Below are 461,373 nucleotides of genomic sequence, written 5' to 3' on the forward strand. Positions count from 1 at the left end.
ACTCGTGTACACAGCGTATTCGTCATCGGTGGTGCAGCAGTCTTCGCTGTGATTTTAGGATTTGTGGGCAAATTAAGCGCTTTGATCTTAAGTATCCCCGGACCCGTAATTTCCGGAATCAGCTTTATCTTGTTCGGAGTGATCGCAGCGAGTGGAATGAAGATTTTGATCGAAAATAAAATCGATTTTGATAAAAAGAAAAATCTGTTGATTGCTTCAGTGATCTTAGTGGTCGGAATCGGAGGCTTGGTTTTTGAAGTAGGCACCTTCACGTTATCAGCAATGGCTTTAGCAACTGTACTTGGTATCATTCTGAATCTTATCTTACCCGAAACTTCACGTAGCGAAGAAAACTAAGGAGGAACTATCATGATCATCAAATCAGAACGCATTAGTTTAAAACATTTATTGACAGTGGAAGCTTTAACGGATCAAGAAGTCATGGGCTTGATCCGTCGAGGTCAAGAGTTTAAACAAGGAGCAAACTGGACACCACAAAAACCGCAATACTTTGCGACGAATCTGTTTTTTGAAAATAGTACTCGTACGCATAAGAGCTTTGATGTAGCCGAAAAGAAACTAGGCTTAGAAGTGATTGAATTTGAAGCGAGTACGAGTTCTGTACAAAAAGGGGAAACCCTTTATGATACGGTCTTGACGATGTCTGCGCTCGGTGTGGATGTTGCAGTAATCCGCCATGGAGATGAAAATTACTATGATGAATTGATCCAAAGTAAAACGATCCAATGCTCGATTATCAATGGTGGTGACGGAAGTGGCCAACATCCAACACAATGCTTACTTGATTTGATGACGATCTACGAAGAATTTGGTTACTTTGAGGGATTGAAAGTAGCGATCGTCGGGGATATCACACACTCACGAGTAGCAAAATCAAACATGCAAATGCTGAAACGATTAGGAGCACAAGTCTTCTTTTCAGGTCCACGTGAATGGTACGATGAAGAATTTGAAGTCTATGGGCACTATCTGCCATTAGATGAATTATTAGAACAAGTGGATGTCATGATGATGCTTCGCGTACAACATGAACGTCATGATGGGAAAGAAAGTTTTTCAAAAGAAGCCTATCACCAAGAGTATGGATTAACAGTCGAACGTGCGAAGAAATTACAAAAGCATGCGATCATCATGCACCCAGCGCCAGTCAATCGTGATGTCGAATTAGCTGACTCCCTTGTGGAAGGACTACAATCACGAATCGTACAGCAAATGAGCAATGGCGTCTTTGTTAGAATGGCGATCTTAGAAGCAGTACTAAACGGAAAAGCGTAAAGCTAGGAGGAAGAAAAGATGAAAACACTCATTAAAAACGGTCAAATCAATACACGAAAGAATGAAACAACACCTGCAGAAATTTGGATCGAAAACGGAAAAATCAAAGCAATCGGCGAAGGATTTTCCGAGGCTGAATTTGATGAAGTGTTTGATGCCAAAGGACAACTGATCACACCTGGTTTAGTGGACGTCCATGTCCATTTAAGAGAGCCAGGATTTACATACAAGGAGACGATTGCAGCTGGTACTAAAGCAGCGGCAAGAGGCGGCTTTACAACTGTTTGTGCCATGCCTAATCTGAACCCTGTACCTGATACCCCGGAAAAATTAGAACAGGTCTATTACTTGATCAAACGAGATGCAGTGGTCAAAGTCTTGCAATATGCACCGATCACTGAAAATCTTCGAAGTGAAGTCTTAGTGGATCAAGAAGCGATGATTAAAGCAGGAGCATTTGCATTTACGAATGATGGCGTGGGTGTTCAGACCGCAGGAACGATGTATCAAGCCATGAAAGAAGCAGCAAAAAATAACAAAGCACTGGTAGCACATACGGAAGATGAATCATTACTATTCGGTGGAGTGATGCATGCTGGTGATAAAGCAAAAGAACTAGGTTTGCCAGGTATTTTAAGTGTAACTGAATCCTCACAAATCGCACGGGATCTCCTTTTAGCTGAAGCAACAGGTGTGCACTATCACGTCTGTCACGTTTCTACCAAGGAAAGCGTGCGGGTCATTCGTGATGCCAAAAAAGCGGGTATCCACGTTACAGCAGAGGTTTCTCCCCATCATTTGATCTTGATTGATGAAGATATCCCCGAAGACTTCGGCTTTTGGAAAATGAACCCACCATTAAGAGGCAAAGAAGATCGAGAAGCATTAATCGAAGGACTTCTTGATGGAACGATTGATTGTATTGCGACTGACCATGCGCCGCACGGATTAGAAGAAAAAAGCAAAAGTTTCTTAGAAGCGCCATTTGGGATCGTAGGAAGTGAGACAGCTTTCCAACTGATTTATACGCACTTTGTTGAAACCAATCGTTTCACACTCGAACAAGTGATCAACTGGATGGCTACCAAGCCAGCGGAAATCTTCCAGTTAGAGGCTGGGACATTGACAGTTGGGGCACCTGCTGACGTAGCTGTTTTCGATATTGAACACTCAAGTACAATCGATAAGAAAGATTTCTTATCAAAAGGCGAAAACACACCTTTTGTTGGATGGAACGTCAAGGGCGAAACATTAGGAACATTCGTTGATGGAAAATTGGCGTGGCACAAAGGGGAGTGAAGCAAATGGAACGATTATTGATTTTAGAAGATGGGACAGTTTTTAAAGGAAAAGCATTTGGAGCGAATAATAATGTGTTTGGCGAGATCGTGTTTACTACCAGCATGACAGGCTATCAAGAAACGATCACAGACCAAAGTTTCAATGGGCAAATCATTACCTTTACGTATCCGATGGTGGGAAATTACGGTGTCAACCGTGATGATTATGAATCCATCGCACCAACTTGCAAGGGCGTAGTCGTCAAAGAACATGCGAGAGTGGCTTCTAATTGGCGGAGTCAAATGACATTGGACGAGTTTTTGAAACGAAAAGGCATCCCTGGCATTTCAGGGATCGATACTCGTGCCTTGACACGAAAAATCCGTCAAGTTGGAACGATGAAAGCGAGTATCGTGGATGCTGGTGATTCCTTTGAACATGCTTATGACCAATTGAAAGCGACCGTTTTAGCTACAAACCAAGTGCAACAAGTCTCAACAAGTAAACCATATCCAAGTCCTGGAACTGGAAAAAATGTGGCTGTCATTGATTTTGGTTTGAAACATAGTATTTTGCGTGAACTAAGTAAAAGAAACTGCAATTTAACCGTATTACCCTATAATACGGATGCAAAAACAATTCTCTCCTTAGCACCGGATGGCGTCATGCTGACGAATGGACCAGGAGATCCAAAAGACGTACCAGAAGCTATTGAAATGATTCGAGAAATCCAAGGGAAAATACCAATTTTCGGGATCTGTTTAGGGCATCAATTGTTTGCCTTAGCTAATGGTGCGGATACCTATAAAATGAAATTTGGTCATCGTGGCTTGAATCATCCTGTCCGAGAAATCGCGACTGGAAGGATCGATTTTACTTCTCAAAATCACGGCTATGCTGTGGATGAAAAAACAGTGGATCCAGATCAGTTGCTGATCACCCATGTAGAAGTAAATGATGGGACTGTGGAAGGAATTAGACATCGCCATTATCCAGCGTTTAGCGTCCAATTCCATCCTGATGCAGCTCCCGGTCCACATGATGCGCTTCATTTATTTGATGAATTTATGGAAATGATGGATGCAGGAGAGGAGAAATAAACATGCCAAAACGTACAGATATCAAAAAAATTATGGTGATTGGATCAGGTCCGATCATCATTGGTCAAGCGGCGGAATTTGACTATGCCGGAACCCAAGCTTGCCTTGCTTTGAAAGAAGAAGGATATGAGGTCGTTTTAGTAAATTCCAATCCCGCAACGATCATGACTGATCAAGAAATTGCCGATCAAGTGTATATCGAACCGATCACACTAGAATTTGTTTCAAGGATCTTGCGAAAAGAACGTCCTGATGCTTTGTTACCGACATTAGGCGGACAAACAGGCTTGAACATGGCAATGGAACTAGCAGAATCTGGTATTTTAGATGAACTAGGCATTGAGCTGTTAGGGACAAAATTATCTGCTATCGATCAAGCAGAGGATCGTGATTTATTTAAAAAGTTGATGGAAGAACTGAATCAACCAATCCCCGAATCTGAAATCGTCACAACTGTTGAAGAAGCAGTCGAATTTGCTAATAAAATTGGCTATCCAATCATCGTTCGTCCCGCTTTCACATTAGGTGGAACGGGTGGTGGAATGTGTAAAAATGAAGAAGAACTTCGAGTGATCGCAGAAAATGGTCTGAGCCTTTCTCCAGTGACCCAATGTTTGATCGAACGCAGTATTGCAGGATTCAAAGAAATTGAATACGAAGTTATGCGTGACTCGGCTGATAATGCCATTGTTGTTTGTAACATGGAAAATTTTGACCCAGTGGGTATCCACACAGGCGATTCGATCGTCTTCGCCCCAAGTCAGACCCTTTCAGATCATGAATACCAGCTGTTGCGTGATGCATCATTAGCGATTATTCGTGCATTGAAAATCGAAGGCGGCTGCAATGTCCAACTTGCACTTGATCCAAATAGCTTCAATTATTATGTGATCGAAGTTAACCCACGTGTTTCACGCTCTTCTGCTTTAGCAAGTAAAGCAACTGGTTACCCGATTGCAAAATTGGCGGCTAAGATTGCTTTAGGTTTAACACTAGATGAAATGAAGAATCCGGTAACTGGAACGACTTATGCAGAATTTGAACCAGCTTTGGACTACGTCGTTGCTAAGATTCCTCGTTGGCCATTCGATAAATTTGAGAATGGGGAACGAGTTTTAGGAACTCAAATGAAAGCAACTGGCGAAGTAATGGCGATTGGTCGTAACATTGAAGAATCCCTATTAAAAGCTGTCCGCTCTTTAGAGATCGGGACACACCATTTGGAACTACCAGAACTCAACATGATCGATGATAGTGAATTGATCGAAAAAGTCGTCCGTGCCCAAGATGATCGCTTATTCTATGTCGCAGAGGCGATTCGCCGCGGCTATCCAATTGAAGAATTGGCGGAGTTGACAAAGATCGATTTGTTCTTTTTAGACAAGTTGCTCCATATCGTTGAACTAGAAACTGAACTGTTGGAACACCCGCAGGATGAAAACGTCCTACGTACTGTGAAACAAAACGGGTTTACGGATCAAAAGATTGCTGAACTGTGGAAAACTGAAGCAAAGCAGATCAGAGAGCTCCGTGAAAAATCCGACATCAAACCCGTATACAAAATGGTCGATACGTGTGCGGCTGAATTTGCTTCACAGACGCCTTATTTTTACAGCTCATACGAAGTTGAAAATGAAAGTGAACGATCCGAAAAAGATTCTGTTCTTGTCTTAGGATCTGGACCCATTCGAATCGGTCAAGGGGTCGAGTTTGACTATGCAACGGTCCATTCAGTTAAAGCGATCCAACAAGCAGGTTATGAAGCCATTATCATGAATAGCAATCCAGAAACAGTTTCAACCGATTTCTCGATCTCTGATAAACTGTACTTTGAACCATTGACTTTTGAAGATGTGATGAATGTCATTGAACTTGAACAACCGATTGGGGTAATCGTCCAGTTTGGTGGTCAGACAGCTATCAATTTAGCGGAGCCGTTAGTTCAAGCGGGCGTCAAAATTTTAGGTACTACAATTGAAGATCTAGATCGTGCTGAAAACCGGGATTTATTTGAACAAGCGTTAAGAAGCCTGGAAGTACCTCAGCCACTAGGTGATACTGCAACTAGTAAAGAAGAAGCAGTAGGGATCGCTTCAAAAATCGGTTATCCTGTTCTTGTCAGACCAAGTTATGTCTTGGGCGGTCGAGCAATGGAAATCGTTGAAAATCAACAAGATTTGGAAGATTATATGGAACATGCAGTGAAAGCTTCCCCAGAACATCCTGTTTTGATTGACCGTTATTTGCTTGGAAGTGAATGTGAAGTAGATGCCATTTGTGATGGGGAAACAGTTCTAATCCCTGGAATCATGGAACACATTGAACGTGCAGGGGTCCATTCGGGGGATTCCATGGCTGTTTATCCGCCACAAGCACTCTCAGCAGAGATCAAACAAACCATTGAAGACTATACGATTCGCTTAGCTCGTGGATTAAACTGCATCGGTATGATGAATATCCAATTCGTGATCCACGACAATCAAGTTTACGTGATCGAAGTCAATCCTCGTGCAAGTCGAACGGTTCCGTTTTTAAGTAAAGTTACAGGAATACCGATGGCTCAAATCGCCACAAAAGCGATCTTAGGTGAAAAGTTAAGTGACTTAGGCTTTACGAATGGCTTATATCCAGAATCAAACGCTGTCCATGTGAAAGCTCCTGTATTCTCGTTTACTAAATTGCAACAAGTGGATACCTACTTAGGTCCTGAAATGAAATCTACTGGAGAAGTCATGGGCTCTGATCAAAACTTAGATAAAGCATTATACAAAGCGTTTGAAGCATCAGGTCTACGCCTGCCAGATTATGGTGCCGTCTTGTTCACGATCGCTGATGAAACTAAAGAAGAAGCGTTAGCGCTAGCTAAACGTTTTTCAGAAATTGGTTACAGCCTATTAGCTACCAAGCATACGGCAGCTTATTTTGAAAAAAATGGGCTGATCGTCACGCCTGTTGCTAAAATCTCTGAAAAAGCAACGGAGAAAAATGTTGTTGAGTTGATTCGAGAAGGAAAAGCACAGGTTGTTGTTAATACCATCGATAAAGATCGAGGAAATGCCTCGAAAGACGGATTTATCATTCGCCGAGAAGCAGTTGAACATGGTATTCCTTTATTTACTTCATTAGATACAGCGGATGCGATCATTCGGGTAATGGAGTCTCGAGCTTTTTCGACACAAGCGATTTGATCAGCATGTTCTAAAGTGACAGTTCCTATAATGATTAAGTAATAGTTAAAATAGCTTGTAGGCACCTAAACAGAGATAAAAGTGATCATTTTCGTTCGCCTTGTTACTGACATTGGCTGAAAGGATCACTTTTGTCGAGATGTTTGGCAATGAAAAAATCCCAAAGAGGAGAGCAGATATGAAGCAAGAAGTCATGACAATCATTCAACAAACACAACTAGCACCACGTATTTATGAATTGACTTTAAAAGGAGAATTGGTCAAAGAAATGTCAATACCTGGGCAGTTTTTGCATATTCGAGTACCTAGAGCAGATTTGCTTTTACGCCGCCCCATCAGTATCCATTCGATTGATCAACAAAACTACACTTGCCAGATCATCTATCGAATCGAAGGTGAAGGAACGAAAGAATTTTCTACGTTGAAAGCTGGCGATTCTTTAGACGTTTTAGGGCCATTAGGCAATGGCTTTGATCTATCTGGGTTGTCCGCAGGAGATGAAGTGTTCATCGTAGGGGGAGGAATTGGTATCCCACCTTTATATGAATTAGCCAAACAACTGAATATGCGGGACGTAAAAGTCACCAATTTTTTAGGATTTGCATCAAAAGAAGTCATGTACCATGAAGCAAAGTTTCATGAATTAGGTGAAACCAGAGTAGCGACGGATGATGGTACCTATGGGATCCATGGAAACGTCGGAAATCTGCTAATGAGTACTCACAAGCAACCAAAAGCTGTCTTTGCTTGTGGTGCGAATGGTCTCTTAAAAACAGTCGAACAACTTTTTGCGGATCATCCAAATGTCCAATTATCATTAGAATCACGAATGGCTTGTGGTATCGGTGCTTGTTATGCGTGCGTTTGTCATCGACCGGATGATGAAACTGGAACAAAAAGTGTCAAGGTTTGTGACGAGGGGCCAATTTTTAAAGTAGGAGAGGTTGTCTTATGAGTAATCCCTTAGCAGTTAAGCTCCCGGGTTTGGAATTGAAAAATCCGATCATGCCAGCCAGTGGATGCTTTGGATTTGGAAAAGAATATGGGAAATATTACGATTTGAATCAATTGGGGTCGATCATGGTCAAGGCGACAACGCCGCATGCAAGGTTTGGTAATCCCACCCCACGTGTGGCGGAAACACCCTCCGGTATGTTGAATGCGATCGGATTGCAAAATCCCGGTCTGGAAGTTGTCATGAATGAACTGTTACCAGAATTAGCTGTCTATCCAGATTTACCTATCATTGCGAATGTCGCTGGTGCCTGTGAAGAAGACTATGTCGAGGTTTGTCGTAAAATTGGTGAAGCGCCGAATGTCAAAGCGATCGAGTTGAATATTTCTTGCCCGAATGTCAAACATGGCGGCATTGCCTTTGGGACAGACCCAGACGTTGCCTTTCAATTGACACAAGCTGTCAAAAAGGTTGCAAGTGTACCAGTTTATGTGAAACTTTCCCCTAATGTGACGGATATCGTACCTATCGCACAAGCAATCGAAAGCGGTGGGGCAGATGGCTTTACGATGATCAATACACTACTTGGTATGCGGATTGATCTGAAAACACGTCAACCTATTTTAGCTAATCAGACAGGTGGTCTTTCTGGTCCTGCGATCAAACCAGTGGCGATTCGTTTGATCCATCAAGTCGCCGCTGTTTCCGAGTTGCCGATCATTGGTATGGGTGGTGTCCAAACCGTTGACGATGTCTTAGAGATGTTCATGGCAGGAGCCAGTGCCGTGGCAGTAGGAACAGCTAATTTTACGGATCCGTACATTTGTCCGAAACTGATTGAAGAACTACCTGTACGAATGGCAGAATTAGGGATCGAATCCCTTCAACAACTAATCAAAGAAGTAAGAGAGGAACGAATGAAATGAACCAACGACCAATTATTGCTTTAGACTTTTCGACGTGGCAAGAAGTGGAACAATTTATGCAACTATTCCCTGAAGAGGAAAAATTATTTGTAAAAATCGGAATGGAATTATTTTATCAGGAAGGACCGATTATTGTTCGTTGGTTGAAAGATGCCGGACATGAAGTATTTTTAGACTTGAAACTTCATGATATCCCTAACACGGTGGAAAAAGCCATGCGTGGGTTAGCAAAACTAGGCGTGGATATCACTTGTGTCCATGCAGCTGGCGGAATCAAAATGATGCAAGCGGCACTACGTGGGCTAGAAGAAGGAACTCCTGCTGGCAAAAAACGCCCATTGTTGTTAGCGATCACTCAGCTTACTTCAACGAGTGAAGCGGATATGCATCATGATCAATTGATCCAAGTTCCCTTAGAAGAAAGTGTGATCCATTATGCGAAATGTGCCGAAGCTGCCGGACTAGATGGCGTTGTTTCTTCTGCCTTAGAAGTGAGTGGCATCAAAGCAGCTACCCGCCAAGATTTCATTTGCCTTTCTCCGGGTATCAGACCAGAAGGAAGCGTCGCAGGTGATCAAACGAGGATCGTCACGCCTGCCCAAGCTCGAGGAATTGGTTCAACGTTTATCGTGGTTGGACGACCAATCACTCAAGCGAAAGATCCCTACCAAGCCTATCAAACAATCAAAGAAGAATGGAGTCGATCAATTTGAATACGATTGAAAAGAACATTGCCAAAGATTTGTTAGCTATTGAAGCGGTTTTCTTAAGCCCAAATGAACCATTCACGTGGGCAAGTGGACTAAAAAGCCCGATTTATTGTGACAACCGCATCACGATGAGCTATCCAAAAGTCAGAAAAGCAATTGCTCAAGGGTTAGCAGAAAAAATCAAGCAAGCATTCCCTGACGTGGAAGTCATTGCTGGTACAGCAACAGCAGGAATCCCCCATGCGGCATGGGTGGCAGAAATCTTGGACTTGCCTATGGTTTATATCCGTAGTAAAGCGAAAGATCACGGTAAAGGCAATCAAATCGAAGGACGGATTTTTGAAGGTCAAAAAATGGTTGTGATCGAAGACTTGATTTCGACAGGCCAAAGCGTTTTAGAAGCAACGGAAGCAGCCAAAAGAGAAGGCGCTAATGTATTAGGTGTAGCAGCGATCTTTACGTATGAACTACCAGCAGGTGAAGAAAATTTTGCCAAAGCAGAGTTACCACTATTTACTCTCACGAATTATTCTGTCTTGATCGAAACAGCGTTAGCCGAAAAATATATTGATGAAGCGGAATTAGCCTTGTTAAAAGAATGGAAAAAGAATCCAGCGGACTGGTTAAAACAGTAACGAAGGATACGAAGATGGAACAAAAACAAAAGACTCAAAAAAGGGCTTTCGTTGAACAAAATCCATGGTATACTAGAATCAAACAAAACAACTGAATGAAACAAAGGAAGCATCCAAGGCGAAAGTTTTGCTATGGACGAGTAGCGCGATTACGAAATTTCGTAAGAAAAAAATTTCTGCGAGGTTTTAGAGCTATGTTGTTTTGAATGCTTCCAAAACTTTTAAAATCACTTACTATGATGCGTGGGAGTTTTAGAGCTATGTTGTTTTGAATGCTTCCAAAACATTCAGTCGAATATCTGCCTGTCTCATCAAGTTTTAGAGCTATGTTGTTTTGAATGTTTCTGAACTAATAGTTGCTGTGCTTCGCTTGTCGTTTTTAAGGCGAGGAGCTTGCACAGAGTTGGTTTTGAATTTTATGATTATTTTGATGGAAACTAGAGTTGTTTTTCTGGTTTCTATTTTTTTATAGCAAGAATGGCATGATTCTCATCAAAAAAATTAATTTTTCGTTGATTTACAAACGGGATATTTGCGAAAGATAGTTATTTAATGATAAAATCATCGGAAAAGTAAAAGGGAGGCTATTTTATGGGATTGAATGAATTTATTTTAGGTTTGAATAATTTGGAAAAAATTACACGTGCTCCAGGGTTCTTTAAATTTACTGAACATACGGTAGCCGCTCATTCTTATCGAGTGGCTTCGATTGCTCAAGTCTTAGGTGACATTGAAGAGGTTCATGGTCAAGCGATCGATTGGAAATTACTTTATGAAAAAGCGTTAAATCACGATTACACAGAACGTTTTATCGGGGATATCAAAACACCGGTCAAGTATGCAAATAAAGAGTTACGAGGAATGTTACAAACAGTTGAAGAAAAGATGACGGATGAGTTCATCAACCAAGAGATTCCGGAAGAGTTTCAAGAAGTTTACCGCCGGCGATTGTTTGAAGGAAAAGATGACACAGTGGAAGGTGAGTTATTAGCAATCTCTGATAAAGTCGATCTATTGTATGAATCATTTGAAGAGATCATCAAGAACAATCCAGAAAAAGTATATAAAGAGATGTTTATTGAAGCGGTAACTACGATCAAAGGGTTTGAGCATCGTCCTTCTGTCAAGTATTTCTTCAACGAGATTTTCCCTGAATTACTGAATCAAGAATTTTATGGGAAAGAAGACTTTTTAGCGACTGTTTCCACGATCGTTAAAAACAGTCAACAATAGAAAATTTTGCAAAGATGCAGGAGGAATAAAAGTGAAAAAGAATATGGATGTTGAATGGGGATATACGGGAGAAAGAGGACCAGAACATTGGGCTGAATTATGCGACTGGTTTGCTAAAGGTGCGGCGTTTGAATTGCAGTCGCCCATTCCATTGACCACTTGTGAACCAGCGAAGGATCAATCAGATACCATTGCTTTTCATTATCAGAAGCAACGGTTTACAGATAAAGAATTTAAAAATACGATCCACTTGGTTCCTTATGATCAGCTTAGTTATGTCGAATTTAAAGGTCAGAAATATTATCTCACAGATATCCATTTTCATATGCCTTCTGAACATCTGATCAATGGGAATCAAGAAGATATCGAGTTCCACTTTGTTCATATGAATGCCAAAAAAGAAAACTTAGTTGTTGGTGTGATGTTTCAGCTAACGACGGATGAAGGTTGGTTGTATGATCGAGACAATGGCGATAGTTGGGATGTAGAAAAACATGAACATTGGACCAATCCATTGGTTCTTTTTCCTGAACAAAAAAGCCATTACCATTATGTCGGCTCTTTAACTACGCCACCAACGAGTGGACCAATCCAATGGTTTGTCATGGATCAAGTGCAAAAACTAAATAAAGATTTCTTGATTCCTTTTAAAGGACAGTATGCACAACCAAACAACCGTCCGCTCCAACCGTTGAAAAATCGTCCAATCAGTTATTTTGTGAGGGATCATCAGTGAACTTCCAACAATTAAAATATGTAATTGCTGTAGCGAACAATGGGAGTTTCAGAGAAGCAGCTAAAAAACTCTATGTCGCACAACCAAGTCTTTCCGCAGGAATCAAAGAATTAGAAACCGAGTTAGGGATCACGCTGTTCACTCGAACGAATCGAGGGGCGTATCTGACCGAGGAAGGACAAGAGTTTTTAAAAAGAGCGGAACGGATTCTCTTACAGTTAGAGTCTTTAGAAAATTATTATTTGACGAATGAGAAGCGTGAAAGCTTTTCAATTGCTTCGCAACATTATGATTTCTTAGGTCCTTTAACAGCAAAGTTGATCTCTTCTTTCAAAAGTGAGATCAAACAGTTTCGAATCATTGAAACAACGACTGCTAATGTGATTGAAGAAGTGAAGGATCAGCATAGTGAGATTGGGATTCTTTATATGAATGAACACAATCAAGCAGGGATCAAGCGCTACTTAGAGCAAGGGGAGCTAGTTGCCCATTCATTAGGGGAATTTCAAACGCACATTTTTTTACGTCAAGGACATCCGCTTAGTGAAAAGAAAGAAATCTTTAAAGAAGAATTACTTCCTTATCCGCAAGTGAGATTTACACAAGATGGCAATAATTTTCCTTATTTTTATGAAGACTTGATTGAAAGTCCTGATCAAGAAACGGTTATCTATACGAGTGATCGGGGAACATTGATGAATATCGTGTTAGAAACAGATGCTTATGCTTCAGGTTCTGGGCTGGTCATTGGTGAGATCAAAGAGTATTTACGTTTGATTCCATTGGCAAATAGTCCCCAAAATGAATTGTATGTGATTTATTCTGCTAAGCGCCAATTAAGCGAAATTGCACAAAAATTCATGGAAAGTCTAACCGTTTTACTAAGTCAGATCAAAACAAATTGAAAAAGCTCTTTGTCAATAAGGGCTGATGAGTGGTGTAAAATCAAATCTGGGTCAGAATGAACCTCATTCTGTCTCAGATATTTTTTGTGTTTTGAAAGACAATGAGACAAAATAAATACCAAGTAATATTTTTTTCTTCACATTATTTAAGTCTCCTTAAAAGGTGTTAGATAGCACTTTCAACAAAAAAACGCTTTCTTATTCTGATATATTATATACTTTAAGTTATGTAAAAAAAATTCATAAAATATGTGTTTTACGTCATAATCGCTAATATTTACTCCTCCGTAATTGTTTAACTAAACCAATTTTTCATGGTATTTTTTTAGATATCTATCACTAAATTATCTCTCGCTACTCCTTATAGTAATTTATCTAGTTGATTGATTTGTAAAATACGATCAACCTGTACAAATGAACAATGAATAAATTTATAAATTACCTTTATAAAATATAATAACAATTGTAAATTATTTGTATGCAAAAAATTTCGAGTTTTTATATCAAAACCTTAATCTATATTCTAAAATGAATTGAATTTCGTTGTTCTTATTGACTGTGGATGTGGAAATAATTTTTTATAAATAAAGGACAATACAGAAAAAATGAACGATTATGACATGAAAACTATTTTTTATGACTTTTATATATATAATTTGATTTCTCTGTTATGATTTATTCAGAAAGCGCTTTCTGTTTTTTTGGATTTCGAGGTAATAGAAAATGAAAAATAAGTTTATCTTATCTTTAGATATTTTAACTATTGGAATTAGCGTATCTGAAAGCACAATCTCTGGATATGCTTCTACAATAAATGAACCATCTACTGTGGCAGATAGTAGCCAAGAATTAACTCTTTTAGATAAAAATGTAGTAGCTAAGGTAAATATCTATTAAAAGTGAAGCGTCTCTATGTGCACTCTATCGTTGGGTACAAAAATAGGAACGTGAAGGACTAGTTGGTTTGATTAGAAAGACTCGAACTGACTTTGGGCAAATTAAAGTTTCAGACGTTAGATTTTTGGTCTAACTTTTGATGATCGGTGCATTATGGCTTTTGAAACAGAATTTTTTCTGTATAAGTTTTTATTTTCCGTAGGATAAGTGAAAATCATTAAATGAAAAGGAGATTGATGGCATATGAGATTAGACAAAATGATAGTTACTTTTATTAATGCTTTAAGCATAGCAAGTGGAATAGGCGGAGCAAGGGCACTGCCTAGTTTAGACAATCAAAATCAAGGGAGGGGATTAGGAAAAGTACTAGATTTAGAAAACAGGAATGAAACCACCCGTTTATCTGATAAAACTTATCCACACAAAAAACTACACTCAAAACACAGAAATAAGGGGGACTTAAAACATTTAGATAAAATACAAGATGATGTTTCAAGACAGCCATATTCTGCTAAAAAATTTTTACATAAAAAAATAAAGAATCTTATTAAGCAAGAAGAGACAGATTTTAAAAAATTAAAAGAGGGAATTTCTACTGAAAGTTCTATAGAAGTTAATCAATTACAAACGAATCTCCAGCGGGTTCAAAATTTTTGCTCGAAATTCCGTAAACTAAGAAATGATATAGTAATTGAATATGGTAAAATGACACAGCAAAAGGTAAATTTAAGAAAGCATAAAATAAAGAACAAAAAAATGCTTAAAGAATGCTATAAAGAAATAAAAGTTTTAAGTACAAATAAAAAGCATATCGACTATCTTATATCCAATTGTAAAGACATGGTAAATCAATTACAAGAGTCTATAGAATCAAAGAAAACCCATTCTGTGAGCACAAGTAAATCAACTATGACAACATCACACACAGAGCAACCTACGACAACATCACACACAGAGCAACCTACGACCACATCACGCACAGAGCAACCTACTATTTCTCTACAAGAAACAGAACGTATTCTAATAAGAAGTAAAAAACTTATATCCCAGTTCAACGAGAAAACTCAAGAAATCAATGCTTTCCGTAGGCAAGAAAAAGAGTTACTTTTACTATTACAGGATCAGTATAGGACTCAATTTGAAAATCCTCGTAATATTAGTGACGTAAAAGCAGACCTTAATGAGATAAATCGTAACATAATTCCAAAATTAGAGTCGGAAAAATTTCATATTCAAGCTGAAATAATTAAGGAGGTAAATCATATAAATTCGCTTGAAGGCCAAGGGAAAATAAGTCCTTTTGAAGCAAAAAAGTTTCTTAATGAGTATAATAAACTCAATATTAACTTTGCTAAAGAAAGAAACAAAAGAGACATATCATTGAAACAGAACCTTTCAAAAAAACTAGAAAGTATAGTTTTAAATAATTCAGAGAAACCTATTGCACAAAATACAACTATATCTATGACAAGATAGTCTACAAAAAGTGTGTAAACCTTGGCTCTTTGTCAATAAGGACTGATGAGTGGTGTAAAATCAAATCTGGGTCAGAATGAACCTCATTCTGTCTCAGATTTTTTTGTTATTTCATGTTGATTAATTGATTAATCAAAAAAATCCTAAGTTATCACAAAGAAAACAAAAAGAAATACAAGGAGAATCCATTTAACGTGGAAAACTGGCACTACCTTGAAGAACAAGATGAATACATTTGCCCAGCGAATCGTCCGATACCGTTCAAAAATGATAGTCGAAAGATAAAGGTGGCTTTATTCAAGATTTCAAAATCTATGAATGTGAGGATTGTCGGAACTGTCCAGTCCGTCGTTAATGTACGCGTGCGAAAAGTGAACAAAAGCGAAAAATTCAAGTAAATAATAATGGGCGCTATTTCAAAGCAGAATGCAGAAAAAAGCTTTTAGAGGAGAAAATCGAGGTCGAACCAGTGTTCGGGCATCTAAAGACTCACTTGGCGTTCCATCGTTTCCATTTACGTGGGAAACAAGGAGCAACGATTGATATTGGTTTGGCACTGATGGCATTAAATTTAAGAAAATTAGGAAAATATATGGAGAGGAAAGTGTACATAATAGAAAAAATAAGTTCGATTTTGACACTAGCCATCAAAGTCGAACTTATTTTCTTTTTGAGAAAGAACTATTGTCCCGCTCTCAAATTATAGAGCCATTGAAAAAGTGGTTGAATGATCGGCAACAGCGATCGTTTGACCGCTTTTTCTTTTCCTCCTATTTTTCGTTTTTATGAAAAAGAAACTGAATTTGTTGAAAAAAGAAATAACAACGTTGTTAGCTTATGGTGATTAATGGCAATAGATAGAATACATGCTTGTTACAGTGAGGGTTCTTAAAAGATACAGATAAATCGGTTTATAAAACACCATTATTAATACAGTTAAAAAACAGATAGAAGATGAGTAAAAAAGTTGCTTTTTTACGAATACTCCGCCATTATAGAAACAGTTAGTATTTAGGAAGCGTTTTTTATTTAAATAGAAAACCAATAAGCTGATTTATCTATTTTTATCAAACAGTTTGATAAGGTGTACTATTTTTCATTGGAGGAACAGATGATTGAATTGATCAATGTAACTAAAAGCTATGAAGGCACGCAAGCGGTAAAGAATATTCATTTGACAATCGAACCAGGTGAGATCATCGGAATCGTTGGGAAAAGCGGTTCTGGTAAATCCACGTTACTTCGTTTGTTGAACTTAATGGAAGAACCTAGTAGTGGGGAAATCCTAATCGATAGTGTGGCCGTTCAAAAGTTGAACAAAAAAGAAAAAAGGCAGCAAAAACAAAAAATGGGGATGATTTTCCAAAACCATAATCTATTAGATAACTTAAAGGTTTATGAAAATGTAGAATTACCATTGAAGCTGCAAAAGAAAAAGAACCGTGAAAAAATCGATTATTTATTAAATTTTGTTGGGATGGCTCATAAAGCTGCTGTATATCCAGTAAAACTATCTGGCGGTGAAAAGCAACGAGTGTCGATTGCTCGGGCGTTGACACGTGATCCAGAAATTTTATTGTGTGACGAAGCCACCAGCTCACTAGATGAAGAAAATACGGAAAGTGTGATTCGTTTATTGCATAAAGTCCATGAAGAATTCCAGCCGACAATTTTCTTTGTTAGTCACGAATTAGAAACAGTGAAAAGCTTATGCCAACGAATTTTGGTCATGGAAAATGGCGAGTTGATTGGCGAGTTAAGAAATCACCCACAACGATTTACGGAAGAAAACTTGACGTATTTTGAAAAAATAAAAAGGAGCTTAGCGCAATGATTCATTCACAAAGCATGATGGAGTATTGGCCAGCCCTACTGACCAGTCTCGAAGAAACGGGCATCATGATGGCTATTTCGATGGGCGTGTGTGTGGTTGGCGGATTGCCACTAGGTTTAGGGTTGTTTTTGACGAATCCTAAAGTTCGAGGTCATTATCCTTGGATTTATTGGACTTTGAATTTTTTAGTCACAGTGATCCGCTCTTTTCCATATCTATTATTTGTGATTGCGTTGATCCCAGTAACTCGCGCGGTATTAGGCAAAGCCTTTGGTCCTATACCAGCTTCTGTACCACTTAGTATCATTGCGATCACCATCTTTGCCCGGCTAGTTGAACAGGTTTTGCTGGATGTTTCTGACGAAACTTATGCATTGGCCAATTCATTAGGGACGACTCGCTTTCAATATATCTGGCATTTTTTACTAGTAGAAGCGAGAAGTGGTTTAGTCTTGGCGTATACGACGACGACTGTCAGTATGGTTTCCTATTCGACTGTCATGGGAGTCATTGGCGGTGGCGGAATCGGTGATTTTGCTGTTCGTGTCGGTTATCAACGCTATGAATATGGGGTCATGTATGTCGCCATTGTGATCATGATCTTTTTAGTCTTTATTTTACAAATGCTGGGAAACTTTGTTGCTCAGACACTGGATAAACGAAAATAGGAGGAAGAAGAATGAAGAAGTTTTATTTGATTGGTTTCGCAATGATTGCGATCTTAACTTTAGCAGCTTGTGGAGGTCATTCAGCGGATAAAGACAAAAAGGAAATCAAAGTGGCTGTTCAGTTAGAGTCATCAAAAGATATTTTGGAGATTGCCAAAAAAGAAGCGGAGAAACAGGGTTACACCATTGATATTATGGAAGTAAGTGACAATGTGGCTTATAATGATGCCGTTCAACATGATGAAGCAGATGCCAATTTTGCACAGCATGAACCGTTTATGGCAATGTTCAATCAAGAAAAAAAAGCAGATTTAGTCGCCGTTCAACCCATTTATTATTTTGCGGGAGGCTTTTATTCCAAAAATTATAAGAATGCTGATCAATTGCCCAAAAATGCTAAAGTCGGTATTCCAAGCGATCCAACAAATGAAGGTCGAGCATTAGCGATCTTAAATAAAAATGGTGTTATCACATTAAAGGATAACATGGGGTTCAACGGTACAGTGGCGGATATCGTTGACAATCCTAAAAATCTTCAATTTGAACGAATCGATTTATTGAATCTAGTAAAAGCCTATGATGAAAAGGACATTGCGATGGTCTTTTGTTACCCTGCTTACTTAGAACCAGCGGGCTTATCGACCAAAGATGCGATTTTACTGGAAGATGAAGCTGCCAGCAAACATTACGCTTTGCAATTGGTAACGAGAGAAGGGGAAAAAGACAGCGAGAAAATCAATGTATTGAAAAAAGCAATGACGACGAAAGAAGTCGCTGAGTATATTAAGAAAAATTCGAAAGGCGCAAATATTCCAGCTTTTTAAAAGAACAAAGAAAGTGAGAAGAAATCAACAAAACGCCTGTTTTTATCGAACGAGTAGGGGTGCATTCGGCATCCTACTCGTTTTTTTGCTGTCATGAAAGACAAGAGTGAAGTTTCTTGGATGAACTCGTTCAAAGATCGCAATAGAAACAAGTGCCTGCTCCAGAAAAATCATCCGACATTTTCTGGAACGGGCACTTGTCATGTTAGCGAATTGCTTACTCATCGATGATGGTTAGATATGACAATGTTGACTAGATTAAATTGCATTACATCAGTTAGTCATCTGTTTCATCTTGTTGATCTTTTCTTCTTCCGGAGTAACAATGATCGTTTTTTGATTTTCATAGATCACATAGCCTGGTTTTGCGCCATTCGGTTTGCGCAAATGCTTGACTTGAACCAAGTCCACGGGTACTTGGGCGGAATGACGGTATTTTGAGAAATAAGCAGCTAATTCAGCGGCTTCAGTTATCGTTTCATCAGATGGCTGGTCACTTTTGATAATGACATGAGAGCCAGGAATATTTTTGGCGTGGAGCCAATAGTCTGTTTTCTTCGCCGTTTTTAAGGAAAGTTGATCATTTTGAAGATTGTTTTTCCCTACCAAGATCAACGTACCATCAGTAGAAAGATATTGATCTGGCTGTGAAGGTTTCTTGCGTTTTTGTTTTTTCGAAGATTTCTTTTTTAAATAACCTTCTGCTGTCAATTCTTCTTTGATCACTTCGATATCCATAGGACCAGCAATCTCTAACTGAGACAAGACAGATTCTAAATAATCGATCTCATTTTTGGCTTCTTCGATCTGTTTACCAATCAATTTGACAGCATTTTTTAGTTTTTGGTAGCGATGGAAATATTTTTGGGCATTTTGATTGGGCGTCAATGCTGGATCGAGCTTGATTGTGATCGGCCGATCTTCTTCATAATAATTCGGCAATGTCACTTCATTTGCGCCTCGAGGAACTTGAGCCATAAAAGTAGTCAATAGTTCGCCGTCTCGACGATAATCCTCGGCATTTTCCGAATCTTTTAAGGTCTGCTCCCGTTTTTTCAGTTTATTTTTGTTGCGTTTAAGTTCATTTTCGATCTTGCGGATGAGTTCGCCACCTTGTTGTTTGGCACGGTCTTTTTCTGCTTTTTCTTGATAAAACGCATCTAATAACGCACTGAGAGTCGGGTACATCTTTTTTTGTTGCGTATTTGAATCAAAGAAACGATAGTTGATCGGCGTAAAATATTCTTTCTCCGCTACTTCATAAAGGCTAGGGGAGCGTTGGGTGTCGATTGCTGTGAAGAATTCTTGCCATACCAACATTTTTTCATTGGGGCGTTCTGTTAAGCGAGCCACCAATTCTTGCGCAGTATCAAAACCGATTCCTTGAAATTGTTGTTGGATTCCTTTTGGTGTCAAGTCCATTTGAGAAAGCCGATGGAAGACTTTTTCTTTTTCCTGACTAAAGGGATTCAGCTGGTTTTGTTCAGGTGGAGCAATATAGTCTACACCAGGCAGAAGGGAACGATAAGTATTTTGTGAACTACCAATATGCTTGATCGCATCTAAGATTTTTCCTGATTCTTTATTCACTAAGATGATCGTGCTATGACGTCCCATGAGTTCCACAATCAAAATGATATTTTGGAGATCTCCTAGTTCGTCTCGTTTCGTGAAATGAAAGTGGATCACTCGGTCGTTTTCGATTTGTTCGATCGACTCCAAAATTGCCCCATCAAGATGCTTGCGTAACATCATCACAAAGTTCGGTGGTGTGTCTGGATTTTGATAGTCGATTTGAGTGATCTGGATTCGAGCATAACTAGGATGTGCAGATAAGAGCAAACGCTGATTTTTACCACGTGAGCGAATTACTAATACGACTTCATTTTCGTAAGGTTGGTGGATTTTAGAAATCCGACCAGATAATAGAGACTCACGCAATTCATTGATCATTGCATGAGTAAAGACACCATCAAAGGACATGGTTCATTCCTCATTTCTTTTCATAAGTAGTTTCATTATAACGAAAAAAACGTAGAAAGACCAATTTACTAGGTAGTTATCAACTGATTTGATCATAAAAAGATACTGGATTGAAAAATAATCGATATTCTTTAAATGTATTTTTTTCTATCTACCTCAAACTTAGGTATAATAAAAGAAAACGAAAAAGAAGGTGATCGCTATGTGGAAAGAGATAAGTGAGACCATCAAAGTCAAATACCATCATTTTTTGGCTGATTTCGATACGCATCCACAACGCTATTTTATGCGTTTATTGTTCGTATTCCTTGTTTCACTGGTCATTACGATCACGATGTTTGTCTTTCCTAAAAATATTAGAGAAGCACAGGTGGAGAGCTTAGTCTATGCAGAAATCAATTCTCCTAAGCTTAAACCTTTGAATATCAATGAAGCCTCGCAAACAATTGAAGAAAGTAAAGCTATTTCAGTTTTGTTCAGTGTGCCAAGTGGAGAAATGTATCAAGCATTAATGGACATTTTTCATGATCCAAAAAAAATGGCGGAATTGAATCGCCCTATTTATTTTTACCCATTGGTTTATCAGGTCAATGAATTAGAACAACGCTACGATTTAAAGCAAGAGCATTTGACGGTAATCTTTTTCCAAAATGGCAAAGAAACCAATCGCTTAGTTTATAACGCAAATCAGTTAAGTGATTTCCCTACGCAGCTGATTCCCGAATTAAATCGTTTGCCATTAGCGAATATCAAGAAATTAGAAGAAGAACTTGGGAAAGAAACGCAAACGACTTCGACTAATGCTCAACTGGGAACAGATCTTAATGCTGGAAATAAGACGGAATAAAAAAACAGTTGACGAACATGCTAAATTCGATTAGACTTAGATTAATTATTAAGGAAAGGGTGATCCACAATGAACTTATCAAACCAATTTTTAGCAGGAACAACTCAAGCTTGGCGTAACTGGCGTAGATAAGTTGTATTGATGGCGAACTTTGACCGTAGATACAACTTTTTAGAGTACAAATCTAAAATTTGTATCTATGCTGGACAAGAAATTTGACTACCGCATAGATTCGATCTATGCGGTTTTTTGTATGTAAGAAGACAATTACCGTTGGGGTGATTGTCTTTTTTTGTCAGTTCGTGTCAGAAACCAGACTTGAATAATGATGATTAAAGGAATGAGGGGGAAGAAAAATGAAAAATAAACGTTTGATCACAGTTGTTGCACTTATTATGCTTTACTTAGTAGGAACCTTTATTTATGAAAAAATAACGCCTGCTTCTACTGAATCGAAACCAAAAGAAACGGATCAAACTGTTTCCGTTGGGGTTTTGCAATATGTGAGCCATCCGGCATTAGATGAAATTTACCGTGGGATCAAAGACGGTCTCGAACAATCAGGGCTTGAGGAAGGAAAAAATTTAACGATCTCCTTTCAAAACGGGCAAGCAGATCAAAGTAAATTAGCCACTATGAGTCAACAATTAGTACAAGCTGACCCAGATGTCCTAGTAGGGATCGCTACTCCGGCTGCTCAGTCTTTAGCTAATGTAACGAATACGATCCCACTAGTCTTAGGTGCGGTCACAGATCCAGTTGGTGCCGGCTTAGTGAAGTCTTTAAAAGAACCAGGTGGAAACATCACAGGCGTATCTGATCAGCCTCCTGTTGAAGCGCAAATCAAGTTAGGCGCTGAATTGTTGCCGAATGCGAAGAAAGTCGGGATTTTATACGCTTCTTCAGAAGATAATTCAAAATACCAAGTAAGCCAAGCAGAAAAAGCGATTCAAAAAGCAGGTTTGACTTCAGTAAAATATGCTGTACCTTCTACGAATGAAATCGCCCAAACTGTCCAAGTGATGAGTCAACAAGTGGATTTCATCTATGTTCCTTTAGACAATACAATTGCTAATGCTATGCAGACAGTGGTAAAAGAAGCTGATAAAGCGAAGATCCCAGTGATCCCTTCAGTTGATTCAATGGTCGAACAAGGTGGCTTGGCAACGATCGGAATCAACCAATATGATTTAGGTGTCCAAAGTGGGAAAATGGCTGCGATGCTTGCACTAGGAAAAGAAAAACCAGCAACGACACCTGTTTACGTCTTTGATAAAGGCGATGTTATTATCAATGAAAAACAGGCGGAAAAATTAGGGATCACGATTCCTGATTCAATAAAGCAAGAAGCTAAAAATGTTTCAGAAGAACCGAAAGACGAGGGGGATGAACAATGATCGTATCAGCAATTTCGCAAGGGATGTTATGGGCAATCTTAGGATTAGGAATCTTTATGACTTATCGGATTTTGGATTTTCCTGATATGACGACTGAAGGATCATTTCCATTAGGTGGAGCAGTTTGTGTGACAGCTATCACTCATGGGATCTCACCAGTTTTAGCAACGCTGCTTGGCGTGGGTGCAGGCATGCTTGCCGGACTAGTTACGGGGCTGTTGTATACCAAAGGAAAGATCCCAGTGATTCTTGCCGGAATCTTAGTCATGTCTGGATTAAACTCGGTGATTTTATTCGTGATGCGCACACCAAATCTTTCTTTATTGAATCATTCGATTTTACAAGATACGTTCAATGGTCTTCATTTACCTGACTATTTTGATACCGTGTTACTTGGCTTGCTTGCATTAAGTCTCTTGATTGGTGTCTTATTGTTCTTTTTCAATACCGATTTAGGTCAAGGGTATATCGCGACAGGAGACAACGAAACGATGGCTCGTTCCTTAGGGATCAAAACAGACCGAATGAAAATCTTAGGACTGACTCTTTCAAATGGTGTCATTGCTTTATCAGGTGCATTGATTGCACAAAATGATGGGTATGCCGATGTCAATAAAGGAATTGGTGTCATCGTGATCGGGCTAGCTTCTATCATTATTGGAGAAGTGATTTTCCACGAATTAACGTTAGCAGAACGCTTGATTGCCATTGTCGTGGGAAGCATCATCTATCAATTATTGATCCTGATCGTCATTAAACTTGGGTTTGACACAACATATCTCAAACTCTTCTCCGCTATTATTTTAGCCATTTGTTTGATGATTCCTCAGTTAAAACAAGCATTGAAACTTAAAACCGGTTTTGAAAAGGAGGTTTGACCATGACAGCGATCATCACAATTAAAAATGGAAAAAAAGTCGTTAGCAATGGCATGAATGAAGAAAAAGTATTATTAGATGGAATTGATTTGACAATCAATAAAGGCGATTTTATTACGGTCCTTGGTGGAAATGGTGCGGGAAAAAGTACGCTGTTCAACACGATCGCAGGAACATTGCAATTAAGTCAAGGGTCGATCGCTTTTAAAGAGCGGAATATCACGAAAGAAACAGAAGAAAAACGGGCTTCTTTTCTTTCTCGGGTGTTCCAAGATCCTAAGATGGGCACAGCTCCAAGGATGACAGTAGCAGAGAACTTGCTTTTGGCTCAAAAAAGAGGAAAGAAAAGACCCCTTCGTCTCCGTAACCTAAAGAACCAAAGAGAAACATTTTATCAATTGTGTCAAGAAGTTGGAAATGGGTTGGAGCAGCATCTAGATACGCCAGCTGGGGAATTATCAGGAGGGCAACGCCAAGCATTGAGTTTGTTGATGGCGACCATTGAAGCGCCTGAGTTGCTGCTATTAGATGAACATACAGCAGCGCTCGATCCTAAAACTGCCAAATCATTGATGCAATTAACCAATCGCAGGATTACTGAACAACACTTGACGTGCTTGATGATCACCCACCGGATGGAAGATGCCTTGAATTATGGGAATCGTCTGATCGTTTTACAAAAAGGACGGATCGTGAAAGATTTGTCTAAAGAAGAAAAAGAGCAATTGTCACTAGCGGATCTATTACAATTTTTTGAAGAAGTGTTAGATTAGTTTTTGATTACTGACTGCTTTTCCTTCTACTTTGTGCCTAGTATGCCTATAGTACATTGATTTGTTTTAAATGAATGAGAAAGAGGCCCCGCTTGTTTGACAATCATGTTGACAAGTTTCTCATACCTCCTTTAAACTTAGAAAGACTCGTCAATCATAGACATAAGAAAAAGCACAAGAAACAGAACTAAACAATCGACCATCTGATGTCTCGTGTCATGTTTACGAGGATTGGATGGTTGTTTTATTTTTTAAGGAGGAAAAAGATGATCTCTGGTAAAACAAAACTCACAGGCTTTTTTGCAAAGCCTGCTTCTCATAGTCTTTCACCGCTCATGCACAATCTGGCATTTTCACATTGGGGTATTGATGCCGTTTATCTGGCTTTTGAGGTAGATCAAACGAACCTAAGACAAGCCGTTAAGAGTATCCGCACATTAGATATGTTGGGTGTAAATGTTTCAATGCCGAATAAAACGGCTGTCTTGGCATACCTTGATCAGTTAAGCCCTGAAGCGGAATTGATCGGAGCGGTCAACACGATCGTTCACCAGGAGCAACGTTTGATTGGCTACAATACAGATGGTATGGGATTTGTACGTTCCGTCAACGAAACGGGGCATCCAATCAAAAATCAAAAAATCGTTGTTCTGGGAGCAGGTGGTGCAGCAAAAGCAATTGTCGTACAAATGGCACTAGAAGGCGCACAAGAAATCACGATCTACAAACGTTTGAATGCCACTTTTTTACCACTAAAAGAGTATTTTGCGAAAGTCTCTGAGAAAACAGGTTGTCCCATCCGATTACATGATTATGCGGACGAAAGTCAACTGGCATTAGATTTAAGTCAGGCGAATCTATTGATCAACGCAACTGATATCGGAATGGGAAGCAAGAAAGACCAATTACCGATTGCTGATGTAAAGTTGTTGCATTCGCAATTAGCCGTTTTTGACTTGATCTACTCCCCTAGTGAGACACGATTAATCCAAGAAGCCAAAAAAATGGGAATCAAAGCCTATAATGGTTTAGGTATGTTGATTCATCAAGGAGCAATTGCTTTTGAACTGTGGACACATCGAGAAATGCCAGTCCAGAACATACGAGAACGATTAGAACAAGAAGTGTGACGAGCTTTACGTGTAATGGCTTGTCTCATTTCGTTATTTTTTATTAAATTGTGGTTCAAATAGCTGTTTTTATCACGAAGATAGCGTATCCTTTATTTACTTGTACAGATAGCAGGGAGGAAACAAAATGAGTCGGATGGATCGTTATAAGAACATCCATAAAAAAGCAAAACCACTAAAAAAAGAATCAACCGGTTTTTTTAGACGTGAACGTCAAAAGGACAAAGCGTTGAATGATTCAAGAGATGAAGCTACTCGGATCTATCAACCTGATCAGGATTCTTCTTATTCTTCCAAAGAAGGACAAGCTAATGACTATCAAACCCCTTATTCCTATGCAAAAGCAGGAAACAAAAAAGGATTTAATCAAACGAAGAAAAGCTTTTTTAAGAGGAAGAAAGAGCCAAAAGAAGTTCGTCCAAAAAAGAAACGTTCGTGGGGGAAAATCATCCTAGGCATTATCCTATGTTTATTCTTATTTTCAGTCATTTCCTTTTTTGTCGGGAAATCCATGGCAGAACATGATACCAGTTTGCCGAGTGTTACAACGGAATCATTTGATGGTGTACAGTCTTCGAGTGGCGCACATAATATTTTGATATTAGGTAGTGACACGAGAGGTGAGGATGCTGGTCGTGCAGATACGATCATGGTGTTACAGTTAGATGGACCTGCTCATAAACCAAAATTGATCTCATTCATGCGTGATAGTTTTGTAGCAATTCCAGGAGTTGGTCAAAACAAGATCAATGCAGCTTATGCTTATGGCGGTGCTGATCTGGTCCGTCAAACCATCAAAGAAAATTTTGGACTTGATTGCCAGTATTACGCAAAAGTCGATTTTAAATCGTTTGAAAAAGTGGTCGATGCATTGTTTATGAATGGTATCAAGATCGATGCAGAGAAAGATTTGAATCTGGATGGTGTCGATATCAAAAAAGGTGTCCAAAAAATGGATGGTCATACACTTTTACAGTATGCACGTTTTAGAAAAGACGAAGAAGGCGATTTTGGTCGAGTAAGACGGCAACAACAAGTCATGAATACGATTTTTAGTCAGCTAAAAAATCCCCTAAACTTGATTCGTGCCCCTTACGCTGCCGGAAAAGCCATTGGTTATACCTCAACGGATGTTTCATCATTGTTTATTATCAAAAATCTTTTGTCGATTGCTCGAGGTGTCGGTGGTGTGGATCGTTTAAGCGTGCCTGTTGAAGGTTCATGGAACTTCGGAAACAGCAGTTATGCCGGAAGTATTTTGGTGATCGACAACAACGCGAATCGCGCAGCAATCAGTGATTTTTTAAGTAAATAAATGGAAGAAAAGAAATAGGAAGTTACTCTCTGTAATCATCTATTTCACTTCGTTTAGGTAAAAGTCCTCCATTTTTAATAGGTGGACGATTCAACACTTTGGATTTTCACCAATTGTAAAAGCTAAGTTCATAAAACGACTGTTAGACAAGGGTCTTCAGTCGTTTTTTCTTTTGAAAAAATAGTTTTTGGGTTGTCATATGCGAATGTTTGTTCCATAATAAAGAAGTCTGTTCTAAGACTGAGAATCATGGAGGGGATAAAATGAAAACTGTTATACTGGCTGAAAAACCTTCCCAAGCAAAAGCTTATGCTGAAACATTTAAGAAACGAATACGTCACGAAGGGTATTATGAGATCGTTGATCCGTTGTTTAGTGGGGAAGTAACGATTACTTATGGATTCGGTCACTTAGTGGACATGGTCCCTCCTGGTGCATATGAAGAACGCTGGAGCAAATGGTCCTTAGCTAACTTACCAATTTTCCCAGAAACCTTCCGCTATGAAGTGCCGAAAGAAAAACAAGCACAATTTTCAATCGTCAAAAAGGAATTACAATCAGCAGATACGATCATTATTGCGACAGATGGAGACCGTGAAGGAGAAGCCATTGCTTGGTCGATTATCATTCAAGCACAAGCCTTCACCAAAAGCAAAAAGTATCAACGTTTGTGGATCAATTCGCTGGAAAAAGAGGCGATTTATGAAGGCTTTAAAAACCTTCGTCCAGGCGAGAGCTATTTTCCTAAATATAAAGAAGCGAAAGCTAGACAGAATGCGGATTGGTTGATCGGGATGAACGGGAGCCCCTTATACAGTCTCTTACTGCAACAAAAAGGGATCGATGGCAGCTTTTCTTTAGGACGTGTCCAAACGCCAACCCTATATATGATCTATCAGTTACAAGAAACGATTAAAAACTTCAAAAAAGAGCCATACTATGAAGTAGAAGCGACGATCAGTTGCGATGATGGACGGTTTACAGGGAAAATCGATCCCAAGCAGAATTTTAAAACCCTCGAAGCGCTACATCAAGTAATTGAAAAATCAGGCGCGCATTTAGGGAAGCAATCAGGACAGATCTTATCGGTCATTAAAAAAGAAAAACAACTAAGTAGTCCACGTTTATTTTCTTTATCTAGTCTCCAGACAAAAATGAACCAATTGATGAAGGCGAGTGCCAAAGCGACATTAGATGCTGCCCAAGGGCTCTACGAAAAGAAATTTTTAAGCTATCCTCGGACAGATTCTACTTACATTACTGAAAATGAACATCACTACTTGGTGAAAAACTTAGTACGTTATAAAGATTTTTTAGGGATCAGCAGCGTAGAGACTCCTGAAACATGGTCGAAAAAAAGATATGTTGATGCGACAAAAGTCCAAGAACACCATGCAATTATTCCAACAAAAACGATTCCTTCCAAGGAACGTTTTGCGCAATTATCACGTCTGCAACAAGCCATCTATTTACAAGTAGCGAAAACGACTATGGCAATGTTTGCCGAAAATTATGTATATGAAGAAACAATAATTTATACTGGTGTCCAAGAACTTCGCTTAAAAAGTACAGGGAAAATCCCAATCAAAAAAGGGTGGCAAATGATCTTAGCAACCAAAAGCAAGCAGAAAGAAGTCCAAGTATTACCAGATGTGGTAAAAGGTCAGGTGGTCGGCGTTGATCTGAAAAGTATTCAAAAAGAAACCCAACCACCAAAACCATACAACGAGGGAACACTAATCACTGCGATGAAAACGGCAGGGAAAACATTGGATGATGAAGAAGCACAGGAAATCTTAAAAGAAGTTGAGGGAATCGGAACAGAAGCGACTCGAGCCAATATTATTGAAAATCTAAAGCAACGTCACTATATCGAGGTCACTAAAAATGAAATCACTGTTACGGCTAAAGGAATCACTCTTTGTAAAGCGGTCGCTCAAGAACCTTTGTTGACTAGTGCGGAAATGACTGCTCAGTGGGAAGGATACCTCAAAAAGATCGGTAACAATGAGGGCACACCCGAAGTCTTTTTAGCAAATATCAAAAAATTCATCCTTCATTTACTCGAATCCGTGCCAAAACAGCTTACTTCAGTCGATTTATCTGAAGAAATCACTGGAACGCGCCAAATCAAAGCGCTGGAGAAGAAAAATGATCAACTAGGCAGATGTCCAAAGTGTAAACAAGGGATCGTCATGTTGTATCCAAAAGTAGCAACTTGTACCAATGCTTCCTGTGATTTTAAACTTTGGCCAACGATTGCAAAGAAGAAGCTGACGAAAACGATGATGCGGGAATTATTGTCTAAAGGTAAGACTAGTAAAGTAGTTAAAGGGTTGACTGGCAAAAAAGGGAAGTTTGATGCGGTACTAGAACTAAAAGCAGATTATTCGATCGGTTTTTCTTTTCCGTGGATGGAAAAATCAGGAGAAAAAAATAAAGAAGAAAAATAATTATTCCGAAAAGTGTTGGTTTATTTATCCAAAAATAACATACGATTTATAAATAAGGAGTTTAAGCGTTTGAAAAAAGTTCATTCATTGTTAAATTATTTGATGGGAACGATCACGATCGTTGCTGTTTATCAAGCATTATTAAAATATCCAGAATATGGTACGAAATTATTGTCTATCACGAAAGACCCTACGGCTTACTCACCTACACTGCTACTATCAACACTAACAGCTGGAGCGAAAAGTGCCACATACTTTTTACACAAAACAAGTAGTCTGTTGAAACGAAAGAAACAACGTAAGCAATTACTGATGGTCATCGCAGCACTAGTAATCATTTACTTTCTACCCGTATTGACACAATTATGGCATCAGTATTTTGGTTGATTACCGGAAATAAACCACATTCACAGCTATAATAGAGCTTGATGATTCACTTTGAAATTTCTTTATCATAAAAGTATCATGATAAATTAGTAAAATATATAACTAAAGATCTTAGAACACATTTGTGTTTTAAGATCTTTTTCTATTGGAAATGCTAGGTTAAGTCCGTTTATTATCAAAGAATTAAGCTCACTTACTTATAACATCAATGAATATGTCTGTTCTTGATTTGTTAGTGATTATAAGATTTGAACATTAGATGTTTAAGAATGAAAATTGTCGTTTTAGGCAAGTTAACAGCTAAAGCTCGCAGAAGTGGGTACGACAATTCATAAAAAATTAGAGAATAACAAGTTATTTCTTGTGGTGCTTTTTATTTCTATTTATGGAAATTAATGGATTATTTCTCACTAATAATAATTATAAAATAAAAGGGCATTAAAAAATCTTTTGTTTCAACAAAATCTTATATGCCAGATATTTAATAAGGTTAAGAACTAAACAAATGATCATTTTTTATGCAAAAAATAACATAAATAGGAAGGTGCAATCATTATGCCGGAAACAAATAATCAAATCGAGGGTTCAACGTTAACGAATGATCAGGAGCTGTATAAACATCTTAATTTTTCTGAAGAAGAAATCGAAACAGATCAACAACAAAAAATAGGTGAACGTATTGATGTGAATGATCATATATTGTTGGATGGTATGATTTCAAACCATCAAAATGAGTTCTCTAAATTGCCCGATGATATAAAAATACCAAGCGAAAAAATACGTAATATTCATGATGATAATCCAATGAATAAACTACTATGCTTACACAAAGGCAAACTCTATTATATTGAAAATTTGGACCCACAAAAAGGAGAAAAAAAAGCTTATGTAATTGCTGAAGAAGTATGGTATGGAGATAAACGATTGTTCCAAGCGAGCATTCAGCATAACATCAACCAAACCTTAATTAATTTTACTAAGATGACAAAAAATAAGAAAAATGGTACTCGCACGTTACTTGCTAGTCCAAGTTTAGTGTACAATATTATCAAGAATAATGAAATTTTCGAAAATGCAAAAGAAACTCAGGGGATAGCTCGTACAGTAGCACAACCAGATCCAACATATATTGGTGAGCGTCTTAAGATAGGGACCCCTGAATATGGCACTAGGGATCCGGAAATGAAAGTTCAATTAATGTTGCATGAAGATAAGCTCTATCAAATTGACCGCCAAAATAAACAGTCAAAAGTACTCGCAGATAAAGTAGAATATCGAGATGGAATAATCTTTAAGAGAAATGACCAAGGGCTAAGAATGGTGCTATTCAGCCGTAATAATCTTAAAGAGTCTCACAATATAGGTTTGATAAAATCATTTTTTACTAAAGAAAAAAGAGAAAAAACTCAAACGACGTATGTAAGCGCCGATACCCTAGAGAACATCAATCAGCGATTACAATATTTTAAAAATATGGAAAAGAAGGATCAGATAGAAAGTAAACCTTGGCCTGAGGTGGATGTCGATAGCATATCATCGTTAAAGAAGTTAACAATAGTAAAAGATCCAAACCTTCACAACGATAAAGACCCAATCTATTACGATTACGACAAACGTGCTCTTTATAAGTTAGAGATTAACGATCGCGGGAAAGTCCAAAAAGCTTATTTGCTTACTAATAAACACCTTGATAAACAACTTCATAAAAGCCATCTTGCATTAAACGATATCAATAAAAATATAAAATTGAATTTATTTCCTGTACCAAAGTTGTTTTCCGGATTGGCGTGGACACAAAAAGGGGAAGTAGAAAAGAAAGTGGCGTATTTTATTGAATTACAAAAAACGATTACTCATGAAAATAGAAACAAAGATGTATATACACTTTTGTTGAAAGATACCAATTTGTATTTAGTTGATCATAGATCAAAAGTGGCTATAAAGGTTGCCGCTAATGTCAATTTTGAAGATGGTAAGATCAAATCAGATAATAAAATACTCTTATCCAACTTATCGCCTAATGAAAATATGAAATGGCCTATATCTTCATACAAAGCTTCTAAAATTTATGAAATAGCAAAAATAAACCAATCGAGGAACATTCCTCAACTAAGTAATAATGTAGTAGAGTTGCAAAAACGCTCAAAAGAAAAAAGCCAAACTCAAAGAGAACTCCTGAATCAGAATCAGAAGATGGACACTCGTTCATGCGTTTCAATCGGAGAAAGACCTGGAACATCTAGGTAATTATTGAAATTTATTGAAGGATTATTTCTTGCAGATATTAAACAAATGATCCTTTTAGAAAAACAATAAATAGAAAGGTGTGATCTCTATGATAGAAAATAGCATGAGCAAAGAGGAACTATATAATCATCTGAATTTTTCTAAGGACCAAATCGCAGAAGACCAAAACAAAGAGCCATATGAAAATATTGTGGTGAACGAGCATGTATTTTTGGTTGATATAATTTCAACCTATAGAAATAAATTTTCCCAATTGCCCAATAAGGTAAAATTACCAAGCAAAACAATAGATAATATTCACCAAGGTGATCCAATGGATAAACTATTATGTTTATACCAAGGGAAACTTTATTTCATAGAAAATTTGGACCCACAAAAAGGAGAAAAAAAAGCTTATGTAATTGCTGAAGATGTAGAGTATATAAATGGTGAATTGACGCAAGGAAGTAAAGAAAAGAATAGCTACCAAAATTTAATTGGACCTGTAGAAATGGAGAATAATCCCTCAAAGGACGCTCAATCGTTATTTGTTCATTCACGCGTAGTATACGATATTATCAAAAAGGATAACGAATACAAAAAAGCAAAAATAGCCGAGAGAGCAGCACGTACAATAACAGAACCAGATGCAACTTACATTGGTGAAAATCTCAAGATAGGAATCCCGCAGCGTACGTCATCCGATCTTAGTGTAAATGTTCAATTAATGGTACATAAAGGCAAACTTTATCAATTGGACACTGAGAGCAGCAAGTCGAAACTCCTCGCAGATAACATAGAAGAGAAAGAAGGGGTATATTACAAAAGAAATAGTCAAGGTTTGAGAGTTGATCTGTTCTCGCCTTCCAATGTGACAACGGTTGATACAAATAATTTCATTCAAAGACGTTGGACTCGGGAGGGTAAAAATAGAGATAGAACGGCAACGATGTACGTCGATTCACTTACTTTAAAAGAGATTAATCAGCGACTAAATGGGTTTAAAATGATGGAAGATAGACAACAGATAAAGAGTAAACCATGGATTAAGGTGGATGTTAGAGCATTTTCATCATTATCAATACCAAAAAATCAAAGTCACAATAAACAGAAAGATCTATTTTATTATAAAGTAGGGACCATGTGGGATAAACTATATAAATTAGAGACTGAATCTCAAGATGGTAAGAATGTGAAAATCATAAACGCTTATTTGCTTGCTGATAAGGATCTCTATAATTCACCAAATGCAAAACATATTGCAGTCCAAGACTGGGAAACAAATGTAAAAATAAATTTATTCCTTAAATCAAAGATGTCAAACGGATTTATATGGATAGATAAAGGAGAAGTTGAAAAGAACATCAATTATTTGAATGAGGCCAAGAAACATTTTCCTAGAAATCGTTCTCCTAGAGATTTACATAAACCCCGAGAGCATGAAAACAGAAATGTAAATTCGTGTACACTTTTGTTGAATAAGACCAATTTATATTTAGTTAGTCATAAAGGAAAAAAGGCTATCCTGATTACTGATAATGCACATTTTCAAGACGGCAAGCTCAAATTAGGGGATAAAGTAATTGCAGACAAATTACCAAAGACGTCTAATAAAGATGCCATGATATGGAGTCTCTCTGCTGAGAATGCCACGAAATTCTTAGACATAGCGAATATAAACAACTTCGTTCAAGGTAGAAATTTGATTGATTTGACAACACCCGCAAAAGCATCACACGAACTTGGCACTAGTCACATCATTCAAGGTAGTAAGTCGTTAGAAGATTTGACAGGGTACACACAACCATTACCCGAACCAAGTACTAGTAACATCGCTCAAGGTAGAAATTCGTTAAGTAATTTGATTGATTTGACAACACACGCAAAAGCATCACCCGAACCTGGCACTAGTCACATCATTCAAGATAGTAAGTCGTTAGAAGATTTGACAAAGTACAAACAACTATTACCCGAACCAAGTACTAGTAACATTGCTCAAGATAGAAATTCATTAAGCAATTTGATTGATTTGACAACATCGGCAAAAGCATCACCCAAACTTAATAGAAATACTCAAAGCAACACTCTTGGACACACTCAAAAGCGTCCTGCACCGCAACCTCCTCAAAAAGGTAGTAATGAAGACCCATCTAGATAAAATGATCATAGCATTCGGATTTATTGAATAAGAAGAACGAGTGATTTTTATTTGCTTTACTAGTTATGTGGTAGCCTTAAAGTGGGGAACATTAGTACAAAAAATTTTATTTCCATTATTATTTAATTTTTGCTATTTTTATGCTGAGCTATTTACTAGAAAATAGAATATTCTAACCGTGTTTAAGGACATCAAAGGCAGTAGTAGCTACTATCTTTGATGTTTTTTTATTAGTTTTTTTATAGAATGATTCAACGAATGATCGTTCAAAAATATGTGATTACGTCTTGTATGTAGGTAAATAGACTATCTTCAGATAACAAAATTAGAATCACCGACCTTTTTGTTTTGTCATTTTGAAATAAAAGTTTTATTTAAGCTGAAGTGTAGATATAGAATGGAAAGCGGATAAAAGCTGTTTGTTTCAGTAATTACTTGAAAAACGCAAAGAAAACTAGTACGACTGTAAATAAATGAACTTTTATACAAGGCCATAAAAGGAGAGGAAATATGACGATGAAGAAAAGCGACAAACTATCACCAGAGGAACGATATTTATCTCTGGCATTTTCTGCTGATCAAATCCAAGAACATAAACATTTAACACAGGAGAACGGGTTAAGATTTCATCAACAATTTGAGCAGAGAGACGAGAACGACTTTCATGAACAACTACACATGAAACTGCCCAAAAAATCGAAAAATACTGAGAAAAATCAGTTATTATATTATGATCATAATGAGGAGAAGCTTTATAAGATCATTTCAAGCCAGGAAATTGTTAATAAAAAAAAGTCCTACTTAAATTGTCATGGAAAATTGATTACGAGTAACGTTAAATTTAGTGACGGTTCAAGAAAACTAGTCATAGACAATAAACAACAGAATCAAGAAACAACCTTAATTAAATTTGGACTGGACGAACTGTTTAATAGAAAAAAATCACGGTTTATATGGGTGACAACAGAAAAAGAAAACGAACTAATAAATATAGTTGGTTCTTTAAACAATAAAGACCAGGAACATCACCAAAATGATGGAGAGGTACAATATACTGATCACTCAAAACGTAAACTTCAGGAATGGCTGAGTAAAAATGAACCGGTAGTATATTATCCATTAGATGCTAAAAACAAGAGCGGTTATGACAAAGACGAGCCATTACTATATTTTGGGAACAATAACCTATATAAGGTTGATCATGAAAAGGGGCGGGCGACCCTAATTGCTGAAGGAGTGCAGGAAATTAATCGAAGTTTTGTATGGAACGATGTGGCACTTCTAAAAAATTTACCGAAAGAATGTGGGGAAAATCAAGCCGTAAGAGTCGATGAAAAATGTTTAGAATCGATTCGAAAAGTAGTTGATATAGTTAAAAGAAAACAAGTTTTGGAAAATAAACCAGAAAACAATCTTACACAAGGCTCTTTAGCTGCTAAAGCTACTAAGGCAAGAAATGCACAAACATCTCCTAGTTTGACTTTGACATCAGAAAATTATACTAATATAGACAGATAAAAAACTAATGTTCCTTGATTATAGTATTTCTTTAAAGATTAAGTTGAATTGTTGCGTAATAATGATGTAATTGGATTCTTAAAACAACGTGAATTATTATCATAAATCAAAGGCATATTTAACAGTCTATAACCCCATATAATCGTTCTTACATTTTTAAGGTATATTAAATCAACTGATAAAACACTACTTTCTAGGATACATCTATCAATCATTGCTCTAACAAAATATGGATAGATAAATTCACATCAAAATTTATGTTTGGTGTGAATGATTTCTAGATAGCTTTAATTCTAAATGGTTTATGCATGCGTATATATATATAACTGATTAGTTGAACAAGAAAAGAATCGTTTTTATACTATCTGGTAAAAAGAAATAGAATAAATAGCAAGAAGAGAGGGTTTGCGGATTTTTAAAGGAAGGAGATAAAAATTTTATATTTTAGTTTACATAATATATATTATACAAAGTAGATTCAAAGTGAATTAAACCCCTATCAAACCGAAATCAAACTAAAAAGATAAAAAAATGACTCATTTGAACCGCTGCAAAATTTTAAAATTATTTTGTATTATAAAATATCAATTAAATCGTGTTTGACAAGATTTAAACACGATTTAATTTTTTATCTGTCTATAAAGTCCATATCCATAATTTACAAAATTAGAAACAAAAACTCCACAATATTCACATGTGGCATTCTCTACAATAAAACAATCATAATCTGGACAACACTTTTTTGATCTTTCCACAAAGAGATACATTTTTCCATACTACAATCACAATCTTTACATTTCAATTTCATACAAGTCACTCCTTACTAACGATCAGATCAACAGCACTCTTATAATTCTCGATCATTTGTTTGTGTTGTTTTGTCATGCGTTTACGTCCGTTAGCAATCAAACCAGCGACATAACAACCTGAATCATTACAACACTCGTCTAAGACCGCTAATGACACCGATACTTGTTTTTCTACCCAGTTTTTAGTTCTATAAAGCGTCATTAGGAATTTCAATGAGAGATTTCTTTGATTTTGAACTGTACAATGAAGAATTATTAAACAAAATCCATCTGACAACTTTAATTTAGAGAATAAATCTAATTTGACAGTTTTACCGAAGAAATAATAAAAAGAGTAAAAGAAAAAATAAAGAAAGAGCAACTAGACATACAGATTAGTCGCTCTTTCTTTATTTTTTATTGTTTATGTATGAATTCTATCTTTCTACGAAAGAACCTTCTGATTTTTCTTTGGAAGGGTTTTTATTGATTACTTTATCCTGTTTGTTTTCGGAAAGTTTCTCGACTTTCCTCATAGCTCTGATTTCGTCAAACTTTTTTGATTGATTTCGCATTTTTTCAATGTTATCGTCATGATCAGGTTGTATTGGACCAGGTCCATTTATCCAAACACGTTGCGTTTCATTGAATAGAGAAAAAAGTTTTACCCACGCTTTATTTTCTTTAGACAATTCTTTTTTTGAGTTTGAGTTATCTTGGTAAGACAGTCCTGCTAGTGCTATTTTAAGAGCGTCTTTATATTGAATTTTTTTTTGAGAAGATAATATTTCTGAAACATCTGATCCTGCTTCTTTAATAAAGTTTTCGTAATTTTCTTTTCGATCTCTAAGAAACAGGCCTTTAAAGTTATCTTTATTTAAATTTTTGTGCATTTCGTTCATTTCCTGAAGCAACATTTTTAAACGTTTACTATGTTGGTCGTCTCCAAGCGTTTCTATCTTGTTTAAGACATCTAAGTTTGTTTTTTTATTTCTAGAAAAAATATTGCTTGATACTATTGGACGATTCCCACCATTTTGTTGCAAAAATTGATTTATACGATCTTCGATATCTTGTTCGTTAACAGGATTTGCAGTTTGAGATTCTTGTTCGCTAACAGGATTTGTAGGTTGTAATTCTTTCATTTTTTTCTTCCTTTATTTTTATTTGTAATTTTAAATAAGAAAAACCAATAATGGGGTTTCTTGTTTTCCCCTGAATTAGAAAAATTAACATAAAATTAAATCCCTGCCGATCTAAATGAAACAAAAAATGTATCGTATTTCTGATATAGCATTTCTCTATTATACACTGTAGGGATCAGTGCACCACTATTATACAAGTAGCGAGTCACTAAAAATTGATTACATTGTATACATTATGCCAAGTAGATCCTTAACATAATAAAAATTCACTCTGTTGTTCGTCCACATTCTGCCTTTTTTTAGAATCATTTTCATCTATAATTTTTTCATATTCGTTTTTTCCAGAAACATATCCACCGTCTGCTCTATGTAATATCCCCTCATATAAAATCAAAGATACATGATCAACGTGATACAGAATCCGGCCCACGCCCTTCAAGTGCGTTTGGTTGATTCATACGGCGCTGATGACGTTTAAATTTAAATCATCTTCTTAAATTTTTACATTATTTTTTCAATTGTTTATCTCATCAACCGACCATGCAGGTTATCTATTGATATTAGATCCAGTAGTTTTATCAATATTGTGTCTTGTCTCGGGCGTGACATTTGTAATAATGCCTGCTCGTCCATTCAAATGATACAGAGATTTATTTATCATAACGGACTGAGAATTCCCGCTGCTCAAGATATTGTCAGTCTCTAAAACATTTGCTAAATTTTGTACACTCTTTCTTTCCGCTGACTTGCGGATAAGTTCATTTAAAAAAGATTTGTAATGGCTGTTAGTTTGGGGATTAGGTTGTGTTTTTTCAGAGTATCTTTCTGTGGTGCCCCATCCAGTATTTTCATCCATGTCTAACTTATTCTTTTTAAGGGACTCCCCTATATTATTTACCGGTTTCTGTTTAACTTTTCCTTCAGGCAAGCCTGCTAGCTCTGCATCTATCATCTTCGATTGATCTTTGGCTAAAGTATTTTTCTGCCCATCAGATATGCTTCTTAACTCCTGAGTATTCTGCTTTTCCATATACTATCTCCTTTCATTCATTTATTTATTTAGTAATTTTACCAGTCATCTTTTATTCTTTTAAAGCTGATTCTGCTCTAAATCAATCACCTCCTTCATTTTTTTCTTGTTGTTTCAAAGCATTTCCCAAAAAATTTACCTAATATGCTACCATTTTATTACAATTCACTTTCTACTAAAGAACTATTTTTTCTAAAAAAAAATTAAAAAGGAAAACGAGCAAAACGCTCATTCTCCTTTTTATTTTCATTCAATTATCTCACGGTGTTTAATACGTTTCTTAATTCATTGACAGATTTTTTAAACATTTGTACTTCTTCTGGTGTAATTGATAATTCGATAACTTCTCTTACACCCTTCTCTTCTATATATTATGCTAAGTAGTTTCTTTTTTTCTTATTTATGTATGAAGTCTATCTTCCAGCTCTAGGTGGTCTATCCATATTAGGGGTAGAACGCGGCAATGGAGCAGGTGGTTTTGGGACTCCCATAGCGCTATCTTTTATTTGTTCAAACGCCCGAGGTGGTAAAGTTGGAGCTGGCTTCATATTTCGAAGTAAACTACTTCGAAATGGCGAAGGTGGAACTGGCTCCATATCCTGATGTAGTTAAGCAGGTACTCCTTGTTTGGACTGTGCATTTTTCTTTTTTATTGTTGGATCTTCTGTATAGATATTTTCTCTTGGCATTAAATTTCTTCCTTTCCTTTTATGTCTTGAATTATAATCGAAAAAAAACGATAAGGAGATGTTAGTTCTTTTGTACAATTCTCTGCTATAAACCTGAGTAGTTATTTTTTGATTATGCAGTAAATCTATCTTACATGGGACCTATTACTATTATTCAAATCATTTGAAGAAGAAATAGTATTTTGATTTATATTACTCGTTTTATCTTTTAGATCTTTAAAAGTACACTGTGCAGGAGTATTTTTTTTACTTTTCTGTACATTTTTAATAGTACGTGGTAACGGAATAGGCTTTTCGCTTTGAGGAATTTTAGTGCCTAAAAAAGTGCCCCATCCAGTATTTTCATTCACCCCAAGCAGCCTTCCTGCGGAGTTCTCAACAATAATTAGTTTACTATAACGTGGTGCTGGAATAGGATGTCCAGATAAATGTGACGACTAAATTTTGTTCACTCTTTTTTTCCGCTGCCTTGCGGATAAGTTCATTAAAAAAAGATTTGTAATTGCTGTTAGTTTGAGGATTAGGTTGTGTTTTTTCAAATTGTATCTCTAATGAATCATTGTCATTTTTTGTTGACTTACTAATTCGTTCATGTTGGCGATCATTTTGTGAATCGTCAGAACTTAAAGTGGTGCCCCATCCAGTATCTTCATCAATGTCAAAATTATTCTTTTTAAGGGACTCTCCTTTATTATTTAGAGGCTGAGACTGATCTTCTTGTTTCTCCGAAGAGCTTAATTGAGACTGAATGATAGTTGAATAAATAGTTGTTTCCGGTTTCTGTTTGAATTTTCCTTCAGGCAAGCCTACCAGCTCTGCATATATCATCTCCGATTGATCTTTGTCAAAAGTATTTTGTTGTCTATCAGATACGGTTTGCTCTGTATGTATAGAGTGAATATCTTGTTGAACTGCAGATTCTTCTAATCCGCTTCTTGACTCCTGAGTATTCTGCTTTTCCATATACTATCTCCTTTCATTTATTTAGTAATTTTACCAGTCATCTTTTATTCTTTTTAAGCTGATTATGCTCTAAATCAATTACCTCTTTCATTTTTTTATTGTTGTTTCAAATGCATTTCCCAAAAACGTTACCTAATATGCTACCATTTTATTACAATTCACTTTCTCCTAGAGAATTATTTTTTCTAAAACAAAAATAAAAAGGACAACGAGCAAAACGCTCATTCTCCTTTTTATTTTCATTCAATTATCTCACGGTGTTTAATACGTTTCTTAATTCATTGACAGATTGTTTAAACATTTGTTCTTCTTCTGGTGTAATTGATAATTCAATAACTTCTCTTACACCCTTTTCATCAACGATGGATGGAACACCTGTAAAGATATCTTTCACTCCATATTGACCAGATAAATAAGCAGAAACTGGTAATACAGCTTGTTCATTGTTTAATACAGCCTTGACAATTCGTGCTGTACTCATACCAATTCCATAATAAGTCGCTTTTTTTCGATCGATGATTTCATAGGCAGCATTTTTAACTTTATCAGCAATGATATCTAAGTCTTTTTCGTCGATTCGATGATCTTTTTCGACAAATTCCATGATTGGTTTTCCGCCAACTGTTGTATGGGACCAAGCTGCTACTTCAGAATCGCCGTGTTCACCTAAAATATAGCCGTGAACGCTACGAGGATCGACAGAAAGTTTCAAGGCAATTTCTTTTCTAAAACGAGTTGTATCTAATGTTGTTCCTGTTCCGATTACTCGAGAAGAAGGTAACCCTGATTCTTTCCACGCAATGCAAGTCAAAATATCTACTGGATTAGAAGCAACAACTAATATTCCGTTGAATCCTGCTCCCATGATTTGTCGAACAATATCCTTCATAATTCCAGCATTTGTTTTCACTAAATCTAAACGAGTTTGTCCTGGTTTTTGGTTGATACCTGCTGTGATTACTACTAGATCGGCATCGCTGCATTCGCTATAATCACCTGACCAAACAGCAACATTCTCTTCGCCCCATGCCATACCATCTAAAAGGTCTAAAGCTTCCCCTTCCGCTTTTTCTTGGTTGACATCGATCAAGACTAATTCATTCGCAATTCCTTGATTGATCATGGCATAAGCAATACTTGTTCCCACAAAGCCTGTTCCAACGATCACTACTTTTCTACTGGTTTTTCTCATGTTGATACACGCTCCTTTTCATCTCATATGTTATTTTCATGAAAATTATAGTTCTGATAGAAACATTTTTCAATATAATGATATTTATAGTTACTATAATATTTTTTTATAGTTATAACAAAAAAACAGATTATTAGTAAACTAACAATCTGTTCAAAGTAAAATAAGATCTATTTCATTCGTTTATATTGGCTTTGCTTAGAAGCACCTTTTGAAGATCCGCTTTTATTTGCAGGCTTATCGGACATTTTTTTACTTAATAACAACATCAAAATAACAAATAGAACGGCTCCACCTAAGAACAAATACATATAATCTGATAAATAAGTCGTGAATAGACTTATGAAATCGGTTTGTCCAAGCACACTCGAATTGATTAACTGTAACCCAAAATTTTCCATATATTACCTCCTAATGTTTAGCTGAGAAAAAATTATTCTCATAAATAAAGCATAATACAAAGAAGGTAAGCGCAGACACCATTTTTTTCTAAAATCGGAAAAATAGTTTTTGGATAAAAAAAGACAGCGTAAAAGCTGTCTTTTTTTATCCAAAAACTATTTTTTAGTATCTTTTTTAGATGTCAATTCTTCAAATTTTTCTTTTACTTCTTCCGCTAATTTTTCCACTTCTTTTTCAAAAGCATTCGGTTTCTTTGGTTCTTCCTCTTCAACCGAATTAGAACCAGATAAAGCGACATCTTTGGCTTCGCCAGAGTTTGTGCCAGATAACGATTCTTGTTTGTTTTCTGTTTCACCAGAATTTGTTCCTGCTAATGCTACTTCATCATCGGTTTTAGGCGCCATCGAACCTCTTAAACGTTTGCCTTTTTCGCCGTTATAATTTGTCATGAGAATTCCTCCTTACAGTTATTTATTTTATAGTACATAAGAACAAAATAACTGTCAAAATATGAGGTGTCCTCCCCATCATATTTTAATGGTTTTGTTTTTTTGTTTTTCATCAATCTTTGCTTAATCCTTCAGAATGATCATAAACAGCGAATGGTTTATTTGTTTGCTTGCGCTTCTTTTTCCTGGATCTCTTTGATCCCTGTTTCTAAAATGTTCATTTGTAGAAGTGTTTCTTCGTCTTTCACTACTTTTTCGGCTCCGTTTATGAGCGTTTCATAGACGCCCTCATAGACCCGACTATAGTCCCCTACTTCAGAAATCACTTTTTCCTCATGGTAGTTTCCATTTTGGTCCATATAGGTAAGTGTGCCGTAGTGTTCTGGTAAATCAATACCAAAATCTTGATGGTCCGGGAAATAAAATAGTTTAAGATGCTCTTCTTGTCGATCTTTTGTCTGTTTTACAAACATCCCTTTCTTCCCATAAACCACAAAGCTTGGGCGTTCCTTGATACGAAAATAGCTTGATTTGACAGAGATTTTCATTGTTCCATAATAAAAATCTAAATCGAAATAATCATTCATTCGTCCCGTTCCTAATAATTGGCGCACATCATAGTGGATGTCATCTGGTTCGCCAAAGTAAGAAATTACTTGATCTACTGTGTGACAAGCATGACCATAGAGATAACTATTGACTGTTGAAAATTCCGTTGCCGATTCAGGAACTTCAGGTCTGAAATAATCATAATGCATCTCAATTTCTAAAATATCGCCTAATTTTCCACTTTCCAACACTTTTTGTACGGTCAAGAAATCAGAATCAAAACGACGATTTTGATAACACTGGATAAATAAATCTTTTTGCTTCGCTAGCTCAAATAACTCTTTCGCTTCTGCAGAAGTTTCAGCAAACGGTTTTTCAACCAGGACATTTTTTCCATGCTCTAAGGCTAATTTAGCATATTCATAATGAAATTGGCTCGGAGTCGTAATGACAACCAGTTGGATTTCTGGATCGTTCCATAGATCTTCCAATTGATTGGTGTAATGGATATCCTCAAATGTTTCCCAAGTGGGTTCTGAACGTGAAAAGATCGTTTTGATTTTGATCTTATCTTTTAGTTTTCGTGAAAAAGGTAAATGATAGCGGTTGGTACTTTTTCCATTTCCTAGATAGGCAATTGTTAACATACGTTTTCCTCCAATTTTTGTTTTTAACTACTATCAGTATAAATGACCGGTCCCTTTAAAAGTTAATTTGAGCGCAGTTAGAAAAAAATGTTCAAGAAAGTGATCTTTTTAAGTGAATAATCGACAGGTATGTTTAGCCTACACAAAAAATAGTAGTCAAAAAGAGGGATATTCAGTAAGATGGATGAGGAAGGTGAGCATATGTTAATCGAAGACCAATTGATACGACAAGAAGCATTTACAACAACAGAAAAAAGAATTGCTGATTATCTCAAAGCAAACAGAGAAACAGCTGTTTATATGACGATCGAGGAATTGGCAAAAGCGACGTATACTTCGCATTCAGCCATTATTCGCTTATGTAAAAAATTGAGTTTTTCTGGTTTTAGAGAATTTCGTTTTGAATTTGGTCGTGAAGTCCATCAGATGAAAGCCCAGTTCAATCAAATCATTGATCCAAACTTTCCTTTTACTGATAAAGATGATAGTCAATCAATCGCTAAAAAAATGGCCGATTTGTCGATCCAATCTATCAAAAAAGCACAGCTTCAATTGGAGAAACAGTCAATTGATGCGATTGCCACAGCATTGAATCAAGCGAATCGCATGTTTATTTTTGCCAAAGGGGATTCTCAAATCACAGCACGCAAATTTCAAAATAAACTAATCAAGATCAATAAATTTTTGATATTAGCTGAAGAGTATAGTGATTCTTCTTGGAATGCAGCTAATTTAACGGAAAAGGATTGTGCCATCTTTCTAACTTATAGTGGAAGGATTCACCATTATGAAAAAATTATGATGCATTTAAACCATGTGGGTGCTAAAACTGTATTGATCACTGGAAATGAACATTCAGAAATGGCAAAACAAGCAACGATGAAACTCATCGTTACGCAAGATGAATTAGATTTTGCTAAAGTGGCAACATTTTCCTCACAAATTGCCTTCGACTATGTTTTAAACACTCTTTATTCCGTGATGTATGCACAAAACTATCAAGAAAACATCCAGAATCTCAAACAAAAACAAGACTTGATCCAAAAAGGTTTGTTGAAGGAATATCGCCATTAGAAAACAGTTGTTTATTACCGTATGTCAAAGCCAATAGAGCGCGCTTCATTCTTTTTGTCATGATAAAACTTGAAACTAAAAATCTACAGACCGAGTACTGCAAAGATTGAGGTACTCGGTCTGTAGATTATTTTTGTTCTTTTTGCTGGATACATTGTGCAATCAAAGCACCTAGCAAGTGATAGCCTAACTTCGAAGGATGCAACCCATCGTCTTGCAAGTAAAGTGTTGGGTCCTCAAAAGATTTTTCATAATGATAAAAATCAATAAAACTTACTTTGTTCTTATCTGCTACTTCTTTTGCGATCTGAGTATACTCTACTAAGATCTCAGGAATTGTTTGGGTTTTGATCTTTTCATCAACGTAACTAGGCCCTATCAAAATCACTTGGCTATGTTTAAAAAAGTTGATCAATTGTTCCAAGTTTTTTCGATAGGTTTCTTGGTTATCTCTTTGATTGATTGCATCATTAACGCCAACATTAAGAACGACGTAGTCAGCTGTACGTTCATCTTGGGGAAGTTGAGACAATCGTTCAAGGCTGCTTGTCGTTGAATCGCCTCTTTTTCCTAAGTTAATGATCTTAAAATCAGCTTGTCCTAAAGCATTTAAGGTCGTTGATAACGCATGGTCCAATGCATGGACGACCTCCCCCTGGTACAATCCAGCAGCAATGCTATCACCAAATAGTATAATTTTCTTCATCTGTGTCATCCCTTTTCTTTTCTTACAATAAAAATTCTATCACGGAGAATCAAAAAGGAAAAATCGTTGCTCTCAACTATAAGAACTTTCTATCGAAGGTCTTTATTTGGTTATCGATGATGACACAAAGAAGTATCGAAGTGTTTTTCTGAATACGGACACTACTTACCAGTTAAAAAGAAACGGCTAACAAATGAATCGAGTGGATTCAAGATTCACTTCGTTCGGTGTTCAAACCTCTTTGCAGCCATTTTACCTTGTAACGATAATCTTGCAACAACTCATCAGTAGTCCAGTCATTCGCAATGTAATCCGTCAATGAATTGATCACAAGATCCATGACGAAATATAAAAAGCTAATTGCTTCTTCTTCCGAAGTAATGTGAAAACCATTTGCCTTCAGTAACTTAAACCATTCCTTTAATCTTCCTGATTCAGCAGAAGGCTTGGTTCTTTGGTGATTGGTAAAATCATCACTTCTCGTTAAAAAGCGGATGGCCTGCCAATAACTACTTTTTTGTTCCAGTTCACTACACCACGCAAGGTAATTTTCAATTCCTTGAAAAAAGTCTTGCTTGTTTTGACTGATATATTTCAGAATATCTCGATGGATTTGAATCGAATAATACTGGATCGTGTAGGTATAGGCATCTTCCAAGTCTTCGAAGTACTTATAAAAAGCCCCTCTTGACATAGCCATATCTTCGACAATATCTGCAACTTTTACTTGGCTAATATGTCGAGCTGAAAAATTTTCAAGTAAAATTTCAATAAGCCGTTGTTTCTTCTCATTCGGCAGATTAAGAAATGTCGATTTAGGCATCCCATCCCTCCGTTTCTTCGATCAAATCACCATCTTTCATTCGGTAGACACGATCGCTCCATTTGATCATCCGAGCATCATGTGTAACCATGACTGTTGCTTTTTGTTTTTCATGTGCTTCTTTGACAAGTAACTTGACTACTTCAAAGGCATGATCTGTATCTAAGCTAGCGGTAGGCTCATCTGCTAAGATCAAACTAGGGTCATTGAACAACGCACGAGCAATCGCTACACGTTGTCTTTCCCCACCAGATAAATCTCGAGGATAGCTTTCTTTTAGATCATAAATATCTAATGATTTCAATAAGTCATCAATCACTGTTTCGTTTTGTTTCTGATGGCTTACTCGATCAACTAAATAAAATTGTTCTTTGACCTTTAAAAATGGAATCAAATTAGAACTTTGTAAAATAAACCCAATTTCTTTAAAACGTAAATCGGCTCTTTTTTTCTCAGATAAATCGGAAAAAGACTGACCATTAATGGCGATTTCTCCAGAAGTAGGTGTTTGTAGCCCACCGGAAATGGTTAAGAAAGTACTCTTTCCTGAACCAGAGGGACCGATGATGCTGACAAATTCTCCCTGTTTGACATTAAAATTAATTCCTTTTAACGCAGTCACTTCGGTATGTCCACTACCAAAAGTCTTGACGATATTTTTCATCGTTAAAATATTCTTCATTTTTTACCCTCCTATTGCGGTGATTGGGTCCACTTTTGTGATCGTGCGTATTGAGAAGACGCCGCCTACAACTGCTACAACGAGTAAGACCCCACTATATAGCAACCATTGTGTCCAGAAAATAGCGAATGGCATCGCACTTGGTAAAAACAAGCTAGTTAGATAAGCAGCTAGAACTGCTAAGGCGACACCAATGACTCCAATAACAAATGACTGTGCAATCAACGATTTAGCAATAAATGAATTGCGAATCCCTTGAGCTTTCATTACGCCAAAGATCGCCGTTTTTTGTAAAGTGATGACATACATAAAAATGCCAACTACTGCTGCTACGACAAGAAACAAGAAGTAAACCATTGCATTTAGTGTCATATTTTGTGCAGAATAACCTGGAAGACTTTCAATAAAATCAGGAATCGTCAGTTTTTGTAAATCTTTTGATGCGCCATCTTTATCAATTGCAGCTGATTGTTTGGTCACGATCGCATTGATCGGCTTTTTGTCATCTGAAGCAAACGGTTGGGCTCCATATTTTAATTGTGTCCAAGTTTCTAGATCTGTATAGATGACTGGTGAGACCGTATAATAAGTGGCAGGAAAAATTCCAACGATCGTAAATGCTTGGTCATCGCTACCGATTTTGATTTGATCTCCCAACTTATATTGATCTTGTGCCAGATTTTGGGAGATAATTATTTCATTTTTCTTATCAAACATCCGACCATCTGTGATTTTAGGTAATAAAAAGGCATCGTTAGTCGTACCAAAGACTGTCACATTTTCTTTGTTTTTGCCCTTGATTGCTCCACTGAATAAGCCAATCGGGGCTTTTTCTTTCGCATTTACTTGATCAAGGTCGCCTCTTGTCAATTGAGATGCTGCAAACACTTGATTAGCATCTTCGGACAAAACGATTTCTTGAGCACCCCAATCATCAATTGCTTTTTTAAATTCTTCAGCTAATCCACTTGCCAGACCTGATAGCATGAAAACGACATAAGCAATCAAGAACATGATACCGATAATGAGTCCGTATCGTAGTTTTGCGTATTTCATTTCTTTCATTGCTAAAAACATTACTTTCCCTCCTACATTTTCCTTTTTCGATAGTGACATTTTGTCACTATCGAAAAGTATAGCGCAACAGTGACAAAATGTCACTCAACAAAACTCATGAAACAATTCGTTCATACTACAAGATCATTGTCTTTCTGTTTATTGGTTACAGTTTTTCTTATAGTTGGCGATGTTACTATATATATGAATCATGAGCAAATAAACGTTGGTATAAATAGATATCAGTAAAAGGAAATAGAAGAAAAACGAAAAATAAGCTACAATAATAAAATAGAACACCAGTTTGAACAAAAAGGAGGTTCTTTTATGGATCAAAAAACACGAAAACACATTCAAGAAAAGTTAAAACAACGCATCGCACAGCTTCCTCCTATTTTCCAAGAATTTTTAAAAGAAAATCAAAAAAAGCTTTCATTAAGCAGTCGTTATGAATATGCAAAAGATTTTCATTTATTCACGGATTATCTTCACGAAGCTTTAGATCAAGAGATCACGGATGAAGTTATTCTTCGTCTTGAAAAACAAGACTATTTAAATTTTTTAGATAAAGTCTATCAGCATACTCGTTCGTTTCAGACCACAGCTGATCAACAAACAAACCAGTTATTTAAAAATAGCTATTATGGTCTTTCGCGAAAACAATATTCGTTAAATCATTTTCTACGGTTTTTGTATCAAAAAGGGTTATTGACTGAAGAAATATCTCTATTAGGAAAAACGCTTCCTGAAACTACTGCTGCAGCGCCTCGATTCATAGACGCCTCTTTGTTTCAAGACTTTGAACATCTGTTTATTCCTATGAAAGGCTTTAACTCTTCACGAGAAGCACGCTTTGAAAAAAGGAACCGACCAAGAAATTTAGCGATCGCAGCTATTCTTTTATATTGCGGGTTAAAAATCCATGAAGTCGTTGAGTTAAAAAGAAAAGATATTGACTTAAATAAACAAATCATTCATCTTAGCCGTAAAAAAAATCGTCTTAATCAGTCGCCAATTCCCAATGAAGCACTGCCATTCATTAAAAACTATTTAGCAATAACTGATACTGGGACAGGACCTGATTCTTTTGCTTTTCGTTCATCTCATGACCAGCAAATCTCTCCACGGACGATTCGCCAAATACTAAGTAAAATCACTGTATATAAAAATATTTCGCCAGAATTATGTCGTAAAACTTACGGGTACTACGTTTCCCTTTATTTTGATGATCTGGATATCGTCAATTTCCTTTATGGTAATCGTTATATCAATGAACATTCATTTGAAGAAGTCCATCAAAAGATGTTAGAGTTCTCTTACAAGGAAATAACAAGTAACAAAAAATGAAACAACGAAATATAATTCATTTTTTCACAAAGAAAGCTGTTTTTTATTTAGGGTTTGTGCTAAGATTATAGCTGAATTTGCAAAGTAAATGATTTAATTCACAAGTTTTTCTTACTTTGCTTACCAACTTGTTTATTAAATGAAATCGGAGTGTGACTTATGGAAACAATCGCTTATTCCCCATTAAATCTTTTTTCTAATTTTCAAGAAGCAGCGAATGCTACACCAGATGTACCAATCATCTTTGACCAACCCTTAGCAGCTTTTCCGGAACTTGGTTTTAAAAGCACTTACAAAGATACCTGTCAACTCGTTTTGACTCGTGCCTATCAATTAGCTCATTTGGGTGTCGGACTTGGTGATAAGGTCATGATCTACAAAAGTTCAGCTTTTGATACTTATTTATTAGCTGTAGCAACAGCTTATCTTGGGGCGGTACCAGCAATGATCTCTTATCACTTCCCTACCCCCACTTTAGAAGTCTTTGTCGACCGTTTAGAAGATCCATTTATCCTTTTTGATGATGAAACGGCTGAACGAGTGGCTGGCATTTCAAATGGATCAAAAGAAAAACAAATTGCTGTTTCTAAACTATTGACTCAACCAGCAGAACCAGTGGCACAAAATCAATTGGGGAACGATGAAATTTCTTATATGACCCATACTTCAGGAACCACAGGTATCCCTAAATTGATTTGTCATTCTGCTCATTCAATGGGCTGGCGCACCAAATGGCAAAAAACTGTCTTTACTAAGATCGCAGAGAAAAAACTTGTGGCTTTCCATATCTCTCCTGTTCATTCTCGCTTCAATATTGGTATTTCTTCGTTAATGGCGATGGGCTTTCCAATGATGCCGTTAGCGGATGCTCAAGGGGAAAATGTTGTGGCCATGTTAAAAGAAAATCCACCGATTGCACTTGAAACACATCCAAACAACTTTGTTCAGTGGAGCTTTACAGCGAAAGAATATCCAGAAGCTTTTGCTGGTATTCGTTATTACCATTCCACTTTTGATGCGATCAACAACTCTACTATGGAAACATTCTTACGGACTTCTCCTAATCAAGAAGCTGTTTTCTTACAAGTTTATGGCCAAAGCGAATGCGGACCGATGATTTTAAAAGCTCATACATTAGAGAGTTTAAAAACGAGTAATGCGAGAGACATGGGTGTGGGACTTGGCGACTTAACCAAAGCGCGGATCGCAGATGAAAATGGGAACGTCTTACCTGCTAATACAGATGGACACATCCATTTATTATCAAAAGGTCGTGCATTAACTTATTATAAAGAAGATGCTCGTTTCCAAGAAAATGTTTATGATGCTTGGTGGGACAGCGGTGATTACGGCAGCATGGATGAACAGGGACATTTGTTCTTAAAGGATCGTCAAGTGGATTTGATCGATACAATCAATAGCAATTTAGCGATCGAAGATTTCTTGTTAGACTCATTAGAATTTCTATCGGAAGTGGTCATCGTTCGTGATAAAAACAATGCACCACAACCATTGATCGCTCTTGCTCCTAATCACGAAATGGACTGGGATCGTTGGTGGAAACAAGTGCATGAGTTACCTCGATTGAATACGCCGATTATCAGAGATTATGAAGATATCCCACGGACTGCGACAATGAAAGTCCGTCGACTACAAATTGAAAAAGAACTAAAAGCATAATAAACAGAACACTGACGTTATCCTCTTACCTAGCAGGTATAACGTCAGTGTTCTCTTTTGTTTAACCATTTTTCAGTTGTTAAAATTGTAGGAATGACAAAAAAAGATTCAATTTATTGATAATAATATCTAATAAAGTTGTTCATTTGAGTATGCATAGCTTATGTTTTCTTCTAGCTGTTAAGTTGCCAACAATACAGTGTACTTGTTTCATTCAGATGATAGATAAATTTTGGTGATCTAAAGAATACGCAAAATTGGATGACATAAAAATATGCCAATTGGCTGTTTTCTTTTCTAACAACTTTCGTTATACTCTTTTCGTGGAGGGAAAACAATGAGAAAAATACTTACAATTGGTGGTTCTGACCCTTTTGCCGGTGGAGGAATTCAATCCGATTTGAAAACTTTTGAGAATTTTCAACTTTTTGGAATGAGCGCGCTCACCTGTGTAGGCATGTTAGACGAAAACAACGCATTCCTCTTAGAAAATCTACCTGCTAAGTGGTTGGAACAGCAACTTGCTTCGATCCAGAAGATGACAGACTTAGCGGGTATCAAAATTGGCTTATTGCATTCTCTTGAAGCAATCATGATCGTCCGAGATTTTTTAAAAAAGCACCCTCAAATCCCAATCGTTCTTGATCCGGTTTTAGCTTTTAAAGAAACTACTTCATTAGCGAATCAACAGTATATTGAGTGCTTAGTGAAAGAACTCTTCCCCCTTGTTGATCTTGTCACGCCCAATCTTAAAGAAGCGGCTCTCCTTTCTGGAAAGAAAAAAATTTCAAGCATCAATGAAGTGATAGAGACAACCAAATTTATTCATACTTTAGGAAGCAAAGCGGTCGTTGTTAAAGGTGGCTCTGGGATCCATGGCGATGAAGCAATCGATGTTTTGTATAGTCATGACGGACTAACCACTTTTACAATGGAAAAATTAACACGATCAACAGTGAATGGCGCAGGATGTACCTTTTCTTCTGCTATTACAGCGAATCTCGTCCATGGCTATACGCTCCCACAAGCCATTCAACGAAGTAAAACTTACGTTTATCAATGTATTTTAAACGGTGTTGAAATGAACGATCAAACGGGCAGTGTCTGGTCTGGCGGTAACATCAAAGGAGGGATTTAATCGTTGAATACGAAACGAATAACAATATATGCCATGCTGATCGCTTTAACAGTAGCATTATCTTTAACAATTTTAGTTCCAATACCAGCAACTAACGGCTTTGTCACGCTCTGCGAAGCTGGCATCTACACCACTGCTTTATTATTTGGTCCATTTGGTGGGTTCGTTGTCGGTGCCTCAAGTGGTTTATTCATCGATTTACTGTCAGGTTATCCGCAATGGGCCCTTTTTTCATTATTGATCCATGGTTTGCAAGGATTGGTCAGTGGCTATTTTGCCGAAAAAACAAGCAAAGGTCGATTTGTCGGTCTTTTTATCGGTAGTTGTCTGATGATTAGTGGCTATTTTTTAGCAGGTTGGTTTTTATATGATTGGCCTGCGGGGGTAGCTTCTATTCCTGGAAATATTTTTCAAAATATTGTAGGGGTTGGATTGGCTTTACCACTCACTCAAGCTCTAAAACGAACGAGAGTACAAAAAGAAAGTAAGTAATGAAAGGAAGAATAAAATGAGCATCACAGAAGAATCTTTAAAACAAGAATTAACCAAAATGGTCAACGAGGTATTAGCAGAAGCAAATTTAAAATCTGGCGATTTATTTGTATTAGGATGTAGTACCAGTGAAGTGGTTGGTGGACAAATTGGTAAAAACTCAAGTGCTCCAGTTGGACAGTGGATTATCCAAACCATGAGAGAAATTTTGCAACCCTTAGGAGTCGCTTTAGCTGTTCAAGGATGTGAACACATTAATCGAGCCCTTGTCGTCGAACGCTCCGTAGCAGAGCAAAAACAATTTGAAATTGTTTCTGTTGTACCAGCCTTACACGCTGGTGGCGCTTGTTCAGTAGCAGCGTTTGACCAATTCGATGATCCAGTAGAAGTGGAACACGTGGTAGCGCAAGCTGGGATCGATATCGGTGATACTTCCATCGGTATGCATGTCAAACACGTTCAAGTACCTGTTCGACCAAGCAGTCAAACATTAGGAGCCGCACATGTTACAGCTCTGCGTTCACGTCCAAAATACATTGGTGGTCCGCGAGCTGAGTATGAAGTGATTTAAAAGAATCAATTAACTGATAACCTACCTAATATTTATGTAAATGTTATTCTTTATTATAAAATATTCACTTATTATCTAATTTCTATAAAGGTACAGTCACCCAACTTCATACAGTATGTCAAAAAAGTTTGCCTTGGACTTCATTAGAAAGCTCAAGACAAACTTTTTTTAGTTTCTTTTTTTACTGTTTACAAATAATTTCGCTTCATAAGGATCAAGCTTACCCACTCGTTCAAATACACGTTCTTCTTGATTCGTGAGAAGTAATTCCCAAGGAACATCAACTTCATTCGGTAATGAATATTCTGCTACTTCACTCGTAAGATTGACCATAATCAGATAGTTTTTATCGGTAAATGATCGTTCATAAACATAGAGTTGGTCGTGTTCAGCGAGATATTCTTTGAATGAACCATAGATCAATCCTTGATTTTCACGACGGATGCGGATCATTTGTTTGTAGAAAGATAAGATCGACGAAGGATCGTTTTCTTGTTCTTCTACGTTAAGTGTATGATAGTTGGGATTTACCATCAGCCAAGGTTCGTTTGTTGAGAATCCGGCATATTTTTCTGATCCCCACTGCATAGGTGTTCGGCTATTGTCTCTTGTTGTATCAGCAACGATATCTATAGCTTCCTCAGGAGATTTTCCTTCTTCTAGCAATTGGTTATAAAGACGTCTTGAATCGACGGCATCTATTTGTTCGATGGCAGTAAACGGCATATTCGTCATACCGATTTCTTGTCCTTGATAAATAAATGGCGTGCCTTGCAGGAAAAAGTACATCATTGCGACTGCTTTTGCTGATTTTTGCCAATAATGTTCAGGATCACCAAAAACAGAAACTGAACGAGGTGTATCATGATTTTCCATATAAAGTGCATTCCAACCCTTACCGTCTAAAGCGGTTTGCCAGGCACTTAACGCTCTTTTTAAATTGATAACATCAAGTTTCCCTTCTTTTTCGTGCTTCCAAATCGAGATATGGTCAAATTCAAAGATCATGTCAAAATACCCATCAGCGCCGACCCATTCTGGACCTTCTTCAGCCGACACCCCGCTAGCTTCGCCAACAGTCATAATGTCATAGTCATCAAAAACATCTTTTAATTCATTTAAGTGTTCATCGATCCCGGAAACATTTTGAAAAGGAGAAAAGGGGTTTTCAGTTGCTTTAACAGAATATTCATCTTTTTTCACATGGGAAATCGCATCTAAACGAAACCCATCGATCCCTTTATCTAACCACCAGCGAATCATAGAAAAAAGTTCATTTTTTAATTTCTCGCTTTCCCAATTCAAATCAGGCTGCTCTTTAGCAAAGACATGCAGATAATATTGTTTCGTCTGTTCGTCATATGCCCAAGCTGAGCCACCAAAAATCGATTGCCAGTCATTCGGAGCGTTTTCAGGTGTTCCATCTACCCAGATATAGTAATCTCGGTAAGGATTATCCAGTGACTTCTTTGATTCAATAAACCACTCGTGTTGATCAGATGTATGATTGATGACTAGATCCATAATGATTTTGATTCCTTGTAGATGTGCTTCTGCCAGTAATTGATCAAATTCGGCCATTGTTCCAAATTTTTCTAAAATATTTTGGTAGTCACTAATATCGTAACCGTTATCAATAAAAGGTGAAGAATAAACTGGATTGATCCAAATAAAATCAATCCCTAATTTTTTTAAATAAGGAAGCTTTTCACGAATCCCATTGAGATCCCCAATGCCGTCCCCATTACTATCCATAAAACTGGCAGGATAAATCTGATATCCGACCGCTTCTTTCCACCAAGCTTTTGTTTGAGTCATTGTTTTCTTCCCTTCTCTTTTTCTCTATTATAAAACAATGCCACTATTTTTTGTTGATGTTACCGATAACATCGTTTTCTCTTTAACAGTTTCCTTTTTTGTTTCGTTATCTGGTTTGCAGAATGTGAGGATTTAACAGTCGATTAACGATCAAAAAGAGTCTGATAGATAAACTAAATGGTGTTTAACCATACGCTACAATGCGTTCATACCCTCTTCCCGTTGTTCCAGCAGTCGCTCTAACAAAAAAACAAGCCGAAAATCCAAAAATAGGAACTATTTTCGAATTCTTCGGCTTGTTCTCAGAGCTAGGAACTTCTGTCACAATCTCTCTTAGTCGATGAATGGACTTATACGTGACTCCAGCTATTTTCAGCTATTTACAAATAGCGAGCAATCAATTGGATCAATTGCTGTGGTAACTCGTTGATGTCTGTCATATCAATGAAACGATTTTCCCCATATATCTCTTTGATTTCTTTTTGATCCTGTCCAATCGCAGCAGCCACAAAGATGACGCCTTGACGGTCATATTCAGACAGAACGCTTTGGATATCTTCCCTTGCCTTCTTCCCAGTATAGTCTGGCAAAGCTTTAGGCTGGCCATCACTAATCGAGATCAACAATTTAGTCGTGGCAGCTTCTTGGCTTAGTTTGTTAGCAATTAGTCTCAAACTGGCACCATCACGATTGTTTTGTCGTGGTTTCATCGTCACTAACTTCTCATCTAACCATTGGAAATCATCACTAAATTCTTTATAAGAAAAAATTGAGGTCTTTTCTCTCGTTGAGACATCTGCTGTATCTCCATAAATCATTAAAGGAATATTTACACGTTTAGCAAATTCTGCGATGGCGATCGCTGCTTTTTTTGCTGCTTCGATTCGTTCATCTCGAATCATTGAACCAGATTCATCAATCCTTAAAGCCACTGCCAATGAAGGTTGTTCGTGGGGTGGATTTTTCTTATCGAAATAACCTAGGTCATTATAGGCCACACGACTCGCATTGAACCGTTGACCTTCATATTTTCCTTTTTGATAAGTCGTTGATTCATCATTTTCCAACAAATCTAAAATTTGACGGCTTAATGTTTCAACGATCGGTAAAACTTGTTGTCTGATTTGTTCTGCTTCTTGTGCTTTGAGTTCAAATTTTGGTCGATGAACGATCAGTCCTTCTTTTTCGTGCATCGTCCCCTTCATTATTTGTCGTGCTTCTTTCGTTAACTCACGTTTGATTTCTTTGTCGTAAGCCTCCATATCAGAGGCAGACATTTTTTCTGAATTATCTTCTGCTTGTTGCTCCTGTTGCCCCTGACCTGAAACTTCTTGACTTCGTTCTTGTTCAAATGAGAAAGACTCTGCCTTTTTTTCCTCTTCAATCTCAGCATTCTCCACTGATGGAGTTTCTTCTTCGATCTCAGGCGACTCATTTTCCATTAAAGACAACGTTTCTTCTGCTAGTTGATCGATATTACGTTCATCAGCTTCTTCATCGTTAAGGATTCTGCCTCGATTTCTTGAAGCTTCTTCTGAAAGACGTCCCCACTTTATTTGCCGTAATAATTCACGAAGTTCTTCAAGAAGCCCACTTTGTTCTAATGCTTGGGTTAATATCTCCAATTCTTCTGGAACAGTGGTCAATTTATAGAGAACTTTAGGATAAATCGATTGGAAAAGATCTTGCCCTTGTTTCCAAGTATTTGCCCAATAAAAGTAAGAACGCATACCAGCCACTCCCTTGATGGCATTCGCTTTGGCAGTATCATCTAATAAACGAATGATCTCCGCTAATTTCAAGAGCAGTTCAGGTTGTTGAATCTTTGTCTTACCTAAGGCTCGCTCAGCCATCACTTCAAGTGAAGGTAAATCCATCTTCTCAGCATGTTGCATCCGATCTCTCAAAGATTCATTCAACGGACGATTACCTTGGTAGTTCCGATTTGTTGTGATGATGATGACGCAATCTGGATGACGGACGACGACACCCGTGGGTAAATTCAATAATCCATTTGGCTCAAGAGCGGAATTTAAAGCAACTAATACGGAAGCATCACGGATCACCGTTGGCTCCTGGATTTCTAACAAATACCCCTTTTCGATCGCACGAACAATTTCAGAGGGATAATATTTATAGCGAACGTTACTATTTTCATTTTGTTCCATGCGCTTGATGAAATCAGCCAGTTTGGATTTAGCCATTTCTGTACTAAGATTATAATGATGTTTGATTAACCGTAAGACAGCCTCTAATGTCTCTGTTTGGTTGATTGCATCAATCAATTCTTGATCTTCATCTACGTCAGACTCAACAATAGGCAATAGCGCACCAAAGACATCTGATTTATCCATATCCGCAAAACAAGTTATTTTCGTATAAGGAAGTTGTAAATCAGCCGAAAGAGCTTTAGCCAGTTGCGTTTTTCCTGACCCAGCATCCCCTTCAAGCAAGATGTTACTGATCTTCATTTCAGGATCATTCCAGTTTTCAAAGATTTCAGCTGCGATTCTTTGTTCTTCTTGACTGGTTCGATGACTCGTTGGCTTTTGCCAAATCATTTGTTTTTCAACACTTGAAAATTGACGGTCTTTTGTCAGTGAGAAATCTTCCAATGTACCTCACTCCTTTTTTCCTTAATACCCTAAATCATCTAATAGACGTTTCAAAATTCGGAAACGTTCACCGATCAATTCGCCATCTTTTTGTAACGTGTCATAATAGAGCATAATATCTTCATCGATCTTAGGATTTTTGGTATCCACTTCAACCGTCATTCGATTCCCTTGAAGTCCGATAATATCGACAACTGGATTTTCAGGATCATAAAATTTTTCATAGCGATACGCATCTTGAAAATACAAACTCCCTTGCGCAGCTAAAATTGCTAGATCTAAGATCCGAGTGATTGGTAGTTCTTCCGATTGGCGTGACCATTTTTCACCCGTATGGCGCCATACCTTGCCTGAAATATCAACTTTTCCACGATCATTCCATTGTGCTAACCCTAAAGATAGTCCTTTAGCATCCGTATGCAAAGCATTTCTACCATCAACTTGATCATAGTCTTCAACGACAATAACAGGTTTGTGTTTTAAATTTGTTGGGATTTCCATCTAAATCCATCCTTTCTCTTTTAGTAAATTACTAACCTAGTGATTTACTCATTTACTAAACTTTTAAGGATTATACGCCTTATATAGAAAAAATGCAAAAAAAGCATCGTATCCCAATGAATGAGAGACGATGCTTGCATTGAATTGAATAATCTAAATTATTGCGCAGAGATGGCAAGCCCGATTGCTTTTTCTCCTAAGTGACTACCAATCACTGGACCAAAATGACCAATCTCAATGTCAGCATGCGGGTATTGCTTTTGTAATTTTTCTTTTTCTTGTATGGCAACTTCCAAATTATTTGCATGAATCACATAAAGCTTAACAGGTGGTGCAATTTCCTCATTTCGCATGCCGATGACTTTTTCGGCACGAGCGAAAGCTTTTTTACTTGAACGGATTTTTTCAAATAAAACGATTTTTCCTTCTGAAAAAGTCAAAATCGGTTTGATTTTAAGCAATCCACCTATCAATGCAGCCCCATTGGTCAAGCGTCCACCGCGTACTAAGTTGTTCAAGTCATCCACGATGAGATAAGCATACGTATTATCTCGGATACGATCGATATGTGCGATAATTTCTTCAAGAGATTGACCTTTTTGATTTAAATCTAGAGCAGCTTCTACCATGTGACCCATTGGCATACTCGTGATCTTAGAATCATAAGGAACGATTTTTACACCGTCAATGTCGTTTTTCATAGCATGTAATGTGTTGACAAAGCCGGAGATCCCAGAGGATAAATGGATACTTAAGATGGTATCGTATCCTTTTCTTTTCAGTTCTTCGTAAAGCGCCAGTACTTCTCCAACTGCAGGTTGTGAAGTGGTCGGGAAGTCTTTGCTTTTATTTAGAAGCCCATAGTATTCGTCAGCTTCTATGTCTATTCCTTCATTGTAGATTTTCCCATCCAAAATGACAGGGATCGGAATAACGAACAAATCAGGATGATTTTGGATTCGTTCAGGCAAATAAGCCGTACTGTCAGTAACTACTGCAAGTTTCATTTATTTAATTTCCTCATTTCAAAGAATTTTACCAGTCTATTTAACTATATCATAAGAAAGATGACATTTGAACCTCTCACTCAAAAAGTGAGAGAAACAATCACGTCCCTCTCACTTTCTGTAGCTTTAAAAAATTATCATGAACTGGATGTTGTTCCTAATTTTTGGTTGAGTGATGTCGATGCTGGAAGTTTTTAAGTAATTGGAGTCCATTTCTGCCAAATTGAGCAAAGAGAAATGTCAGCCCACCTATTCCACCAAGGCCAACACAATAAACAACAGCATGGGCTTTCGACGTCATCGTCAATTGGAGGTTCAATAGGATAAATACAATCGAACAAAGAACCAGCATCAACAAGGTTGAGCGGAATGTTTTAAGAAAGAAAAATCTGATTTTAGCTAGAGGTGCGATTCGATACTCTTTACACATATAGAAATAACCTCTGATAAACACGATCGCAAAAGCCATTGTGTTTGAAAAACTCATACCATAACCGCCAAATAGTGCTAATCCAATCACTTGAAAGACAATTTTCAAAATAATCGCTTCAACGGTCAGCCGAATCGCAATCATATGATGGCTAAGTGATTGTAACATCGTCGAAAGAATCGTGAACAATGAAAAGAATAATGAAGCGAGTAAGGCAAATTGGAAATAGCCGACACTATCAGGATCATATCCAAAAAATAAGGTATACAATGGACCCGCCAATAATGACATCCCCGCAAGAGAAGGAAGTAAAATCAAGACAGCAATTGAAAAACTATCTCCTACTGTCTTTTCAATTTGCAAACGATCTTTTTTTCTCAAAGTACTTAAAATCGGCAAACTGCTGATTGCGACTGTACCAACCATAGAAATCAAGATCAATGTCAACTTGTTGGGATTAACTGATGCTCGACTAAATAAAAATTCCAATTGTTGATTCGTGATTTCAGGTCTGAAAAAATGCAACAACGGCTTCATCGTCACTTGGTCAATCATTTGCACGATGGTAATAACAGATCCCACAAAGATGAAAGGTAAAGTTTCACGAATGATCGATACCGACTCTGCCCGATTCTCATGCTTGAAATAGCGACTAGAGATCAAGAAATCTTTTAATTTGAAATAATCATTTTTTATTCCAACGAAATACATATGGATAATTGCTGCTAACCCACCAAAGAAGGATGCCACTGTACTGATCAGAACAGCTTCTAAAATCGTTCCATCGGTCAAGACGCGTAAGTAAAACGTTCCTGCTAAAATGACCAGGACACGAACCGCTTGTTCAATGATTAGTGAGGTCCCATAAGGTCTCAGATTGTTTTTCCCTTGAAAATAACCTCTCATTGCACTAAGAACTGGAATGGCGATCAATGACGGACACAAACTACGAATTGCTAAGATCCCATTATTTACATTTGCAATTGGGCTGATTCCTGCAAGCATCGGGGCAAAAAGATACATCAGCACAGCAGAAATGATTCCAATGACAAACATGATATTGATGGTACTGCGAAAAATCGTTCGACAGCCCTGTTCATCATTTTCTTTCGTTGCTACAGCGACTTTTTTAGCAATCGCATTAGGAAACCCAACTGTTCCCAGCATCAGGAACAAGCCATAAGGTAAATAACCTACATTGTATAAAGTGGTCGCTAACATTCCTTCTTGATTGTTCCCCATCATACTTAGCCATGGGATCAAGTAAACAACACCTAATACCTTACAAAGCAAATTAGCAAAGGTTAACCAAAATGTTCCTTGCATCAATTTTTTATTCATTAAATTTTCCTCAACTATCTATATTTAAATCAATACCTTTCCCATTATAGCAAAAATTCAAAGAAGGACAAATCATCCTTAAAATTTTAATAAAAAAGGCAAAAAAAAAAGCCATTCTCTAAAACTAAGAGAAGGCAAAATTTTGGAACTGTTTAAAACATCGACAGCAAAAATACCGAAGCAAGTCCAGTTACTACTGATAATGCCATAGAATGAGTTTTATACGCCACGCCAACTACGAGAACCATAGCTAAGATTTTGATATTCCAAGCAATGGCTAAATGTTCATGGGTAATAAAGACATCCTTGAATGCTAAAGCTGCGAATAGCGCAACAGGCACATATTTCATCCATTCACTAAACCATGAAGGGACTTTCCGATGGGTAAAATAGAGCATCGGGAATAGTCGTGGCACATAAGCCACCACGAATAAACTAAGTACTAAAAGAATAAGATACGTCTTAGTCATGATGTTGACTCTCCTGTTCTGGGAAGTTGAATAGTGGTTCATTGACATGTTTGCCACGATTTTTTAATCGTTTTAATTTTTTTGCCTTCTCTTTTTTGAAAGCTTTCTCTAAAGCAAACCCTGCAAAAGAGGCAATCACCGTCGCAGCAATTAAACCTAATGTATTTTGGAACATGACCATGAAAGTAACGCCTAATACACCAGAAAACAATCCTGTAAAAATGAGCAGCTTATTTTTCATTTGCATGACAAACATGAAGATAAACATCGCAGTCAGTGCAAAGTGAACGAGATCAGCATCTACATGAATAACAGAACCAAACATGTTTCCAATCATGTTACTACCTGTCCAAGAAGCCATCGAAAACCAATTTACATATAAAGCTTTACGCTTATTCCATGTAGGATCAGTTGAATATTTAAGATAATTAACCGCATAATTTTCATCATTTAACGATTGTGAAAATACCGCCAAGAATAGTCTCTTTTCTTTCTTCATAAAACCTGAAAGACTCGACCCTAACAATGTGTAACGTAATTCCAAGAAAAATACCATCAAAAGTGTCGTTGCAAAAGATGCTTGAGTTGTTAGCATCGAAGCAACTAAAAATTGCGCTCCACCCGAAAATACTAATATGGACAACAGACCGGTTAAGATTGGATCAAAACCCACTTTTTGCAATAAGACACCACAAGCTAACCCAACTGGTATATAACTTAAGCAAAGTGGCATTACTGCGTGAAAAGCCTGAAGCCATGGCGCACTTTTCTTTTTATTCATCAAAATGTCTCCTTCAATTACAACAAATAAACAGCGGACTCATTGTAACATAAAAAAACGAAATTGTAGCCGTTTTATCTAAAAACAATATTATATTTTTCTCATTTTAAGCTTGAATATTGAAATTTCAAATCATAAACAAGTTATTTTTATGCAACATAAAAGCATTGTTTTGCTGAAGAATCAGCATGATCATCTTCGATAATTAGGGTCATATTTATCAGTTTCAATATAAATATAAACTTTTTTATCATTTAAAGACTGCCGAATCGTTTCTTCAATGTTATTGATGATTGCATACGATTCATTCTCTGGGTGATCAAAGATATCAATTTTAGCAGCTACCAATACCTCAGTTGGGCTCAGATGAACGGTCTTTACATCGATCAAACGAGAGACTTCCGGACGCTCAAAGGCTTGCTTGATTTTAATCAAGTCACTTGTTGTCACACTTTCACCAACAATCAAACTATAAAATTCTTTTGCTAAGAAAATGGCAGCTCCCATCAACAATAATCCGATCAATAGGCCGCTAATCGCATCAAACGCCGCAATTCCTGTTACCATCGTCAAGACTGTTCCTACTAAAGCAAGAATGAGTCCGATCACAGCACAAAAATCTTCAGTAAAGATGATCAAAATTTCACTGTGACGACTTTCTCTCAAAAATTTCATCAAAGATAACTTTTCGGTATTCAACTCATGGATTTCTTTCATAGCGATACGTAATGACGTTCCTTCAATGGCTAATCCAAAAATTAAAATAATGATAACGATCAATGAGTTATCAACTTCATGCGCTGGATGGGTCAATTTTTCAAAAGCTTCCATGACTCCCAAAGCTCCCCCACCAAAAAAGAGCATGGTTGCCACAATTGTGCTAAAAAAATATTTTGCTCTTCCTTCGCCAAATTGGTGTAATTCGCTTTGCCCTCTATTCGCTCGTTTATCCCCAAAAAGCAAAAGGATTTGATTGCTGCAATCGACGATACTATGAATACTTTCATTCAGCATTGCCGCACTTCCACTAATGGCATAACCGACAAATTTACTGATTGCAACTAAAATATTCGCACCTAATGCGGCAATCACAGAGAACATCCCGCTCTTTTTAAAATTTTCCATCTTATTTCCTTCTTTCTTTTCTTCTCAACAGTTTCTCAGTTAACTATCTCTCGGAAGAACCGTGTGATCTATTGCCTGCAGACGGAACAAAAAACATGCGACAATCTCTCTAAGGATTGCCACACGTTTATATCCTGTCTAAGCCTTTCGAACCATCAAAGGAACCAAAAATTCGTAATTGATAAAGAAATCAATCACTGATCGATGGTACTCCCCAGAAGAAACTTCAAGCATTGTTTGGTTTTTCTGATTTTTGGAAATGATCATGGATTGTCCTTTATCTAATAGAACTTGGTATTTTTCTTCTCCAATTTTTTCAAAATCATATTGAGGATTTTTCATCGCTACGATAAAGATGTCATCTAGTACCTGGTCAGTCAATTCAAATTGACTTTGAAGATTCAGATGTAACGGTTGGGTGTTATCTAGTAAGGTTTGCTTGACTAAGAAACCTAAGTGACGTGCATGAGCTAATATTTGGTTGAACTTATGATTGAAAATAGTCAGTTGACCAGCAGAGAATACCCGTTCAACAGACCAATAACGAATCAAAGATAACACACGGTCATCCTGAACCGTGATTTCCATCGTTTCTGGTGAAACTTCCAATAAGTTGAGTGATTCCACTTGGTATCGTTGATCAATCGTCGGAAGAACAAAAGAAAATACTAATTGATTGGACTCATTCAAACGATAGTTGATCGAAAAATGTCGTGTTTCCCAAGTATCATAAGTGGTATTAGAGAATTTCAAACCAATATCATTTAAAGGTTTTAGCAACTCATAAGTAAAGTATTCGATCAAACTTGTCTTACCAATCGGGGAAATAGGTTCTGCTTTTAAGATATAGCGTTCAAAAGCATCTAATAATTGTGAAAAGTCCGATTCAAGTAGATATTTCCGTAATCGTAAATCCGCTAATTCTGCCTCTGCTGTTTCAATCAAAAGAACAATGTCTTGATGGTCTTTTTCTTTTGTTTCTAAATAGACTTGATTTTCCCTCGCTTCATGTGGATGACTGGATTCAATTGCCTCTAATTGTTCAGAAGTGACCTGTTCATTTTCATCAAGCAAATCATCTTCAGAAGCAGAGTGATTGCTGGAGTTTTCAGGATCTGTTTCTATTGCTTCTTCCGTCACAGTCGTTTCTGCTAACGATTGTGCTTCCAGCTCTTCATTTTTTTCTAACTCTTCATGCTCATTCATTACTCTACCCCTCCCTCTTGCATCGATACTTCTGGGTTTTCATGTGGGTCAACATTTCCTAAGTAATTCATTAGGAAATGATGGATGGTTTGACTGAACCCTTCTATCCCACCGAAGTAGCGATTGATTTGTCGTTGTTCTTTTTCAACGATCGCTGCACGTAATTGATTCGCTTTTGCTTCGTTAAGTAAAGCAGCTTTTTGATTTTGGATTTTTTCAGGTGCTTCAAGATAAGGCATCCAGCCTAATTTTTCATTCGATAATGCTTTTTTTTGTTTTTTTAGTTCTTGGATTTCTTCATCAATTTTTTTCCGATTTAAGAATCCTTTAGTGTCATCCAGATCAGAGATTTGGCGATCCACTTCTTTTAATTCTTCATCCAGACGATCGATCTCGGCTTTTGCAGTGATGACTTTAGCATCAAGTTCGTTAATTTGTTGACTGTAGTCATCCGGTTCCTGGTTTGCATAGGTGCCCCACTCTTCGTCAATTTGGGGCAAAACGAAAATTTCCGGTAGACTAGCATCGATGCCAATTGTTGGCCTTTCGTGATAATACGTACCGATCTTGTAATAACTCATCGTAGGAGAAATCTTTTCGACTAGCTCCATAAATGGAAATTCTTGAATAAAGCGATCATGGATTTTTCGCATTAATAGCTGATCGATTTCATGGTTTTCATTCGAACTTTTTTTCAATTCCTCATTTAAATGACCATTATACAGTTGATAGATTTCTGGAATGTTTTCTTCACGAACAGCTCTTTCAAATGCTTGTAAATCCTCTAACAGTTGAGATAGATTCGTGCTAGCTTTTTCTTTGATATCAAAAAAAGTAGTGTCATCTTCTTGCTGAATGATGATTTCTTCGTTATTTTCTTGTGGTGTTTCTTTCATTTTGATTACCTCCTCACAGTTATCCACTTTCTTGGACAGAAGCACAATAGGTTGAGTTTACTTACTATTGAATTGATAATTTAATAGTACCATTTTATAGAAAAAAATGTTACAAAGGGCTTCCTCCTCTATGTATCTTTTAATCAATATTCATTGATTATCCACCGTTTTGATAAGGTCTGATTATTGTACTTTCACTATTGAATAATCTTACGTATCGAGAGTAAAACAAAAGAGTGGAAAGAGGATTGAAGCGACCTCCAAAAGTTAGATTCTAACTTTTGGGGGTTACTACAGATCCCCCCACTCTTTTTCACTCAGTAATTTTTTTATTTTTGAGGCAGATCTCTGGTTGTGAAGTGAATGCGCTGATTTTCATCACGAGATAATAGTGTTTCTTCATTCAAATAAGTAAACTTCATCTCTTCTAAATCAGTATTTTCGAGCATTTTTTCATAACCGGTAAAAATCGAACGGATATATTGTTTATATGCGTTTTTCTTTTTCTGTCTTTTTTTCATGTGACACCTTCCTTATCAAAACTATCATACCAATGAATTTAAGATGAAACAAGCCAGATTTGAGATTTTATCTGTTGTTTTAATCCGGTGTTAGTTACTAGTTGACGAAAATCAAAAAAAATGAAAAAATGCTTTAGTACTTAAGGAGGGAATCTCGTGAAAAAAATCGGTTTTGATTCAGAGAAATATATCGAAGAACAATCAGCATATATCCTTGAACGAGTGAATCACTATGACAAATTATATTTAGAATTTGGAGGCAAATTGGTCGATGATAAGCATGCCAAACGTGTTTTGCCTGGCTTTGAAGAAGATGCAAAAATCAAATTGTTACAAAAATTAAAAGACCAAGCAGAAATCTTGATTTGCGTCTACGCTGGAGACATTGAACGTAATAAAATTCGTGGGGATTATGGTATCACTTATGACATGGATATTTTACGCTTGATCGACGAAATGCGTGGCTACGGATTATCTATCAATAGTGTCGTCATTACTCGTTACAATGGTCAGCCAGCTACGAATGTCTTCGTCAATAAATTAGAAAGACGTAATATCAAAGTCTACAAACATTCAGAAATTGAAGATTATCCAATCAATGTTGAAAAAATCGTTTCTGAAAACGGCTTTGGCAAAAATGAATATATTGAGACCAGTAAGCCAATCGTTGTTGTTACTGCTCCTGGACCTGGTAGTGGCAAACTAGCAACATGTTTGAATCAGCTTTATCATGAAAGCCAAAAAGGACAATCAGCAGGTTATTCAAAATTTGAGACCTTCCCTGTTTGGAATGTCCCATTGAAACATCCACTAAACATTGCCTATGAAGCTGCCACTGTGGATTTAAAAGATGTCAATATGATCGATTCCTTCCATTATGATGCCTATGGCAAGGTTGCTGTAAACTATAATCGAGATGTTGAAACCTTTCCAGTAATCAAACGGATCATTGAAAAAATCACTGGTAAAGAATCAATCTATCAATCCCCTACCGATATGGGTGTGAATCGTGTGGGATTCGGAATCGTTGATGATGAAGTTGTGCAAGAAGCTTCTCGACAAGAAATCATCCGCCGCTATTTCCAAACAGAGTGTGATTTCAAAAAAGGATTGATCGATGAGGAAGCAGTAAATCGAATTAAATTGATCATGGAAGAAGTAGGTCTTCAACCTGAAGACCGTCAAGTGGTATTGCCTGCTCATGAGTATGCAAAAACTGTTCAAAATGACAGCAACGATCCTTCTGCGGTGATCGCGATCCAATTACCCGATGAAGTGATCATTACAGGACGCACCAGTTCTTTAATGAATGCTTCTGCTGCCGTCATTTTAAATGCGATCAAACATTTGGCACATATCTCAGATAATATTCCATTGTTGTCGCCACTTGTTCTAGAACGGATTCAAGGGATGAAGTCTTCCGCACTGCATTCTTCCGTTGATACATTGAGCCTAAATGAAGTACTGATTGCTCTTTCGATCAGTGCGGTAACCAACCCTATCGCTCAAGTAGCTTATGACAAACTTGCTGAATTAGATGGTGCTCAAGCTCACTCGACAGTCATCGTCAATAAAAATGATGAACAAACGTTGAAACAATTAGGTATTGATATCACAAGTGCTCCCTTCTATCCATCGGAAAATTTATTTTATCAATAAGCATTGTTTCTTTATGAACAAATAGCTGAATAAACTCTTAAAAGATTTTATTTAAATTGCACCTGAAAAAGTGCAACTGATAATCTTTTAAGAGTTTTATTTTGTTGTATCCGTTTCAATTGAAATGTATGCGTTTCAGTCTAAAAAAGCGATGATAATCTTAGCAAAAAATTAGTATTTTAACGATAAAACGTGTAAAATTAAACGGAATTTTGATTAGGAGTGATAGTTTGAGTCAGATTTTAGGAATTATTGGATTACTTTTTATTTTTAGCCTTGCTTTTTTGATTAGTACCAACAAGAAAGCCATCAAAGTAAAACCTTTACTATTGATGATCGTGTTGCAATTTATTTTTGGTTTTATTTTGTTACGAACGACTTTTGGTACAGCAGTCGTTTCCATGTTAGCGAAAGTATTCGATCATTTACTGGCGTTTGCAGGTGAAGGAGTCAATTTCGTTTTTGCTGGGGTAGCCAATAAAGGCAGTGCGCCGTTTTTCTTAAATGTTTTGATGCCGATTGTTTTTATTTCTGCAATCATCGGGATTTTGCGTTATATCAAGATCTTGCCATTATTCATGAAGGCAGTTGGATTGGGTTTAAGTAAAATCAATGGTATGGGGAAATTAGAATCTTACAACGGTGTTGCTTCAGCAATACTAGGTCAATCTGAAGTTTTTATTTCAATAAAAAAAGAATTGCCTTTCTTATCTGAAAAACGTTTATTTACCATGAGCGTTTCTGCCATGTCGACTGTTTCGATGTCGATCGTGGGTTCTTATATGGCGTTGATCGATTCTAAGTATGTAATTACTGCGCTGGTATTGAACTTATTCGGTGGGTATATCTTGGCCTCCATCGTTAATCCCTATGAATTAGAAGAAAAAGAAGATGAGTTGATCATTGAAGAAAACAAAGAACAAACTTTCTTCCAAATGCTTGGAGAATATATTCTTGACGGCTTTCATGTAGCGATTACAGTCGCTGCTATGTTGATTGGATTCGTTGCTCTTATTGCTATGATCAATGCCATTTTTAGTGGAATCTTTGGGATCTCTTTCCAAGAAATTCTTGGTTACATCTTTGCTCCACTTGCATTTATCAGCGGGATTCCTTGGAAAGAAGCTGTGGATGCGGGTAGTATCATGGCGACGAAACTTGTGACAAATGAATTTGTTGCGATGACAGAACTAGCCACTGGGAACCTGCATTTTACTGAACGTACAACAGCTATTTTATCTGTCTTTTTAGTATCTTTTGCTAACTTCTCTTCCATTGGAATCATTTCGGGTGCTATGAAAGGTCTAAATGAAGAAAAAGGAAACTTAGTGGCGAAACATGGATTAAAAATCTTGTTGACTGCCACATTAGTCAGCTTTTTAAGTGCGATCGTCACTGGTTTACTAGTCTAAATGATTAAATTTAATTGAACTGTATATTTAAAACACTCTCTTTGCTCTTTAGACGATTTTCTAAAGACTCAAGAGAGTGTTTTTTATAAGACAAAATTTATTGTCGTACAACTGGAATATCTATGCGAAAAGAACAATTGCTAAAAGAAACTTTCTCGTGTATCGTTTAATAAAGGAAATAAAGATTTGAAGGAGATTCATGATGAACAAATGTTATGTATTTATTGGTCCTTCTGGTTCAGGAAAAACCTCCATTGCTAATGCTCTTTTTGAACCAAAAGAAAAAATTGTCACTTCGACGACTCGTCCTCCTCGAAAAGGTGAAACCGATCAAAAAGATTACTATTTTCTCTCTGAAGACAAATTTGAACAGTTGATCACTGAACAGGCATTTGTGGAATGGGATGAATATGCGGGACATAAATATGGTTCAACTAAGAGGGAGATTGCTCAAAAGTTGAAAAATGGTGATTGTTATACGATTTTAACAGCTGCTGGTTTTTGGGCACTCTTCCATGCATTTGGGAAACAGATCCAACCAGTATTTGTGACTATCGCTAAAAACAAATTGAAGCAGCGTTTAGAACAACGTGGAGATGCTCCGGATCAAATCAAAAAAAGGCTCGCTCTTTTTGAGCAAGACACGAAGGAATTAGATGAGTTAAAAAAACGACCAAACCTCATTGTTTTAGCAAATAATGAAGGGTTAGAAGCCACCAAAAACCAATTTAAGCGACAAATAAAAATGCTCAAAGAATGATCTTATTTTGATAAACAGGATTGATTAGCAAAAAAATCTCTCACTAGCTTCAAAACATAAACTAGTGAGGGGGATCAAACCAATTTATGTCGTTCTGTATGTCCAATATCACAAATCAGCGAATGTAATTCTTCTACTTTAGAATACATGCGTAACCAATTAGTCGGCTGGTCTAATAATAAACTGAGCAGTTCTAAATGATGGACCAATGTCCATTTTTTCAATACACCTAAACCAGGAAATTTTTTTTGTTGTTTCAAAGAAAGCAGGGCTAATATACCCGTTGTAATCAACAGTTGATCTTGGTTCCTCAATACCCACTGTTGCATTTTTTCAACAGCTTCAAAAAACTTTAGTGCTTGATCCTTAGCTGAATCGTTCGTATCAGAAATAAAATGTTTTACTCTGAGATTACCATATGCATCAACATAGGTAAGATGAAGTGCCAATGCCCGACTAGGAAAACCTTTATCAAAATAGCGCCTTCCTTCAATCGTAAAATCTGAAAAGCCATGATTCCCCTCTTCTTTAAAAAACAAATAGTCGTCGCTAAAAAAATCATCTATTTTTTCGCTATAATCTTCTACGTGTTTTCTTGGTTTAAAGGCTTCTTTTATGATGATTTTGTTTTCTGGTAACCAGATATGGAACCGACTATGGTCTGGTAACAAAAAATGAGTATCCATTTTTGAAAATTCTTTCCATATTTTTGGATCACGAGGCTGATGTTGTCCATCAAAAATGATCAATTTAGGTGGTTGCTCCATGATCTGTTGGTAATTATCGGACGTGATGATCATTGCATGTTGAATGGAACTATTTTCTTTTTCTTCCCATAAATGTAAATGTTCATCAAAAAGTTTGAACTGACCCACTTGGGGATTATCGATGATGATCAGCGGGTGATTTGCTTTTTGGAATAGTTCGACAATGTTTTTAAAGGTAGCTGAATCACGAACTGGTTCGATGATAGGAACAACCTTTTTGGATAGTAGATTCTGTTGAATCATTTCTTTTAATGCTAAAAGATCAAACTGTTTCCCTCTCAAATAAGGATAGTACATGCTTATTCACTCCAATGGCTCTGTTGGCAAGCGTCTAACTTGCTGCTTTTGTCGCAGATTCTCATAGTCTTGCTGTAAAGCGCTGATTTCTGCTTGTAAATCTTGGATCGCTTGATTTTCTGTTTCTTCAATAAAGCGTTCATAGTAACGCTCTTTGGCAAATGGATCTTGAGAATCTGAACGTTTTTTTAATTCTTTATACAACTGATCAGTTGGAAAATATTTGACGCCTCGTTCCATCTGTTTGGCTTTTCTTACTTCTCTAAATAATGAAGCCATAAAACGGTTGAGCAGCGCCTCTTCTGCCACTGCTAACGATTGCTTCATTGCTTTTTTAGCAATAATGAATGTACCAGAAGCTGGCATCTCTTCTGCTATCCCGTAAGGTCGATAAACTAAAACACCGATACCAGTGGGGATTTCAGCTTTGACTTCATCAAAAAGTGTTTGAGGTAATACAAAATAATTGTAATTCCCGACAAACGATAATTTTGCAGTGGAACGAAAGTCCGCTTTTGATACTTTCAACTCATAGCAACGCCACTCTCTTGTACCATCAAACTTTGTAAGACAACTTAATGTATCTACGATACCATGGTCGTCAGGCATGGTCACCTCTTCTACGACAATGCCCCCTTGTTCGATACAGTATTGATAAAGAGAAGTTTCCATCTCGATCGTTAAAGGAGTTTTCAATCCCTCCACCTCCGAACATATTTTCGCCTACCCATTCTACCTTAGATCCAATAAAAAATCTATCGTTAATTATTATTTGAATCGTTTCCTTAAAAATATTTAGAATTAGTTTTTGTTCAATTTGATCCTGCGAAATGAATGGGACAAAACATCGTCACGAGGTAGCTGACAGCCAGAAAAAAACAGTCGAGTCTAAATTTTTCTTAGTCCCAACTGCTTTTCTTCAACTGACTATTATTGATAACTTGGCGGTAAATAGAATTTTTGATGATTTTCAAAGATTTCGCCAATTTGAAAGAGCAAGTCTTCTCGTCCTCTGGCAGCCATGAATTGGATACCCAAAGGCAGACCTTCCTCACTAATATGTGTGGGCAAACTGATTGCTGGTTGTCCCGTCAAATTTGCCAGTTGGGTGTAAGGCGTGATCTTTAAACTTTCCTCAAACATTTCAGAAATAACTGCTAAACTTTCTTGTTCGTTGCATTCGTTGATTCCAGCCATTTTTGCCCGAATTTCATCGCTTTGAAGATCAGTGGAAATTTCTGGAGCAGTAAATGCTGTTGTCGGCGAAAGAAAAAGATCAACAGTTTGAAATAGTTCTTCCATTGTGATTGCTGCATGATCCCAAACATGAAGCGACTGGATATAGTTCGCTGCAGAAACCTTCTTGCCGTATTCTAGTAGTACCCAAGAAATCGGTTCAAGTTCATTTTGAGCAACCGACCGTCCTAACCCAGATTCAATCGAGTGAATCATACTAGCTGTTTCTGCTCCATTCATTTGATAATAAGACTGAATCAAGGCTCTTCCATCAAGAGGGTAATTGATTTCAATGATTTCATGGCCTTCTTGTGCTAAAAATGTCACCGCATTGGTCACTGCTTGTCGTGCTTCATCGCTGATTTTTGTGTGGATCGGTGATTCTGTGCAAACAGCGATTTTCAACCGTTTTTTTGGTGGATGCTCTTGCCATTCCGCTGGCGAAACTTGATAAGGCGCTCCTGAATGGATACTTCGCAGTCCTGCAAATAAAGCTTTGGTGTCTCTCATAGAAATGGTCAAACCAAAATCAATCGCTGCTCCTTGCCAACCTCGCCAAGCATGAGGACCAACTGGCATCGTTCCTCGTGAAGGTTTTAAGCCAATCAGACCACAAAAGGAAGCAGGTATGCGAATTGATCCTCCACCGTCACTAGCACCAGCGATCGGTAAAATGCCAGAAGCAACAACGGCTGCTGCCCCACCACTTGAACCACCTGGCGAATGCGCAAGATTCCAAGGATTTTTAGCTGGACCATAAAGTTGTGGGTCGGTGATATTCTTAAAACCAAACTCTGGTGCATTCGTCTGCCCCAGTGGGATAAGACCAATTTTTTCAACTTGCGAAACAAAATTTGAATTTCTAGATGAGCGATGAGTTTGAAAAAGCTTTGAGCCTGATGTAGCTAACCAGCCTTGCTTTTCCTGTCCTAACATTTTCAACGGGAACGGTAAGCCGCTTAAAGGCTGTTCATCCTTTAGAATTGATGCCTCATCTTTAATTGGTTGATCTGTTTCAAAAGTAACGAACGCGTTTAATTCTGGATTTAATTTTGCTACTTTTTGGCTAACCTCTTTGACTAATTCCTTGTAACTGAACTGCTTCTTTTTTAGACCCTTCACGATCTCCATGCCATCTTTCAAGTAAATCCCTCCTTTTATTTGTCATACCTTTGTGCCATTTTCTCATATTTCTATTCAACAAACAAAAAGAATGATTACGCTTCATGTTAGAAACGGTGGTGCTATTATCAGTAATTATATACACCTATTGAATCCTAATAGCTAAGGTACTATTCATGGCAAACCAACGAATAGACTAAAAGCTAATCACCAGTTATTATTCTAAAACCACCGGATCGCATACAAATAAGCCAAAGATTTCCAAAATAAGAGAAACTATGTTTGGATTCTTTGGCTTATTTTTTATTGTTGTCTTTTATTTCATCACTTAGAGAATCGTTAACGATTAGATCGTTTTTAGTTTTCCTCTAAATTCATCGATGGTTCGATACCCTTTTTCTGTCATGATCTGTTCGAGTTCTTTCGTGATGCGATCAAAAATTTTTGGTCCTTCTTTGTGAAGTTCGGTACCGATTTGTAGCATAGTTGCTCCACATAATAAATGTTCAAAAGCATCCTGTCCATTCCGAATGCCTCCAGTACCAATAATTTTGATCTCTGGTTTCAAGCGAGTATAAAAAGCACGGACGTTCGCTAAAGCGGTTGGTTTCACATATTCTCCACCAAGTCCACCGAAACCCTCTTTAGGTTTGATCACGACCGCTTCTTTTTGAGGATCGATATACAAACCATTGCCGATACTATTAATAGAATTTACATAAGTTAAAGGAAATTGATTCAAAATTTCAGCCATTTGATCAAAATGCGCCAAATCAAAATATGGGGGCAATTTGATTCCTAATGGTTTGGTGAAACGGGCAAAAACTTGTTGCAACAAATCTTCCGTCGCCTCAAAATCATAGGCTAACTGTGGTTTGCCAGGAACATTCGGACAAGAAAGATTCAATTCGGTGATTCCTTGAAAGTCACTCTTTTCAATCATTGTCAACATTTCCAAATTTTCTGCTGCACTCATGCCTGCAATAGAGAAAAATAGCGGTTGTGTCTGCTGTTTTTCATAGTTCAATGCATAATCTAAGTAATAATCAAATCCACGATTAGGTAATCCCATGGAATTAATACTTCCAAGAGGTACATCGAAATAACGAGGTTCTGGATTTCCAGCACGTTCATTCAGTGTACAACTCTTTGTGATAAAAGCGCCAGCATTGGATTGTTCCAATTCAACTAGTTCTGTCGTTGTCATGCAATGAACACCGGAGGCATTCATAAAAGGGTTAGCAAAAGTATGATTAAAAAAAGTCGTTTCTAAGGTCAAGTCATTCTCTCCTTTGATGAATCATTTTTTCTAGTTTATCATCAAGTCAAGCAAAAGCAAATAGGATCAAGACAATTAATCATCATTTTCAGTTGCTAAAACTTCTCCCGTTTGACTATTGAGTTTTACTTGAGTACTCTTATTCCCGTTTTTCACTTTCACTTCCCAGTAAGTGGTACCAAGTTCCTTACTAAGATCCCAGTCAGTGGCTGTTCCCCCACCCGCTTGTTTTTCAGCGATTTTCGCTGCTTCTTCAATACTTAGAAGTTTACTTGTGTCCAAAGCATCTTCTTGTTTCTTCTGTCCATTTTGTTCATCTTGATCTAAACGCTCAGGATTTTGTTTTTGGATTTCTTCGTTTGCTGCATTGATCTTCATTTCGTATTCATTTTGATCATCAACACCATCAATTTTATAGAAGAAACTTCCCCAACTACTATCTAATTCTAAACTGGTAATCGCTGCATTTGGATATTCTTTTTGAAACAACTCAATCGCTTTTTGTGCAGATACTTTGATCTCTTTTGTTGCATTCGTCCCAGAATTCATTGTTTGATTTGATGCTTCGGTTGAAGAAGTTGTTTGTTGACCAGTACTTGTTGACGTAGTCGCTGGAGCTGGCGTTGATTCTGGCGTGGACTGATTCGATTGACAACCTGCTAATAATAGTAATGAGAATAGACCACAAAAAATAACATTAGTTTTCATAAAATTTATTTCCTTTCTTGAATAAAAATCACTTTAATTTAAGTATACACAAGTAAAGTTGTTCTGTCATTTTTGAACAAATCAATCATTAAATAGCAAAAAAAGACAAGACTAAAAAAGTAATCAGTCTTGTCTAAAAAATCAAAATAAGAAAAAAATTGTCTCCGCTTCTACGAACAAGCAAAACGTGTTTTAAGTAAAAACGCAGTGCTTCCTTTCAATTGCTAATATGTAATACCTTTATTGGCTGCTATTCTCAGTTTCAGAAATGTCAGGTATGATCCAGTAATTATCTTTATTATGACTATTGATATATGTACGAAATTTTTCTGATTGGTAGGCTTTCTTAATTGCTTTTGCCCAATCCGTTTTTTCATTTTCTTTTGTCACAGCAGCTACGATTTGTAATTCAGGCACCATTTTTTCTAGCTCGATCAAATGAAGTTGTTGTCGAATTCCTGCATCTTCAACTGTGCTTCCAGGTATGACTTCAAAATCAAGGTCATCCAACACGTGTGGTAAAGTGTTCGTGTCCATCTCTTTGATATTTAACTGATAGGGGTTATTTGTGATTGCTTTTGCAGTCAAGTCGGTACTTTTCACTTGTTTATCCACTTGAATAAAACCAGCTTTAGCAAGAACCGCATAGGCTCGTGCTGCATTACTCGGATCTTGGGGAATCCCAATCATCATTCCTTTTTTCACCTCTTCTTTACTTGTATATTTGGAAGAGTACAAATTACACGGAACAGAGGGTGTAGCAACTAAAGGAACTAAATCAGTCCCATTCTCCTTATTGAAAACATTCATATAAGCGGAGTGTTGAGCAACATTTACATCAATCTTTCCTTCACCTAAGGCAGTATTTGATTGGATAAATTGAGAAAATTCAATTCGTTTAATCGTATATCCTTCCGATTCTAATATAGGTGCAATCGCATCATCAAATAAATCGTTATACGGTCCTCCAGTTACCCCCATGACAATTTCATGTTTTTTCTGAGCGTGTGATGATTGATCTTTTGAATGACAACCACCCCCAATGAGAACCAATACGAACAGACAGACTATAGTTACTATTTTTTTCATGAAGTTTACTCCTTAATATTTAATTTTATGATAAAGATAATTTCCCAGAAATTGGATACTGTTTATTAAAACAATTAAGATAACTACCGTTACAACAATCATCCCACTATTAAATCGTTGATAGCCTTGGGAAATAGCTAAATCCCCGATTCCTCCTCCACCAACAGTTCCCGCCATAGAAGAGGCATTAATTAGTCCAATCATTGAATTAGTAATAGCTAATATAATCGCCGGTCGAGCTTCAGGTAGAATAAAGTAAAGAATGATTTCCAATCGGTTTGCCCCTAAAGTTTTGGCACATTCGATAATTGTAGGAGGGATTTCTAGAATGGCTTGCTCGATTAAACGGCCCATAAAAGGAACAATATATAACGTTAACGGGACAATAGCAGCAGTTGTTCCAATGGAAGTTCCAACAACTAAGCGAGTAAAAGGCAAAATAGCCACCAATAAAATGATAAATGGCACTGAACGCAAGATGTTGATAAGCGTCTGTAACACCGTGTACATAAGAGAATTAGCTAAAACACCTTGTTTTCTGGTCTCTGCTAATAGTATGCCTAAAGGAACTCCTAAGCCGATAGCGAACACCAAGGAAATACTGACCATATAAATCGATTCATAAGTTGCTTTGAGAATGATCTCTGATGAAAGTATTTCAAACATCAACGGTCACCTTCTCATAACTAATTAGTTGGTCAATAAATTCATTATCAGGAATTTTATTCGTTAGAAAATACATCGCAAAAAAACGTTCTCCGCTAATATGTATGGTTTTGATATCATAGACCGTCCCCTCCATTTTACTTTCTTGAAAACGAGCATAATTTGTGGCATTCATCAGGAAGTAAAGGACATAATTAAAGGAAATCGATTCTTTTTTTGGATACTTAGGATAAATCATATCGGCTAAAAATTCACGAACTAAATTGCTTTGAGGGCTTAAAAACATTTTTTTGATTGTTGCCTGTTCAATAACTTTTCCTGAATCAATGACAGCCACTTCATCACAAATTTCTTTTATCGCCTCCATTTCATGGGTGACCAAAATGATGGTGGTTCCTAGTTCCTCATTCACTTTTTTTAACAAATTTAGAATACTTTTTTTAGCGGTTGGATCAAGAGCGCTAGTAATTTCGTCGCATAATAAAAGCGAAGGCTCCGTTACTAACGCTCTAGCAATCCCCACTCGTTGTTTCTGCCCACCAGATAAATGGGAGGGATATGTATTTTTTTTCTCTATCATTGATACATAACGTAAAACGTTTTCAATTCTTTTGTCGTATTCCTGCTTATTGACTTTGATAAACCTCAGAGCAAGTCGAATGTTATCAGCGACAGTTTTTGACTGCAATAAGGCATAATGTTGAAATATTGTGCTGCTTTTCACATCTTGTGATAGAGATACCTTACCTGTTGTTGGTTGATCTAATCCGTTTATTAAACGAATCATTGTACTTTTTCCTGCACCACTTCGTCCAATGATACCAAAGATTTTTCCTTTTGGTATAAATAAATTGAGATCATTTAGGATCATGGTACCTCCAAAAGACTTTGAAACGTGTTCAAATTAAATCAAGCTCTCATTCCTTTCCGGCGCATTCATATAAAAACTTTAACTATGTGGGAATTAATAGAAAGACGATAAAAATCCTTAATAATTAAGTCTTTTTATGTAGTAGATGCGCACATCTATATTTTAATTTCTTCTTTTCGAATTAAATATAGCATGGAAAAATAGCCATGTCGAGACTAATATGTGATTTTAATCACATGAGCATTGATAAAAAGCGAGAAGCAGAATGTTCCTTTCTTGCGCTTGATGAAAACAGTGATCAAGCAATGAACTACCTTGAAAATAATCAAATGCAGTGGAGACAAAAAAATAAAGCTAAAAACATCAACAAAACGGCTCTGTATCAATGTTTTTAGCTTTGTATGTATTCAATTGGCGGGAATGTGTAGGAATCGAACCTACCCAAGAAGCTCTTAACTCCTCATACTGGTTTTGAAGACCAGAGGGAACACCAGAACCCATCCACTCCCCTAATAAAAACATTCTAACATTTTTCGTTTGTTCAATCAATATCAAATGCTAGAATGTTTGCAGTTATAAAAGACTGGACTAGCTTTAATTTCTGTTAGTCGTTCTTTTTTTATTTTACTAGGATACGTTGCGGTAAACGTTTCATAAACCAAGCCACGAGTAAACAAGAAAGCATCTTATCCACAATATTTCCTGCAACAGTTGCCCAATAAGTTGCAGTGATCATTTCTTTACCGGAAGCCTTGAAAGCAAAAATGAGGATGTCCGTTCCTGAACCGGTAAAACCACCAAATAAAGCTAAACGGATCGGCGCACCGATCATTGGACAAACAACGGCTAATAGTCCCCCTGCTATTAGCGCTTTTTTGTAAGAAAATCCATTCTTCGCTAGTAAAGAACAGATAATTGCTACAACAATATTTACGAATACAAAAGGAACAGCCAACGGCCCACTGATGATCCCCATTAATAAATTAGTGGCAATCCCAGTCATTACCCCATAACTCATACCAAAATTGGTTGAAATATAAATCGTTCCCATCGTATCTAAAAATAATAAGGGGATTTTCATTAGTGAAACAGCCTCACCTAAAACAACATTTAAAACAACGGCCATTGCACATAAAGTCAATATTTTCATTTTATTATTCATCGTTTACTTTTCCTTCTAAAAATAGTTTTAATTTCTGATATAAATCGCCTTGTGATTCTTCTGTATACCAAGTTGGAACTTCAAAATAAGGATTAACAATCCCATGATTCTTACATAATTCAAAATACTCTTCCATTAGTACGCCTCGCTGTGCTGAGATGGAACAATTAGGACTTTCATTGATCCCGATGATCCCCAAATAGCGATAATCATTCGCTTGATACTCTTTGATTTGTTGAATGACTGGTTGCAACATACTTTGACATTTTTGACGATAGCCTGGTATAGCAACATATTCTTGATAAGTCATTGGTGGTCTCTCTTTTCCTAAGGTCAAAAATTCAGGACAAGGCAATTGTAGCAACGCAACGCCTTGATTTAATAAAGAAATGGCCAAAGGAAAAGCACCACGAGCCCGTTCCCATCCAGGTATCACCGCATGTTGATTCAAGATGCAGTGTGAAACAACCACAAATTCTCTCTTTAATTTCATGTTATTTCCTCACAAAAAATCTTTTCTAAACTGACGAACACCTGATGAAGTTCTTCTTCAAAAATCGTGCGCATATCTAAATAGTTTCGCTCATTTTTTACCCGACTAATCACTGGAACAATTCCTTTTCTTAGTCTTCGTTGCAGCTCTTCCGCATGCCATTGCTTACTTTTTACTGTTACTGCATAGGTAGGTAATAAGCTTTCTGGATACGTTCCACCACCAACCGTACTATAATCTTTTTCGATAGCGACTTCGAGTTGCTCGATTTTTTTTAACTTTTCAGCTAATATTTGTGCGCGATTCAAACAATTTTCGATCTTATCCGATAGCATTTGCAAAGTAGGCAAGGCTCGAATGGCTTCTTCTTCATCAAGATAAAGTTCTAAAGTTGCTTCTAGTGCACTTAGAGTCATTTTATCGACTCTTAATGCACGCAGTAGCTGATTTTCTTTCATCCTCTGAATATACGTTTTTTTACCTACGATAATTCCGGCTTGTGGTCCGCCTAATAATTTATCTCCACTAAAGGAGACCACATCACACCCTTGCTCGATTACTTCTCGAACAGTCGGTTCATACGGTAAGCCAAAGCGTCGCATGTCAATGAGTAGACCGCTACCCAGATCATTGATTAACGGGACTTGATGTTTTTGTGCTAAGAGAGTTAACTCTGATAAGTGAGGAGTTTCTGTAAATCCAATGATTCGATAATTACTGGTATGGACTTTTAAAATCGCTCCAGTTTCAGAAGTCAAAGCCTGTTGGTAATCTCTAATATGCGTTTTATTGGTTGTCCCTACTTCTCTAATTTTCCCACCTGTTGCGGTAATTACCTCTGGGATACGAAAGGACCCTCCTATTTCAACAAGTTCCCCTCGAGAAACCAATACTTCTTTATCAGTAGCCAAAGTATCAAGAATTAACATAACAGCTGCTGCGTTATTATTCACCACTAAGACGTCTTCTGCTCCAGTAAGTTTTTTTAGAATATGCGTTAAATGATTGTATCGGGTACCTCTCTTGCCACTAGTTAAATCCATTTCTAAATTTGAATAGGAAAAACTTATTGTCTTTAATTGTTCCTCAATTTTCTTACTAAGTAAGGAACGTCCTAGATTTGTATGCAGAATCGTACCGGTCCCATTAATTACTTTTTGTAACGAATATGTTCGTTGTTTCACTTTTTCAATCACTCGAATACAGAGTTCTTCAATCGCTGGAGGTAACACTTCTTCTTTTAAAACAGTTTTTCTAGTTTGTTCTAAAACACTTTGTACCTGTTGTTTGACTACTCCGTAAGAATACTTCTTTTCTAATATTTGCAATTCAGGAGTTTTTAATAAACGATCCACTGAAGGCAAATCTGCTAATCGTCGTTGTATTTCTCTAGCCATCGTTTACCTGCTTTCTATCGTTTTGCAATTATTCTCAACGCCTTTATGGTTTTTTCTATTTCTTCTTCTGTTGTAAAACGGGATAAGGATACTCGAACAGTTCCAGTATTTTTAGTTCCTAAATCTTGATGTATTAGCGGTGAACAATGGTAGCCTGAACGTGTGGCAATGCCAAACTCTTCCCACAGAATGTCACTGATTAAAGCTGATTCTGCAGATCTGATATTCAACGAAAAAACGTCTATATGCTCTTTCGTGAAATCTCCATAAAACGTTAATTCTGAAATCTTCGTCGCTTCTTGGTAGAAGTAGTTTCCCAATGATGGTGTCTCTTGGGACATTAGCCAACCTACACTGGCTGCTAATCCAGCAATTCCTGGCACATTTGCTGTCCCAGCTTCCAACATTGCTGGCATTTCATCCGGCTGCTCCTTAGAGAAGGACTTCATACCATCACCACCAGTTATTATCGGTGTAAGTTTCAGTTTTTTGTGAATACAGATGCCACCAATTCCTTGTGGTCCATGTAACGCTTTGTGTCCAGTGAAACAAGCCGCTGCGACCTTCCCATCACTTAAGTCAATTGGTAGATGTCCAGCTGTTTGAGAAATATCTAAGATTAAATAAAGCTGATGTTTGTGGCAAAAACGTTTTATCCATTCAATATCTAAAAGATTCCCTGTCACATTACTCGCATGATTGCAGACCACTACTTTGGTTTTTGCGTTTAATTTTTCAGTAAATTCTTCATAATTCAACTGTCCAGTGATCGGATGACTACTGATAATGTCGTAGGAAACGCCTAGTTTTTCTAATTGATAGAGTGGTCGCAGCACGGAATTGTGTTCCCAACTTGTGGTCAATACATGATCACCAGCTTGAATGAACCCTTTTAATACTGTATTAAGAGCAATAGTCACGCTTCCAGAAAAAATAATTTCATATAAATCCCCGGTATGAAAAAAACTTTTTAGTGTATCTCTTGCCATTTCTATTAATTGATAAGCACGAATGGAATAGCTATGAGCGCCACGAGCTGGGTTGCCATACCTCTCACTTTCAAGCACATCCAGCATTGTTTGTTTCATACAAACCGGCTTTTGGACTGTCGTAGCTGCATTATCTAAATAAATAGTCATACTAGTCTCCTTCTTGTTTCCCTAAAATTCGATAATTTTCTACTCGTTTCGTGATGCCAAGTTTATAGATTGATTCTAGAATAAGCATGGAAGCTTTTCGGCTCGAGTTTGTCATATCACGAAAATCAGCCAGTGTCATTTTCTTGTTTTTCTTGATATAAGTCCGGATTTGTTGAATAGCTTGCTGGTAAATCTTTCCTGACAGAACATATTCGTGGGTTAAAAAAACAGCGCTGGTGGCATCTAAAGCTTCCAATACTTCTTCAGCATTTTTGTCTAAAAGGGCTAACTCTTCTTTTTTTATCGGCATATAACCACTGTTTTTTAGGTAACGTTCAATTTTTTGTTTGGCGACTTGTTGATAGCTATTAAATTGTACTTGAAAATCATAAACAGATAATCGTTTCTGTTGTTCTTTGATTACATTGAATTTTATTAATAATTGAATCAAGACGAAAACTTCTTTTTCGGTCAAGCCATTTCGTATTTTAGATCGAAATTCTTCTAAAGGCATACCATCCCGTAGACGATATTTTTTGTGATACTCTTCTAAGATCTTTTGTGCTTTTCCTGCTAATTGTTGGTATCTTTCATAAAGTAAAAATCCACAAGAGGTAAAGAAGATTTGACTTTTATCCTGTAGTTCTTCTAATGAATGGCTTAGTTGATCAAGGGTGACACCCAGATAGGTCAACAATTCTTTTTCTACTGTAAATGGCTGTTTCTTATTTAACATAAAATCAATTATCATACTGTTTAGATTGCCATTTTCTTTCGCTTTTAAGCTTTCTAAAATCGCCTGCTTGAATCGTCGATGTTTTTTTGGAACGGCGTTTAAGACTTCGCCTCCAGCAATCGTATGCATGGGTGAATAAGAGCGTAGAATAAAACGATCTTTTTCTTTTACAGAAACTTTTTCTTCTAATCTTAACTGCAAAAAGCCTTCTTCGTTTGGTCCAATCCAATCTAATCCTAATGGAACAGTACGAGCCATTACTTCTTTTGTTCCGATCAACACTCTTACCCGATCCCATAGACTAATTCCCCCATCCGTCCCTGCCAAACAAGATACCTTAACATCCAGCATCCAGCTTTCCTCTAAAGAATCCGCGGTTGATAAAACATCCCCTCGCATGACTTCTTCACGGGTAATGTTTGCTAAATTGATAGCAGTTCGTTGTCCAGCATATGCTTTTTGAACGTTATTTTCATGTACCTGCAGATTTCTTATCCGAACTTTTCGCTTATTTGGGTAGAGATAGCAGTTTTCTCCAACGGTTAGTTCCCCTTCCAGCAAAGTGCCTGTAACTACTGTACCGAAGCCTTTTACACTGAAAACCCGATCGATATTTAACCTTGGTGTTCCACTACTTACTTGTTCTGATGTTTGCTCCGTGTAGGCTTCGATTTTTTTTAGTAATTGTTTGATCCCTTTTCCGCTAATGGCATCGGTTTCAATTATTTCCGCTTTTTCTAAAGGCGTGTGAAGTAATTGATCACGTATATCTTCGATGACTAGTTCTTTCAATTCAGCATCAATCGTATCAATTTTTGTTAATACAATTAAAAAATGGTGGATTCCTAATAAATTCAAAATATCAATATGCTCTTTTGTTTGAGGCATGATTCCTTCACTAGCATCAATGACTAATAAAATAAGATTAAGACCAGGTAGTCCAGCAACCATATTTTTAATAAATTTTTCATGGCCAGGAACATCTACGAAACCCACACGTTGTTGATTTGGTAAATTTAAGTAAGCAAATCCTAGATTAATCGACATGCCCCTTTTTTTTTCTTCTTTTGTTGTGTCAGTATCTATTCCAGTCAGCGCTTTGATCAATGTTGTTTTTCCATGATCAATATGCCCAGCTGTTCCAATTACAATATTTGCCATTTCTTTTACCCCTTATAATAAGTAATACGTTACATCCAATCCAACTTGAAGCGCTTTATAAAAACCTTCTGATGACACATTATTTTTAGCTAAAATATGACGTATCTGATTTTCAGCTTCTAGCGGAAATTTTAAAGAAAAACCACAGCTAAGATATATTTTTTCGGGTGTAGGAATGATTCTTACAGATAGTTTAGCTGATTGGCACATCAGCTCAGCTCTCATTGCTTCACGTGTCGAATGAAATAATACCACTCCATATGACTTCATTGTTTACTCCTTAAGGTTTGATGATTTTTTTAGATTGTCGCATCATTTCAACAATATGATACATATTGGTCACTTCACCGACTTTACATTTTTCACTGAGATTATAATAGTTAAGACAGGCTCCACAAGCATAAATTTCTATCCCATTTTCCGCAAGAATCTGTAAATCCTCCAAGGAATCCGAGTTGTCGCTTACTAAATGGACCCCACCATTGTAGAAAATGATTTTTTCGGGCAAATCAGGTTGTTCGGTTAAAGAATAAATAAACATTTTTAATAATTGTTTCCCTAATTCTTTCGACCCTTGCCCCATCGTATTCGTGTCGACAACAACTATATAATTGTCTTCAATATCATTTTCTCTTGTAAGTTCTTGTTCATAAATAGAAGCTACCTCTCCTTTTTTCTTGGAGATACGTACAGTAAACGATTGTGCATCATTTTGCTCTACTTGATAATCATAACCTAGTTGTCCCGCCATTTTTTTTAGGTTTTGTGCAGCAATCTCATTATCGACAGTTGTTTCTACTGTATCGTTTTCTTCCAAAGCCTTCTTTGTTTCAATCACTGGAAGGGGACATACTTTTCCCAATGCGTTAATTTTAACCATTTTGATTCTCCTTTCCATGTGTAGTTAATCATGGGATCAGTTTGTTAGACTAATCGAACAATTTTTTTCTTAATAAACCATGATTTCTGCTGTCTTTTTTTTCGTAACAACGCCAAAATCTTTGGCTAAGATATTGGCTGATTTCAGCTCTTCTTCTAATTTTTTTGCTTCTTTAGCCGGGATACTTACCAATAATCCTCCAGATGTCTGTGGATCATATAGCAACTCTTCGATCCCTAAGTCATCGACATAAAAGGCCATCTTTTTTTCCATAAAATTTCGGTTTCGTTGTCCTCCAGCAGTAAAAAGAAAGGCTTTTGCTCCTTCATAAGCTTCTTCAAAATATGGCAGTTTTTCTGAATAGATTTCAGCTGAAAAATTGTCATGTAACATTTCATGAAGATGTCCTGCTAACCCAAATCCTGTTACGTCGGTACAACTAGTGATTGGATATTTTCTGATGATAGCCATCGCATATTTATTTAAGGTTTCCATACTTTTTGTTGCTTTGGCAAACCCTTCTTTGGTTATTGCCCCGGCGCTATAACCAATGGTAATAATGCTTACACCTAGAGGTTTTGTTAAGATTAAGTGATCTCCTTCTTGACAAGTATTATTTTTGTAAATATTGTTTGGATGAATTGTGCCAGTTACAGAAAGTCCATATTTGACTGAACGGTCATGGATTGAGTGCCCACCTGCTAAGATTCCACCTGCTTCTTGAACTTTTTCAGCCCCACCTCTTAAAATCTCTTTTAAAACCTGTAGTTCTTTTTCTTCAGGAAAAGCAACAATATTTAAGGCAGATAATACATCCCCTCCCATCGCATAAACATCACTCATCGCATTGGCAGCAGCAATTTTGCCAAATAAATAAGGATCTGTCACCATAGTAGGAAAAAAGTCTAACGTTTGAATAACTGCTAATTCATCGGTCAATTTAATAACGGCTGCGTCATCTGTTGCATCAAAGCCCACTAACAATTTTTCATCTTGGGATTTAGGGAGGTCTGCTAAAATATTCCCTAGATTTCCAGGACCAATCTTAGCGTTACATCCACCACAAATAATTAATTGTTCGATTTCTTTTTTCATTGGCATCCACTTCCTTTTCATATAGTGTAATAATTGATGACTTTTCCTCTGCCGCTTACTGCTTCATTTTCTATAGTTACACCAACAATCAGAAAATAGCGGGCAAATCATTAAAATAACTATGCTAGTTTGGTGTACTAAAAATGAAGAAGTGGCTGTACAGTTCTTTCCACTCCTTCACATTTTGCTACTAGATTAAGCTTTTCTATTTTTTAGAAAACATTCCTTTTCGCATATATGTAATTCCTGAGTAAATAATTACAGCAATGATTACCCAAGTCAGCATATTCAAATCTAAGCTTGTGACGAATTTAACAGCAATAATTACCCCAATCACTCCACCAATCGTAATTGCCAAACTAACTTTACGCGCATAATCACCAGATTTAATAAAGTTACCTGAAGCAACGGGCATCAATCCTGCACAAGAAGCCATCATAATAGGAAAAGCAACAAGCGGACTTAACCCCAACATGTATACTAATGCCATGCATGGTGCATATAAACCTACGCCAATCGTCATTAATGCACCTAAGAGGAAATTACCGATGACGCCGATGATTAGCTTAAGACCTGTTAAAGCGGTCGCTTCATTTCCAGAGCCTAAGAGATCCAGCATTCCAGCTTGTTTTAGCCCCATTAAAATTGCTGTCACAATCAAAGCAAGTCCCATAAAAAACTGCACCTTTTTTTCAGGTAGCTTACTGACTGTTTTCGAACCCACAAACGAACCCACAATTGCTGCTGCAACTAATGAAAACAGAGTAATGGGTGATACTTTAACAACCGTAATGAAAATAAAAGCTTCAATGATTACCGGAATAGAGTGTGCCACATTGAGCGTTCCTGGTAATTGTCGATCGTTATCTAATTGCTTGGTAAATTCTAGTAACATGGTTGTTGGCGCAAAACTACCAATCCCTAATGTATCTAAAAAATCGGTAATTAACCCAATCGTTCCAGAAATAAGATAATTTCCTCCACCCCAATTTCCTTTATTTGCAAGTAAGTCGAGAACAAAAAAGAATAAGAAATAGAGTAATAAAACGCTTAATAAACCCAACAGTAGTTGTACCATGATACCTCCTTAATAGTAAGCAGAGTTTTACTAACCCATCATTTTTTGTGTAACCATCTGTAAATGGCTAGGACTAGATAAATTAATTCGCATTTTGGATGGTTATACCTTGTATTTTAATCAAGTAAAAATCCATTTTTTAATGAGTCTTTAGGATCGACAAGGAATTGATTAAATCCTGTAATATAAGCAGATCCCGTCACTTTGGGAATAATCGCTTGATAATTTCCTACACGTGTTTCCTTTGTAATTTCTCCCTTAAACATCGTTCCTAAAATACTTTCATAGACAAAACTTTCACCAATTTTCAACTCATTTTTTGCATACAAAGTTGCTAATTTAGCACTCGTTCCCGTTCCGCAAGGTGAACGATCAACTTGTCCATCCCCGAATACCACGACGTTTTGATAAGTAGCTTCAGGACTTTTAGCAGGACCATAAAATTCGACTAAGTCAACGGTTTTAATATGTTTTAATCGGGGATGTTGGATCTCGATATTTTGATTAATCGCTTCGCGGATTTTTAGACCTGCTTCAGTAAATCTTGACGCATTCTTCGCCTCAATTGTTAAACCAACTTCTTCGGCTTTTAATATGGCAAAAAAACTTCCGCCAAAAGAAATATCCACATGAACTGTCCCAATATCGGGCACACTCACTGCCACATTTTCTTTATATAGAAAGGATTCCACGTTTTCAAAAGAGACTGATTCCGCAGAGTAATCTTCATCCAGACGAACCTCTCCGCAAACAATCCCCGCAGGTGTATCTTGCGTTACTTTAACCACACGGGTGCCTTCTCCTACATCTACCCAGCCCAATTCTACAGCTGCTGTCATTGCCGCAATGGTGTTGTGACCGCACATATTTAAATAGCCACCAGAATCCATGAAAATAATCCCGTAGTCTGCCTCATCATGAACCGGTTCACAAATAAAAGCCCCGAACATATTTTTATGCCCTCGTGGTTCATGCATCAGCATTTTACGTAAATCATCTGCTTGTGTTTCCAGGTATATTTTTTTATCCGCCATCGTTTTTCCATGAAATTTAGGAATGCCTCCTACAATTAACCGAGCGGCTTCACCAGCTGTATGGGTATCTACTACTGATATCATTTTTGATACTTTCATACTAACCTCCACGTTACTTCAATTTTTGATTATCTTTACGCATCTTTAGTTTTATAAAAGCGAGCGCTTTAACTGCATCATAGAAAGTGATCGTATTTTCTCCAACCACTTCCGTTTCAATCCCTGCTTGTGATTTATTAAAATCCAGCACATATTTTGTATAATCATTTTCTACGACAAACTTGGCTTGTTTCCCAATAAATTTGAGCCCAATAACACTGATGCCACGACAACCTATTTCTTCTAGGGTATTGGCAAAATCGATGTCTGAATTTCCCCAACCATCTGTTGATAAAACAACGCCATCTGTAGCCATCGCTTCTAGCCAAGTAGCTGTTCGTTGTCCGACTAGATGCTTCATTTCATTGCTTTGAGGCGTGCCAATAATAATAACACCTTGGAAATCAATGTCAGGATCTTTGCTTAAAACATCCAGTAAAGGATCTTTAAAAAGGTGCATCGAAGTTTCTTTAGTTGATGGTCCTATTCCCATAAAAATCCCCTTTTCTAACAATTAGACCATTGAACGAATGGCACCATCACGATACTCATTGGCAGATAAAAAGATGGGCATATTATTCATATCGATAATCGAATGACCACCCTTAAACCCACTAGGTTCATCTGGAAATAATAACATATCGTACATCGCACCTTGGCCAGCTACCTGCTTGACCAACGTCACTTTTGGCTTTCCCGGATTTCTTTTTTCTTCATAGATATGTGTTTCCGTTGCTTCCTTACCATCTAGCAACTTTAATTGTTCTCGGATTTCCTGCAGATAATTGTCAACTATCCGAAACAATTTTAAACATAACTCACGATCGAAAGGTGTTCCTTTCTTGACAAGTAAGTCAATCAAAATAATGTAATCCTCTGCGTTAGGTGTGCCCGGTCGATTTAAAAATAAATGGTCACGCAACACCCCATCAGAAGAACCAAATTCATGGAGCTGTTCACCCTCATCGATTGTGCCGGTCATTATGACCGACACTCCCGTTAATGTATGGGTGATACCCGTCCCCAAAACACCTAATACTTTAGCAGAAATTGGTAAAATATCCATGATAGTATTTGTGTTGAGGTCTAACTGATGGGGTTCTAACAATCGGATTGTCAAGGATTTGACATCCTCACACAGACAATCAAATTCAGTTTTTATCTGTAGTTGATTGTGATCAAGCTTAAATTGATTTCCTATGGAAACTTTTTCCATATGGAAAACTTTCATTTTTAATGTTTCTCCTTGCATGCTGATCCCTCTTTACACATGAGCGATATATTCATAAGGTAATGGCATAATTTTCCCTGGTGTTTCAATTGAAACTAGGCTTTCTAAAGTATCTTTTAAAATACCCGTTTGCATGTCAATATTATGTGGTTCTCCGGCATTAGCGCCCATCGGTACACGTGGTGCTACAGCTCTAGGTGAACCATTTTGCCGTACTACTGGTGGTAATGCGGCGATTAAAATAGTAGGAATCCCTGCTTCCTCAATTGCTCTCTGCACGATCACGGCAGTTCTATGACAGGTCCCTCAACCAGCAGTCAAAACAACTGCGTCAACTTCTTCTTCCACGAGTTTTTGTGCGATTTCTGGTCCCGTCTGTTCATTAAAGGCATCTTGGTCACCGCCGCCTCCCATAAAGCCATAATGTACAGGGGCAGCTTCTTTAATAAAGCCGTCTTTTACTAATTCATGCAGTCGATCAATCGGAAACATTGCATTGACATCCCGATTAACGTCTGCGTTGTCATATCCACCATGTGAGACCATTAAATCTTCACTTGGTACTCCATCTGGAATCTCACGATACGTTGTGTCTCCTGCCAAATTAAAGCGTGTATCACTTTTTAAGTGGACACCAGCTGCCGTTGCCAAAGCAATCCGCATTTCTTTCAGCTCTTTTTTAACGGGCGTAAAGACGGATTTGGGTGTGATTGGTACAAAAATTTCTGACTGTAATCCTTCGAATACTGTTAAACTCATCTACTCATTTTCCTCTCTCATTTTTATTTTCTTCTGTTGATTTTTTAAACGTCGACGTTCATGTTCTGTGATTGCTTCAACGTAATGAGTATTGGCTGCTTCTTCCAAAACCTCTGGATAACTCATCAAAAATCCAACTTCTTGTCCTATTTTTAAATCGTACTCTGAAATAATCATGCGCCGCGGAATTTTTAATTGACCTAGTCGTCCTTTGATATCAATAGTTACGCTCGCATCTCGAACTTCAACAAGTATCCCTTCAAACATTTGTTCAGTAGAGACATACTTTAATTTTTCGATTCTATCCATTTTGCACCTTATTTTATTCTTTTTCATAAATTTCTTGACGTTTTTTACTTTTCGGCAAAGATTGCTCATTTTCTTCCAGGTCTATTTTTCTTCCTGTTGTTTTTTCGATAATCTCAATGTTGTTTTGTTTGACATTCGGATTCCATTTACGTTCAGCTGGTTTAATTGTTCCTCCACCCATTAACGTTTTTAACATAGCTAAATCACGAATGGCGTCTTCTCTACACAAGGTATTATTTGATAAAATTTCATTTTCAATCCCTTGTTTTGATTTATTATTATCAACCATTGCGCCCATTTCAGAATTACCAACAACTAAGGCTCCTTGAACAGCACTATAAGAGTCGCCAACCACTTTGATTCCACGTTTTCCAATTTCTTCCATGTGAGAAGCGAAATCAATATGATTATTTCCGAAACCTTCAGTGGTTACAATGGCACCATCAATGTCCATGGCTTCGACAGTCATTCCTAAACGTTTTGAAACATAATATTTTTCAGTATTCGCTTGTGGAGAGCCGACGAACATAACACCGACTAAATCAATTTCTTCATCTGCCATTGCTTCTTTAACAAGCGGTTCCCGCCAATAATGGCGTGAAGTTTCTTTCGAAGCCGGTCCAATACAAGTTAACGCATGGATTCCTCCATCTAATACTTCTGTTGGTGCCAATAGGATTGGCAAATTGCCAAGGTCAACATTTGGTTTTGCGCCAAATGTTCCAACTGGCTCGATGGGCATAATCAAATTATCATGCATCGCACCTTGCCCCATTATTTCTTTGATGATCAAAACTTTCTTATTGCCAATTCGACGTTTCTGTATAATTTCTTCTGAATGTATCACCAATGATTCATCCGCTTTTTTGAGGGCTTCACGAATTTCTTGAGTGATGTAATCAGAAGCTTTGTGAGCGGCTAGCGGACCCGGACGTTCCATATTCGCGTGTTCTTTGATTGTCACTTGGGTTTTAATAAAGATTTCTCCTTTATCTGGTGCTCCAGGTCGTCCCCACATAATGTTACGATCTAATTCTCCTTCAGAAGAACCAAATTCACCGATTTGAACTCCCTTAGCATCCGTCCCTGTAACAACCATGACGACACCATCCAGTACTCGGGTAATTCCATGCCCAAGATCACCTTCAACTTTTGCGGCAATTGGCTGAACGTCCATAATCGTTTCACTATATTCAGTGTATTTATCTGGTGTAATGATTTCTAAAGTCATATCTTCAACGAGCTGTTCCAGTTCAACTGCTTCAGCACAAATTTCTGTCATTTTTCGTAAAATTAAAGTTGTTCCTTCGATTTTTGTTTCTTCCCCAAAAATCACCTGATCAATTTTTAGATGATCATGTCGTACAGAACGAATCACTTTTTCTTTCACCTGATTTGAGTTTTCCAAAACCGGTGCTGGTATTACTGGCGTTACTTGCTCAGGAATTATTGATTCCGGTGCAGGATTTACCGTTTCGGTTAACTGAGCAGCCATCATTAAAGGAAGCTCTAAATCAATTCCTTTTCCTTCAGCAATATGAATTTTAATAGTCTGACCACTCGTTACAGAAGATGAAGCAGTTTGAATTGGCGTCGCAATTGTTTCAGAAGTCTCAACTTCTTTTTTTTCATTTAAATGAACTTCTTTCATTCCTTCAGATACACCTTCCAGTAATTCTTTTGTCAATGGAATCAACGCATCCGTTGTTTCTTTTAATGTTGTACCAAGTACTTGTTCAATTGTTAACACATCTTCAGAAAATTCAAGTAACCCTGATTCTTCCAGATCAAGAAAAATTGCGGGGTCCTCTAGATTTTCTGGCGTAATCACTGTGCCTGCTTCCGCACGACAACAGAGTACAGCTAGATCTTTTGCATGTTCTTGGGCAGTTTCAGCCGTAATAGACATTCGTTAAATCCTCCTAAAATTTAAATTTATTTCGTTGTAGGTAATTTACGATATAGTCTGTGCCCATCTGCCCGAAGTACATGATCTGTATGATGATAAACCGGAACTCCTAACCTAGGAGCTACACCAATAACGGTGTTCGTTCAATCAGAACAAGTTCCAGTCATCACAACTTCAGCACCTGCTTTTTTCAAAGCAAAGACTGTTTGTGCTTGTCCTGGACATATACCTGGCAAGGTACATCTATATCTTCCATTCACTTTTACCATTCGCTTACAGCGTTGTGTAGCAACAACTTCAGCACCCATGTTTTCAGCTATTTCAGTCATTCTTTCTTCTGAACCGCCGCATTCACAAAGTAATAGTCCTATTTTTCGATGTTCTTGAGGAAATGGCATAGCAACCAATACCCCTCCGCTGGTTTTCGTAATGGGGGTTTCTTCCGTGCCGCTATGACCAGTCATTGGTCCACCGATCACAATTTCTCCATGGGGCTCAATAAAACCTCCAACTTGATCAATTAATTGCTTGACAGGTGTTCCAATTGGGACATCTTTAAAGACTGTTTTCTTTTGTTTTACACGACCAGATACCGTAAGATCTTTATCAATAAATGGTTTTCGCTGTTCAATCGCTTCGACAATGCGTTTAATTGTTTCAACATTATCCACTACTGCTCCGATTTCGATTGGCAGTTGACCAGGGTCTAAAGTGATGTTCAACACTTCACGAATCACTACACGTTCATCGCCTGCAGGATAGATGTCAGGTAATTGGTAAACATCTATTGTCGGTTCATTGTTGGTAAACTTTAACAATTGTATGACTAACTCTCGATGTTTTCCTTTAACGGCAATGATTCCTTTGGGTGCTTTCGTAATGCTCATGCAATACTTTATTCCACGAATCAATTGTTTGATTTGACTTTTCATTTGCTTTACATTGTGAAGTAATAAAGCTTCACATTCTGCACCATTTGCGATAAAGATGCCTTCTGGTATTTCACAAGATAATTTTATATCTGTCGGAAACCCAGCTCCACCAGCTCCGACAATTCCGGCTTCTTTGATTGCTTGAATATAAGAGGATGTTTCTGGAATAGGAAGATAACTTGAAAAATTTTGCTTTTCATCAATCTTTAGCACAATCTGATCGTTGGTTACTTCTGATACAACGCCTGAAAAGCTAGAATGAATGTTTGCTCCTAATCCATCTGGTTTAGCAATTTTTTGTCCACGTTGCACATATTCGCCTATTTTTACCATACTCTTTGATGAAGCGCCTACATGTTGTTTTAATGGTATAAGAATTTTTTCCACTCTTTTCACCTCCCTTGTTTTACTTGAACTTGAGTAAACTAGCCACCCACAGCTCATGTTTATAATATCACAATATGGAGGTTTGATGAACGATTTATTTATAAACAATTGTTATTTATAGTTCTATAAATGCTTTTATAACAACGAAAATATATGTATTGTTTTTTATTTAAATATAGATAAAAAATAACAACATGTACTTAATGATTATATACATAGAGTGAGAACTGATGGAAAATCTTTTTTCACTTTATTGAACGACACATATAGTCTATGCAATTTTGATTATCATAATTTTTTCATTTTCATTCATCAAAAAATACAGTTTAGCACGGTTGCTCTTTCAATATCTGTTCTATTCTATTGGCAAAATCAGCTCGATAATCATCTCATTTTTTAGCTAATAAAAAATCAAAAAAATATGTTAGAGAGCAATAGACATTTTCACAATAAAAAAGGGACTGGGACAAAAGTTGTCTCAGTCTCTTCTAGTATCTCTAAAAACGAATAAACGGTGTTCAAACATCAGCTACTTGAAATAAGCCTGAATTTTTCAAAACATGAGAAGCTGTTTCAAAAAATTCAGGCTTATTGTCATCAGAGCTACCCGATGTTTTTACGACCTCTGATTCACGGCGTTCAAGAAGCAACTCCTCAATAATAAGGGAGGAGCTAAACGCTTCTTTCAAAGCCTCTTTTCATGCGAATCTTAATTAATATTTTTTATTAGGTTTCTCCCCTTATGCACGATGCATTGGAAGATCATTATTACTTGGTTGAACAAGTAAGTATTGGATAACATCAATGTTACTTGATTCAAAAGATGCTGCACAAGCTTGAAGGTAAAGATCCCACATTCGATAAAAGGAATCGCCCATAGTTTCTGTTACCTTGTCTTGTACTTTATGGAAATTATTTGTCCAATGTTCTAAAGTAAGCTGATAGTCCCGACGCAAACTTTCTAAATCAATTAACTGTAAATCATTATCCGTAATATCTGTTACGATTTCTGCTAATCCTGGAATGTATCCACCCGGGAAAATATATTTGTTGATCCAAGCATTAACTGCCCCACCTTGCTGACGAGTAATACCGTGAATCAACGCTGTTCCTTTAGGAGCTAGTAATTTTTGGATGACACCAAAATACTCTTTTAAGTTGTCTGCTCCCACATGTTCAAACATCCCGACACTTGTAATATGATCAAACGTTTCATCTTTTAGATCACGATAATCCATTAATAAGACCCGACATTTATCTTCCAGATGTTCTTCCTTGATCCGATTAGTAATATGGTTATATTGTTCTTCACTTAAGGTAATACCAGTTGCTTTTACATTGTATTCTTTGATAGCTGTAAACATCAAGGTTCCCCAACCACAACCGATATCTAATAACGTATCATTATCCTTGATAAAAAGTTTATCTAAGATGTGGTGGACTTTATTGATTTGGGCTTGTTCCAATGTATCTTCAGGTGTCTCAAAATAAGCACAAGAATAGGTTAATGTTGGATCTAGCCACATTTCATAAAATTCATTTCCTAGATCATAATGTGCATGAATATCTGCTTGATTTTGTTTTTTTGTGTGTTTTTGCTTTTTAGGAAGCCATTTTAAATAGTCGCTCCCTCTTAAAAAGCTGTTTGCTTGTTGGTAAGCATCGTTGATCAACGCTTGAATACTTCCCTCAATCTCAATACGATGATCCATGTAAGCTTCACCTAGAGCTAGAGAGGCGTTATTTGTGATTTCTTTCATTGGTATTTCTTCATGGATCTTAATTTTGATTTGGGGAGGATTGTCAGTATCTCCATAGCGTTTTGTCGTACCATCCCAGTAGGTAACTTCGACTGGAAGGGAGAAAGAACGTGAAAATAATTGATTATATACTGTTTTTTCTAACATGATTTTCCTCCTTAGAATTGCTACTATTTAACGTTAATACTAAAAATTAAAAGAATCAACTCAGAAGGGTATTTTTCAGAAAAAAATCTTTGTTACCTATCAAATTTTCATTATTTTCACATTTAATTTCTCATAATTAGTTGATGATCTTAGGCCTTGACTTCATCTTTAAAGCCAGTTTTAGCAAAAATCCATAGCAATAAAAGAACTGAAACAGTTGATTGAATACCTAACATCAAAACAAAATCAAAATAAAAGAATCCAACAATCGTGGCAATAATGGAGCCAACTCCAATCACATTCAACATTAAATTGGCACTTTCTTTGAATGTTTGGATGGAAGAAAAACGACTCTTTCTAGTTAGCCATAAAAAGAAAGAAGCACCAAATAAAATGAAGCTAGTCATTATTAATAAGATGATTCCTAAACTCATACTATAAGATAAAATAATCATTGGACGATTACTGGCGTAAAATTCCTGTTCTAAAAATGCTTGAAACTCTTGTGGCGTTCGGACTGATTCGGGATTGAAAGACGCTTGGTAATTCATTTGATAGGTTCTTATACGCCCCTGTTCTTTTTGCTGGATTGTCCAATGATTTTTTGCGAAATCAATAAAGGCGTTTTTTTCGTTTTTTTGTTCTTTCGTCAATCCTGACCCAATCAGTATTTCGTTATTCTGATAAATCGTTATTGGTGAGTGATTTATTTGCCCATTCTCCATGGGTAATTCTGAAAATTTATTTACTCCATCTTGATCAATTAGTTGGTGAACTGTCAAAAATTGCTCCATAGGGATTGCTTTTACCTGATTGGTATAATACATGGTAATCGGCATAACCATCAACGCGACCAAGAAAAGAAAGATCAGACTCAATTTAGGCCATGACAACTGTCTTCTACCAGCAAATAGACGTCTAGGACTATTTAAATGAGAAAAGTAATTCAAAGGAAATGTTTGCATCAAAACCTGCTCCTAACCTTTTGTGCCACCAGAAGTCAAACCAGTGACAAAGTTTTTTTGTAAAAAGAAGAACAATAAACAAATCGGTAATGCAATGAGGATCGCTCCTGCGGCAAATAATGAAACCCGTTGATTTGTCACATCAGAAATGAATGTTTGCAAACCAACTGCCACTGTTTGATTTTCTGGTGTGCGTAGTAAAAATTTAGCGAGCATGAAGTCCCCAAACGGTCCCATAAAGGCCCATAATGCTTGAACGGCAATCATTGGTTTAACTAACGGTAAAACGATTTGTAGAAAAATCCGGAAATGACCAGCTCCATCTAATTTAGCAGATTCATCTAAATCAAGTGGAACAGTATCAAAATAACCTTTCATTAGCCAAGTATTCATCGGAATTCCCCCACCAATATAGATCATTGTTAAGAACCAGTATCGATCTAAGGCGTTAAGTAGAAAAGCCATGACGTAAAAAGCGGTCAATGCAGCCATCGTTGGAACCATTTGAATCACCAGGAAAAACATCAAGCTTGATTTGCGCCCAATGAAACGGTAACGACTATAAGTGTAACCAGCCAATGTTACAACAGTCACTTGGATAACCATTGTTAAAATGGAAATAATCAAGGTATTTTTATACCAAGTACCATATAACGTTTCTGAGAATAGCCGTCTAAAATTTTCTAGTGTCCAGTCACTGGATAAATCCAGACTAAAAGCAGCGATATTACCTGATTTAAATGCTGTACTGGCTGTAATCAACAATGGATAGATAATGATGATCGACAAAAGAATCAAAAAAACATAGGTCAAGAATTGTGACAATCTTCGTTGGAATTTAGCACTTGAATTAAATTGTTTCATCGCTTAGTCCTCCATATTAAATGCATTAGTCTTTTTAAACACAAGTAAAGAAACACAAATGACAATTGCAGAAATAATTAGTGTAATGGCTGAAGCCATGGAGTATTGTGGCGAGGTTCCCGTCGTTAGTTTATAGATCCAAGAAATCAAGATATCTGTTGAACCTGCGCCCCCTCCTACACTTCCAGGACCACCGTTGTTAAATAAATAAATCATCGAGAAATTGTTGAAATTACCAGTATACTGAGTAATAAACGTTGGCGCTGCTACTAGAAAAATAGCCGGTAACGTGATATTAGAGAAACGTTTCCAAGCATTTGCACCATCGATTTTTGCTGCTTCATATAAATCTTCAGAAATGGATTGTAAAATACCTGTTACCATGACATAGATATAAGGGAATCCTAACCACCCTTGAACCATAATGATCGCAACTTTCGTCCAAAATGGATCTGTTTTCCATGAAATCGCGCTAATGTCTACGAATGGCAGATGATTGATAAAAGGAATCACTTGGGTGTTGATCGCCCCCACACTATCATTGAAGATATTAGAGAAACTCATAATTGTTATAAATGCTGGTACCGCCCATGGTAAAAGGAAAATAATACCAAAAAAACGTCTAAATTTAATAAATTTTTGGTGAGCAATAACGGCTGTAAAAATACCTAATGTGATTTGAAGTGTCGTTGCACATAGTGTCCAAATAACAGTCCAAGAAAACACAGAGAAAAAGGTATTACGGTAAGAACTTAAGAAGAAGATACTAAAAAAGTTTTTTACTCCGATCCAATCAATCAAACTAGCAGGTGGGATATGTTTGAAATCATAGTTGGTAAATGCTGTAAATAATGTGACTAGAACTGGAAAAATAATCGTAAAAATCATCAAAAGATAGGCTGGAAGTGTAAGCAAATAAGGAAAACCCTCATCACCAATATTATGTATGACTTCCTTCATCGTTCGGTTGATTTTCTTACCTTCTTTGCGTAAAACTGCGACACGTTTGGCATCTAACAGATTCAGTCCATAGAAAATAAAAAAAATAACCGTAATGATTAGTTGCAGCGTTCCTTGAATCAAAATAAATAAGGAGTGATCCTCCATCGGAACCGTTCCCAGTGTGACTAAGCCAATCAAAGAGTTGAAGCCACCAACTATCAGTTGTAGAATAAATGCTACGAAAATACCTAGAAATACGATTCCTTTGAACGCTTGACCATTAGCAAATTGCCCTAAGCCAGGTATGAGAGACATAAGTGTAATTTTTCTTACATTGATATTATTTTGTTCGTCTTGCATAACGATACCCCCAGTACTACTATTTTATTCTTTGCGCAAGGAAATGAATCAGTCGGCTATCCATAATAGCCATCTATAAATAACTATTCATAGCAGTTATCCATAGTAACTATAAATAGTAGCTATCCATGACAGTCATCAATAATTGCTATCAAAAACCATTTTCCATTCATTTGTAGTCCTCACTCAGTTGCTATAAAAAAACTCTGCTCGTGGATGTTATTCACACGAATCAATGTGAAACAGTTAAAGAAAATACACCGTTCAACTGTTTCACCTATTGATCCATGACTTGTTTTATGATTTGGTTGACCAAATGAGATTTAGTGGTCTACTATTACCACATCTAGTAAAAATATCCATTTGATCGTGAATAGAGATCACTTTGTTACTTTTAATACTTTTGCTCAATCGCTTCTTTTATGGTTTTCACTGCTTGGTTAGCAGATTCTTTTGGCGATTTAGAACCTGAAGCTGCATCAAACATTAAGTTTTCAGCACCAGTCCAAACTTCAGCCATTTCTGGAATATTTGGCATTGCTTGCGCAGTTTCATACTGATCAATCACCGCAGTTGTCAATTCATCATTTTTTGATTTAGCTGTTTCACGTGCTGCTTGATTGGCTGGAATCTCATTGACCATTTCAAAGAATTTTTCTTGATTTTTTGTGTTTGTCACATAGTCTAACCATTTTTGTGATAATTCTTTGTTTTTAGAATAGTTACTTGCTACCCAACCTTTTCCTCCACCAAACGGTTGATAAGATTCGCCGTTGTTCAATGTTGGAATTTTTGCTACCCCATAATTGATTTTGTTGTCTTTATAAGTTTGTGCTTGCCAAGGACCATCAATGATTGCTGCTGCTTTGTTAGACATGAATTGTTGGCTAACGAAATCGCCTGCACTCTTGATATCTTGCATCCCTTTTGGCCAAACATTTTGGAACCAGTTTGTAGCATAAGTGATTCCTTCGATTGATCCTGCATTATTTAGACCAATATCTGATGGATTAGTTCCGTTGTCACCAAAAACATACCCGCCATAGCCTGCTAGTAAACCATAAGAATAATAAAAATCAGTCCATTTTGCTAAGAATCCAGTATTTTTTCCTGCTTCTGATTCAAAGGCAAAGCGTTTGTCTTTGGCTAGATTTTCTAATTCTTTGAAAGTGGTTGGTGCTGCATCTACTAGATCCTTGTTGTAGTACAAGACTAATGTTTCGATCACCGCTGGTTCGCCGTAAATTTTTCCGTCATAGGTCACTTGTGCTTTATCTGTTTCATCATAGTCGGCTTCATTCCCTAATTTGACTTCCGCTAAATGGCCTTGTTGTCCTAACGCACCAATTCGATCATAGGCTGCCATCATCACATCTGGTCCTTTACCGGCAGGTCCATCCAAAGAAAGCGCTTCTAATTGATCGAACATATCTTTTTCAACTAGCTTGATTTTGACATCATTCTCTTTTTCAAAATCACCCTTGATCTCATTGATGTAATCTTTATAACCAGAATCTACCGATACAGTTAACGTTTTTTCATCATTTCCACCGCTAGCTGTATCAGCTTTTCCATTACCACAAGCTGCTAATCCACCTAAAATACCAAGTGACAATAAACCCAACCCTAATTTTTTAACATAGTTTTTCTTCACTTTTTGTTCCTCCACTTCCATAAATGTTGTTTGTATAAAGAGTATACTGTTATAAAACGACAACTTGCAAACGCTTTCTGCTTGTTACCGGTAACAAGTTATTCACACATCAAAATGAATCCGAATTGTTGAATTTCAGCTTTCCCATCATTTAATAATTCACTATTTTGGCTTAAGATAATTTCATTTTTCTGATCAACCAAATAACTTGTAGAAGATTGATTAAAAATAGCATGGATCTTTTGGCCGTTCAATTCACGAGAAAAATGAATCACGTCTTGACCATCATCAATTAGCTCCCAGCAAATCGTACCTGTGATTAAAATTTCAGATAATCGTTTCCGAAGATAAATCAATTCTTTAATAAAACCGTATAATTCCGTATCTTGTTGCTCTTTCTCCCAGATCATACATTTACGACAATCAGGATCATCTTCTCCAGTCAATCCGATTTCCGTTCCATAATAAATACAAGGTGCGCCTTTTTGTAAAAACATGAAAGTAAGTACAGCTTTCATCAACTCTTTATTTCCATTACACAAGGTTAGGATTCTCGCAGTATCGTGGGAATCTAATAAATTAAATGTTCCTTCGTTTACTTGATCTTGGTACAGCATCTGCTGATGGTTCATGCCACTTGCCATTTGTGAAGCAGTGATTTTTCGTTTAACAAAATAGTCTTTGATTGAGTCTGTAAATGCATAGTTCATTACAGCATGGAACTCATCTCCTTGTAACCAAGCTTGGGATGAATGCCAGATTTCGCCTAAAATATAAATATCTGGTTTGATTGCAGTGACTTTTTCATGGAACAATTTCCAGAAATGATGATCGACTTCATTAGCGACATCTAAACGCCACCCATCAATATCAAATTCTTTCACCCAATAAGCAGCAATATCTAGTAAGTACGATTGAACCTCAGGATTTGCTGTGTTGAGTTTAGGCATGAAAGGTGTAAAAGCAAACGTATCATAAGATAAATTTGCTGCCGTTTCGGGTAAATTCGTCATTTGATAGGCATCCACAGGAAAAGAATGAATATGGAACCAATCTTTATAAATTGATTTTTCGCCATTTTTGATCACATCTTGCCATTGGGGCGAGTCACTACCAATATGATTGAAAACAGCATCTAACATAATGCGGATACCCTTTTTATGCGCTTTTTCGATTAATTCTTTTAACAGACGTTCGTCACCAAAGGCTGGATCAACCTTCAAATAGTCGATCGTATCGTATTTATGATTAGACATAGCTTGGAAAATCGGGCAAAAATAAATACCATTGATTCCCAAATCGACTAAGTAATCGAGGTGATCAATCACACCCTGTAAATCACCACCAAAGAAATCATCTCGGTCAGGTGCTTTACTTCCCCATGGTAGCGTATGAGCTGGATCGTTAGTTGAGTCGCCATTCGCAAATCGTTCAGGAAATATTTGGTACCAAATCGTTTCTTTTGCCCATTGCGGCACTTTGAAACGATCAATTTCATGAAAATAGGGTATCCGGAAATAGTAATTTGCTTCTGCTAAGTTCGCTGGTTCATACGCAAAAATCCCTTGATCCCCGTAAAAACATTCTGTGCCATCAATTCCTACGATATGAAACCCATATTGTAACCTTCTAGTCGAGCTTGTTTGTTCCACTTCCCAGTAATCATGAACTAAAGTACTCAGACTTTTTTTCATTGGTATTTCTTCCAGATACCATTTTTGTGAATCAATCGTATAAGGATCGCCACTAATAAGATAAACTTTTTTTACATCGTCTTTACAGGTACGTAAACGAATTCTGAAAGTATCAGCTGTATATAAAAAAGCATATTCACTTTCCGGTCGATGATAAATTGCTGCGGTGTTCATGTATTTCCTCCTTCATATTTAAGATTACGTGTTCACTATAAAAGAGTGAACAACAAAAGACAACGCTTTCATTTATGTTATCGGTAACAGAATTCTGTTTCCCATGATTATCTCATCAAAAGGAGAAGTTAGGTCAATGGCGACATTAGCTGAATTATCGGTATTGTAGAAAGTGTAATTTTATACTAGCTACTTGCTGATTCATATAAAAAAAGTTCAACAATAAAGAAAGAATCCAAAAGAGAAAGAGCTGCTTTTGGATTCTTTCTGATTACTTGGTGTATCTCTACAACGACCACAGTGATCATATTATTTGTCAAACGTTTATTATTGAGAAAAAAGGAGTTCCTTTTTGTAGCAATAACGTTCGATTTTTTCTTGATCAAGGACTGCCCCATTGCCTTTTCCTAAGGGAACTGCAAGTTTCCCATCAGTGAGGCAAGCTTTATTTTTGATGATATCATCGTAGTAATAGCGATCTGATGCCGATATATCGCCAGGGAAAGTAAAGTCATTTTGGCTGGCAAATTGTATATTTAAGCAACGTCCTACTCCTGATTCAAACATTCCACCTAGCCACACCGTCAAGTTATGTTCACGACAAAATGTTACGATGGATAATGCCTCAGCGATCCCACCCACTCTGGGGATTTTTAGATTAATCCCACGACAACTGCCCAAGGTATGAGCGGTTTTAACATCATTTAGTGTACGAATATTCTCATCTAAACAAATTGGTGTTTTTAATTGTTTCTGTAAATACGCATGCTCGATAAAATCCCGTTGATTAAAAGGCTGTTCAATCATCGCTAGGTTTAATCGATCCAATTCTAACAATACCGGTAGATCCTTTAATGTATAAGCAGAATTGGCATCTGCCATCAAAAGCAAGTGAGGAAATTCCTTTCGTAATAAGGTTAATGGTTCGATATCGTAACCTGGTTTGATCTTTAACTTCAACCGCGTATAGCCTTGAGAAACATACATTCGAGCTTGTTTTAACAATTTTGCAGAATCTGTGTGGATACCTAAACTAATCCCAACTGCTAATTCTATTTTCGTACTTTTGAAAATTTCTCGGAAACTGACATTCTTTCGTCTGGCATATAAATCCCAAATAGCTGTTTCCAAGGCTGCTTTTGCCATAAAATTCCCTTGCACTTTCGTCAATCGTCGCTGAACTTCGAAAGGCTCTTTGATTGGAGACATAGTAAGTAAAGGAATCAATTCATTTTTGATGATCAAGCGACTCATGTCGATCGTTTCTTCAATATAGTCCGCTTGTTGGAAAGAAACCAACTCTCCTACTCCTTGATTGCCTAATTCATCCTCGATTATCAATAAATCAAACGCTTTTTCAGTTAGAATTCCATAACTCGTTTCAAAAGGGGTAGTCAAAGGTAATTTAAGTTGTAATTGCTCGATTTTTCTAATTTGTATCACTTTTTTCTTTCTCCATTATCCATTGATTTACTAGGGAAACAAATTTCGTTGGCTGTTCTAGATGAATACAGTGTCCACTTTTGGGAACCAACGCCATGGAAAACAGACTATTTTCTTCAACCAATTTTTTTCCGATTTTTTGAAACTTAGTATCATATTCTCCTGCTAAATAAAGGATCGGTCTTTGGATATTTCTAAGCGATGGCCAGTAATTCGTCTGTTGCCCAGTTCCCATGTACATCAAACTAAGCGCCAAACCAATTGGTTGTTGCATAAGTCTTCCTTGGCGAATCTTTCTTCTTGTCGAATCAGGTAGTTCTTTTTGACTTTCAAATAATGGAATCGATTCCCAATAATCCACAAAACCAGACAATGGTTCAGTCATGATCTTTTGCGCTAATAGAAGATCTTTTTTTTGACGTATGAGTCTTTCGCTAAGCGAACTGATGCCTGGTGTACCACTTTCCATAATGATGCCTAAAATTCCTTTTGGTTGTTCAATCAGCCAAGTTAACGCGGTACGGGCCCCCATGGAATACCCCAACAAATAAAAGGCATCGATCTTTAATTGCAGAACCAATTGTGCTAAATCTTGAACAAGTAATGGAAGCTTATAGCGATAAGGATGAACATAAACATCCGTCTTACCATGCCCGATCAAATCGATTGCTAAAACATTTAAATCTTGAAAAGGCAAAGAAAAGCTCATGGAAGTTCCGGTAAATCCGTGTAAACAAATGATAGTAGGTCTCATTGGAGATGTTCGCTGTAACCAACGATAAGCATAATTAACACCATTGATTTTTATTTTTCCCTCACTCATTTCGATTACCGTATCCCTCAATCATGTGTTGCCAAAGCTCTGCTGGTGCTTTTTGTTCGCCAACGACTTCAATCAACGTCCAAGTTGAATTTTTTTTCTCTTCTTTGTTGTCTTTACTGTCTATTCTTTCTCGACTTTCACAAACTATTTGTTCAAATTCAGTCAGCGATTTGGGCTTTTTATAAGCGCCGCAGTACAGATCTGCCACTTTCTCCAAGTCTAGATGTAAGGGTGTTGAAAACAAAGGATCAAAAAAGGAGTTATCTAGTTCCCTTTGAGGAAGGAAAGAAAAGATACCTCCCCCGTTATTATTCAAAACGATCACAGTCACCGGCAGCTCAAGTTCTTTGATTATTTGTAACCCATTCATATCATGAAACAAAGCTAAGTCACCAATCAACAAAAACATCTGCTGTTTCTTAGCCGCACAAATACCTGCAGCTGTTGAAACAATCCCGTCAATACCATTTACTCCCCGATTCCCATAGACTGAAAATCGTTGTTTTGAAAAACCAGCGTAGCGATCAATAAAACGAATAGCATTACTATTGGACAAGAAGAGCGTTTCGTCAGACTCTAGCAACTGAAAAAGACGCTTACTGGCATTGCTTTCGTTATAGGCATCTAAGGGTAAGGTTGTTTCTATCGTTTGTCGGGCAAGCTTTGCTCTTTCTTGCCAATAGGATAACCAGTTTCTATCTGCATGAGTATGAAATGCTTCATCGCTCATGTTCTTAACCATGCTACAAAACGTCAGTGGATCAATTGGTAAAACATAATTACTTTGATGTAACCAGTCTTTCCAAGATTCGCTTTCATCAATGATGACATAAGTCAGGTCTTTTGACTGCTTTAAATAAAGCATGAGGTTTTTGGCCAATGGCAAGTTACCAAACTGCCAAACGATTTCGGGTGTTTCTAAGCGTTGATCGGCAAAGATCAAATCAACATGAGAAATATAATTGTCGCTTTCTTTCTCGCAATTTCCTAAATTTGTAAGTGGATCACCAAGAATAGGCCATCCTACGATTTCAGCTAGTTCAATCATTTTCGTTGCCTGTCGTGTGGTCAATTCTCTTCCAACAATAATCAACCCTTTTTTGGTCAACCAAGAACCAAGTTCTGGTAACGAAAAGGAAGTTACTTTATTGATCGTTTCCCCTTTTCTTGAATAATGACGTGTAAATGATTGTGATAAATCCGGCAGTAAAGGTTCTCGAAAAGGTAGATTCACATGTACAGGTCCTTTAGGAATTTTTATTGCAGCAGCCGCACTCTCCCAACCCTGAAAAAACGCATATCTTTCAAAAGATTCTCCTTCTTCTGGCAAAGCCATTCCGATATACTTTTTGACATGGCTTCCATACAAATGTTGCTGATCCATCGTTTGTGGTGCTCCTACGCCTTGCGCCTCTGGTGGACGGTCAGCGGTCAACACAACGAGTGGAACATTTGACGCCTCAGCTTCACAAATGGCTGGATAATAATTTGCTGCAGCAGTTCCTGATGTGCAAATCAGACCCACAGGTTCCTTTTGTGCTTTTGCTAAACCAAGCGCAAAAAAAGCAGCCGAACGCTCGTCCACATTGATATAGCAATTGATTTCCGGGTCACGATAAGCCAATAAGGCCAGTGGTGTCGAGCGTGATCCTGGGCTAATGACCATTTCTTTTAATCCACTTTCTTTCAATCCATGGATAAATGCTAATAAATAAGCAGTCAGCTCTTTTGTGTTCGTCATTCTTTTACACCTCGAATCATCGGTTGAAATTTTAGAGCAGTTTCTAAGTATTCCGCTTCAGGCGTTGAATTTGGGACGATTCCACAGCCAGCATACAACTGGACCTCAGTATCACTCACTACTCCAGAACGAATACCAACTGCAAATTCACCAACATCCTCAGTTAAACTACACCAGCCAATTGGACCACCGTATAACCCTCGCCCAATAGGTTCTTTTTCCGCTATCCAATCAATGGCTGCCTGTTTAGGCACACCGCCTAAAGCTGGTGAAGGATGTAGTTGTCGTATGACTTCTAAAAATGAGAAACCGTCCTGACGGCTCCCTTTCAACGTCAAACAAAGATGTTGAATGTCTCGGTTTTTTAAAAGACTTTTTTCTGATACTGTTAGTTTCCCCTTAATAAATGAGTGCATCTGTTCTGTTAAACGTTCGACGACTAATTGGTGTTCTCCAATATTTTTAGAGTCTTTTAAAAGTTTTTCTCCCAATGTAACGTCTTCTCTTTCGTTTGAACTTCTAGCGATAGAGCCAGCAATGCTAGCGGTCAAGAAATGGGTATCAGTCGCCTGAAGCAAACGTTCAGGTGTTGCGCCAATAAACGCTTGACCTTTTGCTTCTAAAACAAAGTGATAGGTGTTTGGTTGTTGACTAATCAGATGAAGTAAGATTTTTTCAACAGAAAATTCTTTGCCAACTAATTGCATCTGTCTTGCTAAAACCACTTTTTTAAGTGCTGATTTTTTATTTGCTGTGACTTCGATCGTCTCTTCAACAGCTTTTAAGAAATGAGGAACAGCTACTTCAGTTTCTTTTAATATTTGACTTGGCGAAAAATCTGGGACACATCGCTCTTTCATTTCATTAATGAGTCTCATTTTTTCTTTAATAAACTCATCGAGTTTTTTTAAAGTTTTAAAATGATTCCTTGCGGTTATTACAACGGTTAGTTGCTGATGATTTTGCTTGATTAATAGTTCGGGTAGAATAAAACAGCCCTCTGCCAATTCTCCCCAAATAGGCGCTTGTTTTTTGTTTTCAGCATCAAAAGGTAATCCTCCAAAAAGAATCGGAGTCTCTTTTTCAGGAACCAGAAACGAAAGTTTTTTAAAAAACTCTTGTTTAGCATTTATCAGGTCTTCGGTGGACCAGTTTCCACGCTTCTTTAAAAGATTATGCCCAAACCCCAAGAAACCGACATTTTTGTCTGGCGTTTGCCAAAAGAAACGTGTGCCTTTAAAGTCACTCGCTTTTGCAAAGAGATTTGCTAACGGTTCATAAGGAATATTAAAGCTATAACATACATAGTCAGCTTCAGGTACTTCCTGTAGATTTAGATTAAATAAGTTGGTAGTCAATATAGTTCACTCTTTCTTCTGTTAAAAAAAGTCGTTTTAATGGTTTTCCTGAGGCTGTTTTTGGTAGATCATGAATGACAAAAATTTCGTCAGGGTGTTTGTAGGAAGCAAGTGGCTCCATGAGATTGCAAATTTCATTAACGCTGACCTTATCTATTAATTTCAAATAAGCTACTGGGCGTTGCCCCCAGTTAGGGTCGGCTCTACCAATAACAATAGCCTCTGTAATTTTCTGACTTTTTAAAAAAATTGCTTCAATCTCAGCAGGGTAAATATTTTCTCCGCCAGAGATGATTCGCTCACTCATTCGACTAAGAATTTTTAGTTCACCAGTATCTGTTAAATAGCCCCAATCACCAGTACAAAACCAGCCCTCTTTCGTCCACGAATGTCGATCTCGTCCGTTGAGATATCCTTTAACGATCGACGGACCTTTCAAAAGAATTTCTCCAGATTCGTTCGCTTGATCTGTCCCATCGATTTTAATTTGCACACCCATTAGCGGACGACCAACCGTGTCTTTAAACTTTGAATGCAAATTGATTTTACCTGCGACAACTTGGGAACATGTTTCTGTCATGCCATAAGACAACATAACGGGTAGCTTCAACTGGCAACAGTCTTCAAGTAAGGTAGATTCAATCGGACCGCCACCTAATAAAACTTGCTTCAAAGAAGAAGGATAACCGTCTTCTGGTACAAACGGCAACAGATCTTTTAACATTTTCGTGACTAACGACAAATAAGCGGTTTTTTCGCTTAAAATCAGTTGGTTGACTTCTGATGGGTGAAATTTTTCACATAAATGAACGCTAATTCCTAAAACAAGGGAACGTAAAAGAATCGATAAACCACTGATATGGTACAACGGGACGCAACAAAGCCAATTCTCGCCAGACTCGATAGCCATACTTTTTTGTGTAGCTAGGCTACTTGCTTGATGGTTTGAAAAAGTTTGAGGTACTCCTTTTGGCTTTCCAGTAGTCCCAGATGTATACATGATCGAGGCTATTTGCTCCAATTGATAGCCGAAATCAATTGGTGGTTCATTAATTCTCCCGATTAGTTCCTTTTTTTTCGGGAAAGAAATGATGGTTACATTTTCAAAGGAAAAATGTTCAGGATGTTCAGTGATCAATAGTCGTGTATTGGCATCTTTTAACTGATAAGCTAGTTCTTCACTGGTTAACCTTGTATTTAGAAATTGGATCTCCATTCCTAATTCCCATAGAGCTAAGATCGACTGATACATCATTGTCTGATTGTCGCTCAAAATGGCTACTCTTTTAATAGTTTTTTGTTGATTGCTTATAAAACGTTTGAAATAATAAGCAAGTTGCTGTACATAGTGATTCAATTCACTAAACGTTAGACAAACATCTTTCGTATAAAAGGCTGACTGATCTGGCTGTTTTAATGCTTGTCGTTGCAACCAACTATTTGGTTTTTGTTTAGGGAAATTTAGGAAATTGGTCAAAGTCAGGCTCTCTCTTTTCTTTGAATGCATCGCGTCCTTCTTGAGCTTCAGCCATCGTGTAGTAAAGTAAAGTGGCATCCCCTGCTAATTGTTGGATCCCCGCTAGTCCGTCTGTATCTGCGTTCATTGCAGCCTTGATCATTCTTAATGCTAAAGGACTTTTCTTCAACATTTCTTCTGCCCACTCTATCGTTACGTCTTCAATTTCGGCTAAAGGTACCACTGTGTTGATCCAATTCATTGCTAAAGCTTCTGTTGCGGAATACTGTTTCGTCATAAACCAGACTTCTTTTGCTTTTTTATGACCGATCACTCGAGCTAGATAGCCTGATCCATAACCGCCGTCAAAACTTCCTACATTCGGACCTGTTTGTCCAAATTTCGCATTTTCAGCGGCAATTGTAATGTCACAAACAAGTTGTAAGACATTGCCTCCACCGATCGACCAACCTTTGACCATTGCAATCACAGGCTTTGGAATGACCCGAATCAAGCGTTGGAGATCTAGCACATTCAAGCGAGGGATTTGATCATCACCTACATACCCGCCATTTCCTCGAACTTTTTGATCTCCACCAGAACAAAATGCTTGATCTCCTGCTCCGGTTAAAATAATCACACCAATATCTTGCCGCTCTCGACAAATAGTAAAAGCTTCAATCATTTCAAACACTGTCTTTGGAGTGAATGCATTGTGTACTTGAGGTCGATTAATTGTTATTTTTGCTATTTTATCATGTTTTTCAAAAAGTATTTCTTCATAGTCTTTAATTGTTTGCCATTTTCTCATTTTATTCCTCCTCTAAGTTGAACATTCTTATTATACACAAAAGCCAAAGAAAACGTTTGTAATTTTATATTTTTTAAGAATTTCTGTTATACTATTCAAAAAACAATAAAAGGAATGAAACCTAAAAATGAATTTAATCGAATATTTACAGATTGAGACAATGTCTATCTCAAAAGAACAGGTTGAATTGTTACTACCGATTTCTGACATCCATCTCCAACCTTTTGGCTTCCTTCATGGCGGAATCAACGGTATCTTGATTGAAACCGCTTGTAGTATTGGTGCTAACCAACATTTAAGCTCGCCACAATATGCGGTAGGTGTAGATTTACACGTCAACCACCTTAACAGCGCTCAAAATGGACAATTACGAGTGATCGCACGTCCGACTAAAATTGGACGCTCTATCCAATTTTGGGCAGCTGAAATTTATTTAGAAAAAGAAAACGAACCAACCCCTGCTCATCTTATTGCCAATGGTTCTTGCACACTAACTGTTCGTAACGAATCGACATGACGTTGCATTTATGTCCAACCTTTCATTCATTAAATTTCCATCTTTATTTGCTCTTTATCGAAATAAGTAAAAGTAAAAGACATCTTTCATTTTTATTTCAATCGATAAAAAATATTAATATTCACTATCTATAGCAACATAGTGAACTCATAGCACCTCTATTTCTCGACTTGAAATGTTAGACTAACCTAACATTTTTTTAAAATAGTAGTTAACTTTAGGTGGATATTACGTTATAATGAAAAAAGCACTAAAAAATTAAAATACAATAATGAATGGATGTGAATGGATGAAGCAAATGAAAACGATGATTTGGACATACATAAAAATAATGTTTGCCTTAACCATTTTAGGCGTAGGTATCAATATGTTTTTAGGCCCCCACCATATCGCAGCAGGCGGTGTAAGTGGTTTAGGTATTCTCTTAGAATCGGCTTTAGGTTTTGATCGTGCAATGGTCATTTTAGTATTAAATATCATCATGTTGGTATTAGCTCTTGTATTTCTTGGAAAAAAACCTTTTTTCAAAGTGCTTTTTGGAAGTCTTGTCTTTCCGCTGATTATTGCGGTCGTCCCTGAAATGATGGTAACGTCGGATCGTTTACTTTCAGTGATCTTTGGTAGTGCGATCTTTGCTCTGGGTGTCGCTATTTTATACAAAAATAATTCTTCAAGTGGCGGAACAACTATTCCACCACTGATCTTCAAAAAGTACTTTCATTTGAATACTTCGATTGGTTTATTGGTAACAGATGCGTTTGTTGTATCACTTAATTTATTTATTTTTGGGTTTGAAGAATTTTTATATGCCATTCTTTCGATCGTCATTACCTCGATTGTCATGTCTTATATTGAAACAGGAATGAATCGTAAAAAATCGATAATGGTGATGAGCGAAACCTCTATCGAAGAAATCCGCCAACGTTTAAGTGCGGAAATTGGTCGTGGCTTAACTTTATTAGAAGCAAAAGGTGGCTACAACCGCAAATCTAAAGAAGTTTTATTGATCGTCGTAACAGACCAGGAGTTTTCAAGAGTCAAACCATTGATCGAAGAAATCGACCCTACTGCTTTTGTGATTGTCAGCAGTGTAGCTGAAGTAACTGGTAGTGGCTTCACTTACCATCCAATTGAGTAATAAGAGGCTTATTCATAAATACTTCCTCTTCTATTTTTGTATTTCTTCTAAAAATTGATTCTGCTTAAATAATTTATCTAAAACGAGTGATGCCATAACGTGTAGTCGCTCGTTTTTTTTTTATGCCCATGCTGAAACGAATTAGTTGCCTTTCTCAATTAAGTTGTATACAATTTAATTGTACAAAATCAAATTTAAAGGAGTGTTTTTTATGAAAAAAATGTATTCTACAAAAATGATCAATACTGGTGGTCGTTCAGGTGAAGTTCATAGTCCAGATCATTCATTTGAACTTGCAATTGCGGCTCCTGGACGTCGTGTAGCCGATGCAACGAATCCTGAGCAATTATTTGCAGCAGGTTTCAGTGCTTGTTTCAATAGTGCGTTAGAATTGATCAAAAATCAAAAAAATATCTCTGGTGCTTCTACCATCAGTGCTCAAGTATCTTTGTATGCTGAAAATGAAATGAGTTTTGTTTTAGGCGTTGAAATTGAAGGTCATGTTGAAGGTCTTTCTTTAGAAGAAACACAAGAATTATTAGAAGCAGCTCATAAAGTTTGCCCATATTCTAAAGCAACTGCAGGTAATATTGAAGTGACATTGACTGCTGTTAACAGCTAGACATTTATTATAAAATCAGCTATGCTAACAAGGAACTACGAGAATCGAGGTGGAGAAAATGGAAGATTTATATTTAGAAAACCAGTTGTGCTTTCCTTTATATGCCACCTCTAAAGAAATCATTCGCTCGTACAACCCTTTGCTGAAGCCTTTAGATTTAACTTACACGCAATACCTGGTAATGCTTGTTTTATGGGAAAACCAACAAGTCACAATGAAAGAACTTGGTAGCTTACTTTGTTTAGATTCTGGAACCTTGACGCCCGTCATAAAAAAAATGGCTGACAAAGGCCTACTTCAAAGAAGAAGAGCAGATAAAGACGAGCGTATTACGATTCTATCACTGACTTCTAATGGAAAAGCTTTAGAAGAAAAAGCAAAAGATATTCCTGCTAAAATATTAGCGAGTCTTCCACTTGAACCGGATGAGCTTGTTCTTTTGCAAAAGCTCAGCAAGAAAATGCTAACTAATTTTCGGGAAAAAAACTAGGAACTAAACAGTCAAACTGCAGACATTGCTCATCAATGTCTGCAGTTTTTATTTTTTTCTTCCTAATTCCCTATTTCCGCTTTATAATCAAATATGTACGCTATGACTTAAATTACTTGGAGGTTGTTGATTTGTCTGTTTACCAACGCTTTTTGGCGAATGAAAAAATTCGTCGTATGACTGTTCTATTAATCATTATTGTAGTCCTTTTTCTTGTAAGAAGCATGATTACAACAATTTTACTAACTTTTATTTTTACGTATTTAATGATTCACTTAGTGCAAATTATCCAACGATTCATTAAGGTTCCAACCGGGGTATTAACCATTATTGTTTATGCTCTTGTGGTTTACCTAATCTATTTAGCATTTACAATTTATATCCCCGTCTTGGTACACCAAACATTTGACATGGTCAAATCAGTCATCAATTTCTATGAACATCAACCCAAAGACGCTGATCCGGTTTTACTTTATATCCATAATTACATTGAAAGAAATGATTTCTTTGAACAATTACAAAATGGTGCATCAATTGCTTTAGGCTATTTGCAAGACTTTGGTAAGATGGCTGTCGCCTTTACTATGTCTTTTATCTTAAGTTTCTTTTTTATGATCGAAAAGAAAAAAACAATCCTATTTTCCCGCTTATTCTTAAAAGGCGAATTTTCTTGGTTCTTCCAAGACATTTATTACTTTGCTGATAAATTTGTCAATACCTTTGGATTAGTATTAGAGGCACAGTTCATTATTGCTTTATTAAACACGATCCTCACAACGATTGCTTTAGCTGCTTTTGGTTTCCATCAGTTGCTTAGTTTAGCAATTATGATCTTTATTTTAAGTTTGATCCCAGTTGCTGGTGTCATTATCTCTTGTGTGCCCTTATCCTTTATTGCGTATTCTCAAGGTGGCATAAAAGATGTGGTTTACATCTTATTAACGATTTTAATCGTCCATTTACTTGAATCTTATGTATTGAATCCAAAATTGATGTCTAGTAAAACAGAATTACCGATTTTCTATACCTTTATTGTATTATTGATCAGCGAACGCTTTTTAGGAGTATGGGGTTTGATTGTTGGTATTCCAATTTTTACATTCTTATTAGATATATTAAAAGTGAAAGAAATTCCCAACCATCCCCTCAAAGAGTGACTTTCTTTGAATCAGAACCTGTAAGATTTACTTCAGTTTAATTGTCATAAAAATTTTGTGACGTCTCTAGCTCTGAGAAATAAGTCGAAGAATCCCTTCTAGTTAGGGCATTCTTCGGCTTATTTTCCGCTAAAATTTTCTAGAACACCGCACACTTGTCTTGTTAATCCTTACAAAGTAAATCCATCTTAGAAAAGATCTTTTTTTATAATAGGAGTTTTTTTAATCAAAAATCAGTTTTTCTGGTAAAAAATTAAAATTGGTATTATCATTAATTTATATTAATAAAAGGAGGAGATGTATCATGTGTACATCCATTGTTTATGCAACTAAAGATCATTATTTTGGACGAAACTTAGATTTAGAGCTTTCTTATGGACAAGTAGTGACAATTACGCCTAGAAACTATCCTTTTAAATTTCGTCGAACGGATCCTCTACCCTCTCACTATGCGTTAATTGGTATGGCTGCAGTTGTTGATAATTATCCGTTATATTTTGAAGCAACAAATGAAAAAGGACTTAGCATGGCAGGTTTGAATTTCCCTGAAAATGCTCATTACTTTGAAGAAGACTCTGGTAAAACCAATATCTCACCATTCGAATTTATCCCTTGGTTATTAGGAAAATGCGCAACAATCGATGAGGCAAAAAAATTACTTGCTGAGATCAACTTAGTAAATATCAATTTTAGTGAAGAACTTCCACTTTCTCCTCTTCACTGGATGCTTGCTGACCAAAATGAAGCTCTCGTGATCGAATCAACCATTGATGGTTTGAAAATTTACAATAATCCAGTCGGTGTATTAACAAATAATCCACCTTTTGATTATCAATTGTTTAATTTAAATAACTACCGTCATGTTTCTCCTACTGTATCTTCCAATCATTTTGCGAAAAATCTAGAGTTGGATGTGTATAGTCGTGGAATGGGTGGATTAGGCTTACCAGGCGATTTATCATCTGCTTCTCGTTTCGTAAAAGCTGCCTTTACAAAATGGCAATCAGTCTCAGGAGATTCAGAGATGGAGAGCGTGAACCAATTTTTCCATATATTAACATCCGTGGAACAACAAAAAGGATTGTGTGATGTAGGAAATGGGAAGTTTGAATATACGATCTATTCGTCTTGTTGTAACATGGACAAAGGGATCTATTACTATACTACTTACAACAATCACCAAATCACCGCAGTTGAAATGCATAAAGAAAATCTCGAAGGCACTGAATTGATTACTTATCCAGTGGTTGATCAAGAACAAATACATTATTTAAACAAATAAAAAATAAGTGATTCAATACTTATGGTTCATCACTTATTTTTCTAGTAATTTTCTAATTTATAAAGAAGAGAATGAGGATGTGCTCCTCATTCTCTTCTTTTAATAATAATATTATTTGTTTGCTTTAACTTTGTTTTTCACTATTTCGTAACTTTCTCACTCCGAAAATAGAGAAAATGATAAGTGTAAACCCAAGATACATAAAACTTGGTGTTGCTTTATCTGCTGTTTTTGGTAATTGATCACTTATACCATTACCAAGAGATTTTTCATTATCTAAGAAATTATCATTGTTTATTTCATAATTGTTTTCATTTTTAGGCGTTAAACTACCTGATAAAGACATCTGATGCGATTTTTCTTTGATCATATCTGGCAAAATTACTTGATTTTTCGTATTAACGTCAATTAAAGATTCCCCCACAGTTGGAAATTCTTCTTTCTTAGGTATCTCGATTTCCACTTGAGTTTTTTTCATTTCATCTGGCGTTGGATCAGTCGGTTCAACTGGATCTGGTTTTTCTTCCGGTGTTGGATCAGTCGGTTCAACTGGATCTGATTTTTCCTCCGGTGTTGGATCAGTCGGTTCAACTGGATCTGGTTTTTCTTCTGGCGTTGGATCAGTCGGTTCAACTGGATCTGGTTTTTCCTCCGGTGTTGGATCAGTCGGTTCGACTGGATCTGGTTTTTCCTCCGGTGTTGGATCAGTCGGTTCGACTGGATCTGGCTTTTCTTCTGGCGTTGGATCAGTCGGTTCGACTGGATCTGGTTTTTCTTCTGGCGTTGGATCAGTCGGTTCGACTGGATCTGGCTTTTCTTCTGGCGTTGGATCAGTCGGTTCAACTGGATCTGGTTTTTCCTCCGGTGTTGGATCAGTTGGTTCAATTTCTGGTAATTCGGTAAAATTATCCTCATCAACATTAAGCATTTCTTCAACTGTCTGACGTTGACTATAAGGCGTAAGATGCTGATTATCTGTCGGACTGCCATCAGCTACTTTGATCGTAAATAATGCTGGCTTTGTTAAATGTTGATTTAATGTTACAGTAAAGGTAAAACTAGCCTTATGTCCATTAATCTGAAGCGTAGTTGGATCGTACCCAATCGTCAATGCTGGATCAACATTCTCAAATACTACATTGGATTGTGAGATTGGTTGTCTATCGCCTGAATAGCTGACACTGGCTTTGACTGGTACCGTTTTTCCCACCGGAAATTTCATGATTCCTGAATTTGTTGTGGAAAATTCATCCTGTAGTGTGATACAATTCACGTTTGCCCACCCAGGCTCTTTCGTTTTAGTAACGATTGGGTGGTGCTCTTCAATCTTTACTTGTTGCGTTGCTTCGGCAGTTACCGATAGGCCTGTCAAAGCAACAGTAGCCATTATAAGTTTTAAGTGATTCATTTTTACATCTCCCCCGTTTCAAACACTTTTGGCTTGCAATACATAAGATAATACAAACGGCTAAAATATTATTACTGTTTTTTTGTTCAAAATAGCTAATTTTTTAGTAAAATGCTGGATGGAAAATCAAATGGAGGAATAACATGCAAACACAAGAAGCAATCAAAAAGTATCTTTTAAATAAAAAAAGTGTTACCAAGCTCAATATTTTTCTTTTTCTTGCAGAACACCCATTCTTCATTACCACTCACTACCTCGCTGATTATTTTGAGATGTCTGATTCTAATTTTTTGCTTTATCTTCAAGAATTAGAACAGGATTTTATGACACTTGATTTAGAAGATGTTTCTTTGATCAGGCAAAAGAAATTTGTCCAGTTAGATTTAAAGAATACAGATAGTGCAAAATGTTATTATGAATTATTTGGTAAATACTGTTTAGAATCAACAAATTTTAAAATTTTAACAGCCCTGTTAGAACCAACTGGTCATTCCATTGTTAGCATTAGTCAAACAACAAATTACAGCTCCTCTTATCTTTATTCCAAAATGAAAGCTGTCAATCAGTTCCTTAAATTGTATGGGATTGCATTTAAATTTACAGCTAAAGGAAAAAAAATCGTAGCAGGAACGGAAGTACAGATCCAGTATTGTTTTTTAGATGTTTATTGGAATATTTTTTCAAATACTTCTGTCCCCTATGGCATGGAAACCCCACAATCTATTACGTATGAACTAACAACTTATTTTAAACAAGAATTACTTGATGCCCTAAGTGGAGGGATGAAAGAGAAATTATTTTTACTATTAAAAATCTGTGTAGAGAACTTTCCAGTTACATCGTTGAAGAATGTCCAAAGAGAGTTTAAAGAATATGACTATATTGAATACTTGGTTACTCCAGAATTTGATTTGCTTAACGATCATTTATCTATTTGTCATGAACAGCGGGTTTTAATCAACCTGTTAGCAAGATTAGCGATCTCAAAACTAGAAAGTGACGAGCTTAGCTTTCAACATTACCAAATGTTACTAGAAGCTAATGTTCCTTACATCGTTTACTCTAAAAAGCTAGTGGAGTCTTTTAGCCGACACTTTCATTTAAAAGTACCAGTCAACCAACAAAAACTTTATGCCTTGAACTTTGCTCGAAATAAACTTTTCAGTACTTTTTTGAATCCTGATCAACCCAATACTCCTTTACCTACCTATACTTTATATGAAGGAAAAGAAAATTTTGAAAACTTACAAAATGAGATCAAACAATTCTACGTCACTTTTAGACAAAAAATCAGTAAAGAGCTGCCAGATCTATTGATCAAAGAAAATATGCAATGGATCGTTGAAGACTTACTTCATTTGTATGATCGCTTTAAACCTCAACACTCGATCGTCATAGGTATCAATTACACCAAGGATTTTTATGTGAGTAAAGATTTGATGGTCAAAATCGAGCAGATCTTTTCTTCCGAGTCGATCATCATCCAAAAAAATTATATGGAAGAATGTGATATCATCGTCAGTGACTGTCCCTTAGAGCATCTGCCGTCACATATCAAAAAAATCTATTTATTGGACAATTATGTGACACCGCAAGAATGGAAAAAAGTAATTACTCAAATTGCTGGATATATCTTTGAATTAAAACAAGAAAATGATTATACATCTTGCACACCATTTTCTAATAAATAATCCAATGCAGCCGTTCATGAAAAAATAGTCGACGAATCCTACTAAACAAAGGAAGCAGCCACTATTCCCATGTACGGCTTTTTCTATTGCACCTATAAATAACCTCCTATTTTTACGAGACATTCTTAAAATAACCAAAAAACCTTTGACTTTGCAACCGTTATTAAATTATATTAATTATAAATAAAGTAAAATAAATTGGAGGTTTTCATATGTCATTGATTGGAAAAAAAGTTGGAGAATTTACCGCACAAGCTTATAAAAACGGAGAATTTATCGATATCAGCGATGCTAATCTTACTGGTAATTGGAGTATTATTTGCTTTTATCCAGCAGATTTCACTTTCGTATGTCCGACAGAATTAGAGGATTTACAGGAACAATACGATGAATTAAAATCACTAGGCGTCCAAGTCTTTTCTTGTTCAACGGATACCCACTTTACACATAAAGCATGGCATGACTCATCTGAAGCTATCGGAAAAATAGAATATGCCATGATTGGCGACCCTTCTCACCACATTTCTCGTCTATTTGATGTATTGAATGAAGAAAGTGGACTTGCACAAAGAGGAACTTTTATCATAGATCCAGATGGTATCGTACAAGCAATGGAAATCAATGCTGATGGTATTGGACGTGACGCAAGTGCCTTGATTGACAAAATCAAAGCCGCACAATACGTACGTACGCATCCTGGTGAAGTTTGTCCAGCGAAATGGAAAGAAAGTGGTGAAACACTAAAACCTAGTTTCGATCTTGTTGGAAAGATTTAGAGGATGAGCCGATGTTAGATAAGGAAACGAAACAAAATTTAGCTCAATATCTTGATTTAATGGAAGCACCAGTTGTTTTTTCGGTTAGTACAGATGACACAGCCAATTCCCAACAACTATTCGAGTTTGTGAACGAAGTGGCAGATATGACTGATAAAATTACGGTTGAACAAAAGACGTTGCCACGTACCCCTAGCTTTGAAATCAATTCTTTACAAAAGACTAGCGGGATCACTTTCGCAGGTATTCCTTTAGGCCACGAGTTTGCATCTTTCCTCCTTGCTTTATTACAAGTAAGTGGACGACCACCTAAAATAGCTGATACTTTGATTCAATCCATTTTAGAAATTAATCAACCTCTACATTTTGAGAGCTATGTCAGTTTAACTTGTCACAACTGCCCTGATGTTGTTCAAGCGTTAAACATTTTAGCGGTTTTAAATCCGTTGATCACCCATACGATGATCGAAGGTGGGATGTATCAGCATGAAATCACTGAAAAACAAATCATGGCCGTGCCAACCGTCTTTTTAAACGAAAAAGAATTTGCTAGTGGACGAATGACGATTGAACAAATTTTAGGAAAAATAGCTGGCCCGAATCTAATGGAACAAAAGGAAATCAATACAAAAGAATTATTTGACGTTCTAGTTATCGGTGGTGGTCCAGCAGCAAGCAGCGCAGCGATTTACGCAGCTAGAAAAGGACTCCGCACTGGACTCGTAACTGATACACTTGGCGGACAAGTCGTAGAAACGTTAGGCATTGAAAATCTAATCGGTACACCTTACACAGAAGGTCCACGATTGATGAAACAAGTCGAAGAACATTTACGGTCTTATCCTGTTGATGTTATGACAAATCAACAAGTTGTGTCACTAAACAAAGGAGCAGATCTCTTTGAAATCAATTTAAAAAGCGGCAATCAGCTGAAATCAAAAACAACGATTGTTGCAACAGGAGCTCATTGGCGTTCAATCAATGTTCCTGGTGAAAAAGAATTTAAAAACAAAGGAATTGCCTATTGTCCTCATTGCGATGGTCCCCTCTTTGGCGGAAAAGAAATCGCAGTGATTGGTGGCGGAAATTCAGGGATTGAAGCTGCCATTGATTTAGCTGGGTTGGCGAAACATGTATATATTTTAGAGTTTCTTCCGACACTTAAAGCAGACCAAGTATTACAAGATAAACTAGCTACTTTAACAAATGTCACTGTCATTCTAAATGCCCAGACGAAAGAAATCAGTGGTCAGACAAAGGTTGATTCGTTGAGTTATATCGACCGTTCCACCCAGGAAGAACACACAATAGCTGTTTCAGGTGTGTTTATTCTGATTGGTTTGGTTCCTAATACGGATTGGTTAGTTGGAACACTTGAGTTAAATGATCGAGGAGAAATCATCACTGATGCCCATGGTGCTACCAGTGAAGCAGGACTTTACGCTGCTGGTGATTGCACAGATAGTGCTTATAAACAGATCATTATTGCTATGGGTTCGGGTGCTACAGCAGCCCTTGGTGCATTCGACTATTTGATGAGAAAAGAATAACTTTGCTACAAATCTCAAAAGGTTAAGACAAGTTTATTCATCAACTTGCCTTAGCCTTTTGTTTATTCTTTTTTTACAATTGCGATAAGTACACATTTATTGAACAAACGAATATAATAAAAGAAAACTTATCGTAGGAGGTGCTATCATGAATCAACGAATTTTCACCATGAGTTTCTCAAGTGTCTACCCTCTCTATGTAAAAAAAGCTGAGAAAAAAGGATACTCTCGGTCAGAAGTGGATGAAATCATCCGCTGGTTGACTGGTTATACCGAAGAAGAATTACAAAAACAACTGAAAAATGAAGTAACGTTCCAAGTCTTCTTTGAACAAGCACCCAAACTGAATCCAAACAGACAGTTGATAACTGGGGTGATTTGTGGTGTGCGAGTGGAAACGATCAAAGACCCACTGATGCAGGAAATACGTTATTTAGATAAGCTAATTGATGAACTTGCAAAAGGCAAGAAAATGGATAAAATATTAAGAAGCTAAATCAAAAACAGGTTTTTGTTTGGTAGAATAACCGTTTACCGTTACAATAGAATAAAAGGAGGTTATGTTATGTTTGAAATGATACGTACTAATTTTCAGCGTTACGCATTGCTAAGGTCAGCCATTTACATCATTGCCGGACTTGCAATTGTGATCAATCCGACAGCTGTATTCCATTTTATTGGCTACCTCATTACAGCGTATTTTGTTTTATTGGGGATTTTGAATCTTTTAGAAGCAAATAAAAACCGAAAACAAACGGGTGCATGGGGATTTGGTTTAATTAGCGGGATTGGCTTTTTTATTCTCGCACTAATCGTGTGGGTCTTTGCAGCAGCAATCGTCTCGCTCTTACCAGTTATCTTAGGTTTAGTTATTATCCTAAAAAGTCTCTTTCAATTATTCGTCGGACTTAACACCCGTTCGAAAGGTTGGAGTGCTTATAGTATTCTCTTATTGATTGGTGGTTTGATTTTATTATTCAATCCATTCAAAAGCGTCATGATACTCTTCCAATTATTTGGTGGGCTATTAATTTTCATGGGTATCTCAGAAATCATTACCTATTTCAAAGTGAACAAGAGATATTCGTAAGTAAATAAGAGGTTGCATGACTATTAGTTTACCTAGAAGATGGAAGAAGTTGCTTTTTCCAAATGACTTTCGTTTCTAGGGGTAAACTTTCTGATTGCTCCCTCTTTTTATTTGCTTTAAAATTTTTCATTCTCCGAGTCTCTGATTGCTGATTTCTTATGCAATCTCTTTTTACCACAAATAAAATAATTAATGTTATTATATATTTGAGACTATTGAATAAAGAAAGGTTTGACTATCTTATGGAGTTTATTGGTATCTTGTGTCTAATCCTTGTTGCAACTACAATTGGTTCGCATATTTCAAGAAGATTTGGGATTCCGGCTGTTATTGGGCAATTGTTAGTTGGTGTATTACTAGGACAAGCAGGACTTGGCTGGGTTCATCCAAATATTTTAGTTCATGATTTTTCTGAAATTGGTGTCATTTTGCTGATGTTCTTAGCAGGTTTGGAAAGTGATTTATCCTTATTGAAAAAATATTTTAAACCAGGCATGTTTGTAGCACTTTTAGGAATCCTCTTCCCTGTCTTTTTCGGTTGGCTTACTGGCGAGGCGTTTCAAGTAGCAAATAATGAAGCAATCTTTTTTGGGATTATTTTAGCTGCGACTTCTGTTAGTATCTCTGTCGAAGTACTAAAAGAACTGAATGTTGTGAATACGAAGGAAGGATCAACGATTCTAGGTGCCTCTGTCGTTGATGATATTCTGGTTGTTCTAGTGCTAAGCTTCAGTTTATCTTTTTTAACAGGTAAGTCTACGAGCAACCTACCCCTTCCTTTACTCTTGTTGGAACAACTATTCTATTTCTTATTTATCTTTTTATTAGTGAAATGGATCGCTCCATTTTTAATGTCTCTAGCAGAAAAAATCTATGCGAATTCAGCCATTATCATTATGTCATTAGTCATTTGCCTAGGAATGTCTTATTTAGCAGACCTGATTGGGTTAAGTTCAGTAATTGGGGCATTTTTTGCTGGGATTGCAGTGAGTCAAACAAAAGTAAAACATGAAGTTTACAATAATGTTGAAGCTTTAGGATATGCAGTATTCATCCCCGTCTTTTTTGTGAGTGTTGGTTTAGAAGTAGATTTTTCTAACTTTAGTGAACAGATACTATTTATTTTGATTTTGACACTCGTAGCGATTCTGACTAAACTTATTGGCGGATATATTGGAGCAAAATTCTCTGGTTTTTCTTCCAACAGTGCACTCATGGTAGGAGCTGGTATGATTTCTCGTGGTGAAATGGCACTGATTATTTTACAGATCGGACAACAAAGCAACTTGATTGAAAATCACTACTACTCTCCTTTAGTGATCGTTGTTTTGTTAAGTACTCTGATCTCACCTCTGATTCTTAAATATTTCACTAAAAAAGTATACGCCAATTAACTTACTATCTATCAATGAATGTTGTGATGATAATGTCCATTCGTTATACTAGAGAAAAAGGACGGTGAAAAATGGACTCAAGACTTAAATTGATTAGTGAGATGGTCGATCTGACTAACGAGATCACTTGGCGTAATAAACCAAAATTAGAACAAGTACTCGAAGGCTATTCTTTAAATGAGATCGACTTAATCGAAAAAGTAGCATCAATTCCAAATCCAAATGTAACCAAATTAGCAAATGCTAGTTACATGACTCGTGGAGCGATTAGTAAGCTAACTAAAAAAATGATCACTAACGGCTTACTTGAAAGCTATCAGAAACCTGAAAATAAAAAAGAGCGTTACTTTCGCCTGACAGCTGAAGGTCAGCGTATTAACAAAATGCATCAAAAGCTCCATGAAGAATTTCTTAAAGAAAATGAGGTCGTTTTTCAACAAATGACTAAGGAAGAGTTTGATACTGTTTTTCGTTTTATCGGTCGCTTTAGAGAAAATTTAAAAAGAACAAAACTAGAAAAATAAAGTGCATGTGTAATCAACCGTGATCTTAAGATCACGGTTTTTTTTGCTATCTGCTTCGTTAGATTTCATTCTTCTATCGTAGTATCTCTCTGTTTATTGTTGACAAGGAAACAATAAACAGATACTATATAAAATGTTTCCTGGGAAACATTTTATAGCTAAGGAGTTTTGATATGAATACAACAATCAACAAACATGCACTCGTTTTTGGTTTCACTTCGGTCTTTTTGATTGGATTAGGGTTAACAATCGTTAATCCGGTCATCCCATTTATGGTAGAGCAATACACAAAAAACACACAGCAACAAGCAACCACGGTGACACTACTCAGTGCGATCTATGCTTTTTCCATGTTTTTAGCCGCCCCTATGTTAGGCGCACTCAGTGATCGGTTTGGTCGGAAAATTATTTTGATCAGTAGTTTGTTTGGCTCTGCGATTGGGTACTATTTATTTGGCTTTGGTGGAGCTTTATGGATACTTTTTCTTGGTAGAATAATTGAGGGGTTAACCGGCGGCGAAATCTCAGCTATTCTTGCCTATTTTGCTGATTTGACGCCAATTGAAAGTCGAACAAAATATTTTGGATGGATTAGCGCGACGGTTGGGATTGGAACTGCAGCAGGTCCTTTGATTGGCGGGTTCTTGGCACAGTACGGACCAGCAACTCCCTTATACGTTGCCTCCTTTTTGTCTTTGAGTAATGCGGTTTACGGTTATTTTTTCATGCCTGAAAGTTTAACTAAACGTGAACGTACAAGAAATCTTTCTCTTCAGCAACTCAATCCCTTCAAGCAACTCCAATTGATTTTCACTTTTCGATCAGTCAAATGGTTATTGATCACAGGTTTTTTGATTTGGCTACCCAACGGTTCATTCCAAGCGATTTTTGCTCAATTTTCAATTGATACTTTCCATCTATCGCCAATTATCATCGGTTTTACTTTCTCGTTAATTGGCATTATGGACATTTTTGCTCAACTGTTGATTATGCCGATTTTATTACAATTTTGGCGAGAAAACCAGATCATTACTATGGGTATTACCAGTGAAATGATTGGTTATTCTGTCATCATCCTTTCCGCTTTTTATAGATCGATCCCCTGCTTTATCATCGGCATGGTCTTTTTCGGGCTAGGTGATGCGATTTTTAGTCCTTCCTATAATGGTTTGATTTCAACGTATGCTAGCAAAGAGGACCAAGGGAAAATCCAAGGGGCTTCACAAAGCATCCAAGCATTAGCTCGAGTGATCGGTCCGATGATTGGTGGTCAACTATATGCTACTTTCCATCATACGATGCCATTCATTATTGGATTCATTTTATTAGGTTTAGCTACTTTTATCGTTAAACCAAAAGTAAAAAGATCATTCTAAAGCATCCCTATATAAAAAAACTAATCGAGTGACTGTAGTATTCTAAATAATTTAGGTTTCCTAGCCCAAATGTAAGTAGTGACTACAGTCATTGATTAGTTTTATTCATTCGTCTATTGATAGTTTTGATTCAAGTATTGGAGCAACTCAGGTGCACGTTTCGTTGCAGAATCACCTTCTGCTTTATCTTCTAACATGCTGATCATGAGATAACCATTTGTATCAGGATTCATAGCAAATAGGAAGCTATTTTCTTGTCCTTTTTCATCTTGTTTTTCTTTGATTTCCGCTGTACCAGTTTTTGCTGCTATTGGTATGCCTAAAGCAGCTAAAGAATGAGCGGTACCATTCGTATCTTGAACAACATCTTTCAAATCTGGCAGAATCGTCTGTACAGCTGTTGAAGCAATGACATTTTGTTTAACTTTCGTTTCTTTATCCATCTCTAATTTTGGATAAACGAGATTTCCATTATTAGCAAAAACAGAATACATCGTTGCTTGTTGGATCGGATTGATCAATAGTTCTCCCTGCCCATAACCAGTATCTGCTAATAAGATTTCTGACTTGAAACTATCCTTATTTGAGATTTGTGCGGGATTCATGCTGATCGGCAAATCTAAGTCTTCCCCAAAAATGAATTTATTTAATCCTTCGCGGAATTTCTTCTCACCCATTTTCAAGGTTTCTTGAGCCATATAGATATTATCTGAATAAATCATTGCATTTCTCAGATTGACTTGAGGCACATCGCTGACACGAGTAACTTGATACGATCCCCATGATTGGTCTTTTTGCCATTTCAATCCATTGATCGTCAATACTTCGTCTGGATTCAGCGTTTGATTATCTAATCCGATTGCGGCAGTAATCATTTTAAATGTAGATCCGGGAGCGTAACCGGTAGCAAAACGACTAATAAATGGTTGGTCTTTATTTTCAGTATAGGCTTGATAATCTTCTTGGGAGATTCCATTTGTCATTTTGTTTGGATCATAACTTGGAGAGCTCGCTAATACTAACAACTCACCCGTTTTTGGCGAAGTCGCTACTGTTGAACCCGCTTTTCCACCTAAACTATCAAATGCGATTTTTTGAGCATCGGCATCAAGAGTTAATTTGATATCCTGACCATTTTTCACTTCTTGATCAATCAATACTTCTTTTTCTGTCCCATCAGCATCCGTAATACTCAATTTCCCCCCATTGGTGCCACGTAGTTCTTTGTCATAAGTCATTTCCAGACCAGAACGACCAATTTTACCATTACTACTTAACTCAGCATTCTTTTTGATATCTTCTGCTGAGATATCACCAACATAACCAATCAATTGCGCTGCTGCTTCGCCTAACGGATAGGTGCGACCATCAACTTCTTGGATCGCTGCTCCGCTTGGTAATTCGGGGGTTTGTCCATCAATGATTTTTAGAGGAACAAAGTAGTCTGGTTGTACCCAACTTTGAGAGATAGCTTGATTGATTTCATCTTCTGAAAGATCGAAAGCTGCAGCAATTGCTTTAATGTTTGCTGTTTTCTCTTCTTTTTCTCCCAGCTTTCTAGGAACGATCCCTAACTGTTTCAATTTGCCCGTCGTTGCTAATTTCTTTCCATTTCGATCAAGGATATCACCTCTTTTAGCTTCCTCACTAGTCAGACTTACTTTGTCTGTATCTTCCATTTGAGGAAAAATCAAGTTCGGCTGCCAGTTGATTTTGATCTGATCATTTTTATTTGTCAAAGTTCCTTTATATGATAGGTCTTTTAATTCGCCTAAGCTTGTATTCATTTTAGCTTTATAAGAAAAAGAATAGGTTTCACTATCTTTTTTCGTCACTTTTAAATTAGAGATTTCCAAGCCTTTTATGGCCACAGCTCCGTAAATGTTTTGGTATTTTTCAAGAGCTTCTTTTTCAGAAATTGTCTTCTTAGTCTGTGAATCAATTTGCGTGTATGACATCGCCTTTTTATAATCGCCAGTACTTAAACGTTCCGCAAACTGTTGGATCGTTTTTTCTCCTGCTGAAACCACTTGCTCTTCTTGCGTTTTTTGATAGTAAAAATACCCGCCACCAGCCGCAAGAACCAAAACAAGGGCACTTGTTAGATAAACACCAGTCTTGTTCCTACGATGATTGTCACTTCGTTTCATTTTGTCCCTCCGCTCACATTTTCTTATCTTAACTTCTATCCATTTTACCATAAGAAAAGAAGCTAGAACACAACGACAATCGCTTGTTTCTAACTTCTTACACTTTAAATAAAATGTAAATCTATTGGTCTAAAAACTGATTGATTGCTAATTGATTTTTTTCTAAATCAAGTTCTAGTACACTACCAGAAGGTGTGTAATCATTAAAATTCCAACTACCTTCAACTGGTACAGATAACGTATCAATTGGTTTGTCATCTTTTAAGAAATCAATGCCACAATCAATTAATACACTTTCAGGTAAATTCGTTTTAATACTTCCCAAGAGTTGACCTATTGCTTTTGGTAATTTAAGGATGGAAGTCACATCTTTTAATTGCTTAGAAATTGCTTTGATCACTTGTTGTTGTCTTCTGATCCGTCCAAAATCTCCTTCAGCATCTTCTCTAAAACGCGCATATTGCAATAAGGTATTCCCATCCATCGTTTGTTCACCTTTTTTGATGTATACACCATCCAAGTCTAAATCTTTCTCAGCATTGATATCTACACCGTTAGGGAATAGCTCATTGACACAATCAATGAAATCTTGGAAGGTGATACTCGCATAGTAAGGTGTTTCAAATTTGAAATTTTCTTTCAATGTTTGGTTCAAAAGATCAATCCCGCCATATGAATAAGCAGCGTTGATCTTATCTTGACCATGCCCAGGTATATCTACATAAGAATCACGCATAATCGAAACCAATTTTGCTTTTTTAGTTTTTTGATTATACTGAGCAATCATCAAAGAATCTGAACGTCCATTTTCTTCTTTCGACCGGGCATCAGAGCCAATCAACGCCACATTGATAATCTTAGGAACACTTTTGGCTTCTACTTTTGGTACATCGTCTGTTCGACTCGTTGAAGAATAACCATGAACAAACTCAAAAGAAAAATAGCCGATGACAATGACGACTGCCGTCAATAGACCTAAAATCACTTTTTGAAATGTTTTCATTTTCGATTCCTCTTTCTAACCGAACCTCTTACTTGAAATATAGCCATTTTTTTATTATGATAGTCCAATTGAGAGATTCTTAATTGTTCTTGTTTAACAGTTCAGGTTTCTTGAGTTGTAACCTCTCAACCTGCTTATTTTTCTCTTTCACTTGTCGAGACGAGATATTCAAAGCTAATCCAATAGCAAAAGACAAGATTAAATAGCTTGTTCCTCCGTAGCTGACAAATGGCAATGGTACACCTGTCATTGGAATTAAACCAAGGATACTTCCAATATTGATACTTGTCTGAACGAGTATCCATGTCCCTACACCAATTAAGATCAAAGTTGCCTGTTGGTTCTTTTGTTTCGTACTCTTTTGGAAGATTCGCATACATAATAAGAAAAGCAAAAACAAAACAAGTAATGCGCCTATCAACCCAAACTCCTCAGCAATGACTGAGAAAATAAAATCTGTTTCGGATTCAGGGAGATAACCTTTTTTAGTTATACTATTCCCCATTCCTCGACCAAATAGGCCACCGTTGTATAGTGCATAGTAAGAGTTACTCATCTGGTATCCTGCACCATGTTCATCTAAAAAAGGATTATGAACCATTGCGATTCGGTCATAAGCGTGTTCAAAAAATGAAGGTAACAAATGATGCTTTTCAAGTAGTAAAACTAAGCCAGCTACTAAGATCAAGCTAGCAATCGCTGCTCCGATAATTATCAGCCCTTTTTTAATGGGAATAGCTGCAGCCCAAAAGATAGCTCCAGCAATAGCTAAAATCATCAGTGCTCCCGCAATTTTAGGTTGAAACAAAACAAGCACGGCGATTCCGCCCACGATCAACACTGGTATATGAAGTTTCTCAGGAACACTGCGGTCATTTCTAAAAAAACGACTTAAATATAAAATCAAAAAAATGGTTGCGATTTCTGACGGTTGAAACTGGATTCCAGCGATTGAAACCCACCGCTGGGCACCATTAACTGTTACAGCAAAAATCCCGAGTTTCATCATCGCTAATAATAAGCCCGATACAATCAATCCAGCTTTTATTATTCTTGGTTTCAGTAGAACTTGTAATCTGATGGAATAGGTCAATACAATTACTCCCCAACTAAGAATAATAAACAAAAATTGCCGAATAAATAAGCTTTTAGGATCACTTCCTGCTACCAATAAACGATAGGAACTAGCACTATATATCTCTAAAAGACCGACAATTGACAAAGCCAAATAAGGGCCTAAAATCAACCAGTCGATCTTTCTGTTTTTCCACATCGCATATCCCCCTCCTCTTACACAAGTTAGGCGAACACGAGCAGTTAAATATAGAATCAGTTATAGAATATAAGGAAAGGTCAGAAACCTTTTCGAACAAGAATTCTGACCTAGCATCATCTCATCGTCCGAGTTTTAGCACTATACAACGTAAAGAAACACTCTTAGCTATTTGAAAAAGCCTTAATCCGACAATTCCTGTTTGACTCATTGGCGTCTTTCGACGTTTCTGAGCAATAGCATATGTTTGTATAGGAGCCTCACCTAACAAGGTTATTACTATTTTTATTTTTTACAGAGTTAATAGTAAGCTTCTTTAACTATTTTAGCAATCATTTATTTGATAAAAAAACAAAATTAATCAATCTTTAATATATTTCCCCTTTTTAGGAAGTCGTTTAGTATGAAAATACCTTGCTGACTTGATTGATTTTTCTGTTTTAATTTTCTTTTTTTCACTTTTCGGAATAAATTTTCAAGTTATCTTAACATTTACATACCAGTTTATTCATGCATTAAAAAGTCTCATATTTGCCTTTTTACTTGCCTATTTTAAATAAAACTTTGAATCATTCGGTTTACCTAAAAAAACTTTATTGTTTTTTATAACTAAAAAATGTTTTAGCTAAATTTTATTTCTTACTCCATTCATGAAAGAAATGAACTTACGCCAATATTATAATAATATTTTTAGGATTATACATCCTCTAAAAATAACATATTTATCGTCATGTGGTTCACTTTGGCCTAGGGATGGTAAAGATTTCCCCTAAGGTTGCATAATCATTCCCTGCTAATCGACTAACTGGTTGTAGTTTCTTGGGATTGATCTTCCCAGATACTGGATCATATACCTCTTCATTTAATTGATACGTATGGATTTTTAATAAGAAAAGATCGGCAGTAACTTCTTGCTCATTCTTAATTTCGAGATGGTCATATAAATCTGTTTCAAAAACAATTTTTGACTCATTGATTGGTGGAATTGAACCATTCCTATTTATTTTCGTAGTCAAGTTAGTCAAGGTTAGCTCACTTTCTTCTTGCGGAAGAGTTGCTGCTGTTTTATTGACCTCCACCACATTTTGCTCATCTAAAACTTGGATAATTGCTTCTTTCCTTATTAAGATATTTTTAGCAGTATCTTTCATCTGCTCATTTTTTCTTTGGACAGCCAACGAAACGATGGGTGGATTTGAACTAACGATATTAAAATAGCTGAATGGCGCAATGTTTAAGTTCCCTTTCTCAGTTAATGTTGAAACAACAGCTACTGGTCTGGGAATAATTGAACCAATCAGTAATTTATAATTTTCTCTTTCTGTTAATTGAGATGACAAACGTGTAAACATCTACTCCCCTACTTTCATTTGACAGAATCAAAAGCTGTTCTCCTGTCTAGATTTAGTCAGACACTATTTTTTACTATCTATCATTGTTCTTTTTTTGTCAAGAATCCGTCTTGGAAGCGTTGCTTATTACGTTTTTGCCTCTATATAAAGAGCTGTGCATTGTTTAGCAAGTATTTATTTTGCTGTTTATGGCTATTTCAACTAAAATAATATGGAGGAGGCGTTTTCATGAAATCGTATTCAATCCTATGGTTATTTCCTACGTTATTGGTATTTGCAGGATGTGCCGATCATTCCTCTCAATCAAATGGTACTAATACTAGCACGAATTCGATTGTTTTGGATTCTACAACTTCTGCGCCTTTACCAACTAATCCCAACCATCCATCAAAGGAGGAAACACCAATGTCAATTGCTCCAGGTCGCTTGTTACAAGCTGTTAGTGCCGAGGATTTAAATCTAGTTCAAACGTTGTTAGACCAGTCAACTGCGATGATTGATGAACAAAATGAAAAAGGAGAATCCCCATTATTGATTGCTGTCCACCATAATATGATCGATATTGCAAAAATCCTCGTTGATCACGGTGCGAACATCAACTTACAAGATCATATTCAAGATAGCCCTTACTTATATGCTGGCGCACAAGGAAAAACTGAGATTCTTGCTTATATGCTTGAAAATAGTGAACCTGATCAGTCGATCGTTAACCGTTTTGGTGGTAATGCATTGATACCAGCTGCCGAAAAAGGACATTTAGCCAACGTCAAACTTTTGCTAACCGATGGTCGTGTTGATATTGACCATCAAAATCATTATGGCTATACTGCCTTGATTGAAGCTGTGGCTTTGCGAGATGGCTCAAAGATCTACCAAGACATCGTCCGAGAATTATTGGCTCATGGTGCAAATAAAGAATTGCGTGATAATCAAGGAAAAACTGCCGAAGATTATGCCAGAGAATTAGGATATGATCAACTACTATCTCAATTAACTTGATTACAGGGTAAACAATAATTTCCAAATAAAAAAGCTGATGATCGATGTTTTATAACAAAATGACACTTTTGTTTATAGCTTAGACATTTGCTTTTTTGTTTTACTTTCACGATCGTCTCATCGTTTTCGTCTGAACCATGTTCGATTTACTTTCTGATCAGCTAAGCTTTTTGGTATGGAACGTCACATCTGCGACTTTACTCATACGCAGTTTTTCTATCACGAAACCTTCGTTAAACAAAAGATTTCACTTAAGATGAACCTGTTTCATTATGGTTACAGGTCACTCGACTGTTGGTAATACATACGTTTTTATTTCTAATACTTGAATGATCTTATCTAAATCTGCCACTTTGACTACCATGGTTTGATCAGGTCTACCAGGTGCAAATACTAATTTTTCCTGAGCGAATATTTCTTCATCAATAATGACAGGAACAGATGATTCATAACCAAATGGTGAAACAGCACCTGGCTTTTGTCCCGTTTCCGCTTCCATTTCTTCAGCCGAAACAACTGACACTCTTTTACCAATCAGTTTGCTTAATTTTTTAAAGTCGCTTCTTTTAGTCGTGAAGGTTAAAAAAATATAGCGATTGTTTTGTTTATCTTTTAAATATAAGCTCTTCGTCTCAGTACCGCTAAATCCTTGTTCCTCTTTTACAACTAACGCATCCTCATTGGTATAAATCGGACGATGGCGATAAAGTTCAAACTCAATCTGGTTTTGTGTAAATATTTCTTGCAAATCAATCAAAAAAATACCTCCTAAAAAATAGATTATTTCTTTACTTTTCTATTTTATGGGATTTTTATCGATAAAAGCAATGTTTATTTCATTACTCGTTCGGTTTATCCCTAACTGTGTTTACATAATATAAATATAGTTTGTTTAAGTCGGATTTCTTAAAAAAACAGAGTAAATTCGTTTGATATCACGAATTTACTCTGTTTTTTTCTATTGATTTAAACTGCTAAGACTATCTGCTACGATTTGTTTTGGTGTCAAATGATAACGTTCATACAATGTTTGAACAGGTACACTATCAGTAAACTCTTTTTGAGAACCAAAGTTTAGAACTTGGATTGCTGAATCTCCATAATAACGACTGATTTTTTCACCAAATCCGCCCGAAAGACTACCATCTTCTAAAGTGATAATCAATTGGTGATTTTCTTTTAATTCTTCTAAAGTTTCATGATCAAGTTCGGTGATCGTTCCAGGGTTAATCAAAGTGCCTGAAATCCCCTGATTCACAAATTCTTCTAAAGCTTGTTTACCTAATTCAAGGAAGCCACCTAGTGCTAAGATTGCAACTTTATCTCCAGCAACCAAGCGTTGGTAACTTGGAATAGCGTAGTCTTTTGCGATTGCTTCACCAGATGTCACACCATGAGCAGGGATTCTAATAGCAACCGGTGAATCGGTTTGTGATAAACTCCAATCCAACATCGAAAGTAAGTCTTCCTTCGTAGCTGGCGCTAGATATTTAATATTAGGAATACTTGAAAGATAAGGAATATCAAAAGTCCCTTGGTGGGTACGATCACTTCCTGAGATGCTTGCTCCTCCAATTAGAATGACTACTGGATTTTCGTTGATCGCTAAATCATGAGATAATTGATCATATGCTCGTTGTAAAAACACACTTGAATGGAATACCACAGGTCGAATCCCTTGAGATGCTAAAGCAGAAGCAAATGTGATCGAATGTTGTTCTGCAATCCCCACATCAAAGTAGTGTTCTGGATGTTTTTTTTGAAATTCCTTTAAGCCAAACATTCCTGGAATCGCAGCATTCACAGCCACGATAGGTGTTGCACTTGTTTTCGTTTTTTCATCAAGATAGTTCATAATTATTTGATTAAAACTTTCACTAGTAGGAGCATTTTTCGCTTCGCCTGTTTCTAAATCAAACGGTACATGCCAATGATATTTCATTTTGTTTTCGACGGCTGGCTCATAGCCATGACCTTTTTCGGTGTGAACATGTAAAACGATTGGATGGTCAATGTCTTTAATTTCTCTGAAAACCTCAATTACTGTTTCTAAATCATTACCATCCGCAATGTAGCGATAATCATACCCCATCGCTTTAAATAAATTATCATTACTTGTCCCATTGCTTTCACGAAGCTCTGCTAAATGACGATATAAACTTCCCTGATTCTCATCAATGGACATTTCATTGTCATTCACTAAAACGATCAAATTAGAATTGATTGTTCCACCATTATTCAAACCTTCAAAAGCTAAGCCTCCACTTAAGGAACCATCCCCGATAAAAGCAATGATATTTCCTTTCTCCTGTTTCAAATCACGGGCTTTTGCAAGACCGACCGCTAAACTGATCGAAGTTGAAGTATGCCCCACAGTAAAATAATCATGTTCACTTTCATGTTGATTGGAATAGCCGCTAATTTCGTGGTAGCTTCCCTCCTCAAATCCATTTTTACGACCAGTTAATAACTTATGTCCATAAGATTGATGGGAAACGTCCCAAACAATTTTATCCTTGGGCGAGTCAAACACATGGTGGAAAGCAATTGTTAATTCCACGACACCCAAATTTGGGCCGACATGTCCTCCGATCGCACTATTTTTTTGTAAAATCTTTTCTCTCATTTCTGTAGCTAATTCAGACATTTCGTCTATCGTTAGTTTTTTTACCTCTGTTGGACCATTGATTTGGTCTAAGATGTTTGTCTTTATACTCACTATTCTCTCTCCTTTTGCAATAACATGTCCGAAAAGAATAACTCATTTCGGCCTTAGTAATTGTTACCACAAAAGATATTGTACTACTTGGAGTCAACTCTAAGTCAAGAGGATTTTGAGTAAAACTTCACAATAACAATGATATTTTTATTCTAAACAGCTTACACGAATAAACTTTACTAACTAGACCGAATTTTTTTAAAGTAGATAAAAAAAGCTGAGACAATTATTGTCTCAGCTTCTGATTTTATTTATGATCGAACAAATGATCCGATCAAAATTCTTACAGTTTACGAGCAAAGAATGATACGACCAATACAAGAATGATTGCACCAATCAATGATGGAACGATTGCCATGCCCCCGATACTTGGTCCCCAAGTGCCAAGTAAAGCTTGTCCGATCGCTGATCCAACTAGACCTGCGACTACGTTAGCAATGATTCCCATTGAAGAACCTTTATTTGTAATAGCCCCTGCAATTGCTCCGATAATACCACCGACGATTAATGACCAAATAAATCCCATTTTAATTTCCTCCTAATTTCTTTTACTAACAATCAATTACTGAACACGTGGTTCAGTGTTTTCTTTCACTTTTTGTGTTCCTTTATTCATAGCTGCTTTTGCTTTATCTGTTTGTTTTGAAGCAAATTGACCAGTTGATTTAGCAGCATCTGTCACTTTGTCTTGGACAGTTTCTTGATCTTTTGCATATTCTTCTTGTGTTTTGATATCAACTACATTCACATTCACTTCGATTACATCTAAATGTGTCATATCATTCACTTCACGGCTGATCAAGTCTTTAATTTGATCATAGATATTTTCAATATCTTTTCCGTATTCTACAACTACATCTAAGTCAACAGCTACTTGTTTTTTACCAACTTCTGCATTGATTCCTGCTGTGACATTATCCGTGTTCACTAATTTTTCAGCAATGTTTGAGAAGAAACCGCCATCTAATGTTAATAAACCGTCAACATCTTTCAAAGCATAACCGATGATTTTTTGGATTACTTTATCTTCGTAAGTTAATTCTCCACGTGAAATATGGTTATTCTCAGATGTCATTGTATTTGTGTTTTTGATTTCTTTGTTTTCCATGTCCAGTTCCTCCTAAGATTTAAAAAATTGATCAAATATTTTTGTTTCTTTCAAATAAAAACCAATGCCTGCACCTATAGCAGTCATGATTAATATTAGAAGTGTTTTAAAAAATCCAACTGTTATCCATAAAACAGCTAACAGTAAGCCAAGTCCCCCGAAGATAATAGGGAGCTTGTACGCTGAAAATATCTCTTTCATGATGGGCCCCTCCTATTCTACTCGAGCGTGCTTGTGTGCATTACTGTCGTAATCTTCAAATCCACTATAAGTAACAGCTACAGCGATGTTTTGTTCAGTACCAAGTACTCGTGCCACTTGTTGTTCAATGTCACGCATCAATTCTCCTGTTTTACCAATTAAAGAGGATGTTCGTTTTAAATCCCCTTTTACATGGACATTGATTTTATTTTTTGTTGAGCGTACTCGAACTTTTGGTGAACCAACAAATTCTTCTTCATGTAATTGTGATCGCACAAGCCCTTCGATTGCTTTCTTGTCTAAAGTCAGTTTTCCATCTTTTTGTTTTAAAACAAACGTTCCTTTGGATTTTGGATAGAAAAGAACAACTAATAACAAAATAAGCACAAGTATAGCAAAAACGACAGCTGTCCAAAATAGATATTGTTGCACGTAGTAGTTCGTTATGACAAAAAATCGAAAACGTTCCAACTGTTCTGGCATCATATACGGTGCGTTGATCAACGCAATCCCTAAAAGCACCGTCAGCAAGAATAAACTTGCAAGAATACCGACGATCTTCCACCCTTTATTCATTCTCCACCTCCTACTTCTAATTGACCGTGATCACACATGTTATTTACAAGATTTTATAGAAAGCGCTACCATGCCATGCTAATACTAATAGCCTTTTTTCACTTTCTATGACAATCATTCATAAATAACGTTTCCCTCCAATAGACTGTGTTGCCTTTTTTCTATTGGGTATATTTAAAGGATAGTAGTCTACATTAAAAAATGCAAAGATAATGCTCAGTTATTATTACAAAAAACTATCAGTTGCTATGAAAATTTTCTAATATTTATCGTTTCCTACTCTCTTTCTTCTTTCTTATCTGTAAAAAACAGATAAAATTTCTTTCCAAATATCTTTTAAATGAATTATACTTAAGTAAAGATCATTTGAAGAAATGGAACGCTTTAGCCATGTTTTTGAAAAAAGGGGTGTTGTGAGATTATGGTAAAGAAAATAATTTATGCTCTAATAACTACCTTAATTTATTTAATCGTTTCTAATGCAGGGAATTTATTTTTTGGAATTTCAAAAGAATTTAGTTGGACAACGACATTATGGGAATCTTTTTTCTTTTTTATATTTGTTTTGCTCTTACAAAATTATCGAAAAAAATAAGTCTTAGGGTCAAAATAGCAACTACTATTTTTGATCCTAAGACTTATTTCGTATGATGAATTCTTTTTATTCCACTAGTATTTCGATTTACAAGTTTATTTTTCGATTTGTTTCAATGCTTCAGGTACTTTTGGTTCATAAATAATTCCTGTACACATTGTTCCTTTACCTATAGCTTCTGTAGCAACAGCAATAGCAACAGTTGCTAAAATTCGCATATATTTTAATTTTCTTGAGCTAATTTTTTTTAACATTTTCTTCATCCTTTCTTTTTTGAACAAACATTAAAAGGGTTGAGATCATCATGCCTAACAACAGTAAGGTACGAATACGGTTATTTGATTGAATCCCACCAAAAATAGTAAGGAACAAACTGACCACTATCATCTGGCTCTTTCCATTTAGCAAAGAACTTTTCGCCGGTTTTTGTGCGATCACTATCCCTTTGAACCACAAGATCAAGCAAATCATGAGACTGCAGATCACAAAGCTGGCTCTTGTGACATCTACAGCAAAAGTAGTAACTAGATATGGTAATAAGACAAAGAAAAATAGACTTAAGACCGTACATACATTACTATCTCTTGCATGAAAACTTTTTGTTGTTCTTCTCATTAGTGTAAATGCCAAATGAGTAGTCAAAACCGGCAGAATAATATGAAGACACCCAGCTAAACAGTAGATAAAAAATATCTTTGAACTAATTACCAGAAGAACAGCTAATCCATATTCCATTTTTGCCAAGTCAATTTCTGACAATTGTAATTGTCTTCCTATCCGCTTACTAATTGTTTTTGAAACTTTTTCTTCTAAAGATATAGATTCTTCCGACATTTGATCCGCTCCTTTTCATCTATATTATATTTGTTTTTTTATAAGATAGTTGGTTTTATCAAAAGTGAACGTTATTTGATCAAAAGTGCGGAATACCTGGAGATGTAATCAACAACTGGTTAATTTCTTGAACTGATTTACTACTTTTTTTAAATGACGAGTAGAAACTAAACATTTTGCTCCATTGGTCATAGTGATCACTCGTTCTTTTTTATTGATTTCTTTCACATTCATCAGATTAACTACATAAGATTGATGGCAACGACAAAATACCTCATACATACTTTCTACTTCTTTGATCTTCCCTATATACTCAATTCTGCGGTTATCTAAATAGACGATCAATTTATGGGGTGTTGGACTAGATTCAAAATAAAATATTTCATCGACATATAACTTTACATCAACTGGACCATTCTTAATCCAAATTTGGGGTCTAGTTTCCAGATTTGTATTCAAATAGCGTTCAATTGCGACGTCAATACATTCCGTCACTCTCTTTTGAAAGGTATCCATATTATCTTTAACGATGTAATCTAATGCTTCTACTTTGTATAAAAAAGTTAAATAGACTAAATCTGTATAAGTTGTCACAAAAATGATTTTTGCTGTTGGGTCGTAATCTCTGATTTTTTTTGCTAACTCGATCCCATTTAAATCCGTTTTTAGATCAATATCCAAAAAATAGATTCCTTCTGTTTTATGTTTTGAAATAAACGACAAGATCATCATTGGATCATCCGTAGCAAATTGGAATTGAACATCATAGTCTTTCATCAATAAATAATTTGTAATCATTCGAGTAAGCTTATTACGATGAGCAATTTCATCATCACAAACAAATATTTTTAACATTACTAGCCCCTCATTCCACTAATCGTTATGATTTGTATAAAGCGATTGTTTTCAATTTTTGTTTCTAAAAAAACATTCTCATTCAAATGAACAAGCTCGTCCAGATTCGTTAGTCCTAGTCCTTGATTTCCTTTTTTAGTAGTAAAATTTACTTTTTTCAATTCATGTAATTTAGGAATACTCGAACGACATTGATTCTTTAAGACAAAAAAACAATTTTTGTCTTCCTCCATAATAGTCAATTCAATTTTTCCCTTTTCTAAAAAGGCTGATTCTTCAATTGCATTATCCAGTATAATCCCTAGCATACGAACAAGTGTGACTGTTGAGATAGCGATATCCGTAATGGGTGTTGGAATCATTACGTTTACTTCGACACCCTTTTGGCTAGCCACGTATAATTTACTCAAAATAATGCTTTTTATCTCTCTAATTTTAAGATTTGAAATCGAAGCAATTGGGAGATTGTTTTCTTCAAAAATCGTTTCTGTTGCTTTGATACTTTGATAAAAATACTTTTGCAGCCCTTCAATATCCTTTGTTTGAATATAATCCTCTATTGAAAACAAAATATTCTTATAATCGTGTTTAAATTTTCGTAATGCAAGATAATTATTTTCGATCTGTTCGCTGTATTCAATCAGGTGACGCATTTCTTTTTGCTGTTCTCGTGTTTCGAATTCTTTTTTCTTGATAAAAAGTAGTACACAATAAATTATGGTAGACATTACACCATAAAGAACCGTAAATAATTCATTACTGATAACTAGGAATCTTGCTAAAACAGAAAAACGATCACTACAAATGTTAATAAAATAAACAATAATCGTAAAAAAAACAACGATGGCCGCTATTTTTAGAGTCGTTTTATCCCTAATAATCTTTGGTATGACCATTTTTTTTAGAAAAACAGTAACGATCCACAAACAACCTGTTCCTAAAACAGCTGTAAAAAAATCGCTGATATCCCAACCTAAAATTTTATATAGATATTTGGCTGTTCCATCAATGAATATGTAGAAAAATAAAATAATCGAAGGATAAAATATCGCTATATCAATGTTTCGATCAATGATATAGATACTTAGACATAACCCAGCCCATAAGATAACTGTCGCTATGATATTGATCCATTGATATAAAGCAATATAAGCGATTACACTAACAAACGAAAACAACTGAAACTTTTTATTTGATAAAAGATTCCTTAGATAACCAAGAGCCATAAAAACAGTGTAAAGCTGACCAATCAAAATTAGGATAAATAAACTTTCTTCATTTAATTTCATTTAAACTTCCCCTAACAACTTAATAATTTTATCTGAAATTTTTATCCATACTTATATAACAATTTATACTAGCGTATTTTGTTTCTCCACTCCCCACAACCAAACAAAATAAAACAATTAGTTATTTGTACACCTAATTTTAATAACGAAAAATAGAAATAAATTTTCCCAACCAATCATGATCTTCGTTGTTATTTGTGATTTTAGCATATTTACTTTAGATTTGGGAGGGTATAAACATGATAATGATACGTTTTTCTACTTAAAAGTTCTGTTATTTAAAACTATCGCAAATGTAATCTAAATTAAATATCTTTTTTGCAAAAGATATGTTATAATTAATCTATTGCGATAAATATTTTATGCGAGATTTTGATTTGTTTTGATGAAATTTAATCCCACTGGCGTAACTTCAGGGTTACAAGGATGTATTAGTGGTTAGGGAATACATTGTTTAAATGAGAAATAGTCCATTTTTAGTAATAGTTTTACAGCTTTAAAATATAATATGATTCGTTAGAACGCCTTTTCTTTATTGAAAAAGGCGTTTGTCCATCCTTCTATTTATCGTTTATCGATAAATAATTATTGATAATGAACAAAACTCATGCTATACTAATAAAAATTTAGGAGGCATTTTATGAAATCCAAACTGTTCTTTATCCAATTAATCGTTTCTGTTTTTTGTTTTGTTCCCCTTCTCTTGGGAACGCTATTAACTATTCAATTGAGTACAAATCCTACAAATCCATTTAGCAACTGGCAAACTACACTATTTATTCTAGTTCTTTACCTGATCCTTCTAGTGACTTTGTTGCTCAATTTCTTCCTGCTCCGCTTAGTCAAAACCTTCCCTTCAAAGGAAACTTTTACTAAAAAGAGTCTCAAACTTAGCAGTAAAATCCGATCTTGCCTTTTATGTATCACGATCCTTGCATTTGGTATTTTGCCAAAATTTTACCAAATAGCTGATATGAGCGATAGTCCAGGAATCCTACTCATCGCTTTCGTCTTACTCTTTATCCCTTTTTTTATCTACATCCTTTCAAGCATTTTGATTGATTTACTCAAACAAGCCATTTATTTAAAAAATGACTATGATTTAACAGTGTGAGGTGTCGAATGTCTATTATTATCAATTTAGATGTCATGTTAGCCAAGCGAAAAATGAGCGTGACCGAACTGAGTGAAAAAGTAGGTCTTACGATGGCTAATATCTCTATTTTAAAAAATGGTAAAGCAAAAGCGATTCGGTTTTCTACGCTCGATAAGATTTGCGAAGTTTTAAACTGCCAACCAGGTGATATCCTCGAATATCAAGATACAAGCCAAATGAGAGAGTAGCTCATTTCTTTAGTTGAGTGACACCAATGAAAGCTAACTACTTTCTAATCAATCTGAAGACCGACAAAAAAGTCCACGTCAGCTGTAGTCTAGCTAACGTGGGCTTTTTAATAACTGATTATCTTATTTTTTAGAATTTTTATTTGCTTTTCTTTTTCTCCAAAACAGGATGATTCCCGCTAAACTAACAATCAAGACACCTGATACAGTAAAAACCGTATTTTTTGTTTCATTGGTTTTTGGTAAATTACCATTTTTTGCGCCACTTGTATTGTCTCCATTTGAGTTCTTTTTTTCTGAATCTGTTCCTGTGATCTCTTTATCTTCAGTCATGCTATCTTCTGTACCATCTTCTAAAGCACCATCCGTCCCTTTTTCCACCACTTCATAAGCCGCTTCAGTTTCAGTAGAAAAACCACCATAGGAACGGTCAGCTTTCACGACTAGTTTAGCAACACGATACCCCAAAGAGGAAGTATCGATTTCTGTTTCAGGATCTAATGCAACCGTATAAGCAGTTTTCGGCAGCTCTTTGCCATTGACTTTAACTTCTTTCAAAAGATTTTTAAGGTCCACACGTTTCGTATCGATAACTATTTGCGCTTCTGCTGGTGTCACGGTAAAATCTCCTGTTGGTTCAAACCCATATTCAGTCACATTGTAATACGCATAATTGGAACCATAAGTGTAATTTCGCTCTTCTTCTTCTGCCATCAAGACATTCCCACTTGGATCGGCATGATACACTTTAATTTGATCTCCCACCGAAACTTTTAATGGTTCCCCACTATTGAATCGATTAATCGATTGTTCAATTGTTTGCGTACCGCGAACTTCGTATTTATATTTACTGCTGTTATTTGTAAAAACTTCAATCCCATAGTAAATTTCCATGTCATCATATTCTGTGATACGGTTCGATAAGTCACTTCCGTCTTCTCCCTGTAATGATTGGATTTTGATTTGTTTGTTTTCTTTTATCAAACTGTAGGCACCTACAGTATCGCCATCTTGATTTTTTAATTGGATCGTACTTCCCCACTTCACTTCGTAAGGCACTTCCACTTCTGTAGAAGTCACCTCATCTGCGGTAGACAATTTCACTTTTAACATTTTCTGTCCAGCGGTATTTGTATCAAAGTCAGAAACTTGTTCGACATCATATAATGTCGTCTCTAATTTTTGACCATTGAAAGTGACATTTTTAATCAAATCCATTCCATCAATGTCACTGGTATCTTCGCCCAAGGTAAATTCATGCGAAACTGTTTCAGCCTCCATCTCAGTAATGGGAACAAATTCTTGACTGGCCACTTGATAATAGGCGTAGTTGGAACCCGCTGTATAATTTTTCGACAAGTCATCTCGCATCAATAAATTATTCTTCGCCTCTGCATGATAAACTTTAACGATGTCCCCTTCCTCAATCGATAATGGTTGGCCATTATTAAACCCATTGATCGCCTGCCACACTGTCATATTGCCCGTCACATCATACTGGTATTTTATTTGTTCCGATAATCGAGTAGTCAGATCTAAGCCCATAATATTTTCGACAGTGACACCTGTTTTTTCTTCGGGCTGATTTTCTGGATTTCCTACTATTTCGATTCGATAGTAAGTATCGCGACCAAAGGCACTATTCACATGATCCGATAAAACGGTGGAATCATCCCCTTTGCCAGCTTGTATCGTCCACTCTCCGCCTTGTTCCACAATACTATAAGCGCCCACATTCTGGTCATCTAACCCTTTAAGTAAGAAAGTACTTCCCCAAGCCACTTCATAAGGAACATCCAGTTCGATATCTGCTGAGCCATCTTCTGGCTTAAGATTTAATTTGACTTCTCTTTTACCAACAGTAGAGGTGTCCATTTTAGAAAGTTGCGTAATCTTATAATTTTTGCTTTCCACACGTTCACCATTGATTGTTATATTCGCTAATAGCTGACTCAAGTCTATATTTTGAGTGTTTTCCATTAAAGAAAAAACTTTATTTGGTCCTACAGTTTCAATTACCGGCATGGGCTCAAAACCATAAGAAGTTATGCGGTAATTAGCATATGGAGAACCATAGGTATAGTCCTTTTCTGTTTCATTTACCAGTAAGACAGAACTACCGTCTGAACGTTGGGGATGATATAGTTTTATGATATCACCTGCTTGGACATTCAATTTTTGTTTCGAGCCAAAATTAGCCATTACCTCTTCTAAAGTCGCATAACCCGGTATCTCTTGCGAGTAAACAGATCGCCCTTCACGCACTATTTCAATGGAATAGTAAAGTGAAGAATCGGTACTAATTGGTGCATTAAGATCGGTTTTTAGTCCTTGGTTAAAGACTAATACCCGATTCGTACTGGAAGTTCCCGCATATAATGAAAAGGCCCCGGCTGATTGTCCATTCTGAGCTTTTATCAAAATAGTTTTCCCCCATTTCACTTCATAGGGAACGTCAAGCTCTTTTGACACCAGCCCATCTTTCGTATCAATACGTACCTTGATCGTTTGTGAACCAGCTACCGAAGTATCGAAATCACTCATTTGTTTGACTGTATATAGATTACTAGCCACTATCGTTCCATTGACCGTAATACTATTGATTAACTTCGATCCATCAACGTTACTGCTGTCTTCACCCAAGGTAAATTCTTGAGGCATCGAATCAGCCGCTACCGCTAAAATTGGTTCCAAGCCATATTCAGTGACTTCATAATACGCATAATCGGAACCTATCGTGTAATCCTTGACTAATTCGTCTTTCATTAATAGATTTTTCCCAACAGAATCGGCATGGTACACTTTGATCACGTCACCTTCATTGACATCCAGCGGTTTTCCCTCGTTGAAACCGTAGATGGATTCACGAATCGACTGATTGCCTATCACTTCATAACGGAACTTGTTAGTTGTCCCCTGTAAAATTTCAATGGAGTAAAAGGTATCTCTACCAAAGTAGTTATTGACTGGCTCGTCTAATTCTGTACCTTCTACGCCCTGGCTAGCTTTAATCTGCCATTGATCATTACTTTTTAGTAAACTGAATGCACCAACAGTCGATTCTTTCAACCCCTTTAGAACGAAAGTATCACCCCATTTCACTTGATAAGTGACTTCAACTTCTTCAGAGACTAAACCATCTTTTGTGGTAATATTGACTCTCATCGTTTGCTTACCAACTGTTCGAGTATCCCCCCCATCGATAAGGTTGATTTTATACTGTTCATTCGAAGTTAATTGATCATTAAGACGTATATTTTTGATGAACTCTTGTGGATTCAATTGGTTGATATCTTCGCCTAAAAAAAATACTCTTGCGCTTTCAGCTGTTATTACGGGTGCTGGGTCTAAACCATACGCTGTTACACGATAACGAGCATTCTCTGTTCCGTATGTAAAATCTTTTTCTTCTTCATCAATCATCACGACCGAGCTATTAGCTGTTTTCCCTGGGTGTGTGATTTGGATGATATCATCTATTTTAACGTCTATTTTATTCTCTTTATCTCCGAAAGCATTCATAATTTCTTGTAAAGTTGCCCGATTTGTTACTTCTTGCGTATAGATCGTTCTCTCATTACGTAAAATATCCAACCGATAATACAGTTTAAATGGATCTTGTAATTTTCCTACCGCCACGTTTAACGGTGATTCTAATCCTTGGCGAATCGAAAGAGCAGCGGAGTCATTATTTGAGTTACTGACATCAAGAGTGAAAGCACCTGCAGAATGGCCATCAATTGAACGCATTAAGATGGTATTGCCCCATAATACGTTGACTGTAGTGGTTCCTGTTCCTTTAATCCAGACACTCGCCTCAGAAGTTTTTTTCTTAACTGTAATGTTTACTTCTTTTTGACCAATAGTCTGAAAATTTGTATCGGTTGTTTCGTCCACGACCAATTCTAACTCATTAACGTCTACTTTCTCACCTAACAGTGTCACTTCTTCTATATAATTTTTAAAATTTGAACTTAAAGAAGGGTAGGATACTCCTAATATTCGTTCTTCTAATGGTTTTAATTTAACTTCTAAACCTGGATTGGAGATAACTTCAATTTGTACTGCACTATCTGCAGTACGCCCATCTGAGGAGGTCGCTTTCGCCAGACAAGTTTGAATACCCTCTTGATTCATATCAGGGGCTTTGACCCATTCAACTTTGTATGTAGACTCTTCATAATGATTCACCACATTAAAATAATCGGCTGCTTTTGGAACAGCACCATATTGTATGACTTTATGTTCTCCTGCTTTTGGTAACATCTCTAGTGGCAAAGGCATAATCGTAATCGGCACAGTGACTTCAAGCGTTCGTCCAGAGTCATCACTGACTACTATTCTCGCTTCTTGCACTCCTGGCTGACTCGTATCAGGAGATGTTTTCCATTCATATTTTACATTTCCTCGAGTATTCTCTACTGACTCAATATATTCTACAGCTTTAGGTACCTCATCACCTTGTTTAAGCGTATGTACGCCATCTTTTATTGAAGCTTTCAATTTCCCAATACTTGATTCTGCATCAGGAAAATCTACTGAAAAATCAATTGCATCATATTCTTTAACTATCCCATAAAAGTAAGTAGGGTAATAAAAGATTTCCATAGGGAAAATCTCGGGTTGGTTTGGCGCAATTTTCAGACGAGTGAATGTAACATGATAACCCCAATCATCTGCTTTAACCAATTTCATTCGCCAATTTCCGCTTTTTGAATCTACACTAAAATGTTTACCTTCTGAAACAGTTCCATTATGTGGTGCCCCTTGAGGTAATAAATATATTGTGTCCCTCTTTATCAGAACGCCATCACGAGGGAGATCAGGGTCATAAGCTGGTTCTGTAAGACCTATCTGTTTGCTATAATCAAAGTCTGGAACAAGTTTATATTTTAAAATTACTTGTTCATCTACTTTATAATTTAAGTTTCTCTCGTTTATTGCATCTCTTATTATACTATTCAAATATCCCCCTACATACGCAGAAGCTGTCTTCCTAAGTTCTCCACGTTGATAACTGGTTAGCACAGAGTCTCTAGAAGAAATTGTTGTATTTTTTTGATCATCTTCTGGATCTACTAGGTTATTATTATCTGCTTTTTCACTTGTTTTTTTTTCTTTTCCCTGATTTGTTTTTTCAGTTCTTTTTGATTTTTGACTTATAGCTCTGCTTTCATTTGTAGGCAACATCGAACCTGCTCCCACGATAGTCCCACTATTCGTTTGACCGAGTATCAATGCAAAAATCAACGCACTTTTCAATAATCGTTTTTTATCTTTCAACATAATCCTCCCTTGATTACTCTATTAAGAAAAAAATTTTTCTTTCATCAAGAAGCATATAAGGAATTATTTTATCGTACAATGTCATATTTTACCAACAAACCAGGAAAAATAGACTTACTTCAAATCGTTATTTTTTAAATTGTACTATAAATGTAAAAGGAAATGAAAAAAACTGATATTTATGGGATTGATGAATCATCATTGATTTTTCCGTTTCATTTCAGATAGTAAAAATGCTGAGAAAAACTGATATTACAATAAAATTCACTTTAGATAGAATTCACCCTCCCTCTAGATGTGGTTAATGAATAAATTTCAACAGGATGATTATCGTAGTAACTTGAAACCGATATGTACGTTTAGTTAAGCAGATATCATTTTTAATTTTGTTATAATAACAATAATTTTAGTTATACATATAATAAAATAGTTGAAAAGCTATTTTCCAAAGCTTACTAAAGAATTCTATTCGGATATTGATAGACGATAGCTGTTACCCTCAGACTTGTATAGAGCTTTATTTGTGCAAATGGTAAGCCCAGTGCCAAAAAAGCACTCATCAGAAGTTTTACGACAACTAATGAGTGCTTTATTTATTTCAATGGGATTATACTACTTTTTTGGTTCTTCTTTTGTTTTTTTCTTTTTCCAAAGCAGAAACATTCCTACCAAACTAATTAGCGCGGTACCTAAAAGTGGGAACATTGCATTTTTGGTTTCATTGGTTTTTGGTAAATTACCACCATTTGCTTCTTCTGTTCCTTCACCTTCCCCGTTGGTTTCTGCTTCTGTATTTCCTTCGCCTGAACTTTCTCCTAACGCTCCTGGTGTTCCTTCTTTCACCACCTCATAAGTCGCTTCAGTTTCAGTAGAAAATCCACCGTAAGAGCGGTCAACTTTGACCACTAATTTAGCGACACGATTTCCTAAACTTGAAGTATCGATTTCGGTTTCAGGATCTAATTTCACTGTATAGGCGTTTTTCGGTACTTCTTTCCCGTTGACTTTCACTTCTTTCAAGAGATCTTTAAGATCCACTTGTTTGGTATTGATGATTATTTTTGCTTCTGCCGGTGTCACGGTAAAGTCCCCAGTCGGTTCAAAGCCGTATTCGGTCACATTATAATACGCATAATTGGAACCATAGGTATAATTTTGCTCCGTTTCTTCTGCCATCAAGACATTCCCGCTTGGATCCGTATGATACACTTTGATTTGATCCCCTGCAGAAACTTTTAATGGCTCCCCACTATTGAATCGTTCGATTGCTTGGGCAATCGTTTGTGTGCCTCGCACTTCGTATTTATATTTACTAGTGTTATTTGTAAAGACTTCGATCCCATAATACACATCTGCATCGTTGACTTCAGTGACTCGACTAGCTAAGTTCGTTCCTTCTTTTCCTTGTAACGCCTGGAGTTTCAATTGTTTTTTGTCTTTTGTTAAGCCGAAAGTACCAACGGTTTCACCTTTTTTATTTTTGAGCTGGATCGTACTTCCCCATTTGACTTCGTAAGGTACTTCCACATCCGTAGAAGTGACACCATCTGAGGTAGACAATTTCACTGTTAACATCTTCGCTCCAGCGGTATTCGTATCAAAGTCAGAAACTTGTTCGACATCATATAATGTCGTATCTAATTTTTGACCATTAAAAGTGACATTTTTGATCAAATCCATTCCATCAATATCACTGGCATCTTCGCCTAATGTCAATTCTTGCGAAACTGTTTCAGCTTTCATCTCAGTGATCGGTTCAAATTCTTGATTGGCTACTTGATAATAGGCATAATTTGAACCCGCTGTATAATTTTTCGTCAAGTCATCTCGCATCAATAAATTATTCTTCGCCTCTGCATGATAAACTTTTACGATGTCCCCTTCTTCAATTGACAACGGCTGTCCATTATTAAACCCGTTAATGGCCTGACCCACAGTCATGTTTCCAGTCACATCATACTGGTATTTTATTTGTTCCGATAATCGAGTCGTCGGATCTAAGCCCATAATATTTTCAACGGTTACACCAGATCCTTCCTTCGGTTGATTTTCTGAACTTGCTACTACTTCGATCCGATAGTAAGTATCGCGACCAAAAACGTTATTCACGTGATTGGTTAAGACGGTGGAATCCTCTCCTTTGCCAGCTTGGATCGTCCACTCTCCATCTTGTTCCACAATACTATAAGCGCCCACATTCTGGTCATCTAATCCTTTAAGCAAGAAGGTACTTCCCCAAACCACTTCGTAAGGAACATCCAGTTCGATATCTGCGGTCTCATCGGCTGTCGTCAGTTTTAATCTGACCTCCTTTTTGCCCACAGTTGCGGTATCTAATTCAGAAAGTTTCTCCACTGTATAGTCTTCATTCGTAACGATTTCGCCATTGATCGATACTTGTGCTAACAATTGACTCAAGTCCGTCGTTTTCGTATTCTCCTTTAATGAGAATGCTTTGTTGGAGCCAACAGCTTCAATCACTGACATCGGCTCAAAACCATAGGATGTTACTCGATAGTAGGCATATTGCGACCCGTAGGTATAATCTTCTTCCATTTCATCTACCATTAACACCGAACTACCTTCTGAACGTTGTGGATGATATATTTTAACGACATCACCAGCTTGGACATTTAACGTTTGTTTCGTCCCAAAATTGTCCATTACCTGTTGGAGAGAAGCACGTCCAGGTACCTCTTGTAGATAAACAGAACGACCATCTCGCAATACTTCAATGGAATAATAAAGTGAAGAATCGGCACTAATGGGTGCATTGAGATCGGTTTTTAATCCTTGGTTAAAGACTAATACACGATTCGTACTGGAAGTCCCAGAATGTAATGAAAAGGCTCCGGCTGATTGACCATTTTGAGCTTTCATCAAAATCGTATCGTTCCATTTAACTTCATAAGGAACCTCGATTTCTTTTGAAACGAGTCCATCTTTCGTATCGATACGCACGTTGATCGTTTGTGATCCTGCCACCGAAGTATCGAAATCACTCATTTGTTTGACTGTATATTGATTACTTCCCACTGCCGTTCCATTAATCGTAATGCTATTGATCAACTTCGCACCATCAACGTTACTACTATCTTCACCTAAGATAAATTCTTGAGCCATCGAATCAGCCGCAACCGCTAAAATTGGTTCCAAGCCATGGTCAGTGACTTCATAATAGGCATAATTGGAACCAATCGTATAGTCCTTGACTAATTCATCTTTCATTAAAAGATTTTTCCCAAGAGGATCGGCATGATACACTTTGATCACGTCGCCATTACTGACCGTCAACGGTTGCCCATTATTGAATCCCTGGATGGATTCACGAATCGACTGATTACCTGCCACTTCATAACGGAACTTGCTTGTAGCTCCTTGTAAAACTTCGATAGAATAATACGTATCACGCCCAAAATAATTATCCACCGGATCATTTAAGTTTGTGCCGTCCATTCCTTGAGAAGCTTGGATTTGCCATTGATTTTGATTCTTCAATAAACTAAACGCACCAACTGTCGCCTCTTTCAATCCTTTAATAACAAAAGTGTCTCCCCACTTCACTTGGTAAGAAATCTCAATGATTTCAGAAGCCAGTTTATCTTTTGTTGTGACTTTGACCCGCATATTTCGTTTACCGATCGTGCTGGTATCAAACTCATCAAGAGGTTCTACTGTATAAAATTCATTGTCCGCTACCCCACCGTTGATCCGCACATTTTTTACTAGTTCATTCAAATTCGTTTGCTTCACGTCTTCGCCTAAAACGAACGCTTTTTCCGCACTTTCTGCCGTCATGACAGGTGCTGGATCAAACCCATAAGGAGTCACGCGGTAACGGGCGATCTCCGTACCATACGTAAAATCATTTTCTTTTTCCTTAATCATCACAACCGAAGCATTAGGTGTCTTGCTTGGATATGTGATTTGGATAATATCATTCATTTGTACCGTAGTGTTGTTATTAGCATCACCATAATCATTCATAATTTCTTGTAACGTGGCACGTTTCGGCACCTCTTGTTTGTAAATTTCATTGCCATTACGCAAGATTTCCAAACGATAATAAAGACCAAATGGATCGGTCATATCGCCAACTCCTTCATTTAAAGGAGACGCAATGCCCTGACGAATCGATAGCGTAGCTGGGGCATTATTAGAATTACTACCATCTAACGCAAAAGCTCCGGCGGAATAGCCATCAACCGAACGTATTAAGATGGTATTACCCCATAGTACGTTCACGGTAGTAGTTCCAGATCCTTTGATCATAACATTAGAATTAGGATGCTTCGCTTGCACAGTGATGCGTACTTCATGGGTACCAACCGATTGAAATTCAGTCTTGGACGATTCGTTCGCAACAAACTCAAGATCATCAATCGCTACAGGTTCCCCTAACAGTGCTGCCTCTTCAATATAGTTTTTAAACGTATTGGCTAACGTATCAGACGACTCCACCAAGGTTACGGTACGATCCTCAATCGGTTTTAATTTTAGTTGTAACTCAGGATGTGGCAGCACTCTCATGGTTATTGATTTCGTTATTTCTCGGTTATCAGAGGTTCTTACTGTAGCTTCCCACTTATGTATTCCTGCTGTCATTGTGTTTGGGTTATTAGACCATTGAAGCGTATAGGATCCTTCCGTGGTTACCTCAAAATAATCATTGACATCTGGCAAAAGAGAATATTGATAGATTTCACCTGCTTCCTTTTTTACTGTGAGCAGAGATTTAACTGTCATCGTAAATGTTAGTTCTTTTGACCGACCTGTTTCATCTTCCACTAATACCTTAACGTTTTGATTTCCTAGTTTATTTGTATCTGGTTTTGTTATCCATGTATAAGTCACTTTTCCAAGGCTATCTTTCACCTCTACATAATCTTCTGGTTTAGGAGAGCTCTTTTCTTCGACCACATGAGGACCATCTTTTACCTCTGCCTTAAGCGTTCCTTTACTTTTAGGAAAATCAACGTTAAACGTCATCGGAACATAACGAGTAGTATAAGCTACCCCATAATCATGATTGATATTACTATAAGGGAACTTACTTACTTTGAATACTTCTTTTTGAGGAATAGCTACTTTTAGTCGCGTAAAGGTAACATATAAATTATTATCTGAAGGTGCTACATAATAAAGTCCATTAGCTTGATCAGACGTTGTAATTTTCATTTGCCAATTTCCACTTTCTGATTCACTAGTAACATAAAACAAGGCATATGTACCTCTTAAAATATTTAGAAGAGTGACTCTATAATTACTAGAGTTTTCCCAGTTCTCCCAGAAATCACTGAACTCACTAGAAATGATTTCAGCTCCATTCGTATTCCCACCTAGAAAGACGCCAGGAATTTTATAAGTAATTGTATCGCCTACTTTAAAATCATCTGTCGAATTATCTATCATAAGATTCAACTTTTTAGAAAGAAATTCATTTACAGCTTTTCCAATTTCTTTTTCTGAGTCAGTAGATGCCGCTATAATGTCAGCTCCAACAGGTATTGGTAATTCAAATGTCGGATTAGCAAAACTTTCAATTGAACTTTTTATTTTATTACTTTCTGTTGAATCAGCAACTTTTTTGTCTTTCTCGGTGTTTTTTTCCTTCGTGCGTTTCTCGTCTTTTTTTACTTCTTTCTTGGTCGTAGTTTTCTTTTCATTCATTTTTGAAATTTTCTTGACACCAATACTTTCAACTGAGCTTAACATCGAAACAGCTTCAACAACTGTCCCGCTGGTTTGTCCAAGCGCTAGCGCTAATATTAATGTACTATGTAATAACTTTTTTCTGGTTTTCAATGTACTCCTCCTTTTAAGGCTATATCTTTAAATGGCAATAGAAAAGTAATGTCTGTTTTCTCATAAGAAAGACTCCTTTTTATGCCATACTTATGTTTGATTTCTTCCTTTGTTTCTGCCAATGTAGTAAAGTTAAAACGTTATGTTTCTTAAGTTTTTTTCTTTTCTCCCAATTCGCCCCTTTTACGTTTATTTTTATGGAAAAACTTCAATAAAACCCTACTTCTTAAGTTTAATGTGAATCACAAGAATATGTAATGTCACTTTTTCACAATGGACAAACACTAAAAGACAGAAGCTGTTTTTGTTATGTAAAACATTTTACTTACCATTAAAAAAGGAGCCTTAGCCAAAAATAGAAGAGACCGAGACAAAAACTTGTCTCGATCTCTTCTATTGACTCTATAAATAAACTAATTTTTAGTTGCTTCGCTTTCAACTACTTAGCGACTGAACGAACAGCTAATTCGTGCTTGAATCAGTTGATTATTGGTTATTTTCTTTTTGTTGCTCAATTGCTGATTTGGCTTTTTCCGTTTGTTCAGATGCAAATTCTCCTGTGGCTTTTGCCGCATTTGTCAATTTATCTTGAACTGTTTCACTGTTTGCTTCATATTCTTCTTTTGTCTTAATGTCGACCACATCGACATTGACTTCAATGACATCTAGATGTGTCATTTCATGAACTTCTTTGGCAATGATTTTTTTGATTTGTTGGTAAATTTCTTCGATGTCTTTGCCGTATTCAACAACGATCTTAAGATCAACAGCGACTTGTTTTTTCCCAACTTCCGTGTCAATACCGGCTGTTACATTATCAGTGTTGACTAATTTTTCTGCCACGTTAGAGAAGAAGCCACCATCAGCTGTTAATAATCCATCCACTTTTTCTAAGGAGATGCCTATGATTTTTTGAATGACCTTATCTTCATATGTCACATCACCATTCATAGATTCACCGTTTTCCGTTGTGTTTTTTGGATCTTTTGCTGGGGCTTCTGGCTTAGGTGGTGTATGCCCTGGCATTGGAGGTTTTGGCTGATCTCCATGATGTTCTTGTGGTTTACTAGAATTTTCATGTTTCCCTTGTTGTCCTGATTGTCCTTCGTTTTCTTTTTTATCATGAGCCACTTTGTTTTCAACGTTGGGTACAACCGGATCTGGATGTGCTGAAACGGGTGCTGTTTTATCTTTAGCATCATGAACACCATTGGCATTGTTCGGTGTCGTTGGATCTGGATGTGCAGATACTGGTTTGTTTTGGTTATTTGTTTTGTTGTTATCCATAATAGAATTTCCTCCTAAGATTTATGATCAAAAATTTTCGTTTGTTTTAAATACATTCCGACCGCCACGCCAATGATCGCCATAAGGATCAGCAACAAGGTTTTAAAGAATCCCACTGTAATCAATAGTACGGCGAGAATCAACCCAATTGCCCCGCAAATGATCGGAAGCTTATAAGCAGCAAAAAGTTCATTCATTTGTGCCCCTCCTTATTCCACACGAGCGTGTTCGTTTGTTTGATATTTATTGGTAGGTGCTTGGTAACCTGTATACTTCACCGACACTTTTACTTGCTCATCTGTGCCGAGTAACTGTTTCACTTCTTTTTCGATTTCATCCATCAATATTCTTGTTTTCCCGATCAATGAAGAAGTCCGTTTTAATTCACCTTTAACTGTAACTGCGATCTTATTTTTTGTGGCTTTGATATTGACCTTAGGTGAGTGAATGAATTCATCTTCATGTAAATGTGAACGAACCATACCTTCAATCGCTTTTTTATCTAACGTTAATTCGCCGTCCCCTTTTTTCAATAAGAAGGTTCCAATCGTTTTCGGATAAAAAATGACGATCAATAATGCAATAATTAGTAGAATCGCTAAGCCGACTGCTACCCAAAAAATATATTGCTGCATATAGTAATTCGTTATTGTAAAGAAACGGAATCGTTCAAGCATCAATGGTAAAGGATAGACCGCACTGATCAAGACGACAAATAGTAGAATAGACAAAAGTAGCAGAGAAAAAATGACACCAATTGTTTTAGTCCCTTTATTCATCCTGGCACCTCCCATTTTTTATAAGTTGATAGCTTCCCCACCAGTTACACCATAAATTTGTGCAGTAACGTAGCTCGCTTTATTTGAAGCTAAGAAAACGTAAACTGGAGCTAATTCTACTGGTTGGCCGGCACGTTCAAGCAAGCTTTGTTGGCCAAATTCAGGAATAGAATCTTCCGGTTGTCCTTCGTCTAACTGTAGTGGTGTCCAAATAGGACCAGGAGCTACTCCATTAACACGAATGCCTTTTGGTGCTAATTGTTTTGCTAAGCCAATCGTAAAGTTTGCAATAGCTGCTTTCGTGGAAGCGTAATCTAAAAGATGTTCACTTGGATTGAACGCTTGAACAGAAGTAGTGTTGATAATTGCCCCTCCTGCTGGAATATGCGGAACCGCCTCTTTAACAATCGCAAACATCGCTAAGATATTCACCATGAAGGTATCTTTCACTTGTTCTAATGGAATTTCTTCAATAGCCGGGCAAGAGATTTGTTGTCCCGCATTTAATACTAATGTATCTAAGCCACCTAATTCACTGACAACTTTTTCAACGATTTCTTTAGGCGCTGTTTCGTCTCTAAGATCATATGGTAGTAAAACAACTTTTCGTCCTGCTTTTTCAATATAGGAAGCTACTTGTTTGGCATCTTCTTCTTCTCCTGGGAAAAAGTGCAAGCCGATATCTGCCCCTTCTCTTGCAAAAGCAATAGCTGCCGCGCGCCCGATCCCTGAGTCTCCGCCAGTAATCAGAACACGGCGATTTTCTAGTTGATTTGATCCTTCATAAGATTCTTCTCCACAGTCAGGAACTGGTTGCATTTCTTTTTGTAATGCTGGTGTATCCTGGTCTTGTTTAGGAAATTCCTCAGTATGGTAAAGTTTACGTGGATCAATTAATTTTGGTTCTGTCATGTGTATCCTCCTCATAGTTTGGTAATTTTTTATTTTGTATAATCTTTTCGGTAAAGATGGTAGCCTACAGCTCCTGCAACAACGATCGAGCCAAAGATAACTAATAAAAAGGCTAAGCCAGAGCTTTTACCAGGTAATCCGCCAGTATTCATCCCCCAAATCCCTGCAATCAATGCTGGAACAGAGATCACTAATGCCGCCGAATCAAGATATTTCATTAAATGATTCAAATGATTGTCCATCATTCCATTAAAAAGATCCCCAATACTTTCTAACAAGTCACGATAGATCAAAATCATTTTTTCTGTTTGTCTTTGTCTCAATTGGATGTCATAAAGTAGACGAGCATCAGCTAATTTCTCAACAAAATCTTCTGATTGCCATAAGGTATCTAAAGTCTCTTTTTGATCTCTCAACGTATGGTCAATATAAACAATGTCCCGTTCTAAATCCGCTTGCTTATATAGTTCTTCGTTTTCCGTCGTTTTACGCGCTTCTTGATCGAGGGAATCAATCCTCTTTTTCATTTCTGTTAGTTCTTTCACGTAATGGGTATAGATGTTCAAGACAGAATATGCAATAAGTGTTTCAAAAGAATTGATCTTATTCCCATGTTTTGCTAATACTCGATCAAAAAAGTCCGTTTTTTTATCGATACAACTAATCAATAACTCATCCGAATAAATAAACGAAATAGGCATTAATCGATTCTCGATTTTCTGCTCCTGGTTGGACAAATTCAGTAGCACTAAGGAAATCGGATGGTTCAAATTCGTCCCCACAAGCTCTTCGATTCTTGAAACTTCTTCTGGTAGAGAAGTTCCAACAAAGATATCTTTTGGTAAACGATACTTTTCAATCACCTGTTCGATTTCCTTAGTGTCACTACTGTCGATCACGAGCCAATTATAGTTGTTTTTGTCTGTCGTTATTACTTTCTCTTTTCCAATAAAGTAATAGTCCAGCATGATCAATCTCCCTTTCTACAAAGGATGTTAGCTAAAGAAACAGTTGCTTAATTTAATGTTACGATCCAAGACAACAATCTCATTTTCTAAAGAGAAACTGTTTAATTGGTGGTCATATGCAAGATTCAAATGTCTACCTAAATAAGATTGCTCTAATTTAGATGTGTAGATTTCCAGAGTGGGATGTTCGATTTTATTGACGTATTTCCCAAATTCTACAAAGAAAGGAATAATCTGGAAAAAACTGCCTTTTGCACAAGCCCCTTTATCTCTTAAAAATGGATCTGAAGAATCAATCAATGCCAAAGCAATTTTTGAATCTTTTCCTACTTTTTTTGTCAATGCCTCCATCGCATGTTTTGTCATCGTGATTTCCATCATCATCATCTCCTTCAGATTATATATAAGTTACGACATTTTTCCTCAGCGGCTCACTTCTGTGTTACGATTGATTCTGGCATAAAGTGGATATTTAGGAAATTTTGCGACACAACGGAAAGCTGTCATGTTTGCATATTTATCGTAGTATTTTTTAGTTGGCCCTTCAAAATCTTTACTCCATGGTTTAACATGACCAGAGAAGTGGATGATCGATGGATCTTTACGTGTTTCTTCGTATTCCTTTTCTCCTTGTGGTGTTGGATGTTTTTTCGCTTTTGCCATGATATATCCTTGAGCATTCCATTTTGGATGTAATGGAATCCAACGATCATGTAAGATTGCATTTAACGCATCTTGATCGTGGAAACGTAATTTTTCAGGATTTTCTTCAATGAATGTTAGAACTTTTTTAGTAATGTCTTGTTCTAACCATTTTTCAACATTGATGAGCATCAATCCAGAATTAAAGTAGCGTGTTGATTTTGCTGGAATCTCCATTTTTTCTAATCGTTGGTGGAAACCAGCATCTTCTACGGCGGCCAAGATCGCACCGTTAAATTCAAGATCCCATAATGGTGTAACATCTTTTACGGTAATCATGTCACAGTCCATATATAAAAGACGTTCGACATTTTTTCCTCTAAATAACTCAGGAATAGCAATACGATAGTAAGCAGTTTCCGGAATACGATCACTTGTTACCACATTTTCAAAGAATTTTTTGTTGATCTTCAAGAATTCAACCTCTGTATTCATACGAGAATTCTTAACAGAGAAACGTAATAATTGTTTGCTTTCATTATCAATGTTGTCATCAATGACATAAAATCGTACAAAAACTTTTGGATCACTATTTTCTAATACTGAAACGAACAGCGCCGCTAGATGAGGCACAAATTTGGTATTACAACTTGATACGATTGCGATTTCTTTTCTTCTATTCATTTACCTCTCCCACTTTCTTTAAAACGCTATGCGCTAATTTTTTTAAATAGACATTTGTATATGGATGATCTTTTAACGTATTCCATGGTTTGTCATGCCCTGTGAAATGAACGATCGACGGCGATTCATTTCCTGCTTTGTATAATTTTTCATACGCAGCATCTGGAGCAGGATGACGTTCAAAGATCAAAGAAGTCTGCATATTCCATTTTGGTTCTAATTGCTCCCAGTCTTCATACAGAACTGCATTTAACGCGTCTTGATCATGGTAAATAATTCGATCACCATTTTCTTTTAAATAATTGATTGTTTTTTCAGTGATCATTTTTTCATTCCAACGATCAATGTCGATAACCATCACGCCTGAATTAAAATAATAAGCATCTGATTCAATCCCTAACCGTTTCAAAGCTTTCGTTTGACCTGGATCGATGACAGCTCCAATCGTTTTACCATTTAATGGTTGATCATATAAATGAACGATGTCATCCAGTACTAAAATATCTGAATCTAAATAAAGCACTTTTTTATAGTCGTATTTAGCTAAGATCTTAGGTAAAGATATTCTTAAGTATGCTGTAGTAGTAATATGGTCACTTACTAGGAAATCTTCGTAGACATCTTTATCAACTGTTAAAAATTGAATCGTTGCATTGTCTGAATGTTTTTTAACCGTTTGTCTAAGTCCTTCTTTGCTATATTCAGAAATACCATCGTCAATGACATAAAAATAAATGTGTCTTGTTTTAGTGGAGTTTTCCAGTACAGTGGCAATCATCACGCTTAAGTAAGGAGCGTAATTTTCATCTGAAGCAGTTACTACCGGAACGATACCTTGTTTCATCTCCATTAAAATCACTCCTTTTTCTAATCTTTTTCTAACCTTTTCTATATCCAGAATATGCCTCAATAAACTTTAAAGCAAAAGATATGCTTCATTTTCATTGAATAATTCATAAAAATAAACCTTTTTTATCGAATTGAAAACGTTAACTTAATCGTTTTTCTGCCTATTTATTCAATTATAGGATTTGAAATACTACCTATATATGTCTAATGAAAACTAAGAATACTTTTTGAAAAAATTCAAAAACACAAGGCATTTTATTTTTATTTTAGGAAATTCTCATTTAACCTTAGAGTAAGCAATAGATAAAGGGAGCGAATAATATGAAATTAGCAGCAATTGATTTAGATGGTACTTTACTCGATCGGAATGGAAAGATACCAAAAGAAAACATCGAGGCACTTCAAAACTTTGATCGACATGGTGGGATCGTCACGATTGCGACTGGTAGAAATAGCATCTCTGCTAAAGATGTATTTGAAGAACTTGGAATCGGCGGCTATTTGATTTCATCTAATGGTTCTTTCGTGGCAAAGATGATGAAAGGCGAGATCCTTCACGTATTGAAACGTTCTAAAATTGAGCTTGCTACCCTTAAACGGGCCTTCTTCTTAGCACAAGAGGCAAAAATATCAATTATTGCTAGTCGAGAAACTCAAGATGATCAATTAACCTTTGATGAGTCAAATTTGGTGAAAGATGATCCCTACTACCAACATTTCAATTTACAAAATCAGACATTTGCTGAAATCACCAAGTTATTAGAAGATCCATCTGTCAGCTATTTAAAATTGGCATTAACAGATAAAGATGAATCAAAATTGCAAAAACTGCAAAAAGATTTAAAAAGTGAAGGGATTGATTCCGTCTTTTCAGACCCCCATTTTTTGGAAATCACACCTAAAAATGTAACAAAGGCTCACTCATTAATCTTTTTAGCTGAGACCTTGGAAATCGATCCTCATGAGATCGTTGCCTTTGGTGATCAGGAAAATGATATTGCGATGCTAAAAGTCAGTGGAACAAGTATTGCGATGGGAAATGCACAGAAACAGGTAAAAAATATTGCGGATGAAGTAACCAAAACAAATGAAGAAGCTGGTGTAGCGTATATTATCAACAATTATTATTAAGGTTTAAGGAGGGAGACAAAATTGTTAGTAATCGTCGATATGCAAAATCATATTCTAGATCCTGAGAGTAAATATTATGTTCAGCACGCAGATAAGTTAATCAAACAAATCCACTCACGTTTAGAAGCTGCACGTAAAAAAAACGAATATATTCTTTTTACCAGAGATATACCAGTCGAGCGAAAAGAGCAGGATGAAGAAGGCGAAGATTTGCAAATCATTCCTACACTTGCTCCTAAAGAAAATGAAAAAGTCGTCAAGAAATACTACTTCACGATGCCACCGGAAAGCTTACTTGAGATTAAACAAGAAGCTTTTGACCAAGATGAAAAAGAAAAGCACATTGAAGTCGTTGGTACAGAAACGAATCTCTGTGTCTTATCGAATACCATTGCTTTACAAAGCGTATTTCCAGAAGCTGATTTTTTAGTGGATACAGCTTTTGTTTCTGAAAACAAGCATGGCGATCAAGCGCTAAAACTACTCAAAGATTTTAATGTTGAGTTGAAGTAACCGAAAATAAAACGCCCACAAAATTTAACTTTGTGGGCGTTTTATTTCGTTATTTACTAAAAGCTTTTCTTTGTTCGTACTATCTATTTCCTAAAATTTGTATTGATCGTTCCCTCACTTTATGGAAAGTAACGGTTAGGATTTTTTTACTACTAAACTTCCTATAGCGTTTATCAAAAATATCAAATGAGGTTCCCCATCTCCAATAAACAATAGTTGAAACGTCAGTTATTAGTCATTTCTACAAGCATGCAACTTTTCAAAATAAAAAAACAATGATTATCTAATCATTGTTTAAAGAAACGAGCGCTTCAATATGTACCCTGTAGGACTCGAACCTACGACCGGACGGTTATGAGCCGTCAGCTCTAACCAACTGAGCTAAGGGTACAGTAAAAATTTTAAGATATAAAAATAACTTATATCTACTATAGCATGAATAAAAATCTGAAACAAGCTTAATTAATAAAATTCCAAAAGCATTCCATTAAATAACAAATATTTCATTTGGATCAGACGATTTCCAGCTCTTCCCCTCCCTCTTCACCACAAATGCTCTATCACTTGGTATATGAATTGTTTGAATCATTTGTTTTTTCAAACACGTAGCATATTATTTGTTCTGTTACTCGGAACGTGCTATCTTGTATTTGGGTTGTTTTTTTATTCTTATGATTATTTAAGTCGTAATCACTTTTCGAAGTGTTTTCCACCTCTTAGTATAAGTGGTTGTTCGTTGTTAACCTACGACTGAAAATCAATGATTATTTAAATACGAAATCTATAGGAGTTAGTACTATGATAACATTGAGTCGACTTATTTTTTTATTCCTACCTTAATTCTTATCCCTATTATTTGTTACTTAATCAACTGGAACAAGGAACGCCTAATTTTAGCGTTTTTTACGTTACCAGCAATCTTTTTTTCATATAAAATCTTAAATTATCAGTATTTTGAACCAGATCAATTATTCGTAGCAGAACTGATTGGTTTGATTCTAGCTTTGTTATTACCAATTGCTTATTTGGTTTATTTAAATAGAAAGCATTGATCGATGAATTTATTTGAATGACAAAAGGAGCGAATTTATGAGTATTGAAGAAGCGATTTTATTAGATACACTACGCTGTCGGCTGGATTATCTCCGAAAAAAAAAGAATTTAACCGTTAAGGAAGTGGCTGAACAAACCTCACTCCCGTTGGAAACTTATCTACAATTAGAGCAGGGAAAACGTTGTCCGAGCGCTATCGATCTAATTTTTATTGCGGATTTTTATAATGTATCTGTTGACTATTTGATCGGACGATCAGAAAAACCAGACCGCGTAAATTAAACCATCTAATCTAAATGAAAGAGAGTGAGTAAATGCGCTTATGGCATGAAGAATTAATCCCTTTGCTTCCTAGAAAACAATTATTAGGTCAACATAGAGAATGTTGTGCATTAAGAGGTAATGGTTGGGGAAGAAAGCATGCAACAGTTGATTATGTCTTCCAACATTCCCCTTACAAGCTTTATCAGTATCACCATCTTATTCTTACTGAAATGAAAAAGCGCCATTATCTTCCTTCTCCAGAATGGTCTGTCCCGGAGTACCGTGGGAAAGCCTGTGATCCTTATACTTATCTTTCTCCTCAAAAACAAACTTCACCTATTTATCCTGAGCATGACGAGGACTACCTGATGATCTGTTTAACAAACCTTAAACAAAAAGGAATTGATTTAATCCATATAAAAGCTGCGGATTCTTAAAAGTTCATCAGATTTCCCTCATTTATTGATCCAAATAAACGTAATGAATATGAGAGTATGAACCTTTTCTCACTCTCATATTCATTATATTAGCATTCATTTAAACTGTCTGACTGACACATTCATTCGTCGATCACGATTCTTCGCTATTGAATAGGGAGAGGTCCGTATCCCTTCCTCAATAGTCTTCACTTGAGCGGCAGAGCAGCATTTTTCTTTACTAAGAAAAAACAAAAAAACTACTCTAATGGAAGAGTAGTTTTTATTATGACAGTATTAACCTTTTACGATGTTTACTGCTTGAGGGCCACGTTGACCGTCTTCAATATCAAAAGTCACTGCTTGACCTTCGTCTAATGTTTTGAAACCGTCACCTTGGATAGCTGAGAAATGTGCAAAAACATCATTTCCATCTTCAGCAGTGATAAATCCAAAACCTTTGTCTGCGTTAAACCATTTTACTGTACCGTTATTCATATATATTTCCTCCTAATACGTATCAACGTACGATTTTATTGCAATAAATTATTGATAGGCAAAAGGAGTCATAAACTAAAATAGTTAGCTCAAATTACGTTTCAAAATAGATTACTTACTTAATATAGCATAGATAAATGAGAAACACAAGAATAAACCTCTACTTTTTTTATAGTTTTTTAATTAAAGCGAATGGGCTATTTCTATCCTGTTTATCTTATCTTCTATATAAAGTTAAACAATCCTTAATTAGCAAAGTTTTCTTCTTTATGCTATAATAATAAATGGAATTTCGTTATCAACGTTTCGTTGCCTTTCGCAAGAATTTAAGAAAGGAGAATGATTATGACATTCTATAACAAAGACTTACAATATCGTGTAACTCTAAATACTGATTTGAATCTATTTGTGGTATTTGATAAAACAAATGAAAATCGAGTAGCCACTGGAGTGACGATTGAACAAGCAGTGCAAGAATTGAAAAAATCCGCATAGGAGTGAAAACCCCAAATGAACGATTACAGTTCTAGTTCACTTTAAAAGCACCTATTCATTCAATGGTAGGTGCTTTTTTGTCGTCTATTTACCTCACTTTATTCAGTTCTCTCCTTAACTTATTCCGCCATTAATGAGTATACAATTAAAAATTGGACAAGGTAATACAAAACTCTTTGTCGGTTATATACTACGTGCTATTATCTAAATTATGCAAAGGCTGTATAAGGATGGGTCATATGATTACGATGAGTAAATTACTGTTTTGGATCCCTTTTATTGGTATTATTCTTTTTTTGTCTCTTTATACAAAATGGAACAAATATGACATACTAATGCTTCTCTCCTCTTTTCCGTCTATCTATTTTATGATCCAAATTTTAGAATATTCCTATAGTCAACCTGTTCAATTATTCGATTTCTATCTTAAAGGACTCGCTTTTTCCACCATCTTCTATTCCATTCTTGTTTTCATTATTATCAAAAAGAAGAAATAGCTCACTTGTTTTAATGACAAGAATATTATTTTTCACTTTTTAAAATCTGTAACTACTGGCATTCTAACAGAGAAAACTATGCAAGGTGTCCATCGATATTCAATCGATGTAATAAAAATAATCTTACAGCCTAAAAAACTAACCTAAACAAAATTAGTAAAAAAATTTTTGGAACACCTGCTGCAAAATAACAAATAAACGGTGCTCCAGCATCAGTTCTTCAGACAGGATAAATGTTGAACGTCTACCAACGTTTCATTTTTTTATCCTGTCTGAAGAACTGATTGATGCTTTTGCTACCGTTTTCGTTTGACTTACGTCACGTTTGAGCTTTGGCACTATGCAACGTAAAGTTTGCACTTAGCTACCTTAAGAAAAGCCTTGCTATCGACAATCCCTGTTCTACCCATTGGCGTCTCTCGACATTTTTGGGCAGTAGCTTATGTTTACATAGAAGCCTCACCTAACTATTTGAAGATATTTAAATGAAAATCATCAACGACACTAAAAGTCCAAAAAAGCCGACTACCGGAATCATTCCCCAAGTTACAAAGGTTTTATCCTTAGCAAGCTTAGAGTACCTCTGGTCATTATCCATTTCATTCACCTCATCTTTCTATTCTTAATAAACCATATTAATGTTTTTTTGTCAAAATTTCATTCGTGAATCCTAGAATGCGTATTTGGACAATCCCCTGCTAATCTATTTCTCCATCTAATTGAGTCAATGCTCCATCACATGGAATAACCGATCAACAAAAAAATCTAACCAGTACATGCTCCGGCTAGATTTAATAGTTGATTTTGAAACAGACTTTTTATCGTCTCTTTCATTTTTTTGAAAACTAATTTAATTCGTCTACTTTATTTTTGATTTCTTTAGGAATCTTTTCTTCTGCAATTACTCTAGGAGAACTTGTTCTTTTGTCACTGATGTCAGCTTGCACGTAACTACCTGGTTTCAATGGTTGTGGTGCTTCTCCACTCACACTAAATGTTCGTTTAGTTGCTTTGCCATCAGCTTTTACAAAAGTCACGTCATAATGGTAACTATATTCACCCGCAATGATTTTCCCATCGCTGTTCTTTGATTTCGTTTTTTCTGGCACTTCTGCTGGAATCTTAGTGTATGCAGTAGTTGTTTTATACGTTTCACTGTAATATTTGTAACCAAAAAATCCTCCAACTCCTAATAAAATTAATACAATAACCCCGAATATTCCCTTTTTCATAAACTCACCTCATCAATAAATTTAACTTATTTTATCTTTTTTGAGCTTTTTTTTCCATTTATTTATCTTTCAAATTTGTCACATAAATGACATTAACCACTTATCAATAGATACTTATCATCTCCTATATCTTTATTGATAATCCTACTTCTCTATTACTTTCTCGATACCTAACATGATCTTTCAAATAATAAAAAATAACAAATTTTATAATTACATATTTCCAAATCAAACACATCATGTTACTATATGTAAGTAAAAAATGAATATTCTTATTTGATGCGAACTGTTAGGTGTTTTTTTGAAGCTTTTCATTTGTGAAAAACTGAATATTTGGTAGTAAAGATGTCTTAATAAATGAAACACAAGATATCTATATTTTGGCGACTATCACTACCTGCCATTAAGTGGGAGTAAATTAGATAATTATTATGGAGGAAACAATGGTTAAAAAAAGTGTTGTAGGGGAAGATGGCAAACGTTACGTAGTAAAGGAGAAAAAGCCATTTTATAAAAAAGTTTGGTTTTGGGTACTAGCAATCATTCTTGTAGCAATAATTGGATCTGCACTGGGTGGCTCAGATGACAATAAAGCAAGCGATAACGGCGGAGAAAAAGTGACAAAAACAAGTTCTACTAAAGAAGCTACATCAAGCTCTTCTTCAAAAGAAGCGCAAGAAAGTTTTTACCAAGTTGGGGATACTGTAAAAGTTGGCGATGCTGAGTACACATTAAACAGTGTGGAACTTACTGACGAAAGAAATCAATTTGCAGATGAACAACCTGCTCAAGTAGTCAAGATTACTTACACAATTAAAAACAATGGTCAAAATGACCTTCCTGTAGGAATGGATGTAGAAGTTTATGGCTCTGACGATAAAAAAGCTTCTTCTTATCCAAATGACAATACAATGGGATCAGTTGCTCCTGATAAAGTAATGGATTGTACTGCTCATTTTGGTCTGAATCAAACTGGAGACATCGAAATTCAGTTTAGCCCATTAGTTTCTATCGAAAAAGCGGCTAAATTTAAAGCAACAGTCTAGTTTATAGATTCATATCAGGCCATTTTAGAAAAAAAGTTAAACGACGGTTAGCTATTGATATGGTTAACCGTCGTTTTTTGGTGAAAAACAAGTTCAGAAATAGCGAGTATCTACTGTCCTTCTTTTAAATAGTCACTATCTGTTATCGCTTTGAACAGTTTGTGTATTTTGCGTTCATTTAGTTTTGTTTAGTTTTTTTCATCTCATCCTTCCTAATACTAACTTCTATATATTACATAAGTGAACTAATTTTTCGATCGTATTTCATAGTTCCCGCATATCATTTTATAAACCTCGGTTGTATTCTTCTAGTTGGAGTAATCGAATGACAAAGTCTTTGATAAGTCTCTTGATAACCAAAGCTTAGGACACGAATCAACTATTTTCTGACTCGTGTCCTTTGCGTTTATCCTTTTTCTTATTAGAAACTATATAAAAAAGAATCGTTTGGTCAAAGCCTTCTTATCCTGGCGCATCTTCTAGTGTCCAAATTAGGCTTCCTTGATACGCCCCAGTTTTGTAAAAAGGATGTAAATTTAACTGGATCTTATAATGATCAGTGAAGCTTGCACTACCCTCTCCTTGCCAAACCAATTGGTCTTCTGCATTAATCGTTTGATCCACTCCACTCCTCTGCAGATGAAGAGCATTATGCAACTGGTCATTCTCTTGGTTAGTTAAAGGTCGTTCTTCTTTTAACTTAACGTGCCAATGACTCTTCTCCAACACACTTTCATCGATAAGCTGAATTTCTTTTTGATTCGTTGCTTGTACCGATTGATCTTGACCCGGAATCTGTTGTTCCCCAAACGTCAACTGTTCCGGTAATCTAAGCTTAACCCCGTGATCAATTAAAACCTGACGGCTCTCTTCCTTTGATTTTTGTCCTTTTTCGTTTTCCATATAAAAAGCAACTTCCTTGTTCAACCAATTTTCAGGAAGCTGAACATTCACTTTATCTTGGATCTCGTTTTCGGAACTTGGATAGTCCTTTAACCTTAAGACTTCATCTCCACATTTCGCCATAAATGATAAATTCTGTTTCTCTTCATAAGAAATATGAATCGTCACCTCTCTTGTTTTTGAGAAACGAGAAAACAGTAAAGGATTTTCTTTAGGCATCAAAGTAAATTCAATTGGCGAACCTTTCTTATAATGATGAACGAATTGCTGTTCTTCTGGAGTAAAGATTCCTTGATCCCTTTCCACTATTTCCTTGACTGGATAATATCCGTTCAATTCTGGATATTCTTGTGATAGATCAAAAGAATCTGTTATGATTCCTGAAATGATTTTAGGATCAGAAAGTTGTTGGTTATTTTCATCCAAGTAATTCAGTATGACCTTCCCCACGTAGTATACAGAAGAATAGGCAGAACTCGTTCCTTTCTGTTTGTGATTAATCTGTGTGGTAACAGTGAAAGGAATGTTTAAATAGTCTTCTTTCAAATTCGTTTTATCTACCGGATTTTGCTTACTCCCAATCCACTCAAGATTAAGTTGATAATTCAAAACTGTATCATAAAGATTTTCATTGTTAGGGTCTTTTAACGTTAGTTGATAGGAGTGATCCTCTTTTTGATTCCCCACAAAAAGATCACTAATGTCCGTCCCATCAAACTTCACTACGTTAAAATCTTTAATCTTATATTGTGAGTGAGCTGTCACATCATCCAATGAAAAAGCCACAGATAAATCTTTCATTTTATTCCCATGTCCCACATTCGGTATGGTTTGCATCGCATTTAAAGTAACCTTTTGTTGTTCCTTATCAAAACGCTTATCCACTGCTTCAGCAGCAGGAAACTCTGGACTAGCCAAAAAATCTGTTTCATACATGAGAGAGGATGGCGTATTATCTAAGTTTTTAACAACCGTTTCTATTTTAGTTACTGGTTTAGTGATAATCTGGAACTCTTGTGTAGGATGCCCCCATGGTTTCGAAAAATTATTTTCAAAATACGTCCAGAAAGAATGATCATCACTCCACGTATGGTAACTGATATCTGTTGGATTATTCGCAACAAGATATTTTGCCACCTTACCGATATGATTATAGCCGATATACTTGTTTCGATTGATCCCAAAATAATTAAAAGAAGTTTCAATTGGAAAAGCATTCCCCGCTTGATCGAAAAATTCATAAGTAATAAAAACTTCGCCAGAGATATCGATATCTAAAAAACTCTTTGGATTGCCAATACCGATCTCTCCTCCTGCTTGTCCATCCTTTTTTTTCATTATTATTTTAACATCTACTGGTTTCCCATTGAAAAAGCCAACATTTTTGATCAACGCACTACTTTCTGGATTCTCCTGATTGACAACCAGCCAATTCCCAGAATACTGACCTTTAACTTGTTCCACAGTTGTAAAATTACCATAATGCATCATAAATGTGTTATTGGCGGGAGTTTCTATCGTATTTGCATATCTGAAATACGGAAGATTTGTAATACTTCCAGCTGCTCGAACTTCTTTTGGAAATATGCCAATCAACCCTAACAAAAAAGGAAGTAACCAAATTTTATTAAACTTACGAACAAATTTCTTCCTCTTTTTACACCAATACAGGATGATTAAAGTCAATAGAGCTGCACCAATAAAGAGATATAAATGATGGTTAGATTGGTTTGTTTTGGGATACATTTTTATTTTTCCAGCTTCTTCAGACTTCGCTTGTCCATCAGTAACTGGTCTATTTCTCTCATTTGGATTAAGAACTTTTTCCATTGGGACAATTTGGTGCGCACTCGTTGGTTGGTAAAAACGAATCCCTACCTGACTATTGACCTGGCTATCAGCTAAACCAATTCGTGGGAAAACAACTAAGAAAGCCAGTAAGAGTATATTGAGCCAGCGTTTTTTCATCAATGTGCCACTTCCTTTAATTTCCTTTATTCCTTCGCAATTTTGTAATATGCCACAGTAACAAGCCAATAATGAGTAAGCAAACAATTAGCCCCCCATATAAGTATTGGTAGTTATTGTTCTTCGATTTTTTAAGCTTTACCGTTTTGTTGTTAAGACTTTCATCTTTTCCTTTTACCGTAAAGTCTTTTTTCAACGTCCAAACTTTCCCCGACTTTTCTTTCAAAACGGTAGTTAACGTATACTCTCCTTTTTTTAAATGTTCATTTTCCCAACTAATCGGTAATTTGAAGGTACTTCGTGGTGCTAAAGAAACCAGCTTACTAACATCGTGCAGTACTTCTTTCTGTTTCTTTTTTGTGATGAAAGCATGAAGATCCAATTGACTCATAATCATTGGTTGTGGATTTGCCAATTTTGCATAGACTGTTAAATAACCATTATCTAATCCTGGCTTTGCCTCCAAGAGTTTTAGTTCAGGAGCAATTTTTTTGTCTGAACATTGGAGTTGGATACCAATTGTATACGCAAATTTATTTGCTAAGCTAAATCCAGTTGGTTGGTCCTCTGCCTTATTCTTTTCTTCATAGCAATAAAAACCACCCAGAACCGTCCCCTCAAATCCAGTTGACGGAATCTTTAATTGGAACACGACATCTTTTTCTTCATTCGGATTCAGTTCAACCGTTTGAGGACCTGAAATCAGTTCTTCTAAAGAAGGACCACCTAATAATTTTTGATCATGTTGTGAATAATCTAGCACCCCATTTTTATTGGTAGTCGCATTATTGGCTGCTACTTTGACTTTTATCTTTTCAGAGCTGGTATTTTTAAGCTTTATCGTCAACTCTTGGGACTGGTTAGGCTCAACTTTAAGATCATAATAGCTTACTTCTGAACGTTGATTCTCTGGCAAGACAGCCTTAGCTTCAAAGTTCACTTCTGTTTTTTCAGCAAAAACTGAGGCAGGGTGGCAAGCAAACAGTAAACTTGTCATAAAAAGGATGGAGACTATCCAGCCCCATCCCGGCCTAAATTTATACTGGAGCATCGCTTAACGTCCAAGTAATCTCAGCTGTATAATTTTTTGCTTCCACACCTGCCCGGGGAACATGTAATTTCACATTTTCGTTCTTGCCATCTGTTCCTTCGAATACTGCAGCAAAAGCCCCTGCACCTTCGCCTGGTTGAGCCAACATAACGGTTTGATTGACTTCGTTTAGTACAAATGTATGATCTTTTGACTCTACCAAATGAGGTGCTTTGGATGAGTTGTTTTTCGTTACTACTTGACCATTGCTTAAAGATAGCTGTGCGCCTGTCAACTCCGAGTGATCTTTATCTGTTGAAGTAAATGGTGAGATAGATACACCTAATGTCCAGCCTTTCGCTCCCCCACGAGTATCATTCACTTGGACAAATGGCTTTTTATTCAATGCAAAATAATCCGCATCTCCTTGTTGGATTTCTTGTTCACCAAAAGTAATGTTTGATGCGAAAGGAATAGACAATGAGCCTTTCGCTCCTGTGCTTGGATCGTCATCATGGGTATCATCTGGTACAACCGGCTGGACATCATTACCCGAACCTTCCTTCAAAGTTACATTTGTTTTATTTGTGACTTGACTTGTTAGTCCTTCATTTTCAGCTGCACAACCCACGGAACTAGATGTCCCTAATGCCAATAAGGCAAGTCCAGCTATACTAACAACTTGTTTCTTCATAATTCTCTTCCTCCTAATAAAAATTAGTCTGCAATTGCGACTACAACTATTCTTCCATTTCTTGATGAGGAAAAAAACAGTAAAAAAATTCCGGAATCTGGAAAAAAATTAGAAGTACTTTTTTGAAAAACGTTTCGTCTCTCATTTGATTTCCTATTGATACTGCAATAATTGATTGAAAACAGGTGCCAATTCGACTTATTCTCAGCTAAGCCATTTACGATCAAATCCAAAAGTGCTGATTGACTCAATCTATTTTTTAATTAAAAAGAGGTCGTGATATGTCCAGATTTGAGAAAAAGCCGGAGAATCCAAGACAGTTTTCCTATTTTTGGAATTCTTCGGCTTATTTCAAGGAGCTGATGCTTAAACATCGTTTAGAGTAAAGTGTGAGTTTTATGTCTCAGACTCTGACAAATAAACCCTTGAAAATTTTGATTGTTGATAAGTTTAAAAAAAATAGTTATTTGTTTGTAGCTCTTTCTCTATGCAACTCATATAAGATTTTTTCAAGATTTCGCCAGTTACGTTCTGTCGGAATGTTTTTCATTAACAGTAACGGTGTATTTTTCGTATCCAAGAAATAATTTGAGATTACTAAATCAACCTCTTCAAATTTGGTTTCAGAATCAAAAAAAGAAAGAGCATAAACATTACTAAACAATGTTTTGATTTTATTCATTAACCATAATCGATGAGGACGATGCAGATCATCCGTGAGCAAAATTTTTATTGGTTGAATACTTTTGAGTAACAATCCATAATAATCCAGCAAATAGTAATAATTTAAAAACAGCTGGTGCGTGTTCTTTAAATGGGGTAATAACTCTGCGGGAGCTATCTGTATCATAGAGTCATGAAACTTCTGAACCATTCGGCAAATTTGAGGATCAAGCTTTTCTACTTCAGATATATATGATTTATTGAAAAAAACATCGGGATTCCCCCAGAAAAAACAGCTTCTTTCATAAAACGCAATCAAGCTAAACAAATGGTTCTGGTTCCTTCGATCAAAGTCGTAATCAAAGACTTCTTTTAGCGAACAACTGAGCAATTCAACTAAACGATAGGCTAAACTTTGACTTCTTGTATGAGCACGCACCGCTTGTTGCTCATAGCACTCCTTTCCCTCAACAATACCGAAAGCATAGATTACCCGATATAGAAAATATCGTTCATTGTCTGGCAATAGCAACTGGCTTTCTTTCAACCACATCGAGACCAATTCAAAGTTTGGATCACTCTCGATTGTTGATTTCACCTCTTCATCTAGTGAAATAATCTGCTTCTTAGTTCTTTCAAGTATAATCGCTAACCAAAAACTCAGCGTTTTCGTTTGTAAAGCATCTAATCTAAATCCATAGGTTTTTTCAAAACATCGAACAGACTTCATGATCCTGTCACAATCAATCAAAAAGGGCCAGTGACCATCTCGTGTTGATTCCCAATAAAAATAGTAATAAAAACTTCTGATATTGATCTCTTCAGCTTCTATTTCCAGTTTAAACGAGTGAAAACCGATCTTGTATCTTTTAAAGTAAGGAACTAATAATTTAGCATATCTAAAAACGGTAGATGTACTCGTATATTGTTTTTCTGCAAAGTCTTCGATTCTTTTTTCGGGATATTTGAACATAAAATCAATTAATTGGTAATTATATGATTCTTTATAATAGGGAAGATAAATACTATATATGGGAAAGTCTTCTTCCTTTTGGATACAAAAGCGCTGATTATTCTCATTTTGTAAAACAATTTTCCCATTAAACTGTTCAAACAGCTCTGATAATTCCTTCATATAAAGAGAAATTGATTTAACAGATCCTCCTATATATTGCTGTATCTCATCCATCGTATACCCATTGTCCGCTTCAAGTAAAAAGTGAATTAGTTTCACTTTTTTTTGGGAGGCTTTCGTCAAAAAAGTTTGCATTCAATCACCACCAATTTAAATATTTTTAACTTTCTTAACATTCAAAAGACATTGTTCGTTAACGTTTTGGATTATAGCATACACTGGTTTACGATCAATTCATATGAAATTAACGAGTCATTTTTCAAGTCACAAAGCTAAATCCATTCTCCCATGACAATCAGAAAAATCTACCATTCGGGTAACATTATTTATAATATTTTGTCCAAAATAAAAAGCCCTAGATAAGAGACATTTTTGTGTTTTTTTCTATAAAACTACGATCAATTACTAAAATATAAAACCTTGAATCGCCAATAAACGTTCACGCATGCTTTTAGATCTACTTCTGTTTACAGGAATACTGGTTATGATTCTATAAACCCTTTCCTTATTTTTTACACTTTCAAGTAGCTAGTTGTATAAATAACTTGTTTTTCGGGCTTGTTTATCTTTTTATTAAAGGAAAATATTGAATTCCGATACTATTGATAGTGTGATATAAATAGAGTTAAGGAGGTGAAAAAAAGCTGGAAAAATGAATTGCTTCTCTAGTCAATATCGTAACTACTCCTCAGCTCTGACACAGCAAGACGAAAACAAAATACGAAAGTCAACTAAAGAAGTAGCAAGGGGGTCCCCTCTTCGGTTTCAATCTAGCATAATTTTATGAACCATATAGTGAATTTGCTCTTATTTATTTCAATAATAGCGGTAGTTATCAGTGGATTAAGATATCTAGTTTATAAATTTAAGTAGGTGATAATATGAATTGGTTTGATCAATACAAAAAAGACTTTGGTTTCAAAAGCAACTATCAAGTCAGTAAAAAAACAGGTATCACAGCGAGTAGTCTAACCCGTTTAAACAATTCCGATGATTGGAAAAATGTCAAAATCGGTACGATGCTTTTATTGGCAGAAGCGGTGGAAAAGAATCTTGATGGTCTAGTTGGATATCTTAATGAACAAAAAAAGCACTCAACCAACTAAAGGATGAGTGCTTTTTTATAATTTTTTTGCTAGTCTACGTCACTATATCTGCAAGAGGACTGATCACACCCTCCTAAACATCTCTGTAAGGCTTTGACTGTATCCTGCCCGAGCAAACCATCTTGTTTGACTTCAAAAAATCCTTGTAATGCTTTGATCACATTTGATTTGGTCAATGTATTATTGAATTGTGTTGCATATGCCTTCTGATAGTATACTTGCTTATACCGATGGCTGATTATACCGTCTTTGCCAGCTATATCAAAGTATCCCAGTAATCGTCTTGTTTATAGCATTACCGAATCGTCCATCGATCGTTAGTTTGATCATTTCCGGTTTGCTAACAGGTAATAATTCCATGTCACTGGGACGAATCAATAAATCTTTTTTAACTAGTGACGGTTGCAAAGATGATTTTTATCAACTCCGTCAATTAATGATTGACTCTATCAATCAATCTATTTATGATACTCTTGCTTTATCTTCTAACATAACCTAGCAGTCTTCTTAGTATAGCTCTGCAAGAAAAGGGGACTTATCCATCTGATTTTTTTGCATTTACAAAATAACGATATCAACTACCCCAGCTTGAGAAAAATGATCATTGCTCTATTTATTCTTTCACTAGTGGGATCAATCATAGTGAAAAGAATAACTTTTCATATATTGACTTTTTTACAGAATCTAACTAGCTAGTTACATTTTTAGGGAATCTATTCATTTTTTGAATAACACAAAAAATTGGTGGATGACTATCCAAAAATACAATTTTACTTCTGAAATACTACCTCCTATAATTAAAACAGTTTAATTGATTCATACTATTTAATTGGAGGTAATAAAAATGACTGCAAAAATTACTGAAGAAATGTGCTTTAGCCCATCATTCGAATACATTGATAATGGGATTGAACACGGTGTCCTTAGTCCTTTTGAGACAAAAGAAATAACTTTAGAGAAAGGACAACTGATCGCAGAAGGATTCAAGCCATTATCTTGTGATATCAAAATGTTGAAGGATGTCCCTGTCAAACTACGTGATGGGGTGACAATATATACCGATATTTATTTACCGATTACTGATGAAAAAGTACCTGTTCTGATTGCTTGGAGCCCTTATGGAAAAAGTGCCGGAACCGCACCTCGTTATAAAAACCTATTCAACATGTTAGGTATGGGCAATCATTGGAATTCTGGCTTAACGAAGTTTGAAGCACCTGATCCAGCCTATTGGTGTACGCACGGATACGCTGTTTGTAATCCTGATATGCGTGGTATCGCTCATAGTGAAGGCGATACTACGATGATTGGCTCTCAAGAAGCAGAAGATGGCTATGATTTGATTGAATGGCTGGCTTCTCAATCTTGGAGTAATGGAAAAACAGCCCTGACAGGAACGTCCTATCTAGCTTTTTCGCAATGGTATATTGCTGCCGAACAGCCTCCACACTTAACTTGTATCAATCCTACTGAAGGGCTTGCTGACGGATATCGTGATTTGGCTTTTATTGGCGGAATTCCTGATAAAAATTTTATTGAACGATTACAAGTCAATCATGTTAGCGCAACAGGTGCGAAACGCGAAGATTTAACAAAAGAAATGACTGCTTATCCATTAGCAAATGCTGCACTTTGGCAAGACAAAGTAGCTGATCCAAGTAAAATCATCGTGCCAGCTTTTGTTATTGCAAGTTATTCAAATACTTTGCATACAATAGGAACCTTCCGCTCATGGCGTTCTTTAGGATCGAAAGAAAAGTGGCTTCGTATCCATGATCGTCAAGAATGGCCATACTATTATGATGAAAGCAATACTGAAGAGTTGCGCCGATTCTTTGATTATTATTTACTGGGAAAAGAAAATGGCTGGCCAGACACTCCAACTGTGCGCTATTCTCTTCTAGATCTTCAAGGTGGAAACCAAACAGATATTCCAGCAGAATCTTTCCCACCGGCAACTAGCGAAAATAAACGCTATTACATGAATGGACAATTTCGTTCTTTACAAGAAACACCTGAACCTACAGACCTTCCTGTCAAATATCTAGCAGATAATCTACCTGGTCGTACTTCTTTCCAGATGACCTTTGATAAAGAAACCCACTTTGTTGGCTATCCGAAAGTGAAACTCTTCATTGAGGTCGATGGTTATGATGATATGGATGTTTTTGTATGGGTTCAAAAATTGGATACATTCGGAAATGTTTTAAGTGAATTTGTAGTTCCTAATCATGGTGCTGCCCTTCAAGATTTTACGCAAGAAGGTGCTTCTGCGTTGAGATATAAAGGTGCTTGGGGTCGACTACGTGCATCCATGCGCCATCTTGATAGTCAAGCGACTGATGAAATCCCTGCTTACAGCTTTGACCGAGTTGAAAAACTGTCTCCAAAAGAAATTGTTGATTTGGATATCAGTTTAAGTCCAATTGGCCTTTCTTACCAAGCTGGCGAGACTTTACGAATCGTTATAAGCACCAAAGATGAGCTCGGATCAGTAATGCCTGGAACACCTGGCTGTATACCGGATAATAAAGGAGCACATATTCTCCATACCGGCGGTGAGTATGCTTCTTATCTACAATTACCTGTTATGCAAACTTCAAACAATTCTTAGAAAAACTTGTGAAACTGACGTGTTAACTTTATACTAAGACTACCATAGTATCTTTACCAGAATGGAGTCATTATGAAGTTATCAACCTTAAGATTCTTTGTTGAAGTTGCTGCTGAAGGTAGTTTTACAAGAGCTGCACAAAAATTGTATGTGTCTCAACCTACTTTAAGCAGGCGAATACAAGAGTTAGAAGCTGAATTAGGTATTGCATTGTTCATTCGGCACACACATACCCTTACATTATCAAGTGCCGGTGAACAGTTCTTACGTGAAGCAACCGATGTTTTAAGACGAGTAGATTATCTGACACACATGTTTGATCAGCAAATAGAAACACGTAAATCTGCTCAATTATTAAAAATCGGTTATCCCTCAAGCTTTAATATGGGTAAAATGTATGAACTGTTTGAACAGTTCAAAATAAGTCATCCAACCATTAAATTTTTGATAAAGCAAGATACACCGATGAATTTGACAGAGGGGCTCTTAAATGATCAATATGATTTAGTGTTTAATTTATCACCTTATTTTAAACACACAAATAATATCGATACATTCGTATTTATTCAGAATCATTTACAGCTTGCTTTGCCTATTCGTCATCCACTAAGCGCTAAAAACAAATTATACTTTGAAGAATTGAGTCAAGAAACCTTTGTTTTACTGGAAAGAAAACACTCCCCTATGATTGTTGATTATGTCGTTAATCAGTTTGTTAAACATGGATTCAATGTAAAAGCAAATGCCTACGTGAAATCCCTTGACGAAGGACTATCAAAGGTATCAACGGGAGAAGGATTGGCTTTCTTATATTCCGGAATGAATGACGGAACTTTAGAAGATAAGTACCATATCAAAATCATGGATTTAGAAAATGATAATGACGAACAAAATATTGTAGTTGCTAGAAATGAAAAAATCCAAAATGATCTACTCAAAGAATTATTTTTATTTGTGAAAAATAATAGCTAGAAGCTGTTGAAGCCTGTATAGTAGGCTTCAACAGCTTCTGGTTTTATAATCCATTCTTTGAAAATTCGACACTAGTTTCATTAAATACTCACAAACATAAGAATGAGAGCAAGAATAAAAGTACATCCTAATAAATCTCTTATAATATCAAACGAACTTTTGATTTTTTTCAGGTCTTTAACACCCCGATTATTTCCATAGGAACAATCGTTCTTCCTCTGTAAACATTAACTAAATGAACGTCTTCTACATGAGTAGATATGATTTTTACCATTTCAGAATAGGCATCTATTTTTTTACTTCACCAACAAATGAGAAAATCCAAGGGAAATCTTTTCTTGGAATACAGCGACGCTTATCACCAACTTTTACTTTCTTGTGTTGTTTAGAATTTTTAGTTTGAAGATCTGCTACCAATCCCCCAATTCTGTATGCACTTTTATAAAATCCGTCTTTCAATTTTGATTCTTATTCCCCTATTTCTATCGATTATTTAATTACATTACTCACTGAGCATTGACTATAAATTTAATAAGAGATACACTTTTTTTAAAGTGATAGGTAGGAAAAAACATGACACTTCTCAGCAAACTTAACACTAATATATTGGTATACACCGGAATGATTCTTGTTATACTTAATGCTATTTTTTTGGATTTCAACCTTTTCATAAATATTTTGGGATTTGCTCTTATCTTATTTTCTAGCAGTATCATCGAATTAATTGGTAACTTTCTAAAAGATAATCACTAATTGATTATCTTTTTTTCTGAATAAATGCCTGTTGTGTCTCCTCCCATTATTGCTGTTTTCAATTTTCAAAAGCATACACATCGTTAATGTATCAGAAGAATAGATATGCTTATTCAGGTTTTCTTATCCTGCTCATAAATCCATTCGATCTTCTCAATCGTCTCATCGTCTAGAAGAAGATCTTGGACGTTTCCTCTAAAGTGCGACATCCACTTTATTCAGCTGTCTCACCTACTTTTCTCTTCCTTGGTTAGGTACATACAATCATACCTTGCACAGAATTGTTGCCTGCCTTACTACGTCTAATTAATGCTTTGGTGGTTCATCCTCCTCTCGAAAAGATCGCTCTCCTTATTCTTTCCTCCTATATATCCTATTCTATTTTTGTGATTTTATTGAAAAACATTGATTCATTTGATATTTTTGAAAAAATGCTACAGGATAATGCCTTTGATCCTTCCCTTTCACATGTGGGAAAACCGTGGGAAAAACAGATAAAAAAGAGGTTGAGACAAAAGTGTTTAGCATCAAGAAATAAGAAGGAATTTCCGAAAATTGCTTCTCAAATTTTTGGTAAATTTCGGCTTATTTCCGAAGATGCTGCTTTTGTCTCACCGTTTATTCGTTTTAGAGATACTAAAAGAGCCTGAGACAAGTTTTGTCCCAGGCTCCTTTGCTATTTCTTCGGTTCATCCTCATCCATTTTCAGAACAGCCATGAAGGCTTCCTATAAGATTGTGTTATTCACAAAGTTTTTCTAATATCTATACATCATTATAAATCCTATTATACCAACTTTCATATTAAGCAAGAGCCTATTATTTAATACTTGCTGATACTCATATAATAATAATTGATGTTTTATAAATGGGCGAAAAAATGGCGAAATTATTTCTTTAATAGAATATTTTTTACCTTGTAAGACTCGATGATACGACCGGATGCTTATGAGCCATTATATAAAAAAACCATCTCGATTGAGATGGTTAAAGTTCAACATTATTTTACGATATTTACTGCTTGAGGACCACGTTGTCCTTCTTCAATATCATATGAAACAGCTTGACCTTCGTCTAATGTTTTGAATCCATCGCCTTGGATAGCTGAGAAGTGTGCAAATACGTCATTTCCATCTTCACCAGTGATAAATCCAAAACCTTTATCTGAGTTAAACCATTTTACTGTACCGTTATTCATATATATTTCCTCCTAATACGTATATAATACGTGTTTTGTTGCAATTAATATTACTTGGTAAAAGGAGTTTTTATAGTGTGAATATATCGCTCAGATTACGTTTCAAATTAGATTACTTAATTACTATAACACGGATGCAATGGTAACACAAGGATAACTGCTTGATACACTTTTTAATACAAAATTTGGAGTAAATATTTAGAATGATTAATTAAAGGATGAAAAATTTGAAAATAAACGACTAACGCCACTAATTACAATATTACATCATTTACTTAAAACTTTAATAAATTTTACTTTTCTACTATATTGACTATTGCTTTTCCACAAATTAATTCTTGTTCTAAAACTGATTTTATTTGCAATGCACATTCTTTTGAAAATGGTTCAGCCTCTTTCCATGATCCTAATAGTGGATAATTATTGATTACACTTTTGACATATTGTTTGTTTTTTACTCCTCGTGTTTGTACTTCTACATAATACATAGTGATACCTTCTTTATTAGTTTTTTATGTAAAGACTACTCTTATGAGTAGTCTCATAGATAATAAATCGCAGTAAAATACAGGAGATCTTTGTGAGGTTGATCGTAGTTACTACGAAATTTATTTTGTGCTACATAGTTTAACCTGAATAATGTGAATACAACATGTAATATCTTGTAGCACATTATAATTATAATCTATTAAACTAAGTTTTTTTATTTGTTTTTGTTATATCTAATATAAAAAATATTACCTAATAATAAAAAACATTATATTTAACCAAAAATGGCAGAATAGAAATGCAATCTATTTTTTATAAAATAGATTAATCAAAAGCAACTAAAAAAGCTACTCTTTCAAGTAGCTCTGAATAGATGTCATCAATCTTAAAAAGAAAAGAGATCATTCACTATTTGAGGACTGTTTATCCAGAGAAGTCAGCCGGCTACCTGAAACTTATGCGACAACTTTGCGAACATTTAAAAAGTTTCTGCCGCAGATCCAAAACGCCCTCCGCTACAGTTATTCAAACGGACCACTCGAATGTTTAAACAACCATATTAAAGTATTAAAAGCAATGCTTATGGGTTTCGAAATTTTTATCATTTCAAACGACGGATCATGATTCGACACGGTAAAACTATTTTAACCAAATAAAAAGAACAGAAAGAAGTTTTTCTTCTTTCTGCCCAAATTATTCTAAGATTTCTCTTTACCAACATCATTTGACAAAGAGCCTGGGAAAACCGTGGGAAAAACAGATAAAAAAGGTCTAGCTCAATGGCTAGACCCTTTGCTATTTCTTCGGTTCATCCTCATCCATTTTCAGAACAGCCATGAAGGCTTCTTGTGGGACTTCGACGCTACCGATTTGTTTCATTCGTTTCTTTCCTTCTTTTTGTTTTTCAAGAAGTTTACGTTTACGTGAGACATCTCCACCATAACATTTTGCTAAGACGTTTTTACGTAATGCTTTGATATCTGAACGAGCAACGATTTTTTGTCCGATAGCTGCTTGAATCGGCACTTCAAATTGTTGACGTGGAATTAGTTTTTTCAGTTTTTCAACGATTGCTTTTCCTCGTTCGTAAGCAAAGTCTCGGTGAACGATGAAACTTAACGCATCGACTTTTTCTCCATTTAATAAAATATCCATTTTTACTAACTTGCTCTTTTGATAACCGGACATTTCATAATCCAAGGAAGCATAACCTTTCGTACTGGATTTTAGTTTATCGAAAAAGTCAAAAACGATTTCAGAAAGCGGAATATTATAAACGACATTCACTCGATAATCATCTAAATAATCCATTGTGATGAATTCTCCACGTTTTCTTTGGGATAATTCCATCACTGCACCAACGAAATCATTTGGAACCATGATTTGTGCCTTCACAAAAGGTTCTTCAACATCTTGGATCGTTACTGGTTCTGGAAAATCTGCTGGATTATCGACGACTGTCATAGACCCATCTGTTTTATTCACATGATAGATTACAGAAGGTGCGGTTGTGATCAACTCTAAGTTGAACTCACGTTCCAAACGTTCTTGGACTACATCCATGTGTAATAAACCTAAGAATCCACAACGGAAGCCAAAGCCAAGGGCTTGTGAGGTTTCAGGTTCAAACTGTAGTGCTGCGTCGTTTAGTTGTAATTTTTCAAGTGCTTCGCGCAGATCATTGTAGCGGGAAGTATCAATTGGATATAAACCACAGTAAACCATTGGATTCATTTTACGGTATCCAGGTAGCGCTTCTTCTGCTGGATTATCTGCCAACGTAACTGTGTCCCCTACTCGTGTGTCTTGGACCGTTTTGATGCTTGCCGTGATATACCCTACATCACCGACCATCAAGAAATCTCTAGCAACAGCTTTTGGTGAAAAGACTCCTACTTCTGTCACATCAAATGTTTTGCCGTTACTCATCAGTTTGATTTTATCGCCTGGTTTGACCATACCGTCTGTGATTCGAACATTCAGAACGACTCCCCGATAACTATCGTACACGGAATCAAAGATCAATGCTTTCAAAGGGGCATCCAGATCGCCTGATGGGGCTGGTACATATTCAACGATTTGTTCAAGTATTTCTTCAATCCCAATTCCTGCTTTAGCACTAGCCAGGACTGCCTCACTGGCATCGATTCCGATAACATCTTCGATTTCTTGTCGTACACGTTCTGGATCAGCAGCTGGAAGATCGATTTTATTGATGACTGGCAAAATTTCCAGATCATTATCCAAAGCTAAGTAAACATTTGCTAATGTTTGAGCCTCGATTCCCTGTGCCGCATCAACTACTAATACCGCACCTTCACAGGCTGCTAAACTCCTTGATACTTCATAAGTGAAATCGACGTGCCCAGGGGTGTCGATTAGATGGAAGATATAGGTTTCGCCATTTTTGGCTGTATAATTCAATTCGACAGCATTTAATTTAATCGTGATTCCACGTTCACGCTCTAGATCCATTGAGTCTAATAGCTGATCCTGCATTTCACGAGACGTCACAGTGTTCGTCTTTTCCAGAATACGATCGGCCAGCGTTGATTTTCCATGGTCGATATGAGCAATGATCGAAAAATTTCGAATTTGCTCTTGTCGTTGTTTCATTTTTTTTATATCCATAGCGTCTCCTCTTTTCGTTTAATCAGCACCTCTCATTATATCAATGAAAAGCATGAATTTAAAGACTTTTTACCTAGTCAGCTTTAGAAGTTTTTTTTATGAAAATTTGCTATACTAATAACAAGTAAATAATTGGAGATGAAAGAATGGATGAAAAAGATTTCAGAGAAAATCTTGAATTAAAACCTGTTACTGAAAAAGATGTTGATCAATTCAATGAGTTATTGTCTTATGTCTTTCAAGTAACAGAAGCAGACATCGAAGAAAGTGGTTTTGAAAGCAAAGGGGCATTTATTCGTTCCAAGCGCCCAATCTTGGAACTATCGGAAGTATTTGGCTGGTTCCACCATAACAAATTGATTTCTCAAATTGCGATCTATCCATGTGAAGTCAACATCCACGGTAAACCCTACAAAATGGGTGGCGTTACCGGTGTCGGAACGTATCCTGAATATGCAAATCATGGATTGATGCAAGATTTGATCTTGGTTGCGTTAGATAATATGCGTAAAAACAAACAATGGATCTCTTATCTTTATCCCTATAGCGTGCCTTATTATCGACGCAAGGGTTGGGAAATCATGTCTGATAAGTTGACATTTAAAATTCGTGATACCCAATTACCGAAGAATGTTCCTGTGGATGGAATGGTTGAACGATTACCAGTAGATCATCCAGATGTTTACCGAGTGTATCAGAAATTTGCGGCTCAAAATCACGGTGCTTTATTTCGTAGCCAATTTCATTGGGAAGAATATTGGCGATTTGAAAATAAAGAGGAACGGACAGCTGCGATCTACTATACGAAAGAGCATGAACCAATTGGTGTTTTATTTTATTGGGTCGCTGAAGAAATTTTCCATGTTAAAGAGATGTTTTACTTGAATCAAGAAGCTCGGAATGGTTTATGGAATTTTATTTCAGCACACTTTTCAATGGTTTACTGGGTTCACGGTGACATCTACAAAAATGAGCCACTGGCTTTCTTGATTGAAGATAGTCAAATAAAAGAACAGATCGAGCCTTATTACATGGCGAGAATCGTAGATGTCAAAGAGTTTCTGAAGCAATTCCCCTTCGTTTCTACTGCGAAACCTTTCCACTTTGTTGTCGAGGACCCTATCGCCTCATGGAACAATGGTGTTTTTGGGTTGGTCTGGAACGAAGACGGACAATTGGATGTCGTGGACGAACCTGTCGGACAATCGGTTCAGTTGTCCATTCAAACATTAAGTTGTTTGATGATGAATTATCGTCGCCCTTCTTATCTTGCAAGGATCGAACGAATCAAAACAGATGATGAAACACTTAAAACACTTGAATTGATTCTTCCAAATATGGAAGCTTATTTCAGTGACTATTTCTAAGAAAAGGACGATGAAAATGAATATTTATTTTGCTGCCCCACTTTTTGCGAAAAGTGACTTATTATATAATGCGAAACTTGTAGAAGAAATCAGGAGTCTTTCCAATGAATTAACCATTTATCTTCCGCAAGAAAACGAAGCGATCAATGATAAAACAGCCTATGCTGATAGTCAGATGATTGCTTTAGCCGATACAGAAAAGGTGTTGGAAAGTGATTTGATGATTGCACTATTAGATGGTTTGACGATCGATCCTGGTGTTGCATCCGAAATTGGTGTTGCCTATGCTAAAGGGATTCCTGTCATTGGATTGTATACAGATAGTCGGCAACAAGGCGGTACCCACCCGCAAAAAATTGCTGCTTTACAAGAAGTAGCTGAAAACCAATTCCATTATTTAAATCTTTATACAATTGGGTTAATCAAGCTAAATGGCGCTCTCGTAACTAGTGAAGAAGCGTTACTCAATCAAGTAAAGACTTACTTAGATGGAGGTTTGAGCCATGAATAAGACAATGAAAAAAATCCAACTTGCACTTGTTGCTTTTGGTGTGTTTGTAGTTTGTTATAACCTTTATGAATTTATCACTAAAAAATATTCAACTACTCAGGGAGTTACTTTCATCATCGAATCTTTAGCTGGGATTCTATTGATTTTTCTCCCTCAGATCGTTAGAAAAATCGCAAAATTATACGTTCCAGATGCCATTGTTTTATTTTATTGGTTTTTCTTGTTTATTTCCGTGTTCTTAGGTACCGGTATGCATTTGATTAGTATCATTTCATTCTGGGATAAAATTTTACACGCCGTTAGTCCTATGGTGTTGACTGCCCTAGGTTACGGATTGATCGGCTTATTATTGAAAGATGCACCAATTGCGAAGACTAGTCCATGGTTGTTTTTACTGTTTGGTTTTGCCTTTGCTGGCCTCTGTGGCGTGTTCTGGGAATTTTGGGAATTTCTCTGTGATCAATTCTTAGGAATGAATCTCCAACGGTTTGCCGCTTCAGATGGCACCTTATTTGTCGGACGTGCTGCTTTGATGGACACGATGGGTGATTTATTCACAAATACGATTGGTGCATTGGTCATGGGAATCTTTGCTTGGATCCAAGGAAGAAACAATCGTGATTATTTTGAAAATTATCGGTTGAAAATTTTGAAATAGAGCAAAAAAAATATCACATTAAAGAATTGTGACAAAAGTGAGATGCTTCCTAAAAATTGTGCGTGAAAACGTCAATGGTTAGGTAGCATCTCATTTTGTCTCACCCACTTATTTCTTATCATCAACCCTTACGGTGATTTTGTTACCATTCTCAATGAAAATTGTACTTAGTGACAAGGGTTGAAATGATGGGAACCAAAGAAGATATTTACCTGCCCACTCCTATTTATATGGGGAATAAAAATATTACCTTAGTAGATGAACTTGAAGATAACGATTGAAATCAACTTATTTTATGAATGATTTTTTAAGACTTATGACCAAATTACAAAAAAACAATAAAGCTAGGTGGTTGACCTAACTTTATTGTTTTTTATTAAAAGCTGAGATGGTGTGTGACTCAACTTGAAATTTGATCAATTCTACTTCTCGTCAACACACATTTCCTTGCGAAAGTTCACCGTTTCTTTACTCTTCCGTATCTTCAAGTTCTTCCGTTTCGAAATGAAGTTTCTCTGCTAGCAAGGTAATCGTTACTTTAGATTTTGGTAAGATGTGTCCTGCTACGATTTCTTTGGCTAATGGTGTTTCTACTTCTTTCGTAATAAAGCGTTTCAATGGTCGAGCCCCGTATGCTGGTTCGTAGGCATTTTCTGCGATCCATGTTTTGGCTTCGTCGCTGATTGTTAGATGAATTTCTTGATAATCCAATCGTTTTGCCAATTGCGCCACCATTTTATCAACGATTCCTTTCACATTTTCAAGACTTAATGGTGTGAATAAAATCGTATCATCGATTCGATTTAAGAATTCTGGTTTGAAATGACCTCGAAGGATCGTTCTTACTTGTTCTTCCACTTCTTCAGGGATAGTGCCATCTGCTGACACTCCTTCTAATAACAGTTGAGAACCAATGTTGCTGGTCATGATAAGAACGGTATTTTTGAAGTCAACCACACGTCCTTTAGAATCAGTTAACCGCCCATCATCTAATACTTGTAACAAGATATTGAAGACATCTGGATGGGCTTTTTCGATTTCATCGAGTAAAACGATCGTATAAGGATTTCTGCGAACGGCTTCCGTCAATTGTCCGCCTTCTTCATAGCCAACATAGCCTGGAGGAGCCCCAACCAAACGAGATACGGCATGTTTCTCCATATACTCACTCATATCGATCCGCACCATGTGTTCTTCAGAATCAAATAAGTTTTCTGCTAAAGCTTTCGCTAATTCTGTTTTCCCAACTCCGGTTGGTCCTAAGAATAAGAAAGAACCTAGTGGGCGGTTTGGATCTTGCAATCCTGCTCGAGAGCGAATGACCGCATCACTGACTGCATCTACTGCTTCATCTTGTCCAATCACACGTTTATGCAATGTTTCGTTGAGCTTGATTAGTTTTTCTCGTTCCCCTTCCACTAATTTTGTGACTGGGATACCAGTTAAACGTCCAACCACTTGCGCAATTTCGTTTTCAGTGACTGATTCTTGAACCATTTTGATTTCACTGTCTTTAGCTTTTGCTTCCAATTCCTTTAATTCTTTTTCTAATTGAGGAATCGTTCCATGTCTTAGGACGGCAGCCCGTTCTAAATCATAGTTGTTTTCTGCGTCTTCTAATTCATGTTTGGCTTTATCGATTTCCGCACGTTTAGAAGAAACACTATTGACTTCTTGTTTTTCTGTTTCCCATTGCATTTTCATCGAGTTTGCTTCTTCACGAAGATCAGCTAACTCTTCTTGTAGATTTTTCAAACGTTTTTTACTTGCATCGTCTGATTCTTTTTTCAATGCTGCTTCTTCGATCTCTAATTGCATCAAGCGACGAGTCACTTGGTCTAGCTCAGTCGGCATAGAGTTCATTTCTACTCGGATCGTTGCACTTGCTTCATCGATCAAATCAATTGCTTTATCTGGTAAAAAGCGGTCTGTGATATAACGGTCAGATAAAGTTGCAGCAGCGACTAATGCATTATCATGAATGTTGACTCCATGATGAATCTCAAAACGTTCTTTCAATCCTCGTAAGATACTGATTGTATCTTCTACTGTCGGTTCTTTGACTAAGACTTTTTGGAAACGTCGTTCTAATGCTTTATCTTTTTCCATATATTGACGATATTCATCTAATGTAGTAGCACCGATTAAATGCAATTCACCTCGAGCAAGCATTGGTTTCAATAAATTTCCAGCATCCATGCTGCCTTCAGTTTTCCCTGCACCAACGATATTATGGATTTCATCAATAAATAAGATGATTCGTCCATCACTTTTCTTGACTTCTTTCAGCACAGCTTTTAATCGTTCTTCAAATTCACCACGGAATTTAGCACCAGCAATCAATGCTCCCATGTCTAATGAAAAGATCGTTTTATCTTTCAAATTTTCTGGCACGTCTTTTCGTACGATACGTTGTGCTAACCCTTCTACAATTGCTGTTTTACCGACACCAGGTTCACCAATCAATACTGGATTATTCTTGGTTTTACGAGATAAGATACGGATAACATCCCGAATTTCTTCATCACGTCCAATGATTGGATCCATTTTCCCGCTTCTGACTTGTTGAACAAGATCAACGCCGTATTTTTCTAATGCTTTGTATTGTTCTTCTTGATTTTTAGATGTCACCTTTTCTCCTCCTCTCATGTCTTCGATATTTTTACGTAACTCTTTTTCTGATAAACCATTTTTGGTCAAATAAACCGTCAATGGATAATTTTTCAATTTCATCAAGGCTAAAATTACAATCTCTGTTGAAAGAAATTCATCGCCAAAACTTTCTCTTAACTGGTCTGCTTCATTTAATAAACGGAATAGATTTTGGCTTAGATTCTGACCATATTGGACGTTTCCCCCTGAAACTGTGGGATATTCATCTAATACACGATCTACTTCCTTTTCAAACGTATCAACATCCATTCCCGCATCAGTGTATAGATTGCGCCCAAAATGGTTTGGTTGTAAAAAAATCTTCCACAAATGCGCAATATCAATTTCTTGATGTTTTCTTGTGACAGCGATTTGTTGCGCTTCAGCAATCGCTTCTTGAAGCGTGGTTGTCATTTTTTCAATGTTCATTTTACTTACCTCCTGAATATAAAATTTCAATATTCAATATGATACATCTCGTTCCAATAAACATTATACCTCTTTGGTCAGTCTTGGTCAAAAGATAACCTCGCTTATTTTATCGGAAATAAGTGATCAAAAAAAACACAACAGAGCCAACTTGGATGGACTTACTGTTGTGTTTTAGATCTAATAAAATGACTCTATGCAATCGCTGTAGTAATCAATTTGATTCTTTTTTGTTGTTTTTTACATCTTGGATCTCTTGTTTTATTACCCTTCGACGATCAGCAATCACGTAACATAACCCATAAATAAAAGGTAAGATAAATGAGCTAAACCGATACAGTAATAAAGAAGAAACAGCATCTACGGTTCCCACAAGTGGTCTGAATAACAACAGATAGACAAATTCAAATGAACCGATTCCAGCTGGGGTAGGGATGACACCAGATAAAACTACCGCAAAACTGATAAATGAAAAGGTCAAGAGAAAGTCGATCGTGGGATGGTTTTCAACCAAAAAGAGATAGGGCATGATATACCAAAAAATAAGTTTGACCATATTCCAAAAATAGATGCGTAATAGAGCTGTTCGATCTTTGACAATTGTCTGGACAGTTTCTCTCAACGAATAGATTTGTGTATTACATGTATCTACCCAACTTCTGATGCGTTCACTTCGAAACAGTTTGTTTGAGATACTCACAAAGAAAATTTGTAGATTCAGACTCATTGAGACCATCAATAAAAAGGCAATGATCAGCCCAGTTAAAATAATGCCAGCAATAATGAACCAAATCATGTTTGGTCCTTTGGAATAAAATAAAGAGAACTGGATGATCAAACCAATGATCGCATAGGTAATCACGGCTAATTTATACATAATCATATGCAACGCAGTGACACCTGCACCTTGTGAGTATTTCATTCCTTTTTTATTATAAAAATAAATTTCTGAAATCAAAGTGCCTGTTCCAAATGAAACGATTCGATAAAATGCAATATAGCAAGATGTCCAAAAACCATCCCAAGTGGAAAATGTTGGTTCGAACGGCTGGGCAATCTCTTTGATTGAACGCCCTTCTGCCACCTGATAGATCGTTCCTAACAAGAATGCCGCTACCAGAACGATAAAGCTTGTAGACAGCAATTCAGCGAAAATATCTGCAAAAGATTGGTTGATCAAATAATAAATAATGGCAAAAATTCCAATCAATAAGAATAGATTTAACGCTATTTTCGTTTTTGCACCTTTTGTCGCCATCAACTACTCCTTAATGAAAAAAATAAATCAACAGTAAATCCACCAATACACCTAGTACAAATCCTACTGTAAATTTCTTTTTTCTCGTTTTATGATGGAATACTTTACGAGAAATTAATCCCCCAATTCCACCGCCTAATAAACTAACAAAAATCAAATTATTTTCTGGAACGCGCCAACCGCCTTTTTTTGCTTGATACTTATCATACCCCATCAAACAAAATAAATATAAATTGACAATCACTAAATAAAACCACAAAGGATTGTGTAGTAAAGCTTCCATACGTGTTTTCCTCCACCTCTAGCACATCATTTTTGCTCTTCTTTAGGAGCAAAGACCGACAACCCTTTTTTGACTACGACTAATTCGATAGGCAGATTATCTGTCGTATCACCATCTGTACGAGTGCCAACTGATTTTTCCCGTGCTTGGATATTGATCTGACTAGCAGTCAAATAATTGATACCTGGGACAGAGTAAATTTTTCCTTTGATTAAACGAGGCAAATAAAAAACAAATCGAAAAATATCTAAAGATGGGATGATTGTGACATGAAACATACCATCATCGGGTGAAGCTGAATCATCAAAATTCGTATAACCACCTACTGAGTTAGACATTGTGACTGTCAATAATTGTGTTTTTCCTCGCCAATGTTCTTTTTCTGTTTTGATATCTAAATGATACTTTCTCTTTTTTAATAATAACTTGATGAACCGTTTGATAAAAATCCAAGAACCATATTTTTGCTTTTCTTTTTGACTGATCCAAACAGCTGTATCTGCCAGTATACCGATCGTTAAAGTTGAGATAATGACTTCATCATTGACTTTTCCATAATCGATTTGACGGATTTGTCCCTCTAAGATAATGTCTGCAGCTTTTTCCTTTTCTAATGGAATACCGAGAACACGGGCTAAATTATTGACTGTTCCTCCTGGTAGTAGTCCTACTTGATAATGCTCAAGTTTATCTTGAAAAGCCTGTACAATATGATGGATCGTACCATCGCCTCCGATTACGATTAAGGTATCTGCGTGCGTTTCTTCAGCTTTTTTGACTAATGTCTCATGCTTGATCGAAGGACCTGTTTCCGTTAGATTGATGATTAGTTCTGGTCGTTTCTTTAAGGCATATTCTTTAAACCAGCTTGCTAATTTTTCACCTTCATCTTGTCCTGAGCTTTGATTATAAAAAACTAGCAATTTTTCCATTTCTTTCTTCCTCCCATTTTTACACAAAAACCAAGGGGTCAGACGTTCCATTGTTGGAATACGCCCACCCCCAGCTAAAAGGATAGATCCACTTCGTTCACTTAATTGATCCATCCACGTTCCTATTTGATTTTATACGTTTGTATTCAATTCTGCAATTTTTACAATCACATCTGTTGCTTTTTCCATCACTTGCAGAGAAACAAACTCAAATCGGCCGTGCATATTTTCGCCACCTGCGAACAAATTAGGCGTTGGAATGCCTAGATAAGAAATTTTCGATCCATCTGTTCCACCTCGTACTGGTTCAATCACAGGCTCGATTTCTAAATCGATCATCGCTTGTTTTGCTAATTCAACAATGCTCATATCTTTTTCAATAATTTCTCGCATATTATAGTACTGATCATACATATCAACTTTCACACGTGTCTGATCGAAGCGACTATTTAGTTTTTCTTGGATTTCAGTAATTTTCGCTTTCCGTGCTTCAAATTTTTCTCGATCGTGGTCACGGATAATATAACTCATAGTTGCTTCTTCGACATTTCCATTTAATCCCATCAAATGGAAGAACCCTTCATAACCTGTCGTTTTTTCTGGGACTTCATCTGCTGGTAGTTGATTATGGAAGTCTATCGCTAATTGTAATGCATTGATCATCGTATCTTTGGCTGTACCAGGATGGACATTTTTTCCTTGAATTGAAATATTAGCCTGAGCTGCGCTGAATGTTTCATATTGTAATTCGCCTAAAGGTCCACCATCAACGGTATAGGCAAAATCAACATCAAACTGCTGGACATCAAATTTATCTGCTCCTACCCCAATCTCTTCATCTGGTCCAAAAGCTACTTTGATCTCACCATGAGGGATAGTTGGGTTTTTCAGCAGAATTTCCATCGCGGTCATAATTTCAGCAATCCCAGCTTTATCGTCCGCACCTAACAACGTACTGCCATCAGTTGTGATCAATGTGTGTCCTTCGTAGTTTTTCAAATTAGGGAAGTCTTTGGTATTTAATGTATAATGTTCTTCACTATCTAGAACAATCGTTGATTCCCCATCGTAGTTCTCAATGATTTGTGGATTAACATTTACTGCATTGAAATCTGCGGTATCCATGTGGGCAATGAAACCGATCGAGCGAACTTTCTTTTCAATATTACTTGGCAATGTTCCTATAACAAATCCATTTTCTTCATTGTAAAATACATTGGTTAGTCCTAAATCTTCTAATTCCTTTTTCAAGACTTGCGCAAAAGCGACTTGTGTTTGTGTCGAAGGAGTCGTTTGACTACTTTCATCAGATCTGGTTTCAGTCTTAACATAGCGTAAAAAACGTGGTAAAAGATTTTCGTACATACAACAGCTCTCCTTTAGTTAAATTGAAATGGGTTCGTATCCGTTTCTGAAACAAAGAAATCAACGGTCCAATTTTCTTCTTGTTTCCATTTCTCAAATTTTTCGACAAACTTTTCTTTACATAAAGATTCAATATAATGACCTGGATCAATCGCAATCAAGCCTGCACTTTGCATATCTTGAGCTGTGTGGTAATAGATATCTCCAGTAATATAAACATCCGCTTTTTGAGCTACTGCATAAGGATAGAACTTTTCGCCACTACCACCACAAATGGCGATTCTTTTAACAGTGCTCTTTGTATGAGTTGGACGAACAACTCGTAACCCTTCTAATTGGAAGGCTTCTTTTACTTTAGATACAAAGGTATCTAAATCAAGCGCTTCTGGTAATTCTCCGATTCGACCGATCCCCCAGGTTTGAGTCGGTTCGTCAATTGAAAACAAATCAAATGCTACTTCTTCATAAGGATGGACACGATACATAGCTGATAACACTTTTTCCTCACGGTCTTCAGGAAAAATCACTTCCACTTTAGCTTCTTCTACCTTTTCTAGTTGGCCATTTTTACCAATTGCGGGATGTGCCTGTTCATTCGGTCGAAAACGACCTTCGCCAATACTGGTAAAACTTGTATGATCGTAATGACCTTGTTCACCCGCACCAGCCTCAGCTAAAGCCTTACGTAATTTGTCAGCGTCTTCGATCGGTACATAAACAGCTAGTTTTTTGTAATGCCTTGTATGTGTCTTTAACAAATAATTTTCGACATTGATTCCTAATGCTTCACAAAACCAATCATTCAGTCCATCCTCGATAATATCCATATTGGTATGTGCTGCATAGACAGCAATATCATGTTTTAATAAATCAGCATACATTTTTTCTTGTGGATGATCCGTTGTTAATCGTTTAATTGGTCGAAAAATGGGAGGATGTTTAGCAATTAACAAATCAATCTTTTTTTCGATGGCTTCTTGCACAACTTCTGGACGAACATCTAACGTCATCATTATGCGTTGAATCGGTTTATTTAATGTTCCGAGGTGTAGCCCCACAGGATCTCCTTCTTCAGCCAACCATTGAGGACAATATTCTTCAAATTTGCGAATAAATTCATTACCGTTGATCGCCATTAAGCTAAAACCTCCTCGATCATCTGGATTTCTTTTTTTATCGCTTCAACACGTTCTTCTTGGTTCTGTGCTTGTGCCAATTGTTTTAAAATCGCTTGTCTTTGTTTTAATTCTCTTTGCCATTTCTTTTGGAAGACCACTGTTTTTCCTTGCAATAAAAATGGACCAAACAGAATCTCTTCCTCATTATAGATATGCTTCGTCGGTGTTTTTTCAGCTACAATGATTTCATAGATTTTTTTGTTTTCCTCTAAAATCTCTTCTGCAATGATTTGATAGTGATTATCTTGCAACCATTTTCTCACTGCTTGCTCGCCAATATTTGGTTGGAGAATCAAACGCTCCTTCCCTGTTAAACGATGCTGTTTGGCGCCTGCTTCTAAAATATCTCGAATCAAAGCCCCACCCATACCAGCAATCGTGATCGCATTGATCTGATCTGTTGGCTCAATCGCATCTAATCCGTTAGCTAAACGAACAACGATCCGCTTTTCTAAACCATTTTTCTGTACTTGTTTTTTTGCTGACTCATAAGGGCCTTTCACCACTTCGCCAGCTACAGCAAATTCAATTTTATCCTTTAACATTAATGCAACTGGCAAGTAAGCGTGGTCAGAGCCAATATCTGCTAAAAACGCTCCTGTTGGGACATGTTCTCCCACTAATGCTAAGCGTTTCGATAAATCTAAGTGGTTCATACCTTCACTCCTTCCCCCTCATTATAACATTTTCCCTATAAATGAAGGAGATTTGAAAAAGAAAAATTTCAAATCTCCTGATGAGCTATTTGCTTTTACGAAACGTTTAACACTGACTATTCAATAACTCTTACCTCAACGATCGAATTACCAGGAATTTGCGGAGGGATTGACATTGTCATAATTGGTTTTTCTTTTAAAGTAAACTTGATCTCGTCACCTTTTTGAAAAGATTCCTTACCTCCGACTAATTGATCATTCGAAACATTTAGTGTTACACCATCATTATCAAAAGAGGTTCCAATATTCTCGGGGTCTTCGATTTCATCTACATTGACCACTTTGATTTGAATGGTATCATCGACTGAGTCATCAATACTTTCAATTTCACCCTTAAAAATACTTTGTCCTTCGTTAGAAGAATCCTTCGCTTTAGTCGTTGTTTCCGCACTAATCGAATCGATCGATGCCTCATTTTTATCTCCATTACCACAACCTGTTAGCGAAAAAAGTAACCCTGTCGCCAACAAACAAGAAAAAATCACTTTCATATCTTTATCCTCCGGCTAATTATTTACATTACTTCAATTGATGATCGTTCTTTGACTTTTTATTTAGTTGACGATAATCAATACATTCTGTTTTTAGTCGTTCAATTTTGTTTTTGATACTTGTTCATCAGAAATTTATGGTTGTCTTTTTTCGTTACCATGATGACTATTGATCAGGCATAAGCTTCTGTAATCATCACTCTATCCAGTATGACACCACTTTTGTAGCTTGTTACGATCAATAAAAGTGGCGTTAAGTATGAATTCAGATACACTTTCATCTCAAATTATGAGTTTCTTGAATAACTAAGTGAACATCGAGAGTCATTGAAAAGAGAATTATTTGCAGACTTCTCTCAATTAATTGTTTGCATTGCTTATTTTCCTACCCATCAAAGCAATAGGCAGGAAATAGGGCAATAACTAATTCAGCAAAAGGCTTTCTCGATCACATCTTCTAAGCCTACTAAGGCTACAATTATGACTTCTATGCTTTCTCTTTTCGCTAGCCATTTCTCCGATTGCGTCCAGTCATTTCAATTTCTTTTGTCAAATAGCGAATCCGTTCCATGATTCGTTTGGCTTTCAATGGTTCTTCATCTCCACGCTGTGTCACAGCAAGATGTTGTTCCAATTCATTCATTGTAAAATTGGAAGAGAAAAAGGTTGGCAGTTGCTCTTGCATTCGATATTGCAAAATCACACCAAAGACTTCATCTCTGATCCAACTACTCATTGCATCGGCGCCAATGTCATCCATCATTAAAATGGGTGAACGTTTGACCGCATCTAGTTTTTCTGCGACTTGATCTTTTCCAATCGCTTGTTTCATTTCAACAGCAAAAGTCGGAAAATGGACAAGTGTAGTTGTAAAGCCTTTAATGGCTAGTTCTCTGGCAGTCGCCCCTAAAAGATAGGTTTTTCCTATTCCAAAGCTGCCAACTAAATAAAGTCCTTTGTGATATTCTTTGGGACTTGCACTATAATTTTCCACAAAGTCTAGTGCTTCAAAACTTGCATAGCTCCGTCCATCGGTACGCTCAAAATTATTGAAAGAAGCATCTTGGATATCTTTTGGCATATCGACAGCTTTGATCCGGTTCCTAATTTCTTCTTGTCTTTTCTTCGCCAATAAGGCTTCTGTTGGAACATAAGTCACATCGACATAATGAAAATTCAAGGTTAACTTGGGCTCATAGCCAGGAGCGATCATCGTAGGGTCATTTTTTTGGTATTTTCGTTTTTCTTGGACAAATTCATACAGTTTTGCATAACTTTTTTCGATATCTGCTTGTGTTAATTCATCTTTGTGATCCGCCAAAAAGGCTTGCACATCTGGATCGTTGAGGACTTCTTCGATCATTTCAGCAAATTTTTGTTGATAATTTCGCTGGCTGATGATCCGCTTTAATTCTTTTCCTACATCTTCCATTAGCTATCTCCCTCCTTCTTGGCAAAATATTCTTTGAATCGTCGTTCGATCTCCGCTTTTTTCTCACTACTGATTTTTTTCTCTTCTTTTGGCTGGTTGACCCAATCTGGTAGTTTCTCACGACGAACGTTTCGACGATTAGTTGAATAATTCTGGTTCGTATTTTTAGTATTTTGTTTGCCTTTGCTATTGGTTTTCCGAATATGTTCAATGGCTTCTTCTGGGGTCATGATCTTTTTTTGTGCCCATTCGTTGGCGATCGTGTTGACAAAGCTTGCGGTTAAGCTAGGACGATCTTTGATTACTAAGACATAATTGATCAGGATATTGATCAAACTATTCGACAATCCCGATTGTGAAACTAAATCCTGTAAAAGCCAAGTTTCTTGTTTTGAGACATAGCCGCCTTTTGCTTGTTTCAGTGCCTCTAAGTATTTCATTGGCGGAATGCTTTTGACTTCGTTCACTAACTGTAGTGTCGCATTTGTCAGAGCAGTTGCTTCCTTAGGTGTCTCATACTGATTGGCAGAGGTTGCTTCTTCTTTTTGATTAGTCAATGTATTTGTTCGCTTCGTCTGTTGGTTCACCAATACGATGCGTTGAAGCTCTTTGACAGATACTGTCTGCTCAGAAAAATCATACGCTTGTACGACCCATTCACCTAATGTCAACTCATCCACGCCATAAAGTAAATGATACATTGTTAACTGTTCCTTCAATGATTCATCTAGATTCATGATATGTTTTTTTGCCAACCAATCTGTCAAAAAGCGCCAATCAAGAGTGGATTGTTCCATGGACTTCCCCAGATCAGTTGATTTGGTTGTAAATGACTGTTGGTTTTCCTCGAGTTTCTCTTGATCTGCAGCATAAGTTTTTTCATTAAAGCGATATACTTCTAAAAATTTCTTCGTGATCTTTTGATAATCATTCGTCGAAAAATGTTCCGGCTGAAACAGTTGGATCAACTGATTAAAACGCCGTTGACCGACTTTTTCTAATAGCAGAAAAGACAATAATGTATCTTTAAAAAATGCTAACGGTTCAATTGGCTCAAGTAACTCATAAATAAAACATCCCCCTAAACTAGGGTCTTCTTTGAAAAAAACTTCTAAAAGTCCGATCCCTTCTAGTTTTTTTCGTGCTTCATAAAGCTGAGGAATACCACAATTCAAGCTACTTAACAGATCAGCATGTAATCCTTCCGGTCCAACGCCTTTTTGTAAAGGAATTTCTGATAGTAAGGTAAAATACAAACTCAAAGCTTCACTGCCGATTAATGGCTGGTAGAGATAAAGTAATGAGGATTTCCCTTCTTCTCTTAGCGGATAGCTTTTTCTTCCTTGGTAGATATTTTTAGGTTGAAGCTCTTTCCATGCGTTATCCAAGGAATTTGGCCTCCTTTTATGACTTGATTTTATTTCTGATTTATTCGTTGTTTTCTTTATGATTCTCTTTATTATTTTCTTTTGCTTTATCAACGATGTCTTGTAATTCTTTTAAAAACACCGACATATCTTTAAATTGACGATAAACACTGGCAAAACGGATATAAGCAATCTCATCTAAATTGACCAGATCTTCCATCACGTATTCTCCGATCAACGTCGTCGATACTTCATTTTCACCAAGACTTCGCACCCGATTTTCAACATGATTTACGATTTGTTCCATTTGTTCCATCGCAACTGGTCTTTTTTCTGCTGAACGGATTAATCCTCTTAAAATCTTGTCACGATTAAATTCTTCCCGTTCCCCATTTTTTTTGATCACTAATAAAGGTGCTGCTTCAATTCTTTCAAATGTTGTAAAACGAAAAGAACAGTTTTCGCACTCTCGTCTTCGACGAATTGCTCGACCATCATCCGCTTGTCGACTATCAATCACTCGGGAATTGTTATGTTGACATCTAGGACATCTCATTATTTTCACCTCTTAATCTGAAATTTTTCTGATATACATTCATTTAATATATTGAATCAATTTATATAGTATTGATTCAACGAACATTCAAAGGATAAATTTTCACTCGATAATAGTTACGTAAATAATTACGTATGAAACAATATTTTTATGATTCACTCCTGCTTTTCATAAAAAAAGTTTCACACATGTAACTAGTTGTATTATAACATGAAACAATTCTTACAGGCGACTCTCCTGTATAAAAAACCTCGTTAGAAGAACCTTTTTTTCAATCGATTGATCGAAATTGTTCCAAAGCAAAACAATTAGGCTTGACTTTCGAGAAAACTGCATGTAAAACAGTGCTTCTTAAAAACTTCTTTCAGGTGCATACTTCAAAAAAAAACAGAGAGTGAGACAAAACTTGTCTCACTCTCTGTTTCAACAGTCTAAGTTATACCCATTAAAGTTTTTCTTCAATCCCTGTATAATGTTTCATTCGTTGTTCATCGATTTTTTGTTGTTCAGGAATATGATCGGCTTCTGGTAAAGGTGTTTTTTTGTGTGTTGGATCATCTTTTTTTCGTTCTTGTGTCAGATCTTGCTCCTTGGCTTCTTTTTCTGCTTGTTGGTCTTCTAATTCATCGACTCTGGCTTTGTAGCGTTCATCATTTTCTTTTGCAGCTTCTGATTGTGCCCGTCCTTCATCTACCAGTTCATCTTTATTCAAGATCTCTCCTAGTTTTTCTTTTGCAGAACCGACTACTTTATCTTTTTGATTTTTAAAAGTCCCCATACCAATCCCCCTCTTTTCTTTATATTCAGCATAGCAAACTATCTAAATATACTCAAAGAAATCGATTGTTGAAGTCCGAGAGCCAACGTTCGATTTGACAAGTCAGTTCATCCTTACTACCGGAATTGTCAAAAACGATATCTGCTAATTTTTTCTTTTCTTCAATCGGCATCTGGCTTTGTATTCTTTTCTTTGCTTCGTCCAGTGTCAATTGATTTCTTTTCATCAAACGTTGCAATTGAATTTCTTCTGGAAGGTAAACGACTGCTACAGCATCCATTTCCTGTTCATAATGACCTTCAAATAATAAAGGGATATCAACGACAACTAAAGGATAATTTGCTTTTTGTTGCTTAATCTGTTCCGTAATCGCTTGACGGATAAATGGGTCTAATAAGCGATCAAGTTTTTGTCTTTGTTCTGTCGAATCGAAAATAATCTTGGCTAAAGCTACTCGATCAAGCGTGCCATCTTCTTGAAGGATTTCTTCCCCAAATTCTTGAACGATTGCCGCCCATCCAGGAGTCTGAGGTTGGACGACTTCACGGGCGATGATATCTCCATCGATCATCGGGATTTGGTGACGGCTAAAAACAGCTGCTGCAGTGCTTTTCCCAGTAGCAATCCCACCAGTTAAGCCTAAGACATAGCCTACTTGCTGATTTTTAGTCTTTGGCAATTTGGACAATAGTGCGTCCCCCTTTGCGCTACTTTTGTTTTGACGATCGGTGTATGACAACGAACACATGGTTGACCAGTCTGACCATAGACATGTAAAGCTACTTGAAAGTTACCTGACTCGCCTAACGCATTGAGATAACTCCTGATCGTCGTTCCGCCAGCCTCAATTGCTCGAGACAACACGTCAATAATTGCTTTTCGTAACAACTCTGCTTCTTTGGGCTTCAAGGTATCCGCTGGCTGTTCTGGATGGATCTTCGCTTCCCAAAGCGCTTCATCCACATAGATATTCCCTAAACCTGTTACTAATTTTTGATCTAATAATAATGGTTTAATCGCTTTATGAGATTTTTGTAAGCCTAAACGAAAGCCGTCTAATAAAAATGTATCTGGCAACGGCTCCGGACCTAATTTCATGATGCCTTTGTAAGCATCACTCGCTCCTTTTTCAACTAATGTCATTCGTCCAAATTTACGTACATCATGGTATCGGAGTTGGCTACCATCTTCAAAGAAAAAAATGACATGCGTGTGTTTATCGATCGGTTCATTTTTTTCAACAAATTGGTATTTTCCTTCCATACGTAAATGTGAGATCAATTCATAATGAGTCAAACGAAAAATTAAAAACTTGCCTCTTCGATCAATAGCCAGAATCTCTTCGCCAACTAACGAAGCTTCAAAGATTGCTGTTTCTGGTTGTTCAATGATTCTTGGCCATAAGACTTGGATTTTTTGGATTTTCTTTCCAACGACTAAACGAGACAAGCCTTTTCGTACAGTTTCTACTTCTGGTAATTCTGGCATGTTTTCACCTTCGACTTATTTGCTTTTTTATCTATTTATTGAACAGATCGGTTCAATAGTGGCAATCAGCTATTTCGCTTCATACCACGTTTTTCCCCAACTACTGTCTGTAATCAATGGTACGTGTAAGGACACGGCATGTTCCATGACTTCACTTACTAATTTGTCTAATCGTTCTAATTCTGTTTCTGGCACTTCAAAAACCAATTCATCGTGTACTTGTAACAACATGGTTGCTGATAGTTTTTCTTCTTTTAAGCGTTTATCCAACTCGATCATCGCGATTTTAAGAATATCAGCGGCACTTCCTTGGATTGGGGTATTGATTGCTGTTCTTTCAGCAAAAGAACGTATATTATAATTTCGTGAATTGATATCTGGTAAATAACGTCTGCGATGGTAAAGAGTTTCGACAAATCCTTGTTCCTTCGCTTCACGAACGATACGTTCCATATATTCTTTGACTCCAGGATATTTCTCAAAATACGTATCAATGTACTGTTGTGCTGCTTTTCTTGTAATCCCAAGGTTTTGTGATAAACCATAGTCAGAAATGCCATAAACGATCCCAAAATTGACTGCTTTTGCTTGACGACGCATATTTGGTGTGACATCTTCTGCTTTTTCAATCCCAAAAACACGCATAGCAGTACTTGCATGGATGTCTTGTCCTTCAAGAAAGGCGGCTTTTAAATGTTCATCATTTGAGATATGGGCCAAGACTCGCAATTCGATTTGTGAATAGTCAGATGAATAGATCAACCAGTCTTTTTCTCTAGGCACAAACGCTTGGCGAATCTTTCGCCCTTCATCTAATCGGATAGGAATATTTTGTAAATTAGGATCTACTGAACTTAAACGCCCTGTTTGAGTCAATGTTTGAACATATCTGGTATGGACTTTCCCATCGGATTGAATGACTTTTAACAAACCTTCTACATAAGTTGACTGGATCTTGGCGATTTGGCGATACGTCAAGATGTCATCGACGATTGGGGCTTGTTCTCTTAATTGTTCTAAAACATCGACCGCAGTGGAATAGCCTGTCTTCGTTTTCTTGATCACTGGTAACCCCATTTTTTCAAATAAAATGACCCCTAATTGTTTTGGTGAGTTTAAATTGAAGGATTCACCAGCCTCTTGATAGATTGTTTCCTCAATCTCTTTCAATCGATCGGAGAATTCGATTTTCATTTCTTGTAAACGAGAAGCATCAACTTTGATACCAGTGATTTCCATTTCAGCTAAGATGATTGAAAGGGGTAGTTCCATCTCACGGAACAAGGCCATTTGGTTTTTTTCTGTTAATTCTTGACTTAACTTAGGTGTTAAAACACTAATGGCAGATACTTTTCTGGCAAGGTGGGCAAAAAATACTTCTTCCTCTTCCGGTAATCCTTTTTTTGCCCCTTTTCCATAAATTGCTTCATCTGACTGCACTTCATGATAGCCATAATGGGCAGCGATTCCTTCAATATCCGTACTTTTCTCATTTGTATCAAGCAAGTAGGCACCAAGCAAGACATCAAAATCGATCCCTTTTGTTTTCGTGGCATACCGATTTAAAGCCACATAGGTCCGTTTGGCATCATAGACTTTTTTCAACCGTGTTGGATCAGCTAACCAAGCACAAAAAGCTTCGTTCTCAAATAACGCTAGATCATTCGTAACATAAATTTTTTGTTTCGTCCCCCAAGCTACACCCACGATATCTTCTGTATGGTAATTGTCTCCCATCATCTCCACATATAAAGCCATGTCAGTCGTGAACATGTCCTCATGGTATTCATGGACTACTTCAAATAGGATATCTTCAAGTTCTACTTCTTCCTCAACAAGGTCCAGCTTTGCCAGGAATTGTTTAAATTCCATTTCTTTATAAAATGGCACCAATTTCTCTAAGTTTTTCCCTTCATATTTCAATGAATCAATTGAGACTTCAACTGGCGCATCTGTATTGATCGTCGCTAATTGTTTGGATAAGAAAGCTTGTTCTTTATCATTGATCAAATTTTCTTTCATTTTGCTTTGTTTCATTTCATCAATATGCTCATAGATCCCTTCAACGGATCCATATTGTTTTAACAATTTGATTGCTGTTTTTTCGCCGATTTTCGTCACACCAGGAATATTGTCTGAAGCGTCTCCTGCCAAACCTTTCATATCAATGATTTGATTTGGCGTCAACCCATCATATTTTTCAGCCACATGTTCAGGTGTGTAACTTTCGATATCACTCACACCTTTCACCGTAATGTCTACTTTGATTTCATTACTAGCTAATTGAGTCAGATCTCGATCACCAGATAAAACAACGACATCAAATTCTTCTTTATTGACTTTTTCGGCTAATGTCCCAATGATGTCATCCGCTTCATAATTAGGTAATTCATAGTATTGGACACCTAGTCCTGTGAGTAATTCACGAATGTAAGGCATCTGTTCTTTAAATTCTCCAGGAGTTTTTGAACGGCCACCTTTGTATTCTGCATACATCTCGGTTCTAAACGTCGTCTTTCCTGCATCGAATGCAACTAATACATGAGTAGGTTGCTCTTTTTGCATCACATTTTCAAACATCGTGTTAAAAGCATAGATCGCATTTGTATGCAACCCATTTCTATTTTTAAACCGTTCTAATGAATTGTGTAAAGCAAAAAATGCGCGAAAAGCAACACTATTTCCATCTACAAGTAATAATTTATTTTTTGTCATCTGCCTAACTCCTTACTGTAAAGTTCTTATTTATTCTAACAAAGAATACTGAGGAAAGCGAAAAGAAAAACGCAAATTAGCCACTTTACTGGACAAAAAAGAGTGAAAAGACTCAATGCTTTTCACTCTCATAATTATTGTTCAACTGAACGATCCATTCAATCGCTTAATTGTTACGTCCGAAAATTCTTAAGAATGCTAAGAACAAGTTGATAAAATCAAGGTATAGTTGCAATGCCAAGAAAACGGCAATTCCACTGTGTGCTGTCCCATTTGATTCTATATAGATTGACCGGATCTTTTGGTTGTCATATGCGGTAATTCCTGCGAAGATCACGACTAAAAGAAGAGAAATAAACAACTCTACTGCGCTGCTTCGTAAGATAAAGATATTCAAGACCATGGCAATAATGACACCGATCAATGCGGCCATTCCGGCACGGCCGACACCTGTCAAATCTTTTTTAGTAACCAAGCCTACAACGGACATCCCTAAAAACATTCCAGTTGCTGTAATAAACGCTCTGGTAATGCTACCGATATCATACATCGCTAATGTGACAGCTAACGTCAGTCCATTCAAGAGCGAATACGCAATAAAACCACCAATAGCTAAACTTGGGTTTTTAGCTGCTTTAACGCCCAATACAACTACTAAAATCAACTCTACGATCCAGAGACCCATAAAGCCTAAAGGGAAATTATTGATGAACGAGAAAACTTGTTGAGGATATACTTGTAATGCGAGATAAGAGATAATCGCACTTAATGCTAGACCTCCTCCTAGATAACCATAGACCTTAGCATAGAAGCGATTCAGTCCTGTTGAAATAGTACCTTGATTATTCATATGTTTCACCTTCACTTTCAAGAGTAATCTCTAATTCTGGTTCGACCGGTGGCTGAACCATCACTACTGCATCCAATACCCGATTTTCTTCGCTATTGTTTGCTTCGACAGAGATTGTCACGACATTTTTCATTTTGTCTACTTTGATAATATCAAACTGAAAAGTCAATGTTTGATAATGGAAAACTGGCTCAATAAAATTGACAGAAAAATTGACTACATGAGACCCAGGACCTGGCAAATGTTTTGAAATTGCACTGGTGATGATGCCCATCAACATGACAGAAGGCACAATCGGTTGTTGGTACTCCGTTTGTTTCGCAAAATCATGTTGGATGTAGAGTGGATTCGCATCATTTGTTAGTCCTAAATACAATAACAGCTGATTGTCTTCAATCGATTCAGTTAAAGACAACGAGTCCCCTTCCTCCAGTTCATTGATGGTTTTTCCTAATTTACGTGGTTTACTTATGTTCAAGTTAGTAACCCTCCAGTTTATATATTGATCACTTCTTATTGTATCAAAACAGTCCAAAAAGGCAAGTTACACTGATTAAAACAAGAAAATATTAACGAAACTGAAAGAAGACAGCGATGTTGATTCCTCTTTTGAAAACCAGAAAAATCAAAAAATCTCTACCTGTTAAGTTTCATTCTTTAACAGATAGAGACTGCTTTACAATCGACTACTTAAAAAATAGATTACAATACATTCTTTGTCGTACTACTTAATAATTTTTCATACGCTTGTTCAAATTTTTGAACGTCCCCTGCACCCATAAAGATAATGACAGCATCGTGGAAATCAAGTAAAGGAGAAACATTGTCTTCTTTGATCACTTGACCACCTTTTTTGATTTTATTGCCAAGATCTTCAATTTTGACATCGCCCTGTTCTTCTCGAGCAGAGCCAAATATATCACATAGATAAACTTTATCTGCAAGATCTAGTGCTTCTGCAAACTCATCCATCAAAGCAATTGTGCGGGTAAATGTATGAGGTTGGAAAACTGCAATGATTTCTTTATCAGGGTACTTTTGTCGAGCCCCATCGATTGTTGCTTTGATTTCAGCTGGATGATGAGCATAATCATCTACAACTGTCATATCAGCTACGATTTTTTCGCTGAAGCGACGTTTTACACCTGGGAATGTTAACAATTCTTTCGCTACTTCTTCTTGGTCTAGTTTTTCAAAATAAGCAACTGCGATCACGCCTAATGCGTTTAATATATTATGTTTACCAAAAGCAGGAACAGTGAAATGTCCCACAAATTCATCTTTGTGGTACACATCGAAAGCTGACCCCGTCGTTGTGCGTTCGATATTCCGAGCTTGGATATCATCGTCTTCAGAAACACCATAATAATAGATCGGAACATCTGCTTCTAATTTTCTTAAGTAAGCATCATCTCCATAGGCAAAGATCGCTTTTTTCACTTGATTTGCCATTGATTGAAATGCGGTAAACACATCATCAATACTTGTATAATAATCTGGATGATCAAAATCAATATTTGTCATGATAACATAATCAGGCGAATATGCTAAGAAATGGCGACGATATTCACAAGCTTCAAATGCAAAAAATTCTGCTTCGGGATCGCCATGTCCTGTGCCGTCACCAATTAAATAACTTGTTGGACGAATGCCAGTCAACATATGTGAAAGTAATCCTGTCGTACTCGTTTTACCATGTGAACCAGTCACTGCAATACTCGTGTAGTTTTGGATAAAGTCGCCAATAAAGTCATGATAACGAACAACTTCTAATCCCAACTCTTTCGCTCTTTGAATCTCCTCATGCGTATCTGGGAAAGCATTACCAGCAATGATCGTCATTCCAGGTTGAACATTCTCTGCACCAAAAGGCAAAATTTTGATATTTGCTTTTTCTAAATCCCTTTGTGTAAAGAAATATTTTTCGATATCTGATCCTTGTACTGGTAACCCTTGCTCGTGTAGGACAAGTGCCAATGAGCTCATTCCTGATCCTTTAATACCAACAAAATGGTATAATTTATTTTGATTTTCCATTTGAATCCTCTTCTCTTAAATATCATCCATTATTTTGTTTTCTATTACAACACGTTCCTCATTATCATATAAACCTAAAAAAATTTCAACCAAATATATTTGAAGAGGTTACTTACTTGAAAAATCGTTCAAATTTAAAAACTGGCTAACGCTCTCGTTTGGTCTACTAGGGATGATTTTCTCATGAACGCAAGAAAGTTCCTGAAACAGAAGAACGGATCCGTTGATAGGCTGACCAAACTTTTTGTGGGATGTCCACATGATTCATATAATTTTTCCCATTTGGTCCATAGCCCTGTTCATCATCCTTCAAACGAACCATTTCTCCTAAAACTAACGCATAAAAATAATCTTTCGACCATTGATCGTTCAACTCTGGCAGAGAAAAATGTAACTCTTCCGCTAGTTCAATTAATTGGGGAACAAATGGGACATAGTTACACCATTCTACTCCTGTGCCTTTCCAGACCTTCTCAAAAGTTGCTCTGGTACGTCGCTGTAATGTTGGATCATTCATAAGAAAAATCCGTTCAGGTAAAGCGCCCTTTTTTTGAAGGATCGTCAAGGCATGTTGTGCATTTTCCCCAGAGTTCGTCGAGGTTGTTTCTAAAATGAATCTTTCAGTTGGAATGTGGTATTTTTCTGTTAAGTAACGAAAACACATCTCACTTTCACTGAGTCCATCCTCAAATAAAACCCCTTGCTTTGCAAAATTTTGGCGAAGCACCTTAGTAGCATGTCCGATTCCTCCGACTAGAAAAATTTGCTGCACTTGTCCTTGCAAATACAGTTCAGCTGCCTTATCAGCAAGAATCGGTAAGCCATTGCCTGCTAGAATCACTATTGGTGCCGAATCATTTGTTCTTTGATCACTTGCATCAGCCAAAAAGGATAGCAAACAATTCCAATCTTTCAATTGTTCCCCTTGATTCGTCATGAGCTTTTTTCTCCTTTTTAAGATTTTTTACTTACTGGAAAGCTGTTCATTTGGCACTTTATCCAGTGTTTCCTTCCAAATCAAATGCCCTCGACATTTCCCGCAAACATAGCGTTTGGTATCGATTTTTCGTTTGCGGTAAATATCGGTTGTACAACTAGCACACTGATACCATTCAATTTTAGTCGTTTTCTTAGCAGAAAGATCAGGAGCGTATCTTAAACCACCTGTTTTTTTTAGTAAAGCCTTAAAATCAGCATCTCGATGACGATAACCTTTATTAGCTAAATGCAAATGATAATGACATAATTCATGTTTAATGATTGCAACTTTTGTCGCTTCATCCACTTCTTGAAACATCTTCCAATTAAAATCTAAATGATGGTCGTTTAAGTGATAACGTCCCCCTGTAGATCGCAAACGAGAATTGAATTTTGCTTGATGCTTAAAGGGCAATGAAAAACTATCTAGCGAGATTTTTTCAACGAGTTGCTGCAATTCGATTTCTGTCACTTTATTTCGCCTCATAAGGGGAAAGCATCGTTAAACTGATTCTTCCTTTATTGACATCAACAGCTTCAATCCAAACTGTTACAACATCGCCTACAGAAACGACATCAGTAGGATGTTTAACAAATTTTTTACTTAATTTAGAAAGATGAACTAATCCGTCTTGCTTTACACCGATATCAACAAACGCACCAAAGTCAATTACATTCCGTACAGTCCCTTTCAACTCCATCCCTGGTTTCAAATCTTCCATACTTAAAACATCTGAACGCAAGAGTGGGGCTGGCATTTCATCCCGCATATCTCTACCAGGTCGGGTTAACCCTTCAAGAATATCAGCTAACGTTTCTTCTCCTACAGATAATGTTTTGGATAAATGAGTGGAAGAAAGTTGAGATAGGGTTTCGATTGCTTCTTTTTTACCTAATGCTTTTTCTGATAACCCGTTGCTTTTTAGAATTTCTTTTGCAATTGGATAGCTTTCCGGGTGAATGCCTGTATTATCAAGAATGTTTTTCCCACCTGGTACACGGATAAACCCGATCGCTTGCTCATAAGCCTTTGGTCCTAAGCGAGGAACTTTTTTCAATTGCGCTCGCGTCTCAAACGCACCATTTTCTTCTCGATAAGTCACAATATTTTGAGCAGTTGTTTTATTCAAACCAGAGATGTGTTGCAATAATTGAGGGCTTGCAGTATTAACATCCACACCCACTTGATTGACCACAGTTTCTACTACAAAATCTAATTGTTCCGCTAAACGTTTTTGAGAAACATCATGTTGGTATTGTCCAACTCCTACAGCTTTAGGGTCAATCTTCACTAATTCAGCTAATGGATCTTGCAAACGTCGAGCGATCGACACTGCACTTCGCTCTTCCACTTGGAGGTCAGGAAATTCTTTGCGGGCAATATCACTTGCAGAATAAACAGAAGCTCCCGCCTCATTCACGATCGCATAGTACGCTTTATGATCAGCTGATTTTAATTGTTCAGCAACAAATTGTTCTGATTCACGGCTAGCAGTACCATTCCCTATTGCGACCATATCTACTTGGTATTGGTTGATCAATTGAACAAAAGCAGGTCCTGCAGCTTCACGTTTCGCTTGAGAAGCAGGTTTATGCGGATAGATGACTTCAATTGCCAAAACTTTACCTGTCGCATCTACTACAGCTAACTTACATCCTGTACGATAGGCTGGATCGAATCCTAAAACGACTTTTCCTTTTAAAGGAGGTTGTAACAAGAGATTACGGAGGTTTTCTCCAAAGATCGCAATTGCTTGCTCATCAGCTTTTTCAGTTAATTCATTGCGCACTTCCCGCTCAATCGCAGGTTGAATAAATCGTTTGTAACTATCTTGATAAGCATTCCTAACAAACATAGTTGCGGGAGAAGCTGGGTTATTGATCAATTGCCGCTCCAGATAAGACAAAATAGGTTCCTCTTCCACTTGGAGTCCGACTTTCAAAATGCCTTCTTTTTCACCACGATTCGTCGCTAAAATGCGATGAGAGACGATTTTATGAATGGGTTCGGCATAATCATAATACATTTCATATACCGCTTTTTCATCTAACTCCTTCTTTTTAACGACACTGACATAAGAACCTTTATTGTAGGTATAGGAGCGTACCCACGTTCTGTAAGTTGCATTATCACTGACTTCTTCAGCAATGATTTCGTGAGCGCCTTGCAATACTTCCTCGACCGTATGAACTTCTTTTTCATCATTGAGGTATTTTTTTGCTTCTGCATAGACATCTTCATTGGGCAATTGGCGAAGCCACTGGGCAAAAGGCTCTAATCCTTTTTCTTTTGCGATCGTCGCTTTCGTTCTGCGTTTTTGTTTATAAGGACGATACAAGTCTTCTACTTGTTGCATTTTAACTGCTAAAGTAATGTCTTTTTTCAATTCTGGCGTTAGCTTACCTTGTTCATCGATTAAACGAATCACTTCTTGTTTTCGTTTCTCTAAGTTTTCTAAATAAGCATAGCGCTCTTCAATTTCTCGAATTTGTACCTCATCTAAGCTACCGGTCATTTCTTTTCGGTAACGTGCAATAAATGGGACAGTATTTCCTTCGTTCAATAAATTCAATACGGTGGTAAGTTGTTTTGAATGATACATCGTTAGTTCTTTTTGAACTAACTGGACAATTGTTTGATTTAAATTCTCTGCCATCAATATACTCCCTTTTTAAGTTAAAGCCATTTTCATTATTCCCTGTTTCTAAATAAAAATGGTGGATTTTCTCACATACTTATTTATTTTATCATATTTGATAACAGTACTTATAGCAGCTCTTAGCAAAACAAATCAATCACACTAAAAATTCCCTATAATAGTTGAGGAATTTGAGTTTCCTCAATACTTTTATAAGGAATCATGTACTGTTATCCTGATCCATTAATTTCCTTGCCACGGTCCTTCAGTGTTTTGATACTCAATGTCTTGAACGATACCAGTTTCATCAAAAACCACACCATGCATCGATCCACCAAAGACTGCTCCACCGTCAATTCCGATTTTCTTATCGTGAATCCATAAATCTGTCGTTTCCATATCTCCGTGTAGCATAGGGGTAATGGTATGACCAAAAACGATTGTTTTTCCTGTATTATTTTTACCTTCATGGAAAGGTTCGCGGATCCAGATGAAATCATGAGGGTTTGTATCATGCCAATCTTTTTTAGTTAAGTCAACCCCTGCATGGACAAAGAGATAATTATGCCATTCATAATAAAGCGGCCGCTCACATAAAAAATCAATCAGTTCGCCATATCGTGAGCGAATCATCAACGCAATCTCTGTGGGCGAATACTCTTCAGTTGACCCAGGGTGTAAAAGACTGTCAAATGTTTCTTTGCCACCATTCCGTAAATAAGGCTCATACCAGTCTTCAGGACTTTGGAGGAACTGCAAAAAGTACTCTTCGTGGTTTCCTCGAAGATAAATCGCGTTATTTTCTTTGACTAGTTGCATACCTAGTAAAAAACATTCTTTCGTGTTAGGGCCTCTATCATTCAAATCCCCCATCAATACTAATTGATGATTTAATGGATCAAATTTGTTGACCAATTTTTTAAAGAGATCGTATTTTCCATGAACATCGCCAATCGCATACACCCACTTTTTCATGATGAAACTCTCCCTTTCCATTGTAGTATAACGTATCTTTCGCATAGATTTACACTTATCAAAAAGGTTTTTCCCTTTCCTATACTGATTTTCTCAATAAAAAGAAAAAAAGACAAGCCAAAAATAAAGATAGCAAAGGAATTCCCTTATTCACTCAGCGCTCAACTAGTGCTAGGTGATTGGAGAACAGCTTCTCCTGCTATGTTTATTTTTCAGCTTGTCACTAAATGCTAGTTAAAAAAAGCAGCTAATTTTTCTTCTACTTCTTTTTCAGACAGTTGATGCTCTTTGATGTAGCGGTTTTGTGGATGTTTTGCGCATTCGATCGAACAAGAACCTAAATGTTTTTCTTCATTTTCAACAGAAGCCAACATCTGACGATTGCATTCAGGATTGCCACAATTGATGTAGCGTTCGCAAGGCGTACCGTCGAACCAATCTTTGCCTACGATTCGTTTATCCACTTGATTGATATCAACTGCAATACGTTCATCAAACACATACATCTTACCATCCCACAATTCTCCTTGAACTTCAGGGTCTTTTCCATAAGTTGCGATCCCGCCGTGTAGTTGACCAACATCTTTGAAGCCTTCACGGACTAACCAACCAGAAAATTTTTCGCAACGAATCCCACCAGTACAATAAGTAACCACTCGTTTTTCCATAAATTCTTCTTTATGATCACGGATCCATTTAGGGAGTTCTCTAAAGCTTCTAATATCAGGACGAACAGCCCCACGAAAATGTCCTAGATCATACTCGTAATCATTTCTGGCATCAATGACAACAGTATCTTCATCTAAAATTGCCTCTTTGAATTCTTTTGGTGAGAGATAATCTCCTGTCAATTCGTGAGGATCGATATCGTCTTCTAATTTCAAAGAAACAAGTTCTGGTCGTGCACGAACAAACATTTTCTTAAATGCGTGGCCTTCACTTGGATCAATTTTAAAAAATGTATCAGCAAAACGCTCGTCTTGATGCATCATCGCCATATATTTTTCAGTTTCTTCGATCGTTCCAGACAATGTGCCGTTGATCCCCTCTTTGGCAACTAAGATTCTTCCTTTTAAATTCAACGATTTACAAAAGGCTAAATGTTCCTTCGCAAATTGCTCTGGGTCTTCAATGGTTGTGTAGTTGTAATAAAGTAATACTTGGTAATCCATGTTTTCTTTCCTTCCTTCTCTTCTCTCCAGAATAGTATAAAAAAAGTAAGGTTCGTTTGACGATATTTATGCTTGTGTATTTATGTTCAAACTCCTTAGTTAACATAATATAATTATCGTTTTTTAATTTAGGCAAACTTTACTACATAAAAGATGGAATAAGATGACCTCAACGATGGAATGACCATTTACATAAACTAGGTTCTACCAAGTGAAAAACACCCACTCTACTAGTCGCTAAACATTACCTGTTTAACTACTAGTAGAATGAGTGTCTGAAGACTACCTTCAAATCATTTCTTTATTTCCCTGTTACTGCAAAATAATTACCATCAGGATCGGCAAAATTAAATACGTATTCTTCACCTAACTGGACTAATTCGCCTAATACCGTACCTTGTGCTTGCATTTTCTTATATAAATCAAAAATATCATCGCTATAAAACATCAAGGATGGGGAACTTCCAGCAACTTCTGGGGAATGTTGTTCAATGAATTCCCGATCGTATAAGACAAGTGAAGTAGTCGCCTTCTCCGATTGGGCAATCTCTACAACCAATGTGCCATCCATTTCTTGACGATCTAATTCTTTGAATCCAACCGCTGTCCAAAAATCAACGTTTTTTTTCACATCATCAACATATAACATGATTTTCATTTCATTGGTAAACATGTAAATCCTCCTACATTTCTTCGTTTTAGAAGTCATAAGCTTAACTATTTTAGCATACGGAGATCGGAAAAGCTATCTTCACTCCATCTTTATACTCTTATACTTGCTCTTATTGTCATAGTTTTTGGAGTGGATGGAATCTCGTTTTCACTTTTCGGAATAAAATAGATTCTCTGTATCAATCGCTTATAAAAAAAACAGATCCCGTCTCAAAGACGAAATCTGTTTTTGGCTTATACCTAAGCATTGACATCAATGACTTTTGAATCATCTTTGATTGCTTCACGATCCAAGTCCTTAATTCTAGCACTTGTGACAATCCCGGCAACCATACTGCCACTGACGTTCGTTGCTGTTCGAGCCATATCAATCAATGGTTCTACTGAGATAACTAAGCCAACGATGGCAACTGGCAAATTCATCGCCCCTAAGACGATCAATGAAGCAAACGTTGCGCCACCACCAACACCGGCTACACCAAATGAGCTGATCGTGACGATTGCAACTAACATCAAGATAAAGCCAATACTAAAAACATCAATTCCAGCAGCTGGAGCAACGATCGTGGCTAGCATCGCTGGATACACACCTGCACAGCCGTTTTGCCCAATTGATAAACCAAAGCTGGCTGAAAAATTCGCTGTTGCTTCATCCACACCTAACGCTTTGGTCTGTGTTTCGATATTCAATGGCAATGCCCCTGCACTTGAACGTGAAGTAAAAGCAAAGCTCAATACTGGAAAAGCTTTTTTAAAGTAGTCAAACGGATTGACTTTCACTGAAAGCAAGATCAATGAATGAACTATCAAGACTGCTAGTAAAGCAACATACGAAGCAAGTACGAATTTTCCTAAATTGATAATGGCAACAAAATCACTAGTAGCCATCACATTCGTCATCAACGCAAAGACGCCATATGGAGTCAAACGTAAAACTAAGGTAACGATACGCATAACGATTTTATATAAACTATCAATCAAATTGGCAAAAAATTCTGCTTCTTTCGGTGCTTTTCTTTTGACTCCTAGATAAGCAATCCCGACAAATGCAGCAAAAATCACAACACCGATCGTACTTGTTGCACGTGTACCAGCTAGATCAGCAAAAACATTTTTAGGGATGAATGATAATATTTGTTGCGGAATCGTTAATCCTTGGATACTCTCTTGGCGAGTGGCTAATTCCGAGATTCGAGCTGTTTCTGCTGCGCCCTCGGTAAACTTTGCTCCTTGAAGACCAAATAATATGGTTGTACCGATTCCAATCAATGCAGCAATTGCTGTTGTTGCAAGCAGTGAGGTTAATACTGTTGCACTGATTTTACCTAATTTTTCAGAAACTTTCATTTTTGTAAATGCGCCAACGATCGAGACGAATACTAATGGCATAATCAGCATTTGTAAGAAGCCGACATAGCCTTCACCTACGATATTGATCCATTCCATTGATTGACTGATGACTTGGTTATCTACTCCAAAAATCAATTGTAATAAGCCACCAAATACGATTCCGATAGCTAGAGCTGTATAAACCCTTGTTGAAAATTTTGCATGGCGCTTTTGCATGCGATAGAAAACATATAATAATACCGCAAAAACTAGAACCACTAAAACTGTGATGAGTGTTGTCATTTTACTCCTCCTCTAATTTTTAATGACAAGTCCATCTAAGGAAGTAAAGGTTCCCGAAAATGATTCTTCAATCATTTTCCTGAAAATATTTTTTTCAGCGACTCGTTCATTCTAGACTATTTATGTAAAAAATACATTCGTTTTGCTTACAATTAGTAATAGAAAAAAAACAGTAGTGATAGCTTTTGTCTATCACTACTGGTTTTAAGCACGTTTTATGCTTCGTTTTCTTCTTTTTCAGATTGAAAATTTAGTTTCACGCCTGGTTGATCCAATGCAATCTCAGTTATTTCATAGGCCATTCGTTTGACGATGTCAAATAATGGCGCAACTAGCTCATCCACTTCTTCTTGTGTGACATCATTTTGTCCTTCAATCTTTCGATTAAGGATATGGTTAATTTGACTCACGCTTCCTGATAAAACATATGTATCAAAGACTAAGCGAAATTCTAAACGTGCCCCTACGATACTGTGTTCTTTCGGATAGTTCTCAATCGTCTCTTTCAGAGGAGAAAATCCTACTTTTAAATCTGTTTCAACTTCTTGATCAGGCCTTTTAAAGTCATAGTGAAATGCCTCTACTACTTCTTTTTGTCTTTTGATTTCCATTTGATCACTCCTTATTCAAATTATAACATACCTCACTTTGAAAGAGGATACTATTTTATTGCTTTCTCCTTGATATCAAGGATTTTTAAGAGATCATCTACAACATAATCCGCAGGAATATCTTGTAAAAAATGATCAATATCATACAAACAAGTCAAGACTCCTGCATTCTTACCAGCTTCTATATCTAAACGACGATCACCAATCATGATCGTTTCCGACTTTTTCAATTGATGTCTTTGGATCAAATGATTTAATGAGTCGGGCGCTGGCTTACGAGGAAAATTCCGATCAATCCCAATGACTTCTTCAATTAAATCAGTTAGATCAAACTGTTCAAGTAATCCCCAAGTTGAGGATGAGAGTCGATGGGTCAAAATAAAATGCTTTGCACCTTGGCTTTTCAATGATCGTAACACTTCTTGGGTGCCTGCAAAAGGCTTGGAAATTTTCTGACTCGCTGCTTCATAACGATGAAACAAGGGTGTAAATTGTTCTTCTGGTAATTGGTATTCTTTGATTAGTTGACGGGTGGAAAATTTCTTCATAATCGGATAAATCGTTTCTTGATCCGCTAAGATACCTAACGCAGCCATTGCTTGAAGCGCTCCATCGACCATGGCTGGATAAGTATCAAATAATGTTCCATCAAAATCCCAAACATAATTTTTTATCATCGTAACTTCTTTCCTTTAAATCTATTCATATTCCCACAAAACATGTCCCTCTTATAACAATTCTTTTCCGAGGATTTTTAACTCTTTATTTAAAGTGTATTGAATCGGTTGCGCATTCGGGATATCAATCGTATCCAACTGATTTTCTGGTACATCTTCTAAGTATTTCGTTAACGCACGTAAGCTATTCCCATGTCCAACCACTAAGACATTTTTACCAGCTAATAAGTGTGGTGCAAGTTCATCTTGCCATAAAGGAACCACGCGCTCAACTGTCATCTCTAAGCTTTCACCATGGGAGAGCAAACGTGGATCTAAAGAATCATAGCGTCGATCAAAATGGTTTTCTGATACGAGTGGTGGAACTTCTCGATAGCCACGACGCCATTTTTTGACTTGTTCTTCGCCATATTCTTTTTTCATCTCCGTTTTATTTTTACCAACTAATGCCCCATAATGTCGTTCATTTAACCGCCAAGTTTTTTGGACGGGAAGATACAATTGATTCATTTCTTCTAAAGCTAACTGTGACGTTTTGATTGCTCTTTTTAGTACAGATGTATAAACGATATCAAAAACAAGTCCTTGCTCATTCATTTTTCGTCCAGCTTCCGTTGCTTGTTGCATCCCCTTTTCAGTTAGCGCAACATCTAACCAGCCAGTCCAATAATTTTGAAAATTGGCTTCACTTTCACCATGTCGTAATAAGACTAACTTCATCCTCTTCACCTAGACTTTCGTTTCAAATTGGGTACCGCATTTTTTACAAGTCACTCGAATTCGTCCTTTACCTCGTGGCGCTCTTTGCTTTTGGTGACAAGTAGGACAAGAAAAAAACGTGTACTCCATCACTTTCTTTGAATTTTTTGGCTTTCTCAACTGAGAAAACCATAATTTTATTTGATTCGATTTTTCGATGAATTTACGATTTTCATTTATTCTTACATAGATTTTCTTCGATAACAATCGAAATACGATTAGACCGAGTAATCCCCAAAATAAGAAATAGCCGATTGAAAAAAGAAGTAAAAATTGAAACAGACGAAAGAATAGTGCCAGAATCAACAATACTCGGTTCAACGAATCAAATGTTGCATAACGTCCTTGCATCACTTGGTTGTATTTTCTTTTGTATTCAATCAAGCGTCTTAACCAAATTTGTGCCATCGTAACTCCTCCTGTTGCTCTTATTATGGCAAAAAAAGCAAAAAGAAAAAGCTTTAATTCGCTTTTTCCATTGTTAATTGATGAAGTGCATTCCGATTCTTCATAAAGTCAATCACGATGACTTTCTTTTCCTGCGCTCTTTGGACGACACGAAATGTATCCGCTAACGGTAACGTGAGCTTTCTAGAAGGCACTTCCTTCAAGCGAACAAATCGGCGAATCAGCGTTAAGAATTGTGTTAATTGAATCGATGTATGAACTAAATCAGGATATTTTTTTAATAATTGAGTTGTCTTTAATAAATGGCGTTTTTTACCAATTTCACTTAAAAAACTTTTTAAGATTTTTTGTTGCCGTTGAAAAATTGAAAACGAATCTTTCTCATCAATTTTATAACGCATTTGTCTTTGAAGTTCACTGACCGTTAACTGTATCAACTGGCCGTTCTCCTTGATTATCAAGCCATTTGGAAATAGCTCTGTTACTGACTGATCCCAACTTGTCAATGAAAGCTCAAGATAATCTTTCACAGGTAAATCAAGTTCTCTATTAAAAAAGAGCAAAAGTGCAGTTAACCCTTCTGATTGATAGATTTCTCCTAGTGTTTGACCTTCTAAATGAAACTCTGGCGAAAAATGCAACAAAGTTTTCCCCTTGTTTAACTGAACATAAAGAAAGGTCGAACGGTTGATGACTTGATCCTTTAGCACCACTAAAAAATTCATTTTTCTCCCCCTTTATCATTTTTAACATAGCATATTTTTAAAAAGTTGTCTGGTAAAAGAGGAGGGTTTCATAAAAATTTAGTAATTCATCAAATTCTCCTTAAAACAATGAAACCACCTGAGCGATTGTAGGTTCACTCCTCTTTTTCCATCAATTCTTTCATCTCGATCACTTCCCGATATTGGTGGATTTTAGTGATCCCAATGACTTTATCGACATCAATACTAAAACAGATACCATTGCCTGGAACATCAATGTTGATTCCCTGACCAATCGTCTCCATGACTTGATTGGTTAAACTATCAGGTACGAGGGTTAACACAATATCTTTTTCAGGTGAGATTTCCAGACCTAAAAAATTACTAGAATCATGAATCCCTGATCCACGCCCATGGAGTATCGTACCTCCAGCTGCTCCGGCTGTTTTTGAAAACTTAATCACTTCGTACCCCATTCCCCCATCAACAATCGTGACGATCATATTCAGATTCAACGCTACAGGATCTTTCATTTTTTTCCCTCCAACTGTTGTAATTTGTGTTTGGCTTGTTTATCTTTTTCATCTTTCCTTTTGTAGATATAGCCTAGAACCAATGTCGATAATATGGGCGTCAATGCAATCATAGCCACCACTCCAAATCCATCAATAATCGGATCTCTTCCTTCAATTTGCGTGGCGATTGCCACACACATCGATAAAATGAACGTGGAACACATGGGGCCAGTCGCTACCCCTCCGTTATCAAATGCCATAGCAAGAAAAATTTTATCAACCTTGCGCCCTAAAATGAAAGCTAAGCCATATCCTGGAATCAAAAAATAGTAGAGAGAAAACCCAACTAATAAACGCCACATAGATAACCCAACTGCTAAGCCAATCCCAATAGAGATGACTGCTAACATGATTTTTGCTTTGATTCTTCCCTCACTCAATTCTTCCACTTGTTTAACCATGACATGGATCGCTGGTTCTGCGAAACCAACTAAAAACCCCATCAAGAACCCTAAAGGTATCAAAAGCTGATTATGTTCTAAACTAGCAAGTACACTACCTAGATGTTGTCCAACAGGAACGTAAGCCAGATCGACACCATGCAGGAATAAGATCAATCCGACAGTAGTGATCAAAAAGCCCTTGATAATAGCCCAGAAACGTTCTTTACTCATCTGAAAGCTCAGGAAGTTCATGACTAAGAATAATAGTATGATCGGCGATATGGCGATTAACACCTCATAGGCAATGATTTCTATCCCCGAGAATAATTCTTGGACTATCTTCATTGAAAAATCACCCCTAAAATCATTACTGCCAGAATTGGACCTAAAGATGCAATCCCAACCATCCCAAAGCTATCATTGGCACTCGTTTCTTGACGAATCATACTAGTCAGTCCGCCAGCTAATGCTAGAATAAAAGGAACAGTAATCGGTCCAGTCGTAACGCCTCCAGAATCAAAAGCAATCGGCATAAATTCATTACTTGTAAAAAATGAAGCGACTAATACACCAACATAACCAATCGCCATCAATTGATAATAAGATAATTTGAAGACAACCCGTAAAAGAGCAAACGCTAAAAAGACACCTGTGCCAACGCTTACAATTCCAATTAACAACACTCGGCCAATCTTTCCTTCAGAAATCTGATTGACTTGTTGTCCCAACACTTGAACGGAAGGTTCTGCGATCGTGATTACAATTCCAATCATAAATCCTAAAGCAATGAGGATTGTGAGACTTTTCTTTTTGATCATATATTTTCCCACTAATCGCCCGACTTCCATCATCGAATAATCGGCGCCAAATAAAAATAGTGTCATGCCAATCATCATAATCCCTGCCCCAAACAAAAAAGAAATCATTTCATCTGAGTCAAGCGGTGCGAAAATAAAAGTTAAAATAACAATTAAAAGTGTCATTGGTAAAATGGCGATAACAACTTCTTTTAAATTTTTTAGCATATATCCTCCTCCTTTACTCTATTTTACCTGATTCCTTCACAAGTTACGAGCAGAACAGGTAAACGCTGTTATTTTTTTCAATAAAAAAATACTCAAATATGACATTACCGTAAAAAAAAGCCAAATTGAGCGAAAATCAAACTTGGTTTCGGCTCCTTTGGCTTCTCTTTATGTTATAAGCAACCCTGCTACTTCAAAATCAAGAATGAAAAACCATACGAGCCTTTCAATTTTTTGGGCTTGATTCTGAAAAGGAAGGTCTGCTGTTTAGCAAGGTACTCAAAAAACATCTGGAGCTTAGCGCCCTTTTTGTTTCACCCTGAAAAAGCAATCACAAAATAAGTACTCAGCTCTAAGACAAGGAAGCAATCAATTGTTTTCGAAATGCTTCGTATTCGTCTGCCTGTTTATTAAACAAACGTTGGTTGCTTGTATGGCTATCTTGCATCCATTCTTTTGGTTCGCTGCTGCCTAAAAATGCATCTAACAAGTGTTGTGTGACAATCGGATTCTTATTCACTGCTTCTTTGACCAGGTAAAAATCTTCAATTCCTCTTTGCAATTGTTTGTAACGTAAAGACAACAATAACTGTCCAGAATAGCTAGGATAAATGAGACAAGTATCACCGATCGGTAACGAACTAGTATTATAGCGGATATCTTCTCGCACATTTTCTGGCCAGCAATTATATGCCCAACGCAGCATACCATCTGTTTTGAAGCAATGCGCTAAAATTCCTTGGATACGAGTCTCTAGTAATGAGCTGTGTAAAAAGGTATTCGGACGATCAGGATAATTACAAATATAATATTGTGTCTTTCCTGGATGGCTTTGTGTTAACTGCTGATAATGGTTGCACGTACAATAAAAAGAAGTGACCGGAAAATCGACATCTGGCAGCAATTGTTCCAAGACGTTTTCTTTATCAAAAGCGACTTTTATCTGAACACTAGTATCCACTGACTTTAATTCTGCTAATGAAGCTTTAAAGGTGTCTATTTCGTGAATCTTCGGCTCATCAGAGATAATCCTGACTTTATCCCATACCCCAATCTCTTTGAAATGCTCAAATAATTGGTTGAAATAGGACTTCAATTCATTTTTGTTTTCGATGAATCCGATCTTTTGCAAGGCTTCATCAAAATAGCGAACCACAATTTTTTCAGGGTAATCTAACTGTTGGATCAATGGGAAGAATGGTACTTGCCACACACCTAACAAACCAAAGACGTTGATTTCTTGATCGATACCTGCTTCTGCCATCGTTTGAAGATAGCGATCTAAAATGGTGAAATCACACGTCAATTCTCCTTTGAGATCCTTCTTGACTTTGATCATTGAATACTCATAGAGATTCGCTGGATAGTCTTTGACGATATAATTGAACCAACCTTTCCAAGGGATCTCGCCTGCGATCACCGTTACCGCTTTTTGCCCAATTGCTGCTAAACTGGCGGCCATTTCACGAATCAACCGAAAATGAGCCTCACTCCACAACGGGACTTGAAAACTTCTCGCTAAATTAGACGGTTGTTGCCAAATATCCAAATTAAATTTCTGAGTCACGTTATCTGGAAAACAATAATCTGAAACGTCAATCATTAATTTTTTCGTCACTACTTCTTCGTCACCGGCTGTCAAATATGAACGGTAAACTGTTATTTCTAGTGAATAGCTGCCAGACTTGATTTCAGTATCCAGAGGAAATTCCAGATAAATTGGCGCATAACGATCGCCTGAATAAGTTTTCACTGTTTGTTCTAACAACTTATCAGCATACAATATATCTTCGTTGCCTAAATAATAGTCAATAAATTGAGCTTTTACTGGTAACGAGGATTCGATAGCGATACGATAAATCGGTATCTCAATAGCATCTGGTATCGAAAATTCATCCGATAGTACGAAATGGTTTTTTCGCCCGTCATGAAGTAGTAACTGACAAGCATTTTTACTGTTCTTATAAAAAGTTAATTCCGTAAGTTCCTGAGGCTGTTCAGCCGTCAGACGATTGGTCGCTTTATAACTTTCATGGACAAGGTAAGCTTGCATTCAATGCTCCTCCTTTGGTCGATTCAATCCATCGATCAATTGTTCAAATCGTTCATTCGTCATTTGATCTGGAATCATTCGCCGTAATTGCTTTAAATTAAGTCTTTTTACTAATTTGAAACGACTAGGATCTTGCCAAATAGGGAAAAATCGTTGGAGAACTTGCTGATTTTCTGCCTCTTTTACGAGTTGAAAAATCGGTATGTCGATGATCTCTCTGGTCGATAATTTGTTGCCTTTTTCTTGTTCTTCCCACTGTGATTCCATCCATTCCATCGCAAATGGAAACCAGCGAGCAAAACGTTCGTCTGTCACTTCATCAGATGTTCGGTACCACTTAGTTGCCAAAGAAAGTCCATGAGGTCCTTTTTGAAAAATATGTGATTCAAAAGGAACATCATTTTCTTCTAACGCACGTAAATATAGTAAGGAATTTTCGATAGGAACGATCGAATCTTCAAATGTGGAAAATAAAAACGTCGGCGGCGTATCACTCGTCACGCATTCTTCCAAAGAAGGAGCAGAAATACCCATGACCTCCGAAAAAGAAGAGAGGATAGCTGGATAACCTAATAAACATAGAGCAGGTTTGGTCGCTAACATTGTCGACATGGCTGCTGCTAAATGCCCACCTGCTGAAAAGCCAATGATCGCAATCTTATGACGATCAATCTGCCATTCTTCCGCACATTCTTGAAGTAATTCCATTGCTTTTTGTCCATCAGACAATGCTTTTTGAAAATGACGATGTTCTCCTACATGATAATGTAAAACACCTGCATGATAGCCCTTTGACAGAAAGCTTAATGCGATCGGTTCCCCTTCTCTTTCACTACAAAAAGAATACCCACCCCCAGGGATCACTAAAATAAACGGACGTTTTTCGATTTGCTGCGATTCAAACAATTCTTCTTGTAAGTAAAGCTTGAGACCGGTATTTGCCTTGCGATCAAAAATAATTTCTTTTGTTCTCATTGCTTCATTCTCCTAAGCCATTTTCCTCAATCACTTGTTGATACCAATAAAAGCTATCCTTTTTATACCGTGCTAAATCGAGTAACTCTTCATCGGTCCGATTGACATAGATAAATCCGTACCTTTTATTGATTCCTTCATGGGTACTGATCAAATCAATCGCACTCCATGGGCAATAACCGATCACCTCAACGCCATCTTCAATCGCTAAAGCCATTTGCTGGATGTGTTGATGTAAATAATCAATCCGATAATCATCATGGATTTTCCCGTAAATGAGTTGTTCTGATGCACCGATCCCATTTTCTGTCACCAAGAGTGGTAAGCGATAGCGAGAATAAATTTCATTTAAAGTAAAACGAAACCCTTCTGGATCAATAGGCCAGCCAAATTCCGTCATTGGTAAATGTGGATTTTCGACTGTTTGAAAGAATCCTGGAATCCCAAAACCGGATTGCTGATCTATTTTTTGTTCTTTAGCAAAATAACTGGAGACGGTCATTGTATTATAGTAGTTAAAAGCAATGTAGTCTCCTGTTCCTTCTGCTAAAATCGTTTGATCTTCTGCAGTAATCACTGGTGCCGCACCAATCTTCTCTAATAAATGCCAAGCATTATGATTGTACTTCCCAAAAACAGCAACATCTAAAAAGAGCCAATTTCTAAGCGCACTCATATATAAAGCGGCCATCTGATCCTCTGGTTTATCTGAAGCAGGATACACACTAGCGATGTTAGGTGCTGGTCCAATTTTGCCGTTATAATTCCCTTTGTGGTAATTACTGGTCACGAGGGCTTGTGCGACTAACATATGATGGTTTTCTTGGAATTTTTCTTTCATACTTTTATTACTTGTCCCAATTACAGAACCAGCCAATGCCATGACATTTTGTTCATTGATTGTTTGCCAAAGTGGAACATCTTGCCCAAAATGGTCAAATAATACCTGACAATAATCCGCAAAAGCTTGAATCGTTTCTCTATTTTCCCAACCACCTTTTTCGGCAATGGACGCAGGCAAATCAAAATGGAAAACAGTTACGATTGGTTGGATATCATTTTCTTTCAATAACTCAATCAAACGTTTGTAAAAAGCAATACCAGCTGGATTCACTTTTCCATTAGGCATTACACGACTCCATGAAATCGAAAAACGATAAGCTTTTAGTCCTAACTCTTTAAACAAACGGACATCTTCTTCCAATCGATGGTAGTGGTCAGAGGCAACTTTAAAATCAGTCGTTCCTTCTGGGATAGACTTGATATCCTGAACAGATGGTTCTTTCCCCTCTTCATTCCAAGCGCCTTCTACTTGATAAGCACTGGTAGAAGCTCCCCATAAAAAATCTGTTGGAAATTTATTTTTCATCTTCATTCTCCTTTATGGCCGCACCAATTAAATTGGCGTCTGCTTGAAATTTTGCTGCTTCAATCGTCATTGGTTGTAATGTTTTTTTGATGATTGGTGCTACTGTAAACAGCTCTTGATAAGCTTGTTGAATCGTCTGGATCAAATATTCTTGTTGACTGATTCCTCCACCAATGACGATCTTTTCAACATCTAGCAGCGTTTGAACATTGAAACAAAGAAAAGCAACCTGTTTACAATAATCATGAAATAAAGCTTTGGCTGACTCATTCTCACTGTCTTTTAAGGCAGCAAAGACCTGTTCGCCCTCGTTGTCTACTTTTAATAATTCAGCTAATTGTTTGATCAACCAAACAGCCGACAGTCCCATACCTACAAACGAGTCTTGACCAGTAATCTGACGATCACGGATCATAAAGCTAATTTCACCGGCTTGCATGTGCGTTCCTTTATAAAGCTGTCCATTGATACAAATGCCCATGCCAACTCCAGTTCCCAAAATAATTGCTGCGCCTTGTTGGATCCCTTTTAAATTGCCATATTTCATTTCACAGGAAGTAGCAGCTTTGGCATCATTTTCAACGAACACTTCGAAATTCTCCAACTCTAAAAACGATTGCAATTGGAGTTGATCCAGATAAGGAACAGCACCGCCGAAGCGAACTGTCCCAGACTGATCAACCGATCCAGGTACTGAAAAAGCAATTTTATGGAATGATTGGATTTCTTGATAGTCACGAATCATTTGTGATAATAATCGTTGAAATTGCTCTTTGTCTGAAGGTGTTGGAAAACGCTTTTTAAAAGAAACTTCATTCTGAGAAATCAGAGCGGTCTTGATCATCGTCCCTCCAATATCAATCCCTAAAACGACCATTTGCTCTCCTCCATTATGCTTGAACTTCTTCTGCAATCACACCAGCCATCTTTTCTTTTGCTTCCTTAGCTTCGGCTTCTGCTTTTAATTCTAATTCATACTCTTTTTTGTCAGCAATCTTGATAAATGGATACCACATCAAGATCCCGATGCCCATGCAAATAACCATCAAGATTGTATAATTTATCCCACCAGAAAGTGGCATCTTAACAAAAGTTGGTGTCGTCCAAGGCAATAAACTTATCATTGGGTTCAATGAAATCGGTAAAATGGTTGTGGTTAATCCCCACGTCACAAAGCCTGCAATCAACTGTGTAAAGACTTGTGGAATGAAAAACAATGGATTTAAAATAATCGGCATACCAAACATCAAGGGTTCCGTAATGTTGAAAATGGCAGGAATCACGGATAATTTCCCAAGTTGTTTCATTTTGGCAGATTTACTACGAATCATAAAGAACGTCACAAATCCCATGAAGCCTGCAGCGTACATTCCCATGTAGATCACAGAAGGAATCAAGTAAGGCAAAGCTTCATTTTTTTGGAAAGCTGCGATATTTGAGACAACCATCGTCATACTGATTGCTCCTAATGGTCCTTGTAAAACTGCGTTGTGAATCCCAAAGAACCAAAGGACAGCTAATACTTCCATGATAATAATAATTGATAATGGACTAGCAACCAACGCGTTAAGCGGTGCATTGATCACATCGATAAAGAATTGAAAAATCGAGCCAGATTTTGTCAAACCAAATAAGATACGCAGAATAAATACAAAGACAAAGATGATTGTTACAACAAAGACCGGTGCCAATGATTGCGTAACCATCGGAGGTACGCTATCTGGTAATTTAAGCACAATATTTTTTTTCGATAGATAAGCATAAAGTTGAGTAACCACTAACGCAACGATCATTCCAATAAACAAGCCTTGTCCGCCTAAGAAATCTAAGCGTAATGCTGCAATCGTAGAGTCTACAGCCTCTCCATTTTGCATAGCCATTGTTGCGACAGTTTGAGGCATCAACATCACAAAACTAGCTAAAGAAATAATTGCTGCGTTTCGCTCATTCGTCCCCAGTTGTTTTGCATAAGAAAAAGCCAGACTATAAACGACATACAATGAAAATACCCCAGTTGCACCATTTGTAATAGCTTCTACATGTGGGTAAATACCTAATGAAGTCAAATAATCGATCCAACCAGGAATTGGGAAGTTCCCTACGATCGTAATCAGCGCAATCCCCAAAGTGATTGGACTCGTACGAATAAACCCTTCCATCAAAGCAGCTAACACTTTATTTTGTTGTAATTTTTGCGATAATGGTAATAACTTACTTCCTAAAAACGCTTCTAATTTTTCCATCGTAATCCCCCTATTGTTTATATTCCCATGTGGTAACACTTTCTAACCCGTCGACATTTAAATAAAAATGGTAGACACCTTCTTCTATCCAACTATTTCCATTATTATCAAAGATAGCTAAGTCAGAAATTGGAATATTGATTCTTGCTTGCTTTTCTTGATTTGCTTCTAAATAGATTCGCTGACTGCTGACCAATCGTTTTTCCGGTTGGACAATCGAAGCATATTCTTGATGAAGATAAAGATGTGTCACAGTTTCTGCTGAAACATCCGATCGATTTTTCACTAAATAATTGATCTCAATAAATTGGTCTTTTTGCTCACTTCTCAGTAATTGACTTTCGAATGAGGCGTAACTCATTCCCGTTCCAAATTTGAATAGCGGATCATTGGATTCATCGATATATTTTGAGACAAAACGCTCAGAATGATTGCTTGTTGATATTGGTCTGCCTGTGGAGGTCTGAGCATAATAAATCGGTAGTTGTCCTTCACTTCTAGGAAACGTCATCGATAGACGAGCAGAAGGACTGACTTTACCAGCAAGTAAATTAGCGATTCCGATCCCACCCATCGTTCCAGGAAACCAGACAAGTAATAAACTATCGAAATATTTTTCTATATCCGTTATGACTAGCGGTCGACCGGTATATAGTACGCCTATAATTGGTTTATTTAATTCATGTAATTTTTTGATCAAACGTCGTTGTTTTTTTGAAATCTGTAAGTGAGCTTTAGAAGCTCCTTCACCACTTTCGAGAAATTGTTCGCCAAATGTTAATACAATCACATCAGCTTTTTGAGAAATCTGGTAAGCTTCTTCCATTAATGATTCCTCTTCTGCAATTGGCCCATTCAATAATTCCATTCCTTTTTTCAGAGGTCCAAACCCATCATAAGAATCGAATAAATTGTATCCTTTAGCAAACATTAAGTGATCTGTCGCAAAATGGCGACTCAATCCTTCCTTCAAAGTAACCGTATCTTGTGGCTTTCCGCTGACTGAAGCCCAAAAACCTAAAGTGAGAGGACTTTCGCCGTATGGACCGATCACAGCAATTTTTTGCTTTGGTACTAATGGAAGTGTGTCATTATTTTTTAAAAGAACACAACTTTTTTCAACCAACTCGACTGCTGCTTCTTTAGCTTTTTCGGTTAAGATTTCTCCAGTATTCACTTCTTCCAAGCCACGATAAGGATTTTCAAATAAGCCCAATTTATTTTTTAGCATTAAAATACGCCACACCGCTTCATCGAGAAGTTGCATAAATCGTGGCTCTTGTACTAATTCAGACAGGTGATTGGCATAAATCGAAGTCATCATGTCTAAATCAACACCTGCAATGAGTGCCTTTTTGGCTGCATCTATTTCGTCTTTGGCATACCCGTGAGGAATCAGTTCTTTGATTGCTGCATAGTCTGAAACTAATACGCCATCAAAACCAAAGCGAGAACGTAAAATCTCTCGATTCAACCATTCATTTCCAGTTGCAGGTACTCCATTCAACAAATTAAAAGCAGTCATTACTAATTCACATTTTGCTTCAATTGCTGCTTGATAAGGCTGTAGATATTCATTGAAAAGCCGTTGATGGGACATATCTACCGCTTGATATTCTCGTCCTGCTTCCGGTGCTCCATAAGCTGCAAAGTGCTTCAGACATGCAGCTACATGTTTTTCTGGAATTTTTGTCTCACTATCTCCCTGATAACCATTGACGATACTTTTTGCAAACTCTTTCGCCGTATAAACATCTTCGCCTGGAGATTCCATAACCCTCCCCCAACGTGGATCACGCGCTAAATCTAACATTGGTGAAAACAAGACATGTAAGCCATTTAAATAACTTTCTTCTGCTGTTAACTTAGCTGCTTGTTGAATTAACTCAAAATCGTAAGAACCAGCTTGAGCTAGAGGTATGGGGAAAATTGTCCGAAACCCATAGATGACATCTGACATAAACAACATGGGTATCTTGTGTTTACTTTTTGCTAAAACTTTTGTTTGTAGTTCTTTTAATTTTTGATGATCGTTGATATTATAAATAGAGCCAATCTCAAATACGTCTAACTCTTGAGGTAATCCTAATTCTTCCATTGGCCCAGTATTCATCACATCATTTTCTGATAGAATACTTCCATTCAGTTGGATCGTTTGTGCGATTTTTTCCTGAACAGATAATCGATCAAACAAAGCTTGTAACTGATCTGTTTCCATCGGCGCCTCCTTTGTAACCGCTTTATAGAACAGATTATAAAGAATAAAAAACGAATTTTATATAAAAAAATTAGCATTTATACCAAAATGTTCGCGCTATACAAAATTTATTCGTGTAAAATAAAAAGAAAGAATTCGTCACAAGGAGTATTTACATTATGACTACTGATACGATTAAAATAACTATGGATTTATTGTACCGAAAATATCTGATTCCGATGCTATTATTTGATGAAAACGGATATCTCATCCATCCAAAAAATTTAGAAGACTTACCAATCACGATCAGTACCTATTTTCCATTTAAAAAAACAGAGCAGATCCAGCTTTACCATACAACATCCTATTTATACGGCTATTTTTGTTTTAAATCTGATCAAAAGGAATATCAGATGATCATTGGCCCTTGCGGTATTATCGGTTCAAAAGAAACCTCTTGTTTTTTTATGGGGCATGAGTACCATTATAATATTCATTATTCCAAAGAAGACAAGTATTCATTTGAAGAATATATCCAACTATTACACACGATTCTGACTCAGCGACCAACCAAAAAGGAAGAATTTATTTGGTACTTTCAACAAGAAAAAAATAAAAAAAATCGATCCACTGATTACAGCCTGGAAAATAATCTTTATGATCGACGGATCCACAAAGAAACCTTCGATTCGTATCATTTTGAATTACGCTATCTAGATTACATCAAACGAAACGAACCTGAAAAAGTCATTTGGGTCTTCAATAAAATGAAAGAAACCTATAAAGTCTCTTTATCCCCCTTTGAATTGGAAGGGTTGAAACTTAAATTTGCCTCGTTCGTAGCCATCGTTACCAGAATGAGTATTGAAGAAGGCGTACCGATCAATCAAGCCTTCGGTCTGTCCGACTCTTTGATTCAGGGACTGATTTATATCCACTCAGTCAAAGAATGTCTGCAATATATGAAAGAAGCAACTTTCCGTTTTATGGAACTTCTTCATAATTTTCCTTTAGCTCAAAAATCCATGTTAGTAAAAACGATTGTCAACCACATTGATAATCATTTATACGAACGCATCACCGTCGACGAGTTAGCTGCCATCACTGAAAAACATAAAGCACATATTTGCAGCCACTTCAAAAAAGAAATGGGGATTACCATTCACGGATACATTCAAGAAAAAAAGATAACCGAAGCAAAACATTTGTTATTGTTTACAGATCATTCTTACGATGAAATCAGTCACTTGCTTGCTTATTCTAGTCAAAGTCATTTTATTCAAGTGTTCAAAAAGGTCGCCGGCTGTACCCCAAAAGAATACAAAAGTATCCACTATGCCCATTCATTAGTCTGAAAATGCCTTAACTACTAAGTCGTTCTCCATTTATCTTGATCGAAATCAGATAGGTTCAATACTTTCATGTATGTATTTTTAACTGCTTTTGGTTTGAGTAAATGTAGTAAAAACAAGCCGAAGAACACTAAAATCAAGGAAATGATTTTAGATTCTTCGGCTTATTTCATCAACCTAATTATGCGTGGCGCTACTCTCTCGATCGTGTCAAACTTCGTCCCATTCCTCAGAAAGATCAATCATTTTTTCTTAATGTCTTTGACTTCCAAAAAGATAATTTAGAAAATTAGTGACATATGTTTGATACGCTACGGGATCAACTGATTGGGCTTCCCCATGTCCAGCTCCTGCTACAATCAACTTGACTTTATAGCCCCCGGAAAGATCATAGAGCTCATCCGCATTTTCATGAGGAACTACTTGATCAGCATCTCCGTGAATGATCAATTTGGGGATCGTTGTGGCCATACCAATTTCAGGTAGATTTTCATTCACATTCATTTTTAATTCTTGGTCAAAGTAATACTCTTTCAACAATCCCATATATAGATCTTCATGTTCTTCGTCTGCTACAATGCCAAATTCTTCCCCAAATATTGAACCTAATAAAGGCGCTACGGTATTTTTGTAGGTGTATCTAAGTTGTTCATCAATTGATTTAAATCCGCAATTCTCGATGATTCCTTTTACGTTTGCTGGGATATCCTTAGCTAATGTTGACATCATAGTTGCAGCACCCATTGAGCCACCATAAAGTAAAATCTTTTGAGTCGGCTTAGTTCCTACTTCTCGATTGATCCAATAGAGCACATCATCTGACTCATATTGTCCATAAGTGACATAATCGCCCCACTGTTTCCAGTGGCACGAGGGTCTACAAATAATAAATTATAGCCCGCATTGTAAAAGATATTATACTCATCCGTTACTGTCCCTAAATTCCAATTTCCTCGAAAACCACCATGAATCATCACCGTTACATCTGATTTTTGATCCACATAATAAGATTTCAACGTCATTAATTTTCCATCTTGCTTATTTACGGTCGTTCCTTCTAATTGAGTGGTATTAGGATAAAAACCTGTAGGCTCAGCAGGTGCCGTTCCATCATTCGCTGCACCAAGCAAGCTCATAAAACAACTGTCTTTTGCAAAAGCAATGTCATACATCGCACTGATTGTAATCAAACGTTTGATTACTTCTGGACTAACATCAAAGCGTTCTTTTACATTCACTTCTGAAATTTGGTCTGATATCAACGAAGAGAATTCACTTAGAAGTTTAAAAATATCTCCATTATACTCTTTGAAAACTTCAGTTATTTTATCTCGGATATAATTTAAATAAAGTTTTCCCTTGAAATTCTTGCCTTTACCGATTGCTTGAATGATCGCTTGCTCATCGTCAGATAGTCCAAGTGTTGTTGTGTTTACTTGCCCCTCGTTTCCTTTGTTGAGGGATTGAGAAACAGATGTAAGGCTTGTTCTTGCCAATAGTCCCTCTTGTTCCTTTCCGTAAACGATACTTGGTGTAGCACATCCTAACAATAAAATAGAAGCCAAAGTAATCATGCAACATTTATTTTTCATTCTACTCACTCCTTTATTTGATATTTCCATTCTAATGAAAGCGTAACCATTTTTATATCAAAAAAGAAGTGTTTGTTATATAAAAGAAGCTATTTTAAAAAATTATTGAGTAAATCTTAGGATCATTCAAGTCATTTATACTAGCATAGCCATTTAGCTAATATTTTATACTGGTCTTATTTGTATTACATCACTAAAACCAAACGCTTGTGATAAAACAAAAGAAGAGACTGAGACAACTTTTTTGTCCCAGTATCTTCTAGTATATCTAAAAATGAATAAACGGTGTTTAAAGAGCTCTTGTTCACGACGAGATAAAAGCAGCATTTTCGAAAGATAAGCCGAAATTAATCAAAAATTGGAGAAGCACCAAGTAGATAACAATCAACAGCAAAAACTAGCGTTTGTGTTTCTTGGCAATTTTCGGTATTTTTTTTGGTACTTGATAGTTAACACTTTCGTCTCAACCTCTAAGGTGCTAAGTTTTTTGCTAAAGACGATCAATTCGATAATTTTGACTGCTCATCTTGCCTGCTCATCATATGCTATTTAAACAAAACATAATATTGGGACATATAATGTTCTGTATCTTTTGGAGATAGAGATTGTATGGCTGTCCATAATTGTTTTTTAGCCATTGATCTTTCCCACGCCATCGGTTTAATACCCTCAGCTTTTACTAATGAATTCCCTAATTTTTCAATTTTTTTCATAAGATCTTTTTCTGGATTATTGTTTAATCCAAGGTGTTTTAACCCATGTTCCGTAACTAGCCAGTGGTTAGTATTTTGTCCACGATCAATAAGATTTTCTGGACCTTTCAAACGATTTCTTGCTTCTGCATGGTAGATTTCTATGCTATCTCCTATCTCAAGCAACAAATGGTCATCGGTGAATCGTTCAGGTATGTCTCCATTAATCGATTTTTCATACCTAATTTTGCCATCCTGAGATTTGATAGTCACTTTTACATAAAGTTCATCTTTAAATAAATAATGAGGTTTTGGCATATTTAAGGTAAGTGTTGCTTCTCTTGAATTCAAATTCGTTCTTAATGAACCTGACCATTGATCATTAAAGCCATAAAAGATAAGATCTTCATCGGCTAACTTACTGATATCAGCTTTGATTAATGAAAGAGAAGCATGGTTTTGGGTTTCCTTTACATAAACATAATTTTCGCTTGGTAAATAATACTTCATTTGTTCACCAGAAAATTCTAAATGATAGACCCCATTAGGAATATTTTTAAATGTCATTTTTTGTTGTACTGGTTGACTCGCTATAATAGTTGCTCCATCTTTTAATTCAACTGTGAGCCCTTCAAAGTTACTCAAATCGCTAGGAAGAATTTCAATGGTCAAATCACCAACCAACCCTAGAGAGGCGATTTCCTCGTTAGTAACCAATTCAAAATTAGAATTGATCAAATAGTTTGGGTCAATCAATTGACGTGCACGCACCAACTCATTTTCAGAGACAATATCTGCCAATGAAGCCACAGCTGGATAACCTGCCACACGATTTTTTTCTGCTTGAAATTCATCAAGATACAACCCACGTTTTTTTAAGGCAGCAGAAAAATCCTGCTTACTATTTTCACTGTAGATACGATTCATTAAATTGGGTAATGTATATTCCCAATCTTTGAAATCACTCTGATTAGCCATTTTACGGTATTCCTGATATATCTTAGTGAAGGAGTCATTTCCAGCTTTTTGTTTGAACATCGTTAATAAAATCAGTTGTTCACGCACATCGACATCATGGTAAGTGTCTCCATCACGGATCAACTTATCATATAGCTTGTTTTCGACTTCTTCTTTTTTACCTAAATTAAACAACCAACCGATGTCATCTGCTTTTTTTCCATATTTTTCATACTGATATTGGACCCCAAATAAATTATTTGACACTTCGCCAGTATACATATCTTGCCCATCAAAACCAGCTTGATAACCGTGAGCAATTTCATGTAATGTTGCCCAACTTAGTTCTTTCAACCACATATCTGTCGTAGGTTCACTATTAGCTGTCCAATCACCCCCATAATAAGCAGCACCTGCGCCAGAATCATCTGCCTTTAAAAAGTAACGATTCGCGCCGTTCTGATTTTCTGGTGCGGAACCATCAAAACCAGCGATACCGTTAAATAAAGCAAAAATACCGTGATGATACTCAATCAACGCATCAATTGATGGAAAATCTTTTAAGTTTCTCACTAGTTCTTTGTCCAATTTGGGTACGAGTAATTGGAAATCTACTCCTTGAATTAGCGCATACTCTGCATCCTCCGTATCCCACATTGAAAAAAACATGGTCTCATTCCCATGATATTCATAAACAGGTAACGCTTTCATTTCTTTGGAAGTCACCACTTCGTATTCGATCTGTGCTGATCCTTCTCCGTACGGTGTATCAACAAATGGAACCAAGGGCTCATCTGCACGTATACTTACCCAATTTGATCCAACTTCGATACTTTTTTCATTCTTTTTATCGTTTCCTAGTAGTCGCAATTTTAACTTATTCTTGAAATGAGCATTTGTCTGTCTCATTCTCAATTCGGTATTTTCGCTTAAGATAAAACCTAGATCCTGACGATCATGGTTTTTCCCTTTACTCATCCCTGAGTTGAAGATCCACGTCGGCTCCGGAATACTAAAAATCTCTTTTGACGTGACTTCTTGCGCCCCAACATTGGCTGAAAGTACAAAGATACCAAACACAAACAACAACAGACTAACCGCATATTTTTTCATTTACCTCACTCCTTAAAATTATTTTATGAACAAAAAATAATTATTAATCCATTACGAAAACGTTATCTTTTGTACAATTTAATTATAAATAACAACTAAATAAATAGCAACAATATAATATTTATAAATTTTTATCCTTACAACCTATAATAATTACAGTTATTTAAATAATTAAACATAAATATATTTTTAATATAAAATGTTATTTAAAAAGAAAAAAGCTCTCCCTTAGTGGGACAGCTTTTCCTATACATTTAAAGTTTATACCAAACTAATTTTATCATCGAGTCGCGTTTACTTGACAGAACCGATCATTCCTTGAACAAATTGTTTTTGTAAAACAAAGAACACGATAGCTGTTGGCAATGTTGCAATCACAAGCCCGGCCATAATCATTCCGTAATCTGGTGTATAAGAGGCTCCCATGGCAGATAAAACTAATGGGACCGTACGCTTATCTGGTGATTGTAATGCAACTAAAGGCCAAAGATAATTATTCCAGCTACTCATAAAAGTAATGATTGCAGCAGCTGCATACGTATTTTTAGCAGTGGGTAGGTAGACACGGAAAAATATACTTAATTCTTTTAATCCATCTAAACGTGCAGCTTCTACTAAATCTTTGGGAAACGCTTTAACGTTTTGTCGAAAGAAGAAGATCAAAAAAGCTGTACTTACTGAAGGCAAAATGACGACTAAGAAGCTGTTAATTCCTAAGATCGTTCCGTTTAAGTTTGAAAACATGCGGTACAAAGGAATCATCAACGCAGCAAAAGGAACCATCATCGATAAAAGCAAAATCGTAAATAATCGTTCTTTTTTTCGACTTTTATAGATCTCAAACCCATAACCAGCCATAGATGAAATCAACAAAGCTAAGACCGTTGTTACAATAGCGATCAAAGCTGAATTCCACAATGAGCGTGCAAAGTTTAAGTCATTTGAAAAAAGATTCTGGAAGTTGACAACTAAATGGCTACCGATCTTTAATTTTCCGGCAGTAATATCGATAGGTGTATTCGTCATTCCTAAGATCATCCAAACAAAAGGAAAAATCGAAATAAATGAAATCACGCTCAAAGAGGCATATTTAAAAACAGCTAACCAATCGAATGTTTTAGTCGCTTTTTTTTCATTCTCTTTAAGAAGTACTTTATTTTCTGCTTGATCTATCACGCTTTTTCACCTCCGACTTTCGTTTGAATGATTGATAACAGTACAATAAAGACTACGATCACAAATGAAACCGCCGCAGCATAACCAAAATTCGGTGTAAATTTATAACTTAAATTGTAAATATACTGAGATAGCGTAGTTGTTGCATTTGCTGGTCCACCACCCGTAATATTTTGTACTTCATCAAAGAGTTGCAACGTACCGATCGTTGATGTGATTGACGTAAACAAAATAATTGGTTTTAAGTTAGGAATCGTGACTTTGATCAATTGTTGCCACTTAGATGCGCCATCGATTTCTGCTGCTTCATAAATTGCCGGATCAATATTTTGCATTCCTGATAAAAAGAAAATCATGTTATAACCTGTCCAACGCCATGTAATCGAAATGATGATTAATACTTTCGCCCAAACTGGATGAGTTAGCCAGCCAATTGGCATATCGATCAAGCCGATCGTCATCAAAAAATTATTCACTAATCCCGATTGAGAAAACAAGCTTTTCATAATAAGCGAATAGCTAACCATGGATGTGATACAAGGTAAAAAAATCGCTGTCCGGAAGAATCCTTTCATTTTAAGCTTTTTATCATTTAATAAATTAGAGACAAATAAAGCTAAAAACAACATAACCGGTACTTGTACCAATAAATATAAAAAGGTGTTAAAAAAAGCCTTTTTGAAGGTCGCATCATTCAACATGCGTTGATAATTCCCCAAACCATTAAAACTCATATTAACTGGGGGACCACTTTGAAATGAAGTGATCAGCGCTAAAATCATTGGGATAAATACCATGATCGAGATCATCAGAACTGGTAAAACAAGAAACGCATTTCCGTTCTTGAAAAAATCTTTTTGTTTCATCTGCTTTGCTCACTTTCGTTACGTTCATCTTCGTTTTATCTGTCATTTAAGGATCGTCTCACAAATCCTCCCTCTTAACTAATTGTCTGAGTAAATGACAGCGTCCTCACGAAAATTCTACGGTATTGATTGAAACTATTTTTAATAGATAGCAAATTTGTGTGACTGATGACCGTTCAAAAATCACCAGCCAACACAAATTTGATCATCTAAATCAATTCATTTCACTCTGCTTAATTGGCTAACTGTGCTTCTACTTGTTTTTGCGTATCTGCCAAGACTTTATCAGTATCTTCTCCATTGATGATTCGGTGTAATGACTCTGCTACAACTGCTTCGATTGCATAGGTTTCTTGTCCATAATTAACTTGTGGAATTTCCGCTGTCCATTTAGAAAAGTCTTCAAACACCTTTTGACCACTATAGAATTCAGAAGACTCTTGATAAGCTGGTTGATCTTTTGCACTTAACATGGTAGAAACTAACCCGATTTCTTTCGCTAAGGTTCCCATCAAGTCTTCGTTAGTCGCAAAGGTCTTCTTCAAGAAGTCTTTCGCATTTTCTTCGCCTGAAACACCTTTGATCACATACCACCCAGCTCCGCCTAAATTAGAAGCTTGTGCTTTTTGCATATTGGCAGGTAATGAAGGTGTCGGTGCAATTGCCCATTTCCCTGATTGATCTTCAGCACCTTGGATCGTCGAGGAATACCAAGCACCAATTGGACTGGATGCAACAGCCCCTGATTGAATGGCCGTGACACCTGCATTCCAATCTGAAGTTTGTTCCACTAGATCTTCTTTAAGTAGTGTAGCAAATAGATTTAATCCATATTTCAATGATTGGTTATCTTTGATCGTAACCGTCTTTCCATCTTCTGAAGTGTACCATTCACCAGCTTCTTGCATAATCATACGGACACGTCCAAGATCTGAGGGATTCACTTCAGTAATTTTTTTACCCGTTTTTGCTTTAACATCTCGAGCAACTTGTAAATAGTCATCCCAACTTAAATTCTGCATATCTGCTTGACTGTAACCGGCTTCTTCTAACAAATCTGTTCGATAAAAATTAGCCGTAACACCTGAATCAAATGGAACGCCATAAATTTGATCATCGATCTTATTAACCGCAAATTTATACGAAGCAAAATTGGCTTCATCTACGATATCGGTTAACTCAGAAAATGCGTCCGGATAAGAATTCAAATAACCTTGAATACGATAATCCTCAATCAACACGATATTCGGTAATCCATCCGTATTTCCACTGGCTAATGCTGTGTTTAACTTTTGTACGATATCATCTTGTGACATCGTAACGACATCCACTTCGACATCTTTATTGTCATAGACTTTTTTTGCTTCATTGACTGCTTTGATATTAAACGTTTCATCCCATGCCCAAACACTGATTTTATTTTCATCTTTCGTTGCTGAATTTGAGGAACTCCCACATCCCGCAAACAAAACTGCTGCTGAAGCTAAAAGCGTCGCACTTGCTACTAATTTTTTGAATTTCATATCCAACCCGCCTTTTTCATTTTTATTCTTTACATGTGAATCATACCAAAAAATGTAATCGTTTTCTTAGTTTCTAAAAGAGTTCCAAAAAATATCCCAAAATAAGAAAAAATCACAAATTTAGATTTCAAATTTTTTTATTTTGAGTAATTCATCTTGCTTTTCTGTCAATAAAACCGTATTTTAAAAAGAGAAACTGTTTAAAAGGGGGAACAAGCTTGATTAATTTATTATTGATCGACGATGAAAAAACAATCTTACATGGCATAGCCAATTTGGTTGATTGGTCAAACCACGGATTCCAAATTAAAGGCGCTTTTTCAAACTCATTGGAAGCGCTTGATTTTTTCTCTATTCATTCTAATGATATTGATATTGTCATTACTGATCTTATCATGCCTGAACTGGATGGGATTGAACTTGCTCGCCTCTTAAAAAAAAGCAAACCTGATATTCAAATATTAGTGTTATCAAGCCATGATGATTTTCAACTAGTGAAAGACTCTTTTAAAGAAGGCGTATCCGATTATTTACTTAAACCAAAATTGAATCCAGAAAACCTGCTTTCTGCTTTGAACCATTTGGTTAAAAAAGGCCAAAAAAATCTAGACTCTAAATTCTCTCTAGATAGTGCTTTAACACAATATTTCTCTGGACAAAAAACATCGATATCTAACGATCCTTTTCGTTTCCCGTTATTTTACATCGTCTATAGCGAAATGGATGATTTAGCTCCACTAGCTTCTCTAAAAAGTAACGAAGAACGAGCTGAACCCTGGATAGATTGTCAGCCTTTTACCACTCTCGACTATGAATATGGTTGCTTACTAAATGTTTCTTCCATGGATTGTTTCGAACAAATTCAGACTTCTTTGCGTGAATATGCGCAAAAATCTGATGCATTATTGATTATTTCCCCTTGTTTAGAGCTAAGTGAGCTGTTCGATTGTTTTCAAAGATTAAAAAAGTTAGGCAAAGGACAACGTTTTTATCAGAAAAGTGCTGGTGTTGTATCGGAAGAACAATTAGTCCCTTTGATTCCACACTTTGATCAGAGCACGAAAAGCTACTTAACAAAGATTGTCAACAAAGATTATGTATCCGCTATCAGAGAAATGAAATCAGCGATTGAGACTCTGATCGCTTTAAAAATTGACCCTTTATTTTTAAAACACGAAACAATCAATCGTCTCTACGCACTCATCAATGCTTTAGAAGATGGTCAAGGGACGAAAGAATTGACGACATTAAAAATTACGTTACCAACACTTATAACGAACGTCGCCACCATCGAAGATTTTTCCATTACGTTTACTAAAATCATCACTCAATTGATGCGTTGGAGCACGCCGGAAAAGAATGAAAACTCAGAAATTCTGACAGCGATCTATGATTATGTTCAAGAAAATTATCATCAAGATATTTCCTTGCAAATCATCTCCGAAAAATTTCATTTTTCCTATAGTTATTTATCTACCATGTTTACCGAGAAATATGGGATTAGCTTCACTAAATATCTAAAAAAAGTCCGGATACAACATGCGAAACGGCTTTTGCTTGAGACAACCGAGCCACTTTCACAAATCTCTTACCAAGTAGGATTTGCTGAACTTGGTTACTTCTCAAGAGTATTCAAGGAAGAAACTGGGCTAAATCCTTCTCAATATCGAAAAGGAAGTTTGAAACATGAAGAAAAAATTCAAAGAGTATGAACTAGTTACAAAACTACTGGTTGTCCTAGTCATTGCGCTTCTTACTCAAGCGATTATTCTATCCTTCTTCATTTATGATCGATCCAAAAACGCTTATATCCATCTATTTGATAAATCGAATGAACTAACGCTTGGCAAAATACAACGTGATTTTGAACGATTGAATGATAATATCGAAAATACCTTAACGATGGTCGCTAACAACCCTGCAGTCGAAAATTATTTCTCTAACAATCAGCACTCTTCGTTAGATAACTACGCAAATGTAAAAACAATCCAACAAATGAACCGAAGCTTTACTTCGATCTCTCCTTCCATCAATTACGATCTGATGATCTATGGTGAAAGTGGACATACCTTCGTTGGAAACGAGATGCTTGCCAGTATGGATGCTGCGGCATTCATGAGATCTGATGTCGTACAAAAAGCAAAGGCACATAAAGCATCGACCCAAATGTTCTTTGTCGACTTTGGTTTGACTACTCGTGACCAAACAAAAAGCAGCATCCTATTCATTAAGAAATTGACTTCCTCGTTGAATCATATTTATGGGTATGCTGTCATTGCGATAACTGCAGATGAGCTAGCGAATTTATTCAATGAAACGATCCATTCGGAGGTCTCCAAAATCTATCTCATCAATGAAGCAAATCAAATCATTACCTCCAATGAAACTGGCATGATTGGTGCCAAAACCAACTTGTTAAATGATTTAAATACCAATGAAACAAAAACAGTTGATTATAATCGTTTAACACGTGTTCCATTATATCGACAAAACTTAGCTTTGATTAGTAAAGTAAATATTCGTTCACTAGTCAATCAAATGGGACTGATTGTTCCGATCGTCCTTTTTAATTTGATGACTTTAATGGTAGTTGGTGCTATTGTCTTTCGCTATATGAACCGTCAGACGAAGTCGATTTATGCCTTGATTCAGTCCTTAAAACATATCAAAAAAATTCCTAATAATACCCAAGTAGACGTTCAAGGGACCTACGAAACAAAGACTTTAGGCACTACAATCAATCAACTGTTAACAACGATCGATGAGAACTATTTTACTTCAATTGAAAACGAAAAGAAAAAACGCCAATTAGAGATTCAAACGATGCAAGCCCAAATCCAGCCTCACTTTATCTACAATACGTTAACTAGTCTAAAATTTTTGATCTGGCAAAAAGAAAATCAAAAAGCAATTCATGGAATCGATCATTTTATTGATTTGTTGAGAAGTACCATTGGAAAAAAAGCAGAAACAATCACTGTCGAAGAAGAATTAAAAAGTGTGCAAAGCTATATCCATATTCTTTCATTGAGATATGGTGATGAGATCGCCACTCGAATCATGGTCCCCGATGAACTATACCCTTTTAAAGTGCCCAATATGATGATCCAGCCAATTATTGAAAATGCTTTTTTACATGCTTTTCAAACAAAAAAAAGTGGGTTTATTACTTTATTCGGAAAAATTCATGAAACACAATTGATCTTTGAAATCGTAGATAACGGTGATGGATTTGATACAAATCAAAAGAAAAAAAACAAGGACTATTTTTCTGGAATCGGTGTCAAGAATGTGAACGAACGAATCAAATTGCTTTACGGCACAGAGTATGGATTGCAGATCCAATCGATTATGGGTGTTGGAACAACGGTAAAAATCACATTGCCATTAATCAGTTAATTCAAAAATAAACAATTCAGTTAGTTGATACTTATAAGCAATAGACGCTGCCCTTCTAAGATAGATGATCCTAGAAATGCAACGTCTATTTGTCTATGGTTTTATATTTTTTGTGTCTGCTAATAATATGAAAATCTATTGTTCTTTACCAATACTTAGCTATCAATCCTTCCTTTCTCTAGATAGACAGCATTCAAGCATCAGCTCCTTGAAATAAGCCTAAATTTTTTTTAACATGAAAAGGTGTTTTAAAAAATTGCCTCTTATTTGCTCGGAGCTGACCGCTTCTTTCACGACCTTTACTTCACGATAAAACTAAATTCATGGTCTTCTTCCGCTGAAATATGATACGCTTCTTCAACATCTGCTCCCCAGCTGTTGATTCCTCCTACACCACGTACCTTCCCTTGAATCACTAAGACGGTTCTTCTAGCTGGTGGTAACTCTTCAAGATGCGTAGCATTTTCTAATTCTTCGGCTTTATAAGGGAGAGCTGAAAATGCAAAATCGCCGTTCACTTGTTCAAAGCGTAATGAAAATTCCTCCTTTCCTTGATCCGCATTATTCATCGTAGAATCTCTAGTGATTTCTAGCCATTTCGTCTTCATATGGACACCACAATCTTGTGGCACGAGATAGGGAGTCACTGGTAAACCAGTTATTTTATAAGTACCCTCGATTCCTCCTGCCATTCGATCTGGATACGTTTCTCCTGATAGTCCTTCATATTCAAAATATTTCGCTTTGGTTGGCATAATAAAGCGAAAACCTAATAAAGGTAATTCAGGCAGTCCTTGCTGTCCATGATAAAAGACAGAAATTTTCATTTCCCCATCAGATTGTACTTCATAGTTGACTATGACTTCTGTTTTGGGTACCGTATTGATTTCTAACGTGAATTTGATCGCTGCTGATTGCGCATATTCATGATTGGAATAGCGATTATTGATCGGAGCAATTGGCTGTTCGATTGGTTTTTGATTAATGGAAACTTGAACATTTTTTACTTTCGGGTACATCCCAGCCCCTAGCCACATGGACGAACGATAGCCAAACCCATTCCCTCGATCATTATCCGTCAAAGCCCGCCAAAACGTCGGCAGCGTTTCTCGATACAACCATTCTTTCCCATTTTTATTTAAGGATTCCAACCCACCTCTTGTATAGGAAAAGATATAATGAAATCCTTCACCTTTTAAAGCAAATGTACAATCTCCATAAATAATCTTCATTTTAATCGCTGTATTTTCCATAATAATACCTTACCTCCTGTAATGCCGGTTTTTCTTGACCATCAGAAAAGACGATCCCGTTACCTGAAAATTCATAATCACTTGGACGATCATCAAAGTCCCCACCGTATCTCATTACTTTTTGTTTCGTCAATGGATCGATCACTTGAATCGCTTGATCTTTAAAGTCCCAAATATAGCCACCTTGATACATTGGGTATCGATCTAATAATTCCATGTAAGAATTCAATCCTCCCAACGAATTCCCCATGTCATGCATGTATTCACATAAAATGAAAGGCTTTTCCCCATCATTTTCAAGGTAATCACAGATATCTGTTGGCGTAGCATACATGCAACTCTTGACATCAGAAATCGAATCTTCAAATGCAGGATTAGGGAAATTCCCTTCATAGTGAACAAGGCGATCGGGATCTTTTTCTTTAAAGTAATCATTCATCAAACGAATATTCTCTTCTGCGTAAGATTCATTTCCTAAAGACCAGAATAAAATACTCGTATGGTTCTTGAATGTCTCAAAATTTGTCTGTGCTCTGTCAAGAACGATCTCCCGCCATTGAGGAACGTTCCCCGGTACATTGTAAGACGGCTCAAACGCCCCCATCTTTTGCCAAGAACCATGAGATTCCAGATTGGTCTCTGCCATCAAGTGAATCCCCGCCTGATCACAAAGATAATACCAAGGGATTTGATTTGGATAATGTGAGGTTCTAACCCCATTGATATTCGCATGTTTAATGATTTCTAGATCTTTCTTCATATCCATCAAATCGATAGCTCTTCCTTTTTCAGGATGCCATTCATGTCGATTGACACCGTTGATGATCAAACGTCGGTCATTCAAATAAATGATCCGCTCTTTGATCTCGATCTTTCTAAAACCAAATGGATAGTAACTATACTCCGTCACCCCAGTATCATCAAACGTTTCAAATTCGGCGGCGTATAAATTGGGTTGAAAATGATCCCATAAAGTAATTTTATCTACTGGAATATGCAACGAGATTTGTTCTTCGATTCTCACTTCTTCTTGATGGATCTCTTCTCCTTTGCAATTGAGGAGTCGGACACGTAGCTTTCCGTTTGAAGTAAGATTTTCAATAGTCAAGTCGATATCTACCCAACCGCTTTGAAAAGAGGGATCAACTTGAGGTTTGATCCACATATCCTCTATATGATTTTTCCCTCTGGCGATCAATGAAACATCTCTAAAAATCCCAAAGAAACGGAAAAAATCTTGGTCTTCGAGAAAAGCGGCACTACTTCTTTTATGGACTTCTACCGCTAAACGATTCTCTTCTTCCAGATAAGGAGTTAAATCAAATTCAGAAGGCGTGAAAGAATCTTCTGCATAGCCGACAAAGTGCCCATTTAACCAGACATACATTGCCTGTTCGACACCTTCAAATCGAATGGTGATCGCCTTTTCTTTCATTTCTTCATTTAAAGTAAAGTTCGTCACATATGAGCCAACTGGGTTATACTCGGCTTGAGAAAACATCCCCTCGGCTTCTTCCTTACCAGCGGTTGTATAAGCCGGACGTCTAAACTCATGCCCTTCCCATGGATACATCGTATTGATGTAGTGGATCTTGTCGTATCCTGCTAGTTCGATATGCCTAGGAACATCAATCTGATCGAAGCCACTGTTATCAAATTCCTTTTCAAAAAAATTCACTGGACGTTCTAAAGCATTGCGGGAATAGCAAAATTGCCACTTCCCATTCAGCGATTGGATTCTGGTGTTTCCTGTTTCCACTTCTTCTTTAGCACCATAAATAACATGATCACTATGGGCTTTCCTTTGATTTACTCGATACACTTGCGGATCATCTAACCATTCAATCAATGCGTTCATTTTTCTATTCTCCTTCGTCTATACTCATAAAATGAATCAATTCTGTTTGAAAATCGCCATAAAAATCTGGGAAATAAAGACCTATTGTCATTAATTCCGATCCTGAATATACTTTGCCATCTATCTGGTTCTGGTATAGTTTTTCTTCGCTTAGTCCAACAAGGCGTACCTCATGAAATTCGGGCTGTGCATTTGCCAACCGACGATTTATAAATAAGAGGACTTCCTGTTGGTTTTTTGAAACAAATTCCCAGGAAGCAATATTTTGCTCAAAGGGATTTTGTAAACGATAGAAATCACCATATTGGACTGTCTGTCTGATTTTTTTATAAAATTCTACCTGTGCCGCTACTTCCTGCTTTTCCTCACTAGATAATTTTGTTAGATCAAGTTCATATCCAAACACCCCGCCCATAGCCACATCTCCACGTGTTTTTAAACTGGTGACTCGACCCGTTTGATGATTAGGAACAGCTGATACATGGGCAGTCATAGCTGAAATAGGATAAGCTAAGCTCGTCCCATATTGGATATTGATGCGTTCAACCGCATCTGTATTGTCACTAGTCCAAGACTGTGGCATATAATAAAGCAGCCCTGCATCGAACCGTCCACCACCACCAGAACATCCTTCCCAAAGGATATGAGGATAGTCGTTTGTTAAGTTTTCCATCATCTCATATAATCCTAATAGATAACGATGCAAAACTTCCCCTTGGTTTTGTTTGCCCAATGACACCGAATAGACATCAGATAGCGATCGATTCATATCCCATTTGATATAGTCGATCTCCACACTGTCTAACAAATGCCGTAACTGTGTTTCAATCGTCTGCCGGACTTCTTTTCGGGTAAAATCAAGGACGTGTTGAGATCTAGAAGCCGATGGTTGACGACCTGGTTCTTTCATCATAAATTCGGGATGATCCCGATTTAATTGAGAGTCGCTGGAAACCATTTCAGGCTCAACCCACAAGCCAAACTTTAGTCCTTTTTGGTGAACATAGTCAGCGATCCCTTTTAAGCCATTTTTCAATTTTCCTTGATATTCAAACCAGTCTCCTAGAGAAGATTGGTCCGAATCTCTTTTCCCAAACCAGCCGTCATCTAAAACAAACATCTCTATCGCTAATTCGTTTGCTTCATCAACGATCGCTTCGATCTTTTTGCTCGTAAAGTCAAAATAAGTCGCTTCCCAATTGTTGACTAGGATCGGACGTTCTTGGTATTGAAATTGCCCTCTTGCTACTCGTTCCCGTAATAAATGATGGGTCACTTGACTCATCCCATTCAACCCTTGATCAGAATAAGTTAAGAGTATTTCCGGTGTTTGGAAGCTTTCATATGGTTGTAACTCCCAAGAAAAATTATAGGGATTGATCCCACCGATCACTCGAAATTGTTGAATGGCATCTTTTTCAATCTCAAAGGAATGATTTCCCGAATAAACAAGATGGATCCCAATCGCTTCCCCTGTGAATTCAGTTGTTGCATGATTTGTCAAGGCGATGAATGAATTCATCTGATGACTGCTTGAACCACGACGGCTTTCAAATGATTTGATGCCATCTGTTATGCTTTGTCTAGACATCTGCCGTTCTTTGACATGCGCTCCTGGTAAGGCAATCACTTCATCAAACCGGCCTGAATTCGTAAAATCAAGTTGAAAAGAGGCTGCTTTTTCAATCATCACTGGATCATTGGTTTCATTTCTTACCTTCAGCGAACGTGTAATCACTGCTCTTTCTCGATAAATCGTATAGGAAAGATCCACGTAAATCTTTTCTTCACGATCTTTCAACGTCACGATCAACGTTTCTGCCTCTGTATCATTCTTGATATACGCTTGCGGTAATCCAGATAAATTTGGCTTTCCTTCTTGGATCTGAAAACTTTCATAACGTAGATCAAGCAGATTTGATCCATTTTCTCGACGAATCATCAAGGCAGGTAATCGATAATCCATCCCTCCGTGCCCTGAATACTCTTGTGGTAATGTATCTTTTGAATACGTTCGATCTTCATTTAAGGGGACGTTCCCAGAAAAGCCACGATCTCTGCGAGGATATTTTTTATGATTATGATAATGGGTCGTTCTTTTACCAAAATAAACATGAGCCAGAACTTCACTTTCTTCAATTTGAAAAATATAGGAAATTTCTGAATTGGATAGATGAAATACTTTTTCCTGTTCGTCAAATGTGATTAAAGCTGCTCTTTGATTCTTCATCACTTGTTCCATTGTTTCACCTCTCAAATAAATAGTAACCGTTTACTTTTGTTACATTTCCTGTATACTGTTTACTAAACAAATATGTCAATAAAAATTTTTATTTTTTTGTAAGGGGTGCCATTTTATGGTTGGAATTAGAGATGTCGCAAGAAAAGCCAATGTTTCACCTGCTACGGTCTCAAGAGTTTTGAATGAAGACAAAACGATCAGTGTCTCTGCTGCTACTCGTCAACGGATTTTTACTGCAGCTGCCACATTAAATTATGATATCAACAAGCGAAAATATATTAAAAAACGCCGTCCTTCCATCGGTGTCATTTCAGCAATCAGTAAAGCCAGCGAAGAAAAAGATATTTATTATCGAGAATTACGAGTAGGTCTAGAAGAAGAAGCCAGCCGACTCCATATCGGCATGAATCGAATTTATAATATGTCGGATAACCCGACCGAGTGGAAAGATTTGGATCAATTAGGTGCTATAATCGTAGTCGGTACGATCGATAAAGGTGCAATCGCCGATTTATTGAAACAGAACCGACAATTAGTTGTAGTAGATAATCCAGATATCCAACAAGAAGTGGATATGGTCTATGGGGATCTCGAACGAATGACTAAATCTGTTTTAGAACTTTTTTTAGACAATGGGCACACCAACATCGCTTATATTGGTGGTTATCAAATCGATATTAACGAAGCTGGTCGGAAATCAACAACTGAGAATGAAAAAAGGCTCAGAGCCTACCGCCATTTCATGCAAGATCATCATTTGACCAAACAGATCAATTATTATTTAGGAGAATGGACAGAGGAATCCGGAGAGCAGTTAGCGACCAAACTTCTCGAAAAACAAAAACATGATTTACCGACGGCCATTTTGATCGGTAGCGATCCTTTAGCATTAGGTGTTTATCGAGCATTACAAAAAGACAATCGAAAAATTGGAGAAGAGATCGTTCTAGTTAGCTTCGATAACATCGAGGCGATTGCTGATTTATCTCCTAGTTTAACAAGTGTAGCGATCAATGCAAAAGCCATTGGTCAGTCTGCTGTTCGATTAGCGGTGGAGCGAATCGATGGTTTGAGAGAGGAACCGATCATTGTCACTTATCCTACACGACTAATCATTAGAGAAAGTTTTAACCCTGATAAATCCTAACCAAAGAGACGAAGAAGAGCGAGATAACTATCCTTTCCCGCTCCTTCTTCGTCTACTTTTGCTTATCCTCATTTGTTAAATCAGCTTCTACTTTTTGGCTTTCGATCCATCCTAAATAATATTCATGATAGACTCCTTCTTCCGTTTGCTTCGTTAGCAGATACTGTCCAATCACATTTCCTGTTTGATACCCTCGTTGAGCTAATGTTAATCTTACTTCTTCGATATTGTTCTTTTCGGTATGATTGACTTCCACTTGTAATAAAAATCGATGATAAGTTTTACCAGGCTGATTGTACCAAACAATTTTAGACAGTGGAATTGTGGCTGATGTTTGGTCTGTACAGAAGCCATAAATCATTTCATCGCTCAGCGAAAAATCAAAATACCCACCGAAGCTGGCATAGTTTTCAAGATAGGCTTTCGAATCTAAAATGTCGTCGGAATCCACTATGACGATTGCCGCAAAAGGAATTGTTTCTTTGGTAATGCCTCGATTGTCAATCATAAGTTTTAATTGTTCTTTTCGAGCCAAGATTTCTTCATGTTTTTTTTGCAGACTTATTTTTTCTTGCTTAATCCGCTGCTCTGTTTCTGCAATCGTTGCATAATGTTCTTCGATCGTTTTTCCATATAAATTTTTCATCTGTTTGATTGGAACATCTAATTTTCGATAGAAATTGATGTCATAGATCTGAAAAATATCATCAATATTAAACATCCGATACCCGTTTTCTTCATGACGTAGAGAATGGATTAACCCTTGCTCATCCCAAAAACGAATCGTTGACTTTGGTACATTTAGTAGTTCCGAGACTTCTCCGATCGTGTAAAGTTTTGGCATTTCCGCTCACCTCTTGTTAATTTTACCGCTTCTTCTATTGACCTTCAAGTAACTTTAAGGTGTAAAATTCATTATTGTCTAGTAAAAGGAGGAAACAAAATGACATTACTTAAACAATTCCTATGGAAGAATAAAAAAATCGTAGGCATGACTTTTTTATTCGTCTGTTTACAAATCATTGGTACACTTGGTGTTCCTAAATTAGTGGCGACATTAATTGATGAAGGGATAGTTACTGGTCAAAACAGTAAAATTTATACCATTGGTCTACAAATGGTATTCGTAGCCTTGCTAGGTACTTTTTCAGCGATTGCTTCTAGCTATTTTTCTGCACTAGTGTCTGCAAAATTTGGCTACCAAACAAGGGAAACCTATTTTGATAAGTTCCAACAATTATCGATGAAAGATGCAGATGAATTTGGAAGTGCCTCACTCCTGACTCGAATGACTAATGATGTAGATAATATCCAACAAATGATTGTACTCTTTTGTCAAATGATCTTACCTGCACCAATCATTGCGGTGTTTACAATTGTCATGATGCTTCAATATTCCATGACATTGACGTTGATTACATTGATTTCTGTGTTTATTTATGCTGTCGTTATTTACATCTTAATGAAAAAAGGAACCCCTCTATCTCTCAGTATCCAACCAAAAATGGATCGTATCACAGTGACTTTAAGGGAATTTTTTACAGGTGTGAATATGATTCGAGCCTTTAACAATCAAGACTATGAGGAGAAGCGCACCAATCAAACATTTGAGAAGTATGCCACACAGATGATCCGAGTCAATCGCGTATTTGCTTGGGTCACTCCGATTGCTTTTTTATTAATGGGGATCGTATACAGCGCCATTCTTTGGTTTGGTGGTTCGTTGGTCAGTGAAGGTGCACTACAGATCGGGACTGTTACTGCCATCGTCGAATATTCGATGCTCACGTTGGCTTATCTAATGACTGCAGCTATGGTTTTAGTCGTCGTTCCAAAATCGATGTCCTCTCTTCGGCGGATCGAAGAAGTGTTGAATCAACCTATTGAGATCATTGATCCGGAAAATCCATCAGCAGCTTCGCTGAATATGGATGATGAGCATGTGTTATCTTTTGAACACGTTTCTTTCAGTTATACCAAAGATTCGGAACCTGTATTGGAAGATATCCATTTTAAGGTACCTAAAGGCAAAACAACTGCCATCGTTGGCGGAACTGGTTCTGGTAAAAGTACAATAGCCAAATTGCTCCTTCGTTTGAATGATGTGACCAGTGGACAGATTACATTAGGGGGGCAACCACTTCAACAATTAACACAAGAAATGATTCGCTCAAAAATCAGCTATGTTCCGCAAAAAGCGTTTCTGTTTAGTGGAACAATTTTATCAAACCTGCAAATGGGCAATGAGCATGCAACAGAAGAAGAATTGACCTCAGCTATACGTATTTCACAATTAGAGGAAGTTTTGGATAAATTGCCCAAAAAATTAGCTAGTTTTGTTGCACAAGGCGGAGATAATTATTCTGGCGGACAAAAACAACGGATGTGTATTGCACGAGCGCTCATCAAACCAGCAGATATCTATGTTTTCGACGATAGCTTTTCTGCTTTGGACTACAAGACGGATGCAAAACTAAGAACAGCCCTCCATGAAGAAATGGCTGATAAGACATTGATCATTGTGGCTCAAAGATTGAGTACAATCATGAACGCTGATCACATCATCGTTTTAGACAATGGCCGAATCGTGGGACAAGGAACTCACGAAACACTCCTTGCTACTTGTCTTTCTTATCAGGAATTTGCTAAATCACAAGGGATTTTGAAAGAAGGGAATATATGAAAACAACTGATGTAAAAATGAATAAACATAGTTTGATCCGCTTTTGGAAAATGATCCAATCTGATCACAAAACATTTTATGGCTTACTATTATGTAGTTTAATCGGTAACCTGATGGTCGTTGCAATGCCGATGATCATGGGCGTTGGTATCGATCAGCTTTTAAATCGAATCCGTACGATCGGGATTGCTGAAATGACATTTCATGATGTCAAGGATGCCCTTTTGTTCCCTGTTGTTTTATTACTCGTTTTTTCTTTTTTAAGTAGTATTACTTCTTTCATTCAAGAATACGCAATGGCTTCATTGAGTGAAAAAATCACACTTAATGTTAGAAAAGAAATGACCAAGAAATTCAAAACATTACCAATGGCCTTCTTTGATCAGCATCAGGTAGGAGATATCATCAGCCGAACAACGACTGGTTTGAATCAACTAGCACAAGTCTTGCTAACAGGGATCAATCAATTTTTCACTTCTATCGTAACGATTTTATTTTCAATTTTGATGCTGTTTTATATTGACAGCAAATTGACGTTACTGATTCTTTTATTGATCGTTGGTAGTTCATGGGTCACTCAACTCTTTGCGAATAAAAACAAAAAGATTTCTGATGACAATCAAACAGAACTAGGTTCATTAAATAATAAAGTGGAAGAATATCTTGCAGGTAACTTGGTCATCAAAACATTCAATCAACAAGATCAAGCGATCGAGTCGATCCGTCAAGTAAATCATTCACAGTACCAAGCATTTAAAAAAGCGCAATTCATGAACTTTGCCATCTATCCAGCGATTCGCTTGATCAATCAATCAGCGTTCATTTTAAGTGCTGTCTTAGGTGGGATCTTAGTAATATCTGGTGGACTCACACTAGGATTGTTACAAGCTTATCTGCAGTACATCAATCAAATCTCTGAACCGATCTCGACCGCTTCTTATGTCATCAATTCGTTACAATCTGCTATGGCGGCGATTGATCGTATCTTTGAGATTATGGATGAACCAAATGAGCGTTCTGATCACGAAAATACAACATCACTTGACCAGCCTGCTGGTTCAATCAGGTTCAAAGATGTTCGATTTGGTTATAGTCCAGATAAGATCTTGATGGAAAATGTCAACTTTTCGGCTAAACCAAAACAAACAATTGCAATCGTGGGACCAACTGGGGCAGGAAAAACGACATTAGTCAATTTACTCATGCGATTTTACGAGCTAAACCATGGAAGAATCGAATTCGACGGAATCGATATCACGAAATTCTCTCGTAGTGAGTTACGTAAACACTTTGGGATGGTTTTGCAAAATACGTGGCTCTTTGAAGGCACAGTGGCAGATAATATTGCTTATGGGAAACAGCAAGCTTCCAGAGACGAAATCATTGCGGCTGCCAAAATTGCCCAATGTGATCATTTCATCCGTACGTTACCTGAAGGATATGATACGATTATTTCAAGTGAAAATGGTTCGTTGTCACAAGGACAACAACAGCTATTGACCATTGCTCGGGTATTGCTGGCGAATCCTTCCGTAGTTATTTTAGATGAAGCAACCTCCAGCGTGGATACCCGCACCGAAGCAATGATCCAAAAAGCAATGAATGCTATCACAGAAAACCGAACCAGCTTTATCATCGCCCATCGGTTATCTACGATTGAAAATGCCGACTTGATTTTAGTGATGGAAAATGGAAATATTATTGAACAAGGAACTCATCAGTCACTATTAAGCAAACCAACACTTTATGCTAGTTTATATAATAGCCAATTTCAAATCACATAAAAGAGGTTGTGAAAAGTGCGCTTTGACCTAAGTAATTTTGAACACTTTTTACCTATTTTAAAACCCATAAAAAAGAGCCTGGACTTTTTTCCAAGGCTCTTTTTTATGGGTCTATTCTTTCAATCTCTCTTATTCACAAATTCAATCGTTACATAGAGAACTTTCACTTACATAAATTGTCAATGTCTCTCCTTACGCCATTTTCTTTTTGGTGTTGAAATTCATCTAAACTTTTTTAGCGATTCTCTACTTGCGATAATTGTTGTTCGAATTGCCATGTTTCTCCACCATCAGTCGAATAAAAAAGACAAGCAAACATTTTCCCTGCATCGATCGATCCATTTTTTAGGAGGTAAAACTTGGTTTCCAATTTATTGGCACTTACTTGTACCACTTCATTTGGTGACTGGAACAAATCGATCCCTCCCAATTGATACTCACCCGGGATAGCTACCAAGGATTCTTTGAATGTTAGTCCCCCATCATTCGTATAATAGATGTTTTCTCTTGTAGAAAGGAAACCCAATGTCTTCGTCACAAAACTAACATTTTGAATCGGTTGATTTACGATGGTACTGCCGCTTTTTTGCCAGCTTTGCCCTTTATCGTTGGTCGTATAAATTTTTAGACTTTCCGCAGACATTCCTGTAGAGGATGAAAATACCATGACGCCTTGATCGTTTGTGAAAAAGTTTGCTTTACGATAACGAACCTGTTCACCTTGATCTGTAATCTGACTTTTTTGCCACGTCTTCCCATTATCAGCTGATGATAATAGGTAAACGTTTTTTTGATTAGGTGAATAGATAAACCAAGAAAAAGTAGGAGAAACATCAAATGTTTTGTCCATCCATTCCCCTTTTGCAACAGTACCCGAAGTCAAAGTATAGTCCCCAAAACGCAACCAGTCCACAGCAATTGGAACGAAATGCCAGTCTTTTCCTTGATTCGTCGTCAAATACAAGGCTTGTGTTTCTGGGTCTATTTTTACGTCATTCGTTTGCTCAGTGGTCAAATTGACGGATGTTTGAACAGGTTTCAATAATCCGTCCTGATTAGTCGAAGTTGGCATTTTTCTTACTTTTTCTTCGCTTTGCATCATAGAGTGTACATTCGTTGCTACTGGTCCTGCATTAATGAATTGATAAACACCCCCGCCAATCAACAAGAGTGTTCCAACTCCAATTGCTAAATGAGAGTAAAAAGGCTCAATTCTTTTTTTGTTTTTTCGGTCTATCGGTTCATTTACTTGCATAAAAACATAGTATCGATTACTGCCATACCAAGTAAGTTGTTCTCCTAGAAAAAGTGAGACACCCTCCATCGTTTGCAGCAGAAAATAACGCCTCTTTTTCGCAAGTGTAAACTCCTTTTTGTTATGATCACTCAAGTAGAGATAATTTTCGTCCTGAGAGCCAACTGAAATATGTAACATATTCGCCACTTGTTTTTCCAGCCATTGATCATAATGCCGAGAGATGTTCCTCTTTTTGAACCATAGCACAGCAACGAGAAAAAACAAGAATAGTCCTATCGCAAAGTCAACATAACTTGAAAAATGGTACAAACTAGTGATTCGCTCCATTTTAAATGAATGTGGATGATTCTGCTTTAAATGATGGTAGATGTTTCCCCATCCGACAAAGAACAACAAGTTAGCGATAAAATACATCCCAATTTTCCATGTCATATTTTTCGTTCGTTGATTGATGATAGACAACATCTTTGTTTTTGCTGACATCAATTCAATAATCAATAATTCTTTATCCATCTTGCCAATCTCCTTTTTTTACATTATGACGTAAAACGAGGAGATTGGCTAGTTGATTTACGCTTTATTTAACGTTTATCTTTTTTTTGTAAACAAAGTATAATCCAAGTAAGAAGCAAGCCATGCCAATCATAGAAAGACTTGATTTTTGATAACCTGTAGTAGGTAGTTTTTTGTCTTCTTGTTCTTCTTGTTCGTCTTTTTCATCTTTTTTATTTTTTTCATTTTTTTCGTCTTTTTTATCTCTCTGATCGTTGTTATTCGTTGTCTCATTTGGCGTTGCTGGTACTGGCTTTTTATCCCCCGATTGGTTCGTATCCGCATCTGGTTTTTCTTTAGTTGGTTCAGCTAGCACATGGATTTCAACAGTTTTCTTTTGATGACCGTTTTGATAGGTCACTGGATAAACGCCAACTTTTGTCGTATCCACCTTACCAGAAACCATTTTCTGGTCAAATGTTAGGGGATTTCCTTCTTTATCATTGGCTGAAATAAAATTGTCTTGTGGATTCCAATTGTCTCCTACATAGAGTGTGGAACCTTTAACTACGAGTGTTTCTTTGTTCTCTTTGACCGTTACTTTGATCGTCTTACTTGCTATTCCGTTGGTATACGTCACAAAATAATCGCCCGTTTTTTGGCTATCCACCGAACCTTCCACCATTTTTGGAGTGAACGCTAGAGGCATCCCATCTTCATCAGTAGCTGAAACAAAATTAGCTTGTGGATCCCATTGATCACCCACATAAATAACTGAGTCTTTGGCCTGAATGCTCTCCTGGTTTTCTTTCACTGTTACATGAATGACTTGAGCAGCGCTACCATTAGTATAAGTAATCGGTGTCACTCCTGCTACTGAGGTATCCACTGTTCCACTGACCATACTCATATCAAATGGAAGGGGATTTCCTTCCTTATCTGTTGCTGAAATAAAATTATCCTGTGGATCCCAGGTTTCACCAAGGTAAAGCGTCGAATCTTTGGCTAAAATTGATTCATAGTTTGGCTCTTTCTGCCAAACATACGTATCTGCCATCGCTCCTGTATAGTTCGCCATCAATTCTTCTGAAGTTAGCACGTATTCCCCTGCAGGGTTCGTAACCGTTCCAGAACCAACGTTTTGCCAATAACCAGTATTTCCATCTTCTACTGGAATAGCAGGAAGATTGGCTGAATCTACAAAACGATAGCCTTTACCAAGAGTCAATTCATTGAGGCTCGTTGTTCCAGCCAGCATTTCTGCCATTTCTACGGGATCCTCAAACTGAAAATAAGAAAGATCTAATTTTTTTACTTTCGAACAATTTAAGAACATATATGTCAGATAATTCACAGACTCTGTATTGAAATTAGACACATCGATCGTCTCTAGTAACTCACAATTAGCAAACATGTATCTCATTGCTTGGACTAGACTGGTGTCAAAATTAGAAACGTCCAAAGAGGTTAAACTATTACAGCCATTGAACATATAATTCATGGATGTTACTTGACTTGTATCAAAACCTTCCACTGCGATCGTTTTCAATTTGCGACATTGATCAAACATGTAATGCAAATGAACAACCTTTGATGTATCAAAATTAGAAACGTCCACACTCTCTAATTCATAATTCAAACGAAACATCACTGAAAGATCAATCGCACTTGATGTATCGAAATTTGAGACATCCACATAGCGCAACTTCTTACATTCAGCGAATAAACGTGACATATAAACCACATTTGATGTATCAAAGTGAGCGATATCTAAGGTAATTAATTCATTACAAGCAAAAAACATTCTGTTCATGTTGACAACATTACTCGTATCAAAACTAGAAAGATCGATTGATTGTACTTTGGTACATCGACTGAACATGCCACTCATATCAACTACATTACTTGTATCGAAACTTGAAAGATCAAGATGAATGAGATTCTCTGTTTGGTCAAATGCTTCAAAAAACATATTAGACATATTCGTGACATTTGACGTATCCCATCCTGACAAATCAACGCCATTTAGTACACGACAGTCAGAAAAAAAGGAAGTCATATCCGTTACTTGACTTACGTCTAAATAAGCTAAATTCTCAATGGACAAAAGATTAGTATATCCATAAAATAAGCGATGAGTTTCTTTAGGAGCAATCGTTGGTCCAGTGAATACCATTTTTTTTATTTTAAATCGATAGCTGTTGAACCAAGGAGGAAAAAACGTAACCGGTGTTTCTCCCAATGTGCCTCCTCCAATATATAATGTACCTTCTGCATCGATTCGCCAAGAACAAGTTCCGAAAACACCACTGGCAATATCGGTGGATTCTTCTGTAGGTGTGGCAGTGTTGAGAAGCGTCTCCTCTTGTTCTGTGTTTTCCGTCAATTGATCCTGATCTAAGTCAACAGCTGATTGACTTTCAGTTGGTTGATCAAGGCTCTCTGATTCCTCTACCAGTTCTTCTTGCGGAACTTCTGTCATTGACTCTTCTAACTCTGGCTGATTTTCATCAGGTTCCTGGATCATTGTTTCTAATGGATTTTCGACCAGATCGTTTTTACCTCCTGGTTCGTTTAAACTAGTTGCTGTTTGTACTTGCTCTTCGTCTGGTTTACTCCATTCTTCGGCATAAGAATAAGAAAACGGATGAAGCAGAGATTGTGTCGCCAACCAAATCGCTAACGAACATTTGACTAACTTTTTCTTGTTCATTGATTTTCCCCCTAAATTCACCATGTTTTTAAAATAAAAGCTATTTATATAATCAACGATTACTTGAAGGAAAAGTTTTCTATTTTTTTCTTTCAAAAAAAATATTAGTAAAAAAATTGAGCTCATCGTTTATTCAAGTTAAAATAAAAAAGATTTCACTAAATAAATTACGCGGCTTTTAATTAAAGTCGGGAAGGAATAAGAATGAATAACCTATTTTTCAGATTATTAAATAACAAGCAATTACAGCGGCAGATAAGAATTCTTTACTATTTACATAAATGTGATTCGATTTCTTCAACTGAAAAACTAGTGAAAGAACTTGAAACAACAGCACCGACACTTCGCGCGGATATTGATTCTTTACAACAATTACTTCCCAAGGGAATGACCATCAAATATTATAAAAAGATCGGTTACCGATTGATGGTGTCTACATTCAAAACGATTGATTCCATTGTCATGGAGATCGCTAAAGATACAATTGTTTATAAATTGATTGACGAAATCTACCGAGGTCGTATTCATTCATTCCAAACTGCCACCGAACAGTTTCATCTCTCGCATTCAGTTTTGAGAAAGACCGTTCGCCATATTAACAAAGAATTAAAATTTTATCGCCTTACTTTATCGACTAAACAATTAGATTTATTAGGAAATGAAGCAGATATCCGTTACTTTTTATTTGAGTTTTACCATGGTTTTAGACAAACATTTACGACCAATCATTCTTATCAAACAATCAACAATACATACGAAGAACTCCAAGAAGCGACAACGCAAATCGCAACAAATTATTTTCGCATCAACTTATGGATGAATATTTTAAAACAGCGCTTATTAAATAAACAAATGATTCATCTCGAACCGTCCTTATGTAAAGAAATTAAGGCAAGAACAAGTTTCATTCAGTTTAAATCGGTTTTTAAAAAGTATTTTAAAAGTAGATTTGGTATTACCCAAGTAGCCGAGGAGGAAATTGTTTGGTCTTACCTCATACGCTTACATTGTGTTTCTTACTACCCAGCTAACAAAACTTTGAATCTGTGCTATCCAGAAGATATTCCAACCTTAGAACAGTATGAACCATTTTTACGACCATTACAGAATTCTACAACTATCACAAATGTCGACCTGCTAAAGTTAAAAGGATATCTCAGCAACCTGCGTCTGCTGACAAAAATCTCTTCTCATTTTGAGCGAATCACTTTAGAACTTCATACCAGCGTACCTATGAAAGTCAAAAAACTTTTTAAAGAATGGCAGAACTATTTAAAAAAGTATACACATGTATTACCTTTTTCTGTTACCCACTATCAAGATATCGCCTTAACGTTAAGTATTATTCATTATGCCAATTTAACCTCTTCCTCTACCCAAAAAAAAACAGACGATTTTATTTTCATTCCAAGGAGAACCCGGATTAGAAGACTATTTGACTCGATTCGTATGCCAATTGCTTCCACAAAATGTGGTTCCTCTTTTTGTCTCTAATAAATTTATTTCACATAAGATGGTTTTAGAAACTGAGGTTGCATTGGTTGTTTGCAATTATGATTTTCTAGATACAACCTGCCCTTGCCCAGTACTCTTACTTTCTTATTTTCCTACAAAAAAAGAATGGCTCGATTTACAACAATACATTTTTAAATTAGCTTATCCAATCAATGATTGATCATTAGCCGAACAAGTGAAAAAAAGAATCAACACGATTTTTAGTTTCGTGTTGATTCTTTTTAATTATTTATTATAGATTTTTGGTCCTTTTCGCATATTCCGTCTATCATTTTTAGGCTCAGCCATTTTTTTTGAACGTCCGCCGCCTTGTTTCTTTTTGATCAATTCAAGCATTTTTTCCTTTGTATCCATCTTGTACCCCTTTCTTTATGATTGTCAGCTACGTTATCATTTTCTAGTTTTCTGATTCTTTTACATGATTCACTAAGTTTGAATTATCCCTTAGGTGCTAATAGCGCCACTAATTCCACATGATGTGTTTGTGGGAATAAATCGACTGGTTGTACTTTTTTCACTTCGTAGCCTGACTCAGCAAATAACTTTGCATCTCTGGCAAAAGTTGCTGGATTGCAAGAGATATACACTAATTTCGCAGGTTCCATGTCAATGGCTGACGCAATAAAACGTGCATCTAATCCTTTTCTTGGCGGGTCGACAACGATCACAGATGGTTTGATCCCTTTGTCTTGCCATTTCTTCATGACTGTTTCTGCCTTCCCCACTTCGTAATGAGCATTTTCAATTTTGTTTGTTAATGCATTGAATTGTGCATCTTCAATCGCTTCCGGAACAAGTTCCATGCCATAGACCTCTTTAACTTTATCAGCTAAAGACAAACCGATCGTTCCAATACCAGAGTAAGCATCAATGACGGTATCTTCTTTTTGTAACGCTGCAAATTCAATGGCTGTTTGATACAATTTTTCCGTTTGTTCAGTATTCACTTGATAGAATGATTTTGAGGAAATACGGTAAGTTTTTCCCAATAGTTGATCTTCAATATAACTTCTACCATAAAGAACCTTCTCTTTATCGCCTAATATCACATTTGTTTTCTCTTCGTTGATATTTTGAACGACTGAAACGACTTCTGGCAATTCTTCATGAATAATAGAAGCAATTTCCTTTCCTTTAAAGAATTTTTCTTTTCGTGTAACTAAAACGACCATCATTTCATGTGAGTAATGACCTCTTCTGATGATAATATGACGGATTTGTCCTTCATTTTTCGCCTCGTTATAACCACGTACTTGGAAACGTTGCAAAATATCTCTCACACGTTTGATGGCTTCATCGATTGCTGGATCTTGAATATAATAATCCTCGATTTCAACTAGTTCATGGCTATTCTTTTTATAAAAACCAGTTGCTAGACGACCATCTATTCTTCTCACTGGAATCTGTGCTTTGTTACGATAGCCAATAGGATTCTCCATTGGGATGGTAGGTAAAATGTTAACCTCTGGCATCTTTGCGATCTTGCTCATGACATTTTCCACTTGCTTTTGTTTAAAAAGTAATTGCTGCTCATAGTTCAAATGTGCTAAAGGAGCAATTCCTGTCCGTAGAAGGCGATTATCCTTTAATGGTTGACGGTCTGGTGATTCGGTTAGCCATTTTTCTACTTTTCCATAACCAAATTTATTCCCAGCTTTTACTACTAGCACTTCCACTCGTTCACCTGGTAATGCATTTTCAATAAACAAAGGATAGCCATCGATTTTAGCTACGCCCATACCTTCATAACTTAAATCGATAATATCTAATGTGTAACGTTCATTTTTTTTAACTGATAGTTTCTCTTTCATAATAACTCCTCATTTAGGTTTGTAACTGAAGCAGTTTTGCTTTTAGTACTACGGTCATATCCAAAAAACGATCATTTGTGTTTTATTGGATAGGGACTTGGTACCGGGTTGCTTCAGGACATTTTTTTTAGGCACATAGAGCCTTTTTTTGGCAAGTCCATTTATTCACTTGATGCCTTCACTTCATTAACGATCCAATTGTCAATCTTTCGTTCGCCTTCTTTAGACTCAACAAAGAAAAATGACATACTGTTACATAATGACCTTCAATAAATAAGAATTAATTTTTATCATACGAAAGGGTGGAACGATCATTTGTCCCACCCTTTACGTCATTTTTCTTTATCTGCAATCTTGCCGTCACCGTCTATATCTTCATCAGTCAAACGCTCAACTTCTTTGACAAATTCTTTGCTGACCTCTTCTAACTCCTCTTCGGAACCAGTAATTGCTTCATCTGGAATTTGGTCGATGTTTGCATAAAATTCAATATGTTGATGAAGGTTTTGGAAGTGCATAGGTGCATTTCCACCATATTCGCCGTCTAAGTTAATCATGACCGGTCGGTTGATATCGTCTTCTGTTTCGACATACAAACTGCTGGTTTTCGTATAAATCACTCGAGAATCATCTACATGGCGCCCACCATTCAACATCAAGGCTGCGATATGCAAAATTTCAAAAATATTCGCTGTTTTGACAATAATTAATGAAAATTTACCATCGTCTAGCTTGGCATCAGGAGCAATCTTTTCGAACCCACCGACTGAATTAGTGAGTCCTAAAAAGAACATAGAGGCATTCCCGATGTATTCTCCTTCATCATATTTCAAGCGCATTTTGATTGGTTTCACTCGAGGCAGCATCTCTGCTCCTTTAGCTAAATATGCCAAATAGCCGAAAATACTCTTTAGTTCTGAAGGAACTTCATAAGTTAACTCCGTTAAATAACCACCCGCAGCGATGTTGATAAAGTAGCTATCTTCCGTTTGACCGATATCCATCTTAACCGTCTGATTCTTCTTGATAACTTCAGCTGCGGCTTTGATATCATCCCGTGGAATCTTTAACGCACGTGCGTAATCGTTAGTAGTACCTGCTGGGATAATCGCCATTTTAGGACGATGCTCAAGCGGTGCAATACCGTTAACAACCTCATTGATTGTCCCATCGCCTCCCGCAGCTACCACCAGATCAAATCCATTTTCTGCTGCTCTTCTTGCTTCATTTTTGGCAGAATTTTTTTCTGGTGTTGTCGCATACGCACTTGCTTCATAGCCAGAATCCTCCAAGGCTTGGAGGATATCCGCTAGATTTTTTTTCAACAATTCTTTGCCAGAAGTTGGATTATAAATAACACGAGCTTTTTTCATGATCTACTCCTAGCGTTTTGCTAATTCTTCTTGCAACAGTTTATTAACGACACCTGGATTGGCTTGACCTTTAGTTGCTTTCATGATTTGTCCTACTAAGAAACCAACCGCACGATCTTTTCCGTTTTTGAAGTCATCTACTGATTGTTGGTTATTATCTAAGATTTCGTTGATAATTGGTAATAGTTTGCTTGGATCAGACAACTGAACCCAACCATTTTTTTCAACAACATCTTGTGCGTCGCCACCATTTGTGATTAATTCTCGGAATACTTTTTTCGCAATCTTAGAACTAATCGTACCATCTGCAATCAGACGAATCATGCCTGCTAGATTTTCAGGAGTCAAGTTCGTTTGAGCTAATTCTAGTTTCTCGCTGTTCAAGTAAGCAGATACTTCACCCATTAACCAGTTAGATGCCTGTTTTGCATCCGCACCATTCTCTAAAGTCGCTTCAAAGAAGTCAGACATTTCTTTTGATAGAGTTAGAACCATTGCATCATACTCTGGTAACCCTAATTCTTGGATATAACGTTGACGACGAGAAGCAGGCATTTCCGGCAAGCTTGCTTTCACTTTTTGGATCCATTCATCGTCAATCATAAATTTAGGAATATCAGGTTCAGGGAAATAACGATAATCGCTAGAACCTTCTTTGACACGCATCAAAATTGTTTTATTAGTTGTTTCGTCAAAACGTCGTGTCTCTTGTTGGATTTCTCCACCAGAAAGTAAGACTTTTGCTTGACGTTTTTCTTCGAAGGCTAGACCTTTTTTAACAAATGAAAGGGAGTTTAAGTTTTTCAACTCTGCTTTTGTTCCAAATTCTTCCTGTCCATAAGGCCGTAAAGAAATATTGGCATCACAGCGCATAGAACCTTCTTCCATTTTCACATCACTAACTTCAGTAAATTGGATGATTGAACGCAATGCTTCTAGATAAGCATAGGCTTCTTCTGGTGAACGCATATCAGCTTCAGAAACGATCTCGATCAATGGTGTCCCTTGACGGTTTAAGTCAACGTAAGAATAGCCACCAATACCATGCATGTTCTTACCAGCATCTTCTTCTAAGTGAACTCGTTCGATCCGTATTTTCTTTTTCTTACCTTCAACTTCGATCTCGATCCAACCGTCATGCCCAATGGGTTGATCAAATTGTGAGATTTGGTAAGCTTTTGGATTATCTGGGTAAAAATAATTTTTACGATCAAAATGTGTGTCTTTAGAAATTTCACAGTTCAAAGCGAGTGCTGCTCGCATACCGAATTCTAATGCTGCTTTATTCATTACTGGTAAAACACCAGGATATCCCCAGTCGATCACATTTGTATTGCTGTTTGGTTCAGCTCCAAAATGTGCAGGAGCTGGAGAGAAAATTTTTGAGTTGGTCTTTAACTCAACGTGGACTTCAAGCCCAATGATTGTTTCAAAGTTCATTCGCCTTTCCCTCCTAAAATTGCTGGTTTTTGATTATGGAATTGTGTTGCTTGCTCAAAAGCATAGGCTGCTTGGTACATTGTTTTTTCATCAAAATAATTACCAATGATTTGTAAACCAACCGGCATATTCTCAGATAATCCCGCAGGAACTGACATTCCAGGTAAACCAGCTAAGTTAACAGGAATTGTTAAGATGTCACTCATGTACATCGTGATTGGATCATTGATGTTTTCACCGATACCAAATGCCACTGTTGGAGAAGATGGGCCGATGATCAAATCGTAGTCTGCAAAGACTTTTTCAAAATCACGTTTGATCAATGTTCGAACTTGACCCGCTTTTTTAAAGTAAGCATCATAATATCCAGCACTTAATGAGAATGTTCCCAACATGATCCGACGTTTGACTTCTTCGCCAAAACCTTCAGTACGTGAATTCACATATACATCTTCTAAGTTCTTCACATTTTCTGAACGGTAACCGAAACGAATACCATCAAAACGTTGTAAGTTGGAACTTGCTTCTGATGAGGCAATGATATAGTAGACTGCTACCCCATATTTTGAATGTGGCAAACTTACTTCTTCTACAGTTGCGCCTAATGAACGAAAAGTTTCTGCCGCTTTCAAAATGTTTTCTTTTACGCCAGGAGCGACTCCTTCGCCAAGATATTCTTTTGGTAAAGCAATCTTCATCCCCTTGATGTCGCCAGTTAATCCTTCGGCAAAATTAGGAACAGAAACACCAGAAGATGTGCCATCTTTTTCATCATAGCCACTGATTGCTGTTAAAGCTAATGCATTATCTTTGACGTTGCGAGTCATTGGCCCGATTTGATCTAGTGATGAGGCAAAGGCGATCAAACCAAAACGTGACACACGTCCGTAGGTAGGTTTCATTCCCACGATTCCATTAAATGAAGCTGGTTGGCGAATACTTCCGCCTGTATCACTACCTAAGGAAACTGGGATTTGTCCAGCAGCGACTGCAGCAGCCGAACCACCAGAAGAACCACCAGGAACTTTCGAATGGTCCCAAGCATTTTTTGTTTTCTTAAAGTAAGAAGTTTCTGTACTTCCTCCCATCGCAAACTCATCCATGTTCAATTTACCAACTGGAATCATATCTGCTTGATACACTTTGTCCATGACAGTAGCATCATAGATAGGATCAAAATTATAAAGAATTTTGGAAGCTGCAGTCGTCAACAGATCTTTGGTAACGATATTGTCTTTGATCCCAATTGGAATCCCAGCTAAGACATTATTTTCGTCAATTCCTTTTTCATCTAACGCTTTGGCTTGTGCCAGAGCTTTTTCTTCATTCAATGTAATAAAAGCTTCAATCTCTGGCTCAGTTTCTTTGATTCGCTCAAAGGTTGCTCTTGTTAAATCTTGTGCAGTGATTTCTTTAGAAACCAGTAATGCGTGCAATTCTTCTAAAGAAAGATCATATAGTTTTGTCATTATGCGCCAGCCTCCCCATTGTCAATAATTGCTGGCACTTTGATAAAGCCATCTTCTTTTTCTGGTACATTTCTCAACAATTCATCGCGATCCCAACCAGCACTTGCTCGGTCTTGTCGCATAACGTTCACTGTTTCAACCACATTTGATGTAAATGGAACACCTTCTGTATCAACTTCCTCAAGCATTTCCACCATATCAATGATTTTCCCTAATTGATCAGTAAAACTTGCAAGTTCTTCATCTGCGAACGCAAGTTTTGCTAATTTGGCAACGTGTTTTACTTGTTCTTCACTGATCGCCATACTACCCCTTCTTTCTAAACGAGTTAAAAACTTTGCTCTCTATTTTAACATAAGTGATTCCCATCTGAAATTGTTTCTTGAAATTTGTCTGAAAAAAATCAGATTTTCTTAATTAAAATGACTGTCAGCTAATGCTTCTGCCATTTTTTCTTCTGACCATACGTCGATTCCTAGTTCTTGTGCTTTGGTCAGCTTACTACCAGCGTCTTCGCCTGCAACCACGATATCGGTTTTCTTAGACACACTGCCAGTAACCTTACCTCCAAGATTTTCAATGGTTTCTTTTGCTTCTTCACGCGTAAAACGAGTCAATTTCCCTGTTAAAACCACTGTTTTTTCTTTAAAAGGTGATTCGATCGTTTCGATCTGTGAAGAACGAATCCCTTTATACTCAAAGTTGACACCTGCTTGTTTTAGTTCGGACATCAAGTCATGGACCTCTTCATTACTGAAATAAGTCACTACGCTATCAGCAATCGTATCGCCGATCGTGTCTAAAACAATGATTGATTCAAAGTCACTTTTACTTAATGTTTCCAGATCGCCAAAATGCTCTGCTAATATCTTCGCTGCCTTGGAGCCGACGTGGCGAATCCCTAAGCCAAATATCAATCTTTCGACCGAATTATCCTTACTATCGTGGATCGCTGTCAGTATATTATTGGCTGATTTTTCTTTGATTTTATCTAACGTCAGCAATTCCTCTTCCGTCAGCTTGTAAAGATCAGCCACATCTGTAACTAGTTGTTTATCATACATCTGTGCCAATACTCTTGGTCCTAGGCCATCGATATTCATGGCGTTACGTGAAACAAAATGATTCAATCCTTCTTTGATTTGGGCTGGACACTTCGGATTGATACAACGAAGAGCAACCTCTTCATCAAGATGAACTAATTCACTATGACAGATCGGACAATGTGTTGGTAAAACATAAGGTTCGCTATCAGCAGGTCGTTGATCCAACACGACTTGTGCTACTTCAGGGATAATATCTCCTGCTTTGTAGATACGAACAATATCGTGCAACCTTATATCTTTTAACTTGATGTAATCACCGTTATGCAGACTTGCTCGACTAACTGTCGTCCCAGCCACTCGTACCGGAGTCATAATCGCTGTAGGTGTCACAACACCAGTCCGCCCAACCGTCCATTCGATTTCTTCGATCTTCGTTTCTACTTCTTCCGGTGGGAATTTATACGCTGTTGCCCAACGAGGTGCTTTGACAGTAAAACCTAATTGGTCCTGTAAAGAAAATTCATTCACTTTGATGACGATTCCATCAATTTCATAGGTTAAGTCCATTCGTTTTTCATGGTATTCTTCAATAAATGACCAAACTTCATCAATCGAATGACACAAACGCTTTTCGTGATTCGTATGGAAACCGATCTGTTCTAATTCTTCTAAAGCATCATATTGGGTTGTCGCTTTCATCGGTCCAAAATCCGCTACCGTATATAAAAAAGTATCCAAATTACGTTTTGCAGTAATTTTAGAGTCCAGTTGTCTCAGTGATCCTGCAGCTGCATTTCGAGGATTTGCAAAAATATCTTTTCCTTCTGCTTCTCTTGCTTGATTTAATTGCACAAATGATTTTTTGGGCATAAAACATTCGCCGCGGACTTCGATACTGATAGCATCTTTCAACTTCAATGGGACAGAACGAACTGTTTTTAGATTTTCTGTGATATTTTCGCCAACCGTCCCATCTCCTCTTGTTGCACCACGAACAAATTCGCCATTTTCATAGCGCAAGGAAACCGATAAACCATCAATTTTTAACTCACAGCAGTAATCAACAGGGCGACCAATTGCTTTTTGGACACGTTGATCAAAGGCAAAGAGTTCGTCTTTGTTAAATACGTCATTCAAACTATAAAGCGGAATATCATGAGTCACTTTTTCAAACCCACTGAGAACTTTCCCCCCTACTCGCTGAGTTGGTGAATCCGAAGTGATTAAATCAGGATATTGCTCTTCAATTGCTACTAATTCAGCATATTCTTGATCATAAACATAATCTTCGACAGTTGGTTTATCTTCAACATAATATTCTCTGGACCAACGATTTAACCGAGATCGTAGTTCTTCTGCTCGTTTTGCAGCTTCATCAATTGTCATTTCATGTTCCATCGTTTATCCCCCCTGTTTAAACTTTTTCAATTGGCGCAAATGCTGCTAACAACCGTTTCACACCTTGACTAGGAAATGCCACGTCCAATTCTAAATCTTTGGCAGTACCATTTACCCTTACCACTGTTCCGATCCCCCATTTTTTATGGTTGACTTTATCGCCTGCTTTCCAGCTATTGCTTTCTCCACCAGTTGCTGTTTTTGAAGAAACAACAGTTGTTACTGGTTGTTTGTAGGCTGGTTTAGCTGTTCTGCTCGTAAAAGGACTCGTTTGTTTTGGCGTTGGCCGCATGCCTTGGACTTCTAATAATTCTTGATCAATCTCTTCTACAAAGCGAGAAGGTCGATTATATTGTGTCCTGCCATATAAGGTACGGGAAAAAGCATTGGTCAGGTAGAGTGCTTCTTCTGCTCTCGTGATCCCGACATAAGCAAGTCTTCGTTCTTCTTCCAATTCGCTTTCTTCCATCAAGGCTCGTGACAATGGGAAAACTCCTTCTTCCAAACCAATCAGAAAGACGACTGGAAATTCAAGACCTTTTGCGGCATGCAAAGTCATCAATGTCACTTGGGTAGTTTCTTCTTCTAAATTATCGATGTCAGAAACTAAGGCCAAGTCATTTAAAAATACAGTTAATTTTTCTTCTGGTGCATCCGCATTTTCTTCGTTTTGTTTTTCAAATTGTTTATCAAATTCTTGAGTAACGGTTAAAAATTCTTCCAAGTTTTCGATTCTTGCTTGTGATTCTAAAGTATTTTGAATTTTTAAGTCCTCTAGATACCCACTACGTTCTAAGATTTCTTTTGTCAGTTCGGTCACTGTTAGATAGGGAACCATTTGTGTGACGTCATTGATCATGTCGCCAAAAACTGCTAATTGTTTACCGGCTTTTCCACCAATGTTAGTTAAATCAACATTTTGAGCTGCTTCAAGGAGTGGCCATTGGTGGATCGTCGCAAAACTTCTTAATTTCTCGATTGAGCCAGGTCCGATCCCGCGTTTAGGCGAATTAACGATCCGTTCAAAACTGATTGAGTCTTGAGGATTCGCAATCACATTCAAATACGCTAAAATATCCTTAATTTCTTTACGGTCGTAGAACTTATGTCCGCCCACCATTTTATAAGGAATATTCGCTTTTAGTAAGGTTTCTTCCATCACACGAGACTGAGCATTAGTTCGATACAAAATCGCAAAGTCGCCATAATTCCGTTGATTTTCACGAATTTGCTCTTGCATACGATCCACAATGAAACGTGTTTCATCTCGCTCGTTATCTGCACGGTAGTAAGTGATTTTATTTCCTTCCCGGTTTTCTGTCCAAAGATTTTTCGGCTTTCGATTGCTATTATTTTCGATCACTTGGTTGGCAGCACTTAAAATTGTTTTAGTCGAACGGTAGTTTTGCTCTAATAAAATGACTGTGGCATTCGGATAATCTTTTTCAAAATCCAAAATATTTTGCATATCAGCGCCACGCCAACCGTAAATACTTTGATCAGCATCCCCCACAACACATAAATTTTGGAATCTTTGGGCGAGTAGATTAACTAAAGTATATTGTGCATGGTTCGTGTCTTGGTATTCATCCACATGGATGTAATGGAATTTATTTTGATAATAAGTCAAAGAATCTGGATGCTCTTCAAATAACCGAATGGTATTCATAATCAAGTCATCAAAATCCATACATTGGTTATATTGTAATTCTTTTTGATAAGCTACATAACACTTAGCTGCAATTTCTTCATAGTAACTTCCTTGCAACTTGGCAAACTCCTGAGGGTTTTGCAAGTTGTTTTTTGCTTGCGAAATCGTTCCAAGTATACTTCTTGGATCGTATTTTTTCGGATCAATATTCAATTCTTTTAAGATACGTTTCATTAAAGACAACTGTTCAGAAGAATCGATAATAGTAAAATTTCGGTTGTAACCGATAAAATCGACATCTCTTCTTAAGATACGCACACACATGGAATGGAAAGTCGATACCCAAACATCTTCGCTACCATATTCTAAAATGGCATTTACCCGCTCCTTCATCTCTTTAGCGGCTTTATTGGTAAAAGTAATCGCTAGGATGTTCCACGGATTTACTTCCTTTTCTTCAATCAAATAAGCAATTCGGTGGGTCAAGACCCTCGTTTTCCCACTACCTGCACCGGCCATCAATAATAGTGGTCCCTCGGTATGAAGAACCGCTTCTTTTTGTCGAGGATTCATCCCATTCAATAATTCACTTTTGGATGACATTTACAACATCCTTTCTTTTATCAATCCGTTTAATTATAGCATTTCCCCAGCTTTCATTAAAGCATATATTATCTATGAATAGGGTAGTAATAACCGCAATCTGAACACTGCAAACGAAATGAAAATTTGTTTGCAAAGCAATGAATTTGCAATGAAAAAAATTTTCTTTTCTTTTCCTCTTGTAAAAAAGAAAAAATCACGCTAAATTAAATTGAAACGAGGGATTAGCAATGAAAGCAAAAACATTATTTAAACATGTCGACAAAACACAACTATATTATATTTTAAAAGGGGTCTTAGTTGGGTTGCTCACTGGCGGTATCGTTAGCATTTTTCGCTTGGCGATTGAGAAATTTGGTGAATTGACCGAACAAGTTTACCTTCATAGTCAACAAGAACCTTTATATTTAGCATTTATCTTAGCAGCTTCAATTATTATTGCTATTTTTGTGGGATTTCTTATCAAAAGCGATCCCGATATTAAAGGAAGCGGCATTCCCCAAGTTGAAGGACAATTACAAGGAGAATTAACAGTCTCATGGTTTTCTGTTCTATGGAAAAAATTTATTGGAGGCGTGTTATCGGTTGGTTCCGGTTTATTCTTAGGTCGAGAAGGTCCATCAATCCAGTTAGGCGCAGTAGTGGGTGAAGGAACAAGCCAATTATTAAACAGCTCTTCAGCTGAAAAGAAAATTCTTATCTCTAGCGGAGCGAGTGCGGGATTAGCAGCAGCATTTAATGCACCGATTGCTGGGTTATTATTTGTTTTAGAAGAAATCCATCATTCTTTCTCTCCATTAGTTTGGCTGACATCCTTTACATCAGCGATCACTGCTAATTTTGTGTCACTTTATTTTTTCGGTTTGAAACCTGTATTGTCTCTAGGAAAAATTCCGTCTTTACCGTTAAAATATTATGGTTTTTTAATTATTCTAGGTATTATTCTCGGTGTGCTAGGGTATATTTATCAGATCGTTTTGCTTAGCTTACCAAAATTTTATCGAAAGCTGCCAATTCCTGCACACTTTCACGGAATCGTTCCTTTTCTTTTAGTTTTGCCGATTGGCTATTTTTGGCCAACAATCCTAGGGGGCGGAAACCAGATCATCATCACTTCAGGACATGCCTTTTACCCATTAACATTGATTGCAGGTCTATTTATCTTACGGTTTTTCTTTTCTATGGTTTCATATGGCGCCAGTTTACCGGGCGGGATTTTTTTACCAATCCTAACTTTAGGTGCGCTGATTGGAGCATTTTATGGAGGGGCTTTAGTGAACTTAGTTGGTATGAATCCGATTTATGTCAAAGACTTTCTCGTGATTGCGATGGCAGGTTACTTTACAGCAATCGGAAAAGCCCCGTTGACTGCAATTATCTTAGTAACGGAGATGGTCGGTTCTTTGAATCATTTGATGCCTTTAGGTGTCGTTTCACTCTTCGCTTACGTTAGCAATGATTTATTAGGAGGCAATCCGATTTACGAATCTTTACTCGAGCGATTGATTCAACAAGAAAAACAACCAATATTAGTCGGCAAAACAACCTTTGATTTTCCAATCACTGCGGAAAGTACATTGGATGGACGAATGGTCAGAGATTTCAATTGGCCAAAACATATGTTACTCGTTTCCATTATTAGAGGAAATAAAGAGATTTTAACTCATGGGGATACAATCATGAATGTTGGCGACATTTTAGTCATCTTAACCGATGAACGTCATCTTTCAAGCGTACGGAAAACGATTGTTGCTCGCTCTTCGATTTTAACGACGAAACAAGCCTTTTAGGCAATAAAAATTTGCTCTTACGATTAGCCAGTATGCTAGTGGTAAGAGCAAATTTTTATTTTATAGGGAAATACAACCAGTATCTTTATCTTTAAATAAACTTTTCATCTTATTCTCTTTCTTTATTTCCCCAAAAATACTTCACTGTAATTGTTACTCCTACAAGGAATATTCCCAAGAAACTAATCATTAAACTGTCTGTGTCCGTTGTTTTGGGGAAGGTACTCATCGTTTTTACTTCTGTTTTAATCACATAACCTGGTTTTTGAGCCCCTGCACTTTCTTGCTGGTCATTTGGCAGTTCGGCATCAATTCCAAGTGATCCTTTTACGTCAAGTGTTGCCTTCATATTATCCCTTCTAACTTTTTTAATCAGTTTAAGGCGCTGCTGTCCAAGATACAGCATCTAATTGCAACGTCAAATTGAACGTTGGTGTACTCTTGGTTGCTGTGGTAGAAGATACTGTTCCAGCATAATTGAAGGTGGTCGAAAAAGCATTATTTGCGGTACCATTTGCAGTTAGTTTTCCTTCATTGTTTGCTAATGTAAAGAGTTTGACTGGTGTCGTCGCAAAATCTGTGAGTGTTCCTGCGGCGATCAAGGAAGTGTTCGTTGCTGCTGGAGAAACAAGATTTAGACTAGAAATTTCTGTGATACTTTCGGCATTTGTTTGCGCGAAATCTGCAATGGATACATCAACTGGACGTCCCGATTTATTTTCAATATTATAGATTGGAGATTCAATATCATTTCGCCCGCTTACGTTATAGAAAATGGTCGCTGTATCTAATGTCACATTGATCCAATTGTCATGACTTTCCTCAATCGCTTCTTCTGGATCTGTGTTATCTAATCCAATCGTACCATTGATTTGAATATCGGCTTGGTCAACACCAATCACGTCTTCCGCTTGAACCATTGCGGGCGCAACAAATCCAACAAAACTCCCACTAAACAACATACTTACAAGTACTTTTTTCATCATATCAATAAACCCCTTTTATTTTTTATTCAACTGTTAATGTAACTCCTGCAGCCACTTGACCTTTTTTTTCATTGGTGTCTGGGTCATACAAACTAAATAAAGCAACTGATGGATACTCCCCCTTTTCTAATGCCTGTTCCAACGTGACATTTTTTATTTCATACCCGGGCTGAATCGCACCGGAAGTATAAACAAGTTGATTGTTCTTTTTTTCTCTAATTTCTACATTGATCGGATAGCCATTTTCACTGGGATTTTTTATCATCAATTCGCCTCTCCCTGTTTGTCGATCGATTTTCGCTTCAGGTGAGATAACTAAATTGAATTTGCTTTTATCTACTGCAACCTGCGCGATTTTTTTCTTTTCAGAGTCAGATATTTTTTGGGCATCTTTCCCAGCGGGTAAAAATTCGCCACTGACAATAGTAACAGGCTCTGGTTTTGCTTGAAGATAATAGCGGTACACTAGCCAGCCACTTAGCAACAACAATAATCCTAGTAGAATGAGTAGTACCTGCTTTTGTTTTTTCCGTTTTGTTTCTTCCATTGCTTTTCTCCTTTATTCTTTAGCTGATAGTTGATAAGTAAAGGCATAACTAGGATAATATTTTTGTAAAATGTTTCCTGAAAATTCTCCAGCTAAATAAAGTTCAATTGGTTCTGTTAAAAAAGGGGCAATTTCCAATCTGTCCACATTATTTTGCCCGACAACCAACGGTCCCATCGTTGTCCCATCAGTGGCAACAAGATTAAGAATCAACTCGTTATGATTTCCGCCAGAAAATTGATTGACTAGCACAACTGATGAATCAGCTGTAAGATCTTGAACCGTGCCAATCGTAAAATCAATGGGATAGTTACTCGAACTAATGATTGGTTTGGTCGAAGATGCCGTGTCGAATGCACCTTCTGTTTTCGATTCAAATATCATTTCTAAAGGTACTTCCACACTTAATGGACTTTTGACTACTTCCACCTGTTGTTCTACCCAAAGGCTTTCAGTTAAATAGGCTTGAAGTTCGGGATCATCGTTGACGGCACCAGCTATTTTTGTATAGACAAAATAAGTTCCAGCTGGTAGTTTTTCTTTTGTCCATGTCATTCCCGCGGTTTCTTCGACTGCGATCATCCCATCTGTATTTTCATCAGCAAGCTCAACTTGTTGTTGTGCTTCCTCAGTCGTTAAATCAGTTTCACTCCAAAGTTGTTTCGTACTTAATTTAAACGTCGTTGCCTTTCCTATCCGACTGGCTGGCTCATAAGCATTGATCGTAGTGTCTAATTGACTTTGTCCGACCGCTACACTCGGCTGTGCTTTCCAATCGGTAATATTGATTTTTTTTTGATAGATTGCTTGTTTTAAAGCTGTATTTGTAAAGTAACTGTCATTTAATGTAGCTGTACCAGCTCCTACTACTTCCTTTTTTTGTAAACTTTGATCAGTTGCTAAATAGCTAAATTGATAGCCTCCTATTTCTCCTGCTACTCCATCGATCCGGTTAAATGTCATATTTCTAGCAAACAAGCCGTTGGTATTAGAAGTATTTTGAAAACGAACAAAATCGGGCTCATCCGCATTCATTACAACATTTCCATTTGAATTGAATCTGCCTAGGCTGATCATTGAAGTTTGTGAATTAGCGCCAAAATTGATTTCTGCTGCTTGACCATTCGTAAAATTCATTGGCTTGTTACCTGTTTGTTCATACAAAAATTTAGCATTTTGACCAATCGTAAAAATTAATCCTGTCCCATCATAAGAAAAATAATCTTTGCTTGATGTCAATTGCACATTCGCATTTTCTTCAAGAGTGACTCGTATTTTCCGATCACCCGATCCGCCAGAAGCTGAACCATAAAACAAAGCGAGATTCGTACTCGTTTGGTGGTTGATAATCGTCGTCGAATCTTTCGCAAATGTAATGTTGTTTCCTTCCATGAACTCTTCGCTGTTTGCTCCTGCTTCACTGACAAATTCATTTTTCCCCTCAAAGGTGAAGGTGGATTCTGTATGCCAAGCTAGAAGTGGTTGCGCCCCGGTCTTGCCATAATAATTGACGTTTTCAAAAACCGCGTCAAATGAGAGGACAGATAAACTTCCAGCCCCTAAGATCCCGTAGTAAGATTGGTTGCCATAGATAACGCCATTTTCATCAGTTAGTGTCGCGCTTCCAAAATTCATGTTTTTCAATTTGATTCTTAATCCACTAATCTTCACTCGATAGCCAGTATTCGAAGCGGTTGAGTTGGAAGCGTTGGTATATAGCATATGATGATTTTGACCATCGATCTCGACATTTTTATAAAACTCAAAAACATCCGCATCTGTATACACGATGTCTGCTGTCAAAGCAACATAATAGGTTCCCGAACCTGAATCATTATTGATCTCACTCATTACCCTAATTAATTCATCTGCTGTTGCTGCAGTATAAGGACTTTCTAATGATCCTTCTCCAACCAAAGGACTAATTGCACCAATTTCGTCGGACAGTTCAGCGTTTTCTGCTAACACTTGTTTTGTTTCTTCGCTGCTTGTTGATGCTTCGGTGATTTGATTATTGACATCTTCATGGGATTCTTCCGTAGTTGTCTCAAAGGAAACGGAGTACTCATCACTTGTGCTCGTTTGCACATTGTCATGGAGATTTACACTATTTTCAGAATTTTCTTGTGCATCAAAGTCATTGACTGGGACAATACTAGCACAAAGAATAAAGAGCGATAAAACAACCCATTTTGTACTTTTTTTCATATTCCCCTCCTCTATAACCATTCTTTTTTTATATAAAAGCGCTTTTGATTAACATTAGATTACAAAAAAATGATACTATACACATTTATATCCGTCAATAAATAACTAATTTCTAATCACAAATCCTATATTTATGCATCTATTGATCAATTTCGCTTTCCATTTTTTAATTTTCAAAAAATTTGCATTTAATCTCACAAAAAAACCTTCTTACGAAAATTATTGTTAAATTCCGTAAGAAGGTCTCATATTTATAAATTGAAAATTATGCTGTTGTTACTGTTGGTGATTTTCTTAGTAAACCATAAATCACACCAGAAACGATTGCACCAATAGCGATGAATGCTAAGTACAAGACTGGATGACTTAACAAGAATACAACGAAAATCCCACCATGAGGAGCAAGTAATTTGATACCGAAAGCACCAACTAAACCACCTGTTAAAGCAGAGCCAATAATGAAACTTGGAATGGCGCGGATCGGATCAGCTGCTGCAAATGGGATCGATCCTTCTGTTACAAAGGACAAGCCCATCACAATATTCGTTAGACCAGCATCTTGATCTGTTTTACTAAATTTATTTTTGAATAAACGAGTAGCAACAAAAATTGCTAATGGTGGAACCATCCCACCAGCCATAACAGAAGCCATCACGACACTACCGCCAGTCGCAACAGTTGTTGCTAGCGTAGCTGTACCGAAAACATAAGCCGCTTTATTAATTGGTCCACCTAAGTCAGCAGCCATCATTCCTGCAAGTAAAGCTCCAAGTAACGCAGCGTTTGAACCGCTCATGCTTGTTAAAAATCCGTTTAATGCATCATTGATTGCTTTCATCGGTACATTAACCAACAACATCAAGAAACCGGTAATCAACAACCCAAACACGGGATAAAAGAGAATCGTTTTGATTCCGTCTAATGATTTAGGTAATTTCTTGAAGAGTTTACGCAAGAACACAATGACATATCCAGCTAAGAAACCGCCGATCAAAGCCCCTAAGAAGCCTGCACCGCCAGTATTAGCTAATGCACCAGCAGCAAAACCAACAATCAAACCAGGGCGATCCCCGATACTTGAAGCAATAAATCCAGCAAGAACTGGTAACATGAAACCAAAAGCAGCTTGACCGATTTGGTTGAACCAGCTGGCAATTTGATTATAATTCCCAAGGTTTGCAAGCTGATCTTGTGGTACACCCATAAATTGGTCTACCATGAAAGAAAGAGCAATCGCAATCCCACCGCCAATAACAAACGGCAGCATATGAGAAACACCATTCATCAAATCTTTATAGATTCGTTGACCGACGGTTCCTTCTGCACTTCCTTCATCAGAACCAGTATCTTTCCCTTGTCCATGATAAACTGGTGCAGTACCGCTTAAAGCAAGATTGATCAGTTCTTCTGGCTTACGAATCCCGTCGCTAACCGGACGATTGACAAGTTCTTTCCCGTCAAAACGATCCATGGCAACTTTTTTATCTGCAGCTACGATTACACCATCCGCACGAGCGATGTCTTCAGCTGTCAATAAGTTTTTAACGCCTTCTGATCCGTTTGTTTCAACTTTGATCTCTACGCCCATTTCTTTCGCTTTTTTCTTCAAAGCATCTTCCGCCATATAAGTGTGGGCGATTCCTGTTGGACAAGCGGTTACTGCAATAACAAACTTGCTCTTAGGATCAACGGTTGCAGCTTCAGCTTGTTTTGCCTGTTCTGCTTTTTCTTCCGCAGCTTTTTGATCTTCCGCTGTTTGGAATAATTCTTGTACAGCTTCTGGTGAATCTGCTTCTTTTAATTTTGCAACAAAATCTGGATCCACTAAAAGGCGGGATAAAGCAGCTAACGCTTGTAAGTGTGTATCATTTGCGCCTTCTGGAGCTGCGATCATAAAGAATAGGTAAGTCGGCTGACCATCTAATGCCTCATAATCGACCCCTTTGTTACTTTTAGCAAATAGTACGGTTGCTTCTTTTACTGCTGCATTTTTTGCATGAGGCATCGCAATGCCGTCACCTAGTCCGGTAGAAGTTTGCGCTTCTCGTGCTAAAATCCCCTCTTTATAGGTTTCAATATCTGAGATTCTTCCGGCAGCAAACATTTTTTGGACCATTTCATCAATTGCGCCTTTTTTATCAGTTGCTTGTAGGTCCATGATCATTGCATCTTTGATCATTAAATCTTTGATATTCATGATAATCCTCCTGAAAACGAATCTATTTTTGTTATCTCAACTTCTGGTAACAGTTCATTAATCAATGCTCTAGAAGCTAAATCATCAGAAAATGCTGTCGCACTTCCACAAGCGACTCCCCATTTAAATGCTTCCACTGGATCTTGATTTTTGCTATAAGAACCAATAAATCCAGCAATCATTGAATCTCCTGCACCAACCGAGTTTTTTAACGGGCGAACTAATACGTTTGATCGGTAAGCACCTTCATTAGTAAATAACAAGGCACCATCTCCCGCCATTGATATCAAGACATTTTGTGCCCCTTCAGCTAATAGTTTCTTACCATATGGCAAAATCTCTTCCACACGATCAAAGTGTGTCTGATATAATTCGGCTAATTCATGGTTATTAGGTTTGATCAACAATGGTCTTTTAGCAAGAGAATTTTTTAGATCATCCCCAGTTGTATCAATCACAAAGTCTGCTTCTTTTTCACGAATGATCTCAATCAATTCTTGATAGAACCCTTTTCTTAAGCTGGCAGGAGTACTACCAGATAAGACAACGATGTCCCCTTTGTTCACAACACTTAGCGCTTGCTTGAATGATTGGATTTCTTCATCTGAGATCGTTGGGCCTAAACCATTGATCTCCGTTTCAGAATCAGATTTTAATTTGATATTGATCCGAGTATCTGATTGAACTGTTGTAAAAGAAGTTTGGATTGTTTCTTTTTCCAACCACTCTGCGATAAAGTTTCCTGTAAAGCCTCCTAAAAAACCAAGGGCTGTCGAATCAGAGTCAATTCTTTTCAAAATTCGAGAAACATTGATCCCTTTTCCGCCAGGAACTTTAAAGTCTTCTTTCATTCGATTCAATTCCCCGATTTTTAACCCATCGACACGTACGATAAAGTCAATCGACGGATTTAATGTTACTGTATAAATCATTGTATAGCTGCCTCCTTGATAGTTGTCCGTTCCCGATAATCGGTAACAAATTCCAATGGACAACGTTCGGTTACGATCGTGGCTGCTTCTAAAGGTGCCACAGAAGTGAAACTAAGCTTGTTGAACTTAGAATGATCAATCAGGACGAAACTTTCTTCCGCATTTGCCATTGCTAGACGTTTCACGGCTGCTTCTTCCGGATCTGGCGTTGTAAATCCACGGTTCAAGTCAACACCGTTCATTCCCATAAACACTTTATTAAAATAGAAATTTTTTAACTGGCTGATTGTACTATTTCCTAGTACAGCATTTGTTGATAATTTAACTTGTCCACCTAATATGATGGTGGGAAGTTGCAAATCAACCAAACTAGCTGCATGTTTCACTGAATTAGTTACTACCGTTACCTTTTTCTCTTGCAAATATGGGATCATTTCTAACGTCGTGGACCCAGCATCTAAATAAATAACGTCATCGTCATTGATTAATTGAGCTGCTAATCGAGCGATTGTTTGTTTTTCTTGAACGTTTTTGAGCGTTTTTTCACTCATATTCTGTTCAAACCCTAAAAGTTGCCCTTTTTTCGCGCCACCATGGATTCTTTCTAACAGACCATCATTCTCCAACTCTTGCAAATCACGTCTAATCGTTGATTCAGAAGCGTTTAGAAGTGTTACTAAATCTTGAGATTTCACTATTTTATTTTGTTCTAACAAGTGTAGTATTTTTTGTCTGCGCTCTTCTGTAAGCATTTCCACGATCACCTCACGACATATAGTAGCATAATTCTTTTTAATAATCAATAAAAATCATTCAAAAACATTCACAGACAATCTAAAACATTCAAAAAAGAGTCTGAACTTTCAACTGGTCCAGACTCTTGAGTGGTTGTAAAGAAGTACAAACGGTATTTGCTGAGTGATTCTTCCACAACCTTTTATATGCTTTATTTTCTATGCACTAAATAATAGTACCTTCCTAATCCAATGAACATAATGATAAAGCCCAAAATTGATCGTACAGGGATGTTGGGAAGAAAGAACATCAAAAAAGCTACAAATGCTGTAGGTAACATGACCCGATAATATAAGTGTTTATCCATGTGATCACCTCAAATTTTTTGTAATGTCGCAAATTTGTTTAACTTTGGATAATCATAGATTTCTACTCTAAGATGATTTACACCTTTTTTCACGTCAAAGCTTAAACGTCCTCGTCTTTTTCTTATTCGCTTAAACTGAATATCTGATAGTTTTTCGCGAATTTCATTCAATGGGAGCTGTGTCAAATTTTCAGTAGGTACGTATAATCGTAAAGTAACTAAATATTCTTGATATTTTTCATCGTCAACTGCGATCTCTAAGTATTCTCTTATATAGTAGCAATAAGCTTCGATCCCATCATCTAAAGAAATACGGGGATCAATCACTTTGTAAAACATCATCTGCGCCCGCTGCTCATCTACCCAAGGAAAATAAGCTTGTGTATTCAACCGCCCTCTTACTCGCTTTTCGTGGTATTCATCATTGACAAAATTATAACTTCGAGTAACGAAGAACGTCGCATCCTTTTTCTGAGTCGGTTGCATTCTTTCATTTTGGTATTGAACAGATTGAATACTTTGATCGGTATAAGCATACTCAATGTACGGGGCTTTCAAAAGCCCAACACCATTGTCCCAAGAAAGATGATCAAATCCCAATTGGTCGCGATAATAGGTCTGAAAATGTCGATTCGTTTCCTCGGCCCATTTGAAAGGGTCACGATATAATTGAATACAGATCACACCATTTTGTTTCTCTTTTACAAATTCCACTTGTTGGACATCTAAAAATACTTGTTTCGGAATGATGCGATAGTAGTAAGAGCTGTAATACATTTCCCAACAAGAAGTAAAACATAATCCCTCATGAGATAGATCGTAACCAGGCAATTGATTACAATCAATCACAACCGCTCCCGATCGTTCTCTCATCTTTGGCAACTTATCAATAGCTTCTTGTGTTTCAAACTTCAACCGTTCTTCAATTTCTTTAATATTATGATACTTAAATTCATTGTATGAACGTAAGTAAGCAAATACGCCATTTTTATCCATTTTAAGCTGGATATAATCTCTGATCACCGATTCATGTTGTAAGAAAATATTCTTCTCCAAAATATTCTTAATGATCAATTGTTGACCATCAAAATGAAATCGACACTCATTCGTTTCATTTTTTACAGTCAGCCAACCAAATGCGAACTGAGATTCCTGCATTGCTTCCTTTTTAAAGGTTGTCCATTCAAATATTCGTGCTGTCTGACGAGAAGTCTGAAAAAATGAGGGACTAAACATCATCCGAATAAAAAAGAACCAATCTTCCAATTCATTTTCTCTTTGACTTTGATTCAAATCGGTTAATTGAATCGTCATTAATAATTGTTGTTCTTCCACTACGCTCTCACTCCTTTCAAATTATTTTATAATTAAATTATAACCAAGCATAAGAAAAAACTAAAATTTAACGACTTCCAATTATTTTAGTAACTATCCATGGTAGAATAGAAACAAATAATCAAAGAGGTGAATAATTTGGGGCTTAAATTTGAACGTACAGATAATCTTGATAAATTATTTGAATCCTTTGCTGTTGATCCAGAAAAAACAGTTGCTTCAAAAGAAGAAATCGATCGCTTTTTGAAACCAAAAAATGACGAAAAAAAAGAACAGACAAAAAAATAGAAAAAAACTAGTAGCAAGCGAATGTTCTCCTCTTTGAGTCCTTCGTCTGCTACTAGTTTTTTATTCTGAAATTGCTTCTTCAATTGCCTGCCAAGCTTCTTCTTTTCCTTGCTTTGTGACAGAAGAAAATAAAATAAACTGATCATTATTATCAAAATCCAACGCTTTTTTGATTTCACTTTCATGCTTGTTCCATTTTCCTCGTGGTATCTTATCCGCTTTAGTCGCTACGACAATCACTGGAATATCGTAATATTTCAAAAATTCATACATCTGGATATCTTCTTGGGAAGGTTTGTGACGTAAATCGACTAAAGAAACGACTGCTCGCAACTGCTCTCTGGTCGTAATATATGTTTCGATCATTTTACCCCATTTTGCACGTTCAGTCTTTGATACTTTGGCATAACCATAACCAGGGACATCGACAAAGTGTAACGCATTTTCAATCAAATAAAAATTCAATGTTTGGGTCTTACCTGGTTTTCCCGAAGTGCGAGCTAAATTCTTTCGGTCAATCAACGTATTGATAAAAGAAGACTTTCCGACATTTGAACGCCCTGCTAAAGCAATTTCTGGTAAATCAGATTCTGGGTATTGTTTTGGTGCAACTGCACTAATCACTATTTCTGCTTGATGTACTTTCATAAAATCTCTCCTAAAAAAGGTCGTTGAAGAAGAAATGAACTCTATCGAGATGAGAGAAGATTGTTTAATATCACTTTATTAAACAATCTCTGATATACGAAGAGTCGCTTCTTAAACGCCGTGTAACAGGTTGCGAGAAGCATGAATTGATTCGTTCCTTAAAGAAAAAAATCTCGAAACAGCTTCTCATGTTTTGAGGTTTTTTGATTTCATTCTAAGATTCAACGATCGAAAAACTGCAGTTGATTGCGGAAAGTACGTTTTTACATAAACGAAAGTCATCTTCCCTATTTACCAAATTTGAGTAATCACAACGTTGAATCGCCTGCTGTCAATAGAATGCCTTAATCATTAATCAATAGTTTCGATAAAAAGACAAAGCTGCCGCAAAAGCAATAACTAACTTTCACGACAGCACTCCAGCTTCTATCTGCTTTTATCCCGCTTTTTTCTCAGAATCTTTATAAACGACAGTCGGTTCTCCTGTTAATTCAGCAGCTTCTTTCGTAATGATCACTTTTTCGATATTCTCATTAGATGGGATGTCAAACATAATATCCATCATGATTTCTTCGATGATCGAACGTAGTCCACGTGCCCCAGTATTTCGGGCAATTGCTTTTTCAGCGATTGCTGTTAATGCCTCTGGTTCAAATTCTAATTCCGTATTATCCAAAGCAAGTAATTTTTGGTATTGTTTGACCAAAGCATTCTTTGGCTCTGTCAAAATACGCACAAGATCTTCTGTCGTTAATTTTTCAAGTGCTGCCATTACTGGTAAACGACCAATAAATTCAGGAATCAAACCAAATTTCAATAGATCTTCTGGAATGATTTCTTGCATGACACTTTCGCCATCTGCTAATTTTTGATTTTTAGTCCCGAAACCGATTGTCTTTTCTCCTAGACGATTTTTAACAATTGTTTCAATCCCATCAAAAGCACCACCTACGATAAACAAAACATTTGTCGTATCGATTTGGATAAATTCTTGATGAGGATGCTTCCGACCGCCTTGAGGAGGAACGCTGGCAACTGTTCCTTCTAAAATCTTCAATAAGGCTTGTTGGACACCTTCACCTGAAACATCTCGAGTAATTGAAACATTCTCGCTTTTACGAGCAATTTTATCGATTTCGTCAATGTAGATGATCCCTTTTTCAGCTCGTTCCACATTATAATCAGCTGATTGCAATAATTTCAATAGGATGTTTTCGACGTCTTCCCCAACATAACCAGCTTCAGTTAAACTGGTTGCATCAGCGATCGCAAAAGGTACATTTAACGTTTTAGCTAATGTTTGTGCCAAGAAAGTTTTCCCTGATCCAGTAGGACCGATCAGGCAGATATTACTTTTTTGCAGTTCAACATCATCTGCATCTTCTTGGGATTGTTGATTAACACGCTTATAGTGATTGTATACTGCTACAGCTAATGAACGTTTCGCACGATCTTGACCAATCACATAATTATTTAAGACTTCCAAAATTTCTAATGGTTTTGGTACTTCTGTGAATTCACGTACCGCTTCTTCATAAAATTCTTCATCAATGATTTCTTTGCATAGGTCAATACATTCATTACAGATGTAGACCCCTGGACCAGCCACGATTTTTTTTACTTCTTCTTGTGTTTTCCCGCAAAAAGAACAACGTACGGTCTCATTGCCACTTGGATTATCATACATGGTCTTCACCCCTTAACTTGCATCATAAATGCAAGAAACTATCACAGACTTTACAGTCTTTTACTATCATACCATAATTCAAAAAAAAGCAAAAGCACTAAACAAGAACCAAAAATCGAAAATATGCAAAAAGAGGAAACCTCTCAGTTTCCTCTTTGATAAAATGCAATAAAAGATGATTATTTTGCTTCAGTAGCAGTTCCAGTAATCAAATCGATTGCTTTTTTCATTGTCACATCATGTTCCAACATATCTTCTGTTAACACTCGTTTGATTTGTTCGATTGGCATGTTGTATGTCTCAGATAATTCTTGGATTTCAGCGTTGATTTCTTCTTCTGTTGCTGCTAGTCCTTCTGCTTTAGCGATAGCTTCGATTACAAGATTTGTTTTTGTGCGTACTTCTGCTTCGCCTTCAAATTGTTTGTGCAAGTCTTCTTCTGTAGAACCAGTTAATTGGTAGTACATGTCAGGAGAGATCCCTTGACGTTGCATGTTGTTCAAAAATTCATCCATTGAACGGTGTACTTCATCGTGAACCATCACGTGTGGCAGATCAACGATTTCTGCATTTTCAACAGCTAAGCGGATTGCAGCTTCATCTTTTGCGTCTTCTGCTTCTTTTTCTTTTGCTTCTGTCAATTCTTTTAGATATTTTTCTTTCAATTCTGCTAATGTAGAAACTTCATCATCTACATCTTTTGCAAATTCGTCATCTAATTCAGGTACTTCTTTAGCTTTTACTTCATGAACCGTTACTTTGAACACTGCTTCTTTACCAGCAAGGTCTTCTGCTTGATAGTCTTCTGGGAAAGTAACTGTTACATCTAAGCTTTCACCTGATTTTTTACCGATCAATTGATCTTCAAAGCCAGGAATGAATGAACCAGAGCCTAGTTCTAGTGAATAGTTTTCACCTTTTCCGCCATCGAATGCTTCGCCATCAACAAAGCCTTCAAAGTCAATCACTACAGTATCGCCATTTTCTGCTGGAGCATCTTCTTTGATTACTAATTCTGCTTGAGCTTCTTGTTCACGTTTGATACGTTCTTCCACATCCGCTTCAGTAACTTCACGGTCTTGTTTTTCAACAACTAAATCTTTATATTGACCTAATTTCACTTCAGGTTTAACTGTTACTTCAGCAGTGATCACCCAATCTTGCCCTTTTTCCATGCTTTCAACATCGATTTGAGGTTGTGATACAGGTTCGATACCTGCTTCTTTAACTGCTGCTTCATAGCTTTCAGGTAAGACAGCATTCAATGCGTCTTCATAAAGAGCTTCTTCTCCGTACATACGGTTGAATACTTGGCGTGAAACTTTCCCTTTACGGAACCCTGGTACGTTCAAGTTTCCTTTAACTTTATTAAACGCAGCTGTCAATCCTTTTTGAATTTCATCTTGCGCAATCGTAAATTTTAAAACACCATCGTTTGTGCCTTTTTTTTCAAATGTTGCAGTCATTTAGTTCCCTCCGAGTTTAGAAAATTCATTTTATACATCAAAAACGTTTCATGCATACCCTTAAATAGTACACTAACCCTTTCAAATTGTAAACATATTGAATGGTTAGAATCCACGTTTTTCATGACTTTTTTATCTGATAAGTGTCAACAGTCACTTTGAAAGAGTAGCATTTCCCTTAAAATATTTCCCCTTTTTTCTAGGAAATCTGCTTCCTCTGCTTCTGTTTGTCTATTATTATAGTTTGGATCATACATGCTAAGTGTATCAGCAAACCATTTTTTAGGATCACCGACATATGTATCATAAACAGGATAAAGAAGAGCGGATTGCATCATAAATTCTTCTTTTAGCACTGTACTAAGATAGGCATCTTGATCTTCATAAGCTTCTGCTAATCGCATTAACTGTTCATAAGCCTTCTGCTTTTCTGGTTTTGGTAATGTTGCAGGTATGACTTCTATAAACGTCTGATCCATCGTTAAATAAACAACTGGCTGGTGTTTCTTCACTTGCACGAGTGACTCTAACATTTTTGCTCGCACTAATAAGTGGATCTCTGGTAAGATAATCATTTTTTTGATTGTTTGTACCAATTCATGATAAGGCAACTCTTCAATCTCAGAAACAACCAAAAGTTGTTCTGCAGGTGGCATTGTCGGCATTTTTTCAACACTAAGATGAATCTTACGTATTTTTTGACGGTCATTTTGACTCGTGAAATTTTCTGCTTGTTGGATCTTCTCTACCATGAGTTGCTCAAATAAATCAGAAAAATCATAGCTGGCAATTAACTTGCGAGCATAAAGATAATCTTTTGTTTGGATCAGCAGATCAAAATAAAAAGCTGCCACTTTTTCATCTGTCAGGTAGTCATTTTCATAAGGAAACGCCTGATTCAGCGCTTCTTTTTTTTCATCTAGCTCAACTAAGCAAAGGACAAGTAGACGATTCGCCTCAAATGTTCCTTTAAGCTCCAATGCTCGTTGTAAAAATGTCTTTGCTTGTAAATATTGATGATCAGCTAATGCTTGTTGCGCTAGACGCATAAGATTTTCGTATTTATCAGGAAAATCAATCGGCTCCAATGTTCGTTCTCCCTTCGACTCTTTGCCAGTAAAATCATGAATAAAACTATAGTATCAAACATAAAAAAACATGACAATCTTTTTTAGATTGCCATGTTGAAAAAATAAAATGAATCAAGCATTAATTTCTTGATTAAAGGCTTTGACTAGATTTAGCGTGACTACACTCGTATTTGAAAAATAATCACCAATATGCTGTTTTCTTTGATTAAAGATTGTCGGTAAATAGCCAACAAAAAGTAATGGGAATTTCAAAATGAACCGACAAGCGCCTTCTCTCACCAGCACTGTTGTCCAACTCAAATCTGATTCATTAAAGCAAATCACACGAATCCCAAAAATCATTTTTCCAATCGTTTGACCATGATTTAATTTCGTGAATAAAATAAAATAACCAAGGTAAATCAGCAAAGCAACAAAACCATAAATACTTAAATAAGAATCGGATACTTTTAACCAGTCTAAATTAGCCGCTAAGCCAATGGTCAACCGTGTGATTGAGCCAATACAAATCAGATCCACAATAAAAGCGAAAAATCTTATCCAAAATCCTGCATAAAAATATTTAGGAAAGTCATTTACATTGATTTTTTCCTCTTTATCTTCGGTATACTGTTGCCATTGTTGTTGCTTTACTTTGATTTCACTTTCAGATAATGGTTTTTCTTTAAAAGATTGCAGTACTTTTTGAGAAAAGCCTGGATCTGGACCCACAGCAGGACGATCTGCCTTGTTATGTGAAGTTAAATCTTCTGGTTGCTTCGTCATGCTTACTCACCTCCGTAATAATACATTGCCTTTGGTGATTGAACGGTTCCTTGATTTTCTAAGAAAGACAAGATTTGACTTGTTTCAGAAGCTTTTAGGCCTTGAAGCTGAGCAAGTTTCGAACCGAACCATGTGTTTGCAAAACCAGTAGTATTCGTTTCATATTCTACTAACTGAGCGTTTTCTAAATGTTGCTCACTTCTCATCGCTTTTAACGCGTCTTGTGGATACCCAATTTCATCCACTAATCCGACTGCTTTCGCCTGTTCTCCATCATAAATACGACCATCCGCAATTTTTCGGACTTCTTCTTCTGATTGATTTCGTCCAGTACTGACTACTTTGACAAATCGATTGTAGGCATTATCGATATAAGTTTGTAAGACTTTTTGATCTTCTGGCGTTTGTGGTCTAGTACTTGAACCCATATCTTTCAATGCACCACTTTTTACCGTCGTATCCTCGATCCCTAATTTTTCTAAAAGACCAGAATAATTAAGACCTGACATGATGACACCAATGGACCCAGTGACTGTTTCCTCTGTTGCATAGATTTTATCTGCTTGGGCTGAGATATAATATCCGCCACTAGCAGCTGTATTTTTCATACTGACATACATTGGAATATTTCGTTCATTTCGGATATCACTGATTGTCTTAGCTATTTCTGCACTTTCATAAACACCACCACCAGGAGAATTGACTTCTAACATCATCCCTTTGATCGTTTTATCTTCTTTTATAGCATTTAATTGCTCCATAAACTTAGCGTGATTGTATCCTTCTGTTGCAAACAAACCTGATGTTCCATCACTAGTGATCGTCCCATCAACAGTCAATTTTACGATTTTTTCTGAACTATCTCCTTCTTCCAGAACCGTGGGCGATAATTCATTAGTGCCATATAATAAGCTATTCAAACCACTCATTTGCTTTTCTTCTTTTGAATTTGACGTCAGGCTAGATGATACCAACGAAACAACCAATAAGCCTGCCGCAATCAACACTGCTATCCAACGCTTTTTATTCATACTCTCCCTCGCTTAATATAAATTTTTGATAACGATCACTGTTTCTTTTTCTCCAGTTGCATTCATTTTTTCTGCTTTTTCGACTAATGTAAATCCATTGAACTTCTCTTTTGTCCACTCATCTTCTACTACGAATTGTTGCGCTTCTCCAATAGTCAACGCATCAGGCGCAATTTCTTGGATACTATCCCAACCAGTATCTAAAAAGATTTTGGTTTCATCATCCACTGTATTTACTTTTTCAAGTTCGGCCAACTGTTTTTTTAGCATGCCTAATGTCAAGACTGCGATATTTGATGCCATTTTTCATCCTCCTTCTTTTACTTACTCTCATATTGTACCGAAGTCTGCAAAAAGATGATAGTCAAAACTTCATTTCGATCCTCCCGCCAAAACCATATAGACCAATTTTATTTTTTCTCTTTTTTATTGACAAACATCACACAACAACGTTATCATTTAAGAAGTTTCCAGAAAAATACGAAAAAGGAGTTTAGATATACCATTCTCATTTTAAGGAATAGCGCCTGGTCTGTAGTTACAGATGACGAGGAAAGGGTTTATCGAAATATTCGGCGGATGACCCTAGGGACTGCACTCTATAGGATCGATCAAAACCTATCTGTGAAGATAGAACAAAAATCGATTCCAGCAGCTGGAAACTTTCATAATGATTATATTATAGAAAGTAGGATGTTTTTTATGTGTGGAATTGTCGGAATGATTGGATTAGAAAACGTAACACCAGGATTGATCAATGGTTTAGAAAAATTAGAATATCGGGGATACGATTCGGCTGGAATCTTTGTTGCGAATGACGAAAATGATTTTTTGGTCAAAGCACAAGGTAGAATTCAGAACCTAAAGGATAAGCTAACAAACGAAACAGCGGGAACAATCGGAATCGGTCACACTCGTTGGGCAACTCATGGCGAACCTTCTCAAAAAAATGCGCACCCTCACACTTCTCAAAGCGGACGTTTTGTTCTTGTCCATAACGGTGTAATTGAAAACTTTGCTGAACTAAAAAACGATTATTTAGAAACGGATCAATTTTCAGGGGAAACGGATACTGAGATCATTGCTCATCTTATTGAATTTTTTGCAAATGAAGGACTGGATACAAAATCTGCCTTTGTCAAAACACTTCAATTAATCAAAGGTTCTTATGCTTTCGCATTAATTGATCGTACTCTGCCAGATCAAATTTTTGTCGCTAAAAACAAAAGCCCTCTCTTAATTGGTCTGGGAGACGGATTCAATGTTATCGCCAGCGACGCAATGGCTATGCTGGCTTATACGAAAGAATTTGTTGAAATTGAAGATGGCGAATTAGTGATCGTCACTAAAAATGAGATTTCAATCGAAACGATCTCAGGTCAACCAGTTGAACGAACTTCTTTTGAAGCACAAATTGATGCAGCTGATATTGAAAAGGGCACTTATCCTTACTACATGTTGAAAGAAATCGATGAACAACCGATCGTTATGCGAAAGATTGCCCAAACTTACGTGAACCATGAGAATGAAGTACTGATGGACAAACAACTTTTAGAAACAGCTAAAAACAGTGACCGTATCTACATTGTTGCTTGTGGAACGAGTTACCATGCTGGCTTAGTTGGAAAACCTATTTTAGAACAATTAACCCGTATTCCTGTGGAAGTCCACCTTGCAAGTGAATTTGGTTATAATTTGCCTTTACTTTCAGAGAAACCATTTTTTATTTTCTTAAGCCAAAGTGGAGAAACAGCAGACAGTCGACAAGTACTCGTGAAAATGAATGAATTGAATTACCCATCATTGACGATCACTAATGTACCCGGCTCTACTTTATCAAGGGAAGCTTCTTACACTCTTTTACTACATGCTGGACCTGAAATCGCCGTGGCTTCAACAAAAGCTTATACTGCTCAAATCGCTGTTTTAGCTGCACTTGCTAAAGGAATTGGTCATGAAAAAAATCTTTCTTCAGCTAGAGAATTCGATCTAACGCACGAGCTTAGTATCGTAGCGAATGGCATGGAAGAACTAATTTCTCAAAAGGACTACTTACAGGAGTTAGCAGCTGACTATCTAATGGATGCAAGAAACGCTTTTTATATTGGACGTGGAACAGATTATGCTGTCTCTTTAGAGGCTGCATTGAAGTTAAAAGAAATCAGTTATATCCAAGCAGAAGGTTTCGCAGCTGGGGAATTAAAACATGGTACGATCGCGCTGATTGAAACGAACACACCGGTTATCGGGATGATCAGCGAAGAGATAACAGGTGCACACACGAGAGGAAATCTAAAAGAAGTGGAAAGTCGTGGAGCAAAAACTTTGGTTATGGCTACAAAAGGCTTAGATCGATCAGATGACCAATTAGTATTGCCTGTTGTTCATCCTTTACTCACTTCATTAATCACAGTGATCCCTACACAATTGATTGCCTACTATGCGACCTTGCTAAGAGGTCTTGATGTTGATAAACCGAGAAATTTGGCAAAATCAGTGACCGTTGAATAGGAAAAAGGTTAAAAAAATATAGCATGTATCACCATGAAAAAAGCCAAAAAACAATGAAATTTAATTTTCATTGCCTTTTTGGCTTTTTTGTGTAGTCATCAATCAGTTCGAAAATGACTTTTTATTGTTTTAACCTATTTTGCATCGAGTCCCCCATCTAAAGGAGCTAAGCATTAGTTCCGGGCTGTTTTGCTTGATGGCTCTTTTTTTGTCTCCTGTAAGATAACAGGATTGTTACACTCACTATGGTTAGCCCCAGTAGTTGTAGCAATGGACTAACTTTATTACCCGTAGCTGGTAACTGTTTACTCACCTTTTTAGCAGTATTCTTATTCACTTTTGCTTCCTCTTTTCCTTTATTAATTGCTCCATTATTTATTGTTTCGGTTTCTTTTGCCACAGGTGGTTTTTCCGTTGATTCTTTTACTATCTCTTCCTCTAAAGGAGGAACTGTCTCATGTTTTTTGCTTGTCTGCACAATGATTTTATTACTTTCTTCCGAGAGATTCCCTTCTTTGTTTTTCGATTTAACTACATAAGAATATTTCGTATTTTCCTGTAAATCTTTATCAGTATATAGTGAGGTTTCCCCCGCTACTTCTCCTACCAATACATTGTTTCGATAAACTTGATAGCTCATGATTTCTTTTGATTCATCAGGTGCGTCCCACATTAAAGCCACTTCATGTTCTGTGACACGGGCTGATCTCAGTTTAGTAGGGGGCAACGGGCGACTCACCTCCATTGTCATTTTCGTTCTTGCTTTCACTGCATTACTCGCTTCTGATAGATTACCAGCTTGATCAACCGCTCTGATTTTATAGGTATAAGTGGTAGCCTCCATCAATCCTGTGTCTATGTAAGTTAAGTCCGTACCAGAAAGTGTTTGGACTAACTGATCGTCTCGATAGACGTGATAACCAGTGACACCCACATCATCGATTGCTTCTTCCCACGACAAGCTGACACTGTTAGTTGTTACATCATCGATTCGTAAATTCAAAGGGGGCGTAGGAGGAGTCAGATCTTCTGCTGATTTTGTCCTAGCCGTTACCGCATTACTTGCTTCTGATAGATTCCCTGATTGATCAACAGCTTTGACTATATAGGTATAGGTGGTATCTTCCATCAACCCTGTATCTATGTAGGTTAAGTCCGTACCAGTTAGCGTTTGAACCAACTGATCATCTCGATAAACGTTATAACTAGCTACATCAACATTATCGATTGCTTCTTGCCATGACAAGCTGACACTGTTAGTTGTTACATCATCGATTCGCAAGTTCAAAGGAGCTGCTGGAGGAAGAATTTCTTCTGTTGGTTTTGTCTTAGCTGTTACTGTATTACTCATTTCTGATATGTTTCCTGCCTGATCAACTGCTCTCACTTGATATGTATACATCGTATCTTCCATTAATCCTATATCCGTGTATGCTACTTCCTCCGCACCAATCACTCCTTGAATTAACTGATTGTCTCGATAAATGATATAACCGATTACGTCAATGCTATCTGTCGCTGATTCCCACGATAAGCTGACACTATCAGTTGTTACACTAGTGACTTTTAAATTCAAAGGCACTGCAGGTGGGCTGCTACTCGCCAGTTTTGTCCTAGCCGTCACTGCATTACTCGCTACTGATACATTCCCCGCTTGATCAACTGCTCTCACTTCATACGTATAGGTAGTATCTTCCGTTAATCCATTGTCGGTATAGGCGAGGTCTGCACCGGTGACTGTTTGAATCAGTTGGTTGTCTCGATAAACCAAATAACCCATTACGCCTACGTTGTCTGTTGCAGCTTCCCAAGACAAGCTAACACTATCACTTGAAACGTCGTTGACTTTCAGATTTTTAGGATTGGTAGGAGCTTCCAAATCTAATGCAGTAGCTTGAACGTTATCAAAATATGCTGTCCCGTTTCCACTAGACGCAAAACGGATAATATATGTATTTTCACCTTCCGGAGTCGTAAAGCTAAATTCATGTTGTTTCCAAGCATCATTATAATGTCTCTCATCCTTCAACGAAATAAACCCTTCCCCATGATTAAGCGTGCCAAATTCCACAATTGCTGGAAACGAAGGGTCTCCGATCACATAATAAGTGAATTGATAGGTCGTTTTCGGTTTTAACTGAACATATTGCAGGATATTCTCTCCATTTGATGCCATTACATAATGATTGCCACTTTCATCTGTCACAAGTGCAGGATTACTACTTCCAGGATTGGAAACGATCCAGTGATTCAATCCATCATTAAATTCACCATTTTTTATAATCACCTCTTCTGCTAGTTGATAAGAGGGTGCATAAGATGGATCAACCGCTACTGCAATGACCGGTTTTACAAATAGAAAAACAATCATCATCAATCGAATCAGTTTTTTGAAAATTTTCATATTTACCTCCTCTAAATTAGTTGTTTCGCAAGTTAGTTTAATCTATTCAGAGATAAAAAAAGCCCTTTTTTTTCGTATAATTAGAAATTAAAGTTCTATCATAACAACTTTTAACGGAGAATATTCTAAACCCAACGCTAATTTTATACAAAAAAGTAGTTATCTTGGAACAAGCATTTGACAGCAACCCAAATTTGTTTTCCTACGGACAAAAAAACTGTTATTCACAAAAACAAGAAAACATTTTTGTAAATAACAGTCGATTACTATTAAAATGAGAAAAATTTTAGTTCTTATTCTTCAAGTCCGATCTCTTCTCGAACAACTGCAGCAATCTTATCCACGTAATATGCTACTTTTTCATCGGTTGGCGCTTCAGCCATGACACGTAATAATGGTTCAGTTCCAGAAGGACGAACTAAAATTCTTCCTTCACCAGCCATCTCAGCCTCAGTTTCTTCAATCACTTTTTTGATCGCTGGAACTTCCATTGCACCATTTTTGTTGCTTACTCGGATATTTACTAATTTTTGTGGGTAGATCGTCACTTCGCTCGCTAACTCGGATAATTTCTTCCCAGTTTGCTTCATGATATTCAGTAATTGGATTCCTGATAGCATTCCATCACCTGTAGTATTAAAGTCAAGGAAGACCATATGACCAGATTGTTCTCCACCAAAATTATAATCATTTTTTCGCATTTCTTCTACAACATAGCGGTCACCAACCTGAGTAACTACGTCCTTCAAGCCAATTTCTTCCACCGCTTTATGGAATCCTAAATTACTCATGACCGTTGTAACGATCGTATCTTTTTTCAAACGATTTTTCTTTGAAAGGTATTTCGCACAAATGAACATGATTTTATCACCATCAACGATGTTCCCAAGTTCATCCACTGCAATAATTCGATCCCCATCACCATCAAATGCTAAACCGGCATCGGCGCCTTTTTCAACAACCATTTCAGCTAACTTTTCAGGGTGTGTTGAACCAACACCATCGTTAATATTTAAGCCATTAGGGCTGGTACCCATCGTATAAAAATCTGTTTCTAAGTCTGCGAATAAACGGTTGACAGAAGTTGCTGTCGCCCCATTTGCCGCATCAACACAAACGGTTAGGCCTGATAGATCCCCATTGATCGTTTGCACTAAGAATTGAGAATATTTTAATAAGCCTTCTGGAAATTCTTCTACTGTTCCTAATCCCTCTGCTGAAGGACGTGGCAATTCGTCCACTTCGGCATCAAGCAATGCTTCAATTTCTAATTCTTGTTCATCCACTAATTTAAACCCATCAGCACCAAAAAATTTGATTCCATTATCTTGTGCAGGATTATGTGAAGCAGAAATCATCACGCCGGCATTGGCTTTTTGCAATCTTGTTAAATAAGCAACTCCTGGTGTGGAAATGACGCCAAGTTGAAATACTTCAATACCAACTGATAACAAACCAGAAATTAAGGCTTCTTCTAGCATTTGCCCAGAGATTCTGGTGTCACGCCCAACTAAAACCCGTGGACGTTTCCCTTCTGTTTCATGTTGGCTTAATACATATCCGCCACATCTACCTAACTTAAACGCTAATTCTGGTGTCAATTCTTTATTGGCTTCGCCACGGACACCATCCGTTCCAAAATATTTACCCATAATTGTAAATTTGCTCCTTTAACTTAATTTTCCGAAGAATACGTTTGACTCTCTTGTGTACTTTGCATAGTGGATTCACTCGAATCTGTACTTTCAGAAGTTTGCTTGCTTTCTGTCTGGACACTAGAAAGTGACGTGCTCGATGTAGTCGACTTTGTCGTTGACGTTGTTGAGTCATTCCTTTTAGTCGAACTTTGATTTTTATCGACTGAAGAATCACTAGTTGTCGATTCCAACACTGGTGCTATCTCAACTTTAACCGATTTAGGCGAGACGCTCATTCCTTGTTCAACAGGAATCTGAATCGTCCTAGTCGTTCGATGAGTAATTCCTGATATGTCGATAGGCACAGCGATACTATCCCCTATTTGAGCAAGTTGTTCCGTCGTCCCTGTGACTTCAGCCTCTAATTCGGAAAACTTGAAATTATAGTTCTTAATTCCTTCGCCTTTTGTCCCTTGTTGAATACCATACAGGCTAACCGTTTTTTTCGGTTTGATTGCATCTGACGTGACGTTGACTTGCACTGGATCAGAAACAATACTCAACGGCTCACCAGCTGAATTTAATGCTTGTACAGATACATTGCTATTCACACCATCGTCCGTTATCATTGACGGGTTGACTTTTGCAACCACTTGATGAATTTCCGCTAAAGTCTTATCTCCAGTGGTGATCGTGACCTTCGTTGGATCGACAGTTGTTTCAGTTAAATTATAACCAGAAGGCGTCGTCTCTGTTGGCAGAATAGCTTTAACTTCAAAGTCTTTGGTCACTTTCTTTTCAATTGTAACCGTGATCGTTTCCGGTTGCAACTTAGCGGTGACAGCGCTGCTGAGATTTTTGATTTTCAATGGCACTTCGTGGGTTCCTTCACCTAGATGTGCTAAGTCTGCGGTGACCCTAAAGGTACGGGTGTCTTCATTTGCCTCAGCCATCAACTGGATACGATTCGCACTAGCCAATTTGACAGTAGTAGTGTTTTCGTAACCATGGATATAATACTTATCGGTATCATATAAAAGTTGGATCGAAACATCAGAAGCTGTCTGCGAATAGGACTCGTTTCCAGATAATGTGTTTTGCATCGTTTGACCATTCGCATTGAAATAAAGAATGATACTAAACAATAACGCAACAAACCCATACAGAATACTCGTACGCTTTTCTTTTGAGATCATTTCCGATCCCCTCCCTTAGTCATTGCGTCCAAGAAAGATTGAAGCCCATTCTTTTTGTTTTTATTTTTTTCTTCTACAATTAGTTGTTTTCGTAAGATCGATAAATACTCTTCTTGCGATAACCCTGGTATCAATTGATTGTCTAAAGTGATACTTACATCTCCTGTTTCTTCCGAGACCACGATAGTTATTGCATCGCTGACCTCACTAATACCGACAGCAGCTCGGTGACGTGTTCCAAATTCTTTTGGAATCAACATACTTTCTGATAAAGGTAAATAGGCACTGGCAACTGCAATTTTTCCATTTTTGACAATAACTGCCCCGTCATGCAGCGGCGTATTGGGGATAAAGATATTAATGAGTAACTCACCAGTAATATCTGCATCCAATGCGATGCCTGTCTCAATATACTCATCTAAACCAGTATGACGCTCGATCGTAATCAGAGCACCAATCTTACGTTTCGACATATATTGAATAGCTTTATCAAAGGATAGGATCATCTTCTCGTCTTCTTGTTGCTCGCTTTTCGTTTGTTTGAATAACGAACTTCTTCCCAGATGTTCTAATCCACGACGAATCTCTGGTTGGAAGATGACGATTGCTGCAATCACACCATAAGTTATGACTTGATTCATCAGCCATGACAGCGTGTGTAGCCCAATCAACTCAGCCGCAATTCGAATCACGATAAAGATGGCAACGCCTTTGAGCAATTGGATCGCTTTCGTCCCTCTTAGTAGCTGGATCAGTTTGTAAACCAAATACCATACGACTAAAATATCCAGTATGTTTACCAAAAAATTCAGAGAAAATAAGTCACCGGAAAACATTTGTTGCCAATACTCTAAATTAAAAAGTTCCCCGATTTGAAATGACATAAAAAGCCTCTCTTCTCTTTTGAGATTTCCCTTTAAGTATATCATATGTTTGGAAATATGAGACGATTCTGGCTACTTTTTTCAAGAAAATTACATAAATTATTCGATCGATTTTTCCGCCCTTTAAATTGTTTGCTTATCATTCACCGAATGAGATTGTTGGATCAATGAACAAAACATCAAAACATCATTTTCGACGTGCTGCGCGTTCTGCTCTTTTAGCAGCTCTTCTGGCTGCTGCTTCATCATCGATCTTACGTTCTTTTTTTCTCTTTTTCGTTTCGACTTCCTCTTCTTTTACAATCGGATCAGACGGTTCTAGTTTTTCTTTAATTTTATCAAGCTGTCCAGTGAGTGAAGCATAATTGTAAAAACGAGTTTTTGCATCTAGAACCGTTTTTTCAAACAATTTTTCAGCTAATTGAGGGTTGGCACTTTCTAGTGAAGAAAACCGAACTTGCTTACGCATAAAATCGCCCATTGTTGAAAAGTCTGGTTTTTTGTAATCCAAAATCATCGGAACCTTCCCTTTTTCAATTAAACTTGGATTATAACGATAGAGGGACCAATAGCCTGATGAAACAGCTTCTTTGGCTTCTTTAATCGATTCTTTCATGCCCCCCAACAGACCATGGGTGATACAAGGCGTATACGCAATGATTAGTGATGGCCCTGGGTATTTCTCTGCTTCTTCAAACGCCTTGATTGTTTGCATTTGATTGGCACCAGAAGCAATTTGAGCGACATAGACGTTCCCATAAGTCATTGCCATCATTCCTAAATCTTTCTTCGACGCATATTTCCCACTTGCGGAGAATTTTGCAATAGCTGACGTTGGCGTTGCTTTAGAGGTTTGCCCCCCAGTATTAGAATAAACTTCATTATCCAATACTAGGATATTCACATCTGCCCCACTAGCCAATACATGATCGATACCACCAAAGCCAATATCATAAGCCCAACCATCTCCGCCAATAATCCATTGACTATTTTTGACAAAAATATCTTTGTGCTCAAGAATGGATTCCAATTCTGGGACTTGCTGTACTTCCGCTACCATCACAGCCTGAAGTTTAGCTGCTCGTTGTTGTGTTCCTTCGCTATCGAATAAATGGTTGAGCCAATCCTCCATCAACAGTCGAAGCGCACTCGATACTTTTGGCATGATTTCACGAACAGATTGCGCTAAAGCTTCACGACGGGTTTGAGCAGCTAGTAACATACCATAGCCAAATTCAGCATTATCTTCTAATAAGGAATTAGACCAAGCTGGACCTTGCCCACAAGCATTCGTTGTGAACGGTGATGCTGGCGAAGCTCCTCCCCATATTGAAGAACAGCCGGTTGCATTAGCGATCATCATTCGGTCTCCGAACATTTGGGTCAAAAGTTTCACATATGGCGTTTCACCGCAACCCGAGCAAGCACCTGAAAATTCAAGCAACGGTTGGTTAAATTGGGTAGCCATTACCGTATTTTTTCCTTTCATAGGGTTTTCTTTCTGTCTCAATGTCATTGCAAACGCCCAATTGACCGCTTGTTCTTTTTGTTCCTCGTAAGGTTTCATCACTAACGCTTTTCCTTTGGCTGGACAAGCCTCCACACATAATCCACATCCTGTACAGTCCTCCACGGAAACTTGGATACGATATTTTAACCCGTCAGGTCCTCTCATATCACGAACGATAAATCCTTCAGGCGCTTCAGTCAGCTCTTCTTTATCAGCTAAGAATGGGCGGATGGCTGCGTGCGGACATACAAATGCGCACTCATTGCACATCGTACAACGTTCACTGATCCATTCAGGGACTTCTAGGGCTACACCTCGTTTTTCCAGCGCTGCTGTTCCTAATGGCATCTCGCCAGTTGTCATCTGGTTGGCTACTAAAGTACCTACTGACAGTTGATTTCCTTCTTGAGCATTGATCGGCGTAAAAATCTCTTTTACGTAACGTGATGTTGTCTCTTCTTTTTTGCTAGGTAGTTCTAATGATCGCCAATGTTTGGGGATTTCAACTCTATGGAGAAGTTCAAGGGTATGATCAATCGCTTGGTTATTTTTTTCTACGATTTTCATTGATTTATGACCATAGCTTTTAAGCACTTCTTCTTTCAAGAGCGGAATCACTTCTTCAATAGGAATAATGTTTGCTAATTTGAAAAAAGCCGTTTGCATGGCAGTGTTAATACGACGACCTAATCCAACTTCTTGAGCAATTTTCATCGCATTGATCGTATAAAATTGAATCTCATTTTCTGCCAAATATTTTTTTAGACGAATAGGCAGATGCGTTTCTAACTGCTCATCTGTCCATAAAGTATTCAATAAAAATGTGCCACCTTTTTTCAACCCTTTAACTAAATCATAGCTGTGCAAGTAAGCAGGCGTATGACAAGCGACAAAATCAGCATGTTCAACTAGATAAGTAGAACGAATTGGCGTGTTTCCAAAACGGAGATGGGAAATCGTCAATCCACCTGATTTTTTTGAATCATAGTAAAAATAGCCTTGGGCGTATTTGTCTGTATGATCACCAATGATTTTAATAGCAGATTTATTTGCACCGACAGTCCCGTCAGAACCAAAACCCCAAAACTTAGCTTGGTAAGTTTCAGCATCCGTTAAATCCAATGTTGGTCTTGGTGCCAAAGAATGATAGGTAACATCATCCACTATCCCGATTGTAAATCGTTTTTTCATTTGTTCATCTTTTTGCAACTCGTCAAAAACGCTGATGATTTGATCTGGTGTCACATCTTTTGATCCTAATCCATACCGCCCACCAATTATTTTAGGACAGATTGTTGCATCATAAAGTGCACTTTGAACATCTAGCAGTAATGGTTCCCCACCAGCTCCTGGTTCTTTGCTTCGATCTAATACGGCAATTGACTGTGTAGTTTTAGGAAGTTTTTGCAACAATGTTTCAATTGGGAATGGGCGATAAAGATGGATATTCAAGAAACCGACTTTCCGGCCATTTTTATTCAAATAATCGACTGTCTGCTCAATCGTTTGCGCTACTGACCCCATCGAAATGATGACTTCTGTCGCGTCGGCAGCACCATGATAAGTGACTAAATCATAGGAAGTTCCACGTAATTCATTGATTGCTTGCATGTATTTTTGTACGATGCGAGGTAATTGTTCGTAATACGAATTGATCGTTTCTCTTTGTTGAAAATGAATATCTGGATTTTGATTCGTTCCACTAACAGTTGGGTGGTTAGGGTTCATCGCTCTGTTTCTAAACGCAGCAAGTTTCTCTTGATTGATTAACGATGCTAACTCGTCATATTCTAGTACTTCAATTTTTTGGATTTCATGGCTCGTACGAAAACCATCAAAAAAATTCAAGAATGGCAGCTCTGCTTCAATCGAAGCCAAATGTGCTACGGGTGCTAAGTCCATAACTTCTTGCACACTACTTTCTGCAAGCATCGCAAATCCAGTCGATCGAGCAGCCATGACATCCCCATGATCCCCAAAGATATTTAACGCATTCGTCGTTACTGCACGACTTGCGACATGAAATACGCTTGGTAGTAATTCACCAGCGATTTTATACATATTGGGTATCATCAACAACAATCCTTGAGAAGCTGTATAAGTCGTTGTCAGCGCTCCTGTTTTGAGCGAACCATGCACAACACCAGCCGCTCCTGCTTCAGATTGCATTTCAACCACTTTAACTGGTTGTCCAAAAAGATTTTTCTTCCCACTAGCAGACCATTGATCCACTAATTCTGCCATCGTTGAGCTGGGAGTAATGGGATAGATTGCAGCTAATTCTGTAAAAGCATAAGAAATATAAGCGGCAGCTGTATTTCCGTCCATTGTTTTCATTTTTCGCATTTGTCATCATCCTTGTTCAAATTCTCTCAAATATCCCACCTATTATAACGCAAAAGCTCCTGAAAACCTACCTATTCTGTAAAAGTGCTCACATGAGAAGATACATGCTTTATTAAACAAAAAACTAGTCTTTTTCCTGAAAAATGCTTAAAATGAATCTAAGAGGTGATTATACATGGATATATCTATCATTAAAGCAGATAAAACAAATACCGAAACTGGCATTCATTATGGAAACTTAGATGCTCCTAAGAAAATGGCAGAGTTTATCAATCTGGCTTGCCCTTATTGCCGTCAATGGTTCAACGAATCTTATGAATTACTCGAAGAAGCTGTAAGTAAAGGTCGTTTGCAACGGGTGATCAAACTTTTTGATAAAGAAAAAGAAAGTTTGCAACGTGGGAATGTGATGCATCATCATATTGATACGTCAGACGGTCAAGTAGCTTTACGAGAAATCAAAAAAGTATTTGATTCGCAGGATGATTGGAAAAATCTTAGTCTAGCAGAAGTAGCAGATTATGCTCAAAATAAGTTAGGTCTAACTTACCAAGAAGAATCTCCCGCCTCTCAAGCAATTATAGCTGAGGCGAATGCTGCCAATATCCGTTTTGTTCCAACTGTTATTTTGGAAGAGCATATTTTTGATGAATCGATCAAAAAAGAAGAGCTAATTGACTACATTAACGAGTAATAATCCTGACTATCACATGTACTTGTAATCATTATTGATCAGGATTGACACTATCGTTCCGACCCTAACAAGACCCAAAGAACCTCAAAATAGCCTAGCCTATTTTTAAGGTCCTTGGGTCATTTTTGATTGAGCGACTATCCAGATCTTAATTTAGAAAAAGATAAAAAAACGGATTGATACACCATCTATCTATCCTAAGACCTTTCGTTGACAAAGCTTCGTAAACTAGCTTGGACACGTGGGTTATTTAGATGCTGTTGCCATTTCTGTTCGATGACATTTTGTACTTTTTCAACGGCACGAGTTGTAGTCGATGAAAAACTTTTTGGCTGTGACAATATGGGTGAGTCTACCCGTGCTTTTTTCAGACTTAGGTCCAGGGCGCCAGGATTCGATTCTGAATTCCTTCTCTTCCTCTCTCCTTCCGATTTCATTTCTTGACTCTTTTCATATTTTCCTTTCACTTGGTCTGAGCTATTTGATCTAAGCTCGATTTGATCAAAACGTCTGGTTAATTCATCCATAGATATTGGTTGTAGTGGTTGGTGACTCGTGCTTTGGTACAACGGATTGTTTTTAACTAGAGATAACACTTCATCTTTATGGATAAACCGTAGTTTTCCATCGGAATTAGGAACGGAATAAAAAGAAAATTCTGTCGCAATCTCGTTAACTGTCCTCCCTTTCTTTTCTTCATTTCGGATGTAATCACATATTATTTCTTGGACCTCTTCTGGTGATAAATTATATTGATATGAAATTACTCCTATATTTTGATTCTCCTTATACTCACTAACAATGATTTCACGCAATGGATCTATTCTATTCGATTTAGTGTAGATTTGATGAAACTGGTTTGTTGATTCAGCCATAGATATTGGTTTTGGTGGTTGGATCGTGCCTTCTTGTATCAGATTTTTCTTAACTTCAGAGACCTTTCCAGATTGATGGATAAATAACACTTGTCCATCGCCTGTATGAATGGTAGAAAAATATAACTCTGCCGCAACCTCATTAATCCGTCTCCCCTTCTTTCCTTTATTTACTATGTATTCGCTTATTATATTTTGTACCACTTCTAGCGGTACATTATATTTAGCTGAAATCATTTTTATATTTTTTTTCTTTTTATACTCACTAATAATAGATTTACTCAATAGATCTAAGCTATTTGGTTCAGGGTCGGTTTGATGAAACTGGTTTGTTGATTCAGCTATAGATATTGGTTTTGGTGGTTGGATCGTGCCTTCTTGTATCAGATTTTTCTTAACTTCAGAGATTGCTTTCTCAATGATAGGTGGTTCTGGGCTGTTTAATTCTGGTTGAGATTCGTTCTGAATTTTATTCACTATCTTTTGAACGGCTTCTTCGTTTATCTTTAGCGTACATGCAATTTCATTAATGGATACTCCTTTTGCAACTCCCCCCTCTACATATATCTTATAAATTTGAGCCAACGTGCTGCCATTTCTTTCCGCAATTCTTTGAATTTGATGGTACATTGCTATATAATCTCTAATATATTGATATGGAAGTACTTTTATGTCAGTTTGAGTTAAACAAAGCTGGTTACCTATTTCTTCTTTAGACATTCCCTTAATTGAATGTTGTATAATAAATTCAGCCATTCGATGTCTCACCATTTCCGAAGTCCAGTCCAATTCGGTTGCAATATCACCAATTTTTATCCCTTTTCTTAGTTTCTTGACAAGCTCTTCGAAGCTTAGTTGTTCAAGTACCCTTTCTGGTTGTGTTTTTAATAATAAGGTATTTGTGTTTTTACTTTCTCCCTCTAACTTATTATTTTTTTCAACTTTTTTGAAAGTCTCAAGTATCCTCGGATATCCATCTAAACTCACAGGTAATATACTATTTAATTCTTTCCGTGTATATCCTTGATGAATCTTTTTTATTGCATAATCCTCTATTATCGTTTTAGTTTTTTCTACCGAAATATTCAAGTTTTCAGAGATATTCTTTATGTTTTCCTTTATTTTTAGCTTGTGAACGACCAATTTTTCCATCACATAATCTTCTGAACAACCAATATTCTCAGCAATGAGAGGGATATCACTATGCCTTTTAAAACTATTTTGGATAAATGCATGTTTTTTTCCCATTATACTACTTGAACTTTTATGTAGTCTTTCAGCTATCTGAGGTACCGAAAAACCTTGGTATATGCTACGTGCGATTTCTAAATTAAGTATCCTATAAGCAGTTGGTCTACTAATCTTTAGTTGCTCGATAAGTTCTTCATGACTTATTTTATTTTCAAGTCCTTGAATGAACTCTACTCGTATTTTCTTCATTTCCTCCTTATTGTGGCGTTTTAGAAACGCTAATTTTTTTGAACTATCTTTATTGGGGCGCATCTTATGAATGGATTTTTTCATTTCAAGTGCGCCTTCGATATACATTAATTGAATCTGATCGAACGTAGAACTGTTTAACCAAGCAATATGTTGCATTGTATTAGCCTTTAACTCTACTGTAAGATAGTTGTATACATTTTTTTTCATTTGAGCTGTTGTTAACCAAAGATAGGTAGAAATGTGTTGTTTAGGGGTTCCCTTACTCGATTCACTGATAATAAATTGCGCTATTATCATTCGAATTGTTTTATGACTTCTATTCAACTCTTGTGCAATTTCCTCAATATTTTTACCTTTCTTTCTTTGGATAGCAATATAATTAATTAGATATTTATTTAATTCACTTGATGTTATTTCTTCTAACTTGTCTTTTCTATTTTCTTTGTAAAAATTAATTATTTCATTTTGTCTCCTACTTTCTACTCCTTTTTCTCCTGATTCGTTTTCCTTTTTAACTTCAAGGTAGATATTATAGACTCTTGGATTCTCAGCCAAATTAAGATGCAACATTTTATGCAATTCTTCCAGTGTGTATCCTTCCTCACAGATTTTTCGTATTGCATAATTTTCTATTATCTTTTTAGTTTCTCCTAATGAAATAGAAACACTCTTAGTAATATCCTCGATATTTTCCATTTTTTTCAGCTTTTGAATAATTATTTTTTCAAGAACATACGCCTTCGTACCACCTATCTGCTGAGAAATGGAGTCAATCCTAGAGGAAGGTGGAATCTCAGAAATGGAATTATTACTAGAGGAATCCGAAAAACGTCTTAGAATATAGTTGTGTTTGTTTCTGTGAATTTCCTCAATGGGCTTGTGAAATCGTTCAGCTATTTCAAGTTCCGTAAATCCTTGACTTAGTTTACATGCGATTTCAAGCAATTTGATTTCAACCACTGTTTTACGGGATATCTTCAAGCTATCTGCAATTTCTTCATCTGTTTTTCCTTGTTCATAACCTTGAACAACCTTGGCTCTCAGTATTTTATTCAGATATTTCATGACACTATTCTCCTTTGTTTTTAGTAGCAATAACCGTTATCAATAAGACTTGCTACTTACTTTTTAACATATTAAAGGACACTGATTAGAACTTTTTTTGGAAATATAATAAAAAAAGATTCTGAGACAAATACTTGTCCCAAAATCTTCATTAATTAAAAAATTAAAATTTTTTCACTTAACTTGCTTCTTCGCGCAACTTTTCTGCAAATTCATTAATCTTTCTGATTCGATGATTGATTCCGGATTTAGAGATCGCTCCTGATGGAATCATTTCTCCTAGCTCTTTTAAACTGACTTCTGGGTGCTTTAATCTCAATTCTGCAATTTCTTGCAATTTTTCTGGTAGTGCAGTTAATCCAACTCTACTTTCAATCAATTCAATATTTTCGATTTGTTTTGCTGCAGCATCAATCGTTTTATTCAGATTGGCTGTCTCACAATTGACAAGTCGGTTGACTGAGTTTCGCATATCACGTACGATACGGACATCTTCAAAGCGCAACATCGAATTCGTCGCACCAATTAAGGTTAAAAAGTCAGCAATTTTCTCTGCGCCTTTTAAATATGAAATATAGCCGTTTCGACGTTCCAATGTTCGAGCATGAAGACCATAATAATTTAACATATCACAAATGTCTTGATTATGTTGTTCATAAATGGAGAAAATTTCTAAATGGTAACGACTAGTTTCAGGATTATTGACTGAACCAGACGCCATGAATGCTCCTCTTAGATAGGATCGCATTTTTTGTGCATTTCCTAAAATTTCATCAGATACATGCCCATTGAACATCATTCCGTCCATGATATCTAGATCCATCAGTACATTTTTCGTTCCTTGTTTCAAACGAACGATATAGACATTATTCTTTTTCAATTTCATTTTTTTTCGAACGAGTAACTCGCTTCGGACATTATAATGATCTTTTAAAAGAGAATAGATCCGTCTAGCGATAGCTGCATTTTCTGTTTGAACGTTTAGGATAAATTGTTGATTCACAATCCCTAAAGATCCATTCATTCGCAAAAGTGCAGCTAATTCCGCCTTTGCATGTTCGCGGTGAACTTCAAGTCCAGTAAGTTCTTTTTTGACATCTGCCGCAAATGACACCCTATTCTCCTCCTTTCTCTTAGTAACCTACCGTTTAATATTTGGAACCAAAAACCAAACGAAATAGCTCTTCCACAACTTTTTCACCATCATGGAAGACACCACCATTTTTTAATTCTAAAAAGTCAGTCGAAATCACTCGACAACCTTCATTCCGTAATCCATGAAAATCATGGGTTACTTGTACGAGGTATTCATCGTAAATTTCGGGATCCATATAACCTGCTGGTACTTTTTCTGTGTTAACTAAAACAGTATCAATAAATGGTCGTTTCAAATGTTCATGCAACACCCGAATATGATCAGCATCTGTAAAATGTTCTGTTTCACCTTTTTGTGTCATGATATTACAAATATACACCACTTCGGCTTCTGTTTTAGCTACTGCTTCTCCAATTTCTTGGATGACCAAATTAGGTAAAATGCTAGTAAACAAACTACCCGGTCCTAAAACGACCATATCTGCCTCCATAATGGCAGAAACAACTTTTCGTGCTGGTTTGGCTTCGCTATCATCCGTGGTATTTCGCACATAGACATGATCAATCGTTTTTCGATCGACCGCAATTTTTGATTCCCCCACCGCAGTAGTACCATCTTTAAAAACTGCATGGAGTGTTAATGGTGTTTCAGAAGAAGGATAGATATGACCGTCCACATGCATCATCTTAGATAGGAGTTGTACTGCTTCGTATGTACTTCCTCTCATTTCTGCGACAGCGGCAATGATCAAATTACCGATCGTATGATTGGCTAAAAATTGATCTTCTTTTTTAAAACGATACTGAAAGATATCTTCATAAAATTGTGGCATATCCGACAATGAAACCAACACATTCCTCAAATCGCCAGGGGGCGCCATCGCAATTGATTCTCTGATTGCACCGCTACTGCCCCCGTCATCTGCGACAGTTACGATTGCTGTAATATCAGCCCCTTGGTTACGCAAGCTTTTTAAAATAACCGGTAAGCCTGTGCCACCCCCAACGACAACGATTTTGGGCTTTCTTATACGGTAAGTTTTCATCTTCACGAGCGATTCACCGTCTCTTTCCGTTTATCTTTGTCACGGTGAGTCACATTGACTTTATAATTTTCTTTCAAAGCACCTGATAAACGTTCTGTTAACGCAACTGAACGGTGTTGCCCTCCGGTACAGCCAATAGCAATCGTCAAGCTGCTTTTACCTTCTTTGATATATCCTGGTAAAACCGTCTGTAATAAATCTAAAAACTTATTATAAAACAGCTCAGTTTCATCAAATGACATCACATAGTCATAAACTGGTTGATCTTTTCCTGTCAAAGGTCTTAATTCAGGGATATAGTGGGGATTTGGTAAAAAGCGTACATCCATCACGATATCTGAATCAATCGGCAAGCCATATTTGAATCCAAAGGAAACAAATTCGATTCGAAAGCCTTGATCGCCTTTGGTCTTAAACGTTTGATTGATTTTTTCCCTTAACTGACGTGGCGTTAAAGTCGTCGTGTCTATAATGACCGAGGCCTGCATCTTTAGATCATTCAATATCGCACGTTCTTTACGAATTCCTTCCGTGACTAAACCGTTCATTGCCATTGGATGGGTACGTCTTGTTTCCTTGTATCGTGCGACTAATTCTTCATCGGATGCATCTAAAAATAAAATCGACGTATCGATAAAATCCGTATTCTCAATTTCGACTAACATATTTTGGATTTCTTCAAAAAACGAGCGTGAACGCAAGTCTACCACTAATGCCATTTTCGTCACTTTACCCGATTCTTTGATCAATTCCCAAAACTTTGGAATTAGATTTGGTGGCATATTATCAATACAGAAATACCCCATATCTTCAAAACTTTGAATAGCGACCGTCTTCCCAGCGCCACTCATCCCTGTGATGATTACTAGTTGTAAATTATCAGCCATATCAAACGGCCCCCTCTCATATCTCTTCCTAAAATTATATCACTTCCGGGCGTATCATTACCAGTTAAACATTCTTAAAAATGAAGTTGTCGATAAAAATAGGGACAAATACCACTGTAGGTATCCGCCCCTAATCTTTGCTCATAAAAGTTTTCAACTTGATATGGTAGCTTGTCGGTGTTGTAAGGCACGGGCGATCGTTTGATCAGCTAAGATTGACTGTGCGTCAATGACGGGATATTCATTTTCCCCTACATACTCTTGCATCAACGATAATTCTGTACAGCCTAAAATAATTTTTTCGCAATCAAATCGCGCCACCGCTTCTGCCAAAATTTCGTAGTATAGTTCTTTGTTTAAATAATCTGATTCTTTGATATCATGATAAATCAAATGGTTGATTTTCGCCTGAAGTTGAGCATCAGGAATGACAGCCTCAAAGCCTAGCTGTCTCACTTCCTTTTCATAAATCCCAGCTTTCATGCTACCTTCCGTACCCAGGATGGCTACTTTACCAGTTGTATTTTGTCTGACAAGCTCATTTGCCGCTTCTCGTGGCATATGAAGAATCGGAATCTCAGTGGCTGCTTGAAGTTCATCAAAGAAATAATGAGCTGTATTACACGTTAAAACGATAAAATTTGGTTTGAGTAAATTTTGTTTTTCAACATCATCTAGTAGGTAAGGCATTGGACTTTCTTGTTCCCTATCTAAAATATAAGCCGTTCGATCAGGAACTGTCGCATGATTAAATAATACATAATTTAAATATTCCTGATCTTTTGAGGCTTTGGTTCGATGATTGATTAGACGGACAAAACTCTCTGTGGCCATCGTTCCCATTCCGCCCAAAATACTAAAAAAGTTTTCCATGAATCAACCTTCTTTCACATGAAAGTATTTTTTAAATCGAGGAATGTAATTTCTAAACATATACTTCATCAATAACCAGCGTTTGAGCGAACGATCTTTCTCATAAAAAACAGTCGTTCCATAACGATTTTCTTTAATCATTTTTTCTGCAACTTTTTTGTCTTCATTTGCTTTTGCATAAGTTAAAAAGACCTTGTTAGGTACACCCATCCATAATTTTGCTTGATCCGATTGGCTCGTCCCATAGGTAGTCCCTGTGAATGGAACTTCAAATACACGGTCTTCTGTCACAAATTTTGCTAAATTCAAGCCATTAAGAGTGACAAAGAAACTGCTTCTTCCCTGACGAAGGTTGATTTCAAAAAGTTTGTATTCACCATCTCTTGGATCGTATTTCATATCAAAATTCGCAAAACCAGTATAGGAAATATCTTCTAAAAATCGTTTAATCGTTTGATAGATCTTTTCATTATAATCTGGCATGATCACCACATAATTACCAATCGAAGCTGGTGTTGGATCTTCTAGTAATGGGTGACCTAAACACATCATTCTTACTTGATGGTTTTCATCGACATAAGCATTTAACACACGCATATTACTATCATCCCCAGGAATGAAATCTTGGACGATCATTTCACTTGTATAACCTGCTTCGTAAATACGACCTAAGATCAAGTCAAATTCTTCACGATTATCGATAATAAACGCTTTTTTTCGACCTTCAAATTGGACAGATAAGTATTCCACGCTGTTTGCCGGCTTTAATGCCACTGGAAAGTCAAATGGTAACTCTTGATTCAAATGCCCATCAACTAACATTTCTTTTCTAACAATCAACGTTTTAGGATAAGGTAACTGGTATTCCTCGCAAACTTCATAAAAACTAACCTTATTAATCAGACGTTTAAATAACGAATAATCGATGTAAGGACAAATAAAATACTTTGAGAGTTCTTCTTTATGCTGTGAAATCAGTTCTGCATAGCCATCTCCACATGCGATCAAGAGATACTTCTTCGTTTGATCTGAATATTTCTCTCTTGCTAAACGTAACATGGACTCAATAAAGACCGGATCTTTATCAAAGCCAGGAATTACGTCAACTTTGACGATTTTGCTATAGCGAGTTGGTGCCAACTGATTTGATGCATACGCCTGGCAAACTTTGCCATACGCTTCATGAAATGAACGTGCCATTCCATAGACATTCATGTCGCTACCCAATAAAATAGGAATAAATTCTTCGTTTACATTACTGTTCATCATTATCTCTCACTTACTCATAATCTCTAGTTTTCTTTTTCAACTACACAAGGAATATCATACCATAAAGAAAAAAGCAATCAAAGGAATCTCCTCCGATTGCTCAATTCTTTTTTGAACGGATTGAACTTATAGGAAGTTTTTATCTATACCAATTAGTGTAGAAAGAACTACCATGTTTCGTATTTTAGTCTATACTAGTCAATAAAACAAGAATAGATACTTGATTTTAATTTTTTTTTAACTATCCAGTTGGTTTTCACCATTCATGATTTTTTTTAAGTATCGACCAGTATAACTCTCTTTCACCTCAATGATTTCTTCAGGTGTACCAGTGGCTAAAATCGTACCGCCACCTTCCCCGCCTTCTGGTCCAAGATCAATAATATGATCAGCGGTTTTAATAACATCAAGGTTATGCTCAATCACTAATACCGTATTCCCTGCATCTACTAAACGTTGCAAGACATCAAGTAGCCGGGCAATATCATCTGTATGCAAACCAGTCGTTGGTTCATCCAAAATATAAAAGTTCTTACCATTCGCTATTTTGTGTAATTCACTAGCGAGTTTCATCCGCTGTGCTTCCCCACCAGATAATGTTGTAGCTGGTTGCCCCATCGTAACGTAGCCTAGACCAACATCGACAATGGTTTGAAGTTTTCGATGAATCTTAGGGATTGGTTGGAAAAATTCAACGGCATCTTCAACCGTCATTTCTAAAATATCTGCAATACTTTTTCCTTTATAATGAACTTCTAGCGTTTCAGAATTATATCGCTTCCCATGACAAACTTCACAAGGAACGTAAACGTCAGGTAGAAAGTGCATTTCAATCTTAATAATTCCATCGCCTCGGCAGGCTTCACAACGTCCACCTTTAACGTTGAAACTAAAACGGCCTTTTTTATACCCACGCATTTTAGCTTCATTTGTTTGTGCAAATAAATCTCTGATATCATCAAATACACTAGTATATGTCGCAGGATTGCTTCGTGGTGTGCGCCCAATCGGACTTTGATCGATATCAATGATTTTTTCAATACTTTCATAACCGGAAATTGATTTGAATTTACCAGGTTTTGCTGAATTACGGTTGATTTTTTGTGCAAGAGCTCGTTTTAGGATACTATTGACCAATGTACTCTTACCTGAACCAGACACACCAGTCACCGCAACAAATTCACCTAAAGGAAATTCCACTGAAATATTTTTCAAATTATTTTCCGTTGCCCCAGTGATTTTGATGGCTTTTCCATTCCCTTTTCGGCGTTCAGTTGGAACTGGGATACTCTTTTTACCGGATAGATATTGTCCAGTCAAAGAGTCTTCATCAGCAGCAACTTCCGCTGGCGTGCCAGCTGAAACGATTTCTCCTCCTTGATGCCCCGCACCAGGGCCTACATCAATCAAATAATCTGCCGCACGCATCGTATCTTCATCATGCTCGACCACAACCAGGGTGTTCCCTAGATCACGCATTTTCTTCAATGAACCGATCAAACGGTCGTTATCTCTTTGATGGAGTCCGATAGAAGGCTCATCTAAAATATAAAGAACCCCTGAGAGATTCGAGCCAATTTGAGTGGCCAAACGGATCCGCTGTGCTTCTCCTCCTGAAAGAGTTCCTGATGCACGACTCAGCGTTAAATAATCGAGACCAACATTTTCTAAAAATGAAAGTCGATCATTCACTTCTTTTAAAATCGGTTTAGCTATTACTTTTTCTTGGTCTGAAAGGGTCAAATTTGAAAAGAAGTTGACCGCTTTTTGGATAGACAACTCGTTCGTTTGTCCAATATTCGTCCCATTGATTTGAACGGATAAAGCTTGAGGATTCAAACGATACCCATGACAAGTTTGACAAGTCAATTCAGTCATATATTGTCTCATTTGCTCTCTTGTGAAATCACTGTTTGTATCATGGTACCGACGCTTAATGTTTTTCAATACCCCTTCAAAAGTTGTTTCAACATCACGAACACCACCGAAATCATTCTCATAGTGGAAATGGAACAGCTCGTCTGTCCCATTGAGCACGATTTCCTGATGTTCAAGTGGCAACTCTTCAAAAGGCGTCTCCATATCAATCCCATAACTTTCACAGGCTTGAGCCAGCATCTGTGGATAGTATTGTGAACTGATTGGATTCCAAGGGACGATCGCTCCTTGACTCAACGTCTTCGTACGATCAGGTATCACTAAATCTTGGTCCACTTCTAATTTGACACCAAGACCATCACAATCAGGACAAGCACCAAATGGCGCATTGAAAGAAAACAGTCTTGGTTCCAATTCACCAACAGTAAAGCCACAATAAGGACAAGCGTAATGCTCGCTAAACAGCATTTCCTCTTCTCCGATGACATCAATCAAAACATAGCCTTCTGCTAAACGCAAGGCAGCTTCGATTGAATCAAACAAACGTGAACGGATTCCTTCTTTTATGATGACACGGTCTATGACAATTGCGATATCATGCTTTTTATTTTTTTCTAATTCTGGTACTTCACTTAAGTCATAGATTTCTCCATCCACTCGAACACGTACGTATCCTTCTTTTTGAATACGTTCAAAAACTTTTTTATGTTGGCCTTTTTTCTTGACAATGATCGGCGCAAGAACTTGAATTTTAGTTCGTTCAGGTAATTCTAAAACTTTATCAGCCATTTGATCAATAGATTGGCTGGTGATCTCAATGTGATCATTCGGACAGATAGGATGCCCCACACGTGCGAACAGCAATCGGAGATAATCATTGATTTCTGTGACAGTTCCTACTGTTGAACGAGGGTTTTTACTAGTTGTTTTTTGATCAATTGAAATTGCTGGACTTAGCCCATCAATACTATCAACATCCGGTTTATCCATTTGCCCTAAAAATTGCCGTGCATAAGCAGAAAGACTTTCGACATATCTTCTTTGTCCTTCTGCATATAATGTATCGAATGCTAACGAACTTTTCCCAGAACCAGATAATCCAGTAACCACCACAAATTTATCTCGCGGAATTGTCACATTGATGTTTTTTAAATTGTGGGCTCTTGCACCATGGATAATTATTTTATCATTTGCCATATAATCCCCCTACTCTGACGCCTTTAGTTCAAGAATCATATCCCGTACATTTGCGGCTGTCTCGAAATCTAATGCTTTAGCAGCATCTTTCATTTCTTTTTCTAATTTCATTAATAATGTAGCTTTTTCTTCTCTTGTCATTTCTTCATAGGATACTTGAACCGTTTCTTTTGCATCATCTTCGGATTCTTTCGTGATGGAAATCAAATCACGGATCTCTTTGATGATCGTTTTCGGCACGATACCATGCTCTTGATTATATTGTTCTTGGATACTACGTCGTCTAGCAGTTTCATCGATAGCCTTGCGCATCGAATCAGTCACTTTGTCCGCATACATAATCACTTTTCCTTCTGCATTCCGTGCTGCACGTCCAATCGTCTGTACTAAAGAACGTTCGCTCCGTAAAAAGCCTTCTTTATCTGCATCCAAAATCGCTACTAGCGAAACTTCCGGTACATCAAGTCCTTCACGTAACAAGTTGATTCCTACAAGTACATCGAATTCACCTAAACGAAGATCACGAATGATTTCAGTACGTTCTAATGTTTTGATATCACTATGCAGATATTTGACTTTGATTCCTAATTCTTTAAAATAATCAGTCAAATCTTCAGACATTTTCTTTGTCAATGTAGTTACAAACACGCGCTGATCTTTTTCAACTCGTTCATTGATTTCTCCTACCAGATCATCAATTTGCCCCATGATCGGCCGCACTTCGATGATTGGATCTAGTAGCCCAGTTGGTCGGATGATCTGTTGAATCACTGTATCCGTTTGTTCATACTCATATGGACCAGGCGTAGCAGATACATAAACGATTTGATTCACGTGCTTTTCAAACTCTTCTAATCGTAACGGACGATTGTCTAATGCCGATGGTAAACGAAAACCATAATCGACTAACATCTGTTTTCTTGCGCGGTCACCATTGTACATTCCCCGAATTTGCGGCATTGTCACATGCGATTCATCAATAATCATTAATGAATCTTCGGGAAAGAAATCAAGTAATGTGTATGGTGGCTCACCTTCTTTTCGACCATCCATGTGTCGCGAATAATTTTCGATTCCAGATGTATAACCCATCTCTAACATCATTTCAATATCATAGTTCGTTCGTTGTTCTAGCCGTTGAGCCTCTAACAATTTATTCTCATTCCGCAAAACTGTCAAACGTTGTTCCAGTTCTGCTTTGATGTTTGCAACCGCATGTTCCATGTGTTCATCATTTGTAACAAAGTGAGTCGCTGGAAATATCGCCACATGCTCAGTTTCTCCCAAGACCTCACCAGTCAACGCATTGACTTCACGAATCCTTTCGACCTCATCACCAAAAAATTCAACACGCAACGCACGTTCATCCCGACTGGCTGGGAAAATCTCCACAACGTCCCCACGTACTCGAAAACGACCACGTTGAAAATCAATATCGTTGCGCTCAAATTGGATACTAACTAAATCACGAATCAATTGATTACGATCAAGCTCAGCTCCTTGTCTAATTGAAACGACTTGTTTTTGATACTCAAAAGGCGAACCCAAACCAAAGATGCAAGAAACAGAAGCAATCACGATCACGTCATTTCGTTCTAATAACGAACTGGTTGCCGAATGTCGTAATTTATCAATTTCATCATTGACACTAGAATCCTTTTCAATGTAAGTATCACTTGAAGGGACATAAGCTTCAGGTTGATAATAATCGTAATAAGATACAAAATATTCAACTGCATTATTGGGGAAAAATTCTTTGAACTCCCCATATAATTGTCCAGCTAATGTTTTATTGTGGGCAATAATCAATGTTGGCTTATTCACTTTTTCAATCAAATTCGAAACGGTGTACGTCTTCCCTGTACCAGTTGCTCCTAAAAGTATCTGAGCTTTTTTTCCACCAACTACCCCATCAACTAACTGTGTAATGGCTTCGGGTTGATCTCCTGCTGGTTGATATTTTGACACCAACTCAAAGTGTCGGGAGGTATCTCTTTCTATCATATTTCATCCTCCTTTTCATTCTTTCCTCTTCATTTTACGACCACAAAAAAGAAAAGGAAAGCAAAGGCATTCCTTGTTGATTTATTATACCACACCGAACATACTTTCGCTACTTTTGAGTTTTTTCTTTTCTACTATATTATATAAATTCATACATGTATTATGTAGTAAATTAAGCAGCAAAATTATATATCAATAATGTCCCTTAAGTAATTATTTATCTTACGTCAGATTCCTCTCTACATTTATTATGTTACATTTTATAACATAGATTGTTACAAAATGACATTTTTTTTATTTTTTTCAGCAACTCAGCTTGTATCTATTATTAGTTTTCGCATATAATAGGAAAATATGAAAAGTTATTGAAATTTTAGGAGGTTAATTATGAAAAAAAAGCATTTGCTTCATACGATTATTTTCATAATGACAGGACTTGTCACATTTGCGCTTAGCAATCCTGTACAAGCTGACGATAAAACTACTGCTGACTCAAGTACGAGCGAGACGATGCAAAAAATAGAACCTAAGAAAGAGACGTATGTCATTGCCAGCGATTCAGCTTTTGCACCTTTCGAGTTTCAAAACGCTGAAGGCAAATACGAGGGAATTGATGTTGGATTAATGGAGGCAATCTCCAAACTGCAAGGATTTAACCTACGTATGGATTATCGTGGTTTCTCTGCTGCGCTACAAGCGTTAGAATCTGGTCAAGCAGATGGAATGATCGCAGGAATGACTGTGACTGATGAACGAAAAAAAAGCTATGATTTCTCAGATCCTTATTTTGAAAGCGGGATTCAAATCGCTGTCAAAAAAGGAGACAATTCAATCAAGTCCTATGAAGACCTAAAAGGAAAAACAGTAGGTGCCAAAGTTGGAACTGAAAGTGCTGATTTCTTAAATGCCCACGAAGACCAGTACGGCTATACCATCAAGTACTTCGATTCTGCAGATCAGTTATATGACGGATTGAGAGTTGGCGCAATTGACGCCATGATGGACGACTACCCTGTTATCGGCTATGCAATTAAAAACAATCAACAATTAGAAACACCGATTGCTAAAGAATCTGGTGGTAAATACGCTTTTGCTGTGAAAAAAGGCCAAAATCCTGAACTATTACAAATGTTCAACGAAGGTCTAAAAGAATTAAAACGAACTGGCGAATACGATAAAATCATCAACAAATATATCTCAACAGATAATACGCCTACTAAAGCCAGCAAAGATGAATCTACACTAACTGGTCTATTACAAAACAACTACAAAGTTTTACTAAAAGGTTTATGGCAAACGATCTTATTAACTTTAATTTCATTCGCCTTGGCATTAGTTGTTGGTGTTATCTTTGGTTTATTCAGCGTAGCGCCAATCAGAGCCCTACGAACAATTGCAAGTATTTATGTCGATGTCATCCGCGGTATTCCAATGATGGTTCTTGCATTCTTCATCTTCTTTGGATTACCAGGTATCGTCGGATTTACTATTCCCGACTTCATTGCCGGGATTATCACACTAACTTTGAACGCCAGCGCTTATATCGCAGAAATCGTTCGTGGTGGGATCAAAGCTGTGCCAGTTGGTCAAATGGAAGCTTCTCGCAGTTTAGGACTTTCATATAATCGAACCATGCAAAAAATCATCTTACCACAAGCAATCAAGATCATGTTGCCATCTTTCGTGAACCAATTCGTTATTTCATTGAAAGATACAACAATCATCTCAGCGATCGGTGTGGTAGAGTTACTTCAAACTGGTAAAATTATCGTTGCACGTACGACACAAAGTACGTACGTCTATCTAATTATTGCTATCATGTATTTGATCCTCATTACTATTCTGACAAAATTAGCAAAAGTTTTAGAAAAGAAGGTGAAATAAGATGGCTGAAAAAATTCTAGTTGAACATCTTGTAAAAAAATACGGTGAAAATACCGTTTTAAATGATATCAATGTTTCAATCAACGAAGGTGACGTTGTTTGTATCATCGGTCCTTCCGGTTCAGGAAAAAGTACCTTCCTACGTTGTTTAAACCGTTTAGAAGAGCCTTCAGACGGCGAAATCATCATTGATGGGGCCCACTTAATGGACAAAAACACCGATATCAATTTGGTAAGACAACACATCGGAATGGTATTCCAACATTTTAATTTATTTCCACATCTTTCAGTGCTAGAAAACATTACATTAGCACCAATGGATTTGAAAAAAGAATCAAAAGAAGCCGCTGAAAAGAAAGCAATCAAATTGCTACAAACCGTCGGCCTTGAAGATAAAAAAGACATGTATCCAGAAATGCTTTCTGGTGGACAAAAGCAACGGGTCGCTATCGCTCGTGCTCTAGCGATGAATCCTGATATCATGCTCTTCGACGAACCAACTTCTGCACTAGACCCGGAAATGGTCGGAGATGTCTTGAACGTCATGAAAAAATTAGCTAAGCAAGGGATGACGATGGTTATCGTTACACACGAAATGGGCTTTGCTAAAGAAGTTGCCAATCGTGTCATGTTTATTGATGGAGGGAATTTCCTAGAAGATGGCACACCACAACAAATCTTTGAAAATCCACAAAATGAACGAACAAAAGATTTCCTAGATAAAGTACTAGATATTTAACCTTAAGATGATGAAATTGTTAAAGACCGTTGCAAAAGGATGCCTATCCCTTGCAACGGTCTTTATTTTAAAAACATTTATAAAATTGACAAAAAAAACACTTACTTCCTTTTTCTCCTCTTCTTTCGCCCCTGCTTTAATTATTTGTTTGCCACTTTCTCCTGTCTAAATAAAAAAAGCAAATCAATAAGAGGCTGGCGATTCTCCAGCAATTAGATGTTGGTCTAACTGCCAGAGACACTAACTGAATTTATTGATTTGCTTTTCTTTTATTTTCTTTTCTTACCGCCAAAGGCATCTTTCACTTTATCAAAGAAGCCATCTTCTTGTTGTTCTTCTACTTTGATGCCGCCAGCTTCAGCAAAAGCACGCAATGCTTCACGTTGCTGTTCATTTAAGTTCTTCGGCGTGATCAACTTCACTTTCACATGTTGATCCCCAGTAGCTCCTCCACGAAGTTTAGGCGCTCCTTTGCCACGTAAACGGAAATTCGTTCCTGTTTGCGTACCTGCCGGAATTTTAAGTTTGACATCTCCATGAACGGTTGGCACTTTTACTTCATCACCTAAAGCAGCTTGTACAAAACTCAATGGCAATTCGTAATAGATCTCTGAACCATCACGATCGAAAATATCACTTTCTTCCACACGGAATACAACATATAGATCACCAAATGGTCCGCCGTTTTCTCCAGCTTCACCTTGACCTGCCAGACGCATTTGTTGTCCTTCTTCTACACCTGCTGGTACATTCACTTTAACAGAATGTGCTTTCTTTTCGTGACCAGAACCATGACAAGTTGGACAAGGATCTTTGATTTCTTTACCAGTACCATGACAAACGTCACAAGTTTGACGACTCATCACACGGCCAAGTGGCGTTTGACGTTCCACATTGATTGTTCCTGATCCATGACACTTATGACAAGTTGTTGGTTGTGTTCCAGGTTTCGCACCATTTCCATGACAAGTATGACAAATTTCTTCTCGGTTATACTTGATTTCTTTTTCTACGCCAAAAATCGCTTCTTCAAAAGAAAGATCGATCGTATACTGTAAATCCGCACCCTGTCTTGGCGCATTAGGGTCTACCGTACGACCGCCACCGCCAAAGAATGAATCAAAGATATCTTCGAAACCACCAAAGCCGCCTCCTGAAAAGCCGCCAAAACCACCAAAACCTCCGCCGGCTCCACCAGCGCCGTAGTTTGGATCGGTACCTGCATGTCCGTATTGATCATAAGCCGCCCGTTTTTGCGGGTCACTTAAAATTTCATAAGCTTCTGACACTTCTTTGAATTTCTCTTCTGCATCAGCTTCTTTATTGATATCTGGATGATATTTTTTTGATAGCTTTCGATAAGCTTTTTTGATTTCATCTTCAGAAGCCCCTTTTGAGAGCCCTAAGACTTCATAATAATCACGTTTTGTTGCCATAGGCTTTCCTCCTATTGGTTCTCATCATTTCCACGTCGCTTGTTATCATATCATACTTTTACGAAAACAAAAACTGCTACTTTCAAGTATTTAAAAAAGGAAGCTAGTTTAAGGCTCATACCTAAGTCAAGTTTTCCAAATTGAAGAAAGAATGTTCCTCAAATCTTATCTTATGACCAGATCGAACTACCTCAAAGCAACAGCTATTGTCCAAGAAATTCTCCCATTGTTCTTATGACTTCTGTTATTCAACAGGCATAATCATGCACATCAAATCTCCAAACAATAAGGTCTCTATTTTGCGCATCATTCTTGAAAGCGAACGCCTACTAACCTTTTAGACCACTCTAAATGTAGCACTATCGGAAAATAATCCGAAGAATCTCGAAAATATGAGAATCTATTTTCGCATTCTTCGGATTATTTCTTAGAGCTGATCTCTTTTGCTAAACCTTCTTTCAAGCATTAACACTAAAAACGAATGGTAAAGTAAATTGTTGTATAAACTTCGATTCACTCGTCTTTTAGATCCTGCTTAATATTGTTTAACAACGTATTCAAAAGGTTGTATTGTATGATAACAGTCCCAACTAGAGAAGGGGAAAACCTTCTCTACTGAAACTTGTCATTTCTACTAAACAGCTAACGATTATTTAATGAGATTATTTTTTGTCGTCTCCGTCGACTTCTTCAAAGTCAGCGTCTACTACATCATCTGCACCTGTTTGCGCTGCTTCTGGATTTTCTTGTGCTTGTTGTTGCGCAGCTTGTTCATACAATTTAACTGTCAAATTTTGCACGATTTCATTCAATGCATCACGTTTTGTTTTCATTTCTTCGATATTGTTTGCTTCAACAGCAGCTTTCAATTCATCGCGAGCTTCTTCCGCTTTTTTCACTTCTTCTGCGTCAACTTTACCTTCTAATTCTTTGAGTGTTTTGTCAACTGAGAATAGTAAAGCATCAATATCGTTACGTAAATCCACTTCTTCTTTACGTGCTTTATCTGCTTCTGCATTCGCTTCTGCATCTTTTACCATGCGTTCGATTTCATCATCAGTTAGACCTGAAGAAGATTTAATCGTGATTTTTTGTTCTTTTTGTGTACCTAGGTCTTTAGCAGAAACATTCACGATACCATTTTTATCAATGTCAAAAGTAACTTCGATTTGTGGCACACCACGTGGTGCTGCAGGAATATCTGTTAATTGGAATCTTCCTAACGTTTTGTTGTCAGCAGCCATCGGACGTTCACCTTGCAAGACATGGATATCTACAGCAGGTTGATTATCTGCAGCCGTTGAGAACACTTGTGATTTACTTGTAGGGATCGTTGTGTTTCGATCAATTAATTTAGTAAAGACGCCACCCATTGTTTCAATACCTAGTGATAACGGAGTAACATCAAGTAACACAACGTCTTTGACATCACCTGTGATAACCCCACCTTGGATAGCAGCACCCATCGCTACTACTTCATCTGGGTTTACAGATTTGTTTGGTTCTTTTCCAGTTTCTTTTCTTACTGCTTCAACAACTGCAGGAATACGTGTTGAACCACCAACTAAGATAACTTCATCAATTTCAGATTGTGATAAACCAGCATCTTTCAAGGCTTGTCGTACTGGAATTTTTGTACGCTCTACTAAATCAGCGGTTAATTCATCAAATTTCGCACGAGTCAATGTCATTTCTAAGTGAAGAGGACCTGCTTCGCCAGCTGTGATGAACGGTAAGCTGATTTGTGTGCTTGATACTCCAGATAAATCTTTTTTCGCTTTTTCTGCAGCATCTTTCAAACGTTGCAATGCCATTTTATCTTGTGATAAATCAATGCCGTTTTCTTTTTTGAACTCAGCTACCATGTAATCAATGATTTTGTTATCGAAGTCATCCCCACCTAGATGGTTATCTCCAGCTGTTGATAGTACATCAAATACGCCATCACCTAATTCAAGGATAGATACGTCGAACGTACCACCACCAAGGTCAAATACTAGGATTTTTTCATCACGATCTGTTTTATCCAAGCCATAAGCAAGCGCTGCAGCAGTTGGTTCATTTACAATACGTTCAACTTCTAAGCCAGCAATTTTACCAGCATCTTTTGTTGCTTGACGTTGTGCATCATTGAAGTAAGCAGGTACAGTAATAACTGCTTTTTCAACTTTTTCACCTAGATAGTCTTCAGCGAATCCTTTGATATATTGAAGGATCATTGCAGAGATTTCTTGTGGTGTATATGATTTTCCTTCTACTTCTACTTTATAGCCTGGTTCACCGATATGGCGTTTGATCGATGAAATCGTATTTGGGTTCGTTACTGCTTGACGTTTAGCAACTTCACCCACTTGAATTTCCCCATTTTTAAATGAGACAACAGAAGGAGTTGTACGGTTACCTTCTGGATTTGCAATAATTTTTGCTTCGTTTCCTTCTAAAACAGCTACTGCTGAATTGGTTGTACCTAAGTCAATACCGATAATTTTACTCATAATTAACGTCTCCTTATCTTAGTTAATTTTATATCATGACATTATTGCGCAACAATAACCATTGTTGGTCTTAATACGCGGTCATGTAATTTGTAACCTTCTTGTAGTACTTCGACGATTGTGTCAGCTGGAAGTTCCTCAGTCGCTGGCACGGTTTGTACAGCTTGATGGAGGTTCGGATCAAAAGCCTCTCCTTTTGCTGGGATTTTTTCGATTCCTTCTTCTTTAAGTGCTTGTTTCAAGCTTTCTAGTACCATTTCGACACCTTTTTTCAAACTTGCACCCTGATCATCAGCCACATCTGTAGCCAAAGCACGCTCTAAGTTATCAATTGAAGGTAATAATTTTTTAGCAAGATCTTGTGAACGATATTTTTGTAATTGTTCACGCTCATTTTTACTTCGATTTGCAATATTTGCAATCTCAGCTCGAGCACGTAAATATTTATCTTCCAACTCTTCCATTTCAGCCTTTAAATTTAAACGCTCAAATTCTTCAGCTTCTACGTCAGAGACACCTGAGTCTTCCGTCGCTTCCGTATCGATTTCCGTATCTTCTTGAATATCCGCTACGTCTTTTTCTAACTCTTCTTTTTTTTCTTTCACAAGACACACTCCTTTTCGTTAATCAGTCAGTGATTCGTTTTCATGCTAAGATCCAGTCAAATCAATTGATCGATAATAATCAGCAAGCTTGTTCGCTAATTCTTGACGATAGACATCTACCAGACCCAGCATTTTTGAATAAGGCATACTGGTTGGTCCCAACAAGGCTATTGTACCTCGACCGTGTCCAGCAATCTCGTAACTTGCTTGGATCATGCTCATATTTTGTAAAAGCTCATTTCCTAATTCAGATCCAATTTTGATGTGGATGTTACTATCCGTTGGGACGATCATTTGGGTTAATTCATAAGTATCTGTCATAAACGAAAACATCGATTTGAATTGCTCCAGATCTTGGTGGAGTTCATAATCTAGTAGATTCATTTGTCCACTTACATAAATTTTGTCTTCAAACGCATGTCCGAGTATCGTATCAAAAAGATTTGATATCCCTTCAGTTGTCTGAAAATATCTATGCAAAATCATTGGAATCTCTGTCCGCAATTTATGATAGACAGTCATCAATGGATCTCCCACCAATCGTTCATTGACAATGCGAACAATTTTTTCTAAATCTTGGCTTCCTAGATTTTCAGGAAGTGTAAAAACTTGGCTTTCTACATTTCCTTTATCGGTTACTACAATCGCAATCACTTGACGACTATTTAAAGGAACGATACGAAAACCAGTCAAACGGCGGTCTTTAATTTCTGGGCCTAACGAGAAGGTTGTGTAACTAGTCAGCTCGGATAAAATCTCAGCAGATTGTTGAATAATCTCGTTAATTTCATGAAATTCTTTGCTTAAAGACAGCCGAATCTGCTGCAGATCATCATTGGTTACACGAGCAGGTTTTAGCAAATGATCCACATAATGCCGATAACCTAATGCTGAAGGAATCCTTCCTGATGAAGAATGAGTTTTAAGTAACAACCCAGCATCTTCTAAGGCTTTCATGTCATTACGGATCGTTGCTGAGCTTGCCTTGACTCCATCTTCCATTAAGGTTTTGGAGCCAACGGGTATACCGCTACTCGTATAGTTTTGGATGATCAGACGTAAAATCTCACTTTGTCTTTGTGTTAACATCTTCTTCACCTCTCATTAGCACTCATATCTTCTAAGTGCTAACCCATTTACTAATATAGCAAGAAGCGCATAGTGTGTCAAGAAAAAGAACACCACTTTTAGCACTCTCATTTAACGAGTGCTAAAAGCGGCATTCTCTGATAAATACATTGATAGATCAACACGAAAGATAAATAGGTTTCTTAATACCTTCCATTATTTAATCGATCTATAAAGAAATTTAAAGGTTTTATTGACCTCTCACAACTATTTTTCAAGCAAGAAACGTTCAAATACTTCATTTCCTAGAAAAGTTCCTTTTGGCGTTAAATAAATTCGATCGGATTCATTGACCAATAATCCTTCTTTTTCTAAATCTGTCAAAACCTTTGAATAAAGCGATTCGATTGTTTGCTGATAACGTTCGTAAAAATGTCGTTTGGAAATTCCTATCTTTTTCCTTAACCCAAGAAACATTTCTTCCTCGATTTGATTTTCTCTTAAAAGTACTTCAGTTTCCAAAACAGGGAGTTCTCCTGCTCTTAATGGACGTAAATAATGTTGAATCGGTCCCTTATTACGGTATCGTTTATTCCCAAGATATCCACTTGCACCTGCGCCAAAGCCAAAATAATGATCATTGTTCCAATACATCAAATTGTGTTTTGATTCATGCCCCTCCAACCCAAAATTACTGATCTCATATTGATGACGCCCCTTTTTTTCCATTGCTTGTATGGTTTCTTCAAACATCCGCGTTTCGGTTTCTTGATCAGGCAGTTCTAAACGCCCTTGCCGCACCCAATTCATAAACATCGTTTTATTTTCTAAAATCAATGAATACAATGAATAATGGGGCAAATCAAGTGCAAGTGCTTGATTCAATGTCTCTCGGTAGCCCTCTAACGTTTGTCCAGGTAACGCATAAATCAGATCAATACTCACATTCGTAAAGTTTTCTTCTTCTAAAAAACGCATTGTTTGGTAAACATCCTCTGCGGTATGTTTCCGCCCAATTTTTTTCAGCAACCGATTATCAAAAGTTTGCACCCCCATTGATAAACGATTCACTCCATAATTTTTCATGACCTGAAGCTTTTCTTTCGTTAGATCTCCAGGATTCGCTTCAACCGTAAATTCTTTTCCTTCCTTAAAAGGCAATATTTCCCTAGCGCCTGCTAACAAACGATCCAATTGCACTGCAGTCAAAGACGTAGGGGTCCCACCACCAACATACAGTGTTTCTAATTCTTTTACAGGATGTTGTTCAAGTGTGATTTCTATTTCTTTTAGAAGCATCTCGACATATTCATCTACGGGTTGACCTTCTAAAAATACTTTATTAAAGTCACAGTAATAACAGATATGCTCACAAAACGGGATATGGATATACGCAGAAACCTTTTGTTCTGCGGGATTGGTTGTTTCATTCATTCAACTAAATTCTCCTTACGTCGAAAAGTCGTACCTGTTTTCGACCACTCTTATAAAAGCATACTAACCGTATTTTCCAAACAAATCCACTAAAAAATCCAAGAATCGACTTCTTGGACTAGTTTTTCTTTGGTTGTGTTGGTTACTTGGTTATAAATTTCTAAAGTTGTTTTCATGTTGGAATGACCCACTCGTTCCATGATCGCTTTAATTGGAACGCCTGCTTCTGCCAAGAGAGAAATATGTGTGTAGCGAAAAGTATGCGTAGTCACATGTTTATTAGAATAATTGAAATGGAAATAACATGAGAAAAGAAGTAGCTATAATTAAATACGCAATTTTTTTCATTTTTCACCTCTGTTACGCAAAAAAAGAAGACTGATTTCCTCATCAATCTTCTTTCTTTTTTATAAAACACTTAATTATAAATTTTTAGTTCATCATATGATCATTAATTGTGTCGACAACACTTCTTTTTAATTGATCAAAATCTTCTGAATCATGCGTAGCTATCTTGACAACAAAATCAATGGCTTCGTTTTGTTTAAAGGATACTTTGACCTGATTTAACCGTAAAAAGACATCCATCGCCATAAAAGCGGTACGTTTATTTGCATTTTGAAAGGGGTGTTTCTTAATAAGATTGATTCCTAAGATGGCTGCTTTTTCTTCAATCGTTTCGTACAACTCTTGACCAAATATTTCCTGACGCGGCTGGTTTACAGCCATAGCTAATGCACTTGCGTCTCTTACACCGGTCATTTCACCTGGTGTTTGCCAGCTGATTAAGTGGACATTCATTTTAATGATATCTTTTTCTGTCAGGTAGTTGATCAATGGTTTGCCAACTCCTTGTACATCTGTTCATAGTCATGAAATGAATCATTAATCAATTGGTCTATTTTTAAGTCGTGTGAAGATTTTGGCTCTTTTTTACTGATGGCTTCAATTAACTTTTCTTCATCTACATAAACAAAATCATTTTCTTTTACACCGATTTTTTCCAATACTTCTTTTGACAAAGTCAAAACGATTGAATTTCCACTTTTTCTAATTTTTCTTTCCTTGATTTCCATCTTAAACGCCTCCTTAAGTTATACCGTATATACAGTATAGCTTAAACCAGGGCGTATATCAATTGAAGGAATTTTTTGTGTTCTCTTTCTCATTTTCTTGTTCTGCGATTAAACTAAATAAAAGTTTTTCTGATTCTTCCAAACTTCTAAAATCTGGTTCTAATTGTTCCATTCGATTCATAGGTAGCACATACTTCGTTAGTAATTCTTGATCTTGTTCTTGATCAAAATAAGCTTTTCCTGCTTGGGTTAATGCAAGTTCTTCCAAGTTATCCACGGTCACATTTAGATTATTCATCTCTTCAGGATTCTGTGGTTCATCAAACTCCTCTTTCTCATCTAGTGGTAGCTCTTGTTCGAGAGTTAGCTTATCTGATTCTGCCAATGAACGATCTTCTGGATTTTCTATAGGAATTTCCGTTTACATATCTATAAAGATAATTTGATAAAACCTTCTTCTTAGATTTCTTCTTTATTTTTGTACTTAGCTAATTGACCCACCTGTTTGGATAGTTGATCAAAATTAGTTGTCACTACATTTGCTCGAATTACTTCAATAGTTGAAGCCAATCACTAGCAAACAAACGCCAGTAAAAACCACTTTATTCGCTTTTTGTTGTGACAATTTTTTCACTTTCGGAAGTTTCTCTTTTTTCTCCTTTTTCTTGATCTTTTTTAAATTCATAGTTCCTCTTGATTTCTTATTTTTAGGCAAAAAAATAGACCTAGTTATGCTTGGATTTCCAAGGAAATAACTAGGTCTATATGCTATAATAGTTGAGACAGTAAAGTTTATGCGGTGGCTAATCCCAATAGAAATGGGGTGATGCCTATGTTGATTTGTGGCTTGATCCCTAGAAAGGAATAAGCTTGTCTGTTTTTGAAGCGCTAATGTTTGCAATAGCTTTTGCAACGTTAGTTCTGACAATCAGCAATCACAAAAACGACAAAAAATAACCGCAATTTAAACTTAGGCAGTTTGAACGGTTATTTTTTGTAACTATTATTAAACTGAGCCACCGTCTTAAACGGTGCTGTCAAAAGGGAACTGTTGACGCAGTTCCTTTTTTCATGTTTATTATAGCATACCCTTTCTCTTTTGTTCAATTGTTTCATTATTTTATATTTAAATATCCATAAAGCGTAAAAGTTACTTTATTTGACAATGACTTTCCGATCCTAATACTCGAACCTAGAACTTTACAAAAATGTATGAGCTCCTCCGTTACTATGAAGATATTCCCTATCTTGGAAAATCTCACGCATTTTCTAATATGATTCTAGAAGACGCCTATTTACCAGAAGACCATGAAAAAGAACTTCGAACAAATATTGATACAACCCAGTCTTTTTATAGCGAACGCTCGCATAATACAATACCTATAAAAGTATAGAAGGTTTAACGAAGTTGCTAATTTTTCTTTATATGTGATTCAGTTTATACTCTCTCTCCGCAACAATCTTAATTAGTTTATCTTTATCATCTGGCAACTCAAGTTCATGAATTCTAGCGTGACAGTTTGGACATAATGCAATACAATTTTCAATTACATCTTTCCCCCCTTCTGATAAATACTCTATGTGATGACAATGCAAATAAGGTACACCGTCTTTTATAAATGGTGCTTTTTCTTGACAGAGTTGGCAGATGCCTTTTGCAAGTCGCTTAACGTATTCGGATATGAAAACATTTCGTTTATATACTTTTGTTTTTGAAAATAAAAACTCTTCTTTATTACCATATTTAACAGCCATTTTTTTGTTATAACTGCTAATTTTTCTTGCCTCCTCTTCTATTTTAATATTAGACAAATTACGAACATATCTAATTTGATTCTCTTCATGACTGTATATCTCTTTATCTTCTATCAATTGCTTTTGATTTATTAAAGCTAAAGGAAATTTATATACTTTCCTCATTTTACCGCTATTATCTTGCTCATTATCAGTATATATTTTTCCTGCTAAATATACTTCTCCTAAATATGTGTGTTCTTTTGGTTTAAAGGTTTCAAATAGATGAAGCTTTACAAAATTAGATTTTGAATTAGCTAAAACTTTATTTTGAGCTTTATCTAATAGTTGGTCACCATTCAAACCCATACCTGTGTATTGTAAAATACCATTTAACCATTTATCTTTATAAACATTGCCTCCTGTTTGATCACTAAAGAGTACAAGAGTATTAGTTTTATGGGATCTTCTCATTCCGCCTTGCATAGAACATTTAAATTTCTCTGCAACTTCTTTATTAGTAAAAACTTCACCCACTTCTATATTACCCAATATTTTTTTTGACCATTCTTCTCTCCATGAAATCACTTTGGCAAAATCAAACATTTCTTCATCTTTTGGCATACCATGTCTAACTAAATAATTTAATACTTCTGTAGTTATATCTAATTTTTTAAGTAAATCTTTTTTAGTAATTAGTGTTGTTCCCATAACAATGTATCTCCTAATGGCATCAATATAATTATGATCAAAAAAATTCAAAAGTTTAATAAAAAATATCTTATTGTTCAAGATATCTATAACATATTAAAACATCTTTATTATACATCGTCTACGTTTACTTTTACTAGCCATATTTCTGAAAGATTACTTTGTAGATATATACTATTAACTAAACATTATAAATAAAAAATCATTTTAAAAAAACAAGATATTTGTATCCACAGATAATTTTTCTTCTGCAAAATTAATCATTTTCTTTATACTGTTCAAAAAATCTAAAAGCAAAAAAGTCATATCAAATTTCAGATATGACTTGAATATTTATTATTTAAAATTTTAAATCTTGTATTACTTAAACTCTCCTTACCCCGACACTTTATTTCAGTAAATTATTTCTTATTTTTCTTTACAACAACTATCTGCCCGATAATCAAAATCAACGTTACTCCAAAGCCGCTTCTTAGAAAGTCTCGATTCAGTAAATATTCGATAAAAATACCTATTAAACTGGCTACTAACGCCACAATGATAATACTAGCGTATGGATGGTTTTTCGTATACTTTTTCCAGTTTTTATACAAGAAAACTCACTCCTCTATATTATTCCGGCTATAGCTATTCCAGCATCATTATAGCTAGTTCTCGTAGGAAACCAGCCTAACCTTTTTTAATTCTATCTTATTTTCTTGAAAATGCTGTATTAAGCGCTGATTCTAAAGTTGCTCAACGTAAATCAGAGATAATCTTATAGTATTTTTTCATGATGTTCTACCATAGTTTTTTATAGTTAATGTTTTAAAAAACGTCTTATGATTATTTCATATCCCCACCCAATGAGCATAAGTATGCCTATTCGTAAATAAATAGGAAACTGACAAATAAGATATGTGTTAACTAATTCAAAAATGATTAATAAGATTAAAATAGAAATAAATGACCAACTTTTAGTGATATACTTCATCTAATATCCCTCTCTTTATGAATTTATTCCGCGCACTCTAGCCTTAGTCGTATTCCAGATATTTACTAATAAGTTGACCCCATATCATTGTGAGGATGAGTTTGAGCTTTAGATTGAATATAACCTATCTCTAAAATGACGGTTTTACTATTTTGGAACAGATTAGGTGCTGTTTATTTTTCTATTGATTGAGTGAGACACATAAATACCGATTTTCAACGTTTGGTCTTATTTATTTTGATTGTCTTCATATATTCTAATTCTTTTTTTACATGAACAAGCATATAATAATCTTCAACATAAAGGCTTTTTACTAATATAAATAAATTATTCGATTTAAAAATCCCAAAAATGAATGTCAGTGGAAAAAGACTGATTAGAAAAGTACTAAAATTTATACTGCCTTTCTCAAAAAAATTTTGGATAAGATAGATCGTGATAGGAAAACACAAAGCTACGATAAAGTTTTGGTAAATACTTAACATACTGGTTCCGTGGTTTTCTTTCTTTTTGATCAAGTATTCCACATCAAAAATCAATTGATTGATACTTCGTTCGTCGAGCATTCTTTCGGCTTTTCGTTTATATAAATAATTATGGTATTTTTTAGGACGACCATGCTTTGTTCGATATCTTTTATAGTAACAGAATAACAGAAACGCAGTCGCCACGATGAATTGGTAAAAGATTGTTTCAATATTATTATAAGCATGAGTATTTCCAGTTAAATATAAAAAACTACTGCCCAAAATAACTAGAATAAATAACGTATTAATCCATAGGCTAAGAACATATAAAAACAGATAAAAGGGTTTGATTACCCACATGTTTCTGAATGAACTTGCTTCTCGATAGATATCCGTATAAAATTTCATTGCTTCAATTTGCTTTACTTTGAGTATTTTTGTCATTTATCCATTCTAGAGTCCTTTCTTAATCACTTGTTTGAACTGTTTATTCTTTCTATTGAAAAATTGACGGGGAATTATTCCCAAGTATGGCTGCATCACATATTTTTTGTGGATTTTTTAAACTATAACGCTGTCTTAGCGTCCATAGTATTGACTAGCATTCAATCGAAGTATCACTGTATTAGTATATGTAGAGATTTTGGAAAAAGAATCGCTGACTAATGTAATCATTCCGTTGTGTTGAACTTTTCTGTATGACCACAATGTAAGGAACATGCTTTAAATAGATGGCCGGTTTTTCCATTCCGACAATTAATTATGATTCCTTCGCTACATTTGGGGCATATTTTTATACCCATTGGCAAAGAATTTAAAAGCTGAAATTTTAGCATCGTATCTGGTATGATTTGATTTAATAATTGTAATAACCCGTAGCGATCATACCACTCGATTTCTTTTGCTTTTTCATTTTGTTCAATTTCTTCATAGACCTGTTGATAAAAAAATGAAGTGGTGATAAACATTTTTTTATCCCAATTTTTATTTGAAATTCCTGAAAAATTAGTGATATCTTTACGTCCAATCAGTGTCGGTGTGGGTTTTGCGTTTAAGCGATTGGATTTTGCTTGTACCGCGATCCGCTTTTTTTCTTTCGTCAAAATTAAATCGACACCCCCATCTCCCACATACTTACGATGATCTTTGACATAACTTTTCTTCGTTATCTCAACCCCGTATCCTGCTAATCGGAAAGCTGCTGCTAAAAATTGCTCAAAATGTTCTCCTTGCCTCACTCGATCATCTTGGCTACTACCGAAATCTTTATCCATGTCACTTAAAAAGTCGATTACGATCTTCTCATCTTTCTTTTGCACAAAAGACGTTTTTCTTATTTCTAAGTATTGTTTGGAAACCACTTCTTGAGCGCTGCTTTCCAGTTGATTGGCTTCTTTGAATTTTTGTAAGAATTTAAAAACCATTATTTTCTCCTCTCGCTTATCGTTCTGACAATTACATTGTAAATCAATAACAAGAGTATTAATTTGTTATATAATAAAAATTTTTAAATAATTTTTATTAAAAGAATCAATCCGTTGATACTTCGCTTACTAGAACTATTGTGAAGATTATAGTTTTTTTTCGGCGTTCTCGTTGATTATCATTGATTTGAACTATCGTTTACTGGGTATCATTCCTCTACTATGCTCAAAGAAACTTTATCAAAAAGGCTCGATTATATTTTAAGGAAAGATAACTTGTGTCCGAGTCACACAAAGGATTTTTCCTATTTGGAAAGATCGAATTGTTACTTGTTCTTGTGTTGATCAAAAATTTAGATCTACAACAAACATCCGAAGAACCTCGAAAATAACTTACATCATTTTCAGGTTCTTCGGATGAACTTGGTTATAGTAGTGGATGGCTATCTTGCTTTGCAAGGTTTACTCTAAAAAATAACCATTCAGAGTTTTTAGTCAATTACTTAAAACAACTGCGTGTATTGACTCGCTAATCTATGACCCTTGATTTGCTTATTGGTAATAGGGTTGGCGTTTGTTTGAATCGAAGTGTCGTTGATATTGTGAGATTCTGTGATCGCTTTTGCTAGTGCCATTTCTGCTTCAACAACTTCTCTATGGGTTACTTGATCATTGCCCATTGCAGTGGTCTCACGATTGACTTTAGCTAGTACTGTTTTTGCTTCAATCAACGCTTGTTTGAGTTGGTCATTTTTAGCAGAAAGTTTTTCACCTTCATTGATTCGTTCGCATAGCATGGTAGTGTCTGTTAACTCCATCGTTGTTTTGATTGCCTTACCTGATTTAAATTCAAATTGCAATCCTGCTGAACCAACCTCTTTAGAAGTTAAAAAAGTCGACGAGATATTCATTACTTGACCATCAAATTGATAATCGACTCCTTCGTTTAAGCTTCCTAAAACATTCCCTTCAGAGCCAATGTAGCGGATACTGGTAAATTCATCATCGGCTACATCAACTAAAAATTGAATTTGGTTATTGCTATCTTGCCGCATCGCAGGATTTTGATCATAAACAAAAACATGAGGTGATATGCTAGCTTCAGATCCGATTTGACTGTTTGATGAATAAACTTGAATTTCCGTCATACTTGGAGTGTAATATTCTGTCGGTTTTTGACTCGTGATCAATAACCGTAGCTTTGCTGATTCGATTTCCCCAAAATCATTTAACGTTAAGTCGTGACCCATACCATCATCTCGCTTGGTAAAGGTTTCCCACTCTCCATCTCTAGTCAACTTTTGTAGTTCAAAGGATTGAATACGTAAATTGGTACCTGAATCAGAAAATTCATCAAGATAAACTTCGTCAAATTTAGTGTTTTTTTCAAAATCAATTTCAATTTTAATAGGATAACCTTCAGTCATTAGCTCTGGATCTGGGGCTGCCCATCGAGTGGTTGTATCGTGATCAACTAAGTTATCTGCACTATAATAGTAGTTATTGTGTGGATGTGTATAATTGGCAGTGATGGGTTTCTTGTAAGCTAAGTTTTCTTTTTCTCGATCCTTTTCTATCTCAATTGGCTGATCATCGATCGGGTTTTCCACTTTTTCTCCTTGGATATATTCATGGATTCCGATATCTGGTGCTGTACCATAATACAATTGTGTTTCAAAAAAGTCAGTTGTTCCTAAACTACGATGGTAACGTCCGGCATCAATCAGTGGTGAAGTTTCTTTTAATTTAAAAATAGCTGCTGAGTTGCTAATATTTTGAACTCCGTTGCCTTGTTTATAATTTAAAGGATTGCCCACAAATTGCGGATTCGCCGTTATTTTTTTAGGATCATTTGGTTCTTGTGGTGAGTGTTCCCCGCCTGTTTCAAAAAACGCGTTATTAGAAAAAACTGCATGATTTAATGCCCCGTCCTTACGGTACCATTTTGTTGGTGTAGTAGTTGAAGTATTATAAAAAACATTGTTCATAAAATAAACTTTATCTTTAAAAACTTCATCGTGGAACCAATCCATTTTTTCTGCATCATAGACAAAAATGTTATTGGTAATAAACGTAGGCGAATAATTAGTTGATAACATATTTTTCATGATCACGCCATTATCATTGACACTTAAATTGTAACGTGCGATGGAATTAGAGCTGTTGCCCATATAAGCCATCCACCCAGCCGCATTATCATGAGAATAATTATACTGGTACGTTACATTAAAATTAGTATACTCTAAATCCCAAGGAGTTCCATCATACTCATCCCAAGGTCCATCATATACTTCATTGTATTGCATGACGGTATCTGCTCCAGCCCATAGATATAACCCGCAGGAAACAGCATGATACCTTTGTAAAAATCCATTTACTTCATTATATTCGACTACCATATCTTTTGTATTTGCAAGTTGAATGGCCCCTTGACCGATATCTTCACAATAGTTATTAGTTATTTTGACATCTCGACTATACAAATCTCGATTTCTGACCCAAAGTTGCTCCCAGCCTTCATGAAATTTACCTGTTTCATCGTATTCTCCTGATTCATAATCCCGATCGTAGAACCAATTAAAAGCAAATTCAATCGCATGAAGTTCGGTCTTTTTAAATGAATTATTTTCAATAACGATATCTTTAAAATAATACTGCCCTTCGTCATATTCCTTATAACTTTTTTCTCCGAATACTTGAAAAACGATCCCACCATAATGGATCTGTTGCCAATCAGTCGGACCATCGATATCGTGGATATAACAATTAGTGATCTTGATGCCGTGCATGATCCGATTGGTTTCTTCCGGAGCGAACTTATCCGCATTGATTGAGACAGAAATCCCATCTCTCACTACTGACTTAATCTTAGCAGATACATTAATGTCTTCGTTGAAATCATCATCATTGGAAAGCTCTAAATTATGGATTTCCCAGTACTGCTGATTGCGAAGAACGACCGCTCCAGTCAAACCAACTTTGTCTTTATCTTTTTTGAACGTACCTGCGACGTAGTTCACAGGATTTTCAACATTTCCATTAGTGGCGATATAAGGTCGACCTAAATCAGCATCACCATAACAATCGATGGTAATTGGCTTTCCTTCTTCACCAGAACCCTTTGGCCATAATTGTTGATCTTGCCATTCTTCTCCATTTTTTAAAAGAATGCGATCGCCTGCTTGAAAAGTCACTTTATTCGCTCTTGTGACATTTTGCCAAGGTTGTTCTTTTGAGTTCCCTGTATTTTCATCGTTACCTAAAGTGGCATCAATATAGTAATCTGTACCGCCATAAGGATTTGTGCTATTTCCTGGTAAGGGAAGATACTCTTCTTGAATGACTTTTTGTTCATTTACCAACGATTTGATTTCTTTTGCTAACCCTTCTACCGGCAAAAGCAATGGGACAAGTAAACATACCAAACAAAGCAACACTTTAAATTTTTTTGTTTTCATTTGTTACTCCCTTCTTCTAAATAACCTGGAGAATCGCTTCTTTTAATCGTCGTTCGCTTTTAGTCGTACGACTCGAAGAAATGACGGATTGGACATATGCCTCAAATTTTTCATTGATGATCGTTTGTTTGATTTTTTCATAATTTTTTTCCAATGCTTCGTCTTCATTAACAATTATTTCCTCTAATCGATAAAAATAAACATTGGCTCCGTTATCAATCAGAGCAGAACATGAACCTACTTGTAAATCAGCAATCTTATTCATTTTTTCTTGCTGATAAGCGTTTAAACTTTGCACCTCAGCCAATGAAATATATTCTTCATTCTGCTTTGCTTCTGGAGTATGTTTTAACCACTCCTCTGGTGATGGATATTCGCTATTTTGAAATAATGAATACTCTTTTGAATCTTTGGGTAAACTTACTTTTGTTAAGCGATAATTTGTACCAGCTCGCAACCACTCCTCTTTGTTGGTTTGAAAACGTGTATAAACATCCTGATCAGAACAAAACAGTGGGCCATTCTTTTGTGACAGCTTTTTGATCAGACTTGTTTTCGTTTCAGCCAAAAGATGACCATAAAACTCATTCAATCCAAATCGTGATAGACCGTAGACGATTTCGCCTTTGGAAATTTTCTCCTCTCTCTGTTTATTTTCATCTGCCATCGTATTCACGATTTCAGCATATGAAGTAAAATCTCCGATCCCCTCCTTTTTTGCAATAAAAAAAATGGCTTTATCCCAAATCGCACGCTCCCAAGAAGCCGTTTGTAATTCTTCGATTGCTTTTTTATTTTCAGCTAACGATCCAGTGATTTGCTCATTTTTATATCGATTCTTAACGTTTGCCAGATGATTTTTAATTTGCATGTGAAATTCAGTTTGCGTGATAGTCAAATCTTCAAACTTACCTACGTTTTGATTTCTATTCATTACGTTTCCTCCTAAAAATAAGAGAATACATATACCAAAAAAGAACCCACCTATTTTTTTCATCTCTTTTTACCTCACTTAAAATGTGTCATAAAAGAAATCTTCATCCACTTTTGATTGATCCCCTATCAATTGTTTCATCGTCTGCTTTTCCAACTGACTTTTAATGAAAGTTGTCCATCGGAAATTAATAAAAAACCTATAATTAAAAATAACAACCTCATTATTTTTCAGTGGAGATTTATCAAAAAAACACACTCATTTCAGATAAAAAAGCACAACACAAAAATTGTTTGTGCTTTTTAACCTATTCCTGAATATTAAAATACCTTTCCATCTTTAGATTTAGCTAACAACTATTTTTTCTTGGAATTAGTGAGTCATTTCCTTTCTTGCTTAGCATTCCACAATCAATTACCTTCACTCATCCACCATAGCTGATCACTTAGTAACTGAAACAGTTCTTCTATTTTATTCATAAGAGATCAGTGCTTGGATGGATGAATGCTTTTAGTTTTGTAAAAATAGATTTTAAACGGTTAGTTATTTGTTCACCAATAGTGCATAAAGTCCTGATAAAGTAGGATACTCTCTGTAAGCAACAAACTCTAGCTTGATTTGTGTGGTGGTGATTTTCTCAAAATCAATGATACGTTTATATCCAATTGATTCAATCTTCGCCAAAGGTTGATAGCCTTCTTCTGTCAAATAGGAAATATTGCATCCCTCTACTCGTTGACTAACTGAAATGTCTTCTTGCAAAATCAATGTATTGAGCGTTTTTGCAGTTTGCCAAGACAATGTCATCATTGGGGTGGAATCATCTGCAGCTGGTTTCCAACTGCTTTTCTTTTGTTCTTTTTGTATTTGAAATTCGACTGGATCTACTACTTCACAGGAAGAAGAAAAAACTAATTCGCCTTGTAACTCAGGTTGATTTGTTTTGATTTCTTCAATCATCCTTCCTAGTTCTGCTAACACCTTTTTATCAGGATCCGCTAGCTGGCCTGCTGGTGTTGGTGGAAGGTTTAATAAGAAAGTACCATTTCCGCCTACAGAACGTCGATAGAGTTCAAATAATTCGTTACTACTTCGCACTTTCTGATCTTCATTTTGATGATAAAACCAACCTGGGCGAATCGAAGTATTCACTTCGGCTGGGTACCAAACTAACTGACCAGTATAATTTTCCAACGCAGTACGACTACCTAAATCTTCGTCAACGCTAGAGACTTTCTGAGAAAACAAACCATCATCAACTTGCTGTGAATCCTTGGCAATTTTTTCAGCATTTCTCAATGTGACTGGAACCACACTCCACTCGTTTTTTCTTGTTTGACCCGCTTCGTTGCCAACCCAGCGAACATCTGGTCCACAAACAGCAATCACTGCCTGTGGTTGTAGACGACGGATCACCTCATAATAACGATCCCAATCGTAAACCTGTTGTTTGCCATTATCCCCTTCACCGTTGGCACCATCAAACCAGACTTCAAAAATTTCTCCATACTGTGTTAATAATTCAGTTAATTGATTGACATAAAAATCATCATAGCTTTTTCCTTCACCGTATGTGGCTTCAGTTCGATCCCATGGAGATAAATAGATGCCAAACTTCAAACCTGTTTGGCGACAGGCATCAGCAAATTCTTTAACCACATCTCCTTGTCCATCTTTCCACAGACTTGAGGCAACGGTATGTTTCGAATAAGCACTTGGCCAAAGACAAAAACCATCATGATGTTTACAAGTTAAAATCGCACCTTTCATACCGGCTGACTTCATGGTTTTTGCCCATTCCAAACAGTTTAATTCTTTCGGATCAAACAGGTTGGGATCTTCGTGACCCAATCCCCATTCTCTGTCCGTCATGGTATTCATGCCAAAATGGATAAATCCATAAAATTCCATTGCTTGCCAAGTCATTTGACGCTGGCTTGGGTAAACTTGTACTGCTTTACTAATATCCATGTTTGTCCCCTGTTATTTAAATTTTCTATTGTAGTTCCATAATTGTAGTAGAACTCCTGCTAAACCGAGTAACTCAATAAATAAAAAGTGATAGCCAATCGTTCGTTGTCCATAAATAACTAAAGACACACAAAAGAAGAAAAATAGCAGATTCCCAATAATATTTAGTATAGTTTTTGCCGATTCAGTCATCTAGTTCACTCCAAATCATTTCATAAGGTTGTAAAGTCATCTGTTCCACCTGTGCGTTGCTTAAGTAGATGTTCGTTGTTTGAACTTCAGCAGAATTGTTGATCACACAATAACGTTGTACTTCTGGGAATAAAGAGACTTCGCAATAAATGTTTTCTGCATAGCCATTATAAATTTCGTCTTCTTTATTCGCTGCATAATACAAGCAGCGCATGAGTAGTCGAGCATTTTGAAAATCAAATGGTAAACCAGCTAAATAGACACTACGACCTTTTCCAAATTCATGACAAGCTAAATGGACTTCTTCTTCGCTGTATTCTAAAATTTTAGTTTCTTCGGACAATGCATAGACACTCTTGACCGTTTCACCGAATTTGAATGCTGGTATAGACTCTGTAATAAAATGGTTCGATGTGACTTGTTTAAAATATTTATCACTTGAAAGTGACAAGCCTCGTTCTTTCTCTACCCCTAACACATGAGCCAACTGGAAAAAGCGTCCTTGATGTGGATAACTAGCTGGTTCGCCTATTCCGATGAAGCCTCCACCTTGTGCGCCCCATTCTGTAATGATTTGTAGTAATGCCGTTTCGGTCCAAATCTTTCCTCCAGAAAAAGCTGTATCTGTTAAACCAGCGTTGATGATCACATCAATACTCGGATCAATTCCATGATTTAAAATATCCTCAAAGCTGATAAAACTTACATCCACATTCATTCCACTCAAGGATTCTAACACGCCATAATAAGAATAGGCTTCTTTACTGTAAAGCGCATGTGCAACAGTGAAAGCTTGCCATGTTCGTAATTTCCCCCAATGATTTAAAATAGCTACTTTTAACCCAGAATATGGTCGAGTGTGGTTCATCTGTGTATGAATCATTCGAAATTCTTCGGTAATCATCGCTACGGTATCGATGAATTTAGGAAACTTATTTGCTAAACTTAAATATCCGCCATACCCCATGCGTTGAATCGGACTACGCAAGATTGCTCTTCTTGCTTGAACCCAATTAGTCATTGCTTCAATCGATGGATCATTTCCTTCATAAAATGTATCAGGGAAGAAATAAGGTAAAAAACGACCTTCTGTATAATCCACGTGTGGGATATCTGAGATCATCCGTAGTGTCGTACCGTCACCCACACTACCAACCACTGCATCAAGTTTCATTTTTTCTGCTAAAGGTCCATAGGGCTCCGCCCCGATCCATTGATCCCCTAAAAACATCATGGCTTCTTTTCCTGCTTCGTGAACCATTTCTGTTAGTTCTGCCACAAAATCCACGACGAATGCTTGAACCAACGACATATAATCTTTATAACGTTGATTCGGAATACGAAACGAAGAATTATAATATCCTTCATCAACAAAATCCTCAGCTGTGAGGGAATACCCATAGGTTTCTTCAAAGCGAGCAAGCATTTTAGGTGAAACACTTGCACCATAGCCAAACCAATCGACAAACTTCTCTTTTCCTTGATGATTGAATACTAATGAAAATTGATAAAAGAACGTGGTGAACCTGACGACATCAACCTCTGGATTATCTTTAAGCCAACTTTTCATTGTATCTAAAATAAATTGGTGGGAATGAGGCTGAAGTGCATCAAATGGAATCTCGTGTTCCTTATCTCCCCAATCATTGGTTAAATGATTGTACATTTCTACTGGATCCCAAATGATATATGCTAAAAATGAAACGGTATATTCATGCCATGGGGTGGTTTCTTTGATCATCACACGATGCTGTTCTTGATCAATTGTCCATAAACTAGCATCGATCACCTCGCCAGTTGTCCGGTCAATTACTTCCCAATATTTTTTAGGATTATCCCGATAATTAGGAACCAATTGGTCCGGATAGTAAGTTTTCATAAAGGCTATCGTTAAAGAAGTCTCTTTTGATAAGATTCGGTCCGACATTAAATAAATTTGCGGACACTCTTCCATATGTTCTTGTATAAAATCGTTATGTGCGCGGGTAGGAAAATACGCATTATAGATTTTTAAACCACTGTTTTTTATTTATTTGTCTAATTTTGTACCGTCGCTATCACGGATGGCATCAGCCTTCCATTTTTTAGCTACCGCCATTGTTTCATCATAATAATTTTCTTCGCTGGGTAATGTCACTCGTCCCTTTTCCATGTCGTTTTCCTCCTTGTTATTCTTTGGATCCGCCTTGAGCCATTCCTTCGAGCATTTGTTTTTGAATGAAGGCATATAAAATCAAAGCTGGTATCATGACAATGACCATCCCCGCATAAAGCCGACCATAGTTTGCAGCTGCTTTTTGTGCGGTCATCAAATTCAGTAAACCAACTTGCAATGTGCGTTTTTCGCCTGGAATTAATGTCAATGAAATAATATAATCATTCCAGTAGGATAAAAAATTAAATAGGATAACTGTGATTACTGATGGTTTTGCCATCGGGATAAAGATTTTTACCATAATTTGAAAACTTGTCGCACCATCAATCATCGCAGCTTCTTCATAAGTAGCTGAAATGGTTTTGAAATACCCTTGTAGCAGATAAATCGTAAATGGAACCGTCGTTGATGCGTAAGTAAGTGCTAAAATAAAAAGATTGTCAATAAAAAAACCATTAGGTAACCACTCAATCAATGCTCGATCGCCATTGACCAACATTAGAAAAATTGGTACTACAATATAGTTCACATTGATGAATAAACCAGCCATGAAGAAAGTTTGTAAAAACTTCTGTGCTTTAAATTTAAAGCGTGAAATGACATAAGCCGCTGGCAATGAGATCACTAAATTGATTCCTAAGGCGAGAATCGTAACGAAGACAGAATTCAAAAAATAATTTCCCATATTCGCTTCTTGAAACGCATCGATGAAATTTTGGAAATTCAGTCCTTTCGGAAGGGTCCAAGGATTGCTATAAAATTCACTTTTGTCTTTTAAAGAGGCTAAGAACACCCAAACGACTGGAACAAACACCGAAAGTGCAATTAATCCTACTAAAACAATCGTTAAAAATCTTAATATCCTGGTATTTCTATGTTGTTTGCTCATCTCCATGATCGAATTCCTCTCATCTTTAATATTGCAAAACGTCGCGATCTGTAATTTTACTTACAATCAAAGAAAGAATGAATGAAAATAAGAAGATCACAACACCTATCGCCATACCATACCCATAAGAAGAATTAGTATAGGCTTGTTTGTACATATAACTTAATAAAACTTCTGATGAGCCATCGGGACCACCACCAGTCATTGCTTTAACCAATACAAAACTTAAGTTGATCGAGCTGATAATATAAAAAGTCAATGTGTTCCGAACGTTTTGCCAGATCAAAGGGAGAGTAATTTCAAAAAATTGCTTAAAGGGTGGTGCTCCATCTAAAGCAGCCGATTCGTAAAGACTTGTTGGAATACTAGCCATACTTGCTGCATACATGACCATATAATAACCAACGGATTGCCAAACCATTGCTATAGCAATACTGTAGATAATGATTTTCTGGTCTCCTAACCACATCTGTTTCCAATGATCGAGGTGAAAAAGACCTAAAATACTATTGAGTAACCCATGGTTCTGATCATAAATAGCGGAAAAGATCGCTGCAATTACAACGATAGATAAAATATTCGGTATATAAATGATAAATCGATAAATCGACTTGCCTTTAAGCTGATGACCAGACATAATCGTTGCTAATAAAAGAGCGAATGCCATGGTGATCGCAGTAACGATTACTAGTAATAACACGGTATTTTGAAAAGCTCGAATAAAATTGTTGTCTCTCAATAAAATGTTGAAATTATCTAGCCCCACAAATTGTTTGACCGCCGAAAAACCACTCCATTTGAATAAAGACATTTGAAAAATATTAAACGTTGGAATAATCATAAAGACTATATATGCGATCAAAGCAGGCATCACACACAAGGTGACAAAAATCGTATTGTTTCTTTTACGAGAAGGTTTCTTTCGTTCCACTTCCTTTTCCTCCTTTTAATATAGGGTCAGGCATTTTTTACCTGACCCTTGTTTTCCTCGCAAATCAGTCTTTCGCAGCCCGCAATTTTTCACTTGCTTCATTCAATTCACTTTGCCATTGTTTCAATGTTTTATCACCAGAGATGATACTGTTTGCTGAATCAAATAGAATTTCCTTGATGTTCACACCTTCTACTGGTTTTGTACTCGCAAAACCACCAACCAAAGCTTCCACACCCTCTTGTTGATAGATTTCGTAAAATGCTTTAGTTTCTCCTTCAATTTTCTCTTCAATCCCTTTAATTGGTTGGATAGCATTTGATTCTAAGAAAATTTTGGCAGCTTCATCAGAGTAAAGATAGGCCATGAACTGTTTAGCTAAATCTGTATTCTTTCCTTCTTTAGGTACCCAAACGGATTCGACTGATGTTGTCAAGTAACGCTTACCTCCTTCTTCTACTGAAGGTAGTGGCATCAGCCCCCAAGTAAAGCCATCTGCGCGAGGGGCATCTGCCATTTCGCCAACAATCCACGTACCATTTGGCATAAACATATTATTATCATCTAAAATCGATTGTTGATTTTTAGTAAAATCTTGCTCATTTGCATGTCCAACAGTCGCTTTATCAGTATATTGTGTTAATAATTTTTCCGTATATTTTAAAACTTCTGTGGCCTTTTCTGTCTTCCAAATATCTTTTTTATAAGTCATCACATCGTTATAAAAGTCTGTTCCGCCCACACCTGCTAGGATAGAAAAGAAATAAGAATCCATGTAACCTGCGGTTGGATAAGTAAAGAGATTGATGTCTTTCTTCTTAGCTTCATCCCCAAGTTTAAATAATTCCTCAAACGTTGTAGGTACTTCCCAATTGTTTTGACTTAACAAGTTTTGGTCATACACTAATCCAGTAGGAGCGTAATACATTGGCATTAAATAAGTTTGATCGTCCCCATATGGATTGGTATTCAGATTGCCGACAATGCCATCAATCAATTTGTCTTTTACTTTGACGTCTTCAGTAGGTACCGTCATTTCTAATACATCTGTTACATCTTCCAAAGCGTTATCTTTGATCAACGATTCAGTTAATCCCGCTGAACGTCCTTGACCTAATACTACTAAATCTGGAAATTTCCCAGCTTTCATATTGGGTGTGATTTCATCTTCTAAGCTTTTACTGATTGTCAAATTTACCTTTACTCCTGGATTGGCTTTTTCAAATGCCGAAATAACTTCGCTATACATCTCACGACCATAGCCACCTTCTAATGCTGCAATCGTTAATTCTTGATTCGTTTTCCCATTTACTTCTTCCCCATCAACGTTGCTTTTGTTTGATTTTCCACATGCTGTTAAACCTAGTGTTAGTGTACTTAAAAAAATTAGCGAAGTTACCATACCTTTTTTCATTTGTGTTCCCCCCACATTTTTAATATAATTTGATTATAAATGGAATGTAAGCGGTTGTATTTTGTTTTTTTGCTATTATTTTTATAAATATTGTTTTTTTCTTCAATATTTATAAAACCAACAAAGGAGTAGGCTTTCTATGACAGTCCAAAATCTAGACATGATCCAACAAAACAATTTAGAAATTATGTATGTCCATCGTTCAGAACGTAACAATAGCAATTGGCTTCACTTTAAACATGCACATCCTTTTGCTGAATTATTTTATATCACAAGTGGTAAAGGATTATTTATCATTGGTGAGGAAGAAGTCGAAGTGTCCGAAACTGACTTGATTTACATCGCACCGAATTCTGAACATACCGAACTGTCTAAATATGATACGCCAATGGAATACTTTGTCATTGGGTTAAGTGGGTTTACCATAAAAAATAAGACGCACTTCACTCTCCCCTATTTAGTCATTCAAGATACAAAACGTGAATACCCTTTTTATTTTTACAAGTGTTTTGAAGAACATACCCAAAATTATGAACATCATGATCAAATCATCAAAAATCTCATCTCATCGTTTTTACTGATCTTACAACGAGAGAACCAATTAATGATCGCTACTGAAATCCCAGAGATTAATCTTAAGAGTACTGTTCTTATCAAACATTATATCGATGTCAATTTTAAAGAAGATCCCTCGTTAGAAGATTTGGCTAAACAGTTCCATATGAGTAAATATTATTTAAGCCATCAATTCAAAAAAGATTATGGGATTTCACCGATCAAATATTGGAACACTATTCGTTTGGAAAACGTCAAAGAACTATTGCTATCTTCTAATTTTTCCATTGCAGAAATTTCAGAAATGCTTAGTTATACCTCCCAATCCTATTTAACTCAAGTTTTCAAAAAAAGTACGGGTATCAGTCCCGCACAGTATCGGAAAAACCATTGGCGTTGAGCTATGAAAGAAGCATCATTAAAAAACCTACAAATAGCTCAGAAAAATTTTGAAAGATAAGCTTTGTTCTTATACATAATGCCGCTAAAACAATGATTCACTTACTATAGATGCTATTTTTCTATAAAACAATACATAAACTAGCCCCTCGCTCAATCAAGTCAGCGAAGGACTAGTTTTTTAGTAGATTTTTGATTGTAAAGTACCCTTAGTTCAAATCTTTCTTCAATAAATCTACCTGTCTACTATTTTAGGTTTATTTCTTCATTGTCGCTATGCCCATTGTTTGTGGAATTTTTAGGATTTCAATGATTGGCAGAAGCATTAGTGCTCCTAAAACCGCAAAACCTAAGCTATAAGCCAGTGGGATCGACAATTGGATTTCCAATAAATGGATCACCAATGTAATAAATGATACGCCTAACCCTTGAGCTAAAGACTGGACAACTGTATTCAATGTATTGGCGCTATTGCGTTCTTGTGGTGGAATTTCTGATAAACTTAATCCCATAAACGCTGTGAGTGCAAGCGAGCGTCCGATTCCTGAAGCAAAAGCTAGTAACATGATAATCGCTGGAAACGTAGTTGATTCAATGAAAAACAAACAGAAAGAACTACTCAAAATCATGAGGAATGATGCAATCAATGCCCCTTTGTAGTTAAGTGAGCGAATAATCGATGTCGTGAAGGGTTTGATCCCAATATTTCCAATAAAAATGAAAATAACATAACTTCCTGCAACGACTGCTGACCAATGAAAAATATTTTGTAAATAGATCGTCAACAAGTATGGCATCGCTCCGACAGATAACCATAGGATTGCACCACTAGTTTGGCCGATTCTAAAAGAAGTCTTTGATAGGGCTTTTAATGAAAATAAGGGTTGTTCGACTTTATTTAAATGTTGATATGTGAACAAAAGAAATATTATTCCACTCACGATACACACAATTCCTGCTATCTCAAATGAAAGACCGTCTCGTGAAGATAATTCTGCACCGACTACCAGTAAGGTGGATGCCGTTGCCATTTCCAAAAAACCGAGCCAATCAAATTTATTTTTGATCAGGTCATGGTCTGACGGAATCAATGAATATCCTAGGATCAAGATCGACATACCGATTGGCAAATTGATCAAAAAAATCCAATGCCAACTTAAATAGGTAATGATTGCTCCACCCATTATAGGAGCGATCGCAGGTGCGATTAATGCTGGCCAAACAAGATAACTCGTCATTTTTAATAGTTGATCGACTGGCGTTTTTTCAAAAACGATCAATCGTGCAGTAGGTGTCATCAACGCTCCAGAGAAACCTTGTAACATTCGCATTCCTAAAAGAACCCCAAAACTAGGCGCAAGGGCGCTCCCTAATGAACTAATGGTGAATAGGAAAACAGCCAGAAGCCAGATTTTTTTCTTACCAAAATAATTGGCTAACCAGCCACTCATTGGGATAAAAATCGCCACTGTAACTAAATAGGCACTGATTAAAAGTGAGATTTGCGACATACTTGTTGAAAAAGTGGTCGCCATTTTGGGTAAAGCTGTTGTAACGATCGTACCATCTAATATTTCCATAAATAAACTCATTGCCATTACTAAGGCAATTTTGATTTGTTGAGACATGTTCTTCCTCCAAATATCATCCTTAATATATCTTTTAGATATATATATTTTTTGTATAAAAGAGACTGTAACTAATAAAAAGTTACAGTATCGTTGCTTTTTTATGACGTTTTAAAATCGACCTGATGTTAAGAACTGTCACGTTTTGTTCTACACCATGATCATGCTTATTCTTCCACATAAGGCAGTTCTGATAGAAAATCTTCTGCCCACTGGATTGCTAACTGGGCTTTTCCAAGTAATAATTCTAATTTTTTAGTCGCATACCAATGATCAATTTTTTTTACTTCGTCTAATTTTTTTAAATAGCCCTTGATTTCGTCAACCGTGACTTGTTTTTCACGTATGTAGACCATTAACAATTCTTTTTGTTCGTCTAATGAGAGATGTTGCATCGAATCGAGTTTGATTAAATAAATTTCTTCTGTATGAGCGCCACTGGGAACGTCTTGTTTCATTAATTCAAAAAATCGTTGACGTCCTTTATCAGTAATACTGGCAGTCTTTTGTGTACGGCCTTCTTCATTAACAGTAATAGTGATTAAGCCATTTTTTGCCAACTTGTCTAACAATGGGTATAAAACACCAAAACTGACTTTGCGATTTTTGCCTAAAGAAGCCTGCATTGCATTTCTTAAGTGATAACCATTTTGTGGTGATTCCATCAATTCTCCTAGAACAAACAGTTCATTCATCATGTTTCTTCCTCCTTATCTATCTTTTAGATACAAGAATAATATATCTAAAAGATGCATAAGTCAATCACTTTCTTTATTTAAGGTAACTAAGCAAACCCAGTTTGCGATTCACATTCTTTCTGTTCTTAGTTCACCATTAAATAACTATTTTTATATATAATTAATATTAAAAAACATTTATCCAAAACAAAAAATACATAATTAAATAACTTTAATAAAGGAACTCTAAGAACCATTACATGGTATAATGGGAAAAAATTTAGTAGGTGTTAAAATGAGAATGTTAGGAAACTTGATTTGGTTTATTTTTGGAGGCTGTATCGGTGGGATTGGTTGGTTTTTAGCAGGAGTCATTTGGTGTATAACGATCATTGGTATTCCAATCGGGTTACAATGTTTTAAGCTGGCAACTCTTAGCTTTTTCCCATTTGGTAAAGAAGTGATTTATAGCGATAGTGGGACTTCTTTAATTATCAATATCATCTGGTTGATTATCAGTGGACTCCCATTAGCGATTGCCCATGTGATTAGTGGTCTTATACTCTATATTACGATCATTGGTATTCCATTTGGTAAACAGTCGTTTAAATTAGCTAAATTAGCGTTGATGCCTTTTGGTACGAGAATCGTTCTAACCAGATCTTATTATTGATCAGATAGTTAAGAACCTGGTAACAATTTCTAGATCTAAAAAAGCCGAAGAATGTCAAAAAAGAAACAATTTTTGAAATCTTCGGCTTTTTTGTTTGGACAACTTTTAAGAAACACCAGGATCAATTATTGAAGACAACATCAACTATAGATTCACCTCTTTGATCACTGATTGTTCATATTGTTTCGTGCCAGATGATTTGCTGTTGTGCAGCTAATGGTTCTTTAATCATTGTTAAGACTTCCTCTTCAGTCAAAGCATCAGGGTAGTCACTCCAGATAGCAAAATAGGCACCTTGTACTTTTTTCATTTGTTCGTTTGTTAATCGTTGATTTTCAGGAAATTGATCAATCGTCCAGTGGTCTTGAATCTTTTGAGCTGTAGGATATTTATAACTGGCACCTTCTCCTAAAACAAAATAGAAAAATTGATCGTTGACATTGATCAATTGATGGTCACGAGTGAGAAATTCCCCCACAGTCGCCATTGTTGCTTGATGTTTCGTCCAATACGTAATTTGAATAGAAGGTTTTAATTTACTTTTCATGAGCAGTCCTTTTTTATAGACACCATCATTCCAAATTCTAGCTTTTTTACCTAATGTTTCGACATAGTCTGCTAACTCATTGATGTAGTCGATGAAAACATCATACTGACGAGTTGGGTCGTGGTATTCAGCGATTGCTTGTGCTTTTAGTGCCGGATATTTATCCAACTCTGAAAATTCAATGTATTCGTCAGCCCCTAAATGGAAATAATCGGAACGATGAAATAACTCTGCATATTCTTTTATCATCTTTTTGATCATGGCGACCGCATCTTTTTTGGTGATATCAAGGGCTCGATTAGTCGGAAAAATCAAAGAATCTTCGCCTTCTCGCTCCATTTGCCATTGTGGATAGATTGCCAACAACCGTTGCAAATGGCCAGGACTATCAAACTCTGGAATCACAGAGATCCCCTTTTGCTCCGCATAATCAATTAATTTCGTCATTTCCTGTTTCGTCAAAAATTTTTCTGATGTGATTTCTGGAATTGTTTCGCATTCCAGCCGAAATCCTTCATTATCAGAAAAGTGAAGTTGCAAAGCATTCATTTTCAATGAAGCCATGTAGTCTACAAGTTTTTTCAGAAAATCTATTGAATAAAATTTACGTCCAATATCTAAAATCACGCCACGCTCTTTTAAAGAAGGTGCTTTTGTAACAGATATTGGCTTGTTTGATTCATTCATCAAGTAGCATCCACTCCTTATTCTGCCATTAGTTGCCAACAACCAATGCCCTCTATCGTTTTTCCTGGTACTAAAGTTTCTGATCCCATTACCTGATTTTTTTCAGACAGTTCTTGAATGGTAAAGTTTCTATAATCCAATCCTACCTCAGACAGCAATAAAGATGAAGCGTTTTCTTTATAAAAAAAGTAATAATCGCCATTTTTCTGGGTCACATACCAGCCTTCAGGGGAATCAAACGGTACTGCTCTTGTCTCATAGATTCCTTCGCCATATTTTTCCAACCAATCGCCTAGTCTTTCTAAAATCGCTACCGCTTCTGTAGGTAACTCTCCATTTGGTTTCGGTCCGATGCCTAGTAGTAGATTTCCTCCTTTTGCAACGATCTGGACGAATGATAGAATAACTTCTGCTACTTCTTTATATTCATCATTTGGCCAATAGCCCCAATTTTTGGTTAATGGGATATTGCTTTCCCATACTTTGACTGGTGGTTGTTCAGGTATTTTTCTTTCTGGTGTCACATAGTTCTCATAGGCCCCGCCAATGGTTCGATCGACAATCAAGAGATCTGGCTGAGAATGCCTGACTTCACTCGCTATTCTTTCCATATCGAGTTGTTCATTGCCCTGATTCACCCAGCCTCCATCTAACCATAAGATATCAAGTTGGCCATAATTTTGGCTAATTTCAGTGAGTTGATTCGTAACAAACCGATCATATTTCTGCCAGACTTCAGGCAACTCTTTTGGGTCATAATTTGCGTATCGCCCAGTCGCTTCTCTTTCTGGCAACCAATAATAAGAGCTATGCCAATCTGGTTTTGAATAATAAGCACCTGTCGCTAGTCCTTCCTTTCTAAAAGCGGTGACAACTGCCTTAAAAATGTCTGCTTGAGGCGCTTTATGGTAGGGACATGTCGCTGCAGTTACTTTATAATCCGAATACTTTGTATCATACATTGTAAAGCCGTCATGATGTTTTGTTGTAAAAATCATGTAGCGAAAACCAGCTTGTCGGCACAGCTTTGCCCACTTAGTTGGTTCAAACTTATAAGGATTGAAACTATGGATCAACCCCCAATAATCTTCTCGTAATTCGACCATGTTCGTGCGCCAAGGTATTTTTCTTGCCCAGCTGTCTTCTTGTGACAATTGCCAAGACTCTACAATACCGGGAATACTATACAGCCCCCAATGAAAGATCACGCCCAGTTTTTGATCTTGAAACCAATCGAGTTTTTTTTGGATATTAGCGGGTAACTCTTGGTAATGATCTGTTTCGCTTTGATGGTTTTCGACAATGTCTTTTCGCAGCTTACGGTCTTCGTTTTCCTGTTCAACTGCGGATACACCATGTGCTTTTTTCATGATCATCAACCTTTCTAAATAATTGAATACTTTGTTTAAAGGTAACTGTTTCAACTGTCAAATGAACTTCTCTTGGCAATACTTCTTTAAACGTTTCATCTAAATAGTATAACTGTTCTTTTGTTAGGATAATTTCAATCATTCGTTCTTCCAATGGGGTTAGATGTACTTTTTTAAATGCGAGCAATTCTTTTTCTCGTGGGGGAATAAAACCTTGTTGTTTTTTCCCGTAAATTTGAATCGTCTCTGCTCCACTATGATTACCTGTGTTTTTCAATCGACAAGAAACCTTAATCGAATGATCTTGATGATCGGTAAAGAGTACATCGGTCAATTCAAACGATGTATAGCTTAAGCCATAGCCAAAACGATAGATTGGCTTTTTAGGATAATCGGTATACGTTTCTTTAAATTGAGTATTTCGATAGTTATAATAAACGGGTAATTGACCTGAATGCTCGGGAATCGTAAACGCTAATCTACCATTCGGATTTTTTCCAAAAAGAACATTCGCGATCGCTTTTCCTCCGTATTGTCCTGGATAGCCAGCGAAAAGAATCGCTGAAACATATGGTTCAATCGCTGAGATACTATGAGGTCGGCCTTCAATCAAAACGGCAATGACTGGTTTTCCATGTTTTGCTAATTCCTTGACTAGTTTAATTTGGCATTCCGGTAGTTCGATCGAGGCTAGGTCAATGTTTTCTCCACTAGTCATTTCTTGTGATCCCTGTAATGCAGCGCCATTTTTAGCAAAAGCCGTTGAAAAATCTCTGGCACTGGACCCACCTAAAGTCACGACAATGACATCTGCATTTTCAGCTACTTGATTTGCTTCGTCTAGTCCTTGAGGTAGATCAGTTGTGATCTGACAGCCTTGAGCAAAAGCCAATTGGGTAGTTGAATTTGCCGTGTGCTCTTCGATCCCCTGCAATAGATTGCAACATGATGCTATTTTTTTAAAAGGCGTGTAATCACCTAATAGATGATAGATATTATTCGCAAGAGGTCCTACAACTCCAATTTGATTTAATTTCTCTTTTTTCAAAGGTAATATATTGTCATTTTTCAACAATACTAGACTGTCTTCTGCCAAAGCTGTACACAACGTTTCTTTTTGTGCCGAAGTAAAAGAAACTTTCGGTGAACTTTGGCTAGAGAAAAGACCTAATTCGCTTTTCAACTCAAGAATTCTTAAAACAGAACGATCAATCACTTCTTCACTTACCAGCCCAATAGCCACTGCTTGTTCTAGATAAGGAAACACCTCGTCCCATAAGCTAAGATCAACTCCACTAGAGATGGCTTTGGCTGCAGCCATTGATGGATCGCCACAAGTTTCTGCCACTCGATCTAATGCACAACCATCGGCCATGACGATTCCAGAAAACCCGTATTCTTCTCGTAAAATTTCTTGTAACAAATGGGGATTCGTGTGACAAAATACCCCATCAATATCGTTATACGCTGCCATACAGCCTTTTGCGCCAGCTTTAATTCCTGCTCGAATAGCGGGTAAATGGATTTCCCTTAACTCACGCTCTCCGATTGCCACTGGACCAGAATTATGTCCTCCCATGACGTTTCCTTGACCAGCCAAATGTTTTAACACAGCTTTAATTTTTTGTTCTTTTTGTAAACCAGTTACAGCTGCTTGGGTAAAGGCCGCTGTTAGATACGGATCTTCACTAAAACATTCTTCTGTTCTGCCCCAGCGTGGATCTCTTAATAGATCTAAAGTCGAAATCAGTCCAAGATGAGCTCCTTTTTCTTGTAACTCAGCAGCCACGACTTCCTGCAATTGTTGATAAAGTTCGGGATTCCAACTACATCCCACTGAAAAATTCGTTGGCAGTGTGGTGGCTTCTAAGGCTTGATGCCCATGGGGACATTCTTCGGATAATAAGACCGGGATTTTTAAACGGGTTTCTTTTTTCATGTATTGTTGAATCATTTGACTGACTTCTTGTGCCTCACTGGTTGTTAAACCAGTCAGCTCATTTCTTTCAGACCAAGGATCGGCACGAAATACCCCATAAATGACACCGACTGTGCCATATTTTTTCACTTCATTTTTGAAATAGTCCGTCAAAAAAAGCTTTCCATCTTTTTTTTCGTAGACTTGCCAGCCATACAATCGTTGATTCAATTGTCCAACTTTTTCTTTTAGTGTCATTTTTTGCAACAATTTTTGCAAATCACCCATCGTTCTGCTCCTTTAATTGGATTTTGAAGGTATGGATCTCGTAAGGTTTGAACACCACTGTTACCTCATGCTCACTGTCTAAAGCGACTGTTTCAATTGGATTTTCTAATAGATCGCAAATCTGTACATGTTGAATTGGCTGAGAAAATTTTAAGACCGTTGTTGTTTGGCGATTTTCAAATTCATAAGCTCGTAAAATGATGGACTCATCTTTTTCAGCTTTCTTTAAGGTTTCCATACAAATGTTTCGTTCTTGACAGGTCACCCACGAACCTTCTGGTAAAGTTTTCTGTTCTTGACGAACAGCCAAACAAGGGATATTTAATTGACGAGCTTCTTCTTGGGTCTTCGCTTCCTTCCACGTTTGAGCATGGCAATAAAGCGAGTAGGTGAACTGATGATTTCCTTGATCTGCTGTTTCATAAGGATCTGTGGCGGATTTGATCAATGAGACTCCTAAATGTTGGTATTGAGCATCAAAGCCATACTTTGAATCTGTCAATAATGAAATCCCATAGCCATCATCGGATAGATCGACCCATTTATGTCCACATACTTCAAACTTTGCTTTGTCCCACGAAGTATTTTTATGCGCCGGTCGTTGTAGATTGCCAAACTGGATATCATAAGTTGCTTGATAGGCATTGACAGGCACTGGAAACTCTGCTCGAAGGAGACTATGATTTTGCTGCCAATCAACCTTCGTTTCAAAATCGATTCGTGCTTTTCCGTGAATCAAATGGATGTATTGCGTAATAGTCGAATCATAAAACTTTCTAACGATTTTCAATGTATCCCGAATCGGACCTTGATCAACAATCAATGCTTCTTGAATATCGGTAATGATTGTTGGTTTATTTTTATAGTAAAAATCAATGTCCCATGCATCATAATTTAAAGGCAGATCTTCGTAAACCAGTAGTTCGTTCACTGCTTTCTTACCAGCGATTTCTCGTTGGTTCTTTTTATCGAATGCACTGATCATACGATAGTGTTCGTCGAATAAAAGACTAAAGTCTTGTGTCTCGTATTGTTTAGTTAAAGGAGTGGTTTCCGTTTTAGTCGTGACTTCACGATCTGATTTTACAATAGTGTAATAACTCCCACCGAGAGCAGGTAAATGATCGAATCGTCCTAAGAATTGTCCATCATACGTTTTTTGGCTGACAATCGACTGACCTTGATGTTCCAGACATTCTCCTGATTCCAGTGGTAATGGAACGATGACTTGTTCACTTACTCCGCTAGGGTTGAACAGATAAAGAAACTGTCCTGCATCGTGACTTGGCAACACTGTGTCAATTAATTGGTTCATTTCAGTGAAAAGTTCGTGATAATCAATATCTGTCTGATCATAAACTTCTTTGATTCCGCTTCCTGGAAGAATATCATGGAATTGATTTAACAATAATTGTTTCCATGATTTTTCCAACATTTCAGCTGGATATTTTTCTCGGGCAAAGATACTATATAATTTTTCAACTGTCTGTAATAACGTTTCACCAAATCGATTGTTGCGCTTGTTTTTCCCGATTGAGGTGTATGTTCCTCGATGGTATTCAAAATACAGTTCTCCGAGCCACTCTTTTTCCTGATGCTTGACCATTTTTTTGGAGAGTTCTTCAAAAAAATCAATCGCTGTGCTTTCAATGACTTGGGGCATACTTGGCAAACCTTTTTTCATGCGTTTCAACGTTTCCAACATGTCTCGTGTTGGTCCTCCGCCACCGTCTCCATAACCGTAAGCGATCAGAATACTGTCATTGACATCCTTATCTAAGTAGCGTTCCCAACTTCCTTTCACCGTATAAGGATCGAGTAGTCCATTGTAAGTCGTATAATAAGGTGTCGGGCTATAACCGTCACTGATTGTCGTAATAAAATGAGTTAGCGCTCGGCTACCATCGATTCCTTGCCAAAAAAAGCTGTCATAAGGGATCTGATTGAATTGATTCCAAGAAAGTTTTGTTGTCATGAAATAGGGCGTGTTTGTTTTTTTCAAAATTTGCGGTAAAGCTGCAGAATAACCAAAAACATCTGGTAACCACAAAATTTGACTTTCTTGACCAAACTCTTCGCGTATAAATTGTTTCCCATAAAGAAATTGACGGACCAATGATTCACCTGAAGCAAGATTACAATCTGCTTCTACCCACATAGCCCCTTCTGGAATCCACTTGCCTGCAACAATTTTTTCTTTGATTTTCTCATATAGTTGCGGATAGGTATCTTTGATCAATTGATACATTTGTGGTTGACTCTGAATGAAAGTCAGTTCATCATATTCCTCCATTAATTTCAATACAGTCGAAAAACTACGTTCTCCCTTTTCAACCGCCTGCATCACTGTCCATAACCAAGCCAAATCGATATGTGTATGACCAACAACCAAGGCACGAGGAGCATTTTTTACTAAGCCTGTTTGATAAAATGCACGTTCTAAGTGTTCTTTTGCTTTCATTAATCCTTGATAATATTCTGAGCTATAAGGTTTATAAAAATTCAATTGATCAACTACTTGTCCTAATTCTCTTTCATAATAGATATAATTCGAGTCATGCTCGTTTAGCGATCGCCAACTATCCAATATCACGAACAAATCGTAATAGAGTTCATAAGTCAAAGGATCGATCAACCTTAGCTCAACCGTCAAAGGATATTTTTTTTCCTCCCGACCTGAAAAAACCTCGATTTGCAATGGAATCCGATCTCTTGAAGCATATTCTTTGGGTAACCGCAAAGTCGTATGGTTAACATCTAATCCTTGGATCAGCTGATCATCAAAATACACTTTTATTTGTGGGTTTGTCGTTGAATCCCATTCAGTTAGTGAAGAAAAGATTGCTAAATCGACTGTTTGATTTTGAAATTCATTTGGTAAACAGAGTTCTCCTGCAATTGTATAGTACTGATTTTTTTCGCCAAAATAAGCACCTCTTTCAAATTCTTTTGTCCCCGTTTCAGAATGAAAAACTAAATTCTCAACAGGTATCGCAGTTTTGATCATGTTCTTTTTTAACTCTATGATGATTCGTTGCACACGTTCAAATTCTAGTAATTTTTTCACACTATTCCTCTTTTCTAGTGAAAAGCCAGGAAACAACTAAAAAAATTGAGCTCCTGGCTTGTACTATCTGTATTATTTTTGTTCTTTTTTCCAACTATCATATTGTGTTTGCATTTCCGTGATAATTTCATCTAGTCCAGCCGCATTCATTTTTTTCTTCATATTATTCAAATTCTCTTGTGTTTCAACTGAGCCAGTGTTGATCAATGCTTTAAATTCTTCTTGTACGTTATTCAAAGCAGCAAGTTGCGTTGTCACAGCTTTCGTGTCAAAGTTGAATCCAAGTGCTGGGGATGCTTCTGCTTGCTCATTATAAGATTTCAACACTTCCCATTCGTCTGTTGGTGCACCTTCTTGGTGATAAAGATTGAAGTAATTCCCAAACATATAAAATGGCATCGTATAATTGCTATGAGCATCTAACCATTTGATTGTCTTCTCCCCAGTTTTTTCATAATGTGTTCCTTCAATACCATAGGATAAGAGATTCATCAATTTTTCGTCGGTATTTACAGCTTCTAATAGCTTCATCGCTTCTTTTGGATGTTTCGAGTTCGCACTGATCACCGTACCGCCACCCATTGCTGAAGCATTCGTCACAATTGAATCTACCATAGGCGTTACCACTACATCTTTTTTCACTTGGTCTTTGACTGTTGCTGTATCAAGTGGTCCCATCACGGTTGAAGTAACAAACCATTCTTTCCCAACAATATCGGTTTGTTTTGCCAGTGCTGCATCTTTATTGACATAGCCTTTTTTCATAAAATCTCTCACTTTTTCAACCCGTTCAACGTATGGTTTCTCAAAATAATAATTGACGATCTTCCCTTCATCTCCTTCAAGGTTGATCCCAACGGATGTTGATAATTCATCGAATTTATAAGGGTTTCGGTAACCTTCAGACATGTACCAAGGATTGATTCCTTCTTTTTCCTTGATCGTTTTGAGCCATGGTTCAAGTTCATCATAGGTTTTGATTGATTCGTACGGAACATCATATTTATCAACTAGTTCTTTATTAAAGACAAAATATTCCGTAGCAGCGATTTCTTTTTGCGCTGGTACCCCATATATCTTTCCATCAATGGTGGAACCTTTCCAAAAATTCTCGTAGATTTCAGCTTTTAATCCTTGGTTTTCATTATCAAGTAATTCTGTGATATCGTACAATGCGCCCTTTCGAGCATTGGTTAAATAATTAAATCCTCCTAGCCAAGAAGCAGTAAATGCGAGATCAAAGCTTTCACCGGCATTGACCAGTGCGCTCATCTTTTGGTCATATTCACCCCAGTCAATTTGATTAAGAGACACTGTGACATTATATTTGTCCTTTGTATACTTATTGACCGCCTCATTCACTTTTGCCACATCTTTTTGTGGAATACCCGTTATGTACCAAGTAAGATCCACCGTACCAGACTCACTCGCATTACTGGTTTTGTTACTTGAACATCCTGTTAAAAGACCTCCTGCTAATAATGCAGCTCCTAGCAATACAAATTTTTTCATTATTTTTCCTCCTATACTATTCTTTCACTGCGCCAACAGTTAAACCACCAATAAAATATTTTTGAAAAAAAGGATATGCAATCAAGATCGGTAAAGTAGCTACTACTACCACCGCCATTTTGATCGTTTCAGTGGGTAAAGCACCGGTTTGGGTCATCCCCATTTTTCCAGCATTGTTTGCAATAAATTCAATATTATTCTCCATTTTCATCAACAAATACTGTAACGGTACCAATTGATTATTATCGGTATAAAGTAATGCTGAAAACCAATCATTCCAATAGCCTAAGGTTAAAAATAAGGCAATGGTTGCGATACCTGGTAATGATAACGGAAGTACGATTTTAAAATAAATCAACCACTCACTGGCACCATCGATATATGCTGATTCAATCAATGCTTCTGGGACAGACATTTGATAAAACGTTTTCAAAACCATGATTGAAAACGTGGACATACACAAAGGTAAAATCAATGCCCAGATAGAGTTCCTCAACCCTAAAACATTCACAACCACAATGTAATTACCAATCATCCCACCGCTAAACAACATGGGTATCAAAGAATACCTTGATAAAAACCCTCGATAAGCGTAAGTCTTTCGAGAAAGGGTATACGCAAATGTCGACATTAAAAACACACCGATGACGGTCCCAATGATCGTAATGAAAATCGTTGTACCGAAAGCGGAAAAAATCGCTCCTTCTTCAAAAATTGCTTGAAACGCTGCTAGGCTCCATTTTTCAGGTAGCAGTCGGTACCCGTTTCGTTGGATCGATTCTGAATCAGTAAAGGCGATAATACAAACTAAAATAAAAGGAACAGCAGTTAAAAAGGTCAATATCCCTAAACCCAGACTAATCAAAAGGTTATTTTTTTTACTGATTCGTCCAAATCGGTTCAAAGATTCACCTAGTGTTTTTTTTGCTTCCACTCTTTTTTCCTCCCTTAAAAGATTCCTTGTGTTTTATCGATTTTTTTGACGATCATGTTGGTTCCTAACACTAAAAAGAAGCCAACTACTGACTGCAACAGTCCACCAGCAGCCGATAAACCGATATCTCCCATAGACGACAATCCGCGATAGATATAAGTGTCAATGGTTTGTGTCACATTGATAAGCGCCCCTGAATCTTTTGGCACTTGATAAAACAATCCGAAGTCTGTCCGAAAGATCCCCCCTACTGCTAAAATCGTCAACATAATGATCACAGGTTTCAACATAGGAATCGTGACATACCAGATTTGTTGGAATTTTGTTGCTCCATCAAGATTAGCTGCTTCGTAATAAGATTTATCAAACCCGCATATTGCGGCTAAAAAAATAATCATATTGTAGCCCATCGTTTTCCACATTTGTACAACGACTAAAATATAAGGCCAATACTTTGCTTGCATATAAAATTGGATCGGCTCTTTCCCAATACTTATCAAAAACTGATTGATAAACCCATTTGTCGGGTCCAAAAATGCAAATACGATATAACTGACAACGACCATCGAAAGAAAGTAAGGAATAAACATGACACTTTGATACAATTTTGATAGTCGCTTACTGAAAATTTCATTTAACAATAATGCAAGGATCAATGGCACGATGATTCCCATAACAATGAACAGCACATTATAACCAACCGTGTTGCGAATAATCAGGCTAGCATTCCCACTTTTAAAAATAAATTCAAAGTTTTTAAAAGCGACCCAATCACTCTTCATAAAACTCTCAAAAAAATTACCACTTAATCGAAAATCTTTAAACGCCACTAAAATCGCAAAAAGTGGAAAATAGGAAAATATCGCAAACCAAATAATTCCTGGTAAAGAAAGGAAAAATAAAGGTCGGTTTTTTTTAAATGTTTTTAACACACGATTTTCCTGCTTCTTTTTGACAAATGTTGCTGCTAAATTTTCTTCCATCCTGTTCAACTCCTTATCTACGTTTATCATAAAGTAAATAAAGCGCTTTCTCAATTTGCGATTTTATAGATTTATTGGCAAAATTATAGACAATATTTTTTGTATGTAATAAAGACACAAAAAAGAAGAGTCTGGAATATCACTCTTCTCGAAAAATGATTCATGATTTCATTATTGGTTTTGCTACGCCTTTCTTAGTCATAAAAAATGATAAAAGAATGATTTTTCATTTTAGGTTCAACGGCTCTCTTTCGTTTTCGAACTTGCGTGCTTTATTGGGGGTTATTCCGTATTCTTTTTTATAATGACGATAAAATAAACTGATATCATCATATCCTAAGGCTTTTGCGATCACAGTAATTCTTTCCGTACTCTCTTTGATTCGCTGATTGGCTTCTCTCATACGAATTTTTTTATCATATTCACTAAAACTCATATTCAATTCTTTTAAAAAAAGCTGTCCAAGATAGGCTGGATTCATATGAAATCGCTCAGCTAATGATTTTAAAGAGTAGCGTTTCGTGAAATCCTGATTGACTAGATATAAGATTTGGTCAATCACTGGAGAATGACTTTTTGTGGTACAACTTATTTCAGTCAGTTTTGAACAGATCGTACCTATCTTTTTCTTAAAAACTGATTTGTCTGCTATCTTTAATGCGTAGATCAATGGTTGTAACTCTTGATAAGCTTGTTCTTGTTTTTCCAGAGTAGCAATCCCTTTGTGAAGTGCGATCAGCAAGTAATGACATACTAACGACTGAATCGGATGGTCTTTCCATTGATCAATATTGGCAATAGCTAATTGTTGGAATGCTTCAATCGATTGGTTTTCAAGATAAGCTAAACTTTTAAAATAAATTTTCTGCGTTAGTTGGTATTCGTTGATCAATGTAGTTTTAGGAAATAGATCAATGACTAATGGGTTTTCCAAGATATTTTTACTTTCCATAAATGGTTCAATACTTCGATAAGAATGCGTGATCTCAATTAATGAATGGCAGCCACTACCGATGACCGCAAATAAATCAAATGTCTCACATAAATATTGAATACTTAACCGATAATGTTGTTCTTCTTTAGGAGAAAAAAACAAAAGAAGTTTATTCGGTTCCAATAAAAGGCTATAAGGTTGGACGAATAATACCGATAACTGCTCAGAAACACGTTCAAAAAGTTTATCATTATAAAAAGCACCTTCTAGGTAAGTGATGGTATAATTTTGCCAATCCGTGATTGGTTCAAGGATGTCCTGCCATTTTGCTAATTCCGTTGACGAAATTTCTTGATGCAGCAATTTCCGCAACAAATTGACACGAAACACATCAATCTGTTGATTGTTCTTCAAATGCTGAAAGAGTTTTTCTTCTTTTATTTCTCTTGTCAACTTCCCAAAAGTAGTGGCTAACTCAATAGGATCGACTGGTTTTAAAAGATAATCACTGCTTCCAATGAGAATGGCTTGTTTCAGATAACTAAAATCATCATAACTACTGATAAAGATGATTTTTATTTGTTTTTGTACACAACGTGCCTTTTTAGCAAGTGCCAATCCATCAATATCAGGCATTCTGATATCTGTTAATAAAATATCAATAGCTACCTCATTTAGGATTTTCAATGCTTCAATACCGGAAGTTGTTTTAAATGTCGTGAAATTTTTTGTGTTACCGGTTGTTTTTTTTAGCAGTTTCTCAATTCCTTCTGTGATTAACGGTTCATCATCAACTAGTAAAACATTCACACGATCTCCCCTCCTCTTTTTTTAGGCATGGTGATTTGAAATTTCACATAATCTTCTTGCGTAGTAAATGTTACGCCATACTGATGACCAAAGCGTTGTTTGATTCGATAATCTACCCCAAATAAGCCAGTAGGGGCAGTCATCTCCAGATCATGGCTGTTTTGAGCAAGTTGTTTTTGGATTCTTTGTTTTTCTACTTTTGGAATTGGCTTTCCGTTATTTACTACTTCAATGTACAACCGATCATCCTTTTCAAAACAATGGATCTCGATGAAGTTATCTTGGCGTTGCGAATCAATCCCGTGATGAATAAAATTTTCGATGATTGGTTGGATCGTAAATTTCTCAATCAGCAAAGATTCAAGACTTGGATCACAAACGATATCATAAAATAGTGCATCTTCAAAACGTATTTCAAAAAGACTAAGATAAGCATCACAATATTCCAATTCTTCCGCTAAACAAATGACATCTTTCCCCTTGATCAATTTACGGTATAATGTTGCAGCATTTAAGAGCATTCCTGCCACTGCGTGATCTTCATTTAGTTCTGCTTTCATTCGAATTGCTTCTAACGTATTGTAAAGAAAGTGTGGATTGATCTGGGACCGAATACTTTGGATCTGATAATCCTTTTGTTTAATCTTACTTTTATAAACTTGATGAATCTGGTCATTTAACTGATACGCTAATTCATCAATACTAGAAGAGATCAAAAAAATCGCATCATCACTTTTATAGTCGTCTGATTGAGCGAACTTTTCAGGGTCAAAATTCCCTGTTTTTACTTTGGTAATTTTTTGAGTTAGTTGAGAGAGTCTTCCCTCTATTTTTTGCAAATACTGAAATAGAAATGGGAAAAAACCTAAAAACACAAGGATGGCAAAAAAAGAGTAGACAGTATAGATCAAAGAATATTCTGTAAAAACATTGGCATACTTTGTCGTGGCTGTAACCACGTAATGTTCTGCTTGACGTTGGTCTAGAACATATTTTGGTTTTATCTCCGGTGGAATAGGGTTGTTTTTGTAGAAAACTTGAATATTGCCGTTGTTTCTTAACACTTGATAATGAATCTTTTCAAATAATGGAGAAATATCATAATAAAAATAGACATCTGCTGCGTAACTTAAATCTGTTTCTTTATGTAATTCTTTGTGAAATCCAATCAGATTTCTATTCTTATTTATCTTAAAAATTTGCTTTTTTGTCTTTTCGATATCGTTTGGGTCTGCTAGATGAAATTCATCCACTTTTTTCATCGTGGTTGTCTGATCTTTTTGAAAGACTACGCTACGTTTCGTCTGCGCATGATAAATAACTACAGTTGACAAATAATCATTCATTTTAAAGGACTGATTAACAAAATTTTGGGTTCCATTATACTTTGAACCGGCATGTTTCATGTAAGTAGTCGTTTTGTATTCGTAGTATTCTGCGAGTGATAAATTAGTAATTTGCCTCAAATCTTCCAAATCAGGTTGTTCCGCATACAAAAGCGCCAACATATTATCTGTTGCATTTTTCATCATCATAATTTCTGTATAAAAATTTAAGTTGATTTCCTTTAGATTTTCATCTCTTTTTTGATGGAAAGAAACTGTGATGAGATAAATAATAAAGAATAATACTAATAAACTAACACTCATCCACAACATGTAACGATAAAAAGCGTGTTTCAAAAGGTTATGTTTAATCCTCGTCATGCTTTTAGTCATTTCTCTGATCCAATCCCTTAATACTCGCTATCCGAGTTTGTAAAAATGGTGCATAAAAAGTTAAAAACAAGTAGCAGTAGCCACTAAAACCGACAAAAAAGAAGATAGCTGGCGAGCGTGGAAACAATAAAAGAACAAATAACAGATAGGCAATCGTAAAAAGCTGTAATTGCCATTTCTGGAAAGATAAAATCATCGCATTCAACAACGTTTTTAAAAAGGTGTTTTGGAAAAGGATCGTTTCCATGATAGCAAAAGGAAGGATCAACATCCCGTAGACCGCTAAAATAGCATAAATAATGACAAATATAGAAAAAATTGGAGAAAGTTCAACCATAAAAAAGAGAAATCCTATTGAAGCAATCAAACTGATGAGCAAATAGACAGGTAAACTATCCCAAGAACATGCCTTAGCGATGCTCCGCCAAAAAAATCGGAGATTGCTTTCCTGTTTCTTAATAATAAACTGATACAGCGATTCAAATAGTGCGATCAATGAAATAGCAAACAGAATCATAAAGAGACCCATTAAGATTAGATATAAAGTAACTCCTTGATAAATCATCAAATAAAGGTAACTAAACAGCGGTAAATTTACAACAATAAAAAAAAGATTGTTTATGACTACATAAATGATCTGTGATGCTACATCATATATTTTTTCTTCCCTTGTCATTTGAATACCCTCCCTAACCAATGTACTATTTTACGTATCTACCTTAACATAAAAGCGTTTTCTTGTAACGGCTATTTCAATTAATTTTTCTCTTTGCTCATTCTTTCTTTTCTTCATATGACCAACTAATATAGGATGTTCTTTCTTTTTACGAACAAAACCGTACGCATTGATTCAACTTTTAAAAAGGTATCCCAGCTTTTGTCTGTAGACTATTTCCAGATGATTTTTAGACTTCTAAAATAACCGTTTTCTCTCTGACTCTTTCGTTCAAATTTTACTTCAACATCTATATTTCCTTTCAATTATTTAAATATTAAATAAAAAAAGTCTAATAATTTATTCTTTTATTCTCTTTATCCACACATTGATTCTTGCTATACTAAGAACGATTGAAAGTTGGAGGTGATGTGTGTGAAAGTGTACTATATTGAAGATAATGTATTCCATCAAGAAGAATTTCGTAAACAATATAATCGTAGTGCTAATTTAGCAGCAATTTCGTTAACCATCCCCTTGCCTTCTCAATTAGAAAAATTCTATGCTGACCTTGATTTTATGCCTATCCAAGACTCAGATATTTTTATTGTTGATATTGAATTGAACCGTTTTCATTCTGGGATTGATTTTAGCAAAAAAATTCGTCAGAGAAATCATTCTTGTTACATCCTGTTTTTGACGAATGACACAACTAAAGGGATGGAGATTATCAATCAAAATATTCGAGCAGATAAATACTATAGTAAAAAAGACATCATGGAAGCTGTAAATGGCTTGGAAGAATTATTGTTCAACCATTCGAATTTGCAACAAGGACAAAGTAAACTCATTAAAATCGAATCACTTTCTAAAATCTATTTAATCGACCCTAAAGAAGTCAATTACTTAAGTAAGATCACAGGTTCTCGTTCGACTATTGAATTTTTCTGTCAAACAGAATTTTTTTTGATTCATGGGAAAATTGAAGAACTAAAACAGACGTTTCAAAACTTTCATTTTTTCAATGATTTGAAGAGTTACTCCATCAATCCAGCTAACATTAAATTAGTAGATAAAAAAAACAATGAAATTGTGTTTAAAAATGATGATACCTTGATCCTTAGCCGTCGAAGCATAAAAAAATTAGTGGATTTTATGGAACATCTGAAAAATGAAAATCATTTAGTTCATTAGTCCCATACGTACAACAAAAAGCCACTTGCCTATTCAGTAAATAGGCAAGTGGCTTTTTTTTAATGGACTGTTTCTTTTTTCAAAGTTAAGATACAGTAAAAACGTTGCTCTTGTTTGTCATACTTTAAATTCAATGCAAGATTCTCATTCTCTTCTACGATTTTTTTGACACTGTATAACCCAATTCCCTTACTACTTTTCTGACTGGTTGTTCCTTTTTGAAACAATTCAGTTAGATTTTTTCCAGTGTTTTTGCTGGGATTACTAAATTCAAAATAAAAACAATCCCACAAATGTTCAACGATGATCGTGATTTCTTTTTTTTCTTTCGCCATCGTTTGATCATAATGAACAAACGCATTTTCGATAATATTTGTAAATAAGCGAATCATGTCATAGGAATTCATTGAAAGCTTGGGTATGATATGATTAACTTGGATTTTATAAGGTATCCGAAGCTCTTCTGCCCGCTTAACAAATTTGACAAAAACTCCTTGCAACAGTGGATCATAAATTTTTTGTAACTTCATGTGTAAAGCATCGTTGAGTTGCGTTTCAAAAAACTCTTTTTCTTCCCCTACGATGGCCTCTATTTCGTTATGAATTTGTTTATTCTGTACAAGATCTTCCATCACACCAACATAATTTTTATAATCATGACGAAATTCTTCTAGCTTTTGATAATATTCTTCATTTTTTTTCATGCTTTCCAAATAGATTTGATAGTATTCTTCCTTTTTTTCATTCAATAAAATCAAAAGCATAAGTAGTCCATAAAAGGAATTACTAGCAACTAAAATAAAAGAGGTTAAAAGGAAATCCAATGAATCCATCGAAAAAAGCAAATGATACCACAAAAGTGACATGAACATACATATAATCAAAAATGTCGAAAACAGACGATTTTTTTTATATGCGTATAGATAATTACTAATTCGAAACTTTTTATCTAATTCTTTCATTACAATTAGGATTGCCACTAAAAGCAAAATTTCTAGGATCGCATTCGCTAACAAGTCATAATTTTCTAAAAATCGTGGCACTTCAATTGTCAAAAAAACAGAAATGCCGATAAAATTTACACAAAAAGTATTTAATAAAAAAACAATAAATAGATTTCTTGTTTCCTGAAAAATATATTTTCCATTATAAAAATAAAGTAAAACCAAAAATACTGGCGTCCATTCAATCAGCCATATATTAAGTAGCGTTAATCCCAAACGAATGAAGCAATCCATAAAAATCCTTTTTTTTGCAAATAAAATGAGACCTATCAGTGCAAAATTAAGATGAACCACTATAATATAAATAATCACTTCCATTAACCCATCCCCCTAAGCAAACCAGTTTATCATTTTCAAACATACCACTTTTTCATTAATTGGTGCCTCCCCTTTTGACAACCAATAACATTACTGTTATAAGATAACATGAATAATAAAAAATACTAGAAAAATCGCAAGCATATTTAGAATATTTGAAAAATTTAATTTTTATTTAACCACCTTAGAGCTTAACTGTAAAACTGAATCTCACGTTACCTTAACCTTCTCGATTAGATGGAAATCCAAGTTTCATTTATTCATCTTTTTTTAGTAGCATAGAACTATCCAAACTATTTCAATCAATGAACAGTCTTCTTTGATCAGCATTTGCACCATCCTTAATAAAACAATACAAAAAAATAAGCCAAAGATAGCTTAAATACAAAAAGTAATTTTGGCTATCTTTGGCTTATTTCGCTAATTTCAATATTAAAAATCTGGATTTCAATCATTTGAATATCCCTGTTAACCAGCTCCACTATATTTTATCAATAAAAGTAACTAAGGGGCATTGACAATTGTCCATTCCACCTGTGATGAATATTCCCCAGCATATCCACCGGGTTGAACATTTAGATAAAAATAGTTTTCTGAATTTTGTAGAATGCTGTAATTCCGGACTTTATTATTAGTTGTTACTTCAGTCATAGGAAGTGTGATCGGATGTTCTTTTTCGATGACTTGTGCCGTATCACCATTTTGATAAAAAAGAGTGGCTGGTAATACTTGTTTACCATCTTTAAACTCTTCAGTTTGTGACACATTAAGTTTCCAATTCATCGGTTTTCCAGTTGTATCTTCTACTAAAAGATTGGCTGCCTGTGTCAAATTTGTTTGAATCGTATGACTAGCAACGGGGATTGCCATGAAAGTCAGAAGATCTGGTACGTTTACAAATCTCACAACCCCCGCTTCTTTGATCACCTTAAATGTTTCAATATTTGATTGTTGTTGTTTTTCATTTTTAACATAAACTTCAAATTGATTTTCTCCTGCTGCTAAGTCTGCAAGTGTGAAATTCTTTGAAAAATCAACCATATTTCCAGGTTGTGTATTCGCAATCGAATCTGAATCATTCAGCTTTTTTTCAACACCATTTAACTTATAATAAATATTGATCCACGAACCACTATCGGCTTTCCACTTGCCACTCAAGGTAAACCCTTGATCCCCCGGGTAAAGAACGAGCGTTTGATTAGCAAGATTATTTGCCAGTTCAATCGTAGGAGGTGAAGCAGGTTTGGTCATTCTTAAGACCGTTGAATCTTGTGCTGACTCACCATTACTTTTTTGAATCATCAAAGTCACATTATTCACTTCTGAAACTGATGGTAGCTGACTCAGGTCAACAGGTACACGAAATGTGCCATCACTCTTGAAGCAAGACAATAGTTCATCAGTGTTCATTATCATCCCATTGATTGTTAAGTAAGCTGTGAGATCGTTCAAAGGACCACTCCATTTACCTGTTAGCGTGATCTGCTCGGAATCTAATTCTAGATTTTTGCTCGTATCATCAAAAGATAAGGCTAACTTTTCTGATTGAAAGCTTGGCATTTCAGCAGATAAAAAATGAGTAAATCCAATATCTTTTTTCATACTATCCCAAACAGATGCACGCAAGACAAATTTATCCTTAGTGACTGCTTTTTCTGTGACTTTGGCACGATAGGTGATCGTCATTGAATCACCCGTTTTTTCCAATAATCGATAAACCGAGTAATTGTCACTATAAGGACCATCAGAGATACCGTCTGAAGCGAGCGGCAATATTTCTGTAATCCGCCCATCATAGGACTTGGAATCTCCAAATTCTGTATGTCCATAAAAGTTATAAGCCGTTATGATGTCATAGGCAACTTCCTTAGATGGAGCCATCAAATTTCCGTTACCTGTTACACCACCATGTTTATAAACAAGTTCGGGTTCTCCTAATAATTCCAACCCTTGCTCTTTATCAGGAAAAACCGTCACTAACGTTGATTGCTTATACTCTTCTTCAAGGTTTGTATCATCTTTTTTTCTAAAACTGTTGTAACTGTTATCGTATCCCCAATCGCTGTATAATTTGGATTCCCATCTTTTACATAGGTGATTTTAGCATGGATATGTCCACCATAGATGTCAGCTTCTGATTGTCCATCAGGCCATGAATCCGCAACAACTGACTTAGTAGAGAAGGCTAGCTGAAAGAGACTGAACAAAGCAAAATAGGCGACTAGAAATACTAATTTTTTATTCACTTTTTGCTTTTTCATTTCCTTCCTCACCTACCTTTTTGTTGGAACAGTTTGTAACTTAAGAACACAATGATCCCTAATAGTAAGCCGCCTATCCCAATAATCATCGGCAGATAAGATACTTCTGCTTTTTCTTCTGTAATTGCTTCATCATTGATTTTTTTGGCATTTTCTGGTTTGATCGTAAATGTTTTTGCTAAATGCCATTTCTTTTGATTATTTTCTGTTGTCGCATCCACTGTTAACATATAAGTTCCCGGATCGATTTTCTTCTTGTTGACACTGATCGGAAAATCAAAGTTCGTATTGGGTGCGATCGACATATGATCTTTGTTTGCTGTATACAACACTTTTGATGAGCCTTTTTTAGTGATCGTCGCTTCCGTATGAACTTGACTGATGATCGTTGATGTAGGATTTTGTAAATGTGCAAAAATCGTTGCATACGAATTTTGTAACCCAGTTCTTACAGAAATTAATTTCAAATCTGGTGAGACAGGTTTACTGTTGTTCCTAAGCTCAACCCCAATAACATAAGCATACTTATTTCGAATCGCTGTTCCAGAAACTTTTTCACTTTGGTTCTCTTTTTTCGTTACATGGATACCTCCTAAAAGAATCCCGTCAAATGATTCTTTTGGCATTTTCAATTGAAAGTGCACGTCTTTTGCTTCTCCAGCTGGAATTGTTACTTCCTTTGCATCAGTGGTTAAGCAATCACTGACTTGGTATTTGGCAGAGGCATCCTTTTTAACTGTTCGTTGATTATAATCGATCACACCGTTTGTGTTGGTCGCTGCATTGTTGATCTCTATTTCAAAGACACTTTCTTTTTCTCCGACATTGGATAAATGAATGGATAGGTCGCGCGTTTCATTTGGTGCTTCAGTTAAATCAAAATAAGATACATCTTTATTTGTTTGTTCTTCAGGTATATTTGCACTTACACTATATGCAGATTCAGCTGAATCTGCATATGAGGTAAGCGAATTGACACCAAGGATTCCCCAAAATCCGATGATGCCTGTGACTAAACAAATAAAACGATGATGACGTTTATGCATCATTGTGCATCAGTTGGACCTGCAGTAAGGGTCCAAGTAATCGTTGCGGTATACTCTTTTGCTTGAGCAGAACCAACAGGAACAGTCAATTGAACATTTGTATTGTTTCCTTCTTCTCCTTCAAATACATCTAACCAAGTTCCCTGACCATTCAGACTTTTTGCCGTCATAACTGGTTGAGCTTCATGATTGTTAAAAGTGAAATCAAAAGCATCAGGTTTGCCGCTGATGTTATCAGAAGTCGTTCGAGTATCTCCATTCGCAAATGATAGGATTGCTCCTTTTAATTCAGTGCTGTCAGCTGCTGAAAATTTTGAAGCAGTCGCAGTTAGTGACCAGCCACCAGCTACTCCTCGTTTATCTGTAATTTGAACAAATGGTTTTGCATTTGCTGCGACATAGACTTTTTTATTTTGTGAAATTTCTTGTGTACCAAAACTGATATTGGACACATAGTCAATTGAAAGTGGTCCTTGATCGCCAGTTCCATGATTGTTAGGATCATCTGGATCTACTTCGTCTGGTTTGTCGATTGGATCATCTGGATTATCTGGATTCACTGGTTTATTGGAATGGGTATCATTCCCTTCGAATGTGATCTTTGCTGTTGAAGTTGCTGAATCACTCATTTCTTCTGCATAGATGGTCATACTCATGGTATTAATGGCTAACACACTTAATAATGTAGTTGCTAGAATATTTTTTTTCATGTTTCTTCTCCTTTAGATTAAGCTGGTGCGTCTGTTAATGTCCAAACAAGTGTGGCAGAATAAGTTCCTGCCAAGTTACCAGAAGGTACTTTTAATGAAACAGCTTCTGCTGACATCTGATCTTCCCAAGTCCCTAGACCGGTTGTTGCGGCAGAAAACATAATATTTTGCGCATCTTTATTTACTGTTACCGTTGCCGTTTCAGCTGCCGGAGATTGATTCTCTGTCACCGTTTTTGCTGTCCCTGCTGGCAAGCTTAGTTCAGCCCCAGCTAACGCAACACCATTTTCAGTATAAAATCCTGCTTTTTCACTATCATAGCTAACTTGTAAGTTCCAACCTGCACCATTTCCTCGTAGATCAGATATTTGTGTTTCAACAAATTCATCTGAATTCCCAGCTGTATAGTTTTTTGTTTCACTAGCGATTTTTTGTGTACCGAAGTCAATATTTGAGATATAGTCAATACGTAAAGCACCGGTGTTTCCTGTGGGAATATACGTACCTGGTACATCTGGTGGATCAATTGGATCCGTTGGTTCATCCGTTTCATCTTGTTTCTCTAACCCAACTTTAGCGATACTTGTGCCATGAGTATCATCGGCTATTTCTGCATAAACGGTTGTTGCCTTCGCACTAATAACGAATGTGCTAAATAGTGCGATTGTTAAAACTACTTTTTTCATTTTTTTCCTTCTTTCCTTTTCTCAGTAAGAGGAAACCTCCTGTTGCTGTTACAATGAGTCCACCACAGATCATCAAAGAACTACTCTGCTGATCAATTGTTTTTGGGAGCTTTCTTTGCATCATTCTTTTTGTCTGCCCGTCTTTCTCTTTTGCCAGATCTTCTGATGATGCATTTGAAGGATTTGGTACAAAGCGGATCCCCGCTGTGCTTTGTACAGATTCAGCGTAGACAATCATTGTTCGCGTATATGCCTCAATGGTCAAAAAAATAAGGAACAAAAAGAAAACAATCGTCATCTTTCTCATCCACTTACCCTCACCTTTCTCTTTACAGCAAATGTAACAAAACCTCCTTTTTTTAATCTTCGCTCAATTGGGTAAATCCTATTTTACTTATATTCATTCTAAAAAAAGGCGTTTGAAACCGTTTAACCTTGCAATTTTTGCTTTTTTTGTCTTAAAAGATGAATCGAACGACTGACTGATAACAAATCGGTGTGATAGATCAAATTTCAAAATTGTTGTAGAGACAGTCAAATAAATACTTTGCTAACAATAGTTGGCTGTTTCTAACAATCTCAAAGAATATTCCACCACATTTTTCAAGCCATTAAGTATTCGTTTCACTATTTATTATGTAGACACTTAACTACGCTTCTGTCCTTAACGAAGACTCTTACAGCAATAAAAATTGACCGTAATTAAGAAGAAAGAAAAAAATCAATGGTGAACGTTTCACCCAAATCTATTGACAGAAAATTCAATTTTTTACTTTTTTTGTCTTGACACTGTCCATCATTGCTTCTATAATGAACAAAAATCATTGATAGAGAGAGTAACGAATAATAAGCATTTTAGAGAGCGATTGGTTGGTGGAAAATCGTAGGTCTATTATTTGTGAAAGTAACTCTGGAGATGCACAAGTGACGTTAGAAGTTTGTGCCGGCGATCCCCGTTATCGGATAATGCGCTTCACTATTAGTGAGTCGCTAAGAGATTGTTTATTCATAAACAAAAAAAAACGGTGGTACCGCAATGTCAATTGCCCGTTGGAATAATTATTCCAACGGGCTTTTTGTGTTTTTTCACCAAAGAAAGGAAAAGATTTATGCAAATTTTTAGACAAAGACGAGTCAGACGTTTAGCTTCATTTCATTTATGTTAACTAAACGATTAAGGAGTTATTTATGATGGAAAAATTATCAACAAAGAAATTATTTTTATTAGCTTCACTCATTTTCGGAATGCTTTTTGGAGCAGGTAACCTTATTTTCCCTGCTCATTTAGGTCAACTTGCAGGTAGTCATTGGTTATCTGCTGGGATTGGTTTTTTGATCTCCTCTACTTTATTACCTTTAGCTGCACTGATTGCCTTAAGTAAAACACGCTCAAGCGGGTTGTACGATTTTGCTAAACCAGTGGCTGCGTGGTATGGTACCTTATTTCTTATTATGAACCATATGGCCTTAGGACCTTTATTCGCCACTCCCAGAACTGCTGCATTAGGATATCAATTTAGTTTAGGAATGATTTTACCAGAAAAGTATACAACGATTGGCTTATTTATCTTTTCGGTTATTTTCTTTGGCTTAGCCTATTATTTATCAACTCGTGAATCAAATTTATTAAAAATCATTGGAAAATATTTAAACCCATTATTTTTAATTTTACTATTCGCTGTGTTTATCGTCGCTTTGATTCTTCCCTTAGGGCCATTGGATGCCAAGCCTGTACTGGATTACCAACAAGCAGCAACTACCAACGGCTTTATCGAAGGATATAATACAATGGACGCATTAGCCTCATTAGCTTTTGGAATTACGATCATTCGTGCGCTTCAAGGAATGGGGATTCATGATGAAGATCAGATTGCTAAAAATACTGTAAAATCTGGTCTATTAACGATGGTTTTATGTGGTGGTATCTATTTGGGGATTATTGCATTAGGTACGATGTCTTTAAATCGCTTTGGTATCTCCGAAAACGGAGGGATTGCATTAACTCAAATCGTCCAATCCTATTTTGGTAAAGTGGGATTGATTTTTATGGCCTTGATGACGCTGTTAGCAGTTTTCACTTCTGCGATGGGATTGATTGCCTCATTTGCCCAAGATTTCTCTGTCCGCTTCCCTAAGATCGGCTATAAAGGATGGCTACGAATCACTACATTACTTTCTTTTATTACCGCAAACTTTGGACTTGACACCATTATTGCTTGGACCATGCCATTTTTAATGATTCTTTATCCTCTTTCCATGGCAATGATCATCCCAGCACTTTGCTCTGCCTTTTTCCAAAATCGCAGAATCGTTTATCAATTGACGACAATCTTTACAGCCATACCTGCTTTATTTGATGGTATCAAAGCATTACCTATTCAAAATCATTTGACAACAAATTTAACCAATTGGTATGTTCATACGATTCCATTTGCTTCCAGTGGTGTTGGTTTTATCCTGCCAGCAATCAGTGGCTTTATCATAGGCGTACTGTATTGTTTAATTTTTAAACAAAGAACTGAGTTAGACCCTTCTCTATCTAATTGAGTCTTGTAACGGACAAAGAGAAGTTTTACCGAAATATGACGCTTCATTTGATAATTTGAGTGAAGCCAGAAGAAAGAAGCAAAAAAGAACAATGTTGATTATCTTTTGATAAACGCATTGTTCTTTTGCTAGTTTTCATTGATTGACCTGATCTTGTAAGAGAATTTGATTGTTGATCAGATCTGAGATAAACTCTGTGATATATTTTTCTTTTTCTTCATTAGAATAGTCACCAGAATCAGCAAATCGTATTAATACTTTTTCTTTTACATGACTAAGTGCTACATTTGTTTTTAATAATTCAAATATATAGATCGATACTTCATTATCTAAAAGATAGATTTCATCATTCAAGGAAAGATAGAGGTCGTTCCCTAATTTCTCATAGGCCAATTCGCCGTTCAGTCTCACCTAATCACGCTCCTTCAGGTCATTTCTGTCTGTTTCCAGATACGATACATTTGATTTTTTATTAACTCTTGCAATAATTGACATTCAGAGCGATCCACTCCATGAATATCATTGGTATGATAATAATGTTGCGCACGACAACCACCACCGCATAAATAGCGAAAAGAACAAGTTTGACAACCAGATAAATGATGGATATTTTGAGATTCAAGCAATTCTATCTCTTTATGGTTATAAATATCAGCTAATTTGTTTTTTCTGATATTACCTAATTTATAGTCATCTGTCTCCAATAATTTACATGCAAAAATATCCCCAACTGGATTGATAACGAACTCTCCCAAACCCAAACCACAAGATTCTTTAATTGTAAATGGCTTTAAAAATGCAGATCGTTGAGCACTTTTTTCTTTGCACTCGATTTCTTTTCTTTCTTCAAAAGATAATGAAATATCTGCCATACTACCTCTTCCTAATTCGCTAAATCCACCTAATTTATAGGCGATTCCATTCTCTTTAAAAAACTCAATCGTTTGATCAACTGATTTTAAGTTATAGTTGGTAACGGTTGCATTAACGTAAATATTATGGAAACCGATATCTAAAAGATTACGGATACCTCTCATTGCTATTTCATAACAACCTCTACCACGGTTCTTGTCATTTTCTTCTTTATCAATCGAATCCAAGCTGATGGTCATTGATTCGCATCGATCTGCCAAGAATTGTGCATTCCTTTTTTTCCAATCAAGGTTCCATTAGTGATCAAACCAACCGATAAGCCTAGTTGATAAGCATAATCGATATATTTTAAAGAATCATGATTCAGTCCTATTTCTCCACCAGTAAAAATGACTTTTTTTACACCACAGTCTTTTAATTGATCTAATAGTTGGAACCATTCAATAAAAGACAATTGATCCGGATAGTTCTTGGTCATATCTGCTTCTGCGTAACAATACACACATTTTAAATTACATTGATGTGTCAACGCCAAATAAGCGGTTTCAGGAATGGTGACTTCATTTTTTTTTACTTTTAATGGCTCGTCTAATAGAAGCTGAAAGATTTTTAGTTTTTTTTGCGTAGACTCGGATAACGCTGAATACTTTCGTAGCTTCACCAACTCTAACTCTTCTTTAGAAATCACTAGCCAGCTGCTTCTTAGAACATTATGGAGAATCATTTCATCAAGAAAAGGATACGCGTATAAATTTTCCTTGATTTTCATAGATCACTCACCTCTTTTATTAGCATAACAAACGAATAATAACATTTTGACTATATTAAATAGGAAAATAAAGTCGCCTTTTTAACAGGGGAGTTTTGTAGGGCAACTTTATTTTCCAATTAAAAATGGACATCGGAAGACTAGATTAAGAACCGTTACCAATCAATAACCCACAAGAACATGGGGACAAAACATTGCCAGAGATTTTTTTTAGTACAGGTTTCGTAAACATAACAAGTCTCCTTTCTGAACTTTTAGGAAAAAGCACGATAATATTCATTTTTTTTCCTAAATATAGTATAAACTTTGAATGAAAATATTGTCAATGACGGTTCGAGAGAAAAATTATTAAAACCTTAGTTATAAAATAAAAAAAATTAAACAATTTATGCGTTTCTTTTATATAACGCTAAAATTTCTAAGACACGTTGATTTGTTCTTCTGACTTATTTGATTGGATTCATTGCTATCTATAAGTAAATTTGTTTTTATTTTATTTCATCACCTCAAATTTCCATAGTGATCATAAATTTCCATTAAGTTATTTTAAATAACGATTTTTTAAGTTTAAATTTGAAAAACACTGCTTTATCTGTTTATTTTATTCTAAACATAACGATTATTTAACGAACAAATCTATTTTTTTCATAAGAATTTTAGTATAATTACAATCTATAAAGTATATTTAATTCCTCATCAATCTGAAACTAACTTTTGGGTCATAAGGACTTTATTTTAATTCGATACCACGGTGTTTAAATAGTGGTTTAATTTTTAGGAGGGATATATTGAAAGGTTATTATTCAGTACAAGAATTAGCCGACCAACTTGGTGTGACAACTCGTTCAATTCGAAACTATCTGCACGAAGGGAAATTAAAGGGAACAAAAGTTGGAGGAAAATGGAAGTTTTCTGAACAAAATTTGTTTGATTTCCTTTACGGTGACAAGGAAAATCTAATGATCCAAAAAGATTATCAAGTGACGCTTGATGTCCCTGTCACATTAAAATTATCTCTTGTAACAGATGATTTTCACGAAATGGATGCCTTTAAAGAGGAACTTTTTAATTATCATTCAGAGGTTTATGCTAATAAAAATGATCGATTGATCCAATACACGCATTTCAAAGAAAATGAATATGATATCTTAATTGGTGGTAACTTTAATTATGTCACTAATTTCGGGTCATGGATCTATGAACAACTACAAAAACAAACATCCATTTCACTAAAAAAGAATTAGTTTTTTATTTTGAAAGAGAGACTGTGAAAGAAACGATCTGCTCTGATGACAATAAGCCTGAATTTTTTGAAACAGCTTCCCATGTTTCAAAAAATTCAGGCTTATTTCAAGAACTGGATGCATAAGCACCGTGCATAAGAGATTGCGAAAAGAGCGTTTGACCTGAATACTCACCAAGTAAAAACTAAGACGAATAAACGTAGGAGCAATCAAGATAAAAATCTCGAAACAGCTCCCCATGTTTTGTGGATTTTTTTCTTATTGGCAAAGGTCAGCTCTTTGAATGTCGTTTACTGTTTTTTTAGATTCTGAATTTATTATTTCCCATATTTCTTGTTTCTATAATAATGGTAAGTAGCTTTAACCCTTACCACCTTGAAAGGATGGATATAGTTTCATGCCACCATCTACAAATAAAGTAATTCCTGTCACATAACTGGATTCATTAGAAGCGAGCCAAGCAACAGCGGCGGCGACTTCCTCGGGTTTACCCACTCGTTCCATTGGTATCATGCTTTCTAGAATTTCTTTTTCTTTTGGATCTTCAAATTTTTCTGCATTAATCGGAGTTTTGATCGCCCCTGGTCCAATACTGTTGATTCGAATATTTTCTGGTGCGTACTCCATGGCTACTGTTTCTGTAAACAGCTTGACACCGCCTTTTGATGCTGCGTAATGAGCAAATGTCGGCCAAGGGATTTGTTCGTGAACGGAGGACATATTGATAATATTACCTTTGATCTGATGAGTTTTAAAATAATTCAACGCTGTTTTTGTCCCTAAAAATACGCCTGTTAGGTTCACCTTTAACACTTTCTCCCAATCTTCTAATTCCAGCTCATGGGTTGGTTTTTGCGTTTCCATACCAGCATTATTGACCCAGATATCTAAACTTCCGAATGTTTCGATTGCTGCTTTGAGCAGACGATCCATCCCTTCTTCTGTACTGACATCCGCTTCGACAGCTACTGCTTTGCCACCATTTTTTTCGATCTCGGCTACTGCTTCTTGTGCCCCTTCTTCATCCGAATGATAGTTGACAACCACACACATTTTTTCTTTACCAAAGCGTTCACAGATTGCTTTACCGATCCCTTTTGATCCTCCAGTTACTACTGCCACCTTATTTGTTAGATCTTTATACATATACTTTCCACCCTTCTTTTTCACCTACTGCATACTTCCTATATCAAGTGTACAATAGCACCCTGTCTTTTAGGCAAACGATACGCTTATTCGATCGATTTACTTTTTTCTATAATAAAAGAGTCAGCAAGCTACTTGCTGACTCGAATGATTTCACCAAAAAAGGCTTTTTTATTGTCTTCAGTTAAATTCAATACTTTTATTTAAAATAGTCCGCTGTCGCTTTTTCATCTGCTTTCAGTTGTTCAATCAACGATTCAACGTTTGGAAATTTCACTTGGTTTCTCAAAAAATGATGCCAACGGACTTTTACATGCTCTCCATAGATATCTTGAGCAAAATTTAAAATATATAATTCAACGGTAAGTTCACGATCATCACCAAAGGTATCATTATGACCGATTGATCCCATTGCTTGATACCACGTTTCACCAACTTTGATCTCTGAAACATAGACACCTTCTTTTGGAAGATGAACAGTACTTTTAACTTTGATGTTAGCTGTTGGGAATCCTAGCAGGCGGCCACGAGCATCGCCATGGACTACCACCCCTTCGACCTCGTAAGCAGCCCCCAATAAACGCGTTACTTCATTTATTTCTCCTGCGTTTAATAATTCACGTATCCGTGTCGAACTAATCTTCTCGCCACTGTCTTCTTCTTTTGGTACAGTGATGATTTCAAATCGATTTTTTGCATAACTTGGTAAGTGCGCTACATCTGCAATTTCTTTAGGTCCGTAAGTATAGTCAAAACCAGAAACAGCATATTTTGCATGAAGTCCTACGATATATTGATCAACAAATTCTTGTGGAGCTAAATGAGCAAACGATGACGTAAAATCGATTTCGTATAAATAATCAACACCTAATAAGGCCATTTTTTCTTCTTTTTGTTCCAGAGTAGTCAAATATTTTACTTGACTTGGATTTATTTTTTTGAAGACGATTGAAGGATGTTGGTTGAAAGTCATCAAAGCTAATTTCAATCCTTCTTTTTTAGCAATTTCTTTTCCCCGATTGATAACACGTTGATGGCCTAGATGTACCCCGTCAAAAAAGCCTAAAACAAGTACAACGTCTTCTGGTGGGATCTGATCTGCTTGATAAGGATGTCTAATTTTGATAATTTTCATTTTTATACCTCATTCCTCAACACTTTGCTTGGTTTTAATTTATTTTTTTCTTTTGGATTTGGCTGGTAAATACTTACTACTTTGTCTTGGTAAAAAAGTGCGATCTCTTCTGTCGGCATTTCTGCTAAGTTAAATACCTGATAATCTAAGCGCATACCATTTTTAACTTTTTCCCAAACACGATCACTAATGTCTACTCTCTTAAAACGAGCAACACCAGCTTCTAGTGGCAATAAATGTTCTTCAAAGGTTCCTGCAAGCATATAATCTGCTACTTGCTGTAAAGTGATTGCCTGCTCCTTCTTCATTCCTCCACTAGCTGTTCGAGTTAGATCGGACATGTGAGCAGGATAGCCTAATTTTTTCCCAGTATCAACAGCAAGCGTTCGTACATAAGTCCCTTTCCCGCATACTACCTCAAAACGCCAAGATAGCAACCCCTTCTCTTGGTCCCAATGCACGTCATTTGTTCTTTCAAAACGTTCAATCTGCGCTTTACGCACGGGACGTGTAACTGTTTCATTGTTTCTGGCATACTCATAAAGACGTTTGCCGTTCACTTTGACAGCTGAATACATCGGTGGTATCTGAGTGATTTCCCCGATAAAACTTTTCATCGTTTCATCAATTTCTTCATCACTGATTAATCGATCAACTGTTTTACTTTCGACGACCTCACCAGATTTGTCTTCTGTCGTTGTACTAAATCCTAATGTAATCTCTCCTTGGTATACTTTTCCTGCATCGCTTAAATATTCGATAACTTTAGTCGCTTTTCCAAGGCAAATCGGTAACACACCATCAACATCAGGGTCTAACGTACCACCATGACCAATTTTTTTCATATGTAAGATTTTTCTTAATTTAAATACACAATCATGACTTGTCATGCCACGTTCTTTCCACAAAGGTAATAATCCGTCCATGTTTTTTCTCCCTATCCAATAAAATATCAACTTTGTCATTATAACACATCCCACAATAATGTGACGATTTTACCTTTTTTCGCTACGTTTTTATTATTTGGCAACAAACTTGTAATAAAACTTCACAAACCTGTAAATACAATTCATGTTATTCTCTTAGACAAAGGCAAGCTTGAATCCTTCATTTGCAGCCTTTGATTAAAACGAGTCGCAGCTTTTAAGGAATAAATGATCCTAGTCTTCCCCAAAACAAAAAACTGAGGATCATATACGAATCTCGAAAAGAGTCTGAAGTATAAATCTAACTCTTAATAAATGGTGTCCAAGAAGCCACTTCTTAAAAATAAGAGAGAATTTTTCAAAATAAGAAAAGCTATTTTAAAAGATTCTCTCTTATTCGTTTGGAGTTGACCGCTTCTTTCACAACCTGTTCGAGACACGTACAAATTGTTCATTTTTTTCTCATGTATTCTGTACAGTAAAATTATGGTACTGTGCGTTTGTCATTTTAAACTACTTGCATTGTGTAGTTTGAACTTTTTTTCTAAAAAATTGGATGATGGTGTAACTGCGGTATCTCTGCTTTATAAAAAGCTAAAACTAAAAAAACTACTAAAAAAGAGCTATAACCCCACTTCTTAAGGTTTATAGCTCTTTTTGTTTTAATCTTTATTTAAATTACGAAGCAACTCATCAATGTGGTTACCATACCCCACTGACTCATCTAATTCAAAAGTTAATTCAGGCGTTTTATAGATGCTTAAGTTGTGTCCTAATTCACGGCGAATCAGTCCACTTGCTTTTGCTAGGCCTTCCTGTGCTTTTTTCTTATCTGAAGCTAAGTCAGATAAAATACTATAATAGATGGTTGCTTGTTGTAGATCTCCCGTAACGTGGACATCAGTGATTGTCACGTTTTCTACACGAGGATCACGAACTTTTTTGCGTAAAATATCATTTACTTCTTTTAAAATTTCTTGACCGACTCGGCGGTCTCGATAGTTTGCCATATTGAGCGGCCTCCTAAAATTAATTTGTTTTGATTTCTTCCATAATGAAGCCTTCGATGACGTCATCGACTTTGATGTCATTGAATTTTTCGATCATTGCACCACATTCATAACCCATTTTAACTTCTTTTACATCGTCTTTGAAACGTTTCAAGCTAGCTAGTTGTCCTTCGTAAATGACGATACCATCACGGATCACGCGAACGCCACTATCACGTCGAATGTATCCTTCTGTGACATAAGCCCCAGCGATCGTTCCAACTTTTGATACTTTGAATGTTTCTCGAACGATCATTTGACCAGTGATTTTTTCTTCAAACTCTGGATCTAGCATCCCTTTCATCGCCGTTTCGATTTCTTCGATTGCTTTATAAATGATTCGGTGTAAACGAATGTCCACTTCTTCATTATCCGCTTGAATTTTAGCTTGTGGTGTAGGACGAACATTGAACCCAATGATGATCGCATTACTTGCTGCTGCCAGGGTTACATCACTTTCATTGATGGCACCAACTGCAGAATGGACGATTTTCACACGTACGCCTTCTACATCGATCTTTTGCAATGAAGCAGCCAATGCTTCTGCAGAACCTTGTACATCAGCTTTAATGATAACATTTACTTCTTTTAATTCGCCTTCTTTTAAGCTTTCAAACAAGTTGTCCAATGTTACCCGACTAGTGATCGCACGATGTTCTAACAACGCACGTTTGGCACGTTCTTCACCGGCTGCACGAGCAGTTTTTTCATCTTCAAAGACAACAAAGCGGTCACCTGCTTGTGGCACATCGTTTAACCCAGTGATCTCAACTGGTGTTGCTGGTCCAGCAGATTTTTCACGACGACCTAAGTCGTTGACCATCACACGCACACGTCCATAGGTATTTCCTACTACAATTGGGTCACCTACGTTTAAAGTCCCTTGTTGAACAAGTAATGTTGTAACAGGTCCTTTTCCTTTGTCTAGACGTGCTTCAATTACTGTACCAATTGCTCGTTGTTTAGGATCTGCTTTTAGATCCTCTACTTCCGCAACCAGCAAGATCATTTCTAGCAATTCGTCAATATTTTGACCAAATTTAGCAGAGATTTCAACGAAAATCGTTTCTCCACCCCAAGCTTCTGGAATCAATTCATATTCACTTAATTCTTGCATCACGTGTTGAGGATTTGCCCCTGGTTTATCAATCTTATTAACAGCAACGATAATTGGTACGCCAGCTGCTTTCGCATGGTTGATTGCTTCGACTGTTTGTGGCATAACACCGTCATCTGCTGCTACAACTAAGATCGTGATATCAGTGATGCTTGCTCCTCGCGCACGCATACTTGTAAATGCAGCATGCCCAGGTGTGTCTAAGAATGTGATTGGTTTGCCATCGATATCGATTTGGTAGGCACCGATATGTTGTGTAATCCCACCAGCTTCGCCACTTGTTACTCGTGAATGACGTAATGTATCAAGTAATGTTGTTTTCCCGTGGTCGACGTGTCCCATGATTGTTACAACTGGTGGACGAGAAACCAATGTATCAGGATTTAATTCTTCTGGTTCAAAGAATTTGTCGATATCTGCGATATCTACTTGGATTTTTTCTTGTGGTTCCATCCCATAATCTGTTGCTAAGAGTTCAATCGTATCTTTATCTAGTGCTTGGTTTTGGTTGACCATTACGCCAAGCATAAATAATTTTTTGATGATCTCTGCTGGTTCACGATGGATTTTCTTCGCAATATCCGCAACGTTCATGCCTTCAGTATACTCTAATACTTCTGGTAACTCACGGAATTTACGTGGTGGTACAGCAGGTTTATTGGAAGTTTGTTGTTTTCCTTTTTTCCCTTTTTTGTTAAAACGATTGCGGTTGTTATTGTTAAATTTACCACGATTATTATTGTTGTTACGGTTTTGGTTACCACCTTGGTTTGATCCTTGGCGATTTTGGTTTCCGCCTTGTGTTGATCCTTGGCGGTTTTGATTGCCACTTTGTGTTGCTCCTTGACGGTTTTGGTTATTTCCGCCTCCATTATTACTTCGGTTTTGGTTTGTTGATTGGTTTTTTCCTTGATTCACTTGACCGCTCCCTTGACCGCGATCTTGATAGTTGCGGTTATTTTTTTGTTGTTTCGTTTTTGTTTCTTGTTTCTTTTGTTCATTCGGCTGGTTTGTGGCTGGCTTTTGGCTGGCTTGCTGTGCTGGTTTTTTATTCGTCTGTGGTTTTTTGAACGCTTGTTGCAACTTCTTTTCATCACCAGTTGTGATTGCTCCCATGTGATTCTTCACATTAATCCCAAGTTGCTGCGCCTTTTCCACAACGTCTTTACTAGGCTGATTTAATTCTTTTGCTAGTTCATAAATTCGTTTGTTGCTCATGCAATCACCTTCCTAACCTTCAATTAGCTCCTTGGTTTTCTTCGCAAAACCGTTATCTACGATTCCAAATACTTTGCGAGGCTTCCCAATCATCTGCGTGATTTCAGCTTCGGAAAATAGTTCAAAGCAAGGAACTTCATAATATGAACTCTTATCTTTCACTTTTTTCTTCGTATTCTCACTCGCATCATTTGCTACAAACACGATCTTTGCTTTCTGTTTACGAATGTCTGCAATGGTCAACTCCTCGCCGGTAATCAACTTACCAGCGCGCATCGCTAACCCAATGAGATTCATGGCTTTTTGCCGATTTCCTTCATTCATTTACCGAATAGCTCTTTTCGTGCTTTTTGATGGGTTACATAATCGAGTAACTCTTGGTAGAATTCATCTGTCAAAGTCGTTTCTAACGCCCGATCAAGAATCTTCTTATCCCAAGCTTGTTGTACCTCAGCTGGCTCAAGTGAGACATACGCACCACGGCCTGGCATTTTCCCAGTGGGATCAATCGATACTTCCCCTTCTTTGGAACGGGTAATTCGAATCATCTCTTTTTTGGGTTTCATTTCACCTGAAACCACAGATTTGCGTAAAGGAATCTTCCTTTGTTTCATCTCTTCGCCTCCTAAGCTAATTGTTAAGCATCTTGATCCGTATTTTCAACTGTTTCATCGTTGAAAGCAATCGTTTCATATTCATCATCTGTATAATCAGATTGAACGATCGCTTCATCATGAGCGACTTCTTCAGAAGCTACTTCTTGATCTTGCGCTTGTTTTTCATAATATTCAGCCATATCTGATTCTGACTTGATATCGATTTTGTGATTTGTTAGTTTGGCAGCCAAACGTGCATTTTGTCCACGTTTACCAATCGCTAAGGATAATTGGTAATCTGGAACGACAACGGTACAAGCTTTAGGATTTTCTTCATCAAAAATCACATCGATCACTTGCGCTGGATTCAGAGCATTCGTGATAAATACCGCTGGATCTTCGTTCCACTCAACGATATCCATGTTTTCACCCTTTAATTCATTCACGATCGCTTGCACACGCTGGCCTTTTGGTCCAACACAAGTTCCAACTGCATCAATATTTTCATCATTTGAACGAACGGCTACTTTTGAGCGATCGCCCGCTTCTCTAGCAATGCTTACGATTTCAACGATCCCATCGTAAACTTCTGGCACTTCTTGTTCGAATAAACGGCGTAATAGATCTGGATGGCTACGGCTAACGAAGACTTGTGGACCTTTTGACGTATTTTCTACACGAGAAACGTACACTTTGATACGATCATGCGGTTGATAAAATTCATTAGGCATTTGATCTTGTTTCGATAAAACTGCTTCGATCTTTCCAAGATTTACATAGATATATCGTTTATCTTGACGTTCAACGATACCTTGCATAATGTCTTTTTCATACGCGCTGAACTCATTGTAAATGATGGTTCTTTCTGCTTCTCTGACACGTTGTAAAATAACTTGTTTTGCTGTTTGTGCAGCAATTCGTCCAAAGTCTTTTGGTGTCACTTCAAAACGGATGGTATCACCAATCTCATATGCCGGATTAATCAAAAGCGCATCTTTTAATGATACTTCTAATTGTGAATCCATTACTTCTTCAGTAACTTCTTTCACAGCATAGACGTGAATTTTCCCTTTCTTTTGATCAAATTCAACTTCAACATTTTGAGCTTGACCATAATGGCGTTTGTATGCAGAAACTAAAGCAGCTTCTAAAGCGTCGATCACGATTTCTTTTGAAATCCCTTTTTCAGCTTCTAATGCATCTAATGCGTTTAGCATTTCTTTACTCATTTTTCTGTTTCCTCTCCGTGATTAAAATTGGATCGCTAAGCGAGCTTTGGCAATATTTTTTCGGTCAAGAATTAATTCTTTTTCCCGTGTTTTTATGCGTATTTTCAATATCAGCTGTTCAGCATCAACTGATTGGAGAAATCCTTCATATTGTTTTTCTCCATCAACTGGTTGATAAAGAGAAACATGGATATATTCTCCAAGCGCTTTTTCGTAATCTTTCTCTTTTTTTAATGGGCGTTCTGCCCCTGGAGATGATACCTCTAGAAAATAAGCTTGTGGGATAGGATCTGGATCTGCTGCATCAAGTTTTTCGCTAAGTTTTTCGCTAACCCATGCACATTCTTCGATATCGATTCCGCCATCTTTGTCAATGAATACTCGTAAGAACCAACTTTTGCCTTCCTTCACAAATTCTACTTCGACAAGTTCAAAATTTTGTTCCTCTAAAATCGGAGTCACCATTGCTGTGACTGTTTCAACGACGCTACTCAAAAAGTTCGCCTCCTTAAAATTGCTTCCGTAATTCCATTAAAAAGAGTGAGCGAAAATTCCGCTCACTCACAGTTAGTATCATTACCTATAAATAACTATACCATATTTCATTTAAAATGACAAGCTTCCACGCTAACCCTTGATTAGAACATATCAAACAAGGAAAGTTGGTTTTCATCTGGAAGGTCTTTCAATACCCCGTTGTCGTTCATATACTCAATCAACGTTTTAGAAACTTTTCCTCGTGTAGCAAGATCTTCTTTTGATAAGAATGGTCCATCTTTTCGTGCTTCAACGATTTGTTTTGCAACGTTTGTTCCTAAACTTGGGACAGCTCTAAATGGTGCGATCAATGTGTCTCCTTCGATCACGAAGTTCACGGCATCTGATTTATATAGATCGATCATGCCAAAATGGAAGCCTCTTTCCAACATTTCATTCGCTAATTCAAGGACGGTCAACTGATTTTTCTCTTTGACTGAGGCATCCAAACCTTTATCTGTGATTTCTTTCATCGCTTGTTTTACCGCATCTTTCCCTTTACACATAGCCACAAGATTAAAATCATCCGCTCGAACTGAGAAATAGGCACAATAGTATAAAATAGGGAAATAGACTTTAAAATAAGCTACACGTAAGGCCATCAAAACATAAGCCGCTGCATGGGCTTTTGGGAACATATATTTGATTTTAGAACAAGAATCAATGTACCAATCAGGAACATTGTTTTCTTTCATGGCGGATAGATAGGTTTCTCGTAATTCATCAGGGATCTTGTTCCATAGCCCTTTACGAACGGTTTCCATAATCTTAAAAGCCATCCCACTATCTAATCCAGCATGGATCAAGTAAACCATGATATCATCCCGACAACCAATTACTTCAGCCAAAGTTGCATCCCCACGTTTGATCAATTCTTCTGCATTGCCTAACCACACATCGGTCCCATGTGATAATCCGGAAATCTGTAAGAGTTCAGCAAAAGTCGTTGGATGTGTTTCTTCCAACATTCCCCGAACAAAGCGTGTCCCAAACTCTGGGATACCTAGTGTCCCTGTTTTAGAATAAATCTGTTCACTGGTAACGTTCAAGACATCTGGACCGGCAAAAATTCTCATTACTTCTGGATCGTCAGTTGGGATCGTTTGTGGATCGATTCCCGATAAATCCTGCAACATACGGATTACTGTCGGATCATCATGTCCCAGAATATCAAGCTTCAGTACATTATCATGGATAGAATGGAAATCAAAATGCGTTGTTTTCCATTCTGAATTTTGATCATCTGCTGGATATTGGATCGGTGTAAAATCATATACGTCCATGTAATCGGGAATAACGATGATCCCCCCTGGATGTTGTCCAGTCGTTCGCTTCACGCCAGTCGCACCTTTGGCTAATCGATCAACTTCAGCACTGCGAAATTGTAAATTATGATCTCGCTCATAACCTTTAACAAAGCCATAAGCTGTTTTATCGGCAACTGTACCGATTGTTCCTGCTCGATAAACATATTCTTCCCCAAACAAAACTTTCGTATAGTTGTGCGCTTCTGCTTGGTAATCACCTGAAAAGTTCAAATCGATATCTGGTACTTTGTCTCCATGGAACCCTAAGAACGTTTCAAAAGGAATATCATGGCCATCTTTATTTAATCGTGCGCCACATTTCGGACATTTTTTTTCAGGCATATCAAACCCCGAACCGTAAGTACCATCTTCAAAGAATTCTGAATACTGGCAATCAGGACAATAATAGTGAGGGGCTAATGGATTTACTTCAGTGATCCCAGTCATCGTTGCAACAAAACTAGAACCAACTGATCCACGTGAACCAACTAAATAACCATCTTCGTTACTTTTATGCACCAGTTTTTGCGCAATCAAATAGATCACAGAAAACCCATTCCCGTTGATCGAATTCAATTCTTTTTCTAATCGTTTTTCAATGATTTCTGGTAATGGATCACCGTACAACTGTTTAGCTCTGGTATAACTCAAATCAGAAATCTCTTCTTCAGATCCAGGAATTTTTGGCGTATACAAATCATCTTTCACCGGAATGACCTCTTCACAAAGGTCAGCAATCTTATTCGTATTGTCAACGACGATTTCTTTCGCTAGATCTTTTCCTAAAAAGTTAAAAGCAGTCAACATCTCATCTGTTGTTCTAAAATGCACATCAGGCAAACTATGTCGGTTCAACGGATTAGCCCCACCCATTGAATTAATCAAAATCTTCCGATAGATTGCATCTTCTTCATTAAGGTAATGAACATTCCCAGTAGCAACGACGATTTTGTCCAATGACTTTCCGATTTCAACTAGATTTTTGATGATTTCTTCTAAATCATGTTCATTTTTGACTAGTTCTTGCTCAAGCAATGGTGCATAGACCGCTTTTGGCATCACTTCAATATAATCATAAAACTTTGCTCGATTTCTAGCTTCTTCAATTCCTTTTTGCATCATTGCTTCGAAAATCTCACCTTTATCACAAGCAGAGCCAATGAAAAGATTCTCACGTAATTTCTTCAGTTGTGAACGAGGAATACGTGGGACACGTTCAAAATATTCCACATTCGACATCGAGATTAATTTGAATAAATCTTTTAATCCAGCTTGATTTTTCGCTAAGATCGTCACATGAAATGGCCTTGCTCGTTTATACGAATCGCCTTCTCCCACATGAGCATTGAGTTGATCATGGTAGAGCATCTCATGGTTTTCCATTGCTTCTTTAACGAAAATCCATGCTAAATGACCTGTCGCTTCAGCATCGTAAATCGCTCGGTGATGCTGTTCAAGACTGACACCAAATTTTTTAGATAACACACCTAGACCAAATCGTTTAAATTGAGGATACAGATATCTGGCTAATTCCAGCGTATCGATGACTGGATTCGTCGCCTCTGGAATTCCATATTTTGCATAACTTGTATTCAAGAATCCCATATCAAACGCGGCATTATGGGCGACCAGAATCGAATCTTTTGAAAACTCGAGAAACAGACGTAGGACTTCTTCTTCTGATTTAGATCCTCGTACCATTTCATCTGTGATCCCAGTTAGATCAATCGTTGTGCGGGAAAGTGGGTGTCCAGGATCAATAAATTCATCAAAGCTTTCAATGACATTCCCTTTATACATCTTGACCGCAGCTAATTCGATGATCGTATCATAAACAGCAGATAGTCCAGTGGTTTCCACGTCAAATACGACATATGTTCCTTCATTCAAAGAAACATGTTCATCATTGTAAGCAATCGGCACACCATCATCTACAACATTGGCTTCAACCCCATAAAGAATTTTTACGCCTGCTTTTTTACCGGCACTATGCGCTTCAGGAAATGCTTGTGCCCCTCCATGATCCGTGATTGCAATCGCTTTGTGTCCCCATTTTCCAGCTTGAGCCACAAGGTCAGAGATACTATTGGTTGCATCCATCGTACTCATATTACTATGAACATGTAATTCCACTCGTTTCTCATCGTCAGGAGCATAGTCTTTACGAGGTGCATGCTTCACCTCAATGATATCTTGTGCATTCATCACCAGGTCTCGCACAAATGTATCTTCTTGGATACTTCCTCTAACTTTTAACCAGCTTCCTACGCTGATTGCATCAAAGATTTGTTCATCTTTTTCATTATTTGAAAATTTCTTAACAATAAAAGAAGAAGTATAATCGGTGATTTTTAACGTTAGGATCTTACGTTTTGAACGTAGCTCACGCACTTCTTTATCAAATACATAGCCTTCCAAGGTCACACGACGTTCTTCTTCAACGATATTGATCATTGGTATTGTCGGTTCATCTGCTGGAATATTACGACCTAACTGGATCGGTCCATCTAGTACAGGAAGTTGCTCTTTTCTTTCTTTTTTCTTTTGTTCATGGACAATCAAACTTTCCGCAGCTTGCTTCATGAACGCTTCTGCTTGTTCTTGCTTCCGCTCTTCAAACAGTTTTAGCACACGTTCTGCTTGTTCTTCATCAATTTCAGGTTCGATACGAAATTTAGGGAACCCGTAGCTGACAAACAGCGTTTCAACTAAAGGTAGATATTGTTGCTTTAAATAATTAATCGCGCCATTGCTATCGACTGGCAAGACAATTTTCTTTTCCTTCAATATAGGGACTTGTGTTTTTAAAACTTGTTGAGCCAACGGCGTATCGCATTGTTGGCTTTCTAAAGCTTGTGCCCAATAATCTTGTAATAATTTTTCATCAAACTGCTGATCATCAGCTTTGATAGTTAATCTGATCTGTGCAATATCTTTAAATGCCAGTGTCAAATTTTGGAGCAATGATCGATAAAGCATGATCGGTAAAATTTGAGTAAAGTGTAGGGTAAACTCCCACAATCTTGATTTGCGGTGAACCACTACACGCTCCATTTCGCCAGCAGAGATTAGTGGATGATTTTTTTCCACTTCTTCTAGTTGGATTTGTTCCAACAATTTTTCAAATAACTCTCGTTTTTCTGACAAAACCATACGCCCTTTCTGACGAGGACAAATCAATGCTATTTCATTTGAACCTCTTCTTCTTTCAGTACTATTTAGTATACCCGTTTTTACATGGATTTACATTAAAAAAACGACAAAGAATTTTCTTTCTCGTTCTAAATCGTTGATTACTTAGCTAAATGAATCCTCACAACGTAAGCTGATTGGTACTCCTTGCTCTTGCAACGTAGTAACATGCAGTTCGCCCCAATCACATAACGCATCTAACACACTACTTAATGTTTGACCATATTCACTTAAGGAATAAACAACTTTTGGTGGAACCTGATGATATGAGGTTCGTACAACAATACCGTCTGCTTCTAATTCACGCAATTGTTGAGTCAACATCTTTTGGCTAAGATTAGGAATTTTTCGTTTTAAGTCGCTGGGACGAAGCGGACTGTGACGCAGGTTGCATAAAATAATCGGTTTCCATTTCCCACCGATAACATCCATCGTGGCTTCTACACCAATATTATACGTTTTTTCAATCATATTTCCCTCCTAAAATCCTTTTACTATCCAATAGTTACTTTTTAGACACTATAGCACAATAAAGTAGGTACTATCTATTAGAGCCTATCTAGTATACATTATATCTATTGAAAATTAAAGGAGGAGTATAGATGATCCATTCATTGAATGATCGAATCATGTTAAATAACCAAATAGAAATTCCAGGGATAGGACTTGGTGTCTTTCAAATCCCTGATACCCAAACTGCTGAAGTAGTCAAAGAAGGCATTGTAAAGGGCTATCGGTTGATTGATACTGCTCAAATATATGATAATGAAATTGGTACAGGAATCGGAATCAAAGAAGGGCTGAAAGCTGCTGGAATTTCTCGAGAAGAACTATTCGTAACCTCCAAAGTCTGGAACGATCATTTAACCTATGACGAAACGATCCAAGCTTTTGAAACCAGTTTAGCACGTCTAGGACTAGACTATCTAGATCTTTATTTAATCCATTGGCCTGGCGAAGATGCATTTTTAGAGTCATGGCGTGCTTTGGAACAATTATATCAAGCGGGGAAAATCAAAGCGATTGGTGTTAGCAATTTTCAAATCACTCATTTAGAAAAATTATTGACACATGCGAATGTCATTCCCGTTCTCAACCAAGTGGAACTACATCCAAAGTTATCTCAAATTGAACTACGCAATTTCTGCGCAAAACATGCAATAAAGATCCAAGCGTGGTCCCCTTTGATGCAAGGGAAACTATTGAATCACCCAACTATAGTAGAGATTGCTGAAGCGCATCATATTACTCCAGCCCAAGTAATCTTACGTTGGGATGTCCAACAAGAAATCTTATTAGTGGTCAAGTCAGTTAAGCCCGAACGAATGAAAAGTAATGCTGACATTTTTGATTTCGTTCTTTCTGAAGATGAAATGACGGTTTTGAATGCTCTGAACGATCATTTTCGGGTAGGACCAAATCCTGATACATTCGATTTTAAATAAAGGAGGAAGATGTAAGATGGAACTAGGTTTATCTCATAAGGTTGCGTTAGTCACTGGCTCAACAAAAGGCATCGGAAAGGCCATTGCGATCGAATTGGCAAAAGAAGGTGCAGATGTCATCATCAATGGTCGTCACGCACCGCTTGTTGATCAAGTGGTCACTGAATTAAAAGAAAAATTCCCCCAAACTAATCCTCAGCGTGCGCCATTTGATTTAGCAGATCCAGAAGCACGGCAAGAACTGTTTACGCAATTTCCTACAATAGATATTTTGATCAATAATATGGGGATTTTTGAACCGATGGATTATCTAGCTATCACAGATGATATTTGGGAACATTTTTTCCAAGTCAATGTTCTTGCTGGAAATGCATTAGCCAAAAATTATTTACCTAAAATGTTGAAGCAAGATTTTGGTCGTATCCTTTTTATTGCCAGTGAAGAAGCAGTGATGCCTTCAGGTGAAATGGCTCAATACAGTATGACCAAAACGATGAATCTTTCTTTAGCAAAAAGTTTATCCAAATTGACTGTTGGCTCTCAAGTGACCGTCAACACGATCATGCCTGGCTCCACCTTGACAGAGGGCCGTTCAAGAAATGTTAACAACAATGTACGCAGACAGCCAATTGCCTGAATCTGAATGGGAACAAGATTTTATGAAAAATCATCGTCCACTCTCACAGATCCAACGCTTGATTCGACCAGAAGAAATCGGGCGTTTTGTTGCATTTGTTTCTAGCCCCTATGCAACTTCTTTTTCTGGCGCTGCCTTGCGACTTGATGGAGGATTGGTGCCAACAATTTATTAAGAACGATTTTGTAACACAAATCAATTTCTTCTTATTAAAGAGCCAGTATGATTTTTCATTCGAACAAATGTGAGAAACAAAAAACGAAGGATACCGAGCCAAAACTTGCCTCAGTCTCATTAGAAAAAAGACAAGCCCAACTATTTGTTAGGCTTGTCTTTCATTTCAAGCAAGAATTTTCTTTCTTAACTGTATTTTATTGATTTAAAAGAATGGGTAACGTATTTGCTAGCTCTTCTTTGCGAACTTCAACCATTTCCCCAGTTTTCTTAATTTTGACTTCAACGATACCATCCACCGCTTTTTTACCTACTGTAATTCTAATTGGACAGCCAATTAAATCGGAATCTGCAAATTTCACACCTGCACGCTCATTACGATCGTCAACGAGTACTTGATAACCAGCAGCCAACATCGTTTGTTCGACTTCTTCGGTTAAGTTCGTTTGGTTTTCGTCTTTTAGATTCATTTGAACAACATGTAAATCAAAAGGCGCGATTCCTTTAGGCCAGTTAATGCCATTTTCATCTGAATTTTGTTCAACGATTGCTGAAAGCAGACGACTTACGCCAATTCCGTAACAACCCATAATGACAAATTTTTCACGTCCATTTTCATCTAATACGGTTGCGCCCATTGATTCACTATAGCGTGTGCCTAATTTAAAGATATGTCCGATTTCGATTCCACGTGTAAATGCCAATACACCATTATTATCAGGTGATGGATCTCCTTCTTGAACAAAGCGAAGGTCTTCATATGAGATCACTTCAAAATCTCGTTCTGGGTTGACATTCACATAATGGAACCCAGTTTCATTCGCTCCAGTAATAGCGTTCGCTAAGTCTTGGACATGACGATCAGCGTAGACTTTTACTTCTTCTGCTACACCGATTGGACCAACAGAGCCGAAATCTGCTCCTAGGTATTTTTGAGCATCTTCTTCTGTTGCTTCTTCTAAGAAATCAACCGCTAAAAAGTTTTTCAGTTTCACATCATTGACATCGTGGTCCCCACGTACTAATACCAATACTGGGTTTTCGTCTGCCATAAATAAAACAGATTTGATGATTTTTTGTGGTTCAGTTTCAAAGAAGTTCGCTACTTCTTCAATCGTTTTTACATCTGGTGTCGCAATTTTTTCTAATTCAAGTTGTGTTTCATGTGATTTTTTAGGGACATAATAACTTGTCGCCATTTCTAAGTTAGCGGCATAATCGCTTTCTGTTGAGTAACAGATCGTATCTTCACCGATTTCTGAGATCGCCATGAATTCTTTTGAATCTTTACCACCCATTGCGCCACCATCACCAATGATTGCTCGGAAATCTAACCCACAACGTTTGAAAATCTCAGTATATGCTTTTTCATAATCTTTATACGCTTCATCTAAACTTTCTTCTGATGAATGGAAAGAGTAAGCATCTTTCATAATAAATTCTCTGCCACGTAATAACCCAAACCGTGGACGTTTTTCATCACGATATTTTGTCTGGATTTGGTAAAGGTTCAACGGCAATTTTTTATAGGAATTGACTTCATTGCGAATCAATTCAGTAAATGTTTCTTCATGAGTTGGACCTAAGATCATTTTGCGATCATTACGATCATTGAGACGATATAAATTTGGGCCGTAAGTTTCATAACGACCAGATTCTTCCCACAATTCCGCAGGTAAGAGAGCTGGCATCAACATTTCGACAGCGCCAATCTTTTCAAATTCTTCACGCATGATCGTTTTTAATTTTTCCAATACACGATTAGCAAGAGGCAAATAAGAATAAATACCAGCTGAAACTTGGCGAATATACCCTGCTCTTAATAAAATTTGATGACTTAGTACTTCTGCATCATTTGGAACTTCTCGTAATGTTGGAATCAACATTTTTGATTGTCTCATTCTATATACTCCTTCATTTCTCATATAATCATTTATCGTTTGTAATTATACCCTATTTATAAACTTTTTCTAGAAAAAGAATCGTTGGATATCATTCCATGTGACTAATACCATTAAAAGCATCAATAAACCGAAGCCTGCTAATGTGATAAAGCCTTCTTTTTCTTGGCTGATTGGTTTTCCACGAATCCCTTCCACGACGTTCAAGACAAGCTTTCCTCCGTCAAGCGCTGGAATTGGTAATAAGTTAACGATTCCCAAATTCATCGAAAGAATGGCCATCAAGCTAATGACCGTTAATATTCCTTGATCTGCAGCTTCTGAAGATAATTGGAACATCATTACAGGACCGCCCAATTTATTTAAACTAAAGTTTGTAAATAATGAGCCTAGTGCTTTAAAAATTTCTAATGAACTACTGAAAGCTTGTTGTGTTCCTCCAATGATTTTGTCAAAAAATCCCGTTTTCATTGGTGCTTTGATTCCTAATTGCCCATATTTTTTTCCATTCGATTCTACCACGCCTGGTGTTACTGAAAGGGTTTGTTTCTGACCATTGCGCTCGACTTCAACATTGAGTTTTTTCCCAGGATTCTCGGTGATCGTAGCCGTTAGATCTCCCCAAGAATGAATGGCATTTCCATTGATCTCCAAGATTTTATCATTTTCTTTTAAACCAGCAGTTTGTGCTGCACCATTAGGTAAGACTTCGCCAATTTGATTCGTGTTAGTGACTTGAACTCCGCCATGCATAAAAGCAAGCAGAATAAATAACAAAATAGCTAACAAGAAATTATTCATTGGTCCTGCGAAATTCGTCAACATCCGTTGCCATAATTTGGCTGATTGGAACTGCACGTCTTTTGGAGCGATTCGAAGTTCTGTGCCATCGGCTTCAATGATTGAAGCATCATGCGCGACAGAATAAGTCACTTCTTGTTCTTCCTCGCCATTGACATAGCCAGTAATCGTTAATTCTTCTTCAAGATCATAACGAATCAATTCCATGGGGATACTATTTGTAAGCTGTACTTTTTTACTTAAATTGATTTTCTCTACGATACCATCAGAATTTAATAAAAGAGATAACGGCATTCCCGGAGCCATCTCTGTTTCATCGTCCCCGTTTCCTGCCATCCTCACATAACCTCCGATTGGCAATAAACGTAGTGTATAGGTAGTTCCGTCCTTAGCTTGATGCCCATAAATTTTGGGTCCCATACCAATTGCAAACTCTCGAACGAGAATTCCTGATCGTTTCGCAAAGAAGAAGTGTCCAAATTCATGAACAATGACCAAAATGCCAAAAACAATAATAAATGTAATAATTGTTTTCATTTTACATTCTCCTTTACTTTTTTTTAGGTTAAATAAAACATCTTAATTTTACCATATTAATAGCTATTCACCAATAGCCCTAGTTTTTTTAAAGAAAAGAGGTGGCGCTGGAAATAATCAATTTTTAGAAATAAGCCGAATAATCCAAAACTATTTTTCTTCTGGATTATTCGGCTTATTTTCTGAACGAACAACTTCTAAGACACCACGTATTCTTTTTTGAGTAAGATGTGAACATAAAGCTCGCATATTGATTTGAAAAAAGATAATGCTTCATTCCCATACCCATATTTAGTTAACAACTCATTGGCATACTATTAAACTATTGTTATTTATAAATGAGTAGACGATTAGGCAAGTGCTCATTCAAGTCTTTGATGATCACTAAATCAATCCAAATAAATGCATGATTGGAAAGACAAAAAGCAAACTATCAAAACGATCTAGTATCCCGCCATGCCCTGGTAAGATATTCCCAGAATCTTTGACATCGTAGTGACGTTTGATCGAAGATTCAACGAGATCACCAAATTGTCCCACGATCGATAAGAGCATCGTTACAAGGAGCATGAAGAACAGCCCATGTCCAAATAATTCTTTGGCTGGATAGAACAAGAAGTACAACAAAGCAACGACTAATGCACTAGCAATACCACCTAATGCTCCTTCGATTGTTTTATTCGGTGAAACATCTGGACTTAACTTATGTTTTCCGTATTGTCTTCCAACCATATAAGCACCGATATCAGTTGCCCAAACGACAAATAATCCAAAGAGCAAGACTGCCAAACCTTCTGTTCTTGCATTGACGAAATTTTGAAATCCAATACCTACATATAAACTAGTAATTACCGGGAACCCCGCTTCATCAATCGTATAGGTATTCTTTGAAATAACTGATGTCCCTAACAAGATCATGACGATCAAGTAAAAGAGCATAAACGTGCTTGTCTTCTCCGGTAAAAAGAAAAACCAACGTTCTTTTGGTAGAACTAAAATAACTGCTCCAATCGCTGATAATATTCCTTCAAAACTTAACAACGTCAAGCCCTTCATACGGAATAACTCATAGACACCGACGACTGCTAACAAAGCTGCTACAAATTCGATTGTGATTCCACCGATCCATATAATTGGTATAAATAGGACCAGGGCAATAGCAGCTGTGATCACTCGTTGCTTCATGACTGATCTCCTTCTTTCTCTGTTTTCTTCACGCCACCGAAACGACGGTCTCTGTTTTGAAATGCTGCGATTGCTTCTTCTAGATGCGCCCCATCAAAATCAGGCCACAAAGCTTTTGTGAAATACAATTCGCTGTATGCAAGTTGCCAAAGCAAGAAGTTACTAATTCTTTCTTCCCCACTTGTTCGAATAACCAATTCAGGATCCCGCCATTCGGTTGGCAAAAAACCAGTCATGAGATGATCTGCAATCAGTTCTTCGTCAATAGCTTCAATCGCAGTTTCTTCATTTTTGACTTCTTCAGCAATTTTTTTGACTGCTGTCACAATCTCTGCTCTGCTTCCATAATTCAAAGCAAAGTTAAGGATCATTCCAGTATTATCTTTTGTTTGCTCAATTGCTCGACGAACAGCATCTTGTGTATGTTCAGGTAATACTTCTTCATAGCCCATAACACGAACCTGAACGTTTTCTTTGATCAATTCTGGAACAAATGTATCAAAAAAATCCACTGGAAGTTGCATCAAAAAACGGACTTCATCTTTTGGTCGTTTCCAATTTTCTGTTGAAAAAGCATAGAGGGTTAAAACTTTCACACCTAAACGAGAAGCTTGTTTGGTTACTTTTTTAACTGTCTCCATCCCTTCTTTATGTCCAGCAACTCGAGGTAAACGTCGATTTTGGGCCCAACGACCATTTCCGTCCATAATGATTGCGATATGCTGAGGAATGGGACCTTCAGCCGCAAAATGAAAATCACTTTTTTCTTGAATATACTTGTTTTTTTGCGGAAAAAAACGTAACATTCTTTTTCCTCCTATACTTAAAAGTTACCACTATCTTTAGTATTATATCAATTTATCACGTGATTTCCTATGCTGGATTACTTTTTTTAGTTATTTCTACGACTTTTTTCTTATTTTTTAACTTTTGCTATAAAAAAAGCCTAGGACAAGAAATCGTCCAAGGCTTTTTAGTAGGTGTAAAAATACATAAACGGCATTGATAAAAGACTGATTCTACCAAGCTTTATGATTAAACTTCCAGTAATTCTTGTTCTTTGTCACTAGCGATTTTATCTACTTCTTTGATGCTTTCATCGGTTAGTTTTTGTACTTCTTTTTCTAATCCACGTAGATCATCTTCTGTGATATCGCCATTTTTTTGTTGTTTTTTGTATTCATCAATTGCATCACGACGAATGTTACGAACAGCGATTTTCGCATTTTCTGCTTCTTTTTTTACATCTTTTGCTAATTCTTTACGACGTTCTTCAGTTAATTGAGGAATAATTAAACGAATGACATTCCCATCATTGGTTGGACTGATTCCAATATCACTTGCCATAATTGCTTTTTCAACATCTTGTAAAATGCTCTTATCAAATGGAGTGATCATTAAAACACGTGCTTCCGGGATTTGGATTGAAGCCATTTGGTTCAAAGGTGTTGGTGCACCATAATAATTAACTGTGATTCGATCAAGTAAACTTGCATTGGCACGTCCTGCACGAATTTGTCCAAGCTCACGTTGTAAATTTTGTGCTGCTTTTTGCATCTTTTCTTTTGCTTCTGTCATAATTGCATCTGCCATTTTTTATTTCCCCCTTACAGTTGTTCCGATATTTTCGCCTAAGATTGCACGACGGATATTTCCATGTTCATTTAAATTAAAGACAAGCAATGGGATGTCATTGTCCATGCTTAGTGAGCTAGCGGTAGAGTCCATTACCTGCAACCCTTTTGCAATCACTTCTAAATGAGTCAATTCTTCAAATTTCACAGCATTTGAATCTAATTTTGGATCAGCTGAATAAACACCATCAACATTGTTTTTAGCCATTAAAATAACATCAGCGCCAATCTCAGCTGCGCGTAATGCTGCAGTGGTGTCTGTTGAAAAGTATGGATTCCCAGTTCCACCTGCAAAAATCACGATTCGGCCTTTTTCTAAATGACGTTCTGCTTTTCTGCGAATATATGGTTCAGCAATTTGTCGCATTTCGATTGATGTTTGGACACGTGTTGGCACACCAACATTTTCCAAAGTATCTTGCAACGCTAAAGCATTCATTACAGTTGCCAGCATCCCCATGTAATCAGCTTGAGCACGTTCCATTCCCATCTGAGCACCGATTTGTCCGCGCCAAATATTGCCGCCGCCTACCACGATTGCCATTTCAACGCCTAATTCGTGTACTTCTTTGATTTCTTGGATGATTTCTTTAATAACAGGCGGTTTGATTCCAAAGCCTTCATTCCCAGCTAAAGCTTCTCCACTTAATTTTAAGACAACACGCTGATATTTCGGTGTGACCATGTTCATTCCTCCAATATTTTCTATTGCTATTTTACCATATTCAGGTAATTTAGCCACTAAAAGTCTAACTATTTGTACCTATGCCTAAAAAAAAGAGCTGTGACATACGTCGCTGCTCCTTTTTAATTCCAAATAAGCATACTATCTAATGTTGATCCAACATTTAAAAAGTGACTCGCAAAATGAATCAACATTAGATAACATATACTCAATTTTCAGAATTATTTTTTCACTTGGTTCATAACTTCTTCAACAAAGTTGTCTTCGCGTTTTTCGATTCCTTCGCCAACTTCAAAGCGTACAAAAGTTTTCACTGTAGCACCTTTAGAAGCAACATATTTTTCAACAGTCATATCAGGATCTTTAACGAATGGTTGGTCAACCAAAGCGATTTCTGCTTTAAATTTCTTCAAGCGTCCTTCTACCATTTTTTCAACGATATTAGCAGGCTTACCTTCGTTTAAAGCTTGTTCTGTAAGAACAGTTTTTTCATGTTCTAATTCAGCTTCAGGAATTTGAGTTTCGTTTACATAGCGAGGATTGATTGCAGCTACGTGCATAGCAACGTCTCTTGCTACAGATTCATCAGTTGTTTCATCTAAAACAGTCAATACAGCGATACGTCCGCCCATGTGTAAGTAACCACCGAAAGCAGCGTTATCTTCTTTTTCAACTACTTCAAAACGACGGAAGCTGATTTTTTCTCCGATTACTTGTGTTGCTTCGATCAAGTCAGATTCGATCGTACCTTTTTCTGTTTTGATCTTCATTGCAGCTTCCATGTCTGCAGGTTTGTTTTCTGCAACAAGTTCAGCGATTTCTTTCACTAGATCTTGGAACATTTCGTTTTTAGAAACAAAGTCTGTTTCTGAGTTAACTTCAACGATTGCTGCAGTATTTCCTTTGATTGCTACTGAAGCTAATCCTTCAGCTGCAATACGATCATTTTTCTTAGCTGCTTTAGCCATTCCTTTTTCACGTAAAAGATCTACTGCTTTTTCCATATCGCCTTCTACTTCAACTAATGCTTTTTTCGCATCCATCATACCTACGCCTGTCATTTCGCGTAGTTCTTTTACCATTTTAGCTGTTACGTCTGCCATTATTGTATCCTCCTATAGTTTCTTTTTAAAAAAAGCTGTTTCAAAGGAGAGTGAGGCTTGTCGCCTAGCCTTTGAAACAGCTCCATCATTTAAAAATTATTCTGCTGAAGTGTTGTCGCCTTCTACAACGTCAACGATTTCTTCGATTGAAGTAGCATTGTTTTCTACTACAAAGTCTTCTTCAACTACTTGGTCTTCCCCTTGGTTACCTTCGATAAATGCATCAGCCATTTTTGAAGTAATCAATTTAACGGCACGGATTGCATCGTCATTTGAAGGGATAACTACGTCGATTTCGTCTGGGTCGCAGTTTGTATCAACCATAGCTACGATTGGGATATTTAATTTATGCGCTTCTTGAACAGCAATGCGCTCTTTACGTGGGTCAACGATGTACATTACATCTGGAATTCTTGGCATATCAGCGATACCACCCAAGAATTTTTCAAGACGTTCACGTTGTTTGTTCAAACCAGCAACTTCTTTTTTAGGTAGAACTTCAAAAGTTCCATCTTCTTCCATTGCATTGATTTGTTTCAAACGGCTGATACGTTTTTGGATTGTATCCCAGTTAGTCAATGTTCCACCTAACCAACGATGGTTTACAAAGTATTGTCCAGCACGTGTTGCTTCATCTTTGATTGCTTCTTGTGCTTGTTTTTTCGTACCTACGAATAAAGCTACGCCGCCTTCTTCTGCAACGCTCTTCATGTAGTCATAAGCTGCATCTACTAACTTAACAGTTTTTTGTAAGTCGATGATGTAGATTCCGTTTCTTTCTGTGAAGATATATTTCTTCATTTTTGGGTTCCAGCGACGAGTTTGGTGACCAAAATGTACGCCGGCTTCTAGTAATTGTTTCATTGAAATTACTGCCATTTTTGTTTCCTCCGATTTGGTTTTTATTTTTCCTCTTCCTGTCTTTTACCTCGCTGACAAACTTTTTCAAGCACCTATCAACGATCCAACAGGAATGTGGATTTATTGATACAAAAAGCATCTTCAAACATTATACAAGTAACCTACCTGTATAGCAATAGCTAAAGAGACATTCTTGCTCAACATTCAATATTTTACCTGACTTGCTAGTAAATATCAAGAGAAATCTCTAGTTGCCTCTGCATTTATTCTCATCTTTTATGCTTTACTCTCTCATTAACAAATGATCATAATTCCTAGAGTTATCTCATAAATCAGAATAATATTGGGCAACTCGATTTTTTTTTGATATGATACATGTGAAATCTTTCGTAAAGGAGAAAGAATATGCGTAAATCTGAGCGACATTTACTTATTAAACAAGTGATCGGGGAATTTACGATCCGTACACAAGAAGAACTCTTGGCCAAACTGGAGGATTATGGTGTGACAGCGACACAAGCTACGATTTCCAGAGATATTCGTGACTTAAAAATCGTAAAAGTACCAGATGAAAATGGCGTTTCCCATTTTGTTCTTTTTCAAGGAAAAAAAGGACTCGAAGCAAAAACAGATGATGAAAAACGGTTAGTCCAAATGATCGAAGACATCGTGTTAAAAGTGGAACGGGTCCATTTTCTGACGGTCGTCCATACCTTACCAGACAACGCACATCTTTTCGCTGCCGTTTTAGACGATATCAAACCACCTCATATCGTCAGTACGATTGCCGGGTTCGATACAACCATTATCATTTCCAAAGATGAAGAAGAAGCAAAATTGGTGGAAGCCTTCTTACATGCTCCCAAAGAAACAACACTTTTTTAAGCCAACTAAATTTAATCAACGCAACATGAATCAATGAATGGATGATATCTGTCCCAATCACTTCTATATAAAATAAACCGCCCCTCACGAAAGCTACTATTATAAGTAAGCCTTTCGTAAGGGACGGTTTATTTGTGTACGTTACTTTTCTTACATTTTATCTGGTGCGTGTAAGCCAAGCAAACGTAAATCTTCTTTTAACAAGACTGTTACAGCATAAACTAATGCTAAACGCGCTTCTTTTTGGTCATCTTCAACTAAAATTTTAGTATGTGCATAATATTTATTAAATGCTTGAGCTAACTTGATTGCATGTTTCGCAATAATAGACGGTTCGTATTTTTCACCTGCTTGTAAAACAGTTTCTGGGTATTTTTGAATCAATTTTACAACTTCCCAGCTGTTTTCATCATTCAAGGCGTATTCTTGATCTGTCGATGGCGTAAAGTCGGCTTTTGCTAACAAGCTGACAGCACGAGCATGTGTATATTGTACATAAGGTCCTGTTTCACCTTCGAAACGTACAACTTCTTCTAAATTAAAGTCAAATGTATTTAGGCGATCGTTTTTTAAATCATGGAAGATAACTGCGCCAACACCGACTTGTTTAGCTACCACATCTTTATTTTCTAAATCAGGATTTTTCTCACTGATCTGTTCTTTAGCAGAGTCAATGGCTTCATTTAGCACTTCTTCAAGTAAAACAATTTTCCCTTTACGTGTTGATAGTTTTTTACCACCTTGAGTAATCAATCCGAATGGGATGTGATGCATATCATCTGACCAATCAAAGCCTAATTCTTTAAGAACAGCTTTCAATTGTTTGAAGTGATAACTTTGTTCGTTTCCGACAACATACAATGATTGTTTAAAATCATAGGTGCGTTTGCGGTAAAGAGCTGCTGCTAAATCACGAGTGATATAAAGTGTTGCACCATCTGATTTCTTGATCAACGCTGGGTTCAAATCATAAGCTGATAAGTCAACGATTTCAGCACCTTTATCTGCTTGCAATAAATGTTTTTCTTCTAAAAGTTCTACGATTTCATCCATTTTATCGTTATAGAAAGCTTCACCATTTAAAGAATCAAAACGAACTTCTAATAGATCGTAGATTTTATTGAACTCTTTCATAGATTCGTCGCGGAACCATTGCCATAATTCAATGGCTTCTTTGTCGCCTTCTTCCAAACGTTTAAACCATGAACGTGCTTCATCATTCAATTCTGGTTCTGTTTCAGCCACTTCATGGAATTGAACATACAGACGCAACAATTCATTGATTGGTTCAGAACGTACTGCTTCTTCTGAACCCCATTTTTTATAAGCCACAATCAGTTTCCCAAACTGTGTGCCCCAATCTCCTAAATGATTGATACGAATCGGGTTGTAGCCTAATTTTTCCATGATAAATCCGATGGAGTTCCCGATAACTGTAGAACGCAAATGCCCCATTGAAATCGGCTTTGCAATATTAGGAGAAGACATATCGATTGGTACGTTTCCGTTATTTCCGATGGAGCTGTCGCCATAATGTTCTTTTTCTTTCACGACAGAAGCCAAAACTTCTTTACTGATCATCGCTTTATTCATAAAGAAGTTTAAGTAAGGACCAACCACTTCGATTTTTTCAAAGTTTGTTGAATCGATTTTTTCTGCTAGGTCAGCTGCAATTTGTTGAGGGGCTTTTCGATAGATTTTCGCTAATGAAAAGGCAGGAAAGGCTACATCCCCATGGTCTGCAGATTTTGGATTTTCTAATAGTTTTTCTACTTGTTCCATTGTAAGATCGTCTTTGACAACGTCATAGATCGCTTTTGATACAATATCTTTGTTATTCATTTACATTCCTCCTATAAATACTTTTGTTTGCTGAAAACAAAAAAATCTCTAGTGATCATAGATAACTATGATCACTAGAGACGAGATATCCCGCGGTACCACTCCAGTTGTCCTATTTGCTAGGACCAGCTTCATCTGATATCGGTTGATAGCCGTCTGTCTTAGACAGAGTTCTCCAAGTGCGCTTCATTGTATCCTCTCGTTTGGCTTTCACCACACCCAAACTCGCTTTGATCAAGTAAATACAATTACTCTCTTGTTCAACAAACTATGAAATTATTATATTAATTGAATTATAGCAGAAAAAAAAACTGCTGGCTAGGGATTTCTTATAAAAAATGTCCAGAAGGTCTAAAGGAGAAGAAATACCAACTGGACACTTTTTAACATAGTTCATTTCCTAAGAAAAAGAATTCTTAGTTATCCGCTACGATGATCGTTCCTTCTTCAGATGCGAGAAGGTTCTCGATATTTTCTAAAGAAGTAATAATCGCTTTAGCTTTTGGTTTTGCCTCAACAAAGGCAATTGCCGCTTCGACTTTTGGCAGCATACTTCCTGGTGCAAATTGATTTTCATCAATGTATTGCTTCATTTCTGAAACTGAAACAGTTTCTAGTTTCTTTTGATCTGGTTTTTGATAATTTACATAAACATTATCTACTCCAGTTAAAACGATCAATAGATCTGCATCGATAATTTCCGCTAATTTTTCAGAAGCAAAATCTTTATCGATGACCGCTTCTCTACCTTCTAAGCCAGTTGCCGTTTCCACAACAGGAATTCCGCCACCACCAACAGAGACTGTAATCACGCCTTGTTCTACTAGCGTTTCAATCACTCGTGCTTCTTTAATTGAAATTGGTTTAGGAGAAGCCACTACTTTACGCCAGCCACGACCAGCATCTTCTTTAAAGGTTACTGTTGAATCAGCTTTCATTTGTTCATTGGCTTCTTCTTCGGTATAGAATGGTCCTACTGGTTTGCTTGGGTTTTTAAATGATGGATCGTTTTCATCAACGATGACTTGCGTAACAAGTGAAACCACATCTTTATCGATGCCTTTTTCTTTCAATACTTCACCCATTGCATTTTGTAACCAATACCCAATTGATCCTTCTGTCATTGCAACACAAGTATCTAAAGGCATCGCTGGTGTCTTTTCTGAGTCAGCTGCTTGTTGTTGGATCAGCAAATTTCCTACTTGTGGTCCATTCCCGTGAGAAATGATCAACTCATCCCCTTGTTCAATGAATTTTACTAAGTATTTTGCTGTTTCCATCAATGCCTCTTGTTGTGCTTTTGCACTTGCATCTGTTGATAAAATCGCATTACCACCTAATGCGACAACTACTTTACGATTTGCCATATTTGTCTTCCTTTCTCCAGAGAGTTCTGAATTTTCTCAATGACAAAACAAGCCAGCCCATGATGAGGTCCATTAAAGCTGACTCGTTTTGTTCTTGAGATGAATGTGATTAACCGTTACACACGAGGAATAAACAAGTTACCAAGTGTTGCTGCCATGATCGCTTTGATTGAATGCATGCGGTTTTCTGCTTGGTCGAATTGACGTGCATATTTACTGCGGAAGACTTCATCAGTAACTTCCATCTCAGTAATGCCGAAGCGTTCTTTCATTTGTTCACCATAGATTGTGTTAGTATCATGGAATGCTGGTAAGCAATGTAAGAAAATCAAACGGTCAGTATTGTGCGTTTTTTCGATCATTTCCATGTTGATTTGGTAAGGTTTCAACAATTTGATTCGTTCTTCAAATTTATCTTCTTCACCCATTGATACCCAAACATCTGAATAAAGTACGTCAGCACCGTCAACACCTTTATCCACGTCATCAGTGATCATTAATTGTGCACCAGATTTAGCAGCAAATTCTTCTGCCATTTTAACGATTTCTTCTTCTGGTTGTAATTCTTTTGGTGCTACGATACGCATGTTTGCACCTAAAATAGCCCCAGTCACAAGTAAAGAGTTCGCCATGTTGTTACGTCCGTCACCACAATATGCCACTGTGATTCCTTCAACTGTTCCAAAGTTTTCTTGGATTGTTAAGAAATCTGCGATCATTTGTGTTGGATGCCATTCATCTGTTAAACCATTCCATACTGGAACACCAGAAAATTCTGCTAGTTCTTCCACCATTTTTTGGCTAAAGCCGCGGAACTCAATTCCGTCAAACATTCGACCTAATACTTTAGCTGTATCTTCTGTTGATTCTTTTTTACCTAATTGGATATCATTGGCACCTAGATATTCAGGATGCGCACCTAAATCGATTGCTGCAGTTGTAAAAGCTGCACGTGTACGAGTAGACGTTTTTTCAAATAAAAGTGCAATGTTTTTACCTTCTAAGTAGTGATGTGGAATGCCACGTTTTTTCAAATCTTTTAAGTGCTCAGAAAAATCGATTAGATATTGTAATTCTTCTTTTGTAAAATCTTTTTCTGCTAATAAACTTCTTCCTTGAAATACTGACTCTTTCATAACTAAAATTCTCCTTTAGGTTGTTTGTTTTTGTTTTAAAGAGGAAATCTAGTGGCAGCTGACAGTTAGACTGCCACTAGCATTCATATTATTTTAAATCTTCACGTACTAATGGTTGGCTCATGCAACGTGGACCACCACGACCGCGTGACAACTCACTTGAATTGATTTCCAATACTTTGATGCCATAGCTACGTAATAATTCATTGGATACATAGTTACGGTTGTACGTTACGACAACACCTGGTGCGATTGCCAGAGTATTAGAACCATCATTCCATTGTTCACGAGGAGCAACGATCGCATCGCCATTACCAGTTGGGATCAAGACTAAATCATCTAAACCTAACGCAGCTTTTAATGACGCTTGTAAGTCATCAGAATGGGCGATCTTGATGTCATCGCCTGCTTGTTCGATCGTAAAGACATCCATTTTTCCTTCTTTACTTTGGATTGCTGGATGGATCGTGAATTTATCATGATCAACCATTGTAAACACAGTATCTAAATGCATCATTGCTCGATTGTTAGGAATCTTGATTGCTAGGACTTTTTCAAAGCCTGCATGTTTAGCAAATAAATTACGTGCTAATTTTTCGATTGCTTTAGCGCTTGTTCGTTGTGAGATACCTACAGCGACGACTTTGTCACTTAGGATTAATTCATCTCCACCTTCGATGTGATCAGGGTTTTCACGATCTAACCATACTTCAACCCCTTTGTTCGCAAAACGTGGGTGATGTTTCAAGATGTATTCAGTAAACATTGATTCACGACGACGTGCTTCAAATGTCATCATGTTAACAGTCATCCCATTTCCCATTGATGCAGAAGGATCACGTGTAAAGTAAAGGTTTGGCATTGGGTCCATATAGAATGGATAGTCGTCATCTGAAGAAAGATCATACAGACTGTTTGAACGAACTGAAATATCTTTCGTGCGGACACCCGCCATAATTTTATCTACCATTTCTTGGGTTTCCATTGATAGAAGGAACTCATGAAGACCATCTCTTACAGCAGAAGATGCAATGTGGGATTCGTCTAACATTTTATTTAAAAATTGTTCTTTGACATTGCCGGCATCAATTGCTTCTGCAGCTAATTTTTCTAGATATAAAGTTTCGACGCCTTCATCTTGCAATGTCTTTGCAAAATAGTCATGCTCTTCTTGTGCGATTGGCAGATATGGAATATCATCAAACAACAGACGGTCCATAATATCTGGTGTTAAATTTTCCACTTCTTGTCCAGGTCGTTTCAATAAAACTGTCTTTAACTTCCCTATCTCAGAGAAAACGTGAATAGGTTTATCCATGTTGTGTTGCCTCCTTCGTTTTGATTACATACATAGAATACCGCCTTTTTGTAACCACTTTCATAATTTCTTCTCATCTAAAACGAGAGCAATTTCACATTATTAGAAGACAATTAAATAAATAAACGTTTTTACATTTTTTATTAACTTTTATCACTTTTTTTATACTGAAAACTCTCTCAAAAAAATATTTATTCATTAAAAAATTATTTTTGAATATTTTCTTTTTCGATATTTCACAAGGTTGATAGCGCTTGCTTTATGTAATAATTGTGTTTTTTATACAAAAATACCAATCATTAAAAAGAATTATGCAATCTATCCGTATAAATTATTCATAATAACAAAAAAGACTGATCACAAAGAATAAAATTGCTTTTTTAACCATGATTTTTCTTCTAGGTTAAAACTTTACATTTAAGCCAAAACCAGTCACAATATAGTATGTAGCTGAAAGTAAGGAGTGGGAGTTTTATGCGTATAAATAGAATTGATTATCATTTTTCAAAGTTACGCTATCAACCTGATTTTGAAAACTTTACTGACGAGGAATTTGAGCTCATTAAAGAGCATACGATCCTTCGTTCTTATAAAAAAGGACAAATTTTATTTGATGAAGGAGATGAACGACAACGTCTCTACATTTTAACATCAGGATTGGTTCGTCTAGAACGATATGATGAAAGTGCTACTTATTATTATTATGATTATGTCAATCCAAATAACCTTTTCCCAATGTCTGGTATTTTTGAAGAAGGAATTTATTCATACACTGCTCAAGCAATGACAGACATCGAAACTTTCTCTTTCCCAGTATCTTGTTATGAAAAAATTGCGAAAAACAATCCAAAACAATTACTCTATATGATCCATAAAATCTCAAAAGTAGTAGCGATGCACGAACTGCGGATACAGATCGGTTTAACTTCTAGCGCTTTTGATCGAGTGAAACAAAACTTATTCATTTTAAAAGAAGAGCTTGGCATACCAACCACAGATGGCCATGTCGAAATTCCATACCCTATCACACTAAAAGAATTAGCGGTTAATAGTGGGACAACGAGAGAGACTGCTGGACAAGTAATCAAACAGTTAAAAGATTCTGGTTTATTAGATTACCAAAAGAAACGGTTTACTTTTTGTAAAACTGCTGTGACGCCTGCTTTAAGAGAATAAAAAAGCATACTAAGATGAGGCTGTCCTTATCTTAGTATGTTTTATTTTTTGTCTAAGCCTGATTTATTTGTAAAGGAAACAAAGAAACCTATTCATCCTTGTTTGCGGTGCTGATGCCAAAATAGGAGGTGTCTAGGAATCATTATCGCTATTAGTGGTTTCAAGACATACAGATAATGAACTTTAGCAACCTGTAATTCTTTGAAATTACGATATTTCAACCGACTTTCCCCAAGGCGATTTTTCCAGGAAATTTTTTTATAATACTCTTTATCTTGATAGTAATAAACTAAGTTTTCTTGTAAATTATAACCTTTGTGTCCCTTCGCATATAACCGCATATATAGGTCATAATCTTGTCCTCTAACAGTATCTTTTGAAACTCGATAACCCGCTACAGATTCTAAGATGTGTTTTCTAAACATAGCCGATGGATTGATGAACGGACTCGTTTTCAAGAGATCTTTTATTTCAGGTCGTTCTTTGACCACCCGTTCACCATAGACACCCTCTTGGTCCCATAAATAGGCATTACTGCCAACAAAACCAAATTCTGGATGAGCCTCCAAAAACGCTACTTGCTTTGCCATACGTTCCACGTGACAATAATCATCGTCATCTAGTTGCATAATGTAGTTCCCCCGTGCATGTTTGATTGCCTGGTTGCGAGTATAAGCACTTTTAGAATTTCTAGCGTTTTGATAGATTCTGATACGTTGATCTTGTTTTTTTAATTTCGTTAAAAGTTCCCAAGTATGATCTGTTGATCGATCATCGACAATAATGATTTCAAAATCTTGATAGCTTTGTCTTAGTACAGAATTGACTGCTCGCTCAATCGATTTTTCTGCATTGAAAGTGGGGATAATCACACTAATCATTTGACTGCTCCTTTTTTCCATTTACTAGAGATCCCTGTTCTTTCACAACGAGTAAACCTACTAAGATCCATAGTAATCGTGAATTTTGTAAAGAAATACTAAAAGAAAAAATAATATTCGCTAATATTAAGAGACACAGCAACCATTTTTTCAGCATTAATTTTCTGACAAACTGACCAAATACCAACAACATTCCCATCATCGTTGGGACTATTCCCCATTCAACAGCTATTTGTAAAAAAGTATTATGAGCAATCGTCGGGCTTCCACTAACTGATAAAGCAACTGAAGAGTAGTCAACGAAACCGATACCCATGAAATGAGTCCGCGTTAACAAAAGTTGTGCTGTTTTCCAAGCTTCTGTTCTACCGGAACCTCCAGCAACGATTGCGCCATAAAAATTAGTGAAGACTCCCTCAAATCGGACAAATTGCGGAATGGAAAGAAAACGTACAATTAAATTACTTACATAATCAGCAAAAAGAAAATGCGTACCGATAATCAATACACTCGCTGTCATGATTGTCATTACAAGATGTTTGACGTTGATATTTTTCCTAAATAATTTTTGAATTAGAAATAACAAATTGATTACTAAAAACGCTACAACCCCTGTTTTGGAAGCAGATAACAAAATACAGAATGTATAACCCATGAATGCAATCAGGTTCTTCCACTTACCTTTAAATGGTCTTAAGTACCAGATACAGTAGCCACATGTTTGAAGATAAGCAAAATAGTTAGGATCATTCATGAATCCTTTCAAACGTAGATCACCGAACAAAACAAATGATTTCAAACTTGCTGGAGCTACTAGAAAAATGAACATACTAAGACAGCCAAAAAAAGTGTTCCGACTTTTACCCCAGATAAAAAATCTTTTTTCAACTCTGGATTTATATGAAGGATCGAGATCGTTAGAATCAAATAAAGGAGATTGACGAAAAATTTTTGTCCCGTCATGATGACTGAAAAAAGCGAAACAGAAGTATCCACCCATGAACTTAACAATATCGTGGACAATAACCGCCAACAAATAACCCCAATAAAAAATAGTACTAATTGTTTACTGAACACCACTTTTTTCATTAGTAGAAGGTAGCCAACTAATAGCACCATAAATACATCACTTATTGACATATTGATCCCGAAAAAAACACGCGAAATACAGAGTGTAAATCCCAATAAGTAAAATAACCTTCCTAAAATTTTTTGGTTGCTTTTCGTTAATTCATCAATTGATGAGTACCCATGTGCTTCAATTGTTTTCATTTTCTATCTCCCCGTGCGCCTTTAACAGCAAAAATTCACTGATTGATTTATTTTTCCAACCATCATTTCTATCTTTCCTTCATTCATTAGAAGCATTTGCAAACGCTATAACTTTCTTAGCTGCTTCGCTTTCATCTTCTGGTAACTGTTCAATTAGCTGGGTGACTTCTTTTAAAGAAAAGCCTTTAATGTCCCCAACAAAAATCTTCTCAAAAATTTGCGTTTCTTTCTTTTCTTTTTCTAATAGCAATTCTTCATATAATTTTTCCCCAGGACGTATCCCTGTTTCAACAATCTCGATATCTTCTTCTGTATAACCACTCAAATGGATCATATTCTTAGCTAGATCCACGATCTTGATCGGCTTATCCATATCCAAAACAAAAATTTCTCCTCCCTTAGCCAATGCACCTGATTGAATAACTAATCTGCTCGCTTCAGGGATCGTCATGAAGTAGCGGGTCATCCGAAAATCGGTGACAGTGATCGGCCCCCCTCTTAAAATCTGTTCTTTAAACAGTGGAATAACACTCCCTCTAGAGCCAAGTACATTCCCGAAACGGACAGCCGAAAACTTGGTCTCACCAGATTGGTTCAGACTTGTGATTAACATTTCTGCGATTCTTTTTGTTGCTCCCATCACATTTGGCGGGCGATTTGCTTTATCAGAAGAAATCATCACAAAGTTCTTAACATGATTTTTTTTAGCTGCTTCCGCCACATTTTTTGTTCCGTTAATATTATTCTTAATTGCTTCTGTGGGATTATATTCCATCAGCGGAACGTGCTTATGTGCGGCTGCATGATAAACAATCGTGGGATGGTATTTTTCCATCAAATAAAAGATGCGTTCTCTATCTTGAATATCAGCAATGATTGGTAGAATCTCTACTTTCCTCTGAGGATCTAATGTAGTTAATTCTCGATGAATCGAATAAATCGAATTTTCTCCATGTCCAAGTAAAATCAACTTTGCTGGTTCAAATGCCAAAACTTGCCGACAAATCTCTGAACCAATCGAGCCCCCAGCCCCAGTTACTAAAATCGTTTGTCCTTCTAATTGATGGCTGATACTTTCTAGGTCAAGGGAAACTTCCTCTCTTCCTAATAGATCGATCACATCTACTTCTTTTAATTGCGAAACATTGATTTTTCCGGTAGCTACTTCTTCAAAAGAGGGAACCATATTTACCTTGATATTCTTATTTTCAATGGATTGAACAAGCTGTTGGATCTTCTTTTTTGGTAACGAAGGAATCGCTATCGTAACCATATTGATACGGAATGTCTGGATCAATTGATTTATTTCACGGGTATTTCCCAGTACTTTTTTACCTAAAAGATAAGTTCCCCATTTGTTACAATCATCATCGACAAAGCCCACAACTTCAATATTATTCACAATTTGAGAACCTAAAAAACTTTGATACAGTAATTGTCCACCCTCTCCAGCACCAATGATCAAGATTCGTACTTTTTTTTCATTCGAACGACCATTTTTATTTTTCAATTCAACCCAGACCCGCCAGCCTAACCGACTACTAGCAATCAATAAAAGTGCCATTATGTAAGAAAAAACAACTAATCGCAAACTAATCTGGTACATGAGCTCCTGGTTAAACAAGTAAAACAAAGGAAAAATTGAAAATAACATAAAAGTGAGTGCCGCAAAGATCCCTAACAACTCATTAAGATTCGTATAACGATTGATTCTTGTAAATACTTTAAAGATCCCACCATAGAACAGATAACAAACAACTGATGAAATGAGTGTTATTGCCAAATAATCTCTATTGATGATAACAAATGGAACCATAAATATAAAACTGATGTAATTAGCAAGTATGATCAGAAAACTATCGAGTAGCACCAAACTAATCGCTTTGATTTTTCTAGTTGGTTTAATCAATAAATCACCTTCTTTAGTACTTGATATGCACGATCTTGATCAACATTTTCTTTCAATCATTTTAACACACCATCTACTACCTCAATAATAGTAGTTGATATCTTTCGACTTCTTTACTCCATTATAGACAATCCCTAAGATATTTGCCTGAGCGATCGTCAATAGTTCCTTTGCTTTGAACAATTCTTGCTTTAGCGTTTTTCGTTCTCTCACGACAATGATTGTACCATCTGTTTTTGAAGCTAGTATCTGTGCATCCGTCACAGGCACAACAGGTGGTAAATCAAAAATAATCAAATCAAAATTTACGCTTAATTCATCAATGATTTCATTCATTCGGCTTGACTCGAGTAATTCAGAAGGATTGGGAGGTTTTGGTCCACTGGTCATTGTCCACAAATGTGCAATATTTGTTTCATGAATGAATACGAAAGCTGATTCATTTCTTTTTTTTAACAGGTTAGTTAGTCCGTCACTGTTCGAGGTTGAACGAAATGTACTTTCTACACTTGGCTTTCTTAAATCTGCATCAATTAGGAGTGTTTTCTTCCCGCTATTTGCAAAAACAATCGCTAGATTCGCTGAAACAGTTGACTTCCCTTCCTCTGGACCTGCTGAAGTAACGACGATTGTCTTTATATCCTGATCAAATGAGCTAAATTGGATATTTGATCGAACCGTTCGATACTGTTCAGAGATCATGGACGATTGTTTACTAGCACTAATCAGAGGAACACCCTTTTTTTTCATATTATTTTTCACGTATTAGTCTCCTCATCTATTTTCGTGTGAACCGATTTTCTCTGCTTAGATGTGTACGCGCTCGTTGTCTATGTGTATGCGTTCCTTGTCGAGAGTATGTTGTGAGTTGAATCGATTGCCCACTTTCAATTTCCTTATTACTCATTTCACTAATTATCCCTAAGACTGGATACCCCATCGTTGCGAGAAAATGCTCATCCTTTACTGTTTTATCCAATATTTCTAACAAGACAGCCATCCCGATCCCTAGAAGTAAACCTAAAAATGCACCAAGAAAAAGATTCAACCGTTTATTGGGTGAAACCGGTAGCTGATTTGCTTGCGCAATTGATGTGATCGTTACTTTATTTACGTCTAAAACTTCTTTTACTTTTTCTTCAAAAGTATAAGCAAGAACATTTGCTATATTCGCAGCTTTTTCAGCTTCATCTGACATCACCTTGATATGGAACATTTGTGAATCTGAAGATTGAATAATCTGAATATTCTTTCTCAATTGATCTTTCGTTAAGTAATAAGCAAATTTATTTTCTAAGTATTCGGTTGCTTCATTAAGTACGATATCTCCTAAAATCATGTCTTTATATGTATTAATCAAGAGTACATTTGCATGTACTTCTGATTGTAAATTATGGTTGACGATTTCGTTTTTCGATTGAACGATCAATTCAGCCGATGAACTGTATGTTGGTGTAATAACAAAATAAGTTATTCCAGTCGCAACGGCGAAACCGCCGATCAATGTACAAATAATCAACAGTATCCGCTTTTTTAACCAGCTTAGAATCTCATTCAAATTAATAACCGCTTCCATCTTTTCGCCCCTTTCTATTCTATTTTTCACGTCGAACTATTTTCTTTCTGAAAAACTCACTTACACCAAATAGGAACAAGCTCAACAGGATACTGAAAAGACCAAATTTCATAAACATAAAGAGAAAATTTTTCAAATAAGTCGTTAAAAATAAGTATAGAGCTTCAGAATGAATACCCAATCGTTCAATCAATCGAGTTACATACAAATAGGTCGGCAAAGCCCCTACCATTAATCCAGCTCCACCGATCACATAAGCAAGGTAACGGATAATTAAATGAAAGAAAGGTTTGTTAAGCGAAATGATTGCGGAAAATAAGATTCCAAAAAAAGCGACTGCAAAAATGAGCAACAGGTTAAGGGTGGATGTATAAGCCATTATTTTTTTGCCGTATAACGCAAAATAAGGGATTTCGATATCACGCCGAACTGTTTCAATACTCACTTTTTTTAGTTTATTTACTGTGGTTTCAAATTCTGCATTTCTTGGGTAATTCTTTTCTTTTCCATAACTTTCTAATTGGCTTTGGACTGTCTCTTCTATTTGCTTCTCCCCTTCTAATTGAAAGGTTGAGCCAGCATAGATACTATGAATATATTGTTTGATATTATCATTTACTAAGCTTTCTGAAACTGTCTGATTCAACCATTTTTGGGAGATATTGGCACCTCTTCCTACATCAGCAATTGTGTGATTGATCTCTTTAGTGATCGTTTCCCCATAATGTGAGGATTCCACTGCACGGATCATAAAATTTTGATTGAATAAAGTAATCTTAAGAATGCCCAAGACAAAAATTGCAAATAAACTAAGCGAACAGATAAAAGCAAGAATCATTTTTGGCACTTTTCGCCATTGTTTTCTTTTTTTCATAACTATTTTTACCAAATGTAAGAAAAGACCATAAAATTTCACAAACTCATTGCAGCTTAAATTGCCCCACTTCGAAATTTTTTATCCACTAACTTCATTTTTAGTGAGCCAAACAAGCGATTATTCGATTGATCATTTGATTCTTTTTTGGTAAATCCACCTCTTTTCAAAGCGTTTTGCTTAACATATTAGTAGCGCAATTTTTCAATTCATTATTTATCTGGTTGGATCATTGGCCCCTTAATGAGATCGCCTAGAATAAATAATCTTTGATCCGTCATTCCAATACTATCGACTGGATAACAAGTATACAAAATCAGTTTTCCTTGCTGTTTTTGAACTAGAAGTTGACTAATCAATTTCGCATTTTTATCTAAAATCTTTGTTTCGTATACTTGGTAAACATACTCACCATAACTAGTGGAAATGTTAATCTTATCCGTAATTTTGACAGCACTTAATTTTCCAAATTCACTACTATTATGCCCACCAATCAATGTAGTCCCATGTTCACCTGGATACACAGACCCCATGTATTGTCCAGCACCTTCTCGTAAAATATCATCTGAGTCTCCATAATATAAGGGCACATTCAAATTTACAGAAGCAACATCAACCTGTCCATCTTGATACCCGCTTCTTGGATAATCGATTTTACTGGAGGGAATGTTCTCTCCTTCCAACTCAATTGTTTTCCGTTTTTCTTCTAACTCACTAGTTGACATACCTTTAGCTGATGGTTGTGTCTTTTTTTCATATTTTGGAATATCCGAAAGCAGAAACAATCGTAAGGAAGAAGTCGTAAACTGAATGACAGGTCGCCCAATAATATACATTAGCGAATAACCCATGATCAAAAAAAAGATAGGGGTAAAAATCATTCCGCCTATTCTTTTTAATTTTTTCTTTTTTTTATGCAAGTTTGACTTTCTTTCCTACGATGAATGCACCTGTCGCAGTCATCATTAAACATCCAATTGCAAGAATGCTTGAGATAGGGAATGTTCCCGTTTGTTTAATCGGTTGTTTCGAGTTGAACACTGCTGAAATCGAGCCATCAGAGTTTTGTGTGCCTAGCTCAACATACCCCTTATTCCAACTTAAAACGACTAATCCTAAAGCATCCGCTGTTGATGAAATCAATTGCTGAATTTCCAAAATCGTTTCCCTAGGGATAATTTTTATTAAATCATTTATCGTATGAACCGATGACAAATCAATGTCTAAATTAGTCAGTTTTTGCTTCACATTTTGGATATTTTTTACTGCTGTATCCACTTGTGACTTGGATAAATCATTTTGTTTTAAATAATTTTCAGTTTGTGTAATATATGTTTGAGGCATTTGAAATTCTTTGCCTTGAATTAAAATAGGTTGAGTCAATTCTTGGATGATCATTTGCTCATCTTGCGAAATCGCCCCGGCAGCATCAACATAAGACGTAAAAAAGAAACTACATAAAATTAAAACCATACTCTGTAACACATATTTCATCTTCTAACTCTCCTTTTCCTATCAAAATAATTAAACAACCATTAAAAAATAACACATAAAAGCATTTCTACCATCCATATTAGCATATGTTATTTCTTAAGACAATTAAATAAATGCCTTCAAAACAAATAACCATCGTAATAAAATCACTACTCGCAAAATAACAATTACTATTTAAAAATAGTTATTATAATAAGCGATTTTACTGAGAACATAGTATTTACGTCATTTATATTCTTAATCTCTAATCCGTATTATCGCGAGATCTCTTATTAATATAACGATTTGAACAATAGAACAAAAATTTCCAAATTTAGAAATTTTAAGTCAAAAAAGCTTGGAACAAATAAAAGATTGTCCCAAGCTCTTTGATAGATGTAAAAATAAAAATGATATTCTAACTTTCATATTTCATTAATTAATCGATTTCACTTACTACAAAGTAAGTTTTTCTCAACCGCTCTTGCCATGTATACGAAAATAAGGTGAATTTTACTCATTTCCTCCTTGATTCAATACCAAACTAGGTTTCGCATTTAAACGAAGATCAGCGAAATTGGCTTGTTTCAACTCTACATGCGCAGCTGCTCCAATCATTGCTGCATTATCACCACAAAGTTTTAATGGAGGGATCAGCAGTTCAATTTCTGGATGTTCTTTTTTCAATGCCTCTTCGAGCGTTTCACGCAATCCTTGATTGGCTGCAACTCCACCTGCTACAATCAATTGTTTGACTGGGTATTCGTTACAAGCACGAAGGGTTTTATTGACTAAAACGTCCACAACGCTCGCTTGAAAACTAGCAGCTAAATTATTTGTATCAAGAGTTTCTCCACGTTGTTGGGCGTTGTGTACTAAATTGATAAAGGCGCTTTTTAAACCACTAAAGCTAAAATCATAATTACTTTCATGGATCATAGCTCTTGGAAAATGGTAGGTATCTTCACCACGATGCGCTAACTGATCGATTTCTTTTCCGCTTGGATAACTCAAACCTAAGACACGACCAACTTTGTCATAAGCTTCTCCAGCGGCATCGTCTCTCGTTTCACCGATGATTTGATAGTTCCCGTCTTCCTTCATATAGACCAGCTCTGTATGTCCACCACTGACAAGCAATGCTAGTAGCGGAAATTCAAAAGGCTTTTGAAAGCGTGCAGCGTAAATATGACCTGCCATATGGTTCACAGGTATCAAAGGCAAATTGTTCGCCCAAGCAAAAGCTTTAGCGGCAGAAATCCCAATCAGTAACGAACCAACTAAACCAGGACCATAAGTAACCGCTACAGCACTCAGTTGTTCAACAGAAGTGCCTGCCTCCGCCAAAGCGTCTTCGATACATAAAGTGATTTGCTCTACATGATGGCGACTTGCTACCTCTGGAACAACACCGCCAAATCTTTTATGGCTGTTAATCTGTGAAGCAATGACATTGGCTAAAATCTCATCACCATTTTTCACAACTGCGACACTCGTTTCATCGCAACTTGATTCAATTGCCAGAATCAATTCTTCTTTCATTTCATCGTCTCCGTTTTTAACTTTGTACTCATAATGATCGCATCTTCTACTGGATCATGATAATAAGATTTTCGTTTCCCTAGTTCTCTAAATTTCTCTGATTGGTAAAGATGACGAGCTGCTAGGTTAGACGTTCGTACTTCTAAATAAACATTATATGTTCCTGCTTGTTTTTCTCGGTCTAATAAAAAGCGTAATAACTGACGTGCATACCCTTTTTTTTGCAGTTTTTTTGCCACAGCAATATTCGTGATCTCCGTCTCATCGATAACTTTCGAATAGCCAATGAATCCTTGGAGTAGCGAATTTTCCACCAATAAGTAATATTGCGTATGTGGTTGTTGGATATCCATTAAAAATTGGTCTTTGGTCCAAGGAGAACCATGTTCATATGCTTCCTCACAAAGCGCCCATAAACAAGACGCTAACTGTTCATCTTCAAAGTCATTCTTAGTATAAATCAATTGTACCTCTCATTTTTCTAAATATTTGATCATTTCTAATCCATCTTCATTTGTTTGGGTATAATACCCTTTTTTTACTTTGTTCGATTGAAATCCTAATTTCCGATAGAGTCTTTGGGCATCTTGATTACTCATTCTCACCTCTAAAGAGAGTGTGTCACAGCGATTCATTATAGCAAATTTTTCAATTTCGTCAATTAACAATGTACCAATGTTTCTTCGTTGGTACACAGGAATAACCGCAATATTTGTAATATGGCAATCCAAGCCAAAAATTCTCGCACCTATAAATCCAATTAACTGTTCACCGTCTAGTATTCCTAAATATAAATTTTGAAAAGGTGAATTTAATTCAGAAAGGAAGGCACTTTTTGTCCATGGTAATTCGCCATTGTATACCTGGCGTTCAATCGATAATAAATCTTTGATATCTCGAGGTATCAGCTCTTTTATTCGATAGCTTTTCCCTTGATTTTCAATTATCTTAGTAGCAAATTCTTTTTTTTCATAGAATAAACTTCTAGCATATGCTTTAAATTTTTTCAACATATCTTTCGTCTCCAGGAGTGTGGGTTTCCAACCACTTTTCCTCTGCTTCTACTTTTTTCAAATAACGTGGTACAAAATTGGTTAAATCTCTTACTGGTTCACGATTGGCCCCTAATGTTGCAATCGTACAGCCATTAGGAAGATCCCATTCAAGCACCTTATTTATTTCTGCTTCATGTAATACTTCCTTTATTTCATTCGTAAATTTTTGCGTATCTGTTCCGACAAATAAGATAGGTTCATCGAACTGAGACAGTTGCTTAAGCAGTTCTTCAATTGAAATATGTACATCTTCAAGAACTGTTTCTAATTTTCCATTTTGTCTTCGGTACACACCAGCATAAACATTTTTTCTTCTTGCATCAAATAAAGGCACGATCAACCCATTTACGTTCCGGCAATTAGCAGCAATTGCTTGTAAACTTGAAATCCCCACAAGTTCTTTACCCAATGTATATGCAAGTGTTTTTGCAGTAGTTACACCGATTCTTAGACCGGTGTATGAACCTGGTCCATCGGAAACAGCAATTCGATCGATAGCGGTTGGTGTTAATCCGAGTGCTGAGAATAACTGATCGATAGCCGGCATCAAACTAACGCTATGATTTTTCTGTTTATTGATTTGGATTTGTCCTAAGACAGTATCATCTTCAATCACGCCGATCGCTAAAGTTTGATTAGCGGTGTCTATCCCTAATGTAATCATTTTGATGCATCCTTTCTACTAACTTCTATCGTTTTATATTGTAGCATACTTCTTGCTAAGAAAAAGACAATTCATTTCAGAAAAAAAGAAAAAAAGTTGCAATCATTCGCAACTTTCTCTTGATTTGTTCTTTAGTTTTTTGTAGACTCACGCAAGATAAGATCCGTTTCTACAATGATTTTTCTCGAAACAGGTGCTTTTTCATTCATCATTTGTAAAACGGTCTCTACCGCCAGTTCCCCCATCCATTCCGTGTGAACTTTGACTGTCGAAAGAGCTGGGGAAACATATTTTGCTACACTAATGTCATTGAATCCGATCAATGAGATATCCTCAGGTACTTTTAGACCTTTTTCGTTAATTGCCTTCAATGCACCGATCGCTAGTGTGTCATTTGCTGCAAACAGCGCCTCAAACGAATACTGTCCACTATCTAAGTATTCTTTGACTTTCCGATAGCCAGATTCAACTGAAAAATCTGCTTCAATGATCGTTGTAGTCAATCCTTTACCAGCCATGATTTGTTGGTAGGCAGCAATCCTTGGGTCATCAATCCGTTGATGTCCTTTTTTGGTGTATTCCCTACCAGCAAGCATTGCAATCGTTTTTTTATCTTGGTTAAAAAAATAATCAATCACTTTTTGGATACTTGTTTGAAAATCAACGATTAATGAATTAATGTTATAGGGTGTTCCATCAAAATCAACTAATAACAGATTGCTTTGTGTCTGCTTCAATTCAATCAACTGCTGCTCATCGAATTTTCCTAGAGCAATCGTTCCATTTGTCGGTCTATCACTGATAGCGTCCCACGTTTCCTTTAGCAAAGTCACATTTGATTCCTCTGCCTTTTTCTCTATTCCCAAACGAATAGCAAGATAATAGAGATCCTCTAATTCTTCTTGATCATTGTACCATTGGATCAAACGCAACGACTTTTGATTCAACGATGTGTTTCTATGATGCTTCGTGTAATTCAACTCTTCAGCAGCCTCAAAAATTTTTCTTTTCGTTGCTAGGCTAACTGATAACTCCTGATCATCATTTAAGACTCTTGACACAGTAGCAGGAGAAACCCCTGCCAACTTTGCAATATCTTTAATCGTTGCCACTTGTTTCTCCTCCTATCTATTCCACTCGGGCATCCTTCTTAAAGCGTTGCAGTAAAGCGTTGGAAAGCTTCTTGACCTTTTATATCGCGTTTGAATACCCCTGAATCTTCCAACACACGAGCAAAAACTTTACCAATAGCTTGCTGAACGATCTCTGTTACTGTTTCAGTTGTCACATTTGGATGGTCGGCTTTCAAGCCCTTCGCCCATTCCATGTGATACTCAGCTATCTTATTTTCTTGTCCAAGCAAATACTTTTCTACTTCTGCCATTTCTGATTTTAAACGAGGTGGTAAAACAGCTAATCCCATGACTTCGATCAAACCGATATTTTCTTTTTTAATATGCTGGATATCTCGGTGAGGATGGAAAATCCCTTCTGGATGTTCGTCAGAGACATTGTTATCTCGTAACACTAAATCGAGTTCAAAATAATTTTCGCGTTTTCTAGCAATTGGTGTAATCGTATGATGGGGCGTACCATCTTTAGAAAATGCCGTCACTGCTACCGCGGGATCTGAATATTGATGCCATTTTTCTAAAATACTATTAGCAGCTTCCACTAGGATTTCTTTCCCCGTCGCTTGCAGACGAATGACAGACATCGGCCATTTGACAACACCTGCGATTACTTGAGGATAATCCGATAATTTGATTAATCGTTCGATTGGAGCTTTAGCCATTGGAAATTCATGGCGCCCTGCTTGGTAATGATCATGTGACAGAATCGATCCTCCAACAATTGGCAGATCTGCGTTTGAACCAACAAAGTAGTGTGGTAAAACCTCTGTGATTTTTAATAAACGTGAAAATGTTTCTTTCGTAATCTTCATAGGACGATGCTCTTCTGACAAGATGATCGAATGTTCATTGTAATAAGCATATGGAGAATACTGAAATCCCCAACTTTCCCCATCAAGATTCATTCTGATGATTCGATGATTGGTGCGAGCTGGATAATTTAAACGTCCTTTATAGCCTTCATTGTTCATACAAAGCATACACTCAGGATAATCAACTTTTTTGGCATGTTTTTCGGCAGCAATTTGCTTAGGATCTTTTTCAGGCTTGGATAAGTTGATCGTAATCTCTAATTCGCCATATTCTGAAGGATACGTATATCTGATATTTTTCGCAATCGCTCTGGTTTTGATATAATCATTTCTTTTACTCAATTGATAAAAGTAGTCTGTTGCTTCTTCTGGATTTGTTGCGTAATGTTGTGCAAAAAACGCATTGACTACTGATGGTGGTGGTGTTAAAAAATCCATTAATTGTGCTTCAAAGATTTCGATTTCAGCTGGTAAATCAGTAACCACTTCATTTTTTTTGGCTTGTTCGACTAACCGATCAAGTAACACCACCGATTCTTCTGAAACAGGGCGCACTTCAGTGTTTTCCAAAGCCTCTTCGCCGATCATTCCCAAAATTCGATTTTGCAAATAAATTCGATCCATTTCCATCCAGCCACCAGCTTCAATTGCTAGTGTCGTAAAATCACAAATCGTTTGACTGATTGTCATCTTCTCTCTACTCCTCATAACCATGGGGATGACTCACATGCCAATCCCAGGCTGTTTTAATGATTTCTTTTACATCTGTGTAAGCTGGTCGCCAACCTAAGATTTCTTCAGCTTTAGCACTGGAAGCGACCAACCGGCTTGGATCTCCGGCTCTACGTGGTGCCACCTTAGCTGGAATTTCTCGATTTGTTACTTCTCTAGCCGCTTCAAGCATTTCTTTGACGGAGTAGCCTTGATTGCTCCCTAGATTAAAGAAGTTACTTTCATTCCCCGCGCTTAAATATTCTAAAGCTAAGATATGGGCATCAGCTAAATCTTCCACTTGAACATAATCTCGGATGCATGTTCCATCGGGTGTATCGTAATCATCACCGTAAATCGCCAAAGAATCACGTTGACCTAGAGCTACTTGGAGAATAATAGGAACTAAATGCGTTTCTGGTGTGTGATCTTCCCCAATCGATGCATCTGCTTTTGCACCTGCTACATTGAAATAACGCAATGCTACATATCGCATGCCATAGGCTTGGTCACACCATTTCATCATTTTTTCCATCATCAATTTGCTTTCACCGTACGGATTTTTTGGATTCGTAGGAGTTGCTTCGGTAATTGGTGATTCTGTAGGTTCACCATAAGTGGCTGCTGTAGATGAAAAGACAATATTCTTCACATGATATTCATGCATCACTTCTAACAATATTTGCATACCATAGACATTGTTATTAAAATACTTCAATGGTTTCTCAACAGACTCTCCCACTAATGAACTAGCTGCAAAATGAAGGACTCCTTCGATCGTTTCTTTTTCAAAAACAGACTGTAAAAAAGATTTATCCCGAATGTCACCTTTGTAAAATTGTGCTTTAGGATGAATTGCTGCTTGATGCCCCGTTAATAAATTATCCACTACTACCACTTGATAGTTTTGATTGATCAACCGATCAACAGCATGTGAACCGATATAACCTGCGCCACCCAATACCAAGATTGCCATGAAAACACTCCTTTTTTTACAAAAGCAGCAAAAAGTACGTTTTGAATCGTTTGAAACTATGACTCTTTTGTTTCTGTTGCCTTTGCTATTTATTTAGTAAATTTATAATAAAACATTTAGTAAATATTTTCAAGGAAAATTTGTAAAGGTTTCCAATAAATAGACGTCAGACTAGCCTTTTTTTTCAATTTGTTACATAATAGAAGCAACAACTAATAAACGAGGTGGATTTAATGAAAAAATTTGTATCTGGAATTTTAGTCGGTAGTCTTGCAACAGCGGCACTTGTTGCTGGATTGGTAGCTTCAGTTAAAAAAACAGTAATCGATCCCATTGATGAAAAAGAAACAATGATCGAAGAAAATCGTAAAAAAGCGATGCGTAAACGTGTAGCTCGCTAATCTTTAAACGATTCAAGAAAATCATCCCTTTTATAGCCCAAAGAATCATTATTAATTAGTAAAACACAACCGATCTTAAAAGTTAGATGAATGATCTAGCCTTTAGAGTCGGTTGTGTTTTTTGCTTCAATTGGTTGTCCTTCCAAGAATCAGCTGTGCCACTTTATCGATTTGCCTCAAATTCCAAGCATCGGTATATGGTCGTGAGACTGTAGCTGTCAACCAATCCACACCTTCGACCGGAATCCCTAAACAATATAAATTTTCTTCTAGCTCTCCCTGTTTGTTCCAGACTTGATTGGTGCTTAGTTTGATATCAATTGCACCAGTTTCATACACGCCAGTCGTGTCCTGATAAGTAAAAGGACGAATCAGCTGATGTTTTTTCAAGCTATTTAATGCTGGATTCTTTGTCTGTGTCAAATCAGTCTGCGGGAGTCGGGCTTCAATCAAGTAGCGACTTTCAATCCGTTTTCCCTCGTTTTCTACGATAAAGAAACCGGCTTCTGTTTTGATTTCCAGCGGCGGGGAAACGATTGTGAAAATACCCGCATCAATCAGAGCGGCTAATTCTCTTGTCCGAACAACTGGCGGACCGATCGTGAGAAAAGCATTGAGCTTAGTAAACCAACCCCATAATACTTCTCTATATTCTTTGGCAGTGAAGATGCCCCATTCAATGACCAGATGGACAGGATCACGCCAATCTTTTAACGCATCAAAAGCTGAAGCAAGCGCCCCAGTACAATTTCCTTTCATTGATTCATTGATTTGATAATCAATAAACCTTCGACTTTCTTTTTGAAAGTCGTGCTTCTCATGATAGATAGGCGTTTCAAAAAAATCCCACTCCCATTGATAAGGCTGTAATTCAGGAAATTGTTTTTGCCAATCACTTTGATCACGTGTTAAAAAGATTTGTTCAAATAATACTGGTGAAATAGCTAGATGTTTTTCCTCAATTAATTTCTTATAATAAAAAAGTTCGACATCTTTTTTTAGCAAGTCGAAAAACAGTTTCCCAGTTAATTGTTGATTTTGATAAAGCTTTGCTAAATTTTCTTTGGTGATCAATTTAGGAACAGCCATTGCTCCTCCCCGTTTTTCATTTTTTCCTCGAGGAAAATAGGGCAACCCTTTTCTAGACCCGCAGTATACGATCGGCTCACGTCCAGACGGCAAATATACCAATTTCTCTCCTTGTTTTTCAAACTTACCTCCTCTATTCTCGGTAAGTAAACCTACATAATCAAAAAAACTTAGACCTAATCCTCTAAGAATCACTGTGGCTTTTGGCGGAATAGTTTCTACGGAAACATCAGCTGGATTTGCTGGCGGTTGGTAGAACAATTGCTCTTTTTCAGCATAGTCATAAAACCTTTTCTCGTCTTTGGATACTTTATTTTCCCAATGTCCCGTAGTCATCACTAACTGATCTACTACTAAATGCTGTTCGTTTGTTTTCAAGTAAAAACCTGTCTTTATCTTATCAATCTCTTTCACTAAGGATCGAACGATAGTGAATGAATGCGGTGCTAATTTTTTTAATTGTTCATAAAACCACTGTTGGTACAAGCCATAAAAACATCTGGTAGCTGGTTCATTGGCACGTAAGCGCTCGGCTTCTGCCAAAAAAAATTCTTTATTCACAAACTGTTGCTTTTCGATATACTTTTTCGCCTCTGTTTGGCTCCATTGATATAAATTAGGCCCCGGTGAAATCTCTCCGCCACTTGTTAATGTTTCATCTGTAAAAAGCGTAACTTGCTGAGAGACTGAGTTCATCAATAACTCTGTTGGTTGATCGAGCCGCCAGACTCGACCACCAGGCCCCTCAGGATCGAATAAACAGATCTGGATATGTTGGTTTTCCCGATTGTTTCGGATCAATCGTTCTACCATGCTTAGTCCTCTGGGGCCTGCCCCAACAATGCCAATAATCATCGATTCAGCTTCCTTTCCATCAACGCTTTTAGCACCACGGCTTGATTTTGCTGTTCATTCTTTGCACCATAAACTAAGGTCACGATTGGATAGTTTTGACAGAGTTCAGCTAACTGCTTGACTGCCAATTGCTTTTCTTGATCTGTCATTAACTCTTCTAGGTATTTTTCTTCAAAAACAGGAAAACGCTCAGGAAGATGTCCAAAGAATTTTCTCAACTCAGTACTTGGTGCAATCTCCTTTAACCATAGATCAATCTGTGCTTTTTCCTTTGATATCCCTCTTGGCCATATTCGATCAACTAAAATTCTAAAGCCATCACCCTTTTCGCGCGCACTGTACACTCTTTTCAGTTTGATCATTCTCTCCACTTCTTTCATTGCTTATACATTGATCATAGCATAAATGATTAGATTCTCCTTTGATTATGTCATAGCAAAAAATCGTGGCTTGATTTCTGTTAGTACTCCCTAAATGCTAAGTTTCAATTTTGCACGATTTATGGATACTTGCTAGTGATTCCTATCTCCCTTTTCGAGAGGGACAGGGTATAGGCGTTGGTTATTCTTATGACAATCATCATTAGTTTCGCTCGATTGTCGTCTCAATATTTTTTTTAAAGGTACCCCACCCTTATCCATTTCAATTCCTTGACAATTTGTTATATTCTCTGGTTTATCTGTGTTACTCTTTCTGAAAATGTTTAACGATTGACCCCACTTCTTAATCCTTTTCCTAAACGTTAGCTTTTCTGTGGTCAACTTACTTGTTTTTTGTTCTTGAATGTTTTCTGGTTTTGAACTATCTTTTTGTTCGACCGATTGATCTTCTATTATTATTTGTGGAGAATCTATTGCGCTTTCTATATTTTCTATAACCACAGAATTGGTTATAGAGACTTTACTTTGGCTTGGACCATCATGGCTGATTAAGCGTTTTATGTTATAATCCTTTACGACCTGCTGATATAATTGGGCAGAAAGATCTAGTGAGTATAATACTCTCCCAAGTTCAGATTGCTCTACCTTCTTATTTATAATCTTAGACACAACCGATTCAACGATCTCCTCATATGTCTTTCCTTTTAATTTACCAGCTAGTGAAACCTCAATCGTTCCAACAAGTTTATCAAGTTCCTTTTTTCTTTTTTCTGTTATTTCTTCTTTTTTTACTACTCCTGCAGGTTGTTGCTCAGTGAAAGTTTCATTAGATATTTCTGGCATTTTCTTTTCTCCCCCATTGTTTGATTTATCATTGAATCATCATACATGACGTACGCAATGGAGATAGAACTTTTATTTCTGGAAAGAATAAAATTTAGTATTTTATCTTGTGCGATCTAATGAATTCTTTTTATTCCCGTTGCCTAATCGAATAATCAGTCATGCAATTTTCTAAAAAGTATCTGTTACTTTATATACAAAAACTTCTGATAAATTGGCTCTATCATTTGTGGAACTGATGAATGTATCAATCCCAAAAAGTAAGACCAAAATCTAACTTCTGGTGGTTACTACAGAATCAAAGTTGATTCTTCAGCCCCATTTTCCTTCCAAATGAAATAACAAAAAATCTGAGACAGAATGAGGTTCATTCTGACCCAGATTTGACTTTACACAACTCATCAGGATTGACCGATAATTTGACGTCATGACGTTCTATACTTTTTTACTTTTAATCTTGCCAGACCAGCCATCATATCCACCTTTTAAGATATAGATATCTTGGTAGCCAGATTTTCTTAACTTATTCGCTGTACGAATACTTAAGCTTTTCTTTTGGTCGTAGATATACACCGGTTGATCTTTTCGGATAGATCCTAATGAATCTTTTAAAACAGTATAAGGGATATTTCTTGCCCCTAAAATATGTCCTGCATCAAACACGTCTTTTTCACGAACATCAATGACTTGTGCCTTACGCATCCCATCACGAAATTCTTCTTCTTCCAGTGTTTTTGCAGAACGTTTTGCCATTACTCGTAGATAAACTTCCCAAAACACAATAGCAAGAATAATCAATAGCAAAATGATGTTAATTACCCATAAAACCATGTCATTCCTCCACGTTATTCCGCAAATTTCAAGGCTAATGAAGCAGCACCGATCACGCCAGCTTCATTTCCTAATTCTGCTAATTTGATTTTTGTTGATTGTTGTACTTGAGGGAACGTAAATTGGTTGAAATATTTTTCAACACGACTACGTAAAAATTCCCCGGCAGCAGATACTCCGCCGCCTAAAACAATACTTGATGGGTTCATAGTGTTCCCTAGATTACCGCAAGCTAATCCTAAGTAGAAACAAACACGATCAACGACCATCAGACCAAATGGATCGTCTGCTTGTGCCATTTCAAAAATATCTTTACTTGTTACTTCTTCTCCATTGTCAAGCATTGCTTTTAATTTTGAATCTCCGGCATACTCTTCTGCTAAGAAACGTGCTAAGCGAACTACACCTGTTGCACTTGAAACTGTTTCTAAGCACCCTCTTTTACCGCATGTACATTCAAAACCTTCTGGGTCCACTGTAATGTGTCCAATCTCGCCACCTGCACCAGCAACGCCGTGGATCAAGTTCCCAGCAGCAACGATTCCGCCACCGACACCCGTTCCTAAGGTAACAAAAATAACGTCAGGATCATTTTCCCCTGCACCTTTCCAGCGCTCACCTAAAGCAGCAACGTTCGCATCGTTATCAATAGCAAATTTGATTCCAGTTCCTTCTTCAATTTGTTTTTTTACGTATTGAAGTTCAGTCCAATTTAAATTGTAGGCTCCAATCACTGTACCTGCTTCACTATCGACACTTCCTGGTGTTCCCATACCGATTCCGATGAAATTTTCAGCATTCATGTTATATAATTTGATACGATGATTTACTGACTCGATAATTTCCGGAATAATATGTTTACCGTCATCCAATATATTGGTATCGATGCTCCATTTTTGTTGAATCTCTCCTTCTGGTGTTAGAATTGCAAATTTTGCTGTTGTTCCACCTAAATCAATCCCAATAATTTTTTTGTCCATTACAAGTTTCCTTTCTTTCGGCTTTCTTCCACTCGGTGCTCTCGTTTTAGTATGCGCCACGCTGTCATGTATGTATCATGATCGATCAAACGACTGTCATGAAGATTCTTCAATTCAATCGTCATTAATTCAATATCATAGATACGTGACCCAACATAGACAAAGATGCCAAATCGTTTGAGCAGTTGTTGCACGTCATATAAGCTCTCCATCTCAAAGCACTTCCTTCACATTATACAAGTAATCCGTAGTTTTTTAAACCCAATAAAACACATATTATCAAAAGAAATCCAAAAACAAGCGTAGATAGGATTTTTTGATGAATCGAGTAATTGGTCACTTTCTGTGGTAGGCCGATGATATTTCCTATAAGCAAGCCACCAACAATCCCACCGAGATGCCCCCAGATATCGACTGAGGTATCCGTCAAACCAAATACAAAACTGATAACAATAAACAACATGTAATGACGAATCAATTGGCGAACCTGAGAGTTATTTTTGAAATGAAATCCAAGAATGAATAACGCACCAAACAAACCAAACAAAGAAGTACTTGCTCCACCAGATAGAACGCCAAGATCGTTGAATGCAAAACTCGCCGCATTCCCAAGGATACCACTAAACAAATAGATCAAGAAAAAACGCCAATGGCCGTAGAGTGTTTCAATTTGGTCTCCCATAAAATATAAAATCAAAGAATTCATGACAAAATGCACCAGTCCAAAGTGAATGAAAATCGGTGTAATAAGCCGCCACCATTCATTTCCAACTACAATAGACGGCCCAAACATGCCTAAATATGCTGGAATATTTAAAAATGGAAAGAACTCCATCATTGCAAACACGATGGTTTGTATCGCTAAAAACAAATAAGTCAAAATTGGTCTTCTTAGCCAAGCGTTTAATTTTAATTTCTGTTGATAATTCATGTAACCCTCCTTATTATTTATCGATAAACAAGTGTTGCACTTTTTTATCAAAACTTTCTGGTACCCATTGATTGTTTATTTGTTCTTGAAAAACCAGACTACATGTCTGGTTCGGATAATTGGCTAGATAGCGATCATAGTAGCCTCCACCAAAACCAATCCGATAACCATTTTGATGATAAACAATCCCTGGAACGATCAGCAAATCGATAGCGTCCGGTGAAAAAGAATGATCAGATAATGGCTCCAGTACGCCAAAAGCGGTGCGTTCAAATCGGGTATCCGGATCAATTTTAAAAAAACACATTTGACGTTCAGGCAATGTCTTAGGAACAAGTATGGTTTTACCCTCTTTCCATGCCTTTTCAATAATTGGGGTCGTAGCCACTTCTATCTCATTTGCCATCGTCAAACCAACCACTTTTGCTTGCTGCCATTCATTACTTTGAAAGAGTTGTTGGTAAATTTTTTGCTCTTTTTGCTGCTTCTGTTCACTTCTAGCAATCTTTTGTAAATTTTCAATGCCAATTTTTCTAAGTTTTTCTTTAATATGACTCAACCGTATCAACCCACCTCTCGTTAAAATGGTAGCGGAAAATAGTAAAAATAGCAATTTAACTTTTTAAATAAAAAGAGTTTTATAAACAGAATTTAAGACATCACTCTCACTCTTTATTCTAAAAACGAGTAAACGGTGTTCACGCATCAGCTCCTTGAAGTAAGCCTGAATTTTTCAAAACATGAGAAGCTGTTAAAAAAATTCTTTCTTATTGTCATTGGAGCTTTCCGATGCCTTCACGACCTCTGATTCACTCTTTTCATTTGAATAGACAGAATAATCGTAGTCTCAAAATAACGAGAAACTACTTTGGGAAACACTGCTTACTCAACACAATCGTTTCTTCCCCGTATTTATTTTCTAAGCAATCGTTTGTTTGGAAAATAATAAATATAAGAAATATGGAGCTCCTAGGACCGCAATTAAAATCCCAGTAGGAATCTCACCACTTGGTAGAATCACTCGTGTAAGAACATCTGCAATCGTTACAAAAAATGCCCCAAATAATCCACTCAAGATCAAGGACAGTTGATTTTCTCTTCTGACGACAAATTTAGCCAAATGAGGAGCTAACAAACCGACAAAAGATAAGCTGCCAGCTACCGCAACGCTTCCGCAGGCTAAAGCAACAGCGAGTATCAATAGGATTTTTTGACTTTTCTGCACGTCTAATCCTAGACTTTGCGCTCTTTCTTGACCAAAAGATAATAAACCAATTCGTCGACTGTAAATCAGCACGAAAGGAAGCAAAATGACTGCCCAAGGTAACAATGAGAAAACATATGGCCAACTAGCTCCCCAAAGTGAACCTGCTAACCATGCATTAACAAAACCATAGTTTTCTTTCGACAATTTAATCGTAAATAAAAGCATCAATGCCGACAATCCAGCATTGACTGCAATTCCTGATAGTAAAAGCCGGTTCATCCCTAAAAAACTATTTCTCGTATAAGCAAACAAGTACACAAGTAAAGCTGCAAGCAAGCCGCCTAGAAAAGCCACGATCAATAGTAAAAACGGAAAAGTTTGGTTGGCATAAAAGCCCAAATAAATCATAACGAAAAAACCTGCTCCAGCGTTAATGCCCAATATGCCAGCATCAGCTAGTCTATTTCTGGTAACTCCCTGCAAGATAAAGCCTGAAATACCTAAACACATACCAGCAAGAAGACTGATTAATAGACGAGGGGCACGAAATTCATAAACAATCAACTCTTGGATTGCCGAACCCTTCCCTTGAAACACCTCAGCTAATTGATCAAATGGAATAAATGGTGTGCCAATCATTAAACTTGCAACTATACTAACAACTAATAAAACAAATAAAACAACTAGTGATCGGTAACTTCTTTTCATCCTTGTTCCCTCCTTACTTGGAGTAGTAAAAACGGTACACCGATCAAGGAAATAATTAAGCCGAATGGCGTTTCAAATGGCGGATTGATCATTCGTGCAACATAATCCGCCAACATCACTAATCCTCCACCTACTAAAAAAGAGGCTGGTAAAACATACCGATAATCGGAACCAATGATTCCCCGGACGATTGGTGGAACCATCAATCCAATAAATGAAACTGGTCCAACTAACGACACCGCCATTGCAGCTAACCCCGCCACTAATACAAATGCAAAAAATCTGATCCGCCCAGGGTTGCCTCCTAATGCCAAGGCATGTGACTCACTTAAGTTGACCAACGAGATGGAGCGACCTAACAAAAAGGAGCCACTAACTGTCAACAGGTAAATTGGAGCCAAAATTTCCAATTGATGCCAAGTGACATTCGCAGCGCCTCCCACGAACCAAAACGCCAAGTCTTGTTGCAAATTGAATAGTTGTGTCAGCGCTTGACTAATAGCTGTAAAAAAAGTACTGATCGCAACACCTGCTAAAATCAATTGAAGTGGATTCATCCCCATTTTTGAAAAACGTAAGAAACCAAAAACAAATAACGTAACTACCAACGAACCAAGTAATGACAGTAAAAAAACAGAAAAAGCAGAAGCTTGTGGCCAAAACGCAAAACAAAGAGCCATTGCAAGTGATGCTCCTGCATTAATTCCTAATAACCCTGAATCAGCTAAAGGATTCCGTGTCACACCTTGCATCAATGCGCCACTAAGAGCAAAACAGCTTCCGACTAAGAAAGCCCCAAGCACTCGAGGCAACCGAATCGTTCGGATAATCAACTGCGATTGAACTGAGTCGTCAAATTTAAAAATCGCTTGCCACAAATTAGAAAAGTCGACAACCGCCGCTCCATTGGCTAACGCAAAGAAAAATATACTAACTACTCCTAGCAACAATAGGGAAAGAATCATTCGTTTCCTCTTTGTCTTCATTGTTCATCCTCCTTACGATCATTGATTAAATCGTAAGACAAAACAACGGGTTTATTCGTTTCAGGCAATTCGATGATCTGCGCTTCAATTTCATAGATTTCCCTCATCCATGACGTTGTGATTACTTCATCAGGTGTGCCTTGAACCACTATTTGTCCTGCTTTCATTCCAATTAAATAGTCAGAAAAGCGAGAAGCGTGATTGATGTCATGGATCGACATTAAAATGGTTGTCTGTTTGATATGATTGATCTCTTTCAGTAAATGTAAGATTTCCAATTGATGCGCAGGATCTAAAAAAGTGGTTGGCTCATCTAAAATCAAAATATCCGCTTCTTGGGCTAAAGCCATCGCAATCCAAACTCGTTGCGCTTGTCCACCTGATAGACTCGAAAGCTCCCTTTCTTTCAACTTAGTTAGTTGTGTCGCTTCCAACGCCCATTGGATAGCATGTAGATCTTCTTCATTTAATCCACTAAAAAATTTTTGATAAGGATAACGACCATAAGAGACCACCTCTTCGACAGTCATGCCTAAAGGGTGTTCACTACTTTGGGCTAACAGTGCAATTTTTTGCGCTAACATCTTAGGACTATATGTAGAAATTTCAGATCCATCTACGATAATCTTTCCTTCTTTGACAGGTAACAGTCGAGTAAAACTTTTTAATAAAGTTGATTTACCACTGCCATTAGGACCAATCAAACTTGTCACTTTTCCTTCTGGTATCTTGATAGACATTTTTTCAATCACTTGTTTATTTAAGTAACCCGTTGTAATATCAACAGCTTCAATCGTCGTCAAATTTTTCATCCTTTCCCTGAAAATCATTCTCAATTATGAAGCTCCTTCACAAATTCGTCAAGTTTTACTCTAAATGGCTCTTTCCCGAAAATAGTTGACATGACCACTATTGTCAGGAATAATATCAATTGAGAATGATTATCAATGAAAATCCCTTCAGGAGGAAAAAATGAAACTAAAAAAGAATATCTTTACCATTGGGGCCACAGTGTTGCTGCTTAGTTTACTTAGCGCCTGCTCTTCTTCAAATAATTCATCCAATTCAACTGACACAGCAGGTAATGAAACAACTGCAAAAACTCACCTAGTGACTGATGCCTTGGGTCATAAAGTCGAGATCCCTAATCAACCAAAACGAATCATCGGGAGTTACCTCGAAGACTATCTTATCGCTTTAGGTGAAAAACCTGTTGCTCAATGGACAGTTGGTAGTGGATCGATTCAACATTATTTACAAAAAGAATTAAAAGATGTTCCCACGATCTCTTATGATCTTCCGTATGAAAAAGTCTTAAGTTATGAACCCGATCTTTTATTGATCTCTTCTTCGGCTACAGTTGAAGGAGGTAAATACGAGCAATACAGCAAAATTGCGCCAACCTATGTCGTAAAAAATGGGAATGATGTCACTTGGGAAACCCAACTAAAAGATATCGGAAAAGCATTAAATAAAGAACAAGCAGCAGAAAAAATCATTACTGATTACCAAAAAAAGGTGAAAGCCACTAGACAAGAACTCGCAGATAAAATCAACGGCAAAACGGCTGCTGTTTTATGGGTGACGAATAACTCAGCATTTATGGTTAGTGAAACACGTTCAAGTGGAAGAATCATTTACGGTGATCTTAAATTTGGTGTGCCAAATCTAGTTACTGAAATCTCTAAAAGTGCAACTTCAGATTGGTCAGCTGTCTCTGCAGAAAAATTAGCAGAATTAGATGCAGACTATCTCATCTTAGTCAACAGTGATGAAAAAGCTGCGATGTTTAATGAAGCAACTTGGCAAAATTTAAAAGCGGTCAAAGAAAATCATGTCTTAGAATTTGGTCCTGAATCTAGTTGGCTCTATAATGGTCCAATAGCTAGTCAAAATATGATCAATGATATCAAAAATAATTTGAAATAAATCATCTGAACAAGAATAGACGTTCACCTTCCTTTCTTTACAAATTGGAGTGAACGTCTTTTTTTATTTAACTATGTGCTAAACCACTTTGCTCATTTTTTGCCATTTCTGAAATCGATGAGGGTATTGATTTTCTTGGTTGACAATTCCTTCATGTTCTTCCACTAATTCAAAACCTGTAAAATCGATTTCTCCAATAAATGTATCCCCCTCAAACTCTGCATCAATTAATGTTCGCCAGATGATTTTTGTTTCTGGTAACAAAGCTTGAAAAATTCGACTTCCTCCTGACACATAGATATCTTCAGGTATATCTTTTGCATATGCCAAAAGTTCATCAATCGAATGAAGGACTTCCGCATTTTTTTCTACTTTAAAATCTTTTTGAGTAGTTAACACAATGATATGCCGATAAGGAAGAGACAATTTGCCCATGCCTTCATATGTCTTTCTTCCCATCACTAATATTTTATCCATCGTATGTTCCCGAAAAAAACGCATATCGTTTGGTAACCTCCAAGGAAGCAGGCCATCTTTTCCAATCAAACCATTCTTGTCTTGTGCCCACATTGAAATAAACATGTGTTTCATCCTCTCAAACTGAATTTGAACAAACGATTTCAATCATACAAGAAAAACGACCCTGTTACAAGAAAAAGAGTCGCTTGTCAGGTTTATGGTTTCATTCAACCTTCACTATTAAAAAAAGTCTAGCTTCCTAAAAAGGATTCTAGACTTACGCTGAACTAATTATTTAGTTTCACGGTGTAAAGTAACTTTACGTTCGCGTGGGCAATATTTTTGTTTTTCCAAACGATCAGGGTTGTTACGTTTGTTTTTGCTTGTTAGGTAGTTACGTTCTTTACAAGAAGTACACTCTAAAGTAATGTTTACGCGCATGTTTTTCCCTCCCATTTTTTACTAGAATCCTCTAAGATGACTCTCAGACTTGATTATCTTACCATGATTTCCACTAGATTGCTAGCCTTTTTACAAAATTTGTTAAGTAAAACTACTTGACGAAAGTGATCTAAATAACTACTTGCTAAACAAAATCTTTTCCTTTTCCAACTATTGCGCTTACACTTGAAGTATAAATAATTTTTGAGGAGGAAGATTTTATGCCTTGGAATATGAAAGATTATCCGCCTGCAATGAAAAATTTAGAAGAGTTAACACGAAAGAAAGCAATCGATATCGGTAACGCCTTGCTTGCAGAAGGCTATCCTGATGATCGTGCTATTCCGATTGCTATCAAACAAGCCAAAGAATGGTCAGAAGATGCTACTTCTACTGAAAAAAAAGAGTTTTCTCAAGAAAAAAATCCAACAAAGCATGATTCTCACGACACAAATCCAAGAGCTTCTAAATTATTGACAGCCAACGTGATCGTAAAATTTGAAGAAGATAAGTGGATGGTCCAATCAGAGGGAGCTAAAAAAGCAAGTAATCATTTTGATACGAAAGAAAAAGCGATTGAAAAAGGGAAAGAAATTGCTCAAAACAAAAACACATCATTAATTATCTACAAAAAAGACGGAACGAAAGAAAGAGAAATAAACTATTAATAAAAAACAACTCCTCCACAATAAAGGAGGAGTTGTTCACTGTTAAAAAGGAATAAAATCAATCCGCTCGAAGCGGGATGTTCTTTTGCTTCGCTAACTGATTACTTTTTAGACTGTTACATAATCGATTGCTTCAGCCTTAGGGATTTCTTCGTCAACGAAGAAAACTTTATACCAAGTTAAAAAGCTGAAAATCGTCCAAATTTTTCGTTGTTCTTCATGACGCCCTTCATGATGGTCATTTAACAACTTCATAATTTTTTCTTGATCAAAGAATTCTTTGGCAAAATCAGCCTCAAATAATTCTTTGACTTGTTGATAGCCATGGTCTTCTTTCAACCAAGCTTTGATTGGTACTGGGAAACCAAGTTTTACACGGTTAGACCATTCTTCTGGCAAATGTTTATTTGCTGCTTGTCGGAAAATATCTTTGGTATTATTTTGATTTAACAGATACTTACTTGGGATCTGTTCTGCCAATCTCATCACTTCGATGTCAAGTAACGGTACGCGTACTTCAAGTGAGCTAGCCATTGATAATTTATCCGCTTTTAATAAAATATCTTTTGGCATCCATTGATGAAGGTCAACGTATTGCATTTTGTTCACTTCATCTTCGATTTTTTCAGTTTTAGCATAATGGACTGCCATAATCTCCTGAACGGAAGGAGCCTTTTGGTATTCTTGTGTTAAAATATCTGACGCTTCGTTTTCTTCAAACACTCGGGCATGACCAATAAAATATTCTTTCGCAGGAGCTAAAGATTCATATAAATGGATTCTACCGTGGAAGTTTTTCATCTTGCCAATTTTTCGTCCCAAGTTATAACGTGTTCCTTTTGGTAGTTTCTTCAACCCTTGAGCAATGACACGAATAACTTTTGAATTCGTATGGAACCCATAAGTTTGGTATCCCGCAAATAGTTCATCTGCCCCTTCACCTGATTGGACAACTCGAACACTTTGCGAAGCCAAGTTTGCTAAGAAATAAAGTGGGACACATGAAGGATTCGAATCTGGCTCATCTAAATGGTATTGAATCAAAGGAAAAGCTTTAAATGACATATCTCCATCGATGACAGCTGCTGTATTATCTAAGTCCAAAAGTTCTGTTAACTTTCTAGCTTCAATAGCTTCATTATATGTTTTATCATCAAACCCAATTGAAAAAGAATGATCAGGTTTTAATACAGAAGTCACATAGCTTGAATCTACCCCACTAGATAAGAATGAGCCAACTTCTACATCGCTGATCGTATGTGCTTTAATCGATGATTCAACTGTTTCATCAATCTTATCGATCCATTCTTTCCGTGAATAGTTTTGTTTTTCTTCAAAATTAGCATCCCAATATTGATGAATCGCTAACTTATTATCTTTGTAAGTGAAATAATGACCTTCTGGCAAACGGTGAACCCCTTTAAAAAAGGTTTCTCCATTTAATGGTGAATATTGAAATGTCATATAAGGTTTCAAGGCTTCTTTATTCAATTCTTTATGAAAATCTGGATGTGGTAAAAAGCTTTTGATTTCTGATCCGAACATAAATGTGCCGTTCATTTCCGCATAATAATATGGTTTGATTCCAAAATGATCCCGAGCACCAAATAATTCATTGCGTTTATTGTCCCAGATTGCAAAGGCAAACATACCCCGAACCTTTTGTAATAGATCAGTTCCCCATTCTTCATAACCATGCAACAATACTTCTGTATCCGCATGTGTTTGAAAAATATGTCCAGCTGCAATCAGCTCTTCTCTAAGAGGTTGGTAATTATAGATTTCCCCATTAAAAATGATGACTTTTGTTCGATCTTCATTATAGATAGGTTGTTTTCCACCCTCTAAGTCGATAATACTTAATCTTCTAAATCCTAAAGCAACATGCTGGTCAATATAATCACCCGAACTATTCGGTCCCCGATGAACGATTCGATCCATCATGTCGTTTACGATTGCTTTTTTATTGTCTTTGTCGTTAATAAATCCTACAATTCCACACATTTTATTTTTCACATCCTAGATAATAATTACTATTACTTTGTTTCGTCCATAAGCATCTTATCATAGAGGCTATTAAATCTTGAAATAATAGCTCTCTTACAGTTTCGTCACATGAAATAACAGTGAATATTTTTGAGTTCTACTATAAAAAAAGTAGTCCTATTAATTAATTTAACATGTTTTGACTAAGGAAGCTATTTTGTTTAGCAAAGACTTGAAAAATATTCATTATTATTTAATCATCTCTATCATTTAACCAATCAAAAGATAGTCCTTACTAAATAATCCGCTCTAATTAAGTTACGAGCGATTTCCAATAAGACTTGTTTGATTTTACTCTTAAACCTTCTTGTCGTGAAAGAAATTCAGTTGGAACAATCTCGTTTAAAAACAAGAATATATTTTCCACTTACAAATAAACCTAACTAGATCTGACCTCATCTCGCCTAGTATCTGGTTTATATTTTCATTTCTATTTCTTCGAACATAGCTGAGAAGACTTTGTTCGTTTACTTATCTCTAAAACTATATTTTTTTTGATTCATTCATGTTATTATTATGAAGGATCTTTATTGGAAAGGGTAATGTTATGAAAGTATCAATTGTGGTTCCATGCTATAACGAAGAAAAAACAGTTCCTCTTTTTTTTAACGAGGTCGAAAAATTTAAGGGAATACATGAATTTGAATATTTGTTTATTGATGATGGTTCAAGAGATAATACATTACAAGCAATCAAAGCATTAGCTAATGACCATGAATATGTACGCTTTATTTCCTTTTCTCGAAATTTTGGGAAAGAAGCTGCTTTATATGCCGGTTTACAAGCTTCTACTGGCGACCTTGTCTCTGTAATGGATGTTGATCTACAAGATCCACCTGATCTATTACCAGAAATGATTGAAACAATTATGCAGTCTGATATTGATTGCGTCGGTACTCGTCGTTCGACTCGTGACGGTGAACCACCGATCCGTAGTTTTTTTGCTAAGAAATTTTATCAGCTAATCAATAAAATCAGTGATACTGAAATGGTTGACGGAGCGAGAGATTTCCGTTTAATGACTCGCCAAATGGTTGATGCTATCTTGGAATTAACTGAATACAACCGCTTTTCGAAAGGCTTGTTCAGTTGGGTTGGTTTTAAAACCAAGTATATTTCCTTTGAAAACCGTGAACGAGTAGCTGGTGAAACCTCTTGGTCTTTTTGGAAATTATTTAATTACTCTATTGATGGAATCGTCAACTTTTCAGATGCACCATTAACAATTGCTTCATTCGTGGGGGCATTATCATGTATTGGTTCAGGTCTTGCTATTTTATTTATTATTTTACGTGCCCTGTTGTATGGTGATCCTACAGCTGGTTGGCCTTCCATGGTCTCTATTTTCTTGTTTATCGGAGGTATCCAATTATTGTGTCTTGGAATAATTGGCAAATACATTGGAAAAATCTTTTTAGAAACCAAACAACGTCCAGTGTATATTATCAGAGAGACTGAAAAAATTAATCCAAAAAACTATCAAAGCGAGAAATAAAAAAACTCAAGTTGTAACGATCTCAATAGTTAGTGATCTAACTGTTGGATTTCCTACAACTTGAGTCTTTTTTTATTTTCATCTATTTATGATGGTCAAAACAATGGTCCCAATCCCCAGCATAGTCAAACTAAATTGTACGAGTTCTGCTTTTTGCGGATTCCAGGTTTTCAACAATTCTTTTACCAGCATTAACACTAAAATTCCTACAACAATATATAAAATATAATAAGTTCTCATTCCTGAAGCCCAGATCGTAGGAGAAAATCCCATAATTATTCTTGAACAAGCGCCCATCATCATTAACAACATAAGAAAAGATGCTGTTTTTTTATTTTCAAAACTTAAGTAAATCCCTAGGAGCAAACAAGCCAATAAACCTAAAACAAGTAAAGTCGCTAGCCATGATCCAGGATGAGTAAGTGATAGATTCGTTCCAGTATCGGTAAATAGCTTTGTTAAGTGATTGCTATCCCATATTTGTGCACGACTATTGCCACGAATGTGTATAAAACTTTCACCCATCGTATTCCCTAGATAGATAATCAGATTCAAGAAAAAAGGTATAGCAGATAATAAGCGGCCATAATAATTTTTGCACTTGTTATAAGAAAGTAAAAAAACAAATAAGAACAAAATTAAGAACAATACATTTGTATCTAGAAAAAAAGGCTTTCCAAAAGAAGAAATACCCAAATCCAATTTAGTAATAAACCCAAATTGATCATATTGAGGAAACCACTTACTAATTTCTTGAGATGTCCTGATGGCATTCCCCGGTGTTGTCAACGAAAATAGTAACTCAATAAAACTTATGAGCAATGGGAGAATCAATAAGCGATGATATGCTCTTTTATATAATAAATAGCCAGTTATAATGGCCGTTAAAGTAAAAAAGCACGCATTCACTTGTTCTTGGTTAGCAGCAAATATCAGGAAAGGCAAACTAAACCAATAAATACTAGGAGTGATAGCTCTTCCTTTCAAGCGTTGGAAGAATGGGAAAAAAGCGAATAAGCAAAATGAAACGGACCATTGATAATTCAAAGTTGTCGACTCCCAGCCTGTTTCCCCCATCACGGTAAGTGGGACTAAGCAGTAGACAGATGTAACTAGCAACACGTTCTTACCATCCAATTTTTCAAAAACATACTTACAAATCATCAGGACCGTGCCCAACATGATGATTGAATTGACAAATTTCCACAGCAGAAAATGTTTAGAAAAAAACATCATAAACAGCTCTATGATAATTCTCGAACTCCAAGTTTTATAATGTTCGATCGAAGCTCCTAAATACCCTAGTTGGTCTAATCTATTTGAGTAAACTAAATCGTCTGCTCTAAATGATGGCATATATAGATTGAAAAATAAAAAACCAAGCCAAATAACTAAAAGCAAAAAAAATAATTCTTTATTAATTCTTTTTTTATTCCAGTACATTATTAAACTCCTTTTTATAATTTATCCCAGCAATTATAACACAGAGGCATCTGTTTCCTATATTTTTTTCATCCTTTTATTTTTAAATAATGAACAAACTGGTCACTTTATCAAAAATAAACATAACGATTAACAGGTTTCATTCATTGGTTTTCCAAAGCGTTTGATCAACCATATTCGGCTAAAAAAGTATTCATTACTTGTTAATAAAACTTTACAAGAAAAATAAGTACTCCAAACAAATAACACCGCATAATTTTTGAAACATTCATAAATCCCCCCTTCTAAATGATATCGTTCATGAAGAGACAAAAGTTACAATAACTATCGATAGGCATCTGACGGAAATTCGGAATACAAAAAGAGGTTATGAAAACATTGGGTAGCTCCAATGACAATAAGCTTCTGCTTAAACACTATTGATTCATTTTTTGAGTAAAGTGTGGGTTTAATGTCGCACCATCAGAATAGTCTTTCGGGGGAGTCAAAAAATAATTCAGATTAAAAAACACAACAAAAAAGACACGACCTAAATCGTGTCTAACCGTTGGTATATAAGGAAGGTACAGGATTTGAACCTGCGCGCCGGTATTAGCCGGTTCGCCGGATTTCGAGTCCGGTGCATTACCACTCTGCCAACCTTCCATACCTATTATTTTTAAACTTTTTTTAGTAAAAAGTCAAGCCTATTTCCCGATAGAAATCAAAAACCGGCATATTTATTTTATGTGAAGACAAAAAAACACAAGAATCATTTTCTGCTCCTTCTTAAATAGTGCCCAATGTGAAGTAAGAAAGAGTATTGGAATGAACCTTGTGTTATCACACTTCATAAGTAGATCTAACTAATTGTTTCAGGATTTTCTAAAGAAAGAATAGAATCAATCGTTCGCTTGATGAACGAAATAATTTGTTCTTCAGTTGGGTGCATGATGTTTGAAGACATTAAAGATGCGATTCCGGTAACTGCAACCCAGGTTCCAGTGTGTAATGCATCAACGTATTCATCTGACAACTGGTTGTATCGATGATCTTGTTTGACGATTTCACGGAAATAGTTATAAGAAAAATCATGCATTTTTTGTCCATCGCCATGTTCGTCGATATATAATGCCATGTAAAGACTATGATGTTTTTTTGCAAAGTAGATATAGTTTAATCCTAGGTCAATAATTTTATCTCCAGTACGTTCAACTGGAAAAACATTTTCTTTGAGTTGTTCAAAAATTGAGTCTAATAAAGTATTTTTTAGATCCTCCATGTTTTTGAACTCTAAATAAATAGGTTGTGTGGATATACCCATTTTTTTAGCAATATTTCTCGCAGTAAACCCTTTAAAACCTTCCTTTGCAACAACATCATAAGCAGCTTTTAGAATTTGATCTTTAGTATAGACTTTTCTTCTCATTAAAACTCCCCCACTTCTTACTGCAGTATATGTTGTTTTATTGTAACCGATATACACAGTTTTTGGCAAATAATTTACTCAAAACGTTATATTTTAAGTTTTTTTCTTATTTATTTTTAACAATGATACAATATTATTTAAGAATAAACAAAAATACTGTTTCCCCTTACAAAAATTGATTTTTCTGTAACTGTTAGTTGACCAAAAGATTTCTTTCACGTTATAGTTAAAGAAAACGACAAAGAAGGTATGTAATGGTTAATAAAAACGACGTTATTTATATTCACCCCATCAAAAAAAAGCCATCTCAAAAAAATAAGTATTTTTATTTAACATTTACTGGCTTGTTTTTTCTAATAATCGGACTTGTTTCTGGACATCCGGTTGAAACTATTGAGGGGCTCAACAATATCCTTACTTCTCCTAGTAATCTGATGACCGATTATTTGGCAATAGGTGGTTTTGGAAGCGCATTTATCAATGTTGGTATCCTGACTTTGTTGTCCGTACTTCTTTGCTATCATCATAAAGTCTATCTAAATGGACTAATCTTTGCTTCTGTATTAACCGTCACAGGCTTTTCTTTTTTTGGAAAAAATCTGTATAACTCTCTTTCCATTATTTTGGGTGTCTATCTCTATGCACGTTTTGTACATAAACCATTTTCACAGTATATTATGGTTGGCTTATTTGCTAGTGCCTTGTCACCTGTAGTTAGTTATATCACTTTCGGTATGAACTTACCATCGGGCTTAGGTATTTTATTTGGTAATCTGACTGGTATACTCGTTGGTTTTTTACTCCCTCCTTTGGCATCGCATACCCTTATTTTTCATCGCGGATTCAATTTGTATAATATTGGTTTTACTTCTGGATTGATCGCCATGGTCGTGGCTGGTATCCTTCGGTTATTTGATTTTCCAATTGAAGTTCAATCGTTCGTTTCAACAGGCTACCATCAAGAACTTACATTAGTCATTTTTCTTTTTTTTAGTTTAACTACGCTATTTGGTCTTTTTATTAATTCATGGAAGCTCACTGGTTTACATGACATTTTTCAAACTTCAGGAAAAGTAACTACTGATTTTATGGCGATCTCAAGTATCGGTGCCACCTTACTAAACATGGGGTTAGTAGGGCTGATGCTTTCCATCTATGTTCTTCTTATTGGTGGTGAATTCAACGGCCCGATTATTGGTGCAATCCTATCTTCAGTTGGATTCAGTGCCTTTGGTTGTCATCTAAAGAACAGTTTCCCCATACTTATAGGGATTTATCTTGCTTCATATCTGGCTACTATCCATGATGCCTCTCAAACAACAATGATCGTAGCAGCGATATTTGGTACTGCACTTGCTCCTATTAGTGGTTTTTATGGTAGTATTTTTGGTATTTTGGCTGGATTTTTGCATATTGTCTTAGTCCATAACGTCAGTGCATTACATGGCGGATTAAGCCTATATAATAGTGGATTCTCAACTGGATTCGTTGCAGGTTTTCTTGTACCGATCTTAGACAGCCTGACTGTTGGCAGAAAGGAAAAGGATGGCATTGGAAAAAGAATTATCAAAAAGAATCATTAGTGAATTTTTAACCTATCTTTATTCTCACGAGATCACTGAAATAAGGATTGGGCTAGAATCAGCACCCGAAGGATTATATATTGAAATTCAAGGAACTTGTTATTCTCCTCCTTCTGATTTGCATGAGTTAGCGGAAATGCTCAATGAACCAAGAAATCCTACTATGGATCTATATTACCAAGAGCTTGGAAATGTTTTTCTGGATCAATCAGATTTCCGATTACTTGGAAGTCTGATTGATGATGTGGAACTCATGTACGAACTTCCCATCTTAAATATAAAAGTATTTAGACGAATCCTTTGATTCAACAGGCTTAGTGAAAAGACAAAATGAGGCACTGATTTTCACTCCCCTGAGATATTCCCTTTAGCTTTCATATAGTTATGGCGTTCAGAGTATTCTATCCACGTAAATAAGCTAGAAACGCATAAGAGGTAAAGCAAAAACTTCTTCTTTTAGTATCCTCAGCTTATTTTAAAGATTTAATACTTGAACGCCGATTTTTCATTTAATAGAGGATATTTTTTCCTAAAACTACAGGCACAAAAATAATACTTCAAATACATCTCTAGTTGGATGTTTTTGAATCGTTTTTAAATTATACTTATTACAACTTACAAAATTGTTTGATAACTGTCATTTAAAATAGTGGCACAAAGAGTCACTAATAAAGTACATTAGTAATATAAGAAAACGTATCAAAGGAGTTGATAGACGTTGAACATTGCAGCATCACGGAAATTGATCAATTTTATATCTATCATTGGATTAGTAATTTCGATAGGCTTAACGATTTATTTTATCAATTTGGGTGTATTTAAAGATTTAAATTCTTTAAGAGGATTAGTTGGAGATTCAATTATCTTAGGTCCTATCATTTTCATCTTAATCCAAATCCTGCAAGTTGTTATTCCAATCATTCCTGGAGGGATAAGTACAGCAGCCGGTGTATTAATTTTTGGACCTTATGCTGGTTTTCTTTATAATTATGTAGGGATTTGTATCGGTTCGATCATCATCTTTTTACTTGGTCGACGGTATGGTAAACCATTTATTTTATCTATGGTCAGTGACAAGACGTATAACAAGTATGTTGGTTGGCTCGATAACCAGAATCGCTTTGAAAAGTTATTTGCTTTAGCAATTTTTCTACCAGTGGCCCCTGATGATGCGCTTTGTTTAATGGCTGGTCTAACAAATATTTCTGTAAAAAAATATACTTGGATCATTTTATTGGCGAAACCCCTCTCGATTTTCTTATACAGCATGGCTTTGATTTATGGTGGACATTTCTTAAGTGGATTACTAGGATAGTTTATGATAAGTGGGCGTACTGCGTTAAGTATTTGCGCAATCTGTCCACTTATTTTTACGTTATAATATTTATGGTAGGTGATTGAATGTTAATTTATTTAAAAAGAAGTTTAGGAAATGCTTGGGACTTTCTTAAAGGAACTCAAGCATATTTTCGTGATGTTTTGATTATGCATTTATTTATTTTATTTATTTGTTTACCCTTATTGAATAGTACGACCAGATTCATCTTGAATCGAGGAGCCATTGATTATATATCTAGTGATAATATCTCTACGATCCTTTCACAGCACCCAGGTGTCTTATTGTCTTTGACTGCTGTCTTATTAACTATCTTACTCCTAGTTTATTTTGAGTTTACTTTTTTATTGATGAGTGTTTACTTTATTAAGAAACAAACACCTATCTCGTTGAAACAGTTACTTCAAGCAACGTTTCGTCAATTAAAAAAAATACGCCCATTGACTTTTCTTTTTTTCTTAGCTTATTTCGTACTTATTTTACCGATTAGTGGGTTAAGTTTTAATTCTGATTTACTATCTAAAGTTAAAATCCCAGCTTTTATCATGGATTTTATTTTTACTAATCGTTGGATCGTGGTTAGCAGCTTCATTCTGTTTTATATCTTTTTAGCTTACATTGGTATCCGTCTCATTTTTGCCTTACCAGAAATGATTCTACGTGATCGACTATTTAAACAAGCGGTTAAAGAAAGTTGGTATTTAACCAAATCACGTTTTTTTGCAATCCTTGGACAGTTCATCATTATTGGTGGTAGTATTTTACTCATTTCATTTGCCGGCTATTTAATTGTGCTCCTCTCACAAATAATTGTAGAACAATTTTTCCCTAATTATTCATTGATTAGCGCTGTTTTTGCAATGACGATTCTTCAAGCTATCCTTTTATTCAACATCGTTATGTCAACAGTCGGAATTTTTTACATTATTATTGATTTCATGGATGATGAAGGTTTTCTTCCTGAGACTCCTAACTGGTTTCGTTTAGAATCTCCTAACAAACGTTTTTCTGTTCTTAAAAATACAAGCTTAGTTTTATTTGCTGTATTTTTTGGTGTAGGTGTTTGTCTCTACAATATGGATTATTTGACTTCTGCTTCTCAAACGAAACCTGTAACGATTTCTCATCGTGGTGTCAGTGGAGGTAACAGTGCCCAAAATACTTTAGCTGCTTTAGAAAAAACAAGTCGTACCTACCATCCTGATTATGTGGAGATGGATGTACAAGAAACCAAAGATGGTCAATTCGTTGTCATGCATGATTTTAACTTAAAAAAATTAACAGGGATAAATAAAGCACCACAAGATCTAACCTTGAAAGAATTAGAAAAGTTAAAAGTAACTGAAAACGGTGCGAAAGAACCTGTCGTTTCCTTTGATACTTATTTAAAGAGAGCCAATGAATTAAATCAAAAACTTTTAATCGAAATCAAAAATTCAAAAAATGATTCTAAAGATATCGTTGATCGCTTTGTCAAAAAATATGAAGAAAACATTTTAACTCATCAGCATATTCTACAAAGTCTTACGTATCAGACGGTATCTGATCTGAAAAATGCCAATCCTAATTTTTATGTAGGCTACATCCTACCATTCAATATTGTTGGACCACCAGTTACTCCGGCCGACTTTTTGACGATGGAGTATAGTACGATCAATCGGAATTTTATTGATTCAGCTCATCAAGATGGTAAAAAAGTGTATGTCTGGACGGTTAACGACTCAGATGGAATCAGTCGTATGATGTTTTATGGCGTTGATGGGATCATTACTGATCAAATGACTATCTTAAATGAAAATATCAAAGCAATGGATGAAGAGATCACCTATTCAGATAAATTATTGAATTTCGTTTTAGGTGTTGGTTAAAAAAAGAGCCCCATGGATTGAATCCATGGGGTTCTTTTTCAATTACTTTATCTTTCTCTCGCGCTTTTCACCGCACGAACCACTGCTAAGATTGCCGGAATAGCAGAAATAACTGCTAAGATAATGCCCATTTTACCTGAACTCTTTCTTTTTTGCATGTTTTTTCGCTCCCTTCTCTCTCCTCTAATTATAGAGAAGTTTACGATATTTCTCAAAAAAAGTGTTTATGAAACCAAAGCAGATTCTGCTACTGTATAAATTTCGTCCAGTTTAACTAGTAGACGAAACTTACTATCGTAAACAGCCAACCGATCTCTCTGATCATAGCTTTCTACAAAAATAACAGCCGTATTAGTATATGTACGTTCCACGCAACCAATCACTTCATAGTTCACTCCAATCGGTTTGCATATGTATGACTTGCCTATTTCTAATTTTAACATCTCTCAATTCCCTCCTTTATTTTGTTAATCTTTAATTTATAATAACAAAAAAAAGATGATTTGAAAACGATTTATTGAATTTTTTTATATTTTTTCTTAGAATTACACGATTTCAATCTAGTTCCCCCTTTTTCTCACATAACTAATACCAAGATATAATTGTAATTTATAAGTGACAGATTTGTTTGAAACTGTTAGCCTTTTGTTCGTGTAAACCTCCGAAAAAGCATCTAAACTATTCTGTGAGGAGGGAATTTCATGATTGTTATTCAAGCTACTGTATTTATCCTGTTATTGATTGGATTGCTTATTGGACTCACAGAAAATTAAGAATCCCTTGTTGACATAGCAATTAATTGCGAAAAAAAAATAAGGGTGCTACACTAATTACAGGAAGGAAAATTTAACAGAAAATTCCAACCACAATTTACATTAATAAAAAAAGAGGTGACTTACATGACATTTACTAAAACAAATATTGAATACCGAGTTGCATTTGATACTGTATCCAATCAATTTATGGCAATTGATGCTACAAATGAAAACAACGTAGCATTTGGTATCACGATTGAACAAGCTGTCCGTGCATTAAATGAATCCAAATAAGGAGTGAATCATTTCTAATGACCGAAAACAACTCGGGATCGAAAAAAGAATAAAGACGTTTGCAACTAATACAGTTAGCAAACGTCTTTTATTATTTATTCAATTTGAGTTTGTGCTTTATTTTCCCCCATGAAATTTTGCTGATTCCCAGAAAGATTAGAACCATCGCAATTTGCATGATTGGTACTCCTGCCCCCGTATACACACTTAGAAAATAATCTTTTTGCTCTGGCGAGTAGGAACAAAACCATGAAACCCCAAATAAAAATAAAAACTGGGTCAATATCAAACCACTAGTAATGACTAGTGCAGAACAATAAAAACCACGATCTTTTTTAGCATAGATTGAACCTAAGATCAAAAATAAAAATCCTAAAATCGCTAAACATAGAACAACACCACTTGTCTTTTGATAAATCGCAATCATAATATTAGAGATTTTCGCTGTTTTTGATAAAACTAAAATTGGCGGTTGTGGATCTTCACTATTAATCCAATTATTCAATAAAGGAACCCGCAAAAAGTTTTGCGCTGCTTCTACATCCGCATGGGTTCCAAAACTGTAATTCCCTCCTTGATGAAAATCTTTGTAAAATAAATTGTCACTATAAGCTGTCCTAAAAAAATCTAAGAGTACTGGAATATCCTCGGCAATCTTCCCATCTCCTGTACTCATTAAGTAAACTTCACGTTTCTTCTTCAAATCTCCCTTACGATAAGCAGCCCTTAACTCTTGATTGACTTGTTTCCAAAAATCATTGGTTTCTTTTGCGTTATTTTGATAGTAGCCAGACTCATTCAACACATCTCGCAGTGCCCAAAAAATAATGTCTCCCTTTAATTCCTTTACTTTTCCTGCCTGAGTCCAAGCATGTGTCGTATATAATTCTTTGATTCTAGCAGCTTCTTTAGCAAAAGCAGGTGACACAGCTAATGCTTTATTTAACGCTTCATGAGAAACCCAAATCCTACTGTTCTCTTTGTTTATGTTCGTTCCATCATCTATTCGAATCAAGTTCTTCATCAATTGAGCAAACTCTCCGCTCGTACGATCATTGACTACTGCAAGATGATAGACTTCTTCATTTTTATGCTTAATCATTTGGTTTGTCACGATAAAGCTGATCATAGGAAGAAAAAACAAACTGAGCTTGATCAGTTTTCTTCGATCAAAGGTAATTTGTGAAAGAAACTTTTCAACAGTTTTCGTTGGTCTAAAATCCACTCCTAATAAAATCTGAACAAAACTAATGATTAAGGCTGCCAGAACAAACGGCAACAACCAGAGTGAATCTTCGCGAATATACCAGTAAAATGGAAAGATTAGAGACAACAAGAAAAACCAAGGTAAAATAGTTTTTGTTGCACGATATTTACGATAATAAATAGCTAATAAACAAGCAACGATAATTACGACAGATGGAATTACAATGGCGTTTCGATAAATACGTGTCGAATATTCATGGGTAAAACCGATTGGTGAAAATAAAAAAAAGACATAGATAAAAAACAAGATACTATTCTTTTTAACGATCGGCTTTACACTCAGTGTAATCAGCACGCTAGCTAAAATATTAAACCCACCTAATAATAGCGAGTATGGTAGCTGAATTTTATTGGCAAAAGCTAAAAATAAGCTATAAGAAATACCTTTTGATAAAGTTTTAGCATTGTACTCTCCTAACCACTGCCCGTCCACTAAGTTACGGGCATAATGAATAAAAAGCTGGTCATCATAGCTAGCTGTCATATCGATGCTGTAAGTCGCTTTGTAATAGAGATAAAGACGTATTAGTGTAAGAATTAGAGCGATACCACAAATAAAATAAAGTTGTTTTTGCCTAACATACTGAAGCATTTCCTTTACTCTATCCATGTACCCTAACCTTTCCTCCGCCTTTCTTCTTGATACTAATCATATTTGATAATTTATTTTTTACCAATTCACTCAACTCCTTATTCAATAAGCCTCTAATAAGTATAGCAAAAATTCATTTCATTGATATTAACCTTAAAAGATTCTTATTAACTTGTTTGATTGCTTTTTTAGCAGGTTCTAAGCGTTAAAAACAAGAATTATACTGTACTAACTTAATGACTGATCTTTTCCACTTTGTAACTATCGTAATCTGCTGTTGTGCAAATCATTTCCTTTATATATCTATTTTTATCAATAGGTGATTAAAAATTCACATTTTTTATTTTGTAATTTAATTTTTAGATAAAAAACAACTTTGTATATCTTTAGACAAGTATTACAGAATGATATATTTTTTTATTAGGAGGTTTATTCCTTTCATTCCTACATGGAAGGAAAATATTTTTATTTTTGGAGGAAAAAAATGGGAACTTTTTTAGTGTTAGTAGGTTTAATTGGTATTTGTTGGGGGTTAGTAGGACTAATTCGATCATTTTTCAAAAAAGGGAATAAAAAACGAAACTTTATTATTATAGGAACAGCATTTATTCTTATGATTTTCGGAGCGTCTATCTCTCCTACCAGTCATTCCGATAGTTCAAAAGCAAGCACACAATCTGAAAAAAAGATCGAAACAAAAAGCTGAACGTAAAGAAAAAGAAAAACAAAAACTTGAAGCTGAGCGTAAGAAACAAGAAGAAGAAAAACAAAAACTTGAGGCTGAGCGCAAAAAACAAGAAGAAGAAAAACAGAAACTTGAGGCTGAGCGCAAAAAACAAGAAGAAGAAAAACAGAAAATTGAAGCTGAGCGTAAAGCACAAGAAGAACGTCAAAAACAAGCTGAAAATGAAGCAACAACAGCACTATCACAAGCTGAAGCTCATCCAACTAGAGAAAACTATAACTCAGCAGCTACTTTAATCCAGGCTATTCCAAACGGCAATCAACACTTGTCTGCTCGACTAGCTACAGTAGATGCAACGATCAAAGCCAATGAAGCAGCTGAAGCAGAACGACAACGGCAAGCTGCGGCCGCACAAGAACAAGCCAATCAAGTTGCAGCAGCACAAACACCGCAACAAAACAACGAACAAACGGTTTATATTGCTCCAGATCATGGTACAAAATATCATTTAAATCCGAACTGTTCGGGACTTAACAATGCAAATTCTGTCGTAGCTATCTCGCTGCAAGAGGCCCAAGCACGTGGATATACGTTGTGTAAGCGTGGTTAATCTAAAATAATAAAATGAACTGTGACAGCAATGTCTAGCTCTGATAACTAAGCCGGAGAATCCGAAAATAGTCTCTACTATTTTGGACTCTCCGGCTTATTTCAAGGGGTTGATGCTTGAATACCGTGAATCAGAGGTTGTGAAAAGAGCGTTTTGACCTGAGCGCTCACCAAGTAAAAACTGCGACGAATAATCGCAGGAGCATTAAGAATGAAAATCTCGAAACAGCTCCTCATGTTTTGAGATTTTTTGACTTATCGCCGAAGGTCAGCTCTTTGAACACCGTTTAGAGCAAGAGGTTGTGAAAACATCGGGGAGCTCCGATGACAATAAGAAAAAATTTTTTGAAATAGTTTCTCATATTTTGAAAAATTTAGGCTTATTTCAAGGAGTTGATGCTTGAACACCGTTTATCCATTTTCAAAGCACAATGTAAGATTTGTCTCCCTAATTTATTTTTTATTGTGAACATTTCCGGTGTCCGGTCTCTCCTAACTTTACTTAAGCATGGTCATACAAAAAAACAGAAAATTTTTACAGCCATTCCTCTGATATTAATAGTCGGATATTAGCTTAAATACCATAAATTTTTTTGCGTTTCTCCTTTACAAAAAGAACGTTTGTTCGTATAATGCTATTAAAGAATATTTACGGATTGGCATCCTCGAAATCGCTCATAAGGGAGAGTCCACAATGATTAAGAAATATGGCACAGTAACAAAAATAAAAATACTACAAATTGGGGCTCGTCCCTTGATAAGATTTAGCTTGAATGATACGAACTGTTTAACCGCTGGTCATGGTTTAAACTTTCTTGCTGAAGTAGATGAAGGAATGAAATTAGTAATCAGTGGCTATTATAATCAAAGAAACCAATTGGTCGTCAAAGAATATCATGTGCTCGGTCCCACGAAAATACTGATTGATTTTAAAAAAATCAAGAAAGAATTTATTGGTAAAAAATAAAAATTAGTTTTGAAGTATATAACTCCCGTCTAAAAAAATCAGAACTTTTTTGTAAAAGAAAAAAGGTATCCATCTGTCTCAGCGAGTAGGTTTGGATACCTTTTTAAATCAGCAAAATTAAGTTCATTTTTTATTTATATATAAATGCTGTTCTAGGATTACTTATTGTTCCCGTCTCTTTGGTACCTTTCTATCTTTAAACGGATGATATGGTTAATTGCTTACTTGATTAAAGTCAGAAATGATATCATTCAACTCCGTTTGAAGTGTCGAAACAATCAAATGAAAATTTTCTTCATCCGTTTTATCATATGGGGATGTTTTTGTTACATAAAGCAGCTTCTCGTTTTCTATTTTCATTAGAACCTGTGTTGCGGTTTGTACTTTGTTTTGATAATTAAACGCAGACATTCCACTTTGAATAATCGTTATGATTGCGGAAGCAATCGAAACGACTAATAACAAAGACTTATGATCAGATGCCTCGTGAATTAAGATAGGGATAGCAGCAGATAATACGATTTTTATAATATTCCCTATGCCAATGATTCTATTATACGATTGAATATCTTTTTTTAATTTATTAATTGTAGAATCAATCGATTCAATAAACGCTTTTTGATCCATATCATTTCTCCATTCACTTTATTAAAATTTGGTCGTAAAACTATTATAATTGGATTTACCTATGTTTCAGCTAATTACAAATCAAAACAAACGGCTATTAAATAACAATCATTATTTTATCAAAATAATGATATATTTGTCAATGATAGTATTCGTGCACGGATAAAAGCTATTGAAAAGATCTGAACAAAGATTTAATCATTACAGACGACATAAAAATTACATTTGATGTTTGCTCACAATCTCTGACCAACCGAGCAAAGTAAGCTTGATTGATTTAAAAAATTTATACTGTGAATACTATTGCCCACAGAATTGTCAAACGTGCCCATCTCTCCCCTAACTGTCTATAATGGTAGATATGTGTAAGCAGTGCCTAACCGAAAAGTTGGCATGAAGCATGAAGATATAAGTCATAAAGATATCTCTATTATTCAACTATATGATCAAGTGTCATATGAAAGTATTGAACGAACTTCGATAAGTCCAATGACTATATCAATAATCAACAACGAAAATTTTCTGGACAAAATATTTCTCTGCCAACAAACCAAAAAAGGATGGCTATAATTAGCCATCCTTTTTTATAAATACCTCAATGAGTATCATTTTTCATTTTAAAGGCAAATTGTTTGGATAATTATTTTTAATAATTACCTAAAACTCCTTATCTTAAAGACGTTCGTTCAATTCTTTGGCAAGGTCTTCAAAGCCTGGTTTGCCTAGAAGTGCGAACATGTTTTTCTTGTATCATGTGTACATTTATTACTTTTTTTCTCTTTTGTACCGTTAGAAAACGCTGAAATATCAGTATTTTATCTATCTCCTGCTTTTTCCATCTTTTCTGGTTTTTAATATCACTATCACCAAAACTATCACTAGTTTTTCTATTATTTTTACTTTTTTATATGCATATTGAAACCGGAGTTAGAACAATTAATATAAGAACGAAAAAAACTCAGCCAAGAATGATTGGTTGAGGTCTTTAGCTACTCAAAGTCAGATTTGAATCTTTCGGTTTTAAATTTAGCAAAGGATTTAATGAAATCATTGATTTAATCTCTAAAGGCACAATTTCACATCTCATATTATTTTTCCTTATTTGTAAAATTTTTTCTAGGTATTCTCTACATATATACCTCCGATTTGTAAGTAACGTTAATGGTATAGAGATACCACTTAAGACAAATAACCGATCACAATCCACCAGAACTGGCATGCGAAATGGCGATTTAATTCTAGAAGTCTCTTTATTTGGTAAAATTTCAAATCTATTTAAAGGTGGAAGACCTTTTTTAATATGTTTTAGTCTTTTTGAAGTACAAACAAAAAGACCTTTCCCCGTTTCCTGTCGTTCAGCAAAAATATAAATATGTACTTCCCCTCCATTTTGAGAGGAGATATTTTTGTAGAATATTCAAATAAAAATTATTTAGCAACAAAATACTATTTTGTTAAAGAAATTTAAACTAAAAAATACATCTATTTTCCTGTATGTTCAGTCACGATTTCTTGTGATCTATTTGCTGTGTCTTCTACATCGCTTTTGGCTTTTTCCAGTTTTTCAATATAATTATTCAAATTACTGTTTTCTGATTGCTCTTTTTCTAGTTTTTGTTGAGTACTTTGCAATTGGTTTTTAATAGTATTTTTTTCATTTGACAATTGATTAATTTGTTGATTTAAACTATTAACAGTATTTTGAGCATCATTAAATTTATTTTGTTCTGTTTGTAAACGATTATTCCAATCAGTGTTTAATTGATTTATTTCAGCTATTTTTTGATTTATTTCATCAATTTTAGCATTGATTTCATTTTGTTTACCTTGCAATTCAGCATTTTTTCCTGATAATTGATTCTCTAAATTTGTTTTATCTATAGTTAATTGATTTTTCTCATTTTCCAAAGTCAACACTTTTTGTTTATATTCTTCAACGTTAGCCTTTACTTGCTCAAGTTCTTGATTATTTGAAGATAATCGTGAATTTAAACTACTAATATTTTGCTCTTTATTTTCTAGTGCTTTATCTAATGACTCCAAATTATGATTGATTTGTTCAATATTATCTTCTCCACCCCATAACAAAATATCATCGGCAAAGTTTTTCCCTGCGATCCCTGCTAACACTAATCCACCTATAATTAATCCACTTACTACAATTTTCTTATTCATATCACCATTCTCCTTAACACAAACTGAACAAATTATAGTTAATGATTTCACAATCAGTCAATTTAAATATGTATTTTTTTATTTTATTTTTATAAATCTTTTTCTTAATTCGGATAAAGTCAGATGTAACTGCATACAAACATTATTTTTAAAACATTGTATTAATTAATTTAAAATTAGATACAGTTATTAAATTCACATAAAAAAGTCTACTCTTTCGGATAGACCAAAACATCTAACACATTTATTTTACCAATTTAAGAGATTATATATTCTATATTTTTGAAATAAAAAAATACCCGAAGGTGTATAAAAAATGGTTTAGTTATAGATAAATTAACTTAAGAGTACTGTTACTACAAGTGTTCTTCTCACTCTAAAGGAAAAACTATCCTATCAAATAAAATAAGCACATTATTTTCTTATAAAAGCGGAGTCTTTTGCGGAAATATTTTTTATATCTGTTACATATCTTTCAACTTTCATATGCAAATCATATTTTTCTCTAAGTTTAGTAATATGAGCCATCATCGGAGATTCATGATGTTTGTCTAGTGCATCTTGATCTGTCCAACTATCAATTAGAAGAATTGTGTCCTCATCATTCATTGAAAAAAAGTATTCATATTTAATATTGCCTTTTTCTGCACGGATATCTTCTACAACTCCAGTTGAAACCATCTCTTTTGCAAATTTTTTCGCATTTCCATTTGTACCACTATAATAAATGTTCACAGTAATAGCCATTTCTTTACCTCCTTGTATATTTATCTATCCTTATATACCCTGTAGGACTCGAACCTACGACAGGACGGTTATGAGCCGTCTGCTCTGACCATTAGCAATAGAAGATAGCTTATTAATTAATCTCTATTCTTCCAATAAAAACTACTTTAAAATCCCTGCTGCGAAAACGAGAATGAAGAAAGATGTATATTTGATATCGTGACGAATGTGTCAGACGCACGGAGCGGTCATCGGCGTTATGACTATATAAAGTATACTTTCGTTGATCCAGAAAGGTATAAAGATTAAAGTAGGCTACCTAAAAAGGTAGCCCGGAACGGATTTTATCACCATACTTATAAAAGGAGATATTTTTAAGTTAGTATTAAGATTGTGTAATATGATGATATCTATATTTTATAGTATCAGTGCTATAAAACCAAAAATAAGTCACTAATTAACTACCACTCCAATTATAAGTCTTTTTCCCATTATTTTTTATAGTTATATGGTATGCTTTTTAATGGCTTCAAATATAAAAGAGTTTAAAGCGTAATACACTTATGGGGAAGTGGTTTGGGGTGCGCTTTAAACTCTTCTTTATTATTATCTCACAGCATGCTTAAAAGGTCTATGGATTAAGTTATGTAAAAAAGTGCCTCTTTAAACGTCCTAAAATCCAAACAAGGATAGCATAATATACACTATCGTTGATCCAGAAAACAGGTAAATAAATTTTGCAAAAGCAATAAGTTAAAAACATTACAAAAAAGACAAGGATATCACATCAAGAAAAAATGTTTTGAAAATATCTTTGCCTTTTTTGTATTATATCTATATTAAATAATCAATCACAACACATTAACTAATTTATATATTTAATTTGTTGTTTTTCTATAATTGGATAACTAATTAACTTATGACTATCTAAGTCTTCTTTATTCATATCAATTGCAGTAATTTGACTGTCTTCATATGTTCGATAATAATAGATTCCTTTGTCAACATTGCAACAAGAAGAATAAATTGTATATTCATATTTTCCATCACCAACATCACACAAACCTTTTTGTTGTTCTACTGAACCTAAGATATGGAAAAATTGACTAATACTTTCTGACTCTGAATCTCCAGATACAGAATTCAGCTTCGTAAAAGTCGCTTTAACAAAACGAGATACTGAGGATAAATCTCCAGGCAAGCCTATCCCTCCCATACCGCGGCTATAGGCATTCAAACTTATTTGATTTGAAAAATTATTTTTAGGAGTTTCACTCGATAAGACACGATAATTGTTTAAATTAAATAATTGATAGTCAAATGAAGGATTATTGGTAAGAACGCCCACAGGGTTATCATATATATGAAGTCCATCTTTCATACTTTCAATGACAATTGATTTTTCTTTATCAGCTAATAGCCAATGTAAAGGGGATAAAGGAAGTTCATCACTATAATTTATATTTGCTAAATTGATATTTTTTAACAATTTTTTAGCTTCTCCTACTGTTGAGCATTGTCCTAAAATCCAAGGAATAAATTCAAAAGGAGATACATTGTCTTTCCCTTCTTGTATTTCTTTATAATCAGCATACCCAGAAAAATTTAGCCCAGCCATACTCAATCCTTTTTCATTTGTCGCATCGTAATAAAGAGGGTAGTCAGCTATACCAGCGGCAATACCAATCATTGCATAATGAGTATCCAAATCATTTACCTTTCGAAAATTCAACTTATAATTTCTTGGAGTAATAGTGACTACTTCATTGTAAGATATTTCATAATCAAAATTCCTTCCAAAATAATGATCACTTGTTACATAAGTAATAGACGTACACATAGTTTATTCCTCCTAAATATTTTTCTGTCCACGTTCATATTACTCCAAAGTTTTCCTCATTCCAAAAGAAAAGCACAGAATACACAAAGAAGCGTTTTTATTTGTATAAACTATATCAAAGTTCTATACTTAAATTATCAAATAAAAAGGACGTGAAGATAAATGTCAAATTTAGAAAACAAAGAAGAAAAAGTTGTAAACAAAATTGTTTCTGTTGTCAATAAACTGGATAAAGAGTTAGACGAACTTGATACGCTATCTGAAAATCCAGAAAAAAAACATAACCTAAAAAAATGGTTAGTTGAACGAAAGGCTATTCATGAAATTAAAAAAGTTCTTCATGAAGCTGATAAATATGAAAAATATGATGAAAAAGAACTTGATAAAGAATTTAAAGAAATCAATGACTTATTACTCTGATCTATTAAACGACTCATTATGAGTCGTTTTTTTATACAAAGAAACTATCTGGAGGTAATCCAAATATAAATATTGATTGTAGTACAAAAAAGAAGCGTCCGAAGACGCTTCGCTGTTTAAATGCGTAAAAAGATTGGGAAATTGATTCATCAGCTATTACGACTATTATTATAATCTCATCCTATAAAAAATCAATACTAAAAAACTATTCTTTCGAGTAGCTCTGAACAGATGTCATCATAACTTATGAAGGAAATAGACATAAGATTGTGTATAAAAAAATAACCGCCCGAAGGTGGCTGAAGAAAGCTTTTATTTACATAAATACTCTTCTAAATAATTTTAACACAGAACTAACTTAATTACTATATGTACCCTGTAGGACTCAACCTACGACCGGACGGTTATGAGCCGTCTGCTCTAACCAATTGAGCTAAAGGTACGAGAAGCCATCACAACTACTGCAAACAAAAAGAATGGACATAGACTAGATAATAATGGTTTTCATTCTTTGTTGTGATGGCACATTAATTATTACACATTTAATAGCAAAAAACTAGATTGTACTTATTCTTTGTAAAATATATTATTTTATGCTATTATTTCCAAGTCATAAAAAGAAAAAAGCTTCAGATACTTATCTTTTTGGGGAAAGACTCTAGGGTGAGGGAGTATCTGAAGCTTTTTTCTATGTTTATTATCTCACATAGTTATTTTTTAGTCTATTATTTGCTTAATTTTTTATATTATAATAATTTTATTTGCTCCTTAATTAGTAACGAACTACTCTAAATTGCTAGCAATAATTACGGTATCTAGCTTAAAATAAAAAAACACCTCAAATGAGGTGTTTAAAGTTCAACATTATTTTACAATATTTACTGCTTGAGGGCCACGTTGACCTTCTTCAATATCATAAGTAACTGCTTGGCCTTCATCTAAAGACTTGAAGCCTTCTCCCTGGATCGCTGAGAAATGTGCAAATACGTCATTTCCATCTTCTCCAGTGATAAATCCAAAACCTTTGTCTGAGTTAAACCATTTTACTGTACCGTTATTCATATATATTTCCTCCTGATACGTATATAATACGTGTTTTGTTGCAATTAATATTACTTTGTAAAAGGAGTTTTTATAGTGTGAATATATCGCTCAGATTACGTTTCAAATTAGATTACTTGTTTAGTATAACACGAATGTAATGGTAACACAAGGATAACACGATTTAATATAAAGAACTATATTTAAGCATTTAGAAGAGTTAATTGCAGAACGAAAATACAAATACAATACTGATTAAAATTAAATAAAAAAACCACCTTTTGGAGGTGGCCCACAAGGGACGGCGTACTTACATTACGCTTAATAATTATTATCGTATTCCTTGTGTCGGCAGTGCGAAATTAATTCGCCTGTAAGTTAATCATAAAGTAACTATCTGCTAAATGCAATAGTTATGCTTAAAAAAATTTAGCTTATTTTTTAAGGCAACCTCATACAAGAATGTTCCGGTATATTTCTCATTTCTCTGTTATCAATCTTGAACGATGTCCATAATCTGTTTGCCAATATATCACTAGCTTGTATCAAATAATTATGTTTAGAATCGCAATAAGACACATTTATTTCTAACTTACCTTTCCAAATAGGTTCATAAAATACACCATAATTAAAATTATGAACACCATTTTTTAGTTCTTCATATACTGATTCCTCAAAATTATAATAGCCATTACTTGCAGTGGCTTGCTCATCCACACAGATACATAGCTTTAAGTCGTCCTCTGGATTCAATAATCCTCTATTTATCAGCAACTTAATTTTTTCTTTGACCAGTCTTTTTAATACATAATCTTTATATCTGTGTATTGATTTTTTATGATCTAAAATATTTGACTGTACCCTTTTGATATCAACTGTTAATCCCATACTATGTTCGTTTTTTAAAACCCTGTATAATTCGTATTTTTCACTTTTATCTAAATAACAAGCTTTTAATTCTTCTCTGTTACCTCGTTTGGTTTGGATTCGTTGAACCACTTTTTTATATTTTCTTTTTGCAATTTATTTATTATCCTTGCCAATGAATGCGTATCCAGCGTAGACAAAAAATCTATTAGGTGCATTCCTATGCAAGACGCCTGAATCATCAAAAAATAAATGTAATTCTTCCAACAGCCGCTTCTCCGATCATTTGTTATAAATATATGTTAATTTTACATCTTAGCCGTCTTTATAACAATAACTAAAATTGCAGATGTAGCCTAATTATATGTACTGCCCCTCAACGAGGGGCCATTTTTTATCGTTGCGGAATATTTAAATACCAGCGTTTATCATGAAAATCTTGTGCTCCGCCTTTAGTGTTCCCTTCTGGATCATTCGTTGCCCGCATCATTACATAGACTTTCTTATTAGGAAAATTACGCATATTGAAAGATACATGATAACCAACATTTCCAGAAGTATTATAAGCTTGGTTTACATCTGGTCTATAAATTCCATCAGCTCTTACTCGAGCTAATTCTTTTCCAGTATTGTAATCCATAATGAAAATATACTCGTATTTATAGTTAGCAATATGCCATCCTGCTACATGCAAGTTTGCGTTTTCGATTTCTCCGAACTGATCAATGTGGGCGTAATTTGTTCCATCTGTCAGCGTAGGATTTGCAGCACCTGCTCTAGTTGGATCAATGACTGGTTTATCATCTGAAGTAGTTGGATTTTCATCGGTAAATCCATGAGCTAAATCATATGCTAATTTTTCTTTACTTACGCCCATTTCAGAAAGATAACCGTAAGGATCTGTATGATCGCCCCAGATATTTTGTGTTACCCATAAATGCGATTTGATTCCTGGTTGGTTATAAGGAGTGTCTAATGTTAATGGAATACCATATTTCATTGCTGAATCTCTTGCCAATTCAACGTATACTTTATAGTTCTTTTCAAAAGTTGCTTTATCATGTGTGTGTTGTAACTCAATCTGCACAGGACTATTGGCATTAGCATACGAACCAGCACCGTACTGTACATAACCAGGTTGACCGACTTGATAAACAATTCCGCCGTCTCCCACAATATAAGCAGTGTAAGCGCTAGTCCATGAACGTTGCATATACTGCGCTTCATTTCGTCCTGTTGCTGTTTCGTTAGCCGTCTCATGCAGTAAAATGTACTGATTATTTGCTACTTGTGAGCTACCTTCATTTACACCTAAATTAAATTCATTGTTAATAGTGTAGGCAAAAGCATTCGAAGGCAATAAAAAAAGAGCCGTTAACAGGCTCAATGATAAAATGATTTTCTTCTTCATTTGTTTCCTCCTATTTTTTCAAATTATAAGCAGACACACCAGTGATAACGCCTAAAAATGTTGCTACTGCATTGATAGTGAGTACTGTCATGTCTGTTCCATTCCATCCATATGCTTTCCCTAATGTGGCTACTAATACAGATAAAGCAGGCAATACCGTAAGTACTGTCCATTTAATAATTTGATAATATTTATCGGGTAAAATCATTACTTCTCGCCTCCTTTCATTTCCTGAATATCGTGTTCTGCTTCATTCATCCGTCCTTCTAATAGAAAAGTACGTTCAACAATATGGTTATGCTTCTCAACTTTTTTCTCCAATTGCTCAATTCGATAAATGGTCAGTTTATTTGAAAAAACAATGCCTGCAAACGTACCAACTAACGTTCCTGCAATACTTAAAGCAGAAATAATCGCATCAATACTCATCGTTCACCAACTTTCCAACAAAAAAGCATACTCCAGGGAGCATGCCTTAACTTTCTTTATTAATAATTTTGTCTGCTTCTTCCTCTGTAATGCACAACGGAACAAATTGTCGAACTTGATCTGCAGTAAAGCAATTCCAGTCATACATCATTTTGATATCTTCATAGGAATACATATTATTCTCCCCCTTCATTTTTCGATGATTGAAGTTGATCTTTCAATAAATCGATTTCTTTACTGTTTTGAATAGTTGTAAGCATCGTTTTTGAATTGATTTGTGCTAACGAATCAGCTCTTTTTGTTAATTCTTCATTCGCTTGTTTCAATATTTTATTATCATCTTGTAACCCTTCAGATAAATTTTCTAGCAGAGCTAGTTTTTTAGAAAAATCTTGTGTGACAACTTCTTCCCATTTCCGTTCACTCGGATTCCAAAATTGACGATCTAACGGAATATCTGGTAATGGTGGTACCAAGGTATACGGCACTCCTTCTGGAAAATCATCTGGCATGTTTTCCCATACCTTGCAACCTACCGGATAAAGATATTCATACATTGTTTTCATCATTCATTCCCCCTATTAATTTGGCCACGCATCATTTGTAAAATAGCTGACGGTTCCAGAACACTCTTGATTTTCTGGTAAATTTGTAGTAGAAACCATCACAGCAATTCCCGAAGCATTCGCATAAACAGATAATGCAGGATTTCGATTGGTTTTATTCGCCAAAGTTCCACCCCAATCCTTTAGCGAAGTTGGAGTATATCCTTTTGGAAAAGCCATTAAGTTTTTCCATCCAGCAAAATTTGCTGATTTATTTGTAATCGCAAAATTAGCCACTACACTTCGTCCACATCGTTCAAATCTGACTGAACTTTCATTGGTAAAATCTGTTGTATTCGTTGTTTTTACTGTTTTTGAAACAAAACGATCTAAAATTACTGGTACATCATTCACTGTTGGTGTTTGTAAAAAGTTTTTAAAACCATCAACAGACTGATTACCAGATGTTTGTACTAATGCTTCAGCTCCATCAATTGCTCTAAAATGAGTTTTTAAATATTTAGGCACACCATTTTCTTTTAATTGCACAATATCAGACATTAAACTTCGCCTACTTTCTCAAATGTAATATTTGCTATTCCATCTAATTTTGCTTTATCTTCTTTGGACATTAACCCATTAGCGGCCGTCGTAGCTACAGATGTCGTTGTAGCATTTGTTCCAGGATCTCCCTTATCTCCTTTTGGTAATACAAAATTGAATCTAGCCGCAGATGAGGTTCCTACATTTGTAACAGAAGCAGTAGATCCACTAGTAACTGTACCTACAGTAATAGTTGCAGCTTGCCCAGGATCTCCTTTATCCCCTTTAATAGTTTCAGGTTTGCCTTCCACAGCATTCCAATGAGTTTGTGGAAAAACCTGTACACCGCTTTGTTTTACCTTTACGATATCTGTCATTCTCTATACCTCCCCAATTTTTTCAAAAGTAAAATTTGGAATTCTCTCGTTTGTATAGGTTTTAGCTTGATCAACTGCTTCTTGAAATTTTTGGTCGACATATAATTGATTAACACCGCCAGATTCACTTCCGCCTGTAGAACTAATAGTTCCATCTTCTGCAATTGATATATTTACTCCCGCTTTTAAAACTTTTAGGGATTCTAGTTTTTCTTTTAATTCTTCCGTAAAATTAAAATCTGTTTGCTTAATTGCAGATAAAATACCTTCTTCAGTGATTTCTAAGTGTTCACCAACTTTTATGCCCCCTAATTGTTCATTAGTAGCAATTGGTAAAAGATATGTTCCACTTTCACCATTTACAATCTTTTGAAACATTTCGGCAGTTAAAATACCATCAGTATCTTCGCTTGCGTAAGGTAGTTTGGTAATCGCATTTTCTAATCCTAAATCAGCCTTCGTTAGAATGACTGCTCCAGATTTACCGTTAACCGAAAGAACTTTTGACTGTCCCGAGGTAATGTTTTCTAATCCTAAGACTGCAGAAACATGAGTAATTGGCATAAATTGACGTTGAACGCCTGTGTCGTCTGTTTCCATCATACGTTTAATCTGCACCAATTGATTCACCTTCTTCCTGAACAACAACTGATTTTCTTGTTAATTCTATAGTCATATTGTCATAAAGTACGACTTGTACTTGATCACCTAATTGAATTGTTTTTCCAGTGTAGTATTTAAATGCGCCATTTTTTAATTCATTGGAAGGGACGATATCTTTTTTCTTACCATTTATTTCAATACCAATTTTTTTTGCATCAAATACTTTGCATGTACCAGTAATCCAATCTGTTTTTCCAACAATATATGGATTAATAGTCAAAATCTTATCTATTACTACTTCCTCCAGAGTAAATACACGCTGTTCTTTATCATCAATTGTGGCTACAATTAACGCTCCTTCGGATATATTATTTTCAATACTTTCCACTTTTTCTATCTCATGATTCCTAGAAAATAAATCATCTTGTAGAATATCCACTACTTCAATTTCAGCATACTCGATAGTAAATAAGCTTGTTCGTAGTTTTTGATACAAATAATTCATATCGGCAAGCAAACGTTCTGAAATTGAATTGTGTCGTTTTCCTTGAATATCTACTCTCGCATCCATTAATTCCGCAAGCATTGTTCCACCAGGATCAATCGTCTTTAAAATATCCTTGATTGATTCAAACCATGCCAAATAGTCTGATTCTTGTCCTTCTCTCCAATCTTGGAAACTGTGTTCCTGTTCTTGTCTCCAACGTTCAAATTCTTCTTTCCTTTCATTCATCCAGTCCGTAAAATCGCCTTTATTTTCATTAATAAAGTCCGTCATATCCGCAATTAAATCTTCGATTGATTGCCAATAAGAACCCATTTCTCCTTCTGTTTTTGAAACAGCATTAATGACAAAATAAGAGAAGTCTTGAGTTGTTCCAATCAAGTCTTCTCCTTTAAATATAATGAAATTGGCTGTTTGTCGATGTAAACACTGCATGGAATATTTATCAAAAATATAGTTAATTTTCCCTTTTTTAGCATCCACAATTTTTGTTTCTAATTGGACTGGATATTTCCCACCTACAACTGATTCAAAATATACCTTACATTCTGATAAATCGTAGGGAAGACCATTTTCAACTATAGTCGCTTCCATAACCTCTGTATTCTTATTGCCTTGTCGAACTTGAATCATCCCCACATAATTATATGGTTCTGTTGTACTTAAAACGACATTCCATTTACTCATAGAATCACCACCTTAAAATTGGATATAATTTCTTGGATTCTCAAAATCAACAACTGGCTGTGGCCAATAATTTTTCATAATTTGAAAATGTAGATGTTCTCCTGTAGATGGACCAGTTGTTCCCATCAAGCCTATTTGAGCGCCTTTCTGGACTTTTTGTCCAACAGAAACATCAATACGAGACAAATGAGCATAACCTGTCCACTTCCCATTATTATGTTTAATAACCACGTAATTACCATACCAGTCATAATAATTAGCACCAGCCTGAACAACTTCCCCATCTAATGCTGCAAAAATAGGTGTATTAGGATTTCCATTTACAAGATCAATTCCATTATGGAATTCTTGTTCATTATTTATTGGACTAGTTCTCCATCCACATTCTGAAGTAACTCTCACAGGTTTTTGAATCGGACAAATAAAATTTCCTCCAGGTTCTGGACTAGTTAATCCATGTAATTTGTTATACCAAGATTGGGCATAATTTTGGCGTTCTGGATGTGCAGAAGCTGGGCGTTCGAAGTTCATTTCAAAAACATACGCTGCACTTTTGGC

The 461,373-nt window shown here is 36.5% G+C and carries 399 protein-coding genes, 4 tRNA genes, 9 pseudogenes, 2 riboswitches and 2 other annotated features (2 of these 416 only partly in view); of the genes and pseudogenes, 105 read left to right on the forward strand and 307 right to left on the reverse strand.

Translation table 11 applies throughout. The annotated features are described in order from the left end of the window. The 18 genes and pseudogenes from IGJ32_RS06135 to IGJ32_RS06220 all read left to right on the forward strand — a co-directional run. Positions 1–357: the end of a solute carrier family 23 protein gene (locus tag IGJ32_RS06135; protein WP_053766058.1), read on the forward strand. 927 nt of this gene lie to the left of the window's left edge; 357 of the gene's 1,284 nt are visible here — the last part of the coding sequence; the start codon falls outside the window, past its left edge; its stop codon occupies positions 355–357. Positions 358–369: 12 nt separating this feature from the next. After that, positions 370–1,296, forward strand: a complete 927-nt coding sequence (locus tag IGJ32_RS06140) for an aspartate carbamoyltransferase catalytic subunit (protein WP_010719215.1) — start codon at positions 370–372, stop codon at positions 1,294–1,296. Positions 1,297–1,314: 18 nt separating this feature from the next. Next, positions 1,315–2,595, forward strand: a complete 1,281-nt coding sequence (locus tag IGJ32_RS06145; protein WP_342081702.1) for a dihydroorotase — start codon at positions 1,315–1,317, stop codon at positions 2,593–2,595. 5 nt (positions 2,596–2,600) lie between these two features. After that, entirely contained in the window at positions 2,601–3,677 is a 1,077-nt protein-coding gene (locus tag IGJ32_RS06150; protein ID WP_095454260.1) for a carbamoyl phosphate synthase small subunit, read from the forward strand. Between the two features lie 2 nt (positions 3,678–3,679). Beyond that, a complete protein-coding gene (gene carB, locus IGJ32_RS06155) occupies positions 3,680–6,865 on the forward strand; it encodes a carbamoyl-phosphate synthase large subunit (RefSeq protein WP_342081703.1) in 3,186 nt (1,061 codons plus the stop codon). A gap of 178 nt (positions 6,866–7,043) precedes the next feature. Continuing rightward, positions 7,044–7,820, forward strand: coding sequence for a dihydroorotate dehydrogenase electron transfer subunit (locus IGJ32_RS06160; protein WP_240273994.1), 777 nt, complete (start codon positions 7,044–7,046; stop codon positions 7,818–7,820). Further along, positions 7,817–8,746 carry a dihydroorotate dehydrogenase gene (locus tag IGJ32_RS06165; protein WP_034697879.1) on the forward strand — a complete coding sequence of 310 codons (930 nt, stop codon included), beginning with the start codon at positions 7,817–7,819 and terminating at the stop codon, positions 8,744–8,746. The genes IGJ32_RS06160 and IGJ32_RS06165 overlap by 4 nt, the downstream gene beginning before the upstream one ends. Then, positions 8,743–9,459 carry an orotidine-5'-phosphate decarboxylase gene (pyrF, locus tag IGJ32_RS06170; protein ID WP_010719209.1) on the forward strand — a complete coding sequence of 239 codons (717 nt, stop codon included), beginning with the start codon at positions 8,743–8,745 and terminating at the stop codon, positions 9,457–9,459. Before IGJ32_RS06165 ends, pyrF begins: the two co-directional genes overlap by 4 nt. Then, entirely contained in the window at positions 9,441–10,091 is a 651-nt protein-coding gene (gene pyrE, locus IGJ32_RS06175) for an orotate phosphoribosyltransferase (protein WP_164445105.1), read from the forward strand. The genes pyrF and pyrE overlap by 19 nt, the downstream gene beginning before the upstream one ends. Before the next feature lie 591 nt (positions 10,092–10,682). Continuing rightward, positions 10,683–11,324: a YfbR-like 5'-deoxynucleotidase gene (locus IGJ32_RS06180; protein ID WP_010719207.1), complete on the forward strand. Its 642-nt coding sequence runs from the start codon at positions 10,683–10,685 to the stop codon at positions 11,322–11,324. A gap of 31 nt (positions 11,325–11,355) precedes the next feature. Then, a complete protein-coding gene (locus IGJ32_RS06185) occupies positions 11,356–12,060 on the forward strand; it encodes a carbonic anhydrase family protein (protein ID WP_053766052.1) in 705 nt (234 codons plus the stop codon). Next, positions 12,057–12,965: a LysR family transcriptional regulator gene (locus IGJ32_RS06190; protein WP_053766051.1), complete on the forward strand. Its 909-nt coding sequence runs from the start codon at positions 12,057–12,059 to the stop codon at positions 12,963–12,965. The genes IGJ32_RS06185 and IGJ32_RS06190 overlap by 4 nt, the downstream gene beginning before the upstream one ends. 723 nt (positions 12,966–13,688) lie before the next feature. After that, entirely contained in the window at positions 13,689–13,862 is a 174-nt protein-coding gene (locus IGJ32_RS06195) for a hypothetical protein (RefSeq protein ID WP_010719204.1), read from the forward strand. A gap of 243 nt (positions 13,863–14,105) precedes the next feature. Beyond that, positions 14,106–15,338, forward strand: a complete 1,233-nt coding sequence (locus IGJ32_RS06200) for a hypothetical protein (protein WP_373168837.1) — start codon at positions 14,106–14,108, stop codon at positions 15,336–15,338. Between the two features lie 146 nt (positions 15,339–15,484). Next, positions 15,485–16,044 (forward strand): annotated as a pseudogene (locus IGJ32_RS06205) (transposase); the annotation flags it as partial. 405 nt (positions 16,045–16,449) lie between these two features. Further along, positions 16,450–17,172 (forward strand): ATP-binding cassette domain-containing protein, encoded by a 723-nt coding sequence (locus IGJ32_RS06210; protein WP_081129050.1) that lies wholly within the window; start codon positions 16,450–16,452, stop codon positions 17,170–17,172. Further along, complete coding sequence (locus tag IGJ32_RS06215) at positions 17,169–17,840, forward strand: methionine ABC transporter permease (protein WP_094940265.1); 672 nt, start codon at positions 17,169–17,171, stop codon at positions 17,838–17,840. Before IGJ32_RS06210 ends, IGJ32_RS06215 begins: the two co-directional genes overlap by 4 nt. 11 nt (positions 17,841–17,851) lie before the next feature. Next, positions 17,852–18,664, forward strand: coding sequence for a MetQ/NlpA family ABC transporter substrate-binding protein (locus tag IGJ32_RS06220; RefSeq protein ID WP_342081705.1), 813 nt, complete (start codon positions 17,852–17,854; stop codon positions 18,662–18,664). 273 nt (positions 18,665–18,937) lie between these two features. Here IGJ32_RS06220 and efbA read toward each other — a convergent pair whose 3' ends face one another. Then, positions 18,938–20,647 (reverse strand): fibronectin-binding protein EfbA, encoded by a 1,710-nt coding sequence (gene efbA, locus IGJ32_RS06225; protein ID WP_342081706.1) that lies wholly within the window; start codon positions 20,645–20,647, stop codon positions 18,938–18,940. A gap of 202 nt (positions 20,648–20,849) precedes the next feature. On the opposite strand from efbA, the gene IGJ32_RS06230 reads away from it, so the two are divergent. From IGJ32_RS06230 to IGJ32_RS06280, 11 genes are all read left to right on the forward strand, one after another. Continuing rightward, positions 20,850–21,494 (forward strand): hypothetical protein, encoded by a 645-nt coding sequence (locus tag IGJ32_RS06230; protein WP_053766045.1) that lies wholly within the window; start codon positions 20,850–20,852, stop codon positions 21,492–21,494. A 356-nt stretch (positions 21,495–21,850) separates the two neighbouring features. Further along, positions 21,851–22,891: a tryptophan ABC transporter substrate-binding protein gene (gene trpX / locus IGJ32_RS06235; protein WP_034697916.1), complete on the forward strand. Its 1,041-nt coding sequence runs from the start codon at positions 21,851–21,853 to the stop codon at positions 22,889–22,891. Beyond that, a complete protein-coding gene (locus tag IGJ32_RS06240; RefSeq protein ID WP_010737553.1) occupies positions 22,888–23,769 on the forward strand; it encodes an ABC transporter permease in 882 nt (293 codons plus the stop codon). The genes trpX and IGJ32_RS06240 overlap by 4 nt, the downstream gene beginning before the upstream one ends. Positions 23,770–23,771: 2 nt before the next feature. Then, positions 23,772–24,542, forward strand: a complete 771-nt coding sequence (locus IGJ32_RS06245) for an ABC transporter ATP-binding protein (protein ID WP_034697918.1) — start codon at positions 23,772–23,774, stop codon at positions 24,540–24,542. Positions 24,543–24,808: 266 nt separating this feature from the next. Next, a complete protein-coding gene (locus tag IGJ32_RS06250; RefSeq protein WP_081129059.1) occupies positions 24,809–25,672 on the forward strand; it encodes a shikimate dehydrogenase in 864 nt (287 codons plus the stop codon). A 127-nt stretch (positions 25,673–25,799) separates the two neighbouring features. Next, on the forward strand, positions 25,800–26,987 hold the full coding sequence (locus tag IGJ32_RS06255) for an LCP family protein (RefSeq protein WP_342081707.1): 1,188 nt from the start codon (positions 25,800–25,802) through the stop codon (positions 26,985–26,987). 263 nt (positions 26,988–27,250) lie between these two features. Continuing rightward, positions 27,251–29,440 carry a type IA DNA topoisomerase gene (gene topB / locus IGJ32_RS06260; RefSeq protein ID WP_342081708.1) on the forward strand — a complete coding sequence of 730 codons (2,190 nt, stop codon included), beginning with the start codon at positions 27,251–27,253 and terminating at the stop codon, positions 29,438–29,440. 102 nt (positions 29,441–29,542) lie between these two features. Next, positions 29,543–29,827, forward strand: a complete 285-nt coding sequence (locus tag IGJ32_RS06265) for a hypothetical protein (protein WP_174270245.1) — start codon at positions 29,543–29,545, stop codon at positions 29,825–29,827. A 555-nt stretch (positions 29,828–30,382) separates the two neighbouring features. Further along, on the forward strand, positions 30,383–32,074 hold the full coding sequence (locus tag IGJ32_RS06270; protein WP_342081709.1) for a hypothetical protein: 1,692 nt from the start codon (positions 30,383–30,385) through the stop codon (positions 32,072–32,074). An 88-nt stretch (positions 32,075–32,162) separates the two neighbouring features. Continuing rightward, positions 32,163–34,211 carry a hypothetical protein gene (locus tag IGJ32_RS06275; RefSeq protein ID WP_197725831.1) on the forward strand — a complete coding sequence of 683 codons (2,049 nt, stop codon included), beginning with the start codon at positions 32,163–32,165 and terminating at the stop codon, positions 34,209–34,211. A gap of 510 nt (positions 34,212–34,721) precedes the next feature. Continuing rightward, positions 34,722–35,729, forward strand: coding sequence for a hypothetical protein (locus IGJ32_RS06280; protein WP_342081710.1), 1,008 nt, complete (start codon positions 34,722–34,724; stop codon positions 35,727–35,729). Between the two features lie 813 nt (positions 35,730–36,542). On the opposite strand, the gene IGJ32_RS06285 is transcribed toward IGJ32_RS06280, so the two are convergent. The 10 genes and pseudogenes from IGJ32_RS06285 to IGJ32_RS06330 form a co-directional block, all read right to left on the reverse strand. Further along, entirely contained in the window at positions 36,543–36,740 is a 198-nt protein-coding gene (locus IGJ32_RS06285) for a hypothetical protein (protein ID WP_123874784.1), read from the reverse strand. Positions 36,741–36,954: 214 nt separating this feature from the next. Continuing rightward, positions 36,955–37,662, reverse strand: a complete 708-nt coding sequence (locus IGJ32_RS06290; protein ID WP_207427930.1) for a hypothetical protein — start codon at positions 37,660–37,662, stop codon at positions 36,955–36,957. A gap of 547 nt (positions 37,663–38,209) precedes the next feature. Beyond that, positions 38,210–38,692, reverse strand: a complete 483-nt coding sequence (locus IGJ32_RS06295) for a hypothetical protein (RefSeq protein ID WP_342081712.1) — start codon at positions 38,690–38,692, stop codon at positions 38,210–38,212. Between the two features lie 254 nt (positions 38,693–38,946). Continuing rightward, positions 38,947–39,060 (reverse strand): annotated as a pseudogene (gene ldh / locus IGJ32_RS06300) (L-lactate dehydrogenase); the annotation flags it as partial. A gap of 446 nt (positions 39,061–39,506) precedes the next feature. After that, entirely contained in the window at positions 39,507–39,731 is a 225-nt protein-coding gene (locus tag IGJ32_RS06305) for a hypothetical protein (protein ID WP_342081713.1), read from the reverse strand. Between the two features lie 43 nt (positions 39,732–39,774). Then, a complete protein-coding gene (locus tag IGJ32_RS06310; protein ID WP_342081714.1) occupies positions 39,775–40,344 on the reverse strand; it encodes a hypothetical protein in 570 nt (189 codons plus the stop codon). Positions 40,345–40,591: 247 nt separating this feature from the next. After that, positions 40,592–41,536, reverse strand: coding sequence for an L-lactate dehydrogenase (locus tag IGJ32_RS06315; RefSeq protein WP_010719177.1), 945 nt, complete (start codon positions 41,534–41,536; stop codon positions 40,592–40,594). Positions 41,537–41,706: 170 nt separating this feature from the next. Continuing rightward, on the reverse strand, positions 41,707–41,937 hold the full coding sequence (locus IGJ32_RS06320; protein WP_010719176.1) for a hypothetical protein: 231 nt from the start codon (positions 41,935–41,937) through the stop codon (positions 41,707–41,709). 156 nt (positions 41,938–42,093) lie between these two features. Continuing rightward, positions 42,094–42,387, reverse strand: coding sequence for a hypothetical protein (locus IGJ32_RS06325; RefSeq protein ID WP_034697939.1), 294 nt, complete (start codon positions 42,385–42,387; stop codon positions 42,094–42,096). A gap of 158 nt (positions 42,388–42,545) precedes the next feature. Continuing rightward, positions 42,546–43,583, reverse strand: coding sequence for a Gfo/Idh/MocA family oxidoreductase (locus IGJ32_RS06330; RefSeq protein WP_010737564.1), 1,038 nt, complete (start codon positions 43,581–43,583; stop codon positions 42,546–42,548). A gap of 201 nt (positions 43,584–43,784) precedes the next feature. Between IGJ32_RS06330 and IGJ32_RS06335 the strand changes: the two genes are divergently transcribed. Then, entirely contained in the window at positions 43,785–44,657 is an 873-nt protein-coding gene (locus IGJ32_RS06335; protein WP_025480187.1) for a MurR/RpiR family transcriptional regulator, read from the forward strand. A gap of 127 nt (positions 44,658–44,784) precedes the next feature. Here IGJ32_RS06335 and IGJ32_RS06340 read toward each other — a convergent pair whose 3' ends face one another. The 4 genes from IGJ32_RS06340 to IGJ32_RS06355 all read right to left on the reverse strand — a co-directional run bounded on the left by IGJ32_RS06340 (position 44,785) and on the right by IGJ32_RS06355 (position 47,945). Beyond that, a complete protein-coding gene (locus IGJ32_RS06340; protein WP_094940284.1) occupies positions 44,785–45,363 on the reverse strand; it encodes an SGNH/GDSL hydrolase family protein in 579 nt (192 codons plus the stop codon). Between the two features lie 208 nt (positions 45,364–45,571). Then, positions 45,572–46,186 carry a TetR/AcrR family transcriptional regulator gene (locus IGJ32_RS06345; protein WP_053766029.1) on the reverse strand — a complete coding sequence of 205 codons (615 nt, stop codon included), beginning with the start codon at positions 46,184–46,186 and terminating at the stop codon, positions 45,572–45,574. Next, the gene (locus IGJ32_RS06350; RefSeq protein WP_010737568.1) at positions 46,179–46,868 is read right to left on the reverse strand and encodes an ABC transporter ATP-binding protein; all 690 of its coding nucleotides are present in this window, start codon (positions 46,866–46,868) and stop codon (positions 46,179–46,181) included. Before IGJ32_RS06350 ends, IGJ32_RS06345 begins: the two co-directional genes overlap by 8 nt. A gap of 3 nt (positions 46,869–46,871) precedes the next feature. After that, positions 46,872–47,945 carry an ABC transporter permease gene (locus tag IGJ32_RS06355; protein WP_034697946.1) on the reverse strand — a complete coding sequence of 358 codons (1,074 nt, stop codon included), beginning with the start codon at positions 47,943–47,945 and terminating at the stop codon, positions 46,872–46,874. A gap of 306 nt (positions 47,946–48,251) precedes the next feature. Between IGJ32_RS06355 and IGJ32_RS06360 the strand changes: the two genes are divergently transcribed. The 5 genes from IGJ32_RS06360 to IGJ32_RS06380 all read left to right on the forward strand — a co-directional run bounded on the left by IGJ32_RS06360 (position 48,252) and on the right by IGJ32_RS06380 (position 53,152). Continuing rightward, positions 48,252–49,271 (forward strand): tyrosine-type recombinase/integrase, encoded by a 1,020-nt coding sequence (locus IGJ32_RS06360; protein ID WP_342081715.1) that lies wholly within the window; start codon positions 48,252–48,254, stop codon positions 49,269–49,271. A gap of 159 nt (positions 49,272–49,430) precedes the next feature. Continuing rightward, the gene (locus IGJ32_RS06365; protein ID WP_342081716.1) at positions 49,431–50,951 is read left to right on the forward strand and encodes an acyl-CoA synthetase; all 1,521 of its coding nucleotides are present in this window, start codon (positions 49,431–49,433) and stop codon (positions 50,949–50,951) included. A 337-nt stretch (positions 50,952–51,288) separates the two neighbouring features. Beyond that, on the forward strand, positions 51,289–52,089 hold the full coding sequence (locus IGJ32_RS06370) for a hydroxymethylpyrimidine/phosphomethylpyrimidine kinase (RefSeq protein WP_034697951.1): 801 nt from the start codon (positions 51,289–51,291) through the stop codon (positions 52,087–52,089). Between the two features lie 3 nt (positions 52,090–52,092). Continuing rightward, the gene (locus IGJ32_RS06375; RefSeq protein ID WP_178286263.1) at positions 52,093–52,581 is read left to right on the forward strand and encodes an ECF transporter S component; all 489 of its coding nucleotides are present in this window, start codon (positions 52,093–52,095) and stop codon (positions 52,579–52,581) included. Between the two features lie 16 nt (positions 52,582–52,597). Continuing rightward, positions 52,598–53,152, forward strand: a complete 555-nt coding sequence (locus IGJ32_RS06380; RefSeq protein ID WP_342081717.1) for a TIGR01440 family protein — start codon at positions 52,598–52,600, stop codon at positions 53,150–53,152. Between the two features lie 168 nt (positions 53,153–53,320). Here the strand turns inward: IGJ32_RS06380 and IGJ32_RS06385 are convergent, their stop codons facing one another. The 11 genes from IGJ32_RS06385 to IGJ32_RS06435 form a co-directional block, all read right to left on the reverse strand. Beyond that, positions 53,321–54,970: a glycoside hydrolase family 13 protein gene (locus IGJ32_RS06385; protein WP_342081718.1), complete on the reverse strand. Its 1,650-nt coding sequence runs from the start codon at positions 54,968–54,970 to the stop codon at positions 53,321–53,323. 380 nt (positions 54,971–55,350) lie between these two features. Beyond that, positions 55,351–57,585 (reverse strand): AAA family ATPase, encoded by a 2,235-nt coding sequence (locus IGJ32_RS06390; RefSeq protein ID WP_342081719.1) that lies wholly within the window; start codon positions 57,583–57,585, stop codon positions 55,351–55,353. A gap of 21 nt (positions 57,586–57,606) precedes the next feature. Next, positions 57,607–58,086: a DUF6530 family protein gene (locus IGJ32_RS06395; RefSeq protein ID WP_010719161.1), complete on the reverse strand. Its 480-nt coding sequence runs from the start codon at positions 58,084–58,086 to the stop codon at positions 57,607–57,609. Between the two features lie 158 nt (positions 58,087–58,244). Continuing rightward, positions 58,245–59,093: a DegV family protein gene (locus IGJ32_RS06400; protein WP_010719160.1), complete on the reverse strand. Its 849-nt coding sequence runs from the start codon at positions 59,091–59,093 to the stop codon at positions 58,245–58,247. 157 nt (positions 59,094–59,250) lie between these two features. Further along, on the reverse strand, positions 59,251–60,864 hold the full coding sequence (locus IGJ32_RS06405) for a polysaccharide biosynthesis protein (protein WP_010737578.1): 1,614 nt from the start codon (positions 60,862–60,864) through the stop codon (positions 59,251–59,253). Positions 60,865–61,016: 152 nt separating this feature from the next. Further along, positions 61,017–61,334 (reverse strand): AzlD domain-containing protein, encoded by a 318-nt coding sequence (locus IGJ32_RS06410; protein ID WP_010737579.1) that lies wholly within the window; start codon positions 61,332–61,334, stop codon positions 61,017–61,019. Continuing rightward, positions 61,327–62,115, reverse strand: coding sequence for an AzlC family ABC transporter permease (locus IGJ32_RS06415; protein WP_430610948.1), 789 nt, complete (start codon positions 62,113–62,115; stop codon positions 61,327–61,329). The genes IGJ32_RS06410 and IGJ32_RS06415 overlap by 8 nt, the downstream gene beginning before the upstream one ends. Positions 62,116–62,307: 192 nt before the next feature. Further along, positions 62,308–63,240, reverse strand: coding sequence for a cation diffusion facilitator family transporter (locus tag IGJ32_RS06420; RefSeq protein ID WP_010719156.1), 933 nt, complete (start codon positions 63,238–63,240; stop codon positions 62,308–62,310). Positions 63,241–63,378: 138 nt separating this feature from the next. Further along, positions 63,379–64,446 (reverse strand): hypothetical protein, encoded by a 1,068-nt coding sequence (locus IGJ32_RS06425; RefSeq protein ID WP_094940294.1) that lies wholly within the window; start codon positions 64,444–64,446, stop codon positions 63,379–63,381. Next, complete coding sequence (locus tag IGJ32_RS06430; RefSeq protein WP_342081720.1) at positions 64,446–65,342, reverse strand: viral A-type inclusion protein; 897 nt, start codon at positions 65,340–65,342, stop codon at positions 64,446–64,448. Before IGJ32_RS06430 ends, IGJ32_RS06425 begins: the two co-directional genes overlap by 1 nt. A 329-nt stretch (positions 65,343–65,671) precedes the next feature. Then, positions 65,672–65,863 carry a hypothetical protein gene (locus IGJ32_RS06435; protein ID WP_010719153.1) on the reverse strand — a complete coding sequence of 64 codons (192 nt, stop codon included), beginning with the start codon at positions 65,861–65,863 and terminating at the stop codon, positions 65,672–65,674. A 156-nt stretch (positions 65,864–66,019) separates the two neighbouring features. Here IGJ32_RS06435 and IGJ32_RS06440 point away from each other — a divergent pair, with 156 nt between their 5' ends. The 3 genes from IGJ32_RS06440 to IGJ32_RS06450 all read left to right on the forward strand — a co-directional run bounded on the left by IGJ32_RS06440 (position 66,020) and on the right by IGJ32_RS06450 (position 69,694). Next, positions 66,020–67,522, forward strand: coding sequence for a DUF1846 domain-containing protein (locus tag IGJ32_RS06440; protein WP_094940296.1), 1,503 nt, complete (start codon positions 66,020–66,022; stop codon positions 67,520–67,522). A gap of 230 nt (positions 67,523–67,752) precedes the next feature. Next, entirely contained in the window at positions 67,753–68,934 is a 1,182-nt protein-coding gene (locus IGJ32_RS06445) for a NupC/NupG family nucleoside CNT transporter (RefSeq protein WP_010719151.1), read from the forward strand. 202 nt (positions 68,935–69,136) lie between these two features. Beyond that, complete coding sequence (locus IGJ32_RS06450; RefSeq protein ID WP_342081721.1) at positions 69,137–69,694, forward strand: guanylate kinase; 558 nt, start codon at positions 69,137–69,139, stop codon at positions 69,692–69,694. A 74-nt stretch (positions 69,695–69,768) separates the two neighbouring features. Here the strand turns inward: IGJ32_RS06450 and IGJ32_RS06455 are convergent, their stop codons facing one another. From IGJ32_RS06455 to menB, 38 genes are all read right to left on the reverse strand, one after another. Beyond that, positions 69,769–70,758, reverse strand: a complete 990-nt coding sequence (locus IGJ32_RS06455) for a sce7725 family protein (protein ID WP_342081722.1) — start codon at positions 70,756–70,758, stop codon at positions 69,769–69,771. A 6-nt stretch (positions 70,759–70,764) separates the two neighbouring features. Beyond that, the gene (locus tag IGJ32_RS06460) at positions 70,765–71,454 is read right to left on the reverse strand and encodes a hypothetical protein (RefSeq protein ID WP_053766014.1); all 690 of its coding nucleotides are present in this window, start codon (positions 71,452–71,454) and stop codon (positions 70,765–70,767) included. 234 nt (positions 71,455–71,688) lie between these two features. Next, the gene (locus IGJ32_RS06465) at positions 71,689–73,137 is read right to left on the reverse strand and encodes an amidase (protein ID WP_161637826.1); all 1,449 of its coding nucleotides are present in this window, start codon (positions 73,135–73,137) and stop codon (positions 71,689–71,691) included. A gap of 325 nt (positions 73,138–73,462) precedes the next feature. Continuing rightward, positions 73,463–74,395 (reverse strand): dihydroorotate oxidase, encoded by a 933-nt coding sequence (locus tag IGJ32_RS06470; RefSeq protein WP_010719146.1) that lies wholly within the window; start codon positions 74,393–74,395, stop codon positions 73,463–73,465. Positions 74,396–74,470: 75 nt separating this feature from the next. Then, positions 74,471–75,103: a PepSY domain-containing protein gene (locus IGJ32_RS06475; protein ID WP_081127594.1), complete on the reverse strand. Its 633-nt coding sequence runs from the start codon at positions 75,101–75,103 to the stop codon at positions 74,471–74,473. A gap of 240 nt (positions 75,104–75,343) precedes the next feature. Next, positions 75,344–76,192 carry a MetQ/NlpA family ABC transporter substrate-binding protein gene (locus IGJ32_RS06480; RefSeq protein WP_094940302.1) on the reverse strand — a complete coding sequence of 283 codons (849 nt, stop codon included), beginning with the start codon at positions 76,190–76,192 and terminating at the stop codon, positions 75,344–75,346. Between the two features lie 12 nt (positions 76,193–76,204). Beyond that, a complete protein-coding gene (locus IGJ32_RS06485) occupies positions 76,205–76,858 on the reverse strand; it encodes a methionine ABC transporter permease (protein ID WP_010719143.1) in 654 nt (217 codons plus the stop codon). Further along, complete coding sequence (locus IGJ32_RS06490) at positions 76,851–77,729, reverse strand: methionine ABC transporter ATP-binding protein (RefSeq protein ID WP_430610958.1); 879 nt, start codon at positions 77,727–77,729, stop codon at positions 76,851–76,853. The genes IGJ32_RS06485 and IGJ32_RS06490 overlap by 8 nt, the downstream gene beginning before the upstream one ends. A gap of 412 nt (positions 77,730–78,141) precedes the next feature. Continuing rightward, positions 78,142–78,238, reverse strand: a tRNA-Sec gene (locus IGJ32_RS06495). Positions 78,239–78,348: 110 nt separating this feature from the next. Then, the gene (locus IGJ32_RS06500) at positions 78,349–78,891 is read right to left on the reverse strand and encodes a CD3073 family putative ECF transporter S component (protein WP_010737592.1); all 543 of its coding nucleotides are present in this window, start codon (positions 78,889–78,891) and stop codon (positions 78,349–78,351) included. Further along, positions 78,884–79,384, reverse strand: a complete 501-nt coding sequence (locus IGJ32_RS06505) for a CD3072 family TudS-related putative desulfidase (RefSeq protein ID WP_034697986.1) — start codon at positions 79,382–79,384, stop codon at positions 78,884–78,886. The genes IGJ32_RS06500 and IGJ32_RS06505 overlap by 8 nt, the downstream gene beginning before the upstream one ends. After that, the gene (selA, locus tag IGJ32_RS06510; protein WP_342081723.1) at positions 79,381–80,781 is read right to left on the reverse strand and encodes an L-seryl-tRNA(Sec) selenium transferase; all 1,401 of its coding nucleotides are present in this window, start codon (positions 80,779–80,781) and stop codon (positions 79,381–79,383) included. The genes IGJ32_RS06505 and selA overlap by 4 nt, the downstream gene beginning before the upstream one ends. 14 nt (positions 80,782–80,795) lie before the next feature. After that, positions 80,796–81,920: an aminotransferase class V-fold PLP-dependent enzyme gene (locus IGJ32_RS06515; RefSeq protein ID WP_342081724.1), complete on the reverse strand. Its 1,125-nt coding sequence runs from the start codon at positions 81,918–81,920 to the stop codon at positions 80,796–80,798. Between the two features lies 1 nt (position 81,921). Then, positions 81,922–83,817, reverse strand: coding sequence for a selenocysteine-specific translation elongation factor (gene selB, locus IGJ32_RS06520; RefSeq protein WP_373168853.1), 1,896 nt, complete (start codon positions 83,815–83,817; stop codon positions 81,922–81,924). Positions 83,818–83,829: 12 nt separating this feature from the next. Beyond that, positions 83,830–84,087, reverse strand: coding sequence for a DUF3343 domain-containing protein (locus IGJ32_RS06525; protein ID WP_010737598.1), 258 nt, complete (start codon positions 84,085–84,087; stop codon positions 83,830–83,832). A 10-nt stretch (positions 84,088–84,097) separates the two neighbouring features. Continuing rightward, complete coding sequence (gene yedF / locus IGJ32_RS06530) at positions 84,098–84,697, reverse strand: sulfurtransferase-like selenium metabolism protein YedF (RefSeq protein WP_034697998.1); 600 nt, start codon at positions 84,695–84,697, stop codon at positions 84,098–84,100. Between the two features lie 69 nt (positions 84,698–84,766). Further along, positions 84,767–85,798: a selenide, water dikinase SelD gene (gene selD / locus IGJ32_RS06535; RefSeq protein WP_080704582.1), complete on the reverse strand. Its 1,032-nt coding sequence runs from the start codon at positions 85,796–85,798 to the stop codon at positions 84,767–84,769. A 199-nt stretch (positions 85,799–85,997) separates the two neighbouring features. Beyond that, positions 85,998–86,870: a sulfite exporter TauE/SafE family protein gene (locus IGJ32_RS06540; RefSeq protein ID WP_010737601.1), complete on the reverse strand. Its 873-nt coding sequence runs from the start codon at positions 86,868–86,870 to the stop codon at positions 85,998–86,000. Between the two features lie 116 nt (positions 86,871–86,986). Next, the gene (locus IGJ32_RS06545) at positions 86,987–88,003 is read right to left on the reverse strand and encodes a proline racemase family protein (protein WP_034698004.1); all 1,017 of its coding nucleotides are present in this window, start codon (positions 88,001–88,003) and stop codon (positions 86,987–86,989) included. 13 nt (positions 88,004–88,016) lie between these two features. Continuing rightward, positions 88,017–88,496, reverse strand: a complete 480-nt coding sequence (locus IGJ32_RS06550) for a glycine/sarcosine/betaine reductase component B subunit (protein WP_063627132.1) — start codon at positions 88,494–88,496, stop codon at positions 88,017–88,019. A gap of 21 nt (positions 88,497–88,517) precedes the next feature. Further along, positions 88,518–89,255 carry a proline reductase cluster protein PrdD gene (prdD, locus tag IGJ32_RS06555; RefSeq protein WP_063627133.1) on the reverse strand — a complete coding sequence of 246 codons (738 nt, stop codon included), beginning with the start codon at positions 89,253–89,255 and terminating at the stop codon, positions 88,518–88,520. A gap of 12 nt (positions 89,256–89,267) precedes the next feature. After that, a complete protein-coding gene (gene prdB / locus IGJ32_RS06560) occupies positions 89,268–89,993 on the reverse strand; it encodes a D-proline reductase (dithiol) protein PrdB (protein ID WP_342081727.1) in 726 nt (241 codons plus the stop codon). Continuing rightward, positions 89,994–90,302: a CBO2463/CBO2479 domain-containing protein gene (locus IGJ32_RS06565; protein ID WP_010719135.1), complete on the reverse strand. Its 309-nt coding sequence runs from the start codon at positions 90,300–90,302 to the stop codon at positions 89,994–89,996. A gap of 13 nt (positions 90,303–90,315) precedes the next feature. Further along, complete coding sequence (prdA, locus tag IGJ32_RS06570; RefSeq protein WP_342081728.1) at positions 90,316–92,211, reverse strand: D-proline reductase (dithiol) proprotein PrdA; 1,896 nt, start codon at positions 92,209–92,211, stop codon at positions 90,316–90,318. 26 nt (positions 92,212–92,237) lie between these two features. Continuing rightward, complete coding sequence (gene prdC / locus IGJ32_RS06575) at positions 92,238–93,530, reverse strand: proline reductase-associated electron transfer protein PrdC (RefSeq protein WP_179299865.1); 1,293 nt, start codon at positions 93,528–93,530, stop codon at positions 92,238–92,240. 518 nt (positions 93,531–94,048) lie between these two features. Beyond that, entirely contained in the window at positions 94,049–94,219 is a 171-nt protein-coding gene (locus IGJ32_RS06580) for a hypothetical protein (protein ID WP_160231705.1), read from the reverse strand. Between the two features lie 51 nt (positions 94,220–94,270). Further along, on the reverse strand, positions 94,271–95,437 hold the full coding sequence (locus IGJ32_RS06585) for a cyclopropane-fatty-acyl-phospholipid synthase family protein (RefSeq protein ID WP_342081729.1): 1,167 nt from the start codon (positions 95,435–95,437) through the stop codon (positions 94,271–94,273). 149 nt (positions 95,438–95,586) lie between these two features. Beyond that, positions 95,587–96,402 carry a maltodextrose utilization protein MalA gene (locus IGJ32_RS06590; RefSeq protein WP_053765999.1) on the reverse strand — a complete coding sequence of 272 codons (816 nt, stop codon included), beginning with the start codon at positions 96,400–96,402 and terminating at the stop codon, positions 95,587–95,589. Between the two features lie 12 nt (positions 96,403–96,414). Continuing rightward, the gene (locus IGJ32_RS06595) at positions 96,415–97,266 is read right to left on the reverse strand and encodes a sugar ABC transporter permease (RefSeq protein ID WP_010719130.1); all 852 of its coding nucleotides are present in this window, start codon (positions 97,264–97,266) and stop codon (positions 96,415–96,417) included. Between the two features lie 3 nt (positions 97,267–97,269). Then, positions 97,270–98,568 (reverse strand): carbohydrate ABC transporter permease, encoded by a 1,299-nt coding sequence (locus IGJ32_RS06600; RefSeq protein ID WP_342081730.1) that lies wholly within the window; start codon positions 98,566–98,568, stop codon positions 97,270–97,272. A 394-nt stretch (positions 98,569–98,962) separates the two neighbouring features. Beyond that, the gene (locus IGJ32_RS06605; protein WP_010737611.1) at positions 98,963–100,222 is read right to left on the reverse strand and encodes an extracellular solute-binding protein; all 1,260 of its coding nucleotides are present in this window, start codon (positions 100,220–100,222) and stop codon (positions 98,963–98,965) included. A gap of 98 nt (positions 100,223–100,320) precedes the next feature. Then, positions 100,321–102,090 carry a glycoside hydrolase family 13 protein gene (locus tag IGJ32_RS06610; RefSeq protein WP_373168859.1) on the reverse strand — a complete coding sequence of 590 codons (1,770 nt, stop codon included), beginning with the start codon at positions 102,088–102,090 and terminating at the stop codon, positions 100,321–100,323. 327 nt (positions 102,091–102,417) lie between these two features. Beyond that, positions 102,418–103,530 (reverse strand): o-succinylbenzoate synthase, encoded by a 1,113-nt coding sequence (menC, locus tag IGJ32_RS06615; RefSeq protein WP_342081789.1) that lies wholly within the window; start codon positions 103,528–103,530, stop codon positions 102,418–102,420. Continuing rightward, positions 103,520–104,356, reverse strand: a complete 837-nt coding sequence (gene menH, locus IGJ32_RS06620; protein WP_342081732.1) for a 2-succinyl-6-hydroxy-2,4-cyclohexadiene-1-carboxylate synthase — start codon at positions 104,354–104,356, stop codon at positions 103,520–103,522. Before menH ends, menC begins: the two co-directional genes overlap by 11 nt. After that, positions 104,349–106,097, reverse strand: coding sequence for a 2-succinyl-5-enolpyruvyl-6-hydroxy-3-cyclohexene-1-carboxylic-acid synthase (gene menD / locus IGJ32_RS06625; protein WP_342081733.1), 1,749 nt, complete (start codon positions 106,095–106,097; stop codon positions 104,349–104,351). Before menD ends, menH begins: the two co-directional genes overlap by 8 nt. Further along, positions 106,094–107,455 carry an isochorismate synthase gene (locus IGJ32_RS06630; protein WP_342081734.1) on the reverse strand — a complete coding sequence of 454 codons (1,362 nt, stop codon included), beginning with the start codon at positions 107,453–107,455 and terminating at the stop codon, positions 106,094–106,096. Before IGJ32_RS06630 ends, menD begins: the two co-directional genes overlap by 4 nt. Continuing rightward, complete coding sequence (menE, locus tag IGJ32_RS06635; protein WP_207428635.1) at positions 107,436–108,962, reverse strand: o-succinylbenzoate--CoA ligase; 1,527 nt, start codon at positions 108,960–108,962, stop codon at positions 107,436–107,438. The genes IGJ32_RS06630 and menE overlap by 20 nt, the downstream gene beginning before the upstream one ends. Continuing rightward, entirely contained in the window at positions 108,907–109,722 is an 816-nt protein-coding gene (gene menB / locus IGJ32_RS06640) for a 1,4-dihydroxy-2-naphthoyl-CoA synthase (RefSeq protein WP_081127568.1), read from the reverse strand. The genes menE and menB overlap by 56 nt, the downstream gene beginning before the upstream one ends. Positions 109,723–109,849: 127 nt before the next feature. Here menB and IGJ32_RS06645 point away from each other — a divergent pair, with 127 nt between their 5' ends. The 6 genes from IGJ32_RS06645 (at position 109,850) to bsh (IGJ32_RS06670) (ending at position 114,928) form a co-directional block, all read left to right on the forward strand. Further along, a complete protein-coding gene (locus IGJ32_RS06645) occupies positions 109,850–110,239 on the forward strand; it encodes a PaaI family thioesterase (protein WP_034866549.1) in 390 nt (129 codons plus the stop codon). Between the two features lie 289 nt (positions 110,240–110,528). Beyond that, complete coding sequence (locus IGJ32_RS06650) at positions 110,529–111,377, forward strand: YitT family protein (RefSeq protein ID WP_010719119.1); 849 nt, start codon at positions 110,529–110,531, stop codon at positions 111,375–111,377. A 211-nt stretch (positions 111,378–111,588) separates the two neighbouring features. Next, on the forward strand, positions 111,589–111,999 hold the full coding sequence (locus IGJ32_RS06655; RefSeq protein WP_010719118.1) for an organic hydroperoxide resistance protein: 411 nt from the start codon (positions 111,589–111,591) through the stop codon (positions 111,997–111,999). Between the two features lie 58 nt (positions 112,000–112,057). Beyond that, positions 112,058–112,489 (forward strand): MarR family winged helix-turn-helix transcriptional regulator, encoded by a 432-nt coding sequence (locus IGJ32_RS06660; protein WP_342081735.1) that lies wholly within the window; start codon positions 112,058–112,060, stop codon positions 112,487–112,489. A 131-nt stretch (positions 112,490–112,620) separates the two neighbouring features. Further along, positions 112,621–113,646 carry an AI-2E family transporter gene (locus IGJ32_RS06665; RefSeq protein WP_010737621.1) on the forward strand — a complete coding sequence of 342 codons (1,026 nt, stop codon included), beginning with the start codon at positions 112,621–112,623 and terminating at the stop codon, positions 113,644–113,646. 304 nt (positions 113,647–113,950) lie between these two features. After that, a complete protein-coding gene (gene bsh, locus IGJ32_RS06670) occupies positions 113,951–114,928 on the forward strand; it encodes a choloylglycine hydrolase (protein WP_034866541.1) in 978 nt (325 codons plus the stop codon). A gap of 124 nt (positions 114,929–115,052) precedes the next feature. On the opposite strand, the gene IGJ32_RS06675 is transcribed toward bsh (IGJ32_RS06670), so the two are convergent. Beyond that, positions 115,053–116,336 carry an LPXTG cell wall anchor domain-containing protein gene (locus tag IGJ32_RS06675; RefSeq protein ID WP_373168863.1) on the reverse strand — a complete coding sequence of 428 codons (1,284 nt, stop codon included), beginning with the start codon at positions 116,334–116,336 and terminating at the stop codon, positions 115,053–115,055. Between the two features lie 143 nt (positions 116,337–116,479). Here IGJ32_RS06675 and IGJ32_RS06680 point away from each other — a divergent pair, with 143 nt between their 5' ends. From IGJ32_RS06680 to IGJ32_RS06715, 8 genes are all read left to right on the forward strand, one after another. Beyond that, the gene (locus tag IGJ32_RS06680; protein ID WP_034698053.1) at positions 116,480–118,027 is read left to right on the forward strand and encodes a helix-turn-helix domain-containing protein; all 1,548 of its coding nucleotides are present in this window, start codon (positions 116,480–116,482) and stop codon (positions 118,025–118,027) included. A gap of 212 nt (positions 118,028–118,239) precedes the next feature. Next, positions 118,240–118,803, forward strand: a complete 564-nt coding sequence (ahpC, locus tag IGJ32_RS06685) for an alkyl hydroperoxide reductase subunit C (RefSeq protein ID WP_010737626.1) — start codon at positions 118,240–118,242, stop codon at positions 118,801–118,803. 11 nt (positions 118,804–118,814) lie between these two features. Then, positions 118,815–120,353, forward strand: a complete 1,539-nt coding sequence (gene ahpF / locus IGJ32_RS06690) for an alkyl hydroperoxide reductase subunit F (protein ID WP_373168865.1) — start codon at positions 118,815–118,817, stop codon at positions 120,351–120,353. 148 nt (positions 120,354–120,501) lie between these two features. Next, positions 120,502–120,849: a DUF2200 domain-containing protein gene (locus tag IGJ32_RS06695; protein ID WP_342081738.1), complete on the forward strand. Its 348-nt coding sequence runs from the start codon at positions 120,502–120,504 to the stop codon at positions 120,847–120,849. Between the two features lie 69 nt (positions 120,850–120,918). Next, positions 120,919–121,443 carry a DUF308 domain-containing protein gene (locus tag IGJ32_RS06700; RefSeq protein ID WP_096709089.1) on the forward strand — a complete coding sequence of 175 codons (525 nt, stop codon included), beginning with the start codon at positions 120,919–120,921 and terminating at the stop codon, positions 121,441–121,443. 242 nt (positions 121,444–121,685) lie between these two features. Then, positions 121,686–122,837 carry a cation:proton antiporter gene (locus tag IGJ32_RS06705; RefSeq protein WP_010719107.1) on the forward strand — a complete coding sequence of 384 codons (1,152 nt, stop codon included), beginning with the start codon at positions 121,686–121,688 and terminating at the stop codon, positions 122,835–122,837. Between the two features lie 71 nt (positions 122,838–122,908). Continuing rightward, entirely contained in the window at positions 122,909–123,361 is a 453-nt protein-coding gene (locus IGJ32_RS06710; protein WP_063627145.1) for a MarR family transcriptional regulator, read from the forward strand. Positions 123,362–123,534: 173 nt separating this feature from the next. Next, entirely contained in the window at positions 123,535–124,737 is a 1,203-nt protein-coding gene (locus IGJ32_RS06715) for an MFS transporter (protein ID WP_342081739.1), read from the forward strand. Positions 124,738–124,850: 113 nt separating this feature from the next. On the opposite strand, the gene IGJ32_RS06720 is transcribed toward IGJ32_RS06715, so the two are convergent. The 4 genes from IGJ32_RS06720 to IGJ32_RS06735 all read right to left on the reverse strand — a co-directional run bounded on the left by IGJ32_RS06720 (position 124,851) and on the right by IGJ32_RS06735 (position 130,515). Further along, positions 124,851–126,887: a penicillin-binding transpeptidase domain-containing protein gene (locus tag IGJ32_RS06720; protein ID WP_342081740.1), complete on the reverse strand. Its 2,037-nt coding sequence runs from the start codon at positions 126,885–126,887 to the stop codon at positions 124,851–124,853. A gap of 121 nt (positions 126,888–127,008) precedes the next feature. Next, on the reverse strand, positions 127,009–127,890 hold the full coding sequence (locus tag IGJ32_RS06725; RefSeq protein WP_053766844.1) for an LCP family protein: 882 nt from the start codon (positions 127,888–127,890) through the stop codon (positions 127,009–127,011). Positions 127,891–127,969: 79 nt separating this feature from the next. Next, the gene (locus IGJ32_RS06730) at positions 127,970–129,163 is read right to left on the reverse strand and encodes an FtsW/RodA/SpoVE family cell cycle protein (RefSeq protein WP_034698076.1); all 1,194 of its coding nucleotides are present in this window, start codon (positions 129,161–129,163) and stop codon (positions 127,970–127,972) included. A 113-nt stretch (positions 129,164–129,276) separates the two neighbouring features. Beyond that, a riboswitch (M-box (ykoK) riboswitch) is annotated at positions 129,277–129,442 on the reverse strand. 458 nt (positions 129,443–129,900) lie between these two features. Continuing rightward, positions 129,901–130,515, reverse strand: a complete 615-nt coding sequence (locus IGJ32_RS06735) for a flavin reductase family protein (RefSeq protein WP_342081741.1) — start codon at positions 130,513–130,515, stop codon at positions 129,901–129,903. 228 nt (positions 130,516–130,743) lie between these two features. Here IGJ32_RS06735 and IGJ32_RS06740 point away from each other — a divergent pair, with 228 nt between their 5' ends. Further along, entirely contained in the window at positions 130,744–131,514 is a 771-nt protein-coding gene (locus IGJ32_RS06740; RefSeq protein ID WP_081127553.1) for an ankyrin repeat domain-containing protein, read from the forward strand. A 283-nt stretch (positions 131,515–131,797) separates the two neighbouring features. Here IGJ32_RS06740 and IGJ32_RS06745 read toward each other — a convergent pair whose 3' ends face one another. The 10 genes from IGJ32_RS06745 to IGJ32_RS06790 form a co-directional block, all read right to left on the reverse strand. Beyond that, positions 131,798–132,271 carry a YbaK/EbsC family protein gene (locus IGJ32_RS06745; protein ID WP_088745327.1) on the reverse strand — a complete coding sequence of 158 codons (474 nt, stop codon included), beginning with the start codon at positions 132,269–132,271 and terminating at the stop codon, positions 131,798–131,800. 201 nt (positions 132,272–132,472) lie between these two features. Continuing rightward, positions 132,473–134,233 carry a 1-deoxy-D-xylulose-5-phosphate synthase gene (locus IGJ32_RS06750; RefSeq protein WP_342081743.1) on the reverse strand — a complete coding sequence of 587 codons (1,761 nt, stop codon included), beginning with the start codon at positions 134,231–134,233 and terminating at the stop codon, positions 132,473–132,475. A 283-nt stretch (positions 134,234–134,516) separates the two neighbouring features. After that, positions 134,517–134,759, reverse strand: coding sequence for a GlsB/YeaQ/YmgE family stress response membrane protein (locus IGJ32_RS06755; RefSeq protein WP_010719097.1), 243 nt, complete (start codon positions 134,757–134,759; stop codon positions 134,517–134,519). Positions 134,760–134,795: 36 nt separating this feature from the next. Then, positions 134,796–135,341: an Asp23/Gls24 family envelope stress response protein gene (locus IGJ32_RS06760; protein WP_010719096.1), complete on the reverse strand. Its 546-nt coding sequence runs from the start codon at positions 135,339–135,341 to the stop codon at positions 134,796–134,798. A 12-nt stretch (positions 135,342–135,353) separates the two neighbouring features. Next, a complete protein-coding gene (locus IGJ32_RS06765) occupies positions 135,354–135,542 on the reverse strand; it encodes a DUF2273 domain-containing protein (RefSeq protein ID WP_010719095.1) in 189 nt (62 codons plus the stop codon). 12 nt (positions 135,543–135,554) lie between these two features. After that, positions 135,555–136,118 carry an alkaline shock response membrane anchor protein AmaP gene (gene amaP / locus IGJ32_RS06770; protein ID WP_010737641.1) on the reverse strand — a complete coding sequence of 188 codons (564 nt, stop codon included), beginning with the start codon at positions 136,116–136,118 and terminating at the stop codon, positions 135,555–135,557. Between the two features lie 690 nt (positions 136,119–136,808). Next, positions 136,809–136,967: a cyclic lactone autoinducer peptide gene (locus IGJ32_RS06775; RefSeq protein WP_081127549.1), complete on the reverse strand. Its 159-nt coding sequence runs from the start codon at positions 136,965–136,967 to the stop codon at positions 136,809–136,811. Continuing rightward, positions 136,951–137,547 carry an accessory gene regulator B family protein gene (locus IGJ32_RS06780; protein WP_053766837.1) on the reverse strand — a complete coding sequence of 199 codons (597 nt, stop codon included), beginning with the start codon at positions 137,545–137,547 and terminating at the stop codon, positions 136,951–136,953. The genes IGJ32_RS06775 and IGJ32_RS06780 overlap by 17 nt, the downstream gene beginning before the upstream one ends. Positions 137,548–137,655: 108 nt before the next feature. After that, positions 137,656–138,402, reverse strand: a complete 747-nt coding sequence (locus tag IGJ32_RS06785; RefSeq protein ID WP_342081744.1) for a LytR/AlgR family response regulator transcription factor — start codon at positions 138,400–138,402, stop codon at positions 137,656–137,658. Between the two features lie 2 nt (positions 138,403–138,404). Beyond that, the gene (locus IGJ32_RS06790) at positions 138,405–139,691 is read right to left on the reverse strand and encodes a sensor histidine kinase (protein ID WP_342081745.1); all 1,287 of its coding nucleotides are present in this window, start codon (positions 139,689–139,691) and stop codon (positions 138,405–138,407) included. Between the two features lie 640 nt (positions 139,692–140,331). Here IGJ32_RS06790 and IGJ32_RS06795 point away from each other — a divergent pair. Further along, entirely contained in the window at positions 140,332–140,805 is a 474-nt protein-coding gene (locus IGJ32_RS06795) for a DUF2975 domain-containing protein (RefSeq protein WP_010719090.1), read from the forward strand. A gap of 8 nt (positions 140,806–140,813) precedes the next feature. Further along, the gene (locus IGJ32_RS06800) at positions 140,814–141,035 is read left to right on the forward strand and encodes a helix-turn-helix domain-containing protein (protein ID WP_010719089.1); all 222 of its coding nucleotides are present in this window, start codon (positions 140,814–140,816) and stop codon (positions 141,033–141,035) included. A 123-nt stretch (positions 141,036–141,158) separates the two neighbouring features. On the opposite strand, the gene IGJ32_RS06805 is transcribed toward IGJ32_RS06800, so the two are convergent. The 10 genes from IGJ32_RS06805 to IGJ32_RS06850 form a co-directional block, all read right to left on the reverse strand. After that, positions 141,159–146,318, reverse strand: coding sequence for an LPXTG cell wall anchor domain-containing protein (locus IGJ32_RS06805; RefSeq protein ID WP_373168872.1), 5,160 nt, complete (start codon positions 146,316–146,318; stop codon positions 141,159–141,161). Positions 146,319–146,933: 615 nt separating this feature from the next. Next, a complete protein-coding gene (locus IGJ32_RS06810; RefSeq protein WP_342081747.1) occupies positions 146,934–152,126 on the reverse strand; it encodes an LPXTG cell wall anchor domain-containing protein in 5,193 nt (1,730 codons plus the stop codon). A 486-nt stretch (positions 152,127–152,612) separates the two neighbouring features. Further along, positions 152,613–153,413: an Asp23/Gls24 family envelope stress response protein gene (locus IGJ32_RS06815; protein WP_034698113.1), complete on the reverse strand. Its 801-nt coding sequence runs from the start codon at positions 153,411–153,413 to the stop codon at positions 152,613–152,615. 14 nt (positions 153,414–153,427) lie between these two features. After that, positions 153,428–153,610: a DUF2273 domain-containing protein gene (locus IGJ32_RS06820; protein ID WP_010719084.1), complete on the reverse strand. Its 183-nt coding sequence runs from the start codon at positions 153,608–153,610 to the stop codon at positions 153,428–153,430. A gap of 12 nt (positions 153,611–153,622) precedes the next feature. Further along, the gene (amaP, locus tag IGJ32_RS06825) at positions 153,623–154,192 is read right to left on the reverse strand and encodes an alkaline shock response membrane anchor protein AmaP (RefSeq protein ID WP_034698115.1); all 570 of its coding nucleotides are present in this window, start codon (positions 154,190–154,192) and stop codon (positions 153,623–153,625) included. 18 nt (positions 154,193–154,210) lie between these two features. Further along, positions 154,211–155,104 (reverse strand): SDR family oxidoreductase, encoded by an 894-nt coding sequence (locus IGJ32_RS06830; protein ID WP_010719082.1) that lies wholly within the window; start codon positions 155,102–155,104, stop codon positions 154,211–154,213. 29 nt (positions 155,105–155,133) lie between these two features. Beyond that, a complete protein-coding gene (locus tag IGJ32_RS06835) occupies positions 155,134–156,072 on the reverse strand; it encodes a magnesium transporter CorA family protein (RefSeq protein ID WP_010719081.1) in 939 nt (312 codons plus the stop codon). Positions 156,073–156,099: 27 nt separating this feature from the next. Beyond that, positions 156,100–156,450, reverse strand: coding sequence for an iron-sulfur cluster biosynthesis family protein (locus IGJ32_RS06840; RefSeq protein ID WP_010719080.1), 351 nt, complete (start codon positions 156,448–156,450; stop codon positions 156,100–156,102). Between the two features lie 45 nt (positions 156,451–156,495). Continuing rightward, positions 156,496–157,398: a glycosyltransferase family 8 protein gene (locus tag IGJ32_RS06845; RefSeq protein WP_034698121.1), complete on the reverse strand. Its 903-nt coding sequence runs from the start codon at positions 157,396–157,398 to the stop codon at positions 156,496–156,498. After that, a complete protein-coding gene (locus tag IGJ32_RS06850) occupies positions 157,391–158,248 on the reverse strand; it encodes a glycosyltransferase family 8 protein (protein ID WP_010719078.1) in 858 nt (285 codons plus the stop codon). Before IGJ32_RS06850 ends, IGJ32_RS06845 begins: the two co-directional genes overlap by 8 nt. A 320-nt stretch (positions 158,249–158,568) precedes the next feature. Here IGJ32_RS06850 and IGJ32_RS06855 point away from each other — a divergent pair, with 320 nt between their 5' ends. Both IGJ32_RS06855 and IGJ32_RS06860 read left to right on the forward strand, forming a co-directional pair. After that, positions 158,569–159,378, forward strand: coding sequence for a Cof-type HAD-IIB family hydrolase (locus IGJ32_RS06855; RefSeq protein ID WP_342081748.1), 810 nt, complete (start codon positions 158,569–158,571; stop codon positions 159,376–159,378). A 21-nt stretch (positions 159,379–159,399) separates the two neighbouring features. Further along, a complete protein-coding gene (locus tag IGJ32_RS06860; protein ID WP_010719076.1) occupies positions 159,400–159,891 on the forward strand; it encodes an isochorismatase family protein in 492 nt (163 codons plus the stop codon). A 317-nt stretch (positions 159,892–160,208) separates the two neighbouring features. Here the strand turns inward: IGJ32_RS06860 and IGJ32_RS06865 are convergent. Next, positions 160,209–160,282: transfer RNA gene (locus IGJ32_RS06865), tRNA-Ile, on the reverse strand. Between the two features lie 698 nt (positions 160,283–160,980). Here IGJ32_RS06865 and IGJ32_RS06870 point away from each other — a divergent pair. Together IGJ32_RS06870 and IGJ32_RS06875 are read left to right on the forward strand one after the other, a co-directional pair. Beyond that, the gene (locus IGJ32_RS06870) at positions 160,981–161,226 is read left to right on the forward strand and encodes a helix-turn-helix domain-containing protein (RefSeq protein ID WP_010719074.1); all 246 of its coding nucleotides are present in this window, start codon (positions 160,981–160,983) and stop codon (positions 161,224–161,226) included. A gap of 32 nt (positions 161,227–161,258) precedes the next feature. Beyond that, on the forward strand, positions 161,259–161,645 hold the full coding sequence (locus IGJ32_RS06875; RefSeq protein WP_081127538.1) for a TIGR02328 family protein: 387 nt from the start codon (positions 161,259–161,261) through the stop codon (positions 161,643–161,645). Positions 161,646–161,921: 276 nt separating this feature from the next. Here the strand turns inward: IGJ32_RS06875 and IGJ32_RS06880 are convergent, their stop codons facing one another. After that, positions 161,922–162,122 carry a cold-shock protein gene (locus IGJ32_RS06880; RefSeq protein ID WP_010719072.1) on the reverse strand — a complete coding sequence of 67 codons (201 nt, stop codon included), beginning with the start codon at positions 162,120–162,122 and terminating at the stop codon, positions 161,922–161,924. 345 nt (positions 162,123–162,467) lie between these two features. Between IGJ32_RS06880 and IGJ32_RS06885 the strand changes: the two genes are divergently transcribed. Next, a complete protein-coding gene (locus tag IGJ32_RS06885; RefSeq protein ID WP_010719071.1) occupies positions 162,468–162,617 on the forward strand; it encodes a hypothetical protein in 150 nt (49 codons plus the stop codon). A gap of 806 nt (positions 162,618–163,423) precedes the next feature. After that, a riboswitch (M-box (ykoK) riboswitch) is annotated at positions 163,424–163,592 on the reverse strand. Between the two features lie 367 nt (positions 163,593–163,959). On the opposite strand, the gene IGJ32_RS06890 is transcribed toward IGJ32_RS06885, so the two are convergent. Then, the gene (locus IGJ32_RS06890; protein WP_034698128.1) at positions 163,960–164,346 is read right to left on the reverse strand and encodes a DUF1093 domain-containing protein; all 387 of its coding nucleotides are present in this window, start codon (positions 164,344–164,346) and stop codon (positions 163,960–163,962) included. A 443-nt stretch (positions 164,347–164,789) separates the two neighbouring features. Between IGJ32_RS06890 and IGJ32_RS06895 the strand changes: the two genes are divergently transcribed. After that, positions 164,790–165,392, forward strand: coding sequence for a DUF4352 domain-containing protein (locus tag IGJ32_RS06895; RefSeq protein WP_010719068.1), 603 nt, complete (start codon positions 164,790–164,792; stop codon positions 165,390–165,392). A gap of 462 nt (positions 165,393–165,854) precedes the next feature. Here IGJ32_RS06895 and IGJ32_RS06900 read toward each other — a convergent pair whose 3' ends face one another. The 4 genes from IGJ32_RS06900 to IGJ32_RS06915 form a co-directional block, all read right to left on the reverse strand. After that, positions 165,855–168,263 carry a MucBP domain-containing protein gene (locus IGJ32_RS06900; RefSeq protein WP_342081749.1) on the reverse strand — a complete coding sequence of 803 codons (2,409 nt, stop codon included), beginning with the start codon at positions 168,261–168,263 and terminating at the stop codon, positions 165,855–165,857. Positions 168,264–168,279: 16 nt separating this feature from the next. Then, entirely contained in the window at positions 168,280–169,314 is a 1,035-nt protein-coding gene (locus tag IGJ32_RS06905) for a DUF916 and DUF3324 domain-containing protein (RefSeq protein WP_373168876.1), read from the reverse strand. Then, on the reverse strand, positions 169,301–169,987 hold the full coding sequence (locus tag IGJ32_RS06910) for a WxL domain-containing protein (protein ID WP_342081751.1): 687 nt from the start codon (positions 169,985–169,987) through the stop codon (positions 169,301–169,303). The genes IGJ32_RS06905 and IGJ32_RS06910 overlap by 14 nt, the downstream gene beginning before the upstream one ends. A 463-nt stretch (positions 169,988–170,450) precedes the next feature. Beyond that, positions 170,451–171,920, reverse strand: a complete 1,470-nt coding sequence (locus tag IGJ32_RS06915; RefSeq protein ID WP_240274046.1) for a helix-turn-helix domain-containing protein — start codon at positions 171,918–171,920, stop codon at positions 170,451–170,453. 746 nt (positions 171,921–172,666) lie between these two features. On the opposite strand from IGJ32_RS06915, the gene IGJ32_RS06920 reads away from it, so the two are divergent. Next, on the forward strand, positions 172,667–172,891 hold the full coding sequence (locus IGJ32_RS06920; protein WP_094940216.1) for an XRE family transcriptional regulator: 225 nt from the start codon (positions 172,667–172,669) through the stop codon (positions 172,889–172,891). 261 nt (positions 172,892–173,152) lie between these two features. Here IGJ32_RS06920 and IGJ32_RS06925 read toward each other — a convergent pair whose 3' ends face one another. After that, positions 173,153–173,299, reverse strand: coding sequence for a hypothetical protein (locus IGJ32_RS06925; RefSeq protein WP_161298802.1), 147 nt, complete (start codon positions 173,297–173,299; stop codon positions 173,153–173,155). A 436-nt stretch (positions 173,300–173,735) separates the two neighbouring features. On the opposite strand from IGJ32_RS06925, the gene IGJ32_RS06930 reads away from it, so the two are divergent. Both IGJ32_RS06930 and IGJ32_RS06935 read left to right on the forward strand, forming a co-directional pair. Then, positions 173,736–175,505: a CocE/NonD family hydrolase gene (locus tag IGJ32_RS06930; RefSeq protein WP_053766825.1), complete on the forward strand. Its 1,770-nt coding sequence runs from the start codon at positions 173,736–173,738 to the stop codon at positions 175,503–175,505. Between the two features lie 72 nt (positions 175,506–175,577). Next, complete coding sequence (locus IGJ32_RS06935; RefSeq protein WP_161651727.1) at positions 175,578–176,477, forward strand: LysR family transcriptional regulator; 900 nt, start codon at positions 175,578–175,580, stop codon at positions 176,475–176,477. A gap of 288 nt (positions 176,478–176,765) precedes the next feature. On the opposite strand, the gene IGJ32_RS06940 is transcribed toward IGJ32_RS06935, so the two are convergent. Beyond that, positions 176,766–176,936, reverse strand: a complete 171-nt coding sequence (locus IGJ32_RS06940; RefSeq protein ID WP_342081753.1) for a hypothetical protein — start codon at positions 176,934–176,936, stop codon at positions 176,766–176,768. Between the two features lie 689 nt (positions 176,937–177,625). On the opposite strand from IGJ32_RS06940, the gene IGJ32_RS06945 reads away from it, so the two are divergent. Then, positions 177,626–177,880, forward strand: a complete 255-nt coding sequence (locus IGJ32_RS06945) for a hypothetical protein (RefSeq protein WP_342081754.1) — start codon at positions 177,626–177,628, stop codon at positions 177,878–177,880. Positions 177,881–178,229: 349 nt separating this feature from the next. Here IGJ32_RS06945 and IGJ32_RS06950 read toward each other — a convergent pair whose 3' ends face one another. After that, complete coding sequence (locus tag IGJ32_RS06950) at positions 178,230–178,427, reverse strand: cold-shock protein (RefSeq protein WP_010718754.1); 198 nt, start codon at positions 178,425–178,427, stop codon at positions 178,230–178,232. A 293-nt stretch (positions 178,428–178,720) separates the two neighbouring features. Then, entirely contained in the window at positions 178,721–178,915 is a 195-nt protein-coding gene (locus IGJ32_RS06955; protein WP_010719054.1) for a hypothetical protein, read from the reverse strand. 433 nt (positions 178,916–179,348) lie between these two features. Here IGJ32_RS06955 and IGJ32_RS06960 point away from each other — a divergent pair. Beyond that, positions 179,349–179,572: pseudogene (locus IGJ32_RS06960) on the forward strand (transposase); the annotation flags it as partial. 139 nt (positions 179,573–179,711) lie between these two features. Here IGJ32_RS06960 and lepA read toward each other — a convergent pair. After that, positions 179,712–181,547, reverse strand: coding sequence for a translation elongation factor 4 (lepA, locus tag IGJ32_RS06965; RefSeq protein ID WP_010719053.1), 1,836 nt, complete (start codon positions 181,545–181,547; stop codon positions 179,712–179,714). A gap of 146 nt (positions 181,548–181,693) precedes the next feature. Between lepA and IGJ32_RS06970 the strand changes: the two genes are divergently transcribed. Genes IGJ32_RS06970 through IGJ32_RS06980 form a run of 3 tightly spaced genes read left to right on the forward strand, consistent with a single transcriptional unit; the run spans position 181,694 to position 184,083 of the window. Next, positions 181,694–182,914, forward strand: a complete 1,221-nt coding sequence (locus tag IGJ32_RS06970; protein WP_010719052.1) for a GNAT family N-acetyltransferase — start codon at positions 181,694–181,696, stop codon at positions 182,912–182,914. A gap of 16 nt (positions 182,915–182,930) precedes the next feature. Beyond that, positions 182,931–183,425, forward strand: coding sequence for a nucleoside 2-deoxyribosyltransferase (locus IGJ32_RS06975; RefSeq protein ID WP_178305917.1), 495 nt, complete (start codon positions 182,931–182,933; stop codon positions 183,423–183,425). Beyond that, positions 183,418–184,083, forward strand: a complete 666-nt coding sequence (locus tag IGJ32_RS06980) for a hypothetical protein (RefSeq protein WP_034698166.1) — start codon at positions 183,418–183,420, stop codon at positions 184,081–184,083. The genes IGJ32_RS06975 and IGJ32_RS06980 overlap by 8 nt, the downstream gene beginning before the upstream one ends. 468 nt (positions 184,084–184,551) lie before the next feature. On the opposite strand, the gene clpB is transcribed toward IGJ32_RS06980, so the two are convergent. The 39 genes from clpB to IGJ32_RS07175 form a co-directional block, all read right to left on the reverse strand. Beyond that, positions 184,552–187,164, reverse strand: coding sequence for an ATP-dependent chaperone ClpB (gene clpB / locus IGJ32_RS06985; RefSeq protein WP_088744848.1), 2,613 nt, complete (start codon positions 187,162–187,164; stop codon positions 184,552–184,554). 214 nt (positions 187,165–187,378) lie between these two features. Next, entirely contained in the window at positions 187,379–188,422 is a 1,044-nt protein-coding gene (locus IGJ32_RS06990; protein ID WP_053766821.1) for a lysylphosphatidylglycerol synthase transmembrane domain-containing protein, read from the reverse strand. A 10-nt stretch (positions 188,423–188,432) separates the two neighbouring features. Beyond that, positions 188,433–188,705, reverse strand: coding sequence for a DUF1294 domain-containing protein (locus IGJ32_RS06995; protein ID WP_010719047.1), 273 nt, complete (start codon positions 188,703–188,705; stop codon positions 188,433–188,435). Between the two features lie 26 nt (positions 188,706–188,731). Then, a complete protein-coding gene (locus IGJ32_RS07000) occupies positions 188,732–189,637 on the reverse strand; it encodes a diacylglycerol/lipid kinase family protein (RefSeq protein ID WP_025480176.1) in 906 nt (301 codons plus the stop codon). Positions 189,638–189,769: 132 nt separating this feature from the next. Then, entirely contained in the window at positions 189,770–191,002 is a 1,233-nt protein-coding gene (gene pepT / locus IGJ32_RS07005; protein ID WP_010719045.1) for a peptidase T, read from the reverse strand. Positions 191,003–191,016: 14 nt separating this feature from the next. Continuing rightward, positions 191,017–192,138, reverse strand: coding sequence for a Nif3-like dinuclear metal center hexameric protein (locus IGJ32_RS07010; RefSeq protein WP_342081755.1), 1,122 nt, complete (start codon positions 192,136–192,138; stop codon positions 191,017–191,019). Further along, entirely contained in the window at positions 192,138–192,836 is a 699-nt protein-coding gene (locus IGJ32_RS07015) for a tRNA (adenine(22)-N(1))-methyltransferase (protein ID WP_010719043.1), read from the reverse strand. The genes IGJ32_RS07010 and IGJ32_RS07015 overlap by 1 nt, the downstream gene beginning before the upstream one ends. A 116-nt stretch (positions 192,837–192,952) precedes the next feature. Next, positions 192,953–193,387 carry an LptM family lipoprotein gene (locus tag IGJ32_RS07020; protein ID WP_010737674.1) on the reverse strand — a complete coding sequence of 145 codons (435 nt, stop codon included), beginning with the start codon at positions 193,385–193,387 and terminating at the stop codon, positions 192,953–192,955. A 505-nt stretch (positions 193,388–193,892) separates the two neighbouring features. After that, positions 193,893–194,819, reverse strand: a complete 927-nt coding sequence (dnaI, locus tag IGJ32_RS07025) for a primosomal protein DnaI (protein ID WP_081127514.1) — start codon at positions 194,817–194,819, stop codon at positions 193,893–193,895. Beyond that, positions 194,819–196,207, reverse strand: a complete 1,389-nt coding sequence (locus IGJ32_RS07030) for a replication initiation and membrane attachment family protein (protein WP_373168883.1) — start codon at positions 196,205–196,207, stop codon at positions 194,819–194,821. Before IGJ32_RS07030 ends, dnaI begins: the two co-directional genes overlap by 1 nt. A 40-nt stretch (positions 196,208–196,247) precedes the next feature. After that, positions 196,248–196,742 (reverse strand): transcriptional regulator NrdR, encoded by a 495-nt coding sequence (nrdR, locus tag IGJ32_RS07035; protein ID WP_010719039.1) that lies wholly within the window; start codon positions 196,740–196,742, stop codon positions 196,248–196,250. Positions 196,743–197,187: 445 nt separating this feature from the next. Further along, positions 197,188–197,520, reverse strand: coding sequence for a hypothetical protein (locus tag IGJ32_RS07040; protein WP_010719038.1), 333 nt, complete (start codon positions 197,518–197,520; stop codon positions 197,188–197,190). Between the two features lie 52 nt (positions 197,521–197,572). Further along, positions 197,573–198,208 carry a dephospho-CoA kinase gene (gene coaE / locus IGJ32_RS07045; RefSeq protein ID WP_342081757.1) on the reverse strand — a complete coding sequence of 212 codons (636 nt, stop codon included), beginning with the start codon at positions 198,206–198,208 and terminating at the stop codon, positions 197,573–197,575. Further along, a complete protein-coding gene (gene mutM, locus IGJ32_RS07050) occupies positions 198,172–199,008 on the reverse strand; it encodes a DNA-formamidopyrimidine glycosylase (RefSeq protein WP_096709056.1) in 837 nt (278 codons plus the stop codon). Before mutM ends, coaE begins: the two co-directional genes overlap by 37 nt. Before the next feature lie 69 nt (positions 199,009–199,077). Beyond that, entirely contained in the window at positions 199,078–201,723 is a 2,646-nt protein-coding gene (polA, locus tag IGJ32_RS07055) for a DNA polymerase I (RefSeq protein WP_342081758.1), read from the reverse strand. A gap of 166 nt (positions 201,724–201,889) precedes the next feature. Then, entirely contained in the window at positions 201,890–202,573 is a 684-nt protein-coding gene (locus IGJ32_RS07060; protein WP_053766814.1) for a Bax inhibitor-1/YccA family protein, read from the reverse strand. Continuing rightward, entirely contained in the window at positions 202,566–203,051 is a 486-nt protein-coding gene (locus tag IGJ32_RS07065) for a MaoC/PaaZ C-terminal domain-containing protein (protein WP_010737681.1), read from the reverse strand. Before IGJ32_RS07065 ends, IGJ32_RS07060 begins: the two co-directional genes overlap by 8 nt. Positions 203,052–203,275: 224 nt before the next feature. Next, positions 203,276–204,610, reverse strand: a complete 1,335-nt coding sequence (murC, locus tag IGJ32_RS07070; RefSeq protein WP_088744860.1) for a UDP-N-acetylmuramate--L-alanine ligase — start codon at positions 204,608–204,610, stop codon at positions 203,276–203,278. 181 nt (positions 204,611–204,791) lie between these two features. After that, positions 204,792–205,547, reverse strand: a complete 756-nt coding sequence (locus IGJ32_RS07075; RefSeq protein ID WP_207414189.1) for a YdcF family protein — start codon at positions 205,545–205,547, stop codon at positions 204,792–204,794. Positions 205,548–205,574: 27 nt separating this feature from the next. Further along, positions 205,575–206,060: a SprT family protein gene (locus tag IGJ32_RS07080; RefSeq protein ID WP_342081759.1), complete on the reverse strand. Its 486-nt coding sequence runs from the start codon at positions 206,058–206,060 to the stop codon at positions 205,575–205,577. 1 nt (position 206,061) lies between these two features. Further along, positions 206,062–208,245: a Tex family protein gene (locus tag IGJ32_RS07085; RefSeq protein WP_010737685.1), complete on the reverse strand. Its 2,184-nt coding sequence runs from the start codon at positions 208,243–208,245 to the stop codon at positions 206,062–206,064. 225 nt (positions 208,246–208,470) lie between these two features. After that, positions 208,471–209,202: a metallophosphoesterase family protein gene (locus tag IGJ32_RS07090; RefSeq protein WP_342081760.1), complete on the reverse strand. Its 732-nt coding sequence runs from the start codon at positions 209,200–209,202 to the stop codon at positions 208,471–208,473. A gap of 230 nt (positions 209,203–209,432) precedes the next feature. Next, a complete protein-coding gene (locus IGJ32_RS07095) occupies positions 209,433–210,374 on the reverse strand; it encodes a rhodanese-related sulfurtransferase (protein ID WP_342081761.1) in 942 nt (313 codons plus the stop codon). Between the two features lie 301 nt (positions 210,375–210,675). Further along, a complete protein-coding gene (locus IGJ32_RS07100; protein ID WP_010719026.1) occupies positions 210,676–211,047 on the reverse strand; it encodes a VOC family protein in 372 nt (123 codons plus the stop codon). Positions 211,048–211,286: 239 nt separating this feature from the next. Beyond that, positions 211,287–212,678, reverse strand: a complete 1,392-nt coding sequence (locus IGJ32_RS07105; protein ID WP_010719025.1) for an L-cystine transporter — start codon at positions 212,676–212,678, stop codon at positions 211,287–211,289. Positions 212,679–212,893: 215 nt separating this feature from the next. Beyond that, on the reverse strand, positions 212,894–213,289 hold the full coding sequence (locus IGJ32_RS07110; RefSeq protein WP_010719024.1) for a DUF1149 family protein: 396 nt from the start codon (positions 213,287–213,289) through the stop codon (positions 212,894–212,896). Positions 213,290–213,339: 50 nt separating this feature from the next. Then, entirely contained in the window at positions 213,340–213,963 is a 624-nt protein-coding gene (locus tag IGJ32_RS07115) for an HAD-IA family hydrolase (protein WP_178287269.1), read from the reverse strand. 54 nt (positions 213,964–214,017) lie between these two features. Then, the gene (locus IGJ32_RS07120; RefSeq protein ID WP_063627192.1) at positions 214,018–214,686 is read right to left on the reverse strand and encodes a 2,3-bisphosphoglycerate-dependent phosphoglycerate mutase; all 669 of its coding nucleotides are present in this window, start codon (positions 214,684–214,686) and stop codon (positions 214,018–214,020) included. A 9-nt stretch (positions 214,687–214,695) separates the two neighbouring features. Next, positions 214,696–215,133, reverse strand: coding sequence for a hypothetical protein (locus IGJ32_RS07125; protein WP_342081762.1), 438 nt, complete (start codon positions 215,131–215,133; stop codon positions 214,696–214,698). A 53-nt stretch (positions 215,134–215,186) separates the two neighbouring features. Further along, a complete protein-coding gene (locus IGJ32_RS07130) occupies positions 215,187–215,858 on the reverse strand; it encodes a hypothetical protein (protein ID WP_342081763.1) in 672 nt (223 codons plus the stop codon). A gap of 134 nt (positions 215,859–215,992) precedes the next feature. Further along, positions 215,993–216,370 (reverse strand): P-II family nitrogen regulator, encoded by a 378-nt coding sequence (locus IGJ32_RS07135; protein ID WP_010719019.1) that lies wholly within the window; start codon positions 216,368–216,370, stop codon positions 215,993–215,995. Continuing rightward, positions 216,367–217,140 carry a DUF1538 domain-containing protein gene (locus tag IGJ32_RS07140; protein WP_063627193.1) on the reverse strand — a complete coding sequence of 258 codons (774 nt, stop codon included), beginning with the start codon at positions 217,138–217,140 and terminating at the stop codon, positions 216,367–216,369. Before IGJ32_RS07140 ends, IGJ32_RS07135 begins: the two co-directional genes overlap by 4 nt. Beyond that, complete coding sequence (locus IGJ32_RS07145; RefSeq protein ID WP_010737694.1) at positions 217,137–217,820, reverse strand: DUF1538 domain-containing protein; 684 nt, start codon at positions 217,818–217,820, stop codon at positions 217,137–217,139. The genes IGJ32_RS07140 and IGJ32_RS07145 overlap by 4 nt, the downstream gene beginning before the upstream one ends. A 352-nt stretch (positions 217,821–218,172) precedes the next feature. Continuing rightward, positions 218,173–219,873: a DUF4091 domain-containing protein gene (locus tag IGJ32_RS07150; RefSeq protein ID WP_430610322.1), complete on the reverse strand. Its 1,701-nt coding sequence runs from the start codon at positions 219,871–219,873 to the stop codon at positions 218,173–218,175. Further along, positions 219,874–220,848: an alpha/beta hydrolase gene (locus IGJ32_RS07155; RefSeq protein ID WP_342081764.1), complete on the reverse strand. Its 975-nt coding sequence runs from the start codon at positions 220,846–220,848 to the stop codon at positions 219,874–219,876. It abuts the gene before it with no gap. 4 nt (positions 220,849–220,852) lie between these two features. Next, positions 220,853–222,217: a glycoside hydrolase family 1 protein gene (locus tag IGJ32_RS07160; RefSeq protein ID WP_342081765.1), complete on the reverse strand. Its 1,365-nt coding sequence runs from the start codon at positions 222,215–222,217 to the stop codon at positions 220,853–220,855. Next, entirely contained in the window at positions 222,207–223,094 is an 888-nt protein-coding gene (locus IGJ32_RS07165) for an ROK family protein (RefSeq protein WP_342081766.1), read from the reverse strand. The genes IGJ32_RS07160 and IGJ32_RS07165 overlap by 11 nt, the downstream gene beginning before the upstream one ends. A gap of 13 nt (positions 223,095–223,107) precedes the next feature. Continuing rightward, positions 223,108–224,460, reverse strand: a complete 1,353-nt coding sequence (locus IGJ32_RS07170) for a PTS sugar transporter subunit IIC (RefSeq protein ID WP_010737699.1) — start codon at positions 224,458–224,460, stop codon at positions 223,108–223,110. A gap of 10 nt (positions 224,461–224,470) precedes the next feature. Then, on the reverse strand, positions 224,471–226,678 hold the full coding sequence (locus IGJ32_RS07175) for a glycoside hydrolase family 3 N-terminal domain-containing protein (protein ID WP_342081767.1): 2,208 nt from the start codon (positions 226,676–226,678) through the stop codon (positions 224,471–224,473). A gap of 158 nt (positions 226,679–226,836) precedes the next feature. Here IGJ32_RS07175 and IGJ32_RS07180 point away from each other — a divergent pair, with 158 nt between their 5' ends. Then, complete coding sequence (locus tag IGJ32_RS07180) at positions 226,837–228,012, forward strand: helix-turn-helix transcriptional regulator (protein WP_161651752.1); 1,176 nt, start codon at positions 226,837–226,839, stop codon at positions 228,010–228,012. A gap of 258 nt (positions 228,013–228,270) precedes the next feature. Here the strand turns inward: IGJ32_RS07180 and IGJ32_RS07185 are convergent. From IGJ32_RS07185 to IGJ32_RS07205, 5 genes and pseudogenes are all read right to left on the reverse strand, one after another. Beyond that, positions 228,271–229,487 (reverse strand): annotated as a pseudogene (locus IGJ32_RS07185) (alpha/beta hydrolase); the annotation flags it as partial. 659 nt (positions 229,488–230,146) lie between these two features. Next, positions 230,147–232,363 (reverse strand): putative mucin/carbohydrate-binding domain-containing protein, encoded by a 2,217-nt coding sequence (locus tag IGJ32_RS07190; RefSeq protein ID WP_342081768.1) that lies wholly within the window; start codon positions 232,361–232,363, stop codon positions 230,147–230,149. Positions 232,364–232,657: 294 nt separating this feature from the next. Further along, positions 232,658–233,539 carry a carbohydrate ABC transporter permease gene (locus IGJ32_RS07195; RefSeq protein ID WP_010719006.1) on the reverse strand — a complete coding sequence of 294 codons (882 nt, stop codon included), beginning with the start codon at positions 233,537–233,539 and terminating at the stop codon, positions 232,658–232,660. After that, positions 233,536–234,405: a carbohydrate ABC transporter permease gene (locus tag IGJ32_RS07200; RefSeq protein WP_342081769.1), complete on the reverse strand. Its 870-nt coding sequence runs from the start codon at positions 234,403–234,405 to the stop codon at positions 233,536–233,538. The genes IGJ32_RS07195 and IGJ32_RS07200 overlap by 4 nt, the downstream gene beginning before the upstream one ends. Positions 234,406–234,638: 233 nt before the next feature. After that, positions 234,639–235,928 (reverse strand): ABC transporter substrate-binding protein, encoded by a 1,290-nt coding sequence (locus tag IGJ32_RS07205; protein ID WP_126343768.1) that lies wholly within the window; start codon positions 235,926–235,928, stop codon positions 234,639–234,641. Positions 235,929–236,146: 218 nt separating this feature from the next. Between IGJ32_RS07205 and IGJ32_RS07210 the strand changes: the two genes are divergently transcribed. Together IGJ32_RS07210 and IGJ32_RS07215 are read left to right on the forward strand one after the other, a co-directional pair. Beyond that, the gene (locus IGJ32_RS07210) at positions 236,147–237,640 is read left to right on the forward strand and encodes a response regulator transcription factor (protein ID WP_342081770.1); all 1,494 of its coding nucleotides are present in this window, start codon (positions 236,147–236,149) and stop codon (positions 237,638–237,640) included. Continuing rightward, positions 237,615–239,327, forward strand: coding sequence for a cache domain-containing sensor histidine kinase (locus IGJ32_RS07215; RefSeq protein ID WP_342081771.1), 1,713 nt, complete (start codon positions 237,615–237,617; stop codon positions 239,325–239,327). Before IGJ32_RS07210 ends, IGJ32_RS07215 begins: the two co-directional genes overlap by 26 nt. Before the next feature lie 299 nt (positions 239,328–239,626). Here the strand turns inward: IGJ32_RS07215 and IGJ32_RS07220 are convergent, their stop codons facing one another. Genes IGJ32_RS07220 through IGJ32_RS07230 form a run of 3 tightly spaced genes read right to left on the reverse strand, consistent with a single transcriptional unit; the run spans position 239,627 to position 244,680 of the window. After that, entirely contained in the window at positions 239,627–240,580 is a 954-nt protein-coding gene (locus IGJ32_RS07220; protein WP_342081772.1) for a beta-galactosidase small subunit, read from the reverse strand. Beyond that, on the reverse strand, positions 240,561–242,438 hold the full coding sequence (locus IGJ32_RS07225) for a glycoside hydrolase family 2 TIM barrel-domain containing protein (RefSeq protein WP_342081773.1): 1,878 nt from the start codon (positions 242,436–242,438) through the stop codon (positions 240,561–240,563). The genes IGJ32_RS07220 and IGJ32_RS07225 overlap by 20 nt, the downstream gene beginning before the upstream one ends. A 4-nt stretch (positions 242,439–242,442) precedes the next feature. Further along, a complete protein-coding gene (locus IGJ32_RS07230) occupies positions 242,443–244,680 on the reverse strand; it encodes an alpha-galactosidase (protein ID WP_342081774.1) in 2,238 nt (745 codons plus the stop codon). 115 nt (positions 244,681–244,795) lie between these two features. On the opposite strand from IGJ32_RS07230, the gene IGJ32_RS07235 reads away from it, so the two are divergent. Beyond that, positions 244,796–245,827, forward strand: a complete 1,032-nt coding sequence (locus IGJ32_RS07235) for a LacI family DNA-binding transcriptional regulator (protein ID WP_342081775.1) — start codon at positions 244,796–244,798, stop codon at positions 245,825–245,827. A 52-nt stretch (positions 245,828–245,879) separates the two neighbouring features. Here IGJ32_RS07235 and IGJ32_RS07240 read toward each other — a convergent pair whose 3' ends face one another. Beyond that, positions 245,880–246,671 (reverse strand): MerR family transcriptional regulator, encoded by a 792-nt coding sequence (locus tag IGJ32_RS07240; protein WP_010718996.1) that lies wholly within the window; start codon positions 246,669–246,671, stop codon positions 245,880–245,882. Between the two features lie 99 nt (positions 246,672–246,770). On the opposite strand from IGJ32_RS07240, the gene IGJ32_RS07245 reads away from it, so the two are divergent. Together IGJ32_RS07245 and IGJ32_RS07250 are read left to right on the forward strand one after the other, a co-directional pair. After that, positions 246,771–248,510 (forward strand): ABC transporter ATP-binding protein, encoded by a 1,740-nt coding sequence (locus IGJ32_RS07245; RefSeq protein ID WP_373168893.1) that lies wholly within the window; start codon positions 246,771–246,773, stop codon positions 248,508–248,510. Further along, a complete protein-coding gene (locus tag IGJ32_RS07250; protein WP_342081777.1) occupies positions 248,507–250,294 on the forward strand; it encodes an ABC transporter ATP-binding protein in 1,788 nt (595 codons plus the stop codon). The genes IGJ32_RS07245 and IGJ32_RS07250 overlap by 4 nt, the downstream gene beginning before the upstream one ends. 235 nt (positions 250,295–250,529) lie before the next feature. Here the strand turns inward: IGJ32_RS07250 and IGJ32_RS07255 are convergent, their stop codons facing one another. Beyond that, the gene (locus IGJ32_RS07255) at positions 250,530–252,065 is read right to left on the reverse strand and encodes a WD40/YVTN/BNR-like repeat-containing protein (protein ID WP_342081778.1); all 1,536 of its coding nucleotides are present in this window, start codon (positions 252,063–252,065) and stop codon (positions 250,530–250,532) included. A gap of 64 nt (positions 252,066–252,129) precedes the next feature. Next, positions 252,130–254,757 (reverse strand): BspA family leucine-rich repeat surface protein, encoded by a 2,628-nt coding sequence (locus tag IGJ32_RS07260; RefSeq protein ID WP_325821676.1) that lies wholly within the window; start codon positions 254,755–254,757, stop codon positions 252,130–252,132. A 204-nt stretch (positions 254,758–254,961) separates the two neighbouring features. Between IGJ32_RS07260 and IGJ32_RS07265 the strand changes: the two genes are divergently transcribed. Continuing rightward, complete coding sequence (locus tag IGJ32_RS07265) at positions 254,962–256,251, forward strand: helix-turn-helix domain-containing protein (RefSeq protein ID WP_342081779.1); 1,290 nt, start codon at positions 254,962–254,964, stop codon at positions 256,249–256,251. A gap of 246 nt (positions 256,252–256,497) precedes the next feature. Here the strand turns inward: IGJ32_RS07265 and IGJ32_RS07270 are convergent, their stop codons facing one another. The 8 genes from IGJ32_RS07270 to pcrA all read right to left on the reverse strand — a co-directional run bounded on the left by IGJ32_RS07270 (position 256,498) and on the right by pcrA (position 267,063). Beyond that, positions 256,498–256,626: a hypothetical protein gene (locus IGJ32_RS07270; protein ID WP_010718988.1), complete on the reverse strand. Its 129-nt coding sequence runs from the start codon at positions 256,624–256,626 to the stop codon at positions 256,498–256,500. An 83-nt stretch (positions 256,627–256,709) separates the two neighbouring features. Next, the gene (rlmD, locus tag IGJ32_RS07275) at positions 256,710–258,083 is read right to left on the reverse strand and encodes a 23S rRNA (uracil(1939)-C(5))-methyltransferase RlmD (RefSeq protein ID WP_161651778.1); all 1,374 of its coding nucleotides are present in this window, start codon (positions 258,081–258,083) and stop codon (positions 256,710–256,712) included. 332 nt (positions 258,084–258,415) lie between these two features. Further along, positions 258,416–259,456: a diacylglycerol kinase gene (locus IGJ32_RS07280; protein ID WP_010718986.1), complete on the reverse strand. Its 1,041-nt coding sequence runs from the start codon at positions 259,454–259,456 to the stop codon at positions 258,416–258,418. Between the two features lie 9 nt (positions 259,457–259,465). Next, complete coding sequence (gene gatB, locus IGJ32_RS07285) at positions 259,466–260,896, reverse strand: Asp-tRNA(Asn)/Glu-tRNA(Gln) amidotransferase subunit GatB (protein WP_010737716.1); 1,431 nt, start codon at positions 260,894–260,896, stop codon at positions 259,466–259,468. After that, positions 260,893–262,365: an Asp-tRNA(Asn)/Glu-tRNA(Gln) amidotransferase subunit GatA gene (gatA, locus tag IGJ32_RS07290; RefSeq protein ID WP_010718984.1), complete on the reverse strand. Its 1,473-nt coding sequence runs from the start codon at positions 262,363–262,365 to the stop codon at positions 260,893–260,895. Before gatA ends, gatB begins: the two co-directional genes overlap by 4 nt. Beyond that, positions 262,365–262,670 (reverse strand): Asp-tRNA(Asn)/Glu-tRNA(Gln) amidotransferase subunit GatC, encoded by a 306-nt coding sequence (gene gatC / locus IGJ32_RS07295; RefSeq protein WP_010718983.1) that lies wholly within the window; start codon positions 262,668–262,670, stop codon positions 262,365–262,367. Before gatC ends, gatA begins: the two co-directional genes overlap by 1 nt. 108 nt (positions 262,671–262,778) lie before the next feature. Further along, positions 262,779–264,809: an NAD-dependent DNA ligase LigA gene (gene ligA / locus IGJ32_RS07300; protein WP_342081780.1), complete on the reverse strand. Its 2,031-nt coding sequence runs from the start codon at positions 264,807–264,809 to the stop codon at positions 262,779–262,781. Positions 264,810–264,825: 16 nt separating this feature from the next. After that, positions 264,826–267,063, reverse strand: coding sequence for a DNA helicase PcrA (gene pcrA / locus IGJ32_RS07305; RefSeq protein WP_342081781.1), 2,238 nt, complete (start codon positions 267,061–267,063; stop codon positions 264,826–264,828). 230 nt (positions 267,064–267,293) lie between these two features. Between pcrA and IGJ32_RS07310 the strand changes: the two genes are divergently transcribed. Continuing rightward, positions 267,294–268,853 carry a ClC family H(+)/Cl(-) exchange transporter gene (locus tag IGJ32_RS07310; protein WP_010737720.1) on the forward strand — a complete coding sequence of 520 codons (1,560 nt, stop codon included), beginning with the start codon at positions 267,294–267,296 and terminating at the stop codon, positions 268,851–268,853. Positions 268,854–268,962: 109 nt separating this feature from the next. On the opposite strand, the gene IGJ32_RS07315 is transcribed toward IGJ32_RS07310, so the two are convergent. From IGJ32_RS07315 to IGJ32_RS07350, 8 genes are all read right to left on the reverse strand, one after another. Continuing rightward, on the reverse strand, positions 268,963–269,202 hold the full coding sequence (locus IGJ32_RS07315; protein ID WP_010718979.1) for a hypothetical protein: 240 nt from the start codon (positions 269,200–269,202) through the stop codon (positions 268,963–268,965). A gap of 28 nt (positions 269,203–269,230) precedes the next feature. Continuing rightward, a complete protein-coding gene (locus tag IGJ32_RS07320; protein WP_342081782.1) occupies positions 269,231–269,839 on the reverse strand; it encodes a hypothetical protein in 609 nt (202 codons plus the stop codon). 22 nt (positions 269,840–269,861) lie between these two features. Next, positions 269,862–270,386: a hypothetical protein gene (locus IGJ32_RS07325; protein WP_342081783.1), complete on the reverse strand. Its 525-nt coding sequence runs from the start codon at positions 270,384–270,386 to the stop codon at positions 269,862–269,864. Between the two features lie 12 nt (positions 270,387–270,398). After that, complete coding sequence (locus IGJ32_RS07330) at positions 270,399–272,594, reverse strand: hypothetical protein (protein ID WP_342081784.1); 2,196 nt, start codon at positions 272,592–272,594, stop codon at positions 270,399–270,401. A 265-nt stretch (positions 272,595–272,859) separates the two neighbouring features. Further along, positions 272,860–274,791 (reverse strand): PTS fructose transporter subunit IIABC, encoded by a 1,932-nt coding sequence (locus IGJ32_RS07335; protein WP_178305897.1) that lies wholly within the window; start codon positions 274,789–274,791, stop codon positions 272,860–272,862. Next, complete coding sequence (pfkB, locus tag IGJ32_RS07340; protein ID WP_342081785.1) at positions 274,788–275,723, reverse strand: 1-phosphofructokinase; 936 nt, start codon at positions 275,721–275,723, stop codon at positions 274,788–274,790. Before pfkB ends, IGJ32_RS07335 begins: the two co-directional genes overlap by 4 nt. Then, positions 275,720–276,475, reverse strand: a complete 756-nt coding sequence (locus tag IGJ32_RS07345) for a DeoR/GlpR family DNA-binding transcription regulator (protein WP_010718973.1) — start codon at positions 276,473–276,475, stop codon at positions 275,720–275,722. Before IGJ32_RS07345 ends, pfkB begins: the two co-directional genes overlap by 4 nt. Before the next feature lie 359 nt (positions 276,476–276,834). Beyond that, the gene (locus tag IGJ32_RS07350) at positions 276,835–278,139 is read right to left on the reverse strand and encodes a hypothetical protein (RefSeq protein ID WP_178287267.1); all 1,305 of its coding nucleotides are present in this window, start codon (positions 278,137–278,139) and stop codon (positions 276,835–276,837) included. A gap of 159 nt (positions 278,140–278,298) precedes the next feature. Between IGJ32_RS07350 and IGJ32_RS07355 the strand changes: the two genes are divergently transcribed. Further along, positions 278,299–278,448, forward strand: coding sequence for an SPJ_0845 family protein (locus tag IGJ32_RS07355; protein ID WP_010737727.1), 150 nt, complete (start codon positions 278,299–278,301; stop codon positions 278,446–278,448). Positions 278,449–278,508: 60 nt separating this feature from the next. Here the strand turns inward: IGJ32_RS07355 and yihA are convergent, their stop codons facing one another. The 7 genes from yihA to IGJ32_RS07390 form a co-directional block, all read right to left on the reverse strand. Continuing rightward, a complete protein-coding gene (gene yihA, locus IGJ32_RS07360; protein ID WP_010718969.1) occupies positions 278,509–279,096 on the reverse strand; it encodes a ribosome biogenesis GTP-binding protein YihA/YsxC in 588 nt (195 codons plus the stop codon). Between the two features lie 436 nt (positions 279,097–279,532). Continuing rightward, positions 279,533–280,783, reverse strand: coding sequence for an ATP-dependent Clp protease ATP-binding subunit ClpX (gene clpX, locus IGJ32_RS07365; RefSeq protein ID WP_010718968.1), 1,251 nt, complete (start codon positions 280,781–280,783; stop codon positions 279,533–279,535). Between the two features lie 179 nt (positions 280,784–280,962). Further along, complete coding sequence (gene tig / locus IGJ32_RS07370; RefSeq protein WP_010718967.1) at positions 280,963–282,249, reverse strand: trigger factor; 1,287 nt, start codon at positions 282,247–282,249, stop codon at positions 280,963–280,965. Between the two features lie 146 nt (positions 282,250–282,395). Continuing rightward, positions 282,396–283,337: a hypothetical protein gene (locus IGJ32_RS07375; protein ID WP_373168899.1), complete on the reverse strand. Its 942-nt coding sequence runs from the start codon at positions 283,335–283,337 to the stop codon at positions 282,396–282,398. Positions 283,338–283,451: 114 nt separating this feature from the next. Beyond that, positions 283,452–284,105, reverse strand: coding sequence for an RDD family protein (locus IGJ32_RS07380; RefSeq protein ID WP_034698258.1), 654 nt, complete (start codon positions 284,103–284,105; stop codon positions 283,452–283,454). A 2-nt stretch (positions 284,106–284,107) separates the two neighbouring features. After that, complete coding sequence (gene sppA / locus IGJ32_RS07385; protein WP_010718964.1) at positions 284,108–285,136, reverse strand: signal peptide peptidase SppA; 1,029 nt, start codon at positions 285,134–285,136, stop codon at positions 284,108–284,110. A 12-nt stretch (positions 285,137–285,148) separates the two neighbouring features. Continuing rightward, positions 285,149–285,439 carry a hypothetical protein gene (locus tag IGJ32_RS07390; protein ID WP_010737730.1) on the reverse strand — a complete coding sequence of 97 codons (291 nt, stop codon included), beginning with the start codon at positions 285,437–285,439 and terminating at the stop codon, positions 285,149–285,151. Between the two features lie 399 nt (positions 285,440–285,838). On the opposite strand from IGJ32_RS07390, the gene glmS reads away from it, so the two are divergent. Beyond that, a complete protein-coding gene (gene glmS / locus IGJ32_RS07395; RefSeq protein WP_161651794.1) occupies positions 285,839–287,647 on the forward strand; it encodes a glutamine--fructose-6-phosphate transaminase (isomerizing) in 1,809 nt (602 codons plus the stop codon). Positions 287,648–287,813: 166 nt separating this feature from the next. Here the strand turns inward: glmS and IGJ32_RS07400 are convergent, their stop codons facing one another. The 5 genes from IGJ32_RS07400 to nifJ form a co-directional block, all read right to left on the reverse strand. Beyond that, complete coding sequence (locus IGJ32_RS07400; protein WP_342081786.1) at positions 287,814–290,051, reverse strand: fibronectin type III domain-containing protein; 2,238 nt, start codon at positions 290,049–290,051, stop codon at positions 287,814–287,816. A gap of 293 nt (positions 290,052–290,344) precedes the next feature. Next, positions 290,345–291,703, reverse strand: coding sequence for a phosphoglucosamine mutase (glmM, locus tag IGJ32_RS07405; protein ID WP_010718960.1), 1,359 nt, complete (start codon positions 291,701–291,703; stop codon positions 290,345–290,347). A 23-nt stretch (positions 291,704–291,726) separates the two neighbouring features. Then, entirely contained in the window at positions 291,727–292,884 is a 1,158-nt protein-coding gene (locus IGJ32_RS07410; RefSeq protein ID WP_034698262.1) for a CdaR family protein, read from the reverse strand. Beyond that, a complete protein-coding gene (gene cdaA, locus IGJ32_RS07415; RefSeq protein WP_010737735.1) occupies positions 292,881–293,768 on the reverse strand; it encodes a diadenylate cyclase CdaA in 888 nt (295 codons plus the stop codon). The genes IGJ32_RS07410 and cdaA overlap by 4 nt, the downstream gene beginning before the upstream one ends. Positions 293,769–293,955: 187 nt before the next feature. Next, positions 293,956–297,624, reverse strand: coding sequence for a pyruvate:ferredoxin (flavodoxin) oxidoreductase (gene nifJ / locus IGJ32_RS07420; RefSeq protein ID WP_430610337.1), 3,669 nt, complete (start codon positions 297,622–297,624; stop codon positions 293,956–293,958). 175 nt (positions 297,625–297,799) lie between these two features. On the opposite strand from nifJ, the gene IGJ32_RS07425 reads away from it, so the two are divergent. Beyond that, the gene (locus tag IGJ32_RS07425; protein WP_034698266.1) at positions 297,800–298,318 is read left to right on the forward strand and encodes a thioredoxin domain-containing protein; all 519 of its coding nucleotides are present in this window, start codon (positions 297,800–297,802) and stop codon (positions 298,316–298,318) included. 197 nt (positions 298,319–298,515) lie between these two features. Here the strand turns inward: IGJ32_RS07425 and IGJ32_RS07430 are convergent, their stop codons facing one another. From IGJ32_RS07430 to uvrB, 8 genes are all read right to left on the reverse strand, one after another. Next, the gene (locus IGJ32_RS07430; RefSeq protein WP_373168907.1) at positions 298,516–301,701 is read right to left on the reverse strand and encodes a hypothetical protein; all 3,186 of its coding nucleotides are present in this window, start codon (positions 301,699–301,701) and stop codon (positions 298,516–298,518) included. Between the two features lie 178 nt (positions 301,702–301,879). Further along, positions 301,880–302,815, reverse strand: a complete 936-nt coding sequence (whiA, locus tag IGJ32_RS07435; protein WP_010718951.1) for a DNA-binding protein WhiA — start codon at positions 302,813–302,815, stop codon at positions 301,880–301,882. Positions 302,816–302,849: 34 nt separating this feature from the next. Continuing rightward, entirely contained in the window at positions 302,850–303,848 is a 999-nt protein-coding gene (locus IGJ32_RS07440; RefSeq protein WP_010718950.1) for a gluconeogenesis factor YvcK family protein, read from the reverse strand. Further along, on the reverse strand, positions 303,845–304,729 hold the full coding sequence (rapZ, locus tag IGJ32_RS07445) for an RNase adapter RapZ (protein WP_010718949.1): 885 nt from the start codon (positions 304,727–304,729) through the stop codon (positions 303,845–303,847). Before rapZ ends, IGJ32_RS07440 begins: the two co-directional genes overlap by 4 nt. 153 nt (positions 304,730–304,882) lie before the next feature. Continuing rightward, a complete protein-coding gene (locus IGJ32_RS07450; RefSeq protein WP_010718948.1) occupies positions 304,883–305,602 on the reverse strand; it encodes an amino acid racemase in 720 nt (239 codons plus the stop codon). Positions 305,603–305,605: 3 nt separating this feature from the next. Continuing rightward, entirely contained in the window at positions 305,606–306,871 is a 1,266-nt protein-coding gene (locus IGJ32_RS07455) for a D-aspartate ligase (protein ID WP_010718947.1), read from the reverse strand. 237 nt (positions 306,872–307,108) lie between these two features. Further along, a complete protein-coding gene (uvrA, locus tag IGJ32_RS07460; protein WP_081127457.1) occupies positions 307,109–309,946 on the reverse strand; it encodes an excinuclease ABC subunit UvrA in 2,838 nt (945 codons plus the stop codon). A gap of 9 nt (positions 309,947–309,955) precedes the next feature. Beyond that, entirely contained in the window at positions 309,956–311,950 is a 1,995-nt protein-coding gene (gene uvrB, locus IGJ32_RS07465; protein ID WP_034698271.1) for an excinuclease ABC subunit UvrB, read from the reverse strand. 387 nt (positions 311,951–312,337) lie between these two features. Here uvrB and IGJ32_RS07470 point away from each other — a divergent pair, with 387 nt between their 5' ends. Further along, entirely contained in the window at positions 312,338–313,834 is a 1,497-nt protein-coding gene (locus IGJ32_RS07470; RefSeq protein ID WP_010737741.1) for an amino acid ABC transporter substrate-binding protein/permease, read from the forward strand. Between the two features lies 1 nt (position 313,835). Further along, positions 313,836–314,573, forward strand: coding sequence for an amino acid ABC transporter ATP-binding protein (locus tag IGJ32_RS07475; RefSeq protein WP_010718943.1), 738 nt, complete (start codon positions 313,836–313,838; stop codon positions 314,571–314,573). A gap of 269 nt (positions 314,574–314,842) precedes the next feature. Here IGJ32_RS07475 and dnaJ read toward each other — a convergent pair whose 3' ends face one another. The 22 genes and pseudogenes from dnaJ to IGJ32_RS07585 form a co-directional block, all read right to left on the reverse strand. Then, positions 314,843–316,009, reverse strand: coding sequence for a molecular chaperone DnaJ (gene dnaJ / locus IGJ32_RS07480; RefSeq protein ID WP_010718942.1), 1,167 nt, complete (start codon positions 316,007–316,009; stop codon positions 314,843–314,845). Positions 316,010–316,671: 662 nt separating this feature from the next. Next, complete coding sequence (dnaK, locus tag IGJ32_RS07485; protein WP_342081985.1) at positions 316,672–318,504, reverse strand: molecular chaperone DnaK; 1,833 nt, start codon at positions 318,502–318,504, stop codon at positions 316,672–316,674. 41 nt (positions 318,505–318,545) lie between these two features. Next, entirely contained in the window at positions 318,546–319,109 is a 564-nt protein-coding gene (gene grpE, locus IGJ32_RS07490; protein WP_010718940.1) for a nucleotide exchange factor GrpE, read from the reverse strand. 45 nt (positions 319,110–319,154) lie between these two features. Next, positions 319,155–320,198 (reverse strand): heat-inducible transcriptional repressor HrcA, encoded by a 1,044-nt coding sequence (gene hrcA, locus IGJ32_RS07495; RefSeq protein WP_010718939.1) that lies wholly within the window; start codon positions 320,196–320,198, stop codon positions 319,155–319,157. A gap of 246 nt (positions 320,199–320,444) precedes the next feature. Next, the gene (gene hemW, locus IGJ32_RS07500) at positions 320,445–321,611 is read right to left on the reverse strand and encodes a radical SAM family heme chaperone HemW (protein ID WP_342081986.1); all 1,167 of its coding nucleotides are present in this window, start codon (positions 321,609–321,611) and stop codon (positions 320,445–320,447) included. Between the two features lie 89 nt (positions 321,612–321,700). Next, a pseudogene (locus tag IGJ32_RS07505) lies at positions 321,701–321,889 on the reverse strand (tyrosine-type recombinase/integrase); the annotation flags it as partial. Positions 321,890–322,043: 154 nt separating this feature from the next. Beyond that, the gene (locus tag IGJ32_RS07510; RefSeq protein ID WP_053766865.1) at positions 322,044–322,445 is read right to left on the reverse strand and encodes a type II toxin-antitoxin system death-on-curing family toxin; all 402 of its coding nucleotides are present in this window, start codon (positions 322,443–322,445) and stop codon (positions 322,044–322,046) included. After that, entirely contained in the window at positions 322,445–322,687 is a 243-nt protein-coding gene (locus tag IGJ32_RS07515; protein ID WP_010718931.1) for a hypothetical protein, read from the reverse strand. The genes IGJ32_RS07510 and IGJ32_RS07515 overlap by 1 nt, the downstream gene beginning before the upstream one ends. 58 nt (positions 322,688–322,745) lie before the next feature. Further along, entirely contained in the window at positions 322,746–323,072 is a 327-nt protein-coding gene (locus IGJ32_RS07520; RefSeq protein ID WP_342081987.1) for a hypothetical protein, read from the reverse strand. A gap of 168 nt (positions 323,073–323,240) precedes the next feature. Next, entirely contained in the window at positions 323,241–323,372 is a 132-nt protein-coding gene (locus IGJ32_RS07525; protein WP_275890451.1) for a hypothetical protein, read from the reverse strand. 737 nt (positions 323,373–324,109) lie between these two features. After that, positions 324,110–325,132 carry an HNH endonuclease gene (locus IGJ32_RS07530; RefSeq protein ID WP_063627228.1) on the reverse strand — a complete coding sequence of 341 codons (1,023 nt, stop codon included), beginning with the start codon at positions 325,130–325,132 and terminating at the stop codon, positions 324,110–324,112. Between the two features lie 401 nt (positions 325,133–325,533). Then, on the reverse strand, positions 325,534–325,725 hold the full coding sequence (locus IGJ32_RS07535; protein WP_010718919.1) for a hypothetical protein: 192 nt from the start codon (positions 325,723–325,725) through the stop codon (positions 325,534–325,536). Between the two features lie 595 nt (positions 325,726–326,320). Beyond that, positions 326,321–327,016, reverse strand: a complete 696-nt coding sequence (locus IGJ32_RS07540) for a hypothetical protein (protein ID WP_342081988.1) — start codon at positions 327,014–327,016, stop codon at positions 326,321–326,323. Between the two features lie 227 nt (positions 327,017–327,243). Next, positions 327,244–327,996, reverse strand: coding sequence for a restriction endonuclease (locus tag IGJ32_RS07545; RefSeq protein WP_010718916.1), 753 nt, complete (start codon positions 327,994–327,996; stop codon positions 327,244–327,246). 503 nt (positions 327,997–328,499) lie between these two features. After that, positions 328,500–331,454: a discoidin domain-containing protein gene (locus IGJ32_RS07550; protein ID WP_342081989.1), complete on the reverse strand. Its 2,955-nt coding sequence runs from the start codon at positions 331,452–331,454 to the stop codon at positions 328,500–328,502. A 16-nt stretch (positions 331,455–331,470) separates the two neighbouring features. Further along, the gene (locus tag IGJ32_RS07555; protein WP_161651420.1) at positions 331,471–332,388 is read right to left on the reverse strand and encodes a hypothetical protein; all 918 of its coding nucleotides are present in this window, start codon (positions 332,386–332,388) and stop codon (positions 331,471–331,473) included. Positions 332,389–332,931: 543 nt separating this feature from the next. Beyond that, positions 332,932–334,359, reverse strand: coding sequence for an alpha-L-fucosidase (locus IGJ32_RS07560; protein ID WP_096710234.1), 1,428 nt, complete (start codon positions 334,357–334,359; stop codon positions 332,932–332,934). A 12-nt stretch (positions 334,360–334,371) separates the two neighbouring features. Next, positions 334,372–334,551 carry a DUF6903 family protein gene (locus IGJ32_RS07565; RefSeq protein ID WP_094940596.1) on the reverse strand — a complete coding sequence of 60 codons (180 nt, stop codon included), beginning with the start codon at positions 334,549–334,551 and terminating at the stop codon, positions 334,372–334,374. Continuing rightward, a pseudogene (gene gnpA / locus IGJ32_RS07570) lies at positions 334,544–336,778 on the reverse strand (1,3-beta-galactosyl-N-acetylhexosamine phosphorylase). Before gnpA ends, IGJ32_RS07565 begins: the two are co-directional and overlap by 8 nt. Next, positions 336,720–337,601, reverse strand: coding sequence for a carbohydrate ABC transporter permease (locus tag IGJ32_RS07575; protein ID WP_240274101.1), 882 nt, complete (start codon positions 337,599–337,601; stop codon positions 336,720–336,722). The pseudogene gnpA and the gene IGJ32_RS07575 overlap by 59 nt, the downstream one beginning before the upstream one ends. A 19-nt stretch (positions 337,602–337,620) precedes the next feature. After that, positions 337,621–338,526 (reverse strand): carbohydrate ABC transporter permease, encoded by a 906-nt coding sequence (locus tag IGJ32_RS07580; protein ID WP_240274102.1) that lies wholly within the window; start codon positions 338,524–338,526, stop codon positions 337,621–337,623. Positions 338,527–338,590: 64 nt separating this feature from the next. Then, positions 338,591–339,940 (reverse strand): carbohydrate ABC transporter substrate-binding protein, encoded by a 1,350-nt coding sequence (locus IGJ32_RS07585; RefSeq protein WP_342081992.1) that lies wholly within the window; start codon positions 339,938–339,940, stop codon positions 338,591–338,593. A 139-nt stretch (positions 339,941–340,079) separates the two neighbouring features. On the opposite strand from IGJ32_RS07585, the gene IGJ32_RS07590 reads away from it, so the two are divergent. Next, complete coding sequence (locus tag IGJ32_RS07590) at positions 340,080–340,895, forward strand: helix-turn-helix transcriptional regulator (RefSeq protein WP_342081993.1); 816 nt, start codon at positions 340,080–340,082, stop codon at positions 340,893–340,895. A gap of 256 nt (positions 340,896–341,151) precedes the next feature. Here IGJ32_RS07590 and IGJ32_RS07595 read toward each other — a convergent pair whose 3' ends face one another. Further along, the gene (locus IGJ32_RS07595; protein ID WP_081127441.1) at positions 341,152–342,522 is read right to left on the reverse strand and encodes an MFS transporter; all 1,371 of its coding nucleotides are present in this window, start codon (positions 342,520–342,522) and stop codon (positions 341,152–341,154) included. A gap of 167 nt (positions 342,523–342,689) precedes the next feature. Further along, positions 342,690–343,220 carry a PadR family transcriptional regulator gene (locus IGJ32_RS07600; protein ID WP_128427583.1) on the reverse strand — a complete coding sequence of 177 codons (531 nt, stop codon included), beginning with the start codon at positions 343,218–343,220 and terminating at the stop codon, positions 342,690–342,692. A 274-nt stretch (positions 343,221–343,494) separates the two neighbouring features. On the opposite strand from IGJ32_RS07600, the gene IGJ32_RS07605 reads away from it, so the two are divergent. Continuing rightward, positions 343,495–343,872, forward strand: coding sequence for a YccF domain-containing protein (locus IGJ32_RS07605; RefSeq protein ID WP_010718913.1), 378 nt, complete (start codon positions 343,495–343,497; stop codon positions 343,870–343,872). A gap of 175 nt (positions 343,873–344,047) precedes the next feature. Here IGJ32_RS07605 and IGJ32_RS07610 read toward each other — a convergent pair whose 3' ends face one another. The 10 genes from IGJ32_RS07610 to IGJ32_RS07655 form a co-directional block, all read right to left on the reverse strand. Then, positions 344,048–345,106: a family 20 glycosylhydrolase gene (locus IGJ32_RS07610; RefSeq protein ID WP_232088581.1), complete on the reverse strand. Its 1,059-nt coding sequence runs from the start codon at positions 345,104–345,106 to the stop codon at positions 344,048–344,050. A 17-nt stretch (positions 345,107–345,123) separates the two neighbouring features. Then, positions 345,124–346,476, reverse strand: coding sequence for an alpha-L-fucosidase (locus tag IGJ32_RS07615; protein ID WP_010718911.1), 1,353 nt, complete (start codon positions 346,474–346,476; stop codon positions 345,124–345,126). Beyond that, positions 346,445–348,682 carry a glycoside hydrolase family 3 N-terminal domain-containing protein gene (locus IGJ32_RS07620; protein ID WP_081127438.1) on the reverse strand — a complete coding sequence of 746 codons (2,238 nt, stop codon included), beginning with the start codon at positions 348,680–348,682 and terminating at the stop codon, positions 346,445–346,447. The genes IGJ32_RS07615 and IGJ32_RS07620 overlap by 32 nt, the downstream gene beginning before the upstream one ends. Then, positions 348,675–351,749 (reverse strand): alpha-mannosidase, encoded by a 3,075-nt coding sequence (locus tag IGJ32_RS07625; RefSeq protein ID WP_342081995.1) that lies wholly within the window; start codon positions 351,747–351,749, stop codon positions 348,675–348,677. The genes IGJ32_RS07620 and IGJ32_RS07625 overlap by 8 nt, the downstream gene beginning before the upstream one ends. A 72-nt stretch (positions 351,750–351,821) precedes the next feature. Beyond that, on the reverse strand, positions 351,822–353,261 hold the full coding sequence (locus tag IGJ32_RS07630) for an ABC transporter substrate-binding protein (protein ID WP_034866998.1): 1,440 nt from the start codon (positions 353,259–353,261) through the stop codon (positions 351,822–351,824). Between the two features lie 16 nt (positions 353,262–353,277). Further along, positions 353,278–354,195, reverse strand: a complete 918-nt coding sequence (locus IGJ32_RS07635; RefSeq protein ID WP_010737756.1) for a carbohydrate ABC transporter permease — start codon at positions 354,193–354,195, stop codon at positions 353,278–353,280. A 14-nt stretch (positions 354,196–354,209) separates the two neighbouring features. Continuing rightward, positions 354,210–355,178, reverse strand: a complete 969-nt coding sequence (locus IGJ32_RS07640) for an ABC transporter permease (protein ID WP_063627236.1) — start codon at positions 355,176–355,178, stop codon at positions 354,210–354,212. 226 nt (positions 355,179–355,404) lie between these two features. Continuing rightward, positions 355,405–356,922, reverse strand: coding sequence for a response regulator transcription factor (locus tag IGJ32_RS07645; RefSeq protein ID WP_204641141.1), 1,518 nt, complete (start codon positions 356,920–356,922; stop codon positions 355,405–355,407). After that, entirely contained in the window at positions 356,919–358,640 is a 1,722-nt protein-coding gene (locus IGJ32_RS07650; protein ID WP_430610349.1) for a sensor histidine kinase, read from the reverse strand. The genes IGJ32_RS07645 and IGJ32_RS07650 overlap by 4 nt, the downstream gene beginning before the upstream one ends. Beyond that, a complete protein-coding gene (locus tag IGJ32_RS07655) occupies positions 358,633–359,316 on the reverse strand; it encodes a hypothetical protein (protein ID WP_010718903.1) in 684 nt (227 codons plus the stop codon). The genes IGJ32_RS07650 and IGJ32_RS07655 overlap by 8 nt, the downstream gene beginning before the upstream one ends. A gap of 408 nt (positions 359,317–359,724) precedes the next feature. On the opposite strand from IGJ32_RS07655, the gene IGJ32_RS07660 reads away from it, so the two are divergent. Next, entirely contained in the window at positions 359,725–360,489 is a 765-nt protein-coding gene (locus IGJ32_RS07660; RefSeq protein ID WP_192924244.1) for a LytTR family transcriptional regulator DNA-binding domain-containing protein, read from the forward strand. A gap of 59 nt (positions 360,490–360,548) precedes the next feature. Here the strand turns inward: IGJ32_RS07660 and IGJ32_RS07665 are convergent, their stop codons facing one another. From IGJ32_RS07665 to IGJ32_RS07695, 7 genes are all read right to left on the reverse strand, one after another. After that, positions 360,549–361,811, reverse strand: a complete 1,263-nt coding sequence (locus tag IGJ32_RS07665; protein WP_010737761.1) for a GHKL domain-containing protein — start codon at positions 361,809–361,811, stop codon at positions 360,549–360,551. A gap of 504 nt (positions 361,812–362,315) precedes the next feature. Continuing rightward, positions 362,316–363,758: a hypothetical protein gene (locus IGJ32_RS07670; RefSeq protein WP_342081996.1), complete on the reverse strand. Its 1,443-nt coding sequence runs from the start codon at positions 363,756–363,758 to the stop codon at positions 362,316–362,318. A 29-nt stretch (positions 363,759–363,787) separates the two neighbouring features. After that, positions 363,788–364,072, reverse strand: coding sequence for a hypothetical protein (locus tag IGJ32_RS07675; RefSeq protein WP_342081997.1), 285 nt, complete (start codon positions 364,070–364,072; stop codon positions 363,788–363,790). An 8-nt stretch (positions 364,073–364,080) separates the two neighbouring features. Further along, entirely contained in the window at positions 364,081–365,121 is a 1,041-nt protein-coding gene (locus IGJ32_RS07680) for a DUF916 and DUF3324 domain-containing protein (protein WP_053766751.1), read from the reverse strand. After that, entirely contained in the window at positions 365,118–365,828 is a 711-nt protein-coding gene (locus IGJ32_RS07685; protein WP_081127426.1) for a WxL domain-containing protein, read from the reverse strand. The genes IGJ32_RS07680 and IGJ32_RS07685 overlap by 4 nt, the downstream gene beginning before the upstream one ends. A 17-nt stretch (positions 365,829–365,845) precedes the next feature. Continuing rightward, entirely contained in the window at positions 365,846–366,514 is a 669-nt protein-coding gene (locus tag IGJ32_RS07690) for a WxL domain-containing protein (RefSeq protein WP_342081998.1), read from the reverse strand. Then, positions 366,480–366,821 (reverse strand): LPXTG cell wall anchor domain-containing protein, encoded by a 342-nt coding sequence (locus tag IGJ32_RS07695; protein WP_081127425.1) that lies wholly within the window; start codon positions 366,819–366,821, stop codon positions 366,480–366,482. Before IGJ32_RS07695 ends, IGJ32_RS07690 begins: the two co-directional genes overlap by 35 nt. Positions 366,822–367,329: 508 nt before the next feature. After that, positions 367,330–367,568 (forward strand) — a binding site (T-box leader). Between the two features lie 134 nt (positions 367,569–367,702). Between IGJ32_RS07695 and brnQ the strand changes: the two genes are divergently transcribed. Continuing rightward, complete coding sequence (gene brnQ, locus IGJ32_RS07700) at positions 367,703–369,061, forward strand: branched-chain amino acid transport system II carrier protein (RefSeq protein ID WP_034698322.1); 1,359 nt, start codon at positions 367,703–367,705, stop codon at positions 369,059–369,061. A gap of 135 nt (positions 369,062–369,196) precedes the next feature. On the opposite strand, the gene IGJ32_RS07705 is transcribed toward brnQ, so the two are convergent. From IGJ32_RS07705 to IGJ32_RS07715, 3 genes are read right to left on the reverse strand one after another with little or no spacing between them, the layout of a single operon-like run. Further along, positions 369,197–369,472, reverse strand: coding sequence for a hypothetical protein (locus IGJ32_RS07705; protein ID WP_010737768.1), 276 nt, complete (start codon positions 369,470–369,472; stop codon positions 369,197–369,199). A 14-nt stretch (positions 369,473–369,486) separates the two neighbouring features. After that, a complete protein-coding gene (locus tag IGJ32_RS07710; RefSeq protein WP_229060329.1) occupies positions 369,487–370,194 on the reverse strand; it encodes a radical SAM protein in 708 nt (235 codons plus the stop codon). Then, positions 370,170–370,703, reverse strand: coding sequence for a radical SAM protein (locus IGJ32_RS07715; protein ID WP_342081999.1), 534 nt, complete (start codon positions 370,701–370,703; stop codon positions 370,170–370,172). Before IGJ32_RS07715 ends, IGJ32_RS07710 begins: the two co-directional genes overlap by 25 nt. Positions 370,704–371,491: 788 nt before the next feature. Between IGJ32_RS07715 and IGJ32_RS07720 the strand changes: the two genes are divergently transcribed. Further along, positions 371,492–371,947: a helix-turn-helix domain-containing protein gene (locus tag IGJ32_RS07720; RefSeq protein ID WP_081127423.1), complete on the forward strand. Its 456-nt coding sequence runs from the start codon at positions 371,492–371,494 to the stop codon at positions 371,945–371,947. Positions 371,948–372,307: 360 nt separating this feature from the next. Here the strand turns inward: IGJ32_RS07720 and IGJ32_RS07725 are convergent, their stop codons facing one another. The 11 genes from IGJ32_RS07725 to IGJ32_RS07775 all read right to left on the reverse strand — a co-directional run bounded on the left by IGJ32_RS07725 (position 372,308) and on the right by IGJ32_RS07775 (position 385,870). Next, positions 372,308–373,093 (reverse strand): glucose-1-dehydrogenase, encoded by a 786-nt coding sequence (locus IGJ32_RS07725; protein ID WP_081127422.1) that lies wholly within the window; start codon positions 373,091–373,093, stop codon positions 372,308–372,310. A gap of 199 nt (positions 373,094–373,292) precedes the next feature. Beyond that, complete coding sequence (gene ribF / locus IGJ32_RS07730; RefSeq protein WP_010718889.1) at positions 373,293–374,228, reverse strand: riboflavin biosynthesis protein RibF; 936 nt, start codon at positions 374,226–374,228, stop codon at positions 373,293–373,295. A gap of 2 nt (positions 374,229–374,230) precedes the next feature. Then, entirely contained in the window at positions 374,231–375,154 is a 924-nt protein-coding gene (gene truB, locus IGJ32_RS07735) for a tRNA pseudouridine(55) synthase TruB (protein WP_342082001.1), read from the reverse strand. A gap of 662 nt (positions 375,155–375,816) precedes the next feature. Continuing rightward, on the reverse strand, positions 375,817–376,164 hold the full coding sequence (gene rbfA / locus IGJ32_RS07740) for a 30S ribosome-binding factor RbfA (protein WP_010718887.1): 348 nt from the start codon (positions 376,162–376,164) through the stop codon (positions 375,817–375,819). A gap of 19 nt (positions 376,165–376,183) precedes the next feature. Beyond that, on the reverse strand, positions 376,184–378,538 hold the full coding sequence (gene infB / locus IGJ32_RS07745; protein WP_053766744.1) for a translation initiation factor IF-2: 2,355 nt from the start codon (positions 378,536–378,538) through the stop codon (positions 376,184–376,186). A 12-nt stretch (positions 378,539–378,550) separates the two neighbouring features. Beyond that, positions 378,551–378,862, reverse strand: coding sequence for a YlxQ-related RNA-binding protein (locus tag IGJ32_RS07750; protein WP_010718885.1), 312 nt, complete (start codon positions 378,860–378,862; stop codon positions 378,551–378,553). After that, positions 378,859–379,152 carry an RNase P modulator RnpM gene (gene rnpM / locus IGJ32_RS07755; protein ID WP_010718884.1) on the reverse strand — a complete coding sequence of 98 codons (294 nt, stop codon included), beginning with the start codon at positions 379,150–379,152 and terminating at the stop codon, positions 378,859–378,861. Before rnpM ends, IGJ32_RS07750 begins: the two co-directional genes overlap by 4 nt. Before the next feature lie 23 nt (positions 379,153–379,175). Next, complete coding sequence (nusA, locus tag IGJ32_RS07760) at positions 379,176–380,363, reverse strand: transcription termination factor NusA (protein ID WP_010718883.1); 1,188 nt, start codon at positions 380,361–380,363, stop codon at positions 379,176–379,178. A 21-nt stretch (positions 380,364–380,384) separates the two neighbouring features. After that, positions 380,385–380,858, reverse strand: coding sequence for a ribosome maturation factor RimP (gene rimP, locus IGJ32_RS07765; RefSeq protein ID WP_010718882.1), 474 nt, complete (start codon positions 380,856–380,858; stop codon positions 380,385–380,387). 143 nt (positions 380,859–381,001) lie between these two features. After that, positions 381,002–385,354 carry a PolC-type DNA polymerase III gene (locus IGJ32_RS07770; protein ID WP_034698557.1) on the reverse strand — a complete coding sequence of 1,451 codons (4,353 nt, stop codon included), beginning with the start codon at positions 385,352–385,354 and terminating at the stop codon, positions 381,002–381,004. A gap of 150 nt (positions 385,355–385,504) precedes the next feature. After that, entirely contained in the window at positions 385,505–385,870 is a 366-nt protein-coding gene (locus tag IGJ32_RS07775) for a winged helix-turn-helix transcriptional regulator (RefSeq protein WP_010737776.1), read from the reverse strand. 131 nt (positions 385,871–386,001) lie between these two features. Here IGJ32_RS07775 and IGJ32_RS07780 point away from each other — a divergent pair, with 131 nt between their 5' ends. Both IGJ32_RS07780 and IGJ32_RS07785 read left to right on the forward strand, forming a co-directional pair. Then, complete coding sequence (locus IGJ32_RS07780) at positions 386,002–386,844, forward strand: aldo/keto reductase (RefSeq protein WP_342082002.1); 843 nt, start codon at positions 386,002–386,004, stop codon at positions 386,842–386,844. 16 nt (positions 386,845–386,860) lie between these two features. Further along, positions 386,861–387,656: pseudogene (locus IGJ32_RS07785) on the forward strand (SDR family NAD(P)-dependent oxidoreductase). Positions 387,657–387,852: 196 nt separating this feature from the next. Here the strand turns inward: IGJ32_RS07785 and IGJ32_RS07790 are convergent. From IGJ32_RS07790 to rpsB, 8 genes are all read right to left on the reverse strand, one after another. Next, entirely contained in the window at positions 387,853–389,556 is a 1,704-nt protein-coding gene (locus IGJ32_RS07790; protein WP_010718877.1) for a proline--tRNA ligase, read from the reverse strand. A 69-nt stretch (positions 389,557–389,625) separates the two neighbouring features. Beyond that, positions 389,626–390,894 (reverse strand): RIP metalloprotease RseP, encoded by a 1,269-nt coding sequence (rseP, locus tag IGJ32_RS07795; protein ID WP_010718876.1) that lies wholly within the window; start codon positions 390,892–390,894, stop codon positions 389,626–389,628. Positions 390,895–391,278: 384 nt separating this feature from the next. Beyond that, on the reverse strand, positions 391,279–392,079 hold the full coding sequence (locus IGJ32_RS07800) for a phosphatidate cytidylyltransferase (RefSeq protein ID WP_010718875.1): 801 nt from the start codon (positions 392,077–392,079) through the stop codon (positions 391,279–391,281). Next, positions 392,076–392,885: an isoprenyl transferase gene (locus tag IGJ32_RS07805; protein WP_010718874.1), complete on the reverse strand. Its 810-nt coding sequence runs from the start codon at positions 392,883–392,885 to the stop codon at positions 392,076–392,078. Before IGJ32_RS07805 ends, IGJ32_RS07800 begins: the two co-directional genes overlap by 4 nt. Positions 392,886–393,114: 229 nt before the next feature. Then, on the reverse strand, positions 393,115–393,672 hold the full coding sequence (gene frr / locus IGJ32_RS07810; protein WP_010718873.1) for a ribosome recycling factor: 558 nt from the start codon (positions 393,670–393,672) through the stop codon (positions 393,115–393,117). 3 nt (positions 393,673–393,675) lie between these two features. Further along, a complete protein-coding gene (pyrH, locus tag IGJ32_RS07815; RefSeq protein ID WP_010718872.1) occupies positions 393,676–394,398 on the reverse strand; it encodes a UMP kinase in 723 nt (240 codons plus the stop codon). Positions 394,399–394,619: 221 nt separating this feature from the next. Next, a complete protein-coding gene (gene tsf / locus IGJ32_RS07820; protein WP_430610358.1) occupies positions 394,620–395,501 on the reverse strand; it encodes a translation elongation factor Ts in 882 nt (293 codons plus the stop codon). Positions 395,502–395,597: 96 nt separating this feature from the next. After that, positions 395,598–396,380: a 30S ribosomal protein S2 gene (gene rpsB / locus IGJ32_RS07825; protein ID WP_010718870.1), complete on the reverse strand. Its 783-nt coding sequence runs from the start codon at positions 396,378–396,380 to the stop codon at positions 395,598–395,600. Between the two features lie 387 nt (positions 396,381–396,767). Between rpsB and IGJ32_RS07830 the strand changes: the two genes are divergently transcribed. After that, positions 396,768–397,247, forward strand: a complete 480-nt coding sequence (locus IGJ32_RS07830; RefSeq protein WP_010718869.1) for an arginine repressor — start codon at positions 396,768–396,770, stop codon at positions 397,245–397,247. 150 nt (positions 397,248–397,397) lie between these two features. On the opposite strand, the gene argS is transcribed toward IGJ32_RS07830, so the two are convergent. From argS to arcA, 4 genes are all read right to left on the reverse strand, one after another. Continuing rightward, positions 397,398–399,089 carry an arginine--tRNA ligase gene (gene argS / locus IGJ32_RS07835; RefSeq protein WP_034698338.1) on the reverse strand — a complete coding sequence of 564 codons (1,692 nt, stop codon included), beginning with the start codon at positions 399,087–399,089 and terminating at the stop codon, positions 397,398–397,400. A gap of 73 nt (positions 399,090–399,162) precedes the next feature. Further along, positions 399,163–399,362, reverse strand: a binding site (T-box leader). 143 nt (positions 399,363–399,505) lie between these two features. Then, on the reverse strand, positions 399,506–400,456 hold the full coding sequence (gene arcC, locus IGJ32_RS07840; protein ID WP_010718867.1) for a carbamate kinase: 951 nt from the start codon (positions 400,454–400,456) through the stop codon (positions 399,506–399,508). A 116-nt stretch (positions 400,457–400,572) separates the two neighbouring features. Then, positions 400,573–401,592: an ornithine carbamoyltransferase gene (gene argF, locus IGJ32_RS07845; protein WP_010718866.1), complete on the reverse strand. Its 1,020-nt coding sequence runs from the start codon at positions 401,590–401,592 to the stop codon at positions 400,573–400,575. 88 nt (positions 401,593–401,680) lie between these two features. Next, on the reverse strand, positions 401,681–402,910 hold the full coding sequence (arcA, locus tag IGJ32_RS07850; protein WP_010718865.1) for an arginine deiminase: 1,230 nt from the start codon (positions 402,908–402,910) through the stop codon (positions 401,681–401,683). A gap of 474 nt (positions 402,911–403,384) precedes the next feature. Between arcA and IGJ32_RS07855 the strand changes: the two genes are divergently transcribed. Next, entirely contained in the window at positions 403,385–404,086 is a 702-nt protein-coding gene (locus IGJ32_RS07855) for a Crp/Fnr family transcriptional regulator (RefSeq protein ID WP_010718864.1), read from the forward strand. 92 nt (positions 404,087–404,178) lie between these two features. Here the strand turns inward: IGJ32_RS07855 and IGJ32_RS07860 are convergent, their stop codons facing one another. From IGJ32_RS07860 to galE, 16 genes are all read right to left on the reverse strand, one after another. Beyond that, positions 404,179–404,967: a glycosyltransferase family 2 protein gene (locus IGJ32_RS07860; RefSeq protein ID WP_010718863.1), complete on the reverse strand. Its 789-nt coding sequence runs from the start codon at positions 404,965–404,967 to the stop codon at positions 404,179–404,181. Beyond that, positions 404,960–405,796, reverse strand: coding sequence for an O-antigen ligase family protein (locus IGJ32_RS07865; RefSeq protein WP_430610362.1), 837 nt, complete (start codon positions 405,794–405,796; stop codon positions 404,960–404,962). Before IGJ32_RS07865 ends, IGJ32_RS07860 begins: the two co-directional genes overlap by 8 nt. Further along, on the reverse strand, positions 405,781–406,239 hold the full coding sequence (locus IGJ32_RS07870; protein WP_430610364.1) for a hypothetical protein: 459 nt from the start codon (positions 406,237–406,239) through the stop codon (positions 405,781–405,783). The genes IGJ32_RS07865 and IGJ32_RS07870 overlap by 16 nt, the downstream gene beginning before the upstream one ends. Positions 406,240–406,318: 79 nt before the next feature. Beyond that, entirely contained in the window at positions 406,319–408,148 is a 1,830-nt protein-coding gene (locus tag IGJ32_RS07875) for a polysaccharide biosynthesis protein (RefSeq protein WP_096710209.1), read from the reverse strand. Between the two features lie 81 nt (positions 408,149–408,229). Continuing rightward, positions 408,230–408,898 carry a CpsD/CapB family tyrosine-protein kinase gene (locus IGJ32_RS07880; protein WP_025480509.1) on the reverse strand — a complete coding sequence of 223 codons (669 nt, stop codon included), beginning with the start codon at positions 408,896–408,898 and terminating at the stop codon, positions 408,230–408,232. A 28-nt stretch (positions 408,899–408,926) separates the two neighbouring features. Further along, entirely contained in the window at positions 408,927–409,724 is a 798-nt protein-coding gene (locus IGJ32_RS07885) for a YveK family protein (protein WP_010737789.1), read from the reverse strand. A gap of 19 nt (positions 409,725–409,743) precedes the next feature. After that, positions 409,744–410,598: a hypothetical protein gene (locus tag IGJ32_RS07890; RefSeq protein ID WP_051641758.1), complete on the reverse strand. Its 855-nt coding sequence runs from the start codon at positions 410,596–410,598 to the stop codon at positions 409,744–409,746. A gap of 212 nt (positions 410,599–410,810) precedes the next feature. Continuing rightward, complete coding sequence (locus IGJ32_RS07895; protein ID WP_373168969.1) at positions 410,811–411,479, reverse strand: class D sortase; 669 nt, start codon at positions 411,477–411,479, stop codon at positions 410,811–410,813. Between the two features lie 31 nt (positions 411,480–411,510). Next, positions 411,511–412,092, reverse strand: a complete 582-nt coding sequence (locus tag IGJ32_RS07900) for a hypothetical protein (RefSeq protein WP_010718856.1) — start codon at positions 412,090–412,092, stop codon at positions 411,511–411,513. Between the two features lie 492 nt (positions 412,093–412,584). Beyond that, on the reverse strand, positions 412,585–413,613 hold the full coding sequence (tsaD, locus tag IGJ32_RS07905; RefSeq protein ID WP_094940616.1) for a tRNA (adenosine(37)-N6)-threonylcarbamoyltransferase complex transferase subunit TsaD: 1,029 nt from the start codon (positions 413,611–413,613) through the stop codon (positions 412,585–412,587). Next, entirely contained in the window at positions 413,610–414,077 is a 468-nt protein-coding gene (gene rimI / locus IGJ32_RS07910; RefSeq protein ID WP_063627253.1) for a ribosomal protein S18-alanine N-acetyltransferase, read from the reverse strand. The genes tsaD and rimI (IGJ32_RS07910) overlap by 4 nt, the downstream gene beginning before the upstream one ends. 9 nt (positions 414,078–414,086) lie before the next feature. Further along, positions 414,087–414,626 carry a ribosomal protein S18-alanine N-acetyltransferase gene (rimI, locus tag IGJ32_RS07915; RefSeq protein WP_010737793.1) on the reverse strand — a complete coding sequence of 180 codons (540 nt, stop codon included), beginning with the start codon at positions 414,624–414,626 and terminating at the stop codon, positions 414,087–414,089. After that, positions 414,610–415,332 (reverse strand): tRNA (adenosine(37)-N6)-threonylcarbamoyltransferase complex dimerization subunit type 1 TsaB, encoded by a 723-nt coding sequence (tsaB, locus tag IGJ32_RS07920; protein ID WP_081127409.1) that lies wholly within the window; start codon positions 415,330–415,332, stop codon positions 414,610–414,612. The genes rimI (IGJ32_RS07915) and tsaB overlap by 17 nt, the downstream gene beginning before the upstream one ends. Positions 415,333–415,463: 131 nt before the next feature. Then, entirely contained in the window at positions 415,464–416,444 is a 981-nt protein-coding gene (locus IGJ32_RS07925; RefSeq protein ID WP_063627255.1) for a LacI family DNA-binding transcriptional regulator, read from the reverse strand. A gap of 38 nt (positions 416,445–416,482) precedes the next feature. Further along, positions 416,483–417,967: a UDP-glucose--hexose-1-phosphate uridylyltransferase gene (galT, locus tag IGJ32_RS07930; RefSeq protein ID WP_063627256.1), complete on the reverse strand. Its 1,485-nt coding sequence runs from the start codon at positions 417,965–417,967 to the stop codon at positions 416,483–416,485. Between the two features lie 7 nt (positions 417,968–417,974). Then, complete coding sequence (galE, locus tag IGJ32_RS07935) at positions 417,975–418,964, reverse strand: UDP-glucose 4-epimerase GalE (RefSeq protein ID WP_034698360.1); 990 nt, start codon at positions 418,962–418,964, stop codon at positions 417,975–417,977. A gap of 233 nt (positions 418,965–419,197) precedes the next feature. On the opposite strand from galE, the gene IGJ32_RS07940 reads away from it, so the two are divergent. Further along, entirely contained in the window at positions 419,198–419,365 is a 168-nt protein-coding gene (locus tag IGJ32_RS07940; protein WP_081127406.1) for a DUF3042 family protein, read from the forward strand. Positions 419,366–419,491: 126 nt separating this feature from the next. Here IGJ32_RS07940 and IGJ32_RS07945 read toward each other — a convergent pair whose 3' ends face one another. The 11 genes from IGJ32_RS07945 to IGJ32_RS07995 all read right to left on the reverse strand — a co-directional run bounded on the left by IGJ32_RS07945 (position 419,492) and on the right by IGJ32_RS07995 (position 429,005). Next, a complete protein-coding gene (locus IGJ32_RS07945; RefSeq protein ID WP_081127404.1) occupies positions 419,492–421,309 on the reverse strand; it encodes an FAD/NAD(P)-binding protein in 1,818 nt (605 codons plus the stop codon). Continuing rightward, positions 421,306–421,671: a DUF488 domain-containing protein gene (locus IGJ32_RS07950; RefSeq protein ID WP_010737798.1), complete on the reverse strand. Its 366-nt coding sequence runs from the start codon at positions 421,669–421,671 to the stop codon at positions 421,306–421,308. The genes IGJ32_RS07945 and IGJ32_RS07950 overlap by 4 nt, the downstream gene beginning before the upstream one ends. 150 nt (positions 421,672–421,821) lie before the next feature. Next, positions 421,822–422,532 carry a hypothetical protein gene (locus IGJ32_RS07955; RefSeq protein WP_081127403.1) on the reverse strand — a complete coding sequence of 237 codons (711 nt, stop codon included), beginning with the start codon at positions 422,530–422,532 and terminating at the stop codon, positions 421,822–421,824. Between the two features lie 435 nt (positions 422,533–422,967). Next, on the reverse strand, positions 422,968–423,363 hold the full coding sequence (locus IGJ32_RS07960) for a rhodanese-like domain-containing protein (RefSeq protein WP_342082004.1): 396 nt from the start codon (positions 423,361–423,363) through the stop codon (positions 422,968–422,970). A gap of 14 nt (positions 423,364–423,377) precedes the next feature. Further along, the gene (locus tag IGJ32_RS07965; RefSeq protein WP_010718843.1) at positions 423,378–424,343 is read right to left on the reverse strand and encodes an ROK family glucokinase; all 966 of its coding nucleotides are present in this window, start codon (positions 424,341–424,343) and stop codon (positions 423,378–423,380) included. Beyond that, the gene (locus IGJ32_RS07970) at positions 424,343–424,555 is read right to left on the reverse strand and encodes a YqgQ family protein (RefSeq protein ID WP_010718842.1); all 213 of its coding nucleotides are present in this window, start codon (positions 424,553–424,555) and stop codon (positions 424,343–424,345) included. The genes IGJ32_RS07965 and IGJ32_RS07970 overlap by 1 nt, the downstream gene beginning before the upstream one ends. A 20-nt stretch (positions 424,556–424,575) precedes the next feature. Further along, positions 424,576–425,274: a rhomboid family intramembrane serine protease gene (locus IGJ32_RS07975; RefSeq protein ID WP_081127401.1), complete on the reverse strand. Its 699-nt coding sequence runs from the start codon at positions 425,272–425,274 to the stop codon at positions 424,576–424,578. A gap of 13 nt (positions 425,275–425,287) precedes the next feature. Then, on the reverse strand, positions 425,288–425,833 hold the full coding sequence (locus IGJ32_RS07980) for a 5-formyltetrahydrofolate cyclo-ligase (RefSeq protein ID WP_373168930.1): 546 nt from the start codon (positions 425,831–425,833) through the stop codon (positions 425,288–425,290). Between the two features lie 360 nt (positions 425,834–426,193). Next, positions 426,194–427,189 carry a FecCD family ABC transporter permease gene (locus IGJ32_RS07985; RefSeq protein ID WP_342082006.1) on the reverse strand — a complete coding sequence of 332 codons (996 nt, stop codon included), beginning with the start codon at positions 427,187–427,189 and terminating at the stop codon, positions 426,194–426,196. Beyond that, on the reverse strand, positions 427,186–428,175 hold the full coding sequence (locus tag IGJ32_RS07990) for a FecCD family ABC transporter permease (RefSeq protein ID WP_014834567.1): 990 nt from the start codon (positions 428,173–428,175) through the stop codon (positions 427,186–427,188). The genes IGJ32_RS07985 and IGJ32_RS07990 overlap by 4 nt, the downstream gene beginning before the upstream one ends. Then, entirely contained in the window at positions 428,172–429,005 is an 834-nt protein-coding gene (locus IGJ32_RS07995; protein WP_172595703.1) for an ABC transporter ATP-binding protein, read from the reverse strand. Before IGJ32_RS07995 ends, IGJ32_RS07990 begins: the two co-directional genes overlap by 4 nt. Before the next feature lie 142 nt (positions 429,006–429,147). On the opposite strand from IGJ32_RS07995, the gene IGJ32_RS08000 reads away from it, so the two are divergent. Then, positions 429,148–430,104, forward strand: a complete 957-nt coding sequence (locus IGJ32_RS08000) for an ABC transporter substrate-binding protein (RefSeq protein ID WP_342082007.1) — start codon at positions 429,148–429,150, stop codon at positions 430,102–430,104. A gap of 78 nt (positions 430,105–430,182) precedes the next feature. Here the strand turns inward: IGJ32_RS08000 and IGJ32_RS08005 are convergent, their stop codons facing one another. After that, the gene (locus IGJ32_RS08005; protein WP_010718835.1) at positions 430,183–430,686 is read right to left on the reverse strand and encodes a dihydrofolate reductase; all 504 of its coding nucleotides are present in this window, start codon (positions 430,684–430,686) and stop codon (positions 430,183–430,185) included. Between the two features lie 168 nt (positions 430,687–430,854). Continuing rightward, positions 430,855–431,019, reverse strand: a complete 165-nt coding sequence (gene rpmG, locus IGJ32_RS08010) for a 50S ribosomal protein L33 (RefSeq protein WP_002320810.1) — start codon at positions 431,017–431,019, stop codon at positions 430,855–430,857. 206 nt (positions 431,020–431,225) lie between these two features. Here rpmG and IGJ32_RS08015 point away from each other — a divergent pair, with 206 nt between their 5' ends. Beyond that, positions 431,226–431,672 (forward strand): DUF2188 domain-containing protein, encoded by a 447-nt coding sequence (locus IGJ32_RS08015; protein ID WP_010737808.1) that lies wholly within the window; start codon positions 431,226–431,228, stop codon positions 431,670–431,672. 108 nt (positions 431,673–431,780) lie between these two features. Here the strand turns inward: IGJ32_RS08015 and asnB are convergent, their stop codons facing one another. Continuing rightward, positions 431,781–433,676 carry an asparagine synthase (glutamine-hydrolyzing) gene (gene asnB, locus IGJ32_RS08020; RefSeq protein ID WP_342082008.1) on the reverse strand — a complete coding sequence of 632 codons (1,896 nt, stop codon included), beginning with the start codon at positions 433,674–433,676 and terminating at the stop codon, positions 431,781–431,783. A gap of 589 nt (positions 433,677–434,265) precedes the next feature. Between asnB and IGJ32_RS08025 the strand changes: the two genes are divergently transcribed. Next, positions 434,266–435,213, forward strand: a complete 948-nt coding sequence (locus IGJ32_RS08025; RefSeq protein ID WP_010718832.1) for a glycosyltransferase family 2 protein — start codon at positions 434,266–434,268, stop codon at positions 435,211–435,213. Between the two features lie 78 nt (positions 435,214–435,291). Here IGJ32_RS08025 and IGJ32_RS08030 read toward each other — a convergent pair whose 3' ends face one another. From IGJ32_RS08030 to IGJ32_RS08040, 3 genes are all read right to left on the reverse strand, one after another. Further along, the gene (locus IGJ32_RS08030; RefSeq protein WP_342082009.1) at positions 435,292–436,656 is read right to left on the reverse strand and encodes a DUF6056 family protein; all 1,365 of its coding nucleotides are present in this window, start codon (positions 436,654–436,656) and stop codon (positions 435,292–435,294) included. A 557-nt stretch (positions 436,657–437,213) separates the two neighbouring features. Then, positions 437,214–437,301, reverse strand: a tRNA-Ser gene (locus IGJ32_RS08035). 196 nt (positions 437,302–437,497) lie between these two features. Then, positions 437,498–438,064: a TetR/AcrR family transcriptional regulator gene (locus IGJ32_RS08040; protein ID WP_010737811.1), complete on the reverse strand. Its 567-nt coding sequence runs from the start codon at positions 438,062–438,064 to the stop codon at positions 437,498–437,500. Between the two features lie 254 nt (positions 438,065–438,318). Between IGJ32_RS08040 and IGJ32_RS08045 the strand changes: the two genes are divergently transcribed. The 4 genes from IGJ32_RS08045 to IGJ32_RS08060 all read left to right on the forward strand — a co-directional run bounded on the left by IGJ32_RS08045 (position 438,319) and on the right by IGJ32_RS08060 (position 442,851). Beyond that, entirely contained in the window at positions 438,319–439,647 is a 1,329-nt protein-coding gene (locus IGJ32_RS08045) for a DUF1576 domain-containing protein (protein WP_342082010.1), read from the forward strand. After that, the gene (locus IGJ32_RS08050) at positions 439,616–439,951 is read left to right on the forward strand and encodes a hypothetical protein (protein ID WP_179293194.1); all 336 of its coding nucleotides are present in this window, start codon (positions 439,616–439,618) and stop codon (positions 439,949–439,951) included. Before IGJ32_RS08045 ends, IGJ32_RS08050 begins: the two co-directional genes overlap by 32 nt. Positions 439,952–440,365: 414 nt before the next feature. Next, the gene (locus IGJ32_RS08055) at positions 440,366–440,962 is read left to right on the forward strand and encodes a TVP38/TMEM64 family protein (protein ID WP_342082011.1); all 597 of its coding nucleotides are present in this window, start codon (positions 440,366–440,368) and stop codon (positions 440,960–440,962) included. 86 nt (positions 440,963–441,048) lie between these two features. Then, on the forward strand, positions 441,049–442,851 hold the full coding sequence (locus IGJ32_RS08060) for a glycerophosphoryl diester phosphodiesterase membrane domain-containing protein (protein WP_430610374.1): 1,803 nt from the start codon (positions 441,049–441,051) through the stop codon (positions 442,849–442,851). A 224-nt stretch (positions 442,852–443,075) separates the two neighbouring features. Here the strand turns inward: IGJ32_RS08060 and IGJ32_RS08065 are convergent, their stop codons facing one another. Next, the gene (locus IGJ32_RS08065) at positions 443,076–443,294 is read right to left on the reverse strand and encodes a hypothetical protein (protein WP_010737815.1); all 219 of its coding nucleotides are present in this window, start codon (positions 443,292–443,294) and stop codon (positions 443,076–443,078) included. A gap of 456 nt (positions 443,295–443,750) precedes the next feature. Here IGJ32_RS08065 and IGJ32_RS08070 point away from each other — a divergent pair, with 456 nt between their 5' ends. Beyond that, complete coding sequence (locus IGJ32_RS08070) at positions 443,751–443,900, forward strand: hypothetical protein (RefSeq protein WP_010718765.1); 150 nt, start codon at positions 443,751–443,753, stop codon at positions 443,898–443,900. 91 nt (positions 443,901–443,991) lie between these two features. Here the strand turns inward: IGJ32_RS08070 and IGJ32_RS08075 are convergent, their stop codons facing one another. Further along, positions 443,992–445,776: a hypothetical protein gene (locus tag IGJ32_RS08075; RefSeq protein WP_053766673.1), complete on the reverse strand. Its 1,785-nt coding sequence runs from the start codon at positions 445,774–445,776 to the stop codon at positions 443,992–443,994. A gap of 466 nt (positions 445,777–446,242) precedes the next feature. Here IGJ32_RS08075 and IGJ32_RS08080 point away from each other — a divergent pair, with 466 nt between their 5' ends. From IGJ32_RS08080 to IGJ32_RS08090, 3 genes are all read left to right on the forward strand, one after another. Beyond that, a complete protein-coding gene (locus IGJ32_RS08080; RefSeq protein WP_284613499.1) occupies positions 446,243–446,464 on the forward strand; it encodes a hypothetical protein in 222 nt (73 codons plus the stop codon). Positions 446,465–446,768: 304 nt separating this feature from the next. Beyond that, complete coding sequence (locus IGJ32_RS08085; RefSeq protein ID WP_228012170.1) at positions 446,769–447,053, forward strand: hypothetical protein; 285 nt, start codon at positions 446,769–446,771, stop codon at positions 447,051–447,053. A gap of 693 nt (positions 447,054–447,746) precedes the next feature. Further along, positions 447,747–448,019 carry a hypothetical protein gene (locus tag IGJ32_RS08090; RefSeq protein ID WP_342081791.1) on the forward strand — a complete coding sequence of 91 codons (273 nt, stop codon included), beginning with the start codon at positions 447,747–447,749 and terminating at the stop codon, positions 448,017–448,019. A 213-nt stretch (positions 448,020–448,232) separates the two neighbouring features. Here the strand turns inward: IGJ32_RS08090 and IGJ32_RS08095 are convergent, their stop codons facing one another. The 3 genes from IGJ32_RS08095 to IGJ32_RS08105 form a co-directional block, all read right to left on the reverse strand. Next, on the reverse strand, positions 448,233–448,646 hold the full coding sequence (locus tag IGJ32_RS08095; RefSeq protein ID WP_010718761.1) for a DUF4231 domain-containing protein: 414 nt from the start codon (positions 448,644–448,646) through the stop codon (positions 448,233–448,235). Between the two features lie 1,482 nt (positions 448,647–450,128). Then, positions 450,129–450,821, reverse strand: coding sequence for a DNA-directed RNA polymerase subunit omega (locus IGJ32_RS08100; protein ID WP_081123338.1), 693 nt, complete (start codon positions 450,819–450,821; stop codon positions 450,129–450,131). Positions 450,822–451,235: 414 nt separating this feature from the next. Next, positions 451,236–451,568 (reverse strand): putative quinol monooxygenase, encoded by a 333-nt coding sequence (locus tag IGJ32_RS08105; RefSeq protein WP_010718759.1) that lies wholly within the window; start codon positions 451,566–451,568, stop codon positions 451,236–451,238. A 91-nt stretch (positions 451,569–451,659) separates the two neighbouring features. Here IGJ32_RS08105 and IGJ32_RS08110 point away from each other — a divergent pair. After that, positions 451,660–451,856 (forward strand): annotated as a pseudogene (locus IGJ32_RS08110) (DUF5960 family protein); the annotation flags it as partial. Between the two features lie 556 nt (positions 451,857–452,412). Here the strand turns inward: IGJ32_RS08110 and bsh (IGJ32_RS08115) are convergent. Continuing rightward, positions 452,413–453,387 carry a choloylglycine hydrolase gene (bsh, locus tag IGJ32_RS08115; RefSeq protein WP_002295271.1) on the reverse strand — a complete coding sequence of 325 codons (975 nt, stop codon included), beginning with the start codon at positions 453,385–453,387 and terminating at the stop codon, positions 452,413–452,415. A gap of 162 nt (positions 453,388–453,549) precedes the next feature. Between bsh (IGJ32_RS08115) and IGJ32_RS08120 the strand changes: the two genes are divergently transcribed. After that, complete coding sequence (locus IGJ32_RS08120) at positions 453,550–453,807, forward strand: hypothetical protein (protein WP_002295273.1); 258 nt, start codon at positions 453,550–453,552, stop codon at positions 453,805–453,807. A 370-nt stretch (positions 453,808–454,177) separates the two neighbouring features. On the opposite strand, the gene IGJ32_RS08125 is transcribed toward IGJ32_RS08120, so the two are convergent. The 14 genes and pseudogenes from IGJ32_RS08125 to IGJ32_RS08190 all read right to left on the reverse strand — a co-directional run. Next, positions 454,178–454,250 (reverse strand) — tRNA-Ile (locus IGJ32_RS08125). Between the two features lie 421 nt (positions 454,251–454,671). Beyond that, positions 454,672–454,869, reverse strand: coding sequence for a cold-shock protein (locus IGJ32_RS08130; protein ID WP_002293041.1), 198 nt, complete (start codon positions 454,867–454,869; stop codon positions 454,672–454,674). Positions 454,870–455,289: 420 nt separating this feature from the next. Continuing rightward, a complete protein-coding gene (locus tag IGJ32_RS08135; protein ID WP_409541431.1) occupies positions 455,290–455,847 on the reverse strand; it encodes a DUF3800 domain-containing protein in 558 nt (185 codons plus the stop codon). Positions 455,848–456,109: 262 nt separating this feature from the next. Further along, complete coding sequence (locus IGJ32_RS08140; protein ID WP_161440307.1) at positions 456,110–457,126, reverse strand: peptidoglycan recognition protein family protein; 1,017 nt, start codon at positions 457,124–457,126, stop codon at positions 456,110–456,112. Between the two features lie 10 nt (positions 457,127–457,136). Continuing rightward, entirely contained in the window at positions 457,137–457,334 is a 198-nt protein-coding gene (locus tag IGJ32_RS08145) for a phage holin (RefSeq protein WP_034698416.1), read from the reverse strand. Then, positions 457,334–457,555, reverse strand: coding sequence for a hypothetical protein (locus IGJ32_RS08150; protein ID WP_010718827.1), 222 nt, complete (start codon positions 457,553–457,555; stop codon positions 457,334–457,336). The genes IGJ32_RS08145 and IGJ32_RS08150 overlap by 1 nt, the downstream gene beginning before the upstream one ends. Before the next feature lie 46 nt (positions 457,556–457,601). Then, positions 457,602–457,730, reverse strand: a complete 129-nt coding sequence (locus IGJ32_RS08155) for an XkdX family protein (protein ID WP_080292486.1) — start codon at positions 457,728–457,730, stop codon at positions 457,602–457,604. A gap of 1 nt (position 457,731) precedes the next feature. Beyond that, positions 457,732–458,121: a hypothetical protein gene (locus IGJ32_RS08160; protein WP_081125323.1), complete on the reverse strand. Its 390-nt coding sequence runs from the start codon at positions 458,119–458,121 to the stop codon at positions 457,732–457,734. 15 nt (positions 458,122–458,136) lie between these two features. Continuing rightward, complete coding sequence (locus IGJ32_RS08165) at positions 458,137–458,661, reverse strand: hypothetical protein (protein ID WP_164885458.1); 525 nt, start codon at positions 458,659–458,661, stop codon at positions 458,137–458,139. Continuing rightward, complete coding sequence (locus IGJ32_RS08170; protein ID WP_034698422.1) at positions 458,661–459,020, reverse strand: hypothetical protein; 360 nt, start codon at positions 459,018–459,020, stop codon at positions 458,661–458,663. Before IGJ32_RS08170 ends, IGJ32_RS08165 begins: the two co-directional genes overlap by 1 nt. A 3-nt stretch (positions 459,021–459,023) precedes the next feature. Then, complete coding sequence (locus IGJ32_RS08175) at positions 459,024–459,641, reverse strand: hypothetical protein (protein WP_034698423.1); 618 nt, start codon at positions 459,639–459,641, stop codon at positions 459,024–459,026. Next, positions 459,628–459,903, reverse strand: coding sequence for an immunoglobulin-like domain-containing protein (locus IGJ32_RS08180; protein ID WP_306453783.1), 276 nt, complete (start codon positions 459,901–459,903; stop codon positions 459,628–459,630). The genes IGJ32_RS08175 and IGJ32_RS08180 overlap by 14 nt, the downstream gene beginning before the upstream one ends. Before the next feature lie 15 nt (positions 459,904–459,918). Beyond that, positions 459,919–460,815 (reverse strand): annotated as a pseudogene (locus IGJ32_RS08185) (phage baseplate upper protein); the annotation flags it as partial. A 12-nt stretch (positions 460,816–460,827) separates the two neighbouring features. Then, on the reverse strand, positions 460,828–461,373 hold the 3' portion of the coding sequence (locus IGJ32_RS08190; protein WP_430610381.1) for a phage tail spike protein. It continues 2,166 nt past the right edge of the window; the window shows 546 of its 2,712 coding nt (coding positions 2,167–2,712); its start codon lies beyond the right edge, outside the window — the gene reads right to left on this strand; its stop codon occupies positions 460,828–460,830.

The organism is Enterococcus sp. DIV1639a (assembly GCF_050530445.1).
In the GTDB taxonomy this organism is placed as follows: Bacteria; Bacillota; Bacilli; order Lactobacillales; family Enterococcaceae; genus Enterococcus_B; species Enterococcus_B hirae.

Excerpts from the sequence above, each read along its gene's own strand:
- rapZ (WP_010718949.1), bottom strand. The coding sequence starts at position 304,729 with ATGGCTGATAATTTACAACTAGTAATCATCACAGGGATGAGTGGCGCT.
- IGJ32_RS06815 (WP_034698113.1), bottom strand. The coding sequence starts at position 153,413 with ATGGATAACAACAAAACAAATAACCAAAACAAACCAGTATCTGCACAT.
- IGJ32_RS07955 (WP_081127403.1), bottom strand. The coding sequence starts at position 422,532 with ATGCCAGAAATATCTAATGAAACTTTCACTGAGCAACAACCTGCAGGA.
- IGJ32_RS06545 (WP_034698004.1), bottom strand. The coding sequence starts at position 88,003 with ATGAAAGTATCAAAAATGATATCAGTAGTAGATACCCATACAGCTGGT.
- IGJ32_RS07900 (WP_010718856.1), bottom strand. The coding sequence starts at position 412,092 with ATGAAATATGTGTTACAGAGTATGGTTTTAATTTTATGTAGTTTCTTT.
- IGJ32_RS07680 (WP_053766751.1), bottom strand. The coding sequence starts at position 365,121 with ATGATGCATAAACGTCATCATCGTTTTATTTGTTTAGTCACAGGCATC.
- IGJ32_RS07590 (WP_342081993.1), top strand. The coding sequence starts at position 340,080 with ATGACAGTCCAAAATCTAGACATGATCCAACAAAACAATTTAGAAATT.
- IGJ32_RS06565 (WP_010719135.1), bottom strand. The coding sequence starts at position 90,302 with ATGGATAGAATCGAAAAATTAAAGTATGTCTCTACTGAACAAATGTTT.
- IGJ32_RS06435 (WP_010719153.1), bottom strand. The coding sequence starts at position 65,863 with ATGAAAAAAAGACAGAAAAAGAAAAACGCATATAAACAATATATCCGT.
- rimI (WP_010737793.1), bottom strand. The coding sequence starts at position 414,626 with ATGTTGAAAAAATTTAAAGCATATGCTAGAAGTTTATTCTATGAAAAA.
- polA (WP_342081758.1), bottom strand. The coding sequence starts at position 201,723 with ATGACAAAAAATAAATTATTACTTGTAGATGGAAATAGTGTTGCTTTT.
- IGJ32_RS06370 (WP_034697951.1), top strand. The coding sequence starts at position 51,289 with ATGAGAAAAATACTTACAATTGGTGGTTCTGACCCTTTTGCCGGTGGA.
- IGJ32_RS08145 (WP_034698416.1), bottom strand. The coding sequence starts at position 457,334 with ATGATTTTACCCGATAAATATTATCAAATTATTAAATGGACAGTACTT.
- carB (WP_342081703.1), top strand. The coding sequence starts at position 3,680 with ATGCCAAAACGTACAGATATCAAAAAAATTATGGTGATTGGATCAGGT.
- IGJ32_RS06875 (WP_081127538.1), top strand. The coding sequence starts at position 161,259 with ATGCGCTTATGGCATGAAGAATTAATCCCTTTGCTTCCTAGAAAACAA.
- pfkB (WP_342081785.1), bottom strand. The coding sequence starts at position 275,723 with ATGATTTATACAGTAACATTAAATCCGTCGATTGACTTTATCGTACGT.
- IGJ32_RS07575 (WP_240274101.1), bottom strand. The coding sequence starts at position 337,601 with ATGGAGATGAGCAAACAACATAGAAATACCAGGATATTAAGATTTTTA.
- IGJ32_RS06410 (WP_010737579.1), bottom strand. The coding sequence starts at position 61,334 with ATGACTAAGACGTATCTTATTCTTTTAGTACTTAGTTTATTCGTGGTG.
- IGJ32_RS07650 (WP_430610349.1), bottom strand. The coding sequence starts at position 358,640 with ATGACTAAAAGCATGACGAGGATTAAACATAACCTTTTGAAACACGCT.
- bsh (WP_002295271.1), bottom strand. The coding sequence starts at position 453,387 with ATGTGTACGTCTATTACTTATGTAACAAGTGATCATTATTTTGGAAGG.
- yihA (WP_010718969.1), bottom strand. The coding sequence starts at position 279,096 with ATGAAAGTACATCAAGCAGAAATAGTGATTAGTGCAGTTGCACCAAAA.
- gatC (WP_010718983.1), bottom strand. The coding sequence starts at position 262,670 with ATGGCGATCAGTGAAGAACAAGTAAAACACGTTGCCAAATTAGCAAAA.
- IGJ32_RS08030 (WP_342082009.1), bottom strand. The coding sequence starts at position 436,656 with ATGTACTGGAATAAAAAAAGAATTAATAAAGAATTATTTTTTTTGCTT.
- IGJ32_RS06420 (WP_010719156.1), bottom strand. The coding sequence starts at position 63,240 with ATGGAAAATTTTAAAAAGAGCGGGATGTTCTCTGTGATTGCCGCATTA.
- sppA (WP_010718964.1), bottom strand. The coding sequence starts at position 285,136 with ATGAATAAAAAGCGTTGGATAGCAGTGTTGATTGCGGCAGGCTTATTG.
- IGJ32_RS06415 (WP_430610948.1), bottom strand. The coding sequence starts at position 62,115 with ATGAATAAAAAGAAAAGTGCGCCATGGCTTCAGGCTTTTCACGCAGTA.
- IGJ32_RS07620 (WP_081127438.1), bottom strand. The coding sequence starts at position 348,682 with ATGGGTGATTTGCAAAAATTGTTGCAAAAAATGACACTAAAAGAAAAA.
- IGJ32_RS07515 (WP_010718931.1), bottom strand. The coding sequence starts at position 322,687 with ATGGAAATCAAGGAAAGAAAAATTAGAAAAAGTGGAAATTCAATCGTT.
- IGJ32_RS07160 (WP_342081765.1), bottom strand. The coding sequence starts at position 222,217 with ATGAAAAATAAATTTCCAACAGATTTTTTATGGGGAGCTTCTACCAGT.
- IGJ32_RS08155 (WP_080292486.1), bottom strand. The coding sequence starts at position 457,730 with ATGTATTCCTATGAAGATATCAAAATGATGTATGACTGGAATTGCTTT.
- prdA (WP_342081728.1), bottom strand. The coding sequence starts at position 92,211 with ATGTCTATTACGGCTGAAACTGCCCAAGAACATGCAAAAGATCTAGCT.
- IGJ32_RS08100 (WP_081123338.1), bottom strand. The coding sequence starts at position 450,821 with ATGAATAAGAAAATTGTAGTAAGTGGATTAATTATAGGTGGATTAGTG.
- IGJ32_RS06140 (WP_010719215.1), top strand. The coding sequence starts at position 370 with ATGATCATCAAATCAGAACGCATTAGTTTAAAACATTTATTGACAGTG.
- IGJ32_RS08070 (WP_010718765.1), top strand. The coding sequence starts at position 443,751 with ATGACATTTACTAAAACAAATATTGAATACCGAGTTGCATTTGATACT.
- IGJ32_RS06610 (WP_373168859.1), bottom strand. The coding sequence starts at position 102,090 with ATGAACACCGCAGCAATTTATCATCGACCGGAAAGTGAATATGCTTTT.
- IGJ32_RS06785 (WP_342081744.1), bottom strand. The coding sequence starts at position 138,402 with ATGTTAAAAATATTTGTTTGTGATGATGAAATTGCTCATCGTAATAAG.
- IGJ32_RS06905 (WP_373168876.1), bottom strand. The coding sequence starts at position 169,314 with ATGCTCCAGTATAAATTTAGGCCGGGATGGGGCTGGATAGTCTCCATC.
- IGJ32_RS06400 (WP_010719160.1), bottom strand. The coding sequence starts at position 59,093 with ATGAAACTTGCAGTAGTTACTGACAGTACGGCTTATTTGCCTGAACGA.
- IGJ32_RS07665 (WP_010737761.1), bottom strand. The coding sequence starts at position 361,811 with ATGGAAGTGATTATTTATATTATAGTGGTTCATCTTAATTTTGCACTG.
- selA (WP_342081723.1), bottom strand. The coding sequence starts at position 80,781 with ATGGCTAGAGAAATACAACGACGATTAGCAGATTTGCCTTCAGTGGAT.
- IGJ32_RS08060 (WP_430610374.1), top strand. The coding sequence starts at position 441,049 with ATGTTAATTTATTTAAAAAGAAGTTTAGGAAATGCTTGGGACTTTCTT.
- IGJ32_RS06290 (WP_207427930.1), bottom strand. The coding sequence starts at position 37,662 with ATGAAAGAATTACAACCTACAAATCCTGTTAGCGAACAAGAATCTCAA.
- tsf (WP_430610358.1), bottom strand. The coding sequence starts at position 395,501 with ATGGCAGACGTAACAGCTAAAATGGTAAAAGAACTACGCGAAATGACA.
- IGJ32_RS07390 (WP_010737730.1), bottom strand. The coding sequence starts at position 285,439 with ATGGCATCAAATATCGCAGTCTTGACATTAGGCATGCTAAAAAAACAG.
- IGJ32_RS06845 (WP_034698121.1), bottom strand. The coding sequence starts at position 157,398 with ATGAATAGAAGAAAAGAAATCGCAATCGTATCAAGTTGTAATACCAAA.
- IGJ32_RS06270 (WP_342081709.1), top strand. The coding sequence starts at position 30,383 with ATGCCGGAAACAAATAATCAAATCGAGGGTTCAACGTTAACGAATGAT.
- IGJ32_RS07475 (WP_010718943.1), top strand. The coding sequence starts at position 313,836 with ATGGCTGAAAAAATTCTAGTTGAACATCTTGTAAAAAAATACGGTGAA.
- IGJ32_RS06150 (WP_095454260.1), top strand. The coding sequence starts at position 2,601 with ATGGAACGATTATTGATTTTAGAAGATGGGACAGTTTTTAAAGGAAAA.
- IGJ32_RS06655 (WP_010719118.1), top strand. The coding sequence starts at position 111,589 with ATGAAAAAAATGTATTCTACAAAAATGATCAATACTGGTGGTCGTTCA.
- IGJ32_RS06935 (WP_161651727.1), top strand. The coding sequence starts at position 175,578 with ATGAAGTTATCAACCTTAAGATTCTTTGTTGAAGTTGCTGCTGAAGGT.
- IGJ32_RS07155 (WP_342081764.1), bottom strand. The coding sequence starts at position 220,848 with ATGAGAACAAAAGAAATTATTTTTGATCGCAAGGCAAATACCGGTCTC.
- IGJ32_RS08025 (WP_010718832.1), top strand. The coding sequence starts at position 434,266 with ATGAAAGTATCAATTGTGGTTCCATGCTATAACGAAGAAAAAACAGTT.
- IGJ32_RS07400 (WP_342081786.1), bottom strand. The coding sequence starts at position 290,051 with ATGAAAATTTTCAAAAAACTGATTCGATTGATGATGATTGTTTTTCTA.
- IGJ32_RS06405 (WP_010737578.1), bottom strand. The coding sequence starts at position 60,864 with ATGAATAAAAAATTGATGCAAGGAACATTTTGGTTAACCTTTGCTAAT.
- IGJ32_RS07085 (WP_010737685.1), bottom strand. The coding sequence starts at position 208,245 with ATGGCAGAGAATTTAAATCAAACAATTGTCCAGTTAGTTCAAAAAGAA.
- IGJ32_RS07235 (WP_342081775.1), top strand. The coding sequence starts at position 244,796 with ATGGTTGGAATTAGAGATGTCGCAAGAAAAGCCAATGTTTCACCTGCT.
- IGJ32_RS06890 (WP_034698128.1), bottom strand. The coding sequence starts at position 164,346 with ATGAAAAAGGGAATATTCGGGGTTATTGTATTAATTTTATTAGGAGTT.
- infB (WP_053766744.1), bottom strand. The coding sequence starts at position 378,538 with ATGAGCAACAAACGAATTTATGAACTAGCAAAAGAATTAAATCAGCCT.
- IGJ32_RS08000 (WP_342082007.1), top strand. The coding sequence starts at position 429,148 with ATGAAACTAAAAAAGAATATCTTTACCATTGGGGCCACAGTGTTGCTG.
- IGJ32_RS08150 (WP_010718827.1), bottom strand. The coding sequence starts at position 457,555 with ATGAGTATTGATGCGATTATTTCTGCTTTAAGTATTGCAGGAACGTTA.
- dnaI (WP_081127514.1), bottom strand. The coding sequence starts at position 194,819 with ATGGAAGATGTAGGAAAAGAATTAAAGCGGATCATCAGCCAGCGAAAT.
- IGJ32_RS06760 (WP_010719096.1), bottom strand. The coding sequence starts at position 135,341 with ATGGAAAACAAAGAAATCAAAAACACAAATACAATGACATCTGAGAAT.
- IGJ32_RS06145 (WP_342081702.1), top strand. The coding sequence starts at position 1,315 with ATGAAAACACTCATTAAAAACGGTCAAATCAATACACGAAAGAATGAA.
- IGJ32_RS06165 (WP_034697879.1), top strand. The coding sequence starts at position 7,817 with ATGAGTAATCCCTTAGCAGTTAAGCTCCCGGGTTTGGAATTGAAAAAT.
- IGJ32_RS08160 (WP_081125323.1), bottom strand. The coding sequence starts at position 458,121 with ATGAAAACAATGTATGAATATCTTTATCCGGTAGGTTGCAAGGTATGG.
- IGJ32_RS06180 (WP_010719207.1), top strand. The coding sequence starts at position 10,683 with ATGGGATTGAATGAATTTATTTTAGGTTTGAATAATTTGGAAAAAATT.
- arcC (WP_010718867.1), bottom strand. The coding sequence starts at position 400,456 with ATGGCAAATCGTAAAGTAGTTGTCGCATTAGGTGGTAATGCGATTTTA.
- IGJ32_RS07615 (WP_010718911.1), bottom strand. The coding sequence starts at position 346,476 with ATGAAAAAAGCACATGGTGTATCCGCAGTTGAACAGGAAAACGAAGAC.
- IGJ32_RS07640 (WP_063627236.1), bottom strand. The coding sequence starts at position 355,178 with ATGGAAGAAAATTTAGCAGCAACATTTGTCAAAAAGAAGCAGGAAAAT.
- yedF (WP_034697998.1), bottom strand. The coding sequence starts at position 84,697 with ATGGTTAAAATTAACGCATTGGGAAAAGTATGTCCCCTTCCAGTGATT.
- IGJ32_RS07895 (WP_373168969.1), bottom strand. The coding sequence starts at position 411,479 with ATGATTTTTACCCCTATCTTTTTTTTGATCATGGGTTATTCGCTAATG.
- rbfA (WP_010718887.1), bottom strand. The coding sequence starts at position 376,164 with ATGGCAAACTATCGAGACCGCCGAGTCGGTCAAGAAATTTTAAAAGAA.
- dnaJ (WP_010718942.1), bottom strand. The coding sequence starts at position 316,009 with ATGGCAACAAAACGTGATTATTATGAAGTCTTAGGGCTCTCAAAAGGG.
- menD (WP_342081733.1), bottom strand. The coding sequence starts at position 106,097 with ATGACGAACACAAAAGAGCTGACTGCTTATTTATTAGCATTTATCCAT.
- ribF (WP_010718889.1), bottom strand. The coding sequence starts at position 374,228 with ATGAAAATTATCAAAATTAGACATCCTTATCAAGCAGATCAGATCCCA.
- tig (WP_010718967.1), bottom strand. The coding sequence starts at position 282,249 with ATGACTGCAACATTTGAAAAAAAAGGCACAAACGATGGTGTTTTAAAA.
- IGJ32_RS06895 (WP_010719068.1), top strand. The coding sequence starts at position 164,790 with ATGGTTAAAAAAAGTGTTGTAGGGGAAGATGGCAAACGTTACGTAGTA.
- IGJ32_RS07170 (WP_010737699.1), bottom strand. The coding sequence starts at position 224,460 with ATGGAAAAATTAGAAGCGTTTTTAGGAAGTAAGTTATTACCATTATCG.
- IGJ32_RS07780 (WP_342082002.1), top strand. The coding sequence starts at position 386,002 with ATGATCCATTCATTGAATGATCGAATCATGTTAAATAACCAAATAGAA.
- IGJ32_RS07995 (WP_172595703.1), bottom strand. The coding sequence starts at position 429,005 with ATGATTTTCAGGGAAAGGATGAAAAATTTGACGACGATTGAAGCTGTT.
- IGJ32_RS06955 (WP_010719054.1), bottom strand. The coding sequence starts at position 178,915 with ATGTATTATGTAGAAGTACAAACACGAGGAGTAAAAAACAAACAATAT.
- IGJ32_RS06285 (WP_123874784.1), bottom strand. The coding sequence starts at position 36,740 with ATGACGCTTTATAGAACTAAAAACTGGGTAGAAAAACAAGTATCGGTG.
- IGJ32_RS06195 (WP_010719204.1), top strand. The coding sequence starts at position 13,689 with ATGAAAAATAAGTTTATCTTATCTTTAGATATTTTAACTATTGGAATT.
- IGJ32_RS08130 (WP_002293041.1), bottom strand. The coding sequence starts at position 454,869 with ATGAATAACGGTACAGTAAAATGGTTTAACTCAGACAAAGGTTTTGGA.
- IGJ32_RS06395 (WP_010719161.1), bottom strand. The coding sequence starts at position 58,086 with ATGGAAATCCCAACAAATTTAAAACACAAACCTGTTATTGTCGTTGAA.
- IGJ32_RS07885 (WP_010737789.1), bottom strand. The coding sequence starts at position 409,724 with ATGGAAGCGGTTATTAATTTGAATGAGATTCTAAGCTGGTTAAAAAAG.
- IGJ32_RS06720 (WP_342081740.1), bottom strand. The coding sequence starts at position 126,887 with ATGAAACGAAGTGACAATCATCGTAGGAACAAGACTGGTGTTTATCTA.
- IGJ32_RS07470 (WP_010737741.1), top strand. The coding sequence starts at position 312,338 with ATGAAAAAAAAGCATTTGCTTCATACGATTATTTTCATAATGACAGGA.
- IGJ32_RS07060 (WP_053766814.1), bottom strand. The coding sequence starts at position 202,573 with ATGAATAATCAAGGTACTATTTCAACAGGACTGAATCGCTTCTATGCT.
- glmS (WP_161651794.1), top strand. The coding sequence starts at position 285,839 with ATGTGTGGAATTGTCGGAATGATTGGATTAGAAAACGTAACACCAGGA.
- IGJ32_RS08140 (WP_161440307.1), bottom strand. The coding sequence starts at position 457,126 with ATGAAGAAGAAAATCATTTTATCATTGAGCCTGTTAACGGCTCTTTTT.
- IGJ32_RS06650 (WP_010719119.1), top strand. The coding sequence starts at position 110,529 with ATGAAGCAAATGAAAACGATGATTTGGACATACATAAAAATAATGTTT.
- IGJ32_RS06245 (WP_034697918.1), top strand. The coding sequence starts at position 23,772 with ATGACAGCGATCATCACAATTAAAAATGGAAAAAAAGTCGTTAGCAAT.
- IGJ32_RS07600 (WP_128427583.1), bottom strand. The coding sequence starts at position 343,220 with ATGATGAATGAACTGTTTGTTCTAGGAGAATTGATGGAATCACCACAA.
- IGJ32_RS06775 (WP_081127549.1), bottom strand. The coding sequence starts at position 136,967 with ATGTTAAAAAAAATTAGCTCAAGAAAATTAAAATATATGCGAATTTTA.
- IGJ32_RS07530 (WP_063627228.1), bottom strand. The coding sequence starts at position 325,132 with ATGGGAACAACACTAATTACTAAAAAAGATTTACTTAAAAAATTAGAT.
- IGJ32_RS07960 (WP_342082004.1), bottom strand. The coding sequence starts at position 423,363 with ATGGTTTTATGGGTAATTAACATCATTTTGCTATTGATTATTCTTGCT.
- IGJ32_RS07350 (WP_178287267.1), bottom strand. The coding sequence starts at position 278,139 with ATGACGATTCAATTAACCGATTTGAATCAAAGTCAAAGAGAAAATGAA.
- IGJ32_RS06725 (WP_053766844.1), bottom strand. The coding sequence starts at position 127,890 with ATGAAAACATTTCAAAAAGTGATTTTAGGTCTATTGACGGCAGTCGTC.
- IGJ32_RS06710 (WP_063627145.1), top strand. The coding sequence starts at position 122,909 with ATGGACTCAAGACTTAAATTGATTAGTGAGATGGTCGATCTGACTAAC.
- argF (WP_010718866.1), bottom strand. The coding sequence starts at position 401,592 with ATGAAAGAGTCAGTATTTCAAGGAAGAAGTTTATTAGCAGAAAAAGAT.
- IGJ32_RS07315 (WP_010718979.1), bottom strand. The coding sequence starts at position 269,202 with ATGAAGGCAACACTTGACGTAAAAGGATCACTTGGAATTGATGCCGAA.
- bsh (WP_034866541.1), top strand. The coding sequence starts at position 113,951 with ATGTGTACATCCATTGTTTATGCAACTAAAGATCATTATTTTGGACGA.
- IGJ32_RS07220 (WP_342081772.1), bottom strand. The coding sequence starts at position 240,580 with ATGGAAAATACAGCGATTAAAATGAAGATTATTTATGGAGATTGTACA.
- IGJ32_RS07280 (WP_010718986.1), bottom strand. The coding sequence starts at position 259,456 with ATGAAAAAAGCTCGTGTTATTTATAATCCAACTTCTGGCAAAGAATTG.
- frr (WP_010718873.1), bottom strand. The coding sequence starts at position 393,672 with ATGGCAGATGCAATTATGACAGAAGCAAAAGAAAAGATGCAAAAAGCA.
- IGJ32_RS07180 (WP_161651752.1), top strand. The coding sequence starts at position 226,837 with ATGACTACTGATACGATTAAAATAACTATGGATTTATTGTACCGAAAA.
- selD (WP_080704582.1), bottom strand. The coding sequence starts at position 85,798 with ATGCCAATGAAAAAAGAAATCGAACAATTAATTATTTGTGGTGGATGT.
- menH (WP_342081732.1), bottom strand. The coding sequence starts at position 104,356 with ATGAGTGAGGGAAAAATAAAAATCAATGGTGTTAATTATGCTTATCGT.
- IGJ32_RS08095 (WP_010718761.1), bottom strand. The coding sequence starts at position 448,646 with ATGGATCAAAAAGCGTTTATTGAATCGATTGATTCTACAATTAATAAA.
- IGJ32_RS06315 (WP_010719177.1), bottom strand. The coding sequence starts at position 41,536 with ATGAGAAAAACCAGTAGAAAAGTAGTGATCGTTGGAACAGGCTTTGTG.
- rlmD (WP_161651778.1), bottom strand. The coding sequence starts at position 258,083 with ATGAAAGAGAAACTATCAGTTAAAAAAAATGAACGTTACACATTAGAT.
- IGJ32_RS07950 (WP_010737798.1), bottom strand. The coding sequence starts at position 421,671 with ATGATCAAACTGAAAAGAGTGTACAGTGCGCGCGAAAAGGGTGATGGC.
- rpsB (WP_010718870.1), bottom strand. The coding sequence starts at position 396,380 with ATGGCAGTAATTTCAATGAAACAATTACTAGAAGCCGGCGTACATTTT.
- IGJ32_RS06870 (WP_010719074.1), top strand. The coding sequence starts at position 160,981 with ATGAGTATTGAAGAAGCGATTTTATTAGATACACTACGCTGTCGGCTG.
- IGJ32_RS07675 (WP_342081997.1), bottom strand. The coding sequence starts at position 364,072 with ATGAAAAAGCAAAAAGTGAATAAAAAATTAGTATTTCTAGTCGCCTAT.
- IGJ32_RS06740 (WP_081127553.1), top strand. The coding sequence starts at position 130,744 with ATGAAATCGTATTCAATCCTATGGTTATTTCCTACGTTATTGGTATTT.
- IGJ32_RS07800 (WP_010718875.1), bottom strand. The coding sequence starts at position 392,079 with ATGAAGCAACGAGTGATCACAGCTGCTATTGCCCTGGTCCTATTTATA.
- nrdR (WP_010719039.1), bottom strand. The coding sequence starts at position 196,742 with ATGAGATGTCCTAGATGTCAACATAACAATTCCCGAGTGATTGATAGT.
- pyrF (WP_010719209.1), top strand. The coding sequence starts at position 8,743 with ATGAACCAACGACCAATTATTGCTTTAGACTTTTCGACGTGGCAAGAA.
- IGJ32_RS06430 (WP_342081720.1), bottom strand. The coding sequence starts at position 65,342 with ATGAAAGAAACACCACAAGAAAATAACGAAGAAATCATCATTCAGCAA.
- IGJ32_RS08165 (WP_164885458.1), bottom strand. The coding sequence starts at position 458,661 with ATGTCTGATATTGTGCAATTAAAAGAAAATGGTGTGCCTAAATATTTA.
- IGJ32_RS07325 (WP_342081783.1), bottom strand. The coding sequence starts at position 270,386 with ATGGAAGAAACAAAACGGAAAAAACAAAAGCAGGTACTACTCATTCTA.
- IGJ32_RS06355 (WP_034697946.1), bottom strand. The coding sequence starts at position 47,945 with ATGTTTTTAGCAATGAAAGAAATGAAATACGCAAAACTACGATACGGA.
- menB (WP_081127568.1), bottom strand. The coding sequence starts at position 109,722 with ATGAGAAAATGGCAAACAATTAAAGACTATGAAGAAATACTTTTTGAA.
- IGJ32_RS07865 (WP_430610362.1), bottom strand. The coding sequence starts at position 405,796 with ATGTTCATTTTTCTAGTAGCTCCAGCAAGTTTGAAATCATTTGTTTTG.
- trpX (WP_034697916.1), top strand. The coding sequence starts at position 21,851 with ATGAAAAATAAACGTTTGATCACAGTTGTTGCACTTATTATGCTTTAC.
- IGJ32_RS07450 (WP_010718948.1), bottom strand. The coding sequence starts at position 305,602 with ATGGAAAACTTTTTTAGTATTTTGGGCGGAATGGGAACGATGGCCACA.
- IGJ32_RS06540 (WP_010737601.1), bottom strand. The coding sequence starts at position 86,870 with ATGGTACAACTACTGTTGGGTTTATTAAGCGTTTTATTACTCTATTTC.
- IGJ32_RS06800 (WP_010719089.1), top strand. The coding sequence starts at position 140,814 with ATGTCTATTATTATCAATTTAGATGTCATGTTAGCCAAGCGAAAAATG.
- nifJ (WP_430610337.1), bottom strand. The coding sequence starts at position 297,624 with ATGCGAAAAATGAAAACAATGGACGGAAATACAGCTGCCGCTTATATT.
- IGJ32_RS07830 (WP_010718869.1), top strand. The coding sequence starts at position 396,768 with ATGCGTAAATCTGAGCGACATTTACTTATTAAACAAGTGATCGGGGAA.
- IGJ32_RS06835 (WP_010719081.1), bottom strand. The coding sequence starts at position 156,072 with ATGCTGGACTATTACTTTATTGGAAAAGAGAAAGTAATAACGACAGAC.
- IGJ32_RS07560 (WP_096710234.1), bottom strand. The coding sequence starts at position 334,359 with ATGGATATTAGTAAAGCAGTACAAGTTTACCCAAGCCAGCGTCAAATG.
- amaP (WP_034698115.1), bottom strand. The coding sequence starts at position 154,192 with ATGAATAAAGGGACTAAAACAATTGGTGTCATTTTTTCTCTGCTACTT.
- IGJ32_RS06250 (WP_081129059.1), top strand. The coding sequence starts at position 24,809 with ATGATCTCTGGTAAAACAAAACTCACAGGCTTTTTTGCAAAGCCTGCT.
- asnB (WP_342082008.1), bottom strand. The coding sequence starts at position 433,676 with ATGTGTGGAATTGTAGGATTTATTAACGACAAAGACAATAAAAAAGCA.
- IGJ32_RS07330 (WP_342081784.1), bottom strand. The coding sequence starts at position 272,594 with ATGAAAAAAAGTACAAAATGGGTTGTTTTATCGCTCTTTATTCTTTGT.
- IGJ32_RS06220 (WP_342081705.1), top strand. The coding sequence starts at position 17,852 with ATGAAGAAGTTTTATTTGATTGGTTTCGCAATGATTGCGATCTTAACT.
- IGJ32_RS06600 (WP_342081730.1), bottom strand. The coding sequence starts at position 98,568 with ATGCAAGACGAACAAAATAATATCAATGTAAGAAAAATTACACTTATG.
- IGJ32_RS06515 (WP_342081724.1), bottom strand. The coding sequence starts at position 81,920 with ATGACTATTTATTTAGATAATGCAGCTACGACAGTCCAAAAGCCGGTT.
- IGJ32_RS06755 (WP_010719097.1), bottom strand. The coding sequence starts at position 134,759 with ATGGGATTTATTTGGTCATTAATCGTCGGTGGTATTATCGGAGCAATT.
- IGJ32_RS07965 (WP_010718843.1), bottom strand. The coding sequence starts at position 424,343 with ATGGACAAAAAAATTATTGGGATTGATTTAGGTGGAACAACAGCAAAA.
- IGJ32_RS07265 (WP_342081779.1), top strand. The coding sequence starts at position 254,962 with ATGAATAACCTATTTTTCAGATTATTAAATAACAAGCAATTACAGCGG.
- IGJ32_RS06475 (WP_081127594.1), bottom strand. The coding sequence starts at position 75,103 with ATGAAAACTAATGTTATTTTTTGTGGTCTATTCTCATTACTATTATTA.
- IGJ32_RS07455 (WP_010718947.1), bottom strand. The coding sequence starts at position 306,871 with ATGATGAACAGTAATGTAAACGAAGAATTTATTCCTATTTTATTGGGT.
- IGJ32_RS07660 (WP_192924244.1), top strand. The coding sequence starts at position 359,725 with ATGTGTGTGAAAGTGTACTATATTGAAGATAATGTATTCCATCAAGAA.
- IGJ32_RS07230 (WP_342081774.1), bottom strand. The coding sequence starts at position 244,680 with ATGGAACAAGTGATGAAGAATCAAAGAGCAGCTTTAATCACATTTGAC.
- IGJ32_RS06215 (WP_094940265.1), top strand. The coding sequence starts at position 17,169 with ATGATTCATTCACAAAGCATGATGGAGTATTGGCCAGCCCTACTGACC.
- IGJ32_RS06360 (WP_342081715.1), top strand. The coding sequence starts at position 48,252 with ATGGATCAAAAAACACGAAAACACATTCAAGAAAAGTTAAAACAACGC.
- IGJ32_RS07380 (WP_034698258.1), bottom strand. The coding sequence starts at position 284,105 with ATGACGAAGCAACCAGAAGATTTAACTTCACATAACAAGGCAGATCGT.
- uvrA (WP_081127457.1), bottom strand. The coding sequence starts at position 309,946 with ATGGCAAATGATAAAATAATTATCCATGGTGCAAGAGCCCACAATTTA.
- menE (WP_207428635.1), bottom strand. The coding sequence starts at position 108,962 with ATGCATTCAAAGAAAAGAGAGAGCCTGACTTTGACCAATTTCCTAAAT.
- IGJ32_RS07790 (WP_010718877.1), bottom strand. The coding sequence starts at position 389,556 with ATGAGACAATCAAAAATGTTGATTCCAACATTACGAGAAGTTCCAAAT.
- IGJ32_RS08005 (WP_010718835.1), bottom strand. The coding sequence starts at position 430,686 with ATGTTTATTTCAATGTGGGCACAAGACAAGAATGGTTTGATTGGAAAA.
- IGJ32_RS07250 (WP_342081777.1), top strand. The coding sequence starts at position 248,507 with ATGAAAACAACTGATGTAAAAATGAATAAACATAGTTTGATCCGCTTT.
- IGJ32_RS06680 (WP_034698053.1), top strand. The coding sequence starts at position 116,480 with ATGCAAACACAAGAAGCAATCAAAAAGTATCTTTTAAATAAAAAAAGT.
- IGJ32_RS07245 (WP_373168893.1), top strand. The coding sequence starts at position 246,771 with ATGACATTACTTAAACAATTCCTATGGAAGAATAAAAAAATCGTAGGC.
- IGJ32_RS06335 (WP_025480187.1), top strand. The coding sequence starts at position 43,785 with ATGTTAATCGAAGACCAATTGATACGACAAGAAGCATTTACAACAACA.
- selB (WP_373168853.1), bottom strand. The coding sequence starts at position 83,817 with ATGGCAAATATTGTAATTGGAACAGCTGGGCATATTGATCATGGAAAA.
- IGJ32_RS07040 (WP_010719038.1), bottom strand. The coding sequence starts at position 197,520 with ATGGGGACTTTTAAAAATCAAAAAGATAAAGTAGTCGGTTCTGCAAAA.
- IGJ32_RS06265 (WP_174270245.1), top strand. The coding sequence starts at position 29,543 with ATGGGAACGATCACGATCGTTGCTGTTTATCAAGCATTATTAAAATAT.
- clpB (WP_088744848.1), bottom strand. The coding sequence starts at position 187,164 with ATGAACATTGAAAAAATGACAACCACGCTTCAAGAAGCGATTGCTGAA.
- galE (WP_034698360.1), bottom strand. The coding sequence starts at position 418,964 with ATGGCAATCTTGGTATTGGGTGGCGCAGGTTATATCGGTTCACATGCT.
- argS (WP_034698338.1), bottom strand. The coding sequence starts at position 399,089 with ATGAATAACAAAGATATTGTATCAAAAGCGATCTATGACGTTGTCAAA.
- IGJ32_RS06765 (WP_010719095.1), bottom strand. The coding sequence starts at position 135,542 with ATGAAAGAGATATTTTCAGCGTACAAGCTCCCTATTATCTTCGGGGGA.
- IGJ32_RS07725 (WP_081127422.1), bottom strand. The coding sequence starts at position 373,093 with ATGTATAAAGATCTAACAAATAAGGTGGCAGTAGTAACTGGAGGATCA.
- cdaA (WP_010737735.1), bottom strand. The coding sequence starts at position 293,768 with ATGTCATTTCAAATCGGGGAACTTTTTAATTTAGAGTATTGGCAACAA.
- lepA (WP_010719053.1), bottom strand. The coding sequence starts at position 181,547 with ATGGATATAAAAAAAATGAAACAACGACAAGAGCAAATTCGAAATTTT.
- pyrH (WP_010718872.1), bottom strand. The coding sequence starts at position 394,398 with ATGGTCACACCGAAATATCAGCGTGTTGTCTTAAAATTAAGTGGAGAA.
- IGJ32_RS07240 (WP_010718996.1), bottom strand. The coding sequence starts at position 246,671 with ATGCCAAAACTTTACACGATCGGAGAAGTCTCGGAACTACTAAATGTA.
- IGJ32_RS07010 (WP_342081755.1), bottom strand. The coding sequence starts at position 192,138 with ATGGCGATCAACGGTAATGAATTTATTCGCAAATTTGAAGAATATTGT.
- tsaB (WP_081127409.1), bottom strand. The coding sequence starts at position 415,332 with ATGATTACATTAGGGATAGACACCGCTAATCAAACTTTAGCGATCGGC.
- IGJ32_RS07135 (WP_010719019.1), bottom strand. The coding sequence starts at position 216,370 with ATGAAAGATCCTGTAGCGTTGAATCTGAATATGATCGTCACGATTGTT.
- pyrE (WP_164445105.1), top strand. The coding sequence starts at position 9,441 with ATGGAGTCGATCAATTTGAATACGATTGAAAAGAACATTGCCAAAGAT.
- IGJ32_RS06885 (WP_010719071.1), top strand. The coding sequence starts at position 162,468 with ATGACATTCTATAACAAAGACTTACAATATCGTGTAACTCTAAATACT.
- IGJ32_RS06310 (WP_342081714.1), bottom strand. The coding sequence starts at position 40,344 with ATGGAAAAGCAGAATACTCAGGAGTCAAGAAGCGGATTAGAAGAATCT.
- arcA (WP_010718865.1), bottom strand. The coding sequence starts at position 402,910 with ATGGATAAACCTATTCACGTTTTCTCTGAGATAGGGAAGTTAAAGACA.
- IGJ32_RS07125 (WP_342081762.1), bottom strand. The coding sequence starts at position 215,133 with ATGGCACAAATTTGGTTAAGACGCTTGATTGAATACAAAAGAAAATAC.
- IGJ32_RS07345 (WP_010718973.1), bottom strand. The coding sequence starts at position 276,475 with ATGCTTACAGAAGAGCGCAGACAAAAAATACTACACTTGTTAGAACAA.
- IGJ32_RS06350 (WP_010737568.1), bottom strand. The coding sequence starts at position 46,868 with ATGAAGAATATTTTAACGATGAAAAATATCGTCAAGACTTTTGGTAGT.
- rseP (WP_010718876.1), bottom strand. The coding sequence starts at position 390,894 with ATGAAAACAATTATTACATTTATTATTGTTTTTGGCATTTTGGTCATT.
- efbA (WP_342081706.1), bottom strand. The coding sequence starts at position 20,647 with ATGTCCTTTGATGGTGTCTTTACTCATGCAATGATCAATGAATTGCGT.
- IGJ32_RS08170 (WP_034698422.1), bottom strand. The coding sequence starts at position 459,020 with ATGACAGATATCGTAAAGGTAAAACAAAGCGGTGTACAGGTTTTTCCA.
- IGJ32_RS06735 (WP_342081741.1), bottom strand. The coding sequence starts at position 130,515 with ATGTTTACACGTTTGTCATCTCAATTAACAGAAAGAGAAAATTATAAA.
- mutM (WP_096709056.1), bottom strand. The coding sequence starts at position 199,008 with ATGCCAGAATTACCAGAAGTAGAAACTGTACGAAAAGGCTTGTCTCGT.
- IGJ32_RS06275 (WP_197725831.1), top strand. The coding sequence starts at position 32,163 with ATGATAGAAAATAGCATGAGCAAAGAGGAACTATATAATCATCTGAAT.
- IGJ32_RS07940 (WP_081127406.1), top strand. The coding sequence starts at position 419,198 with ATGAAAAAATTTGTATCTGGAATTTTAGTCGGTAGTCTTGCAACAGCG.
- IGJ32_RS06880 (WP_010719072.1), bottom strand. The coding sequence starts at position 162,122 with ATGAATAACGGTACAGTAAAATGGTTTAACGCAGACAAAGGTTTTGGA.
- IGJ32_RS07105 (WP_010719025.1), bottom strand. The coding sequence starts at position 212,678 with ATGACAACACTCATCACAGTTTTAGTGGTTCTAGTTTTTGCGGTATTA.
- IGJ32_RS06915 (WP_240274046.1), bottom strand. The coding sequence starts at position 171,920 with ATGCAAACTTTTTTGACGAAAGCCTCCCAAAAAAAAGTGAAACTAATT.
- IGJ32_RS07200 (WP_342081769.1), bottom strand. The coding sequence starts at position 234,405 with ATGAAACAAAAAGATTTTTTCAAGAACGGAAATGCGTTTCTTGTTTTA.
- IGJ32_RS06910 (WP_342081751.1), bottom strand. The coding sequence starts at position 169,987 with ATGAAGAAACAAGTTGTTAGTATAGCTGGACTTGCCTTATTGGCATTA.
- IGJ32_RS08105 (WP_010718759.1), bottom strand. The coding sequence starts at position 451,568 with ATGGCTATTACTGTGAACATTTATTATAGTGGTACAAATGGAAATGCG.
- hemW (WP_342081986.1), bottom strand. The coding sequence starts at position 321,611 with ATGAATGAAACAACCAATCCCGCAGAACAAAAGGTTTCTGCGTATATC.
- IGJ32_RS07970 (WP_010718842.1), bottom strand. The coding sequence starts at position 424,555 with ATGGAGAGCTTATATGACGTGCAACAACTGCTCAAACGATTTGGCATC.
- tsaD (WP_094940616.1), bottom strand. The coding sequence starts at position 413,613 with ATGAAAGAAGAATTGATTCTGGCAATTGAATCAAGTTGCGATGAAACG.
- ligA (WP_342081780.1), bottom strand. The coding sequence starts at position 264,809 with ATGGAACATGAAATGACAATTGATGAAGCTGCAAAACGAGCAGAAGAA.
- IGJ32_RS06340 (WP_094940284.1), bottom strand. The coding sequence starts at position 45,363 with ATGAAGAAAATTATACTATTTGGTGATAGCATTGCTGCTGGATTGTAC.
- IGJ32_RS06645 (WP_034866549.1), top strand. The coding sequence starts at position 109,850 with ATGAATTTAATCGAATATTTACAGATTGAGACAATGTCTATCTCAAAA.
- IGJ32_RS07165 (WP_342081766.1), bottom strand. The coding sequence starts at position 223,094 with ATGGTCGTTTTAGGGATTGATATTGGAGGGACGATGATCAAGACCGCT.
- topB (WP_342081708.1), top strand. The coding sequence starts at position 27,251 with ATGAAAACTGTTATACTGGCTGAAAAACCTTCCCAAGCAAAAGCTTAT.
- IGJ32_RS07690 (WP_342081998.1), bottom strand. The coding sequence starts at position 366,514 with ATGAAAAAAGTAGTTTTAACAATCGCACTATTTAGCACATTCGTTATT.
- IGJ32_RS06325 (WP_034697939.1), bottom strand. The coding sequence starts at position 42,387 with ATGACAAATTATAACGGCGAAAAAGGCAAACGTTTAAGAGGTTCGATG.
- ahpC (WP_010737626.1), top strand. The coding sequence starts at position 118,240 with ATGTCATTGATTGGAAAAAAAGTTGGAGAATTTACCGCACAAGCTTAT.
- IGJ32_RS07685 (WP_081127426.1), bottom strand. The coding sequence starts at position 365,828 with ATGAAAAAAAATATTCTAGCAACTACATTATTAAGTGTGTTAGCCATT.
- IGJ32_RS06365 (WP_342081716.1), top strand. The coding sequence starts at position 49,431 with ATGGAAACAATCGCTTATTCCCCATTAAATCTTTTTTCTAATTTTCAA.
- pepT (WP_010719045.1), bottom strand. The coding sequence starts at position 191,002 with ATGTACGAAAATCTTTTACCACGTTTTTTACGCTATGTTAAGACTGAA.
- IGJ32_RS07525 (WP_275890451.1), bottom strand. The coding sequence starts at position 323,372 with ATGAATTTAAAAAAGATCAAGAAAAAGGAGAAAAAAGAGAAACTTCCG.
- IGJ32_RS07750 (WP_010718885.1), bottom strand. The coding sequence starts at position 378,862 with ATGAATGAAGGAAATCGGCAAAAAGCCATGAATCTCATTGGGTTAGCG.
- IGJ32_RS06425 (WP_094940294.1), bottom strand. The coding sequence starts at position 64,446 with ATGAATGAGCATGAAGAGTTAGAAAAAAATGAAGAGCTGGAAGCACAA.
- IGJ32_RS07000 (WP_025480176.1), bottom strand. The coding sequence starts at position 189,637 with ATGGAAAAATTGCTAGTTTTTTATAATCAAAGCTCAGGACAAGATGAA.
- truB (WP_342082001.1), bottom strand. The coding sequence starts at position 375,154 with ATGGACGGATTATTACCTTTGTGGAAAGAACGTGGCATGACAAGTCAT.
- pcrA (WP_342081781.1), bottom strand. The coding sequence starts at position 267,063 with ATGTCATCCAAAAGTGAATTATTGAATGGGATGAATCCTCGACAAAAA.
- IGJ32_RS06385 (WP_342081718.1), bottom strand. The coding sequence starts at position 54,970 with ATGACTCAAACAAAAGCTTGGTGGAAAGAAGCGGTCGGATATCAGATT.
- IGJ32_RS07565 (WP_094940596.1), bottom strand. The coding sequence starts at position 334,551 with ATGACTGAATCGGCAAAAACTATACTAAATATTATTGGGAATCTGCTA.
- IGJ32_RS06975 (WP_178305917.1), top strand. The coding sequence starts at position 182,931 with ATGAATATTTATTTTGCTGCCCCACTTTTTGCGAAAAGTGACTTATTA.
- IGJ32_RS06380 (WP_342081717.1), top strand. The coding sequence starts at position 52,598 with ATGAGCATCACAGAAGAATCTTTAAAACAAGAATTAACCAAAATGGTC.
- IGJ32_RS06230 (WP_053766045.1), top strand. The coding sequence starts at position 20,850 with ATGTGGAAAGAGATAAGTGAGACCATCAAAGTCAAATACCATCATTTT.
- IGJ32_RS07225 (WP_342081773.1), bottom strand. The coding sequence starts at position 242,438 with ATGAACGCATTGATTGAATGGTTAGATGATCCGCAAGTGTATCGAGTA.
- murC (WP_088744860.1), bottom strand. The coding sequence starts at position 204,610 with ATGGAAAATCAAAATAAATTATACCATTTTGTTGGTATTAAAGGATCA.
- IGJ32_RS06790 (WP_342081745.1), bottom strand. The coding sequence starts at position 139,691 with ATGAAATTAAATGAAGAAAGTTTATTTATCCTAATTTTGATTGGTCAG.
- IGJ32_RS07975 (WP_081127401.1), bottom strand. The coding sequence starts at position 425,274 with ATGAATTATCAACAGAAATTAAAATTAAACGCTTGGCTAAGAAGACCA.
- IGJ32_RS07110 (WP_010719024.1), bottom strand. The coding sequence starts at position 213,289 with ATGGAAATCAAAAGACAAAAAGAAGTAGTAGAGGCATTTCACTATGAC.
- IGJ32_RS07605 (WP_010718913.1), top strand. The coding sequence starts at position 343,495 with ATGAGAATGTTAGGAAACTTGATTTGGTTTATTTTTGGAGGCTGTATC.
- galT (WP_063627256.1), bottom strand. The coding sequence starts at position 417,967 with ATGACAATCAGTCAAACGATTTGTGATTTTACGACACTAGCAATTGAA.
- uvrB (WP_034698271.1), bottom strand. The coding sequence starts at position 311,950 with ATGATAGAAAGAGATACCTCCCGACACTTTGAGTTGGTGTCAAAATAT.
- IGJ32_RS08080 (WP_284613499.1), top strand. The coding sequence starts at position 446,243 with ATGGGAACTTTTTTAGTGTTAGTAGGTTTAATTGGTATTTGTTGGGGG.
- IGJ32_RS06255 (WP_342081707.1), top strand. The coding sequence starts at position 25,800 with ATGAGTCGGATGGATCGTTATAAGAACATCCATAAAAAAGCAAAACCA.
- IGJ32_RS06830 (WP_010719082.1), bottom strand. The coding sequence starts at position 155,104 with ATGACAGAACCAAAATTAATTGATCCACGTAAACTTTACCATACTGAG.
- IGJ32_RS06240 (WP_010737553.1), top strand. The coding sequence starts at position 22,888 with ATGATCGTATCAGCAATTTCGCAAGGGATGTTATGGGCAATCTTAGGA.
- IGJ32_RS06990 (WP_053766821.1), bottom strand. The coding sequence starts at position 188,422 with ATGGCGACAAAAGGTGCAAAAACGAAAATAGCGTTAAATCTATTCTTA.
- IGJ32_RS07190 (WP_342081768.1), bottom strand. The coding sequence starts at position 232,363 with ATGAAAAAATATGCGGTTAGTCTGTTGTTGTTTGTGTTTGGTATCTTT.
- IGJ32_RS08090 (WP_342081791.1), top strand. The coding sequence starts at position 447,747 with ATGATTAAGAAATATGGCACAGTAACAAAAATAAAAATACTACAAATT.
- rpmG (WP_002320810.1), bottom strand. The coding sequence starts at position 431,019 with ATGGGAGGGAAAAACATGCGCGTAAACATTACTTTAGAGTGTACTTCT.
- IGJ32_RS06595 (WP_010719130.1), bottom strand. The coding sequence starts at position 97,266 with ATGAAACAATTTAATTCAAGTGCTAAATTCCAACGAAGATTGTCACAA.
- IGJ32_RS06330 (WP_010737564.1), bottom strand. The coding sequence starts at position 43,583 with ATGTTAACAATTGCCTATCTAGGAAATGGAAAAAGTACCAACCGCTAT.
- IGJ32_RS07140 (WP_063627193.1), bottom strand. The coding sequence starts at position 217,140 with ATGAAGATAGTCCAAGAATTATTCTCGGGGATAGAAATCATTGCCTAT.
- IGJ32_RS06345 (WP_053766029.1), bottom strand. The coding sequence starts at position 46,186 with ATGCCTAAATCGACATTTCTTAATCTGCCGAATGAGAAGAAACAACGG.
- glmM (WP_010718960.1), bottom strand. The coding sequence starts at position 291,703 with ATGGGTAAATATTTTGGAACGGATGGTGTCCGTGGCGAAGCCAATAAA.
- nusA (WP_010718883.1), bottom strand. The coding sequence starts at position 380,363 with ATGAGTAAAGAAATGCTAAACGCATTAGATGCATTAGAAGCTGAAAAA.
- IGJ32_RS06500 (WP_010737592.1), bottom strand. The coding sequence starts at position 78,891 with ATGAATAATAAAATGAAAATATTGACTTTATGTGCAATGGCCGTTGTT.
- IGJ32_RS06505 (WP_034697986.1), bottom strand. The coding sequence starts at position 79,384 with ATGAAATTAAAGAGAGAATTTGTGGTTGTTTCACACTGCATCTTGAAT.
- IGJ32_RS08120 (WP_002295273.1), top strand. The coding sequence starts at position 453,550 with ATGTCAAATTTAGAAAACAAAGAAGAAAAAGTTGTAAACAAAATTGTT.
- IGJ32_RS07095 (WP_342081761.1), bottom strand. The coding sequence starts at position 210,374 with ATGGATTACCAAGTATTACTTTATTACAACTACACAACCATTGAAGAC.
- amaP (WP_010737641.1), bottom strand. The coding sequence starts at position 136,118 with ATGAATAAAGGGTGGAAGATCGTCGGTATTCTTGCAAGTTTATTCTTG.
- IGJ32_RS06675 (WP_373168863.1), bottom strand. The coding sequence starts at position 116,336 with ATGAATCACTTAAAACTTATAATGGCTACTGTTGCTTTGACAGGCCTA.
- IGJ32_RS07145 (WP_010737694.1), bottom strand. The coding sequence starts at position 217,820 with ATGCTAAAAAATTTAAAAGAAGTTGTTATCGCCATTTTACCAATGACA.
- IGJ32_RS06930 (WP_053766825.1), top strand. The coding sequence starts at position 173,736 with ATGACTGCAAAAATTACTGAAGAAATGTGCTTTAGCCCATCATTCGAA.
- IGJ32_RS07715 (WP_342081999.1), bottom strand. The coding sequence starts at position 370,703 with ATGAAAATCAAGGAAAATTTATACGCGTATCCTTTTCTTGATGAAATG.
- IGJ32_RS06550 (WP_063627132.1), bottom strand. The coding sequence starts at position 88,496 with ATGGGAATAGGACCATCAACTAAAGAAACTTCGATGCACCTTTTTAAA.
- IGJ32_RS07870 (WP_430610364.1), bottom strand. The coding sequence starts at position 406,239 with ATGAAAACAATTGAAGCACATGGGTACTCATCAATTGATGAATTAACG.
- IGJ32_RS07805 (WP_010718874.1), bottom strand. The coding sequence starts at position 392,885 with ATGTTACGTTTTTTTCCGCAAAAAAACAAGTATATTCAAGAAAAAAGT.
- IGJ32_RS07335 (WP_178305897.1), bottom strand. The coding sequence starts at position 274,791 with ATGAATATCAAAGATTTAATGATCAAAGATGCAATGATCATGGACCTA.
- IGJ32_RS07880 (WP_025480509.1), bottom strand. The coding sequence starts at position 408,898 with ATGAAAAAAAAGGGTGTTCCTCTGATTAGTGCTAGTAAACAATCGTCC.
- rnpM (WP_010718884.1), bottom strand. The coding sequence starts at position 379,152 with ATGAAACAAAGGAAGATTCCTTTACGCAAATCTGTGGTTTCAGGTGAA.
- IGJ32_RS07015 (WP_010719043.1), bottom strand. The coding sequence starts at position 192,836 with ATGAACCACTTAGATTTATCGAAACGCTTAGCATTAGTGGGAGAACAT.
- IGJ32_RS07430 (WP_373168907.1), bottom strand. The coding sequence starts at position 301,701 with ATGAAATATCTGAATAAAATACTGAGAGCCAAGGTTGTTCAAGGTTAT.
- IGJ32_RS06700 (WP_096709089.1), top strand. The coding sequence starts at position 120,919 with ATGTTTGAAATGATACGTACTAATTTTCAGCGTTACGCATTGCTAAGG.
- IGJ32_RS07150 (WP_430610322.1), bottom strand. The coding sequence starts at position 219,873 with ATGCAAGCTTACCTTGTCCATGAAAGTTATAAAGCGACCAATCGTCTG.
- ahpF (WP_373168865.1), top strand. The coding sequence starts at position 118,815 with ATGTTAGATAAGGAAACGAAACAAAATTTAGCTCAATATCTTGATTTA.
- IGJ32_RS07985 (WP_342082006.1), bottom strand. The coding sequence starts at position 427,189 with ATGAAAAGAAGTTACCGATCACTAGTTGTTTTATTTGTTTTATTAGTT.
- IGJ32_RS06780 (WP_053766837.1), bottom strand. The coding sequence starts at position 137,547 with ATGTCGGAAGAATCTATATCTTTAGAAGAAAAAGTTTCAAAAACAATT.
- IGJ32_RS06480 (WP_094940302.1), bottom strand. The coding sequence starts at position 76,192 with ATGAAAAAAATAGTAACTATAGTCTGTCTGTTCGTATTGGTTCTCATT.
- IGJ32_RS06995 (WP_010719047.1), bottom strand. The coding sequence starts at position 188,705 with ATGGAAGCTTTACTACACAATCCTTTGTGGTTTTATTTAGTGATTGTC.
- IGJ32_RS08040 (WP_010737811.1), bottom strand. The coding sequence starts at position 438,064 with ATGAGAAGAAAAGTCTATACTAAAGATCAAATTCTAAAAGCTGCTTAT.
- IGJ32_RS07630 (WP_034866998.1), bottom strand. The coding sequence starts at position 353,261 with ATGAAAAAATTTGTATTGCTAGGAGCTGCATTATTAGCAGGAGGTCTT.
- IGJ32_RS06450 (WP_342081721.1), top strand. The coding sequence starts at position 69,137 with ATGAACAAATGTTATGTATTTATTGGTCCTTCTGGTTCAGGAAAAACC.
- IGJ32_RS06715 (WP_342081739.1), top strand. The coding sequence starts at position 123,535 with ATGAATACAACAATCAACAAACATGCACTCGTTTTTGGTTTCACTTCG.
- IGJ32_RS07585 (WP_342081992.1), bottom strand. The coding sequence starts at position 339,940 with ATGAAAAAAGGTATGGTAACTTCGCTAATTTTTTTAAGTACACTAACA.
- IGJ32_RS06320 (WP_010719176.1), bottom strand. The coding sequence starts at position 41,937 with ATGGAAAATTTTGGGTTACAGTTAATCAATTCGAGTGTGCTTGGACAA.
- IGJ32_RS07090 (WP_342081760.1), bottom strand. The coding sequence starts at position 209,202 with ATGAAAAAGTGGGTGTATGCGATTGGCGATGTTCATGGAAAATACGAT.
- IGJ32_RS07215 (WP_342081771.1), top strand. The coding sequence starts at position 237,615 with ATGAAGAAAAAATTCAAAGAGTATGAACTAGTTACAAAACTACTGGTT.
- IGJ32_RS07695 (WP_081127425.1), bottom strand. The coding sequence starts at position 366,821 with ATGAGAAAGATGACGATTGTTTTCTTTTTGTTCCTTATTTTTTTGACC.
- IGJ32_RS07945 (WP_081127404.1), bottom strand. The coding sequence starts at position 421,309 with ATGATTATTGGCATTGTTGGGGCAGGCCCCAGAGGACTAAGCATGGTA.
- IGJ32_RS07320 (WP_342081782.1), bottom strand. The coding sequence starts at position 269,839 with ATGATGAAAAAAGTACTTGTAAGTATGTTGTTTAGTGGGAGTTTTGTT.
- IGJ32_RS07890 (WP_051641758.1), bottom strand. The coding sequence starts at position 410,598 with ATGAAAAAAAGAAAACAATGGCGAAAAGTGCCAAAAATGATTCTTGCT.
- IGJ32_RS07540 (WP_342081988.1), bottom strand. The coding sequence starts at position 327,016 with ATGACAAAAATACTCAAAGTAAAGCAAATTGAAGCAATGAAATTTTAT.
- IGJ32_RS06850 (WP_010719078.1), bottom strand. The coding sequence starts at position 158,248 with ATGGAGATGAAACAAGGTATCGTTCCGGTAGTAACTGCTTCAGATGAA.
- IGJ32_RS06525 (WP_010737598.1), bottom strand. The coding sequence starts at position 84,087 with ATGAAGTCATATGGAGTGGTATTATTTCATTCGACACGTGAAGCAATG.
- IGJ32_RS07775 (WP_010737776.1), bottom strand. The coding sequence starts at position 385,870 with ATGATTGAAAAAACGTATAATATTGGTGTAGAAGCCACGATGGATGTT.
- IGJ32_RS07130 (WP_342081763.1), bottom strand. The coding sequence starts at position 215,858 with ATGAATTTTTTAGTGGTGCTAAAGGATCAAGTCATCAACCGTTCGACC.
- IGJ32_RS07310 (WP_010737720.1), top strand. The coding sequence starts at position 267,294 with ATGAAAGCAAAAACATTATTTAAACATGTCGACAAAACACAACTATAT.
- IGJ32_RS07990 (WP_014834567.1), bottom strand. The coding sequence starts at position 428,175 with ATGAAGACAAAGAGGAAACGAATGATTCTTTCCCTATTGTTGCTAGGA.
- IGJ32_RS06280 (WP_342081710.1), top strand. The coding sequence starts at position 34,722 with ATGACGATGAAGAAAAGCGACAAACTATCACCAGAGGAACGATATTTA.
- clpX (WP_010718968.1), bottom strand. The coding sequence starts at position 280,783 with ATGTATGATAATCCAAGTGGCAATGAGACCGTACGTTGTTCTTTTTGC.
- IGJ32_RS06920 (WP_094940216.1), top strand. The coding sequence starts at position 172,667 with ATGAATTGGTTTGATCAATACAAAAAAGACTTTGGTTTCAAAAGCAAC.
- hrcA (WP_010718939.1), bottom strand. The coding sequence starts at position 320,198 with ATGTTAACACAAAGACAAAGTGAGATTTTACGTCTGATCATCCAAAAC.
- IGJ32_RS08065 (WP_010737815.1), bottom strand. The coding sequence starts at position 443,294 with ATGTTAAAATTAGAAATAGGCAAGTCATACATATGCAAACCGATTGGA.
- prdD (WP_063627133.1), bottom strand. The coding sequence starts at position 89,255 with ATGCAAGGAGAAACATTAAAAATGAAAGTTTTCCATATGGAAAAAGTT.
- IGJ32_RS07100 (WP_010719026.1), bottom strand. The coding sequence starts at position 211,047 with ATGTTTACCAATGAAATGAAAATCATGTTATATGTTGATGATGTGAAA.
- IGJ32_RS07610 (WP_232088581.1), bottom strand. The coding sequence starts at position 345,106 with ATGAATGAATCAAACAAGCCAATATCTGTTACAAAAGCACCTTCTTTA.
- IGJ32_RS07595 (WP_081127441.1), bottom strand. The coding sequence starts at position 342,522 with ATGTCTCAACAAATCAAAATTGCCTTAGTAATGGCAATGAGTTTATTT.
- IGJ32_RS07175 (WP_342081767.1), bottom strand. The coding sequence starts at position 226,678 with ATGGAAACAGATCAGTTACAAGCTTTGTTTGATCGATTATCTGTTCAG.
- IGJ32_RS06485 (WP_010719143.1), bottom strand. The coding sequence starts at position 76,858 with ATGTTTGAAATACTTTCATCAGAGATCATTCTCAAAGCAACTTATGAA.
- IGJ32_RS06795 (WP_010719090.1), top strand. The coding sequence starts at position 140,332 with ATGAAATCCAAACTGTTCTTTATCCAATTAATCGTTTCTGTTTTTTGT.
- IGJ32_RS06730 (WP_034698076.1), bottom strand. The coding sequence starts at position 129,163 with ATGTGGAAAAACAGAAAGATCGACTGGTTGATTTTAGGCCCTTATTTG.
- IGJ32_RS06585 (WP_342081729.1), bottom strand. The coding sequence starts at position 95,437 with ATGTTAGAAAAAACAGTATATAATCAATTATTTTCACGTTCTTTCTCC.
- IGJ32_RS07545 (WP_010718916.1), bottom strand. The coding sequence starts at position 327,996 with ATGGTTTTTAAATTCTTACAAAAATTCAAAGAAGCCAATCAACTGGAA.
- gatA (WP_010718984.1), bottom strand. The coding sequence starts at position 262,365 with ATGACAAAACTATATGATCTTTCTTTAGAAGAATTGCACGCATTACTG.
- IGJ32_RS07655 (WP_010718903.1), bottom strand. The coding sequence starts at position 359,316 with ATGACAAGGGAAGAAAAAATATATGATGTAGCATCACAGATCATTTAT.
- IGJ32_RS07260 (WP_325821676.1), bottom strand. The coding sequence starts at position 254,757 with ATGAACAAGAAAAAGTTAGTCAAATGTTCGTTAGCGATTTGGTTGGCG.
- IGJ32_RS06455 (WP_342081722.1), bottom strand. The coding sequence starts at position 70,758 with ATGTACTATCCTTATTTGAGAGGGAAACAGTTTGATCTTTTAGCATTA.
- IGJ32_RS07255 (WP_342081778.1), bottom strand. The coding sequence starts at position 252,065 with ATGGATAAAGAATTATTGATTATTGAATTGATGTCAGCAAAAACAAAG.
- IGJ32_RS06840 (WP_010719080.1), bottom strand. The coding sequence starts at position 156,450 with ATGGAAATCACGATGACAAAACATGCGATGGAGGCATTGACAAAAAAA.
- IGJ32_RS06590 (WP_053765999.1), bottom strand. The coding sequence starts at position 96,402 with ATGCAAACATTTCCTTTGAATTACTTTTCTCATTTAAATAGTCCTAGA.
- IGJ32_RS06210 (WP_081129050.1), top strand. The coding sequence starts at position 16,450 with ATGATTGAATTGATCAATGTAACTAAAAGCTATGAAGGCACGCAAGCG.
- IGJ32_RS06705 (WP_010719107.1), top strand. The coding sequence starts at position 121,686 with ATGGAGTTTATTGGTATCTTGTGTCTAATCCTTGTTGCAACTACAATT.
- brnQ (WP_034698322.1), top strand. The coding sequence starts at position 367,703 with ATGATGGAAAAATTATCAACAAAGAAATTATTTTTATTAGCTTCACTC.
- IGJ32_RS06160 (WP_240273994.1), top strand. The coding sequence starts at position 7,044 with ATGAAGCAAGAAGTCATGACAATCATTCAACAAACACAACTAGCACCA.
- IGJ32_RS06980 (WP_034698166.1), top strand. The coding sequence starts at position 183,418 with ATGAATAAGACAATGAAAAAAATCCAACTTGCACTTGTTGCTTTTGGT.
- IGJ32_RS07425 (WP_034698266.1), top strand. The coding sequence starts at position 297,800 with ATGGATATATCTATCATTAAAGCAGATAAAACAAATACCGAAACTGGC.
- IGJ32_RS08045 (WP_342082010.1), top strand. The coding sequence starts at position 438,319 with ATGGTTAATAAAAACGACGTTATTTATATTCACCCCATCAAAAAAAAG.
- gatB (WP_010737716.1), bottom strand. The coding sequence starts at position 260,896 with ATGAACTTTGAAACAATCATTGGGCTTGAAGTCCACGTTGAGTTAAAG.
- IGJ32_RS06970 (WP_010719052.1), top strand. The coding sequence starts at position 181,694 with ATGGATGAAAAAGATTTCAGAGAAAATCTTGAATTAAAACCTGTTACT.
- IGJ32_RS06855 (WP_342081748.1), top strand. The coding sequence starts at position 158,569 with ATGAAATTAGCAGCAATTGATTTAGATGGTACTTTACTCGATCGGAAT.
- IGJ32_RS06695 (WP_342081738.1), top strand. The coding sequence starts at position 120,502 with ATGAATCAACGAATTTTCACCATGAGTTTCTCAAGTGTCTACCCTCTC.
- IGJ32_RS07075 (WP_207414189.1), bottom strand. The coding sequence starts at position 205,547 with ATGACGAATCAAGGGGAACAATTGAAAGATTGGAATTGTTTGCTATCC.
- IGJ32_RS07855 (WP_010718864.1), top strand. The coding sequence starts at position 403,385 with ATGCGTATAAATAGAATTGATTATCATTTTTCAAAGTTACGCTATCAA.
- IGJ32_RS08015 (WP_010737808.1), top strand. The coding sequence starts at position 431,226 with ATGCCTTGGAATATGAAAGATTATCCGCCTGCAATGAAAAATTTAGAA.
- IGJ32_RS07555 (WP_161651420.1), bottom strand. The coding sequence starts at position 332,388 with ATGAATAGAAATCAAAACGTAGGTAAGTTTGAAGATTTGACTATCACG.
- IGJ32_RS06950 (WP_010718754.1), bottom strand. The coding sequence starts at position 178,427 with ATGAATAACGGTACAGTAAAATGGTTTAACTCAGATAAAGGTTTTGGA.
- IGJ32_RS07550 (WP_342081989.1), bottom strand. The coding sequence starts at position 331,454 with ATGAAAACAAAAAAATTTAAAGTGTTGCTTTGTTTGGTATGTTTACTT.
- dnaK (WP_342081985.1), bottom strand. The coding sequence starts at position 318,504 with ATGAGTAAAATTATCGGTATTGACTTAGGTACAACCAATTCAGCAGTA.
- IGJ32_RS08075 (WP_053766673.1), bottom strand. The coding sequence starts at position 445,776 with ATGGATAGAGTAAAGGAAATGCTTCAGTATGTTAGGCAAAAACAACTT.
- IGJ32_RS07120 (WP_063627192.1), bottom strand. The coding sequence starts at position 214,686 with ATGAAGTTAGTCTTATTACGACATGGTGAAAGTGAAGCCAATTTTCAA.
- IGJ32_RS06200 (WP_373168837.1), top strand. The coding sequence starts at position 14,106 with ATGAGATTAGACAAAATGATAGTTACTTTTATTAATGCTTTAAGCATA.
- IGJ32_RS07270 (WP_010718988.1), bottom strand. The coding sequence starts at position 256,626 with ATGGATACAAAGGAAAAAATGCTTGAATTGATCAAAAAGAAACAAGGC.
- IGJ32_RS06820 (WP_010719084.1), bottom strand. The coding sequence starts at position 153,610 with ATGAATGAACTTTTTGCTGCTTATAAGCTTCCGATCATTTGCGGGGCA.
- IGJ32_RS06295 (WP_342081712.1), bottom strand. The coding sequence starts at position 38,692 with ATGGAAAAGCAGAATACTCAGGAGTTAAGAAGCATATCTGATGGGCAG.
- IGJ32_RS06900 (WP_342081749.1), bottom strand. The coding sequence starts at position 168,263 with ATGAAAAAACGCTGGCTCAATATACTCTTACTGGCTTTCTTAGTTGTT.
- IGJ32_RS07020 (WP_010737674.1), bottom strand. The coding sequence starts at position 193,387 with ATGAAAGTGATTTTTTCTTGTTTGTTGGCGACAGGGTTACTTTTTTCG.
- IGJ32_RS07205 (WP_126343768.1), bottom strand. The coding sequence starts at position 235,928 with ATGAAATTCAAAAAATTAGTAGCAAGTGCGACGCTTTTAGCTTCAGCA.
- IGJ32_RS06490 (WP_430610958.1), bottom strand. The coding sequence starts at position 77,729 with ATGATCCTAAATGATCTCAATTTATTTATACCAAAAGGAAAAATCTTT.
- IGJ32_RS06660 (WP_342081735.1), top strand. The coding sequence starts at position 112,058 with ATGGAAGATTTATATTTAGAAAACCAGTTGTGCTTTCCTTTATATGCC.
- IGJ32_RS07860 (WP_010718863.1), bottom strand. The coding sequence starts at position 404,967 with ATGATTAGTGTGATTATCCCCACTTTCAATGCAGAAAAATCGATTGAG.
- IGJ32_RS07410 (WP_034698262.1), bottom strand. The coding sequence starts at position 292,884 with ATGATCTCAAAAGAAAAGCGTACGAGTATTCTGTATGGGTTTGTTGCG.